Annotated in this window: 397 protein-coding genes, 4 tRNA genes and 2 pseudogenes (1 of these 403 cut by a window edge); 207 read left to right on the top strand and 196 right to left on the bottom strand. The window is 70.8% G+C overall.

The annotated features are described in order from the left end of the window. The 3 genes in view from ASE68_RS01995 to ASE68_RS01985 are tightly spaced (at most 55 nt apart) and all read left to right on the top strand, a layout consistent with a single transcriptional unit that may run on beyond the window. Positions 1 to 112 carry the final stretch of a TetR/AcrR family transcriptional regulator gene (locus ASE68_RS01995; protein ID WP_055854656.1) on the top strand. Its footprint begins 497 nt before the window's first position, so 112 of the gene's 609 nt are visible here — the last part of the coding sequence; its start codon lies beyond the left edge, outside the window; the stop codon is at positions 110 to 112. 55 nt (positions 113 to 167) lie between these two features. Beyond that, entirely contained in the window at positions 168 to 1,091 is a 924-nt protein-coding gene (locus ASE68_RS01990) for a 2-hydroxyacid dehydrogenase (protein ID WP_055854655.1), read from the top strand. 50 nt (positions 1,092 to 1,141) lie between these two features. Next, complete coding sequence (locus ASE68_RS01985) at positions 1,142 to 2,110, top strand: serine hydrolase (protein WP_055854652.1); 969 nt, start codon at positions 1,142 to 1,144, stop codon at positions 2,108 to 2,110. 80 nt (positions 2,111 to 2,190) lie between these two features. On the opposite strand, the gene ASE68_RS01980 is transcribed toward ASE68_RS01985, so the two are convergent. The 3 genes from ASE68_RS01980 to ASE68_RS01970 form a co-directional block, all read right to left on the bottom strand. Next, positions 2,191 to 3,678: a serine hydrolase gene (locus ASE68_RS01980; RefSeq protein WP_055854650.1), complete on the bottom strand. Its 1,488-nt coding sequence runs from the start codon at positions 3,676 to 3,678 to the stop codon at positions 2,191 to 2,193. A gap of 203 nt (positions 3,679 to 3,881) precedes the next feature. Further along, positions 3,882 to 5,519 carry an alpha/beta-hydrolase family protein gene (locus ASE68_RS01975; RefSeq protein WP_055854647.1) on the bottom strand — a complete coding sequence of 546 codons (1,638 nt, stop codon included), beginning with the start codon at positions 5,517 to 5,519 and terminating at the stop codon, positions 3,882 to 3,884. A 127-nt stretch (positions 5,520 to 5,646) separates the two neighbouring features. Continuing rightward, a complete protein-coding gene (locus ASE68_RS01970; protein ID WP_055854644.1) occupies positions 5,647 to 6,618 on the bottom strand; it encodes an aldo/keto reductase in 972 nt (323 codons plus the stop codon). A gap of 768 nt (positions 6,619 to 7,386) precedes the next feature. On the opposite strand from ASE68_RS01970, the gene ASE68_RS20400 reads away from it, so the two are divergent. Next, positions 7,387 to 7,821 carry an endonuclease domain-containing protein gene (locus tag ASE68_RS20400; RefSeq protein ID WP_055854635.1) on the top strand — a complete coding sequence of 145 codons (435 nt, stop codon included), beginning with the start codon at positions 7,387 to 7,389 and terminating at the stop codon, positions 7,819 to 7,821. Positions 7,822 to 7,986: 165 nt separating this feature from the next. On the opposite strand, the gene ASE68_RS01960 is transcribed toward ASE68_RS20400, so the two are convergent. Then, positions 7,987 to 8,763, bottom strand: a complete 777-nt coding sequence (locus ASE68_RS01960) for an IclR family transcriptional regulator (protein WP_055854632.1) — start codon at positions 8,761 to 8,763, stop codon at positions 7,987 to 7,989. 228 nt (positions 8,764 to 8,991) lie between these two features. Between ASE68_RS01960 and ASE68_RS01955 the strand changes: the two genes are divergently transcribed. Beyond that, positions 8,992 to 9,582 carry a DJ-1/PfpI family protein gene (locus ASE68_RS01955; RefSeq protein WP_055854629.1) on the top strand — a complete coding sequence of 197 codons (591 nt, stop codon included), beginning with the start codon at positions 8,992 to 8,994 and terminating at the stop codon, positions 9,580 to 9,582. A gap of 25 nt (positions 9,583 to 9,607) precedes the next feature. On the opposite strand, the gene ASE68_RS01950 is transcribed toward ASE68_RS01955, so the two are convergent. Further along, complete coding sequence (locus ASE68_RS01950; protein WP_055854627.1) at positions 9,608 to 10,141, bottom strand: DUF1707 domain-containing protein; 534 nt, start codon at positions 10,139 to 10,141, stop codon at positions 9,608 to 9,610. Between the two features lie 104 nt (positions 10,142 to 10,245). On the opposite strand from ASE68_RS01950, the gene ASE68_RS01945 reads away from it, so the two are divergent. From ASE68_RS01945 to ASE68_RS01930, 5 genes and pseudogenes are all read left to right on the top strand, one after another. After that, complete coding sequence (locus ASE68_RS01945) at positions 10,246 to 11,388, top strand: NYN domain-containing protein (protein ID WP_055854624.1); 1,143 nt, start codon at positions 10,246 to 10,248, stop codon at positions 11,386 to 11,388. Positions 11,389 to 11,692: 304 nt separating this feature from the next. Next, positions 11,693 to 14,089 (top strand): annotated as a pseudogene (locus ASE68_RS20480) (discoidin domain-containing protein); the annotation flags it as partial. Positions 14,090 to 14,324: 235 nt separating this feature from the next. Then, complete coding sequence (locus ASE68_RS20655) at positions 14,325 to 14,849, top strand: Ig-like domain-containing protein (protein WP_082462302.1); 525 nt, start codon at positions 14,325 to 14,327, stop codon at positions 14,847 to 14,849. A 140-nt stretch (positions 14,850 to 14,989) separates the two neighbouring features. Beyond that, positions 14,990 to 15,772 carry a FadR/GntR family transcriptional regulator gene (locus tag ASE68_RS01935; protein ID WP_055854620.1) on the top strand — a complete coding sequence of 261 codons (783 nt, stop codon included), beginning with the start codon at positions 14,990 to 14,992 and terminating at the stop codon, positions 15,770 to 15,772. A 32-nt stretch (positions 15,773 to 15,804) separates the two neighbouring features. Continuing rightward, positions 15,805 to 17,211 (top strand): alpha-hydroxy acid oxidase, encoded by a 1,407-nt coding sequence (locus ASE68_RS01930; protein WP_055854617.1) that lies wholly within the window; start codon positions 15,805 to 15,807, stop codon positions 17,209 to 17,211. Between the two features lie 75 nt (positions 17,212 to 17,286). Here ASE68_RS01930 and ASE68_RS01925 read toward each other — a convergent pair whose 3' ends face one another. The 5 genes from ASE68_RS01925 to ASE68_RS01905 form a co-directional block, all read right to left on the bottom strand. Next, the gene (locus tag ASE68_RS01925) at positions 17,287 to 17,634 is read right to left on the bottom strand and encodes a hypothetical protein (protein ID WP_055854614.1); all 348 of its coding nucleotides are present in this window, start codon (positions 17,632 to 17,634) and stop codon (positions 17,287 to 17,289) included. 22 nt (positions 17,635 to 17,656) lie between these two features. Then, complete coding sequence (locus tag ASE68_RS01920; protein ID WP_055854612.1) at positions 17,657 to 18,097, bottom strand: hypothetical protein; 441 nt, start codon at positions 18,095 to 18,097, stop codon at positions 17,657 to 17,659. Positions 18,098 to 18,229: 132 nt separating this feature from the next. Continuing rightward, the gene (locus ASE68_RS01915; protein WP_055854609.1) at positions 18,230 to 20,515 is read right to left on the bottom strand and encodes a glycoside hydrolase family 3 C-terminal domain-containing protein; all 2,286 of its coding nucleotides are present in this window, start codon (positions 20,513 to 20,515) and stop codon (positions 18,230 to 18,232) included. Between the two features lie 49 nt (positions 20,516 to 20,564). After that, positions 20,565 to 21,359 carry a phosphatase PAP2 family protein gene (locus ASE68_RS01910; RefSeq protein ID WP_055854605.1) on the bottom strand — a complete coding sequence of 265 codons (795 nt, stop codon included), beginning with the start codon at positions 21,357 to 21,359 and terminating at the stop codon, positions 20,565 to 20,567. Beyond that, positions 21,359 to 22,681: an MFS transporter gene (locus tag ASE68_RS01905; RefSeq protein WP_235480738.1), complete on the bottom strand. Its 1,323-nt coding sequence runs from the start codon at positions 22,679 to 22,681 to the stop codon at positions 21,359 to 21,361. The genes ASE68_RS01910 and ASE68_RS01905 overlap by 1 nt, the downstream gene beginning before the upstream one ends. Positions 22,682 to 22,780: 99 nt before the next feature. On the opposite strand from ASE68_RS01905, the gene ASE68_RS01900 reads away from it, so the two are divergent. The 6 genes from ASE68_RS01900 to ASE68_RS01875 all read left to right on the top strand — a co-directional run bounded on the left by ASE68_RS01900 (position 22,781) and on the right by ASE68_RS01875 (position 30,003). Next, positions 22,781 to 23,359 (top strand): TetR/AcrR family transcriptional regulator, encoded by a 579-nt coding sequence (locus ASE68_RS01900; protein ID WP_200921642.1) that lies wholly within the window; start codon positions 22,781 to 22,783, stop codon positions 23,357 to 23,359. Positions 23,360 to 23,363: 4 nt separating this feature from the next. Next, on the top strand, positions 23,364 to 24,578 hold the full coding sequence (locus ASE68_RS01895; RefSeq protein WP_055854603.1) for an ROK family transcriptional regulator: 1,215 nt from the start codon (positions 23,364 to 23,366) through the stop codon (positions 24,576 to 24,578). A gap of 242 nt (positions 24,579 to 24,820) precedes the next feature. Beyond that, positions 24,821 to 26,137 (top strand): MFS transporter, encoded by a 1,317-nt coding sequence (locus tag ASE68_RS01890; protein ID WP_055854601.1) that lies wholly within the window; start codon positions 24,821 to 24,823, stop codon positions 26,135 to 26,137. A gap of 11 nt (positions 26,138 to 26,148) precedes the next feature. Further along, a complete protein-coding gene (locus ASE68_RS01885) occupies positions 26,149 to 27,648 on the top strand; it encodes a carboxylesterase/lipase family protein (RefSeq protein WP_055854599.1) in 1,500 nt (499 codons plus the stop codon). Between the two features lie 82 nt (positions 27,649 to 27,730). Then, positions 27,731 to 28,966: an ROK family transcriptional regulator gene (locus tag ASE68_RS01880; protein WP_055854598.1), complete on the top strand. Its 1,236-nt coding sequence runs from the start codon at positions 27,731 to 27,733 to the stop codon at positions 28,964 to 28,966. 173 nt (positions 28,967 to 29,139) lie between these two features. Next, complete coding sequence (locus ASE68_RS01875; RefSeq protein ID WP_162238234.1) at positions 29,140 to 30,003, top strand: AraC family transcriptional regulator; 864 nt, start codon at positions 29,140 to 29,142, stop codon at positions 30,001 to 30,003. Positions 30,004 to 30,055: 52 nt separating this feature from the next. On the opposite strand, the gene ASE68_RS01870 is transcribed toward ASE68_RS01875, so the two are convergent. From ASE68_RS01870 to ASE68_RS01860, 3 genes are all read right to left on the bottom strand, one after another. Next, on the bottom strand, positions 30,056 to 31,291 hold the full coding sequence (locus ASE68_RS01870) for an MFS transporter (protein WP_055854595.1): 1,236 nt from the start codon (positions 31,289 to 31,291) through the stop codon (positions 30,056 to 30,058). A 64-nt stretch (positions 31,292 to 31,355) separates the two neighbouring features. Next, positions 31,356 to 32,123, bottom strand: coding sequence for a polyprenol monophosphomannose synthase (locus ASE68_RS01865; protein ID WP_055854593.1), 768 nt, complete (start codon positions 32,121 to 32,123; stop codon positions 31,356 to 31,358). Between the two features lie 61 nt (positions 32,124 to 32,184). Beyond that, positions 32,185 to 33,702 (bottom strand): peptide MFS transporter, encoded by a 1,518-nt coding sequence (locus ASE68_RS01860; RefSeq protein ID WP_055854590.1) that lies wholly within the window; start codon positions 33,700 to 33,702, stop codon positions 32,185 to 32,187. A 153-nt stretch (positions 33,703 to 33,855) separates the two neighbouring features. Here ASE68_RS01860 and ASE68_RS01855 point away from each other — a divergent pair, with 153 nt between their 5' ends. From ASE68_RS01855 to ASE68_RS01840, 4 genes are all read left to right on the top strand, one after another. Beyond that, positions 33,856 to 34,596 carry a DUF4097 family beta strand repeat-containing protein gene (locus ASE68_RS01855; RefSeq protein WP_082461840.1) on the top strand — a complete coding sequence of 247 codons (741 nt, stop codon included), beginning with the start codon at positions 33,856 to 33,858 and terminating at the stop codon, positions 34,594 to 34,596. 138 nt (positions 34,597 to 34,734) lie between these two features. After that, positions 34,735 to 35,505 carry a hypothetical protein gene (locus ASE68_RS01850; RefSeq protein ID WP_157421492.1) on the top strand — a complete coding sequence of 257 codons (771 nt, stop codon included), beginning with the start codon at positions 34,735 to 34,737 and terminating at the stop codon, positions 35,503 to 35,505. Positions 35,506 to 35,646: 141 nt separating this feature from the next. After that, complete coding sequence (locus tag ASE68_RS01845; protein WP_055854582.1) at positions 35,647 to 37,116, top strand: APC family permease; 1,470 nt, start codon at positions 35,647 to 35,649, stop codon at positions 37,114 to 37,116. Continuing rightward, entirely contained in the window at positions 37,113 to 37,874 is a 762-nt protein-coding gene (locus tag ASE68_RS01840; protein ID WP_055854579.1) for an IclR family transcriptional regulator, read from the top strand. Before ASE68_RS01845 ends, ASE68_RS01840 begins: the two co-directional genes overlap by 4 nt. A 46-nt stretch (positions 37,875 to 37,920) precedes the next feature. On the opposite strand, the gene lepB is transcribed toward ASE68_RS01840, so the two are convergent. From lepB to ASE68_RS20050, 4 genes are all read right to left on the bottom strand, one after another. Beyond that, complete coding sequence (gene lepB, locus ASE68_RS01835; protein ID WP_055854577.1) at positions 37,921 to 38,460, bottom strand: signal peptidase I; 540 nt, start codon at positions 38,458 to 38,460, stop codon at positions 37,921 to 37,923. Further along, a complete protein-coding gene (locus tag ASE68_RS01830; protein WP_055854574.1) occupies positions 38,457 to 39,137 on the bottom strand; it encodes a DUF305 domain-containing protein in 681 nt (226 codons plus the stop codon). The genes lepB and ASE68_RS01830 overlap by 4 nt, the downstream gene beginning before the upstream one ends. Positions 39,138 to 39,202: 65 nt before the next feature. After that, entirely contained in the window at positions 39,203 to 41,122 is a 1,920-nt protein-coding gene (locus ASE68_RS01825; RefSeq protein ID WP_055854571.1) for a hypothetical protein, read from the bottom strand. A 5-nt stretch (positions 41,123 to 41,127) separates the two neighbouring features. Further along, complete coding sequence (locus ASE68_RS20050; protein WP_055854569.1) at positions 41,128 to 41,877, bottom strand: hypothetical protein; 750 nt, start codon at positions 41,875 to 41,877, stop codon at positions 41,128 to 41,130. Between the two features lie 241 nt (positions 41,878 to 42,118). On the opposite strand from ASE68_RS20050, the gene ASE68_RS01815 reads away from it, so the two are divergent. Then, a complete protein-coding gene (locus tag ASE68_RS01815) occupies positions 42,119 to 42,865 on the top strand; it encodes a hypothetical protein (RefSeq protein ID WP_055854566.1) in 747 nt (248 codons plus the stop codon). 63 nt (positions 42,866 to 42,928) lie between these two features. Here the strand turns inward: ASE68_RS01815 and ASE68_RS01810 are convergent, their stop codons facing one another. Both ASE68_RS01810 and ggt read right to left on the bottom strand, forming a co-directional pair. Further along, entirely contained in the window at positions 42,929 to 43,744 is an 816-nt protein-coding gene (locus ASE68_RS01810; RefSeq protein ID WP_055854563.1) for an LLM class F420-dependent oxidoreductase, read from the bottom strand. An 82-nt stretch (positions 43,745 to 43,826) separates the two neighbouring features. Beyond that, positions 43,827 to 45,722: a gamma-glutamyltransferase gene (gene ggt, locus ASE68_RS01805; protein ID WP_055854562.1), complete on the bottom strand. Its 1,896-nt coding sequence runs from the start codon at positions 45,720 to 45,722 to the stop codon at positions 43,827 to 43,829. 205 nt (positions 45,723 to 45,927) lie between these two features. Here ggt and ASE68_RS01800 point away from each other — a divergent pair, with 205 nt between their 5' ends. Continuing rightward, entirely contained in the window at positions 45,928 to 46,365 is a 438-nt protein-coding gene (locus tag ASE68_RS01800) for an Lrp/AsnC family transcriptional regulator (protein ID WP_055854559.1), read from the top strand. A 2-nt stretch (positions 46,366 to 46,367) separates the two neighbouring features. Next, positions 46,368 to 46,754, top strand: a complete 387-nt coding sequence (locus ASE68_RS01795; protein ID WP_055854556.1) for a GntR family transcriptional regulator — start codon at positions 46,368 to 46,370, stop codon at positions 46,752 to 46,754. Between the two features lie 8 nt (positions 46,755 to 46,762). Here ASE68_RS01795 and ASE68_RS01790 read toward each other — a convergent pair whose 3' ends face one another. Both ASE68_RS01790 and ASE68_RS01785 read right to left on the bottom strand, forming a co-directional pair. After that, on the bottom strand, positions 46,763 to 47,914 hold the full coding sequence (locus tag ASE68_RS01790; RefSeq protein ID WP_055854553.1) for an SLC13 family permease: 1,152 nt from the start codon (positions 47,912 to 47,914) through the stop codon (positions 46,763 to 46,765). A gap of 61 nt (positions 47,915 to 47,975) precedes the next feature. After that, entirely contained in the window at positions 47,976 to 49,166 is a 1,191-nt protein-coding gene (locus ASE68_RS01785; RefSeq protein ID WP_055854549.1) for a RimK family alpha-L-glutamate ligase, read from the bottom strand. Between the two features lie 27 nt (positions 49,167 to 49,193). On the opposite strand from ASE68_RS01785, the gene ASE68_RS01780 reads away from it, so the two are divergent. After that, entirely contained in the window at positions 49,194 to 49,691 is a 498-nt protein-coding gene (locus ASE68_RS01780) for a RimK/LysX family protein (protein WP_055854545.1), read from the top strand. 63 nt (positions 49,692 to 49,754) lie between these two features. Here ASE68_RS01780 and ASE68_RS01775 read toward each other — a convergent pair whose 3' ends face one another. Further along, positions 49,755 to 53,399, bottom strand: coding sequence for a proline dehydrogenase family protein (locus tag ASE68_RS01775; RefSeq protein ID WP_055854541.1), 3,645 nt, complete (start codon positions 53,397 to 53,399; stop codon positions 49,755 to 49,757). 155 nt (positions 53,400 to 53,554) lie between these two features. Between ASE68_RS01775 and ASE68_RS01770 the strand changes: the two genes are divergently transcribed. Both ASE68_RS01770 and ASE68_RS19705 read left to right on the top strand, forming a co-directional pair. After that, positions 53,555 to 54,517 (top strand): LysR family transcriptional regulator, encoded by a 963-nt coding sequence (locus ASE68_RS01770; protein WP_055854537.1) that lies wholly within the window; start codon positions 53,555 to 53,557, stop codon positions 54,515 to 54,517. 52 nt (positions 54,518 to 54,569) lie between these two features. Further along, positions 54,570 to 54,962 carry an META domain-containing protein gene (locus tag ASE68_RS19705; protein ID WP_082461832.1) on the top strand — a complete coding sequence of 131 codons (393 nt, stop codon included), beginning with the start codon at positions 54,570 to 54,572 and terminating at the stop codon, positions 54,960 to 54,962. Positions 54,963 to 55,026: 64 nt separating this feature from the next. On the opposite strand, the gene ASE68_RS01760 is transcribed toward ASE68_RS19705, so the two are convergent. After that, positions 55,027 to 55,455, bottom strand: coding sequence for a VOC family protein (locus ASE68_RS01760; RefSeq protein ID WP_055854531.1), 429 nt, complete (start codon positions 55,453 to 55,455; stop codon positions 55,027 to 55,029). A 60-nt stretch (positions 55,456 to 55,515) separates the two neighbouring features. Next, entirely contained in the window at positions 55,516 to 56,538 is a 1,023-nt protein-coding gene (locus ASE68_RS01755) for a YafY family protein (RefSeq protein ID WP_055854527.1), read from the bottom strand. A gap of 60 nt (positions 56,539 to 56,598) precedes the next feature. Here ASE68_RS01755 and ASE68_RS01750 point away from each other — a divergent pair, with 60 nt between their 5' ends. Together ASE68_RS01750 and ASE68_RS01745 are read left to right on the top strand one after the other, a co-directional pair. Next, entirely contained in the window at positions 56,599 to 57,609 is a 1,011-nt protein-coding gene (locus ASE68_RS01750; protein ID WP_200921640.1) for an ABC transporter ATP-binding protein, read from the top strand. A 117-nt stretch (positions 57,610 to 57,726) separates the two neighbouring features. Beyond that, positions 57,727 to 58,509, top strand: coding sequence for an ABC transporter permease (locus ASE68_RS01745; protein ID WP_055854524.1), 783 nt, complete (start codon positions 57,727 to 57,729; stop codon positions 58,507 to 58,509). 78 nt (positions 58,510 to 58,587) lie between these two features. On the opposite strand, the gene ASE68_RS01740 is transcribed toward ASE68_RS01745, so the two are convergent. Both ASE68_RS01740 and ASE68_RS01735 read right to left on the bottom strand, forming a co-directional pair. Beyond that, positions 58,588 to 59,748, bottom strand: coding sequence for a WxL protein peptidoglycan domain-containing protein (locus ASE68_RS01740; protein WP_082461829.1), 1,161 nt, complete (start codon positions 59,746 to 59,748; stop codon positions 58,588 to 58,590). A gap of 110 nt (positions 59,749 to 59,858) precedes the next feature. Continuing rightward, positions 59,859 to 62,258, bottom strand: coding sequence for an adenylyl cyclase (locus tag ASE68_RS01735; RefSeq protein ID WP_200921639.1), 2,400 nt, complete (start codon positions 62,256 to 62,258; stop codon positions 59,859 to 59,861). Between the two features lie 215 nt (positions 62,259 to 62,473). Between ASE68_RS01735 and ASE68_RS01730 the strand changes: the two genes are divergently transcribed. After that, positions 62,474 to 64,243, top strand: a complete 1,770-nt coding sequence (locus ASE68_RS01730; RefSeq protein WP_055854520.1) for an NAD(P)/FAD-dependent oxidoreductase — start codon at positions 62,474 to 62,476, stop codon at positions 64,241 to 64,243. 20 nt (positions 64,244 to 64,263) lie between these two features. Here the strand turns inward: ASE68_RS01730 and ASE68_RS01725 are convergent, their stop codons facing one another. Beyond that, entirely contained in the window at positions 64,264 to 64,623 is a 360-nt protein-coding gene (locus tag ASE68_RS01725; RefSeq protein WP_055854517.1) for a DoxX family protein, read from the bottom strand. 151 nt (positions 64,624 to 64,774) lie between these two features. On the opposite strand from ASE68_RS01725, the gene ASE68_RS01720 reads away from it, so the two are divergent. Further along, positions 64,775 to 65,206, top strand: coding sequence for a helix-turn-helix domain-containing protein (locus ASE68_RS01720; RefSeq protein ID WP_082461824.1), 432 nt, complete (start codon positions 64,775 to 64,777; stop codon positions 65,204 to 65,206). 96 nt (positions 65,207 to 65,302) lie between these two features. Here the strand turns inward: ASE68_RS01720 and ASE68_RS01715 are convergent, their stop codons facing one another. Then, positions 65,303 to 65,668 (bottom strand): hypothetical protein, encoded by a 366-nt coding sequence (locus ASE68_RS01715; protein WP_055854513.1) that lies wholly within the window; start codon positions 65,666 to 65,668, stop codon positions 65,303 to 65,305. A gap of 72 nt (positions 65,669 to 65,740) precedes the next feature. Between ASE68_RS01715 and ASE68_RS01710 the strand changes: the two genes are divergently transcribed. Then, entirely contained in the window at positions 65,741 to 66,376 is a 636-nt protein-coding gene (locus ASE68_RS01710; RefSeq protein WP_162238233.1) for an SRPBCC domain-containing protein, read from the top strand. Between the two features lie 85 nt (positions 66,377 to 66,461). Beyond that, positions 66,462 to 67,556 carry an AI-2E family transporter gene (locus tag ASE68_RS01705; protein ID WP_157421491.1) on the top strand — a complete coding sequence of 365 codons (1,095 nt, stop codon included), beginning with the start codon at positions 66,462 to 66,464 and terminating at the stop codon, positions 67,554 to 67,556. A 19-nt stretch (positions 67,557 to 67,575) separates the two neighbouring features. On the opposite strand, the gene ASE68_RS01700 is transcribed toward ASE68_RS01705, so the two are convergent. Beyond that, positions 67,576 to 68,160: a thioesterase family protein gene (locus ASE68_RS01700; protein ID WP_055854503.1), complete on the bottom strand. Its 585-nt coding sequence runs from the start codon at positions 68,158 to 68,160 to the stop codon at positions 67,576 to 67,578. Positions 68,161 to 68,264: 104 nt separating this feature from the next. Further along, positions 68,265 to 69,410, bottom strand: coding sequence for a bifunctional 2-methylcitrate synthase/citrate synthase (locus ASE68_RS01695; RefSeq protein ID WP_055854500.1), 1,146 nt, complete (start codon positions 69,408 to 69,410; stop codon positions 68,265 to 68,267). A 300-nt stretch (positions 69,411 to 69,710) separates the two neighbouring features. Here ASE68_RS01695 and ASE68_RS01690 point away from each other — a divergent pair, with 300 nt between their 5' ends. Then, on the top strand, positions 69,711 to 70,679 hold the full coding sequence (locus ASE68_RS01690) for a hypothetical protein (protein WP_055854497.1): 969 nt from the start codon (positions 69,711 to 69,713) through the stop codon (positions 70,677 to 70,679). A gap of 50 nt (positions 70,680 to 70,729) precedes the next feature. On the opposite strand, the gene ASE68_RS01685 is transcribed toward ASE68_RS01690, so the two are convergent. Together ASE68_RS01685 and ASE68_RS01680 are read right to left on the bottom strand one after the other, a co-directional pair. Beyond that, entirely contained in the window at positions 70,730 to 72,265 is a 1,536-nt protein-coding gene (locus ASE68_RS01685; protein WP_055854494.1) for an MmgE/PrpD family protein, read from the bottom strand. 9 nt (positions 72,266 to 72,274) lie between these two features. After that, positions 72,275 to 73,324, bottom strand: coding sequence for an enoyl-CoA hydratase/isomerase family protein (locus ASE68_RS01680; protein WP_055854491.1), 1,050 nt, complete (start codon positions 73,322 to 73,324; stop codon positions 72,275 to 72,277). A gap of 64 nt (positions 73,325 to 73,388) precedes the next feature. On the opposite strand from ASE68_RS01680, the gene ASE68_RS01675 reads away from it, so the two are divergent. Together ASE68_RS01675 and ASE68_RS01670 are read left to right on the top strand one after the other, a co-directional pair. Continuing rightward, a complete protein-coding gene (locus tag ASE68_RS01675; RefSeq protein ID WP_055854487.1) occupies positions 73,389 to 74,027 on the top strand; it encodes a LysE family translocator in 639 nt (212 codons plus the stop codon). A 144-nt stretch (positions 74,028 to 74,171) separates the two neighbouring features. Then, positions 74,172 to 75,125: a rhodanese-related sulfurtransferase gene (locus tag ASE68_RS01670; RefSeq protein ID WP_082461821.1), complete on the top strand. Its 954-nt coding sequence runs from the start codon at positions 74,172 to 74,174 to the stop codon at positions 75,123 to 75,125. 77 nt (positions 75,126 to 75,202) lie between these two features. Here ASE68_RS01670 and ASE68_RS01665 read toward each other — a convergent pair whose 3' ends face one another. Further along, positions 75,203 to 75,793 (bottom strand): TetR family transcriptional regulator, encoded by a 591-nt coding sequence (locus ASE68_RS01665; protein ID WP_055854484.1) that lies wholly within the window; start codon positions 75,791 to 75,793, stop codon positions 75,203 to 75,205. 131 nt (positions 75,794 to 75,924) lie between these two features. Here ASE68_RS01665 and ASE68_RS01660 point away from each other — a divergent pair, with 131 nt between their 5' ends. After that, the gene (locus ASE68_RS01660) at positions 75,925 to 77,262 is read left to right on the top strand and encodes an FAD-dependent monooxygenase (RefSeq protein ID WP_055854480.1); all 1,338 of its coding nucleotides are present in this window, start codon (positions 75,925 to 75,927) and stop codon (positions 77,260 to 77,262) included. Between the two features lie 9 nt (positions 77,263 to 77,271). Here ASE68_RS01660 and ASE68_RS01655 read toward each other — a convergent pair whose 3' ends face one another. From ASE68_RS01655 to ASE68_RS01645, 3 genes are all read right to left on the bottom strand, one after another. Beyond that, positions 77,272 to 78,726 carry an aminobutyraldehyde dehydrogenase gene (locus tag ASE68_RS01655; protein WP_055854476.1) on the bottom strand — a complete coding sequence of 485 codons (1,455 nt, stop codon included), beginning with the start codon at positions 78,724 to 78,726 and terminating at the stop codon, positions 77,272 to 77,274. Positions 78,727 to 78,831: 105 nt separating this feature from the next. Then, positions 78,832 to 80,250: an FAD-binding oxidoreductase gene (locus ASE68_RS01650; protein WP_235480737.1), complete on the bottom strand. Its 1,419-nt coding sequence runs from the start codon at positions 80,248 to 80,250 to the stop codon at positions 78,832 to 78,834. Continuing rightward, entirely contained in the window at positions 80,247 to 81,569 is a 1,323-nt protein-coding gene (locus ASE68_RS01645) for a glycosyltransferase (protein ID WP_055854473.1), read from the bottom strand. Before ASE68_RS01645 ends, ASE68_RS01650 begins: the two co-directional genes overlap by 4 nt. A 133-nt stretch (positions 81,570 to 81,702) precedes the next feature. Here ASE68_RS01645 and ASE68_RS01640 point away from each other — a divergent pair, with 133 nt between their 5' ends. Further along, entirely contained in the window at positions 81,703 to 82,314 is a 612-nt protein-coding gene (locus ASE68_RS01640) for a TetR/AcrR family transcriptional regulator (protein ID WP_055854469.1), read from the top strand. Here the strand turns inward: ASE68_RS01640 and ASE68_RS01635 are convergent. The 4 genes from ASE68_RS01635 to ASE68_RS01620 are packed head-to-tail and all read right to left on the bottom strand — an operon-like array spanning position 82,293 to position 86,250. Next, positions 82,293 to 83,378, bottom strand: coding sequence for an ABC transporter ATP-binding protein (locus ASE68_RS01635; protein WP_082461818.1), 1,086 nt, complete (start codon positions 83,376 to 83,378; stop codon positions 82,293 to 82,295). The genes ASE68_RS01640 and ASE68_RS01635 overlap by 22 nt on opposite strands. Then, positions 83,375 to 84,244, bottom strand: a complete 870-nt coding sequence (locus tag ASE68_RS01630) for an ABC transporter permease (RefSeq protein ID WP_200921638.1) — start codon at positions 84,242 to 84,244, stop codon at positions 83,375 to 83,377. Before ASE68_RS01630 ends, ASE68_RS01635 begins: the two co-directional genes overlap by 4 nt. Then, positions 84,237 to 85,139 (bottom strand): ABC transporter permease, encoded by a 903-nt coding sequence (locus tag ASE68_RS01625; protein WP_200921637.1) that lies wholly within the window; start codon positions 85,137 to 85,139, stop codon positions 84,237 to 84,239. Before ASE68_RS01625 ends, ASE68_RS01630 begins: the two co-directional genes overlap by 8 nt. A gap of 19 nt (positions 85,140 to 85,158) precedes the next feature. Beyond that, complete coding sequence (locus tag ASE68_RS01620; protein ID WP_082461816.1) at positions 85,159 to 86,250, bottom strand: spermidine/putrescine ABC transporter substrate-binding protein; 1,092 nt, start codon at positions 86,248 to 86,250, stop codon at positions 85,159 to 85,161. Between the two features lie 116 nt (positions 86,251 to 86,366). Between ASE68_RS01620 and ASE68_RS01615 the strand changes: the two genes are divergently transcribed. Next, complete coding sequence (locus ASE68_RS01615) at positions 86,367 to 87,599, top strand: hypothetical protein (RefSeq protein WP_055854466.1); 1,233 nt, start codon at positions 86,367 to 86,369, stop codon at positions 87,597 to 87,599. Then, positions 87,563 to 88,546, top strand: coding sequence for an SIS domain-containing protein (locus ASE68_RS01610; protein ID WP_055854462.1), 984 nt, complete (start codon positions 87,563 to 87,565; stop codon positions 88,544 to 88,546). Before ASE68_RS01615 ends, ASE68_RS01610 begins: the two co-directional genes overlap by 37 nt. Positions 88,547 to 88,672: 126 nt before the next feature. On the opposite strand, the gene ASE68_RS01605 is transcribed toward ASE68_RS01610, so the two are convergent. The 3 genes from ASE68_RS01605 to ASE68_RS01595 form a co-directional block, all read right to left on the bottom strand. After that, positions 88,673 to 88,951 (bottom strand): GIY-YIG nuclease family protein, encoded by a 279-nt coding sequence (locus tag ASE68_RS01605; protein ID WP_055854458.1) that lies wholly within the window; start codon positions 88,949 to 88,951, stop codon positions 88,673 to 88,675. Between the two features lie 146 nt (positions 88,952 to 89,097). Further along, positions 89,098 to 89,655 carry a hypothetical protein gene (locus ASE68_RS01600; protein WP_055854454.1) on the bottom strand — a complete coding sequence of 186 codons (558 nt, stop codon included), beginning with the start codon at positions 89,653 to 89,655 and terminating at the stop codon, positions 89,098 to 89,100. Then, the gene (locus tag ASE68_RS01595) at positions 89,652 to 90,611 is read right to left on the bottom strand and encodes an LssY C-terminal domain-containing protein (protein ID WP_082461811.1); all 960 of its coding nucleotides are present in this window, start codon (positions 90,609 to 90,611) and stop codon (positions 89,652 to 89,654) included. Before ASE68_RS01595 ends, ASE68_RS01600 begins: the two co-directional genes overlap by 4 nt. A 41-nt stretch (positions 90,612 to 90,652) precedes the next feature. Between ASE68_RS01595 and ASE68_RS01590 the strand changes: the two genes are divergently transcribed. The 6 genes from ASE68_RS01590 (at position 90,653) to ASE68_RS01565 (ending at position 96,499) form a co-directional block, all read left to right on the top strand. After that, a complete protein-coding gene (locus tag ASE68_RS01590; RefSeq protein WP_055854451.1) occupies positions 90,653 to 91,900 on the top strand; it encodes a cysteine desulfurase-like protein in 1,248 nt (415 codons plus the stop codon). Between the two features lie 72 nt (positions 91,901 to 91,972). Next, positions 91,973 to 92,746, top strand: coding sequence for an isocitrate lyase/phosphoenolpyruvate mutase family protein (locus ASE68_RS01585; protein WP_055854450.1), 774 nt, complete (start codon positions 91,973 to 91,975; stop codon positions 92,744 to 92,746). A 248-nt stretch (positions 92,747 to 92,994) separates the two neighbouring features. After that, a complete protein-coding gene (locus ASE68_RS20475) occupies positions 92,995 to 94,086 on the top strand; it encodes an ABC transporter ATP-binding protein (RefSeq protein WP_082461809.1) in 1,092 nt (363 codons plus the stop codon). Between the two features lie 4 nt (positions 94,087 to 94,090). Continuing rightward, a complete protein-coding gene (locus ASE68_RS01575) occupies positions 94,091 to 94,909 on the top strand; it encodes an ABC transporter permease (RefSeq protein ID WP_055854447.1) in 819 nt (272 codons plus the stop codon). A gap of 2 nt (positions 94,910 to 94,911) precedes the next feature. Then, a complete protein-coding gene (locus ASE68_RS01570) occupies positions 94,912 to 96,051 on the top strand; it encodes a winged helix DNA-binding domain-containing protein (protein ID WP_055854444.1) in 1,140 nt (379 codons plus the stop codon). 67 nt (positions 96,052 to 96,118) lie between these two features. After that, on the top strand, positions 96,119 to 96,499 hold the full coding sequence (locus ASE68_RS01565; RefSeq protein WP_055854441.1) for a DUF1304 domain-containing protein: 381 nt from the start codon (positions 96,119 to 96,121) through the stop codon (positions 96,497 to 96,499). 50 nt (positions 96,500 to 96,549) lie between these two features. Here the strand turns inward: ASE68_RS01565 and ASE68_RS01560 are convergent, their stop codons facing one another. From ASE68_RS01560 to hemB, 12 genes are all read right to left on the bottom strand, one after another. Next, positions 96,550 to 97,287, bottom strand: a complete 738-nt coding sequence (locus ASE68_RS01560; protein WP_055854437.1) for a hypothetical protein — start codon at positions 97,285 to 97,287, stop codon at positions 96,550 to 96,552. Next, the gene (locus ASE68_RS01555; RefSeq protein WP_055854435.1) at positions 97,284 to 98,117 is read right to left on the bottom strand and encodes a PP2C family serine/threonine-protein phosphatase; all 834 of its coding nucleotides are present in this window, start codon (positions 98,115 to 98,117) and stop codon (positions 97,284 to 97,286) included. The genes ASE68_RS01560 and ASE68_RS01555 overlap by 4 nt, the downstream gene beginning before the upstream one ends. After that, positions 98,114 to 99,463 (bottom strand): DUF5684 domain-containing protein, encoded by a 1,350-nt coding sequence (locus tag ASE68_RS01550; RefSeq protein WP_055854432.1) that lies wholly within the window; start codon positions 99,461 to 99,463, stop codon positions 98,114 to 98,116. The genes ASE68_RS01555 and ASE68_RS01550 overlap by 4 nt, the downstream gene beginning before the upstream one ends. Next, a complete protein-coding gene (locus ASE68_RS01545) occupies positions 99,460 to 102,102 on the bottom strand; it encodes a transglutaminase domain-containing protein (protein ID WP_055854429.1) in 2,643 nt (880 codons plus the stop codon). Before ASE68_RS01545 ends, ASE68_RS01550 begins: the two co-directional genes overlap by 4 nt. Beyond that, entirely contained in the window at positions 102,099 to 103,487 is a 1,389-nt protein-coding gene (locus tag ASE68_RS01540) for a DUF58 domain-containing protein (protein ID WP_055854426.1), read from the bottom strand. Before ASE68_RS01540 ends, ASE68_RS01545 begins: the two co-directional genes overlap by 4 nt. Beyond that, complete coding sequence (locus tag ASE68_RS01535) at positions 103,484 to 104,449, bottom strand: MoxR family ATPase (RefSeq protein WP_055854423.1); 966 nt, start codon at positions 104,447 to 104,449, stop codon at positions 103,484 to 103,486. Before ASE68_RS01535 ends, ASE68_RS01540 begins: the two co-directional genes overlap by 4 nt. Before the next feature lie 121 nt (positions 104,450 to 104,570). Beyond that, positions 104,571 to 110,624 carry an Ig-like domain-containing protein gene (locus tag ASE68_RS01530; protein ID WP_055854421.1) on the bottom strand — a complete coding sequence of 2,018 codons (6,054 nt, stop codon included), beginning with the start codon at positions 110,622 to 110,624 and terminating at the stop codon, positions 104,571 to 104,573. Beyond that, positions 110,621 to 111,766, bottom strand: coding sequence for a serine/threonine-protein kinase (locus ASE68_RS01525; RefSeq protein ID WP_055854418.1), 1,146 nt, complete (start codon positions 111,764 to 111,766; stop codon positions 110,621 to 110,623). Before ASE68_RS01525 ends, ASE68_RS01530 begins: the two co-directional genes overlap by 4 nt. A gap of 162 nt (positions 111,767 to 111,928) precedes the next feature. Continuing rightward, positions 111,929 to 112,297 (bottom strand): hypothetical protein, encoded by a 369-nt coding sequence (locus ASE68_RS01520; RefSeq protein ID WP_055854416.1) that lies wholly within the window; start codon positions 112,295 to 112,297, stop codon positions 111,929 to 111,931. A 157-nt stretch (positions 112,298 to 112,454) separates the two neighbouring features. Further along, complete coding sequence (locus tag ASE68_RS01515; protein WP_055854413.1) at positions 112,455 to 114,128, bottom strand: sodium:proton antiporter; 1,674 nt, start codon at positions 114,126 to 114,128, stop codon at positions 112,455 to 112,457. 65 nt (positions 114,129 to 114,193) lie between these two features. After that, positions 114,194 to 115,534 carry a glutamate-1-semialdehyde 2,1-aminomutase gene (gene hemL, locus ASE68_RS01510; RefSeq protein WP_055854410.1) on the bottom strand — a complete coding sequence of 447 codons (1,341 nt, stop codon included), beginning with the start codon at positions 115,532 to 115,534 and terminating at the stop codon, positions 114,194 to 114,196. Continuing rightward, a complete protein-coding gene (gene hemB, locus ASE68_RS01505) occupies positions 115,531 to 116,529 on the bottom strand; it encodes a porphobilinogen synthase (protein ID WP_055854407.1) in 999 nt (332 codons plus the stop codon). The genes hemL and hemB overlap by 4 nt, the downstream gene beginning before the upstream one ends. Positions 116,530 to 116,631: 102 nt before the next feature. Between hemB and ASE68_RS01500 the strand changes: the two genes are divergently transcribed. Further along, positions 116,632 to 117,594: an SDR family oxidoreductase gene (locus ASE68_RS01500; protein WP_055854404.1), complete on the top strand. Its 963-nt coding sequence runs from the start codon at positions 116,632 to 116,634 to the stop codon at positions 117,592 to 117,594. Between the two features lie 4 nt (positions 117,595 to 117,598). On the opposite strand, the gene ASE68_RS01495 is transcribed toward ASE68_RS01500, so the two are convergent. Genes ASE68_RS01495 through ASE68_RS01475 form a run of 5 tightly spaced genes read right to left on the bottom strand, consistent with a single transcriptional unit; the run spans position 117,599 to position 123,677 of the window. After that, positions 117,599 to 118,582 (bottom strand): carbohydrate ABC transporter permease, encoded by a 984-nt coding sequence (locus ASE68_RS01495; RefSeq protein WP_082462298.1) that lies wholly within the window; start codon positions 118,580 to 118,582, stop codon positions 117,599 to 117,601. A 7-nt stretch (positions 118,583 to 118,589) separates the two neighbouring features. Beyond that, on the bottom strand, positions 118,590 to 119,618 hold the full coding sequence (locus tag ASE68_RS01490; RefSeq protein ID WP_082461802.1) for a carbohydrate ABC transporter permease: 1,029 nt from the start codon (positions 119,616 to 119,618) through the stop codon (positions 118,590 to 118,592). Positions 119,619 to 119,635: 17 nt separating this feature from the next. Continuing rightward, the gene (locus tag ASE68_RS01485) at positions 119,636 to 120,922 is read right to left on the bottom strand and encodes an ABC transporter substrate-binding protein (protein WP_055860470.1); all 1,287 of its coding nucleotides are present in this window, start codon (positions 120,920 to 120,922) and stop codon (positions 119,636 to 119,638) included. Positions 120,923 to 120,930: 8 nt separating this feature from the next. Continuing rightward, positions 120,931 to 122,571 (bottom strand): FAD-dependent oxidoreductase, encoded by a 1,641-nt coding sequence (locus ASE68_RS01480; RefSeq protein WP_200921636.1) that lies wholly within the window; start codon positions 122,569 to 122,571, stop codon positions 120,931 to 120,933. Continuing rightward, entirely contained in the window at positions 122,568 to 123,677 is a 1,110-nt protein-coding gene (locus tag ASE68_RS01475) for a LacI family DNA-binding transcriptional regulator (RefSeq protein ID WP_055854401.1), read from the bottom strand. The genes ASE68_RS01480 and ASE68_RS01475 overlap by 4 nt, the downstream gene beginning before the upstream one ends. Before the next feature lie 166 nt (positions 123,678 to 123,843). Between ASE68_RS01475 and ASE68_RS01470 the strand changes: the two genes are divergently transcribed. Next, positions 123,844 to 126,090, top strand: coding sequence for a DUF1349 domain-containing protein (locus ASE68_RS01470; RefSeq protein ID WP_055854399.1), 2,247 nt, complete (start codon positions 123,844 to 123,846; stop codon positions 126,088 to 126,090). 160 nt (positions 126,091 to 126,250) lie between these two features. Here ASE68_RS01470 and ASE68_RS01465 read toward each other — a convergent pair whose 3' ends face one another. The 10 genes from ASE68_RS01465 to hemE form a co-directional block, all read right to left on the bottom strand. After that, complete coding sequence (locus ASE68_RS01465) at positions 126,251 to 127,063, bottom strand: uroporphyrinogen-III synthase (RefSeq protein ID WP_235480736.1); 813 nt, start codon at positions 127,061 to 127,063, stop codon at positions 126,251 to 126,253. Beyond that, positions 127,060 to 128,052, bottom strand: a complete 993-nt coding sequence (gene hemC / locus ASE68_RS01460) for a hydroxymethylbilane synthase (protein WP_055854397.1) — start codon at positions 128,050 to 128,052, stop codon at positions 127,060 to 127,062. Before hemC ends, ASE68_RS01465 begins: the two co-directional genes overlap by 4 nt. Further along, complete coding sequence (locus ASE68_RS01455) at positions 128,049 to 129,311, bottom strand: ferrochelatase (RefSeq protein ID WP_055854396.1); 1,263 nt, start codon at positions 129,309 to 129,311, stop codon at positions 128,049 to 128,051. The genes hemC and ASE68_RS01455 overlap by 4 nt, the downstream gene beginning before the upstream one ends. After that, a complete protein-coding gene (gene hemQ / locus ASE68_RS01450; protein ID WP_055854393.1) occupies positions 129,311 to 130,048 on the bottom strand; it encodes a hydrogen peroxide-dependent heme synthase in 738 nt (245 codons plus the stop codon). Before hemQ ends, ASE68_RS01455 begins: the two co-directional genes overlap by 1 nt. A 53-nt stretch (positions 130,049 to 130,101) precedes the next feature. Further along, positions 130,102 to 130,767, bottom strand: a complete 666-nt coding sequence (locus ASE68_RS01445; protein ID WP_055854389.1) for a GntR family transcriptional regulator — start codon at positions 130,765 to 130,767, stop codon at positions 130,102 to 130,104. 16 nt (positions 130,768 to 130,783) lie between these two features. After that, complete coding sequence (locus tag ASE68_RS01440; RefSeq protein ID WP_055854387.1) at positions 130,784 to 131,092, bottom strand: hypothetical protein; 309 nt, start codon at positions 131,090 to 131,092, stop codon at positions 130,784 to 130,786. Continuing rightward, positions 131,079 to 131,483: a phage holin family protein gene (locus ASE68_RS01435; RefSeq protein WP_055854384.1), complete on the bottom strand. Its 405-nt coding sequence runs from the start codon at positions 131,481 to 131,483 to the stop codon at positions 131,079 to 131,081. Before ASE68_RS01435 ends, ASE68_RS01440 begins: the two co-directional genes overlap by 14 nt. Positions 131,484 to 131,496: 13 nt before the next feature. After that, the gene (locus ASE68_RS20470; RefSeq protein WP_200921635.1) at positions 131,497 to 131,946 is read right to left on the bottom strand and encodes a hypothetical protein; all 450 of its coding nucleotides are present in this window, start codon (positions 131,944 to 131,946) and stop codon (positions 131,497 to 131,499) included. Between the two features lie 100 nt (positions 131,947 to 132,046). Then, complete coding sequence (gene hemG, locus ASE68_RS01425; RefSeq protein WP_055854379.1) at positions 132,047 to 133,615, bottom strand: protoporphyrinogen oxidase; 1,569 nt, start codon at positions 133,613 to 133,615, stop codon at positions 132,047 to 132,049. Further along, on the bottom strand, positions 133,612 to 134,760 hold the full coding sequence (gene hemE, locus ASE68_RS01420; protein ID WP_055854376.1) for a uroporphyrinogen decarboxylase: 1,149 nt from the start codon (positions 134,758 to 134,760) through the stop codon (positions 133,612 to 133,614). Before hemE ends, hemG begins: the two co-directional genes overlap by 4 nt. A gap of 320 nt (positions 134,761 to 135,080) precedes the next feature. On the opposite strand from hemE, the gene ASE68_RS01415 reads away from it, so the two are divergent. The 4 genes from ASE68_RS01415 to ASE68_RS01400 all read left to right on the top strand — a co-directional run bounded on the left by ASE68_RS01415 (position 135,081) and on the right by ASE68_RS01400 (position 140,756). Further along, positions 135,081 to 137,447, top strand: a complete 2,367-nt coding sequence (locus tag ASE68_RS01415) for an Ig-like domain-containing protein (RefSeq protein WP_055854373.1) — start codon at positions 135,081 to 135,083, stop codon at positions 137,445 to 137,447. Between the two features lie 436 nt (positions 137,448 to 137,883). Continuing rightward, positions 137,884 to 138,612, top strand: a complete 729-nt coding sequence (locus tag ASE68_RS01410; protein ID WP_055854370.1) for a hypothetical protein — start codon at positions 137,884 to 137,886, stop codon at positions 138,610 to 138,612. Between the two features lie 66 nt (positions 138,613 to 138,678). Next, positions 138,679 to 140,061, top strand: coding sequence for a glutamyl-tRNA reductase (locus ASE68_RS01405; protein WP_082461794.1), 1,383 nt, complete (start codon positions 138,679 to 138,681; stop codon positions 140,059 to 140,061). Continuing rightward, positions 140,058 to 140,756, top strand: coding sequence for a GNAT family N-acetyltransferase (locus tag ASE68_RS01400; protein WP_055854368.1), 699 nt, complete (start codon positions 140,058 to 140,060; stop codon positions 140,754 to 140,756). Before ASE68_RS01405 ends, ASE68_RS01400 begins: the two co-directional genes overlap by 4 nt. Before the next feature lie 46 nt (positions 140,757 to 140,802). On the opposite strand, the gene ASE68_RS01395 is transcribed toward ASE68_RS01400, so the two are convergent. Continuing rightward, positions 140,803 to 142,188, bottom strand: a complete 1,386-nt coding sequence (locus ASE68_RS01395; RefSeq protein WP_055854365.1) for a glycine--tRNA ligase — start codon at positions 142,186 to 142,188, stop codon at positions 140,803 to 140,805. A 143-nt stretch (positions 142,189 to 142,331) separates the two neighbouring features. Between ASE68_RS01395 and ASE68_RS01390 the strand changes: the two genes are divergently transcribed. Then, positions 142,332 to 143,660, top strand: coding sequence for an alpha/beta hydrolase-fold protein (locus ASE68_RS01390; protein ID WP_055854361.1), 1,329 nt, complete (start codon positions 142,332 to 142,334; stop codon positions 143,658 to 143,660). Positions 143,661 to 143,682: 22 nt separating this feature from the next. Here the strand turns inward: ASE68_RS01390 and ASE68_RS01385 are convergent, their stop codons facing one another. Beyond that, positions 143,683 to 145,023 (bottom strand): alpha-hydroxy-acid oxidizing protein, encoded by a 1,341-nt coding sequence (locus ASE68_RS01385; protein ID WP_055854358.1) that lies wholly within the window; start codon positions 145,021 to 145,023, stop codon positions 143,683 to 143,685. A 75-nt stretch (positions 145,024 to 145,098) separates the two neighbouring features. Here ASE68_RS01385 and ASE68_RS01380 point away from each other — a divergent pair, with 75 nt between their 5' ends. Continuing rightward, positions 145,099 to 145,503: an NUDIX domain-containing protein gene (locus ASE68_RS01380; RefSeq protein WP_055854355.1), complete on the top strand. Its 405-nt coding sequence runs from the start codon at positions 145,099 to 145,101 to the stop codon at positions 145,501 to 145,503. After that, a complete protein-coding gene (locus ASE68_RS01375) occupies positions 145,503 to 146,354 on the top strand; it encodes a hypothetical protein (protein ID WP_055854353.1) in 852 nt (283 codons plus the stop codon). The genes ASE68_RS01380 and ASE68_RS01375 overlap by 1 nt, the downstream gene beginning before the upstream one ends. 43 nt (positions 146,355 to 146,397) lie before the next feature. Here ASE68_RS01375 and ASE68_RS01370 read toward each other — a convergent pair whose 3' ends face one another. Together ASE68_RS01370 and ASE68_RS01365 are read right to left on the bottom strand one after the other, a co-directional pair. Then, positions 146,398 to 147,306 carry a serine hydrolase gene (locus ASE68_RS01370; protein WP_157421490.1) on the bottom strand — a complete coding sequence of 303 codons (909 nt, stop codon included), beginning with the start codon at positions 147,304 to 147,306 and terminating at the stop codon, positions 146,398 to 146,400. Between the two features lie 104 nt (positions 147,307 to 147,410). Beyond that, positions 147,411 to 149,429: a M13 family metallopeptidase gene (locus ASE68_RS01365; RefSeq protein ID WP_055854350.1), complete on the bottom strand. Its 2,019-nt coding sequence runs from the start codon at positions 149,427 to 149,429 to the stop codon at positions 147,411 to 147,413. A 200-nt stretch (positions 149,430 to 149,629) separates the two neighbouring features. Here ASE68_RS01365 and ASE68_RS01360 point away from each other — a divergent pair, with 200 nt between their 5' ends. From ASE68_RS01360 to ASE68_RS01340, 5 genes are all read left to right on the top strand, one after another. Next, positions 149,630 to 152,716 carry a hypothetical protein gene (locus ASE68_RS01360; RefSeq protein ID WP_055854347.1) on the top strand — a complete coding sequence of 1,029 codons (3,087 nt, stop codon included), beginning with the start codon at positions 149,630 to 149,632 and terminating at the stop codon, positions 152,714 to 152,716. 170 nt (positions 152,717 to 152,886) lie between these two features. After that, entirely contained in the window at positions 152,887 to 155,709 is a 2,823-nt protein-coding gene (locus tag ASE68_RS01355) for a hypothetical protein (RefSeq protein WP_055854343.1), read from the top strand. Between the two features lie 267 nt (positions 155,710 to 155,976). Then, the gene (locus tag ASE68_RS01350) at positions 155,977 to 157,848 is read left to right on the top strand and encodes a substrate-binding and VWA domain-containing protein (RefSeq protein WP_082461792.1); all 1,872 of its coding nucleotides are present in this window, start codon (positions 155,977 to 155,979) and stop codon (positions 157,846 to 157,848) included. A 10-nt stretch (positions 157,849 to 157,858) separates the two neighbouring features. Further along, positions 157,859 to 158,914, top strand: a complete 1,056-nt coding sequence (locus tag ASE68_RS01345) for a hypothetical protein (protein WP_055854340.1) — start codon at positions 157,859 to 157,861, stop codon at positions 158,912 to 158,914. An 89-nt stretch (positions 158,915 to 159,003) separates the two neighbouring features. Continuing rightward, positions 159,004 to 160,371, top strand: a complete 1,368-nt coding sequence (locus ASE68_RS01340) for an MATE family efflux transporter (protein ID WP_055854337.1) — start codon at positions 159,004 to 159,006, stop codon at positions 160,369 to 160,371. Here ASE68_RS01340 and ASE68_RS01335 read toward each other — a convergent pair. Beyond that, on the bottom strand, positions 160,358 to 161,578 hold the full coding sequence (locus ASE68_RS01335) for an amidohydrolase (RefSeq protein ID WP_055854334.1): 1,221 nt from the start codon (positions 161,576 to 161,578) through the stop codon (positions 160,358 to 160,360). The genes ASE68_RS01340 and ASE68_RS01335 overlap by 14 nt on opposite strands. Positions 161,579 to 161,657: 79 nt before the next feature. Then, on the bottom strand, positions 161,658 to 162,758 hold the full coding sequence (locus ASE68_RS01330) for a LacI family DNA-binding transcriptional regulator (protein ID WP_055854331.1): 1,101 nt from the start codon (positions 162,756 to 162,758) through the stop codon (positions 161,658 to 161,660). 152 nt (positions 162,759 to 162,910) lie between these two features. Between ASE68_RS01330 and ASE68_RS01325 the strand changes: the two genes are divergently transcribed. Then, a complete protein-coding gene (locus tag ASE68_RS01325) occupies positions 162,911 to 163,675 on the top strand; it encodes an SDR family oxidoreductase (protein WP_055854328.1) in 765 nt (254 codons plus the stop codon). A 31-nt stretch (positions 163,676 to 163,706) separates the two neighbouring features. Here the strand turns inward: ASE68_RS01325 and ASE68_RS01320 are convergent, their stop codons facing one another. Together ASE68_RS01320 and tdh are read right to left on the bottom strand one after the other, a co-directional pair. Further along, positions 163,707 to 164,882: a glycine C-acetyltransferase gene (locus tag ASE68_RS01320; protein WP_055854324.1), complete on the bottom strand. Its 1,176-nt coding sequence runs from the start codon at positions 164,880 to 164,882 to the stop codon at positions 163,707 to 163,709. 2 nt (positions 164,883 to 164,884) lie between these two features. Beyond that, a complete protein-coding gene (tdh, locus tag ASE68_RS01315; RefSeq protein WP_055854322.1) occupies positions 164,885 to 165,928 on the bottom strand; it encodes an L-threonine 3-dehydrogenase in 1,044 nt (347 codons plus the stop codon). 298 nt (positions 165,929 to 166,226) lie between these two features. Between tdh and ASE68_RS01310 the strand changes: the two genes are divergently transcribed. The 4 genes from ASE68_RS01310 (at position 166,227) to ASE68_RS01295 (ending at position 169,475) form a co-directional block, all read left to right on the top strand. Then, on the top strand, positions 166,227 to 167,555 hold the full coding sequence (locus tag ASE68_RS01310; RefSeq protein WP_082462295.1) for an MFS transporter: 1,329 nt from the start codon (positions 166,227 to 166,229) through the stop codon (positions 167,553 to 167,555). A 9-nt stretch (positions 167,556 to 167,564) separates the two neighbouring features. Next, positions 167,565 to 168,260 (top strand): endonuclease NucS, encoded by a 696-nt coding sequence (gene nucS, locus ASE68_RS01305; protein ID WP_055854317.1) that lies wholly within the window; start codon positions 167,565 to 167,567, stop codon positions 168,258 to 168,260. A gap of 38 nt (positions 168,261 to 168,298) precedes the next feature. Beyond that, positions 168,299 to 168,703, top strand: a complete 405-nt coding sequence (locus tag ASE68_RS01300; RefSeq protein ID WP_055854313.1) for a VOC family protein — start codon at positions 168,299 to 168,301, stop codon at positions 168,701 to 168,703. A gap of 85 nt (positions 168,704 to 168,788) precedes the next feature. After that, the gene (locus ASE68_RS01295) at positions 168,789 to 169,475 is read left to right on the top strand and encodes an HAD hydrolase-like protein (RefSeq protein ID WP_055854311.1); all 687 of its coding nucleotides are present in this window, start codon (positions 168,789 to 168,791) and stop codon (positions 169,473 to 169,475) included. A 292-nt stretch (positions 169,476 to 169,767) separates the two neighbouring features. Here the strand turns inward: ASE68_RS01295 and ASE68_RS20650 are convergent, their stop codons facing one another. Then, on the bottom strand, positions 169,768 to 169,938 hold the full coding sequence (locus ASE68_RS20650; RefSeq protein WP_235480735.1) for a hypothetical protein: 171 nt from the start codon (positions 169,936 to 169,938) through the stop codon (positions 169,768 to 169,770). A 46-nt stretch (positions 169,939 to 169,984) separates the two neighbouring features. On the opposite strand from ASE68_RS20650, the gene ASE68_RS01290 reads away from it, so the two are divergent. Continuing rightward, positions 169,985 to 172,639 carry an immune inhibitor A domain-containing protein gene (locus ASE68_RS01290; protein ID WP_235480734.1) on the top strand — a complete coding sequence of 885 codons (2,655 nt, stop codon included), beginning with the start codon at positions 169,985 to 169,987 and terminating at the stop codon, positions 172,637 to 172,639. 159 nt (positions 172,640 to 172,798) lie between these two features. Here ASE68_RS01290 and ASE68_RS01285 read toward each other — a convergent pair whose 3' ends face one another. The 5 genes from ASE68_RS01285 to ASE68_RS01265 all read right to left on the bottom strand — a co-directional run bounded on the left by ASE68_RS01285 (position 172,799) and on the right by ASE68_RS01265 (position 177,081). Continuing rightward, positions 172,799 to 173,449 (bottom strand): TetR/AcrR family transcriptional regulator, encoded by a 651-nt coding sequence (locus ASE68_RS01285; RefSeq protein ID WP_055854304.1) that lies wholly within the window; start codon positions 173,447 to 173,449, stop codon positions 172,799 to 172,801. Positions 173,450 to 173,550: 101 nt separating this feature from the next. After that, entirely contained in the window at positions 173,551 to 173,913 is a 363-nt protein-coding gene (locus ASE68_RS01280) for a putative quinol monooxygenase (RefSeq protein WP_055854301.1), read from the bottom strand. Next, the gene (locus tag ASE68_RS01275; RefSeq protein ID WP_082461784.1) at positions 173,910 to 174,800 is read right to left on the bottom strand and encodes an ATP-binding cassette domain-containing protein; all 891 of its coding nucleotides are present in this window, start codon (positions 174,798 to 174,800) and stop codon (positions 173,910 to 173,912) included. The genes ASE68_RS01280 and ASE68_RS01275 overlap by 4 nt, the downstream gene beginning before the upstream one ends. Then, positions 174,797 to 175,795, bottom strand: coding sequence for an ABC transporter permease (locus tag ASE68_RS01270; protein WP_055860453.1), 999 nt, complete (start codon positions 175,793 to 175,795; stop codon positions 174,797 to 174,799). The genes ASE68_RS01275 and ASE68_RS01270 overlap by 4 nt, the downstream gene beginning before the upstream one ends. A gap of 185 nt (positions 175,796 to 175,980) precedes the next feature. Then, positions 175,981 to 177,081, bottom strand: coding sequence for a substrate-binding domain-containing protein (locus ASE68_RS01265; RefSeq protein WP_055854298.1), 1,101 nt, complete (start codon positions 177,079 to 177,081; stop codon positions 175,981 to 175,983). Between the two features lie 218 nt (positions 177,082 to 177,299). On the opposite strand from ASE68_RS01265, the gene ASE68_RS01260 reads away from it, so the two are divergent. The 4 genes from ASE68_RS01260 to pepT all read left to right on the top strand — a co-directional run bounded on the left by ASE68_RS01260 (position 177,300) and on the right by pepT (position 184,045). Continuing rightward, entirely contained in the window at positions 177,300 to 178,307 is a 1,008-nt protein-coding gene (locus ASE68_RS01260; protein ID WP_055860450.1) for a LacI family DNA-binding transcriptional regulator, read from the top strand. Beyond that, positions 178,304 to 179,251: a carbohydrate kinase family protein gene (locus ASE68_RS01255; RefSeq protein ID WP_055854296.1), complete on the top strand. Its 948-nt coding sequence runs from the start codon at positions 178,304 to 178,306 to the stop codon at positions 179,249 to 179,251. The genes ASE68_RS01260 and ASE68_RS01255 overlap by 4 nt, the downstream gene beginning before the upstream one ends. A 136-nt stretch (positions 179,252 to 179,387) precedes the next feature. After that, a complete protein-coding gene (locus ASE68_RS01250) occupies positions 179,388 to 182,609 on the top strand; it encodes a GH32 C-terminal domain-containing protein (protein WP_369800044.1) in 3,222 nt (1,073 codons plus the stop codon). Between the two features lie 128 nt (positions 182,610 to 182,737). Beyond that, on the top strand, positions 182,738 to 184,045 hold the full coding sequence (gene pepT / locus ASE68_RS01245; protein WP_055854293.1) for a peptidase T: 1,308 nt from the start codon (positions 182,738 to 182,740) through the stop codon (positions 184,043 to 184,045). Positions 184,046 to 184,197: 152 nt separating this feature from the next. Here the strand turns inward: pepT and ASE68_RS01240 are convergent, their stop codons facing one another. Beyond that, positions 184,198 to 184,734, bottom strand: a complete 537-nt coding sequence (locus ASE68_RS01240) for a glutathione peroxidase (protein ID WP_055854290.1) — start codon at positions 184,732 to 184,734, stop codon at positions 184,198 to 184,200. Positions 184,735 to 184,884: 150 nt separating this feature from the next. After that, positions 184,885 to 188,061, bottom strand: coding sequence for a helix-turn-helix transcriptional regulator (locus ASE68_RS01235; RefSeq protein WP_162238232.1), 3,177 nt, complete (start codon positions 188,059 to 188,061; stop codon positions 184,885 to 184,887). Between the two features lie 246 nt (positions 188,062 to 188,307). Here ASE68_RS01235 and ASE68_RS01230 point away from each other — a divergent pair, with 246 nt between their 5' ends. After that, positions 188,308 to 188,820 (top strand): LysM domain-containing protein, encoded by a 513-nt coding sequence (locus ASE68_RS01230; RefSeq protein WP_055854283.1) that lies wholly within the window; start codon positions 188,308 to 188,310, stop codon positions 188,818 to 188,820. Between the two features lie 146 nt (positions 188,821 to 188,966). Here the strand turns inward: ASE68_RS01230 and ASE68_RS01225 are convergent, their stop codons facing one another. Next, positions 188,967 to 189,710 (bottom strand): pyridoxamine 5'-phosphate oxidase family protein, encoded by a 744-nt coding sequence (locus tag ASE68_RS01225; protein WP_082461777.1) that lies wholly within the window; start codon positions 189,708 to 189,710, stop codon positions 188,967 to 188,969. 84 nt (positions 189,711 to 189,794) lie between these two features. Between ASE68_RS01225 and ASE68_RS01220 the strand changes: the two genes are divergently transcribed. Next, positions 189,795 to 191,459 carry a PLP-dependent aminotransferase family protein gene (locus ASE68_RS01220; RefSeq protein WP_055854280.1) on the top strand — a complete coding sequence of 555 codons (1,665 nt, stop codon included), beginning with the start codon at positions 189,795 to 189,797 and terminating at the stop codon, positions 191,457 to 191,459. An 18-nt stretch (positions 191,460 to 191,477) separates the two neighbouring features. Here ASE68_RS01220 and efeB read toward each other — a convergent pair whose 3' ends face one another. From efeB to efeU, 3 genes are all read right to left on the bottom strand, one after another. Continuing rightward, entirely contained in the window at positions 191,478 to 192,803 is a 1,326-nt protein-coding gene (gene efeB, locus ASE68_RS01215) for an iron uptake transporter deferrochelatase/peroxidase subunit (RefSeq protein ID WP_055854277.1), read from the bottom strand. After that, the gene (gene efeO, locus ASE68_RS01210) at positions 192,803 to 194,008 is read right to left on the bottom strand and encodes an iron uptake system protein EfeO (protein ID WP_055854274.1); all 1,206 of its coding nucleotides are present in this window, start codon (positions 194,006 to 194,008) and stop codon (positions 192,803 to 192,805) included. Before efeO ends, efeB begins: the two co-directional genes overlap by 1 nt. A 92-nt stretch (positions 194,009 to 194,100) precedes the next feature. Beyond that, positions 194,101 to 194,994 (bottom strand): iron uptake transporter permease EfeU, encoded by an 894-nt coding sequence (gene efeU, locus ASE68_RS01205; protein WP_055854271.1) that lies wholly within the window; start codon positions 194,992 to 194,994, stop codon positions 194,101 to 194,103. Positions 194,995 to 195,173: 179 nt separating this feature from the next. On the opposite strand from efeU, the gene ASE68_RS01200 reads away from it, so the two are divergent. Continuing rightward, a complete protein-coding gene (locus ASE68_RS01200) occupies positions 195,174 to 197,345 on the top strand; it encodes a S9 family peptidase (protein ID WP_055854268.1) in 2,172 nt (723 codons plus the stop codon). A gap of 178 nt (positions 197,346 to 197,523) precedes the next feature. Here the strand turns inward: ASE68_RS01200 and ASE68_RS01195 are convergent, their stop codons facing one another. Both ASE68_RS01195 and ASE68_RS01190 read right to left on the bottom strand, forming a co-directional pair. Next, a complete protein-coding gene (locus ASE68_RS01195; protein ID WP_055854265.1) occupies positions 197,524 to 198,150 on the bottom strand; it encodes a dihydrofolate reductase family protein in 627 nt (208 codons plus the stop codon). Positions 198,151 to 198,242: 92 nt separating this feature from the next. Continuing rightward, positions 198,243 to 198,893: a hypothetical protein gene (locus ASE68_RS01190; RefSeq protein ID WP_055854262.1), complete on the bottom strand. Its 651-nt coding sequence runs from the start codon at positions 198,891 to 198,893 to the stop codon at positions 198,243 to 198,245. A gap of 121 nt (positions 198,894 to 199,014) precedes the next feature. Here ASE68_RS01190 and ASE68_RS01185 point away from each other — a divergent pair, with 121 nt between their 5' ends. Then, positions 199,015 to 199,602 (top strand): GIY-YIG nuclease family protein, encoded by a 588-nt coding sequence (locus ASE68_RS01185; RefSeq protein WP_157421489.1) that lies wholly within the window; start codon positions 199,015 to 199,017, stop codon positions 199,600 to 199,602. Positions 199,603 to 199,629: 27 nt separating this feature from the next. Here ASE68_RS01185 and ASE68_RS01180 read toward each other — a convergent pair whose 3' ends face one another. From ASE68_RS01180 to ASE68_RS01170, 3 genes are all read right to left on the bottom strand, one after another. After that, positions 199,630 to 200,562, bottom strand: a complete 933-nt coding sequence (locus ASE68_RS01180; protein WP_235480733.1) for a DMT family transporter — start codon at positions 200,560 to 200,562, stop codon at positions 199,630 to 199,632. A gap of 76 nt (positions 200,563 to 200,638) precedes the next feature. After that, positions 200,639 to 201,505 (bottom strand): AraC family transcriptional regulator, encoded by an 867-nt coding sequence (locus ASE68_RS01175; protein ID WP_055854256.1) that lies wholly within the window; start codon positions 201,503 to 201,505, stop codon positions 200,639 to 200,641. A gap of 135 nt (positions 201,506 to 201,640) precedes the next feature. Then, positions 201,641 to 202,456, bottom strand: coding sequence for an MBL fold metallo-hydrolase (locus ASE68_RS01170; protein WP_055854253.1), 816 nt, complete (start codon positions 202,454 to 202,456; stop codon positions 201,641 to 201,643). Positions 202,457 to 202,550: 94 nt separating this feature from the next. Between ASE68_RS01170 and ASE68_RS20035 the strand changes: the two genes are divergently transcribed. Further along, positions 202,551 to 202,712 carry a hypothetical protein gene (locus ASE68_RS20035; RefSeq protein WP_157421488.1) on the top strand — a complete coding sequence of 54 codons (162 nt, stop codon included), beginning with the start codon at positions 202,551 to 202,553 and terminating at the stop codon, positions 202,710 to 202,712. Between the two features lie 193 nt (positions 202,713 to 202,905). On the opposite strand, the gene ASE68_RS01165 is transcribed toward ASE68_RS20035, so the two are convergent. Together ASE68_RS01165 and ASE68_RS01160 are read right to left on the bottom strand one after the other, a co-directional pair. Next, positions 202,906 to 204,516, bottom strand: coding sequence for an FAD-dependent monooxygenase (locus tag ASE68_RS01165; protein ID WP_055854251.1), 1,611 nt, complete (start codon positions 204,514 to 204,516; stop codon positions 202,906 to 202,908). Positions 204,517 to 204,589: 73 nt separating this feature from the next. After that, positions 204,590 to 205,342: a GAP family protein gene (locus ASE68_RS01160; protein ID WP_200921759.1), complete on the bottom strand. Its 753-nt coding sequence runs from the start codon at positions 205,340 to 205,342 to the stop codon at positions 204,590 to 204,592. 94 nt (positions 205,343 to 205,436) lie between these two features. On the opposite strand from ASE68_RS01160, the gene ASE68_RS01155 reads away from it, so the two are divergent. Further along, a complete protein-coding gene (locus tag ASE68_RS01155) occupies positions 205,437 to 206,402 on the top strand; it encodes a cation diffusion facilitator family transporter (protein ID WP_055854248.1) in 966 nt (321 codons plus the stop codon). 412 nt (positions 206,403 to 206,814) lie between these two features. Here ASE68_RS01155 and ASE68_RS01150 read toward each other — a convergent pair whose 3' ends face one another. The 3 genes from ASE68_RS01150 to ASE68_RS01140 all read right to left on the bottom strand — a co-directional run bounded on the left by ASE68_RS01150 (position 206,815) and on the right by ASE68_RS01140 (position 212,825). Further along, the gene (locus ASE68_RS01150) at positions 206,815 to 207,618 is read right to left on the bottom strand and encodes a DNA/RNA non-specific endonuclease (protein WP_055854244.1); all 804 of its coding nucleotides are present in this window, start codon (positions 207,616 to 207,618) and stop codon (positions 206,815 to 206,817) included. Between the two features lie 111 nt (positions 207,619 to 207,729). Further along, the gene (locus tag ASE68_RS01145) at positions 207,730 to 211,581 is read right to left on the bottom strand and encodes an SCO7613 C-terminal domain-containing membrane protein (protein WP_157421487.1); all 3,852 of its coding nucleotides are present in this window, start codon (positions 211,579 to 211,581) and stop codon (positions 207,730 to 207,732) included. A 137-nt stretch (positions 211,582 to 211,718) separates the two neighbouring features. Further along, positions 211,719 to 212,825, bottom strand: a complete 1,107-nt coding sequence (locus tag ASE68_RS01140; RefSeq protein WP_082461775.1) for a phosphatidylserine/phosphatidylglycerophosphate/cardiolipin synthase family protein — start codon at positions 212,823 to 212,825, stop codon at positions 211,719 to 211,721. Positions 212,826 to 213,101: 276 nt separating this feature from the next. Here ASE68_RS01140 and ASE68_RS01135 point away from each other — a divergent pair, with 276 nt between their 5' ends. Next, complete coding sequence (locus tag ASE68_RS01135) at positions 213,102 to 214,541, top strand: pyridoxal-dependent decarboxylase (protein ID WP_157421486.1); 1,440 nt, start codon at positions 213,102 to 213,104, stop codon at positions 214,539 to 214,541. Positions 214,542 to 214,669: 128 nt separating this feature from the next. After that, the gene (locus ASE68_RS01130) at positions 214,670 to 215,137 is read left to right on the top strand and encodes a DUF805 domain-containing protein (protein ID WP_055854233.1); all 468 of its coding nucleotides are present in this window, start codon (positions 214,670 to 214,672) and stop codon (positions 215,135 to 215,137) included. Positions 215,138 to 215,249: 112 nt separating this feature from the next. Here ASE68_RS01130 and ASE68_RS01125 read toward each other — a convergent pair whose 3' ends face one another. Together ASE68_RS01125 and ASE68_RS01120 are read right to left on the bottom strand one after the other, a co-directional pair. Continuing rightward, a complete protein-coding gene (locus ASE68_RS01125; protein ID WP_055854230.1) occupies positions 215,250 to 215,738 on the bottom strand; it encodes a hypothetical protein in 489 nt (162 codons plus the stop codon). A gap of 211 nt (positions 215,739 to 215,949) precedes the next feature. Continuing rightward, complete coding sequence (locus ASE68_RS01120) at positions 215,950 to 218,241, bottom strand: LLM class flavin-dependent oxidoreductase (RefSeq protein ID WP_055854228.1); 2,292 nt, start codon at positions 218,239 to 218,241, stop codon at positions 215,950 to 215,952. Positions 218,242 to 218,321: 80 nt separating this feature from the next. On the opposite strand from ASE68_RS01120, the gene ASE68_RS01115 reads away from it, so the two are divergent. Continuing rightward, positions 218,322 to 218,774: a helix-turn-helix domain-containing protein gene (locus ASE68_RS01115; protein WP_082461772.1), complete on the top strand. Its 453-nt coding sequence runs from the start codon at positions 218,322 to 218,324 to the stop codon at positions 218,772 to 218,774. Here the strand turns inward: ASE68_RS01115 and ASE68_RS01110 are convergent. Then, a complete protein-coding gene (locus tag ASE68_RS01110; protein WP_055860436.1) occupies positions 218,771 to 219,802 on the bottom strand; it encodes an acetylxylan esterase in 1,032 nt (343 codons plus the stop codon). The genes ASE68_RS01115 and ASE68_RS01110 overlap by 4 nt on opposite strands. Before the next feature lie 93 nt (positions 219,803 to 219,895). Then, positions 219,896 to 220,846: a DNA-3-methyladenine glycosylase gene (locus ASE68_RS01105; protein ID WP_235480732.1), complete on the bottom strand. Its 951-nt coding sequence runs from the start codon at positions 220,844 to 220,846 to the stop codon at positions 219,896 to 219,898. A gap of 86 nt (positions 220,847 to 220,932) precedes the next feature. Between ASE68_RS01105 and ASE68_RS01100 the strand changes: the two genes are divergently transcribed. Next, positions 220,933 to 221,649, top strand: a complete 717-nt coding sequence (locus ASE68_RS01100) for an SOS response-associated peptidase (protein ID WP_055854225.1) — start codon at positions 220,933 to 220,935, stop codon at positions 221,647 to 221,649. A gap of 73 nt (positions 221,650 to 221,722) precedes the next feature. On the opposite strand, the gene ASE68_RS01095 is transcribed toward ASE68_RS01100, so the two are convergent. Both ASE68_RS01095 and ASE68_RS01090 read right to left on the bottom strand, forming a co-directional pair. Next, on the bottom strand, positions 221,723 to 222,529 hold the full coding sequence (locus ASE68_RS01095) for a mechanosensitive ion channel family protein (RefSeq protein ID WP_055854222.1): 807 nt from the start codon (positions 222,527 to 222,529) through the stop codon (positions 221,723 to 221,725). Positions 222,530 to 222,647: 118 nt separating this feature from the next. Next, the gene (locus ASE68_RS01090) at positions 222,648 to 224,024 is read right to left on the bottom strand and encodes a choice-of-anchor A family protein (RefSeq protein ID WP_055854219.1); all 1,377 of its coding nucleotides are present in this window, start codon (positions 224,022 to 224,024) and stop codon (positions 222,648 to 222,650) included. Positions 224,025 to 224,143: 119 nt separating this feature from the next. Between ASE68_RS01090 and ASE68_RS20645 the strand changes: the two genes are divergently transcribed. Further along, positions 224,144 to 224,569, top strand: a complete 426-nt coding sequence (locus tag ASE68_RS20645) for a pyridoxamine 5'-phosphate oxidase family protein (protein ID WP_055854216.1) — start codon at positions 224,144 to 224,146, stop codon at positions 224,567 to 224,569. Further along, positions 224,566 to 225,858, top strand: coding sequence for an ion channel protein (locus tag ASE68_RS01080; protein ID WP_055854213.1), 1,293 nt, complete (start codon positions 224,566 to 224,568; stop codon positions 225,856 to 225,858). The genes ASE68_RS20645 and ASE68_RS01080 overlap by 4 nt, the downstream gene beginning before the upstream one ends. A gap of 85 nt (positions 225,859 to 225,943) precedes the next feature. Here the strand turns inward: ASE68_RS01080 and ASE68_RS01075 are convergent, their stop codons facing one another. From ASE68_RS01075 to ASE68_RS01065, 3 genes are all read right to left on the bottom strand, one after another. Beyond that, positions 225,944 to 228,274, bottom strand: a complete 2,331-nt coding sequence (locus ASE68_RS01075; RefSeq protein ID WP_055854209.1) for an arylsulfatase — start codon at positions 228,272 to 228,274, stop codon at positions 225,944 to 225,946. Between the two features lie 205 nt (positions 228,275 to 228,479). Then, positions 228,480 to 230,297: a glycoside hydrolase family 3 protein gene (locus ASE68_RS01070; RefSeq protein WP_055854205.1), complete on the bottom strand. Its 1,818-nt coding sequence runs from the start codon at positions 230,295 to 230,297 to the stop codon at positions 228,480 to 228,482. A gap of 4 nt (positions 230,298 to 230,301) precedes the next feature. Beyond that, complete coding sequence (locus tag ASE68_RS01065; RefSeq protein WP_055854202.1) at positions 230,302 to 231,612, bottom strand: MFS transporter; 1,311 nt, start codon at positions 231,610 to 231,612, stop codon at positions 230,302 to 230,304. A 138-nt stretch (positions 231,613 to 231,750) separates the two neighbouring features. Here ASE68_RS01065 and ASE68_RS01060 point away from each other — a divergent pair, with 138 nt between their 5' ends. Beyond that, on the top strand, positions 231,751 to 233,112 hold the full coding sequence (locus ASE68_RS01060; protein WP_055854199.1) for a TetR/AcrR family transcriptional regulator: 1,362 nt from the start codon (positions 231,751 to 231,753) through the stop codon (positions 233,110 to 233,112). Between the two features lie 56 nt (positions 233,113 to 233,168). Here ASE68_RS01060 and ASE68_RS01055 read toward each other — a convergent pair whose 3' ends face one another. Further along, positions 233,169 to 234,146 (bottom strand): alpha/beta hydrolase, encoded by a 978-nt coding sequence (locus ASE68_RS01055; RefSeq protein WP_235480731.1) that lies wholly within the window; start codon positions 234,144 to 234,146, stop codon positions 233,169 to 233,171. 137 nt (positions 234,147 to 234,283) lie between these two features. Beyond that, on the bottom strand, positions 234,284 to 235,786 hold the full coding sequence (locus ASE68_RS01050; protein WP_055860427.1) for an arylsulfatase: 1,503 nt from the start codon (positions 235,784 to 235,786) through the stop codon (positions 234,284 to 234,286). Positions 235,787 to 235,946: 160 nt separating this feature from the next. Between ASE68_RS01050 and ASE68_RS01045 the strand changes: the two genes are divergently transcribed. Beyond that, on the top strand, positions 235,947 to 236,840 hold the full coding sequence (locus tag ASE68_RS01045; RefSeq protein ID WP_055854196.1) for a formylglycine-generating enzyme family protein: 894 nt from the start codon (positions 235,947 to 235,949) through the stop codon (positions 236,838 to 236,840). A 95-nt stretch (positions 236,841 to 236,935) separates the two neighbouring features. Here the strand turns inward: ASE68_RS01045 and ASE68_RS01040 are convergent, their stop codons facing one another. Beyond that, on the bottom strand, positions 236,936 to 238,072 hold the full coding sequence (locus ASE68_RS01040; protein ID WP_055854192.1) for an epoxide hydrolase family protein: 1,137 nt from the start codon (positions 238,070 to 238,072) through the stop codon (positions 236,936 to 236,938). A gap of 62 nt (positions 238,073 to 238,134) precedes the next feature. On the opposite strand from ASE68_RS01040, the gene ASE68_RS01035 reads away from it, so the two are divergent. Beyond that, positions 238,135 to 239,088, top strand: a complete 954-nt coding sequence (locus ASE68_RS01035; protein ID WP_055860424.1) for a YafY family protein — start codon at positions 238,135 to 238,137, stop codon at positions 239,086 to 239,088. On the opposite strand, the gene ASE68_RS01030 is transcribed toward ASE68_RS01035, so the two are convergent. Beyond that, positions 239,085 to 240,221, bottom strand: a complete 1,137-nt coding sequence (locus ASE68_RS01030) for an LLM class flavin-dependent oxidoreductase (RefSeq protein WP_235480730.1) — start codon at positions 240,219 to 240,221, stop codon at positions 239,085 to 239,087. The two genes, ASE68_RS01035 and ASE68_RS01030, sit on opposite strands and share 4 nt — an antisense overlap. A gap of 324 nt (positions 240,222 to 240,545) precedes the next feature. Between ASE68_RS01030 and ASE68_RS01025 the strand changes: the two genes are divergently transcribed. The 6 genes from ASE68_RS01025 to ASE68_RS01000 all read left to right on the top strand — a co-directional run bounded on the left by ASE68_RS01025 (position 240,546) and on the right by ASE68_RS01000 (position 248,862). Beyond that, positions 240,546 to 241,994 (top strand): pyridoxal-dependent decarboxylase, encoded by a 1,449-nt coding sequence (locus ASE68_RS01025; RefSeq protein WP_055854187.1) that lies wholly within the window; start codon positions 240,546 to 240,548, stop codon positions 241,992 to 241,994. Continuing rightward, positions 241,991 to 243,424 (top strand): lysine N(6)-hydroxylase/L-ornithine N(5)-oxygenase family protein, encoded by a 1,434-nt coding sequence (locus ASE68_RS01020; protein WP_082461768.1) that lies wholly within the window; start codon positions 241,991 to 241,993, stop codon positions 243,422 to 243,424. Before ASE68_RS01025 ends, ASE68_RS01020 begins: the two co-directional genes overlap by 4 nt. Further along, positions 243,421 to 244,005 carry a GNAT family N-acetyltransferase gene (locus ASE68_RS01015; RefSeq protein ID WP_055854184.1) on the top strand — a complete coding sequence of 195 codons (585 nt, stop codon included), beginning with the start codon at positions 243,421 to 243,423 and terminating at the stop codon, positions 244,003 to 244,005. Before ASE68_RS01020 ends, ASE68_RS01015 begins: the two co-directional genes overlap by 4 nt. 5 nt (positions 244,006 to 244,010) lie before the next feature. Beyond that, a complete protein-coding gene (locus tag ASE68_RS01010) occupies positions 244,011 to 245,969 on the top strand; it encodes an IucA/IucC family siderophore biosynthesis protein (RefSeq protein WP_082462292.1) in 1,959 nt (652 codons plus the stop codon). A gap of 10 nt (positions 245,970 to 245,979) precedes the next feature. After that, positions 245,980 to 248,175 carry a penicillin acylase family protein gene (locus ASE68_RS01005; RefSeq protein ID WP_162238231.1) on the top strand — a complete coding sequence of 732 codons (2,196 nt, stop codon included), beginning with the start codon at positions 245,980 to 245,982 and terminating at the stop codon, positions 248,173 to 248,175. A gap of 75 nt (positions 248,176 to 248,250) precedes the next feature. Next, positions 248,251 to 248,862 carry a GNAT family N-acetyltransferase gene (locus ASE68_RS01000; protein ID WP_082461765.1) on the top strand — a complete coding sequence of 204 codons (612 nt, stop codon included), beginning with the start codon at positions 248,251 to 248,253 and terminating at the stop codon, positions 248,860 to 248,862. On the opposite strand, the gene ASE68_RS00995 is transcribed toward ASE68_RS01000, so the two are convergent. Beyond that, positions 248,859 to 249,356 carry a hypothetical protein gene (locus ASE68_RS00995; RefSeq protein ID WP_055854178.1) on the bottom strand — a complete coding sequence of 166 codons (498 nt, stop codon included), beginning with the start codon at positions 249,354 to 249,356 and terminating at the stop codon, positions 248,859 to 248,861. The two genes, ASE68_RS01000 and ASE68_RS00995, sit on opposite strands and share 4 nt — an antisense overlap. Before the next feature lie 176 nt (positions 249,357 to 249,532). On the opposite strand from ASE68_RS00995, the gene ASE68_RS00990 reads away from it, so the two are divergent. Further along, positions 249,533 to 250,579, top strand: coding sequence for an NAD(P)-dependent alcohol dehydrogenase (locus tag ASE68_RS00990; RefSeq protein WP_055854175.1), 1,047 nt, complete (start codon positions 249,533 to 249,535; stop codon positions 250,577 to 250,579). Between the two features lie 72 nt (positions 250,580 to 250,651). Here the strand turns inward: ASE68_RS00990 and ASE68_RS00985 are convergent, their stop codons facing one another. From ASE68_RS00985 to ASE68_RS00970, 4 genes are all read right to left on the bottom strand, one after another. Continuing rightward, positions 250,652 to 250,993, bottom strand: coding sequence for a hypothetical protein (locus ASE68_RS00985; protein ID WP_055854172.1), 342 nt, complete (start codon positions 250,991 to 250,993; stop codon positions 250,652 to 250,654). 49 nt (positions 250,994 to 251,042) lie between these two features. Further along, positions 251,043 to 251,627, bottom strand: a complete 585-nt coding sequence (locus tag ASE68_RS00980) for a GrpB family protein (RefSeq protein WP_055854169.1) — start codon at positions 251,625 to 251,627, stop codon at positions 251,043 to 251,045. 133 nt (positions 251,628 to 251,760) lie between these two features. Next, positions 251,761 to 253,116 (bottom strand): MFS transporter, encoded by a 1,356-nt coding sequence (locus ASE68_RS00975; protein WP_055854165.1) that lies wholly within the window; start codon positions 253,114 to 253,116, stop codon positions 251,761 to 251,763. After that, entirely contained in the window at positions 253,113 to 256,163 is a 3,051-nt protein-coding gene (locus ASE68_RS00970) for a glycoside hydrolase family 38 C-terminal domain-containing protein (protein WP_055854162.1), read from the bottom strand. Before ASE68_RS00970 ends, ASE68_RS00975 begins: the two co-directional genes overlap by 4 nt. Positions 256,164 to 256,341: 178 nt before the next feature. Here ASE68_RS00970 and ASE68_RS00965 point away from each other — a divergent pair, with 178 nt between their 5' ends. Both ASE68_RS00965 and ASE68_RS00960 read left to right on the top strand, forming a co-directional pair. After that, positions 256,342 to 256,608 (top strand): hypothetical protein, encoded by a 267-nt coding sequence (locus ASE68_RS00965; RefSeq protein ID WP_055854158.1) that lies wholly within the window; start codon positions 256,342 to 256,344, stop codon positions 256,606 to 256,608. A 105-nt stretch (positions 256,609 to 256,713) separates the two neighbouring features. Beyond that, positions 256,714 to 258,201 (top strand): NAD(P)/FAD-dependent oxidoreductase, encoded by a 1,488-nt coding sequence (locus tag ASE68_RS00960; protein WP_235480729.1) that lies wholly within the window; start codon positions 256,714 to 256,716, stop codon positions 258,199 to 258,201. Between the two features lie 95 nt (positions 258,202 to 258,296). Here ASE68_RS00960 and ASE68_RS00955 read toward each other — a convergent pair whose 3' ends face one another. The 4 genes from ASE68_RS00955 to ASE68_RS00940 all read right to left on the bottom strand — a co-directional run bounded on the left by ASE68_RS00955 (position 258,297) and on the right by ASE68_RS00940 (position 262,875). After that, complete coding sequence (locus ASE68_RS00955; protein ID WP_157421483.1) at positions 258,297 to 260,174, bottom strand: threonine/serine exporter ThrE family protein; 1,878 nt, start codon at positions 260,172 to 260,174, stop codon at positions 258,297 to 258,299. 142 nt (positions 260,175 to 260,316) lie between these two features. Next, positions 260,317 to 260,709: a PPOX class F420-dependent oxidoreductase gene (locus ASE68_RS00950; RefSeq protein WP_055854153.1), complete on the bottom strand. Its 393-nt coding sequence runs from the start codon at positions 260,707 to 260,709 to the stop codon at positions 260,317 to 260,319. A gap of 29 nt (positions 260,710 to 260,738) precedes the next feature. Next, positions 260,739 to 261,563 (bottom strand): inositol monophosphatase family protein, encoded by an 825-nt coding sequence (locus ASE68_RS00945; RefSeq protein WP_055854150.1) that lies wholly within the window; start codon positions 261,561 to 261,563, stop codon positions 260,739 to 260,741. A gap of 292 nt (positions 261,564 to 261,855) precedes the next feature. Next, on the bottom strand, positions 261,856 to 262,875 hold the full coding sequence (locus tag ASE68_RS00940) for a hypothetical protein (RefSeq protein WP_157421482.1): 1,020 nt from the start codon (positions 262,873 to 262,875) through the stop codon (positions 261,856 to 261,858). Positions 262,876 to 263,082: 207 nt separating this feature from the next. Here ASE68_RS00940 and ASE68_RS19700 point away from each other — a divergent pair, with 207 nt between their 5' ends. Together ASE68_RS19700 and ASE68_RS20030 are read left to right on the top strand one after the other, a co-directional pair. Then, positions 263,083 to 266,646: an SIR2 family protein gene (locus ASE68_RS19700; protein WP_162238230.1), complete on the top strand. Its 3,564-nt coding sequence runs from the start codon at positions 263,083 to 263,085 to the stop codon at positions 266,644 to 266,646. Positions 266,647 to 266,909: 263 nt separating this feature from the next. After that, positions 266,910 to 267,578, top strand: a complete 669-nt coding sequence (locus tag ASE68_RS20030) for a hypothetical protein (protein ID WP_157421481.1) — start codon at positions 266,910 to 266,912, stop codon at positions 267,576 to 267,578. Between the two features lie 482 nt (positions 267,579 to 268,060). Here ASE68_RS20030 and ASE68_RS20025 read toward each other — a convergent pair whose 3' ends face one another. Continuing rightward, positions 268,061 to 268,939 carry a hypothetical protein gene (locus ASE68_RS20025; RefSeq protein WP_157421480.1) on the bottom strand — a complete coding sequence of 293 codons (879 nt, stop codon included), beginning with the start codon at positions 268,937 to 268,939 and terminating at the stop codon, positions 268,061 to 268,063. Positions 268,940 to 269,298: 359 nt separating this feature from the next. On the opposite strand from ASE68_RS20025, the gene ASE68_RS20020 reads away from it, so the two are divergent. The 3 genes from ASE68_RS20020 to ASE68_RS00915 all read left to right on the top strand — a co-directional run bounded on the left by ASE68_RS20020 (position 269,299) and on the right by ASE68_RS00915 (position 270,869). Next, positions 269,299 to 269,622, top strand: coding sequence for a hypothetical protein (locus tag ASE68_RS20020; RefSeq protein WP_157421479.1), 324 nt, complete (start codon positions 269,299 to 269,301; stop codon positions 269,620 to 269,622). A 19-nt stretch (positions 269,623 to 269,641) separates the two neighbouring features. Further along, the gene (locus ASE68_RS20015) at positions 269,642 to 270,055 is read left to right on the top strand and encodes a hypothetical protein (RefSeq protein ID WP_157421478.1); all 414 of its coding nucleotides are present in this window, start codon (positions 269,642 to 269,644) and stop codon (positions 270,053 to 270,055) included. Positions 270,056 to 270,347: 292 nt separating this feature from the next. Beyond that, positions 270,348 to 270,869: a hypothetical protein gene (locus tag ASE68_RS00915; RefSeq protein ID WP_055854134.1), complete on the top strand. Its 522-nt coding sequence runs from the start codon at positions 270,348 to 270,350 to the stop codon at positions 270,867 to 270,869. A gap of 245 nt (positions 270,870 to 271,114) precedes the next feature. Here the strand turns inward: ASE68_RS00915 and ASE68_RS00910 are convergent. Beyond that, a tRNA-Leu gene (locus ASE68_RS00910) sits at positions 271,115 to 271,198 on the bottom strand. Between the two features lie 109 nt (positions 271,199 to 271,307). Between ASE68_RS00910 and ASE68_RS20640 the strand changes: the two genes are divergently transcribed. The 9 genes from ASE68_RS20640 to pknB all read left to right on the top strand — a co-directional run bounded on the left by ASE68_RS20640 (position 271,308) and on the right by pknB (position 283,800). Further along, positions 271,308 to 272,327 (top strand): HAD-IA family hydrolase, encoded by a 1,020-nt coding sequence (locus ASE68_RS20640; RefSeq protein ID WP_082461758.1) that lies wholly within the window; start codon positions 271,308 to 271,310, stop codon positions 272,325 to 272,327. Then, positions 272,324 to 274,840: a glycoside hydrolase family 65 protein gene (locus ASE68_RS00900; RefSeq protein ID WP_055854131.1), complete on the top strand. Its 2,517-nt coding sequence runs from the start codon at positions 272,324 to 272,326 to the stop codon at positions 274,838 to 274,840. Before ASE68_RS20640 ends, ASE68_RS00900 begins: the two co-directional genes overlap by 4 nt. A gap of 65 nt (positions 274,841 to 274,905) precedes the next feature. After that, entirely contained in the window at positions 274,906 to 275,643 is a 738-nt protein-coding gene (locus tag ASE68_RS00895) for a DUF3662 and FHA domain-containing protein (protein WP_055854129.1), read from the top strand. Continuing rightward, the gene (locus ASE68_RS00890; RefSeq protein WP_055854126.1) at positions 275,640 to 276,173 is read left to right on the top strand and encodes an FHA domain-containing protein; all 534 of its coding nucleotides are present in this window, start codon (positions 275,640 to 275,642) and stop codon (positions 276,171 to 276,173) included. The genes ASE68_RS00895 and ASE68_RS00890 overlap by 4 nt, the downstream gene beginning before the upstream one ends. 3 nt (positions 276,174 to 276,176) lie before the next feature. After that, entirely contained in the window at positions 276,177 to 277,409 is a 1,233-nt protein-coding gene (locus ASE68_RS00885; protein ID WP_055854116.1) for a PP2C family serine/threonine-protein phosphatase, read from the top strand. Between the two features lie 94 nt (positions 277,410 to 277,503). Beyond that, positions 277,504 to 278,838, top strand: a complete 1,335-nt coding sequence (locus ASE68_RS00880; protein WP_082462291.1) for an FtsW/RodA/SpoVE family cell cycle protein — start codon at positions 277,504 to 277,506, stop codon at positions 278,836 to 278,838. Continuing rightward, positions 278,835 to 280,292: a penicillin-binding protein 2 gene (locus ASE68_RS00875; RefSeq protein WP_055854115.1), complete on the top strand. Its 1,458-nt coding sequence runs from the start codon at positions 278,835 to 278,837 to the stop codon at positions 280,290 to 280,292. The genes ASE68_RS00880 and ASE68_RS00875 overlap by 4 nt, the downstream gene beginning before the upstream one ends. Next, complete coding sequence (locus ASE68_RS00870) at positions 280,289 to 282,022, top strand: protein kinase (RefSeq protein WP_055854112.1); 1,734 nt, start codon at positions 280,289 to 280,291, stop codon at positions 282,020 to 282,022. The genes ASE68_RS00875 and ASE68_RS00870 overlap by 4 nt, the downstream gene beginning before the upstream one ends. A gap of 83 nt (positions 282,023 to 282,105) precedes the next feature. Beyond that, on the top strand, positions 282,106 to 283,800 hold the full coding sequence (gene pknB, locus ASE68_RS00865) for a Stk1 family PASTA domain-containing Ser/Thr kinase (RefSeq protein WP_157421477.1): 1,695 nt from the start codon (positions 282,106 to 282,108) through the stop codon (positions 283,798 to 283,800). A 55-nt stretch (positions 283,801 to 283,855) separates the two neighbouring features. Here pknB and ASE68_RS00860 read toward each other — a convergent pair whose 3' ends face one another. Genes ASE68_RS00860 through ASE68_RS00855 form a run of 3 tightly spaced genes read right to left on the bottom strand, consistent with a single transcriptional unit; the run spans position 283,856 to position 285,479 of the window. Continuing rightward, positions 283,856 to 284,497, bottom strand: coding sequence for an aminodeoxychorismate/anthranilate synthase component II (locus ASE68_RS00860; protein ID WP_055854107.1), 642 nt, complete (start codon positions 284,495 to 284,497; stop codon positions 283,856 to 283,858). Continuing rightward, the gene (locus ASE68_RS20010; protein ID WP_157421476.1) at positions 284,494 to 284,658 is read right to left on the bottom strand and encodes a hypothetical protein; all 165 of its coding nucleotides are present in this window, start codon (positions 284,656 to 284,658) and stop codon (positions 284,494 to 284,496) included. Before ASE68_RS20010 ends, ASE68_RS00860 begins: the two co-directional genes overlap by 4 nt. Further along, positions 284,655 to 285,479, bottom strand: coding sequence for a class E sortase (locus ASE68_RS00855; RefSeq protein ID WP_055854104.1), 825 nt, complete (start codon positions 285,477 to 285,479; stop codon positions 284,655 to 284,657). Before ASE68_RS00855 ends, ASE68_RS20010 begins: the two co-directional genes overlap by 4 nt. 71 nt (positions 285,480 to 285,550) lie before the next feature. On the opposite strand from ASE68_RS00855, the gene ASE68_RS00850 reads away from it, so the two are divergent. Further along, positions 285,551 to 285,790 (top strand): cell division protein CrgA, encoded by a 240-nt coding sequence (locus ASE68_RS00850; protein WP_055854101.1) that lies wholly within the window; start codon positions 285,551 to 285,553, stop codon positions 285,788 to 285,790. Between the two features lie 140 nt (positions 285,791 to 285,930). On the opposite strand, the gene ASE68_RS00845 is transcribed toward ASE68_RS00850, so the two are convergent. Both ASE68_RS00845 and ASE68_RS00840 read right to left on the bottom strand, forming a co-directional pair. Next, positions 285,931 to 286,644 (bottom strand): rhomboid family intramembrane serine protease, encoded by a 714-nt coding sequence (locus ASE68_RS00845; RefSeq protein WP_235480728.1) that lies wholly within the window; start codon positions 286,642 to 286,644, stop codon positions 285,931 to 285,933. A 151-nt stretch (positions 286,645 to 286,795) separates the two neighbouring features. Next, positions 286,796 to 287,335, bottom strand: a complete 540-nt coding sequence (locus tag ASE68_RS00840) for a peptidylprolyl isomerase (RefSeq protein WP_055854096.1) — start codon at positions 287,333 to 287,335, stop codon at positions 286,796 to 286,798. A gap of 119 nt (positions 287,336 to 287,454) precedes the next feature. Between ASE68_RS00840 and ASE68_RS00835 the strand changes: the two genes are divergently transcribed. Both ASE68_RS00835 and ASE68_RS00830 read left to right on the top strand, forming a co-directional pair. Further along, entirely contained in the window at positions 287,455 to 287,979 is a 525-nt protein-coding gene (locus ASE68_RS00835) for a hypothetical protein (RefSeq protein ID WP_055854093.1), read from the top strand. Positions 287,980 to 288,585: 606 nt separating this feature from the next. Further along, positions 288,586 to 288,837, top strand: coding sequence for a hypothetical protein (locus ASE68_RS00830; protein ID WP_055854091.1), 252 nt, complete (start codon positions 288,586 to 288,588; stop codon positions 288,835 to 288,837). A gap of 209 nt (positions 288,838 to 289,046) precedes the next feature. Here the strand turns inward: ASE68_RS00830 and ASE68_RS00825 are convergent, their stop codons facing one another. The 10 genes from ASE68_RS00825 to dnaA all read right to left on the bottom strand — a co-directional run bounded on the left by ASE68_RS00825 (position 289,047) and on the right by dnaA (position 299,855). Continuing rightward, positions 289,047 to 289,490: an NUDIX hydrolase gene (locus ASE68_RS00825; protein WP_055854089.1), complete on the bottom strand. Its 444-nt coding sequence runs from the start codon at positions 289,488 to 289,490 to the stop codon at positions 289,047 to 289,049. A gap of 92 nt (positions 289,491 to 289,582) precedes the next feature. Further along, positions 289,583 to 289,655, bottom strand: a tRNA-Ala gene (locus ASE68_RS00820). A gap of 41 nt (positions 289,656 to 289,696) precedes the next feature. Continuing rightward, positions 289,697 to 289,770, bottom strand: a tRNA-Ile gene (locus tag ASE68_RS00815). Between the two features lie 65 nt (positions 289,771 to 289,835). After that, positions 289,836 to 290,240, bottom strand: coding sequence for a DUF3566 domain-containing protein (locus ASE68_RS00810; RefSeq protein ID WP_055854086.1), 405 nt, complete (start codon positions 290,238 to 290,240; stop codon positions 289,836 to 289,838). A 6-nt stretch (positions 290,241 to 290,246) separates the two neighbouring features. After that, positions 290,247 to 292,781, bottom strand: coding sequence for a DNA gyrase subunit A (gene gyrA, locus ASE68_RS00805; protein WP_369800082.1), 2,535 nt, complete (start codon positions 292,779 to 292,781; stop codon positions 290,247 to 290,249). 88 nt (positions 292,782 to 292,869) lie between these two features. Then, positions 292,870 to 294,882 carry a DNA topoisomerase (ATP-hydrolyzing) subunit B gene (gyrB, locus tag ASE68_RS00800; RefSeq protein ID WP_055854081.1) on the bottom strand — a complete coding sequence of 671 codons (2,013 nt, stop codon included), beginning with the start codon at positions 294,880 to 294,882 and terminating at the stop codon, positions 292,870 to 292,872. 123 nt (positions 294,883 to 295,005) lie between these two features. After that, a complete protein-coding gene (locus ASE68_RS00795) occupies positions 295,006 to 295,503 on the bottom strand; it encodes a DUF721 domain-containing protein (protein ID WP_055854078.1) in 498 nt (165 codons plus the stop codon). Further along, on the bottom strand, positions 295,496 to 296,719 hold the full coding sequence (gene recF, locus ASE68_RS00790) for a DNA replication/repair protein RecF (protein ID WP_055854075.1): 1,224 nt from the start codon (positions 296,717 to 296,719) through the stop codon (positions 295,496 to 295,498). The genes ASE68_RS00795 and recF overlap by 8 nt, the downstream gene beginning before the upstream one ends. Before the next feature lie 142 nt (positions 296,720 to 296,861). Further along, a complete protein-coding gene (gene dnaN / locus ASE68_RS00785) occupies positions 296,862 to 298,022 on the bottom strand; it encodes a DNA polymerase III subunit beta (protein WP_055860413.1) in 1,161 nt (386 codons plus the stop codon). 459 nt (positions 298,023 to 298,481) lie between these two features. Then, positions 298,482 to 299,855 (bottom strand): chromosomal replication initiator protein DnaA, encoded by a 1,374-nt coding sequence (gene dnaA / locus ASE68_RS00780; protein ID WP_369800081.1) that lies wholly within the window; start codon positions 299,853 to 299,855, stop codon positions 298,482 to 298,484. Positions 299,856 to 300,367: 512 nt separating this feature from the next. On the opposite strand from dnaA, the gene rpmH reads away from it, so the two are divergent. From rpmH to ASE68_RS00740, 8 genes and pseudogenes are all read left to right on the top strand, one after another. Beyond that, positions 300,368 to 300,505: a 50S ribosomal protein L34 gene (gene rpmH, locus ASE68_RS00775; protein ID WP_055854070.1), complete on the top strand. Its 138-nt coding sequence runs from the start codon at positions 300,368 to 300,370 to the stop codon at positions 300,503 to 300,505. Between the two features lie 7 nt (positions 300,506 to 300,512). Then, positions 300,513 to 300,926: a ribonuclease P protein component gene (gene rnpA / locus ASE68_RS00770; protein ID WP_082461750.1), complete on the top strand. Its 414-nt coding sequence runs from the start codon at positions 300,513 to 300,515 to the stop codon at positions 300,924 to 300,926. Beyond that, positions 300,919 to 301,209 (top strand): annotated as a pseudogene (yidD, locus tag ASE68_RS20635) (membrane protein insertion efficiency factor YidD); the annotation flags it as partial. The gene rnpA and the pseudogene yidD, both read left to right, overlap by 8 nt. A 180-nt stretch (positions 301,210 to 301,389) precedes the next feature. Then, positions 301,390 to 302,343 carry a membrane protein insertase YidC gene (gene yidC / locus ASE68_RS00760; protein WP_055854066.1) on the top strand — a complete coding sequence of 318 codons (954 nt, stop codon included), beginning with the start codon at positions 301,390 to 301,392 and terminating at the stop codon, positions 302,341 to 302,343. 2 nt (positions 302,344 to 302,345) lie between these two features. Continuing rightward, positions 302,346 to 302,843 carry a R3H domain-containing nucleic acid-binding protein gene (locus ASE68_RS00755; RefSeq protein WP_055854064.1) on the top strand — a complete coding sequence of 166 codons (498 nt, stop codon included), beginning with the start codon at positions 302,346 to 302,348 and terminating at the stop codon, positions 302,841 to 302,843. A 16-nt stretch (positions 302,844 to 302,859) separates the two neighbouring features. Beyond that, positions 302,860 to 303,525, top strand: a complete 666-nt coding sequence (gene rsmG / locus ASE68_RS00750; RefSeq protein WP_055854061.1) for a 16S rRNA (guanine(527)-N(7))-methyltransferase RsmG — start codon at positions 302,860 to 302,862, stop codon at positions 303,523 to 303,525. Between the two features lie 3,667 nt (positions 303,526 to 307,192). After that, positions 307,193 to 308,128 (top strand): ParA family protein, encoded by a 936-nt coding sequence (locus ASE68_RS20630; RefSeq protein ID WP_055860410.1) that lies wholly within the window; start codon positions 307,193 to 307,195, stop codon positions 308,126 to 308,128. Beyond that, complete coding sequence (locus ASE68_RS00740; RefSeq protein WP_055854058.1) at positions 308,128 to 309,123, top strand: ParB/RepB/Spo0J family partition protein; 996 nt, start codon at positions 308,128 to 308,130, stop codon at positions 309,121 to 309,123. The genes ASE68_RS20630 and ASE68_RS00740 overlap by 1 nt, the downstream gene beginning before the upstream one ends. Positions 309,124 to 309,239: 116 nt before the next feature. Here the strand turns inward: ASE68_RS00740 and ASE68_RS00735 are convergent, their stop codons facing one another. From ASE68_RS00735 to ASE68_RS00710, 6 genes are all read right to left on the bottom strand, one after another. Then, positions 309,240 to 310,214, bottom strand: a complete 975-nt coding sequence (locus ASE68_RS00735; RefSeq protein WP_055860407.1) for a D-alanine--D-alanine ligase — start codon at positions 310,212 to 310,214, stop codon at positions 309,240 to 309,242. A gap of 17 nt (positions 310,215 to 310,231) precedes the next feature. Further along, on the bottom strand, positions 310,232 to 311,554 hold the full coding sequence (locus ASE68_RS00730; protein ID WP_055854056.1) for a PLP-dependent aminotransferase family protein: 1,323 nt from the start codon (positions 311,552 to 311,554) through the stop codon (positions 310,232 to 310,234). A gap of 157 nt (positions 311,555 to 311,711) precedes the next feature. Further along, entirely contained in the window at positions 311,712 to 312,035 is a 324-nt protein-coding gene (gene trxA, locus ASE68_RS00725) for a thioredoxin (protein WP_055854054.1), read from the bottom strand. Between the two features lie 38 nt (positions 312,036 to 312,073). Next, complete coding sequence (gene trxB / locus ASE68_RS00720) at positions 312,074 to 313,048, bottom strand: thioredoxin-disulfide reductase (RefSeq protein WP_055854052.1); 975 nt, start codon at positions 313,046 to 313,048, stop codon at positions 312,074 to 312,076. Positions 313,049 to 313,240: 192 nt separating this feature from the next. Continuing rightward, positions 313,241 to 314,857 carry a murein biosynthesis integral membrane protein MurJ gene (gene murJ / locus ASE68_RS00715; RefSeq protein WP_055854050.1) on the bottom strand — a complete coding sequence of 539 codons (1,617 nt, stop codon included), beginning with the start codon at positions 314,855 to 314,857 and terminating at the stop codon, positions 313,241 to 313,243. After that, complete coding sequence (locus ASE68_RS00710) at positions 314,850 to 317,360, bottom strand: DUF6049 family protein (RefSeq protein WP_157421473.1); 2,511 nt, start codon at positions 317,358 to 317,360, stop codon at positions 314,850 to 314,852. Before ASE68_RS00710 ends, murJ begins: the two co-directional genes overlap by 8 nt. A gap of 149 nt (positions 317,361 to 317,509) precedes the next feature. Here ASE68_RS00710 and ASE68_RS00705 point away from each other — a divergent pair, with 149 nt between their 5' ends. From ASE68_RS00705 to ASE68_RS00675, 7 genes are all read left to right on the top strand, one after another. Next, entirely contained in the window at positions 317,510 to 318,940 is a 1,431-nt protein-coding gene (locus ASE68_RS00705; protein WP_055860404.1) for a CCA tRNA nucleotidyltransferase, read from the top strand. Positions 318,941 to 319,105: 165 nt separating this feature from the next. Beyond that, positions 319,106 to 319,477, top strand: coding sequence for a 30S ribosomal protein S6 (gene rpsF / locus ASE68_RS00700; RefSeq protein ID WP_055854044.1), 372 nt, complete (start codon positions 319,106 to 319,108; stop codon positions 319,475 to 319,477). Between the two features lie 5 nt (positions 319,478 to 319,482). Then, positions 319,483 to 320,013, top strand: coding sequence for a single-stranded DNA-binding protein (locus ASE68_RS00695; RefSeq protein WP_055854041.1), 531 nt, complete (start codon positions 319,483 to 319,485; stop codon positions 320,011 to 320,013). 77 nt (positions 320,014 to 320,090) lie between these two features. Then, positions 320,091 to 320,351: a 30S ribosomal protein S18 gene (gene rpsR / locus ASE68_RS00690; RefSeq protein WP_022889097.1), complete on the top strand. Its 261-nt coding sequence runs from the start codon at positions 320,091 to 320,093 to the stop codon at positions 320,349 to 320,351. 11 nt (positions 320,352 to 320,362) lie between these two features. Continuing rightward, positions 320,363 to 320,815: a 50S ribosomal protein L9 gene (gene rplI, locus ASE68_RS00685; RefSeq protein ID WP_055854038.1), complete on the top strand. Its 453-nt coding sequence runs from the start codon at positions 320,363 to 320,365 to the stop codon at positions 320,813 to 320,815. A gap of 546 nt (positions 320,816 to 321,361) precedes the next feature. Beyond that, positions 321,362 to 322,735 (top strand): replicative DNA helicase, encoded by a 1,374-nt coding sequence (dnaB, locus tag ASE68_RS00680; RefSeq protein WP_055860401.1) that lies wholly within the window; start codon positions 321,362 to 321,364, stop codon positions 322,733 to 322,735. Between the two features lie 187 nt (positions 322,736 to 322,922). After that, positions 322,923 to 324,413, top strand: a complete 1,491-nt coding sequence (locus ASE68_RS00675) for an MATE family efflux transporter (RefSeq protein WP_055854036.1) — start codon at positions 322,923 to 322,925, stop codon at positions 324,411 to 324,413. 20 nt (positions 324,414 to 324,433) lie between these two features. Here the strand turns inward: ASE68_RS00675 and ASE68_RS00670 are convergent, their stop codons facing one another. The 4 genes from ASE68_RS00670 to ASE68_RS00655 form a co-directional block, all read right to left on the bottom strand. Further along, positions 324,434 to 324,829 carry a tautomerase family protein gene (locus ASE68_RS00670; protein WP_055854033.1) on the bottom strand — a complete coding sequence of 132 codons (396 nt, stop codon included), beginning with the start codon at positions 324,827 to 324,829 and terminating at the stop codon, positions 324,434 to 324,436. Positions 324,830 to 324,900: 71 nt separating this feature from the next. After that, positions 324,901 to 325,722 (bottom strand): alpha/beta hydrolase, encoded by an 822-nt coding sequence (locus tag ASE68_RS00665; protein WP_055854031.1) that lies wholly within the window; start codon positions 325,720 to 325,722, stop codon positions 324,901 to 324,903. Between the two features lie 70 nt (positions 325,723 to 325,792). Beyond that, on the bottom strand, positions 325,793 to 326,587 hold the full coding sequence (locus ASE68_RS00660) for an oxidoreductase (protein ID WP_055854029.1): 795 nt from the start codon (positions 326,585 to 326,587) through the stop codon (positions 325,793 to 325,795). Between the two features lie 46 nt (positions 326,588 to 326,633). Continuing rightward, complete coding sequence (locus ASE68_RS00655) at positions 326,634 to 327,479, bottom strand: helix-turn-helix transcriptional regulator (protein ID WP_055854027.1); 846 nt, start codon at positions 327,477 to 327,479, stop codon at positions 326,634 to 326,636. A 139-nt stretch (positions 327,480 to 327,618) separates the two neighbouring features. Between ASE68_RS00655 and ASE68_RS00650 the strand changes: the two genes are divergently transcribed. Both ASE68_RS00650 and ASE68_RS00645 read left to right on the top strand, forming a co-directional pair. After that, entirely contained in the window at positions 327,619 to 328,503 is an 885-nt protein-coding gene (locus ASE68_RS00650; protein WP_055854025.1) for an aldo/keto reductase, read from the top strand. A 153-nt stretch (positions 328,504 to 328,656) separates the two neighbouring features. Then, a complete protein-coding gene (locus tag ASE68_RS00645; protein ID WP_055854024.1) occupies positions 328,657 to 330,612 on the top strand; it encodes an FAD-binding monooxygenase in 1,956 nt (651 codons plus the stop codon). 36 nt (positions 330,613 to 330,648) lie between these two features. On the opposite strand, the gene ASE68_RS00640 is transcribed toward ASE68_RS00645, so the two are convergent. Continuing rightward, positions 330,649 to 330,915, bottom strand: a complete 267-nt coding sequence (locus ASE68_RS00640) for a hypothetical protein (RefSeq protein ID WP_055854022.1) — start codon at positions 330,913 to 330,915, stop codon at positions 330,649 to 330,651. A gap of 45 nt (positions 330,916 to 330,960) precedes the next feature. Beyond that, on the bottom strand, positions 330,961 to 331,698 hold the full coding sequence (locus ASE68_RS00635; protein WP_055854020.1) for an IclR family transcriptional regulator: 738 nt from the start codon (positions 331,696 to 331,698) through the stop codon (positions 330,961 to 330,963). Positions 331,699 to 332,073: 375 nt separating this feature from the next. On the opposite strand from ASE68_RS00635, the gene ASE68_RS00630 reads away from it, so the two are divergent. The 4 genes from ASE68_RS00630 (at position 332,074) to ASE68_RS00615 (ending at position 336,151) form a co-directional block, all read left to right on the top strand. Continuing rightward, positions 332,074 to 333,699: a Re/Si-specific NAD(P)(+) transhydrogenase subunit alpha gene (locus ASE68_RS00630; RefSeq protein ID WP_082462290.1), complete on the top strand. Its 1,626-nt coding sequence runs from the start codon at positions 332,074 to 332,076 to the stop codon at positions 333,697 to 333,699. 32 nt (positions 333,700 to 333,731) lie between these two features. Further along, positions 333,732 to 335,156 (top strand): Re/Si-specific NAD(P)(+) transhydrogenase subunit beta, encoded by a 1,425-nt coding sequence (pntB, locus tag ASE68_RS00625; RefSeq protein ID WP_055854017.1) that lies wholly within the window; start codon positions 333,732 to 333,734, stop codon positions 335,154 to 335,156. A gap of 90 nt (positions 335,157 to 335,246) precedes the next feature. After that, entirely contained in the window at positions 335,247 to 335,831 is a 585-nt protein-coding gene (locus tag ASE68_RS00620) for an HdeD family acid-resistance protein (RefSeq protein WP_055854015.1), read from the top strand. After that, positions 335,828 to 336,151, top strand: a complete 324-nt coding sequence (locus ASE68_RS00615; protein WP_055854012.1) for a hypothetical protein — start codon at positions 335,828 to 335,830, stop codon at positions 336,149 to 336,151. Before ASE68_RS00620 ends, ASE68_RS00615 begins: the two co-directional genes overlap by 4 nt. A 74-nt stretch (positions 336,152 to 336,225) precedes the next feature. Here the strand turns inward: ASE68_RS00615 and purB are convergent, their stop codons facing one another. Together purB and ASE68_RS00605 are read right to left on the bottom strand one after the other, a co-directional pair. Further along, on the bottom strand, positions 336,226 to 337,605 hold the full coding sequence (gene purB, locus ASE68_RS00610; protein ID WP_055854009.1) for an adenylosuccinate lyase: 1,380 nt from the start codon (positions 337,603 to 337,605) through the stop codon (positions 336,226 to 336,228). Further along, positions 337,602 to 338,129, bottom strand: coding sequence for a low molecular weight protein-tyrosine-phosphatase (locus ASE68_RS00605; protein ID WP_055860398.1), 528 nt, complete (start codon positions 338,127 to 338,129; stop codon positions 337,602 to 337,604). The genes purB and ASE68_RS00605 overlap by 4 nt, the downstream gene beginning before the upstream one ends. A gap of 83 nt (positions 338,130 to 338,212) precedes the next feature. Between ASE68_RS00605 and ASE68_RS00600 the strand changes: the two genes are divergently transcribed. The 3 genes from ASE68_RS00600 to ASE68_RS00590 all read left to right on the top strand — a co-directional run bounded on the left by ASE68_RS00600 (position 338,213) and on the right by ASE68_RS00590 (position 341,130). Next, positions 338,213 to 339,154 (top strand): aminoglycoside phosphotransferase family protein, encoded by a 942-nt coding sequence (locus ASE68_RS00600; RefSeq protein WP_235480727.1) that lies wholly within the window; start codon positions 338,213 to 338,215, stop codon positions 339,152 to 339,154. Between the two features lie 126 nt (positions 339,155 to 339,280). Continuing rightward, complete coding sequence (locus ASE68_RS00595) at positions 339,281 to 339,625, top strand: hypothetical protein (protein WP_055854004.1); 345 nt, start codon at positions 339,281 to 339,283, stop codon at positions 339,623 to 339,625. Beyond that, positions 339,607 to 341,130, top strand: coding sequence for a hypothetical protein (locus ASE68_RS00590; protein WP_055854003.1), 1,524 nt, complete (start codon positions 339,607 to 339,609; stop codon positions 341,128 to 341,130). Before ASE68_RS00595 ends, ASE68_RS00590 begins: the two co-directional genes overlap by 19 nt. 29 nt (positions 341,131 to 341,159) lie before the next feature. On the opposite strand, the gene ASE68_RS00585 is transcribed toward ASE68_RS00590, so the two are convergent. Then, positions 341,160 to 341,543, bottom strand: coding sequence for a phage holin family protein (locus tag ASE68_RS00585; RefSeq protein ID WP_055854000.1), 384 nt, complete (start codon positions 341,541 to 341,543; stop codon positions 341,160 to 341,162). Positions 341,544 to 341,597: 54 nt separating this feature from the next. On the opposite strand from ASE68_RS00585, the gene ASE68_RS00580 reads away from it, so the two are divergent. The 4 genes from ASE68_RS00580 to ASE68_RS00565 all read left to right on the top strand — a co-directional run bounded on the left by ASE68_RS00580 (position 341,598) and on the right by ASE68_RS00565 (position 346,434). Next, positions 341,598 to 342,707, top strand: coding sequence for a histidinol-phosphate transaminase (locus ASE68_RS00580; RefSeq protein ID WP_055860395.1), 1,110 nt, complete (start codon positions 341,598 to 341,600; stop codon positions 342,705 to 342,707). 17 nt (positions 342,708 to 342,724) lie between these two features. Then, positions 342,725 to 343,858, top strand: coding sequence for a thiamine pyrophosphate-dependent dehydrogenase E1 component subunit alpha (locus tag ASE68_RS00575; protein WP_055853998.1), 1,134 nt, complete (start codon positions 342,725 to 342,727; stop codon positions 343,856 to 343,858). Positions 343,859 to 343,995: 137 nt separating this feature from the next. Continuing rightward, positions 343,996 to 344,955, top strand: a complete 960-nt coding sequence (locus ASE68_RS00570) for an alpha-ketoacid dehydrogenase subunit beta (protein WP_055860392.1) — start codon at positions 343,996 to 343,998, stop codon at positions 344,953 to 344,955. Positions 344,956 to 345,012: 57 nt separating this feature from the next. Next, positions 345,013 to 346,434, top strand: coding sequence for a dihydrolipoamide acetyltransferase family protein (locus ASE68_RS00565; protein WP_055853996.1), 1,422 nt, complete (start codon positions 345,013 to 345,015; stop codon positions 346,432 to 346,434). Between the two features lie 104 nt (positions 346,435 to 346,538). Here the strand turns inward: ASE68_RS00565 and ASE68_RS00560 are convergent, their stop codons facing one another. After that, on the bottom strand, positions 346,539 to 347,033 hold the full coding sequence (locus tag ASE68_RS00560; protein WP_162238229.1) for a GNAT family N-acetyltransferase: 495 nt from the start codon (positions 347,031 to 347,033) through the stop codon (positions 346,539 to 346,541). Positions 347,034 to 347,152: 119 nt separating this feature from the next. On the opposite strand from ASE68_RS00560, the gene ASE68_RS00555 reads away from it, so the two are divergent. From ASE68_RS00555 to ASE68_RS00535, 5 genes are read left to right on the top strand one after another with little or no spacing between them, the layout of a single operon-like run. Next, entirely contained in the window at positions 347,153 to 348,214 is a 1,062-nt protein-coding gene (locus ASE68_RS00555; RefSeq protein ID WP_082462286.1) for a metal ABC transporter substrate-binding protein, read from the top strand. Positions 348,215 to 348,218: 4 nt separating this feature from the next. Continuing rightward, positions 348,219 to 349,034 carry a metal ABC transporter ATP-binding protein gene (locus ASE68_RS00550; RefSeq protein WP_055853991.1) on the top strand — a complete coding sequence of 272 codons (816 nt, stop codon included), beginning with the start codon at positions 348,219 to 348,221 and terminating at the stop codon, positions 349,032 to 349,034. Positions 349,035 to 349,083: 49 nt separating this feature from the next. Further along, positions 349,084 to 350,010 (top strand): metal ABC transporter permease, encoded by a 927-nt coding sequence (locus tag ASE68_RS00545; RefSeq protein WP_055853988.1) that lies wholly within the window; start codon positions 349,084 to 349,086, stop codon positions 350,008 to 350,010. Beyond that, complete coding sequence (locus ASE68_RS00540) at positions 350,007 to 350,849, top strand: metal ABC transporter permease (RefSeq protein ID WP_082461743.1); 843 nt, start codon at positions 350,007 to 350,009, stop codon at positions 350,847 to 350,849. Before ASE68_RS00545 ends, ASE68_RS00540 begins: the two co-directional genes overlap by 4 nt. Continuing rightward, positions 350,846 to 351,250: a Fur family transcriptional regulator gene (locus tag ASE68_RS00535; RefSeq protein WP_055853985.1), complete on the top strand. Its 405-nt coding sequence runs from the start codon at positions 350,846 to 350,848 to the stop codon at positions 351,248 to 351,250. Before ASE68_RS00540 ends, ASE68_RS00535 begins: the two co-directional genes overlap by 4 nt. Before the next feature lie 15 nt (positions 351,251 to 351,265). Here the strand turns inward: ASE68_RS00535 and ASE68_RS00530 are convergent, their stop codons facing one another. Together ASE68_RS00530 and ASE68_RS00525 are read right to left on the bottom strand one after the other, a co-directional pair. Next, entirely contained in the window at positions 351,266 to 352,036 is a 771-nt protein-coding gene (locus tag ASE68_RS00530) for a phosphatase PAP2 family protein (protein ID WP_082461740.1), read from the bottom strand. 5 nt (positions 352,037 to 352,041) lie between these two features. Beyond that, positions 352,042 to 352,812 (bottom strand): phosphatase PAP2 family protein, encoded by a 771-nt coding sequence (locus tag ASE68_RS00525; RefSeq protein WP_055853982.1) that lies wholly within the window; start codon positions 352,810 to 352,812, stop codon positions 352,042 to 352,044. Positions 352,813 to 353,308: 496 nt separating this feature from the next. Between ASE68_RS00525 and ASE68_RS00520 the strand changes: the two genes are divergently transcribed. The 3 genes from ASE68_RS00520 (at position 353,309) to ASE68_RS00510 (ending at position 356,764) form a co-directional block, all read left to right on the top strand. Next, complete coding sequence (locus ASE68_RS00520; RefSeq protein WP_082461737.1) at positions 353,309 to 354,760, top strand: glycine betaine/L-proline ABC transporter ATP-binding protein; 1,452 nt, start codon at positions 353,309 to 353,311, stop codon at positions 354,758 to 354,760. Further along, on the top strand, positions 354,757 to 355,716 hold the full coding sequence (locus ASE68_RS00515; RefSeq protein WP_055853979.1) for a proline/glycine betaine ABC transporter permease: 960 nt from the start codon (positions 354,757 to 354,759) through the stop codon (positions 355,714 to 355,716). Before ASE68_RS00520 ends, ASE68_RS00515 begins: the two co-directional genes overlap by 4 nt. 151 nt (positions 355,717 to 355,867) lie before the next feature. Further along, positions 355,868 to 356,764, top strand: a complete 897-nt coding sequence (locus ASE68_RS00510) for a glycine betaine ABC transporter substrate-binding protein (RefSeq protein WP_055853977.1) — start codon at positions 355,868 to 355,870, stop codon at positions 356,762 to 356,764. Positions 356,765 to 356,870: 106 nt separating this feature from the next. Here ASE68_RS00510 and ASE68_RS00505 read toward each other — a convergent pair whose 3' ends face one another. Beyond that, positions 356,871 to 358,316, bottom strand: a complete 1,446-nt coding sequence (locus ASE68_RS00505) for a glutamate decarboxylase (RefSeq protein ID WP_055853975.1) — start codon at positions 358,314 to 358,316, stop codon at positions 356,871 to 356,873. A 248-nt stretch (positions 358,317 to 358,564) separates the two neighbouring features. Here ASE68_RS00505 and ASE68_RS00500 point away from each other — a divergent pair, with 248 nt between their 5' ends. The 6 genes from ASE68_RS00500 to ASE68_RS00475 all read left to right on the top strand — a co-directional run bounded on the left by ASE68_RS00500 (position 358,565) and on the right by ASE68_RS00475 (position 362,925). Continuing rightward, positions 358,565 to 359,281: a YrhK family protein gene (locus ASE68_RS00500; RefSeq protein ID WP_055853973.1), complete on the top strand. Its 717-nt coding sequence runs from the start codon at positions 358,565 to 358,567 to the stop codon at positions 359,279 to 359,281. A 196-nt stretch (positions 359,282 to 359,477) separates the two neighbouring features. Beyond that, entirely contained in the window at positions 359,478 to 359,714 is a 237-nt protein-coding gene (gene rpmB / locus ASE68_RS00495; RefSeq protein ID WP_055853970.1) for a 50S ribosomal protein L28, read from the top strand. Beyond that, positions 359,714 to 359,881 carry a 50S ribosomal protein L33 gene (gene rpmG, locus ASE68_RS00490; protein ID WP_055853968.1) on the top strand — a complete coding sequence of 56 codons (168 nt, stop codon included), beginning with the start codon at positions 359,714 to 359,716 and terminating at the stop codon, positions 359,879 to 359,881. Before rpmB ends, rpmG begins: the two co-directional genes overlap by 1 nt. Positions 359,882 to 359,883: 2 nt before the next feature. Further along, positions 359,884 to 360,189, top strand: coding sequence for a 30S ribosomal protein S14 (gene rpsN / locus ASE68_RS00485; RefSeq protein ID WP_055853966.1), 306 nt, complete (start codon positions 359,884 to 359,886; stop codon positions 360,187 to 360,189). Positions 360,190 to 360,516: 327 nt separating this feature from the next. After that, positions 360,517 to 360,804, top strand: a complete 288-nt coding sequence (locus tag ASE68_RS00480) for an HU family DNA-binding protein (protein ID WP_055853964.1) — start codon at positions 360,517 to 360,519, stop codon at positions 360,802 to 360,804. Positions 360,805 to 360,930: 126 nt separating this feature from the next. Beyond that, complete coding sequence (locus tag ASE68_RS00475) at positions 360,931 to 362,925, top strand: cytochrome c oxidase assembly protein (RefSeq protein ID WP_200921628.1); 1,995 nt, start codon at positions 360,931 to 360,933, stop codon at positions 362,923 to 362,925. Between the two features lie 82 nt (positions 362,926 to 363,007). Here the strand turns inward: ASE68_RS00475 and ASE68_RS00470 are convergent, their stop codons facing one another. Continuing rightward, positions 363,008 to 364,063, bottom strand: coding sequence for a hypothetical protein (locus ASE68_RS00470; protein ID WP_157421472.1), 1,056 nt, complete (start codon positions 364,061 to 364,063; stop codon positions 363,008 to 363,010). A gap of 235 nt (positions 364,064 to 364,298) precedes the next feature. On the opposite strand from ASE68_RS00470, the gene ASE68_RS00465 reads away from it, so the two are divergent. From ASE68_RS00465 to ASE68_RS00445, 5 genes are all read left to right on the top strand, one after another. Next, the gene (locus ASE68_RS00465; protein ID WP_055853959.1) at positions 364,299 to 365,600 is read left to right on the top strand and encodes an ATP-dependent RecD-like DNA helicase; all 1,302 of its coding nucleotides are present in this window, start codon (positions 364,299 to 364,301) and stop codon (positions 365,598 to 365,600) included. Positions 365,601 to 365,656: 56 nt separating this feature from the next. Next, the gene (locus ASE68_RS00460; protein ID WP_055853957.1) at positions 365,657 to 366,940 is read left to right on the top strand and encodes a serine hydrolase; all 1,284 of its coding nucleotides are present in this window, start codon (positions 365,657 to 365,659) and stop codon (positions 366,938 to 366,940) included. Positions 366,941 to 367,042: 102 nt separating this feature from the next. Continuing rightward, positions 367,043 to 367,282 carry a heavy-metal-associated domain-containing protein gene (locus ASE68_RS00455; RefSeq protein ID WP_055853955.1) on the top strand — a complete coding sequence of 80 codons (240 nt, stop codon included), beginning with the start codon at positions 367,043 to 367,045 and terminating at the stop codon, positions 367,280 to 367,282. Continuing rightward, complete coding sequence (locus tag ASE68_RS00450; protein ID WP_055853951.1) at positions 367,279 to 369,582, top strand: cation-translocating P-type ATPase; 2,304 nt, start codon at positions 367,279 to 367,281, stop codon at positions 369,580 to 369,582. Before ASE68_RS00455 ends, ASE68_RS00450 begins: the two co-directional genes overlap by 4 nt. 284 nt (positions 369,583 to 369,866) lie before the next feature. After that, a complete protein-coding gene (locus ASE68_RS00445; protein WP_055853949.1) occupies positions 369,867 to 370,769 on the top strand; it encodes an EamA family transporter in 903 nt (300 codons plus the stop codon). Positions 370,770 to 370,781: 12 nt separating this feature from the next. On the opposite strand, the gene ASE68_RS00440 is transcribed toward ASE68_RS00445, so the two are convergent. After that, entirely contained in the window at positions 370,782 to 371,531 is a 750-nt protein-coding gene (locus tag ASE68_RS00440; protein ID WP_082461732.1) for a GntR family transcriptional regulator, read from the bottom strand. Between the two features lie 172 nt (positions 371,532 to 371,703). Here ASE68_RS00440 and ASE68_RS00435 point away from each other — a divergent pair, with 172 nt between their 5' ends. The 7 genes from ASE68_RS00435 to ASE68_RS00405 all read left to right on the top strand — a co-directional run bounded on the left by ASE68_RS00435 (position 371,704) and on the right by ASE68_RS00405 (position 379,559). Continuing rightward, positions 371,704 to 372,630 (top strand): phosphate/phosphite/phosphonate ABC transporter substrate-binding protein, encoded by a 927-nt coding sequence (locus ASE68_RS00435; RefSeq protein ID WP_055853946.1) that lies wholly within the window; start codon positions 371,704 to 371,706, stop codon positions 372,628 to 372,630. A gap of 79 nt (positions 372,631 to 372,709) precedes the next feature. Further along, positions 372,710 to 373,540 (top strand): phosphonate ABC transporter ATP-binding protein, encoded by an 831-nt coding sequence (gene phnC, locus ASE68_RS00430; protein ID WP_055853943.1) that lies wholly within the window; start codon positions 372,710 to 372,712, stop codon positions 373,538 to 373,540. Beyond that, on the top strand, positions 373,537 to 375,345 hold the full coding sequence (locus tag ASE68_RS00425; protein WP_055853942.1) for an ABC transporter permease: 1,809 nt from the start codon (positions 373,537 to 373,539) through the stop codon (positions 375,343 to 375,345). Before phnC ends, ASE68_RS00425 begins: the two co-directional genes overlap by 4 nt. After that, positions 375,342 to 376,523, top strand: coding sequence for a TIGR03364 family FAD-dependent oxidoreductase (locus ASE68_RS00420; protein WP_055853939.1), 1,182 nt, complete (start codon positions 375,342 to 375,344; stop codon positions 376,521 to 376,523). Before ASE68_RS00425 ends, ASE68_RS00420 begins: the two co-directional genes overlap by 4 nt. Then, on the top strand, positions 376,520 to 377,275 hold the full coding sequence (locus ASE68_RS00415) for a phosphonatase-like hydrolase (RefSeq protein WP_082461729.1): 756 nt from the start codon (positions 376,520 to 376,522) through the stop codon (positions 377,273 to 377,275). The genes ASE68_RS00420 and ASE68_RS00415 overlap by 4 nt, the downstream gene beginning before the upstream one ends. Positions 377,276 to 377,280: 5 nt before the next feature. Next, the gene (locus tag ASE68_RS00410; protein WP_055860373.1) at positions 377,281 to 378,426 is read left to right on the top strand and encodes an alcohol dehydrogenase catalytic domain-containing protein; all 1,146 of its coding nucleotides are present in this window, start codon (positions 377,281 to 377,283) and stop codon (positions 378,424 to 378,426) included. A 173-nt stretch (positions 378,427 to 378,599) separates the two neighbouring features. Beyond that, a complete protein-coding gene (locus tag ASE68_RS00405) occupies positions 378,600 to 379,559 on the top strand; it encodes a hypothetical protein (RefSeq protein WP_055853936.1) in 960 nt (319 codons plus the stop codon). Positions 379,560 to 379,595: 36 nt separating this feature from the next. Here ASE68_RS00405 and ASE68_RS00400 read toward each other — a convergent pair whose 3' ends face one another. Then, positions 379,596 to 379,967: a DUF2200 domain-containing protein gene (locus tag ASE68_RS00400; RefSeq protein WP_055853934.1), complete on the bottom strand. Its 372-nt coding sequence runs from the start codon at positions 379,965 to 379,967 to the stop codon at positions 379,596 to 379,598. A gap of 77 nt (positions 379,968 to 380,044) precedes the next feature. Further along, positions 380,045 to 380,118: transfer RNA gene (locus ASE68_RS00395), tRNA-Gly, on the bottom strand. 78 nt (positions 380,119 to 380,196) lie between these two features. Between ASE68_RS00395 and dcd the strand changes: the two genes are divergently transcribed. The 8 genes from dcd to ASE68_RS00355 all read left to right on the top strand — a co-directional run bounded on the left by dcd (position 380,197) and on the right by ASE68_RS00355 (position 388,581). Continuing rightward, positions 380,197 to 380,802, top strand: coding sequence for a dCTP deaminase (gene dcd, locus ASE68_RS00390; protein WP_055853931.1), 606 nt, complete (start codon positions 380,197 to 380,199; stop codon positions 380,800 to 380,802). An 82-nt stretch (positions 380,803 to 380,884) separates the two neighbouring features. After that, positions 380,885 to 382,033, top strand: coding sequence for a YbdK family carboxylate-amine ligase (locus ASE68_RS00385; protein WP_082461726.1), 1,149 nt, complete (start codon positions 380,885 to 380,887; stop codon positions 382,031 to 382,033). 104 nt (positions 382,034 to 382,137) lie between these two features. Then, the gene (locus ASE68_RS00380) at positions 382,138 to 383,106 is read left to right on the top strand and encodes an alpha/beta hydrolase (RefSeq protein WP_055853927.1); all 969 of its coding nucleotides are present in this window, start codon (positions 382,138 to 382,140) and stop codon (positions 383,104 to 383,106) included. 150 nt (positions 383,107 to 383,256) lie between these two features. After that, a complete protein-coding gene (locus tag ASE68_RS00375; RefSeq protein ID WP_055853924.1) occupies positions 383,257 to 384,282 on the top strand; it encodes a helix-turn-helix domain-containing protein in 1,026 nt (341 codons plus the stop codon). A 103-nt stretch (positions 384,283 to 384,385) separates the two neighbouring features. Continuing rightward, entirely contained in the window at positions 384,386 to 385,342 is a 957-nt protein-coding gene (locus ASE68_RS00370) for a DUF389 domain-containing protein (RefSeq protein ID WP_055853920.1), read from the top strand. Positions 385,343 to 385,415: 73 nt separating this feature from the next. Further along, a complete protein-coding gene (locus ASE68_RS00365) occupies positions 385,416 to 387,008 on the top strand; it encodes an FAD-dependent oxidoreductase (RefSeq protein WP_055853919.1) in 1,593 nt (530 codons plus the stop codon). A gap of 47 nt (positions 387,009 to 387,055) precedes the next feature. Next, positions 387,056 to 387,880: a ribokinase gene (locus tag ASE68_RS00360; protein WP_055853916.1), complete on the top strand. Its 825-nt coding sequence runs from the start codon at positions 387,056 to 387,058 to the stop codon at positions 387,878 to 387,880. A gap of 140 nt (positions 387,881 to 388,020) precedes the next feature. Continuing rightward, on the top strand, positions 388,021 to 388,581 hold the full coding sequence (locus ASE68_RS00355; RefSeq protein WP_157421471.1) for a hypothetical protein: 561 nt from the start codon (positions 388,021 to 388,023) through the stop codon (positions 388,579 to 388,581). Here the strand turns inward: ASE68_RS00355 and ASE68_RS00350 are convergent. Beyond that, positions 388,574 to 389,548 (bottom strand): S9 family peptidase, encoded by a 975-nt coding sequence (locus ASE68_RS00350; RefSeq protein ID WP_055853908.1) that lies wholly within the window; start codon positions 389,546 to 389,548, stop codon positions 388,574 to 388,576. The two genes, ASE68_RS00355 and ASE68_RS00350, sit on opposite strands and share 8 nt — an antisense overlap. 71 nt (positions 389,549 to 389,619) lie before the next feature. Between ASE68_RS00350 and ASE68_RS00345 the strand changes: the two genes are divergently transcribed. Then, on the top strand, positions 389,620 to 390,294 hold the full coding sequence (locus ASE68_RS00345; RefSeq protein ID WP_055853905.1) for a TetR/AcrR family transcriptional regulator: 675 nt from the start codon (positions 389,620 to 389,622) through the stop codon (positions 390,292 to 390,294). Here the strand turns inward: ASE68_RS00345 and ASE68_RS00340 are convergent. Together ASE68_RS00340 and ASE68_RS00335 are read right to left on the bottom strand one after the other, a co-directional pair. Continuing rightward, positions 390,291 to 391,136, bottom strand: a complete 846-nt coding sequence (locus ASE68_RS00340; RefSeq protein WP_055853901.1) for a hypothetical protein — start codon at positions 391,134 to 391,136, stop codon at positions 390,291 to 390,293. The genes ASE68_RS00345 and ASE68_RS00340 overlap by 4 nt on opposite strands. Next, on the bottom strand, positions 391,133 to 391,972 hold the full coding sequence (locus ASE68_RS00335) for a FadR/GntR family transcriptional regulator (RefSeq protein ID WP_055853899.1): 840 nt from the start codon (positions 391,970 to 391,972) through the stop codon (positions 391,133 to 391,135). Before ASE68_RS00335 ends, ASE68_RS00340 begins: the two co-directional genes overlap by 4 nt. A gap of 111 nt (positions 391,973 to 392,083) precedes the next feature. On the opposite strand from ASE68_RS00335, the gene ASE68_RS00330 reads away from it, so the two are divergent. From ASE68_RS00330 to ASE68_RS00310, 5 genes are read left to right on the top strand one after another with little or no spacing between them, the layout of a single operon-like run. Next, positions 392,084 to 393,151, top strand: a complete 1,068-nt coding sequence (locus tag ASE68_RS00330; RefSeq protein WP_055853896.1) for an ABC transporter ATP-binding protein — start codon at positions 392,084 to 392,086, stop codon at positions 393,149 to 393,151. A 59-nt stretch (positions 393,152 to 393,210) separates the two neighbouring features. Further along, entirely contained in the window at positions 393,211 to 394,392 is a 1,182-nt protein-coding gene (locus ASE68_RS00325; protein ID WP_055853892.1) for an ABC transporter substrate-binding protein, read from the top strand. Continuing rightward, positions 394,392 to 395,294, top strand: coding sequence for an ABC transporter permease (locus ASE68_RS00320; RefSeq protein WP_055853888.1), 903 nt, complete (start codon positions 394,392 to 394,394; stop codon positions 395,292 to 395,294). The genes ASE68_RS00325 and ASE68_RS00320 overlap by 1 nt, the downstream gene beginning before the upstream one ends. Before the next feature lie 9 nt (positions 395,295 to 395,303). After that, positions 395,304 to 396,104 carry an ABC transporter permease gene (locus ASE68_RS00315; RefSeq protein ID WP_055853885.1) on the top strand — a complete coding sequence of 267 codons (801 nt, stop codon included), beginning with the start codon at positions 395,304 to 395,306 and terminating at the stop codon, positions 396,102 to 396,104. A gap of 56 nt (positions 396,105 to 396,160) precedes the next feature. Continuing rightward, the gene (locus tag ASE68_RS00310; RefSeq protein WP_235480726.1) at positions 396,161 to 396,985 is read left to right on the top strand and encodes an alpha/beta fold hydrolase; all 825 of its coding nucleotides are present in this window, start codon (positions 396,161 to 396,163) and stop codon (positions 396,983 to 396,985) included. A gap of 46 nt (positions 396,986 to 397,031) precedes the next feature. On the opposite strand, the gene ASE68_RS00305 is transcribed toward ASE68_RS00310, so the two are convergent. Then, positions 397,032 to 397,280 carry a hypothetical protein gene (locus ASE68_RS00305; protein WP_055853883.1) on the bottom strand — a complete coding sequence of 83 codons (249 nt, stop codon included), beginning with the start codon at positions 397,278 to 397,280 and terminating at the stop codon, positions 397,032 to 397,034. 37 nt (positions 397,281 to 397,317) lie between these two features. Further along, a complete protein-coding gene (locus tag ASE68_RS00300) occupies positions 397,318 to 397,971 on the bottom strand; it encodes a LysE family translocator (RefSeq protein ID WP_235480725.1) in 654 nt (217 codons plus the stop codon). Positions 397,972 to 398,098: 127 nt separating this feature from the next. On the opposite strand from ASE68_RS00300, the gene ASE68_RS00295 reads away from it, so the two are divergent. Beyond that, complete coding sequence (locus ASE68_RS00295) at positions 398,099 to 399,553, top strand: PLP-dependent aminotransferase family protein (protein ID WP_055853879.1); 1,455 nt, start codon at positions 398,099 to 398,101, stop codon at positions 399,551 to 399,553. 172 nt (positions 399,554 to 399,725) lie between these two features. Here ASE68_RS00295 and fdxA read toward each other — a convergent pair whose 3' ends face one another. The 14 genes from fdxA to ASE68_RS00220 all read right to left on the bottom strand — a co-directional run bounded on the left by fdxA (position 399,726) and on the right by ASE68_RS00220 (position 417,171). Further along, positions 399,726 to 400,046 (bottom strand): ferredoxin, encoded by a 321-nt coding sequence (gene fdxA, locus ASE68_RS00290; protein WP_055853876.1) that lies wholly within the window; start codon positions 400,044 to 400,046, stop codon positions 399,726 to 399,728. A 170-nt stretch (positions 400,047 to 400,216) separates the two neighbouring features. Further along, positions 400,217 to 401,644 (bottom strand): FAD-dependent oxidoreductase, encoded by a 1,428-nt coding sequence (locus tag ASE68_RS00280; RefSeq protein ID WP_055853872.1) that lies wholly within the window; start codon positions 401,642 to 401,644, stop codon positions 400,217 to 400,219. Further along, positions 401,641 to 402,519 carry a uroporphyrinogen-III C-methyltransferase gene (gene cobA, locus ASE68_RS00275; RefSeq protein WP_235480724.1) on the bottom strand — a complete coding sequence of 293 codons (879 nt, stop codon included), beginning with the start codon at positions 402,517 to 402,519 and terminating at the stop codon, positions 401,641 to 401,643. The genes ASE68_RS00280 and cobA overlap by 4 nt, the downstream gene beginning before the upstream one ends. 103 nt (positions 402,520 to 402,622) lie before the next feature. Further along, entirely contained in the window at positions 402,623 to 403,975 is a 1,353-nt protein-coding gene (locus ASE68_RS00270) for a sulfate adenylyltransferase subunit 1 (RefSeq protein WP_055853869.1), read from the bottom strand. Further along, positions 403,975 to 404,898, bottom strand: coding sequence for a sulfate adenylyltransferase subunit CysD (gene cysD / locus ASE68_RS00265; protein ID WP_235480723.1), 924 nt, complete (start codon positions 404,896 to 404,898; stop codon positions 403,975 to 403,977). The genes ASE68_RS00270 and cysD overlap by 1 nt, the downstream gene beginning before the upstream one ends. Continuing rightward, positions 404,895 to 405,638, bottom strand: a complete 744-nt coding sequence (locus ASE68_RS00260) for a phosphoadenylyl-sulfate reductase (protein ID WP_055853863.1) — start codon at positions 405,636 to 405,638, stop codon at positions 404,895 to 404,897. Before ASE68_RS00260 ends, cysD begins: the two co-directional genes overlap by 4 nt. Then, positions 405,635 to 407,425, bottom strand: a complete 1,791-nt coding sequence (locus ASE68_RS00255; protein WP_055853861.1) for a nitrite/sulfite reductase — start codon at positions 407,423 to 407,425, stop codon at positions 405,635 to 405,637. The genes ASE68_RS00260 and ASE68_RS00255 overlap by 4 nt, the downstream gene beginning before the upstream one ends. 230 nt (positions 407,426 to 407,655) lie before the next feature. Next, complete coding sequence (locus ASE68_RS00250; protein ID WP_055853857.1) at positions 407,656 to 408,498, bottom strand: sirohydrochlorin chelatase; 843 nt, start codon at positions 408,496 to 408,498, stop codon at positions 407,656 to 407,658. 78 nt (positions 408,499 to 408,576) lie between these two features. Next, entirely contained in the window at positions 408,577 to 409,677 is a 1,101-nt protein-coding gene (locus tag ASE68_RS00245) for an ABC transporter ATP-binding protein (protein WP_055853854.1), read from the bottom strand. Continuing rightward, positions 409,674 to 410,705 (bottom strand): ABC transporter permease, encoded by a 1,032-nt coding sequence (locus ASE68_RS00240; RefSeq protein ID WP_082461721.1) that lies wholly within the window; start codon positions 410,703 to 410,705, stop codon positions 409,674 to 409,676. The genes ASE68_RS00245 and ASE68_RS00240 overlap by 4 nt, the downstream gene beginning before the upstream one ends. A gap of 1 nt (position 410,706) precedes the next feature. Continuing rightward, positions 410,707 to 411,684 carry an ABC transporter permease gene (locus ASE68_RS00235; RefSeq protein WP_055853851.1) on the bottom strand — a complete coding sequence of 326 codons (978 nt, stop codon included), beginning with the start codon at positions 411,682 to 411,684 and terminating at the stop codon, positions 410,707 to 410,709. Next, a complete protein-coding gene (locus tag ASE68_RS00230; protein ID WP_055853849.1) occupies positions 411,681 to 412,742 on the bottom strand; it encodes an ABC transporter ATP-binding protein in 1,062 nt (353 codons plus the stop codon). The genes ASE68_RS00235 and ASE68_RS00230 overlap by 4 nt, the downstream gene beginning before the upstream one ends. Before the next feature lie 146 nt (positions 412,743 to 412,888). Continuing rightward, entirely contained in the window at positions 412,889 to 414,550 is a 1,662-nt protein-coding gene (locus ASE68_RS00225) for an ABC transporter substrate-binding protein (RefSeq protein WP_235480722.1), read from the bottom strand. 47 nt (positions 414,551 to 414,597) lie between these two features. Then, on the bottom strand, positions 414,598 to 417,171 hold the full coding sequence (locus ASE68_RS00220) for a beta-glucosidase (RefSeq protein WP_235480721.1): 2,574 nt from the start codon (positions 417,169 to 417,171) through the stop codon (positions 414,598 to 414,600). Positions 417,172 to 417,390: 219 nt separating this feature from the next. On the opposite strand from ASE68_RS00220, the gene ASE68_RS00215 reads away from it, so the two are divergent. Then, positions 417,391 to 418,029 carry a TetR/AcrR family transcriptional regulator gene (locus tag ASE68_RS00215; protein ID WP_162238228.1) on the top strand — a complete coding sequence of 213 codons (639 nt, stop codon included), beginning with the start codon at positions 417,391 to 417,393 and terminating at the stop codon, positions 418,027 to 418,029. Positions 418,030 to 418,033: 4 nt separating this feature from the next. Here the strand turns inward: ASE68_RS00215 and ASE68_RS00210 are convergent, their stop codons facing one another. Beyond that, positions 418,034 to 419,422: an MFS transporter gene (locus tag ASE68_RS00210; protein ID WP_082461713.1), complete on the bottom strand. Its 1,389-nt coding sequence runs from the start codon at positions 419,420 to 419,422 to the stop codon at positions 418,034 to 418,036. Positions 419,423 to 419,630: 208 nt separating this feature from the next. On the opposite strand from ASE68_RS00210, the gene ASE68_RS00205 reads away from it, so the two are divergent. Further along, positions 419,631 to 421,196, top strand: a complete 1,566-nt coding sequence (locus ASE68_RS00205; RefSeq protein WP_055853844.1) for a hypothetical protein — start codon at positions 419,631 to 419,633, stop codon at positions 421,194 to 421,196. A 5-nt stretch (positions 421,197 to 421,201) separates the two neighbouring features. Here ASE68_RS00205 and ASE68_RS00200 read toward each other — a convergent pair whose 3' ends face one another. After that, on the bottom strand, positions 421,202 to 421,756 hold the full coding sequence (locus ASE68_RS00200) for a hypothetical protein (protein WP_157421470.1): 555 nt from the start codon (positions 421,754 to 421,756) through the stop codon (positions 421,202 to 421,204). Positions 421,757 to 421,827: 71 nt separating this feature from the next. After that, positions 421,828 to 422,706, bottom strand: a complete 879-nt coding sequence (locus ASE68_RS00195) for a serine protein kinase RIO (RefSeq protein ID WP_082461710.1) — start codon at positions 422,704 to 422,706, stop codon at positions 421,828 to 421,830. A 297-nt stretch (positions 422,707 to 423,003) separates the two neighbouring features. On the opposite strand from ASE68_RS00195, the gene ASE68_RS00190 reads away from it, so the two are divergent. Continuing rightward, positions 423,004 to 424,587, top strand: coding sequence for an MFS transporter (locus ASE68_RS00190; RefSeq protein ID WP_055853837.1), 1,584 nt, complete (start codon positions 423,004 to 423,006; stop codon positions 424,585 to 424,587). A gap of 20 nt (positions 424,588 to 424,607) precedes the next feature. On the opposite strand, the gene ASE68_RS00185 is transcribed toward ASE68_RS00190, so the two are convergent. Continuing rightward, positions 424,608 to 425,414: a sulfite exporter TauE/SafE family protein gene (locus tag ASE68_RS00185; protein WP_235480720.1), complete on the bottom strand. Its 807-nt coding sequence runs from the start codon at positions 425,412 to 425,414 to the stop codon at positions 424,608 to 424,610. Between the two features lie 93 nt (positions 425,415 to 425,507). Beyond that, the gene (locus ASE68_RS00180; protein WP_055853833.1) at positions 425,508 to 426,698 is read right to left on the bottom strand and encodes a GTP pyrophosphokinase family protein; all 1,191 of its coding nucleotides are present in this window, start codon (positions 426,696 to 426,698) and stop codon (positions 425,508 to 425,510) included. 258 nt (positions 426,699 to 426,956) lie between these two features. Here ASE68_RS00180 and dnaK point away from each other — a divergent pair, with 258 nt between their 5' ends. From dnaK to ASE68_RS00160, 4 genes are all read left to right on the top strand, one after another. After that, positions 426,957 to 428,825 carry a molecular chaperone DnaK gene (gene dnaK / locus ASE68_RS00175; RefSeq protein WP_055853831.1) on the top strand — a complete coding sequence of 623 codons (1,869 nt, stop codon included), beginning with the start codon at positions 426,957 to 426,959 and terminating at the stop codon, positions 428,823 to 428,825. 8 nt (positions 428,826 to 428,833) lie between these two features. Continuing rightward, entirely contained in the window at positions 428,834 to 429,433 is a 600-nt protein-coding gene (locus ASE68_RS00170) for a nucleotide exchange factor GrpE (RefSeq protein WP_055853829.1), read from the top strand. Positions 429,434 to 429,511: 78 nt separating this feature from the next. Next, positions 429,512 to 430,513, top strand: coding sequence for a DnaJ C-terminal domain-containing protein (locus ASE68_RS00165; protein ID WP_055853826.1), 1,002 nt, complete (start codon positions 429,512 to 429,514; stop codon positions 430,511 to 430,513). Between the two features lie 13 nt (positions 430,514 to 430,526). Continuing rightward, complete coding sequence (locus ASE68_RS00160; protein WP_055853823.1) at positions 430,527 to 430,943, top strand: heat shock protein transcriptional repressor HspR; 417 nt, start codon at positions 430,527 to 430,529, stop codon at positions 430,941 to 430,943. A gap of 28 nt (positions 430,944 to 430,971) precedes the next feature. On the opposite strand, the gene ASE68_RS00155 is transcribed toward ASE68_RS00160, so the two are convergent. Further along, entirely contained in the window at positions 430,972 to 431,682 is a 711-nt protein-coding gene (locus ASE68_RS00155) for a hypothetical protein (RefSeq protein ID WP_055853821.1), read from the bottom strand. 80 nt (positions 431,683 to 431,762) lie between these two features. On the opposite strand from ASE68_RS00155, the gene ASE68_RS00150 reads away from it, so the two are divergent. From ASE68_RS00150 to ASE68_RS00130, 5 genes are all read left to right on the top strand, one after another. Continuing rightward, the gene (locus ASE68_RS00150; RefSeq protein ID WP_055853818.1) at positions 431,763 to 432,908 is read left to right on the top strand and encodes a class I SAM-dependent methyltransferase; all 1,146 of its coding nucleotides are present in this window, start codon (positions 431,763 to 431,765) and stop codon (positions 432,906 to 432,908) included. 56 nt (positions 432,909 to 432,964) lie between these two features. Further along, a complete protein-coding gene (locus ASE68_RS00145) occupies positions 432,965 to 433,351 on the top strand; it encodes a nuclear transport factor 2 family protein (protein ID WP_055853815.1) in 387 nt (128 codons plus the stop codon). A 49-nt stretch (positions 433,352 to 433,400) separates the two neighbouring features. Further along, entirely contained in the window at positions 433,401 to 433,691 is a 291-nt protein-coding gene (gene clpS / locus ASE68_RS00140) for an ATP-dependent Clp protease adapter ClpS (RefSeq protein ID WP_055853813.1), read from the top strand. Further along, complete coding sequence (locus ASE68_RS00135; protein ID WP_055853810.1) at positions 433,688 to 434,179, top strand: DUF2017 family protein; 492 nt, start codon at positions 433,688 to 433,690, stop codon at positions 434,177 to 434,179. Before clpS ends, ASE68_RS00135 begins: the two co-directional genes overlap by 4 nt. 123 nt (positions 434,180 to 434,302) lie before the next feature. Continuing rightward, positions 434,303 to 435,448: a DUF998 domain-containing protein gene (locus ASE68_RS00130; protein WP_235480719.1), complete on the top strand. Its 1,146-nt coding sequence runs from the start codon at positions 434,303 to 434,305 to the stop codon at positions 435,446 to 435,448. Between the two features lie 86 nt (positions 435,449 to 435,534). On the opposite strand, the gene ASE68_RS00125 is transcribed toward ASE68_RS00130, so the two are convergent. Beyond that, entirely contained in the window at positions 435,535 to 435,933 is a 399-nt protein-coding gene (locus ASE68_RS00125; protein WP_055853806.1) for an SHOCT domain-containing protein, read from the bottom strand. 153 nt (positions 435,934 to 436,086) lie between these two features. Here ASE68_RS00125 and ASE68_RS00120 point away from each other — a divergent pair, with 153 nt between their 5' ends. The 6 genes from ASE68_RS00120 to ASE68_RS00095 all read left to right on the top strand — a co-directional run bounded on the left by ASE68_RS00120 (position 436,087) and on the right by ASE68_RS00095 (position 441,289). Then, positions 436,087 to 437,187: an AI-2E family transporter gene (locus ASE68_RS00120; RefSeq protein ID WP_082461707.1), complete on the top strand. Its 1,101-nt coding sequence runs from the start codon at positions 436,087 to 436,089 to the stop codon at positions 437,185 to 437,187. A gap of 31 nt (positions 437,188 to 437,218) precedes the next feature. Continuing rightward, positions 437,219 to 437,647 (top strand): DUF6325 family protein, encoded by a 429-nt coding sequence (locus ASE68_RS00115; RefSeq protein WP_055853804.1) that lies wholly within the window; start codon positions 437,219 to 437,221, stop codon positions 437,645 to 437,647. Continuing rightward, complete coding sequence (locus ASE68_RS00110) at positions 437,644 to 438,021, top strand: SHOCT domain-containing protein (RefSeq protein ID WP_235480718.1); 378 nt, start codon at positions 437,644 to 437,646, stop codon at positions 438,019 to 438,021. The genes ASE68_RS00115 and ASE68_RS00110 overlap by 4 nt, the downstream gene beginning before the upstream one ends. A gap of 118 nt (positions 438,022 to 438,139) precedes the next feature. Further along, a complete protein-coding gene (locus tag ASE68_RS00105; protein WP_055853800.1) occupies positions 438,140 to 439,282 on the top strand; it encodes a type III polyketide synthase in 1,143 nt (380 codons plus the stop codon). Between the two features lie 32 nt (positions 439,283 to 439,314). Beyond that, positions 439,315 to 440,031 carry a methyltransferase domain-containing protein gene (locus ASE68_RS00100; RefSeq protein WP_157421469.1) on the top strand — a complete coding sequence of 239 codons (717 nt, stop codon included), beginning with the start codon at positions 439,315 to 439,317 and terminating at the stop codon, positions 440,029 to 440,031. After that, positions 440,024 to 441,289, top strand: a complete 1,266-nt coding sequence (locus ASE68_RS00095; protein WP_055853794.1) for an NAD(P)/FAD-dependent oxidoreductase — start codon at positions 440,024 to 440,026, stop codon at positions 441,287 to 441,289. The genes ASE68_RS00100 and ASE68_RS00095 overlap by 8 nt, the downstream gene beginning before the upstream one ends. 72 nt (positions 441,290 to 441,361) lie before the next feature. On the opposite strand, the gene ASE68_RS00090 is transcribed toward ASE68_RS00095, so the two are convergent. Both ASE68_RS00090 and ASE68_RS00085 read right to left on the bottom strand, forming a co-directional pair. Next, positions 441,362 to 441,802 carry a nitroreductase family deazaflavin-dependent oxidoreductase gene (locus tag ASE68_RS00090; protein ID WP_055853791.1) on the bottom strand — a complete coding sequence of 147 codons (441 nt, stop codon included), beginning with the start codon at positions 441,800 to 441,802 and terminating at the stop codon, positions 441,362 to 441,364. Between the two features lie 73 nt (positions 441,803 to 441,875). After that, a complete protein-coding gene (locus tag ASE68_RS00085; RefSeq protein WP_055853788.1) occupies positions 441,876 to 442,586 on the bottom strand; it encodes a YceI family protein in 711 nt (236 codons plus the stop codon). A 182-nt stretch (positions 442,587 to 442,768) separates the two neighbouring features. Between ASE68_RS00085 and ASE68_RS00080 the strand changes: the two genes are divergently transcribed. Beyond that, positions 442,769 to 443,284, top strand: a complete 516-nt coding sequence (locus tag ASE68_RS00080) for a hypothetical protein (protein ID WP_157421467.1) — start codon at positions 442,769 to 442,771, stop codon at positions 443,282 to 443,284. Positions 443,285 to 443,394: 110 nt separating this feature from the next. On the opposite strand, the gene ASE68_RS00075 is transcribed toward ASE68_RS00080, so the two are convergent. Both ASE68_RS00075 and ASE68_RS00070 read right to left on the bottom strand, forming a co-directional pair. Further along, entirely contained in the window at positions 443,395 to 443,814 is a 420-nt protein-coding gene (locus ASE68_RS00075) for a pyridoxamine 5'-phosphate oxidase family protein (protein WP_055853784.1), read from the bottom strand. Positions 443,815 to 443,920: 106 nt separating this feature from the next. Beyond that, positions 443,921 to 444,949 carry an LLM class flavin-dependent oxidoreductase gene (locus tag ASE68_RS00070; protein ID WP_055853782.1) on the bottom strand — a complete coding sequence of 343 codons (1,029 nt, stop codon included), beginning with the start codon at positions 444,947 to 444,949 and terminating at the stop codon, positions 443,921 to 443,923. Between the two features lie 166 nt (positions 444,950 to 445,115). Between ASE68_RS00070 and ASE68_RS00065 the strand changes: the two genes are divergently transcribed. The 5 genes from ASE68_RS00065 to ASE68_RS00045 all read left to right on the top strand — a co-directional run bounded on the left by ASE68_RS00065 (position 445,116) and on the right by ASE68_RS00045 (position 450,292). Beyond that, positions 445,116 to 445,607, top strand: a complete 492-nt coding sequence (locus ASE68_RS00065) for a nuclear transport factor 2 family protein (RefSeq protein WP_055853779.1) — start codon at positions 445,116 to 445,118, stop codon at positions 445,605 to 445,607. Next, positions 445,604 to 446,089: a MarR family winged helix-turn-helix transcriptional regulator gene (locus ASE68_RS00060; RefSeq protein ID WP_200921626.1), complete on the top strand. Its 486-nt coding sequence runs from the start codon at positions 445,604 to 445,606 to the stop codon at positions 446,087 to 446,089. Before ASE68_RS00065 ends, ASE68_RS00060 begins: the two co-directional genes overlap by 4 nt. 122 nt (positions 446,090 to 446,211) lie before the next feature. After that, entirely contained in the window at positions 446,212 to 448,374 is a 2,163-nt protein-coding gene (locus ASE68_RS00055; RefSeq protein WP_200921624.1) for an ATP-dependent Clp protease ATP-binding subunit, read from the top strand. 143 nt (positions 448,375 to 448,517) lie between these two features. Continuing rightward, positions 448,518 to 448,940, top strand: coding sequence for a YciI family protein (locus ASE68_RS00050; RefSeq protein WP_055853775.1), 423 nt, complete (start codon positions 448,518 to 448,520; stop codon positions 448,938 to 448,940). A 17-nt stretch (positions 448,941 to 448,957) separates the two neighbouring features. Further along, positions 448,958 to 450,292 carry an RNA polymerase sigma factor gene (locus ASE68_RS00045; RefSeq protein ID WP_082461699.1) on the top strand — a complete coding sequence of 445 codons (1,335 nt, stop codon included), beginning with the start codon at positions 448,958 to 448,960 and terminating at the stop codon, positions 450,290 to 450,292. Between the two features lie 79 nt (positions 450,293 to 450,371). On the opposite strand, the gene ASE68_RS00040 is transcribed toward ASE68_RS00045, so the two are convergent. Then, positions 450,372 to 451,634 carry an MFS transporter gene (locus ASE68_RS00040; protein ID WP_369800042.1) on the bottom strand — a complete coding sequence of 421 codons (1,263 nt, stop codon included), beginning with the start codon at positions 451,632 to 451,634 and terminating at the stop codon, positions 450,372 to 450,374. An 83-nt stretch (positions 451,635 to 451,717) separates the two neighbouring features. Between ASE68_RS00040 and ASE68_RS00035 the strand changes: the two genes are divergently transcribed. The 3 genes from ASE68_RS00035 to ASE68_RS00025 all read left to right on the top strand — a co-directional run bounded on the left by ASE68_RS00035 (position 451,718) and on the right by ASE68_RS00025 (position 454,969). Continuing rightward, a complete protein-coding gene (locus tag ASE68_RS00035) occupies positions 451,718 to 453,286 on the top strand; it encodes a carboxylesterase/lipase family protein (RefSeq protein ID WP_082461668.1) in 1,569 nt (522 codons plus the stop codon). A 90-nt stretch (positions 453,287 to 453,376) separates the two neighbouring features. Beyond that, entirely contained in the window at positions 453,377 to 453,862 is a 486-nt protein-coding gene (locus tag ASE68_RS00030; RefSeq protein WP_055853770.1) for a hypothetical protein, read from the top strand. Between the two features lie 57 nt (positions 453,863 to 453,919). Further along, positions 453,920 to 454,969 (top strand): zinc-dependent alcohol dehydrogenase family protein, encoded by a 1,050-nt coding sequence (locus ASE68_RS00025; RefSeq protein ID WP_055853768.1) that lies wholly within the window; start codon positions 453,920 to 453,922, stop codon positions 454,967 to 454,969. A gap of 16 nt (positions 454,970 to 454,985) precedes the next feature. On the opposite strand, the gene ASE68_RS00020 is transcribed toward ASE68_RS00025, so the two are convergent. Further along, entirely contained in the window at positions 454,986 to 455,600 is a 615-nt protein-coding gene (locus ASE68_RS00020; protein ID WP_055853766.1) for a DUF2510 domain-containing protein, read from the bottom strand. Between the two features lie 81 nt (positions 455,601 to 455,681). Then, positions 455,682 to 456,188 carry a MarR family winged helix-turn-helix transcriptional regulator gene (locus ASE68_RS00015; protein ID WP_055853763.1) on the bottom strand — a complete coding sequence of 169 codons (507 nt, stop codon included), beginning with the start codon at positions 456,186 to 456,188 and terminating at the stop codon, positions 455,682 to 455,684. 142 nt (positions 456,189 to 456,330) lie between these two features. Between ASE68_RS00015 and ASE68_RS00010 the strand changes: the two genes are divergently transcribed. Next, positions 456,331 to 457,731, top strand: a complete 1,401-nt coding sequence (locus tag ASE68_RS00010; RefSeq protein WP_055853762.1) for an MFS transporter — start codon at positions 456,331 to 456,333, stop codon at positions 457,729 to 457,731. A gap of 92 nt (positions 457,732 to 457,823) precedes the next feature. Here the strand turns inward: ASE68_RS00010 and ASE68_RS00005 are convergent, their stop codons facing one another. After that, on the bottom strand, positions 457,824 to 458,417 hold the full coding sequence (locus tag ASE68_RS00005) for a nitroreductase family protein (protein WP_055853758.1): 594 nt from the start codon (positions 458,415 to 458,417) through the stop codon (positions 457,824 to 457,826). Positions 458,418 to 459,358: the final 941 nt, after the last annotated feature.

Below are 459,358 nucleotides of genomic sequence, written 5' to 3'. Positions count from 1 at the left end.
CTCGCTCGCGGTCGACGGCGTGCTGCACGGCTTCGACGAGATCGCGCCCAGCGACGAGGCCATGGGCGTCGCCGAGCGCATCATCCGCGCGCAGGTCGAGCAGCTGCCGTGAGGCCCGGCCATCAGGTGGCGGATGCCGCGGCCCCGCGCCCTGAGAGGATCGAACCATGACCGACTCCCTGCTCGTGTCCCTGCCCGGCGCCACCCTGCGCGATGCGGTCGGCCCGCTGCCCGAGGGCGTCGACGTGGTGCTCTGGGATCTCACGGGCCCTGCTCCCGCCGACCGCATCGACCTCGTCGTGCCGCCGTACATGGGCGCCTCGGCGAAGCTCGGCGCGCTCTCGGGCGTCACCACGCGCCTCGTGCAGTCGCAGTCGATCGGCTACGACGACATCGCCGAGGCGCTGCCGCCGGGGCACGTCTACGCGAACGCGGCATCCGTGCACGAGACCTCGACCGCCGAGCTGACGCTCGCCCTCGTGCTCGCGGCCCAGCGCGGCATCCCCGACTTCGTGCGCGCCGCCGGCGAGGGCCGCTGGGCACCCGCCCGACACGCGAGCCTCGCCGACCGGCGCGTGCTGCTCGTCGGCTACGGCGGTGTCGGCAAGGCCATCGAGGAGCGGCTGCTGCCGTTCGAGGTCGAGGTCACCCGCGTCGCCAGCCGCGCCCGTGACGACGAGCGCGGCCGCATCCACGGCATCGACGAACTGCCGTCGTTGCTGCCCGACGCCGAGATCGTCATCGTGGGCGTGCCCCTCGCCGACGACACCACCGCGCTCGTCGACGACGCCTTCCTGTCAGCGCTGCCCGACGGCGCGCTCGTCGTGAACATCGCCCGCGGCCGCGTGGCCGACACCGACGCGATCCTCGACCATGCGAGCCGCGGCCGGCTGCGCTTCGCCCTCGACGTCACCGAGCCCGAGCCGCTGCCCGACGGGCACCCGCTCTTCGCCCTGCCGAACGTGCTCGTCTCACCGCACGTCGGCGGCGCCTCCACCGCGATGATGCCGCGCATGGCCCGCCTCGTGCGCGACCAGGTCGAGCGGATGCTCCGCGCCGACGAGCCGCGCAACGTCGTGCTGCGCAGCTGAGCCGCGGCACCCCGCACTCGCAACGCCACCCGAACACCCGGAAGGATCCCATGCCGATCTTCGACCACGCCTTCGACTGGACCCGCCGCAACGTCGACGACGGACCCCTGCCCTCGGCCGTGCTCGGCATCGCCACGCCCGACGGCATCGTCGCACTCGAGGCGTTCGGCGCGACATCCGTCGACGAGCACTACCCGCTGTTCTCGGTGACGAAGCCGATCGTCGGGCTCGCCGCGCTGCGCCTCGTCGAGCAGGGGCTCATCACGCCCGAGACCCCGCTCACCGACGCCCTGCCCGAGTTCGGCGCCGGGCGCGACGACGTCGTGCGCCTGCGACACCTGGCGAGCCACACCTCGGGCATCGCCGAACCGCCGATGGACGTGCCCGGCCTGCGTGCGCTGCTGCAGCGGCCCGGCCGGGACTTCGCGGCGGGCACCGCCAGCCGGTACTCGACCCTCGCCTACGAGGGCATCGCCGCGCTCATCGAGCACGCCTCCGGCGCGCCGTGGGAGCACGCGGTCGCCGCCGTCGGAGCGCGCGTCGGCGCCACGGGCTTCACGTTCGACGCGGCGGCGAGCCGGCACGCGCCCGTCGACGCCGCCGAGCAGGGACTCGACTATGCGGAGTTCGCCGCCCTGCGGCATCCGGGAGCCGGTCTCCTCGGGCGCGCCGAAGACCTGCTGGCCGTCGGCAGCGCACTGCTGCGCGACGACGGCTCGCTCGTGTCGCGCGTGACCAACGCCGCGATGCTGCGCCCGCTCACCGTCGGCGTGCCGAAGCTCGAGCCCTACATCGCGTCACGCGGGCAGGACTGGGGCTTCACGTGGAACCTGCGCCACTCGGCTCCCGGCCTGCTGGCGAGCGACACCTACGGCCACGGCGGATGGGCCGGCACCGAGTTCTGGATCACGCCGTCGCTCGGCATCTGCTTCGTGCTGCTCACGAACATCGGCGGCGGCTTCGGGCGTTTCGGCGTCGACGGCGACCGGCTGCACAACGCGGTGGCCGCCGGCGCCTGAGCGCGACGGGTCTGCCCTGCAGCTCGGCTCGGCTCGGCCCGGCTCAGCCCGGCCCGGCTCAGCCCGCCGTCAGTGCGCCGTCAGCGGGTCCAGGTGCCGAGGCCGTTCGTGTCGAAGAACTCCAGGTTCATCGTTTCAGCGCCGCCCCCGAGCGTGAACGTCGCGGACGACTTCGACCCCCACGGCGCATTCTCTCCTGACGGCACGAAGGCGAACTCGTCGCCGTCCCACGGTTCGAGCTCGAGCTCGTATCCACCGTCGGGGCCGAGCGCGGCCACGAGCGCGTCGCCCTGCACCTCGACGACCGCGTCGCCGTAGTACGGGTTCGTCCAGGTGCCGGCGTACTCCTCGAGCGGGCCGGGCGCCGCGGCATCCGTCGGCCGGTCCTCGCCGGCGAGGTCTCCCGCGGGCTCGTAGTAGTGCGCGAAGGCGCCCCCGTAGTCGCTCAGCCAGTCGCGATGCACCTCGCCGAACTGCACCCGGTCGAGGAACGTGCTGACGATCGCCTCGGGCACGCCGATCGGCCCGCCGTTCGTCAGGGCGACGACCCCGAGGCCGAGGCTCGGCACGATCTGGAAGTTCGTCGCGGCGCCGAGGCAGAACGCGCCCGAATGCGACGCCGTCGTGTGGCCCGTCGGATCGGTTCCGGTGTTGAACCCGTAGCCGTAGAAGCTCGCGCGCAGGTTCGAGGCGCCGGCTTGGCCCGAGACGATCTCTGGCGTGAGCGCTGGGACGAGCTGATCGGCGGAGACGAGCTCCTCGCCCGAGAAGGTGCCCTCGTCGAGCAGCAGGGACATCCACTTCGCGAGGTCGAGCACGTTCGAGCTGACGCCGCCCGCCGGGGTCTGGGCGTCGGCATCGCGCTCGTAGAGCGGCTGGAACTCGCCGTCCTCGAGCGCATGCAGTGTCGCGCGGTTGTCCTCGTCGAGGAACTCCTCGTAGCGCGAACTCGTGGAGTCCATGCCGAGCGGCTCGTACAGGGCCTGCTCCGACAGTTCCTCCCACTCGGTGCCGACGGCGTTCGCGACCGCTTCGGCTCCCGCGGTGAGCCCGAAGTTCGCGTACTTGTAGGTCGTGCGGAACGGTTCGAGCGAAAGCTGGTCGAGCCGCGTGAGGATGTCGTCGCGGTCGTAGCCGATGTCCTCGAGCGAGTCGCCCGCGGCCATCGGCAGTCCCGAGCGATGGGCGAAGAGGTCGCCGACGGTGACGTGGTCGGTGACCCACGGGTCGGCGAGCGCGAACCCGGGCAGGTACTGCGCTGCCGGCGTGTCCCAGGTGAGACCGTCGCCCAGCTGCGAGGCGACCACGGTCGCGGCGATCGGCTTGGACATCGAGGCGATCTGGAAGACGGTGGACTCGTCGACGGGTGCGTCCTCGCCGACCTCGCGCACGCCGTATCCCTTGGCGAACAGCAGTTCGTCTCCGTGCACGACCGCGACGGCCGCGCCGGGCACGCCCGACGCGTCGAGGATCTCCTGGATGTCGCCCTCCAGCGCATCGAGTGCGCTGTCGAGTCCGCCCTCCGCCACCTCGACCGCGTCGCCGGGCGGCGGGCCGTCGGCGGACACGCGTGGTGCGTAGGGTTCGGGATCCGGCGCACACCCGGCGAGCGCTACTGCCATGATCACCGCTGCCGAGACGGCAGCACCTCGGACAACGCGCATGGCGTTCCTCCCCCATCGGACCGGCTCCCCCGAGCCTCGGGTCCTCGACGGGACCCGACACCGCAGCCTAGCGGCCGGGCCGCATCCAGTGCACGACTCCCGCGCGGCTATTCGCTGACGCTGCCGACCGGCTGCACCTCCGCGTACCCTTCGAGCACCGACTGGATGCTCGCGAGCGCGGCCTCGTCGAGCCCGCCGTCGCCGGTGACCGCCTGCCAGCCGTCGAGCACGACATCGCCGTAGTTGTGGCCGTGACTGGCCGGCACGGACTCGCCCATGAACATGTCGATGACGAGCTGCAGCGCGGTCACCCCCGGGATCCAGCGCATCGAGTCGCTGACCTCGTCTGCGCGCTCCTCGGGCTTCAACCAGTCCGGCTCGGCCCAGAGGAGCTCGAGGCCGAGCCAGGTGACGGGGTCGTTGGCGTGCTGCAGGTACGCGACGCGGGGCGACTCCCAATCCGGGCCGAGTGCGTGGAAGTCGCCGGGCACCGACAGCCACCGCACCTCGCGACCGCCGTCGACGACGGGCTGCCACTGCGGACTGCCGGCATCGCGCTCCGCGGTGAGGGTGCGCCACATGGTCGAGCCGTTCGGGCTGCCGATGAGGAGCGCGCCCTCGGTGTTCGACCTCATGTCGTCGAGGCCGTCGAAGGCCTCCTGCGTGCCGTGCGCGCCGAGGCTCAGGCCGTAGACCACGAGCTGGGGGCGGGTCGCCTCCGGCAGGGTGTCCCACTTCGCCTTCACCGCGTCGAACAGGGCGACGGATGACGCGACCGGCGCGTCGGGGTCGAAGAGGAACGAGACCCAGCTCGGCGTGTACGCGTACTGCATCGACACGATCGCCGTGTCGCCGCCGTGCAGGTACTCGACCGCGTCGACGGCCTGCGGTTCGAGCCATCCCGACCCGGTGGTCGTGGCGACGACGAGCACGTCGCGCTCGAACGCTCCGGTGCGCTCGAGTTCGCGGACGGCGATGGCGGCGCGCTCCTCGACGGTCGGCGCGTTCGCCTGGCCGACGTAGACGCGCACGGGCTCGAGCGCCGGTCGGCCGGTGAGCTCCTCGATGTCCGCCGCCTTCGGGCCGCCGCCGAGGAATGCCGTGCCGTGCCGACCGACGAGGTCCCACTCGACCTCGGAACCCGGGCCCGCCGAACGGAAGGCGCTCATCGGCTCGGTGACCCACGGTGCCGCCGGGCCGTTGTTCGCGAGGTAGAGCCGGTCGATGCCGAACATCAGCACGGCCACGACCGCCACGGTCGAACCGACGACGATCGCGGTGGCGACCGTCACGCCCCAGCCCCGACCGAACCTCGCCGTCATGCGGATGCCGAGCCGCCGCTCGGCGCGGGCGAGGGCGAGGCCGATGAGCACGACGGGCACGAACCCCACGAAGAAGATCAGCGCGTCGAACCCGTCGATCTCGGGCAGCTCGACCGTTCGGCGAACCTCGTTCTGCCACCCGACCGAGGCGACCGCGAGCACGATCGCGAGCAGCACGGCGACGCCGAGGTACACCCACCACGCGAGACGACGGTGCTCGGGTGTCGGACGCCAGCGGACGAAGCGGCGCACCAGCCACCACGCGAAGACCCCGATGCCGTATCCGATGAGGAACGCGAATGCGGTGATGATGCCCTGGAACAGCGCAGGGCGCGGCAGCAGCGACGGCGTCATCGAGAGTGCGGCGAACAGCAGCCCAATGAGGGCGCCTCCGGGATCGAGTCTCCACCAGCGACCGCGCACGCGAACCCCCTTCGACGGCGCCTCAGGCGGCGGCGTCACCGCATCATGGCACGCTGCCCGCGCCAGACCGCGGCGACACGGGCATACGGCGCCCGTGCCGCCGCGGTCGCGTGCCGCCGCGTACCCGTCAGGCGGACGCGTCAGCGAGCGCGGCGAGCTCCTCGCCGGTCAGCTCCAGCCGGATCGACGCGAGCAGGTCGCCCAGCTGCTCGACGCTGCGCGCGCTGGCGATCGGGGCGACGACGGTCGGCTGCTGACGGAGCCACGCGAGCGACACCGAGGCGACGGATGCCGCGTGCGAGGCCGCGACCGCGTCGAGCGCCGCGAGCACCCGGGCACCGCGTTCGCCGACGTACGGCGCCGCACCCCCGGCGCGGACGCTCGCGCCCTCGGCGGTGACATCCGCCTCGGTGCGGTACTTGCCGGCGAGGAACCCCTTCGCGAGCGAGAAGTACGGGAACACCGCGAGCCCCTCGCGTTCGGCGCGCTCGCGCAGGCCGTTCGTCTCGAAGTCGCGCTCGACGAGGTTGTAGTGCGGCTGCAGGGCGACCGCACGGTGGAAGCCGTTCGCGGACGTCACGTCGAACCACTCGTCGATGCGCTCGGGCGTGTAGTTCGAGATGGCGATCGCACGCACCTTGCCGGCGTCGACGAGGCCGGAGAGGGCGCCGACCGTCTCCTCGAGCGGCACCGACGCGTCGTCGAAGTGGGCGTAGTAGAGGTCGATCACGTCGGTGCCGAGGCGCTGGAGCGAGGCATCCGCCGCCGCCCGGATGTTCGCGGCCGACAGGCCCGTGAAGTCGGGGTGCGTGCTGACCTTCGTGGCGATGACGACGTCGTCGCGCGAACCGCGCGACGCGATCCACTCGCCAATGAGGCGCTCGCTGTCGCCGCCCGTGTTGCCGGGCACCCAGGCGGAGTAGCCGTCGGCGGTGTCGACGAAGTTGCCGCCGCCCGCCGTGAAGGCATCGAGCACGGCGAAGGTCGCGTCGCGGTCGGCGGTCCAGCCGAACACGTTCGTGCCGAGCGAGAGCGGCGCGATCTCGAGGTCGGATGCGCCGATGCGCACGCGGTCGGCGGTCTGGGCGGATTCGGTCATGGTGACTCCTGACGGTTCGGGCTCTGGCACGGAGCACGGGCATGCGCCCGGCGGCGACAGTGAGTCCAACGACGACCGGATGCGGGTATTCCCCTGTTGCCCCGCGTGACGCGCGCGCTCGCGCAGGTCGCTCGCACTCGGACACAGAAATTCAGGAGATCCCGGCACGTGGGCCCCTGTAGGCGTCTACAGGTCAAGATCTCCTGAATTTCGGATGCCGCCCGCCCGGGTTTGTCCACAGTCCCCGCGTTCCCGGGCCGACCGCGCCGCCGGGCGGGCAGACTCGCCCCGTGACGGCGAGCGCGGGGGTGACGACGGTCCTGCGTCGTGCAGGCGGTGCGGCAGGATTCGCGGCGTTGGAGGCCGCGGGCGTGAGGCGCGAGGCTGCGGCGAGCGCGGTGCATGCCGGTACTGCGACTCGGATCCGGAACGGATGGTTCGCCGCGCCGGACGCCCCGGACGACGTCGTGCGCGCGATCAGGGTCGGCGGCATCGCCACCGCATCGACGGTCGCGAGGATCAGCGGCCTCTGGGTTCCCGAACACGACCGGCTGCACGTGCGCGTGGCCGCGAACGCCTCACGGCTGCGATCACCTCACGATCGCACGCGCCCCCTCGACGCCGCCGCGCACGGCGTCTGCCTGCACTACCGCGGGCGGATCCGCGGCACCATCGGCCGCGATCCGCTGTCGACCGCCCTCGGCGAGATTCGCGTGCACGCCGATCACCGATGCCCTCGCGGCAGTCGAGTCGGCGATCGAACGCCGCGTGCTCGATCCGGGACACCTCGACGCGGTGCGCGAGGCGATGCCGATCGGTCGCCGCGCCGTGCTCGATCGGCTCGACTTCGGCGGGCAGTCCGGCCTCGAGACGAAGGTCCGGCTGTTCCTGCGGAGCCGCCGGATTCGGTTCCGCACCCAGGCACCGATCGAGGGCGTCGGCCTCGTCGACTTCCTCGTCGGCGACCGCCTCGTGATCGAGGTCGACGGGTGGAGCTTCCACAGTTCTCAGTCGCAACTCGAGAACGATCGGCGGCGCGACTTCGAGCTCATGACGCGTGGGTACCTCGTGCTGAGGCTGAGCTACCGGCAGGTCACCCACGACTGGGAGCGCACGTCGGCGGGGATCCTCGCATTGCTCGCACGCCGGGAGCACCGGTGGCGCGTCGGGCCGATCGGTGCCGGGCCCTTCCCGTCGATCTGACGCGTCTCCCGCCGACCGGCCATCCGCGCCGCCCACGGGCGCAGAAATTCAGGAGATCCCGGCATTCACGCCCCTGTGGGCGTCCATAGGTCAAGATCTCCTGAATTTCGCGGCGGCCACGACGCAGGTCAGGATTCACCGGTCCGCTCGGCCCGCCCGGAGCGCTCAGCCCGCGAGCCGCGCCGAGACCTGCCAGGCGCCGCGGCGGACCGCCCGCTCGAGCTGCGTCGACCGAGCGGCGAAGTCCTTCGCCTGCACCGAGACCGAGACGGCGCCGACCGTGCGGCCGGCGGCCGACCGCACAGGCGCCGCGATGCAGGCGAGCTTCGGCAGGTACTCCTCGATCTCGACGGCGACCTGCTGCGCGCGGATCTCGTCGAGCTGGTCGTTCAGCGCCGCGGCATCCGTGATGCTCGAGGCCGTGAGTCGGGTCGGCGAGTGCCGCTCGAGGAAGCGGGCGACCGCCGCGTCGTCGCGCGAGGCGAGCATGAGCTTGCCGAACGCCGTGGTGTGCGAGGCCTCGGAGAACCCGACGTGCAGCTGGCCGATGCGCGGGTGCGCGACCGAGTCCTCGATGTGCGCGACCGCGATGTCGTCGCCGCGGAACACCGTGAGGTACGCCGGCGCGCCGACCGCGTCGTGCATGGCCCGCAGCACCTGGCGCACCGGATCGGTCGCGACGAGCTGGTACTGCAGCGCACGGCCGAGCTGGTCGACGGTTCGGCCCAGGATGTAGCGGTGCTCGCCCGACTGCCGCGCGAGGTAGTCCTGCTTCTGCAGCGTCGCGAGCAGGCGATACGTGGTCGATTGCCCGAGTCCGAGGCGCTGCGCGATCTCGGCTGCGGTGAGGCCGGTCGGCGCCGCCCCGACGAGCTCCAGGATGCGCAGCACGCGCTCGGCCGACTGGATGCCCGCGCCGCCGTGGCGCTCCTCTGCGCTCATGCCCACGATGCTACGCCGGGCACCCGGCCCGCGGAACGGGTGCCCGGCGGCGGGCGCGACGGATCCGAGGGCGTTTCGCACATAGTGCGAACGAGGTGTGACACGGATGCCGCGGCGGCGCAGAGTTGGGCCCGTCGCCGCCGACCGCGGCGGCCGCCCGAGTCGCCGACCCGCGGCATCCGACCAGCTGGCCCTGTACAGCGACGTGCAACCCCGGAGGTACCCCTCATGACCAAGATCCTCATCATCACCGGCGACGCCGCCGAGACGCTCGAGGTGCTCTACCCGTACGAGCGGCTGAAGGAGGAGGGCTTCGAGGTGCACATCGGCGCACCCGAGGTGCGCAAGCTGCAGTTCGTCGTGCACGACTTCGTCGACGGCTTCGACACGTACACCGAGAAGCTCGGTCACACCTGGCCCGCGGATGTCGCGCTCGCCGATGTCGACCCGGCCGACTACGCGGCGATCGTGATCCCGGGCGGACGCGCACCCGAGTACCTGCGCAACAACGAGGACGCGAAGCGCATCGTGCGCCACTTCTTCGAGTCGGATGCCCCGGTCGCGGCCACCTGCCACGGTCCGCTGCTGCTCGCGGCCGCCGGGGTGCTCGCCGGGCGCACCTCGTCGATCTACCCCGAGCTCGCGATCGACGTCGAGGTCGTGGGCGGCATCTTCGAGAACGGCGGCGGCGTGGTCGACGGCAACCTCGTCACCTCGCGCGCCTGGCCCGACAACGGCACGTGGATGAAGGCGTTCCTCGGCGTGCTCGCCGAGGCGGGTGTTCGCGCCGAGGGCGAGCTCGCCGCGGCATCCGCCTGACGCGCTCCGAGTGCCGCCGCCGGTGTCAGCGCCGGCGGCGCTCGTCGGCCCCCGGGCCGTAGATGATGATGCCCGCGATCGGCACGAGCAGCCACCACAGCCACGCCCACGCCCAGCCGCCGAGGAATCCGCTCACCAGGAACAGGATGAGCGCGATGAACGGCACGAGCGCCATGATCGTGGCCCCGACCCCGCCGCCGAGCGCCCGCGAGCCCGAGCGGCCCGAGGCCTGGCCCGCCGGCTCGAGGTCTGGATCCGTGAAGGTCGCCGGGCGACCGACGGGCTCCGTACCGCCGTATGGCGCACCCGCTGCACCCGCCGCACCCGCCGCACCCGGTGATCCGGGCGCCGGCGGCGTCTCGGCGGGCAGGTCGGCGAACAGGGGCACGAGGTCGCTGCGCGTCACGGCGGAGCGCGCGCTCGCCGCCCGCTCGCCGTACTCGACGGCCGACAGCCGCCCGGCCGCGTGCGCGTCGGCCAACCGCGCCACCGCCCGCTCGCGCTCGGCGTCGCTCAGACGCAGGTCTGGCTGCTCGGGGGTCGCGTACTGGTCGCTCATACGCCCAGTGTGGCCGACTGCGCACGACGGGCCAACCCCTGGCACCGGGGTCTGCACAGCTCGGCGGCGTAGCATCGGAGGCACACCCTCGATGGAAGGTCTCCATGCCCATCTCGGCAGAACCCCGTGTGGCCCTGTACTTCGACTTCGACAACATCGTCATCTCGCGCTACGACCAGCTGCACGGCGACAGCCAGTACCGACGCGACACCTCGCGCCGCAAGACCGTCACGCCCGGGTCCGAGACCGCTGAGCGCCTCACCCAGGCGACGGTCGACGTCGACGCCGTGCTCGACTTCGCGGCCACGTTCGGCACGATCGCGATCGCCCGCGCCTACGCCGACTGGTCGACGCCCGTCAATGCGAGCTACCGCGGCCAGCTCATCGACCGCGCAGTCGACCTGGTGCAGTTGTTCCCGCTCTCGGCGACGAAGAACGGCGCCGACATCCGGCTCGCCGTCGACGCGATCGAGGACATGTTCCGCATCGACGACCTCACGCACATCGTGATCGTCGCCGGCGACTCCGACTACGTCGCCCTCGCGCAGAAGGCCAAGCGCCTCGGCCGCTACGTCGTCGGCATCGGCGTCGCGGGCGGCACGAGCCGCGCCCTCACGGCGGCCTGCGACGAGTACGCCGACTACGACGCGCTGCTCTCGACCGACGAGACGGTCGATCAGGTGGCGGATGTCGCGGCACAGGCCCCTGCCGGCTCGAGCCGCCGCGGGTCCCGCAAGTCCTCGGCGCCGAAGGAGGCCGCCGCGCCGGATTCGGCCGACGCCTCCGACACGGCCGCAGACGCCGAGGCCGACGCGCCGGGCGGTGCGAAGGCGGATGCCACGGCCGCCCCCGCGAAGCGAACGAACCGCCGCGCGAAGTCGGGCGGAGCCGCAGCGCGCGCCGCGGCATCCGCCGTCGAGAACGACGACGACGACATCGTCGAGGCCGCACCATCGGGTCCCCGCGGAGTGCCGACCGTCGCGTTCATGCCGCCGGAGGCGTCGGCCCCGACGCGCAACCCCGGCCGCCTGCTCGTGAAGGCGCTCGAACTGCTGCGGGCGAAGAACGACGACGAGTGGCAGTCCTCGGGCGCCGTGAAGAACCAGATGCTGCGCATGGACCCGTCGTTCCAGGAGCGCCGGCTCGGGTTCGGCTCGTTCACCGACTTCCTCAAGTCGCGCGGCGGCGTCGTCGAGGTCGACGAGGCGGGTCGCGGGCGGGTGCGCATCCGCGCCGACAAGGACTAGCTCCCGGCGACGGCGCGGCCGCCCGCGCCCGCCGACGTGAGCCGCACGGTCTCGCGTTCGCGCCGCGGTGCGCGCTCGTGCGTCCGGCGCCATCGCATGCATCGTCGCGCCCGCCGCCGCATCACAGGATGCCGCTGACCACAAGACGTCGGTACAAGTTCGGCACATGAACTTCCCATCTCAGGACGTTCATGGGCTCTTCGATTCCGCGATGCGGTCCGTTCCTCTCAGTTGTATCTACTTGTCGTCCGGAGACCCCCTTGCCGGGGGTTTATGTCTATATACGTGACGAAAGTGAGATGAGATGAAGACGACGATCGCCGGCGCTTGCGCGCTGCTCGCGGTCATGGCCGGAGCGGCTTTGCCCGCGACGGCCGCATCTGCTGCCGAACCCCCGGAGGCGCCCAGCTTCAGCCAGCCCGGAGGGCGCTACACCGACGAGACCACCGTCGAACTCACGGCCGAGCCGGGAGCCGAGATCCGATACACGCTCGACGGGTCGATGCCGACCACGACGAGCCCGGTCTACGCCGAGCCCATCAGCATCGAGAAGACGACGAACCTCGCGGCGGTCGCGTTCCTCGACGGCGAGGCTTCACCCGCGGAGATCGAGGGATACCTCATCAAGACCGACGAGAAGCCGCTGCTGTCCTTCTTCATGATGAGCGACGTTCACACCTCGGTACTCGACGAGAAGAACCGCGGCATCTGGAAGAGCCACTTCGACACGATGGCCTCGATCAACCCGGCGCCCGACCTGATCATCTCCAACGGAGACCAGATCAACGACAACAACTGGAACACCGCGCCCGACCACCAGGTCGTCAAGACCCTCTTCGACGAGAACCTCAACCGCCTCGGCATCGAGGACACCCCGGTGCTGATGTCGCACGGCAACCACGACGTCGGCAACGCCGACATGGCGAAGTACTACGGCGACTGGTTCCCCAACGCGACCGGCGGCTACTACGAGAAGAAGTTCGGTGACAGCACGTTCCTCGTGATCGACACCGAGGCCTACTCGGGTGCGCAGCGCACATGGCTGCAGGGACGTCTTGCTGCGTTGTCGGCAGAGCCCGGCGCACTCAATCGGCCGATCTTCGTGGTCGGCCACCGCCCCGCGACGAGCACGGTGCACGACGGCGCCCAGGCCTCCAACGCGACGCTCACGACCGACCTCTCCGCGTACCCGCAGGCCGTGTACTTCTCGGGTCACTCGCACCTGAACCTGAACGACGAGCGGTCGATCTGGCAGGGCGGTTTCACCGCGGTCAACGACGGCTCCATGTCGTACACCGAGATCCCGCACGACGCGTACCAGGTCTTCGGCAACGCCCTGTGGGAGGAGGCCACGATCGCCACCGCGCAGTCGCTCTACGTCGAGGTCTACGCCGACCGCACCGAGATCGACCGCGTCAACTACGCCGCCGAGAACGAGCGCACTTACACCAACGCCCAGTGGGGCACGTACCAGTCCGGCTATCCGTTCGACAGCGCGGGCACGCTCGCCGGCCCGACGTGGACGGTCCGACTCGACGGCAGCACGCCTGCCGAGGTGCGCTCGAACTACGACTTCACCTCGGCAGCGCGCGACAACGTGGCGCCGACGTTCGAGGGGACGCCCGAGCACCTCGTGGTCGACGGTGAGGACATCCTCCGCGTTCCCGCCGCGAGCGACGACGAGTCGGTCTACGGCTACGACGTGCGGGTGAAGGATGCCGCGACCGGCGCGCTCGCGCTCCCCATCGCCGCCGGCAAGAAGGTGCTCTCCGACTTCCAGGTCGCGCCGCGCCCCAGCATCCTGGACATCCCGCTGGCGATCCGCAACGGCCGCCAGGCCGACGCACCGCAGATCACGCTGACGCAGGGCACGGAGTACATCGCAGACGTCACCGCCGTCGACATGTACGGCAACCGGTCGCAGACCAGGTCGGTGGAGTTCATCGGCGGTGAGGATGCCGCTGCTCAGCCGGGTCGCCTGAAGCTGTCAGCCAAGGCCTCCGAGGTGATTCCCGGCGAGGCGACCACGGTCACCACGGCCTTCACCAACCAGACGGACGCGCCGATGACCGGGGCATCCGTCTCGCTGAACGCCCCCGACGGCTGGCACGCGTTCGCCGCGACCGACTCGCAGTTCGCGGAGATCGCCGCCGGTGACGTGCGCACGACGGACTGGATCGTCGTGCCGCCGGCCGGCACCGAGGCCGGCGCTCACGCCGTGACCGCCGAGGCGACCTTCACCTCGGCTGACGGTCCGGGTTCGATCAGCCGCGGCACCACGCTGACGACGATCCTCGAGGGCACGATTCCGCGCTCGCGGCTCTCGATCGCCGGGTTCTCGAGCGAGGAGACGACGGGCGACCTCGCCGTGAACGCCATCGACGGCGACCCCGCGACCCTGTGGCACGGTGCGTGGACGGTCGCGCAACCGCCGACCTTCCCGCACTGGATCACGATCGACCTCGGATCCGAGCACGTGCTCGACGGGTACCGGTACCTGCCGCGTGCGCTGCCGGCCACCAACGGCAATCTCAAGGCCTACGAGATCCACGTGTCGAGCGACAACGCGACCTGGGGCGCCCCGGTGGCCGCGGGAGCGTTCGCCGGCGGCACCGGATGGAAGCAGGTCGACTTCGCCGAGACGACCGGCCGATACATCCGACTGACCGGGCTCAGCTCGCAGAACGGACTCCAGTGGGGTGGCGGCGCCGAGTTCCTGCCGATGGGGCACCTCGCCTCGCAGCAGCCCGACGTGGAGGTCACGGCCACCACGACCGCTTCGGCGGGCGAACTGACGCTGACGGTCGCCGCGACCAACCACGACACCGTTCCGGCCGACGTGAAGCTGCTCACCGCCTTCGGCGTGCAGGAGTTCGACGACGTGCAGCCCGGCACGACGGTCTCGCACCCGTTCGCGACGAAGTCGTCGACCGTCGATGCAGGTGTGGCCGTCGCCCGAGGTCGCCGTGCAGGTCGACGCAACCGACGAGGTCGGGCTCGCCCGCATCGTCGCGAACGTCTACCGCGACGGCAAGCTCGTCAAGAGCACGCAGTCGCCGGCCACGGGCAGGAGCGGATCGCACACGGCGACCCTCACGCTCCCCGACGGCGCGTACACGCTGCGCTACAACGCGCAGGATGCCGCCGGCAACATCTCGAAGACCTCGACGTTCGACTTCACGGTCGACGCCACCGCGCCGACGGTGACGGTCAAGGACGGCGCCTCGTTCACGAGCGGCGACGCGACGGCGGGCTACGAGAAGGTCAGCTTCAAGCTCGCCGACCCGGGCAAGGTCGACCGCGTCGAGCTCAACGGCGTCGTGAAGGACCTGACCGACAACCCGTGGTCGGACCTGAACTTCGTGAAGCCCGGCGTCTTCGGCGCGGTGGCCGGCGCCAACGTGCTCATCGTTCACGATGTCGCAGGCAACACGACCCGGGTCGAGTTCGTGCTGCGGTAGCTGTCTGCGTCTCGGCACATCATCGGGCCTCTGCGCGCGATCGGACGAGTGGTCCGATCGGGCGCGGAGGCCCTCTCCATGTGGTCTGACCACACGTGCTACTGTGGTCAGACCACACCGGCAGCGCAGAGGGAGGCGACGTGACGACCGACACCGAGAGCCCCCGCGCCTGGCGCGCGGTGCTCGAGCACGTCGAACGCCGACTGCTCGACGGAGACCTGCTCCCCGGCGAACGCCTGCCGGGCGAACGCGCCCTCGCAGCCGACCTCGGCGTCGGGCGTTCCAGCGTGCGCGAGGCGCTGCGCGTGCTCGAGGCCATGGGCCTCATCCGCACGGCATCGGGCTCCGGCCCGAACGCGGGCGCCATCATCGTGGCCACACCGGGCGGCGCCATGAGCGCGCTCATGCGCCTGCAGGTCGCCGCCCATGGGTTCCCCGTCGCCGACATCGTGCGCACCCGGCTCATCCTCGAATCCGCGGTCGCGGGCGAGCTCGCCGATGCGGTACCCGGCACCGGCGCCGACGCGGCATCAGGCGCCGTCAGCGCACCAGACCTCGACGCCGCCGAGCGCCTGCTCGACGCCATGGACTCCCCCGATCTCGAGCCCGCCGAGTTCCTCGCGCTCGACGCCGCGTTCCACCTGGCGCTGGCCGAGGCGTCCGGCAACCAGGTCGTGACCGCGACGATGGCCGGCCTCCGCAGTGGCATCGAGGGCTACGCGCTCGACGGCCTCGCACGCATCGACGACTGGCACGCGACATCCGCCCGCCTGCGCAGCGAGCACCGCGGCGTCGTCGAGGCGATCAGGGCAGCGGATGCCGCGGCGGCCCGCTCCCGCATCCACGACCACATCTCGGGGTACTACGCCGAGACCTTCCCCGAAGCCACTCCCGTCACCGAAGCCACCGCCGTCAACGCCTGACGGCCGCACCCACCAGAAAGCGAGAACCGAAGATGGTCCAGCGCCAGTTCCCGAATCCCAAGGAGCTCGCCCAGCTCATGCGGTTCAAGACGCCGACCCTCGACCCGACCGATCGTCGGCTCGAGAAGGCGCTCACGATCGCCGACCTGCGCACGATCGCGAAGCGGCGCACCCCGAAGGCGGCCTTCGACTACACCGAGGGTGCCGCCGAGGGCGAGCTGTCGCTGGCGCGTGCGCGCCAGGCATTCCAGGACGTCGAGTTCCACCCGTCGATCCTGCGCAGCGTGCCCGTGGTCGACACGACCCGCGAGGTGCTCGGCGGCACCAGCGCCCTGCCGTTCGGCATCGCCCCGACCGGCTTCACCAGGCTCATGCAGACCGAGGGCGAGATCGCCGGTGCGGGCGCGGCGGGCGCGGCCGGCATCCCCTTCACGCTCTCGACGCTCGGCACCACGTCGATCGAAGACGTGAAGGCCGCGAACCCGACCGGTCGCAACTGGTTCCAGCTCTACGTCATGCGCGAGCGCGAGATCTCCTACGAACTGACCCGCCGCGCGGCCACGGCCGGCTTCGACACGATCTTCTTCACGGTCGACACGCCCGTCGCCGGTGCGCGCCTGCGCGACAAGCGCAACGGCTTCTCGATTCCGCCGCAGCTGACCCCCGGCACGATCATCAACGCGATCCCGCGGCCCGCCTGGTGGATCAACTTCCTCACCACGCCGCCGCTCGAGTTCGCCTCGCTGTCGACGACCGGCGGCACCGTGGGCGAACTGCTGGACTCGGCCATGGACCCGACCATCTCGTTCGACGACCTCGACATCATCCGCTCGATGTGGCCGGGCAAGATCGTCGTCAAGGGCGTGCAGACCGTCGAGGACGCGCGCCTGCTCGCCGACCGCGGCGTCGACGGCGTCGTGCTCTCGAACCACGGCGGGCGCCAGCTCGACCGCGCCCCGATCCCGTTCCACCTGCTGCCGCACGTCGTGCGCGAGATCGGCTCCGACATGGAGGTGCACGTCGACACCGGCATCATGAACGGCGCCGACATCGTGGCATCCGTCGCGCTCGGTGCACGCTTCACGCTCATCGGCCGCGCCTACCTCTACGGCCTGATGGCCGGCGGTCGCCGCGGCGTCGACAAGACCATCTCGATCCTGAAGGGCGAGGTCGAGCGCACCATGAAGCTGCTCGAGGTCGCCACGCTCGACGAGCTCGGCCCCCAGCACGTCACGCAGCTCACGCGCATGGTGCCGATCGCCAAGCCGCTGGCGGATGCCGCTGCGCAGGCCGTCGCGACCGCCAAGCCGAAGACGACGCGCAGCCCGCGCACGCCTGCGGCGGCGAAGCCGTCGACGACCGCCGCGTCGTCGACGCCCTCGACCACGAAGGCCGCTCCCGCCAGGCCCGCCGCGAAGAAGCCGAGCGTCAAGAACTGATCGCCAGCACTTGAACGCACGCCGCCGCGTCACGACCGAGGCGGCGGCGTGCGACTCACCCGGTTCGGAGGCGCGTCAGTCCGCGTCGATCAGCTCGAGCAGCTTCTTCGACGCGTCGCGGATGTCGTCGTGGTCGTACTGGCCGGCGCGGCCCTCGAGCGAGATCACCGCGCACCGGTGCACCTTGCGGAAATCGCCGTAGGGGAACGAGTACGCCTCCTTGGTCTCGGGGTTCGCGTCGTCGTCGAAGCCGAGGTGCCAGTGGCGGTACTCCGTCCAGCCGTGCTCCTCGATGAAGGCGTTCTCCTCGTCGGCGCTCGGCGCGTGCTCGCTCCAGTCGTCGCGTTCGTCGCGCTTCACGGCGCCGTCGCGCACGAGCGAGCGGGCGTGCCGCAGGGCCGTCTCGTTGAGCCTGATCGCCATCGGTGTTCCTCCTGCGCCCGCGTCACTTGGCCGCCGTGGCGTGCTTCTCCCAAGCCTTCGTCGCCGCATCCGACCACTTGCCGATCTTCTTGGCCGCATCGCGGCGCTGCTTGGTCGCCAGCACGAGTGCGGCCTGGTTGCGCTTCGCGGCGGCATCCGCCCGCTTGCGCACGTCGGCATCGCCGGATGCCTCGGCTCGCGTCGAGGCCCCGACCAGGCGCCTGGTGGCACGATGCGCGAGCCGCACCGCTTCGTGGGGACGGCTCTTGCGCACCTCGCGTGCGAGCCGCACGTCGGCCTGCGCGTCGGCGGTGAGCGCCGCGAACCGTTCCGCGCCGGCCCTGGTGAGGCTCGCGCCGACCTTGCGCGCGTGCTTCGCCGCGCGGCGCGCTTCGCGCACCGCCCGCTTCGCCTCGTGTCGAGCTCGCGCACGGTTCTTCTCGGCCGTCGTCTTCCGCGACATCCGGTACCCCCTCCGTCTGCTCGGCCCAGTCTCGCACTCGACCGTCGCCTCGCAACAGGGGGTTGCACGACGGCGCCCCGCCTCCCGGGTGGGAGACGGGGCGCCGGTCGTGTGCGACGAGCGCGCTGAGCGCTATGCGCCCTGCGCGTTCGAGGCGGCGATGAGCTGCTCGACCTGGTCCATCGAGACCGGCATGCCCGGGAACGACGCGAGTCGCCCGATCGGGAACGACGCCATCATCTTGAACATCGACGGGTCGGCGAGCAGCGCGCCGCCGACATCCGGTCCGTCGCCCTCGTTGCCGGCGCTGAGCGCCTGGAGGATGATCGGGCCGGCGACGGGGTGCGCGATGAGTTCGCCGATCGACGAGTTCATCGAGAGCGGGGCGCTCACGGCGTCGCCTTCGACGGCGACCGTCGCGACCGAGCGGATGTCGCGGCTCGACGCGCCGACCTCGACGGTGTACTCGCCGCCCTCGACGACCCACTGGTCGACGCGGGTGTCCCAGTACGCGAGGTCCTCGCGGCGCACGGGCACCTCGACCTCGCGAGATTCACCGGCCGCGAGGGCGACCTTCGCGAAGCCCTTGAGCTCGCGCGGGGCGCGCACGATCGAGGAACCGGCGAGCGAGGTGTAGACCTGCACGACCTCGGCGCCGTCGCGGTCGCCCGTGTTCGTCACGGTGACGCGCACGGCGATACCCTCTGCCGACGCGGTCGCCGAGGCATCCGCGTACTCGAAGGTCGTGTACGAGAGGCCGTGGCCGAACGGGTAGGTGACCGCGAGGTCGCGTGCGTCGTACCAGCGGTATCCGACGAAGAGGCCCTCGCCGTAGCGCACGTGCGAGTGCTCGCCCGGGAAGTCGAGGTACGCGGGGCTGTCGGCCAGACGCACCGGGATCGTCTCGGCCAGGCGCCCGGAGGGGTTCACGACGCCGTAGAGCACGTCGGCGACCGCGCCGCCGCCGGCCTGGCCGAGCAGCCAGCCCTCGACGATCGCGGGCACGCGGTCGGCGAGGCCCGAGAGGCGCACGACGCCGCCGTTGGCGAGCACGATCACGACGTTCGCGTTGGCGGCGAGCACCGCGTCGAGCAGCTCGGTCTGCCCGGCGGGGAGCTCGAGGTCCTCGCGGTCGAAGCCCTCGGACTCCTGCTCGGCGGGCACGCCGAGGAAGAGCAGCACGGTCGAGGCGGCGGATGCCACGGCCACGGCCTCGGCGGTCAGCTCGTCGGACGTCGTGGCGTCGGCGGCGTAGCCCGCGGCGAACGGCACCTCGGCGCCGGCGCCCGCGAGCACGCGGATCTCGTCGAGCGCGTTGTCGAGCCTCGTCGGGTTGATCTGCGACGAGCCGGCGCCCTGGTAGCGCGGGGTGCGCGCGAGTTCGCCGATCACGGCGACCGAGGCGTCGGCGGCGAGCGGCAGGACGCCCTCGTTCTTCAGCAGCACGATCGAGGCGCCGGCGGCTTCGCGGGCGAGGGCGTGGTGGGTGTCGACGTCGTACGACGCGTCGGCCCTGGCGCCGCGCACCGCCTTCTGCACGAGCTCGACGTTGCGGAGCGCGGCGAGGTCGAGCACGGCCTCGTCGAGCGTGCCGGCCTGCACCGCGGCCACGAGCTGCGCGTCGGTGCGGCCCGCGCTCGACGGCATCTCGAGGTCGAGCCCCGCGACGAGCCCGGTGACCCGGTCGTTCACGGCGCCCCAGTCCGAGACGACGAGGCCCTCGAAGCCCCACTCGTCGCGCAGCACCTTCGTGAGCAGCCACGGGTCCTCCGACGTGTAGACGCCGTTGAGCCGGTTGTACGAGCACATGACGGTCCACGGCTGCTCGTCCTCGACGACGCGCTGGAAGCCGCGCAGGTAGATCTCGCGCAGCGGGCGCTCGTCGATGTCGGCCGAGACGCGCATGCGGTCGGCCTCCTGGTTGTTGGCCGCGAAGTGCTTGAGCGAGGCGCCGACGCCCTGCGACTGCAGGCCGCGCACGAGCGCCGAGCCGAGCACGCCGGAGGCGATCGGGTCCTCGGAGAGGTACTCGAAGTTGCGGCCGCAGAGCGGCGAGCGCTTGATGTTGATGCCAGGGCCGAGCAGCACGCCGACGCCCTCGGCACGCGCCTCCTCGCCGAGCGCCGTTCCGACGCGCTCGAGCAGGTCGACGTCGAACGACGATCCGAGCGCGACGGCCGGCGGGAAGCAGGTGGCCGGCACGCTGTCGCCGATGCCGAGGTGGTCGCTGTCCGCGCGCTGCAGGCGAACGCCGTGCGGGCCGTCGGTCAGCAGGATCGACGGCAGGCCGACGCGGTCGACCGACTTCGTGGTCCAGAAGTCGGCGCCGCTCGTGAGCGAGGCCTTCTCCTCGGTGGTCAGGTCGGCGACGACATCCGCGGCGGATGCCTCGACGGCGGTGTTGATCGTGTCGGTCATGGTGCTCCTTCACTGTGCCGGCGATGGCGCCGACGTCTTTGGTACGGGTCTAGATGGATGCCGGTGCGCCGGCCGGGCTCGGGGCTGCGGCGCGCACCGCACGACGGAACAGCGGCTTGCCGTAGTCCTTCGCGAGCAGGTTCGCGAACAGCCACCAGATGATCAGTGTCGCGCTGGCGCCGCCGATGATGCCGAAGACGGCGTCCGAGAACCAGTGGGCGTTGATGAGGGTGCGCTGCCAGACCATGCCGACGCCGATGAGGGCGCCGATGAACCACCACACGCGCCGCTTGGCGGCGGGCAGCACGGCGGCGACCGCGACGATCAGGATGCCGGCGCTCACCGAGTGGCCGGAGGGGAACGATCCGTGGTCGACCTGGAACAGCGGGCCGAACAGGTTGTTCGCGAGGTCGTCGGCGGGACGCGGGCGGTCGACGAGGTTCTTCGTGACCTGGGAGACGACCATGTTGCCGACGAGCTCGGCCGTGATCCAGAACAGGGCGGAGCGCCAGCGGCGGATCACGAAGAGCCAGATCGGGATGATCAGCATCGTCAGTGCGAAGCCGGGAAGCTCGCCGAGGTACTGGAAGAACATCGGGACGACCCAGCTGACGTTCTCGACCGCGCTCGCACCGACGAGGCGGCGCCAGGCGTCGTCGAGCGGCTGCGTCAACGGGGCGTCCACGTTCTGGAACACGGCCACGCCGAACAGGACGAAGAGCACGAGCCCGATGAGGCCGATGACGAGCAGCGCGCGAGGGCGCTTCGAGGTGGCACGGGGCGTCGACCCGGGCTGCGCCGACGTGGTGGTGAGGCCGGGAGCGCCGGCTGCGGCATCCGTCATCACTTCACCGCCTTGATCGGCCAGACGGCGAAGGCGCCGAGCACGGAGAGCACGATCGCGATGGGGAACAGCCCTGCGAACCCGAACGCGAGCACGATCGCGCCGGCGACGCCCGGTGCGAGGGTCTGCGGCAGCGTGGCGGCGATGTTGACGACGCCGAGGTCCTTCGCGAACGACTTCGCCGACGGCAGCACCTCGCTCATGAGCGCGGTGTCGACGGCCTGGAACATGCCGAAGCCGAGGCCGGCGATGAAGGTCATGATCATCCACGCGGTGAGGTCGGGCCAGACCCATGGCAGCAGCATCGCCAGGCCGGTCACGGCCGACGACGCGAAGACGAAGATCTTGCGGCGGCCGAGCTTGTCGGAGAGCGGGCCCGAGACGATGGTCGCGATCAGGATGCCGGCGAGGCTGATGAGCCCGAGCACCGGGATGACGTCCTGCGGTCGTTCGACCCCGAAGTAGTCGGTGAGCAGGTAGAGCTGGTAGCCGGTCACGGCGAAGTACCCCGTGTAGAGCAGCAGTCGGCCGGTGAACGCCCAGAAGAAGTCGGGGTGCTTGATCGGGCTGACCCAGAACGTGCGCAGGAAGTCGCCGAACTTGAACGGCTCGGGTTCGAGGTCCTTCGAGGAGTGGTCGGGATTGAAGACGATGAACAGCGTGAGCATGACGAGCGAGAACACCGCGAACGTCACGTAGCCCGCGGCGATGCTGCCGTAGAAGATCGACCCGATCACCTGGCCGCCGAGTGCGCCGACCATGAGGCCGATGCCCGAGAGCGTGGCGAACGTGCCCCGGCGCTTGACCGGCACGCGGTCGGGCATGACGGCGCTGAGCGGGCCCTGCGCGAAGTTGTACGTGATCTGCACGAGCGTCCAGGCGATGACGACGCCGACGAGGCTGTTCGCGAAGGCGAGGCCGACGAGGGCGAGGCCTCCCGCGAGCGAGCCCATGAAGATCCACGGTGCGCGGCGGCCGAATCGCGAGCGGGTGCGGTCGGAGATCTGGCCGGCGATCGGCTGGGCGATCATCGAGAAGAACGCGCCGATCGTCATGACGATCGCGAGGTTGCCGATCTTGTCGGCCTCGCCGAACTGCGCGGCGACCTGGGCGGGCAGGAGGATGCCGGGCACGGCACCCCAGATGAGGAAGATGCCGAGGTTGGCGGGGATGATCCAGCCGAGGAGGCGGCGCACGCCCTCGATGGGGGCGGGCGGGTCCTCGTTGCCTGCGGCCTCCTCGATGAAGGCGAGGGGCGCTTCGGGTTCGTCTGGGCGATGCTCTGGGCGATGCTCTGCTGCGGGGGTCGACGCCATCGTCATGTGCTGTGGGGTCCTTTCGAGGCCTCTCCGTCGAGGCTGATCGCAAAACCATACATCGCTCGGTTTTTGTTTGCAAGACCGAGTCCGTAGCATTCCCCTATGGCTCAACGAGGTTCGTACGCAAAGGGCATCGCCAAGCGCGAGGAGATCCTCACGACCGCGCTCGAGGTGATCGCCCGCAACGGGTACCGCCGAACGAGCGTCAAGGAGCTCGCAGACGCGGTCGGCCTCAGCCAGGCCGGCCTGCTGCACTACTTCTCCTCGAAGGAGGAGCTCTTCCAGGAGGTGCTGCGCAAGCGCGATGAGGTCGACACCGCGTCGTTCGGGCTCGACGCCCAGCGCTCGATCCAGGCGTTCTTCGAGGTGATCCGGCACAACAGCGAGGTGCCGGGCCTCGTGCAGCTCTACGCGCAGCTCTCGACCGAGGCCACCGACGCGGCCCACCCGGCCCACGACTACTTCGTCGCGCGGTACGAGCAGTTCCGGGCCATGTTCTGCGGCATGCTCCAAGAGGAGCAGGAGGCCGGCCGCCTCGACGCCGGGCTCGACGTCGAGCGCACCGCCAACCTCTTCCTCGCGGCGGCCGACGGCCTGCAGACGCAGTGGATGCTCGACCCCTCCATCGACATGGCCGAGCACATCGCGTACCTCTGGCAGCTCGTCGCACGCAAGGGCTGAGCGGATGCCGCGTGCCCCGCGTTCACTGGTCTCCGGCGACGTCCGGCGGCACAACCTGACGCTCGTGCTCGCCCACCTCGTGAGGTCGGGCCCCAGCGCGCGCAGCGAGATCGCGGCCGCGACCGGACTCACGCGCGGCGCGGTGACGGCGCTCGCTGCCGCCCTCTCGGAGGCGGGCGTGGTGCGTGAGGCGGACCCGACGCAGACCGGCCGGGGCCGACCGATCACCCGGCTCGAGCTGGCGGCCGACCGGGTCGCCGTGCTCGTCGCCCAGGTCGATGCGGATGCCGCGACCGCGCTGCTCACGAACCTCGCCGGCGAGGAGCTGCACCGGGTCGAACGACGGCACGGGCGCCCGATGGGTGACCCCGAATCCGTGCTCGACGTGCTCGCCGAGGTGACGCGCGACGCGCTCGAGACGGCCCATCGGCTCGGGCGGCGCGTGGTCGAACTCCCGGTGGTCGTCTTCGCACCGGTCGGGGGCGAGCCTCCGGTCGTGCTCGCCGACACGGACCTCGGGTGGGGCGTCGTGGACCTGTTGGGCGGGCTGCGCTCGCGCGTGCCCGGCCTGCCCGAGATCGCGACCCTCGCCTCCGACGGCTGGCTCGCCGCCCAGGCCGAGCGAGCGCTCCTCGACGGCATCGACGACCTCGTCTACCTCAAGTCCAACTCGGGCATCGGCGGCGCGATCATCTCCGGCGGTCGCACGATCGAGGGCGCGCACGGGGTGGGGGCGTCGCTCGGCCATCTCGCGCTCATCCCCGACGGCGCTCCCTGCGAGTGCGGGCAGAGCGGATGCCTCGTCACGATCGCCGGCCCCGACGCACTGCTCGAGCGGGCGGGCCTCACCGGGCTCGTCGGCGAGCGCGGCCTCGCCGGTGCGCTCGACGAGCTCTCGCGTCGCATCGGCGCGGGCGAGCCCGACGCGACGGCGGCCTGGGGCGACGCGCTGCCCTGGATCGCCCGAGCCCTCCAGGTCGTCTCGCTCGCCGCGGATCCGTCGGCGATCGTCATCGGCGGGTTCTGGGCCGCGCACACGGCGTCGATCGAACGGGCGTTCCGCGCGAACCGGCCCGCCGTCGCCGAGGCGTTCGGCCGGCCGGCATCCGAGGTGCCGACCGTGACCGCCGGTCGCCTCGGCGCCGACGCCGCGCTCCTCGGCGCGGCCTGGTCTGCCCGCGACCGCCTGCTGGCCGACCCGGCACGACTCGGGGTCTGACCCCGCCGCCTCCCCGGTCACCTTCGGTCGGTCCGAGAACAGGAAGCGCGTGACGACACGCCGCTCGCACGCCTGTTCCCGGCGCTGCCGCCAGCTCCCGTCCTGTTCTCGCGCCCAAGGCTTTAGTTCAACGGTTGAATTTCCTAGCGAAACAGCGCATACTCATCGCCGAGCGTTGTTCGGTTTTCACCGCGGACGCCACACCCCCGCCCCCAGGTCGTTCTCAACGAAGAGGAGCCCCAATGTCGATCCAGCCCGCCGCCTCCGGCGATCCCGCCGCCCTCGTCGCGCCCACCGGCGCCATCTCGGCGACCGCACCCGTCGCCGGCGAGCCGCCGCAGAGTCCCCCGCCCACCAGGGCGCTGCTGCCCGGCATCCTCGTCACCGCGCTCACGCTCTTCGCCACCTACGGCGGACTCATCGCGATCCTGCTGCCCACCCAGATCGCGCTCCTCGACGAGGAGAACAAGGTCGCGAACCTCGCGATCGTCACGACCGTCTCATTCGTCTTCACGCTCTTCGCGCAGCCCATCGTCGGCGCGTTCAGCGACCGCACCCGCTCGCGCTTCGGTCGCCGCGCCCCGTGGATGGTCGGCGGCGCCCTCATCGGCGGCATCTTCCTGCTCGGGCTCGGCTCGCTCACCTCGCTGCTCTGGATCACGGTGTTCTGGGTCATCATCCAGGTCGCCCTGAACGGCCTGCAGGGCCCGCTCACCGCGCTCACCCCCGACCGCTTCCCGCGCGAGAAGCGCGGCGTCGCGAGCGCGATGTTCGGCATCGGCACCCAGGTCGGCATGACCCTCGGCATCATGGTCGCGAGCATCTTCGCCGCGAACATCGGCATCGGCTACTCGGCGTTCGGCATCGCCGTGATCGTGGTCACCGTGCTCTTCGTGCTCGTCAACCGCGACTGGTCGTCGAAGGAGGCGGTCGTGCCCGCATGGAGCTGGCGGCAGTTCTTCGCCGGCTTCTGGATCGACCCCCGCAAGAACCCGGACTTCGCGTGGGCGTTCGCCGCCCGCTTCCTGCTCGTGCTCGGGTACTTCGTGGTCACGGCGTTCCAGCTGTACATCCTCACCGACTACATCCGCATCCCGGTCGCCGAGGCGCCCGGCGCCGTGCTCACGCTCACGCTCGCCGCGTTCGTGCCGACGCTCATCGCGATCGGGGTCTCGGGCTGGTGGAGCGACCGCATCGGCAAGCGCAAGGTCTTCATCTACGCGGCATCCGCCATCATGGTGCTCGGCCTCGCCGCCCCCGTGATCATGCCGAACATGACCGGCATGATCGTCATGAGCATCATCAACGGCGTCGGCTTCGGCGTGTACATGTCGGTCGACGCGGCGCTCATGACCGAGGTGCTGCCCGGCGGCGGTGCCGGCGCGGGCAAGGACCTCGGCATCCTGAACATCGCCACGAACATCCCGCAGGCGCTGAGCCCGGCGATCGCCGGCGTGATCATCGGCGTCTTCGGCGGATACCCCATGCTGTTCGTGTTCGGTATCGTCGCCGTGGTCGCCGCAGCGCTCGTCCTCATCCCCATCAAGAGCGTCCGATAGGAGCACCACCCATGACCCAGACCAGCACCGGCACCTTCGTCGAGGTCGACACCGTGGCGGGCCGCGTCCGCGGCGCCTGGCGCGGCGAGCCCGGCACGCCAGGCGCATCCGCCGCCTTCCTCGGCATTCCCTTCGCCGAGGCGCCCGTCGGCGAGCTCCGCTTCGCCGCACCCGTGCCGAAGGCCCCATGGGAGGGCGCGCGCGATGCCCTCGAGTTCGGCGCGACCGCGCAGCGCGGCGATCCCGGCGTCACGCTCATCCCCGAGCCGAGCGTGCCGGGCGAGTCGACGCTGAACGTGAACGTGTTCACGCCCCGGCCCTCCGCTGCGGATGCCGGAACGGATGCCGCCCTGCCGGTGCTGGTCTGGATCCACGGCGGCGGGTTCTTCGCCGGCTCGCCCGCGAGCCTCTGGTACGACGGCGGCCGGTTCAACCGCGACGGCGTCGTGACCGTGACGATCTCGTACCGGCTCGGCTTCGACGGCTTCGGGTGGATCGACGGCGCACCGAGCAACCGCGGCGTGCGCGACTGGCTGCTCGCCCTCGAGTGGGTGCAGCAGAACGTCGCCGCGTTCGGCGGCGACCCCTCGCGCGTGACCATCGCCGGCCAGTCGGCGGGCGGCGGCGCGGTGCTCACCCTGCTCGGCATGGAGCGCGCACAGCACCTCTTCCACGGCGTCTACGCGATCTCGGGCGCCCTGGCCGACGTCACGCCCGAGCGGAGCGAGGCCTTCGGGCGCGAGCTCGCGGCGGCGGCGGGCGTCGAGCCGACGGTCGCCGGCTTCTCGAGCCTCGACGAGGAGCGCATCCTCGAGCTGCAGAAGAAGGCGACCGAGCTCGGCCCCGACTCCCTCGAGAGCATGATCGACAACGGCCTGGCGCTGGGCCCGAGCATCGACGGCGAGCTGCTCGTGCGCTCGACGAAGGAGTCGCTGGCGGCCGGGGTCGGCGCCGGCAAGCCGCTCGTGATCGGCGCGACCGACGACGAGTTCACGATGGCGTTCGCCGAGGTCGAGAAGAAGCTCCGCTGGATCCCGAAGTCGCTGATGCTGAAGAAGCTCGGCATGCAGAAGCAGGCCATGAAGCCCTACCTCGCCGCGAACGCCGAGGTCGCCCGCAAGGGCACCGCGCGCATCGCGGGCCGGTTCCTCACCGACCGCATGTTCCGCACCGCGCTCGTGCGCCTCGTCGCCCTGCGCGGCGACGCGCCGACCTGGGTCTACCGGTTCTCGTGGCCGTCTGGCACGTTCGGCTTCGCCGAGCACTGCCTCGACGTGCCGTTCTTCTTCGACTGCCTCGACTCGATCGCGATCGAGCCGCTGGCCGGCCCGAACCCGCCGCAGGCCCTCGCCGACGAGGTGCACGGCGCAGCGGTCGCCTTCATCACGACCGGCGAACCGGGCTGGCCGCGGTACACGGATGCCGCGCGCGCGACGCGCGTGTACGACACGCCGTCGAGCGTGGTGGCCGACGGCTACGCCTCGGTGCGCTCGCTGCTGCCGGCCGCCTGAGCCGGAATCCGGGTGCCTCTCCCGGTCGCGGCCCCCGAATGGGGTACGTGACCGGGAGACCTCGCGGGTTCATGCTTGCGTCATGACACCCGGCGATACGACGATCCCGACCATCACCGGCCCCCTCGACCTGCACCGCGAACAATCCGCCCGCGTCGTCGAGCACCTCGTGATCCACGGATCGGCGACGCGGAGCGAACTCGTGAACGCGACCGGGCTCGGCCGCGGCACGATCGCTGGGCTCACGGCGCGCCTGCTCGACGCGGGCGTGATCCGCGAATCCGGCGACGCGCACGGCGACGGGCGATCCACGCCGCTCTCGCTGGCGGGCGGCGACCGGGTGATCGTGACCGCACGACTGACCCTCGACGACGCCCTCGCGACGATCGCGACCCTCGCCGGCGACGAGGACGCACGCTTCACCGAGCGTCTCGCGCCCGCCGACCCCGAGCGCCCCGAGAGCCCGGTCACCCCGCTCGCCGTGGTGCTGTCGCGTGCGATCGCACGCGCCCACCGCTCGGGCCACCGCATCGCGGACATCACCGTGCTCGTCGACGGCGCCGTCGTCGGCTCACCGGCCGTCGTGATCACCGATGCGCGATTCGGCGCCGAGCCGGTCGACGTGCTCGGCGAGCTGCGCGCAATGGTCCCGACACTCGCCGAGGTCGAACGGTCGCTGCCGCTGCCCATCCGCCTCACGCCCACCGCCACGGCGGCCGCGAGCGTCGAGCTCGAGGCGCTGCCCGGCATCGGCGACGTGCTCTTCCTCGACGGCGACACCGCGGTCTCGGCCGCAGCCGTCGCGGCCGGCCGGCCGCTCACCGGGGCGCACGGCCTCGGCGCGACCTTCGGCCACCTCCCGATCGTGCCCGGCGGGCTTCGCTGCCGTTGCGGCCAGCTCGGCTGCCTCGCGACGGTGGCGGCTCCCGAGGTCGTGCTCGAGCGCGCCGGCCTCGCCGGATACGCCGCCACCGACGGCCGTGCCGCCGCCCTCGAGGAGTTGGTGCTGCGCATCGGCGAGGCCGAGGACCGCGCCCGCTGGGCCTGGCTCGACGCCGCCCACTGGATCGGCCGCACGCTGCAGATCGTGGTGCCGACGATCGATCCGGCGGTCGTGGTGGTCGGCGGCTACTGGTCGGGCTTCATCAACGACATCCAGAGCGCACTGAAGGGCAACCGCCCCACGGTCGGCAACGGCGCGATCAGCGCGATCCCCGTCTTCTCCCACGCGGTCGGAGGGTCGGATGCCGCGCTCGTCGGCGCCCGCCGGCAGGCGCGCGAGCGGCTCATCGCCGATCCGCTGCTGCTGGTCGGCTGACGGTCGGGCGGTCGAGCGGTCGAGCGGCGCATCGGCGCATCGGCGCATCGGCGCATCGGCGCATCGGCGCATCGGCGGGAGCCGAACCCTCACGCGCATGACGGCCCCGGGCGACATCCGGGAATGATCGCGGTCCCGTCGCGATTGCACCTCATATGTGCAGGATCACGCCGTTGCCGCAGGCCCATGGCCTGGTCGACGACGCCGTCACGATCGGCCGGTTCCTCGAGCACCTGAGGTGGTCGGTGATCGAGACGTCCGGACGCGATCTCGCCCCCGGCGAGGTGCGTCGTGACACCCACGAGTCGACCCGGCTGCACGTGGTGCTCTCGGGAACCATCGAGCTCGTTCGGGGCGACGAGGCGGTCACCCTCGACCGGGGCGACGTCGCCCTCCTCGCGCAGGGCGGTCCGACCCGCTTGACGGCATCGGGCGATGCCCGCCTGCTCAGCGCGACCATCGCACTCGTCGTCCCCAGCCCGACGATGACGAAGGCGATGCCGCCGGTGCTCGCCGCCCGCGGGTTCGGCCGCAGCGAACCCGGCTTCTCCAGCCTGCTCGACACCATGCACCGCGAGGCCTCCGACGCTCGACCGGGCTCCGCCATCGTGCTCGCCGGGCTGACCGACGTGGTCATCTCTGCGGCGGTGCGGTTCTGGCTCGAACACGGCTGCGGCACGGCGCGAGCGTGGCTGGCCGCCGCGAGCGACCCGAACGTCGGAGACGCCCTCGCGGCGATCCACCAGAACCCCGGATCGCCGTGGACGGTCGCGTCGCTCGCCCGCATCGCGCGAGCGTCGCGCTCGCAGTTCGCCGAGCAGTTCCGCGCCGCGGTCGGCGACACCCCTGCGCGGTACGTCACCCGCATCCGAATGACGCAGGCCGAGCGGATGCTCCGCGACGGCGAGCCCGTGAGCGGGATCGCCTACCGCCTCGGCTACGACAGTGAAGACGGGTTCAGCCGCGCATTCCGCCGGCACAGCGGCGTCGCCCCGAGCCGCTGGCGACGGATCGCAGCGCTGCAGCCCGTCGCCTGACCGGTCTCCGGCGCGCGACGGGCATGCCGTCCGCGCGGCCGCCGGCCGATCCTCAGCGCCCCCGCGCCGAGACGAGCACCATGCCGCCGATGACTGCGGCGATGCCGCCGCCGAGGAACGCGACCTGCACGCCGACCGAGTCCACGAGCAGGCCGCCGACGGCCGCGCCGATGGTGATCGCCGTCTGGAATGCGGCCACGATGAGTCCGCCCGCGCTCTCGAGCCGGTCTGGCGCGACGCGCGCCATCCAGGTCTGGATCATCGTCGGCACGGCCCCGAACCCGGCGCCCCACACGGCGACCACGATCACCGCGACGACCGGGTTCGCGCCCAGCAGCGCGTAGGCGACCATCGACGCGCCGATGGCGGTCGGTGCCGCGACGAGCAGCACGCGCAACCGGCGGTCCGCCAACGGCCCGGCGATCAGGTTGCCGGCGAACGAGGCGATGCCGAAGGCGGCGAGCAGCAGCGCGAGCGTCGCGGGGGTGACCGCTCCGATCGTCTCGAAGGCGGGGCGGAGGTAGGTGAATCCGGCGAAGTGGCCGCCGGAGATGAGCACGACGGAGAGCACCCCGAGGGCGACCACCGGCCGAGCGGCGGTGCGAACGAGGGTGCCGAAGCCCGGCGAACCGGTCGGCGGCACCGACGGGAGCGTGACCATCTGCACGGTGAGGGCGATGACCCCGACCGCGGCGGCGCCGAGGAACACGGTGCGCCAGCCCACGAGCTCGCCCAGCACGGCGCCCGCGGGCACGGCGGCGATCGTCGCGAGCGAGAGGCCGGTGTTCACGATCGTCATCGCGCGGCCGAGTCGTTCGGCCGGAACGAGCTGCGAGGTCACGGCGAGGGACATGGCCCAGAATCCGGAGATCGCGAGGCCCAGCAGCAGTCGCGACGCCAGCATGAGCCCGAACACCGGCGCGATCGCGACGAGCACGTTCGAGACGATGGCGAGCGTCGTGAGCCCGACCATGACCGTGCGGCGGTCGACCCTCGGCAGCGCCGACACGACCAGCGGGCCGCCGATGATGCCGATGATGCTCGTGGCGGTCACGAGCTGCCCGGCGACGCCCTCGGTGATGCCGAGGTCGGCGGCGATCGGCGAGAGCAGGCTGGCCGGCAGGAACTCGCTCGCGACGAGCGTGAAGATGCCGAGGCCGAGCGAGACGACGCCGGCCCATGCAGCACGGCGAGGGGCGACCGGGCCGTGCGTGGCAGCCGGGCCGGTGCCGGCCGACCCGGCGGGCGATGGGGAGATGACGGTGGTGCTCGCGGTGTTCGTCGACATGGCGCTCCTTCAGGTGGAACTCCACCCTTCCGAAGGGAGCGATCGCCCGCCCGACCGTTCGTCGTCAGGAGCCGACGAATCGTCCGGATGCCGCGTCGGAACGCCGGAACAGCCCGGCGATGCCCCATCCGGTGACCTTCAGCATCGCCTCGGCGACGATCATGGTGCTCATCTTCGATCGGCCGCGCACGCGCTCGACGAAGGTGATCGGCACCTCGACCACCACGAGTCCGGCCTGGCGGGCATGCCAGAGCATGTCGACCTGGAATCCGTAGCCCCGGGTGTGCACGTCGTCGAGCCGGATCGCCCGCAGCGCCGATGCCCGGAACACCCGGTACCCGGCGGTCGCGTCACGCGTCGAGAGGCGCAGCATGGTTCGCGCGTAGGCGCTCCCCCATCGAGAGAGCAGTTCACGGCGCTTGGGCCAGTTCTCGATGGTGCCGCCGGGGATCCACCGGGAGCCGATCACGATGTCGACCGGCCGGCCCGCGGCATCCGGGGCCTCAAGCGCGGCGAGCAGCGAGGGCAGCTGCTCCGGCAGGTGCGAGCCGTCGGCGTCCATCTGCACGATCGGGTCGTGTCCGCGCTCGAGCGCCCAGCCGAACGCGTCGAGGTATGCGGCCCCGAGGCCGTCCTTCGTGGTGCGGTGCAGCACGTGCACGGCGCCGTCGTCGGCGGCGAGGCCCTCGGCGATGTATCCGGTGCCGTCGGGCGAGCTGTCGTCGACGACCACGACGAATGCCTCTGGCACGGCCGCCCGCACGCGGGCGACGGTCTCGGCGATGTTCTCCCGTTCGTTGTACGTCGGGATCACGACGAGGGCGCGCGACATCCGTACTCCCCTCGTGCGTGCCCGCCAATCGTATCCGGACGAGGAGAGTACGGTCGCCGCGTCAGCGGACGCCCGCCATGAGCCGCAGCACGGGCTTGCGGCCGAGCCACAACCCGGCGCCGAGCACGATCGCGATGGCACCGAGCACGCCGAAGTACGTCGCCTCGTTCACGACCGTGTAGAAGCCCGCCAGCAGCCCGGCGATCGACGAGCCGAGCGCGACCGAGAGGAAGAACAGCGCGACCATCTGGGTGTGGAACACCCCAGGCGCGAGCTTCGTGGCGACCGACAGGCCCACCGGCGACAGCAGCAGTTCGGCGACCGTGAAGACGAGCAGGATGAGCACCATCCAGAGCAGCGGCGTCGAGTTCTCGCCGCCGCCCGCGAACGGCAGGAACAGCAGGAACGCGACACCCATGAGCGCCGTACCGAGGGCGAACTTGATCGGCGTCGACGGCTGGCGGTCGCCGAGCTTCGTCCAGATCGCGGCGAATACCCCCGACAGCACGATGATGAAGACCGGGTTGATCGACTGCACCCACGGCACCGGCATCACCCAGCCGAAGATGTTCCGGTTCAGCTGCTCGTCGGCGTAGATCGTGAGCACCGTGAACTGCTGCTGGTACAGCGACCAGAACGCGACGCTCGCGATGAACAACGGGATGAACGCGTACACGCGGCTGCGCTCGGTCGACGTGATGCGGCTGCTGCGCAGGATCACGACGAAGTACGAGACGGCGGCGACCACGGTGGCCCCGATCACCCACGACACGAGGTTGCCGGCGTTCACCAGCCCGGTCAGCACGAGCACGGCGATGAGCAGCACCGCGGCGATCGCGATGCCGATCACGAGTCCCCGCCTCGACCTGGGCAGCGGGTTCGGGACGACGGATGCCACGGCCGGCAGCCCCTTGCGTCCGAAGGCGTACTGGATGAGGCCGAGCGCCATGCCGACCGCGGCGACGGCGAAGCCCCAGTGGAAGCCCCAGGTGTCCTGCACGAGGCCGGTGATGAGCGGGCCGAGGAACGCCCCGAGGTTGATGCCGAGGTAGAAGAGGGAGAAGCCGGCGTCGCGCCGCGGGTCGTGCTCGGAGTAGAGCGAGCCGACGACGCTCGTCGCGTTCGCCTTGAGGCCGCCGGAGCCGAACGCCACGAGCACGAGCCCGACGCCCACGCCGAGGAATCCCGGCAGCGCGGCGAGCGCGATGTGGCCGCCCATGATCACGATGGCGCTGTAGAACAGCACGCGCTCGGAGCCGAGCAACCGGTCGGCGACCCACGCGCCGAGGATCGTCGAGAGGTAGACGGCCCCGCCGTATGCGCCGACGATGCCCGCCGCGGCAGCCTGGTCCATGCCGAGGCCGCCGTCGGCGATCGAGTAGTACAGGTACAGCAGCAGGATGCCCTGCATGCCGTAGAAGCTGAACCGCTCCCACATCTCCACCCCGAAGATGTGCACCAGCGGTCGCGGCTGTCCGAAGAAGCCGTGGTCCCCCCGGGTGTCGTGCTCGCTCGAGCCCTCGCTCGCAGGCTCAGGCGGGCCGTACTCCCCCGGGGCAGGTTCGGTGACCTTGCCCATGCGGGTCAGCCTAGACCCGCGTGGTCGGATGCCGCGAGCAGCGCTCCGGCGGGTGCTCCCCCACTCCGGACTCCGGGGGCATGCCCCCGTGCGGCTGCGACGGCGGCCTCGTTATGGTCGGAGGCAGGGTGGAAGCCCGCGGGGGGAAGAACGATGATTCACACAGCACGCATGATCGCGGTCGGCGCCGTCGCCGCGGCAGCAGCCCTGGCGTTCAGCGGATGCGGGCTCCTGGCCCCGCCCGAGCGGTTCAGCGACGACGAGACCCTCGACGCCCGGGTGCAGACGATCGAGATCGACGAGCCTGCGGGCAGCGTCATCGTGAAGGGCGCCGGAGAGGGCACCGAGATCGAGGTCTCGCGCACGGTCTCGTACCGGGGCGAGCGAACCGTCGGGGTGACGTTCGAGGTCGACGACGGCGTGCTCGTGCTCAGCGGATGCGGGCGGAACTGCGTCGTCGACTACACGATCGAGCTGCCGGCCGGCGTCGACGTGCGCGGCGCGACCTCGAACGGCGCGATCGAGCTGAGCGGGGTGAACGAGGTCGACGTCGCGACGAGCAACGGACGCATCGAGCTCGACGACGTCACGGGCGCGATCGAGGTCGAGTCCAGCAACGGCCGCATCGAGGGCCGGGGTCTCGCCGGCACCGGCGTGCGGGCGTCGACCTCGAACGGAGCGATCGACCTGCGCCTCTCGGCCGCGCAGGACGTCGAGGCCCGCACCTCGAACGGGGCGATCGAACTCGAGGTGCCGACCGAGGGCGTCGGCTACCGGGTCGAGACCGACACGTCGAACGGGTCGGTCGAGGTCGACATCGACGAGGATTCCGACGGCGAGTTCACGCTCGACCTCGGCACGTCGAACGGGTCGATCTCGGTCACCGAACGCTGACGTCGGGTGGCGCCGCCGGCGTCGCGGCGAGCCATCCGCGCACGGAAGGTTGCCGCAGCCCGACCGGTGAGGGATCCTGAAGGGGACCTGACACCGCGGCGGTCGCCGCCCTCATGACGACCGCCGATGGAGGGCGTCATGACGGGCAACGACCAGCAGGACGACGCCGGTCCGATTCCGGATGCCGCGAGCGGGCGCGATGCCGACATCGCCCGCCTGCAGCGCATCGCCTTCGGCTCCGGGGCGACCGACGCGGAGCGTGAGGTGGCCGTCCGCGAGCTCGCCGAGGCCGGCTCCGCCGACGGTTCGCCGATGCTCACCGTGCCGCGGTCGGCGATGCCCCCAGCAGGCCGATCGGCGGGCGACGCCGCGCCGGACGGCCGCGCACCGGCATCCGTCGCCCCCGACCGACCGGAGTCGCGCATGCGGTGGGCTCTCGCGGCGGGTGCGCTCGCCCTCGCGTTCGGGGTGCTCATCGGCTGGGGACTCGGCTCGCGCGGCGCCGTCGACCCGACCACGCTCTCCGCGCCGTCGACGCCTCCGACCGCTCAGGCGTACGCGGAGTACCTCGAGTCGCTGCCGCTCGTCTCGGAGGCGGGGGCCGCTGCGGTCTTCACGCGCGAGTCGATCTCGGGCGACGCCCTGCCCCGCTCGTGGGTGCGCGACGGATTCCGCCAGCAACGACTGCTGCTCACCCTGCCCGACGGCTCGCGCGCCTTCGCGGCGCTCCGCGACGGCGAGGCCTGCCTGGTCGTCGCATTCCCGACGGAGGGCGGGCTCAGCCGCTGCACCGAGAGCGGTCGGTTCCCCGAGGGCGGCATCCACGTGGTCGCCGAGCGCGAGGCAGCCCGGTTCGAGGTCGTCTGGCTGTCCGACGGCACGGTCACCGTCACGGCCGTCGCGCGCTGACCCGGGCGCCGGCCCCGCGAGGGCGTGCCGGACCCGCATCGGCCCTGCCGCTGTCCCGCACGAGGTCACACCCGCGTAACACGACGCTGACGGCCGCGAAATCGGTGGAGCATACGGTGCAGGGACCACGAGGAGGCACCGGTGAGCGCACTCAGCGACGCGATCGCGCGACGGACACCAGACGCGAGCCTCGCATCCGTGTCACCGCTGCACGGCCTGCGACGCGGATCGGTGACGACGCTCGACCTCGTCGCGCAATCGGTGGCCGCGGTGGCGCCGGCGGGCGGCCTCCTCATCCTGACCGGCGGACTCGTCGACCGCACCGGCTCGTTCGCGTTCGTGACCCTGCTGCTGACCGCAGCGGCGGTGATCCTCGTCGCACTGTCGATGTCCGTCTTCGCCCGGCGGATCTCCGCCGCCGGCGGCATCTACACCTTCGTGACGCGGGGCCTCGGCCCGGCCGCCGGCATGGTCGCCGGCGTCGCCCTGCTGCTCGGCTACGCGGGCGTCTCGATCGACACCCTGCGCAGCGCCGTGCGCCGGCTCGACGCCGCATTCGGGGGCGCCGAGCGATGGGCCGCCGACGGCCCCGCCTCCGTGCTGCTCGTGATCGGCATCGGCGCGGCCGTCACCGTCGTCATCGCCCTCGGCGCGCGCACATCGACGCGGGTCATGCTCGTCGTCGAGGCCGTCGTGGTCGCGGCCCTCATCGCGGTCTCGTTCACCGTGTTCGCGGCGACCGGCTGGAACATCGAGGGCGTCGTGCCCGATCTCGGCGCAGCACCCTCGCTCTCCTCGTTCGCCGAGGGCATCGGGTTCGCGCTCATCTGCTTCGTCGGCTTCGAGAGCGGCACCGCGCTCGGGCCCGAGAGCCGACGCCCGCTCGCCGCCGTGCCCCGCGCGCTGGTGTGGACCGTCGGTTCCGTCGCCGCGGTGTACCTGTTCGGCATGCTCGCCCAGCTCTCCGCCGTCGCTGCCGGTCGAGACGCGTCGCTGCTGACCGAGGCCGACGTCGCCGCGAGCCCGTGGCTCGACCCCGTGATCCACGCCGTCGTCGCCGCATCGTGGATCGCGTGCACGCTCGCCTGCACGAACGCGCTCGTGCGCCTCGTGTTCACCATGGCCCGCGAGGGGGTCCTCCCGAAGGCACTCGGACGCACGTCGACCAGGTTCGCGACGCCCCACGTCGCGGCCGTCGCCGTGGGTGCGGTGCTCATCGCCGGAACGCTCCTGCTCGTCGGGGCGGGCCGAGAATCGCTCTACCGCGACGTCGTGCACCTGGCCGAGAGCATGGCGTTCATCATCGCCTACCTCGCGGTCTGCGCGGCGGCGATCCCCTACCTGGTGCGCATCCGCGAGTTCAGCCTGCGAGAGGCGTGGCCCGCGCTGCTCGGCACGATCGCGCTCACCGGGGTCGCAGCCACCGAGATGCTCGCCGAGGCCGCCGACGACGCGACGGCGCTGTGCATCCTGGTCGCCCTCATCGCGGCGGCGACGATCGCGCACCTGCTGCGCGTGCGCTCGGGCCCCGGGCTCGCCGACCGCGTCGGCGCCTACGACACGCCCGTGGCCGCCGACGCGATCTCCTCGGCTCCGGCTCGGCGGCCATGAGCGGCCCATCGGGCGTCAGCGGCGTCGCCCTCGCACTCGCGGTGCTCGAGGAGGTCGCCCGTGGCGGTCCGACGCTCTCGGCCAACCGCATCGCGCAGCTGCTCGGCATGCCGCGCGCGAGCGCGTACCGCCTCATCAACTCGCTCACGAGCGACGAGTACCTGCTGCGGCATCCGACGCTCGACGGCTTCGTGCTCGGCGTTCGCGTGGTCGAGCTCGCCCACCTCATCGCGCCGAGCCGGGCCGACCCGATCCCGGGCATCATCGCCGCGCTCCGGGAGCGCACCGGCGAAGCCGTGCACTTCGTGCGGTACCCGGGCGGTCGGGTCGTGGTCGTCGACGAGGATCCCGACCTGCCGCTGCTCTCGATCGACCGCACCCGCCGTCAACTCGGCGCGACGGCCATCGGCCGGCTCCTCATCGCCGCGTTCCCACCGCTGCAGGCAACCAGCGATCCTCGCGCGGCGAAGGTCGTCGCGGACTCGGCGCGTGCCTCGGGCATCTCGATCGAGGAGCGCCGGCGCATCGCATCGGAGGTCGCGCAGCTGGGCCATGCGCGGTGCACCGAGCGCGGTCCCGCCCCGCGTGCGTGCATCGCCGTTCCCGTTCGCTCCCCCGACGGGGAGCTGGTCGCGGCGGTCGTGCTCTCATCGGCCGGCGGCGACCTCGCGTCTGCCGAGCGGCACCTGGGCGTGCTGCTCGAAGCGTGCGACGAGTTGGCGCGTCTCGCCTATCCGGTGGGCTCGACGGCCGGCTGAAGGCGTTCGCCGGATGTCGCGGCGCGAGTCGGGCGACCGCTGCGGCTCATCCGCCGAGCGGCACCACGAACTGCACGACGCCGGTCACCGACTCGAGGGGCACGCTGCCGAGGTAGCGGGAGTCGATCGAGGCCGAGCGCGCGTCGCCGAGCACGAACACCTCGCCGTCGGGGACGATCTCGTCGAAGGCGAGCACGCTCGCGAGCCCGTCGTTCGGCACCCGGTATGGCTCCGGCAACGGCGCGCCGTCGACGGTGAGCGCGCCGGCGGCGGTGCAGCACGCGACGCGCTCCCCCGCGAGGCCGACCACGCGCTTCACGAACGTCTCCGACACCCGGTCCCGGCCGAGCAGCCGCGCGACGCGCGGCCCCCATCCGCCGGGATCGGAGAAGACCACCACGTCGCCCCGCTCCGGCACGCCGTTGAGTCCTGCGGAGACCACGACGTCGCCGACCTCGATCGCCGGCGCCATCGACGGGGAGTCGGCCCGGTGCACCGCCGCGCCGGTCACCGCGCCGAGACCGAGCGCGACGGCGAGCACGGCCCCGGCACCGACGACCGCGACGGCGACGCCGCGACGGTTCACAGCTCGCCCAGCCTGAGGGTCATCGCGGCGATCTCCCGCTCCTGCTCTGCGGCGATGTGCTTCGCGAGCGAGCGGATGTAGCTGTTGCGGCCGTCGGCGATCGCATCGTCGGCCATGGCGAGCGCACCACGATGGTGGGCGATCATCAACTCGAGGAACCTGGCCTCCGCGGCCGCACCCGACAGGGCGTCGAACTCGGCGATCTGCTCGGGCGTCGCCATGCCCGCCATCGCCCCGCCGCGGTCGTGGTTCATGATGCCGACCCCGTGCCAGGCGTCGAGCCACGCGTTCATGGCCACGATCTCCTTGGTCTGGTCCGCATCGATGAAGGCTGCGAGCGAGGTCGAAAAGCCGTCGATGCCCGGCGTCGCAGCGAGCATCCGCGAGAGCTCGACGGCCTGCTCGTGATGCGGCACCATCATCATCGCGAACAGCATGTCCGCGTCGTCGGGCACGTCGTCGACCGAGGCCGCTGTTCCGTCCGCGGCGCCCGACGGCACGAGGGCCTCGGATGTCTCGGCCCGGCCGGAGGCCGCCATGACGGTGCTGCCCGGGGCGCCGTCGATGCGCTCGGTCGCCTGTGCGGCGTCGGCCGCCGCGAGCCTCGGCCCGATCAGGGCCGCGCCGGCGACGAGGACGACCGCCAGGGCGACCGTCGTCGCGATGGGACGTCGCATCGGTGCTCCTTCCGTGGTGGTGCGAAGGTGGCGGCCGGGCACGCGCCCGGCCGCCACCGCATGGGTCAGATCGACGTGATCGCCGACCGGCGACGCCGGCGGAGCATGAGCGCCCCGCCCGCGACGAGGAGCGCGAGCGCCACCGACGCGGCCGCGATCGGCAGCGCCGTGCCCGTGGAGGCGAGCAGCGCGGCGACCGGTCCGGCGGCGCCTGCCGGTGCCGCCGCCGTGGCGATCGTGACGTCGACCTCCGCCGTCAGCCCGGACTCGGCGCCCGTCACGACGATCCTGTGCGAGCCGTCGGGCGCGTCCGAGGGCACCTTCAGGGTGCCCGCGATCTCACCCTCGTCGTTCGCGGTGAGGGTGCCCACCGTGATCGGGTCGGAGTGCAGCACGACCGCGACGGTCTCATCGGGCGCGAAGCCCGCGCCCTCGAGCGCGAAGCTCTCGCCCGGGGCGAGATCCTTCGCCGAGATCGAGAGGCTCGGGGCATCCTGGCCGTCGCCCTCGCCCGGCTCGGCCGGGTCGGTCGGCTCCGGGGAGTCGGTCGGCTCGGTCGTCGCGGGCGGGTCCGTCGGCTCGGTCGTCGCCGGCGGGTCGGTCGGCTCGGGGTCCGTCGGCACGACCGCCTCGCACGGCGTCTCGTCGCTGTGGATCTCGCCGCCGGTGTCGCCGTTGATGCAGGTCCTCGCATCGGGGGTGCTCATCGACTGCGCCGTCCAGTCGCGCGGCATGATCGAGAACGACTGCCAGTGCGTCTGCATCGGACTCTGGTCCTCGTCGCGCACGACGTGGTGGAACCCGCTGTTGACCCAGGCGACCGGGTCGGTCAGGGCGGCATCCGCACTGTTCGCGACGTAGTCGAGCACGCTCAGGTTGGGGCAGGCGGGGTTGAGGTTGTTGCTCGCGAACTGCTCGCAGTCGGCGTAGTTCGTGACGCTGATGAGCGGCTGCGTGATCGGGTTGCCCTGGTAGAGCTGCGAACCGGGGAACACGAACTCGTACGAACGCGCGTGGTTGTCGGTGTTGCGGCTCTCGGGCGCCACCACCCGCCACCACGTGGTGTCGGCGGCGGGCACGAGGTTCGCCGGGTGCTCGATCGTCGCGCCGGTGGTGTGCATCAGCGGTGCCATCTCGCCGGGCTCGCCCAGCGTCGAGTCGTACTGCTCGACCTGCTGCAGGCTCTGGCCGTCGAGACCGAAGTCGAGGCGCCAGAACGCGTTGTGCCAGTGCGAGGCCGCGTAGTTCGCCGCATCCGTTCCCACAGGCCAGCCGGTGGTCGCATCCGCGTCGAAGTCCTCGTAGGAGATGTCCCCGGTCGCACCGAGGTTGAACGAGATCGCCCCCTCGTCGGTGAACTCGACCTTGGTCGCGTACTCGTACCAGTCGACCTTCGAGACGATGGTGAGGTTGAACGCCTGCCCCGTCGCGGTGAAGAGCGGCTTGTCCTCGATCGACCCCCAGCTCTGCTCGTGCGAGCGGTACGACATGTCGCGCGTGGTGTCCGTGATGCAGAGCGACGGGATCGTGCGCAGGTAGTTCGTCGTCACGCCGCGGCGGGTGACGCTCCACGCCTGTCCGTAGTCGCGGAGCGTGCCGGTGCTGCACTCGGCCGCGCTGAGCTTCTGCAGGTACTGGTTGCCGAAGCCGTACGACGTGATGTCGTTCCAGACGTTCTTGCCGGTGTCGTAGGGCACGTTGAGCTGTCCGAGGCTCACCGAGTCGAGGACCCGGCGGAACGAGTCCTCCCCCGGGGCCTTGACGGCCACCTGTTCGAGCACGAGACCGTGCTTGCTGTCGATGCGCCAGCACATCTGCCAGTCGGTGCCGTTGTCGAACGACTTCTCGATGAGCGCGTCACCGGAGCAGTTCACGACCGGCGCCGCGGCCGTGGCCGAGGTCACCGGGATGACGGCGAGGCCGGCGGCGACGGCGACGGCGGCCGCCGCGACGGCGATCGCGCGGGAGATCCTCTTCATGGTCATGCCTCTCACTTGATGCCGATCACGGACTCGGTGGACAGGTCGACCACGAATGCGGTCGTGTCGAGGTATCCGCCGCCGGGCACGCGGAACTGCATCTCCACGCATCGGTCGATGCCGCAGGCCTCGGCGCCGAGGGTTCCTGCGTCCGGCACGAAGGCCCCGCCGGTGACCGCGAGCTGCTCGATCGACTCGAGCTCGCCGCCGGCGACCGACGTGTACTCGGCGCGCACGGCGGCGCTGGCCGCGGCGTCGCCGAGGAAGACGCCGAACGCGTAGTCGACCTCGTCGGGAGTGGGCGGCGGCTGGACGCCCGCCTTCGACGTGCTCTCGACGTCGCCCGCGGCGAGGTCGACCCGCTGCAGGAACGTCTGGTTCGACGTGTAGTCGAACAGGTACACGTCGACGAGGCGTCCGGTGGCGTCGACGTCTCCGTTCGCGATGTCGACGGAGAGCACCTGGGGCGCGTCCGATCCGTCGACGGACGTGACGTCCGCCGGCACGCTCTCATCGGTGCTCGCGAGGTGGATCGCGTAGCTCAGTTCGTCGGGGCTCAGCGGGTCGCGCGGCGCACCGAGCTCGGGCTTGGACGTGACCGCCTCGAGCTCCTCGGTCGCGGAGCTGTCGGCGCCGCTCGCACCGCTCACGGCCGGGATGGCCATGAAGCCGCCGACGATCGCGGCCGCGGCGATGACGCCGCCACCGAGGATCGCGTACGGCAGTCGTCTCGTTCGGGTGTTGCTCGGTGGTGATTGCATCGAACCTCCTGGACACGGGCATTCGCGGAATGCGAATGAGCCGAACTTAGGAAGCCGGTGTTTCGGCGCTGCCGAGCAGCGTGTTTCGTCGGCGTGAACCCGGTTGGGACACCGGCGGCACCGCAGGCGCCGCGATGCCGCACCGGTGGGCGCGGCGGGCACGGTTGCCCGTCCACGGGCGATGCGGCATCCTGAACCAGATCACGGCGTGCCCGAACCTCGCCGCCCGACGGAGGATGCCGTGCCCGAACCCGACGCCGACCTCGCCCGCCTGCAACGCCTCGCGTTCGGCTCCGGCGCCTCCGATGCGGAGCGAGCGGATGCCGCGCGCGAGCTGGATGCGCTGCGGGAGGCTCGCTCGGCGGCGGCCGTCGAGGCCGAGGTCGCGGCGGGCGAACCACCCGCCGAGCCCGAGGTTCAGCCGGCCGTCACCCCGGTGGCCGCCGACTCCGTTCCGAGCGGGCGGCTCCGCGGGACGATCATCGTGGGCCTCGCGGCGCTCGTCGTCGGCCTCCTCGCGGGCTGGCAGCTCGGCACGACTCTGCACGCGACCGCGGAGTCGGCGATGCCGACCCCGACGGCCACGCCGTTCACGGATCAGCCCTCCATGGCGGACTCCCTCGCCGAGCAACCCCTCGCCGGCGAGGCGTCGGCGGCCGACGTGTTCCTGCGACCCGCGACCGAGGCCGACGCCGCACCCCTGCCGCCGGAGTTCGGATTCGGGAACGGCTCGCTCGAATACCGCCTTCTCGCGACACGCCCCGACGGGACGCTCGTCTTCCTCGCCCGCGACGCGGCCGAACTCTGCGTCGTGGTCGCGTTCCCCGACCTCGGAGGCGCCGCATCGACCTGCACGGTCGATGGGAGGTTCCCAGAAAAGGGGCTCAACGTCGCCACGTCGGTCAGCGCAGATGACACGCCGACGAGCATCGACGTCACGCTCGCCGCCGACGGGCGGCTCACCTTCGGAACGGTGACCGGCCCCTGACGCCGCGCCGCGACATCCGCTCGATGGCAGCGACCGGGCGAGCCGAGCTCGGGCGACCCGAGCTCAGGCGACCCGAGCCAGGTCGTTCTTCGCGTCGCGCCAGGCGAGGTACTCGCGCACGGCCGAGAGGTCGTAGTCGGGGCCGCTGATGCCGAGCGTGAAGAGGCGCACCCCCGCGTCGTAGAGCGCATCGGCGTGCTCGAGATCGGCCGTGCCGCGCCCGAGCTCGTTCGACACGGTGATCTCGGAGACGTCGCGGCCGACCTCGTCGCCCCAGCGCTTCAGCACGTCGAGCTTGCGGCCGAGCTCGTCGGGCGCCACGAACGAGTGCCAGATGTCGGCGTGCTTCGCTACGATCTTCAGCGTCTTCTGCTCGCCCTTGCCGCCGATCATGACGGGGATCTTGCGGGTCGGCGCCGGGTTGAGCTTCGCCCAGCGCGCCTCGATGCGGGGCAGTGCGTCGGCGAGGGCGTTCAGCCGGCCGCCGACCGTGCCGAACTCGTAGCCGTACTCGTCGTAGTCGCGCTCGAACCATCCGGACCCGGTGCCGAAGATGAAGCGGCCCTCGCCGCCCTTCGAGCTGATGTGGTCGAGCGTGCGGGCCATGTCGGCCTGCAGGTCGGCGTTGCGATACGAGTTGCAGTTCACGAGCGTGCCGAACTCGATGCGCTCGGTCTGCTCGGCCCACGCGCCGAGCATGGTCCAGGCCTCGAAGTGCAGGCCGTCGCGGTCGCCGGAGAGCGGGAAGAAGTGATCCCAGTTGAAGACGACGTCGGCGCCGAGCTCTTCGAGGCGGAGCACCGTGTCGCGGATCGCGGTGTACTGGGCGTGCTGGGGCTGCACCTGGATGCCGAGGCGCACGGACGAGGTAGGGCTCATCCTCCAAGCCTAGATCCGGGTCGGGGCCCGCGGCCCGGTTCGGGCCGATCCGTGAGACGAGACGGATGCCGCGAGGGCCCGTTCAGCGGCGCGGCCTGACCACGAGCGCGGTGCCGCCGCCACGCCGCACCGGCTCGGCGGCCGCCGTCATCGTGCCGTCGGGTGCGGCCTCGATCGCCGCGGCGGCGCCGATCTGCGAGGCCGACGTGAACCGGTCGCCGGATGGCGTGAACGTCTGCCCGTACGCGCCGAGGGCCGCGCCGTACGCGTCGATGAACTCCGGCTCGGCCGGGGTCACGGCGGCGTTGCGCTGCGAGGCCCGCGGTGCGGCGACCGCTTCGGGAAGCGACATCCCGAGGTCGATGCGGTTCAGCAGGATCTGCGTGACCGTCGTGATGATCGTCGCGCCGCCGGGCGAACCGAGCACGTACCGCACGTCGCCGCCGTCGAGCACGATCGTCGGCGACATCGACGAGCGCGGCCGCTTGCCGGGCTCGATGCGATTCGGGTCGGCCTCGTTGTAGACGGTCGAGAAGTCGGTCAGCTCGTTGTTGAGCAGGAATCCCCGCCCGGGAACGGTCATCGCGGATCCCCCGGTCTGCTCGATCGTGAGCGTGTACGCGACCGCGTTGCCCCACCGGTCGACCACGGAGAGATGGGTGGTCGAGACGTTCTCGGTGTCGGTCGGCTCGGCGGCATCGACCGTCGCGCACCCGCTCGCGTCGAGCGCCCCGGGCGCGACCGGCCGGGCGGATGCCGCCGACGGGTCGATCGTGCAGTCGCGGGCGTCGGCGAAGCCCTGGCTCAGCAGGGTCTCGGTCGGCACGTCGACGAAGGCGGGGTCGCCGACGTAGGCGTTGCGATCGGCGAACGCGCGCGCGGTGGCCTCGAGGAACAGGTGCAGGCTCTGCGCCGTCGCCTCGGGGGTGTCGCCCGCGAGCTCGTGGTTCTCGAGGATGTTCAGCGACTCGCCGACGGTGGTGCCGCCCGACGAGCTCGGCGCCATGCCGTAGACGTCGAGCCCGCGGTACTCGACGTGGGTCGGCGCCTGCTCGACGACCTCGTAGGCGGCGAGGTCGTCGGCCGTGAGGGTGCCGGGCGGTGCCGGCAGCGGCGAGGCCGGATCCTTGCGCGGGTGCTGCACGACATCGGCGATCTCGCTGGCGAGGCGGCCCTCGTAGAAGGCGTCGGTGCCGCGCAGCGCGATGAGCCCGAGCGTCTTCGCGAGGTCGGGGTTGCGGAAGGTCGAGCCGACGACGGGCGCGTCGCCCTTCGGGAGGAACAGCTTCGCGGTGTCGGGGAAGGCCGCGAACCGCGCCTTGTTGTCGAGCGTCTGGCTGCGGAACGTCTCGTCGACCGTGAACCCGGTGGCTGCGACCGCGATCGCCGGGGCGAGCATCGTCGACAGCCGCTTCGTGCCGTACCGGTCGAGCGCCGCCTCCCAGGTCGCGAGCGTGCCCGGCACGCCCACCGAGACGCCCGACGAGACGAGCTCGGGCGTGAACCGGTAGGGCTGGCCGGTGGCCGGGTCGAGGAACGCATCGGTCGGCATCGCGGCCGGCGCGGTCTCGCGGCCGTCGATCGTGGTCACCTCGCCGGTCTTCGCGTCGAAGTGCACGAAGTACCCCCCGCCGCCGATGCCCGCGCTGTACGGCTCGGTGACGCCGAGCGCGGCCGCGGTCGCGACGGCGGCGTCGGCCGCGTTGCCGCCGAGGCGGAGGACCTCGACGCCGACGCGACTGGCCACGGCGTCGACGGATGACACGGCGCCACCGGATCCGACCGCGGTCGCCTGCGGTTGCGGCGACCAACGCGACGAGGCGGATGCCGACACCCCCGCCGCGAGGCCGCTCGCGGTTGCCTGGGCGAGCGCCGGCGGAGCGGCCGCGGTGGCCGACGCGCCGACGGCGAGCAGCCCGCCGACGGCGACCGCCGCGATCGAGAACGTGAGCGCACGACGCGCCGCAACCTGGTGCATGGGAGTCCCCCTCGAATCACACGACACGACAATCACACGACGCTGGCCGATGCGGTCACGCTACGACGCGTCGAGCGCGATCCGCGAGGGGTTGCGGCACGACGGTGCCCATGGAAGGCTTCGCACTCGGTCGATCCGACAGTCGCACGCAACATTCCCGCGTAGGCACCTGTGATCGCGCAACCGATCGTCGTACACTCCGAGGATGGACAACCTCGATCGCGCCATCCTCGACCTCCTCCGCCAGAATGCGCGAGCGGGGTACGGCGACATCGGATCGTCGGTCGGACTGTCCGCCTCCGCGGTGAAGCGACGCGTCGACCGCCTCGTCGCCGACGGCGTCATCCGCTCGTTCACGATCCAGGTCGACCCCGCCGTCGACGGCATGTCGACCGAGGCCTACGTCGAGCTCTTCTGCCGCGGAACGGTCGCGCCCGACGAACTGCAGCGCATCCTGCAGGGCGTGCCCGAGGTCGTCTACGCCGGCACCGTCACGGGCAGCGCCGACGCGATCGTGCACATGCGTGCCCGGGACATCGCCTCGCTCGAAGACGCGCTCGAACGCGTGCGCATCGCCCCCAACGTCGACCACACGCGCAGCGCGATCGTGCTCTCGCGCCTGGTCAACCGCAGCAGGGACTGAGCATGACGGATGCCGCGGCCGGCCCGCTCGCGCTCACGATCGACCACGCGGCATCCGCAGCGCCGTTCGAGCAGTTGCGGCGCCAGGTCGCCGACGGCGTGGCCGACGGATCGCTCGCGCCGGGCACCCGCCTGCCGACGGTGCGCGCCCTCGCCGCCGACCTCGAGCTCGCCGTGAACACCGTCGCGAAGGCCTATCGGGCGCTCGAGGCCGACCACGTCATCGAGACCCGCGGGCGGGCCGGCACCTTCGTGTCGGCGACCGGCGACCCGGCCTCGCAGCAGGCGCAGCTCGCCGCGATCGCCTTCGCCGACCGCGTGCACCACCTCGGCCTCGACGACGCCGCGGCGATCGCCCTCGTCGAGACGGCGCTTCGCGCGCGTCGCTGACCCGCCCGTCAGGCGGTGAACGCCAGCGCCAGCGTCGCCGACACCACGACGAGCGGCGCCGCGAGCAGGCCGAGCAGCATGAACCGCGGCCACGAGATCTCGACGCCCATCGACACCAGGCGCTGATGCCAGAGCAGGGTCGCCAGCGACCCCCACGGGGTGATGATCGCGCCGGCGTTCACGCCGATGAGCAGCGCCACCAGGCGAACGGGGTCGTCGGCGAACGGCTCGAGCGCGAGGTAGGCGGGCAGGTTGTTCACGAGGTTCGCCGAGGTCGCGCCCACGCCCGCGAGGCGCAGCAGCTCGAGCGGGCCGTCGCCGGTGCCCGCGACCAGGGCGAGCACGTCGGTCGCCCGTGCGGCGTGCAGCGCCTCGACCGCGAGGAACAGCCCCGACGCGAACACCACGAGCTGCCACGGCACGAGCGAGCCGGTGAGCACGGAGGGGCGGCGGATCGCGAAGGCCACGACGAGCACGGCGGCCGCGGCGCAGGCCGGGATCCACACCTCGATGCCCGACACGAGCAGCGGCACGAGCACCGCGAGCGTGATCGCGGCGATGCGGAAGAGCACGCGGTCGTCTGGCGGCGTCGCCGCCTCGGGCTCGAACCGCGCGAGCAGCTGCCGCGGCCGCGTCGCGAACAGCACGGCCGCCGTCACGACGACCGCGACGAGCGCCGGAGCGGCGGTGATCGCCGCGAACTGCAGCGGATGCAGCCCCAGGTGCTCGGCCGCGAGCAGGTTCGTGAGGTTCGACACGGGCAGCAGCAGCGAGCCGGTGTTCGCGATCCACACCGTCGTGAGTGCGAACGGGATCGGCGAGATGCGCGCGTGCGCGGCCAACGCGACGACCACCGGGGTCAGCAGCACCGCCGTGGTGTCGAGCGAGAGGAACACGGTCGACGCCGTGGCGAGCACCAGCACGAGGAGCCAGAGCACGATGGCCCGCCCACGCGCAAGCCCCGCGAGCCGCTCGGCGATGACCCGGAACAGCCCCGCCGCATCGGCGAGCTCGGCCACGACCGTGACCGCCACCACGAACACGAGGATCGGCACCACGCGCCCCGCGAGCTCGGCCACCGACGAGAGCGGAAGCACGCCGAACACCGTCGCCGCGGCCCCGACGAGCAGCAGCACTCCGCCGACGATCGCGATGCGCACCGGATGACGTTACCCCCTGCGGGCGCGCACCGACGACGCGGCGCCGGCCCGCGGCATCCGCTCAGCTCTCGGGGATGGGCTCCTTGGGCAGGCGGCGCACCTTCGCACGGCGCTTGCGGCGCTCGGGGATCATCGAGCGCATCTCCTCGAGGCGACCGAAGCACAGCAGCCGGTCGCCGGCCTCGAGCAGCACGCCCTTGCGGGGGTTCGGGATCACGTTCGTGCCGCGGTGCAGCGTGAGCACCGTGATGTCGCGCTCCCACAGTCCCGACTCGCCCAGGGTCTTGCCGATGAGGTCGGCGTTGCCGTGCACGAGCAGCTCGGCCACGCCGTAGCCGGTCGAGACCGTGAGGCGCTGGCGCACGTCGATCTCGGGGAAGGCGACCTGGTTGGCCATGTAGTCGATGATCGCGCCGGCGACGTCGAGGTTCGTCGCCGTCTCGATGCCCTGCAGGCCCGGCGAGGAGTTGACCTCCATGACGAGCGGCCCGTCGTTGCCCTCGAGCATGTCGACGCCCGCGACCTTCAGGCCCATGATCTGCGCCGACCGCACGGCGGCGAGCTCGTAGTCGGGCGTGAGCTCGACCGGTTCGACGCTGCCGCCGCGGTGCACGTTCGAGCGGAACTCGTCGCCGTTCGCGACCCGGCGCATGGCCGCGACCACGCGGTCGCCCACGACGAGGGCGCGGATGTCTCGGCCCCGGCTCTCGGCGATGAACTTCTGGATCAGCACGTTCTGCTTCGTCGAGTGCAGGGTCTCGATGATCGCCTCGGCGACCTTGACCTGTGGCGCGAGGATCACGCCGATGCCCTGCGTGCCCTCGAGCAGCTTGATGACGACCGGCGCACCGCCGACCAGCTCGATCGCCTGGCGCACGTCGGCGCGATTGCGCACGAACGACGTCGGGGGCAGCGCGATATTGTGCCGCGACAGGATCTGGTTCGCGCGGAGCTTGTCTCTCGCGTTCGTGATGCCGTTCGCGGTGTTCGGCGTGTAGACGTCCATCTGCTCGAACTGGCGCACCACGGCCGTGCCGAAGTACGTGATCGAGTTGCCGATGCGCGGCAGGATCGCGTCGTAGTCGCTCAGCGGACGACCGCGGTACTGCAGGTCGGGTTCGGCCCCGGCGAGGTCGATCGCGAACCGCAGGGTGTTCAGCACCTTCACCTGGTGACCGCGCTGCAGCGCCGCCGCCCGGAGTCGTTGCGTCGAGTACGCCTGCGGGGCACGCGAGAGAATCGCCAGTTTCAAAGTCAGCCCCTGCCATGATTGATCGAGATGAGAGAGCCAGACCATTCAAGCACCATCGCCGGATGGCGCGAGTGGGCGAGCCTTCCCGCGATCGACGTCGGGTGGATCAAGGTCAAGCTCGACACCGGTGCCCGGTCGTCGTCGCTGCACGCGTTCGACCTCGAGGAGTTCGAGCGCGACGGCGAACCGTGGGTGCGCTACGGCGTGAGGCCCTGGCAGAACTCCGACGAAGACGGAGTCGTCGTCGAGTCGCGCGTGCACGATCGACGCATCGTCCGCAGCTCGTCGGGCCACTCCGAGGAGCGCATCGTGGTGCTGCTCGACATCGTGCTGCTCGGCCGCGAGATGCAGGCCGAGGTCACGCTCAGCAACCGCGACGAGATGGGCTTCCGCATGCTCATCGGGCGCGAGGCGCTGCGCAACGGGTTCCTCGTCGCCGCCGGCGAGTCCTTCCTCGGCGGGCGGGCGCCCCGCGGCATCCGTCGCCAGAACCGCGGGCGCGACCCGCTGCCGCCGACCGAGTAGCGAAGCGCGCGACATCCGGAGATCGGATGCCGCGCGCCGGCGCCGTGCTCGGTTCGAATCCGCTCAGATCACGCCGTCGGTGATCGTCGTCGGGTTGCCGAAGCGGTGGTTGGTGATCGAGATCGCCTGCTCGTGCAGGAACGGCAGCAGCTCGACGCGGCCCGAGGGCGTGGCCGGGTGCGACCACACCGCGACATCCGGGGTGCCGTCGAGGGCGATCGCGAGGCCGGCGGGGTCGCCGCCGATCAGGCGAACGCGCGCGGCGCCGACGCCCTTCTTCGAGACCTTCGCGAGCCACGACGCGTCGCCCTCGCGGGTGACGTCGACGTTGCGCGACGAGAGCAGCTGCACGACGCCCTTCGGCAGCTCGTGCGCGGTCGAGACGCGGAGCCTCGAACCCGCGAGCACGCCGGCCGCGATCACGCGCAGGCCCTCGCCGAGCGTCGCCGCCTCGCCGATGCGGATCGCGACGGGCAGCGAGCGGTAGCGGAACAGGTTGCGCTCGACGCCGACGCCCGAGACGTCCTTGACGGTCGCGTACTCCTCGGTCCAGGCGATCTGGTCGGACAGCGCCGACCGGCGGAGCACCTCGAACGCGTCGAAGTCGAGCGAGGACTGCGACGCCTCGATGAGCTCCGACACGCGCTTCTCGAGTCCGCGCAGGTGCAGCGAGCCCGACGTGATGTCGTGCTGCGGAACCCAGTCGCCGAGCCCGAACAGGTAGTTCGGGCCGCCGGCCTTCGAGCCAGCGCCGACCGCCGAGCGCTTCCAGCCGCCGAACGGCTGGCGCTGCACGATCGCGCCGGTGATGCCGCGGTTGACGTAGAGGTTGCCGGCCTCGACGCGGTCGAGCCACGTCGCGACCTCGTCGGAGTCGAGCGAGTGCAGGCCGGCGGTCAGGCCGTAGTCGACCGCGTTCTGCATGCGGATCGCCTCGTCGAGGTTCTTCGCGTGCATGACGCCGAGCACCGGTCCGAAGAACTCGGTGAGGTGGAAGTAGGAGCCCGCGGCGACGCCGGTGCGCACGCCGGGCGACCAGAGGCGGCCGGTGTCGTCGAGGCGCTTCGGCTCGACGAGCCACTTCTCGCCGATGCCGAGCTGGGTGAGCGCGTGCTCGAGCTTGCCGTTCGCCGGCTCGACGAGCGGGCCCATCTGGCTGGTCGCGTGCTCGGGCCAGCCGACCTTGAGCGACATCGTCGCGTCGACGAGCTGGCGCATGAAGCGCTCGGACTTCGCGACCGAGCCCACGAGGATCACGAGCGAGGCGGCCGAGCACTTCTGGCCCGCGTGGCCGAACGCGCTCTTCACGACGTCGGATGCCGCGAGGTCGAGGTCCGCCGACGGCGTCACGATGATGGCGTTCTTGCCGCTCGTCTCGGCGAGCAGCGGCAGGTCGGGGCGGAACGAGCGGAACAGCTTCGCGGTCTCGTACGCACCCGTGAGGATCACGCGGTCGACGGCCTGGTGGCTGACGAGGCGGCTGCCGAGCTCGCGCTGGGCGAGGTCGACGAGCACGAGCAGGTCGCGCGGGATGCCCGCCTCCCAGAGCGCCTCGACCATGACGGCGCCCGAGCGCTGCGCGAGCTTCGCGGGCTTGATGACGACGGCGGAGCCCGCCGCGAGCGCGGCGAGCACGCCGCCCGCGGGGATCGCGACCGGGAAGTTCCACGGCGGGGTGACGACCGTGACCTTCGACGGCACGAACTCGGCGCCCTGCACGTGGTCGAGCTCGCGGGCGCGCTCGGCGTAGTAGTGGGCGAAGTCGATGGCCTCGCTGATCTCGGGGTCGGACTCGGCGATGGTCTTGCCGGTCTCGGCGGCCATGACCTCGATGAGGCGGTCGCGGTTCGCCGCGAGCGAGAGGCCGGCGCGGTGCAGCACGGCGGCGCGCTCGTCGCCGGAGAGCCGGCCCCAGTCGCGGCCGCGCTCGGCGGCGACCGCGATGACGTGGTCGAGCGTCGCGACGTCGTCGATGCGCGCGGCGGCGACGGTGTCGACGCCGAGGCGGGACTCGGGCACGCGCGCGAGGATGCGGCGGCCCCAGTCGCGGTTCGCGGCGAGCGCCGGGTCGGTGTCGGGCTCGTTCGCGAACCCGGGCGTCACGCCGGAGCCGTGCGGGGCGGGGGCGCCGGAGATCGGCGTCGCGCCGTCGATCGCATCGAGGTCGATGCCGTCGCCGAGGCTGCCGCGGCGGATGCCGAGCACGACGCTCGTGAGCGACTCGTCCTGCTCGTGCTCGGTGCCGGGCGCAGGGGCATCCTTCGGCGACATGGCCGCGGCGAACGACTCCTCGGTCCACTCGGTGCGGCGGTTCTGCACGCGGTTCGGGGAGGGCTCGGCCGGGTCGGCCTCGAGCGCGGCGAGCGAGGCGAGGTAGCGGGCCTCCTCGCGGTCGAAGAGCCTCCTGCTCGACGCGAGGTCGAACACGGCCGACATGAAGTTCTCCTGGCTCGCGTTCTCTTCGAGGCGGCGCACGAGGTACGCGATCGCGACGTCGAACTCGCTCGGGTTCACGACCGGCGTGTAGAGGAGCAGGTTGCCGACGTCGCCGCGAACGGCCTCGGCCTGTCCGGTCGCCATGCCGAGCAGCATCTCGAACTCGACGCGGTCGGTGACGCCACCGTCGACGGCCGTGATCCAGGCGTCGGCCACGTCGAACAGGTTGTGGCCGGCGATGCCGAGCTTCACGGCATCCGTTCGCTCGGGCGTCATCGACCAGCGCAGGACGCGCTTGTAGTTGGTGTCGGAGTCCTGCTTGGACGTGTAGGTCGCGACGGGCCAGCCGTGCACGGCGGCGTCGACGTGCTCCATGGCGAGGTTGGCGCCCTTGACGACGCGCACCTTGATGGGCGCACCCCCGTCGGCGCGGCGCCGCGTCGCCCACTCGTTCAGATGCTGCATGGCGCCGAGCGCGTCGGGCAGGTAGGTCTGCAGCACGATGCCGGCCTCGAGCTGCTTCAGCTGCGGCTGGTCGAGCAGGGTCGTGAAGACCGCGATCGTCAGGTCGAGGTCGCGGTACTCCTCCATGTCGAGGTTGATGAACTTCGCGTTGCCGGTGCCGCCGGTCGACGCCTTCGCGGCGAGCTCGTAGAGCGGCGTGAGCTTGGCGACGACCTTCGCGACGGCCTCGTCGAACGACCACATCGAGAGCTGGCTGACGACGCTCGACACCTTGATCGAGACGTAGTCGACGTCGTCGCGCGCGAGGAACTCGGTCGTGCCCTTGAGGCGACGGTCGGCCTCGTCCTCGCCGAGCACGGCCTCGCCGAGGAGGTTCAGGTTCAGGCGGTTGCCCGACTCGCGCAGGTGCGCGATCGCGGGGCCGAGCTTCGCGGGGGTCGCGTCGAGCACGAGGTGGCCGACCATGGCGCGCAGCACGCGGCGGGCGATCGGCACCACGATCCACGGCAGGACCGGCGCGAAGACGCCGCCGAGGCGGATCGCGGCACGGAGGTACCAGGGCAGGAAGCGGGGGGTGAGCTTCGCGACCTGGGCGAGGTTGCGACCGGCGACGCCGAGGTCTTCCGGCCGCATCACGCCGTCGACGAAGCCGACGGTGAACGCGAGCCCGTTCGGATCCTTCAGCACGCCGGCGAGGCGTTCGGCCGACACTTCGGCGGGATGCTCGGCGCTCTCGGCGAGCCATCGGCGTACAAGGGCGACGACGCGCTCGGTCCGGTGCGACTCGAGCGTGGCGGTGTCCGACATGGTCACGAGGGTAGTGTCCTTTGCTTCGGGCGCCGGGGGTTGGATGCGCCTGTCGGGTTAAGTGTGGGTCCCGACATCCGTTCGGTAAAGCAAATGAATCTGAAGGATACTGTTCAATAGAAGTGAATGATCCGACGGATGCGGGAGGCCATCCCATGCTCGACGTACGACGCCTGCGACTGCTCGTCGAATTGAGCCAGCGCGGCACGCTCTCCGCGGTCGCCGAGGCGCTCTCGTACAGCCCGTCATCGGTGTCGCAGCAGCTCAGCCAGCTCGAGCGAGAGGCCGGGGTCCCGCTGCTCGTGCAGGTCGGCCGGCGGGTGCAGCTCACCCCGCAGGCCGAGGTACTCGTCGGCCACGCGCGCGCCGTGCTCGACCGACTCGAAGAGGCCGAGGCGGATGTCGCGCGGTCGCTCACCGACGTCGGCGGAACGGTGCGCATCGCCGTGTTCCAGTCGGCGGCCCACGCCATCGTGCCGCAGGCGCTCACGCTGCTGCGCTCGGAGCACCCGAACCTGCGCGTCGAGGTCACCGAGCGCGAGCCCGACGCGGGGCTCTTCGAGGTCGCCGCCCGCGACTTCGACCTCGTGATCGCCGAGCAGTACCCCGGCCACACCCGCGTGCAACGCGAGGACCTCGACCGCGTGCGCCTCGCCGCCGACGCGATCCGCCTCGCGCTGCCGCCGCTCCCGACGCGCCAGACGCCGCGCGGCGACCCCGATCCGCAGGCCATCCTCGCCGCGGCGACCAGCATGCCGTGGGTGCTCGAGCCCAAAGGCACCGCGTCGCGCGAGTGGGCCGAGCAGCTCTGCCGCGAGGTCGGCTTCGAGCCCGACGTGCGGTTCGAGTCCGCCGACCTGATGGCGCACATCCGCCTCATCCGCACGGGCAACGCGGTGGGGCTGCTGCCCGACCTCGTGTGGGCCGGCGAGGTGCCGAGCGTCGCACTGCTCGACCTGCCCGGCTATCCGCATCGCGAGGTCTTCACCTCGACGCGCCTGGCCGCGGCCACCCGGCCCGCCGTCGTGGCCTGCCGTGACGCGCTCGCCCGAGCGGCTGCGGCCACCGCGACGCCGGCGGGCGACGGGCCGCCCGAGGGTTCCGCCGCTCACGGCTGATCCAGCGCGAATCCTCTGGCGCTCACGCGCGGAACGGGGATACCCTGCGACCATGAATCGACTTCGGGGAGTCACATTCGCTGCAGGTGCCGTCATGGGCCTGCTCCTCCTTTCGGGTTGCGCCGGCGACCAGGGAGATGATCGAGGTGGTTCGGTCGATCCCACCGGCACATGGGGCGACACCGCCGACACGACTGCGCCGTCTCTTGTGATCGAGGACGGCGGCGACCTCACCGGAACCGACGGCTGCAACCAGCTGACGGGCACGTGGACGGTCGATGAGTCCGACCACGTGCAGTTCCACAACGTCGCCTCGACGCGCATGGCGTGCGAGGGCGTCGACACCTGGCTCGAAGGCCTGAGCCAGGCGACCGTCGCCGACGACACGATGACGGTGCTCGATCAGGACGGGTCGGAGATCGGCACGCTCGAGCGCGAGGACTGACGCTCGGCCCGGCCGGGCTCAGCGAGAGCGCCCCGACGACGCCGTCGCCGGCGCCCGGCCGGGCTCAGCGCTCAGCGCTGCTCTCGTGCATCCAGGGGGTGTAGCTCACGCCGACGAGCAGCCCTTCAGGACTCATCAGGCGCGAGGTCGTCTGCCCCCACGGCTCGTCGTGCGCACCGACCAGGATCTGGTGGCCCGCGGCGCGCAGCTCGTCGACCGCCTCAGCGACCGCGGCGGGCGACGCGACGTCGAACTCGACCCAGGCCTGGGGCGTCGGCATGGAGTCCGGCCACTCGGTCGACCCGAACGTGGCCTCGGCCGCCTGGCTCAACGGCCAGATCGCGAACGCCTTGACCCCCCGCAGGTCTTCGGTGTGGAAGTACCCCGGCGCGTTCTCATGGAACGGGATGCCGAGCGCCCCGCGCCAGAAGTCGAGCGATGCCGAGTCGGCCGTGCCGATGGGGCCGAAGCCCGCCACGAAGGCGATGTCCATGCGCCCATGAAACGCCCGCCCACCGACATCCGCCACCCCGATGCCCGGATCGGCCCCCGCTCAGGCCCCAGCGGACGGCGCGGGGGCCGGCGCGGCGGCCGGCGCGGCGGCCGCGAACCGCGACGCCTGCTCGGCGAGGAACGCGAGCACCTCCGGCGACCCCTCGACGCGGTACTCGACGCCGCGCGGCATCCACATCAGCGCCATGACGAGGTTCTCGACGGCGTCGGCCTCGAGCGGCCAGGCGCAGTGGCCGGCGTCGATCTCCACGACGTCCCGCCCGTACCAGCCGAGGTGCGCGACGAGGTCCTCCCTCGGGATCGCGGCGACGACCCGCGCCGAGACGCCGCGCTCGCGCCAGCGCAGGGCGTGTTCGACGCGTTCGCGCGCCTCGTCGTCGGTCATGGGCCGTGGCGCGAAGTTCACGCGCGTCTGGAACGGCTCGCTCATGCGGTCGAGGCGGAACGTGCGCCAGTCGTCGCGGTCGCGGTCGAACGCGAGCAGGTACCAGCGGCGGGCGACGGGCACGAGCCGGTAGGGCTCGACCACGCGAGCGGATGCCTCGCCCGCGGCATCCGTGTACCGGAACCGCAGTCGCTCGGAATCGCGGCACGCCAGCGCGAGCAGGCCGAGCAGCTCGGAATCGATCTCGGGCGACGGGCGGGCGGAACGCGCCGACCCGACGCCGCCCGTGCCGACCGCCGCGTGCGACTGCAGCGCCTCGATGCGGCGACGGAGGGCGGCGGGCAGCACCTGCTCGATCTTCGCGAGCGCGCTGAGCGTGGTGTGCTCGGCACCGCGCAGTCCGGCGGTCGCCTGCGAGCGCAGGCCCACGGCGATCGCGACGCCCTCGTCGTCGGTGAGCAGCAGCGGCGGCAGCCCGGTTCCGGCTTCGAGGCGGTAGCCGCCTGCACTTCCCCGCAGCGACTCGATGCCGTAGCCGAGCTCGCGCAGCCGCTCGACGTCGCGCCGCAGGGTGCGGTCGCTGACGTCGAGGCGGTCGACGAGTTCGCGGGCGGTCCAGTGCCGGTGGCTCTGCAGCAGCGAGAGCAGTTCGAGGGTCCTCGAGGTGGTTGCGGCCATACCTGAATTCTCTCGCGAAACCGGACAGGAACTGTCCGCATGGCCGAGAAGACTGCAGGTATGACGAACCAGATGATCACCGCACGAGGCCTGACGAAGACATTCCGCTCCAAGGGGCAGACCGTCGAGGCCGTCCGCCCCCTCGACCTCGCCGTCGGCGAGGGAGAGCTCGTCGCGTTCCTCGGCCCGAACGGGGCCGGCAAGTCGACGACGCTCCGCATGCTCACGACCCTGCTGCCGCCGACCGCGGGCGAGGCGACCGTCGCCGGCTGCGACATCCGCTCGGATGCCGCTGGTGTGCGCCGTCGCATCGGCTACGTCGGCCAGGGCAACTCGGGCGGCCACACGCAGCGCGTGCGCGACGAGTTGCTCGCGCAGGGCGCGTTCTACGGCATGGGCCGCCGCGAGACCAGGGCGAGGGTGGCCGAGCTCATCGAGTCGCTCGAGCTCGAACAGGTCGCGACGCGAACCGTGCAGGCGCTCTCGGGCGGCCAGAAGCGCCGGCTCGACATCGCGCTGGGGCTCATCCACCGGCCGGAGCTGCTGTTCCTCGACGAGCCCTCGACCGGCCTCGACCCGCACAGCAGGGCCAACCTGTGGGAGCACATCGTCGACCTCCGCCGCGCGACCGGCACGACGATCTTCCTCACCACGCACTACCTCGACGAGGCCGACCAGCTCGCCGAGCGCGTCATGGTCATGGACCACGGCACGGTCATCGCCGACGACACGGCCGACGCGCTCAAGGCGTCGCTCGCGGGCGACCGGGTGACGCTGTCGTTCGATTCGACGACGGATGCCGCGGCCGCCGCCGCGCGCATCGGCGGCGCCGTCGAGGCGGGCGACCCCCGCGTGGTCGCCGTCACCGCGCAGGGCGGCGACCGCGCGCTGCCCACGTGGATCCGCGAGCTCGGCGACGCCGGCCTCGACGTCGTCGCGGCGACCCACCGGCAGCCGACGCTCGACGACGTGTTCCTCGCCCTCACCGGCCGGAGCCTCCGCGAGGAGGCCGCGCACGCCGCACCGGCCGACCCCGCCGCGGCCGAGGCCGTCGCGGCCGTCGCGGCCTGACCGCCACCGCCTGCACCACGAAGACAGGTGCCCACGCGGCATCCGGCACCGACTCACGAACCACACGCAACGCCCGCCCGAGAACGCCCTGTTCTCACGAAGCGAAGGACTTTCATCATGACCACGACATCCACCACCGCCCGCCCCACCGGCTTCGTGCGCGACACCGCCGCGGTGTACGTGCGCGAGACCCGCCCGCTCGTGCGCGACCCGTTCAGCGTCATCTTCTCGCTCGTGCAGCCGCTCGTGTTCCTCGGCCTGTTCGGTCCGCTGCTCGTCGGCGCGTCCGGCGGCGACGTCGCGAGCACGCTGCAGTGGTTCGTGCCCGGCATCCTCGTGATGGTCGCCCTCTTCGGCACCGCGAGCACCGGCGCGAACCTGCTGTTCGAGATGCAGACCGGATCGCACGAGCGCACGCTCGTCGCCCCGCTCTCGCGGAGCGCGCTGCTCGTCGGCCGAGCGCTGAAGGAGGTCGTGCCGCTCGTGATCCAGGGCACGATCGTGGTGCTCGTCGCCGTGCCGTTCGGCTTCAGCGTCGACGTGCCGGGGCTCATCGCCGGCCTTTCCATGCTCGCCGTGTTCGGCATCGGCTTCGGCGCCCTGAGCTACGCCCTCGCCCTCGCCTGCCGCAACCGCGACTGGATGTTCTGGATGGTGCACCAGACGGTGCTGTTCCCCCTGATGATCCTGTCGGGCATGCTGCTGCCGCTCGAGGACGGCCCGGGATGGATGCAGGTCGCGGCCGCCGTCAACCCGCTGAGCTACCTCGTCGATGCCGAGCGCGCCCTGCTCGCCGGCGACTTCGCGGACCCGAGCGTGCTCGGCGGCGTCATCGCGGCGATCGCCACCTGCGCCGTCGGCGTGTTCGTCGGGGTGCGGTCGATGCGCCGGGCCCGCTGAGCGGGGCTCCCCACTCCGAACCCGTGATGTCGCGCGGACTGCTCCCTCCCGATGCGGGTGGCGGCGGTTCGCGCGACATCACGTGACCGGCTCGGGCGCCCGCTCGGGCTCCGGCGCCGGCTCGACGGCGGGCGCCGGCTCGGGCTGCGGGGTCGTCGCGGCCTCGCGCTCGCGCAGCGCCCGGTCGACGGCCTCCTGCACGCGGGCGTCCTCGCGGACCTTGCGCTGGGCACGGCGTCGTCGTCCGAGTCGCACCCAGACGAAGATCGCCGCGGCGAGCAGCAGCACGAGCGCGAGCAGCGTCCACGGCACGGCCGCGGTCGAGGCGGCCTCCTCGACGGACTTCGGCACGGGCTTCGTCTCGGTCGGCGAGACGGGGTCGAGCGCCACGGCGGCCGTCAGCACGAACGCCGGCACGACGCCCTCGACCTCGACCTCGACCGGCCAGGTCTCGCCCGGCAGGAGTTCGGGAACGTCGGCGACGCCCGATGCGTTCACCGGGAGCATGCCGAACGGACCGGTCAGCGCGACGTCCTGCGCTGCAGCGAGCCGCGTGTTGCCCGCGTTGCGCACGGTGTACGACACGGTCGCGGCGCCCGTGCCGAACGGGTTCAGGGTTCCGGCGTAGTCGACGTGCAGGTCGTCGATCGCGAGCGCGGGCGCGAGTTCGCCGCCGACGCGCAGGTGGATGCGGATGCCGAGTCGGCGGTCGACGGACAGGCCGTTCTCGACCTCGGGGGTGGCCAGCGAGGTCAGGATGCCGCCGGCGTGGTCTCCGGGCGTCGCGTTGGCCGGCACGTCGATCGTGAAGGGCACCTCCACGGCCTCGCCGGGCTGCACGGTCACGCGGTCGGCCGCGGGCACCGCCCAGGCGCCGAGTTCGCGCGGGCGCACGTCGCGGGCCGCGACGTCGAGCTGGCCGTCGGCGGTGGTGAACGCGTCGGCGGCGTAGACGTCGAGCTCGATCGGCACCGCGTCGTGGTTCGCGATGATGAGGGCGTCCTCGAGGGTCTCGCCCGCGTCGACCTCGTAGGCGTAGTTCTCGCGCCCGTCGCCCCAGGCGCCGTCGGCCGTGCGCACGCCCCAGGTGACCTCCGGGCCGTCTTCTCCCTCCGCGAAGGCGGGGGCCGTGCCGCCCGCGAACGCGAGCGCCAGGGCGAGCCCGGCAGCGACACCCCCCGCGAGCACGGCGCGACGGCGGCGGAGATGGCGGATGTCGGTGGGGGGCGCGGTGCGCATGGGTGGTGCTCCTCGTCGTCGAGGGTGGTGGGAGGGGTGCCGGGCGGGCGCCGCACACGCGCCCGCCCGGCCAGGGTGATCCGGGCCGGCCGGAGCCGGCCCGAACCCGATCAGCCGAGGCCGGTGATCGTGAGGGTGGCGCGGTAGGTGCCGTCGGTGGCGCTGACCGGGATCCGCAGATCGAGGTCGGCTCCGAGCTTGGCAGATCCGCGCTCGTGGCCCGACGGCGCGTTGCCGAGCGTCGACGAGTCTGCCAGGCCGTTGCCGCCGATGAAGCCCGACTGCACGGCCCCGCCCGCGACGGCTCCGCCTCCGGCCTCGGTGACCTTCGGCGTCCAGCCGAGGTACTTGCCCGAGAACGAGGCCACCGGCGAGTCGAAGTCGCCGACCTGCGCCGAGACCGACCACGGTGCTGCGCTCCGGCGCGTGTCGGTGACGCGCACCGGGTTGATCGAGCCGCTGGCCGCGAAGTGGTCGCCGTTCTCGACGGCCGTGCCGAGGTCGACGATGTCGTTCGTGCCGTCGATGCTCCAGACGAACTCGCCGGGCGCGCCCTCGGGCACGGTCACCTGCAGGCTCTGCGCGTTCGGGTCGACCGCCGTCTCGTAGACCGCGAGGAACTTCGAGATGCCGCCGCCCGGCGCGTGCGCCGCATCGCCCTGGTCGTTGACGATGTGGTTGATGCCGCCCGTGCCGTTGAGCATGACCGAGACCGCGGACTCGATGCGCACACCCGGTCGCTGCGGCACCTGGACGCCGCTCTCGACGTAGATGTTCTGGCTCTGGTTGTACTGCGCGTCGAAGAACGAGTACACGCCGACGCCCTGCGCGAGGTGGTGCCGCACCTGGTCGCCGACGCGGTACGCCGCGTAGCCGAGACGGGTGCCGTCCATGTACGCGCCCTGGGTGGGCGGGTCGTACGGGATCTCGCTCTGGAAGAACACGGTGCGTCCGCGCTCGCCGTTCCAGATCACCTGGTTCTTCTGGTAGTGCTCGACGAAGAGGCCGAGCGCGGTGACGTCGTCGCCGTTCACGACGACGCCGTGGTCGCCCACGTTCGAGGTCCAGCCGACGCCATCGCCGTGGTCGGCGCGCCAGGCCCAGATGTGGTCGAGCAGCGTGTCGGGGCTGTTGACCTCGATGCTGGTCGTGGCCTTGCCGGCCCACGGGCCGCCGACGCGGATGAACACGTCGCTGAGCGTCGTCGGGTCGGCTGCGTCGGACGCGCTCGCGCCGTCGGGGCCGACCTTCAGCAGCACGTCGGAGAGCACCTCGCCGGCGTCGATCGTGAGTCCGGCGATCTTCACGCCGGCGACGTCGCCGACCTCGATCGCCGCGTTGCCCGCGGTGGGCACGAGCGAGGCGTAGCCGAGTCCGAGCACCACGGTGCCGGCATCGTCCACCTGGAGCGGTGCGTCGAGGGAGTAGACGCCGGGCGTGATCAGCAGGTGCTTGCCCGAGGCGAGCGCGGCGTTCAGCTGCGCAGCCGTGGCGCCCTCGTGCGCGATGAAGAAGTCGTCGATGGAGATCGACTCCCCGGCCGAGGCATCCGTCGACCAGTCGTGGCCGCTCGTGTCCTGCTTGGCCTTCGGCACGAACACCTTGTAGTCGTCGCCGTCGAGGTAGAGGAACGGCGTCTCGCGGTTGATCGGGGTGTCGCCGATGTTCGTCTTGTTGCCGTTGCCGCCGCCGGGCAGGGGCCCGAAGTCGGTCGCCGGAGCGCCGTCGACGCCCGAGAACACCATGTTCCAGACACCGCCGTTCCACGTGCCGACGGTCGAGTCGCGGGTGAACCACTGCTGCTGCGAGCCGCTGAGGATCTCACCGGAGACCTTCGAGTTCGCGAGGTAGCCGCCGGAGGCGTACTCGCCGACACGGCCCATCAGCGTGAGGTCGCCCTCGATGTTGATGCGGCGCAGCGGCGCGGCCTGCGACACGGCGAAGCGCATCTGGTGGGCGTTCGTGATGCCGCTCGGGAACGGGCGGTTCGCGTCGACCCCGACCGGGCGCTGGATGGGGTTGAACGTCAGGTTCGACATCGACCGCCAGAACCGCGTGAGCGAGCCGGGCTGCTGGCAGTCCCACGGGTTCGCCTCGCACTGGCGAACGGGCTCGACGTGGATCGCGCCGTTGATGCGCACGTCCTCAGGCGATGCTCCGAGTCCGGCGACCGCTTGGTAGTAGCCGAGCTCGGAGTTGACGATGCCGGTCGCCGTGGCGGGGTTGTCCTGGCCGGCCGCGGATCCGTAGGTGCCCGGCTTGAAGAAGAACTGGTGCCGGTTGAGGCTGAACTCCGCCTCGGTCGACGCGGCCATGAGGGCCGCGCTGATCTGGTCGGCGGTCCACGTCTCGTCGAAGATCGTGACGTTGGGCCCGAAGTCGGGCTCGGCGGCGTAGGCGGGGACCGCGCCGAGCGTGCTGCCGGCGATGGCCAGCGCGGCGATCGTCGCGCCGGCGCCGATCAGCCGCCCGTGGCGGGTGGGCGGATGGTCCGCCCGATTGCGATGCATCACAGAGTTCTCCTTTGAACGTCGGCCGGCGGCAGATCGCGCCGCCGTTGTACCGGGTCAGTGCGAGGTGGTGCACGGCCGACGCCATCCTCGGCGCGGTCGCGAGGTCAGCATATTGGAACACTTACTGACTTGTCAGTAATTTCTTTTGCCCCCATTTCGGGGTGCACGTACGGCGTTCGAGGCGCACGCGCCACGTCGCCTACGCTCGTGACATGTCCTTCCCCCAGCCAGGCAACGCCTCCGCAGACCACGACGTCGTGATCGTCGGCGGAGGGCACAACGGCCTCACCGCCGCCGCCTATCTCGCGAGAGCCGGCCGCCGCGTGCTGCTGCTCGAACGCGACGACCACCTCGGCGGCGCCGCCGTCTCGGCGCAGGCGTTCGACGGCGTCGACGCCCGCCTCTCGCGCTACTCCTACCTCGTCAGCCTGCTGCCGCAGCGCATCATCGACGACCTCTCGCTCGACATCCGGCTCGTGCGCCGACGCTTCTCGTCGTACACGCCCGACCCCCGCGACCCGTCGCGCGGCCTGCTCATCGACGCCGACGCCTCGCCCGAGGCATCCGTCGCCGCCTTCGCACGGGTCGATGCCGAAGCGGATGCCGCGGCCTGGGCCTCGTTCTACGCCGGCACCGCGCGGCTGGCCGAGCGCCTCTTCCCGACGCTCACCGAGCCACTGCCGACCCGTGACGAGGCTCGTGCACTCGTGGCCGACGAAGAGGCCTGGTCGGCGTTCGTCGAGCGGCCGCTGGGCGAGGTCGTCGACGCCCGCTTCACGAGCGACCTCGTGCGCGGCGTCGTCGCGACCGACAGCCTCATCGGCACGTTCACCGAGCTCGACGACCCGTCGCTCGACGCGAACCGGTGCTTCCTGTACCACGTGATCGGCGGCGGCACCGGCGACTGGGACGTGCCCGTCGGCGGCATGGGCGCCGTCACCGGCGAGCTCGCACGAGCGGCCCACGAGGCCGGTGCCGAGCTCGTGACGGGCGCCGAGGTGCTCTCCGTCGACGTCGAGGGGCGCGTGCGCTACCGGGCGACGGATGCCTCCGGCTCCGCCGTGGAGGTCGAGGCGACCGCGGGCACCGTGCTCGCGAACGTCGCCCCCGCGGTGCTCGACCGCCTGCTCGACGCGGGCGCCGACGAGGCCGCCCGCCGAGCGGCGGAGCCCGTCGCGACCGCGGCCCCCGCGACATCGGCCTCCGCGGCATCCGACCCCACCGCCGTCGCCCCGCGCAACCAGTCGCCGTTCTCGCGCGACGTGCCGATCGGCCTCCCGGCCGTGGTGCGCGAGCGCCTGCGTCAGCTCGACATGCCGGAGGGCGCGCAGGTGAAGGTCAACCTCCTGCTCACCCGCCTGCCGCGCCTGCGCGACACGTCGGTCGCGCCAGAGGCCGCGTTCGCGGGCACCTTCCACATCAACGAGCTCGAGTCGCAGCTCGCGCGCGCCTACCGCACGGCCGCGCGCGGCGAGGTGCCGTCACCGCTGCCCTGCGAGATCTACTGCCACACGCTGAGCGACCCGTCGATCCTCGCGCCCGAGCTCGTCGAGGCCGGATGGCAGACGCTCACCGTCTTCGGCCTGCACGCGCCGCACCGGCTCGTCGAGCGCCTCGGCAACGACGGCCTGCGCAAGCGCCTGCAGGCCGAGGTGCTCGCGTCGCTGAACTCCGTGCTCGCCGAGCCCATCGAAGACGTCATCGCGACGGATGCCGCCGGCAGGCCGTGCATCGAGGTGAAGACGACCCTCGATCTCGAGCACGCGCTCGCGATGCCGGGCGGCAACATCTTCCACGGACCGCTGTCGTGGCCGTGGGCGGAGCCCGGCGCGTCGCTCACGACGCCCGCCGAACGATGGGGCGTGGCGACGCGGCATCCGCGCGTCCTGCTCTGCGGATCGGGTGCGGTGCGCGGCGGCGCGGTGAGCGGCATCGGCGGACACAATGCGGCGATGGCCGTGCTCGAGGCATCCGCCGCCTGATCGCCCCCGAGCGCTTCGACTCAGCCGAGGAACACCCAGCCGAAGCCGACGAGGAGCGCGAAGACGCCCAGCACGATGCTCGGCACCGCGGTCTCGTGGCGCTTGACGTGCAGCGCGGTGCCCACGGCCATCGTGAGGGCGAGCGCGAACGCGGCGACCGGGGTCAGCCACGGCAGCACGCCGGTCGCGGCCGGAAGGATGAGGCCGAGCGCCCCGAGGAACTCGAGGATGCCGACGGCGCGGGCCTGGCCGTCGGAGAGGTCCTCCATGTAGCCCATCTTCTCGACGAGCTTCTCGCGCGGGGTCAGGCTCTTCACGGTGCCGGCGGCGAGGAAGACGAGCGCCAGCAGTACGGTGGCGATCCAGAGGGCGATGATCACGGGGTTCTCCAAAGAAGGTTCACATAGAAGTCGGTTACGATCAGTGCGTGACGCACGATCGGTGACTCTAGCCCAGCACCGCCCCGCACTTCACCGTGCGTCACGCACCTCGAGGTGCGTGACCCCGAGCCGCCACACCCGAAAGGCCCCCATGACGATCACGGATGCCGCAGCCCCGCGCCTCTCCCCCGACCTCGACGCCTGCTCCGGCGCGCCGGTCGACCCGTGCGGCGCCGAGAGCGGCGAGGCGCGCATCATCCGCGACGTGCTCTCGCGCGTCGGCGACAAGTGGAGCCTGCTCGTCATCCGGATGCTGCACAACGGGCCCCGACGGTTCACCGAACTGCACCGCAGCATCGACGGCATCTCGCACCGCATGCTCACCCAGACCCTGCGCAACCTCGAGCGCGACGGGCTCGTGTCGCGCCGCAGCTACCCCGAGATCCCGCCGCGCGTCGAGTACACGGCGACGGAGCTCGGCCGCTCCCTCGCGCTGCCGGTGCTCGGCCTCGTCGAGTGGGCGTCGACGCACCACGCGAGCATCACGGATTCACGCGACGCGTTCGACGCCGCGCGCGAGTGACGACGCCGCCACGCGACATCCGCTCGCGCACGACGCATGACGAAGGCCGACCCGCAGATGGCGGATCGGCCTTCGTCGAACGTGTCGGGTCGTCGATCAGACGATGAGGAAGAGCTGGCCGAAGACCAGCGCCGCGATGATGAAGATCACGATGATGGAGCCGACGATCGCGAGCGACTTGACCGAGAGGTTCGCCACGGCGTAGCCCACGAGGAACGGCAGCGCGAGCAGGAAGATCGTGACGATCCACCAGAACGCGGTGTAGCCGCCCTGGCTGGTCTCGTCGAGACGGCCCGAGAACAGCTGCTGCGTGTTGGGGTGGGTTGCGAACGCGAACGCTCCCGAGAGCGGGACGGCGATGAACGCCGCGACGATGAGGCCCGCGAGGAAGCCCCACAGCCCCGACTTGCCCTCGTCGACGTGCATCGCCTCTTCGTGCTGCTTCTGCGCCTTCGAACTCATGCGGCCAACTCTAGTAGTAGGAGGCTCGCGGGATTAGCCTGAAAACACCGACGATCGGGGACGATGATGACCGTGAAGCCCACAGGACATTACCTGACCAGGCCCGACGGCCTGCATCTGGCATTCGACCGACTGTTCCACGCGCCGATCGAAGACGTCTGGTACTCGCTCACGAACCCGTCGGCGATGAAGGCGTGGATCGGCACCTACACGGGCAGGCCGGCGACCGGTGCAGTGCGATTCCGCATGAACGCCGAGGAGGAGTACGCCGAAGACGAGGGCTGGATGAACGTCACCATCCTGCAGTGCGATCGGCCCCATCGTTTCGTCGCCGACAGCACCGCACCGCCGGCTCACATGCGGCTGTACTGCCACCTCACCGAGGGTGGCGGGATGACCACGCTCACGCTCGCGCAGTACGTCATGCCCGATACGGATGTCGCGAGCGTCGGGCCGGGCTGGGACTACTACCTCGATCGACTCATCGCCGCACGCAACGGCGCCGCGATGCCCGCCTGGGAGTCGTACTTCCCGGCGTTCACTCGCTACTACAGGGAACTGACGGTCCCCCCTCGCGCGTCGACACGGACGCCCGCCGAGGCCGTACTCGGCGCCGACGGTCGCGGCGAACCCGGACACGGCCCCGAGGCCGGGTACGACCCGGCCCACGACGCGGACCTCAACGCCCCGGCGAGACCTCCGCGGTAGGCGGCCGGCGATCTCGAATGACGCAGCCTCCCACTCCGGCGCGGCAGAGGGGACGGCGGGGCAGGCGCACCCCTAGACTGACGCCGTGAATCAGGCAGAGCGCATGCGGCGACGCGAGCCCGCACAGAGCAACGGAACCTTCTTCGCGAACCATCCGCTGCGATGGGGGTTCATCGTCACCCTCGGCGTGCTGCTCGCGATCCTGCTCGGCATCGTCGTGTCGAACCTGCAGAGCGTGCTGCTCTCGGTGTTCATCGCCGCGTTCGTCGCGCTCGGCCTCGACCCGCTCATCCGGTGGTTCCAGCGACGCGGGCTCAAGCGCGGCATGGCGATCGTGGTCGTGATCCTGCTGTTCGTGGGCGTCGTCGTCGCGGTCATCTGGGTCCTGGTGCCGCCCGTCGTCGAGCAGGCCGTCGCACTCGTGAAGAACATCCCGACGATGGTCAAGAACGCGCAGGACGCCGGCTGGTACGACCAGGCCAACGACGCGACGAACGGCGTGCTCGCGACCGTCGTCAAGTCCGTCCAGGATGCCCTGAGCGACCCCAACCTCTGGGCCACGGTCGGCGGCGGCGCGCTCGCGTTCGGCGCGTCGGTGATCGGCGCCGTCTCGACGGGGTTCTTCGTGTTCGTGCTGTCGATCTACTTCATCGCGACGCTCGACAGCACCAAGCAGGCCTGCTACACCCTGATCCGCAAGTCGAATCGGGCGCAGATCTCCGATCTGGCCGAACGCATCATGCTCTCGGTCGGCAAGTACCTCAGCGGCATGGTGATCCTGGCGTTCATGAACGCGACCTACTCCGTGATCCTGTTGGTGCTCGTGGGCGTTCCCTACGCCCTCATCATCGGCGTCGTCGCGTTCTTCGTCACGCTCATCCCGCTCATCGGTACCGTGCTCACCACGATCCTCATGACGATCATCTCGCTGTTCGTCTCGCCGACGGCCGGCCTCATCGTCCTGATCTTCATGCTCGTCTACATGCAGGTCGAGGCGTACATCCTCACCCCCAGGGTCATGGGCAAGGCCGTGCAGGTGCCGGGCACGATCGTGCTGATCTCGGCCCTGGCCGGTGGAACGCTGCTCGGCCTGCTCGGAGCCCTCGTCGCGATCCCGATCTCGGCGGGCATTCTGCTCATCATCCGCGAGATCGTGATCCCGAAGCAGGCCAGGCTCTAGGCCGCTCGAGTCGCCCGGATCAGGCGCGCTGCTCGACTTCGGTCGGCCAGACCGACGGCGCCTCGGCGCGCGTGGCCGGCAGCGCGACATCCGCGCCCCAGCGTTCGATCCATTCGGGCAGCCCGCCGGTCGCGGGGGCGCCGAACACCTCGATGAGCTCGGACACGGGCACGATGCCGCCCGCCTTGCGCAGGAACCGCGCGCGGATGAACCCCTGCGCGTAGATCTCGGGCGTGCCGTCGGCCGCCGGGCGCACGTAGCGCTGCTCGAGGTAGACCGCCTTGTCGTCGTAGCCCGTGATGCGCGACTCGATCGTGAACCGCTGCCAGAGCTGCAGCGACTTGCGGAACGTGATCGTCTCGCTCGCGACGACCGGGTACCACTCCTTCTCGCGCATCGTGCGCCAGACGCCGTTGCGCACGAGCATGTCGAAGCGCGCGACATCCATGATCGAGAAGTACACGCCGTTGTTCATGTGCCGGTTGATGTCGAGATCGGTCGGCAGCGTGATGAAGTTCGTGCGCGCCACATCGTCGTGCGCCAGGTCGGGCTTGCGGCGCGACAGGAACAACACGTGCAGCAGCGTGCGGAAGAACATGTGCATAGTCGACGACTGTACGACGGTTTCGTCGGAGATCGCCCATCATTGGCGGGTCGCCACAGCGGGCGAGCGGATGCCGCGGGCCCGCCTTGTGCGGATGCGAGAGGTCAGCGGCCCTCTGGCACGTGCCGCTCGTCGGGGCCGTTGTAGACCGACAGCGGGCGGATGAGCGCGTTCGACGCGAGTTGCTCCATGATGTGCGCGGTCCAGCCGGTGACCCGGCTCGCCACGAACAGCGGCGTGAACGTCTCGGTGTCGAAGCCCATGAGGTGGTAGGTCGGGCCCGCCGGGTAGTCGAGGTTCGGCTTGATGTTCTTGCGCTCGCCCATGCCGGTCTCGAGCGCCGTGTAGAGCTCGAGCAGGTCGGGGCGGTCGTAGTACTCGACCATGCGCTCGAGGGCGTCGCGCATGGTGGGCACGCGCGAGTCGCCGTTCTTGTAGACGCGATGCCCGAAGCCCATGATCTTGCGCTTCTCGGCGAGGGCCTCGTCGAGCCAGGCGGTGGCGCGCTCGGCAGCGCCCTCACCCGAGCCGATCTCGTCGAAGGCGTGCATGACGGCCTCGTTGGCGCCGCCGTGCAGCGGGCCCTTGAGGGCGCCGATCGCGCCGGTGACCGCGGAGTACAGGTCGGCGAGCGTCGACGCGATGACCCGCGCCGTGAACGTCGAGGCGTTGAACGAGTGCTCGGCGTAGAGGATCATCGACACGTCGAACGCGCTGACGACGGGCAGCTCCGGCAGCTCGCCGAACGTCTGCCACAGGAAGTTCGCCGAGTAGCCGAGGTCTTCGCGGGGCTCGACGAAGTCGAGGTCGTGCCGGCGCCGCTGGTCGTAGGAGACGATCGACGGGAGCTTCGCGAACAGGCGGATCGACTTCTCGAGGTTGGCCTCGCGGGAGTCGTCGGGCGTGAGCGGGTCGATCGCGCCGATGACGCTCACCGCCGTGCGCACGACGTCCATCGGGTGCGCGGTGAGCGGGAGCTCGTCGATGATGCGCTTGATCTCGTGGTCGAGTCCGCGCAGCGACCGCTCGAGCTGCTCGAACTCGGCCAGCTGGCGCTCATCGGGCAGTTCGCCGTGCCAGAGCAGGTAGGCGACCTCCTCGAAGGTCGCGGATGCCGCAAGCTCCTGCACGGGGTAGCCGCGGTACAGCAGCGAGTTCGTCTCGGGGTTCACCTTCGAGACGGCCGTGTAGTCGACGGGGACCCCCGCGAGTCCCTTGTAGATCTCGGGCGCCTGCTGCTGGTCGCTCATCGTGCTCCTCGTGAGTGCTGACGTGGCGGCGCCACGATGCGACCGCTCCCCCAGCCTACGATGCCCGGGCACGTCAGCCCCTCCCTTCCCGCATGCGCCTCTGGGTGGCGCGGCATCCTGCGCAGCCGATGAATGCGCCGAGAGGACGGGTTTCGGCCCTGATCGGGCCCCGCCGACCGCCGAAATCCGTCCTCTCGACCTGCTCCCGACTCGTCCTCCGCAGCGGGGCCGGGCGGCCGGGTGCATCCGGCGGCCGGTCCGCAGGGCCTCGGGCCGATGGGGCGGCGTGAGGCTGTCTGCATGACGGCGCGTCGAGACCTCCCCTCGGAGTTCGTCGACGCACCGTTCACCGTGGCCACGGCCGTGGCCGCAGGAGTCGGACGCGATCGCCTCGCCCGGCAGGACCTCGCACGACCGTTCTGGGGCATCCGGATGCCGGCTGCTCGGGCGTCCGGACCCATCGATCACTGCCGGGCGGCCCTGCTCGGGTGCCCGCCCGACGCGTATCTGCGAGGGGCGACGGCGGCCAGGGTGATCGGCATGCCAGTGCCGACGCGCTTCCTCGCGCGCACCCTCGTGGACGTCGGGCTGCCCGCCCCGGCGCGCGCCGTGCGCCGCGGCGGCATCGCGGGAGCCGTCTCGACCATTCGAGACGGTGAGCTCATCACGTGGTCGACGTTGCCGGTGACGACACCCGAGCGCACGGGGTGCGACCTCGGCACGCAGATCACCGTTCCCGAACTCGTCGCCGCCGGCGACTGGCTGCTCCGCAGCGGGCTGGCGACGGCGACATCACTCGCCGAGAGCATCGCCGCGCGCGTCGACCGGCGGGGCACTCGAGCACTCGTGGCGGCGCTCGAACTGCTCGACGCGGCATCCGAATCTCCGAAGGAATCGGAGCTTCGCGCACTCGTCGTGCTCGCCGGGCTCCCCCGACCGGTCGCGAACCCGACCATCCGTCACGATGACGGACGCTTCGTGGCGCGCGTGGATCTGCTGTTCGAGGGGTACCGCGAGATCCTCGAGTACCAGGGCGACCATCACCGCACGGATGTCGCGCAGTGGCGCCGCGACCGGTCGCGCGAAGCCGAGCTCGAGTCGCTCGGGTTCCACGTGATGGAGGTGACGGCCGCCGACCTCCACCGGCCGCGCGAGCTCGTCGAACGCATCACGCGCAACCTCGGCCGAGCGGGGTGGAGCGGCGCTCTCCGCGGCTCCCGCTGGTTCCCGGGCAGCCCGGTGCGCCGAGAGGACGGGTTTCGGCCGTGATCGGGCATCGCCGACCGCTGAAACCCGTCCTCTCGAACGAACGCGGTCGGCTAGAAGAGGCCGGTCGGGATCTCGACGCTGACGAGTGCGCCGGGCGCTGCCGTGAGCGTCAGCCCGCCGAGCTCGTCGGGGCCGAGCTCGGGCAGTCGCTGCGCGAGGTCGAGGAACCGCTCGATCTCGGCCTCCTCGAGCACCCATTCGGCCAGCGTGCGGAACTTCGCCACGTACTGCTCGCGAGCGAACGGACGTGCGCCGAGCGGATGCGCGTCGGCCACCGCGATCTCGTCGACGATCTCGCCGCCGTCGGCGAGCTTGATCACGACGCGACCGCCGAACGCCTTCTCGGCGATGTCGGTGGAGTGGTACCGGCGGGTCCACTCGGGGTCTTCGACCGTGGAGACCTTCTTCCAGAGGTCGACCGTGTCGGCGCGGTGCGCGCGCTCGGGGTCGTACGACGTCTCGTGGTTGAACGTGCCGTCTTGCAGGGCCACCGTGAAGATGTACGGGATCGAGTGGTCGAGCGTCTCGCGCGAGGCATCCGGGTCGTACTTCTGCGGGTCGTTCGCCCCCGAGCCGATGACGTAGTGCGTGTGGTGGGAGGTGTGCAGCGTGATCGACTCGACGCGGTCGGCGTCGAGGATCAGCGGGTACTCCTCGTGGAGCTTGCGGGCCAGGTCGATCCACGCCTGCGCCTGGTACTCGGCCGAGTGCTCCTTCGTGTACGAGTCGAGGATCGCGCGCTTCGCCTCGCCGATCTCGGGCAGCGGCACGTCGTAGCTGGCATCCGGCCCGCCGAGGAGCCAGGCGATGACGCCGTCTTCGCCCTCGTAGATCGGCACGGGGCTGGTCTCGCCGCGCATCGCGCGGTCGACCGACTCGACGGCCATCTTGCCCGCGAACGCGGGGGCGTGCGCCTTCCACGTCGAGATCTCGCCCTTGCGGGACTGTCGGGTGGCTGTGGTCGTGTGCAGGGCCTGTCCGATGGACTGGAAGATCGTCTCCTGATCGAGGCCAAGGAGGGTGCCGATGCCGGCGGCGGCCGACGGGCCGAGGTGGGCGACGTGGTCGATCTTGTGCTCGTGCAGCGAGATGGCCTTGGCGAGGTCGATCTGGATCTCGTAGCCGGTCGCGATGCCGCGCACGACGTCGCGCCCGGTGAGGCCCCGGCTCGCGGCGAGGTGCTGCGCGACGGCGACGATCGGGGGGATGTTGTCGCCGGGGTGCGAGTACTCCGCCGCGAGGAACGTGTCGTGGAAGTCGAGTTCGCGAACGGCGACCCCATTGGCCCACGCCGCCCATTCGGGGCTCGTGCGGCGTGCGGCATCCGCACCGAAGACGGTGGCGCCGTCGCCGCCGATCGAGACGGGATGCGCGAGCGCCTGGCTGCGGGCCGAGACGACCGGCCGGCGGGCGAGGGATGCCGCGGCGACCGCCGCATTGTCGATGACGCGGTTGACGACCATGTCGACGACGTCGTCGTCGAGTTCGACGGGATCGGTGGCGAGGCCGGCGAGCTGCCAAGCGAGCTGGCCCTCACGTGCGAGGTTCTCGTCACTCCGGTGTGTGCGCAGGTGGTGGGTCTTCACCCTGCAACGCTATCCCGGCCACACCCGCCCGTATACCTGTGCGGCGAGGACGCGGTCGAGGATTCCGGGTTCGACGTCGGCGAGCGCGGCCGGATTCCACGTCGGCGAGCGGTCCTTGTCGATGACCTGGGCGCGGATCCCCTCGTGCAGGTCGGGCTGCTCGATGAACCACGACACGAGCTGGAACTCCTGCTCGAGGGCGTCCTCGAGGCGCGGCAGCGTCCGGGCGCGGCGCACGGCGTCGTGGGTCACGGCGAGCGCGGTCGGCGAGAGGGTCTCGAGCTCGTCGGCGGCGGCCGCGGCATCCGGCTCGGTGCGCGCCCGGAGGCGCTCGACGACCTCGGCGACCGTGGGCGCCGAGTAGCACGCGTCGACCCAGGCGCGGCTCGCCGCGAGCGCCGACGGGCCCGGGGTCTCGTCGAAGAGCATGACGATCTCGGCCGGGCTGCCGGGATCGGCCCGCTCGGCGAGGGCCTGCAGCAAGTGCGGGAGGCTCTCGGAGGGCACGAGGGCATCGGCGAATCCGGCGTGGATCGCGTCGGCGGCATCCATGGTGCGGGAGTTGAGGGCGAGGTGCGAGCCGAGCTCGCCCGGGGCCTTGGCGAGCAGCCAGGTTCCGCCGACGTCGGGCGTGAAGCCGATGCGCGTCTCGGGCATCGCGACCCTCGAGCGCTCGGTCACCACGCGCACCGAGGCGTGACCCGCGAGGCCGACGCCGCCGCCCATGGTGATGCCGTCCATGATCGCGACGACGGGCTTGGGGTAGCGCGCGATCGCCGCGTTCAGGCGGTACTCGGTGCGGAAGAACGTGCGCGCCTCCTCGGTGTGGCCCGCCGTGGCGTAGCCGTGCAGTTCGCGGATGTCGCCGCCGGCGCAGAAGCCGCGGTCGCCCGCCCCGTCGAGCACGACGACGGCGACCTCGCTGTCGTCTCGCCAGGCGTCGAACACCTCGGTGAGCGCGACGACCATGTCGTAGCTGAGCGCGTTGAGCGCCTTCGGACGGTTCAGCGTGACGTGGCCGACACCGTCGGCGACGCTCGCGGAGATGTGCTCGCTCACGCCTGCCACCGTATCGCCCGCAGCAGGACGCTCGGTGATCCGGCGAGCGGAGTAGCATCGCCGGATGGTCCCCCTCGAGTCCCTTTGGGCGTTCGTCGTGGCATCCGTCGTGCTGATCGTGATCCCCGGCCCGAGCGTGCTGTTCGTCATCGGGCGCTCGCTCGCGCTCGGGCGTGTCGGCGGGCTGCTCAGCGTCATCGGCAACGCGCTCGGCATGCTGCCGCTCGTCGCCGCCGTGGCCCTCGGGGTCGGCGCGATCGTGGCGCAGTCGGTCGTGCTGTTCACGATCATCAAGTTCGCCGGCGCGGCCTACCTCGTCTACCTCGGCGTGCAGGCCATCAGGCACCGAGCGGATGCCGCGGCATCCGTCGATCGCAAGACCGCACCGCGCTCGCACTGGCGCCAGCTGGGCGAGGGCTTCGTGGTCGGCGTCACGAACCCGAAGACGATCGCGTTCTTCGTGGCGGTGCTGCCGCAGTTCGTGTCGTTCGGCACCGGATCGATCCCGCTGCAGCTGTTCGAGCTCGGCGTCGTGTTCATCGTGCTCGCACTGCTCTGCGACTCGGTGTGGGCGCTGGCGGCGAGCGCCGCCCGCGGGTGGTTCGCGCGGTCGCCGAAGCGCATCGAGCACCTCTCGGCGACCGGTGGCGTCATGATGATCGGTCTCGGCGGGGTGCTGGCCCTCAGCGGCACCAAGCACTGAGGCGAACGGGCGCGAGACCTTTTCAGGGCCACATCGGTCAGAGCCGCATATTGCACGTATCGCCGATGTGGTCCTGAAAAGGTGAGGAACCCGGGCAGGGAACGCACTCGGTCTGCTCCCGGCATCCGCTCGTAGAATCTCGGGGTGGCCCTCGCCAAGATCCTCCTCTACTACGCCTTCGCGCCCCTCGCCGACCCCGATGCCGTGCGCCTGTGGCAGCGCGACCTCGCCGAGTCGCTCGGGCTGCGCGGGCGCATCCTGCTCTCGAAGGACGGCATCAACGGCACGCTCGGCGGCGAGATGGGCGCGCTCAAGCGGTACGTGCGCAAGACCCGCGAGTACCCCGCGTTCAAGCACATCGACTTCAAGTGGAGCGAGGGCACCGGGCTCGACGAGCAGGGCACGACCCTCGACTTCCCCAAGCTCAGCGTGAAGGTGCGCGACGAGATCGTCTCGTTCGGCGCCCCGGGCGAACTGCAGGTCGACGACTCGGGCGTGGTCGGCGGGGGCACGCGACTCACGCCCGATGCGCTGCACGAACTCGTCGCCGAGCGCGGCGACGACGTCGTGTTCTTCGACGGCCGCAACGCGCTCGAAGCCGCCATCGGGCGGTTCGCCGGCGCGATCGTTCCCGACGTCGAGACGACGCGCGACTTCGTCGAGCTGCTCGACTCGGGCGAGTACGACGAGCTCAAGGGGCGACCCGTCGTCACCTACTGCACGGGCGGCATCCGCTGCGAGGTGCTGTCGAGCCTCATGACGAGTCGCGGATTCGGCGAGGTCTACCAGCTCGAGGGCGGCATCGTGCGCTACGGCGAGCGCTTCGGCGACGACGGACTCTGGAACGGCTCGCTCTACGTCTTCGACGGGCGCGGCTCGATCGACTTCAGCGAGCACACGGCCGTCATCGGCGCCTGCGCGGTGTGCGGCACGGCGACGAAGCGCACCGTGAACTGCACGGATGCCTCGTGCCGCACGCAGCTCGTGGTGTGCGAGTCGTGCGACACGGCCGAGTGCGCCGAGCACGCGGGTGCGGGCGTCCGGGCCGCGCCGGTCGCGCCGGTCTCGCCGGTCTCGCCGGTCTCGCCGGTCGAGTAGCGAAGCGTATCGAGCCCCGGCGCTGACGGGTCTCGAACCGGCGCCGGGGCGCTCACTCGACCGACGGTCAGAGGCGCCTACTCGACCGACGTCGCCGACGTGCCCGCCGGCACCAGCGCCCTGACCGCCGATGCGAGTCGGTCGCCTGACGGGGTGCCCTCGGGGTTCAGGAGCCAGAGGATCGCGAGGCCCTGCACGAGCGCGAAGCTGAACTCCGAGAGTGCGCGCGCCCGGTCGGCGTCGAGGTCGGGGTGCGCCTGCTCGAACTCCTCGGCGATGCCCTCGTAGGCCCCCTCGACCGCAGCCTGCATCTGCCCGCGCCCCACGGGATCGCGCACGATGCGCAGCGTGTTCTCGAGGCTGGCGAGCAGGGCCTCGCGGTTCTCGGCGAAGACGGCGGGCATGCCGTTCCAGAGGCGGGCGAAGCCGTCGAGCGGCGCGTCGTCGGCACCGGCGCGGATGAGCTCGCCCATGCCGTCGCCGATGGCCGTGCCGAGCGCGTCGAGCAGCGCCTCGGTGATGAGCTGCTCCTTCGAGCCGAAGTGGTAGCCGATCGCGGCGAGGCTCACGCCCGCGGCCGCGGCGATGTCGCGCGCGGTGGCCTTGGCCACGCCCTGCTCCACGATCACCTTGCGAGCGCCGGCCAGGAGGTCTTCACGATTGCCCATGCCGACAGGTTAGCCGGATGTCTGAGACATATGTCCTAGACATTCGCGGCGAGCGGTGTTAGACATTCGTGTAAGACATATGTGCAATTCTCTCCGGCAACGGAACCGCGAATCGATCGAAAGGCCGCACCATGAGCACCGCACCGCGCATCCTGATCTCCGGCGGCGGCATCGCCGGCAACGCCCTCGCCCTGCAACTCGTGCGGGCCGGCATTCCGACCACGATCGTCGAGCGCGCTCGAGCCCCGCGCCCCGGCGGCCAGGCCGTCGACCTGCGCGGTGCCAGCCGCGAGGCCGCCGAACGCCTGGGCCTCATGCCGGGCATCCGACGCCACCAGCTCGACGAGCGCGGCATGAGCTACGTCGACGGGCACGGCCGGGTCTACGGCCGCATGTCGATGGAGGACTTCGACGGCAAGGGCGCGATCGCCGAGATCGAGATCACGCGCGGCGACCTGAACGACGTGCTGCTCGACGCGCTGCGCGAGGCCGCGGCATCCGGAGGCCCTTCGAACCCGGTCGGCGCCGACGAGAGCCTGCTCGACCAGCGCTACGGCGAGCACCTCGTCGCCCTCGATCAGCAGACCGATGGGGTCGACGCGACGTTCGCCTCGGGCCGACGCGAACGCTACGACCTCGTCGTCGGCGCCGACGGCGTGCACTCGGCGACCCGGCGCCTCGCGTTCGGCCCGGAGGACCGATACGTCACGAACCTCGGCGGGTATGCCGCGTTCTTCACCATGCCGACCCCCGCCGACCTCGAGCCGGGCTGGTTCGCGATGCGCCTCGTGCCCGGCGCGATGTTCGGCATCCGGCCCGACGGCGATCCGGCGACCTCGAAGGCGATCATCAACGTGCGCACCGACCGCGACCCGGCACTCAGGGGCGATCCGGCGGCGCAGCGGGCGCTCATCCGCAGCGCGATCGCGGACGGCGGATGGCACGCCACGCGCATCCTCGAGGCGATGGAACGCGCAGACGACTTCTACTTCGACGAGCTTGCACGGGTCGACATGCCGAGCCTGTCGAGCGGCCGCGTCGTGCTCATCGGCGACGCCGCGACCTGCGGTTCCCCGCTCACGGGCATGGGCACGGCGATGGCGATCCTCGGCGCGTACCTGCTCGGCCTCGAGGTCATCGGGCTCGCGGATGCCGCGGCCACCGCGGCCGGGTCGGGCGACGGTGGCGGTGGGGTCGGCGGCCTCGGCGACCCCGTGGCGCTGGCCGCCGCCCTCGCCCGGTTCGAGGAGCAGCTCGCACCGCACGCCGAGCGGTCGCGGCAGATCCCCGGAGGCAGCCTCGCCGTCATGCTGCCCCGCACCAGGATCATGTCGGCGCTCGCACGCGTGAACGTGAAGCTCATGCTCTCGCGTCCGATGCGCCCGCTCGCGAAGAAGCTCTTCGCCGGCGACGCCGAGGACCTGCCGCTGCCCGCCGAGCAGACCGCGGCACCTCAGCCGGTCGAGTAGGCGCGATACTCAGGCCGGCCGGAAGCCCGTCGTCTCGGGCGGCGCCGCGTGCCGGATCATGAGGTGCCGGGTAACGGAGTAGTCGAGCAGCGGCTCCATCGACATGTCCTTGCCGAAGCCGGATCCCTTGACTCCGCCGTGCGGCGCCTCCGACGCGATCGGCAGGTGGTCGTTGACCCAGGTGACCCCGACGTCGAGCGACTGGCTGACGCGCAGGGCGCGCGAGACATCCGAGGTCCAGACCGACGACGCGAGCCCGTAGGCGTTGTCGTTCGCGAGCGCGACGCCCTCGGCCTCGCCGTCGAAGGGCAGCACGACGAGCACGGGCCCGAAGACCTCGCCCTGCACGATCTCCGACGACTGCGCGGCGCCGACGAGCAGGGTCGGCGCGAAGTACGAGCCGACGCGGTCGATGGCGTGGCCGCCGACGAGCGCCTCGGCGCCCTCGGCGACGGCGCGCGAGACGAAGCCCTCGACGCGCGTGCGGTGCGCGGGCGAGATGAGCGGGCCGATGTGCGTCTCGGCGTCCATCGGGTCGCCGGCCTTGATCTGCGAGATCGCGTGACGAAGGGCCGCGACGCCGTCGTCGTACACCGAGCGCTCGAGGTAGACGCGCGTCGCCGCGGTGCAGTCCTGGCCCGTGTTGTAGGTCGCGCCGAGGGCGACCGCATGGGCCATGGCACCCAGATCGGCGTCCTTGAAGACGATCACGGGTGCCTTGCCGCCGAGCTCGAGGTGCACGCGCTTCACGCCCTCGACGGCGCCGCGCATGACGGCCTTGCCGGTCTGCGTCGACCCGGTCACGCTCACCATGTCGACCTCCTTGTGGGTCACGAGCGCCTGACCCACCTCGGCGTCGCCCGTCACCACGTTGAAGAGGCCGGCGGGCAGTCCGGCTTCGAGTGCGAGCTCGGCGAACCGCAGCGTGGTGCGCGGCGTCGCTGGCGCGGGCTTGACGATGACGGCGTTGCCGGCGGCGAGCGCGGGTCCGGCCTTCCAGATCGCCATGATGAGCGGGAAGTTCCACGGCGTGATGCCGGCGACGACGCCGACCGGGCGGCGCGTGAGGATCGACGTGTACCCGTTCGAGAACGACCCGGCGCCCGTGCCGTCGAGCGAGCGGGCGGCGCCGGCGAAGAAGCGCAGGTTGTCGACGCCGAACGGCAGTTCGCCGTCGAAGGCGGTGGTCCACGGCTTTCCGGAGTCCTCGACCTCGAGGCGCGCGAGGTTCTCGCCATCCGCCTCGAGCGCGTCGGCGAGCTTCAGCAGCGCGAGCGAGCGCTCCCCCGGCGTCTTCGCGGCCCACTCGGGCTGCGCTGCCCGCGCGGCCGCGGCGGCCTCGTCGACATCCGCGACCCCCGAGGTCGTGAAGGCCGCGACCTCCTGCTCGGTCGCCGGGTTCGTGATGACGGTGTCGCCGCCCGTGCCGGCGCGGTACTCGCCGATGAAGGTGCCGGTGGTCATGTGGTGCTTCCTTTCAGGTGACGGATGCCGCGTCACGGTCGTGCTGGGTCGAGGGGCGTTCGCCGGGTCGGTGGGGTCGGGGTGCGGGCGGGTCGGTGCTGCCCGTTACGAGTTGAAGCCGAGTCCGAAGTGGTCGAGGGTGCGCAGCCACAGGTTGCGTCGGCCCTCGTGCGCGTCGGCGCTGAGGATCGAATGGCGCGTGAACTGGATGATGGGATTGCGGAATGGCTCGGGCGGCACGGGGAAGGGCCGCTTGCGCACGATGTCGTACCGCAGCCGCGACGTGGGTTCGCCGGCCAGCAGGTCGAGTGCGACATCCGCCGAGAACCTCGACGCGCCGACCCCGAGGCCGGTGTGCCCGACCGCGTAGGCGACGCGCCCGCCGAGCGCGGTGCCGTAGGCGGCCGTGAAGCGGGTGGTGGAGTCGATCGGCCCGGCCCAGCGGTTCGTGAAGCGGAGCCCCGCCAGCTGCGGGAACGTCTCGAAGAAGTGCCGGGCGAGCAGCTCGTGCGAGCTGTCGCGCTGCTCGAGGCTCGCGTCGACCTTGCCGCCGAAGTAGTAGACGGCGTCCCACCCGCCGAAGAGGATGCGGCCGTCGGCAGTGGGCCGGTAGTAGTGGAACTGGTTGCCCGCGTCGGTGAGCCCCTGGCCCTCGCCCCAGCCGATCGAGGCGCGCTGCGCGTCGGTGAGCGGCTCGGTCATGAGCACGTGGTCGTAGAGCGGCATGATGTAGTTCCCGAGCCGCTTGAGGGGGCCCGGGTAGGCGGCGGTCGCGATCACGACGTCGCGCGTGTCGACGTGTCCGTGCCTGGTCGAGACCCGCACGCCCTCGCCGCGACGGGCGAGCCCGGAGACGGCGGATGCCTCGAACACGCGCACTCCGCGACGCTCGAGCTCGGCGGCCATGCCCCATGCGAGCTTCGCGGGGTCGACGAGCACGGTGCCGGTGCGGTCGCGGAGGCCGCCCAGATAGGTCGGCGAGTGCACGTCGGCCTGCACCTCGTCGCGCGTGAGCAGTTCGAGCTCGACGCCGTACTTCTCGCCGAGCGCCTGCGCCTCGCGGAGTCCGCCGACCTGCCACGGCTCGATGGCGAGCGTGGTCTTGCCCGCACGCCGCAGGTCGCAGTCGATGCCGGCGCCCTCGATGGCGGCGATGAGCCCGGTGAGGTTGCGGTCGCCCTCCTCGTGCATCGCGGCGACCTGCTTCGGCCAGATCGCCTCGCCGTGCGTGAGGCCGTGCGTGAGCGAGGCCGCGACGAAGCCGCCGTTGCGACCCGTCGCACCGTGCGCGATGCGCTCGGCCTCGAGGATCACGACCGATCGGCCCGGGTCGCGCTCGGTCGCCTGCCACGCGGTCCAGAGTCCGGTGAATCCGCCGCCGACGATGACGAGATCCGCCTCGAGGGTGCCCTCGACGCGCGGGCGCCCGGCCGGGGCCGCTGCGCGGTCGAGCCAGTAGGCCGTGGGCGATGCGTCGCGCAGTGCCTCGGCCGCGGCATCCGTCGCCATCTGCGCCTGGCTCACACGCGCACCCTGGCGCCCACGCGCTCGATGACGTCGGCTGCAGCCGAGACGCCGTCCTTCGAGCGGATGTCGGCGCCGACGGCGGCAATGCGCTCGCGCAGGGCGGCGTCGGCGAGCAGCCCGGTCACGGCCCCCTGCAGCTGCTGCGTGGTGAACCCGTAGGTGTCGAGGCGGATGCCGTAGCCCTGCTCGTGCACGCGCTGCGCGTTGTCGTACTGGTCCCAGAACAGCGGCAGGAGGATCATCGGCTTGCCGAAGTGCAGGGCCTCGGTCGTCGTGTTGTTGCCGCCGTGCGTGATGACGAGGTCGACGAGCGGCAGGATCTTCGTCTGCGGCAGGAACTCGGCGCCCCACATGTTCTCGGCGAGCTCGAACTCGTCGTGCAGCGGTCCCTTCGAGACGATGACGTTCACGGGCAGCTCGGCGAGCACCGAGATGACGCGCTGCATGAGGCCGACGTCGGCCGAGCCGAGCGAGCCGAGGCTGAAGTAGACGAGCGGGCGAGTGCCGTCGGTGAACGAGGCGGGCAGGTCGGCCGGCGCCTGCTCGGTCTCGCGCACCGAGGAGTCGAGGCGGGTCCAGCTCTCGTCGAGCGGGCGCTCTGCGGTGTAGTCGAGCACCTCGGGGTAGACGTAGAGGTTCGCGTCACCCGCGTGGATGAACTCGAGGTCGGGCAGCGCGGGCGCACCCTGCTCCTGCACCCAGGCGTTGTACGACTCCCAGAGGGGGCGGTGGGTGCGCTCGTACTCGGTGCGGAAGGCGGCCCAGCCCTCGCGGTCGTCCTTGCCGAGGCCCGAGAAGACGGGGGCGATGGCGTCGCCCGGCACCTCGAGCGGGTTGCAGCTCGTGATGCGCACGAACGGCACGCCGGCCGTGACGAGGGCGGGGAACGCGATGACGTTGTCCTCGATGACGACGTCGGGCTGCACGCGCTCGATGATCGCCTTCAGCTGCGGCTCGCAGTACTTCGCGCCGTTCGCGAGCTCCTCCCAGATGGGCAGGGTCACGGTCTCGAGCTGCTCGGCGGTGGTCTTGCGGAACTCGGGCGAGACGGCCTTGATGTAGTCCTTCCAGAACGCGCCGGCGTCCTGCTCGGCGACCTCGCCCTCGACCGCGTCGGCCGGCTCGGCCGCCGGCGCGAGGTCGACGAGGTCCTCCTCGAAGCCCAGTGCGACGAGCTTGCCCTGCCACGAGCGCTCGGCGGCGAAGACCACTCGGTGACCGCGCTTCAGCAGTTCGTTGCCGATGCCGATGCAGTTGTTCGTCGGGCCGTACGCGCTCTCGGGCATGAAGAGGTAGGTGCGACGTTCCTCGGTCATCGGGTCTCCGTTCGTGAATTTCTTGAATGTTGCTATAGAGAATCTGGTCGGTCAAGACCTATACGGAAAGTGGGCGATACGGCCTAAGATTCAGTGACAATGCAGACAATCTGTCTGCCACGAGAGGAGCCAGATGGCCAGGCCCAAGCGGCAGGAGGAACGTCGCAGCCAGCTGGTCGCGGCGGCGCAGCGGGCGATCGCGGCGCACGGTCCCGACGGTGCGCGACTGAACCGCGTGGCCGAAGAGGCCGGTCTCACCTCCGGCGCGGTGCTCTACTACTACCCCGACATCGACGAGCTGATGTTCGAGGCGAACCGCGCCGGCATGGAGCGGTTCTACGAGGGGCGCGTGCGCATGCTCGAGGGGCTGCCCGACGACCCGGTGGTGCGGCTGCTCGCCCTCGCGAAGTCCGGCCTGCCGAGCGGCTCCGGCGACACCGAGGTGCGCCTGCTCTGCGAACTGGGCGGCTCGGCCGGCCGCAACCCGCTCATGGCGTCGCTGCTCACGACCCTCTACGACCGCCAGGTCGGCATGTACCAGGTCGTGCTCGAGCAGGGCGCCGCGCGCGGCATCTTCACGCTCGCGCAGCCCTCGCTGGTGATCGCCCGCAACCTCGTCGCACTCGAAGACGCCTACGGCTACCGCATCATCGCCGAGCACCCCACGATCGACCACGCCGCAGCCCTCGAGCTCATCGTGGCCAACGCGAGGCTCGCGACGGGTCATGCGCTGACCGCCTCCTGAACGGATGCCGCGGCGCCGGCGTCGTCGCGCACGACCACCGACGTGCGCCCGAAGCGCACCCCGACCGAGTCGCCGCGTGCGAGGCGACTCGCCCCGTGCACGGTCGCGAGCAGCGGCGCCGCGAGGCCGGGCACCTCGACCGAGATGGTGGAGGCCCCGCCGAGGAAGTACGTGTCGATGACCGTTCCGCGCATGCCGGCCGTCGCGGCATCCGTCAGCTCGAGGTCCTCCGGCCGCACGACCGCCGTCACGGGCGCGCCGACGGGCTTGGCGTGCGTCGCCTCGACGACGCCGACGCCGGGCACGTCGACGCCGGTCGCCGTGGCCGTGCCGTCGAGCAGGTTCGCCGTGCCGATGAACGAGGCGACGAAGCGCGAGGCCGGGTTCGCGTAGAGCTCCTGCGGCGTGGCGAGCTGCTCGAGCCGCCCGTCGCGCAGCACCGCGATGCGGTCGGCCATCGACATGGCCTCCTCCTGGTCGTGCGTGACGACCACGAACGTCAGGCCGACCTCGTGCTGCAGGCGCTTCAGCTCGAGCTGCATCGAGGCCCGAACCTGGCGATCGAGCGCCGAGAGCGGCTCGTCGAGCAGCAGCAGGCGCGGCCGCTTGACGATCGCCCTGGCGAGCGCGACGCGCTGGCGCTGGCCGCCCGACAGCTGCGCAGGGCGGCGCTTGGCGAGATCACCGAGCCCGACCACCTCGACCACCTCGGCGACGCGACGGGCGATCTCGGCGCGGCCGAGCCCCTCGGACTCGAGTCCGTAGGCGATGTTCTTCTCGACGCTCATGTGCGGGAACAGCGCGTAGCTCTGGAACATCATGTTGACGGGCCGCTTGTGCGCCGGCATCCGGAGCAGGTCCTGGCCGTCGACCTCGATGCGACCCTCTGCCGGCGTCTCGAAGCCCGCGATCGAGCGCAGCAGCGTGGTCTTGCCGCATCCCGACGGGCCGAGCAGTGCGAAGAACTCGTTGTCGCCGATGTCGAGCGAGACGTCGTGCAGCGCGACCGTGTCGCCGTAGACGGCGCGCACGCCGTCGACCCTGAGCAGAGGGGCAGAGGTCATTTCGAGGGTCCAGTCAGTCGGGTCAGGCGCTGCGCCGCGATGACGGTCACGACGCTCACGAACAGGAGGAGGGTGGCGAGGGCGTTGACCTCGGGGGTCACCCCGAAGCGCACCATCGAGTAGATGACGATCGGCAGGGTCGGCTGGGTGGGCGCGGTCGTGAAGAACGCGATCACGAACTCGTCGAGCGAGAGCGTGAACGCGAGCAGGGCGCCCGCCACGATGCCGGGTGCGAGCTGCGGCAGCGTGACCCGCACGAACGTGCGCACCGGCCCGGCGCCGAGGTCGCGCGAGGCCTCCTCGAGGCTCGGGTCGAGGCTCGCCATGCGCGCGAGCACGATCGCCGTGACGAATGCCGTCGCGAACACCGCGTGCGCGAGGATCACCGAGTGCAGCCCGAGCGTGATGCCGAGCAGCGAGAACAGCGTGAGCAGGCCGATGCCGAGCAGCAGGTCGGGCAGGATCGCCGGGGCGATCGCGAACGCCCGCACGAACCCGCCGCGCGTGTAGTGCTGGATGCCGTAGGCGAGCAGCGTGCCGAGCACGGTGGCGATCGTGGTCGCCCCCGTCGCGACGATGAGCGTGTTGCCGAGCCCCTGCATGAGCGCCCCGTCGGCGAACACCTCCGGATACCAGCGCAGCGAGAAGCCCCGCCAGACGAAGAGGTTCTCGGAGTCGTTGAAGCTCATGATGACGACGATGAGGATCGGCAGGTAGAGGAACACGTAGCCGAGCCAGAGCGGAATCAGGATGCCGCGGGGCATGCGCACCGCGCGCGGCTTCGCCGACGGCTCGAGCTCGCGCATCGCGGTGGTGTCGGGATTCACGGATGCCGCGACATCCGGTCTGGTGATCGGCTCAGCCACGGCGCGGCCCTTCGGTGACGCGGCGCGAGACCGCGGACTGCAGCACGATGACGAGCACGAGGATGATGGTCAGCAGCAGCGCGAGCGTCGCCCCGAAGGGCCAGTCGCGGGCCTCGAAGAACTGGTCGCGCACGAGGTTGCCGACCATGATCGTCTTGCCGCCGCCGATGAGCTCCGGGATGACGAAGTTCGACATCGCCGGCACGAAGACGAACACGCAGCCGGTCAGCGCCCCCGGCAGCGAGAGCGGCAGCGTGACCGTGCGGAACGCGCGCCACGGGTTCGCACCGAGGTTCGTCGCCGCCTCGCGGAGCGACGGATCGAGCTGCTGCAGCGAGGCGTAGAGCGGCAGCACCATGAGCGGCAGGTACATGTAGAGCAGGCCGACGACGATGGCCTGCGGGGTGTAGAGCATGCTGATCGGCTCGTCGGTGAGGCCGAGTCCCTGCAGGGCCTGGTTCACCCATCCGGCGTTGTTCAGCAGCAGGATCCACGCGTAGGTGCGCACGAGGAAGTTCGTCCAGAACGGCAGTACCACGGCGATGAGGGCGATCGTGCGCCACTTCGGCGAGAGCCCGGCGATCGCATAGGCCATCGGGTAGCCGATCGCGAGGGCGAGCAGCGTGACGACGAGGGCCATGCCGATCGACTGCACGATGACGCCGAGGTAGAGCGGCTCGAGCAGCTTGATCCAGTTGTCGAACGTGAACTCGAACACGAGGCCGCCGAAGCGACCGCGCTTGAAGAACGTGTAGAAGGCGAGCAGCCCCACCGGGATCGCCATGAAGACGATGAGGAAGAGCATCCCCGGTGCGAGGAACGGAACGGGGGCGAGCCCCCGGCGAGCGCGGGTCGCGCGCACGCCGGGGGTCGTCTGGTGGGGCGTCGAGGTCACGGTCTCAGGGTCGCTCGCGTCAGTTCGTCGCCAGGACTTCGGAGTTGAGGTCGACGTACTTCAGCGAGTCCTCGCCGAGGTCGACGATGACCTCCTGCTCGAAGAGCTCGTCGACGGTGATGCCGAGCGTCGGGTACGACTCGATGAGCGCCGGGTCGAGCGCCTCCATGGCGGCCTGGTTCGGCACCTTGTAGAGGATGTTCTCGGCCACCCAGCTCTGCACCTCGGGGTCGAGGATGTAGTCGATGAAGGCCATGGCGGCCTCCTTGTTCTTCGACGACTCGAGCACGGTCATGGTGTCGACCCAGAGGTCGGCGCCCTCGTCGGGCACGACGAACTCGATCGTGGGGTCTTCGGCGATGCCGTAGTTGCACCAGCCGTCCCACGCCTCGACCATGGCGGCCTCGCCCGAGACGAGCTTGGAGTAGAACGTGGTGTCGTCGTAGGCGAGCAGCGTCGGCTTGGTCTCGATGAGCTGCGCCTTCGCCTCGGCGAGCTCGTCGTCGTCGGTCGTGTTCAGCGAGTGGCCCGCGGCCTTCAGCGCCGGCATCGCGAGCCAGCGGTCGGTCGAGAGCATCGTCGTCTTGCCCTCGAGTTCGGGCTTGGGGTTCAGCAGGTCGTTCCACGAGGTCGGGGCGAACCCGGTGAGGTCGGGGCGGTAGCAGAGGCCCGTCGTGCCCCACGCGTACGGCTCCGAGTAGACGTTGCCCTTGTCGTAGTCGAGCTCGAGCGCCTCGGGGTAGAGGTTCGCCTCGTTCGGGATGAGCGACTTGTCGAGCTTCGCGAGCAGGCCCTGCTCGCCGAGCGCCTGGGCGTACTGGCCCGAGACGAAGGCCACGTCGATGCCCGAGTCGGCGCTCGCGGTGAGCTTCGCGACGATGTCCTCGTTCGTGGTGTGGTTCACGATCGTCGTCTTGACGCCGGTCGCCTCCTCGAACTGCTCGGCCAGGTCCTCGGGGTAGTAGTCCGCCCAGATCGAGACCGTGAGGGTCTGCTCGGAGATGTCGGCGGACGGATCGACCTCGCCGCCACCGGTGGAGCACGAGGTTGCGGCGAGCGCGACGGCGATGGTGCCGGCCGCGACGGCGACGATGCGTCGTGTGGTGGGCATGAGTCCTCCTTGGGGGCTGAAAGGTTGAGCGATTGTTGCACCGGCACTGAAGAAACCGCAATGGATGTGCGGACATACTGGCGAGGAGTTTGCACAATAGTTACAATCCCAATTCAATGAACTCGTTCGAAGGCCAGCATCCGGTCATCGATGGACACGTGCTGTCCGTCGATGGCGACGGCCGCGTGCTCGTCGACGGGCGGCGGCCCGAGGCCGGCGACGGCGTGGCCCGCGCGATCTCCGCACTCGTCGCCGACGGGCTCGCCGCCGACGCCCCCGAGCGCGGCATCGCCGTCGACCAGACGAACACCTCGGTCATCGTCGACGACCGCTTCGTCGTGAAGGTCGTCGGGCGCTGGGCGGCGGCCGACCGCGCCGGCCACCTGCTCGAACGGCTCGCGGCCGCCGGCTCCGACGATGTGGCCCGCCTGCACGGGCGCGTCGGCTGGCGGCATCCCGAGCTCGGCGAGTCGACGCTCGCGATCGTGACCGAGTACCTCCCCGGTGCTGAAGACGGCTGGACCTGGGCCGTCGACGACGTCGTGGCGACGGTCGAGGGTGCGGGTGCCGGTGCGGGTGCCGGTGCGGGTGCGGGTGCGGATGCGGGTGCGGGTGCCGCCCCCGACCCGACGTGGCCCGCGGCGCTCGGCGCCCAGGTCGCGCGCATCCACGACGTGCTCGGCGCCGCCGCGGTGCCCAGCGGGGCGGATGCCGCATCCGCACGCCGCGACCGCGCCGCCGACGCGCTGGCCAGGGCCGTGGCCGCGGGCGACGGGCCGACCGGGAGCCGCCTGGCCAACCGCCGCGAGGCGCTCGCGCGCGACATCCGCTCGCTCGAAGGCACCTCGCCCGGCCTCGAGTTCCCCATCCACGGCGACCTGCACCTCGGGCAGGTGCTCGCCTCGCCCGACGCCGGCGCAGCGGACGGCCGGCGCTACACGGTCATCGACTTCGACGGCGATCCGCAGCTCGACGCCGCCGACCGCGAGCGAGCGGATGCCGCGGCTCGCGACGTCGCCCACCTGCTCGTCTCGCTCGACCTCGTCGCCGCCGTCGCGCAGAAGCGCCTGCGCCGGTCAGACGACCGCGCGTGGAGCTGGGCCGACCGAGCCCGCGCCGACCTGCTCGCGGCCTATCGCGCCGAGCTCGCGCGCACCGAGCTCTTCGACCCGGCACTGCTGCCCGGCTTCGAGGCCGAGCAGCTCGCCGCCGAGCTGCACTATGCCGACCGCTTCCTGCCGCCATGGCGCTACGCGCCCGACGCCGCGATCACGCACCGCTACGCTTCGACGAACGAGACCCCGGAGGACCCGTGGACACCGCCGCCTTTCGAGCCGACCTCGACCTGATCCCCTCGACGCTCGAACGGCTCGCCGACGCCCTCGACGCCGGACTGCCCGGACTCGAACGACTGCCGATGCTCGGTGCGTCTCGCGTGCTCGTGCTCGGCATGGGGTCGAGCCGATACGCGGCCGACGTCGTCGCCCGCCGCTACCGCAGCGTCGGCGCGACCGTCGTCGTCGAGCTCGCGAGCGCAGAGCTGCTGCCGCCCGCGGCGCCCGACCTCGCGGTGGTCGCGGTCTCGGCGACCGGAGGCAGCGTCGAGGTGCTCCGCGCCGTCGAACGCTACCGCGGCACCGGGCGGCTCGTCGCCGTCACGAATCGTCCCGACTCCGAGCTCGGGCGCCTCGCCGACGTCGTCGTGCCGCTGCTCGCCGGGGTCGAGGCATCCGGGGTGGCGTGCCGCACGTTCCGCGCGACGTTCGCCGTGCTCGACGCGGTGCTCGAGGAGCTGCTCGGCACGGCGCCCGACGAACGCTTCGATGGCGCAGCCGTGCGCGCCGCGGCATCCGCCAACGCGACCTTGCTCGGCACGGTCGACGAATGGATGCCGCAGCTCGCCGACCTGCTCGCGGGGCCCATGGGCACGTGGGCGCTGGCGCCGGCCGAGCGGGCGTCGAGCGCGCAGCAGTCGGCGCTCATGCTGCGCGAGGTGCCGCGCCGCAGCGCCTTCGCGTCGGAGACCGGCGACTGGTCGCACGTCGACGTGTACCTCACGAAGACGCAGGACTACCGCGCCCTCGTGTTCGCCGGGTCGGCGTGGGACGCGCAGGCGCTCGACTGGATGGCGCAGCGCGGCTCGCGGTTCGCATCGGTCGGACGCGAGTTGCCGGGCGCCGAGCAGGTGATCCGGTTCGCGGGCGACACCGACGACTCGGTCGCCGTGCTCACCGAGCTGCTCGTCGCCGAGCTCGTCGCCGACCACTGGCTGCGCGCCGCCTCGCCGGTCGAGTAGCGAAGCGTATCGAGACCAGCACGGTTCACGCCGGTCGAGTAGCGAAACGTATCGAGACCAGCACGGTTCACGCCGGTCGAGTAGCGAAGCGTATCGAGACCAGCGCCGCCGAGCGCCGATTCTCTCTCAGACCCGCTTCCTCGCCAGTTCTGGAAGCAGATCGAAGCGCCCGGCGATCAACGCCATGCGCTTGCCGCGACTCCACCCTTGCACCTGCTTCTCCACGACGTACGCGTCGTCGATTCGATCGAACTGCTGTCGATACACCAGCTCGACCGGAAGCCGTCGGCGGGTGTAGGCAGCGCCATTCCCGCTTGCATGCTCGGCGAGTCGACGGTCGAGGTCTCGGGTGCTGCCGACGTAGAACGAACCGTCACCGCATCGGAGGATGTACATATGGGCCATCCCGACATTCTCGGAAGCTGGTCCCATTCGTGACGGTCATGTCCGGCGCCTACCGAACGTCGGGCGGCTCATGCTGCTGTCGAGGACGGGTCTCGATACGCTTCGCTACTCGACCGGCGAACGCAGGCGGGTCTCGATGCGCTTCGCTACTCGACCGGTGGCCGGCCCGTGCGACGCTGCCGGGGCGGGCGAGGCCGCCGGGCGTAGGCGCGCGCGACGCGGCTCGAGAGCGCGAGCATCACGAGGATGTCGAGCGAGAGCGTCAGCAGCGTCGTGCGGATCGTGATGTCCTCGCCGCCGGCGAAGTAGTCGATCGCGGCGGCCGTGATGCTGAGCGAGGTGAACGTCATCACGAGCAGTCGCGCCACGTTGCTGCCGCGGTACACGGCGAGGCCGAAGCCGGCCACGACGAGCAGGCCGAGCCCGCCGACCACGAGGATCGCGATGAGCACGCCGTTGAGGGCGTGGTCCTCCTCGCTGCCCGGCACGACCGCGAGCCCCGCCTCGTCGTAGACCACCTGCCGCCAGGTGATCGCGAGCGCCGCGAGCCAGATCACGCCGGCGAGCACGCGCAGCATCACGAGGATCGCGCCGAGGGTCGTCGCCGCCGGCCGCGGCATGCTCGGCGGCGGCTGCACCGGCTGGGCGAGCAGCACCGGCGGCTCGTACGCCGCGCGCTTGCGGGGGTCGGCCCCGGGGCTCACGGGGCCTCCGCCGAGGTCGAGGTCGAGATCGACGTCGAGGTCGACGTCGGCGAGGCGGATGCCGCGGCATCCGGAACCGCATCGAGCTCGAGCACGGGCAGGTCGCCGTCGGTCGTGATCGTGTCGCCGCCGCCGTTGCGCGAGTGGTAGCCGGTGGAGAAGTCGCGGAGCACCTCGACGCGCGCGCCGACACCCGCCGCCAGCACGCTCGCGACGATGTGGTCGCGCTCGACGTCGGTGTCGGCGTCGATCTTGTGCGTGACCTGCAGCGTGAACAGCGAGAAGCCCACCGACCGGTCGAAGGTGCCGGCCGCGAGCCAGTCGACGCGTCGTCCGCCGGGAAGCAGCCACCCGTCGGGCGTGCGCCAGAACCGCACGTGGTGGCGCCTGGCGGGGTTGCCCTCGACCTCCTGCTGGTAGGCGAAGTCCTGCTGCCTGCCGAAGAGGAAGAGCGGGCTGACCGGGGCTTCGTCGTAGCTTCGGCGGGTGATGGTCGAGGTGATGATGCGCCGGCTCGACGCGAGCGTGACGTCGTCGGCCCTGGTCCATCCCGCGGCGGCCATGACGGCGTGCAGCGAATCCTCGGTGCCGTCGAGGGCGAGGTTGACCGGGTCGCCGAGCAGGCCGTCGCTCGTGCGCGTGCGCCCCATGAAGTAGTCGGGCACGTAGATCGTCGTGAGGATCCGGTGCAGGCGCGGCAGCACGAGGTACGCGAGCACGAGCCAGAAGAGCACGAAGAACGCGATGCCCCACCATCCGAGCGAGAACGACTCGGTGAGCACGAGCCAGGCGAGCCAGACTGCGGCGACGCCCGCGTAGACGAAGAAGAACCCGTCGAGCAGGGCGTTGATCGAGTACCGACGGGTGCGCACGGGCTCGGGCGCCGGCGTGGGCGCGGCCTTCGACGCCGTCGCCGGTTCGACCGGCGCGGATGCCTCGGAGCCCTCCCCGCTCATGACTGCATGCTATCCGGGTGGCATCGGCCTAGGCTCGCCGCATGGCCTACGACGTCGCGCACATCCGATCCGGCTTCCCGTCGCTCGAGAGCGGGTGGGCGCAGTTCGACGGCCCAGGCGGAACGCAGACGCCGCGGGTCGTCGGCGAGGCAGTGGCATCCGTGCTCACCGGGCCGCTGTCGAACCGCGGAACGATCGGCGTCTCCGAGGAGCGCGCCGAGGCGGCGGTGCACGGGTTCCGGCTCGCGATGGCCGACTTCGCGAATGCGCACCCGCGCGGCATCGTGCACGGGCGCAGCGCCACGCAGCTCACGTACGACTTCGCCCGTCACCTGTCGAAGGGCTGGGGCGAGGGCGACGAGGTGATCGTGACGAGCCTCGACCACGACTCGAACATCCGCCCGTGGGTGCAGGCCGCCGAGCGCGTCGGGGCGACCGTGCGCTGGGCCGAGTTCGATCCCTCGACGGGCGAGCTCCCGGTCGAGGCCGTCACCTCGCTCATCGGCGAGCGCACACGACTCGTCGCGGTCACGGCCGCGTCGAACCTCATCGGCACGATGCCGGATGTCGCGGCCATCGCCTCGGCCGCGCACGCCGTGGGTGCGCTCGTCTGGGTCGACGGCGTGCACTTCAGCGCCCACGAGCTGCCCGACCTCGATGCCCTCGGGGCGGACTTCCTCACGTGCTCGCCGTACAAGTTCCTCGGCCCGCACTGCGGCGTGCTCGTGTCCCGGCCCGAGCTGCTCGAGACGATCGCGCCCGACAAGCTGCTGCCGGCGACGGATGTCGTGCCCGAGCGCTTCGAGTTCGGCACGCTGCCCTACGAGCTGCTCGCCGGGGTCACGGCCGCGGTCGACGTGCTCGCGGGGCTCGCCGCCTCGGGGCCCGACGCCGCAGGGTCGGAGGCGACGGATGCCGCGCACTCGCGCCGCGAGCGGCTGCAGGCGTCGTACGCGGCCCTGCACGAGCACGAGGAGCGGTTGTGGCTGCGACTCGAGGCCGCCCTCGCCGAGCTGCCCGGCGTGACGCTGCACTCCCGGGCGGACCGCCGCACCCCGACGCTGCTGCTGAGCTTCGCCGGCCACGAGGCATCCGTCGTCACGGAGCGGCTCGCCGCAGGGCGGGTGCTCGCGCCGAGCAGCAACTTCTACGCGCTCGAGGCGTCGCGGCGGCTCGGACTCGGCGATGCGGGCGGCCTGCGCGTCGGACTCGCGCCCTACACCGACGACGACGACATCGACCGGCTGGTCGCCGGCCTCGCCGCCGCGCTCGGCACGCCGGTCGAGTAGCGCAGCACGCCGTTCCGCACCTGATCCGGCCCGGGCGGCCACCGGCACGCGCGGCGAACATACGCTGGAGGCATGACGATCGCCGAACGCGCAACCGAACTCCGCCGCCTGCACACCGACCCCGAACTCCTCCAGGTGGTGAACGTCTGGGATGTGGTCTCGGCGCGCGCCATCGCCGCACTGCCCGGCACGAAGGCCCTCGCGACCGCGGGCCACTCGATCGCCGCGACCTTCGGGTACCCCGACGGCGAGCAGATCCCCCTCGACCTCATGCTCGACATGGTCGGCCGCATCGCCCGTGCCGTCGACGTGCCCGTGAGCGCCGACCTCGACGCCGGCTTCGGCGATGCGGGCGAGACCGTGCGGCGCGCGATCGGCGAGGGCGTCGTCGGGGCGAACCTCGAAGACCAGCTGAAGCCGCTCGACGAGTCGGTCGCGGCCGTGAGCGCCGCCGTCGCCGCCGCAGAGGCCGAGGGCGTGCCGTTCGCGCTGAACGCGCGCACCGACGCCTTCGTCCGCGGGCGCGAGCGCTCGCTCGAGGCCAACGTGGCCGACGCCATCGAACGCGGTCGCGCGTTCCTCGACGCCGGCGCGACGAGCGTGTTCGTGCCCGGCATCTTCGGCGAAGACGTCGTGCGCCAGCTGGTCGCCGGCATCGGCGAGCTGAAGGTCGCGCTCATCGGCCTGCCCGGCGTTCCCGCTCCCGAACGGCTGCAGGAGCTCGGCGTCGCACGCCTCTCGTACGGCCCGACGACGCAACGTGTCGCACTCGGCGCGCTGCAGGACCTCGCGACCGACCTCTACCTCGGGGGCGTGCTGCCCGACGGAATCCGTCCGCTGAACTGAGCCGCGCCGGTCGGAACGCCGGTCGAGTAGCGAAGCGTATCGAGACCAGCGGCGGTTCGCGTGAGGGTCTCGATACGGCGCTGCGCGCCTACTCGACCGGCGGAAAGCTCGTCATCTGGCGAATCCCCCGCGTGACGGATGCCGCGCGCGGCCCTCGCTCGCTAGGGTGAGCGGGAGGCGACTCGTCGCCGGGCCGTGCGGGGGTGCGGCCTGCGCGGCCCGTACGCCCCCGGCCACGAGGAGAACGCATGAACAGCGGCATCCCCATCGAGATCACGGGGCTCAGCAAGCACTTCGGCAGCGTGACCGCGGTCGACGACCTCAGCTTCACGGTGCAACCCGGCAGGGTCACCGGGTTCCTCGGCCCGAACGGCGCCGGCAAGACGACGACGTTGCGCGTGCTGCTCGGGCTCGTGAAGGCCTCCAGCGGCACCGCCACGTTCGGCGGAACCCCGTACCACGCGCTCGAACGCCCGCTCGAGATGGTCGGCGCCGCGCTCGACGCGAGCTTCCACCCCGGCCGAACGGCGCGCAACCACCTCAAGGTCACGGCGACGGCCGCCGGCATCCCGTCGACGCGGGTTCCGATCGTGCTCGAGCAGGTCGGGCTCGCCGAGTTCGCCGATCGTCGCGTCGGCGGCTACTCGCTCGGCATGCGCCAGCGCCTGGCGCTCGCGTTCACGCTGCTCGGCGACCCGTCGGTGTTCGTGCTCGACGAGCCGATCAACGGCCTCGACCCCGAGGGCATCAAGTGGATCCGCCTGTTCCTGCAGCGGCTCGCGCAAGACGGTCGCACGGTGCTCGTGAGCTCGCACCTGCTGAGCGAGGTGCAGCAGAGCGTCGACGACGTCGTGATCATCTCGCGCGGGCGGCTCGCCAAGACCGGCACGCTCTCGAGCCTCGAGCTCGAGTCGGCGCCGCGCACGATCGCCGACTCCCCCGACCGGCCCAGGCTCTCGGCGGCGCTCGCGCAGGCGGGCCTCGAGTTCACCGAGGGGCGCAACGGCTTCATCGTCGCCGAGCCCGACCCCGGACTCGTCGGGCACGCGGCCTACGTCGGCGGCGTCGAGCTCAAGTCGCTGTACCGCCTGAAGTCCGGTCTCGAGGAGTCGTTCCTCGCGCTCGTGAGCGGCGAGGTCGATCACGTCGACCTCGATCTCGAGACGCCGGATGTCGCGGGCACCCACGCCGAAGACCCGACCCCAGCGCCCGATGCGACTCCAGCGCCCGATGCGACTCCAGCGCCCGATGCATCCGCCGCCTCCGCCGAGCCGGGCCCACCCGACCCTCCGGTCGCGCCGGACGCACCAGACGCGCCCGCCGACGGAGCGAAGGGGTGATGGCATGATCCGCGCACTCGGCTCCGAGTTCCAGAAGGTCTTCACCACCCGCATGTGGTGGCTGCTCACGCTCCTGCTCGTCGGCTACGTGGCCCTCTCGGCGGGCGGCTTCGGCGCGTTCCTCGGCTGGGCGACCGACAACCCCACGGCTGCTGCGGGAGCGAGTTCGACGCCGCTGCCGACCGACGGGTTGGCGCCGCTGGTCTACAGCTTCGCGTCGTCGATCGGCTACGTGTTCCCGGTGCTCTTCGGCGCGCTCGCGGTGACGACCGAGTTCCGGCACAAGACGTTGACGCCGACCTTCCTCGTGCAGCCGCACCGTGCCACGGTGCTGTGGGCGAAGTACGTGTCGCAGCTGATCGTCGGGGCGGGGCTCGGCGTGCTCGCGTTCGCGGCCACGGTCGGCGCGGGCGCGGGTGCGCTGGCGGCGTTCGGCATCGACACCGCGCTCGACTCGCCCGACACGTGGGCCCTGATCGGTCGTGGCGTGCTCGCGATGGCGTTGTGGGGCACGATCGGCGTGGGCCTCGGCTCGCTCGTGACCAATCAGGTCGCCGCGATCGTCATCGTGATCGCGTTCACGCAGTTCGTCGAGCCGATCGTGCGGCTCGCCGCCTCGCTCAACGACGTGACCGCGGGCATCGGCAAGTTCCTCCCGGGTGCGGCGAGCGATGCGCTCGTCGGCGCCTCGTTCTACACGGTGGCGGCGATCGGCTCCGCCGAGACCCTCGAGTGGTGGCAGGGCGGCCTGGTGCTGTTCGGCATCGGCCTCGTGACCACGCTCATCGGCGGCCTCACGACCTGGCGGAGGGACGTGTCGTAGGCGTGGACCTCGCCGCGCTCCGCGACCTGCGGCTCCGCGTACAGGGACTGCGGCATCCGTTCGACGCGTCCGCGGCCGAGTCGGTGGGACGGTTCGGGGCGGTGCAGGCGCAGGAGTTCGTGCCCGCGCAGTGGGGGCTCGCGCAACGGGTGCCTCCCGAGTCGAGGCCGGATGCCGCGGCGACCCTCGCCGACCTCGATGCGGGTCGCATCCTCCGCACGCACGTGCTGCGGCCGACCTGGCACTTCCTGCATCCCGACGACGCGCGGTGGGTGCTCGAACTCTCGGCCGAGCGCGTGCACCGCGCGAATGGGTCGATGTACCGGACGACCGGTGTCGAGGGCGAGGTCGCCGCGCGCGCCGTCGACGTCGTGGCGACGGCGGTCGCCGACGGCCATCGCACGCGGGCCGAGCTCACCGCCGCGCTCGCGAGCGCCGGCCTGCCGTCCACCGGGGTGCCGATGGTCTACGTGCTCATGCGCGCCGAACTGGAGCGCGTCGTCATCAGCGGCGCGAACGCGGGAAAGCAGCGCACGTACGCCGCGTTCGACGAGCGGGTGCCGCCCTCGTCGCCGCGCGATCGCGACGATGCGCTCGTCGAACTGGCGACGAGGTTCATCGCCTCGCGCGGCCCCGTGACCGACCGCGACTTCGCGACCTGGTCGGGGTTCACGCTCGCCGACACGCGACGCGCCTTCGTCGAGGCGATCGAGCGAGCGGATGCCGGTGGCCGGCCGATCGCGACGGTCGACGTCGAGGGGGTCGCCCACCTCGTCGAGGCGGCCGCGCTCGACGGCCCGGCGTCAGGCACGAGCCACCCGGAACCCTCACCACGCGTCGACCTGCTGCAGGCGTACGACGAGTACATCATGGGCTACGCGCCGCCGCGGGCCTACCTGCACCGCCCAGGCGACCACGGCCTGCATGCGGAGTTCCCGCTGCATGCGCTCATGCTCGACGGCGTCATGGTCGGCCGGTGGGCACCGCCGCAGGCGTCGGGCACGCCGACCGTGCGCATCGTTCCGTGGATGGCGTTCACGCCCGACCGGGAACGCGCGCTCGCGGCATCCGTCGTCGAACTCGAACGGTTCCTCGGCAGGGAGGTCGCCGTCGCCGTCGAACCCGAGACGTCGCCGCGCTGACCACACCTGCCGGCGGTCGCCCGCGCGCCCGGCCCGGTGCGCGGCATCGGCTCGGTACGATCGCGACATGCTCGTCATCGCCAGCGTCTTCGTCGCCCTCGCCGCACTGCTGCACGGCTACATCTTCCTGCTGGAGAGCGTGCTGTGGACCCGGCCCAAGACGTGGAAGACGTTCGGCGTCGCCGACCAGGCCGCCGCCGACATCACGAAGCCCATGGCCTACAACCAGGGGTTCTACAACCTGTTCCTCGGCATCGGCGCCGCGCTCGGACTGATCCTCGTGTGGTCGGGCGTCGACGAGGCCGGGCGCGCGCTCGTGCTGTTCTCGACGGCGTGCATGGCCCTCGCGGCGGCCGTGCTCACGACCACCGGCCGCGGGTACCTGCGGCCCGCCCTGGTCCAGGGCACGCTGCCGCTCATCGGCTTCGTGCTCTTCCTCTTCGCCTGACGCGCTCCGCGCCGGGTCCTCTCTCGCGTCGCCGACGTTCCCCGTCGGGCTCAGCCCGCGAAGGCGAGCACCACGACGACCGCGAGGCCGATCACGGCGAGCACGCACGACGACCCGAAGGCGGCCAGCACGACGAGCGCGGACCGACGCGAACGACGGGCGACCGACGGCAGCGCCTGCGCGGGGTCACGGGTGGGGTCGGCGCCGCCCGCGAACGTGCGAAGCGGGGGCGCCGCGACCTCGATCGGCCGTGCGGCGTAATGCTCGAGCAGCCCGGGTCCGCGCCCGACCTCCGCCGTGCTCAGCACGTCTTCGGATACGGGCGCGGGCGCCACGCGCCGCCCTCGCCGGGTCGGCGCGTTCATGACCCCGTCGGGGGCATCGGTCGGCAGCGGCGTCGCACGCACGACGGTGCGCTCGACGACGACCGTCTGGTCGGCGGCATCCGGGGCCGCTGGAGCCGGGCCCGTGCGCTGGACGACGATCGTCTCGTCGGCGTCGGCCGCGGCGGCGGCCGCGGGTGCTGGTCCCGTGCGCTGGACGACGATCGTCTCGTCGGCATCGAGGTGCGGATCCGCCGGTGCCGCACCGGACGGGACGCGGCTCACCACGATCGTCTCGTCGAACTCGTCGCCCTCGGACACTGCGGCAGGCTCGACTGCAGGCTCGACTTCGGCCCCTGGCCCGGGCGGCGGCGCACCGATGGTGAACGGGCGGCGGGCGACCACGATCGTCTCGTCGGCCTCGAGGTCCGCGGCGAGCAGTTCGCGCGGATTCACGGCACTCATGCACGCCCCCGCACGGGGATCGTCGTGTGGTCGTCATCGGATGCCGCGGCGCCCGCTCCTCGAACGACCCCCGTCGTGGCATCCGTCGGCTCATCGACGCCGCCCGCGATCACGTCGACGACGACGACCGTGATGTTGTCGCGGCCGCCGGCCTGGCGTGCACGCTGCACGAGCGCTGAGGCGACCGACTCGGCACGTCCGCCCATGGTGAGGGTCGCGCGGATGGCCTCGTCGCTGACCTCGCCGGTGAGCCCATCGCTGCAGATCAGCAGCCGCTCGCCGTTCACGACGGGAAGCAGCCAGCTGTCGGCCGTGCTGTCCGGCCCGCCGATCGCACGCGTGATGACGTTGCGCTGGGCGAACCCGTCGCGATCCTCGGGGCGGAGCTCGCCGGCGTCCACGAGCTCCTGCGCGAGCGAGTGGTCGACCGTGACCTGCTCGAGCTCGGTGCCGTGGTGGCGGTACACGCGCGAGTCGCCGACGTTGAAGACCAGCCAAGCCGGCTCGCCCTCGTCGTCGACGAGGGCGACGCCCGCGATCGTGCTGCCGGCGCCCCGCTCGGTGGTCTCGGCGACCGCCGCGACCGAGGAGGTCGCCTCGGCGAGTGCCGCCCGCACCTGCTCGATACTGCCGATCGGGCTGCCGACCACATGCGCTCGGAACGCGGCGATGACGGCGGCGCTCGCGCGATCGCCGGCCTCGTAGCCCCCCATGCCGTCGGCGACGGCGAACACGGGCCATTCCGCGAGCGCCGAGTCTTCGTTGGCGCGGCGGACGAGCCCCACGTCGGTCGCGGACGCGAAGGCGAGCTGCACCTCGTGCGGGCTCATCGACTGGGGATGCCGGTGGCCGGCGGGTCGCGTTCGATGCGGACGCTCAGCGTTCCGAGCACGAACCGGTCGGGAACCGGGGTCGGCACGCCCGGATCGAGCAGCCGGTCGATGCCCTCCCAGTCGGGCACGAGCACGCCGTTGGTCGAGTCGAGGTCGGTGATGCTCCACTGCTCGCCGTGGAGGCTCAGCACGGCGTGCGTCTTCGACAGCGTGCGGCTCGGGTCGGGCACGACGAGGCGCTGCTCCCCCGCCTCGGCGTTCGCGGCGCGGGGGTTGCGGCCGAGCAGCACGACGGATCCGGCCAGGCGCAGCGGTTCGCCTCCCTCGGCCACGAGGCGCCAGGTCACGATCGGCTTGCGCGCGACCACGATCGTGCGGTCGAGCAGGTCGTCCTCGAGGTCGTCTTCGCCCGAGACGACGGTTCCGGCGGTGTGCGGCTCGGCGAAGGCCTGCGGTTCGGCAGGGGTCTTCGGCGCCGCGAGGGCGGTCTCCTCCGCCACGGCGAACGGGTCCGTCGGGACCGGCTGCGCGAAGGGCGGCAGGGTGGGCAGGCCCGGCCCTGCAGCCGGTGCCGCCCAGGCGGGCAGCCCCGACGTGGCGGCCGGCGCGACGGCCGGCGCGACGCGTTCGGCGTTCAGCTGACTCGCGGATGTCGCGGGCATGACCGGGAGCGGCTCGATCCGACCCGGGATGCGCGGCACCCGTTCGATCGCCGGCGCGACGGGCGGAACGGAGGGCGCTGCGGCCGCCGTTGGGGCGGGCGCCGCATGCGAGACCGGCGAGACCGGCGTGGCCGGCTGGATCCGCGGGGCGGGCACGATCGCGGGCGCGGCATGCGCGCCGGGAGCGGCCGGAGCGGGCCAACCCGCGGCGACCGCCGCGACGGAGGCCGCGAGCGGACCGCCGGGCGCCACGGGCGGGATCGCTCCGGTCGAGGCACCGCGCACCGGCATCCGCCCGCGCTCTGGATCCGGCGACGGCCCGGTCGCGAGCACCGTCGCCCAGACCGGAGGCAGCAGCACGCCGAGCACGGTCGTGCCGACGCCCCGCCAGTACTGCCCGCTGATGCGGTGGAGGGCCATGACCTGGAACACGAGTCCGGCGACCTGCACGATCGGCACGTACAGGAGCAGCGCGAGCCACGGGTTCTGCCCGCCGAGGCGGAACACCTGCATCTGGCTGTACACCGGCACCCAGGCCGACCACGGGGTCAGGCCGGCCTGCGAGAACACCTTCGCGAGCATGACCGAGTACCAGACGTAGAAGCCGATGCCGAGGATGAACGAGACGGCGACCATGGTCATGGTGACGGCGGCGAGCTGCTGGGCGTCTGCGGGGGTCATCGGGCTGGCTCCTCGAGTGCGGCGCGGTCGGGGGTGACGGTTCTGACGAGCGAGGCGAACGAGAGCCGGGCCGCCACCCGGCGTCGTGCCCGCGCGCGAGCCGTGAGCTCGGCCCGCTCGGCATCGACGATCGCCCAGGCTGCGGCCGCGTCGTCGACATCGGGCGGGTCTCCGGCGAACACGGCTCGTTCGACGATACCGGCGAGCGCGGTCGCGCCGGCGCGACCGGCCGCGCGTGCCGTGCCACCGCGGCTGCCGAGCTCGGCCTCGAGCACCCCATGGTCGACGTAGAGGTCGATCAGCTCGTCCCAGGCGCCCAGGATGCGCACCTCGGGGAGCGGCTCACGGCGGCGGCGGCGCGAACGCGAACCCTTCGCGACGAGGAGCACGAGCAGCGGCAGCAGCAGGAGCGCCAGCGCGGCGACGCCGAGGGCGGTCCACCGCACCCAGGCGGCGATGGCCACCAGTCCGGCCGCATCGTCGCCGGCGGGCGCGGCGTCGGCGTCGCTCGACTCGCTCTGCGCCGACGGCGGATCGATGGTCGCCGTCTCGGGCCGGTCGGGCGTGGTCGGGTGCTCTGGCAGCTGCTCGCCCTCGCGGATCAGGCTCGGCGCGACCTCGTACTGGGGCGTGGCGTCGATCGGCGTCCAGGCGGCGGACACCGCTGAGCCCTCGGCCCCGGCGGCCGCGCCCGACACCTCGGCCCACACCGCGAGGGCGCCGCCGGCGCAGACCTCGGTGCAGGTCGCGACGCCCGGGACCTCGTCGGACCCGGCGAGCCGGAAGCCGAGCACCACGCGCGAGTCGTAGCCGAGAGCGCGGGCCAGCAGCGCGACCGCGACGGCGAACTGCTCGTCGTCGCCGATGCCCGCGACGAGTGCGGCGTCGGATGCCTCGGGGCCGGCCAGTCGCTGCTGATCGACGAGCTGCGTGAACAGCGCCTCGATGCGCGCCTTCGAGTGGCCCGAGTAGCTCGGGATGAACGTGTAGCCGCCCCCGAGCCCGGCGATCCAGCCCGCGGCGTCGGGGCCGTCTGCGGCGGCGTGGCTGAGGTAGCCACGGTCGCGCAGGCGCCGCACGAGCTCGAGGAATCCCTCGGAGGTGTCGGGCTGCTCCTGCAGCTCGATCCACGCGGCGAGCGCCGGATACGCCTCGGCGTCGAGCAGCGGCGTCGCGCCGGGCTCGTCGAGCTCGGCCGAGGGGTCGGGCGACGCGACGAGCCGGTACTCGTCGCCGGCCACGAGGCCGCGGGTGCCCGAGACGGCCTGCGCGGCGGCATCCGGAGCCTGCGCGGCAGAGCCCGAAGTCGATGCACCGGCCGGCGCCGCAGCAGACCCGGCGCTGCCCGGCACCTTCGCGATGTCGATGGAGGTCGCGCCGTCGCCGGAGCGGTGGAAGCCGTCGTCGAGCGTCGCGGCGCGCGCACCCGTGAAATCCGGTGCGGCCCGGAGGCCCTGCGGCGCCGGCACCCAGATGCCCGAGTACCCGGACTCGACCGCGACGGAGAACTCGACATCGCCGCGTGCCTTGACCGCAGCGCGGGGCAGCCGGCTGAAATGCGACGCGGCGGTGTCGTCGCCCAGGTCGTCGTCGCCGGATGCCACGTGGAACGTCTCGCCGTCGTACGCGTCGAGCGTCGCCAGGCGCAGTCGCCCGACCCCGCTGGTGTCGCCCTCGAGCGCGAGCCACGGCTCGTCGACGCGAGCGCCGGTGAACGCCGAGCGGTAGGCGGCGAGCGGGGTCGCGGTCTGACGCAGCACGACCTCTGGGTCGACGCGGTCGCGCAACGCCTCGCGCTGCGCGAATCCCGCGGCGGCCGGCGTGACCACGGCCCCCGCCACGAGTGCGACGAGCACGAGCGCCGTCGCGAGCGAACGCCGCCTGAACGCCGACCACCCCGTGAGGCTCGAGCGCTGCACCGTGTCGGCGGAAGCGCGGCGCAGCGCGACCGCACGCATCGAACGCGAGCGCAGCAGCAACCACGCCAGTGCCGCGACGACCCCGCCGACGGCGACGACGAGCTCCCGCGGCGCGGGCACCGCCACCGGACCGATCAGGACCGCGTCGCTCAGCGCGCTCGACCCGAACGCGAGCCCGAAGCCCGACATGCCGAGACCGACGACGACCGCGAACGGCGACGCCCGACGGTCGGGCGCGACGAGCAGTGCGGCCACCAGCGTGCCGACGAGCATCACGAGCAGGAACGGCACGAGCACCGCCTGGTACTCGCCGAGCGGCAGCGAAAGGGTGAGCAGCTGCTTCCAGCCGACGACGACGCCCACGAACCCGTCGACGATGCCGCGCAGCCACACCGTCGGTGCTCCCACGGCGCTCGGAATCGCGACCGGCACGACGATGAGCGCGAAGACCACGGCCGTCATGGGCGCGAGCAGCAGTGCGCGCGCGGTGCCGCCGACCGGCAGGCGGCGGGCGGCCCACGCCAGCCCGATCCCGGCGAGCATGCCGGCCGTGGCCGCCACCGGCATCCGCACCGATTCGTAGATCGGCCAGGCCGCGAGGGTCGCGAGCGCGCCGGCGACGACCACGTAGGCGATGCCGAGCGCGTCACGGCGACCCGAACCACCCGACGCACCGCGCGTCGAGCCCGACGCGTTCGAGACGTTCGTCGCGCCGCTCATCGCACGGCTCCGCGGGCGAGCAGCTGGGGCAGGTCGTCGAGGCGCCCGATCGTCAGCACGGTCAGCTCGCGCGAGTGCCGCGCGGTGGGCTCGGCCTCGGGCTCGCAGCGCACCGCGACCACCGTGATGCCCGGCGGCAGCGTGATGGCCGCACGGCGCAGGCGCGGCAGCTCCACGAGCGAGCCCGTCACGAGGAACGCGATCGAGAGGTCGCCGAAGGACTGGGCCACGAGGGTCGCCACCGATTCGAGACGGATGACGCGCGCCCCGGTGCCCGCAGCCGAACCGCCCTGCAGTGCCGAGACGCCGTCGAGGAGCGAGCGGGGGGTGACCGTCGGCAGCGAGCGCATCGCCTGCACGGCGCCGCGGTCGGCGGTGTCGAGCTCGGAGCTGACGCCGACGAGCACGTCGCGTCCCTCGCGCACGCCCTGCACGCCGAGCGAGGCGGCCGCGCTCACGGCGGTTTCGAACTCGTCGTCGTCGGAGTAGCCGTCGAGGTCGAGGTCGAGCAGCACGGCGATGCGCGCGTGCCTGGACTCCTCGTACTGGCGCACCATGAGCCGGCCGGTGCGTGCCGTGGACTTCCAGTGCACGTGGCGCTGCGAATCGCCGGGGACGTACTCGCGCACGGCGTGGAACGACAGGTCGGCGTCGACGAGCGCCGCCGACGGCGCCCCCTCGAGGTCGCGGATCAGGCCCGCACTCGACGGCGGCAGCGCGACGGTCACGGGGTGCACGTGCACGCGCTGCACCTCGGGCCAGCGCATCTCCCGGCGGAGCAGCCGCAGGGGGTCGCCGCGCGAGACGGTCATCGGGCCGACGTCGATCACTCCTCGGCGCTGCGCGGCGATCACGAGCCGCTCCTCGTGATGCGCACCGCCCCGCAGCAGCGGGATGTGCGCCTCGACGAGCCCCCGGCCGACGGGGATGTCGACCACGCTCGGCATCGACGGGCGCGAGCCGCGGTTCACGAGGTCGAGCGTGCCGACGATCTCGGAGCCCGCGACGACGCGGTCGCGATCGAGGTCGAGCCGCACGCGATAGTCGTGCGCACCCAGCAGGAACGGCACGCAGACGAGCAGCAGGCTCGCCGACATCGCCGCGATGACCCACGCCTCGAACCAGCCGAACGCGGCCCCCGCCGCCGCACCGCCGAGCACGGTCGCGACGAGCAGCAGCCCGGCGGGCGACACCGTCTCGCGCACCCAGTCGCGGGCGCGCACGAGCGCGCCGACCACCGAGCGCACCCCACGGCGCGCTCGAGCGGCGCCCGAGGCCACACGGCCACGGCGCGTCTGCGCGAACCTCGTGACCGTGACGCCACGGGTCGAGGTGACCGTGTCGGTGATCGCGGGTTCGCGGAGGAGCGGGCTGGGCTCGGTCACGCCACCCCGTTCTCCCGGGGAGCGAGCACGTCGAGCAGGATCTGGTTGATCACGGCGACCGAGGTGACGCCGTCGAACTCGGCCTCGGGCTCGAGCACGAGGCGGTGCGCGAGCGCCGCGACGGCGAGGCTGCGCACGTCGTCGGGGGTGGCGTACGTGCGCCCCGCGGCGGCGGCCCATGCCATGGCGAGCTTCGAGAGCGCGATCGCCCCGCGCACGCTCACGCCGAGTCGCACCTCGCTCGCGCGACGGGTCGCGTCGACGATGCGCATGATGTAGTCCGACACGATCGGGTTGACGTAGACCCCGCGCGAGAGCTCGGTCATCGCGACGATCGTGTCGGTGCCGACGATCGCCTCGAGCTTCGGCTTCGGTGCGCCGACGGCCTGCAGGATCCGCATGGTCGAGGCCTCGTCGGGGTAGCCGATCGACGTCTTGATCGAGAACCGGTCGAGCTGCGCCTCGGGCAGGCGGTAGGTGCCGCCCTGCTCGATCGGGTTCTGCGTCGCGATGACGAGGAACGGGTTGCCGACCGGGCGGGTGACGCCGTCGATCGTGACGTTGCCCTCCTCCATGACCTCGAGCAGCGCCGACTGCGTCTTCGGGCTCGCGCGGTTGATCTCGTCGGCGAGCACGACGTTCGCGAACACGGGCCCGGCATGGAACTCGAACCTGCCGGCCTTCTGGTCGTAGACGGTGATGCCGGTGATGTCGCCGGGCAGCAGGTCGGGCGTGAACTGCACGCGCGACGAGGTGCCGTGGACCGTCTCGGCGATCGCGCGCGCGAGCGCCGTCTTGCCGGTGCCCGGGGCGTCCTCGAGCAGCACGTGCCCGCCGCTCACGGCCGTCGCGAGCACGAGCTCGACGACGTGCCGCTTGCCGAGCACGGCCTGCTCGACGTTGTCGGCGATGAGCGAGAACGTCTCGGCGAACCAGGCGGCTTGCTCGGGTGCGATCGTCACGGTCGGTGATCCTCTCGGGTGGTCTTCAACGTCGTGGGGTCTTCAACGTTCTTGTGGGTCTTCAGGGCTTTGGGGCTTCGGCGAGCGGATACCGCGTGGCGGCCGGCGTCGATGGCGCGGGTCATTGCGCGGCCGGCGGTGCGGCCGGCGGTGCGGCCGGCGTCGTCGTGGGAGGGTCGGTCGGCTCGGGGTCCGGCGGCGGGCAGAGCGTGCCCGTGCGTGCGATCGAGGTCAGGTCGGCGAACGCCCCGGTGAACACCAGGTCGTACGTGACCGCGAGCGGGGCCGCCGGGTCGGGCACCGTCCAGTTGCGGATCACGGCCGAGCCGGACGCAGCGGCGGAGACGTTCGCGCCGACCTCGAACAGCGTGACGGCCGCAGTGTCTGCGGGGGCCGCGAGGCATCCGCCGTTGAACGTGACCGAGACCGGCGACGGGGCCGTGTTCGCGGTGACGGGGAGCTCGTTCGAGCAGTATGACCGACCGCGCTCGTGGCACTGCCTGACGTAGACCTGGCCGGGGTTCGCCCACTCGCCGACGGCGGAGGCGAAGTCGGTGGTCCAGCCCGTGAGGTCGGAGCGGTACTCGAGGCGGAAGTTCGACAGCGCCGTGAGGTTCGGACCGGTCAGGCCGTAGCCGTAGGCGTCGCCGCCGCCCGAGGGCGTGGTCGCGACGGTGTAGCTCGCGTCGCCGGTGGGCGCCTCGACCATCGTGTAGAGGAAGACGTCGGCGGTGCCCGACGACGCGACGCCGTAGCCGTTCGAGCCGCACGCCTTGACCCGGTACTGCTGGTACTCCGAGAGGCCGCCGATGGCCGGCGCCGATGACACGACCGCCGATCTCGCGTCGTAGGCGAGGTCGCCGCCGTCGTCGGCCCAGCACTGAGGTTCGCCGCCGTCGCGCCACGCGAAGTACACGAGTTCGCTCGACCTCGAGCTCTGGTTGCTCGAGAGGCCGACGCCGGAGATCGCGAGCGACGAGTTCGTCGTCGCGGTGGCCTCGATGCGGTTCGGGTCGAGGAACGGCGCGCCCGCGACGGTCACGGGGGTCGCGACGACGCCGCCCTCGTTGCCGCCTCGACCGGTCGGCGGCTCGAAGATGCTCGCCGGCACGAGGGTGATCATGTGCGGCCCCGGCGCGAGCACGAGGTCGGCGACGGTCGTCGAGCCCCGACGCTCGATGACCTGGCCGGTCTCCTGCACCCGGAACGACCGGGCGTCGCGATCGGCGGAGATGCGCACCTCGGCCACGCCCGTCGAGGTCGAGGTCGTTCCCGCGCGGTAGACGGGGTCGATCGAGACGGCGGTGATGGCGGGGGCGCGATAGCTCCACGTCGTGACCGCGTTCGTGCTCGACGAGGTTCCGACGCTGTTGACGGCGCGGGCGGCGAAATCGTGCCGCTCACCCGGCGTGAGGCCCGCGATGCGGCACCACCACGTGCCGGGGGCGCTCGGACCGCAGTCGGCCGCGACCGTGCGGCCGCCCTCGAGGATCTCGACGCCGGTCACCGCGGGGTGCGCGCGCATCGCCTCGCCGAGCGAGACCTCGAGCGTCACGCTCGACTCGGAGTAGTCGGCGGTCGAGATCGAGGCCGGCGGCTGCGGCAGGCCGAGCAGGTCGACGGTCACCCGCCCGGTGCCGGGGCGGCCCTGGGCATCGGCGACCGCGAACGGCACGACGCACTCTCCGCCGAACGCGTTCTGCCCGGTCGGCCAGGTGACCGTGATCGAGCGGTCGTCGCTCGCACGCACGGTCGCCACCTGGCAGTTCGCGGCGCCGGAGCCGAGGCCGGTGAGCTTCAGGCCGGCACCGGTCTTGCCCGCGAAGGGGTCGTACTCGCCCGAGAGCCCGACGACCTGCACGGTGCACGACGCCCCCTGGTTCACCGAGCACTGCGTGCTGAACACGGCGCCGCGCGGCGCATCGGCCGGCGCCTGCCCGACGACGAGCGTGATCGCCGAGGTGAGGCCGCCGAACGCGCCGACGCTCACGGTGACCGTCTCACGGGTGCCGGGTCGGGCGTCGGCCCTGGCCTCGAAGGTCACCGTGTCGCCCGCCTGCGTCACGAGGAACGCGCCGCCCGAGCCGGAGACGGCGTAGTCGAGCTTGGAGCGGTCGCCTTCGCGGCCGCCCTCCCACGTGGTCATCTCCTCGTAGAGCTTCACGCTCTCGGTCGCGCCGGGAGCGACCGTGCGGCTGACCGCCGAGAGGATCGCCTGCGGGTCCTTCGGCACGATCGCGATCGGCACGCCGACCCACGACCACGCGGACTGCCCGTCGAGTCGCACCGGCACGAGGCAGACGTCGCTCCACGGGGCGTCCAACCCGGCCGCGTACTCGGCGCCGCCGCCCGCGACCGACGCGCACGAGGCGGTCGCGCGCTGCACCAGGTAGCTGCCGGCGTCGACCTCGACGGGGTCGCCGGCGGGGAGGTCGAGGAGGTCGCGCACGTCGAACGCGACCTTCTGCTCCTCCTTCACCTCGAGCGGCTCGAGGTCGGCGCGAACCTGCACGCGCAGGTCGTCGCTCGCGGGCACCACGAGGAACCCGAATGCCTCGGCCTCGCGGCCGGCGCGGTCGGGGCCGTGCACGCGGAACGGCACGAGCCCTCCGTCGGCCGTGAGCGGCCCGATGATGCGGTGGCCCTCGACGCGGTACCCGTCGCCCGCGACACCCGCTCCGCCCGCGCCTTCGGCACCGCCGGAGCCGTTCCAGATCTCGACCTCGAGCGCGTCGAGGTCGCCGGAGGCCCACACGACGTGCCCGGCGACGACGTCGAGGCCGGCATCGGGCAGGTCGGCGCGCGAGCGTGCGGTGACGACCGTGTCGGACACGAGCGGCGCGTCGGGCGACTCCGCCTCGGTCACGCTGACCACGATGAGCCCCTCGGCCGTGCTCGACGAGCGCTCGGAGCGCACGGTGTACCGGTACGAGTTGGTGCCGGCCACGTCGCCCGGACGCAGCACGATGCGGTCGTCGGCGAGCGAGGTCGAGCCGTCGACGAGCCCCGCGAGCCGCTCGTGCTCGGTGCTGCCCTCGGGCGCGTTCGGCACCAGGCTCACGAGCTCCAGCTCGCCCTGCGCCGGGTCGAGGTCGTTGCCGGTGGGCTGCACCGTCACGGGAGAGGCAGCACCCTGCTGCACGCGCACGTAGTCGCTGAACGTGACCGGCGCGGCATCCGTCACCGCGGCCGTCAGCACGCCGACGCGCACCGTGCCCGTGCCGACCGCGTCGGAGGCGTCGCGCACCGTGTACTCGAACGCGGGCTGGGAGGACCCGGTGCCGGCCGCCGGAGCGGTGTAGACGATCGCGTCGCCCTCGGCCGAGATGGTCGCGATGCCGAGGCCCGCCTCGGGCTGCGTCACCGAGGTGAGCACGGTGCGGTCGCCGTCGGGGTCCATGCCGGTCGACGGCACGGGGATCCGCACGCTCTGGCCGCTCAGCACGCGTGCGACGAGCGGATGCGGCTGGGGGTCGCGGTTCGCGCCGTCGGGCAGCACCGTGACGGTGACCGTCGAGTGGTCGAGCCGGTCGGGCGCCTGCTCGAGGCCGACCGCGTAGCCGAGCTCGTACGTTCCGGGCTTCGAGGGCGCGAGGTAGCGCACCTGGTCATCGGCCGCGAAGGCGAGTTCGCCGTCGGTGCCGGAGGAGGTGACGTCGGCGTGCACGACGAGCCGCTCGGCGCGCGGGCTCACGTCGTTCGCCGTGACGGGGATCGAGATGAGCTCGCCGACCCGCATGGTGACCGTGTCGGGCATCGCGATCGGGCTGAGTCCGACCGAGGGCGCCACGAGGAACACGCTGAGGTCGCCGACCGCGGTCGCGCCCGCGCCGTCGGCGACGCTCACGCGGGCACGGCCGACGAGCCCGGGCCGTCCGTCGCGGGTCGTGCCGGTCGCGCGCACCTGCGACTGGGCGACGACGCCGACGTCGAGCTCCGGCGTCGTCGAGACGGCCCCGGTGACGACGAGCACGCGTCCGCTCGTGTTCTGCACGGCGCCGAGCACGTCGATCATGGCGTCTTCGCCGACGCGCACGAACGCGGTCATCGGCGCGAGCGCGAGCGGGGCGCCGGCCGCGGCGACGGTCACGCGGATCGTCGCGGTCTGCTCGGCGCGGGTCACGACATCCTGCACCGTGAAGGTCGCGAGGTAGGCGCCGGGTTCGGCGGCGCTCAGCTCGACCTCGCCGCCCGCGGTGTTCGGCACGACGGTGAGGCCCCCGCTGGCCGCCGTCGCGGTGGGCACGGCGTCGAGGAGCCGCATCGACCCCGACCCGCCGCTGACGTGGTCGGCGATGCGCACGATCGCGGTCTCGCCTGCGCCGGCGGTGACCGCGACGGGGGCGACCTCGAGCGCGGCCGTCGACGTCACGCGGAGGTCGAGCGTCGCCTCGGCCTCGGCGCCGAACGCGTCGACGACGGTGATGCGCACCTGCACCTTGTCGGTCGCGGCGTTGGGGTCGGTGTGCCGGATCGCCACACGGCCGTCGGACATCGGCACGACCGAGACGGGTGCCGAGGGGTCGACGGGCTGCGCGTCGGCGAGCACGAACGGGTCGCCCTCGGGGTCGACCCAGCCCGACAGCACCGAGACGAGCGCCGTGCCGCCCGGCATGAGCTGGGGGGTCGGCCACTTCTGGGTGCACGCGTCGACGCCGCACCAGACGGGCGCAGAGTTCACGTCGTCGGGGATGACGGTCAGGGTGACGCCCGTGGGCGCCGAGCTCGCCGACCCGTCGGTCGCGGCATAACCGAAGGTCGTCGATCCGGATGTCGCTCGCACCCGCACGGCGGGGGTCTGGTCGTTCGCGGTGAGCACGAGGTCTCCGAACGCGGGGTCGGCGAGGCCGCCCGAGATCGAGGCCGGGTCGACCGTCAGCACGTCCTTCGAGTTCGGATCGTGGTCGTTCAGGAGCACGGGGAGCTCGACCTGCGCGCCCGCTCGCACGCCGAAGCGGTCGGCGACGGCGACGGGGGGTTCCTGTCTGGCGAGGTCCTCGACGTCCTCGGTGCCGACGCGGTCCTCGATCTCGTCGTCGAGCGACCACTGCTCGAGCGGCACGAGTCGCCCGTCCGGCACGGTCCACACGAGTCCCGACGTGGTCTCGTTGAGCACCGCGCGGTCGCCGTTGCCGCGCAGCACCGGCGTGACGGCCTGCGGCCCATCGCCGCCGAGCTCGCCCTCGGGCAGGTCGAGCGGCACGAGTTCGCGCGCGGTGCTCGTCCAGATGCCGCCGCCGTCGAGCGAGAGCCACGCGGCCACGATCGAGCCGTCGACGACGATGGGCTGCGCGGGGGTTCCGGCCGCGTCGACGATGCGCTCCGACCCTCCCCCGTCGAGCGGCAGCTCGACGAGTCCGGCCGAGTCGGCGATGACGACGGATGCCGCGGCCCCGGCACCCTGCTGCACCTCGGCGTCGGCCTCGACGTCGAGGTCGACGGGCTCCGGCAGGCCCGAGATCCACGCGCGGCCCTCGGCGGCGTCGACCATGACCCAGCGGTCGCCGGCGAAGGTGAGCTGCAGGCGCGCGTCGGCGACGGGCGGGTCGGCAACCGCGACCTCGTCGCCCACGAAGCGTCCGGTGGCGGCGTCGTGCACGCGCACGGCGGCTTCACGTGCGGAGTACAGGGCGACGAGTCCCGTCGGCGAGAGGCCGATCGCGGCGGCCGAGTAGGTCTCGTCGTCGTCGCCCTCTGCGCGACGTTCGGCGTAGGGGTCGACGGGCACCGTGTCGTCGTCGACGCGACCGACCTGGACCGCGCCGGTGTCGGTGCGGTAGGCGACCCAGTCGCCGGCCGAACGCACCTCGCGCGTTCCGGTGGGCGTCGGCACCGAGCCGCCGCCGTCCTCGGCGACGAGGTCGACGGGGTCGGCCTCGTCGATGGACCAGCGCTGCCGCAGCCCCTGGTTGTAGACGGATGCCTCGGCCCCGACCTGCACGATCGTGCTCGGGTCCTCGACGTCGCGCACGAGGTCGATCTCGGCGAGGTCGGTGTTGACGCGCGCGTACTGGCCGGCGTCGCGGGTGACCCAGACCGAGGTCTCGAGTCGCGGCACCTCCTGGGCCTCGTAGCCGTTCGCGGTGACGGCGAGCGTGACGACGGTGGCGAGCGCGGCGACGCCCGCCACGGAGGCGATGACCGCCCCGCGACGCGCGGGGCGACGAGCGCTCACACGACCCCCGACGAGAGGAGCACGGCTGCGGCGGCCACGAGCACGACGAGCGCGGATCCGACGCCGATCGCGGCGGGCTTCAGCCATGCGCCGCGGGTTCGGACCGGCGCTGGGGCGAGCCCGCCGGCGTCGACCACTCGCCCCGACGGGCGCGCCGTCGCGACGGCGGCCGCGCGGCCGGCCCGACGCGAGTCGGGGTCGACGGTCGTGACGACGGGGCCCCGCCGCGAGGCATCCGAGAAGTCGATGGGGGCGGCAGCCGCCCACTCGGGCGACGCGACCTCGAGGCTCGTCGGCGAGACGCCGAGTTCGTACTGGGCCCAGCGGAGCTGTTCGCCGAACTCGGCCATCGAGCTGTACCGGCGGGCCGGGTCGCGCTGCATCGCGGCGGACAGCACGGTGTCGATGCGCGACGGCACCCCGCGGGGCGCGAGCGGCGTGTACTTCGCCCCGAGCACCCGGCGCGAGAGCTGGTCGACGGAGTTGCGGCTGCGGTCGGCGAGCTCGAACGGGCTGTGCCCGGCGAGCAGCGTGTAGAGGGTCGCGCCGAGGCTCCAGACCTCGGTCGCGACCGTGCCGTTCGTGCGTTCGCCGAGCACCTCTGGCGCGCTCCACGGCACCGACATGGCGAGCGTGTCACTCGTGCCGTCGTCGCTGATCGAGCCGGCGATGCCGAAGTCGGCGAGCACGGGCGCGCCGAGGGAGTTCACGAGCAGGTTCGACGGCTTGATGTCGCGATGCAGCAGTCCGGACCGGTGGGCGGTCTCGAGGGCGCCGGCCATGCGCACGCCGATGTCGAGCACCTCGCCGGCCGCCATCGGGCCGCGCTTGACGCGTGCGCCGAGCGACTCGGGGCAGTACTCCATGACCAGGTACGGGCGCCCGTCGGACGCGATGGAGGCCTGGTGGATCGTGACGATCGACGGGTGCGCGCTGAGCCTGGCCATGGCGTCGGCCTCGAGCGTGAACGTGCGACGCGCCTCGGGGTCGATGACGTCGGCGAGCAGCACCTTGACGGCGGTCACGCGTCGCGGGAGGTCCTGCTCGTAGAGGAAGACGTCGGCGAATCCGCCGGTGCCGAGCGGGCGCACGTAGTTGTACCCCGCCAGGATGGGCGGTGCGGACGGCAAGCGCTTCGGCACGACCTGTTCCCCTTCTGCCGGCGTACGTGGACGCACCGGCAGACCGGTCGTTCGTCTCGGGTTGGGATGCGTCGGCGACGGGCCCGGCCGCGGCATCCGCCGATCATCATAAGCGACGACGCGAGGCAGCCCGAATCGCGCGGGCAGCGCGACCGCTGAGGGCTATTCGGCGTCGCTCGGGGTCTCGCCGAGCTTCAGCCGGTCGATGAGCGTGGCGGCGTGGTTGGTGCTCAGGATGATGCGGGCGAACTCCCCGGCCGCGAGCTCGAGCACGACCGCCTGGCGCTTGCCCTTGACGATCACGAAGTCGAGCCCGCCGTGGTACTTCCAGGCGCCGACGGCCACGACGAGCGGCACGACGCTGCCGCGCGTGCGGATGCCGCGGATCCACACCCAGGGGTCGTCGGTGATGGTCGCGGAGCGGATGTCGTCGCGCTGCACCACGATGTCGGCCGACCGAAGCGAGAGCGACTTCTCGGCCGGCGTGAGGAGGACCTCGATGCGGTCGGAGTGCACTCGGAGTTGGGCCATGCTTCCATCCTGCCCGAGTCGGCACGGAGCATGGCGGCCGACGCTCCACAAGGCGGTAACGGTTTCGTGCCGGTTTCCTCCAGTAACCGTTGATCTCGGTTACTGCCTTACAGAGCTGCTGGGGAGGAGAGCGGATGCCGCGGCATCCGTCGCCGGCTCAGTCGACGGTCTTGGCGCGCATCTCGAGCGCGATCTGCGACGCGTCGAGGTTCGCCAACTCGTCGGCGAGCACGTCGGCGTCGAACGTGCCGTTGTCGCGCGCGTCGAGCAGGGCCGCCCGTTGCGCGGCGATGACGTCGAGCCGGTAGCGCCGCTCGGCACGAAACGCCTCCATGCGCGGTTCGCCCTCGGTGCGAACCGGTTCCGCGACACCCTCGGCGCTCTCGCGCAGGCTCATCATGAGGCGCGTGCGCTCCTCGAGCGCCTGCGCGTCGAGCTCGGCCTGGTCGACCTTCGGCGCGATGCGGCGCACCAGGGGGCCGATCGTTCCGCCCTGCAGGAGCAGCGACAGCACCGCGACGGCGAACGCGATGAACACCAGCACCGGGCGCTGGGGCGTGTCCTCCGGCAGCGTCTGCGCCGCAGCGACGGTCACGGCGCCGCGCATGCCGGCCCACACGACGACGACGCCCTCGCGCCATCCGAGGGGCTGCCGCCGGAAGTACTCGATGTCGCCGAGGGCGTGCGTGACCCGCCGTGCGAAACGGTCGAGATCCCGACTCGTCACCCGCCGGCCGCGGCCGGTGTTCGCCTGCTCGAGGAACTCCTGCACGCCTTCGGGCGTGGTCATCTTCTCCTGCATGCCCTCGAGCCGCTCCTGCATCTGCTCCTGGCGGCGCGCACGCCGGCCGAGCACGCCGAGCAGTGGGGCGACATACGCCGCCCGCACCAGGATCGTCAGCACCAGGGCGCCGATCGCGACGAGCACGGCCGCGCCGACGCCGGCGTGCTCACGCTGCACATCCGCGACGATCGCCTGGATCTGCAGGCCCATCGTGAGGAACACCGCGCCCTCGAGCACGAGTTCGACCGTGCGCCAGTTCTGCGAGTCCGAGAGTCGGTTCTGCGGCGAGAGGTCGCGCGGCGCGAGGATGCCCGTGACCAGGCCCGCAACCACGGCCGCGACGAGGCCCGAGGCGCCGAGCAGCTCGGCGGGCACCGAGGCGAGGAACGGCACCGTGAACGAGAGCACGGTGTTCACGGCCGGGTTCGTGACGCGCTTGCGCACGACGAGGTTGAGCCAGCCGACGAGCCAGCCGATCACGACCGCGACGACGACCGAGTAGGCGAAGGTTCCCACCGCGCCCCAGAACGAGAACGCGGCCGCCGCCCCGACGATCGCGGTGCGCAGCAGCACGAGCGCGGTCGCGTCGTTCAACAGGCTCTCGCCGTCGAGCATGGCGACGACCCGCTTGGAGACGGGGGTCTGCTTGATGATCGAGGTCGCCACCGCGTCGGTCGGGCTCACGATCGCGCCGAGGGCGACGCCCCACGCGAACCCGAGGTCGGGGATGACGAGCATGAAGAAGACGCCGAGCACGAGCGAACTCGCGATGACGAGGATCACCGAGAGCCCGCTGATCGCACCGAACTCACGCCGGAAGTTCATCGTCGGCATCGACACCGCCGACGAGTAGAGCAGCAGCGGCAGCACGCCCGAGAGGATCAGCTCGGGATTGATCTCGATCGAGTCGAACATCGGCAGGAAGCTCGCGACGATGCCGACCGCGACGAGCACGAGCGGCGACGCGATGCCGAGGCGCGGGCCGAGCACGGTCGCGGCGGCGATCACCACGAACGCGATCACGCCCAGGATGATCAGTTCGTCCACGCGTCAAGACTGGCAGGAACCGGGCGCCGAACGCGAGTGCCCCGGCGAGCCGGCGCCCGCTCGGGTCAGGCGGGGCGAGCGGATGCCGCGGCGCGCGCCGCTGCCGGGAGCGCGGCGACGATGCGGTCGATCGCCGCGTCGTCGTGGGCCGCCGTGACGAACCAGGCCTCGAACACGCTCGGCGGGAGCGAGACGCCTGCGTCGAGCATCGCGTGGAAGAACGGGGCGTAGCGGTAGGCCTCCTGGCGCTGCACGGTCGCGTAGTCGCGAACGGGCACCTCCTCGCCGAACACGAAGCTGAAGAGGTTTCCGGCGCGCTGCACACCGTGCGCGACGCCCTCGGCGGCGAGCGCCTCGGAGACCGCGACGCTGATCGTCGCGGCGGCGCCGTCGAGGTGGGCGTAGACCGCGGCATCCGCTGCCCGAAGCGTGGCGACGCCCGCGGCGACCGCGACCGGATTGCCCGAGAGCGTGCCGGCCTGGTAGACGGGGCCGAGCGGGGCGAGCTGCTCCATGATCTCGGCGCGGCCGCCGAGCGCGGCAACGGGCATGCCGCCGCCGATGACCTTGCCGAACGTGAGGAGGTCGGGCGTGTAGGCGTGCTCGGTGCCCTTCTCGAGGCCCCACCAGCCGGCCTCGGAGACGCGGAAGCCCGTGAGCACCTCGTCGCTGATGACGAGCGAGCCGTTCGCGTGCGCGAGCTCGACGAGCGCGGCGTTGAAGCCGGGGAGCGGCGGCACGACGCCCATGTTGGCGGCGGCGGCCTCGACGATGACGGCCGCGATGCGGTCGCCGTGCTCGGCGAAGGCCACGCGCACGGCGTCGAGGTCGTTGTAGGGCAGCACGAGCGTGAGTGCGGCGATGTCGGCGGGCACGCCCGCGGACCCGGGCAGCGCGAACGTCGCGAGGCCGGAGCCGGCCTCGGCGAGCAGGCCGTCGGAGTGCCCGTGGTAGTGGCCGGCGAACTTCACGAGCACGTCTCGGCCCGTGAATCCGCGGGCGAGGCGGATGGCGCTCATGGTCGCCTCGGTGCCGGTACTCACGAGTCGGAGCTTCTCGACCGGGGCGACGCGCGCCTCGACGAGCTCGGCGAGCTCGGTCTCGGCAGGCGTGGACGAGCCGAACGAGAGACCGCGAGCCGCGGCATCCGTCACCGCCTCGATCACGCGGGGGTCGGCGTGCCCGAGGATCGCCGGGCCCCAGCCGGCGACGAGGTCGACGTACTCGCGCCCCTCGACGTCGGTGACGTACGCGCCGCGGGCGCTCACGAGGAACCGGGGGGTGCCGCCCACCGAGCGGAACGCGCGCACCGGCGAGTTCACCCCGCCGGGGATGGCGACCTGGGCGCGGGCGAAGAGCTCGGCATTGGTGCGAGCGGCGTCGGCTCCGGAATGACGGGCGTTCATGCCAGGTCTCCCTTGCGGATCCACTCGGCCAGTTCGACGGCCCAGTAGGTGAGCACGACGTCGGCGCCCGCGCGACGGATGCCGCGCACCGATTCGATGACCGCGCGCTTGCGGTCGATCCAGCCGTGGGCGGCGGCGGCCTCGATCATCGAGTACTCCCCCGAGACCTGGTAGGCCCAGACCGGCACCTCGGATGCCGCGGCCACGTCGGCCAGCACGTCGAGGTAGCTGCCGGCGGGCTTGACCATGACGACGTCGGCGCCCTCCTCGATGTCGAGCAGCGCCTCGCGCAACCCCTCGCGCCGGTTGCCCGGGTCGAGCTGGTACGAACGGCGGTCGCCCTCGAGCGTGGACTCGACCGCGTCGCGGAACGGCCCGTAGTACGCCGACGCGTACTTCGCCGAGTAGGCGAGGATCGCGGTGTGCGTGTGGCCGCCCTCGTCGAGCGCCTCGCGCACCGCCGCGACCTGGCCGTCCATCATGCCGCTGAGGCCGAGCAGCTCAGACCCCGCCCGAGCCTGCTCGAGCGCCATCGCGATGTAGCGCTCGAGCGTCGCGTCGTTGTCGACGCGGCCGTGGTCGTCGAGCACGCCGCAGTGGCCGTGATCGGTGAACTCGTCGAGGCAGAGGTCGGTCTGCACCACGAGCGAGCCCGCGGCGGCCTCGACGGCGACGCGCGTCGCCACGTTCAGGATGCCGTCGGGGTCGGTCGCGCCGGATCCGCGGGCATCGCGCACCTCGGGCACGCCGAACAGCATCACGCCGCCGATGCCCGCGGCCGCGGCATCCGCCACCGCCTGCGGGAGGCTCTCGAGCGAGTGCTGCACGACGCCGGGCATCGAGGCGATCGGCACGGGCGAGCTCGCGCCCTCGCGTACGAACATCGGCAGCACGAGCTCGGCCGGGTCGAGGCGGGTCTCTGACACGAGGCGGCGCAGGGCCGGCGTCTCGCGGAGGCGCCGCGGGCGGATGCGGGGGGCAGGCGTGGAAGTCACCGCACAAGCCTACGTCGCCCTGATTGCGAGGGTTCCGAGAGCGCGTGATATGTTCCCCGCGCGAGTCGGGCGACGGATGCCGCGGCCGCAGGAGGACCCGACATGCACCGCTCCCCCACGGCCGCCCGACGCGCCCGCCGCCCACGCCTCGACCTGCGCGGCGCCGTCGCCGTCGTCACCGGCGCGGCGAGCGGCATGGGACTCGAGTCCGCCCGCCTCCTCGCCGCGCGCGGCGCCGCACTCGCGCTCGTCGACCGCAACGCCGAGGCGCTCGAGGCCCTCGCCGGCGAGCTGCGGGCGCAGGCGGGCGCAGGCGCAGGCGCGACCTCGGTCAGCACCCACGTGCTCGACCTCGCCGACCTCGACGCGATCGCCGCACTGCCCGCCGACGTGCTCGCCGTGCACGGCCACGTCGACGTGCTGCTGAACTGCGCGGGCGTCTCGATGCTCGGCCGCTTCGAGCAGCTGACGCTCGAGGAGTTCCGCTGGGTTCTCGACATCAACCTCTGGGGCACGGTCGCGATGGTGCAGGCGTTCCTGCCCGCGCTGCGCGAACGGCCAGCGGCGCACATCGCGAACGTCGCGAGCCTCTACGCGCTCGGCGCGCCCGCCGGCCGCGTTCCCTACGTGACCTCGAAGTTCGCGGTGCGCGGGTTCACCGACGCCCTGCGGCACGAGCTCGAGGCGACGGATGTCTCGGTGTCGGCCGTGTACCCCGGCGGCGTGCGCACCGGCATCATCCACCACGCCCGCGTCGCGGCATCCGTGCCGCCCGAGGTCGCCGCGCGGGCCGCGAGCGCCCAGTCGGCGCTGTACCGCACGACGCCCGAGCAGGCCGCGGAGCGCATCGTCGACGGCATCGAGCGCCGACGCCCGCGCGTGTTCATCGGCCGCGACGCCAGGCTGACCGACCTCGTCACGCGCCTCGCGCCCGTCGGCTACTGGTCGGTCATGCGCGGCATCGTCGCGAAGGCCGGCGACACGGCCGTCGCCGACACAACGGTCGCCGACACCGCCATCGGCACGGCGGCCGCGGCGCCGCGAACGGGCGCCGCGGCATCCTGAGCCGTCAGCCCTTGAGCCCGGTCTGGGCGAGGCCCTCGACGAACTGCTTCTGCGCGAAGACGAACACGATGAGCACGGGCAGGGCCGTGAGGGTCGCCGCCGCGAGCTGCGTGTTCCACATCTCCCCGCCGTAGGCGTCGGTGTAGCGGGTCAGCGCCTGCGGCAGCGTGAACAGCTCGGGCGTCTGCAGGTAGACGGTCGGCTCGAGGTACAGGTTCCAGACGTGCAGGAACGTGAAGATCGCGACCGCGGCGAGCGCGGAGCGGCTGAGCGGCAGCGCGATCGACCAGTAGATGCGCCAGCGCCCGAGGCCGTCGATGCGCGCCGCCTCCTCGAGCTCGACGGGCAGCGTGATGAAGTACTGCCGCATGATGAACGTCGCGAGCACGCTCGGTGCACCGAAGGTGGTCACGAGGATCAGCGGCCAGTGCGTGTCGATCAGGCCCCAGGCGTTGAACATCTGGAACAGCGGCACGATCGTCACCTCGGCCGGGATCAGCAGGCCCGTCAGCACGACGACGAACAGCAGGCCCTGCCCGCGGAACCGGATGCGCGCGAACGCGTACCCCGCCATCGACGAGAACAGCATCGTGCCCGCCGTCACGAGCACGGCGATGTACATCGAGTTGAAGTACTGCAGCGCGAACGGCTGCACGGTGAACGCGCCGATGTACCCGTCGAGCGTCGGGTTCGACGGCCAGAGCTCGGGCGGGAACGCGAAGATCCGGTTGATCGGCTTGAACGATGAGGTGATCATCCACCAGGTCGGGAACACGAACGGCACGGCCATCAGGCTGAGCACGCCGTAGAACACGACCTTGCGCCACGGGCTCCGGCGTTGGGGCGAGCGACCCGCCGTGCCGGTGCTCGGGCGGGCCGGCGCACGCCCGACCAGCGGCCTGCCGATGCCGGGGCCCCGGCCCGCGACATCCGCACCATCGCGAACGGGCGGCACCGCGGCATCCGATGCCATGGGTTCTGACTGCATCACGGCCTCAGTTCTCATAGAAGACCCATCTCTTGCGGAGCTGCCACTGCAGCACGGTGAGCACGAGCACGATGGCGAACAGGACGATCGAGAGCGTCGAGCCGTAGCCGAAGTGGTGGAAGTCGAACGCCTGCTGGAACAGGTAGTAGACGAGCACGGTCGTCGAGATGCCGGGGCCGCCCTGGGTGAGCACGGCGATCTGCGCGAACACCTGCAGCGACCCGACGATCGTGATGATCGAGGTGAGCAGGATCGTGGGCGAGATGAGCGGCACGGTGATGCGCCAGAAGAGCTGGCGATCGGATGCCCCGTCCATGCGCGCGGCCTCCTGCACCTCCTGCGGCACGCCCTGCAGGGCGGCGAGGAAGAGCACCATGTTGAGGCCGACGTTCTTGAACACCTGCACGACGATGACCGAGGCCATCGCGGTCGGGCCCTCGCGGAGCCAGTTCGGGCCGTCGACGCCGACGAGCTGCAGCAGGCCGTTGATGCCGCCGTTGTCCTGCATCAGGAAGCCCCAGACGATCGTCCAGGCGACGAGCGAGACGACGACGGGCGAGAAGAAGATCGTGCGGAACACCGTCATGCCGGCGACCTTGCGGTTCAGCAGCACGGCGAGGAGCAGCGCGAGCCCGAGGTTCAGCACCACGAGCCCGATCGAGAACACGGCCGTCGCCTGCAGCACCGGGGCGATCTTCGGGTCGGCGAACAGCTTCTCGAAGTTCTCGGTGCCGACGAACCGGAACGTGCCGGCGAGCACGTTCCACTCGTTGAGCGAGTACCAGAAGATGAGCCCCAGGGGCACGAGCACGAAGAACACGATGCCGAGGAACTGCGGCGCGATGAACAGGTAGCCCGTGAGCTGGTCGCGGGTCGCGTAGCTCGGGGTGAACCGACGGCGTGCGCGGGCACCCTTCGAGGTGCCGTTCGAGGTGCCGTTCGAGGTGCCGTTCGAGCGGGAGGGCGGGGCGGTGGTCGGGGCGCCCCCCGGCCGGGCGGGTGCCCGGCCGGGGGTCGTCACGGTGGCGTCGGCCATCTGCGGTCGTGCCTTCCTCAGCCCGCCAGCAGCGGGTCGATGCTCGTGCAGACGTCCGCGAGCGTGCCCGGGATGTCGGCGTCGGGAACCCAGAGGGCGTCGAGCGCGCTGCGCACCTCCTGGCCGATCTCGGCCGAGTCGGTGTGGCTGGGCCGGGTGACGCCCGTGTCGATACCCGGGATCACGACGTCCTCGATCTGCTCGGGGGTGAGCGTCGGGTTCGTCGCGGCGAGCGTCTCGACGTTCAGCTGCGAGACGCGGGGCGGCGGGAAGTACTGCGCGAGCTGCTTCGAGTTCTCGGGGTTCGTGAAGAACGCGAGGAAGTCGGCCGCGACCTGCGCGTTCGGTCCGTCGGCCAGCACGCCGATGCCGGCCTGGCCGACCATCGAGTACTCGCCTGCGGGGCCCTCGGGCAGCGGCAGCAGGTTCCACGCGAAGTCGCCCGTGAGCAGCGAGGCGCGCGAGATCTGCGTCACCGTGAACGCCGACTCGCCCGCGAAGAAGTCCGCGGTGGTGCCGGGGCCGGGCATCGACTGCTTCGTGAACGCCGCGTCGTGCAGGAACTCGAAGGCCTCCGTCATCTCGGGCGAGTCGAACGTGCACTGGGTGCCGTCCTCGCTCCAGGGCGCTGCGCCCCAGCCCATCCACACCGAGGCGAGGTTGTCCCACGTCGTGTAGTCGAAGTCGCGGATCACGAAGCCGGCCTTGCCGGTCGCCGTGTGCACCGCGGCGCCGGCCTCCGAGACGCCGTCCCAGTTCCAGTCGCCGTTCGCCTGCATCTCCGCGGCGGTCGGCAGTCCGGCCGCCTTCAGCAGGTCGTCATTCGCGAACATCACGAACGGCGACGTCGAGAACGGGTACGCGACGAGCGCGTCGGAGTCGTCATGCCAGAGCGCGGTCGCACTCTCGGAGAGGTCGTCGAACTCGTAGCCCTCGGTTCCCTCGAGCGTCTCGTCGAGCGGCAGGAGCGCCCCCGAGTCGACGAAGTCGGGCGCGGCGTTCTCGAGGATCCACGCGAGGTCGGGCGCGCTGCCGCCCGCGATCTGCGTGGTGACCGTGGTCGTGTAGTCCTCGAACGGCAGCGGATCGAACGTGACGCTCGCGACCTCGGGGTGGTCGGCCATGTACGCGTCGGCGATCGAGTCGAAGAGCGCCAGGTGGTCCTCGTTCGAGGTCCACACCGTCATGCGCAGGTCGACGTTCTCGGGGGTCGCCTCGGGTGATGCGCCGCCCGAACACGCCGCGAGTGCGAGCGTGGCCGCCGCGGCCAGGCCGACCCCGGTCAGCACCTTTGCTGATCTCATCATTTCTCCTAGTATCCGGAGACGCCGGCTGGCCAATGCAGCTCGGCGCCCCTCTTCGTGAGCAGGGCTTGGAACTCCGCGAGGAGTTCCGGACTGGTGCGGATCGCTCGCGGGCGGGACGCGCGATCGAGGCAGAAGGCCGCGAGGCGGCCCGCTGCTTCGCCGATGTTCCACTCCACCGGGTGCAGCCGGAAGGCGCCGTTGGTGATGTGGGTGGTACCGACGTTCTTGCCCGCGGGCAGGAGGTTCTCCAGCCTGCGGGGGATCAGGGCTCCGAGGGGGATCTCGAAGGGGCGGGAGGGCAGGTCGAGGTAGTTGTCGCCGCCGGTGCTGGGGTGCAGGTCGATGCGGTACATGCCGACGCCGACGCTGTCGTCGAAGGTCGCGGGGCCGGCGTCGCCGCTCACCGCGATCGAGAGGTCGAGCTCGGTGACCGTGGTCTCGGCGAGGATGCGCCGCGACTCGCGGATGTAGGGCGCCATCGCGAGCCCGTCGGGCCCCTGCGTGAGGTCCGAGCGCAGGCGGAGGCCCGCGAACCCCGTGCCGCCGTCGGGCCTCGGCGCCTCGGTCTGCAGCCAGTAGAGCATCGAGAGCGACTGCTGGCGCGCGGATGCCTCGCGCTGCGCGCGCACGGCCCCGGGCACGTCGACGATCGGACCGCCGATGTGGTCGATCATGGGCCAGTTCACGAGCACGACGTCGCTCGGGTACGCGCCGGGCTCGAAGTTGTGGCGGGCGATGATGCGCCGGAACGTCCAGAGCTCGCGGTCGCCCGCGTCTTCGCGCTGGTCGGCGACGCGTTCGCCGGCGGCCTCGGCGTCGAGGCCGGCGTTCGGCGTGAACGTGCGGGTCGTGATCTCGAGGCTGCGGGGGTCGGGGCCGGTGAGCGAGATCATCGGCGCGCCCCAGTAGGCGGGCTGCGCGGTGCGCCAGGCGTCGTACTCGACCGGGCGGTCGATCGTGTGGTCGCCGTCGACGTGGTCGACGACGAAGCACCAGCTGAACGCCTGCTGGTTGTCGGGCTGCGCCTCGTCGGGCGCGCTCGGCTCCCCCGTGTCGTGCCGCGACTCGAATCCCGTGACGTACTCGGCGCCCGTGAGCGGCAGCAGGTCGCCGAGCTCGGTGGCGTCGATGACGTACTCCGCGACGACGGTCGTCTCGCGTCCGTCGTCGAGGCTGCGGAAGGTCACGGACTCGACGCGATCGCGATCGACGGATGCCACGACGGGCACCGCGGGCTGCAGGATCGTGAGTCGGCCCGTCGCCCGATATGGGGCGAGCATCTCCTCGATGGCGGCGACGCCCACGAGCGGCTCGGCGCAGACGCGGCCGACCAGCCCGGCGCCGGGATTGAGGTGCGGGTCGTTCCGCGCGGCATCCGTCAGCGGGTAGTTGCGGCGGTAGTAGTCGCGGATGCGGTCGCGCAGTTCGCGGTACCTGGCGGTCACGCCGAAGGTCTCGACCCAGGTGTGCTCGTCCATCGGCACGGCCTGGCTCGTGAGCTGGCCGCCGAGCCAGCGGTACTCCTCGGTGAGCACGACCGACCGGCCGGCCTCGAGCACCCCGAGCGCGGCGGCGACCCCGCCCAGGCCGCCGCCGGCGATGAGGACCTCGGCGCGCAGTTCGGCCGAGGTGGTTCTGGTGGTCATGCGGATGCCTCCGGTGCCGCGGGCGCGACGGATGCCGCGGGGGTTCCGGATGCCGCGGGCGCGACGAGCGTCGTCCCCTCGAGCGTCGGGCAGGGCAGCGTCTGGCGGAGTTCGGCCTCGCCGACCTCGTCGTCGGGATCGAGCATGCGGGCGAGCAGGCTCGTCGCGGCGGCCGCGAGCTCGGTGCGCGGCGGGCTGAGACGGGTGAACTCGACGCGGCCGCCGGCCCGGCCGGGCTCGGAGAGCACGATCATGCCGAGGTCGCGGGGCACGTCGACGCCGTCGCGCTCGGCGAACCCGTGCAGGCGCTCGGCCCACTCGGCGGTCTCGACCACGACGACCGTGGCTCCCGATGAACGGATCGCCGCCCAGTCGCGCTCGAGGTCGTCGCCGAGCGACGGGATCGCGACGAGGTCGGCGACCGCGGCGTCGCCGCCCCGTCGGGCGAGCTCGTCGAGCACTCCGGCGCGGCGGTCGAGCACCGATTCGCCGCGGCTGTCGACGTGCAGGAAGGCGAAGCGCCGGTGCCCGAGCTCCCAGGCTTCCCCGACGAGGCGGGCCGTGCCGCTCGTGTAGTCGATGGCGACGTAGGGAACGCCCTCGACGTCGCGGCGACCGACGGCGACGAACGGGAAGCCGTCGGCGACGAGCCGCTCGAGCTCGGCGTGGTCCATCTCGACGCCGAGCAGGAGACATCCGTCGGCGAGGCGCAGCCGGTTGTGCTCGTGCAGGAGGCGACGCGTGCCGTTCACGACGGGTGCGCTGGTGAAGAGCAGGAGGTCGCAGCCGAGGTTCTCGGCGGCCTGCTCGATGCCGCTGAGCAGCGGCGCGTAGAAGTCCTGGCTCTCGGTCGGGAACGCCGGCTCGTACGTGAAGACCCCGAGGATCTTGTTGCCCACGCCGGCGAGGCGACGGGCTGCGGGGTCGGCCACGTAGCCGGTCTCGCGCAGCACCTTGAGCACCCGCTCGCGGGTCTCCTCGGGGATGCGCGCGTCGCCGTCGGCCTTGTCGTTGAGCACGAGCGAGACGGTGGCCTGGCTCACGCCGGCGAGCTCGGCGATGCGGCGCTGCGTGATGCGTCGCGGCGGTGTCTGGGAAGTCGTCATCGAGATCCTTCGGGTCTTGTCCTGCGGTGCTAATCCGCATTAGCGTGGACACTACCCGATGCTAATGCGCATTAGCAAGTCGGTTTGCAGATTCATCGCGGTGGACGCCCACACCGCGGTCGAGGTCTCGGCCGGGCTCGGGTTCCGCGTATCGAAGGAGCTATGCATGTCATCCCGTCGGCGCCTCCGCGCCTCGCTCGCCACCGTCGCCCTCGCGGCGCTGGCCATCACCCTGACGCCGTTCACCGCGGCGCCCGCCGCGACCGCGGCCGAGCCGTTCCCGCAGTTCGTGTACGAGGGGGTGATCACCGACAAGGAGCAGATGATCTACAACCCCACCGACGAGTTCATCTTCCCGAGCATCTTCCATGCCGGGGCGTACCTCGACGACCCGCTCGGCGAGTGGTACCTCTACCTGGCCCCGCACGATGCCCCCGCCGGCATCATGCTGATGTACGCCGACTCCCTCGACGGCCCGTGGACCGAGTACGAGGCGAACCCGATCATCGCGAGCGACTGGGCGCCGTACTACGACGTCTCCCACGTCTCCTCGCCCGACGCCATCTGGAACGACGAGGCCGGCGAGCTTTTCCTGTACTTCCACGGCGAGAACTCTGTCTCGCGGTACGCGACCTCGAGCGACGGGATCCACTTCGACTACGGCGACGTCGTCGTGTCGAACGCGATGGGCGGGGCGGGGGTCACCGAGACGAGCTACGCCCGTGTCTTCGAGCACCCCGACCCCGGTTCGGGCTACCGGTACGGCATGTTCTACATGGCGAACTTCACCGACAACCACCGGCGTATCAAGCTCGCCGAGTCGGTCGACGGCATCACCTGGGTCGTGCGCCCCGGCACCGTCGTCGAGCCAGGCACCGGCGACGGCGGCAACGTGTCGGGCGGCAACCTCTGGGAGTGGGGCGGGCAGCTGTACGTGATCTACCACAACTCCACGGGCAACACGATGGCCCGCACGATCGACCCGACGCTCACGCAGGTCGGCCCGGCGCAGATCCTGCACCGATCGAGCGGCGTCGGCAACGACGTCGGACGCGTCGCAGCGCCCGAGATCGTCACCGAGGGCGATGACACCTACCTGTTCTACGAGTCCGGCGACCGGCTCGGTGCGACGATCGCGTACGCGAAGGCCGACCCCGACGCGGAGCCTCCCGTGCAGCCCGAGCCCGTCTCGTGGCCGAGCGATCCCGCCGACCCGGTGTTCGAACACTGCGCGGCCGAGGGCTCCGACGAGTTCGACGGCACGGCGCTGTCCGATAACTGGGATCGCGTCGTGCGCGAGGGTTCCGCGCGCCACGCGGTCGCCGACGGCGCACTGACGATCCCGGCGTACAGCGGCGGCGTCGCCGCGGCATCCCTCGCCCAGCAGGAGATCCCCGCCGGCCCGTGGCAGCTCACCACGAAGGTGCATATCGACGTCTCGCAGCGCTTCCAGCAGGCGGGCCTGCTGCTCTACGCGTCGGACACCGTGTACGGCAAGTTCGACCTCGGCCAGGCCACGACCGGCAAGACGCTCGAGGTGGTGCGCTACCTCAACGGCAACAACCGGCAGGACAGTGCCGCACCGGCGGTCCGCGAGGCGGACACCGTGTGGCTGCGGCTCACGAGCGACGGGCTCTCGATCCAGCCGAGCGTGTCGTACGACGGCGCCGCGTTCAGCGACTACGGTCGCTCGTTCTCGATGACCGAGACGGCGTTCACGCACGTCGGGCCGTACGCCTTCCGCGGCACGTCGGGCGCCGAGGAGATCGATGCGACGTTCGAGTGGTTCCGCTGGTCGCCGCGGCCGGAGGCCTACGCGGCGTGCGTGGCCGCCGGGGCCCCCGCGCCGGGCGTGCTCAGCTCGACGAGCGGGTGGGCGACCGGCCTGCGCAACGGCGACTTCGAGGTGCGCCTGAACCTCTGGTGGGGCACGAACGCCGACATCCTGCGCCTCTACGAGGACGACGCGCTCATCGCCACCGTGCCCCTCGAGTCGGCGAGTCCCTCCGCGCAGTCGGCGGCGGTGCCCGTCACGGGTCGCGTCGACGGCACGTACTCGTATCGCGCCGAGCTCGAGAACGCCTACGGCGTGACCGAGGTCGCGCCGATCACGATCGAGGTGACGGATGCCGCGCCCGCGCGTCCGGTGCTGCGCAACGTGGATTGGGACGCCGACGGCGACCTGACCCTCGAGGCGAACCTCTGGTGGGGCACGAACGCGTCGTCGTGGGAGCTCCTGCAGGACGGGACCTCCGTCGCCATCGGGACCCTCACCCCCTCGACGCCGGCAGCCCAGCGTGTCGAGATCCCGATCGAGGGCCTCGAGCCCGGCACGCACACGTTCGAGATCGTGTTCTCGAACCCAGGCGGATCGACGACGTCGAAGCCGGTGACGGTGACCGTGAAGGGCTGACGCTGCTGGAACCGGCCCGGGAGGCGTGCCGCCGCGTGGCGCTCGCCTTCCGGCCCACCACACTTGACGCTCGTGCAGGAAATTCGGCCCCATCCCCCGCTGTCAGCGGGGATGGGGCCTGATTTCCTGCGCCAGAAGGAACCGCGTCAGACCTGACGGGTCAGGCGTGCGCCGTCGCGGCGTCGACGACCGCCTCGATGAGCGACTCGGCGCTGCGCTCATGGGCGACGACGTCGACGCGGAGTCCGAGCTCGGCCGCGTCGCGCCGGGTCTGCGGGCCGATGGCCGCGACGAGGATCGACTCGGGGATCGGGCCCAGCTGCTGCTGCACCTGCTCGGCCACACTTCCGGAGGTCACGAGCACCGCGTTGACCCGACCGTTGCGAACGTCGTCGATGACCTTCTGCGCGACCGGCACGCCGATGGTGCGGTAGGCGACGACCGCCTCGACGCTGTGGCCGGCCTCGGCGAGGCCGATCGAGAGCACCTGCTTGGCGATCGCGGAGCGCAGCGCGAGCACCCGGAGGCCCTGGGCGCCCTCGGTCGCGGCCTCCCACTCCTCGAGCAGGCCCTTGGCCGAGTTGTCTTCGGACGGGACGATGTCGGCGTGGTATCCGGCGGCCACGAGAGCGGCCGCGGTCGTCTCACCGACGGCGGCGACCCTCGTGGTCTCCGGGATGACGGCGTGGTACGACGAGAGCACGTCGACCGTGGTGGCGCTCGTGATGGTGAGCCAGTCGAAGCCGCCGGCGGCGAGCTTCGCGAGCGCCGCCTCGAGTGCGGGCTGGTCGTCGGTCGGCGCGAAGTTGATGAGCGGGGCGATGATCGGCGCGGCTCCGCGGGCGCGGAGGGCGCCGGCGACGCCGTCGCCCCACGGCCCGCCGCGCGGCACGAGCACGCGCCAGCCGGCGAGCGGCTTGCCGGAGCGGGAGGGCAGCCCGATGACCCCGGTGACGGGTTCGAATTCGGTCACGATTCCTCCGGAGCAGCAGCAGCCAATTCAGCGGCACCGTTGCCGAGGAGTTCTGCGACGGCGCGATCGGCGACATCGCGAGCCGCCTCCGCCAGATCGGCAGCCGAGCGGCTCTCAGGGGTCGCGGCATGCGAACTGGTGATGCGCCGGGCCCCGTCGGCACTGTACACGCTCGCGCTGAGGAACAGAAGTTCGTCCTCGAGGAACGCGGTGACGCCGACCGGGGCCGCGCATCCGGCCTCGAGTCCGGCCAGCACGAGGCGTTCGGCGAGCGCCATGGCGCGGGTGGATCGGTGGTCGACGGCCTCGAGCGCCTGCTCGAGGGCACGGTCGCCGCGTTCGCGACGCACCTCGATCGCGAGGGCTCCCTGCGCGGCGGCGGTGGGCCACGAATCGAGCGAGAGCAGCTCGGTCGCGGCATCCGATCGCCCGAGGCGGGCGAGTCCGGCGGCGGCGAGCAGCACGGCGTCGAGTTCGCCGGACTCGACCTTGCCGAGGCGCGTGTCGACGTTGCCGCGGATGTCGAGCACCTCGAGGTCGGGGCGCACGGCGAGCAGCTGGGCGATGCGGCGCGGCGAACCAGTGCCGACGCGGGCGCCTTGGGGCAGCTCCTCGAGCGAGAGGCCGTCGCGGGCGCAGAGCGCGTCGCGGGCATCCGCGCGCTTCGGCACCGCGCCGAGGCGGAGACCCTCGTGGTCGGCCGTCGGGAGGTCCTTCATGGAGTGCACCACGACGTCGCAGCGGCCGGCGAGCAGCGCGTCGCGGAGTGCAGTGACGAAGACGCCGGTGCCGCCGAGCGAGGCGAGCGAGGCGCGGGAGACGTCGCCCTCGGTCGTGACGGGCACGAGCTCGATCTCGGCCTTGGCCGCAGCGCCGAGTCGCTCGGCGATCTGCTGCGTCTGCGCCATCGCGAGCGCGCTCGCCCTCGTGCCGACGCGGATCACGCCGCCGGACCCGGCGCGACCGCTGCCGCCCGCACCGCCGCTCACGGCGCGATCCCTGCAAGCGCCGGGCGGAACCCGAGGCGCACGTTCTCGCAGCAACCGGGGCGGCACACGTCGTACCAGGGGCCGAGCTCGGTGACGGCGGGGCGCTCGGCGACCGGGGTGCCGTTGACGCGCTCGAGCACGAGGTCGACCAGGCCGGCGACGTACGCGGGGTGCGTGCCGGGCGTCGGCACGCGAACGGCCTCGAGCCCGTGCTCGCCGGCGGTCTCGAGCGCCTCGTTGTCGAGGTCCCAGAGCACCTCCATGTGGTCGCTGACGAAGCCGAGCGGCACGATCACGATCGCCTTGCGGCCGGCGGCCGGCAGTTCGGCGATCGCATCGTTGATGTCGGGCTCGAGCCACGGCATCGAGGGCGGGCCAGAACGGGACTGGTAGACGAGCTGCCACGGCACGTCGCCCGCGCCGGCGTCGCGCATGACGACCTCGGCCACGGCGCGGTGCTGTGCGGCGTACGCGCCGCCCTCGCCGAACCCTCGCTCGGCGGGGCCGGACTTCGCGGCATCCGTCGACGGGATGGAGTGCGTCGCGAAGAGCACCTCGATGTCGGTGACCGGGTTCAGGCCCGGGTTCGCCGCCACGAGCCCCGCGATGCCATCGCGCACGCCGTCGATGAACGGCGTCACGAAGCCGGGGTGGTCGAAGAACTGGCGCACCTTGTCGATCTGGATCACGTCGCCGAGGTCCGTGTCGTCGAGCGCGTCGGCGAAGTCCTCGCGGTACTGCCGGCAGCTCGAGTACGAGCTGTACGCGCTCGTCGCGATCGCGATGAGCTTCGTGTGGCCTGCGGCCTTCGCCTCGTCGAGCGCGTCGTTGAGGTACGGGTCCCAGTTGCGGTTGCCCCACAGCACGGGCAGGTCGATGCCGCGGCTCGCGAGCTCGACCTCGAGCGCGGCCTTCAGCACGCGGTTCTGCTCGTTGATGGGGCTGATGCCGTCGAAGTGGCGGTAGTGGTGCGCCACCTCCTCGAGTCGTTCGTCGGGGATGCCGCGCCCGCTCGTGACGTTGCGGAGGAACGGGATCACGTCGTCCTGGCCCTCTGGCCCGCCGAAGCCGGCGAGCAGGATCGCGTCGTACGCGACCGGCTCGGTCACGTGCTCGGCGCCGCCCTGGGCGGCGGGGGTCGCGCCGGGCACGATCGCGCCGGCAGCGCACGGAGCGGATGCCGCGGGGGCCGGCTTGCGGCCACGAGGCGTCGTGCCCGCGGCATCCGCACCGGTCGAACCGAGGTTGACGGCCGCCATTACTGCAGCACCTCCACGAGCTCGGCGGTCGAGATGCGACGGCCCGTGTAGAAGGGCAGCTCGTCGCGCACATGGCGGCGGGCGTCGGTCGCGCGCAGGTCGCGCATCATGTCGACGAGGTCGGTGAGCTCGTCGGCCTCCATGGGCAGCAGCCACTCGTAGTCGCCGAGGGCGAACGCCGAGACGGTGTTCGCCACCACGCCGCGGAACGAGGCGCCCTTGCGCCCGTGCTCGGCGAGCATGCGCCCGCGCTCGGCCGGGTCGAGCAGGTACCACTCGTAGCTGCGCACGAACGGGTAGATCGTGAGCCAGTCCTTCGGCTCGATGCCGCGGAGGAACCCGGGCACGTGCGCCTTGTTGAACTCGGCGTCGCGGTGCACGCCCATGGCGTTCCACGTCGGCAGCAGCGCACGGAGCAGGCGGGAGCGGCGCAGCTCGCGCAGCGCCCACTGCAGGCCCTCGGCGGTGTCGCCGTGCAGCCACAGCATCACGTCGGCGTCGGCGCGGAGTCCGGAGACGTCGTAGATGCCGCGAACGGTCACGCCCTCCTCCTCGACGACGGCGATCATGCCGTCGAGTTCCGTGACGAAACGTGGAACATCGTGGCCGTCGAGGTCGTCTGGGCGTGCGGGATCGCGGCGGAGCACTGCGAACACCGTGTAACCCACAGGAGACTGCTCGGCGTCGGATTCGGTCTGGAGCGCGTCGGCTGCCGCTTCGGCAGCGGGGGATGACATGTTCCTAGTCTCCCCCTTTCGACGTCATCGGCCAAAAAATGCCGAGGATCCGCCTACGGGTTGACCGGCTGCGGGCCCACCAGTAGCGCGGTCGAGTGCTCGAGGTGCTCGCGGATCGCGTCGGGCCCCCGCGCCTGCACCTCGTCGACGAGTGCCCGGTGCTCGGCCACCAGCGACTCGAGCGTGTAGTGCGGGCGCACGTGCAGCAGTAAGAGCAGCATCTCGCTGCCGAGCGCGGCGTGCGCCTCGATGATGCGAGGGCTTTCGGATGCCGCGACGAGCGCCGTGTGCAGCTCGAGGTGCACGCGCTCGGCGTCGAGCCAGTCGGCGGATGCCGCGAGCCGCCCGAGCGCGTCGAGCGCGGGTCGCAGCACCTCGTCGGGCCAGGCCGTGCCGTATCGCTCGCGCGCGATGCGGATGGCCTCGGCCTCGAGCGCCGAACGCAACTGCTGCAGGGCGAGGATCTCGTCACGGCCGAACGCCGCGACCCGCACCCCGCGATACGGCAGCGCGACGGCGAGGCGCTCGCTCGCAAGCCGCTGGAACGCCGCGCGCACGGTGTGCCGCGAGACGGCGTGGCGGGCCGCGGCCGCCTCCTCGCGGAGCGGTTCGCCCGCCGCGAGACGGCCGCTCAGGATCTCGTCGCGCACCGCGTCGGCCACGCGGTCGACGGCGGTCGCGTTGCGCGCGGCTTCGGCCGCGGCATCCGCTCGGCTCATGGGCCGCTCAGTCGTTTCAGTCGTCGGAGATCGACGCGCGCACGATGAGCCAGACGCCCACGCCGATCACCGTGATCGCACCGGCGGCGACCGCGACGAGCGTGCCCGGCGCCTCGTCGGCCATGCGGTCGATCTTCGCCCTGAGCGCTCGACCCTTGCGCTTGGCCTGCTTCGGCAGGTTGAGCTTGTCTTCGAGCGCGTTCAGCGTCTGGGCGAAGTCGGCGCGCGCCCGCTCGGACGCGACGCGCGCCTGCACGCGGGTGAGGTTGCGCTCGCGCTCCTTCTCGGTGCGCTTCGAGGGCGTGGGTACGTCAACGGCGGTCATAGTCACCCGTTCCCTTCAGCGCGTCGAGATCGGCCTTGAGGCTCTCGACGGACTCGAGCGGTGCGCTGCCGCGCTTGAAGTTGACATACGCGATCCAGAGGAGCACCGCGATGATGAGCAGCAGGATGCCGCCGACGGTGAGCGCGGCCGCCCACGGGGGCATCACCAGGGCGAACGCGAAGATCGCGGCCGTGATGAGGGTGAACAGCAGGAAGATGCCGACCACGCCGGCCCCGGCGACGAGCCCGGCGCCGATGCCGAAGTGCTTGAGCTTGTAGGAGATCTCGGCCTTGACCTGGTCGATCTCGGCGCGGATCAGCGTGGAGACCGTGTCTGGCAGCTCGCCGATCAGTTGGAACAGCGACCGATCGTCGTTCGTGGGTACGGGCATGATCGATCCCGCCTCAGGACTTCGTCGTGCGCGGCTTCGCGGCGGGCTTGCGCGCCGGCTTCGCGGCGGGCGTCGCCGAGGCCTCGGCCGCATCGGCCGCCTCGTCGATGACGTCGTCGATCTTGGACGCCGCCTCGTCGACCGCGTCGCGCGCGGCCGAGGCCGCCTTCGAGACGCCGTCCTTCGCCGAGCGGGCGGTCGAGCGCACGTCTTGCTTGGAGGCGCCGGAGGCCTTGGTCGCGTTGCCGACGAACGACTTGACGTTGTCGAGCACGGCATCGCTCACGCTGCCGACGCGGGCCATGGCGAACTCCTTCGCGGAGTCGACGCCCTTCTGCACGGTCGGCGTGTTCCACACGCTCTCGGCGGCGCTCTTGATCTGCTCGTAGCGCTCGCGGCCGGCGCGCGTGCCGAGCACGTACCCGACACCGACCCCGACGACGAAGAGGATCTTGCCCTTCATGTGCACCCCATTCCCCACAGCGCGTTGTGCGACGTCATTCCAGCGTAGACCCCGCGACGTCTCGCGCAAGGGGGTTGCGGCTGAAAGTATGCCGCCTCGGCTATGCGTTCGCGGCGGTGCCCGTCGACGGTCCGACGGCGAGGTGGCGGATGCGCGCGGCGGCCGCGATCGCATGCGGAACGACCGAGGCGAGTCCGGTGCCGGCGACCCACGAGCCGGTCACCTCGATGCCGGGCTCGGCGGCGAGCGCCTCCTCGAGGGCGCGCACCCGGTCGCGCTGTCCGATGGTCGCCTGCGACAGGGCGTCGCGCCAGGCGGCACGCCCGAGGGCGCGGATCGCCGCGTCGTCGAGGGCGACCCCGAGCAGCGCCGATGCGTCGGCGAGCACGAGCGCGCGCAGGTCGGCGTCGGAGAGCCCGTCGAGCGGGTTCGGCTCGCCCGCACGCCCGTACGAGAGCCGCACGACGTGACGGCCTTCGGCGCGGGCCGCCAGCCACGACCACTTCGCCGTCGAGTGCGTCAGCGCCTTCGCGGTGACCCCCGTGGCGTCGGCGGCGACCAGCACGCCGGTGCCCCGCGGCGCATCGTCGAGGGCGGGCGCGTCGAGCACGAGCGTCACGATCTCGACGGATGCCGCTGCCCTCCACTCGGAGACCTCCGACCAGCCCTCGAGCGCCTCGACGAGCAGGTGGCGCGAAGCCGCCGCGGGCGAGGCGAGCAGTGCGAACCGCGCGTCGACGACGAACGTCGACCCGCCCGACGCCGTCGCGGCGTCGTGGGTCGGCTCGGCGGCGAGCTCGGTCTCCGGCTCGGTCTCGCGGGCCGCGGCCGCGACCGTCGCGCTCACGCGCCAACCGTCGTCGGTGCGCGCGAGGTCGGTGACGTCGGCACCCGTGACGAGGTCGACGTCGAAGCGCGCGAGTTGCGCGAGCAGCGCGTCGACGAGCGTGTGCATGCCGCCGGCGAGGCCCTGCACGGCGGTGCCGGCCTTGCGCTCCTCGAGCAGCTGGCCGACCCCGCCCGAGAGCGAACCCGTGCGGGTCATCGCCTCGTTCAGGCCCGGCGCGACGACGTCGAGGTCGAGGTCGTCGGGGTTCGTGGAGTACACGCCGGCCGAGATCGGCGTCACGAGTCGGTTCAGCACCGCCTCGCCCATGCGGTCGCGCACGAGCTCGCCGAGGCTGTGCGCGCGGCCGATGCGGAGGATCGGCTTGAGCCGATCGAGGTAGGCACGGCTCGAGCCGTTCCAGCCGATGATGCGGCGCACGTCGTCGCCGAGCGGGTTCGCGGGGATGCCCAGCATGCCCGTCTTCGGCAGCGGCGCCGCGTCGAGCTTCGCGCCGACGCCGCGCTGGCCGCCGGCCGGCCACACGAGCCACGCCCCTGCGGGGTTCGGCGATTCGACGGCGTCGGCGAGCCCGAGCTCGGCGATGAGCTCGGCGACCGCTCCCCCGCGCGTCGCGAACGACTCGGCGCCCGAGTCGAGCACGAGGCCGTCGAGCTCGATGCGACCGACGCATCCGCCGAGCACGTCCCGGCGCTCGAGGAGCGTGACCTTCAGGCCGATCTTGGCGCACTCGAGGGCCGAGACGAGCCCGGCGACGCCGCCGCCCACCACGACGACGTCGGTGGTGCGGCGCTCCTCGGCCGCTCGGGGCCCGTCGGTCATGCGCCGGCCTCGTGCACGAGCTCGACGACGCGCGTGAGCACCGTCGGGTCGGTCTCGGGCGGCACGCCGTGGCCGAGGTTGAAGACGTGGGCCGGAGCCGCGGTGCCGCGCCGCAGCACGTCGCGCACCGCGGCCTCGAGCACGGGCCACGGGGCGGCGAGCAGGGCGGGATCGAGGTTGCCCTGCAGGGGCACGCCTTCGCCGATGCGGGCGACCGCGACATCCAGCGGCACCCGGTAGTCGACGCCCACGGTGTCGACGCCGATGCCGTGCATCGCGCCGAGCAGTTCGCCGGTGCCGACGCCGAAGTGCACGACGGGCACGTCGCGGGTCGAGCGCCCACCCGTGGCATCCGTCACCTCGTACGAGAGGTCGTGCACGTGGGCGAGCGCCTTCGCCGAGGCGGGCGCCACGTGGGTCTCGTAGTCGGCGAGCGAGAGCGCGCCGGCCCACGAGTCGAAGAGCTGGGCGGCGGATGCCCCGGCGAGCACCTGGGTGCGCAGGAACCGCCCGGTGAGCTCGGCGGTCCACTCCATGAGCGCACGCCACGCGCCGGGGTCCGCATGCATGAGCGTGCGGGCGGCGAGGTGGTCCTTCGACGGACCGCCCTCGGCGAGGTAGGCGGCGAGCGTGAACGGCGCGCCCGCGAAGCCGATGAGCGGGGTGGCCGTGCCCGACCCGTTGTCGGTCGTGTTCAGTTCGGCGATCGTGCGCTGCACGGCCTCGGTGATGGGGGCGGATGCCGCGTCGAGCCCTGCAGGGTCGATCGCCGTCAGCTCGGCGACGCCCGCGGCATCCGCGTAGCCCCTGCCGAAGACCGGGCCGCGACCGGGCTGGATCTCGACGTCGACGCCGACGAGCTTCAGCGGCACGACGATGTCGCTGAAGAAGATGCCGGCGTCGACCTTGTGGCGGCGCACGGGCTGCAGGGTGATCTCGCTCGCCATGGCCGGGTCGAGGCAGGCGTCGAGCATGCGGGTGCCGACGCGGAGGTCGCGGTACTCGGGCAGCGACCGTCCGGCCTGGCGCATGAACCACACGGGCGTCGTGTCGGCCCGCTCTCCTCTATAGGCGCGCACGAGACGCGAGTCGCCCGTGAGGCCGGCGGAGAGGGGATGCTGCGCGGAGAGGATCACGCGTGACATTGTCGCGTATCGGGCTGGGAGCACCCGCCCGGCCCCCGTTCTGGGGGGCGGAAAGCGCAATCTGCCTGGCCTCGCGATTGTTAGCTTTGCATGGACCTGTCTCGATCGAACCCGCACCCCGATTCACCGACGAGGCAGGACGCCCCCGAAGTCCGGCGTTCCGACGCCACCCGAACACCTCCGACGTGCCCGCCCGGCCGACGGGATCGCGACCGTCGACGCCGTCGGCCGCACCCCGACGCCGCGCCGTGCGTCGACGCGCGCCGGCACGACGGCGTGCGCAGCAGCATCCCGAGCACGGCACCACCCGAAGGAGAACGATGTTCCGCACCAAGATGATCGCGACGGGCGGTGTCGCGAGCCTCGCGCTCGCCCTCGTCGCCGTCGCCCCCGCCGCCCAGGCCGCGCCGATCGGCGACTGGGACTTCAGCGAGACCCGCGCGACCGGCCACTACGAGCGCACGGCCGACGGCCTGCACATCTGGACCGAGGGCGCGACCTCGACCGACAAGGTCGCCGGCTACCTGAACGTCGACCTGCCGCTGGCGAGCACGCTCTCGGGCGGCATCGACTACGCGGCGACCAGCGGCATCACGCCTGGCGCGCAGTTCGCGGTCGACATCGACGGCAACGGCAGCCCCGACGGCATCCTCGTCGGCGAGTCCGTCTACGGCGAGAACTGGTGGCTGACGAACGGCTCGAGCGCGGCCTTCAAGGCCCTCGACCCGTCCGGCGCGGAAGACGGCGGCAACGGCTCGGCGCACTTCGGCACCCTCGCCCAGTGGTCCGCCGCCGCCCCCGCCGCACGCATCGTGAAGGTGGGCTTCAGCCTCGGCTCCGGCGTCAAGGGCGACGGCGTCGTGCGCGCCGTCGTCGCGGGCGGCACCCGCTTCACGTTCGACGCGAACCCGCCCGTCGGCGTCGCGCCGGTCATCACGAAGGTCATCGCCGACGGCACGATCGTCGGCGGCCCAACGACCTTCACCGTCGACCTCCAGGACGACGACATCAGTTACACCTACATCGAGCTGAACCGCAAGGGCACCTGGCTGACCGACAACACCAAGGCTGCGGGCTCGCAGAACCACGGCCTGCACCCGAAGCTCGTCGTCGACCTCGGCGCCTACCCCGACGGGGCCTACCAGCTGAAGATCAACGCGGTCGACGCGACCGGCCTCTCGGCCAATCGCGTCGTGCCGATCACGATCGACAACACCAAGCCGGTCGTCTCGCTCGTCTCGCCGGCATCCGGCGCGATCGTCGGCGGCACCGTGGCCGTGAAGGTGACGCTCGACGACGCCAACCTGAAGGCCTACAACCTTCGGGTCGACTCCGCCGGCCTCGCCTACTCGGCCCAGGCCGCCAACGGCGCCCAGCCCGACTTCGCGTGGGACACCACGACCGTCGCCGACGGCGAGCACACGCTGCTCGCGACCGCGACCGACGCCGCGGGCAACAAGACGACGACCACGATCAAGGTCACGGTCGACAACTCGAAGCCGGTCGTCACGATCGACGCTCCGGCAGCCGACTCCTTCGTGCGCGGCACGGTCCCCGTCAAGGTGACCCTCGACGACCCCAACCTGAAGAGCTACAACCTCCGGGTCGACTCTGCCGGACTCAGCTACGCCTACCAGGCGACCAACGGCGCCCAGCCCGACTTCGCGTGGGACACCACCACGCTCGCGGACGGCGTGCACACGCTCCTCGCGACGGCCACCGACACCGTCGGCAACAAGGCGACCACGACGATCAAGGTCACGGTCGACAACACCCGCCCGGTGCTCGCGATCACCAGCCCCGCAGACGGCGCCGCCTTCGCGGCCAGCGCCGGCGTGCAGGTCGACGCCGAGGCGTCCGACGCGGGCAAGCTCGGCGACGTCGTCGTCAACCTCTACAAGGACGGCGTGCTGCTGAAGTCGCTCGGCAAGCAGGCGCCGGCGGGCGCGGCCGCCTGGGCCGGCTCGTGGATCCTGCCGTCCGGCCTCGCCGACAGCACCTACACGCTGAAGGCCGGCATCACCGACCTCGCCGGGAACAACCGCACGATCACCCACTCGATCGTGATCGACTCCACGATCGGCGCTGAGGAGGAGACCGAGGAGCCCACCGGGGAGCCCACCGAGCCCGGGGACACGACGGACCCCGAGGAGCCCACCGAGCCCGAGGTCCCGGCGACCCCCGAGGAGCCCACCGACACGGGTGACACCGACGAGCCGACCGACGGCGGCGAACCGGCAGCGGCGCTCCCGACGCTCTCGGCGGACGCCAGCGAGGTCGCACCCGGCGGCACGGTGAACGTCACGGGCGCGAACTTCGAGGCCGCAGCCGACGTCGAGATCGAACTGCACTCGACTCCCGTCGAGCTCGGATCGGCTCGGGCCGACGAGAGCGGCGCGATCGCCTTCACGGCGACCGTGCCCACGTCGACGCCCGCCGGTGCGCACCACATCGTCGCGATCCTGCCCGACGGCAGCACGGTCGAGGTGCCGATCACGGTGACCGCCGCGGCCACGACGACGGATGCGGCCGGCACGGCCTCGACCGCCGCGACCACGACCGCCGGCCTCGCCGACACCGGCTTCGACGGCGCGGGCCTCGGACTCGCCGCGCTCGCAACGCTGCTCCTCGGCGCGGGCGCGATGACGGTCACGTCGCTCCGCCGCCGCGCAGCCGCGCGCGGATAGCCCTCGCACGCAGCACGCCGATCCGGGCCCGTCACCTCGCGGTGGCGGGCCCGTTCGCGCGTCCGGTGTCGAGCGTTCGCGGCTGGGCGTTCGTCGTGGATCCACTTCTCGTTGGAGGAGTTCTCCACAGTTTGTTGACGCCCCTTACATTCGACCCGCCATCGGGCTACAGTCGGACTCGTTGTGCGCCCCCTCGCACGGCGACGCGCCCTAGGTGGCGTGCCTCCGCCCCCCACGGAGTACTCGACGACGTGTCCCTGCTCGTGTTCCCCCCTTTGTCCCCCGCGCCGACGTTCGGTCGTGAGGTCCGCCGCTGCGATGCGTCGTGCCCACGCTCGGGCGGTGTCGCATCAGCCGAGCAGGGCACGTCGCCCACCCCGCTGCATCGAGCCGTGCGGCGTCGAACCCCGCGGCTCCGAGCCGCCGGGCCCCGTCGATGAACGCCGACGCTCGCCTCCGCACGGGCCTCACGGTGCTCGTGGCCGCCGCCGCGGCCCTGGTCGTCGCCGCGCTCATCGCTGCAGCGCCGGTCGTCGACGGCCTCGTGAGCCGACTCCCGGTCGTGTCGGCGCCGAGCCTGCTCCCGCTCGCCGTCGCCGTGGCCGTCGCCGCAGCCGCCGTCGTCGCCGCCTTCGCGACCCTCGTGCGCGCGGCACGCAGCACCGCGCGCAGCAGCGTCATCGCGGGTTCGTTCAACACGGCGCCCGCTTGCGGCATCCGCACCGCCGAACTCGTGCCTCGCATGAACGAGCTCCGACTCGACGGTGCACGGCCCGTTCGACTCGGGCGCCGCTACACCGTGGCCGTCGACGACGTCGGCGTCACGTTCTGGGACGGCGGCCGTCGGCGCCCGCGCCGCGCCGACGCCTACCCGTGGCGCGAGGTGCGCAACATCCGCGCCGACTCGGTCGTCGCAGGCACCACCGTCGTGTCCGTGCTCGTGCTGCGCGTGCGCCGCCACAAGAACAGCGTCGAGCTGCCGATCGTGTTCGCCGCGCACGGCGTCGGGCGGTACGCCCTCTCGGATGCCGCGTTCTTCGCGATCGTGCGCGACTGGAAGGCGCGGCACCGCGTCGCCCTCGCCGCCGAAGGCCTCGAGGTGCCCCCGCTGACCGCGCCGATCCCCGTGATCTCGGCCGAGATGCTGGCCGCGCACCGCGGCTGAGGCGGTCGCCGCCGTTCAGTGGCTGCACTGGGCAGACCACCATCCGACGGCGAGTAGAATCTCCGCGTGCTCATCTGTCTTACTGCGAGCCATAAGAACGCCGGGTTCGACATGCTCGAGCGTCTTTCGGCAAGCTCCAACCAGGCGGCACCGCGCATCCTCGACGGCCACGACGCCTTGCAGGGCGCGGTCGTCATCTCCACCTGCAACCGCTTCGAGGCCTACCTCGACCTGGCGGCCCCTGAGGGGTCTTCGCCGGTCGAGGTCGTGCACGAGGCGGTGCGAGCGGTCGGCGCGGTCGCCGGCCTAGATGCCGCGGAACTCCGCACCACCTTCGGCTTCGTGCACGGCAACGCCGTGGCGGGCCACCTGTTCTCGGTCGCGTCGGGCCTCGAATCGGTCGTCGTCGGCGAGGGCGAGATCGCCGGTCAGGTCCGACGCTCGCTCGAGCAGGCGCGCACCGACGGCACCACGACCCCCGAGCTCGAACGCCTCTTCCAGCGGGCGTCGCAGACCTCGCGGCGCGTCAAGAACGAGACCGAGCTCGGCGGCGAGGGCCGCTCGCTCGTGCGCCTCGCCCTCGACCTCGGCGAGAGCCGCATCACCGACTGGGCCCAGACCCGCGTGCTGCTCGTCGGCACCGGCCGATTCGCCGGCGCCTCGCTCGCCGCACTCCGCGACCGCGGCGCCACCGACGTTCGCGTGTACTCGCCGTCCGGCCGCGCCGAGAAGTTCGCGATCGGCCACGGCATCGACGCGGTCGCCCATGACGAGTTCGCCCTCACCGCGGCCACCGTCGACGTGATCGTCACCTGCACCACCGTCGAGCACCACGTCGTCGACCGCGAACTGCTCGCCTCCGGTCGCGCCGAGCACGAGCGCATCGGCGCGGTGCCGCGCATCGGCCTCGACGCCACCGCGCCGGCCACCGGCATCCGTCAGCTCGTGATCGACCTCGGCCTGCCGCGCAACGTCGCACCCGACGTCGTCGAACTTCCGGGCGTCGAACTGCTCGACCTCGAGACCATCAAGATCCACGCGCCGCTCGAAGAGCTCGGGGCGACCGATGCCGCACGGGCGATCGTCATGCGCGACGCGCGCGCCTTCGGCGAGAGCGGCGAAGAGCAGCGGCTCGCGCCGGCCGTCGTGGCGCTGCGCCAGCACGTGTTCGACATCCTCGACGCCGAGATCGAGCGCGCCGCTTCCCGCGGCGACGACGACGGACGCACCGAGGCGGCACTGCGCCACATGGCCGGAGTGCTGCTGCACACGCCCATGGTGCGATCGCGCGAGCTCGCCCGGTCGGGCGACCAGCAGGCCTGGATCGACGGACTCGAGGCGATCTTCGGCGTCACGGCGACCGTGGAGTCGGCCGGCGCCGCTGGTTCCGGCAGAGCCGACGAACGCGGCGACCAGCACGGCGACGGTCTCCAGGCCGACGCGTCGTGACCCGATTCGACGGGCCGCCGCACCTCGCGCTGCCGTTCGACCTCGACGACCCGCCGTTCGCGGCCATCACGACCGAACGTCTGGTGCTGCGTCCGCTCGAGGTCTCCGACGCCGACGACGTGTGGGAGTACCAGCGGCTGCCCGAGGTGCTGCGCTACATCCCGTGGCCCGAACGCGATCGTGGCGAGGCCGGCGAGCACACCGCGAAACGCGCCGGCCTGCGCCGCCTCGAGAACGACGAGGACGCGATCATCTTCGCGATGGAGCTCGTGGGCGAACCGCGCATGTCTCGAACGGATGCCGCGGGCGGGCCGACCGACGACCAGCCCGCCGAGCGGGCGGATGCCGCGGGCGGGCGGGTGATCGGCGACATCATGCTGCGCGCCGACCGGGTCGAGCACGGGCAGCTCGAGATCGGGTGGGTCGTGCATCCCGACTTCCAGGGCCGCGGTCTCGCGCGCGAGGCGGCAGCCGCCGTCATGGGCGTCGCCTTCGACTCGCTGCGCGCGCACCGCGTGCACGCACTGCTCGACGCCCGCAACGCGGCATCCGCTGCCCTGTGCGAACGGCTCGGCATGCGGCTCGAGGCGACGATCCTCGAGGAGGAGTACCACGACGGCGAATGGCAGGACACCGCGATGTACGGCATCCTGCGCCGCGAGTGGGCGGAACGCGACGGCCCCGCCGCGGGCTGAGCCTGCGACGGGGCCGTCGTGAACCGGCAACGGGGCCGGCCGTCCGTCAGGCGCCGATGAGGCGCGCGGCGAGGTAGCCCTGCAGCTCGTCGAGCGGTACGCGCTCCTGCGCCATGGTGTCGCGCTCGCGCACGGTCACCGCGTTGTCGTCGAGCGAGTCGAAGTCGACCGTGATCGCGAACGGGGTGCCGATCTCGTCTTGACGGCGGTAGCGGCGGCCGATGGCGCCGGCGTCGTCGAAGTCGACGTTCCAGTTCTTGCGCAGGTTCGCGGCGAGCTCGCGGGCCAGCGGCGAGAGCTTCTCGTTGCGCGAGAGCGGCAGCACGGCGACCTTGACGGGCGCGAGGCGCGGGTCGAGGCGAAGCACGGTGCGGCTGTCGACGCCGCCCTTCGCGTTGGGCACCTCTTCGACGTGGTATGCGTCGACGAGGAACGCCATGAGCGAGCGGGTCAGACCCGCCGCGGGCTCGATGACGTAGGGGGTCCAGCGCTCGTTCTTGGACTGGTCGAAGAACGACAGGTCCTTTCCGGAGTGCTTCGTGTGCGTCGACAGGTCGAAGTCCGTGCGGTTCGCGACGCCCTCGAGCTCGCCCCACTCGCTGCCCGTGAAGCCGAACTTGTACTCGATGTCGACGGTGCGCTTGGAGTAGTGCGAGAGCTTCTCCTGCGCGTGCTCGTAGCGGCGGATGTTCTCGGGGTCGATGCCGAGGTCGACGTACCAGTTCCAGCGCTGGTCGAGCCAGTACTCGAACCACTCGTCATCGGTGCCGGGCTCGACGAAGAACTCCATCTCCATCTGCTCGAACTCGCGCGTGCGGAAGATGAAGTTGCCCGGCGTGATCTCGTTGCGGAAGCTCTTGCCGATCTGGCCGATGCCGAACGGGGGCTTCATGCGGGCCGACTGCAGCACGTTCGCGAAGTTCACGAAGATGCCCTGGGCGGTCTCGGGGCGCAGGTACTGCAGGCCCGACTCGTCGTCGAGCACGCCGAGGTAGGTCTTCAGCAGGCCGGAGAAGGCGCGCGGCTCGGTCCACTGGCCGCGGGTGCCGCAGTTGGTGCAGACGATGTCGGCGAGGCCGTTCTCGGGGGCGCGGCCCTTCTTCTCTTCGTAGGCCTCGATGAGGTGGTCTTCGCGGTAGCGCTTGTGGCAGTGCAGGCATTCGATGAGCGGGTCGGTGAAGACGTCGACGTGGCCGGATGCCTCCCACACCGCCTTGGGCAGGATCACGCTCGAGTCGAGGCCGACGACGTCGTCGCGGCTCTGCACCATGTAGCGCCACCACTGGCGCTTGATGTTCTCTTTCAGCTCGACGCCGAGGGGGCCGTAGTCCCACGCGGAGCGGGATCCGCCGTAGATCTCGCCCGCCTGGAAGACGAAGCCCCGGTGCTGAGCGAGGGCGATGACGGATTCGAGACGGCTGGCAGCGGCCACGGTGGCTCCAATGGTCGAGAGTTCGGGCCGATCGGCCCGGAAGAAACGGTCTCACCATCCTACGTTGACCGCTCGGGTGCGCCATCCGCGGAACTCGGGGCGCGACCGCTACGCTGTGGCCAACGTCGGGGGCGGGAGGCGGCATGCCCGAGGCAGTGCTCGATCTGGTGATCGTCGAAGGCCCCGTGCTGATCACCGTCTACGTCGTCGCCGCGGTGCTGTTCGTCTATCTGCTCGGCCGCGAGGCGTCCGTCGGCTGGGCGATGACCGCGATCGTCGTGCTGGTCGTCGGCGCCATGATCGGCGGCGCCCTGCTCTGGGCCGCGGTGAACGTGCTCGACCTGTTCGGCGGTCCGGTGGCGGATGCCGCGTGGCTGTGGGTTCCGGCGGCCTCGGGCGCGTGCCTGCTCGCCGTGTGGAACCTCTGGCGATCCAGGTGGTGGCGAAAGCTCATCGCGCTGATCGCGATCCCGGTGTTCGCGGCCACCGCGGTGCTCGGCATCAACGCGTCGTACGGCATCGACCGCACGCTGGGCGACCTGCTCGACATCTCGACGGCGAAGCCCCTCGACATCCGCGACCCAGGGGTCGACCCGGCGCCGGCCGACCCGGCCGAGCCGCTGTACGCCACGTGGACCGCGCCTGCGGGCATGCCGACGAAGGGCGAGGTCGGCCACCCCGTTCCGCCCGTGCCGAACGCCGCGTCGGGCTTCGCCGCGCGACCGGCCGAGCTCTACCTGCCACCCGCGGCGCTCGTCGAGGATGCGCCGCGGTTGCCGCTCGTGATCATGATGATGGGCCAGCCGGGCTCGCCCGACGCGACGTTCATCGCCGAGGTGCTCGACGGGTTCGCGGCCGAGCACGACGGCCTCGCCCCCATCGCGCTCGTGATCGACCAACTGGGCGATCCGACGCAGGACCCGCTCTGCCTCGACACCGACCGCGGCAAGGTCGAGACCTACGTCATGCAGGACGTGCTGCCGTGGGCGAGGCTGCACCTGAACGTGCTGCAGGGGGCGGCCTACACGACCGTGGCCGGCTACTCGAACGGCGGCGGATGCGCGGCCTACTTCGGTTCGAAGTACCCGGAGTCGTTCGGCAACCTCATCGCGATCTCGCCGACCGAGTACGCGGGCGTCGAGAACCGCAGCGAGACCCTGCGCGAGGTGTTCCGCGGCGACCAGGCGGCGTACGACGCCGTGAAGCCCGCGAACATCATGGACGCGAAGGCACCGTACCCCGATTCGACCGCGATCTTCGCCGTCGGCGAGCTCGATCGCACCTTCATCGCCGGCACGAGGCGACTCGCGGATGCCGCGACCGCCGCCGGCATGAGCACGACGTTCTTCGAGGTGCCGGGCGGCGACCACGGCGCGACGACCCTGACCGGCGGGCTCGAGAAGGGCTTCGAGGTGCTCTACCCGAGGCTCGGGCTCGAGGCGCCGCCGGAGGCCGAGGAGCCGGTCGAATAGGCGGGCGAGCGCGCGCCGACCTCTACGGCGCGGGCGCGAGCGCGTCGCGGCCGATCGCGTCGATCGTGGTGCGCCCCGCGAGACCCATCGTGAGGTCGAGCTCGGCGATGTGGTTGCGCGCGACCTCGCGCACCCCTTCGGCGCCCGCGACGGCGAGCCCGTATGCGTAGGGGCGGCCGATGCCGACGGCCGTGGCGCCGAGCGCGAGCGCCTTGAACGCATCCGCGCCGCCTCGCACGCCGCTGTCGAGGATCACGGGGATCCGCCCGCCGACCCGTTCGAGCACGCCGGGGAGCGCGTCGAGGGTGGCGACGGCCCCGTCGACCTGCCGCCCGCCGTGGTTCGAGACGATGAGGCCGTCGACGCCGAGATCGAGCGCCCTCGCCGCGTCCGCCGGGTGCATGACGCCCTTCAGCAGGATCGGCAGCGTCGTCCACTCGCGCAGGTCGGCGAGGTCGTCCCACGAGAGCGACGGATCCGAGAACACGTCGAGGAAGGTCTCGACCGCCGCGCGCGGCAGCGGCGAGCGCAGCGCATCGGCGACCCCGCCGTCGACCAGCCTGGTGCGCGAGCCCGAGCGCGCGATCGAGAGCGCCGAGGCGAGCAGGGTCGGCGTGACCCGAGGCCGTGCGCTCGCCCCGCCGGCCGCGCCGCCCGCCGCACCGCCGGCCGCGCCGCTCGCCGCGACGCGGTCGCGCACGAGGTCGGCGAACACGGGGTCGCTCGTGTACTGCGCGATGCCGAGGCCGCGCGTGAACGGCAGGTAGGCGACATCGAGGTCGCGTGTTCGCCAGCCGAGCAGCGACGTGTCGAGTGTCACGACGATGGCCTCGGCGCCGGCCGCCTCGGCGCGGCGCACGAACGACGCGTTCAACTCGTCGGACCTGCTCCAGTACAGCTGGAACCAGAACGACGCGTCGCCCATCTGCTCGGCGACCTCCTCCATCGGCCGGGAGGCCTGGTTCGAGAGCACGTACGGCACGCCCAGGGTTGCCGCAGCGCGGCCGACCGCGACATCCGCCTCGGGGTGCGCCATCTCGGCGACGCCGATCGGCGACAGCACGAACGGGGTCGGACGACGACGCCCGAAGAGCTCGATCGAGAGGTCTCGCCTCGACACGTCGCGGAGCACCCTCGGCCAGATGCGCCACCGATCGAACGCGGCGCGATTGGCGGCCATCGTCGACTCGGCTCCTGCGCCGCCGGCGAGGTAGGCGAACGCCTCCTTCGACAGGGTGCGCTGCGCCGCACGCTCGAGCGCGACCACGTCGACCGGCACCTTCGGATGCGTCCCCGACAGGCCCGCGCGATACACCTCGGACTGCGTCGCCCGCCCGAATCCCCGGTCGTCGATCTCGCTCATCGATTCGCTCCCTCGCGTCGGCGGTTCCGTCAGCGTAACGGCCGGCGGCGGCCGACGAGACCTAGGCTGGAGCGGATGACGCTGCCAGACCTCCTCGTCGCCGCGATCGCGCTCGTGCGCGACCGCCGGGTGCTCATGGTCACCGCCCGCGACCGAGACGTGTTCTACATGCCCGGCGGCAAGATCGATCCAGGCGAGACGCCGGCGCAGGCCGCCGCCCGCGAGGCCTTCGAGGAGGTCGCGCTCGTGCTCGACCCCGACGGCCTCCACGAGCTCTTCGAGGTCGTGACCCAGGCGCACGGCGAACCCGACGGCCGCCTCGTGCGCATGCGCGTGTTCCACGCCGAGACGGATGCCGCGCCCGCCGCATCCGCAGAGGTCGGCGCCCTGCACTGGGTGACGACCGCCGATCTCGACCACTGTCCGCCGGCCGGAGCCGACGTGCTGCGGCGACTCGCGGCATCCGGGGTCATCGACTGATGTCGACGACGAGCAGGCGTCACTCGCTCCTCACCATGGTGAAGTGGACCCTGCTCGACGAGATGTACGCCGGCTGGCGGCAGCTCGCCCTGCTCGGCGGCAACCGCCGCTCGCGAAAGTGGCGCAGCGGCGACGAGGCGCTGCCCGAGGTCGTGCTGCTGCCCGGCGTCTACGAGCACTGGACCTTCCTGCGCCCACTCGGCAACGCGCTCAACGCCGCCGGGCACCGCGTGCGCGTCGTGCGCGGGCTCAGCATGAACCGCCTGCCGATCGCCGCGACCGCCGCGCGCGCGGTCGCGGCCCTCGCGGCCGAGCCGACGCCGCGCGCCGGGCGCGTCCTCGTGGCGCACAGCAAGGGCGGGCTCGTCGGCAAGCACGTGCTCATGGACCAGGCGGCCGGCGCAGCGTCGTCCGCGTCTCCAGGGCGAACGGATGCCGCGGCCGGCACCCTCGACCCGGGTGCGCCGCCTGCACGGGTGCCCGATGTCGGCGTGCTCGGCGTCGTCGCGATCTGCACGCCGTTCGCCGGCTCCCGCTACGCCCGGATGTTCGTGAACCGCACGATGCGGGCGCTCCGCCCCGACGACGAGACGATCGTGCTGCTGGGCGGCGCGGCATCCGTCAACGCGCGCATCGTGTCGGTCTTCGGCGTCTTCGACCCGCACGTGCCCGAGGGCAGCGTGCTCGCCGGCGCCACGAACGTGCAGGTCGACACCGCCGGGCACTTCATGATCCTGCGCACGCCGGAGGCGGCGGCCGCCGTGCTCGACGGCATCAGGTCCTTGGCCGCGCCCGCCTCGCCCCCGCCGCCGGTCGAGCCCCCGCCGGCCTCGCCCCAGCCGGTCGAGTAGCGAAGCGTATCGAGACCAGCCGACCGGTCCCGCCGGTCGAGCGTCAGTGCACGTACTCGAGCAGGTCCATTCCGACTGCGCGCATGCCGTCGAGCACCGCGAGGCGCGACGAGAGCCCGGTGTCGGCGAAGTACGTGGAGACCGCGTACGAGACGCTCGCACGCGGCCCGCGCAATACGCCCACCTCGCTGCGCACCCCGCCGTCGGTGCCGGTCTTGTTGACGAGCAGCACCCCGTGATCGGGCGTGCGGTGGGCGAGCGGATCGAGGCCGAACGCGCTCGCGACCATCGACAGGTCGGAGTTGAGCGACAGCCATCCGATGACGCGTTGCGAGACCTCTGGGCTCACGATCTCGCCGCGGGCGAGCGACGCGAAGAGCCAGGTGAGCTCTTTCGCGGAACCGATCGAGAGCTGCGGAGCGTCGTCGGGGCCGCGGTGGTCTCGCACGAGGTCGAGCAGGGCGGTGCGGGTCAGGCCGAGCGCCTCGGTGCGTGCGCGCACGGCCTCGAGGCCGACGTGGCGCAGCAGCACGTTGGTGGCGAGGTTGTCGCTCGTCGCGCCGATCATCGCCGCGAGGTCGGCGAGCGGCAGCGACGGCGACTGCAGGTGCTGCCAGATGCCGGAGTCGCCGACCGCATCGCGGGGCGCCCGGTCGAGCACCGTGAACGACTCGGCGCTCGTGCCCGTGAGGCGGGTCGCGACCTCGACGAGCAGCAGCACCTTGCCGATGGAGGCCGTCGGCATGACGACGTGGTCGTCGACCGAGAAGAGCTCCTTGCCGGTCGCGAGATCGGTGGCGCGGGCCGTCACCTGCACCCCGGCGAGCGCGAGGTCGCTGAGCGCCTGGAAGCCGCGCGCGAAGGTCTCGGACGGCTCGACGCCCCGGTGCTTTCCCCGGTGCACGTTCGAATGGCGCGCTCTTCGCTCGGATCCCTGCGACGGCGTCACCACGGCACTTGCACGGTCTCTCTGGGGTTGGTCGGCGTGCATGGCCACGGCGGGCTGCACGCGCGGGGGCGTCGGACGGGGGTCGATGTAGGGGTTCGGCGGGCCGACTACCAGATGGTCACGCGGTCGGCCGGGTCGAGCCAGAGCGTGTCATCGGGGGTCACTCCGAACCCAGTGTAGAACTCGTCGATGTTGCGCACGATCTGGTTGCAGCGGAACTCGTTCGGCGAGTGCGGATCGATCGCGAGCAGGCGGATCACCTCGGCGTCGCGGCCCTTCTGCTGCCAGGCCTGCGCCCACGACAGGAAGAAGCGCTGCACGCCGGTGAGCCCGTCGATGACGGGCGGCTCGGCGCCGTCGAGCGAGATGACGTAGGCCCTCCAGGCGATTGCGAGGCCACCGAGGTCGCCGATGTTCTCGCCGATCGTGAGGGCGCCGTTCACATGCTGCTCGGACACCTCGGCCTCGCCGGAGCCATCGGACGCGCCGTCGCCGACGAGCTGCGCCGGCACGAGCGCGTCGTACTGCGCGATGAGGGCCTTCGTGCGCTCCTCGAACGCATCGCGGTCGGCCTCGGTCCACCAGTCGGTGAGGCGGCCGTCGCCGTCGTACTTCGAACCCTGGTCGTCGAAGCCGTGCCCGATCTCGTGGCCGATGACGGCGCCGATCGCACCGTAGTTCGCCGCGGCATCCCGACCCTCGTCGAAGAAGGGGAACTGCAGGATCGCTGCGGGGAACACGATTTCGTTGAACCCGGGGTTGTAGTAGGCGTTGATGGTCTGCGGGGTCATGAACCACTCGTCGCGGTCGATCGGCTTGCCGAGCTTGCCGATCTCGCGCAGGAACGTGTACTCGGCCGTGGCGCGCACGTTGGCGACGAGGTCGTCGCCGACGATCTCGAGCGAGGAGTAGTCGCGCCACTTCACCGGGAAGCCGATCTTCGGCGTGAACTTCTCGAGCTTGTCGAGCGCCTTGGCGCGGGTCTGCTCGCCCATCCACTCGAGCGCGTCGATGGACTGGCGATAGGCCTCGATGAGATTGGCGACGAGCTCGTCCATGGCGGCCTTCGCCGTGGACGGGAAGTGCCGCTCGACGTAGATGCGGCCGACGGCCTCGCCCATGGCGCCCTCGACGAGCGAGACGCCGCGCTTCCACCGCTCGCGGATCTGCGGGGTGCCGCTCAGCGTGCGGCCGTAGAAGTCGAAGTTCGCCTCGACGAAGTCGTCGGAGAGGTAGGCGGCGTTCGCGCGGATGACCTGCCACGCCAGCCAGTCCTTCAGCGCCGGCAGGCGGTCTTCGGTGACGATCGTTCCGAGCGCCTCGACGAACGACGGCTCGCGCAGCACGATCTCGTCGAACGCGCCCTCTGGCACGCCCATGGCGTCGCGCCACACGGCGAGGTCGAACACCGTGGAGGTGCCGGCCGCGGCATCCGCGGCATCCGCCCAGGTGACGAGGTTGTACGTCTTGTGGCTGTCGCGGGTCTCGACGTTGTTCCAGTGCGCGGCCGCGATCTCGGTCTCGAGGTCGAACACGCGCTGGGCGCGGACCGCCGGGTCGTCGAGCCGCGCGAGCGCGAACATGCGCTCGAGCAGGGCGCGGTAGGCCTCGCGGATCGGTGCGAAGCGCTCTTCGCGGAAGTAGCTCTCGTCTGGCAGGCCGATGCCACCCTGCTCGACGAACGCGAGGTAGCGCTCGGGATCGCCGGGGTCGTTGTCGACGAACAGCTGCACGAGGCCGGAGACGCCCTGGCGCTCGAGGCGGCCGAGCGTCTCGAGGAAGCTCGGCACCGAGCTCACGAGCGACACCTCGCCGAGCTGGCCCGCGATGGGCGTCGCGCCCAGCAGGTTCGCGCGCTCCTCGTTGACGAAGCTCGAGAACAGGTCGCCGACCTTGCGCGCCTCGGTGCCGGCATCGGCCTGCTTCGACTCGAGGATGATCTCGCGAACCGCCTGTTCGGCCTCTTCGTGCAGCACGATGAACGAGCCGTACCGCGCCTTGTCGGCGGGGATCTCGGTGCGCGAGATCCACTTGCCGTTGACATGGCGGAACAGGTCGTCTTGCGGTCGCACCGCATCGTCGAGTTCGTCGTGCACGATGCCGGATGTGAGCGAGACGTCGGTCATGCGTTCCACCCTATGCGTGCCCGCCGACCGAGCGGATGCCGCGGGGCCGGTCTCATGGCGCACTCGCAGCGTCAACGCGTGGCGGGCGGGATGCAAGGGCGCCGCTCCCCCAATACGAGGGGGATTGTGGAATCCGCGGATCGCCATTCCCCACCGGGCAAATATGCTCTACCGACCCTCACTCCCCCGAACGGAGCTTCTTGTCCGCTTTCACCCGCGCTCGGGGGCGATCGCTCGTCGCGACCGCCACCACCGCACTCGTCATCGCGACGCTCGTGCCGAGCATGCCCGCCTTCGCCGATGAAGGCGAGACCACCACCTCCGTCACCTCGATCGCGGGCGTCGTCACCGATCCCTCCGGTGCCCCTGCGACCGGCATGTGCCTCAATGCCGAGGTCCTCGAGGGCGGCGCCTGGAGCCCGGTCGCCATCGACGGCGAGGTGCGCACCGATACCGCCGGCGCGTACGCGATCCTCGACCTCGCCGACGGCACCTACGCGATCAGCGCCGAAGCCTGCGAGGCGCCGTTCGACACGCTGCGTACGTGGGCGCCCTCGCTCGCCGCCCAGCCCGAGGTCGTCGACGGCAGCGCCGCTAACGGCATCGTCGTGACCGGTGGCGCCACGGCATCCGCCGTCGACCTCGCGTTGCTGCCCGCAGCCGTCACCTCCCTGAGCACGCCCTCCGTGTCGGGCGACGCCCTCGTCGGCTCGCTGCTCACGGCAGACCCCGGCACCTGGAGCGTCTCCGAGCTCTCGTTCACGCACCAGTGGCTGCGCGACGGCACTCCGATCACGGATGCCACGGGCGAGACCTACACGGCGACGCTCGAGGACGCGAACGCGACCCTCTCGGTCGAGGTGCTCGCCACCCGCGATGGCTGGGCCGACGCGAGCGCGACGTCGGAGGCGGTCGGCCCCGTGCTGCAGGCATTCGCACCCGGCGCGAACCCCGCGATCGCCGGCGAGGCACGGTTCGGCTCGACGCTGACCGCGACGGTCGGCGGATGGCCCGAAGACGCGACCATCTCCTGGCAGTGGTCGCGCAACGGCGAAGCCCTCGTCGGCGCCGTCGGTGACAGCCACGTCATCGCCGTCGACGACGTCGACGCGACCTTCACGGTGTCCGCGACGATCACCAAGGCGGGCTTCGCCCCGGTCACCGTGGTCTCGGCTGCCACCGGTGCGATCGGCTCGGCGACGCTCACCGCGGCGACCCCCACGATCGGCGGCACGGCGAAGGTCGGACAGACGCTGACCGCCGCTGCCGGCGCCTGGTCGCCGGCCATCGTTCCGAGCTTCGCGTGGCTGCGCGACGGTATCGAGATCCCGGGCGCGACCGGTACCTCCTACACGCTGGCCGCCGCCGATCTCGGCAAGAAGCTCTCGGTGCGCGCCACGGGTTCGCTCGCGGGCTACACGACCGAGTCGTGCACCTCGGCAGCGACCGCAGCGGTCATCGCCGGCACGCTCGTCACCTCGACGCCGGTCATCGCCGGCGCCGTCAAGGTCGGCTCGCCGCTGACCGTGACTCCGGGATGGACGCCCGGCGCCGCCTACTCGTACGTGTGGAAGCGCGGCACGACCGTCATCGCCGGCGCGACGAAGTCGAGCTACACGCCGACCTCCACCGACCTCGGCGCGAAGCTCACCGTCACGGTCACCGGGACCCTCGCCGGCTACACCGGCGTCACGCGGTCATCGGCCGCCACCGTCGCGGTCGCCGTCGGCACCTTCACGGCCCCCGTCCCGACGATCTCGGGCACGATCGCCGTCGGCCGCACGGTCACCGCCGTGCCCGGCGTATGGAAGCCCGCCGCAGCCTTCACCTACCAGTGGAAGCGCAACGGCGCAGCGATCACCGGGGCGACGAAGTCGACCTACGCGATCACCGCGACCGACCTGAAGACCGCGCTGAGCGTGACCGTCACCGGCAAGGCTTCGGCGGTCACGACCAGGTCGCTCACCTCGAAGGCGATCGCCGTCGCGTACGGAACGCTCGCGGCACCAGCCCCCACCATGTCGGGCACCCGTGCGGTCGGCAAGACGCTCACCGCCGTTCCCGGCGCATGGAGCCCCTCCGGCGTGACGCTCTCGTACCAGTGGAAGCGCGCCGGCGTCGTCGTCACCGGCGCGACGAAGTCGACGTACGTGCTGACCGCTTCCGACCTCGGCAAGTCGATCAGCGTGACCGTGACCGGCAAGAAGGCCGGCTTCGCGAGCGCTGCGAAGACCTCTGCGGGAACGGCATTGGTCGCCGCCGGAACCCTGAGCGGCCCGACCCCGACGATCAGCGGAACCCGCACCGTCGGAAAGACCCTCACCGCGGTTCCCGGAACCTGGGCACCCTCCGGCGTCGCACTCACGTACCAGTGGAAGCGCGCCGGCGTCGCGATCACCGGCGCGACGAAATCGACCTACGTGCTGACCGCCTCGGATCTCGGCAACTCGATGACCGTCACCGTGACCGGCAAGAAGAGCGGGTACACGACCCTCGCGAAGAACGCCGGCGGCACCGCCAGGATCGCTGCCGGCACGATCTCGTTCTCGCCGAAGCTCTCCGGCACGCAGCGTGCGGGCTCGAAGCTCACCGTCACCGTCGGCACCGTCTCGCCCGGCGGCACCACCGTGAAGTACCAGTGGTACCGCAACGGCACCGCGATCAGCGGCAAGACGGCATCGACCTACACGCTCGGCAACGTCGACGCCGGCAAGGTCGTCTCGGTGACGATCACCGCCACCAAGGCCGGCCACACCACCAAGACGGCCACCCTGAAGACCGCAACGGTCGCGTACCGACCGGCAAGCTTCAGCGGCGATTACTGGTTCCGCGTCGGCATCGATGTGAAGCCCGGCACCTACTACACGTCGTCGACCAGCACGACGAACTGCCGCTGGTGGCGCACCACGTCGATGGATGGAGCCGCCTCGTCAACACTCGGCTACGACCCCGGCGGAAGCGGGCGACGGATGATCACCATCCTCGCCACCGACCGCTATGTCGCGGCCATCGGCTGCGGCTCGTGGATCCTGTACGACGGCACCGGCAACCCGAGCTCGACGATGGCCGGAAACGGAATCGCGGCGGTCGGTACGATGCTGAAGCCGGGGCGGTACGTGTCGTACGGCAACTCCGAATGCTGGGCAGCCGACTGGTCCGCTCCGGCCGGTGATGAGGGGCACTACATCGGTGGCGGTACCTACGATGGCGACCTCTACTGGATCGTCGAACCGGGCACCTTCTTCGAGACGTACAACTGCAACACGTTCACGCGCTACGCGGACTGAGCTCGTCGTCGTGAAGGCCGGTCCCCTCGATCCGAGGGGCCGGCCTTCGCCGTTCTCTGATCCGCATCGCGAGTTCCCCCTCGCTCACCCCCGTTCTGGGGCGGCCCGTTTTCGGCACTTCATCAGGAGTTCCCCCTAGGCTCGGTCGGTCTGCCGGAAATTGGAGAACGTTGAACTCGCTGCTCAGCCCCCGGAGGCGCTCGCTCATCGCGACCGCCGCCACCGCCCTCGTCATCGCCGCGCTCATTCCGGCATCCCCCGCGTTCGCAGATGACGAGGAGCCGGTGACCTCCGACGCCTCGATCACGGGCGTCGTCGTCGACCCCGCAGGCGTGCCCGCTGCCGAGACGTGCATTGCCGCCGACATCCTCGACGGCGGCACCTGGACGCCGGTTCAGCTCGATGCGGAAGTCCGAACGGATGCCGCGGGCGCGTTCGCGCTGCTCGACCTGGCCGACGGCGTCTACGCCGTCAGTGCCGATTCGTGCGCAGCTCCGTCCGACACCGTCCACACGTGGGCGCCGTCCCTTTCTGTCCAGCCCGCGATCATCGACGGCGCCGTCGTCGACGGCATCGTCGTGACCGACGGTGTCGCGGCATCCACCGCGGACATCCAGCTGCTTCCCGCACTCGTGACCTCGACGGGTGCGCCCACCATCACGGGTGCGCCCCTCGTCGGTTCGGATCTGGTCGCCGACCCCGGCACCTGGAGCGTTTCCGGGCTCCACTTCGCCTACCAGTGGCTCCGCGACTCGACCCCGATCGGCGGGGCCACCAGCACCACGTACGCCCCGACCATCGACGACGTCGACGCGGCACTCGCCGTCCAGGTCACCGCCTCTCGCGACGGCTGGGGCGAGGCGGCCGCAACGTCGGCGCCGACCGCGGTCGTTCCCCACCTGACGATCACGGCAGGATCGCCGTCGATCACCGGCGCGGCGAAGGTCGGCACGACGCTGACGGCTTCCGCCGGTGCGTGGTCGCCGGCGACGATCGTTCCGACCTTCGCGTGGCTGCGCAACGGCGACCCGATCCCGGGCGCGACCGGTACCTCCTACACGCTCACGGCGGCAGACCTCGGCACGAAGATCTCGGTTCGCGCCACCGGATCGCTCGCGGGCTACGCCGCCGAGACCCGCACCTCGGTCGTGACCGCCGCGGTCGTCGCCGGCACGCTCGCCACGACGACCCCGGTCATCACGGGCGCCGTCAAGGTCGGCTCGCCGCTGACCGTGACTCCGGGATGGACGCCCGGCGCCGCCTACTCGTACGTGTGGAAGCGCGGTACCACCGTGATCGCCGGCGCGACGAAGTCGAGCTACACGCCGACCGCGACCGACTTGGGCGCGAAGCTGAGCGTCACGGTCACCGGGACCCTCGCCGGCTACACCGGCGTCACGCGGTCGTCGGCCGCCACCGTCGCGGTCGCCGTCGGCTCCTTCACGGCCCCCGTCCCGACGATCTCGGGCACGATCGCCGTCGGCCGTACGGTCACCGCCGTGCCCGGCACCTGGAAGCCGAGCGCCGCCTTCACCTATCAGTGGAAGCGCGGCGGCGTCGCGATCGCCGGGGCGACGAGGTCGACCTACGCGATCACCGCGACCGACCTCGGAACGAAGCTCACGGTCACGGTCACCGGAAAGGCCACCGCGGTCACCACCAAGTCGGTCACCTCGGCATCGACCACGGTCGCCTACGGAGCCCTGACGGCACCCACCCCGACGATCTCGGGCACCCGTGCCGTCGGCAAGAGCCTCACCACGGTCCCGGGGACCTGGAGCCCGTCCGGTGTGACGTACACCTACGCGTGGAAGCGCGCCGGCGTCGCGATCACCGGCGCGACCAAGTCGACGTACGTGCTCACCGCCTCGGACCTCGGCAAGTCGATCACGGTGACGGTCACGGGCAGGAAGGCCGGGTACGCGAACACCGCGAAGACCTCCGCCGGCACCGCACTGGTCACCGCCGGAACCCTGAGCGGCCCGACCCCGACGATCAGCGGAACCCGCACGGTCGGCAAGACCCTCACCGCGGCGCCCGGAACCTGGGCCCCATCCGGCGTCGCACTCACCTACCAGTGGAAGCGGGCCGGCGTCGCGATCAGCGGAGCCACGAAGTCGACCTACGTGCTCAGCGCAGCAGACCTCGGCAACTCGATCTCCGTCACCGTGACCGGTAAGAAGACCGCCTACACCACCCTCGCGAAGAACGCCGGCGGCACCGCCAAGATCGCGGCGGGAACAATCTCGTTCGCCGCGAACCTGTCGGGCACGCAGCGAGCGGGTTCGAAGCTCATTGCCTCCGCTACCAGCATCGCGCCCGGTGGCACGATGGTGAATTACCAGTGGTACCGCAACGGCACCGCGATCAGCGGCAAGACGGCATCGACCTACACGCTCGGCAACGTCGACGCCGGCAAGGTCGTCTCGGTCAAGATCACCGCCACGAAGGCCGGCTACACCGCAAAGTCCGGGACGCTGAAGACGGGAACGATCGCAAATCGAGCAGCAAGCTTCGGTGGTGACGGAATGTTCCGCGTCGGCATCGACGTGCAGCCCGGGACGTACTACACGTCGGGGACATCGACGGACTACTGCTACTGGGAACGTCTCTCGTCAGGCGATGGTTCCTTCGATTCGATCATCGCCAACGATATCGGCGCGGGCCGGCGAATGATCACGATCGCCTCGAGCGATCGGTTCGTGAACTTCAGTCGTTGCGGATCGTGGATCCGCTACGACGGGACCGGAAACCCGAGCTCAACCATGGCCGGCGACGGGATCGCGGCCGTCGGCACGCAGGTCAGAGCCGGAACCTACGTTTCTCGTGGCAACGACTACTGCTATGTGGCGTCGTTGACCTCGGCGAGCGGCGAGTTCGAGGACCTTTCGGCAAACGATTACATCAATAGCGGCACCATCTACTGGACTGTTTCCGCGGGCGAGTTCTTTCAGGCTTCCAGCTGCAATACGTTCACCTGGTACTCATACTGAGCACCAGCACTGAAGGCCGGTCCTCCATTGGCCGGCCTTCGCCCTATAGCGACCCGGACCCATCCGCAAACGGTTTGTGTCGGCCGCAAAAGTGCACCTGAGCGCTGTCGATCGCCGCCAGGCGACGTCGTGTGGAAAGTGGTTCGCCCGGGCTCACTCGCCCGCCCGCTCGAAGCGGCATGGATGCTCCCGCCCCGAACGGAGCTGACGGACGTCCGATGACGGATGCCGCGTGAAGCCGGGGCGCGGGAGCCGTACGCTGTTCCCATGGCACCCGTTCCGCGGCGCACGGCCGCCCGCCCCCTGTTCCCGACGAGCTCGCGGCGGGGTGCGCGCGCGGGGATCCTGATCTCGATCGCGACCGTGGCGATGCTGGCCCTGAGCGCGTGCACGTTCGGTGGCGACACCACCGATGGCGGCACCGTCGAGGGCGGCGACTTCGTCGACGACGGCTGCACCAGCGTCGTCGTCGCGACCTCGTCTGAGAAGGTCAACATGCTCGATGCGCTGGCCGCGGCGTTCAAGGAGTCGCCCGAGCACGACGCGCTCGACGAGTGCGCGACCGTGCGGCCCGTGAACGTGTCCTCCGGCGATGCGACCCGGTTCCTCACGTCGGGCGAGGACTGGCCCGACGAAGACACGCGGCGCTGGCCGACCCTGTGGTCGCCGGCATCCACGGTGTGGACCGAGCGCGTCGCGGCCGCGGCATCCGCTTCACTCGTGGGTGAGCCGGTGTCGTTCACGCACACGCCCGTCGTGTTCGGCGTGCCCGAGACGATGGCGAAGGCGCTGGGCTGGCCCGACTCCGAGATCGGCATCGCCGACTTCGAGAAGCTGTGCGCCGATCCCGACGGGTGGGGCAGTGTGGGCAAGCCGATCTGGGGCTCGTTCAAGATCTCGAAGACGAACCCGAACACGTCGACCACCGGGCTCTCGGCGATCCTGATGCAGTCGTACGAGGCATCCGGCAAGACGACCGACCTCACGACCGACGACGTCGCGGCGGCCGAGGAGTTCTCGCGCGTGTTCGAGGAGTGCGTGATCCACTACGGCGACACGACCGGCAAGGTGCTCAGCACGCTCTACGACGAGACCCAGAACGGCTCGGGCGGCTCGGGCTACGTCTCGGCGGTCGCGCTCGAGGAGACCTCGCTGCTCAACTACAACCAGGGCAACCCCGACTCGCACACCGTGCAGCCCGGCGAGACGCTGACCCCGCCGAAGGAGAAGCTCGTCGCGGTCTACCCCTCCGGCGGCTCGATCTGGTCTGACAACCCGGTGACGGTGCTCGGCGCCGACTGGGTGACCGAGGCGCAGGCGACGGCGGGCGAGGCGTTCATCGAATTCCTCGCGACCGAGCCGGCGCAGCAGATCCTGCCCCAGTACGGCTTCCGCCCGCTCGACGATTCGGTGCCGCTCGGCAACCTGTTCACCGATCGGTTCGGCGTCGATCCGGCCGGCCCCGCGGTCACGCTGCCGCGCCCCGGCGTCGACGTCGTCTCGGCCGCGCTCGACCAGTGGGCGCAGATCCGCAAGCCGTCGTCGGTGCTCGAGGTCATCGACGTCTCGGGATCGATGGACGACCCGATCGGCGACGGCCGCTCGAAGCTCGACGGCGCGATCGAGGGCGCACAGGCGACGCTCGGGCACTTCCGCTCGACCGACGAGGTGGGCGTGTGGGCCTTCACGACCGACGTCGAGTCCGCGGCGGGCAAGAACCTGATCGAGCTCCGGGGCGTCTCGCCGCTCGGCTCCGACGGCGAGACGCTGCGTTCCTCGATCGCCGATCTCCGCTACGCGAACCGGCAGGGCACGCCCCTCTACGACGCCGTCGCCGCCGCGTACGACGAGATGATCGCCCGCGCCGAGCCTGGCCGCATCAACGCGATCGTCGTGCTCTCCGACGGGCAGGACACCGACTCGTCGATCTCGATCGACTCGCTCATCACGAAGATCGGCAAGTCGACGGGCGAGGGCGGCGGCGACGCCCCGGTGCGCATCTTCCCGATCGCCTATGGCGAGGGCGCCGACACCGGCGCGCTGCAGCGCATCGCCGAGGCGACGGGCGGGCAGTGGTTCGACGCCTCCGACCCCGCCAAGATCGACCTCGTGTTCGCGTCGGTCATCAACAACTTCTAGAGGTCGACGGATGCCGCACCCGATGCTCGTCGTCACGACCCCGTTCCCCGTCACCGTCGTCTTCGCCGACGGGTACATCGACGACGCCGCCGACGCGCTGCAGGGCGGACCGGTCTACGTCTCGCCCGAAGTCGCCGACGCGTCGGCGCTCCAGAGTCAGCTGGTGACTCAGGTGGGCGACTCGTCGATCGGCGTCGCGGTGTTCTCGGACAACGCGCAGCTGGAGGCATCCGGACCCGAGATCGTCAGCCAGCTCGCCGAGACGACGGGCTACGACACCATCATCGTGGCGGTCGGCGACGACCTGTCGGCCGGGTCGCGGGTGCTCGAGGCGGGCGAGGCGATGCAGATCGCGAACGAGGCGGAGTCGAGCGCGGGCGACCTCGGGCCGGCACTGACCGAGACGGTGCAGGCGGTGCAGCAGGCCCAGGCGCCGGTGCCCGTGATCGGCGGCGCCGACGGCGGCGGCTCGCTCGTGCTCGGGCTCGCCATCGGGGCGGCGGTGATCGTCGCGGGCGCCGCCACTGCGTTCGGGGTGATCCGCGCACGACGCCGTCGCGGGGCGCTCGACGGCCGGCTGCCCGATCCGATCCGGCGCCACGTGGCGACCCTGCGGTCGCTGAGCACGGCCTACGCGCAGGTCGGCGCGGCCGGCAACGCGGTGGCCGCGCAGACGGCGACGGAGGTCGCGGGCATCGCCGTGAACGTCGAGGAGCTGTTCGCCCGGCTCGACCAGCGCAGCGGGGCCGACCAGCGCGGGCTCGCTGCCATCGAGCTCGATGCCACGCTGCGCAAGCTCACCGCCGCGCTCGACCGCGACTACCTGCTCGACATCCTCACGCACCCGCAGCTCTGGGACGACCCCGACGATCGCGTGCGCGAGGTGCGCACCGCCGTCACGGCGGTGTCCGAGGAGCTCGTGCAGAACATCAAGCAGGTCAACGCCCGTCGCGGGCTGCACTTCCAGGTCTCGCTCGACGGCCTCATCGGCAAGCGCGCCGAGCTGCAGGAGTGGGAGCGCGCGTTCGAGCAGGCGGCTGACGAGGGCCACCCACCGCCCGCCTGAGTCGTTCCGCATCGCCGCCGGCAAGAAGACCGCCGGCCTCCGATGAGCGGATGCCGCGTCGGCCGTCAGGCATAGGCTCGAGTCCGCACATGGACGCCGAAACCCCGCCCCCAGCTCCCCCGACGCGCACGGTCGACCGCGACATCCTGCGGCTCGCCGTGCCCGCGCTCGGCGCGCTGATCGCCGAACCGCTCTTCCTGCTCGCCGACACGGCGATGGTCGGGCATCTGGGCGCCACGCCGCTCGCCGGCCTCGGCATCGCGAGCGCGGTGCTGCAGACGATCATCGGGCTCATGGTGTTCCTCGCGTACGCGACGACGCCGATGGTGGCCCGCCGGCTCGGGGCCGGCGACGAGCGGGCGGCGGTCTCCGCGGGGGTCGACGGTCTGTGGCTGGCGGCCGGGCTCGGCGCGGTGCTCGCCGTGCTCGGGTGGTTCGCGACCCCGTGGCTCGTCGGCGTGTTCGGCGCTTCGCCCGAGGTGTCGGCCGCGGCATCCGCCTACCTGTCGATCTCGATGCTCGGCCTTCCGGCGATGCTGCTCGTCTTCGCGGCGACGGGCCTGCTGCGCGGCCTGCAGGACACGACCACGCCGCTCTGGGTGGCCGGCGTCGGGTTCGCGGCGAACATCGGCCTGAACTTCGTGTTCATCTACGGTCTCGGCTGGGGCATCGCCGGGTCGGCGGTCGGCACGGTCATCGCGCAGTGGGGCATGGTGCTCGTCTACGTCGTGGTCATCGCGCGGCACACGGCGCGCGTGGGAGCCAGCCCGTGGCCGCATCATGCCGGGGTGCTGCGCGGCGCGGCTTCCGGTGGCTGGCTGTTCCTGCGCACGCTGAGCCTGCGCGCCGCCCTGCTGCTCGCGACCTGGGCCGCGACCTCGCTCGGGCCAGACGAGCTCGCCGCCTACCAGGTGGCCATCACGATCTACTTCACCCTCGGGTTCGCGCTCGACGCGCTCGCGATCGCGGCGCAGGCGCTCATCGGCAAGGGCCTCGGCGAGGGCGACGTCGAGCAGGTGCGGGCCGTGCTGCGCCGGTGCGTGCAGTGGGGGGTCATCTCGGGCGTCGTGCTCGGCGCCCTCGTCATCTCGACCGCGTGGGTGCTGCCGGCGCTCTTCACGTCATCGGCCGAGGTCGCGGCGCTGCTGCCGCCCTCGCTCGTGGTGCTCGGCCTCTCGGCGCCGCTCGGCGGACTCGTGTTCGTGCTCGACGGGGTGCTCATCGGCGCCGGCGACGCCCGCTACCTCGCCTGGACCGGCCTCGTGAACCTCGCGGCGTTCGTACCGCTCGCGCTCGGCACGACCTGGTGGGCCGAGTCCGCGGGCCTGCCGAGTGCGACGGCGCTCGCGCTGCTCACGGCGGCGTTCGCCATCGGCTACCTCGCCGCTCGTGCGGTGACGCTGTCGCTGCGGGCGCGCGGCGCCGCATGGATGGTCACGGGCGTCACCGCACGCTGAGCCATTCGCGGGCTGCGGTAACGAGCGCCGCGACCCCGACCTCCAACGTGGGTTCGATGAGCGGCGCGAAATGCGGTGAGTGGTTCGACGGGATGTCCTCGGGCATGCGCCCGGTCTTCAGCGCGTCGCCGAACAAGGAAGGGTCCGAGCCGCCCAGGAACCAGTAGACGAGCGGAACCCCGGCCGCCGTCGCGAGCACGCCGACGTCCTCGCTGCCCGAGACGATGCCGGGGTCGATGACGCGCTGGGCCCCGAACGCGGTGCGCAGCGCCGCCGCGGTGCGCGCCGTCGCCTCCGGGTCGTTCACGGTCACCGGGAACCGCTCGTCGTACGACAGCTCCGGCGGCATCGGGGCGCCGGCGGCCACGGCCTCGGCCTGCACGATCCGCTCGATGGCGCCGAGCACCTTGGTGCGCACGGACTCGTCGAAGGTGCGCACGCTCAGCCCGAGCGTCGCCTCGGCGGGGATGATGTTGTTCTTGCTGCCACCGTGCAGCTGCCCGACCGTGACGACCGCGGCATCCGTCGGCGCGACCTCCCTGGCGACGATGCCCTGCAGGCGAACCGTCGTCGAGGCCGCGAGGTACACGGGGTCGACCGTCGTCTCGGGGCGCGACCCGTGCCCGCCCGTGCCGTGGATGCGGATGTTGATGGAGTCCGCACCGGCCATCGCCGGGCCGGCGTGCAGGCCGATGAATCCCGCAGGGAACGGCGCCACATGCTGGCCGAGCACCACGTCGGGCCTCGGCACGCGCTGGTAGAGGCCGTCGGCGACCATCTCCTCGGCGCCGCCGCCCCACTCCTCGGCCGGCTGGAAGAGCGCGACGAGCGTGCCCGACCACGAGTCCCGCTCGGTCACGAGCCGCTCGGCCGCGCCGAGCAGGCAGGTCACGTGCACGTCGTGGCCGCAGGCGTGCATCACCGGCACCTGGTGGCCCTCGTGGTCGATGCCGGTGGCCTCGCTGGCGTACGGCAGGCCGGTCGCCTCGAGCACGGGCAGCCCGTCCATGTCGGCGCGGAGCAGCACCGTCGGGCCGTCGCCGTTGGCGAGCACGCCCACGACCCCGGTGCGCCCGATGCCGGTGGTCACCTCGAGGCCGAGCCCCATGAGCGTTTCGGAGACGATGGCGGCGGTGCGCTGCTCCTGGAACGAGAGCTCGGGGTGCCGGTGGAGGTCGCGGTAGACGGAAGCGAGGTCGATGGCCATGCCGCCAGCCTAGGCAGCCGCGATCCGCTCGTGGGGTCGGATTGCGCGCGGCCTGCGGATCAGCGCGGGCGGGCGGGGATCACCGCGCGCGCGGCGGGGCCGTGGTGTCGCCGACGTGCAGCACGCTCGTGAAGCAGCGCGAGGCTGGCGCGTCGCCGTCGTCATCGGCGAGCATGCGCACGACCGCCTCGCCGGCGGCACGGCCCTTGGCCACCGACGGCTGCACGAGCGTCGTCAGGTCGTGCTGCAGGCCGTCGACACGGATGCCGTCGAAGCCGACCACGCTCACCTCGCCGGGCACGGCGACGCCGAGCTCCTCGGCCGCCTGCAGTACCCCGGCGGCGAGCAGGTCGCTCTGCGCGATGATCGCGGTCGGCCGTGTCTCGGGGTCGGCGAGCAGGATGCGACCGGCCTCGAGGCCCTCCTCGATCGAGCTCGCGGCGGCGGATCGTCCGGTCGCGTGCGGGAACACCTCTCTGGCCCCGCGCAGGCGCTCGCTCGCGGTGTCCGACGTGCTGCCCGCCTCGAGCGCCGCGGTGAGCGGGCCGCGCGTACGGGCGGGGTCGAGCGGGAGCGTCACGATCACGGCATCCGCGTGCCCGAGGTCGCGCAGGTGCTGGGCACCGCGGCGGGTGGCGTCGCGGTTGTCGATCGAGATCTCGGGGATGTCGGAGCCGGCCGCGCCCTCGATGGCGACGGTCGGGATGCCGCGGCGGCGCAGGGCGGCGACGGTCTGCCCGAGCCGGGGGCTGCAGCCGATGAGCACGACCGCGTCGACCGGGGCGTTCTCGACGCTGAGCGCCGGCGTGGCGACGGGGCCACCGGCCTCGACGACCGGCAGGTCGACGGCGCCCACGTCGGTGAGCAGCAGCAGGCCGGCGCCGAGCGGCGCGATGCCCTCGGTGATGCCGTCGAGCATCTGGATCTTCACCGGGTCGAGGAACGCCGTGCGCACGCGCTGCTCGAGCACCACGCCGACGATGCCGGAACGCCCGCGACGGAGCGACCGGGCACGAGGGTCGGGGCCTGCGTAGCCGAGTTCAGCGGCGGCGGCGAGCACGCGCTGCTTCGTGGAATCCGATACCGGGCCGGACCCGCTGAACGCGAGCGAGGCCGTCGAGGCCGAGACGCCGGCGCGCGCGGCGACGTCGGACAGGGTCGGTCGGGCGGACTCGGACATGCTCGGGCATCCTCTGGCAGCGGGTCGGCGGGGGTCGCCGGTACGCCCGATCATAGGTCATCGACCTCGAATCGATTCGAGAAGCGGATGTCACGTGCACGCGAGAACCTCCCGTTCACGCCCGAATCCCACCGCCGCCTAGGCTGGGCCGCATGCCGAAGACCGCACTCATCACCGGCGCGAGCTCGGGCCTCGGAGCCGAGTTCGCGCGCCAGATCGCCATGACGGGGGCCGACCTCGTGCTCGTGGCCCGCGACCGCGACGCGCTCGACCGGGTGGCCGAGCGCATCCGCGCCAAGTACGGCGTCGGCGTCGAGGTGCTGCCCGCCGACCTGCTCAAGCGCCGTCACCTCGCGAAGGTCGTCGCGCGCGTGGCCGACCCCGAGCGGCCCATCGAACTGCTCGTGAACAACGCCGGCTTCGGGCTGCCGCTCGACTTCGCCGCGAACGACATCGACGACGAGGTGAAGCACCTCTCGCTGCACGTCGAGGTGGCCATGCGGTTGAGCCATGCGGCACTCGGCCAGATGCTGCCGCGCGGCCGGGGTCGCATCGTGAACGTCGCCTCCGTCGCGGGCTTCATCCCCCGCGGCACGTACGGCGCATGCAAGGGCTGGCTCATCAGCTTCAGCCGCTGGGCGAACGACCAGTACGGGCCGAAGGGCGTGACCACGACCGCCGTATGCCCCGGCTTCACGCACACGAACTTCCACGAGCGCATGGGACTGGCCCCCGGCAAGGAGGGCGTGCCCGCCTGGATGTGGCTCGACGCCCGCACCGTCGTCGCCGAGGGCCTGCGCGACGCCGCGCGCGGCAAGGGCGTGTCGATCCCGTCGCTGCGCTACCGCGCGCTCGTCGGCCTCACGCGGCTGCTGCCGGCCTCGCTCGCGATGCGGGTCGGCGAGCGCGGGCGCTGACGCACCGGCGCCCGCCCGCGGCATCCGCCCCTCAGACCGCGGCGCGCGCCTCGACGAACGCGGCGACGCACCGGCGGATCTCGTCTTCGGAATGCGCGGCCGAGAGCTGCACGCGGATGCGCGCCGCCCCGCGCGGCACCACCGGGAACGAGAACGCCGTCACGTAGACCCCTCGCTCCTGCAGGAGCTCGGCCATGCGCCCCGTCACGACGGCGTCGCCGAACATGACGGGCACGATGGCGTGCTCGCCGGGCAGCAGGTCGAACGCGGCATCCGTCATCAGCTCGCGGAACAGGGCGGCGTTCGCATTCAGGCGCTCGCGCAGGTCGCCCGACGATTCGAGCAGCGACAGCGCCTCGAGCGTTCCGGCGACGATCGCGGGTGCGAGCGTGTTCGAGAACAGGTAGGGGCGGGCGCGCTGGCGCAGCAGGTCGACGATCTCCTGCCTGGCCGCGACGTAGCCGCCGGATGCCCCGCCCAGCGCCTTGCCGAAGGTGCCGGTCGTGATGTCGACCCGCCCCTCGACGCCGCAGAGCTCCGGCGTTCCCCTGCCGTGCTCGCCGACGAACCCGACCGCGTGCGAGTCGTCGACGAAGACGAGGGCGCCGTAGCGGTCGGCGAGGTCGCAGATCTCGGCGAGGGGTGCGATGTAGCCGTCCATCGAGAACACCCCATCGGTCACGATCACACGGCGACGGGCATCGGATGCCGCGGCGAGCTGCACCTCGAGGTCGGCCAGGTCGCGGTTCTTGTAGCGGTACCGGCGCGCCTTCGAGAGCCGGATGCCGTCGATGATCGACGCGTGGTTGAGCTCGTCGGAGATGATCGCGTCGTCTGGACCGAAGAGGGTCTCGAAGACGCCGCCGTTCGCGTCGAAGCACGACGAGAAGAGGATCGTGTCGTCGTAGCCGAGGAACTCGGAGACGCGCCGTTCGAGCTCGAGGTGCTGCTCCTGCGTGCCGCAGATGAAGCGCACGCTGGCCAGGCCGTAGCCCCACTCGTCGAGACCACGGTGGGCGGCCGCGACGATGCGCGGTTCGTTCGCGAGCCCGAGGTAGTTGTTCGCGCAGAAGTTCAGCACCTCGTGCCCCGCGACCGACACCTCCGACGACTGCGGCCCGAGGATGCCCCGTTCGCGCTTCGTGAGCCCCGCCGAGTCGATCTCGTCGAGCTCGGCCCGCAACTGCTCCTTCACCGATCCGTACATGTTCAGACCTCCGTCCAGTCGAGGATGACCTTGCCGACGCCCGCCGCCCTCGCGGAGTCGAACGCCGCGCGCCACTCGCGCGCCGGGTGGCGCTCCGAGATGATCGAGGCGACGCGTTCGCCCAGCAACGGGCTCGTCTGCAGCATCGCACTCATCGAGTTCCAGGTCTCGAACATCTCGCGGCCGTAGATGCCCTTTACCGTGAGCATGTGGGTGACGACCTTGCCCCAGTCGATCGCGTACGGCTCGCTCGGCAGGCCGAGCATCGCGATGCGCCCGCCGTGGTTCATGTTCTCGATCATCTCGGGCAGCGCGCGAGGCGAACCCGACATCTCGAATCCGACGTCGAAGCCCTCGCGCATGCCGAGCCGGCCCTGCACCTCGGCGACGCGTTCGCCCGACACGTCGACGACGGCGTCGGCGCCCATCGACCTGGCGAGCTCGAGACGCGCGGGCGAGACATCCGTCGCCACGATGAAGCGGGCGCCGACATGGCGCGCGACCGCGATCGACATGAGGCCGATCGGGCCGCAGCCCGTGACGAGCACGTCTTCGCCGATCACCGAGAAGGCGAGCGCGGTGTGCACCGCGTTGCCGAAGGGGTCGAAGATCGCGCCGACGTCGGGCTCGACGGGCGAGTGGTGCACCCACACGTTCTCGCCCGGGATCACGATGTACTCGGCGAACGCGCCGTCGCGGTGCAGCCCGACGCCGAGGGTGCGGATGCACATCTGCCGGCGGCCGGCGCGGCAGTTGCGGCACATGCCGCAGACGACGTGGCCCTCGCCCGACACCCGGTCGCCGACGGCGACGTCGTGCACGAGCTCGCCGACCTCGACGACCTCGCCGTAGAACTCGTGCCCCGGCACGAGCGGCGTCGCGATGTTCGAGGCGGCCCAGTCGTCCCATGCCTCGATGTGCAGGTCGGTGCCGCAGATGCCGGTGCGCAGCACCCGGATCTTCACGTCGGCGGGGCCCGGCTCGGGCTCAGGTCGGTCGGTGTACTCGAAACCTGCGCCTGGGGCGCGCTTGAAGAGGGCCTTCATCGATACCTCGTTGTTCGGTGCAGGGGCCGCTGGATGCGGCGGCCGCTGCGAAGTGGTCCGGTGGATGCGCCGGATGGCACGGCCATCGTATCGGGCGGGGTCGAACTGTGACGCGGGTCGGTGAGCGTCACGACCGGCCCGTGTTGCGGCGGCCCGACCCGGTCGATAGGGTTTCAGAGGTCCGATCGAATCGATTCGATTCCGCACCGGCCACGATTCCCACCGGCATCCGTTCCGACGACGCCGCCCCGCGGCATCCGCCCCGCGGCATCCGCCCCCGACAATGAAGCCGAGCAACATGAGCGCACCAACCACGACCCGCCGCGGACTCACCGCCTGGCGCAACGCCGTCTTCGCGATCTTCTTCCTCTCGGGGCTGAGCCTCGCGAGCTGGGTCGCCCGACTGCCAGAGGTGCGCGACGAGACCGGGCTCAGCACCCAGGGCGTCGGCCTCGTGATCCTCTCGGGCTCGATCGCCTCGGTACTCGGCCTCATCGCCGCGCCGCCCCTCATGGCGCGCTTCGGCGCACGCATCGGCATGGCCGGCACCCTCATCTCGGTCTCGACCGGCCTCGTGCTCATCGGCATCGGCGGATCGCTCGCCCCCTCCGTGCCGATGATCGCGATCGGCCTCGCCTTCGCCGGGTTCGGCAACGGTGCGGTCGACGTCATGATGAACGTCGAGGGCGCAGAGGCCGAGCGTGAGATCGGCCGCACGGTCATGCCGCTCATGCACGCGTTCTTCTCGTTCGGCACGGTCGCCGGCGCCGGCATCGCGGCCGCAGCGGCCGCCCTCGACATCGCCGTCTTCGCGCACCTCGGCGTCATCGCCGCCCTCATCGCGGTCGGCGCGGTGATCTCGGTGCGGTTCGTGCCCCACCGCACCGAGCTCGGCGACCCGGCCGACGTCGCCGCAGCCGGCACCGACGGGCGAGCGGATGCCGCGCCCGCCCGCCCGTGGACCGAGCGCCTCCGCGACAGCCTCAGGGTCTGGGGCGACGTGCAGCTGCTGCTCATCGGCGTCATCATGCTCGGCATGTCGTTCGCCGAGGGATCGGCGAACGACTGGCTCACCCTCGCCGCCGTCGACGGCCACGGCCTCGAGCCCGCCGCCGGCGCCGCCGTCTTCACCGTCTTCGCCGTGTCGATGACCACCGCGCGCGTGCTCGGTGGGCCGCTCATCGACCGCTTCGGCCGCGTGCTCACGCTGCGCGTGCTCGCCGCGACGGGCGTGATCGGCCTCAGCATGTTCATCTTCGGCAGCGAGCTCTGGGTGATCATCCTCGGCACCGTGTTCTGGGGCGTCGGCGCGTCGATGGGCTTCCCGGTCGGCATGTCGGCCGCGGCCGACGTCCCCGACCGCGCCAAGGCGGCCGCCCGCGTGAGCGCCGTCGCGATCATCGGCTATTGCGCGTTCCTCGTCGGCCCGCCGTTCATCGGGTTCCTCGGCGAGCAGTTCGGGCTGCTGAACGCGCTGCTCGTGGTCCTCGTGCTCATGATCATCGCCGGACTCGCGGCCCCCGCGGCGCGCGAGCGGTCGAACAAGCCCGGTGCGACGGGCGTCGAGGAGCACCCCGACGCGACGGGCACCTCCGGTGGGGCCTCCGCCGCGGCATCCGACGCCTAAACTCGACGGGTGCGTCTCGTCATCGCCCGCTGCTCCGTCGACTACGCGGGGCGGCTCTCGGCCCACCTCCCACTCGCCCAGCGCCTGCTCATGGTCAAGGGCGACGGCTCGCTGCTCGTGCACTCCGACGGCGGCAGCTACAAGCCGCTCAACTGGATGAGCCCGCCGTGCACGCTCGAGACGACCCTGCCCGATGAGGCGCAGGCCGCCGCCGGCGTCGTCGAGGTCTGGAAGGTCACGCACAAGAAGACGGCCGACCAGCTCATCGTCTCGATCCACGAGGTGCTGCACGACTCGTCGCACGAGCTCGGCATCGACCCCGGCCTGCAGAAGGACGGCGTCGAGGCGCACCTGCAGAAGCTCCTCGCCGAGCAGATCGAGATCCTCGGCGACGGCCACCGGCTCGTGCGCCGCGAGTACATGACGGCCATCGGCCCGGTCGACATCCTAGCGACGGATGCCTCGGGCGGCTCGGTCGCGGTCGAGCTCAAGCGCCGCGGCGACATCGACGGCGTCGAGCAGCTCACGCGCTACCTCGAGCTCATGAACCGCGACCCCCTGCTCGCGCCGGTCACCGGTGTCTTCGCCGCGCAGGAGATCAAGCCGCAGGCCCGCACGCTCGCCGAAGACCGCGGCATCCGGTGCGTCGTGCTCGACTACGACGCGATGCGCGGGCTCGACGACAGCGACTCCCGGCTGTTCTGACAACCCGTTCCGACCGCCTCGACCCCTCGGGAGAGAATATGCGCCTCCATCACGTCCAGGTCTCCATGCCGCGCGGCCAGGAGGAGGAGGCCCGGCGCTTCTACCGCGACGCCCTCGGCATGACCGAGGTTCCGAAGGCACCCTCACTGGCCGGGCGCGGGGGCTGCTGGTTCCGCGCCTTCGAGGGCGACGTCGTCGTCGCCGAGATCCACGTCGGTGTCGATGATCCGTTCGTCCCGGCGAACAAGGCGCACCCGGCCCTGCTCCTCGGCTCGGTGCGCGAGCTGGAGGAGACCGGGCAGCGCGTGGCCGATGCGGGATTCGACGTGTCATGGGCCGACCGCGACACCTTCGAGGGCTACGCCCGCTTCCATGCACGCGATGGCTTCGGCAACCGCGTCGAGGTGCTGGCAGTCGCCGAAGGCGACACGTCGCAGCGCTGACGGAGGCGGCCGGGTGAGCGCTGCGTGAAGTGCCGCTGATCGAAACCTGAGTGGCACTCGGATTATCGGGCCTTAGGATGACACGGTGATCTCCCCCAGCCACACCAACGCCTTGGCGCCCACCCGAACCTGGGCCGCCGTCCTGTTCGACCTCGACGGCACCATCGTCGACTCCGCGGCCGACATCACGGCCTCGCTCGCGCACATGTTCGCCGAGCTCGGACTCGAGGTGCCGAACGCCGAGCAGCTCCTCGCCTACGTCGGCCCGCCGCTGCTCGACAGCCTGCGCCTCATGGGCGGCTTCGACGACGCCGGCGCAGAGCGCGCCCTCGAGACCTACCGTGCCGACTACGCGAACCGCCTGCTGCACTCCCCCGTCTTCCCGGGCGTCGCCGGCGTGCTCGAACGCCTGCACGCCGCCGGTGTTCCGATCGCCCTCGCGACCTCGAAGCCCGAGAGCATGGCCAACGCCGTACTCGAGAACGCCGACCTCAGCCGCTACTTCACGGTCATCGCCGGCGCCAGCGACGACGAGGCCCGCAGCACGAAGGCGGATGTCGTGGCCGAGGCGCTGCGGCGCCTGCAGGCGCTCGGCATCGACACCGAGCACTCCGTGATGGTCGGCGACCGCGGCTACGACACCCTCGGCGCCCAGGCGAACGGCGTGCCGACGATCCTCGTGGAGTGGGGCTACGGCTCTCCCGCCGAGGCCGACGGCGCCATGGCCGTCGTGCACTCCGCCGACCAGCTGCGCGGGCTGCTCCTCGGCTGAGCCGGGCCCTCTGCTCGACGCCGGCTCGCGGCATCCGTCGCCATTCGGCGACCCCGGTCCGCGAGACCCGTCGCCATTCGGCGACCCTGGTTCGCGAGACCCTTCGCCATTCGGCGACCCCTCTTCGCGACATCCGCAACCCCTCCGCCCTGAGCGCCACGGATGTGCGCGTACCCCGCGTTCGGCGCGCACGATCGACATCACAGCCTCTTCGACGCAAATATTCTGCGAATCCATAGGGACAGGGTTTACCCCCCGAACGGGCCACAGCTAGATTCCCCAGTACGTCCGCCTACCGACGGACGACGTCGCGGTCGGCGGAATCCTTCGTCGGCCGCATCGAGGGGAGAAGAATGTCTGGAATCTCCACGCGCGCGAAAAAGCGCGCGGTGGCGATCGTTCCGGTCATCGCTCTCGCGGCCGCCACATTGGCGGCAACGGGAGTGGTCGGTTCGTCCGCCACAGCAGCACCATACGAGGCACCGATCATCGGTGATTCGGAGTACTACATGAACTACGTCGAGCCGCGCGCCGAGGACGCATTCGGCGTGGATCAGAAGGTCGACGCGGGGGTGACCGCGCAGCAGCAGCAGGCCGCACTCGTGAAGGCCGACGCGCTCGAGCGCAAGTTCACGTCAGGCAACCCGATCGCGGCGGCAGGGCTCGCCAAGCTCGAATCGAAGTCGATCAAGAGCGGCAAGAGCCCGAAGTGGCTGAAGAGCCTCTACAAGTCGGCCAAGGAGACACAGACGGCGAAGCTGCTGACGATCCTGGTCGAGTTCGACGAGACCGCGGCCGACGACTTCACGAACGTGCAGGTTCCGACGGCGTTCGGCGCGACCGACTGCAAGCCGGGCGACGTGCAGAGCGGACCGCTGCACAACAACCTCCCCAACCCGGCGAACCTCGCGAACCTCGACAACAACTCGATGTGGGTGCCCGACTTCTCGCCGAAGCACTACAACGACATGCTCTTCTCGAAGAAGGGCATCACCGAGCGCGTGCGCAAGGACCTCAAGGGCCCCGATGGCAAGAAGGGCATCGACATCTCGGGCTACACCATGAAGGCCATGTACGAGGAGATGTCGCAGGGCGCCTACACCGTGACCGGCACGGCGACCCCGTGGGTCAAGGTGCCGCACTCCGAGGCCTACTACGGTGCCAGTGTCTGCCACCTCAACGCCGCGGGCGTCTACGAGGCCGGCGCGATCCAGGACATGCAGGGCCACCCCGACAACCCGCTCGGCGCAGGCCAGCTTCCCGTCGACGCCGTGGCGGCACTCGCCGCCGCGCAGCCCGACTTCCCCTGGGCCGACTACGACATCGAAGACCAGGGCGACCGTGACGGCGACGGCAACTACAACGAGCCCGACGGCGTGATCGACCACGTCGTGCTCGTGCACGCCGGTGCCGACAAGTCCGGCGGCGGCGGCGATGAGGGCACGTACGCCATCTGGGCGCACTCCTCCGCCGTCGCAGGCGGCGCGGACATCCCGGGCACGAACCTCAAGCTGTCGAACTACATCGTTCAGCCCGAGGACTCGGGCGTCGGCGTGTTCGCCCACGAGTACGGCCACGACCTCGGCCTGCCCGACCTCTACGACACCTCCGGTGTCGGCGACTCCGACATCGACTTCTGGGACCTCATGTCCTCGGGCTCGCACTCCGGCCCGATCTTCCAGTCGATGCCGACCCACATGGGCCTCTGGGACAAGTGGGTGCTCGGCTGGGCCGACCCGAAGATCGTGAACCCCGGTGACAAGACGCAGTCGGTGCTGGTCGGACAGAACTCGCGTCCGCTCAAGGGCACGCAGGACGGCATCAAGATCAACCTGCCCGACAAGACCACCGTGCTGACGACGCCTCACAGCGGCGCCAACGCCTGGTACACCGGCGCGGACCAGGACTGGGCCGACGTCCAGCTGTCCCGCACCGTCGACGTGCCTGCCGGCGCGACCGACGCGAAGTTCTGGATGTGGAACGACTACGTCATCGAGCAGGACTGGGACTTCGGCTTCGTCGAGGTCTCGACCGACGGCGGAACGACGTGGACCGACCAGAAGGTGCTGACCGAGGCCGGCGGCGAGGTCACCACGCCTGACGGCTACCCCGACCCCAACGGCAACCTCGCGACCTTCGGCGGCAAGAAGTACGGCCTCACCGGCACGTCGGGCGGCTGGCGCCACGACTACATCGACGTGTCGGCCTACGCCGGCAAGACGATCGGCGTGCGTCTTCGTCTCGCGACGGATGCGGCCTACCAGGACCGCGGATGGTTCGCCGACGACTTCTCGCTGGTCGCCGACGGCACCACCACTTGGAGCGACGACGTCGAATCCGGCGAGAACGGCTGGACGAAGACGGTCGCCTCGTGGGCGAGCACCACGGGCCCGGGTTGGCGCATCGACAGCGGCACCTCGACCCAGGCGCAGTACTACATGGTCGAGTGGCGCAACTTCGACGGGTTCGACGAGGGCCTGAAGTACGCCTACGACACGGTCTACCAGACCGACGAGGGCGCCTGGAAGGTCGACAAGATCAAGTACAACGCGCCCGGCGCGCTGGTCTGGTACCGCGACACCACCTACGGTGACGCGAACCAGGTGCAGTCGAACCTCACGGCACTGCCGAGCGGTGGAGCGAAGGGCGGCCTGTTGATCGTCGACAGCCACTTCGACCCGCTGCGACGCACGGGTGCCGCGGCCACGGTCGACCCGACGACGCTGAAGAACATGCCGTCGAGGGCGCAGTCCTCGAACGCGGCCTTCGGCGTGCAGAAGACGTACCCGTTCAAGGAGTGCATCACGGATGCCGCCCTGACCGAGTACTGCACCGACGTGCCCGCCCTGCCCGCGGTGAAGTCCTTCACCGACAACAAGGGCTGGGTGCCGGGACTCGAGTTCCGCAACGGATCGCTGTTCTGGAAGTACGCGAACGGCTCGGTCGTCGTCCCGTCGGTCGGGGGTGCGCCGTACACGACGCGCGTCACGAACCCCGATGGAACCCCCGCCACCGATCTGTACGGCGAGGACATGGGCTTCTCCGTGCTCGGCACGGGCAACCCGTCCGACTCGGGTGTCGCCTACGGCACGGGCGTCGACGTGCAGCTCCCGCTGCTCGGCAACCGCGCCGCCCTCCTGAAGATCACGTCGCCCAAGGGCTGATCCGAACGGAGCCATGACGAGGCGTCGGCCCTTCCGGGTCGGCGCCTCGTCGCGTGTCAGGCCGGTGCCGGTCGCCGGTCGAGTAGCGAAGCGTATCGAGACCAGCGAAGACGGCGCTGGCCTCGATACGGCGCTGGCCTCGATACGGCGCTGGCGCGCCTACTCGACCGGCGGGAGCGTCGCCGCGGGCGCGAGGCCGAGGCCGTCGAGCAGGCGATCCAGGTTCGCGGCGAACGGGTCGGGCTCGCCGAGCAGTGCGGCCGCCTCGGTGAGCGGATGCTGGGTGGCCTCGATCCAGAGTGCCGCGGGCGCATCCGCGGCGTCGGCGTCGGCGCCCGCCGCAGCGGCATCCAGCGTGATCGCGCCGAGCACGGCGGCCCGTACGGCGGCCGTCGCACGCGCGGCGTCGGCCAGCGGCATCCCCTCGCCCGTGAACCCCTCGAGCAGGGTCTCGCCGAAGGTCAGCGCCTGGCGGCCGTCGAGCGGACCACTGGCCACGAGCACGATCGCGCCGGGGTGCTCGGCGAACCGGGCCCGCAGGTCTGCGGCGAGGCGCTGCACGCGCGTGCGCCACGGCACGGACGGGTCGGATGCCGCGGCGAGGTCGAGCCCCGAGAACACCTGCTCGACCATGGCCCGCTGCAGCGCGTTCTTCGACGTGAAGTACGTGTACATCGCCGTGGGCGTCAGGCCAAGGCGCGCGGCGACCCCGCGGATCGAGACGGCGTCGCCGCCCTTCTCCTCGAAGATCTCGAATGCGGCGTCGACGATGTCGGCCTGGCTGATGCTGCGCCTGGGTCCGGGCTTCATGCGGTGGTGCTCCTCGGGGTCGCGACAACGCTACCCGCCCGGTGGCTCGGAGGCGGCGCGCGGCCGACGCGCCCCTCCGAGACGGCGGGCCTGCGAAGCGATCAGTCCCGCGCGAGGAACGTGAGCACGGAGCCGTCCTCGACGATGAGCGGGGCGAGCGCCGCGTTGAAGACCGAGCCGTACGGCGCCGCGAGGTGCGCCGCGAACGCCGCCGCGTCGCGGTAGGCCTCGGTCACGACGAAGCGCGTGCCGATCGGCGCCGGCCCGTGGGCGACGTCGACTCCAGCAGGCGGGCCGACGACGCGGTGCGTGGCGAACTCGAGGCATCCCGGTTCGCGCCGCACGTCGTCGGCGAGCGCGAGGAGGAGGCGCGCGACCTCCTCCTCGCGACCCGATCGAGCCGTGAACTCGGCGATGAGCCGCACGACGTGCTGCGGGTCATCCGCTCGCTCGCCCTCGCTCATTCGGTCGCCGCACCCGTCATGATGGCCACGGCATCGGTCATCGAGTGGGACTGCGGGGTGATCGTCGCCGCGCGCTTGCCGAGCCGCTGGATGTGGATGCGGTCGGCGACGTCGAAGACGTGCGGCATGTTGTGCGAGATGAGGATGACCGGGATCCCGCGATCCCGGAGCTGGCGGATCAACTCGAGCACCTGGTTCGACTCGCGAACACCGAGCGCGGCGGTCGGCTCGTCGAGCACGACGACCCGCGATCCGAAGGCCGCGGCACGCGCGACCGCGACCGCCTGGCGCTGACCGCCCGAGAGGTTCTCGACGGGCACGGTGACGTCCTGCAGGGTCGAGATGCCGAGGGCGCGCAGCTCATCGCGGGCACGCTGTCGCATGCCCTTCTGGTCGACGACCCGGAACACCGAGCCGAGGATGCCCTTCTTGCGCAGCTCGCGCCCGAGGAACAGGTTCGAGGCCACGTCGAGGGCCGGCGAGACGGCGAGGTTCTGGTAAACCGTCTCGATGCCGGCATCCCGCGCGTCCTGCGGACGCTTGAAGCTCACCGGCTTCCCCTCGAGCCACATCTCGCCCTCATCGGGGATCTCGGCGCCGGTGAGGCACTTGATGAGCGTCGACTTGCCGGCGCCGTTGTCGCCGATGATCGCGAGCACCTCGCCCGGGTACAGCTCGAGGCTCACGCCGTCGAGTCCGACGACCCGGCCGAAGGTCTTCACGAGTCGTCGGGCCCGGAGGATCGGTTCGCGCTCCGCGACGGCGGAGCGAGCGGATGTCGCGTCGGACCCTGGTGCCGCGCCGTCGGCAAGTGCGCCGATGCCCGACGGGCTGCCTGCGGGCGAGGACGGTTCGGGGCGCACCGCGCCCTGGTCTTCGGTGGTCATTTCCGCACCTTCCTGATCCACTGGTCGACGGAGACGGCGACGATGATGAGCACGCCCACGGCGAAGGTCTGCCACAGGACGTCCAGCCCGGCGAGCGAGAGCCCGTTGCGGAAGACCCCGACGATGAGCGCGCCGAGCAGGGTGCCCCAGACGGTGCCGCGACCGCCGAAGAGGCTCGTGCCGCCGATGACGACGGCCGTGATCGAGTCGAGGTTGAGGTCGGCGCCCGCGTTCGGCGAGGCCGCGTTCGTGCGCCCGATCTGGATCCAGGCGCCGAGCGCGAGGATCGCGCCGGCGGCGAGGTAGACGCTCATGAGCACGCGGTTCACGCTGATGCCGGCGAGGCGCGCCGCCTCGGGGTCGTCGCCGACCGCGTACACGTGACGACCCCAGGCCGTCTTCTGCAGGATGAACGCGATCACGACGTAGAGCAGCAGCATCATGAGCACGCCGACCGTGATGTTGACGCCGCCGAGGGCGATCACCGAGCCCGTCCACGTGAGCAGCGGCGGCATCTCGCCGCCGCGCACCGTTGCGCCGCTCGAGTAGAGCAGGGTGAGCGCGATGAAGATGTTGAGCGTGCCGAGCGTCACGATGAAGGGCGGCAGCTTCAGCCTGGTGACGAGCAGGCCGTTGAGGGCTCCCGCGCCGAGGCCGACGATCAGGCCGAGCAGCAGCCCGATCACGGCCGGCACGCCGAGGTGCACGGTCGTCTGCGCCGTGACCATCGAGCTCAGCACCATGACGGCGCCGACCGACAGGTCGATGCCGGCCGTGAGGATGATGAGCGTCTGCGCGACGGCGAGGGTGCCGACCACGGCGACCTGCTGCGTGATGAGCGAGAGGTTCGCCGGGTTCAGGAACCGGTCGTTGAGCAGGCCGAAGACGATGATCGACAGGGCGAGCACGATGGCCGGGCTGACGGCCGGGTAGCGATGCAGGGTGTTCCGGATGCGGCTGAGCGGGGTCGTGCGGTCGAGGAACTCCTCGGCCAGGTCGAGCGCCGACGTCGGCGGCTCGCCCTCTGGGGTGCGGTTCGCCGGCGCTGCCGGCGAGGGTGTCGTGTGCTGACTCACGTTGTGCTCCGATTTCGTGGGGCGGGATTGAGGTTCAGGAGAGCGGATGCCCCGATCGAGGCATCCGCCCTCCCGGAATCACCGTGCGATGCGGCCTGCGGCGATCAGCCCCAGCAGATGTCTCCACCCTCGGCCGTGTCGATCGACTCGACGCCGTCCTGGGGGTCGTCGGTGACGAGGGCGACTCCGGTGTTGAAGAAGTCCAGCCCCTCGGAGACCTCCGGCGTGGTGCCGGTGTCGACGAGGTCGAAGATCGCCTGCACGCCGAGTTCGGCCATCTTGACCGGGTACTGCTGACTCGTGGCGCCGATCATGCCCTGCTCGACGGCGTCGATGCCCGCGCAGCCGCCGTCGACCGAGACCACGATGAGTCCGTCGGTCTTGCCGGCTGCCTTGAACGCCTCGTATGCGCCGTACGCGGCGGGCTCGTTGATCGTGTAGACGACGTTGATGTCGGGGTTCTTCGAGAGCAGCGTCTCGGCCGCGGTGCGGCCGCCGTCCTCAGCACCCTGGGATGCCTCGTTGCCGACGATCTCGTAGTCGCCGCCGCTGTAGCTGCCGCTCGGGTCCTCGTCGCCGTTGGCGGCGTCGTCGCCGAGGTCGATGCCCATGCCGTCGAGGAAGCCCTGGTCGCGCTGCACGTCGACCGAGACGATCTTGTCGTCGAAGAGGTCGATCATCGCGATGGTGGCCTTCTCGCCGCCGAGCTTGGCGGCCGTCCACGCGCCGATCTCCTGACCGGCCTCGAAGTTGTCGGTCGCGAACGTGATGTCGACGGCCTCGGGATCGGCCGGCGGCGTGTCGAGCGCGATGACGTAGAGGCCGGCATCGCGGGCCTTGACGAGCGCGTCCTCGACGCCTGGGCCGTTCGGGGTGATGAGGATGCCCGCATCGCCCTTCGAGATCGCGTTCTCGACGGCCTGGATCTGCGTGTCCTCGTCGCCGTCCTCCTTGCCTGCGGCGAGCGTCAGCTCGACGCCGAGCTTCTCGGCGGCGGTCTGCGCGCCCTCCTGCATGGCGACGAAGAAGGGATTGGTGGTCGTCTTGACGATGAGCGAGACGCCGATCGTGTCGTCGCCGCCCGAGCCGCCGTCGGCGCTGTCGCCCGACGAGGCGCATCCGGTGAACGCGAGTGCCGCGACCGCCGTGAGCGAGCCGGCTGCGATGAGGCGGCGTCGGACTGCGCCGGGAGCTGCGTGATTCATCGGTGAATCTCCTCTGGTGTGTGGAACCGTTGCCCCATTGACAACGATGTCAGCGTTAGGTCTAGCCCATGTGCCTGTGTATAGTCAAGCCGACACCGCACATTGGAGATCAAATCGTGACACCGTTGTCAGACGCGGACCCGACGGCAGCCGAGCGCAACGCCGGGCGCCCGGACGAGTCCCTCCCGGCCGACGCCCGTTCCCGGGCCCGGCCGACGATGCGCCACGTCGCCACGCTGGCGGGCGTCGGGGTGAAGACCGTCTCGCGGGTCATCAACGGCGAACCCAACGTCTCGGCGGCGACCATCGAGCGGGTGCTGAAGGCCGCCCGGTCGCTCGACTACGAACCCGACCTGCACGCCGGCAACCTGCGACGAGCCGACGGTCGCACGCGCACGCTCGGGCTGCTCGTCGGCAGCGTCGACAACCCGTTCGCGGGCGCCGTGCACCGGGCGGTCGAAGATGCCGCACTGGCCCGCGGCGTCGCGGTCTTCGCCTCGAGCCTCGACGACGACCCCGAACGCGAGCAGGCCGCCGTCTCGGCCTTCCTCCGCCGCAGGGTCGACGGCCTCATCCTCACGACCGTGTCCGAGAACCAGGGCTACCTCGCCCCCGAACTGCGGCGCGGCACACCGGTGGTCTTCGTCGACCGCCAGCCCGCCGGCGTCGCCTCCGATTCCGTGGTCAGCGACAACACGGCCGGAGCCGCGCTGGCGACCCGCCATCTCATCGCGCACGGTCACCGACGACTCGCCTACCTCGGTGACCGGCACGACATCCGCACCGCGCAGGAGCGCCGGCGCGGATTCCTCGACGAACTCGGCCGCGCCGGCATCGCGACCGGCGATGCCCCGGTCATCGAAGGGCTCCACGACGAGGAGACGGCCAGACGGGCGACGCTCGCGTTGTTCGACGCCGACGAACCGCCCACCGCCATCTTCAGCGCGCAGAACCTCGTGACGATCGGCGTGATTCGCGCACTGCGCGAACTCGATCGGCATTTCGACACCGCGCTGGTCGGCTTCGACGACGTGCCGCTCGGCGATCTCCTCGAGCCGGGCGTGACGGTCGTCGCCCAGGATCCGCACGCGATCGGCCGCATCGCCGCGGAGCGGGTCTTCGCCCGTCTCGACGGCGACGAGTCACCGGCCGCACGCACCATCGTGCCAACACGCCTCATCGAGCGAGGCAGCGGAGAACTGCCGCCGCGGGCGAGCGCACGATGACGCTCGACACCTCGGTCGAGGCACGCCCGCATCGCATCGTCGTCATCGGCGACGCCCTCATCGACGAACTGCGCGGCCCGTCGGGCACCCGCGAGTTCGTCGGCGGTGCCGCACTGAACGTCGCCGTCGGGCTCGCGCTCCTCGGTGAGGACGTGACCCTGCTCGCGATGCTCGGCGACGACGAGGCCGGTGGTCGCATCCGTCAGTACCTCGCCGACCATCGGGTGCGACTCGTCGCGAGCCCGTCGGAGCTCGGCACGTCCCGGGCGGTGTCCGACCGCTCCGATGGCGGCGAGCCCAGGTACGAGTTCAACGACGCGGCCAGGGCGAGGCGCATCCGGTTCGACGGGGAGGCCCGCACGGCGCTCGACGCGGCCGACCTGGTCGTCGTGAGCTGCTTCCCGTTCGACGACGTCGCCCAGTCGGCCGAGCTCCGTGCAGCCGTCGACCGCCCGCACGAGCGGCTCGTCATCGACGCGAACCCGCGCTCGGGCATGCTGCACGATCGGGGCGAGTTCCTCCGAGGCTTCGAGCGACTCGCGAGCGAGGCGCTGCTCGTCAAGGTCGGCGACGAGGACGCAGAACTCCTGCTCGAGGCTACGCTCGACGAGTTCGTCGCTCGACTTCGTTCGGGTGCGCAGGTCGATGAGCCCGGTCCGGCCGTCCTGGCCACCGAGGGTCGGGATGGCGCTCGCGTGCACGATGGTCCGATCGCGGTCCGAGCCGGCATCGTCGACCTGCCCGGACGGGTGATCGACACGATGGGTGCCGGCGACGCGACGCTCTCGGCCGTCGTGCACCGCATCGCCGTCGACGGCATGCCCCGCTCGGATGCCGCGTGGTCGGCCGCCCTCGGTGAGGCCATGGCGATCGCCGCGGCGACGGTTCGCCACGAGGGCGCCCTGCTGCGCCGACCGCCGGAGGGGCCGGCCTTCACCAGCTGACCGGGGCTTGCAATGTCCGCCGGACACTGCGTAGTGTCGCGCTCGTATACCTGACAACGATGTCATGGCTCCCTCGAGAGCCACGCGATGAAAGGCGAATCGATCGATGACGACGATATCAACGCGTGGGATGGCGGTGGCGTTCGCAGCCGTCGCCGCCCTCACCGTCTCCCTCCTCGGAAGCCCGGCGACGGCGGCATCCGCCGATGACCTTGCACCCGACCCCGCCACCGAGCAGTACCGGCCGGCGGTGCATTTCTCACCAGAGCGCAACTGGATGAACGACCCGAACGGACTCGTGTACGAGGACGGCACCTGGCACCTGTTCTTCCAGCACAACCCCTCCGGCACGCGCTGGGGCAATATGAGCTGGGGCCACGCCACGAGTGCCGACCTCACGCACTGGGAGGAGCAGCCGCTCGCGATCCCACAGACCTTCGACGCCGACGGCGTCGCCATCGAGGACATCTTCTCGGGCTCGATCGTGGTCGACGAGCAGAACACGAGCGGCTTCGGCACCGCCGAGAATCCGCCGATGGTCGCGATCTACACGAGTGCCTACACGGCGGCGCATCCGACGCTCGCGGGCCGGCAGGCGCAATCGCTCGCGTACAGCACCGACCACGGGCAGACCTGGACGAAGTACGACGGCAACCCGGTGTACGACCGCGCATCGGCGAACTTCCGCGACCCGAAGGTGTTCCGCTACACGAACCCCGAGACGGGTGAGTCCTACTGGGTCATGGCGGCCGTCGAGGCGCTGCAGTACCAGGTGGTGATCTCCCGGAGCGACGACCTGAAGACCTGGACGCACCTCAGCGACTTCGGACCGGCGAACGCGACCGGCGGCATCTGGGAGTGCCCGGACCTCTTCCCGCTCGCGGTCGACGGCGACCCGGCGAACACCAGGTGGGTGCTCGTCGTGAACCTCAACCCGGGCAGCGTCGCCGGGGGCTCCGGCGGCCAGTACTTCGTGGGCGACTTCGACGGCACCGCCTTCACGTCCGAGAGCACCGTCACCGATGACACGCTGCCCGCCGGCGAGGTCTTCGCCGGGTTCGACGACGGCACCTACGACGGCTGGACCGTCGCCAACGAGCCGGGCAACTGGAAGAACGGCCCGTTCGCGGATGCCCCGGCCGCCGGAACCCTGGCCGGCCAGAACGCGGTGACCGGCTACGTCGGCGCCGGGCTGGTCAACGGGTTCAACGACTTCGACTGGCCCGTCGGCACCGTGGAGTCCCCGACCTTCACCATCGAGGACCCGTTCGTGAACCTGCTCGTGGGCGGCGGAAACCACCCGCACGTCGACGGCACCCGACTGGACAACGAGGCGCCCGCCGGACGCCTGCTCTTCGACGGCTTCGAATTCCCCGACGGCACGACGCTCGCAGACACCGGGTGGGAGGCCACCGGCGACTTCGCGACCGACCCCAGCCGCAGCCCCTCCACGCAGGGCGGCGACTACTACCTCGGACAGAAGCGGATCAACACCTTCGAGTCCGGGCCGAAGGGCGACGACAACCTCGGCGACCTCACCTCGCCGTCGTTCACGATCCAGCCCGGTGAGGACCACCTCTCGTTCCTCCTCGGCGGCGGCAAGCGACTCGACGGCACGCTCGAGGCTCGACTCGTCGTCGATGGCGAGATCGTGCGCACGGCCACCGGCGCCGATGGCGGTGCGCTCAACTGGAAGGCGTGGGACGTCACCGAATTCACCGGCCGCGACGCGCAGTTCCAGGTGCACGATGGCACGAACGGCGGCTGGGGCCACCTCACCGTCGACCAGCTCGTGCTCGGCGCCGAGGCGGCGCTGCCGCGATCCGAGGAGACCTCCGTCAACCTCGTCGTCGATGGCGAGGTCGTGCGCACGGCGACCGGGCGTAACAGCGAGAGCCTCGACTGGGTGAGCTGGGACGTCGCGGAGTACGCCGGCCGCGAGGCATCCGTTCGCATCGTCGACAACAACCGGTTCGGGTGGGGGCACGTACTCGTCGACCAGGTGATGTTCGCGGATGCCGCGGCCGCGCCGCGCATCGAGGGCTACGACTGGCTCGACTGGGGCAAGGATTACTACGCGACCGTCTCGTTCTCGAACGCCCCCGACGACCGGCGGGTGATGCTCGGCTGGATGAACAACTGGGACGACGCGAACGACATCCCGACGGGATCGTGGCGCAGCGCCATGGCGCTGCCGCGCGAGGTCGCCCTCACGTCGACCGAGCGCGGGCCGCGTCTCGTGCAGCGGGTCGTGCCCGAGTTCGAGGGCCTCGAGCAGTCGGATGACGCGGTGACCGTTGGCCCGCGAGCGATCGAGGCGGGCACCGTGACGCTCGACGAGGTCGCGGGCGACGTGCTGAAGGTCGATGCCGTGTTCGAGCCGGGCGACGCCGAGGCGTTCGGACTCAGCGTGCTGGGCGACGGCGAGGCGTCGACGCGCATCGGCTACGACGCCGACGGCGGCCGGCTCTTCGTCGACCGCCGGGAGTCGGGGAACACCGACTTCCATCCCGCGTTCGCGTCGCTCGACGACGCACCGGTCGCGCTGGACGACGGCCGCCTGGCCGTCACGGTCTACGTGGATCGATCATCGGTCGAGGTCTTCTCGGCCGACGGCCGCACGACGATCACCGACCAGGTGTTCCCGAACGCGGGCGCCGATGAGCTCGGCCTCTGGGCGGAGGGCGGCACCGCCGAACTCGTCTCCCTCACGGTGACACCGCTCGCCACCGCCATGTTCCCGGAGGAGCCCGAGGTGCCGACCGACGACGGCGCCACCGCCGCACCGGCCGCCGGCGTGCTCTCCTCGAACAACGGCTGGGACACCGGGCTGCAGGACGGCGACTTCGACGTCACCATGAACCTGTGGTGGGGTGAGAACGCGAGCCTGTTCAAGCTGTACCGGGACGGTGAGCTCGTGCACACCACGCGGCTCGAGCCGCACACGCCGCAGGCCCAGCGCGTGGTCGTGCCGGTGCAGGGGCTCGGCAACGGCGAGTACACGTTCGTCGGCGAGCTCCTGAACTCGAAGGGTTCGACCTCGACGAAGGCACTCACCGTCAAGGTGCGCGACGCGAATCCGTCGAAGCCGGTGCTGAGCCACGACAACCGGGACGGCGACGGACGTTTCCGGCTCACCGCCAACCTGTGGTGGGGCCAGAACGCGACGTCGTACCGATTCCTCGAGAACGGCACGGTCGTCGGCGAGGGCACGCTCCCGGCCGCGACGCCGGCAGCGCAGCGCGCGACACTCGAGCTGAGCGGCAAGCCGAAGGGCACGTACGTCTACACGGTCGAGTTCCGGAATGCCGCGGGCACGACCACGAGCGAGCCGATCACGGTGAAGGTCAGCAAGTGACCGTCGGCTGAGACCGGGTCGCGGCGCTGCTGACCGCCGCGACCACGGGGAACCGGATGCCTCGGGGTGCTCATGCCCCCGAGGCATCCGCCGTTCGTGCTCACCGTGCGCTGTGGCACGCTGGACTGATGGCCGCTGCATCCCCCGCCCCGTTCACCTCTCCCCTCGCCGAGTCGCTCGCACCCGCGCTGCTCGAACGCTTCGGCCGCTACGTGCGCGTCGGCACGCAGTCCGATCGCGACGGCGAGGGCAGCCCGAGCTCCGCCCGCCAGCTCGACCTCGGTCGCGTGCTCGTCGACGACCTGCTCGCGCTCGGACTCGACGACGCAGTGCTCGACGGCGACGGGTACGTCTACGCCACGCTGCCCGCGACGATCGACGAGGCATCCGGCCCCGTGCCCGTCATCGGCCTCATCGCGCACATGGACACGAGCCCCGACGCACCCGGCGACGGCGTCGAGCCGATCGTGCACCGCGAATACGACGGCGGCGTCATCGCGCTGCCCCGCGGCGGCACGACCCTCGACCCCGAGCACATGCCCGACCTGCTCGACCACCTCGGCCACGACCTCGTCACGAGCTCGGGCGACACGCTGCTGGGCGCCGACGACAAGGCGGGCGTCGCCGCGATCCTGACGGCGGTCGCGCACCTGCTCGCCCACCCCGAGCTGCCCCGCCCGACCCTGCGCCTCGCGTTCACGCCCGACGAGGAGATCGGACGCGGCGCGCACCGCTTCGACGTCGAGGGCTTCGGCGCGCTCTGCGCCTACACGGTCGACGGGTCGGAGATCGGCGAGCTGCAGGATGAGACCTTCTCGGCCACCGAGGGCATCGTCACGATCGAGGGCCACGAGGTGCACCCCGGCTTCGCGACCGGCAAGCTCGTGAACGCCGCCAGGCTCGCCGCCGAGATCGTCGCCGCACTGCCCGCCGAGCTCACGCCCGAGCGCACGTCTGGCCGCGACGGGTTCATCCACGTCTACGAGGTGCAGGGGTCCGCATCGCATGCGGTGATCCGCACGATTCTGCGCGACTTCGACGACGAGCTGCTCGCCGCGCACGGCGAGGTGCTGCGGCGCACCGTCGACGAGGTCGTCGCCCGCGAACCCCGCGCCCGCGCCACCGTCGAGATCACCCCGCAGTACCCGAACATGCGCCGGTACGTCGACCTGTTCCCGCAGGTGACGGATGCCGCTGAGCAGGCGATCCGCGCCGAGGGGCTCTCTCCCCTCCGCACGTCGATCCGCGGCGGCACCGACGGCTCGCAGCTGAGCGCCATGGGGCTTCCGACGCCGAACCTCTTCACGGGCGGACACGAGTTCCACTCGGTGCGCGAGTGGGCGTCGGTGCAGGAGATGGCCGCGGCCGCCGCGACCGTCGTGCGGCTCGCCGAGGTCTGGACCACGCCGGAGTTCCGCGGCGCGACGCGCGCCTGACGTTCGCTCACTGATGCAGAGTGCGGCGAGTGCGGCGAGTACGCGCGTTCGCTGAATTGCAGGAGATCAGGCGCCATCCCCTCCGGTGAGAGGGCATGGCGCCTGATCTCCTGCAGCTCGAGCCGGTCTCCGCGACCGGTGCCGAGTGCCTGCTACTCGGCGGGCTCGTGCTCGGATACGACGGCGGACTCGCTCGCCGACTCCGCGGCCGGCAGCGAGGCCTCGATGGCCTCGATGACCTCGGGCGCGTCGGGCTCGGTGCGTGGGCGGAACCGCTGCACACTGCGGTCGGCGCCCACGAGGAACTTCTCGAAGTTCCAACTGACCTTGCCGGCCTTGCCGTCGGCATCCGGGGTCTGCTTCAGCTCGGTGTAGAGCGGGTGCTCCTTCTTGCCGTTGACGCGCACCCGGTCGACGATCGGGAACGTGACGCCCCATGTGGTGGAGCAGTACTCCGAGATGGCCTCATTGGTCGAGAGCTCCTGGAGGAACTGGTTGCTCGGGAACCCGATGACCGTGAACCCACGGTCGCCGTACTGCTTCTGCAGGGCCTCGAGCTTCTCGTACTGGGGCGCGAGGCCGCATCGCGAGGCGACGTTCACGATCATGACGGCCTTGCCCTCGTAGTCGGCGAGCGATGCGGTGCCGCCGTCCATCGTGGTGAAGGGGATCTCGTCGAGCCGGCTCATCGTGCCTCCGATGCATAGGGACTGGGGTAGATCTCACGCTACGCCTGTTGACTCAGGTCAACGACCCATGTGCAGCGAGTTCACAGCGCGTCAAGGCTCTGCGGATGTCGCGCGGCGGCGGCGCGCGCGCACCGCGAGCGACCCGACGCCTCAGCGCAGCGCGCCCGCGCGGTATGCCGCCTCGGTGCGCGTGGCGGCGCCGAGCTTGCGGAGGATCGCGGAGACGTGCACGCTCGCGGTCTTGCCGCTGATGTAGAGCCGCTCGCCGATCTGGCGGTTGCTGAGGCCCTCGGCGATGAGCTCGAGCACCTGGCGTTCGCGAGCCGTCAGCTCTTCGACCCCGGCGGCCGCCTCGGCGGCGCCGGCGGTGGGCGACTCGGCGATGCTCGATGCGGAGTCGCCCGACGCGGTCGCGGCACGGCCAGACACAACGGCCTTGACGGCAGCTCCCCCGCCGACCCCGTCGAGCGCGAGGCCCGCTGCGGAGGCGACGCGCACGACCTGCAGCGTCACCGCGGTCACTCCGCCCGCGAGCGCCTGCGCGTGCGCGGCCTGCAGCGCTGCACGCGCGGCGACGCGGTCGCCGGTCGCGAGCTCGGCCTCGCCGAGGCGCAGCCCCGCGTACGGGGAGAGGAAATGCTGGGCCTCGGGGTCGGCGGCACGCTCGACCGCGGCCCGCCACGCCGTGGTGTCGGTGCCCGGAACACCCGCCGCGGCGGGTGGCGCGTCGGTCGCGACCGCCAGCTCGGCGTCGAAGAACGCCCGCCAGATCGGTGCGGTCGGCCAGAACGACATGCGTTCGAGCAGCCCGGTGAGCGCCGGCAGGCCCGCCTCGACCTCGCGGGCCAGGTCGTCGGCCTCTGCATGCCGGCTACGCAGGGCCGCGACCGTGCGCGCAGCCACCCAGAGGAAGGGCAGCACGTACCCGGGCGGGAGGGAGTACTCCTCGTCGAGGAGCACTCGCACCTCGCGCCAGGCACGAGCCGGGTCGCCCTGTGCGAGGGCGATCTCGGCGGCGACCCGCCCGACGCCGAGGCGGGTCTGCATCTCGGAGGCCATGACCCTCGACATCGATGGGCGCAGGGCCCGGTGCATCTCGGCGGCGCGATCGACCTCGCCGCGCCAGAGGGCGGTCCACATGCGGGCACGGTTCAGGTAGACGGTGAACGGCAGCGGAGGATCGAGCGCGAGGGCCCGTTCGGTGAGCAGCTCGGCGCGCTCCCACTCGCCGATGGCCAGCAGCGGGTCGACGGCGTTCGACGCGAGGATCACACCGGAGCTGCGTTCGACGCCCTGCTCGCGCGCCCGTTCGAGGCCCTCTTCGGCGAGGCGGATCGCCGCGTCGAAGTCGCCGATGAGGTAGAAGAGGTCGGAGGCGTTCACCCAGTAGCGCAGCAGCGCGGGGCCGTCGTCTCCGGCGAGTTCGCGGGCGCGCTCGAGCAGGTCGAGCCCGGCCTGCACGTCGCCGGCGGCCGCGCGGCTGATGCCCGCGATGTTCGTGGCGGTGGAGGCGAACCGGGGGTTGCCGAGCCGCATGGCCGCGGTGAGGGCGCGTTCGGACATCTCGATCGCCTCGTCGAGGCGGGATTCGATCATGAAGCGGCCGGAGAGCGCGATGAGCACCGTCGTTCGGAGCTCGTCCGGGCCGTCGTCGCCGAGCGCCTCGAGCGCCTGCTCGAGCATCGGGATCGAACCCAGCCGGCCGACGTTGGCCAGGTAGAGCCCGACGTCGCGCAGCAGTCGCGGGTACTGGGGGTCGTCGTGCGGGCACTCTTCGAGCGCCGCCCTCACGAGGGCCAGGCCCCGCTCGCCCTCGCCCGCATTGCGCAGGTGCGACGCGGTGCGGCCCATGAGCTCGAGCTTGCTCATCTTCGCCGTGGTCGCGGGATCGGGCACCACATCCCAGAGGCCGATGGCCCGCTCGCCGAGTTGGGCGGCGGAGCCGTAGGCCGCCGCGGCCCTGGCCTCGGCCATCGCCCTGAGCGTCGCGGGGAACGCGCGCGCGGCGTCGTTCGCGCCGAGCCAGTGGAACGAGATCTCGGCGGCCACGCGCCGCGTGCCCTGCGCCGCGTTCTCGTAGGCGAGCGCGTAGCGACCGTGGAAGCGCGCCCGCTCGCCCGGCAGCAGGTCGGCGAGGATCGCCTCGCGCACGAGGGCGTGCCGGAACGCGTACTCGTCGCCCTCGATGGTGAGCACTCCGCCGAGCACTGCCTCGCGCGCGGCGACGTCGATGCCCTCGTCGTCGCCGTCATGCACGGCCTCGAGCAACGCGTGCGGAACCCGCACGCCGCCGATGGAGATGAGCCGGAGCAGCTGCTGGGCCGGCTCGGACAACGCCTCGTAGCGGGCGAGGAGCAGGTCGCGGAGGGTCTCGGGCACCTCGCTGTCGTCGCGGCAGCCGTCGAGTCCGATGAGCTCCTCGATGAGGAAGGGCACGCCGTCGCTGCGTCGCACGATGGTCTGGACCGACTTCGCGTTCGGGGCGGAGTCGGCCGGCACGAGCGAGGCGACGAGCGCCTCGGCGTCGTCGGGGCCGAGCCTGGCGAGCTCCCGGCGGTCGACCCAGCGGTCTCGGTCGGCCTCGGCGAGGAACGCGCGAACCGGATGACCCCTGGTCACGTCTTCGCTGCGGTACGTGAGCACCGTGAGCACGCGGCTCGACCCGAGGGCGCGCATGAGGAAGCGCAGCAGCGCGAGGCTCGCCGCGTCGATCCAGTGGAGGTCTTCGAGCACGAACACGATGGGCTGGTCGCGCGAGAGGGTCTCGAGCAGCACGGCGATCGCCTCGTGCAGCTGACTGGTCGCGGTGTCGCCGCGGATGACGCCGGCTGAACCGGCACGGGCCGCGTCGAGGTCGGCGCCCTCGAGACCGGCGGATGCCGCGAGCTCGGGCAGCAGCGCGATGAGGGCCGCCCGACCGGGGCCGACGGCCTCGAGCACGCGTTCGACGCCCTCATCGGCGACGAGCGATCGGAGCGCGGACTTGACGGGCGCGTACGGCGAGGCGACGGTGCCGAGGTCGACGCACTGGCCGAGCACGAATCGGGCGCCGCCGTCGACCCGCTGCGCGAATTCGCGTACGAGCCTGGTCTTGCCGATGCCCGCCTCGCCGCCGATGATGACGGTGAACGGCGCACCGGTGCGCACCTCGTCGAGGGCGGTGAGGAGCCTCGAGAGATCGGCGTCCCGGCCGATCATGGCCGGCGCAGACGTGGTCACCAGTTCATGCTGCCACGACCCGGCGACATCCGCCTCGGGCGCGACATCCGCCTCCACCGGCCCCGGTCTGGGGATGAGCGCGGGCTCGACGCCGCCTGCCGCCGTCACCGGGAGACCGTGATGTGCTGCATGATGCCTCCGAGATCGAGGTGGAGCTGATCGCCGGTTCGACGGTCGCGTCGAGCGGATGCCTCGAGCCTCCGCCCTGAGGTGGGTGCGCCCCATCGGACGATCGCCCTATTCATCACGGGCGACGCCTGAAGGCCTTGCGTAGGAGAGGGGTTTCCGTGAGGCTGAGTGCGACGGCGCGCCCGACGACGGGGCGCCGTTCGGCACGTCGACGAGGAGGCACGGGTGGGTTCAGGCACGACGAGCAGGCGACGGCATCCGGCGATCACGGCGGCAACCGCCGTCGTCGCAGGCGGCATCCTCGTCGTCGGCACCGGACTCGCGCTGAGCGGCTGCGTGCCGCAGCCCGCGCCCGCCCCGGCGACGGTGACCGTGGCGGTCACCGAGACCGTCACCCCGACCCCCACCCCGACCCCGACGCCGACCCCGCCTCCGGTTGCCGAGGCGCCGGAGCCCGAGGCCCCCGAGCCGGTGCCGAACGCACCGGCACCGGTCGTCGAGCCCGGGCCGGCCAGCGACCTCGGGTCGCGCGACGGAGCCACGGGCACCCCGGCGGTCGACGCGAACGGCATGCCCATCAGCTACGTGGTCGTCGCCGGCGACAGCTTCTTCGACATCGCCCAGCGATTCGACCTGCCGCAGCAGCAACTGCTGCGCATGAACCCGCAGATCCACGACTTCGGCGAGTCCGTCTACATCGGCGACGTGATCAACCTGGACTGGACGATCACCGGCTGAGGGTCGGGACACGGCGGTAGCCGTCACGGGCGACATCGACGATGCTCGACGCGATCGCTGCGAGCGCGAGAACCGCGAGCGTGATCATGAACATGAACATGGCGCACCTCCTTCCGAATCTCGGCCCGCGAAGATCTCGCCGAGCCTCATGGCAGTCTGCGGTCCGGGGCGGATCGCGTCGTCAGAGCGACCACCGACTCCGGGGTCGGGGCCTGCACCGGGGTCAGCGCCGATCGCTCCGGCGTTCCCCACGTGCGGGTGATCGGCACGACGCCGGCCCAGACCGAGTGGTCCTCGCCGTCGTCGACCGATTCGGAGACGCCCGCAGCGCGGGCCTTCATGACCACATCGTCGAGCCGCAGGCGCAGCACGCGCGTGGCCGCGACCTCCTTGCGGATCGTCGGGCGCACCTCGGCGGGCCGCCCCGGCATGAGCCGTTCGGAGAGCGCGAGGAGCGCGGCATCCGTCTCGTCGTCGGCGACGGGCTCGAGCACGCCGTAGACGACCGCGCTCCGGTAGTTCATCGAGCTGTCGAAGAGCGACCGGGCGTAGACCAGCCCGTCGAGCGAGGTGACGGCGAACGCGACCGTCGACTTCTCGGCCGCGGCGCGAAGCGCGAAGCCTCCTCCGGTCGAGCCGTGCACGAGCACGTCGTCGCCGACGCGCGCGTACCCCATCGGCACGACGATCGGCATGCCGTCGACGACCGCGGCGAGGTGCCCGACGAGCTCCTCGTCGAGCAGCGCGTGCACGGCGTCCCGGTCGACGACCTGTCGTTCCGAGAGCCGGCGGATGCGGCGCGCGGGTGCCGGGTCGGCCGATGCCCGGGTCGGAGCGGCTGATGCCGGAGCGGCTGGGGTCGGAACGGCGGATGCCTCGGAGATCGTCATGGCGTCGAGTCTCGACGAAAACTGGACTTGCGTGCAGTCCAGTTCGTGCAACACTTGGCAGACCAGTTGTCGAACGGAGCACCCATGGACGGCCCGCTGCTCGTCATCGACCGCCTCGACGAGCGACCCGTCGTCGAGCAGATCGTCGACGCCATGCGCGACGCGATCCTCACCGGCACGCTGCAGCCCGGCGACCGGGTGGCGTCGACGCGGGTGCTCGCCGCCGAACTCGGCACGGCACGCAGCTCGGTCGTGAGCGCTTACGAGCAGCTCGCCGGCGAGGGCTACGTCGAGCTGCGCCAGGGCGCTCCGACGCTCGTCGCGCAACTCGGCGGCAGCGCCACGGCGAGCGGCGGTGACGGCGAGTACGACGGCAACCGCGGCGAATCGGATGCCGGCGGCGGGCGCCCGACCGCGGCATCCGCTCTGCGCGTCGCGCCGCCCGACGCGAGTGCCGCGCGCGCGAACCTCACGGCCGCACCCGCGCCGAGCACCACGGGCACCGCGGCCACCACTGCCACGATGGCCAACCCCTCGAGCCCGCGCATCGACCTGCTGCCCGGCCGGCCGTCGACCGTGCGCATCGACGAACGGGCCTGGCGCGCGGCCTGGCGCCATGCGGCGGCGGCCGAGATCCCGAGCGACGACCCGCCGCGCTTCGGGGAGCCCGTGCTGCGCGCCGCCATCGCCGCCCACGTGCGGCACGCGCGGGGGTTCGCCTGCGAGCCCGACGACGTCATCGTCACGGCGGGCACGAGCGAGGCGACCGCGCTCATCGGCACCGCGCTCGGCGACCGCCTCGGCGCCCGGCCGCTCATCGCCGTCGAGGATCCGGGCTACCCCAACGCCCGCCGCATGCTCGCTCGCGCCGGCGCCGACCTCGTGCCCGTCGAGGTCGGTGAAGACGGCCTGCGCATCGACCTGCTGCGACGCATGCCGCGGCCCGCCGACGCGATCCTCGTGACGCCGAGCCATCAGTACCCGCTCGGCGGGCGGCTGCCGGTCGCGGCCAGGCTCGAGCTGCTCGAGCACGCGCGGCGAACGGGCGCGCTCGTCATCGAGGACGACTACGACAGCGAGTTCCGCCATGTCGGGCCGCCGATGCCCACGCTCGCCTCGCTCGACAGCACGGCGGCGACGGACGACCCGGCTGCGACGGCGGCGACGGATGCCGGTGGCGGGCGCTCCGAAGGCGACGCCGACGGCCGGCGCGAGAACCGCCGGGTCGTGCTCGTCGGCAGCTTCTCGAAGATCCTCACGCCGTGGCTGCGCCTCGGCTACGCGGTGCTCCCCCGCGACGAGGCGCTCCGGGCCGCCGTCGCGAGCGTGCGCCTCGAGAGCCCGTCACCCGTGCCGGGCATCGTGCAGCTCGCCGTCGCGCACCTGCTCACCACGGGCGCGCTGCGCCGGCACATCGCGGCAACCAGGCGGGACTACGCACACCGGCGTCTGCTCGTGCTCGCGGCACTCGACGGCCTGCCGGGCGCGCACCTCGTGGGCCTCGACGGCGGGCTGCACGCCGTGCTGCGGCTGCCGAGCCATGAGGCGGTCGATGCCGTGATCGGGCGGCTGGATGCCGAGGGCATCGCGGTCGCGCGGCTCGCCGAGTACTCGGCGGTCGTGGGCGACGGGAGTCCGGGCATCGTGCTCGGCTACGCGGGCGTGGGCGACCGGCACCTCGCCGACGCGCTCGAGCGGATCAGGTCCGCGGTGCTCAGCGCGCCGACGCCAGTCGCCGCCGTGCGATGACGCCTCCGAGCCGGCGGCTCAGGCGAAGAGCGCCCGACCCACGTACTCCCCCGAGCGGATGCCGCCCGGGACCGCGAAGATCGCCGACCCGACGTGCTTGAGGTACTCGTTGAGCCCGTCGGCCGCGAGGCTGCGCTGCACGGTGATGAACTGCTCGGGCGAACGCTGGAACGAGAGGAAGAACAGCCCGGCGTCGAGGCGCCCGAGCTCGTCGTTGCCGTCGACGAAGTTGTAGCCGCGGCGCAGCATGCGCACGCCCCCGTTGACCGTGGGGTGCGCGAGCCGCACGTGCGAGGCGGTGGCGATGAGCGGGGCACCGGTCGGCCCCTCGACCTCGAAGTCGGGCTCGGTGAACTCGGTGCCGCCCGACAGCGGAGCGCCGGACCCCTTCGAACGGCCGACGAGCGTCTCCTGCTCGCCGAGCTGCACGCGATCCCAGTTCTCGATGATCATGCGGATGCGGCGGGCCACGAGGTACGAGCCGCCGGCGAGCCACGCGGGTTCGTCGGCTGACGCGACCCACACCTGCTCCGAGACATCCGCCGTCTCCTCGGCCTTGATGTTCGCCGTGCCGTCCTTGAAGCCGAAGAGATTGCGCGGCGTCTCCTGGGTCGTGGAGGTCGACGAGGTGCGGCCGAAGCCGAGCTGCGACCAGCGCAGGCTCGCACGGCCGAACGCGATGCGGCTGAGGTTGCGGATCGCGTGCACCGCGACCTGCGGGTCGTCGGCGCAGGCCTGGATGCAGAGGTCGCCGCCGCCGCGCTCGGGCTGCAGCGCGTCGCCCTGGAATCGGGGCAGCACCGCGAGCTCGGCCGGGCGTCGGGCGGCGATGCCGAACCGGTCGACGCCGTCGGCATCGGTGAAGAGCGTCGGACCGAAGCCGAACGTGATCGTGAGTCCGCTCGCCGGCAGGCCGAGGGCCTCGCCCGTGTCAGCCGGCGGGGCGTAGTCCGAGCCGCCGACGGCGCCGCCCTCGGCGACCTCGAGCCCTTGCGTGAGGCGCGCCGCGGCATCCGTCCAGTCCTGCAGCAGGCCGATGAGGCCGTCGCGATCGAGCGTCGTCGACACGTCGAACGCGGCGAAGTGCAGGCGGTCCTGCGCGGGCGTCACGATGCCCGCCTGGTGCTCGCCGTAGAAGGGGTAGGCGGATGCCGCGGCCGCGCCCCCGGCGTTCGCCACGCCGGTCGACACAGCCACGCCGACGCCCGCCGCACCCGCAGCCACGCCGACCGCCGCACCCGCGGCACCCGCGCCGAACAGCCCGAGCAGGTGGCGGCGGCTGACCCCGGATTCGGGTTCGGCGGCGTGCTGCTCGGGCTGTCCGGGTGCTGCGGGTCGGGTCATCAGACTCCGAGGATAGTGCTCGTCAACTGCGAGAGCGGCTCGGCGAGGGCGTTGACCTGGTCGCTCAGCGCCTTCTTGTCGGCGTCGGTCAGCTCGGCGTAGTCGACGAAGCCCTCGTCGAGCGAACCGTAGGCGGCGAGCGCCTCGTTCAGCGACGTGAACTGCGCGTCGATCTCGGCCGCGAGCTCGCTGCCGTCGTCGCCCTTCGACTCGGCGAGCGCGCGCACCGCGCCGAAGGCGACGTAGGCGCCCTGCACGTTGGCCTGGAAGTCGTAGAGGTCCGTGCCCGACCACCAGTCCTCTTCACCGGTGATCTTGCCGGCGGCGACCTCGTCGAGCAGGGCGATGGCACCGTTCGAGATGTCGGCGAGGCTGACCGTGAAGTCGTCGGCCGTCACGAGCTCGTGCAGCTGGGTGACGTTCTCGACGAGGCCGTCGGCGTAGGCCTGGCGCTCTTCGGGGGTCGACGGCGCCCAGTCGAGGAACGCGTCCTGTCCGTCGGAGTTCAGGTCGCCCTCCGCCGGCGGCCAGAGGTCCTTCTCGATGCGGTGGAAGCCGGTCCAGTCGATGCCGTCGGCGACGGCGTCGACCTCGCGGAAGTCGATCTTCGGGTCGAGGTCGCCGAACGCCTCGGCCGTGGGCTCGATGCGCTCGTAGGGCACGCGGGCCGGCGCGAAGAGGGCGCGGGCTGCCTCATCGTCGCCCGCCGCGTAGGCGCTGGCGAGCTGCTCGACGAGCGGCAGCAGTTCGGACGATTGCGAGCGCACGTAGGCGAGGTACTCGGTCACGGCCTGGTCGCTGAGCTCCTGCTCGCCGGCCGAGACCTCCGAGGTCTCGCCGGTGACGGTGAACGCGGCGAGGCCGACGGGCGCGCCCACCTGCTGGAACTTGCATGCCGTGTAGTAGTCGCCGGGCTCGAGCTGCGCGACGAAGTCGACCTTCTGCCCCGGCGTGACGTTCTCCTTCTCGCCCACGATGCGCAGCTGGTCGTCGGCGAGGATCTCGAACTCGTTGACGTCGGTGCCGGTGTTCTCGAGGTTGAACGTCACGGCGCCCGCGTTCGCGGTGTCGACCGTCACGGCGCATCCGTCATCGGTGATGGCGACCGAGATCGCATCGGCCAGGTCGGCCTTCGCGACGCAGCCCGAGAGGGCGAGCGCGAAGACGGTCGCGGTGGCGGATGCCGCGAGGACACGTCGGTTCATGGGTGCTCCTGGTGTGGGGTGGGGTTGTTTCGTCGGTCGAGTAGGCGCGCCAGCGCCGTATCGAGACCCTGCTCGGGGAAATCGGGTGCCCGTCATGGGGTCTCGATACGCTCCTGCGTCGCTACTCGACCGGCTGGAGCCGCAGACGGCACGATCGCGGCGGCAGCGGCGGCGCGCGCCCGGCTGCGACGGCGCAGCATCAGGAGGTACAGCGGCACGGTGATCGCGACGTAGGCGACCCAGGCGAAGACCTGCGCCCACGTGGGCTCGGGCGAGAAGTTGAAGATGCCGGCGAGCACGGTGCCGTACCAGCTGCCGGGCGGCACGATGGCGACGAGGCTGTAGGCGGAGGTGCCCCAGCCGGGGATCACCGACGCCTCCTGCAGGTCGCCGACGCCGTAGGCGAGCACGCCGGCCGCGACGAAGATCAGGAACAGGCCGGTCCAGGTGAAGAACCGGCCGAGGTTGAAGCGCACGAGCCCGCGCGAGATGCCCCACGAGATGACGACGGCGGTGAGGATGCCGAGCACGGCGCCGAACGTCGCGAGCATCGGGTCGCTGCCGCCGGCCGCGTTGGCCCAGACGAAGAGCGCGGTCTCGATGCCCTCGCGCCCGACCGAGACGGCCCCGAGCACGACGAGGGCGAACCACGAGCGGTCGATCGCGGCATCCACGCTGCTGCGGAGCTCCTTCGACAGGCTCGCGCCGTGCGACCCCATCCAGAACGTCATCCAGGTGACCATCGCGACGGCGACGATCGAGAGCACGCCGCCGAGGATCTCCTGCGCCTGGAACGTCAGCGCGTACGGGCCCCACGTGAGCACGGCGCCGATGCCGAGCGCCACCGCGATCGCAAGGCCGATGCCGATCCACAGCCGGCCGAGCAGGTCGCGGCGACCGAGCTTCGCGAGGTATGCCACCAGGATGCCGACGACGAGGCCCGCCTCGAGGCCTTCGCGAAGGCCGATCAGGTACGTGGCGAGCACGGATGTCTCCAATGAAGCAGGGGTGGGATGAGCTAAGGCTAGCCTTACTCCGCGCGAACGCAAGTTGGGATTCCTGCCCCTCGTCGAGGTGCGGGTCGCGCGCAGCCGGTGCGGTCGGGCCTGCGCCCGCCACCGGCATCGGCTGGGCACGCCGAAGGGATGCGCGTAGCGTTGAGCCCGTGCTGACTCCGCCGAAGACTCCGAAGCGCCCCATCGAACGCACGCACCACGGCGACACCGTGGTCGACGACTACGAATGGCTCCGAGCCAAGGAGGACCCCGAGGTCCTCGCCCACCTGCACGAGGAGAACGCGTACACCAACGCGCGCACCGAGCACCTCTCGCTGTTGCAGGAGCAGCTCTTCGAGGAGATCCGCGCCCGCACGAAGGAGACCGACCTCTCGGTGCCGACCCGCGAGGGCGACTGGTGGTACTACACGCGCACCGTCGAGGGCCAGCAGTACGGCATCCACTGCCGGGCGCCGATCGCCGGGCCCGACGACTGGGAGCCTCCCCTGCTCGGCAACGACGGCGGTGCGGATGCCGCGGGCGGGCCTTCGACCGCCACGGCGGGCCTGCCCGGCGAGCAGGTGCTCCTCGACGACAACGTCGAGGCCGAGGGCCACGAGTTCTACTCGCTCGGCAGCTTCGACATCACCGCCGACGGCGCGACGCTGCTCTACGGCACCGACCTCGAGGGCGACGAGCGCTACACGCTGCGCCTGCGTGCGCTCGACGACCCCGCGCGCACCATCGACGACGTCATCGAGGGCACGGCGGGCGGAGCGGTCTTCGATCCCTCGGGCAGGTACGTCTTCTACGCGACCGTCGACGAGTCGTGGCGACCGGACACGATCTGGCGCCACGAGGTCGGCACCGCGACATCCGACGACGTGAAGGTGTTCCACGAGCCCGACGAGCGCTACTGGCTCGGCGTCGGCCTCACGCGCAGCCGCCGCTACCTCGTGGTCGAGGCCGGCTCGAACATCACGAGCGAGACGCGCCTGCTCGACGCCGACGACCCCACCGGCGAGTTCCGCGTGGTCTGGCCGCGCAAGGAGGGCGTCGAGTACGACGTCGAGCACGTGGTCGCCGGCGGCAAGGACCGACTGCTCATCGTGCACAACGACGGCGCCGTGAACTTCGAGCTCGTGAGCGTCGCCGCAGCCGACCCCGAGGGCCCGCGCCGCATGCTGTTGCCGCACAGCGAGGCCGTTCGGCTCGAGGGCGTCGACGCGTTCCGCGACTTCGTGGCGCTCGAGTACCGCCGCGAGGGGCTGACGCGGGTGGCCATCGCGAAGCTGCCGCCCGCCGGCCTGCCCGCCGACGCGACACCGGACGACACGCTGCACGAACTCGCGTTCGACGAGGCGCTCTTCGCTGTCGGGGTGCGCGGCAACCCGTCGTGGGAGCAGCCGATGCTTCGCCTCGGGTACACGAGCTTCGTGACGCCGTCGACCGTGCTCGACCTCGTCGTCGCCACGGGCGAGCGCCGCCTGCGCAAGCGCCAGCCGGTGCTCGGCGACTACGACGCGACCCGCTACGCGCAGCGCCGCGAGTGGGCCACGGCCAAGGACGGCACCAAGATCCCGATCTCGCTCGTCTACCGGCACGACCTCGTGAACCTCGGCGATCCCGCGCCCACGCTGCTCTACGGGTACGGATCGTACGAGGCATCCATGGACCCCGGCTTCGGCATCCCCCGCCTCTCGCTGCTCGACCGCGGCATGGTCTTCGCGATCGCCCACGTGCGCGGCGGCGGCGAGATGGGCCGGCTCTGGTACGAGCACGGCAAGAAGCTCGAGAAGCGCAACACCTTCACCGACTTCGTGGCCGCCGCCCGGCACCTCATCGACCAGGAGATCACCGCGCCCGACCGGCTCGTCGCCCAGGGCGGCAGCGCAGGAGGCCTGCTCATGGGCGCCGTGGCGAACCTCGCGCCCAAGTACTTCTCCGGCATCCTCGCCGAGGTGCCGTTCGTCGACCCGCTGACCTCGATCCTCGACCCCTCGCTGCCCCTCACGGTCATCGAGTGGGACGAGTGGGGCAACCCGCTCGACGATGAGGAGGTGTACCACTACATGAAGTCGTACTCCCCCCTCGAGAACGTGCACGAGACGCACTACCCGCCGATCCTCGCGGTCACCTCGCTCAACGACACGCGGGTGCTCTACGTCGAACCCGCCAAGTGGGTCGCTCGCCTTCGAGAAGTGGGCGCCGACCCGCTGCTGAAGATCGAGATGGCGGCAGGCCACGGCGGCGTCTCCGGGCGGTACTCGGCCTGGCGCGAGCGTGCCTTCGCCTACGCGTGGGTCATCGACCGGGCCGGGGCGCACCCGAGCGGGGAGTAGCCGGCCTCGGCGTTGCGGGCCGGCGGGTTCGCCGACGCCGCGTCAGGCGCTCGGGCGCTGCTCAGGCCGATCCTGCGGCATTCGTCCTGAGCAGCGTGCGATCTCCTGAAGCGGATGCCTCGGCGGGCCGTTCGGCCGACGGATGCCGCGGCATCCGCTCGACGTCGACTGCGGCGACTCAGCGCGCGGCGTCGTAGACGATGTGCGTGGCGGCCGCGTTCTCGAACACCTGCACGGGCACCAGGCGGATGCCGGACTCCCCGCCGAGCTCGACGCCGTCGAACAGGCGCTCGCCCGCGCCGAGCGTGATCGGCGCGATGCTGAGGATGAGCCGGTCGAGCAGCCCGGCCGTGAGGAACTGGCGCACGGTGCTCGCGCCGCCGGCGACCGAGATCCGGCCGCCGCCCGCCGCGGCACGTGCCCGTTCGAGCGCCTCCTCGATGCCACCCGTGACGAAGTGGAACGTGGTGCCGCCGAGCATCTCCACCGGCTCGCGCTCGTGATGCGTGAGCACGAACACGGGTGCGTGGTACGGCGGATCGTCGCCCCACCAGCCCTTCCACGCGTCATCCGGCCACTCGCCGCGGATCGGGCCGAACATGTTGCGCCCCTGGATCACGGCCGCGCCGCCGAGGATCTCGCCGGTGACATCGGCGCTCGCGGCTTCGGCCTCGCTGAACAGCCACTCGTGCAGCTCCTCGCCGCGTTCGCCGAGCGGATCGTCGAGCGACTGGTTCGGGCCCGCCACGAACCCGTCGAGCGAGATGGTGATGGTCGCGACCACGAGGCCGTCGTCGATGCTCATGCGCGCGAGGCTACTCCGGGCCCGCCGGGCGGTGAAGACCAGTCCTCGCCGAGACCGGGTGACCAGTCAGGTGCGCCAGGCGATCGCGACCGCTACCAGCCGCCGAACGCGTCGTCGAGCGCGTCGCGTTCCTCGCGCCGCTGCCGCACCTCGTCGAGGTCCTTCAGCAGGTCGAAGGCGACGCCCGCCATGCGGTTCTCGCGCTCGGCGATGTAGGCCTCGTCGATCTCGATGTCGGGCCAGTCGCGTGCGAGGCGCTGCTCGATCGCCTCGGAGAGTTCGCCCCAGGCCTCTTGGCGCGCGCGCTCGGCGAACGCCGCCAGGTACTCGCTGTCGTTGCGCAGCTCGCCGAGCCGTTGCGCGACGGCCTCGTTCACGCGTTCGCGCAGGCGCAGGTTCCACGAGTCGGCGCGATGGTAGTCGTGCTGGTGGGCCGATCGACCCTCTCGCCTGGCCGCCGACTCGCGTTCGGTCTCGGCCCATTCGGCGACCTGGTCGAACTCCTGGATGAGCTCGCGCAGCACCTCGCGCGCCTCGGCCGACGCACGATCGGCGTCGAACGGCTCGTCGCCGCGCAGGGCGCGCACGATGATGCGGTTCTTCAGGGCCATGCGCCCGGCCGCCTCGGCGACGAGCAGGCCTTCGTTGTAGGTCTCTTCGAAGGTGAGCGGTTCGGCCTCGGGCAGGGCGCTGCGGTCGAACGGCTTGAACCGTCGACGCTTGCGCTTTCCCCACCACGCCATGCCGCTCGCCTCGCTTTCGAACGTCGCATCGACCGCCCGTTCGGTCGAAGATCGAGCCTACCGTGGGCCGGTGACGCGCCGGGTGGACAGCGCTGTGGGTGGTGCGACGTAGCCTGCTGACATGGATCGAGCGGATGCCGCGGGCGCGACGTGCGGGCTCCTCGACCCGTCGGGCGTGGCCTGCGGGGCGCCGACCTCCGCCTCCGGCGCCCCCGCCATGCGCCTCTGCCTGCGGCACCTGCTCGAGGCCCACGATCTCGTCGCCGCCGAGGCCGGCGTCACCGATCTCGCGCCGCAGCCGTGCCCGGCGTGCGGATGCCGTGTGGGCGTGCGCTACCCGGCCGGGTGGCTCTGCGCCGACTGCGAGTGGCGGCTGGGCGACGCGCCCGACGGTGAGCTGCTGCCCGTGCGCGTCGAGGTCGTCTACTACGTGCGCTACCGCGACCAGGTCAAGATCGGCACGTCGGCGAATCCACGGCAGCGGCTCTCGGTGATCCCCCACGAGGAGGTGCTCGCCTTCGAGCCCGGCGGGCGCCGAGTCGAGCAGCGTCGGCACGAGCAGTTCGCCGCGCACCGGTTCGCGGGCACGGAGTGGTTCGCGCGGCATCCGGCCCTCGTCGAACACATCGAGGCCCTCGCGATCGGCGTCGACGACCCGTGGGCCGAGTACGACCGGTGGGTCAGCCGGCGCAACGCGGCTCGCGGCTGATGAGCCGGCCCGGCATCGCGACCCGGGTCAGGCCATGCCCTCGGCGGTCTGCTCGAGGTCGGACTTCGGGCGGTCGCGCTGCGTCGCGACGGCCGTGCCGGCGGCCCCGCAGACGATCGCGATGGCGAGCACCTCGACGAGCGTGAACGTCTCGGCGAGCACGAGCCATCCGAAGATCGCCGCGATCACCGGGCCGAAGCTCGTGATGATCGAGTAGAGGCGCGGGGGGATGCGCCGCAGGATGAACGTGTCGAGGCTGTACGGCAGCGCCGACGAGAGCACGCCGACCCCGAGCAGCAGGAGCACCACGGTCCAGTCGAGCGCGCTCGCGTCGAAGGTCGCGATCGCGAAGGGCACGAGCAGCACCAGGCTCACGATGCTCGCGACGGTGACGCCCTCGAGCCCGGGCAGTCCGACCGCGACGCGGCGCGTGAGCAGGATGTACATGGCCCACGTCGCGGCGGAGGTCAGCGCGAGCGCGACGCCCCACGGGTCGATGGCCGCGGCATCCGAAGTACCGGGAGCGATGAGCAGCACGACGCCGAGACCGCCCGCGACCGCGCAGACCGCGTCGAGCCACCGGCGCGAGGTCGCGAGTGCGATGGCCAGCGGCCCGAGGAACTCGATCGTCGCCGCGGTGCCGAGGCCGATCAGGTGCACCGCTTCGTAGAACGAGACGTTCATGACGGCGAGCACGACGCCGAGCGCGAGTGCCGGCCAGAGCCGCGCCCAGGTGAGCTCCGCGCGCTTCGGGCGGTAGATCGGCAGCACCACCACGAGCATCACGAGCTGCCGCACCGCGACCACGACGAACGAGCCGACGACCGGGATCACGAGGCCCGCGAGCGACGACCCGAAGTTGATCGACACCTCGGTGCCGACCTGCGTCGCGGCGCCGGTGAAGCGGCGACGGCTGAGCGCGGCATCCGTCATCGCGGTGGAGTCGTTCTCGTGAGGCACCGTACGAAGATACGTGCAATTCCGAGCGACGGATGACGGATGCCGCGGGCGGGCCGGGCGGGCGGGCCGAGGCGGTCTAGGCGCGTTCCACCGGCAGCCACAACTCGCACGTCGCCGTGCTGAAGTCGGCCGCGCGGTCGAGCACCGCCACGATCGAGGGGCCGGGTCGCAACTGCCACGGGTTGGAGGGGAACCAGTCGGTGGCGGTCGCGGCCCACGTCGACTGCAGTGCCGCCGGGTACGGCCCCTCGGTGCGGAAGACCGCCCAGGTGCCGGCCGGCACCTCGATCACGTCGAGGTCTTCCGGCGCCGTCGTTGCCTCGGTGACCGCGACGCCGTGGAGGTAGGTGAGCTCGCTGCCCTCCTCGTAGTCGGGGTCGACGTCGGCGCTGACCTGCAGGAGTCCGGCCGGCTCGGTGTCGCCGAGCTCCTTCAGGCGGGCGTGCTCGGTCACGGGCAGCGAGGCGATGTACGCCTGGATGTGCGGATTGGCGCCCTCGTGGATGAGCGGCACTCGGGTCGAGTGGCCGATGAGCCGGAAGGCCGGGCGGTCTGCGATGCGGGTGTCCATTGGGGTGTTCCCTTCGACGGTCAGGCGGAACCTGAGCTGCGGTTGCGTGCGAAGGGGGCCGCCGTCACGGCGTACGTCGGCCGGACCCACGCCATGCACCGAGCGGAATGCACGGTTGAACGCCTCGGTGGATCCGTAGCCGAACCGCACCGCGATGCCCAGCAGGTCGCCGTCGCCGAGCACCTCGGCTGCGGCGACCGACATGCGCCGGCGTCGAACGTATTCGGACAACGGCATGCCCGCCAGCGACGAGAACATGCGCCGCAGGTGGTACTCCGTCGTGCCGAGACTGCTCGCCAGATCCGGCACGTCGAGTTCCTCGGCGAGGTGCTGCTCGACGTACTCGACCAGCCGATTGAGCTCCGCGATCACCGCAGCCCCCTTCTTGTCGCCTCAAGCCTGCTCGCCGCGATCGACCCCCACCCGACTATCGCGGTCCGATCCGGTCGGGTCGGCTCGCTCACCACCGCGCCCGTGGCCGCACTGCGGATCGGATCACGCGGGTCGTCAGCCGGTGGGGTCGTTCTTCTGCCCGAGCCGCTCGAGCTGCCATTTGTGCACGTCGACCAGCCAGTACAGCGGGCCGGACGGGTCGAGGCGCGGGTCATCGGGCGCGCGGCCGTCTCGCAGCGCCTCCGCGTACGCGCGATCCAGCGCGAGTCGTGCCCGCAACTGCTCGCCGTCGCCGACGCCGCCGTGGCCCGGGATAACGACGGCGACATCATCGGCCACGCCCTCGAACAGCCCCAGGGCGGTGAGGTAGTCGTCGACCGGATCCGCGGCATCGAGGTCGAGGAACGGCATCAGGATGTCGGAGAGCATGTCGCCGGCGACGAGCACGCCCTGGTCCTCGATCAGCAGCGCCGCGTGTCCTGCGGCATGGGCCCGATGCTCGAGGATCCGGATGTCGGGGCCGTCCCACGGAATCCGCTCGGCGTCGGCGGGCAGGCCCGTGACGAGGCCGAGCAGGTCCATCGGGATGTCGTCGGCGTACTCGGGCGGCAGGGCCGGGGCGAGGAGCTCCTTCCAGTCCGGGTTCGACAGGAAATCCCGGATGGATGCCGCACCGCGGGCCGTTCCATACCGCGGAACGTCGCCGAAGTCGGGGTGCCAGAGCACGTGGTCCCAGTCGGGATGCGTCGAGAAGCCCGCCACCACGGGCTGCCCCAGCTCGCGGAGGTCGCTCGCGACATCCGCCAGCTCGTCGATCGTGATGCCGGGGTCGATGAGCAGCACGCCCGCCCGCCCCTGCACGACCACCGTGTTGCTCTGGAGGAACTCACTCTCGTGAACCCACACGCCCTCTGCGACCTGCCTCAGCACGGGGCAAGGCTACGCCGCCGCGTTCGGGCCGACAACGATCACGCGTTCGGGAACCCATTGATCCATCGCCCGTGCCTCCCCTAGCGTTCGGTGCATGGGAACGACACGACGCGATTCGCGATCGACGACGGTCGCAGCCGGCGTGGCGCTCGCGCTGGCCGGGCTCGCTGGGATGTCGCTCGCCGCGAGCGCCACGATCGGCTTCACCGCTCCGAGCGCCGAGACCTGGTTCACGTTCTCGTGGATCGCCGGATAGACGCTCCTGATCTGGGCGACGATCATCGGCGGTGCGGTCCTGGTCGAGCTCATCCGCACGATCGCATCCCGTCGCCCTCCGGCGCCAGCCGGCGCCCTGCTCGTCATCGCGACCGCGGCCGTCATCGTCGGGGTCGTCTGCACCTATCCGTTCGCCGGCAGTGGAGCCGGTCTGGCGTAGTTCACTCCCCTCGTCAGCCGCCGGCCACCCGAGTCCGCGCCGCGGCGAGCGCGGCGCCCGTTCCGGGCGAGGGCACCTCGGCCACGATGAAGCCGTCGCGGCGCACGAGGTAGACGCGGTCACGGCGCAACCGGCCGTGCGGGTCGGCGCCGAACACGTGGCCCTCGACGCCGAGCTCCCTAGCGATGCGGTGCACCGAGCGCTCGGGCACGCCGTATCCGTGCACCTGCCAGCGCATAGCGCGCAGCACGTCGAAGTTGTCGCCCGTCCAGGGCAGGCGGAGGCCGAGCAGGCCGTCGTCGCGGGCCGGGGACGTCGCGCCCGCGGCATCCGGCATCCGATAGCGGATGCGCGTCTGCGAGACGAACCCGAAGGCGCGCGGCAGCCCGACGAGGCGCGGGATCAGCCGCACCGCGGCCGGGCCGATCGCCGGAATCACCCGCGACCGCACGAATCGCGCCCTACTCGAGTCGCTCGTCACGAGCCCGAAGAGGCGATCGGTCGTCTCGACGAGGGTCTTGCCGACCGGCCGGCGTTCGGCCTCGTAGCGCTCGAGGCGCGACTCGGACATGCCGTCGACGAGCACGTCGGCGAACGCGCAGGCGAGGTTGTGCGCGTCCTGCAGGCCGGTGTTCATGCCCTGCCCGCCGACCGGCGAGTGGATGTGCGCCGCATCACCGACGAGGAAGCACGGCCCCTCGCGGAACCGCGCGGCGAGCCGGTGGTGCAGCCGATAGGTCGTGAACCAGGCGGACTCGTCGTACTCGACGCCGAACTCGCGACGGAACACCGCGCGCGACTCGTCTTCGGATGCCTCGCCGTCGGCGCCGAGGTCGTCGTCGCGCACCACGCCGATGAGGCGCGCCCGATCGCCGCCCATGCCGAACCCGAGCATGAGGTGCCGCTCGCTCACGCGCACGTTGATGGCCTGCGCCTCGAGCCCGCGCATGCCGATCGCGTCGGCGAGCGTGAACGTGAAGGCGTTGGTCGCCCCGTCGAACGGGATCTCGAGCTCGCGCCGCACGGTCGAACGCGAGCCGTCGGCGCCGACGCAGTAGCGGGCCCGCACGGTGACGGCGCCCTCGCGAACGCCCTCGCCCTCGCCCTCGCCCTCGCCCGTCGACAGGTTCGCCAGGGTCGCCAGAACGGATGCCGCGGGCCGGCCGTGCTGCGGCGCGGGCGGCTCGATGAGCAGCCGTTCGAGGCGGTGCCCCCAGCGCACCTCGCGCCCGAGCTGGCCGAGCGCGTCGATGAGCAGCCGTTCGTTGGCGGACTGCTCGAACACCGTGATCTCGGAGTACGGCGTGACGTCGCTGCCGGCGAGCGCGAGGTCGATGCGTCCGAGCTCGTTCCGCCCGGCGCCGGGAATGAGCCTCGTCGCAGGCGAGCGGTTCGCGAGCACGCGATCGACGAGGCCGAGTTGGTCGTAGAGCTCCATCGACCTGGCCTGCACGACGAGCGCGCGCGACTCCCGCGTCGGGCCGGCCTTGCCGTCGACCACGATCGCGTCGACCCCGAGGCGGGCCAAGCAGACGGCGAGCATGAGTCCGCTCGGACCGGCGCCGACGATGAGCACGTCGGTGCTCAGGTCGGCGGATGCATCGGCAGGAGCAGACGGCGCCATGCCTCCACCTTCGCACTGCGCCCTGCCGTGCGCCAGAGCCCGGGCGCTCATCCTCCGCCTCCGGCGCGCGGCCTCAGCCCAACGCGTCGAACAGGCCGAGCTCGACCGCGGCGGCCCGCGCGAGCAGGAACCCGAGGATGCCGACGATCCAGCCGGTCGTCTCGGCAGCGTTGCGCTCCATCCAGCCGCTGATGCGGGCGAGTCCGGCCTCGATCGCGCGACTCGCGACCGATCGGATGGCGAGCAGCACGAGGGCGGGCAGCACCATCACGACGCAGTAGCCGACGAGCACGAGCACCCGGGCCGATGAATCGAGGTCGGATGTCGAGAGCAGGCCGATGCCGATGAGATACGGCAGCATCGACGCGACCTCGACGCCGGCCGCCGCGACGGCCAGCCCCATGAGCGGCAGCACGCTCGAGCGCTCCTCCGAGGCATCCGTCACCGCCCGCTCACGCCACCTGGCGAAACGACCCGGGCCCTCGCGCTTGCGCTTGCCGCCCACGAAGAACGAGCCGACGAGCAGCGCGGCACCGACCACGAGCTGCGCCCAGAGGAACGGTGTCGTCGAGGCGAGCTCCATGAGCTGGGGCAGGGCGACGGCCGCGACGGTCAGCAGCACGAGCCCGACGACGAGGTAGAAGCCGGCGACCGTGGCGAGGTAGAGCACGATGCGACTGCGCCGCAACCGGCCGGGCACCAGCATGAGCCAGATCGGGATGAGCAGCGTTCCGAAGCTCGTCGAGTCCACGAGCGCGAGCACGGCGAGCGAGCCGAGCAGCGCGGGTCCGGTGAGGGCGGCACCGCTGAGCAGGTCGAGGTCCACGGTTCGAGCCTGCCCCAGGAGCGACGCCGACGGATCCGCCGCGCGACGGAGGTTCCAGACCCGCGGGCGGAGCCCCGGTGCCAGACTCGGACTCGTGGCAGACACCGAATCGGGCAAGGCGGCACCCGGCGACTCGCTCGTCACGGTCATCGTCGCGCTCGTGGTGAACGCGCTCATCGCGCTGGCCAAGTCGGTCGCCGCGGCGCTCACGGGCTCGGCATCGATGGTCGCCGAGGCGGCGCACTCGTGGGCCGACACCGGCAACGAGGTGCTGCTCGTGATCGCCGAGCGGCGATCGAGGAGGCCGTCGGATGCGCGGCATCCGCTCGGCTACGGCAAGGACGCCTACATCTGGTCGATGTTCGCCGCGTTCGGCCTGTTCACGGTCGGCGCCGCGGTGTCGATCCAGCACGGCATCTCGGAGCTCATCGATCCGGAGCCCGCGAGCGATTACGGCATCGCGTACGCGGTGCTCGGCCTCGCGTTCGTGCTCGAGGGCATCTCGTTCATCCGCGCCTACCGCCAGGCCCGCTCCGATGCGCAGCGGCGACGCGTCGGCACGCTGCACCACGTGTCGCAGAGCTCGGACCCGACCCTGCGCGCGGTGTTCGCCGAGGACGCCGCCGCGCTCATCGGCCTCTTGATCGCGTTCGTCGGCATCCTGCTGCACCAGGTCACGGGCTCGCCGGTCTTCGACGCGATCGGGTCGATCGCCGTCGGCGTGCTGCTCGGTGTCGTCGCGGTGCTGCTCATCGGCCGCAACCGCGCGTTCCTCATCGGCGAGGCGGTGCCGTCGAACGTGCGCTCCGACATGATCGGCGAGCTGCTCGCCCTGCCGTCGGTCGACCGCGTGTCGTTCCTGCACATGGAGTTCATCGGCCCCGGTCGCGTGCTGCTCATCGCGGCCGTCGACCTCGTCGGTGATCGCAGCGAAGCGGATGCCGCGCGCGAGCTCCGGGCCCTCGAAGCCGTGCTCGAGGGCGACGCCATGGTCGAGCTCGCGTCGCTCACCCTCGCCGCGCCGGGCGGACCGGCGCTGCAGCCGCACGGACCCGGCTGATCCGCCGCCTCGCGGTCGTCGCGGTCGCGCGCGCTCGACCGCCCCCGGACTGGCGCCGCTCCTCGTCCGCGGCACGCGTTCGCGCGGTTCCGCGGGCAGTTCCCGGCCGTCATGATGAGCGGCTCACGACCGTCGTTCGCGACCTGCGCTCGCGCGGGTTCCGAAGAACGTTCCCAGATTCCGAGATGCCAGTTCCGCCTCATCGATGAGGCGGAACTGGCATATCGGAATCGCGACGCATCCGCGCGCCGGACGACGCAAGCGCTCACGGGCCCAGCCGCGGCGCGACGTGGGCATGGGCCTGCACATGCAAGGTGGGCGGGCGAGGGCGCGGTGCGCGGGCGTCGTGCGGGTGCTTCATGCGGATGCGGATGGAAACACGCATGCAGGCGCCAACGCTCAGACGCGCTCGTCAGAGCAGGATGTCGGATGCCGCGTCGAGCCGTCGCCACCCGGCGGCCGCGACGGTCTGCGGCAGCACGTCGGCCGCGACGAGATCGGGCATCGACAGGCCCGTGATCGCGGCGATGTCGGCGATCGGCACCTGGAAGGTGCGGAACGGCCCGAGCGGCGGCACCTCGCCGGGCGCCGGGGCGACGACCTCGCTCGTCTCGACGAGCGGTGACTGGTCGAGCACGAAGCCCGCGGCGGCGAGCTGGTCGGCGCCGGTGTTCCACGCGGCGATCTTCCAGAAGCGCAGCGGCACGCGGATGCCGCGGTACGGCGGATCGTCGACACCGAGCACCGGCGCGGTGAAGACGCTGAGCCGCAGCCGGTTGGCCTCGGCGTGTTCGAGCACGTGGTCTTCGAGGCCGAGCCACAGCTCCTCGGACTGGTTGAAGCCGCCCGCCTGCGGGGCCGCGTTCGTGAAGTGGAAGGTGTCGCTGTTGGCGCGCGCCGCGACCTCGGGCGTGCCCCACACCGGATCGCGCCGCCGTACGAGGTGGCCGCGATCGAGGTCGTTGGCGGCGTAGACGGCGGGCCCGGTCTGCCAATCCTCGGGCACCCGCTCGTCGAACCGCCAGTCGTCGCCGCGCGGGATGTCGAGCAGCGACGCGCCGTCGATGTTCACGCCCGTGACGCGAGCAAGGCGTCGCACCGAGTCGAGCACCACGGTGAAGTGCACGTAGTCGAGGCTGACGGATGCCGCGGCCTCCGCCCCGCTCACGCGCGGAAGCGCTGCGCCGACACCGAGGAAGCGTTCATCGAAGCCCATGCGCCAACCAGATCACACGCCGCCGACATGCGCAGGCCGCCACGCTCGGCGGCGAGACGAGCGGCAGGGGCCGACGCTCACTGGCCAACGCGCACGGGCCGACACGCAGGCTCACTCGAGCTCGCGCAGGCGTGCGGCGACACCGCGACCCTGCGTGGTCTTGCGCTCGGCGCCGACGGCGATCGCGAGGAGCACGGCGCCGGCGGTGGCGAGGGTGATCCACCAGGGCATCGCACCGACCGTGCGGTCGATCTGGGCGACGAATACGACGATGTTCTCGATCGGGAGCACGAGCAGCCCGAGCAGGAACGGCGCAGCGAGCTTGCGCGCAGAGCCCACGAGGATCAGCACGAGCGCGAAGGCGATCACCATGATCGGGCGGTAGAGCTGCGGGTCGGTGGCCGTGGCGAGCACCGAGGGCAGCAGCGTCAGGATGATGCCGGGCGCGAGCAGCCGCCACGATCCGCGAAAGCCGACCGGCCACGAGTCGAGCGTCGGCTTCGGGGTGCGCTCCGTCGGGCGCAGGCACAGGATGCCGGCGACGAGCACGGCGACGCCGAGGGGCAGCGAGAACACCTCGACGCGCAGGTCGCGCTGGCTCCACCCCGAGACGCCTGCCGCCCACGCCAGGGCGTAGACGAACCAGAACGGCGGCAGCACCGGCTCCTGCCTGCGGTCACGGGCGACGGCGACCACCGCGGTGACCAGCAGCACGGCCATCAGGGCCCACAGGGTCCAGATCGTGTACCAGTCGCGCTGGGTCGCGAAGATCGGGCCGATCGCGAGGTAGACGAACGCCGGAGCGCCGAACCATCGGCTCGCCGCGAGCACGGGCACCGCGGCCTGGGCGGCGTCGCGGCTCGCGCCGTCGACCCCGCCGGACCCAACGGGCCCGAGCGACGCCTTCAGGCCGAGGGCACCGAGGCCCGCGAGCACCGCGGCGAGCACGGCGACGGCCAGCACCTGCCCCATGACGGGAACGGTCCACGCGGCGGTGTCGGCGCCGAGCGCCCACCGCACCCCCTGGATCGCGCCGGCCGAGGCGGCCACGATCGCCGTCGTGAACACGAGCGGACGCGCCGTGCGCAGTCGCCGCCGACGTTCGCCGGTGCCGACGCCGAGGACAGCGCCGCCCCCGAGCAGGAGCGCGGCCCCTGCCAGCAGGCCGAGCGTGCGCCACGGCGCCACGGCGGACTCCGAGCCGAGGGCGGCGAGCGCGATGATCGAGGGCAGCACCGCGACGGCGAGTCCGCTGGCGAGCAGTTCCATGCCGCGCCCACGTCGCGCGAGCAGCACGCTCGCCACGGTGACGGTCGCGAGCGCGGGCGGCAGCGTGTACGGCTCGATGATCGCGACGCCCTGGATCGCCCAGACGCACCAGAGCGCGCCGGTCCAGCTCGCCGCGGCGAGCCACCAGCCGTAGCGACGACCGGCGACCACGCGCGCGGCCGCGGCGCCGAGTCCGAGCACGACGAGCACGACGGCCGCGGTGCCGAGGCCGGCCGCATCGCGCACGAGGGCGAGCAGCACCGTGACGGCCGCGGACACGAGCGCGCCGACCTCGAACCAGAGACGTGCGGATGCGGCATCCGCGGCCGGGATCTCGCTGCGCAGCATGGTTCGTTCGAGCAGCACCGTGACGGGCAGGGCGACGGCGACGAGTGCCGCGATGATCGGCAGGGTCACGGGCGAGCCGCTCGAGTCGATGGTCGCCGCGCCGAGGCAGATGACGACGACCGAGAGGGCCGGCACGATCATCGCCGCGGCGGCCGAGCGCACGAACCGGTTCAGTCCGGGGCGGCGCGTGAAGACGAGCGCCACGGCGAGCGCGGCGATCACGGCCGTCGAGAGCGCCGTCCAGATGCTGCGTTCGACGAGCACCGTGGCGATGCCGACGAGGAACGGCACGAGCGTGACGACGAGGATCGCGTACCAGGAGCGCGCGTCGATGCGCCGCACGAGCGTCGCGGCGAGCGCGACGAGCGCGGCGGTCGTCGTGGTCAGGCAGAGCACCGCGACGGTCTCGACGCCGGCCCGCCCGAGGGCGGTGGCCAGCAGCACGAGCGCGTAGGCGTAGGCGATCGCGAGGTGCACGGCCCGGAACGGCACCGGCACGGTGCGCGCCACGAGCAGCAGGGCGACGACGATGACGGCGCCGAGCGGAACGGTGATCGCCGCATCGGCCCAGCTGAGCAGAGCAGCCTCGAGCAGGGCAGCGTGGGCGGCCACGATGAAGGGCGCGCGCACCGCGAGCGCCGCGCGCGCGAACGGCGAGGCGGGAACGACGAGCACGAGTGCCGCGAGCACGGAGACCCCGATGCCGATCGCGACCTGGGTCACGGTCAGCAGCGAGGGCCAGGCGATGAACTGCAGCACGGCGACACCGGCGACCCACAGGGCGACGGCTGCGAGCCCGGTGCCGGTCCAGGTGCCGGCCCCGCGTCGGTGGTCGACGCGCGCGCGCCACGCCAGCACGCCGATGCCGATCGCGGCGGCGACGAGCCCGAGGAGCGCCGCGAGCGCGAAGGTCGACGCGGTCGCGGTGAACATCTCGTCGAACGCGTACGAGGCCGAGGCCCGGCCCGGTTCGGGCAGCGAGGTCATGAACCGCACCGCAACACGCAGGAGCGCCACGAACATCATCGTGAAGCCGGCGCTCGCGCTCAGGAGCAGCACGCCCAGCGCACCCGCCCGAAGCGATTGGGCCTGCAGGCCGCCGATGCTCGGCACGAACGAGGCGATGACGACGGCGACCGCTGCGGCGAGCGGGATCAGCGTGAGCTGCCACACCGTGTCGGCGGCGGAGAGCGTGAGCATGAGCGGCGTGATGGCGACGGCGCTCGCGCAGAGCACGCCGCCGGCCGCGCTCCAGAACCGCTTGGCGCCGGTGCCGACCGCCACGATCGCGCAGGCCCCGAGGGCGAGGAGCAGGAGCACTCGACCGAGCTCGCGTTCGGGGGTGTTGCCGAGGAACGGCACCTGCACGAGCACGAGGAACGTGGCGAGCAGCTGCAGCACGGTGAGGGTGACCCGCTCGGCGCGGATGCTGCCCCCGAACCGGGCGGCAGCACGCGGCGCGAGCAGGTTGGCCGCGAGCGCGACGGCGGCCGCCGCGACGTACCCCCACGCGACCGCGAACTCGGCCCCGGCGTAGCCGAGGAACGCGGGCGTCAGCACGAGCCCGACGAGCGCCGACCAGAACCAGGTGCGCATGCGCGTCAGCAGGCTCACCACGAGCATGAGCGCGGATGCCACGAAGGTGCCGAGTGCGGCGAAGACCCACCCGCTCACGCCCTCGGGCGCGACCTGCACGAGGGTCTGCACGTCGAGCGCGAGGAACACCATGCCGAGCGCGCCGATGGCCTCGGCCGAGAACAGCACGCCGCGGGTGCGCAGCAGCCATGCTCCGACGAGGAAGACGATCGTGACGCCGACCAGCACGAGCGTGCGCACGAGCAGCGTGATCTCGGGGTTGAGGAACGAGAACACGATCGCGGCCACGGCGAAGAGCGCGGCACCGGCGACCGCCAGCACCGACTGCACGCTCGCCTGGCTCGAAGCACGGGGGGCGGATGCCGCGGGCGGGCCGACCGGCACCCCCGACTGCGGTGCCGCGACCGGGGCGGCCGTCGCCGCGGCTGCCCCTGCGGGTGCGACGACGGCGGTCGGGGCGACCCACTGTGCGCCGGCCGCGGATGCCGCGAGCGCGGGCGCCGCGACGGAAGCGGCGGGCGCGGCTGGCGCCACCGCGGGCGCCGTCGGCAGCGCCTGCACCAGCCGTTCGCGGTCGAGCAGTGCCGATGCTGCGCGCTGCGACGCCTCGAACACGGCGACCGCCTCTGGCCCGCGCAGGTCGGCGCGGCAGTTCGGGCACACGGTTGCCGTGAGCGCGGCGCGACACCTCGGACACTCGGTGGTGGCGGTGAGGTATGCCGCCGACTGTTCACTCCACGAGGACGCCATCCGCGCAGTCTATTGAGGCGCGACCCCGTCGTACGCGAGGCGCCCACAGGGCCGCGGCGGGTCGCGCGGCACGCCGGGTGTGGAGGGCGAGTCGCGGCATCCGCCCTCGAGGACCGACGCGCGCATCCTGAGCCTGCTCACGCCGTGATCGGCTCCGACAACTCGTCGATGATGCGGTCGATCTCGGTGAGCGCGTAGGCCGCGAGCGTTCGCTGCGCGACATCCGTCGGCGTGCCCTCTGGCTCCTCGAGGTCTCCGATGACGACGATGTTCTCGTCGTTCAGGGTGTTGGCTGGCGCCGTGTAGTTGAAGCTGCCGACGATGAGCACGCGCTCGTCGAGCACCATGAGCTTGTGGTGCAGCTTGCGCACGCCGGTGCCGAGCTTGGTCGTGTAGAGCTCGACCGCCCCGCCCGCGAGGCCCTTCGTCGCCGCCCACTTGGCCGCGCCCTGGCCGCGGTCGAGCACGCCGCGCAGGCGAGGCACGAGCGGCCGCAGGCGGATCATCGTGTCGTCGATGCCCGACGACTGCGCGAAGGTGAACATCGCGAAGTCGATCGACTTCGTCGCCTTCAGCATCTGCTTCATGATCTCCATCTCGGGGCCGTGCCTCGGCGCGAAGAGCGGCTTCACCCGCACCTCCGGCAGCCCGAACTCCCTCGGCTTGGACTCGACGCGCTCATGCTGGTCGCCGAAGGTGCCCGACCGCATGCGCTCGAACTCGGCGAGGTACTCGGTCGCCGCCCGCTGCCCGCGCAGCACGACGACGTGGTTGAGGTTCTGCCCCTTGCCGGTTCCGGATGTCGCGTTGGTGCCCGTGTCGGTGCGCGTGAAGTTCGTCGATCCCGTGAGCACCGCCGCACTCGGCTTGCCCGCATCGCGCACGATGAACTTCTGGTGGAAGATCTTCGGGTTCAGGTCGCTGACGACGTCGACGCGGGACTTCAGCAGCGCGGCGAGCAGGAACCGGTTCTCGTCGTGCGCGCCGGGGGTCGTCCACGGGTCGAGGATCGCCTTGTCTTCAGTGAGGTAGTCGCCCTCGAGGATCAGGCGCACCTTCACGCCGCGCTTCGTGGCCGCGACGATCGCCTCGGCGATCGGGCGCGAGTCGATCTCTTGCACGGCGATGGCGAGCGTGTGCCCGGCGCCGTCGATGAACTGCCGGATCGCGAGGTCGAGATCGTCGGGCCCGCCGACCGAGGTCGGACCGACGTACAGCTCCACTCCGCCGACTGTGACCGACATGGCGCACGTCCTCTCCTTGAGGTTCTCTCATGTCGAGTTCTACGCTCATCATGCACCCTCCGGATCAGGGATGCCACGGATGCCGTCGCGGGCACCGCGGGCCGAGAAGGCGTGCGCAAGACTGCACCGCGACGCGCACTATCGTTCGATCGATCGACCTGCAACACATGAATAGTGCGCCTGATTCCGTTCTCGCGCGCGTTTTTGCACCAGGGCATGCTCGTGTGCGACGCTGCTCCTAGCTCGCCGAACCCGCGCGACTCGAAGGGACGCTCCATGAACACCGACCACCGCATCGCCCCCGGTTCGGCACCGGCCGACCCCACCCGCATGCACGCCAACACCGCCGAGGCCGAGGCCATCGTCGACCTCGTGCTCGACTACTCGCGCCGCCGCATGCTCTCCGAGGACACCCCGCTCGACAAGCCCTTCTCCCCCGCCGAGCTCAACCGCCTCGCCGGGCGCACGATCGACGAGCAGGGCATCGGCGCCCGCCGTGCCCTCGCGATCTTCGAGCACGTGCTCGCGCCCGCCTGCATCACGACCGACCACCCGCAGTACCTCTCGTTCATCCCGATCGCCCCGACGAACGCGGCGTCGGCCTTCGACCTCGTCGTCTCGGCGTCCGCGATCTACGGTGGCTCCTGGCTCGAGGGCTCCGGCGCCGTGCACGCCGAGAACGAGGTGCTGCGCTGGCTCTCGAACGAGTTCGGGCTTCCGGCCGGTGCGGGCGGCGTGTTCGTGCAGGGCGGCACGCTCGGCAACCTGTCGGCGCTCGTCGCCGCGCGAGAGGCCGCCCGTGCTCGGCTCGCCGAGGCGTCGGTCGCGTCGGTCGAAGGCGGCGAGCCCGCGGCATCCGCCCCCCGCTGGAAGGTCGTCTGCAGCGCCGAGGCGCACTCCTCGATCGCGTCGGCCGCTCGCGTCATGGACGTCGACATCGTGAAGGTCTCCCCCGGGCCCGACGGGCAGCTGCGCGGCGACGCGGTGCGCGAGGCGCTCGAGGAGCACGGGGCATCCGTCTTCGCCGTGGTCGCCACCGGCGGATCGACGAACTTCGGCATCGTCGACGACGTCGCCTCCATCGCGGCCCTCAAGGACGAGTACGACTTCTGGCTGCACATCGACGGCGCCTACGGGCTCGCGGCCATGCTCTCGCCGCTCGCGCGCCCGCGGTTCGCCGGCGTCGAGCGGGCCGACTCGGTCATCGTCGACCCGCACAAGTGGCTGTTCGCGCCGTTCGACGCCTGCGCGCTCATCTACCGCGACCCGAACCGCGGCCGCGCGGCGCACACGCAGCACGCCGAGTACCTCGACACCCTCACCGAGACGACCGAGTGGAGCCCGTCGGACTACGCGATCCACCTCACCCGGCGCCCGCGTGGCCTGCCGATGTGGTTCTCGCTCGCGACGTACGGAGGGGCGGCCTACCGCGAGGCCATCGGCTCGTCGCTGCAACTGGCGCAGGACATCGCCGATGAGATCCGGCGTCGCGACGGATTCACGCTCGTGCGCGACCCGCAGCTCTCGGTCGTGGTCTTCGAGCGTGACGGCTGGACCCGCGAGCAGTACGCCGCCTGGTCGACGAAGCTCCTCGACGACCAGCTCGCCTTCGTCACCCCGAGCTCGCACCTCGGCCGCCCGAACACCCGCTTCGCGATCGTGAACCCGCTGACCACCTTCGAGCAGCTCACGGCGATCCTCGACACCATGGAGTGAGCCGGGCGGACACGGTACGCCGGCCGAGGGCGGGCAGAACTCCCCCTTCCCGTGCTGGCGCCGGTACGCCATGATGATCCGGCGACCGGCGCTCCTGCCAGCGTCGTGCCAACCACCCCGGAGGACCCATGACGTACGCCCCTGCCCAGCAGCCCGCCTCAGCCGAACCGCCCCTGTCGCAGCCCCTCTACGGCGCGTCCCTCGGCCAGGCGATCAAGCGATTCTTCACGAAGTACGCGACCTTCTCGGGCCGGGCGAGCCGCAGCGAGTACTGGTGGTGGACCCTCGCGAACGTCATCGTCACGTCGGTGCTCTCCGGCCTGCTCATGGTGCTCGCATTCTCGGGCGCGACGATCGACGCGACGACCGGCACCTCGCAGCCCGGGCCGCTCTTCGGCCTCGGCATCGCGATCTACGCCCTCTGGTACCTCGCCGTGCTCATCCCCAGCCTCGCGCTCATCTGGCGCCGGCTCCACGACACGAGCCGCTCGGGCGGCTTCTTCTTCCTGTCGTTCATCCCGCTCGTGGGCAGCATCATCGTGCTGATCTTCATGCTGCTCGACTCCGACCCGGCCGGCGCGCGCTTCGACGACTGACCCGCGACTGCGGCCGCGGCATCCGGAACCGATCGGATGCCGCGCCGCGGCGCCGAGGCGATGTCGCCGCCGATGCGGGCGGGCGATGTCCCGACGTCGCAGGTCAGGGTGGTCAGGCTGCGTCGGGCTTGCGGAACACCGTGCGCATGTGGTCGCTGTCGAGGAAGTCGGCGATGCCGATGAGGATCAGGCTGAACACGATCTGCTCGGTGACCATCCAGAACGGGAACAGCCCCGGGATCGCCGCCATCACGAGCGTGACCACCGGGAAGATCTTGCTGAACAGCCGCAGCCGCGAGTACGCCCAGCGGTAGCCGCGCTGCGCACGCCAGGCGAAGTAGAACAGCGTGACGGTCATGGCGAGCACGATGAAGATGCGCATCCACACCGGGAACGCGAACGTGACCCCTCGCGTGAACAGCACCACGGCGACGACGAGCGCGGCCAGCCCGATGAGGACCTCCACGGCGAGCAGCCAGGTGATCCAGGTGAACGCCCGCCGGGTGCGCGGGTGCGCGACGAGTTCGGGGTCGGCCTTCACGCCCGCGTCGCGCCCGCCGGCGATGCGGTCGACCTTCAGCAGCAACGGCTCGAGATCCATCGGTCCCCCTTCGACTCGAGCCTATGCCGAGGCCCCCGCGCGCGGCGTCGATCGGAAGTTCGATCCCACGGGCATCCGCGCCCGCCTCCCGCCTTTCATCTCCCACCTCCCACGTTTTCAGGACCACAGCGGTCATGGCTGCAATATGCGTCCATGACCGCTGTGGTCCTGAAAAGGTCGAGTACGCCGAGCGGATGCCGCGGCGCGGCGCCTACGCGATGTTGGCGTTGTCGCGGAAGAGGTTGTCGGGGTCGACCCGCCGCTTGATCTCGCGCAGGCGCTCGAGCGTGGCGGGCGGGTAGGCCGCCGCGACGTGCTCCGGACCGACCTCGGTCTCGAAGCTCAGGTAGGCGCCCGACATGTGCGGGGCCATGAGCTCGTTCCAGCGCTCGTTCGTATGGTGGCGCGACGAGCCGATGGCCGAGACCGAGAACTCCGCCGCGCGGTGGCCGTAGGCCGTGGCATCCGCCGGCACGTCGTGCACGGCACCGCCGGCCGCGCGGATCTGGAAGAACGGCGTGGCGCCGCTCTCGAGGAACCGAGCGGCGTCGCGCGCGAACTCCGGCGTGATGCGCCCGACGAGCCCCGACCTGGCCATGGGTTCGCCCTGGCCGGCGTGAGCCGTGTCGGCCGCGTTCGAGATGACGGCCTCGTAGGTCGTGAGGCGGACCTCCTGGCCGACGAGTGGGGCGACCTCGGCGAGCGGCTGCAGGCGGGCGAGGATCGTGTCGGGGTCGCTCGAGTCGATCACCGCCATCACCTGCGCCACCGGCGGCTGGCCTGGCCTGGCCCCGCCCATGAGCAGGAAGCTCGTGAGGTCGCGCGGCGAATCGACCACCCAGTCGCCCCACGCCTGCAGGAACCCGGCCGTGTCGCTCGCGTCGAACGCGAGCTGCGCGAACCCGACCTCGCCGACCTCGTCGACCTCGAACTCGAAGGCGGTCGCGACGCCGATGTTGGCGCCGGCGCCGCGAGCGGCCCAGAAGAGATCCGGATGCTCCGCGGCATCCGCCCGAACGATGCTGCCGTCGGCGAGCACCAGCTCGACGGCCCGCACGTGGTCGATCGTCAGGCCGTGCTCGCGCACGAGCCAGCCGATGCCACCGGCGGTCGCGAGGCCGCCGACGCCCACTCCCCCGTAGTCACCCGAGCTCAGCGCCCAGCCGTGCGGGGCGAGGAACGCGGCGACGTCCATCCAGCGGGCACCCGCCTCGACGCGCACGAGCCGGCGCTCGGCGTCGAGCACGCGCATCGAGTTCAGGCGCGAGAGGTCGAGCACGATGCCGCCGTCGTTCGTCGAGCGACCGCTGATGCCGTGGCCGCCGCTGCGCACGCCGAACGGCACGCCGGGGTGACGGCGCGCGAACGCGAGCGCGTCGGCGACCTCGGCGGGGTCGCCCGCCTGCAGCACGATGCCCGGCGAACCGCCGCGCATGTACGTCGACTTCACGCGCGAGTAGCCCGCGTCTCCCGGCTCGATGGCGTGCGCCGCGAGCGACGCGGGCACGGCCTCGTAGTCGATGCCGTCGCGGCGCTTGGCGCGCACGGTCGAGCTGCGCACCGGCGCGCCGGCCGCGACATCCGCCCCTGAAACGACGCCGCTCGCGAGCTCGGCCGCGACCGCCGCGCGCAGGGCCGGCGCGACCTCCTCTGCGAAGTGCACGATCGTGCCGGGGTCGTCGCTCGCGAGGATGAACGTGCCGATGCCGTCCTCGAGCACGAGGGGCAGCATCTGCTCGACCCACTGCTCGGCGGGCCCGTCGAAGCCCCCGCCGCGCCCGCCGCCGGTGCGCCCGGTCGTGAACCGGCCGCCGATGTTCACGAGCCGTCGGATCTCGCGCGGGTCGCGGCCCGCGGCGATCGCGGCGTCGTCGATCGTCTGGTTGCCCCTGGCGAGGTCGCCGGGCTGCAGGTAGCCGAGCGAGGGCAGCCAGCCGTCGCCCTTTCGGCCGATGAGGCGCAGCATGCGCGGCTTGAGGGCGCCGATCCAGATCGGGATGTTGTGCGCCGGCGCCGGGCCGCGCTTCGCGCCGTTCACGTGGTGGTACGTGCCGTCGACGACGAAGCGCGCGTGCTCGTCGACGTCCCACGTGCCGCGGATCACGTCGATCGCCTCCGAGAGGGCGTCCACGGCCTGGCCCGCCGTGAGATGCGGGCCGCCCATGGCCGCGATCGGATCCCAGAATCCACCCGCGCCGAGCGCGAGGTCGAAACGCCCGCCCGAGAGCAGGTCGAGACTCGCGGCGGCGCGGGCGAGCACGGCCGGCGGGCGCAGCGGCACGTTCGCGACGTTCGCCGCGACGTGGATGCGCTCGGTGCGCGCCGCGACCCAGGTCAGCAGCGTCTGCGTGTCGTGGAACGCCGGCTGGTACGGGTGATCCTGGAAGGTCACGAGGTCGTAGCCCGACGCCTCGCTGAGTTCGGCGAGGCGCACGGCGGCCTGCGGCGGGTCGTTCCTCGGGGTGATGAAGGTTCCGAACTGCAGGTCGTGTCCGTAGTGCATGCTGCTCCCGTCGTGTCGCGCTGCACCGACTCTTCCGCATTCGGCCGGCACATGCCGAACCGCTGGTAAGCTGCTTACTTATGGTTAGTGAATCGGATGCCTCGGCGAACGCTGCCGGCGTCGAGCCTGCCGCCGATCTCGTCGCCGACCTCGCGGCCCACCGCGCCCGGCTCGAGCAGTTCGGGCACATCGACGAGGCGGCCTGCCGCCGGTTCCAGCGCTCGGTCGAGTTCGCCGGCCGCAAGTGGAACGGGGCGATCCTGCTCGCCGGGGTGCGAGGCGCCCGCCGGTTCAGCGAGTACCGCGCCACCGTCGACGGCATCTCCGACCGGCTGCTCGCGGCCAGGCTGAAGGAGCTCGAGGCCGAGGGCGTGATCGAACGCCACGTGAAGGCGACGACGCCCGTGACGATCCTGTACACGCCGAGCGCCTCGGGGTTGCAGCTGATCGAGCTGCTTCAGCCCCTCGTCGAGTGGGATGCCGTGCACTCGGCCGCGAGGTCAGCGGGCGACGCGGCTCGCGAGGCGGGCTAGCCTCCGAGCCGCTCGGCGAGCCAGGCCGCCTGCCGCGGCCAGTGCGCGCCCGCCCCGCCCTCGTGCTCGTTGAACGCGTACTCGACGATGTCGGCGACCGGCGCCGCGACGGCGCCCGCGGCATCCGTCGCCCCCGCACCCCCGACGGCCCCCGCGCCCCACCGGTTGCGGGCGGCGAACACCGTCGACGGCGGGCACACCGGGTCCATCATGGCCACCGAGAACAGCGCCGGCGCGGTCGCCCGGGCGGCGAGGTTCACGCCGTCGAAGTACGAGAGGGTCTCGAAGACGGTCGCCGCGGCATCCCGATGCACCGCGAGGTAGCGCACGATCTCCTGGTACGGATCACGTTCGGTGAGGCCGACCGCCCGCTCGAAGTGGCAGAGGAACGGCACGTCGGGCATCGCACCCACGAGCCCGTCGGCGAGGCCGGCAGCCGCGATCGCGATGCCGCCGCCCTGGCTGCCGCCGCACACGCTCACCCGGTCGGCGTCGACCTGCGCGAACGAGCGCACGGCGTCGATCGCGAGCACCGCATCGGTGAAGACGCGCCGGTAGTAGTAGGTCGCCGGGTCGAGGATGCCGCGGGTCATGAACCCCGGCGCCGACGGACCCGTGCCGTGCGGATCGGGCGTCGTGCCGCCCGTGCCCCACGCGCTGCCCTGGCCCCGGGTGTCCATGAAGAAGTGGGCGTACCCGGCGCTCGCCCACGCGAGGCGCTCGTGCGGCAGGCCGCGGCCGCCGCCGTATCCGTTGAACTCGACGACCGTCGGCAGAGGGGCGGATGCCGCGGCCCCCGCCGGCACGATGAACCAGCCGCCGACCGGGTCGCCGCCGAACCCGCTGAACTCGACGTCGTACACCTCGACCGTGGCCAGCCCGGCGTCGACGCGGGTCAGCCTCGGGGCCTCGGCGAGCGCCCGGGACTCGGCGAGCGTCGCGCGCCAGAACTCGTCGAAGTCGAGCGGCTCGGCGACCTCGGGGCGGTAGGCGCGCAGGTCGGCGGGCGACAGGTCGAACCGGGGCATCGGCATCCTTTCGGACGGGCTTCGGGCGGATGCCGCGGCGCACCGCCGCGGCGACGCCCAGCGTATCCCGGGCCGCCCACCCGTCGCCCGCCGTCAGATCGCGCGGTGATCGACGAAGGGCATGCGCGGACCGCGGCGCGGGCGCCCGCGCACCCCGGAGGCGCCGAGCAGTCGCACCACGCGCTGGCGGTGCCCGGCCCACGGAGCCATCGCCTCGACCATCTCGTCGTCGGTCATGTCGCGGCCCCAGAGCGCGTGGCCGAGGTAGTTCGAGAGGTGGTAGTCGCCAACGGCGAGGGCGTCGGGGTCGCCGAACGCCCGCTGCGCGACCTCGGCGGCGGTCCACACGCCGACGCCGGGCATGAGCATGAGGCGGGCCGCGGCATCCGTCGGGCTCATTCCGCTCGCCTCCTCGAGACGCGAGGCGTACCGCGCGGCGTTCACGATCGTGCGCGAGCGCTGCGGGTCGACGCCGGCGCGATGCCACTCCCACGAGGGCACCCGTGCCCACTGCTCCGCCGTCGGGGCGACCTTCAGGCGGCGGCCGGTGCCCCCGCCGGCCGAACCGGCCGCGCCCGGCGGCGGCACCGGCGCGTCTTCGCCGAACCGGTGCACGAGGAACCGCCACGAATCATGCGCCTGCAGCGTGATGACCTTCTGCTCGAGGATCGCGGGCACGAGGGCCTCGAAGACGCGGCCCGTGCGCACCATGCGCAGCCCCGGATTGCGACGGTGCGCCTCGTCGATGAGCGCGATGCGGGGATCGAACCCGCTCGGGTCGTCGCCCTCGCCGAGCACGACCGCCGCCTCGGCGACCGCCTCGGCCGCACCCGGACCCCATGCGTCGACGCGGAGCACGTCGGCGGCGGGCTGCGCGTAGCGCACCGTGGCCGGGCCCGAGGCGGAGCGCGTGGTGCGCCAGAACGACCCGTCGACCGCGCGCAGGAACGTGGGGTCGCCCGGCCCGCGCCGCACCGGACCGATGGTCTGCGAGAGGTCGGTCGGATGCCGCGGGGTCCACGTGCGGGAGTGCTCGGCGATCACGGCTCCAGTGTGGCCCCGCCCCCTGACAGCCGCCACGGAGGCCCAGGGTCGGGCGCCATGTCGGCGGCCGGGTGCAGACTGGTTTCATGTGCGGGCGCTTCGCGAATGACGCAAAGGTCGACGAACTGATCCAGGAGTTCGTGGCGGCCGGTGGTGACTACCGCGACTGGCGCCCGCAGTACTCGATCGCCCCCACCGAGGTGATCCCGATCGTGCGCGAGCGCGCCGACCGCGACACCGGCGAGATCACGCGCATGCTCGATGCCGCCGCATGGAACTTCCACCCGCCGTTCCTGAAAGACGCGAAGCGGCCGCAGTTCAACACGCGCATCGAGACCGTCGCCACGAACGGCCTCTGGAAGGGCGCGTTCGCGTCGTCGCGATGCCTCGTGCCGATGCGCGGCTACTACGAGTGGACCGGCGAGCCCGGCAAGAAGCGCGCCTGGTTCCTGCACGGCGACCGGCCGTTGCTCGCCGCGGCGGGCATCTACACCGTGCGCAAGGTCGACGACGAGTGGCACCTGTCGACGTCGATCATCACCCGCGAGGCGAGGGATGCCTCGGGCGAGGTGCACGACCGCATGCCCGTGTTCCTCGAGGCCGACTTCTGGGGCGAGTACCTCGACCCCGCCAAGCTCGACGAGGGCGGCAAGGAACGCCTGGTCGAGCAGCTCGGGCGGGAGTCCGACAAGGTCGCCTCGACGATCTCGGTCTACGAGGTCGACCGTCGGGTCAACAACTCCCGAGCCGTCGATCCGGCCGATGCGTCGCTCATCGATCCGCTCGATCCCGCGCAAGCTTGACGCGCGGGTCTGACGCGCGGATCTGACACGCGGGTCTGACACGCGGGCCCGCGCGAGGGCCTGAGGCGCCGACTCAGACCTCGGTGGGCGGTGCCAGCGGCGGCGACGGCGGCACGCTCGTCACGACGGACTCGACGCCCGCACCCACGAGCGCGGATGCGACCGCGTCGACGACGGCGGCCGTGACGGCGACGCCGTGCACGGGATGGTGCCAGAACTGCACCCGGTACACGGCCCGGTCGCCGGCGAGCGTGATCGGGAGCAGGTGCACGCCCTCCTTGCCGTGGACGCCGTGCGCCTGCGCCGCGGCATCCGAGATGCGCTGACGCAACGCCTGATCGCCCGACGCGACGCGAACCTCGACCTCGCTGCGCCGCGCGCCGTGCGCCGACGCGTTGACGAGCGGATCCTGCAGCAGCCCAGAGTTCGGCAGGTGCACCGTGCGCCCGTCGGGCGTGCGGATGACGACCGATCTCCCGTTGAGCTCGAGCACCCTGCCCGTGAAGTCGCCACTGGTGATCTCGTCGCCGAGGGCGATCGGATGCCGCGCCTGCAGCACGACGCTCGCCGCGAAGTTGTCGGCGACGCCCCGCAGCACGAGCACGAGCACCACGCTGACGATGAGCGCGATCGCGAGCAGCGGCTGCACCGAGGCGCCGAGGAAGCTGAGGGCCACGCCGATGCCGATGAGCCAGATCGAGTAGACGACGATGCGCTCCGCGAGCACGCGCACGCCGTCGCTGAGGCTCGGGACGCGCAGCATCGCCGCGCGCACGCCCTTGCGCGCCAGGAACGCGAGCAGCCAGCTCGCGAGCAGCGTGAGCACGATCGCCGCGATGCTCCAGCCGTTGATCACGAGCGTCGACCACCAGTCAGCCATGCTCACCTCCGCATGACGAAACTATCGCCTCGCGCGCAGCACGCCCGGAGGCGGCAGCAGGGTCGTCGACTTCGTCACGCGCGTCGCGTCGAGCACTCGGCCGTCAGGCTCTCGGGCGTCAGGCGCGACGTCGACGCGCCGTGAGCACCGTCACCAGGCCGGAGCCGAGGAGCACCGCGCCGATCGCCATCATCGCCCCGGCGGGCGAACCCGACTCCGCGAGCCCAGCGGGGCCCGGCGCGGGAGTGGTCGTCGGCGAGGCCGTCGGCGCGGACGTCGGGGTCGCCGGCGCCGTGGTCGGGGCATCCGTCGTGGGCGGCGGCGTCGTGGGCGGCGTGGTCGTCGGCGGCGCCGTGGTGGTCGGCGGTGCCGTGGTGGTCGGCGGTGCCGTGGTCGTCGTCGGCGGGATGATCTCGCACTCGCCGGTGAACGGGTAGGCGTGCATCTCGACGCCGGTCTGGGTGCCCACGGGCGAGCGGTGCACGAGGTCACCGGCGACCTCGACGCGGCCGTTGGTGCCCGCGACGGAGATCGTGGTCGTGCTCGCGGGGTTGCCCACGAGGATCGACCCGGGCAGTTGGGCGCCGCCCGTGATCTCGACCGTCGTCGCATCGGGGAAGTTCGTGACGATGCGCTGCGTGATGTCGGGGTCGAACGTGTTCGCGCCGTCGATGAACCAGCTGTTCACGTTCGCGAAGGCGACGTCGCCCGTGACGTTGATGACGACGTGTGCGCCGGCCTGCACGTCGACCCCGGTGATCGCGACCTGGGTGTTGCCGAGGGTGCCCTCGATCGTGAACACCTGCGGGTCGCTCACGCCGTCGCCCGTGAACGAGGTCAGGCCATCGGCGGTCGTCACGGTGCCGGTGTCTGGGAGGTCGGCGAAGCACTGCGAGAGCGCCGTCACGTTCGCCACGCGTTCGGCGAAGGCCGAGGCTCCGTCGCCCTGCGCGACCGTCGCCCCTGCGACGACCGACGGGGTGCCGGTGAGGGTTCCGCCGTACTCGACGTCGCCGATGATGGGGGCGAAGTCGGGGAACCCGGTGTCGCCGCCGACGAGGAGGTTCGTGCCGTCGGCGATGGTCAGGTCGCCGCCGACGGTGAGCATCGTCGAGCCGCTGGGCGGCGGCACGCGCGAGCCGACGCCCGCGACGCCCACATTGTAGGAGCCCCCGCCCCGATCGAACGAGGCGTCGCCGAGCACCACGAGGTTGCCCTCGGTCTCGGCGGCACTCGGGCCGGTGGTGAGGTCGCCGCCGACGAAGACGCTCACGCCGTCGTCGAAGCCGACGACGCCCCCGTTGTTCGGCTCGGGCCAGGATGCGGGGCACGCGTCGCCGAGGCACGGGTCGAGCGGCGTGTTGCCGTCGACCTGCACGGCGAACGCGGAGGGGATCGATGCGACGACGAGCGCGATGCCCGCGAGGGCCATCATGCCGCCGGTCACGCGCTTGACGACACGGCTTCGCCTGGTCGCATTGCGCACCTGCACCATCACGATCGGGTTCCTCCCCCTGGAGCGGCTCGATTCGGCCCAGCGTACTCTGCGCCCGGTTCGGCCGATATGCCGGAGACATCCGCGACGAGAACCGCACCACGTGCCACCATGACCGTATGGACCGTTCAGCACTGATCGAGTACGTCCGCGAGCACGGCGATGCCGTCGTCAGCACGATCGGGCCCGACGGCGCGCCGCAGTCGGCCTACCTCAGCATCACGGCCACCGACCTGGGCGAGTTCGTCTTCAACGCCCGCGGCGGTTCGCGCAAGATCGCGAACCTGCGCCGTGACCCGCGCATCGCCGTCGTGGTCGGCGGCCACGACAAGACGACCTTGCAGGCGCAGGGCGAAGCCGAGGTGCTCGCACCCGGCAGTGCCGAGTCCGCGAGGTGCGCGGACGCCTACGCGGCCGCCTTCCCATGGTTCGGCGAGTCGTTGACGAAGACCGAGTTCGAGCTGGTGCGCGTGAGCCTCCAGTGGGCCCGGTACGGCGACTACCGCGAGGGCCCGCCGGTGTCGGTCGAGGTCGAGCTCTCGTGACCGACGCCGCCGCGAGCGGGCCCGGCGCCCGGCGACTCGCCCTCCTCGCCATCCCGGCGATCGCCATCGGCATCGGGTCGGCGCTGAGCCTGCACCTACTGAACGGCCTCGCCGAGGTGCTCGAGGGGTTCCTCTGGACGACTCTGCCCGGGGCATTCGGTGCCGACGAGGCGACGCCGTGGTGGATCTTCACGGTGCTGACCGTCACGGGCATCGCCGTCGGATTGATCGTGTGGCTCGTGCCCGGCCATGGTGGCCCCGACTCCGCGACGACCGAGCTCTCCGGGCCGTTCCCCGGGCTCAAGGCCCTGCCGTCGATCGCCGTCGTGGTCGTGCTCGGGCTCGCGGGCGGCGTCAGCCTCGGACCCGAGAACCCGATCATCGCGATCAACGCGACACTCGCGATCGCCCTGCTCGCGCGCTTCGCCAAGGTGCCGCCGCAGCAGATCGCCGCGCTCGCGATCGCCGGAACGATCGGGGCGCTCTTCGGAACCCCGGTGGCCGCAGCGCTCGTCTTCACCGGCATGGTCGGCGCGATGAAGTCCGGCGGCTCGCTCTGGGATCGCCTGTTCCTCCCGCTGGCCGCGGCCGGCGCGGGTGCGGCGACCATGGACCTCCTCGGCGGCCAGAAGATCGCCTTCACGCTCGAGCCGATGGGCGCCCTCGAGCCGATCTTCCTGCTCACGGGCTTCGTCGTCGCCGCGGTGTCCGCGCTGCTCGGCATCGTGGCGGCGTGGGCCTTCCCGTACGTGCACCGCCTGTTCCACGCCCTCCCGAATCCGTTCATCGCCATCGCGCTCGGCGGCGTGGTGCTCGGACTGCTCGGCGTACTGGGCGGCCCGATCACCCTCTTCAAGGGGCTCGACCAGGCCGGCCAGCTGCTCTCGGACCCCGATGCCTACTCGCCCGGCCAGCTCGCGGCGTTCGCGGGCATCAAGCTCGTCGCCCTCGTGGTCGCGGCGAGCGCCGGTTTCCGCGGCGGCCGCATCTTCCCGGTGGTCTTCATCGGCACGGCGCTCGGCTTGCTCGGGTACGCCCTGCTCCCCGACCTGCCGATCTCCCTCGCGGTGGCGTGCGGAGCGATGGGCATCACCCTGGTGGCCACCCGCGACGGCTGGATCTCGATCTTCATCGGCGTCGCCCTCTGCGGCGACATGGCGGTGCTCGCACCGCTCTGCATCATCATCCTGCCGATCTGGCTCATGGTCACCAGGGCGCCCGAGCTCGTCATCAAGGTTCAGGCAGCGGATGCCGCGCCGACCCCGGATGCGGCGCCTCAGCGCCCCTGACCGCTGGGCGTGCGCTCGACTCGATCGCGCGAACGTCGAACGGGCCCGACCGCGAGACGCGAGCGGGCCCGTTCGAGGTTGAGGACTACTCGCGCGAGAGCATGGCCGCGGCCTCGAGCTCGAGGTCGCGGTACTGCTCGCCGCTCACGTCGACGGTGACGCCCAGCAGCTTGCCCCCCGTGAACGGGAACGGCCGGCCGTACTGGCTGCTCACGGGGTCGGCGCTGTCGAAGCCGACGCAGAGGCCGTCGCCGCAGAGCGTGAACTTGCCGATCTGCGCGCGCATCGGGCCCTCGGCGACGACCTTGTCGTCGACGTAGAGCTTGGCCGTGCCGATCGACTCGCCGTGCTCGCCGGCCGACTCGCGCACGAACTCGACGCCGAGCGTGTGCGGTCCGGGCGTGAGCTCCTCTGACGTGAACGTCTGCTCGGGCGGGATGCCGAGGAAGTTGTACACGTAGGTGAGCTTGCGGTCCTTCAGGAAGAGGGAGTGGCCGCCGAAGCGCGAGCCGTGGGCGAAGATCACGCCCTGCGCGTCGGCGTCGAGCACCACGTCGGCGATGATCTTGTACGACCTGCCGCGCACGTTGACCGCGACGCTCTCGGGAACGGCGGCGGCACCCGGGTAGTACACGTACCGGTCGCGAACCGGCTCGGACTGCGGGCGCTGGATCGACGTGAGCGCGATCGGCCCGCGGTCGTCGAGCGGCAGCACGTCGTTCGCCTCCGCCTCCTCGAACCAGAGGTCGATGAGCTCCTTGAGCTTCTCGGGCTGCTCGGCCGCGAGGTCCTTGGACTCAGACCGGTCTTCAGCCACGTGGTAGAGCTCCCAGACGTCCTCGTCGAAGTGGCCCCGGTCGCTGATCGGCGCGTGGATGGCCGCCGCCTTCCACCCGTCCTTCCAGATGCCGCGGGTGCCGAGCATCTCGTAGTACTGCTGTGTCTTCGTGGTCGGGGCGTCGGCGGACTCGAAGGTGTAGCGCATCGAGACGCCGTTGAGCGGATGCTGCTTCACGCCTCGGTAGACCTCGGGCATCTCCAGCCCCACGACGTCGAGGATCGTCGCGACGATGTCGGTCGAGTGGTGGTACTGGTGCCGGATCTCGCCCTTCGCGTCGAAGCCCTTCGGCCAGTGGATGACCATCGGGTCGCAGGTGCCGCCCGAAAACTGGGCGTAGCGCTTGAACATCTGGAACGGCGTCGAGAACGCCGCGGCCCATCCGGTCGGGTAGTGGTTGTACGTGTCGGGCGAGCCGAGCTTGTCGAGCATCGCGAGGTTCTCGGCGAGGTCGTCGGGGTAGCCGTTGAAGAACTTGTTCTCGTTGACCGACCCGTTGGGCGAACCCTCACCCGAGGCGCCGTTGTCGGCGCAGTAGAAGATGAGCGTGTTGTCGAGCTGCCCCGTCTCCTCGAGGTAGTCGATGATGCGTCCGACCTGCGCGTCGGTGTACTCGCTGAATCCGGCGTAGACCTCGGCGAAGCGGGCGAACAGGCGCTTCTCGTCATCGTTCAGCTCGTCCCACGGGCGCACGAAGTCGGCCGGGCTCGCGGCATCCTCCGGCATGGGGTTGAGCGGGGTGAGCGCCGTGCCCTCGGGCATGATGCCCTTCTCGATCATGCGGCCGAGCACCCACTCGCGGTAGGCCTCGTAGCCGTCGTCGAAGGCGCCCTTGTACTTGGCGATGTACTCCTCGGGCGCGTGGTGAGGCGCGTGGTTGGCGCCGGGGCAGAACCACAGGTACCAGGGCTTCGACGGGTTCGACGCCTGCTGGTTGTGCAGCATGTGCAGCGCCTGGTCGGCGAGGTCCTTCGAGAGGTGGTAGCCCTCTTCGGGCGAGTACGGCTGGTCGATGAAGTGGTTGTCCTCGACGAGGTCGGGGTACCAGTTGTTCGTCTCGCCGCCGAGGAACCCGTAGAAGCGGTCGAAGCCGAGTTGCACGGGCCACATCGAGCGGCTGCCGCCGGGGGCGTTGTCCTCCTCGGGCACGTTGTGGTCCTTGCCGACCCAGAAGGTCGAGAACCCGTTGTCCTGAAGCACGTGGCTGATCGTCGCGCACTCCTCGGGAAGGCGGCCCGCGGCACCCGGGAACCCGTCGGTGGCCTCCATGATCGTCGCCGCTCGGTTCAGGTGGTGGTTGCGACCTGTGAGGAACGTCGACCGCGTCGGCGAGCAGAGCGCGGTCGTGTGCCACTGCGTGTAGGTCAGGCCGCCCTTGGCGAGGCGATCCATGGTGGGCATGTTGATGCGACCGCCGTAGGGCGACCAGGCGGCGAGGCCGGTGTCGTCGTAGAGCACGACCAGCACGTTCGGCGCGCCCTCGGGCGCTCGTTTCAACTCGTAGGGCTTCCAGTCGGGAACCGAGTCCCGAACGTCCAACTTGATCGTGCCCGCGAACTTCGCGCGTTCCTCCGACATCAGCCAACCCCTCTGTTCTCGTCAGGGGCGTGTTTCCCTCCCGCGCCCCGACATCCAACGTATCCCCGTCGCCTCCCGCGCGGGAAGGATTCTCATGGGCCGCTCGGTGAACGTCGGGGCGTGCGCACCGCGCTCACGGCGGAGACGACGACGGCCCCGCGGCATCCGATCGGATGCCGCGGGGCCGGTGTCTCGTGAGGTGCGACTACAGGCTGAGCCCGTGCCCGAACCGGAACAGCGGGTCCTTCGTGTCGAACGGCACGTCTTCGCGGCTCGCCTCGACGGCGGCCATGCTGGACGGCAGGTCGAAGGGCAGCTTGCCGAGCGGTGATGCGGTACCCGTCAACACGTCGAGCACGGCGTTCGAGCTGGCGCCGTAGTTGCCCACGATCGCCGCGACGTCGCCGACGAACGGCGTGAGGATCGCGGGGCGGTCGAGGTGCACGTCGACCACGGTCGGAACCGCCGCGGCGATCTCGCGAATGTGTGCGACGGCCTCGTCGGTGAAGGCGAGCGAACCCTGGTGGAAGAAGTTCTCGAACGTCGACGAGCGCTCCTCGAACGGCGCGTGCGTGCGGATCACCGCGACATCCGCCTCGGCCGCCGTCTCGACGACCGTGCCGTACTCGGCCGCGACCTCGGGGGCGATGCCCTCGACGTACAGCTTGAGCCCGCGCGCGAGGGGAAGCGTCGGCGCGCCGGCATCCGTCACCGTGTTCGTGAGCACCGTGATGGAGGCGCGCTGGGCGGCCTCGCCCGCGGCGACGAACTCCTCGGAGCCGACGACGACGCCGGCTCGCTCGACGTCGACGTAGGGCTGGTCGAACAGGCCGAGCACGAACTTCTCGCGCAGCAGGCGTCGGGCCGACTCGTCCAGGCGGGCCTCGCTGACGTCGCCGGCCTCGACGAGCTCGACGAGGAGCTCGGGGATCGCCTCGCCGCCGAACTGGTCGACGCCCGCCTCGAGCACCTTGATCACGCGCTCGCGCGGCGTGAGGTGCTCGACGCCCCAGGCGCGCGCCGGGAACGGCTCGCCGAAGATCTCGGCGTCGGAGATGAGCCCCCAGTCGGTGCAGACGATGCCGTCGAACGCGTAGCGCTCGCGCAGCAGGCCCGTGATGACCGACTTGTTGAAGCCGAAGCCGACCTCCTCGTACTCGGTGCCGACCGGCATGCCGTAGTAGGGCATGATCTGGCGGGTGCCCGCGGCGAAGGCGTCCTCGAAGGGCTTGAGGTGCAGCTCGAACTCGCCGCCGGGGTAGACCTGCTCGCGGCCGTGCGGGAAGTGCGCGTCTTCGCCGTCCATCTGGGGGCCGCCGCCCGGGAAGTGCTTCGTCATCGTCGAGACCGAGCCCGGTCCGAACGACTCGCCCTGGAACCCGCGGATGTAGGCGGCACCCAGCTTGCCCGTGAGCTCGGCGTCCTCGCCGAACGTGGCGACCTGACGGCCCCAGCGCGGCTCGGTGGCGAGGTCGATCTGCGGGTGCAGGGCCACGCGGATGCCGACGGCCGTGTACTCCTGGCGGGCGATGTCGCCGAAGCGCTCGACGAGCGCCTCGTCGCGGATCGCGGCGAGGCCGATGGTCTCGGGCCAGCTCGAGAACGGGCCCGAGAGCATGCCCGCGAGCGGGTTGTCGCTGAACGAGTGGCGCGGGTCGGTCGAGATCGTCACGGGGATGCCGAGGCGCGTCGACGCGGCGAGCTCCTGCAGCTTGTTGTGCCAGCGCGCCATGAGCTCGCCCGACGGGGCGGAGCCGAGCACGTTGAAGTGCGTCATGCCCTTGCCGACGACCTGGTCTTCATTCGACGGCAGCCCGAACATCGGGTTCGCCTCGGCGAGCTCGCCGTCCTGGCTCATCGCGATCATGGTCTGGAAGAACAGGCCGGCCTTCTCCTGCAGGGTCATCTGGCCGAGCAGGTTCTCGACGCGCTCGTCGACGGGCAGGCTCGCGTCGCGGTAGGTCGGGTCGACGGGCAGGTCGGCGGATGCCGCGGCATCCGTGCTGTTGATGGTGTCGGTCATGGTGTTACTTCACTCCCTTGATTCGGTAGACGAGCACGGCGCCGGCGAGGGCCACGAGGGCGCCGAAGAGGTAGAAGGTGCTGTAACCGCCCAAGGAGGTCGTGGCACCGAAGGCGATGATGGACGGGGCGATCACGGGCGCGAGCGACTGCGGCAGCGCATTCGCCATGTTGAGCACGCCGAGGTCCTTGGCGGTGTCCTTCGGGTTGGGCAGCACCTGGGTCGCGAGGGCGGTGTCGACCGACATGAACGAGCCGGCGCCGAAGCCGATGACGGCCTGGGCGACGAGCACCATCGGGATGCTCGGGGCGAACGCGAGGATCACGAGGCCGAGCACCATGACGCCGCCGGCGACGGCGACGAACGGGCGGCGCTTGCCGATCTTGTCGGAGAGGATGCCGCCGATGGGGCCCGAGAGCGCCATGGCGACCATCGAGGCGAGGTTCGCCATGAGGATCGTGGTGATCGCGTCCTGCTCGCTGAGGCCGAACTGCTCGGTCAGGTAGAAGGGCAGGAAGGTCGCGATGCCCGCGTAGCCGAACATGATGAGGAACTTCGTCAGCCAGGTCCAGCCGAAGTCGGGGTGCTTGCGCGGGTTGAAGACGAACGAGCCGAAGAACTCCTTGACGCCGTAACGCTCGGCGGGCTTCTCGGTGAGTACGCGGTCCTTGAGGGTGAACACGAACACCCCGACGAAGACGACGGCGATGAGGGCCGGCACGACGAAGCGGCTGAGGTCGTCGGAGAGGAAGTTCACGAGGAAGCTGCCACCGAGGATGCCGAGCGGGGTGGTCAGGCCGATGATGCCCGAGACCTTGCCGCGCGAGTCGACCGGCACCTGGTCGGGCACGGTCGCGGTCGAGGCGGCCATGACGCCGTTCAGCGAGGCCTGCACGACGCACCAGCCGATGAGCACGATCCAGACGTCGGTCGCGACGCCGATGAGCGCGAAGGCGGCGAGGCCGACGAGCACGCCGCCGAGCATCCACGGGCGACGCATGCCGAAGCGCGAGACGGTGCGGTCGGAGAGGCGGCCGACGAGCGGGTTGCAGATGATCGCGAAGAGCGCGCCGACGCCCATGATCATGCCGAGCGCGTTCGTGGCCTCCTCGGCGGAGCCGGTGATGTGCTGCACCTTGAAGGCGAGTGAGACGAGCACCGGCGTGAGGAGCGCGAGGTAGAGGCCGAAGTTCGAGAGCGCCAGCGTGGGGATGTACCCCCTCGGCGCCCTGCCGGTCGGGCCGGCGGCGCCCGTGCCGTCGCCGGGCAGGCTGCTGCCGGGGGCGACCGTGTCGGTGAGTGACGACTCTGTCATGAGTTTCCTTCCACGAAAACCGAACCGTCTTCGGCTCTGGCACGAGGATACATGAATCTAGACCAAGTGGTAACTGAAATTCGAACGGGTGGTAACCCGGCTGTGGAAGGATGGGCCGAAGGCGAACCAGGGGGCGGCATGCGACAGGCGATGACGACGGATGCCGCGGCGCCCGCCCCGGCCCCGGCCCCGGCCCGGGTCGCGGTCCCGGCGAACCGGGCCGCCGCCACCGCCCGCACCCGCGCGAACATCCTGGCCGCGGCATCCCGGCTCTTCGTCGAACGCGGCTTCGGCGCGGTCTCGATGCGCGACATCGCGACCGAGGCCGGGCTGTCGCATCCGGGGGTGATCCGGCATTTCGCGACGAAGGACGAGCTCCTCGAGGCGATCGTGGCCGACTTCACCGCCATCACCGAGGGCGAGCTCGACTCGATGTTCGGGCCGGAGGGCGACGGCCTGCGCACCTTCGGCGAGGTCGCCAGGCGCAACGCCGCGATCGACGGCTACCTCCCGCTCTTCACCACGCTCGCGGGCGAGGCGACGAGCACCGAGCACCCCGCGCACACGCATTTCCGCGAGCGCCACGCCGAGCTGCGAACCCGGTCATCCGCGCTGTTCCGGGCCGCGATCGACGACGGCGAGCTGCCGATCGACACCGACGTCGTCGGCGAGCCGATCCGGCTCGCGGCGGCGTGGGACGGCCTGCAGCTCATCTCGCTCTACCTGCCGGACCTCGTCGACATCCCCGCGATGCTCGACCGCCACCTCGACCGGCTTCGCGGGGCGGATGCCGCGGGCGGCCCGGGCGACGCGACCGGTGCCGACTCGACGGGCGTTGCCGCGGCATCCGTCGACGCACCCCACGCACCCGCCATCGGCGCGTTCGGCCTCGCCCCCGAACCGGAACCCGACTCGGGATACGCCCCCGGACGCGCGCGGCGCGCACAGATCGTGGCCGACGCATCGGCGCTGTTCGCGCGCCGCGGGTTCCACGCGACGAGCCTCCGCGAGATCGCCGAGCAGGCGGGCATCGGCAAGTCCACGCTGCTGCACCACTTCTCGAGCAAGGACGATCTGCTCGGCGCCGTCGTCGCGCATCGCGACAGCACCATCGACGAGCGCGTCACCCTCGACGGCGATGCCTCGCCGGACGCGTTCCTGCGCGACATCCCCCGGCATGCCCGCTTCAATGCCGAGCACGAGCCGGGCCTGATCGAGGTCTACGCCGTGCTCTCGGCCGAGGCGGCTGCGGTATCGCACCCGGCGCACGCGTACTTCCGCCGGCGCTTCGAGTCGGCGATCGCGCAGTTCGGCGACCTGTTCGCCAGGGCGGCCCAAGCTGAAGGGCGGCGCATCGATGCCGCCTTCGAAGCCGTCTGGTTCGTCGCCCTCTGGGACGGCCTGCAGTTGCAGTGGCTCTACGACCCCGCCACCATCGACGTCGGCGACCACCTCGAGGCCCACCTCGCGCGCTTCACCCGCTTCTCGCCGGTCGAGTAGCGAAGCGTATCGAGACCACGTTCACGACCGATGGTCTCGATACGGCCCTGGCGGGCCTACTCGACCGGCGCGGCGGGCTCGACCGGCGCGACAGGCTCGGGCGTCGCGAGCTGCCGTGCGAGCCACGCGCGGGCACGACCGAACAACGCCTGCGCGAGCTCGGACTCCCCGGCCCAGACCTCGAACCCGTGCGCCGCCGCCGGCACCACCTCGCTCGTCACGTCGACGCCCGCCGTCGAGAGCGCCTGCGCGTACGCGGCATCCTCATCGCCGAAGAGCTCGAGGTCGGTCCAGTACGTCCACGTCGGCGGCAGGCCGGTGAGGTCGTCGCGCCGGGCCGGAACGGCGTATGCGGGCACCTCGGCCGAGCCCGGCTCGGCGCCCAGGTACGACCGCCACCCCACGAGGTTCGAGCGGTTGTTCCAGACGAGGTGCCTGCGCGCGTCGAGGTCGCGGTTCGCGGCGGTGCGGTCGTCGAGCATCGGGCAGAAGAGCACCTGCGCCGCCGGCCGCTCGCCCTCGTCGTGCAGCCGCTGCACGAGGGCCGCTGCCAGCCCGCCGCCCGCGCTCGCGCCGCCGATCGCGATGCGCCCGACGTCGATGCCGAGCTCGATCGCCGACGCATTCACCCACGCCCACGCGGCCCGCACGTCGTCGATCGCCGCGGGGAACGGATGCCGCGGGGCGAGCCGGTAGTCGACCGAGATCACCACCGCCCCGGTCTCGCGCGCCGTCTCACCGCAGAACCGGTCGTCGCCGGCCGCCGAACCCATGACGAGTCCCCCGCCGTGGATCCAGAGGAGTGCCGAGCCGTTCGGAGCGGCGGGCGTGAACACGCGCACCTTGGCCGATCCGTCCCACACGATCCGACGATCGACGCCCTCGACCTTCGTGCCGGGCTGGAGTCCCGATGCCCGGCCGATGAGGCCGAGCGTGAACGCGTTCTCGAGGTTGAGGGCCGGCACCTTCTTCAACGCCGGGAGCAGCGTCGGGTCGATCTCGTCGGTGGTCATCTGGGCGGTCTGGTCGAGCACGGGCGTCTCCCTCGGGTTCGTGCCCGAAACTCTACGGCCTGGCCGGAGCCGTTCAGAACGGCGGATTCATGGACTGCAGCGAACGCCGGACGGGTCGCGCGAGGCATCCGTCTCACGCGACCCGCACTCCCCGTCGGTCAGGACGCCCCGGCAGTCGCATTCTCCAGGCGCTCCAGCACTTGGTCGATCGTGAACGACGCAGGCTTCTGACGTGGCGGGAACTCGACGAGCGAGCCCAGCATCCTCGTCACGTAGGCCTGGGCGGGGATGAACAGGAAGATGTGCTCGAGCACCCAATCCCAGTACGTGTTCGACGTGATGTCGGCGCGCTCGTAGGGGTCGGTGCGCAGGTTGAACAGCTTCGGAAAGCGCAGGTGCACGTATGGCTCCTGCCAGACGGCGAGCGTTCCGACGGCGCGCTGCTCGAGGAACACGACCTTCCAATTGTCGAACCGCATCGCGGTCAGGTCGCCGTCGTCGGAGCTGTAGAAGAAGTGGCGGCGCGGGCTCTCGTCTGCTGCGCCGGTGATGTAGTCCAGTTGGTTGTTGCCGTCGAGGTGCACCTTGTAGGCGGTGCCGTGCAACTCTGTCCCCTGCTTCAGTCGCTCGGCGATGTCCGTGTCGCCGACCGCCGCGAGGAGGGTCACGAACCAGTCGTTGTGACTCACGATTCCGTTCAGCACCGTACCCGAGGGGATGTGCCCGGGCCAGCGCACCATCGCCGGCACGCGGTACGCGCCCTCCCAGTTCGAGTTCTTCTCGTTGCGGAACGGGGTCATGCCGGCGTCGGGCCAGCTGTTCATGTGCGGTCCGTTGTCGGTGGAGTACATGACGATCGTGTTCTCGGCGAGGCCGAGTTCGTCGAGCAGGTCGAGCAACGACCCCACGACGTCGTCGTGGTCGAGCATCGTGTCGTGGTACTCCGACTGCCAGCGCCCCGCGCGCCCCTTGCTCTCGGGCTTCGTGTGCGTGCGGAAGTGCATGTGGGTGGAGTTGAACCACACGAAGAAGGGCTGGTCGTCGTCGGCCTTCGCACGGATGAAGTCGGCAGCGGCGTCGCGGAACTCCTCGTCGACCGTCTCCATGCGCTTCTTGGTGAGCGGCCCGGTGTCTTCGATGCGCTGGGTGCCGTCGTCGTTCGCCCAGGCGTGGATCACGCCGCGCGGACGGAATTTCTCGCTGAAGCCCGGGAACTCCTCGTCGGTCGGGTAGTCGGGGTGCTCGGGCTCCTCCTCGGCGTTGAGGTGGTAGAGGTTGCCGAAGAACTCGTCGAATCCGTGCGCCGTCGGCAGGAACTCGTCGCGATCACCGAGGTGGTTCTTGCCGAACTGACCGGTCGCATAGCCATGGTGCTTGAGGGCATCGGCGATCGTCGGGTCCTCAGCACGAAGGCCGAGGTCCGCCCCGGGCATGCCGACCTTCGTGAGACCGGTGCGGTACGGGTTCTGGCCGGTGATGAACGCGGCGCGACCGGCCGTGCAGCTCTGCTCGCCGTAGTAGTCGGTGAACCGCACGCCCTCGTCGGCGACGCGGTCGATGTTCGGGGTGCGATACCCCATGAGGCCGTCCGAGTAGGCGCTCAGGTTCGTGATCCCGATGTCATCTCCCCAGATGATCAGGATGTTCGGCTTGTCGGCCATGGATTCCCCTCCGTCGATGTCGGGGTACGCCATCGACCCCCACGCATCCGATCCAAGCACTCGCCCCCATCCTGCAGCCATGTCTGCACCGGGGATCCTCGGTGAACGCACAGGCCGCGTGGGCGAAGCCCGGCACTACGGTGGAACGGTGGCAGACGACATGGTGCGCATCGCCGGGGGAACGTTCCGCATGGGCAGCGACGAGTTCTATCCCGACGAGCGCCCCGTGCACGAGCGGGTCGTCGCCGACTTCCTCATCGACCGCTCCCAGGTGACGAACGAGGAGTACGCGCGCTTCGTCGACGACACCGGGTACGTCACGGTCGCCGAGCGGCCGATGGACCCGAAGGACTTCCCGGGCGCCGACCCCGCCGATCTCGTGCCGGGCGCCATGGTATTCACGCCGACCGCGGGCCCCGTCGACCTGCGCAACTGGCGCAACTGGTGGCGCTGGCAGCCGGGCGCGTACTGGCGGCAGCCGTTCGGCCCCGGGTCGGGCATCGACGACCGGCTGCGGCATCCGGTCGTGCACATCGCGTTCGAGGATGCCACGGCCTACGCGACGTGGGCCGGCAAACGTCTGCCCACCGAGGCCGAGCACGAGTACGCGGCGCGCGGCGGTCTCGACGGCGCGCGGTTCGCGTGGGGCGAGGAGCCGTACCCCGGCGGGGTCGCGCAGGCGAACTCGTGGCTCGGGCGGTTTCCGTACGACAACCAGGGCGTCGGCGGCACGGCCGAGGTCGGCTCGTATCCGGCGAACGGCTACGGCCTCTTCGACATGATCGGCAACACGTGGGAGTGGACGAGCGACTACTACACGCCGCGGCACCTGCAGCTCTCCGACTCCCCCGTCGACGCCGGCAAGCGCGAGAACCTGCTCGCCGCCGCGAGTGCGCAAGAGGGCTTCGCCGAGATCCCCCGCCGCGTGCTCAAGGGCGGCTCGCACCTCTGCTCGCCCGACTACTGCCTGCGCTTCCGCCCCGCGGCGCGCTCACCGCAGGCCGAAGACACGGGCATGTCGCACATCGGGTTCCGCTGCGTCCGCGACGCCTGAGCCCCGCCACGAGCACACGATGAGCGGATGCCGCGGGCGGCCGCCCGCGGCATCCGTCGCCCTGTGGTCGGGCCGGCGTCAGGCCCGGCGCGCGGTCAGGAGACGCTGCGGAAGAACGCGCGGAGGTCGCCCGCGAGCAGCTCCGGCTCCTCCATCGCCGGAAAATGGCCGCCCTCGGCGAACTCGCTCCAGTGGCCGATCGCCCTCCACGGGTCCATCGTGCGGCGGATCAGCGGATGGGCGTCGAACACCGCCCATCCCGACGGCACGCCCGAGGCCATGGCGAAGTCGAGTTCGGAGTGCTCCGACTCGTAATAGAACTGCGCGACCGATGCGCCGCTGCGCGTGAACCAGGAGACGCTGACGTTCGTGAGGAGCTGATCGCGGTCGACCTCGGGCATGCGGTATCCGCCGTCGGTCCGGCGCTTGAACTTCTCGACGATCCACGCGAGCTGCCCGACCGGTGAATCGGTGAGCGCCGGACCGATCGTGTCGGGTCGGTGGTTGTGCATGCCGAGGTACCCGCGCTCCGCCGCACTCGCGGCATGCGCGGCCGCGAGTTGGGCGAGCTCCTCGTCGGACAGGTCGCCGGGCGCAGGGAACTTGTCGCCCACCAGCCCGAGCCACACCCGGTCGGCACCGAGATGCGTGCCGATGACACGTTCGGGGTGCGTCGCCGCGAGGCGGCCGGTGATGCCCGAACCGACGTCGGTGCCGTGTGCGGCGAACCGCTCGTAGCCGAGACGGGTCATGATCTCGGCATACGCCTCCGTGGTTCGCGCCAGATCCCAGCCGGTCGCCGACAGCGGAGTGGAGAAGCCGAGTCCGGGCAGCGACGGGATCACCACGTGGAACTCCTCGGTCAGCAGCGGGATGAGTCGCTCGTACTCGACGAACGACGCCGGCCAGCCGTTGCTGAGGAGCAGCGGCGTGGCGTCGGGGTCGGCCGACCGTGCGTGCACGACGTGGAAGGTCTGGCCGTCGACGACGGTCGTGAACTGCTCGTGCTCGTTGAGCTTCGCCTCCTGCGCGCGCCAGTCGAAGCCGTCGCGCCAGTACTCGGCGAGGTCCCGCAGGTACGGCAGCGGGATGCCGCGGCTGAAGTCGGTGCGATCGTCTCGGCCCGGCACGGGCAGCGGCCAGCGCGTCTGCGCGAGGCGGTGTCGCAGCTCGTCGAGGTCGGCCTGCGGGATGTCGATGCGGAAGGGGGTGAGTGCGGTGTCGGCGTTCATAGGTCGACGTTCTCAGGGAATGCGGAAGATCAGCTTCCGCGATTGCTGGAATGATCGAGACCATGTTGGAGACCTCGGCCCGCCTGCTCGAGCTGCTGTCGTTGCTCCAGCTCAAGCGCGACTGGACGAGCGCCGAGCTCGCCGGCCGCCTCGAGGTGAGCACGAGGACCGTGCGCGCCGACATCGGCAAGCTGCGGTCGCTCGGGTATCCGGTGGTCGCGCGGCCCGGGGTGGCGGGCGGGTACCGGCTGGCCGCCGGCACGGCGATGCCGCCGCTGCTGCTCGACGACGACGAGGCCGTCGCCGTCGCGGTCGGGCTGGGTGCGGTCGCGACCTGGAAGCTCGGCGTCGAGGAGACCTCGCTCACCGCGCTCGCGAAGCTCGAGCAGGTGCTGCCATCGCACCTGCGGCAGCGCGTCGACGCGGTGCGCGAGGCGATGAGCGTGGTTCCGGGCGCCGAACCGCAGCTCGACCTCTCGGCGCTCAGCGCGATCGCCACCGCGATCCGCGGCCACGAACGGCTCAGGTTCGCGTACACGAAGCCCGGCGGCAGCGAGTCGGCGCGCCACACCGAGCCCCAACGGCTGGTGAGCTGGGGTCCGCTCTGGTACCTGCTCGCGTGGGACCTCGACCGCGACGACTGGCGGGTCTTCCGTGTCGATCGCATGGTTCCGAACGCACCGACGGGTGCGCGGTTCCGCCCGCGTGCGATCCCCGAGGACGACGTCGTCGAGTACGTCGTCCGCCGCGTCATCAGGGCGTCCTGGCGGTACCGCGCCCGGGTGCTCGTGCACGCACCCGCCGCCGAGGTCGCCGCGAAGATCCTCATCCCGGTCGACATCGAGCCGGTCGACGACTCCACCTGCCGCGTCGAACTGGGCTCCGAAGACCCCGATCGGCTCGCGCTGTGGATGGCGCAGCTCGACGTCGACCTCGAGGTGATCGAGGGCGACGAGCTCGCGGCGGCGTTCGGCCGCCTGGCGACGAGGTTCGGCCGCGCGTCGGACGTGCGCTAGGCCCGGCGCGGGGCGAGGTCGAGCAGCGGGGCCACGCCCTCGGCGAACCAGTACGCCTCTTCGAGGTGCGGGTAGCCCGAGAGCACGAACTCGGTGAAGCCGACCGCGCGGTACTCGCGGATGAGCGCGGCGACTTCGGCGTAGCTGCCGACGAGGGCCGTGCCGGCGCCGCCGCGCACCAGGCCGACGCCCGCCCAGAGCCCGGGGTACACCTCGAGGTCCTCGCGGCGAAGGCCGCCGTCGACGAGTTCGGCCTGACGGCGCTGGCCGACCGATCCGGACGAGAGGAACGACTCGCGGGCCTTCGCGACGACCTCGGGGTCGAGCCCGGCGACGAGCTCGTCGGCCACGCGCCACGCCTCCTCGCTCGTGGGCCGGGCGATCACGTGCAGGCGGATGCCGTAGCGCAGGGTGCGTCCACGGGCGGCGGCCGCCTCGCGCACGCGGGCGATCTTCTCGCCGGCCTGCACCGGCGGCTCGCCCCAGGTCAGGTAGACGTCGCAGTGCTCGGCCGCGACGTCGATCGCGGCATCCGACGACCCACCGAGGTAGATCTCGGGCTGCACGCCGAGCTCCGGGATCTGCGCGCCCTCGATCGTGTGGAACTCGCTGTCGACGTCGACCCGCTCGCCGTTCCAGAGCCGACGGACGATGTCGAGGTACTCGGCGGCGCGCGCGTAGCGGCCGTCCTTGCCGATGCGGTCGCCGTACTTGCGCTGCTCGGCGTCGTCGCCGCCGACCACGACGTTCACGCGCAGGCGGTCGCCGCTGTAGCGCTGGAACGTGGCCGCGACCTGCGCCTGCAGCGTCGGCGACATGAGACCGGGGCGGAACGCCACGAGGTAGTCGAGGTCGCGCGTGTGCTGCGCGAGCGAGCTCGCCGCGACCCAGCTCTCCTCGCTGCGGCCGCCGGTCGGGATGAGCACGGCGTGGTAGCCGAGCTGCTCGACCGAGCGGGCGATCTGCGACAGGTACCGGATGTCGGGTTCGCGCCGTGCGGGCGCGGCCGACTGCCCTGCGTAGGTCATCGCCGAGCCCTGGCTGAGGTCGGTGCGCGAGTCGCCCGTGAGCGGGATGAACCAGTCGAGGATGATGCCGCCGTCGGCCGGTTCTGCGGTGGGGGTCTCGGTCACGTCGGGAGCCTAGTCAACGCCCGCGCGACGGGCTCCGGATGTTGCCGCGCATGACGCGCGCGCGAACACCGCCGGTCGAGTAGCGCGAAGCGCGTATCGAGACCAGCCGTCGCTATTCAAGGTCTCGATACGGCGCTGACGCGCCTACTCGACCAACTCGGCGTGGCGCGCCGCAGCATCCGATCTGATCAGGGGTTTCACGACGAGATCACCCGCAAACGGGGGACGGAACACTTCGTCATGTTGCACGGCCTGACTTAGGTAAGGCTATGCTAACCCCCGGCCAACCGGCCCGACCGCGACCGACAGGGGGAGCCGACGCGCATGCGTGATCTGCTGATGAGTTCGACCGTTCCCGAGTACACCGACCTTCTGGGGCGCGCGACGGGGCTCGTGGCCTCTCGCGTGGCCTCGACGATCCAGCCGTTCTCGGGTGCCGGCCGCGCCGAACTGCAACGCCTCGTCGACGACGTCGACCTCGAATCCGCGGGCGTCGGCACGGCCGAGGCGCTGCGCGAGGTCGACGGGCTCTTCCTCGAGCACGCGATCTGGTTCCACGACCCGGCGTACGCGGCGCACCTGAACTGCCCGGTCGCGCTGCCCGCGGTCGCCGCCGAGGCGATCCTCGCCGCGGTGAACCCCTCGGTCGACACCTACGACCAGTCGGCGGTCGGCACGCTCATGGAGCGCCGACTCGTCGAGTGGACCGCGCGGCGCATCGGCTTCGAGCACGGCGACGGCGTCTTCACCTCGGGCGGCACGCAGTCGAACCTGCACGCACTGCTGCTCGCCCGCGAATGGGCGCTCGCCCGGCACGGCGGCTCGCGTGCCGAGGTGCTCCCCCGCTTCAATATCCTCGCCACCGCGTCGAGCCACTTCAGCGTCGAGAAGTCGGCCCTCATCCTCGGCCTCGGCGACGACGCCGTCGTGAGCGTTCCCGACGACGGCGAGGGACGAATGGATGCCGCGGCCCTCGCCGCATCGCTCGCGGCGATCCGTGCCGCGGGCCGCATCCCGATGGCCGTCGTGGCGACCGCCGGCACGACCGACCGCGGCGTCATCGATCCCGTCGCCGCGATCGCCGAGCACTGCGACGCCCACGACGTGTGGCTGCACGTCGACGCGGCCTACGGATGCGGACTGCTCGTGTCGCGCCGACACCGCGAGCTCATCGCGGGCATCGAGCGCGCGCGCTCGGTGACCGTCGACTTCCACAAGAGCTTCTTCCAGCCGGTCTCCTCGAGTGCGATCGTCGTGCGCGAACCGGCCGACCTGCGGGCCGCCGCCTGGCACGCCGACTACCTGAACCCGCTCGAGAACGAGGAGCCGAACCAGGTCGACAAGTCGCTGCAGACGACCAGGCGCTTCGACGCGCTGAAGCTCTGGACGACGCTGCGCGCGATCGGCGCCGACGGCCTCGGCGACCTCTTCGACGAGGTGATCGAACTGGCGCGCGTCGTCGGCGACGGGGTGGCCGCCGACCCCGAGCTCGAGCTCGTCGGTCGCACGCAGCTCAGCACCGTGCTGTTCCGCGTTCGCCCCGAGGGTGCCGACGAGCAGGCGCAGGACGCCCTCGTCGCCCAGGTGCGGCGCGTGCTCTTCGAGTCGGGCCGGGCGCTCGTCGCCAAGACCGTCATCGACGGGCGGCCCTGCCTCAAGCTCACCCTGCTGAACCCCGAGACGTCGGCGGCCGACATCCGTCGCGTGCTCGATCTCGTGAAGGATGCCGCGGCGGCCCTCGTCGACCTGCGCGACGTGGAGGTCGTGGCATGAGCCCGACGCAGCCCGGCGCGCCCGGCGCACCCGGCGCGCAGCCCGGCGCACCCGCCCGCGTGCACGACGTCGTCGGCATCGGCATCGGCCCGTTCAACCTCGGACTCGCCTGCCTGCTCGAGCCGCTCGCGCTCGACGCCGTGTTCCTCGACCGCGCCGACGGGTTCGCGTGGCATCACGGCATGATGCTCGACGGCGCGACGATCCAGGTGCCGTTCATGGCCGACCTCGTGACCATGGCCGACCCGACCTCGCCGTTCTCGTTCCTCAACTGGCTGAAGCAGAGCGGACGGCTCTACCCCTTCTACATCCGCGAGAGCTTCTACCCGCTGCGCGCCGAGTACGACGCGTACTGCAGGTGGGCGAGCGAGCAGCTGCCGTCGCTGCGGTGGGGGCGCGACGTCGTCTCGGTCGACCACGACGAGGCGAACGACGTCTACACGGTCCGTGCGCTCGACCTCGCGACGGGCGACGTCGAGACGTACTCGGCCAGGCACCTCGTGCTCGGCGTCGGCACCGCGCCGACCGTGCCGGCGGCCCTGCGCGACCTCCCCGGTCTCGTGGTGCACAGCTCGGAGTACCTGCCGAACCGCGAACGCCTGCAGGGCGCCGGATCGATCACCGTCGTCGGCAGCGGGCAGTCCGCGGCCGAGATCTACCGCGACCTGCTCGGCGACGCCACGGCAGCCGACGGCTACCGCCTCGACTGGATCACCCGGTCGCCGCGGTTCTTCCCCATGGAGTACACGAAGCTCACGCTCGAGATGACGAGTCCCGAGTACACCGACCACTTCCACGGGCTGCCGCTCGCCCTGCGCCAGCAGCTCGGGCGCGAGCAGCGCGGCCTCTACAAGGGCATCTCGGGCGAGCTCATCGACGAGATCTACGACACGCTCTACGAACTCAGCGCATCGGGCCCGGTGCCGACGACGCTGCTCACCGACACCGAGCTGCTCGAGGCGTCGTGGGACGGCACGCGGTTCCGCCTGCGGCTTCGGCACGCCCAGCTCGAGCAGGAGTACGAGCGCGAGACCGACGCGCTCGTGCTCGCGACCGGCTATTCGGCGCGCGTGCCCGCGTTCCTCGACCCGGTGCGCGACCGCTTCGAGTGGGACGCGCTCGGCCGGCTCGACGTCTCCCGCGACTACAGCATCGACGGCGGCCGTGGTCGCGTCTTCGTGCAGAACGGCGAGGAGCACACCCACGGCCTGACCGCACCCGACCTCGGTTTCGGCGCGTGGCGCAACGCGCAGATCATCGCGAAGATCTGCGGACATGAGATCTACCCGCTCGAGCGCAGCATCGCGTTCCAGCAGTTCGGGGTGCCGGCGGATGTCGCGGCTGGGTCTCGATACGGCGCCGGCGCGCCTCCTCGATCGGCGGAGGTCGGCGCTGGCGCGCCCACTCGACCGGCGGAGGTGCTGCGATGACCGTCGTGACCGACTACGAGATCGACATCCGACCCGTGGATGCCCGGCTCGACGCACCCGTCGTGCAGCAGTGGCTGGCGGCTCCGAAGTCCGCGTTCTGGGGCATGCAGGAGCTCGGCGTCTCCGAGGTCGCCGACTACCTCGCGGAGGTCTCGACGCATCCGCGCCAGGACTCCTGGCTCGGCGCGGTCGACGGCGCCCCGGCGTTCCTCGCCGAGACGTACGACCCCGCGAGCGTGCTGCTCGTCGGCATCCACGACGCACTGCCGGGCGACCTGGGCATGCACGTGCTCGTCGCCCCGGCCGACGGCCACGGCCGCCACGGACTCACGGATGCCGTCTTCGCCGCCGTCATGCGCTGGTGCTTCGACGAGCTCGGCGCCGAGCGCGTGGTCGTCGAGCCCGACGTGCGCAACGAGCGCATCGCGGCCAAGAACGCGCGGGCCGGATTCCGCGTGCTCGGCGAGGTCGAGGTGCCCGAGGGCGAGCACGTGAAGCGGGCGAACCTCTCGGTGTGCACGCGCGCCGACTTCGCGGCATCCGCCCTCGGCTCCCTTCCCGACCACGAACGACTCGGATGACGCACATGAACGATCAGACCCACGCCGCCCACCAGCCGATCACCCGCCCGGCGAACCCCGCCGCGCACCTCACCCCGGCCGCGATGGCGGCCGCGCAGCGGCACCTCGTGGCGAAGGCGATCGCGGAGTTCACGCACGAGCGGCTGCTCGCGCCCGTGCCGGCCGCCCCCGACGCCGGCCCCGAGGCATCCGCCCGCTCCTACCGCCTCGCCCTCGACGGCGGCCGCGTCGAGTACCGCTTCGAGGCCGACCGGTTCGCCCTCGAGCACTGGGTGCTCGACGAGCCGACGCTCGAGCGGTTCGTCGACGGCACGCCGACGCCGCTCGACGCGCAGGCGTTCATCATCGAGCTGCAGCCCCTGCTCGGCATCCCCGATGCGCTGCTCGCGACCTACCTCGAGGAGATCGCGTCGACCCTGGCGAGCAGCGCGTTCAAGCTGACGCAGGGCGGCCCGACGGCGGCCGAGCTGGCCCGCGCCGACTTCCAGACGATCGAGTCGGCGATGACCGAGGGCCACCCGGGCTTCGTGGCGAACAACGGCCGCATCGGCTTCGGCGTCTCGGAGTACTCGGCGTACGCGCCCGAGGCGGCCGAGCCGTTCACGCTCGTCTGGCTGGCCGCCCGGCGCGAGTTCACGCACTTCGCGCTCGGCGAGGGGCTCGACCGGCAGTCGTTCCTGCGCGAGCAGCTCGGGCAGGCCCAGCACGACGCGTTCGAGGCGCGCCTCGTCGAGGCCGGACTCGACCCCGCCGACTACCTGCTGCTGCCCGTGCACCCGTGGCAGTGGGAGCACCGCATCGCGATCACGTTCGCGCCCGACCTCGCGAAGGGCAACCTCGTGTTCCTCGGCGAGGGGTTCGACCGGTACCTCGCCCAGCAGTCGCTGCGCACGATGTTCAACGCCGACGACTGGGGCCGCGACTACGTCAAGACCGCCCTGTCGATCCAGAACATGGGGTTCCTGCGCGGCCTCTCCCCCGCGTACATGCGGGTCACGCCGGCGATCAACGACTGGGTCGGCGAGCTCGTCGAGGCCGACGAGGCCCTCGGCGAGGCCGGGTTCCGCGTGCTGCGCGAGCACGCGTCGATCGGCTACACCGGCGACGCCTACCACCGCACGCGCACGGTGTCGCCGCATCGCAAGATGCTCGCCGCACTCTGGCGCGAGAGCCCGGTGCCGCTGCTGGCCCCGAACCAGCGGCTCAGCACGATGGCCGCGCTGCTGCATCGGGATGCCGCGGGCGGCTCGGTCGCCAGTGCGCTCGTCGCGGCATCCGCCCTGCCCGCCGTCGACTGGGTGCGGGCGTACCTGCGCGCCTACCTGCGGCCGCTCGTGCACTGCCTTCGCGCGTACGACCTGGCGTTCATGCCGCACGGCGAGAACCTGATCCTCGTGCTCGAGGACGCGGTGCCCGTCGGGGTCTTCATGAAGGACATCGGCGAGGAGGTCGCGCTGCTCTCGGCTCCGCGGCCCGGTGCCGCCAACCGCACGCCCCCCGTGCCAGAGGATGTGCAGCGCATCATCACCGAGGTCGACGACCGCGAGAAGGCGCTGGCCGTCTTCACCGACGTGTTCGACGGCGTGCTGCGTCACCTCGCCGGAATCCTGCACGTCGACGGCACGCTCGACGAGCACGCGTTCTGGGCACTCGTGGCCGAGTGCGTCGACGAGCACGAGGTCGCGCACCCGCACCTCGAGTCGGGCATCGACCTGCGCGCCGAGACCTTCGCGCACTCGTGCCTGAACCGCCTGCAACTGCGCAACACGCTGCAGATGGTCGATATCGCGAACCAGTCCGAGTCGCTCATCTACGCGGGCGAGATGGCCAACCCGATCGCCAGGTCGCGCCGGTTCGGGACCGCGGGCGCGGGTGTTCGGGGTGGCGCGGGCGTTCGGGGTGGCGCCGGTGCCGATCATGGGGCGGATGCCGCGGCCGCCGCCATCTCGCCCGCCTCGGCCTGAGCGTGCGACCGTGATCACCCGCGACGAGCACGGCATCCCGTACCTGCGCGGCAGAGACGTCCTCGAGCTCGCCGCCGTGCAGGGCGAGGCGACGGCGCACGACCGCGGATGGCAGATCGAGGTCGACCGGCGCCGCGCCGAGGGCACGCTCTCGGCGCTCATCGGCCCGGCCGGGCTCGACTGGGACGTGTTCGCCCGACGCGCCCGGCTCGACGACACGGCTCGTCGCGCGTTCGCGGCCCTCGGCGACGAGGACCGCGCGTTCGTGCGGGCCTACGTCGACGGCGTGCGTCGGGGCATGCGCGAGGGTGGCACCGGCGCCGGTGCCCGCTCCGGCGGGGCGGCGGTCGAGTTCGGCGAGCTCGACGCCCGCTTCGGCGAGCGCGCACCCCTCGACGACTGGCCCGAGCACGCGCCGCTCGGCATCCTGCACGTGGCGCACGCGCTGTTCTCGTCGTTCCCGAGCCTGCTCTTCGGCGAGCACGTCGCGCGGACCCTCGGCGACGACTGGGTCGACCTGCTGACGGGCGCGGACGCCGCCGAGCCCTCGTCGGGCAGCAACGGGTGGGCGGTGCACGGCTCGCTGACCGAGTCGGGGTTCCCGATGCTCGCGGGCGACCCGCATCGGCTGTTCGAGCTGCCGGGGGTCTACCAGCAGGTCGGCCTCGCCTGCGACGAGTTCGACGTCATCGGCCTCGCGTTCCCGGGCGTGCCCGGGGTCGCGCACTTCGGGCACACCGGGCACGCGGCGTGGGGCGTCACGAACGCGCTGGCGCACAGCGTCGACGTGTTCCGAGAGCGGCTGCGCCGCGTCCCCGACTCCCCCGCCGCCCCCGACGCCGGTCGAGTAGGCGCGCCAGCGCCGTATCGAGACCCCGCCGACGCTGCCGCCTCGGGCACGCCGCACTACGAGGCCCTCGGCCCTGACGGCTGGCGCGCGGCATCCGTCGAGCACTCGACCATCCACGTGCGCGGCGCCGCCCCGGTCGAGGTCGAGGCGATCGAGACCGAGCGCGGCACCGTCGTCACCGACCTGTCGCCCCTGGCCGACGGCGAGTTCGAGGCCTGGAGCGTGCGGATGCCGGCGCGCGCCGACCGCGACCTCGGATTCGCCGCGCTGCTGCCGTTGCTGCGCGCCCGCTCGGCGGCCGACGTCGTCACGGCGTTCGACCGCTGGGTCGACCCGGTGAACCGCGTGCTCGCCGCGGACCGGCAGGGCACCGTGCTCTCGGCGACCGTCGGCCGCGCGCCCGATCGCACGCGCGCCGAGCGTCGCCTGCCCCTCGATGGCCGGCTCACCCGTGCGGTCGGGGATCGACGGATGCCGCCGGCCACGCCCGTCGACACGATCGCCGTGGATGCGAACGAGCGCCCGACACGCTCCGACGCGGATCTCGGGCGCGCGTACGCCCCGCCGCACCGCGCCCGCCGCATTCGCGAGCTGCTCGACGAAGGCCGACCCGGATCGGTCGACGACCTCACGCGGATCTGGGGCGATGCACTCCTCGGCGGACTCGACGACTGGTTCGCGCTCCTGCAGGCGGCGGATGGCGCGGCCGCGACGCCCGATGCAGGCGCCGCGCTCGACGAACTCCGCGCGTGGGACGGCGTCATGCACGCCGACTCCGCGGGGGCCGCGCGCTTCGCCGCCTTCCGCGAGGAGCTCGTGGCCCGCGTCGCCGCCCTGCCCGAGCTCGCACGCCTGCACGACCCGCATCCGTTCGGCGCGATCTACGACCCGTGGATGGGCGCCCGTGGCCGTATCGCCGCCGCCCTGCCCGGGCTCCTGCACGCTCCCGTCCTTGCCGCCCACCGTGACGCGCTCGTGCGCGACGCCCTGAGCGGGGCCGCCGCACGCCCGGCCGAGACCTGGGGCGACGAACATCGACTGCTCCCCCTGCACGTTTTCGCGGACATCGACGGCGTCGCGGACCCGGGCCGCGACCTCGACGCCCCGCTCGGCGGCGAAGGCGAGTCCGTGCGCTGCACCGGATCCACGCCCGGCGTCACCCGCCGCAGCTGGCGCGGCTCGGTCGCGCGCTGGGCGTGGGATCTCGGGGATCGCGACCGCAGCCGCTGGAGCGTGCCCTTCGGCGCCTCCGGCGACCCCGCCTCGCCGCACTTCGCCGACCAGCTCGCCGACTGGGTCGCCGCCGATCCCCCGCCGGTCGGCCCGCCGCCGGTCGGCCCGCCGCCGGTCGAGTAGCGCGAATCGCGTATCGAGACCAGCACCCACCAGCGCCCGCCACCGACATCCGCTCACCACCGAATCGAGCCGAGCATGACCGAGACCACCAGCACGACGACCGCCACCACCGATCGCCTCGCGACCGGCCGGCCCGGCGACCTCGTGCACACCGCCCACGACCCCGCCCTCGGCACGATCGAGGTCTTCGTGCTCGACCCCGACGCGCACCTCGACGTGATCCATGCGTGGGTAACGCAGCCGCGGGCGAGGTTCTGGGGGCTCGGCGAGCTCTCTCGGCAGGAGCTGCGCGACCTCTACGCCTACGTCGACGGGCTCGAGACCCACCACGCGTTCCTGGTCTTCCGCGACGGCACGCCCGTCGTGCTGCTGCAGACCTACGAGCCCGAGCACGACCCGATCGGCGAGTGCTACATCGTCGAGCCGGGCGACGTCGGGCTGCACGTCTTCATCGGCGACCGTGGCGCACCGATCGACGCCTTCACGACCCGCATCTCACGCGTGCTCGGCGACTTCCTCTTCGCCTCACCCGGCGCGCAGCGAATCGTCATCGAACCCGACGTCGACAACGAGGCCGCCGTGCAGCGCATGGTGCGCACCGGGTTCGAGCCGGGCCCGATCATCGACCTGCCGACCAAGCGCGGACAGCTCGCGTTCCTCTCCCGCGAGCGCTGGAGCCCCAGCTAACCGGCGAACGACGACCAGGTCGACAGCACGAGGATGACCACGTAGACCTGCGCGACCACGCCGGCGATCGCGAGGAAGGCGATGAACAGCACCGAGATCGTCAGCACGGTGATGCGCTCGAGCCAGTCGAACGCGCCGACCCGGCCCTCGTGCGTCGGCAGGAGGCCGGCGGAGCCGCGAAGCATTCGCCCCGAGTACCAGAACGGCACGACCATCGCCAGGGCGAGCGTGCCGAACATCGGCAGCGACGAATCCACGAAGGTCAGGCAGAAGAGGATCAGGGCGACGATGGGCAGCCCGACGGCGATGAACAGTTGACCGTGCCCGGCCCACCAGACCCCGCGTTGGAACCGGTCGAGGTCCCCCGGCGGGCGGCGGCGGTACCACCGGGGTTTCAGGGCCTGCTCGTCCGAGTCGACCGCGGGGGCGTCGGCGTCGAGGGCGTCGATTCCGTCTTCGGCCGCGGCATCCGCGGCAGCGCCGGCATTGACCATGGGTCGACCTCCTCGGCATCGAGCATGGCATGCTCGCGACCGACGGCCCGGCGCGGCATCCGCATGTTCCACACCGACCGCACCGTGACCGCCCTTCGCGCCGCGAGCGCGACATAGGCTGGACACTCAGCTTCACTCTGCTCTCCCCTCCCCGCTCGACCCCGAAGGAGTCCGCCGTGCGCACCGTCCACGCCTACGCCGCCCCGTCCGCCACCGAGCCGCTCGTCGCCACGACGATCGAACGACGCGATGTGGGCCCGAGCGACGTGCTCATCGCGATCCGCTACGCCGGCGTCTGCCACTCCGACATCCACACCGTGCGCGGCGACTGGGGACGGATCGCCTACCCGCAGGTCGTCGGTCACGAGATCGTCGGCGAGGTCGTCGAGGTCGGGGCGGATGTCTCGAAGCACGCCGTCGGCGACCGGGTCGGCGTCGGCTGCATGGTGAACTCGTGCCGCGAGTGCGAGAACTGCAAGGCCGGCATGGAGAACTACTGCCTGAAGGGCAACACCCAGACCTACGCCGCCCGCGACCGCGACGGCTCGATCACGCAGGGCGGCTACTCGACCCACATCGTGGTCGACGAGGACTTCGTGCTGAAGGTGCCCGCCGCGATCCCCTACGAGGCCGCGGCTCCACTGCTCTGCGCCGGCATCACGACCTACTCGCCGCTCGCACACTGGAATGCGGGCCCCGGCAAGCGCGTCGCCGTCGTCGGCCTCGGCGGACTCGGCCACATGGCCGTCAAGATCGCCGCCGCCATGGGCGCCGAGGTGACGGTGCTGTCGCAGACGCTCTCCAAGCGTGAGGACGGCCTGCGATTCGGCGCGACCGACTACTTGGCCACGAGCGACGACGCGACGTGGACCGAACTCGCAAACCGCTTCGACCTCGTCATCAACACGGTCAGCGCACCGATCGACCTGCGCAAGTACCTCTCGCTACTCGCGCTCGACGGCACGTTCGTGAGCGTCGGCGCCCCGGCCGAGCCGCTGCCCGTGCACGTGTTCACGCTCTTCGGCAACCGCCGCTCCTTCGCGGGCTCGAGCATCGGCAGCATCGGCGAGACCCAGGAGATGCTCGACTTCTGCGCCGAGCACGGCATCGCCCCCGAGATCGAGCTCATCTCGGCCGACCAGATCAACGACGCCTACGAGCGCGTGCTCTCGAGCGACGTGCGCTACCGCTTCGTGATCGACGCCGAGACCCTCGCCGGCTAGCTCCGAGCGGCGGCGGATGCCGCGGCGCGCGCCTCCGCGGAAGCGGCCGCCCGCGGTATCCGCGACGTCGAGCTAGGCCCAGAGCGGCCGAGAAGGCACCGTTTCCCAGGGCCAGTTCGATGGAGCATCCGCGTCGACGACCTTGTACGCCGGTGCGCCGCGAATGGAGAGCCCCCAGAACCTGGTCCTCCCGCATGCTTCGCACAGGAGGAAGCTCACGATCGTGTAGGTCAGGTCGGACACGGCCAGTGCGAGCATGTCCTCGAGCGGGACATCGCCCCGCAAGTACCGCATACGCCCGCTCTCGACGCGTCCTTGAAGCGCCTCGGACGTCTTCGCGATGTCGACATCGTGGGGCGGCGTGCCCCCGTTGCGCACCAAGGCCGTATCGCATGTTGCGCAGACCGTCTCCATGCCACCACCGTAGGCGAAACGCCCGACCTCGAGCGCGAGCGCTGCGGTCTCAGCGCTCCGACTGCCCGAGAGATTCGCGTGCGGCCCTCGCGCGCGCCTTGATCGCCAGGATGACGTCGGTCTTGGCGTCGGCGTAGTCGTTCATGTCGTCCCATCGCCTGCTCAGTAGCATCCGCTTGGTGCGTTCGTAGAGGGCTCGGTCGTCCGCATCGGAGCGCAGGTGGTCGCGGAGCAGGAGGTATTCGGCCACCGCAGGATCGTGGCGTTCGAAGAGGTGCACGTGCACGTCCCGCTCCGGCGTGCGCACGAGGCGATGTCCGGGCTCGCGAACCCGCAGCTCGTATCCCGCCGCCAGCAGTGCGTCGAGGTAGTCCTCCTCGGCGGTGATGTCGTCGACCGTGACCACGATGTCGATGATCGGCTTCGCCGCCAGTCCGGGAACCGAGGTGGAGCCGATGTGCTCGATCTCGACGTCCGTGGCGGCAAGCGCGTCGAGGATCCGCCGCCGGTGGTCGAGGTACATGCCAGGCCAGCGCTCGTCGTACTCGTGGAGTTCGACCACGAGTCGCTCGGGACCCCCGACGAGGTCGAGCGTCGAGACATCCGGTCGGCGCGGTTTTCGGCTCTGAGTCACCCCACCATCGTCCCAGCGCCACGCCGACCGCGCTCCTCGAGGGGTCACGATCAGTCGCCATCGCGCGGCCGGATGCAGCACAAGACGACCACTCGCGAACCCACGGCGGCGCGTCCGGGCATCCGTCGCGCGCTCAGGCGGTCGCAGCCGGCGCGCCCGCCGCAGGATCTGCACCAGCCCGCCGCCACCGGATGAACGGCAGCGCCGAGAGCACGCAGCTGACGGCCGGCACGATCGTGAGCGCGATGAACACGGTCTGCTGCATGTCGGGCGTCACGGTCACCCCGCGCTCGTAACCGGCGATCACCACGAACACGCCGAAGACGAGCACGGCGAGCGCGTTCATGATCTTCGACACGAACGTGAGCGACGCGAACGAGATGCCGTCGTTCCGCACGCCGAGTCGCCGCTCGGCGTCGTCGACCGAGTCGGCGATCATCGTCGCCTGGGTCACGAGGAACACCCCGAGCATGAGCCCGGTGAGGAAGATGAACACGAGCAGCACGGCGAGGTTCGCGAATCCGACGACGAACATCAGCAGGTAGAGGGCGGCCGCGACGAGCGAGCTCCACACCATCACGCGTCGCGCCGACATCCGGCGCAGCAGCAGCGGGCTCGTGAACGACGAGATCACCATGCCCAGGATGATCGCGGCGCCGACGAGCGTGAACGCGCCCTCGTCGCCGTAGGCGATCACGACGAAGAGGGCGCCTCCCGCCTGCACGATGAACCGTCCGAAGCCGAGCACCGAGGCGAGCAGCACGGTGAGCAGGGCCTTGTTCTTGAAGAGCGTCGTGACGAGCTGGCGAACGCTGAGGCCGTCGGATGCCGCAGCGGTCTCGCGCTCGCGCCCGAAGAAGAACGCGAGCAGGAACACCCCCATGCCGAGGAACGACGTGAGGAACACGGCGAGCGTCCACCCGCTGCCCGTGGTCTCGGGACCGAAGCTGAGGAGCTTCGCGAGCCAGGGCATGCCGAGCGTCGAGAGGCCGAGGGCGATCGACCCGAACGCGCGCACGCTGCCGATGACCCGCGTGCGCCGGTCGGGTTCGACGAAGGCCGATCCGATGAGCCCCCAGAACGGCACGTCGCACACGGTGTACGCGAGGCTCCAGAGGATGTACGTCACGCCGAAGAACGCGATCTTCGCGGGTTCGTCGACGTCGGGCACCGCGAACAGCAGCCCCGAGAGCACCGCGACCGGCGCCGCCGAGAACAGGATGTACGGCCGCAGCTTGCCCCACCGCGACCGGGTCATGTCGACGATGCTGCCCATCACGGGGTCGAGCACGGCGTCGATGAACTTCGACACGGTGATGATCACGGTCACGGCCGCGAGCCCGCCGGTGCTGATGCCGGCGTACTGCAGCAGGTACACGAGGATGAACGTCGACACCGTCGTGAGCACGAAGTTCTGCCCGAACCCCGCGGTGACGATGGCCCTCGCCTGCGTCTTCGGGGCGATCGTCGTCGCGGTGGCCTCGCTCATGCGCGTGCGTCCAATCGGATGGTCTTGATCTCGAAGGGCCCGAACTCGAGCTGGGCGAGGTCCACTCGATCGCCGAGTCCGGCCGGTCGTTCGAGCAGGTCGGTCTCGACGGCGGCGAACGCCGGTCGAGTAGCGGAGCGTATCGAGACCCCCGGAAGCGCCACCCGCAGCGCCGTGGTCGTCGCCCGCCCGAGGCTCTCGTAGAGCCGCAGCACGACTCCGTCGCCGTGCTCGGCTCGCTTCACGGTCTCGATGATCACGCCGGGGTCGTCGACGGATGCCGCGGACTCGAAGGGCGCGACATCCGTCACCTGCAGCGGGTTGTTCAGCCGGTACGCCTCGCGCACGACCTTCGCCAAGTCGCCGGAGGCGAACGGCGTGAACGCGTACGTGAAGCGATGGAGGCCGCGGTCGGCCGTCTTGTCGGGAAAGGTCGGCGCGCGCAGCAGGTTGAGGCTCAGCAGGCCGTTCTTGGCGCGGTGGCCGTACTTCGCATCGTTGAGCAGCGCGAACCCGCCGTCGGTGTCTTCGGTGGCGACCCACTTGTGCGCGCAGACCTCGAACTGGGCCTGCTCGACCGAGTCGCGTTCGGTCGTGACGCGCTCGAGGTGCCCGAACTGGATCTCGCAGCGCACGGTGTCGCCGTAGTGCGTCGGCCGGAACTCGGCGCGAAGCATGCGGTGCTTCTCGTGCCAGTCGACCTCGGTCTCGAAGCGCACCACGTCGCTGCCGGCCTCGAGCACGATCCGCTGGCGAACGGTCACCGCGCGCGAGCGGTACTCCTGCGTGCGCCACACGGTGGGGCCGTCCATGCCGGATTCCACATGCGACATACGCAGCACCCGCGTCGGCCGCTTCACGTAGTCGGGGTTGATGTCCCAGGCGTTGAAGGGCCAGACGTAGGGGTCGCGATGCACGACCAGGCGGTTGAGCCCGGCGCCCGCGTGCTCGGCGCCCTCGCCATCGCCGGCAGCGGCGCGGCACGACACGATCACGCCGTCGGCGTCGAAGCGCAGGGCGAGCACGCCGTTGCCCAGGCTCTCGTCGGTGAAGGCGAGGTCGGATGCCGCGTCGGCCGCCCGCAACTCGGCCGCGGCGTACGGCCCGACCTCCGCCCGAAACCAGCCGTCGCGCACCTTCACGACCTCGTCGCGCGGGTGGCTCGTGAGGTTGAGGGCCGTGCGCGGCGACCTGGTGGATGCACCCGGGGCCTCGCCCGCGGCATCCGCTCGCCCGTAACCATCTGAGCCGGAATCACCCTCGGCCCGCTGCGGCAACCGCCCGAGGAGCTCGGCCGCATACGCGTCGAGCTCGCCCTCGATGCGCTCGTAGGTCGCGATCGCCTCACGGTTCACGCGCGCGATCGACGACCCGGGGATGATGTCGTGGAACTGGTTCAGCAGCACCTCGCGCCAGTGGCCGGCGAGCACGGGCCGGTGGTCGTCGCCCGCGAGCACCGCGAGCGCCTCGACCTCGTGCAGCTTGCGCTCGACGAGCCGGTTGTGCCGCTTGATCTGCGCCTGCGTCGTGTAGGTGCCCTGGTGGGTCTCGAGGTAGAGCTCGCCGACGTGGGTGTGCGCGATGTCGCGCTGCTCGAGCCGGCGGAAGAAGTCGCCCGCCGTCGACATCCGCACCTTCGGCAGTCCGCGCAGGTCGCGCTCGCGATCGGTGAGCTCGTGGTGGATCTCGTTGGGGCCGCCGCCGCCGTCGCCGGAGCCGTACACGAGCAGGGCGGTCTCGAGCGCCTTCTCCGGATACCTCGCGAGGCCGGTCAGCAGGTTGTCGGCGCCCGCACGACTGTTGTAGTCGCCCTCGGGCGGCATGTGCACGAGCACGCTCGACCCGTCGATGCCCTGCCACGTGAACGTGCGGTGCGGGAAGTCGTTCGTCTTGTTCCACGCGAGCTTGATGGTCTGGAACCAGTCCATGCCGCTCTTCTTGAGGATCTGGGGCAGGTTGCCGTTGTAGCCGAAGGTGTCGGGCAGCCAGCACAGCCGCAGTTGCTCGTCGGTGAGCCCGAACTGCTCCTGCAGGTAGGCGCGGCCGACGAGCGCCTGGCGCACGAGCGACTCCCCCGACGGCAGGTTGGTGTCGGGCTCGACCCAGAACGACCCCTGCAGTTCCATGCGGCCGTCGGCGACGGCGGCCTTCATGCGGTCGAAGAGGGCCGGATGCTCCTGCTGCATCCAGTGCATCTGCTGCGGCTGGCTCGTGCCGTACACGTAGTCGGGCCGGCGTTCGAGGGCGTTCATCGCGCGCACGTACGTGCGCGCCGACTTGCGGTGCGTCTCGCGGAGCGGCCAGAGCCACGCCATGTCGAGGTGGCCGTGGCCGACGGCGTCGTACGTGAACTGGCTCGTCGAGGGCGCGGCGAGCGCCGGGGCGAGCGCCGCCCGCGCCGCGGTGACATCGCCGGAACGGAACGCGGCCCACGCCGCGGAGAGGGCGCGCCGCAGCTCGGCGGCCAGCACCGCGTCATCCGTCGCGTCCGCCAGCACGACGAGCGTCAAGTAGTCGTAATAGAGGGAGTACGCCTCGTCGTCGCGGGTCGCCAGGTGGGCCCCGTGATACCGACCGCGGCCGACCTCGTAGAGGATGAACCCGTTGTAGGCGACGTCGGCGTAGAACTCGACGGCTCCGTTCGCGAGGTCGACGCCCTGGATCGGGCGGAACCGACCGCCGCTGTGCGGGTGGTCGCCCTGCTGGAAGACCGTGCTCACCGAGTCGAGCAGCTCGCCCCCTGGCGAGTACACCGCACCCTCGCCGCGGATGCCGAGCAGCACCACCGGGCGCTCGACCCCGGCGGGCACCTCGCCCGTGATCCGCAGCCAGGCGCAGTCGAACACGCCGCCCCACGCCGAACCGGGCCGGATCGCTTCGAACCGCGATCGGTCGAGGTCGCCGAACGCGATCGGCTCGGGTGAGCGCACGATCTCGGCCTGCAGCGGTGCGACCCGGGTGTAGATGCGCTGACGGATGCCGCGGAGTCGCCGGTACTCGGCCGGCTGGCGCGCCGCGAGCCCGAACAGGAAATCGCCGAACCCCATGTGCCGCCTCCGATCGGGGCGATCACCTCGTGACCCGGCCGCGTCGGTGCGGCGCGATGGGGGTGTCGCCGCAGCAGTCTAGGTCACGCGGTCACGACGCTGAGCCTGGGTCGCGAACGGATGCCCGGGCGGGCGTCGCCTCCGAGCGCTCACGGACGCAGAGGCGTACGTTGGTTCCATGACCGATGACACGAGCACCGCAGTCGAATACATCGTCGAGCACGTCGACGGACCCCTGGCCGGAACGACCGACCGCCGCGTGCTCATCGACGGCGAGATCGATCAGCGCATCTCCACGGTCGCCGCCGTCCGCGGCGTCGAGTCGATCTTCTGGTACGTCGCGGGCGACGAGCGCACGGTCGGCGACGAGCGGTACGTGAAGTACCACTTCGACCCCTCCGAGAGCGACCCGGTGCAGTCCGATCCCGACGAGGAATCGCTCTGAGCGAGCCGCACTCCTAGCTCGACGTAATCCCTTCCGGTCCGGTGCCGGATGCCGCGACCGACCCCGGGTGCTCGTGACGAGCCCCGGGGTGGGTACCGTTGTCATGTGACACCTTCAGCTGCGGCATCCGATGCCTCCCTTCCCCACGTCGTGATCGTCGGCGGCGGATTCGCCGGGGTGAACGCGGCGAAGGCCCTCGCGAAGGCGCCCGTGCGCGTGACGCTCATCGACCGCCGGGTGTACAACACGTTCCAGCCGCTGCTCTACCAGGTCGCGACCGGGGGCCTGAACCCGGGCGATGTCACGCACTTCCTGCGGAGCCTCCGCATGCACCAGCCGAACCTCGACATCGTGCACGAGCACCTCATGGAGATCGACCCCGACGCCAGGTCGGTGCGCCTGCTCGACGGCAAGACGATCGACTACGACTACCTCGTGCTCGCGAACGGCGTGACCACGGCCTACTTCGGCACGCCGGGCGCCAAGGAGCATGCGTTCGCGGTGTACTCGCGTTCGCAGGCGATCCGCATCCGCGACACCCTGTTCACCCGGCTCGAGCTGGCCACCCAACAGGAGGGCCGCACCGACGGCCTGCATGTGGTCGTCGTCGGCGGCGGCGCGACCGGCGTCGAGATGGCCGGAGCCCTCGCGGAGCTCCGCGACCAGGGCCTGCGGCCCGCCTACCCCGAGCTCGACGGCGAGGCGTTCCGCATCACGATCGTGCAGCGCGGCGAGGAGCTGCTGAAGCCCTTCATCCCGAAGCTCCGCAGCTACGCGGCGAAGCAGCTCGTGCATCGCGACGTCGAGCTCTGCCTCGGCACGGGCGTCGCCGAGGTGCAGGAGCGGGCCGTGGTGCTCACCGATGGCCGGTCGATCCCCTCGGACATGACCATCTGGGCCACGGGCGTCGCCCCGCACGAAGAGGTGCAGTACTGGAGCCTCCCGCTCGACAAGCACGGCCGCATCCGGGTCGGCGAAGACCTGCAGGTCGTCGGCCTGCCGGGGGTCTTCGCGGCCGGTGACATCGCGATCGCCCCGCAGGACTTCCCGCAGCTCGCGCAGCCGGCCATCCAGGGCGGCCATCACATCGGCAAGCAGATCATCCGCATCCTCGCGGGCCGGCCCACCGAGCGCTTCGAGTACTACGACAAGGGCCAGCTCGCGATCATCGGGCGCCGTTCGGCGGTCGGCGAGATCCCCGGCATCGCGAACCTGCCGGTGCTGCACTCGATGAGCCTCCTCGGCCGCATGCCCGGATTCCGGCGCCTCATCGGGCTCACCGGCTACACCGCCTGGGCCGCCTGGCTGTTCGTGCACATCAACAGCCTGCTCGGATCGCGCAACCGGCTCAGCACGATGATCGGGCTCTGGGCCCGCTACGGATTCCGGCGCTGGCGCACGCCCGTTCCCATCGTCGGCGACGTGCCCGCCATCCGCCCCTCGAAGGCCGAGCGCCTGCGGCTCACGCCCGAGCAGCTGAAGGCGACCGAAGCGGCGCTCGAGTCGGATCGCGCCGACGAGGTCGTCAAGATCGAATCGCCCGCCGAGTCGAACGCCCCCGAGCCGGAGCCCGCCGCCGAGCCGGTCGAGTAGCGAAGCGTATCGAGACCAGCGCCGCCGAGCCGGTCGAGTAGCGAAGCGTATCGAGACCAGCGCCGCCGCGCATCCCGCCGAGCCCGCCCGCCCGCTCAGAGCACCGGCCGCCCGATGCGGCTCGACAGCGCGGTGCCCGCGAGCACACCGAGCGAGATCGAGACCATCGTCGCGAGCGTCGTGATGAGCGAGCTCGATCCGGTGGCCTCGCCCCCGAGCACCGTTGCGACGCCCACGAGCCCGAGCGCGCCGGGAACGAGCAGCCAGAACGCCGGCAGGAAGCTGACGAGCGCCGCCGGCCCTGACCGCTGCCTGGCGACGATCGCCGTCACGGGCGTGACCACGAGCGCGCCGATGAGCGCCGAGAGCACGCCGCCGAAGAACACCGCCCCGAGCACCTGGGCGCCGTAGGCGACGTAGAGCACCACGAGGATCCAGCCGAGCGAGCGCCTCGGCCCGCACTGGTACACGACGATGCCCACGCCGAACAGGGCGACGGCGATCCACGGCGCGATGACGCCGAGCGTCGATGCCGAACCCGTCGCCGCGAGCGCCGGGATGCCGATCAGGGCGCCCGCCGCGACGATGCCGACGCCGAGCAGCACGAGCTGCATCGCGCCCGCGGCGAGGCGTCCGGCGCCCGAGAGCATCTGGCCGGTCGCGAGCTCGATCGAGCCGACCGTGAGCAGGGCGCCGGGCAGCAGCACCACGAGGGGGGCGATGAGGGCGGGCAGCACGCCGGAGTCGAGCCCGAGGCGCAGGCCGAGCAGCACGATGATCGCCACCGAGAACGCGATGGCGACGGTGAGCAGCGCCCGGTACCGGCCAGAGAGCCGCTCGCCGACGAGCAGCACGGTGCCGACGCCCGCTCCGAGCACGCCCGCGAACACCACACCGGTCCATGAGGCGCCGAGCAGCACGGCGAGTCCGGCGCTCAGCAGCACGTATGCCGCACCGCGCTGCACCGGCGAGTACGGCCGCGGCAGCTCGCGCATGCGGCGGACGCGCTCCCGTGTCTCTTCGGGCGCGACCGACCCCGATCGCGCGTCGTCGACGATGTGCTGCAGGTCATCGACCTGGTGCAGCAGCAGCGACCGCTCGCCGCTGGCGACCGCCCCGGTGCTCATCGCTCCGACGCCCCGCGCCGACACCAGCAGGGCGGTCGGGAACACCACGATCTCGGTTTCGGCGAGGCCGTTCACCTCGGCGACCTCGATCAACGTCTGCCGAACCGTCGTGACCGAGTAGCCGGCATCCGTCATCGCCGCGCCGATGTCCTCCATGGCCGCCAGGGTCGCCGGCGCGTCGACGTCATGCTCGGCACCGGCCGACGAGCTCGGCACGACGGATGCCGCGACGCCCGCCCCGATCACGTCGCCGCCATCCGGGCCACCGGCCGTCTCGGCATCCGCTCCCCTGCGCCGGACCAACAGCAGGATGCCCGCCGCGACGACGAGCACGAATGCCGCGATCACCCACGACACCACCGACGTCGTCGGGTCGGCGGCGGCGGGCGGAACGGCGGGCACCACCGTCGGCACCGGGGTCTCGGTGGGCGCCTCGGTCGGCTCGGGAGTCTCGACCGGCTCCACCGTCTCAGGTGGCACGGTGGGCGCCTCGGTCGGCTCGCCGGTCGGCTCCTCGGTCGGATCGGGCTCGGGGGTCGGCGGCGGCCCGGCGGTCTCGGTCGGCTCGGGGGTGGGCGTCGGCGTGGGCGTCTCGCTCTCGTCCGACTCCGGGACGACCGGCAGCGGCTCGCCCCACACCCGCAACGGTGCGGTCGCGACTCGTGCCGTCGTGACATCCGCAGCACTGGGAACGGATGCCGCGGCTACCGTGGGCGTCGCGAGCAGGGCGGATGCCGCGCCCCCGCCGAGCGCGAACGCGAGCACCGCGACCGTGGCCGCGCCCGTCACCCCGCGAGCGGATGCCGCGCGCCACGCACGCTCCGCGCTGCCCGAGCGGACCCCCACGCTGCCCCCGATCCGCCGCGCCCCCGCACGCCTCGCCCCCAGCGTAGGACCGGCGCCCGCCGCACGCACGCGTCTGCGCCTGCTTCGCGAGCGCAGAAGAGGGCGCTACCGGGTTTCGCCGACGGCTGCGTGGAAAGGTGCGTCAGCCGACCAGGCCTGCGGAACCCATCACGCGATCCGGTGCGATCCGGATGACCACCCGCTTCGGATTCACGCGGGGCTGCCGGTAGCGCTGCGCATACAGCTCGACCGCGTGCGCCACCGCGGCGGGGTCGCGTTCGATGACCGCCTCACCGGCGATGCTCAGCCACTGCGGCCCGGAGACCTGCCCCACGGTGGCGCGCCCATCGCGCTCGACGTTGCGCACCTTCTGGCTGCCGTCGCTCGTGATGATGCGCACGACGCCCGCATCGACCGTGTAGCCGACCGCAACGACGTGGATGCCACCGTCGCGACCGATCGTCGAGAGCGTCGCGAGGTGGGAATCCGAGACGAAGCGGCGCCCGTCATCGGTGAGTGAGTCGATCGATGCCATGGGTCAATCCTGCCCGCCTCGCCGTCGGGTCAGCGCATCGTGTCCAGTGTCGCCAGCAACTGCGTGTGAGTGTCCGCATCCGCGGCCGCGATCATGCCGTGCTCCCCCGTGTGCAGGTCACCGCCGGCCAGGTTGGTGACGACCGCGCCGGCCGCACGGCACAACGCGATCCCGGCGGCCCAGTGCACGCTGTCTCGAAGGTCTCCGCCGGTGATGTAGCCGGCGTGCTGCCCGGCGGCGACCCATGCGAGCGCCAGCGTCGTCGAGAGGCACCGCGGACTGAACCGTGCGCGGAACGTCTCGTCGAACAGCAGCCGGCTGCCGATCGGACCCGGGTCGGGACCCTCGAGGTTGACCGTGACCAGGCGCGACGACGAGGACGGTGCGATGCGATGCCCAGGCTCGGCGCCCTGATCTTCGGCCCGCTCGGCCCGCTCGGCCCGCTCGGCCTGCCAGGCGTGGACGCCGTCGGTCCAGAGCACCCGCCCAGCAGGGGGGTCTGCGACCGCTGCAGCCGCGGTGACGCCGTCGACGTCCAGAGCCACATTGACGGCGAACAGCGGCACGCCCGCTGAGTAGTTGAGGGTGCCGCAGATGGGGTCCACGAGCCAGCGACGGGACGAATCGCCGCTCGCCCCGAGCTCCTCGCCGAGGATGCCGTCGTCTGGTCGATACCTCGTGAGCACCGCGCGGATCGCCCGCTCCGCCTCGATGTCGGCCTCCGTCGTGAAGTCGGGGCCCGCATGTTCGATGCGGCGATGCTCGGAGCCGAACCTGGCGCGCGCGATCGCCGCCCCCGCTCGGGCCGCGCGCACCGCGACATCCGCGTCGGAGAGAACCGGCTCGACCAGCATCACCCAAGTCAACCAGTACGGGACCGCGTCATGCCGGGCAAGAGAAAACGGCCCGGATCTCATCGAGATCCGGGCCGTTCATCTTCTTGTGGGGAGTTAGCGATATCGGCCATGCCCAGCATGTAGGCGGCAGAGCGGGTGCCCGGTTTGTTAACATTCCATAACGGTCCATGGATTCTTCCGCCTCCCAAAGAAGTGCAGGCCCGGGGGCAGAACGCCCCACCTTGCTCGCTTCGCGAGTTAGCGCTGCCCGGTCGGGTAGGCTCCGGTACGCGCCGACAACGGCGCACGCCTAGAGTGACCGACCATGCGCACCCCCGGAGCGCTCTTCCCAGACCTCGTCGAGTGCTCGACTCAGCTGCTTCGCGTCAAAGTCTGCATCGGCATAGGGCGGCTCAAAGCGAACGTGTGTAAGCATCTTCTCCGCGACCGTCCAGCTGTTCAGGTGCCCGGGAAGATCCAGAAGTGTCTTCCTCATCATCGAGGTGTACCGATCTAGGGCAGTGTGGACGGCGCTCATCGCCAACTGGTCGGGGAAGTGCTGGGCTGCGATCGAGCGTCCTTGCTGGACCATGCTCTGCAAGAGCGAGAGAATCTGTAGGACAGGGTCCTCACCCACGGTCGGCAGCAGCGGTTTTCTGATTTCTCGATAGTCGCTGACGGCGCGCCACGTCTTCTCAAGGGTGTGCATGATCAACTGTGCCCCGAGTGCCATGCCCCCGCTAACGATGGACTCCGCACCTACCGCGGGGAGCGCCAGGATTTGAGGCACTGCGACTGCGGCCGCGCTATCGATAGCGACGTCGACCCCGATCTTCGCCAAGAATGGCAGTCCGTGCAGGGTCGGAGAAGACGCCCCACTTAGATCAAGCCGCTCATCGAGCCGCTCAATGAGACGTAGAAGTCGCTTCCGGGCGAACAGCGCAGCCTCACGGAACTCTCGCTGTGACTGAAACTCTTGGCGCTCGAGCGCATGCCGCACGTTGGAGGAGAGGCTCGCGGCCATTTGAGCTGGGTCGGGCGGCGGTGGGTACGAATATCCGCCGGCCGCTAGAAGCTCGAACCATGGTTGATCGCCGAGTGCACTCAACCGCGCGCGATCTTGGGCGGCACGAGTGTAGTCGGCTTGCGAGAGAGCCCGCCACAACTCGACATCATTGGCAAGCGCACTCAAGCAACTGATGAGACCGGAGAGATGCCCGTGAAGCTCGTCGGATACGACCGCGTGCGCGGTCGCCACTCGAATTGGATCAGCCTGTCGAATTAGACGTTCGCTGAGGTTCCTTAGCCGGTCGGTCTCAAATTGGTCCATTTCGCTTCCTCCCCGCCGGCACGGTACAAAGAGCTTGAGGCCGTCGTCGCCTGCAACGGCTGCCTGCTAGGGGGCCTGAGAATATCAGCCGCCCAGCTCCTTCCGAAGAGCTATCAGAAACGTCGCGACATGCCCTGCAACGCGCGAGGCAACCGGGACGAGCGCAGATGCCGCCGTACTCATCACCTCACGTGGTTTACTTTGACCGTGTTGGACGGAATGTGGGTCACTGGCGACGTTCGCATTCCTGAGGCGATTCTGACTGCTCACTCCGAAGGTCGCCTCGTTTTCTTTGTTGGCGCTGGGGCCTCAATCGACTCGCCCTCCGACCTCCCACTTTTCGACAAACTGGCGGAGCACCTCGCCGGTGTGGCCCGCGTGACCTACGACAGCGAGGCGCCGATTGATCTCTTTCTTGGCTCCATGCCCGACAACTTCGATACCCACGAACACGCACGCAGGCGGATCAGCCAAAAAAGTTCGGCACCAAACTCCACCCATGTGGCCCTTGTTCAGGTGGCCGCAGCAGGCGGACCGCTGAGAGTTGTGACCACGAACTTCGACAACCACCTTTCCACGGCCGCCGCTGAGGAAGGCGTTCTGGTCCCGGACCAGTGGACGGCACCCGCACTCCCACTGGGGGATGACTTCGCGGGCATTGTCCATCTGCACGGCTCGGTGCTACGGGACGCCCAAGAACTCGTCCTTACAGATGTCGATTTCGGACGTGCCTACCTCACCCAAGCTTGGGCGACACGTTTCCTACTCCCCATGTTCCAGAAGTTCACGGTCCTGTTTGTCGGCTACAGCCATGACGACCCGATCATGCGGTACCTCGGCCTCGGCTTGCCCCCCGGAACTCCCCGATTCGTCCTAACGAGCCAGACGGGCGCGGGCGACCCGAAATGGGCCAGGCTCGGTGTGAAAACGATCGAATATCCGGTTCACGGCAATGACCATAGCGCGCTGTTGGCCGCTCTGCAGGCGTGGAACAATCGCGCTCGCATGGGAAAGCTCGACCATCAGGCGCGAATGAAGACGATCGTCGAAGGCAGCACAACTCTCAGTCCCGTTGAACATGATTACCTTGCGGACAGGTTGACGACGCTTGACGGTGCCCATCAGTTTGCCCAAGCAGTCGATGACCTCGATACGCATGGGCAATTGGCGTGGCTGCTTTGGATTGAGGACCTCCCTGAGTTCAGAACCCTGTTTGCAGGGTCGGGCACAATTCCAGCGGCATCGATTCTGAGCACCTGGTTTTGCAAGACCTTCATCGCCTCCCCGGAACTCCATTCAGCAGCGCTTCAGACTGTGCAACGCTTGGGCCAGGCATTCTCGAGCGAGCTCTTCCAAGCCGCAGGCTGGGCCGCGGGAACGCTGGTCGAGAGGGATCCGGGCGCAGGCCGACGCTGGAAAGCCATGCTTGCAACTTCTATCGAAGGCCACTCGACACCCGCTAATAGTGGGCGGCTCATGCCGTATAGAGTTGGCGAAGCGCCCGAAGACATGTCGGTTCTGCGAGCTGCACTACGCCCATCGTTGTCACTAACGAGGCGCCTGAGTTTCAACGAAACGGCAGATCACACCGCGTTACCTGATGCCGAGGTTCGATGGAGTGGCGGCTCGAAGAGTCTCTCCGCTCACATCCAGAAGGCCGTTGATGCCTCCACCGCCGGCGATGCGAAACTCGCTGCAGTTCTCGAAGACTCGCTCAACGCGGCATACGACCTTTCCGCCGCATACTTTGGCGGCCGGAAATGGGATCCGATGAGCTTCGGACGTTCGGCGATTGAGCCTCACCCGCAGGACGCACATCACGAGCACGTCGACGCAGTTATCGATGGGCTCCGAGCGTTCGGTGAGAAGGCAATCGTCGCCCACCCACAGCTACCCGAGCGATGGTGGTCGATTGGCACCGCTCTCTTCCGGCGTCTGGCGATACACCTCGTCACGGAAGATGCATCACGGGATGCCGGCGAGAAACTCGCCTGGCTCCTCGACCGTTCACTCCTCTACGCAACCGAGCCGAAGCACGAGACCTACCGCCTCCTACAATCGGCTGTCGGACTCGCGTCAGCCGAGCAACGTGAGCGACTCTTGGCGGCGGTCGCAGAGGGCCCCGCTGTCTCGTTCGACGCGCCCGACTCAGATCGATACATCGCCTATGCGAAGTACAACTTGTTGGTTTGGCTGACGGGATCCGCGCCCGAGTGGTCCATGGCAGGCGACGCCCTCAAAGCTGCTCAAGCAGCGAACCCTGACTTCGCGCCGCGCGAGCATCCGGATCTCGACCACTGGATGACGAGCGGAACATGGGGCGGAAGCCTGCCGATGGAACCGGCTGCGTTCGCAGAGGCGGTGGATCATGATGCAAGCGCTGCAATGGATGACCTCATCGACCGTGACTATTCGGCACAAGACTTCGGCCAGCCTGAATGGCGCGATGCGCTCGCTTTGGTGAGCGAGGTCGTTCAGGCTCGACCGGCACTCGGCGAGTTGATTTGGATGCACGTCGCTGAGCGGACGGATATCGAGAGCAAGGCAGGCGACCTGCGCCGGGCGATCATCGAAGGGTGGGGTAAGACAGAACTTGGTCTCGCCGCTGACACCGTGGTTGGCCTCGTGCGTACCGAACTCTTCGCCGCGGAATCGGCGCGCACGATCAGCAGGTTCCTGTTAGACCAAATCCGGCGACAAATCGAGAGTCACGAGACGCTGGCGTCAGCCACGATGCGCTCGATCGCGGCCTCGCTTTGGCACGAACATGGCGACGGATTCACTCACACGGTGGAGGATCCAGTATCGAGCCTTCCGCTCTACCTGAACTCCTGGCCCGGCGAACTGGCCCAGTACTGGATGACGGAAATCGATCGCCGGTGGCGCGGCAGTCGAGACGATTGGTCCGGCCTCAGCGAAGAGGAACGAGAGGCGCTTAATTCTCTCCTAGCCGGGCCAACCCCTTCACTCGATGCCACGGTCCCGGCAATCACGACCGAGTTGTTCTTTCTCTTCGCTGCCGATGCAGAGTACGTCACCGAGAGAGTCCTGTCACTCTTTGAGACTTCGAGTACGAGACGGCTCGCCTGGACGGCCTACCTGCATCGCCCGCGATACAACGACAAGCTGCTCGCCGCGGGGTTCCTCGACCACGTCATCGCCGAGTGGGATCGCCTCGACGAACTCAGCCAGCCTGCATTGCGTACCAACTTCTACGGTTTGGTTGCCTCAATAGTCTCTTTCGCAGGCATCGCTCCTGAAGACCGTCAGCGCCTTCTCGATCAGAGCGCGCTCGCTAGCAATGGTGAACGCGCCGCCTCTTTCGCAGAATCGGTTGTCTACATGCTGCGAAGCGACGGGATCGCCGGGGCAGAACTGTGGAAGCTTTGGCTACACCAACACCTCGATGCGAGGCTGAACGGAATACCGAGAACCGCCGGGGCAGAGGAGCTCGCCCGTTGGGCGGATGCCGTCCCACACCTGGGTGAGGCAATCCCCGAAGCGGTTGCCGCATTGGAGGGCCGAGGTGTGGGACTCGGTGAACGATTCCACTTTGAGGGGACCCCTCACGCTGCGCTGGAAATGCATGGAGACGCAATCATCGCGCATCTCTCCGACCGGATCCGCTTTTCGTCTCCCGCGGGTTTCGGAGTGGCCCACGCTGTCAGTGAAATGATCGCCGAGTTCAGAACCGCTCTTGGCGATGCTGCCATCAAGCCACTTGAGATCGCGGCGGCGGAGAGCGGAATTTTCCAGGATGAGACGGACTAGGGGCGCACCGGTAGACGGTCCGCTCTAATGGTCCGGAGTCTCATCGTCGCCGAGCCGTCTAACACCTTGTTGCCTGTCGGCTCAATGCGCCAATACTGAAGCAGGTCGGTGATTCTGTCCGAACTCGCCGCCGCGCGGCCCGCAAACAATCCCGCTCCGCATCCCAGCGCAATGTTCGCCTCGATCTGGTTTGGCCGCAAGAGGAATCGGCGCCGCTCGTGGACGCCCGGCAAACGAATGCAAAGGCCCGTTATCGTGAACCTGTGACTCTCCAGCAATACCTCCAGGAGGACGGAACCGGAACGTTCCGGAACTTCCGCGTCCCCGATCTAGTCCCCGGGAGCGGCGATGACATCGAATTGCTGTTGGTGCTGGAGTCACCGCACGTAGATGAACTGCGCACAGGACGACCGCTCGCAGGGGACGCAGGGCAGAGAGCGCTCGCGTTCCTATCGCCAACAGGGAAGCCCCAGGCGGCGCTCGGGCCTTACCTGGCCCTCCTGCACGCCAACAGTGACTTCCGGATCGGCATCATTAACGTGAGCCCGGTACCGCTCCAGTCGGCCGCGTTCGCGAGGCATCGCTTGCCACCGGTCCTGGTTCAGTCCGACTGGGAACTGCTGGAGATGGTGCGCTCTCACAGGGCCTCGACAATAGCTAATCTGCCAACGCGGACGGCGAGGAATGCCAACACCATCCTCTTGCCGGGCCTCCAGGCTCGCCTCGACGGAGTGAATCTCTCATCAAACGCGACAGTCTTTATCGCGGGAAACTTCGTTCACCGGACTTGGGAGTCACTCGCTTCTCCACCCAAGCGCGTCATGCTGCCGATTCCGCACCCGTCGAATGGTTGGTGGACCAGAACCAAGGTACAAAAGAACCTCGACCACCTGGCCGAGCTAAAGTCACAATTCGCGCGCCTGACGTCCTGAGTAATCCGGGAGCCAGCGACGACCGGACTCGAGTTCAGCCGGCCTGTATCAAGAACAGGGTCGCGATCAGGATGTCGAGAAGGTCCTCACCCGACGCCATCGGCTCACGGGCCGAAGCCCCCGAATGTACTGTGCTCCATGAGCTGAAGCTGGGCCTTCCGACGGACCTGGCTCGGCGAGTCGCGCCAGCCGGCCGAAAACAGGTGCTCATGTCGCCCATCTCGCCGCTCCGACGGGTCGTCTGAACCTCGGGCGCGTTGGCGATCCGCGACGCCGCCGAGCTGGTCAGCGTTCTCCTCGGCGACGGCGCCACGCTGCGGAGCTCGTTTGAGCGCGTCCACGGAGATTTCGTCCGTTCGCACGGACCCGGTGGGAGGCAGGACGATGCCCGGACTTTCCAGCGCAATCGACGGTCACCAATCGGGTGTACGGCGCATCAAGATAGTTGGTCGACGGATCGCACGTCGAATAGATGGCGCTCCTCAGTGAGGAATCGGCGGTGTGGGTGCTTCCCGGCCCCTGCGAATCGAACCACTCAGCGCAAGCGGCGGACTTGGATAGCGAAGCAAGCCAGTGGCCTCTTGAGCGAACTCAGTTACTGAATCGAATTCCTTGACGAGCGCTGTCCACCGCAGGTACGCGATGTCGTCAATTCGTCGCAGGCAATCGAGAACGCCCGCAGCGAGTTGACTGCTCAACACAACTTCCTGACCCGCCAACCCCCACATAACCCACTCGGCGATTAGATCCACTTGGCCGTCGCGTGTTTTCTCGTCGAAGCGACCGACGACCGCGAGGCGAATGCTGCGTTTGAACTGTTGATAGTCAAACGAACGTTGCCTGTCGCGTGCGTGCTCGCCGCGGCTCCGCTTGACGATCTTCGACGGGAGCGGCGCGGGGGCACCGGGATGAACCCAGGTTTGAGACGCCTGTTCCGGAGCCTCAGGAAGCACAACCTCGGGAAGTGTCGGGTAGCGGTCCGCCAACCACACCAACACCTGCCGCGCGTCGGCCCAGCCTTCACGACCTGTCCGATCGCGCCTTCCCCTCGTTGACAGCGCGTACAGAACCACGGCCATCCGGTCTCGACGCTGAAGCTGGCGCTCTACCTCGTCCGCAATCCGGTGGTCCCACATCCAACCTGAGGCCATCGGGATGGAGGCGCGCTCGCTCTCGCTCAGCTCGGAAAAGTCACCTTCCCGCTCAAGCGCTGCCACAGTGTCTTCAACAACGTCGTTTACGCCCGCTGCAGAGAGTCGCGACAGAACCCCATTCGCTATGTCGCGATACAGGCGCGCAGGGTCGAAGAGTGCGGCGCCAAGGTCGCCACTGCCCGATCTTCGGACAACGATCTGACGCATGTCGTGACTGGGGGGTGCGCTCTCGCGAGTGTTGAAACGATGCGGTTTCGATCCCTCGCACACGCGAGTCCTTGTAATGCCGTATCCGTTCAGGATTTCTCGCGTTCGGACCACTCGGGTATCAGCATCGCAGTAATAGCACTTCATTGGGCCTCCCTGCACATCGTGTTTGTCGTCTCCGAAGAACTCTAGTACCGCCGCGGTCATGAATGTGTCAATTGACCTCCGTCAATGAGAACTAATGATCGGGAGGAGAATAGATATCCAACGAAGTGCGGTTATTTGCGATTGAACCAAAGCGAAAATAGCCGTATACATTCTGTATAGACACTCCCAGTCGTCTGAAGGGTGGCCCGCAAATGAGCAACGAAGTAGTTCTCTCAAGCACCATCAATGCAGTCGGTTTGACGATCGCGGCGCTGATCAAGAGTTTCCGTGCGTCAAACCTCGTTCAGAAATCCGACCTCGAGACCCTGCGTGAACGACTCGCTGAAGCCAAGGCGCTCGCCAGACTCCAGGCCAATGGCTCTTTGATCCGAGCCAATGTCGATGAACTCATCAACACCCAGCGCAAGATCGACAACGGCGGGCTGCATGGCAAGGCGCTCGAGTTGGCGCTGGAGCAGATGTATCTGCTGGCTCAACTGAATACGCGAGCGATTGAGGGGTTCGGACGTGGCTAGGTGGCCGAGGGTGGTGCGCGTGCGTAGCCAGCCGCCGGTCACCGCGTCGGAGCGGGCGGACGCACCGCCAGTGCCGGCTGGATATCACCGTGACGTACCGGATCCAGAGATTACGACGCGGCCTCCACAAGTCCATGTCGTCGACGGAGCTTCCGAGTGGGACAAGAAGCAAGCCGACGAGGTTTCGACGCAAAACCCGGATGCTTCATCCACCAGCTCAACGCAGGCTCTAGGCGGCGAGCCGATCAGCCCTGTTGACTGCATCGATCCGACACAGGATTTGATGACGTTGATCGGCCAGGCACTGGACACCTGGGCACTCAGGCACGGGATGGAAAACCTCCCCCGCGACATCGTTATGGAACAGGCAATGCCAGTGATGACTCAGATGCTCCCGTTTCTACGCGCGCAGACTGGCCGAGCGCGTGACTAGTGTCCAGTTGCGTGTCTTGGAGCAGAACGGTGCGGAGACACGCCTCGTGACGAGAATTGTTGTCCGTGGTGCGGAGTTGCCGACACACATACGGCGGACCTTCTATCTCGCCGTCATCCGCGCGAACGGGATTGTGATTCGCGCGCGGATCCAAGGCTTGGTGCTTTGGTCCCAGGTGGTGGATTGGTGAATCACACATTCCATCAAAGAAGGAGAGCCGAGACCGACTCATACCACGCCTGTCGCGAGTCAGAGCCGGCGCCCAATCACGCCGGGCCTGCTCTGAACCGATATGGTGCTCGCCGACGTTCTTCGTCGCCGCCCGAACGGCAGCCAGCAGTACTCCTACCCCGACCCTGACGCCTACGGAATCGCATACGACCCGAAGACCGGCGAGGTCCTCGACCTCCCACAGCAGAAGACGATTGTGATCCCCCGCGAGATCGAGTGCCGGCTACAGCTTCACCCGTACGACTCGCCCGAGTGGAAAGCCCAGTACGGCCTGAGGAACACCGTCGAGGGCGTGAACAACATGCTCAAGGGCGAGAAGTCCGAAGACATCGGCAACGCACGCAAGCGTGCGCCACGAGGAAACACGTTCTCCGCGTTGGCGGTCGGGATGGCGATCGTGTCCCTCAACCTTCGAAAGCTCCTCGCGTTCTACCGGGAGCGCCTGGCGAAGAAGCCGCTCGGCACGGCGAACGCCATGGTCATGGACACGTACTACTCAGAACAGGAACTCCGAGACATGCGCGCGCGAGTCCCGAACCGGCGACCAGTTGACGAGGACGATTCACCGCCACAACGTCTGTAACGGCGCGCCCGCCATCTGACTCCTGCACCACCACGCGTACCGACAGCTTCGCCCTGCCCGAAAGCAGGGCAATTCGTCGTTTAAGCACTTCACGCAGCGCCACCGAGCCCACCTGACCGCATCGAACGTCACAAACCGGCTTTGCGACCCCGTTCCAGGCACAAAAAACGGCCCGGAACCTCATCGAGGTCCGGACCGTTTCTATATCGCTAACAGGTCTCAGCTATTTCGCTAAGACCCCCTTGTGCGCGAGGGGGGACTTGAACCCCCACACCCTTGCGAGTACTGGCACCTGAAGCCAGCGCGTCTGCCAATTCCGCCACTCGCGCAAATGTGGTCGCACCGTAATGCGTCCAGCCACGAGAGCCTAACATCTTGCGTGGCCAAAGGCCATTCGAGCCGGGAGTGCCCTGAGAGGGGCGGGAACACCCTCCGTGAATGCTCCGAACCCCGGCATCCGCCCTCGCGCTGGCGCACCCCGGCGCAATAGCATCGAACGGCTGGCCCCAGAGCCGCGACCGGCACGACGAAAGGACGGCCGTGACCTCGCCAGACACCCCCGAAACCCGACCGAACGCACCGGGCGCCACCGCTCCGGCATCCCCCCGAGACGCATCCCCCCGAGACCTCTCCCCCGCCGACCTCGACCTCACGGGCGTCCGCGGCTGGCTCTTCGACCTCGACGGGGTGCTCACGCCCACGGCGGTCGTGCACATGCACGCCTGGTCCCGCCTGTTCACCCCGTACCTCGAGTCGCACGGCGCGGCGCCCTACGTCGAGGGCGACTACTTCGCGTACATCGACGGCAAGCCCCGCTACGACGGCGTGCGCAGCCTGCTCGAGAGCCGCGGCATCCGCATTCCCGAGGGCGAGGTGAGCGACGGGCCCGACGTCGACACCGTGCACGGACTCGGCAACCGCAAGAACGACGCCTTCAACGCCACGCTCGCCGACGAGGGCGTCGCGCCCTACCCTGCGAGCGTCGCGTTCCTCGACGCGGTCATCGATGCCGGATGCCGCGTGGCCGTCGTCTCGAGCTCGAAGAACGCCCCGTCGGTGCTGGCCGCCGCTGGCATCGACGACCGGTTCACCGTCGTGGTCGACGGTCTCGTGGCGGCCCGCGAGGGAATCCGCGGAAAGCCGGCGCCCGACATGTTCGACCGGGCGGCCGAGCTGCTCGGCCTGCCGACGACGGCGTGCGCGGTCGTCGAAGACGCCGAGTCCGGCGTCAAGGCCGGCGCCGACGGCGACTTCGCGCTCGTGGTCGGAGTCGACCGGGGCGTCGGGCGCGACACCCTTCGCGAGCTCGGCGCCGACGTCATCGTCGACGAGCTCGACGAGCTCCTGCCCGCCGTCGAGCGAGCGGCAGCGACCGCCGTCGATGCCACGCAGAAACGCACTGCCGAACCCGCCGCGCGCACGAATCCCGAGAACCCAGATGAAAGGGACGCCGAATGAGGTTCGCCGACACCGATCCCCTCGACCGCAACCGGTTCTCGATCGACGAGTGGGCCCTCGTCGAGAACGAGTTCGGCCTCGACGACATGGGTCGCACCGAGACCCTGTTCGCCGTCGGAAACGGCTACCTCGGCTTGCGCGGCAACATCGAGGAGGGGCGCGACGGGCACCTGCACGGCACGTTCGTGAACGGGTTCCACGAGACCTGGCCGATCCGCCACGCCGAGGAGGCGTTCGGGTTCGCCCGCGTCGGGCAGACGATCGTGAACGCGCCCGACGCGAAGGTGATCCGCCTGTACGTCGACGACGAGCCGCTGGTGATCACGATCGCCGAGCTGATCGACTACGAGCGTCGGCTCGACTTCCGGCAGGGCGCCCTGTCGCGCGCCATCGTGTGGCGCACCCCGTCCGGCAAGCACGTGCGCATCACGAGCCGCCGCATGGTCACGTTCACCGACCGGCACCTCGCGGTGCTCGACTACGAGGTCGAGATGCTCGACGCCGACGCCGCGGTCACGATCTCGAGCCAGATCCTCAACCGCCAGGACGGGCGCGACGAGTACCGCTCCGGCGTGCAGGAGGTGCCGAGCGCCTTCGATCCTCGCAAGGCCGAGACGTTCGCCGACCGCGTGCTGCAGCCGCGCGTGCAGCGTCACGAGGGCGGCCGGTACATGCTCGGCTACCAGTGCACGAACTCGGGCATGACCATCGCGGTCGGCGTCGAGCACGCGATCGCCACCGAGAACGCCTTCACCGAGTCGGGCTCGATCGGCGACGACCTCGCGAAGCACATCTACCGGGTGCGCGCCGAGCAGGGCAAGCCGATCCGCATCACGAAGTTCATCAGTTATCACACCGCCCGCAAGGTGCCGGCGCGCGAGCTCGTCGACCGCTGCGACCGCACGCTCGACCGGGGCGCCGAGCAGGGCGTCGCCGAGCTGTTCGAGCACCAGCGCGCGTGGCTCGACGACTTCTGGGAGCGGTCGGATGTCGCGATCGACGGTGAGCCCGAACTCCAGCAGGCCGTGCGGTGGAACCTCTTCCAACTCGCCCAGGCCACCGCCCGCACCGACGGCGACGGCGTCGCCGCGAAGGGCGTCAGCGGATCGGGCTACGGCGGTCACTACTTCTGGGACACCGAGATCTACGTGATGCCGTTCCTCAGCTTCACGGCCCCGATCGTGGCGCGCAACGTGCTGCGGTTCCGCCAGCGCATGCTCGACAACGCGCGTGCCCGCGCCCTCGAGCTGAACCAGCGCGGCGCCCTGTTCCCGTGGCGCACGATCAATGGGCTCGAGTCCTCCGCCTATTACGCAGCCGGCACCGCGCAATACCACATCGATGCCGACATCGCCTTCGCGCTGTGCCAGTACGTGGCGGCCACGGGCGACACGGACTTCCTCGGGCGCGGCGCGATCGACGTGCTCGTCGAGACGGCGCGCATGTGGGAGGACCTGGGGTTCTGGCGCTCCGGCGGCACGGTCGACGACGTCTTCCACATCCACGGCGTCACGGGGCCCGACGAGTACACGACGGTCGTGAACGACAACCTCTACACGAACGTGATGGCGAGGGCGAACCTCGCGTCCGCGGCATCCGCCGTCGACAGCCTGCAGATGCGCGACCCGGTCGCGTACGCCAAGCTCGTCGCCCGCCTCGGCGTGACCCCCGGCGAGGTCGCCGAGTGGCGTCGGGCCGCCGCGCACATGCACATCCCGTTCGACGAGCAGCTCGGCGTGCACCCGCAGGACTCGGCGTTCCTCGAGAAGGAGCTGTGGGACCTCGAGAACACGCCCGAGAGCAGCCGCCCGCTCCTGCTGCACTACCACCCGCTCGTGATCTACCGCTTCCAGGTGCTGAAGCAGGCCGACGTCGTGCTCGCCCTCTACCTGCAGGGCGACCGGTTCTCGGCCGAGCAGAAGCTCGCCGACTTCGAGTACTACGACCCGCTGACCACGGGCGACTCGACGCTCTCGGCGGTCGTGCAGTCGATCATCGCGGCCGAGGTCGGCTACCACGACCTCGCGCTGCGCTACTTCCGCTCCGCCCTCTACGTCGACCTCGCCGACCTGCACCACAACGCGGCCGACGGCGTGCACGTCGCGTCGACCGGCGGCGTGTGGGGCGCGCTCGTCATGGGCTTCGGCGGGTTCCGCGACCACGGGGGCCGGTTCACGTTCGATCCGCGCCTGCCCGACGGGTGGGAGCGGCTGACCTTCCGCATCGCCCTGCGGGGCACGCGACTGCGTGTCGCGCTCGAAGCCGACTCGATCTCGTTCCACGTCGAGGAGGGCGACTTCGCCGAGGTGTCGGTGCGGGGCGAGAGGGTGCTCGTCACATCCGGTGCGGATGTCTCGGTGCCGCTCGACGGCCACGGCCCACGCCTCACGGGCGCACCGCGCATGAAGGACGTCGCGGGTTCGCGGCGCTCCGACGGCACGCTGCTGACCGCATCGATCCCGACGCTCTCGCTCGACCTCGACGCGGACGAAACGGCGATTCCGGTGGATTGAGGAATCCCGTTCCCAGTGGAGCGGGCTAGCATGTCACACAATCACGGAACCGGATCGGGAGACCTGTGGGCCTACTGGACAACTTCGAGAAAGGTCTCGAACGCGCCGTCAACGGCGCCTTCGCGAAGACCTTTCGCTCGGGGCTGCAGCCCGTCGAGATCACCGCTGCCCTGAAGCGCGAGCTCGACACGAAGGCGGCGGTCGTCTCGCGCGATCGCGTGCTCGTGCCGAACCAGTTCGTCGTGCGCATGTCGCCGGCCGATCACGAGCGCATGTCCGCGCTCGGCCCGGCCCTCACCGACGAGCTCGTCGACCTCGTCCAGAAGCACGCCGCGAGCCAGCACTTCCAGTTCGCCGGCGCCATCACGATCTCGCTCCGATCCGACGAGGGCCTCGCCGAGGGCATGGTGCAGGTCGACTCGCGCAACGTGAAGGGCCAGGTCGCCTGGACCCCCGTGCTCGACATCGGCGGCACGCGGCATCCGATCATCAAGGGCCGCACCGTCATCGGCCGTGGCAGCGAGGCCGACGTCACGATCGACGACTCGGGCGCCTCGCGGCGTCATGCCGAGGTGCAATGGGACGGCTCGCGCGCCCGCGTTCGCGACCTCGGCTCGACGAACGGCACCCAGCTGAACGGCGCCCGTGTCACCGAGGCGATCCTCGAACCCGACTCCGTGATCACCATCGGCCGCTCGCGTATCGTGTTCCGAGTGCTCGCCCAAGCCGCAACCCCCGCGCCCCACGCCGACCCGGCGACCGAACGTCACGATGTCGGCGGGTTCTGGGGGCCGGCCGAATGAGCGAACTGACCCTGCTCGTTCTGCAGCTCGGGTTCCTACTGCTGCTGTGGGCGTTCATCTTCGCGATCGTCTACGCGCTGCGCAGCGACCTGTTCGGGCAGCGGGTGCGCAAGCTCCAGCCCGAGGGCGGTGCAGCCGCCGCGGCATCCCCCGCAGCCGCCTTCCCCGCAGCCGCCGGTGCTGCTCAGGCCGCCCCGACCTCACCCGTCTCCCGACAGCCGGCACCGGCAGCCGGCGACGGCGCCCTCAAGCTCGTGATCACGAGCGGCCAGAAGGCCGGCACCGAGTTCCCCCTCGGGCGCGACGAGATCACCATCGGCCGGTCGAGCGACTCGGCGATCATCATCCGCGACGACTACACGTCCACCCACCACGCGCGCATGATGCTCTGGAACGGCAAGTGGATGCTCCAAGACCTCGACTCCACCAACGGCACGTTCCTCGACGGCGCCCGCGTGACCGTGCCCGTGCAGATCCCCCTCGGAGCGACCATCAAGGTCGGAGCGACGACGTTCGAGCTGCGGCGGTAGCCCATGGTCTCGATCAAGGCGAGCGCCGCGGTCTCGCATGTCGGACGCATCCGTGCGAACAACCAGGACTCCGGCTATGCGGGCCGACGGCTGTTCCTCGTGGCCGACGGCATGGGCGGCCACGCCGGAGGTGACGTCGCGAGCGCGATCGTCACGCAGCGCGTCGCCGACGCCGACGCCGACTACCACTCCGCACCAGAGGCGGCGGCCGCCCTCGAGGGCGCCCTGATCTCGGCCAACCGGCGCCTCGCCGAGACCGTGGCCGAGCACTCCGAGCTCACCGGCATGGGCACGACCGCGAGTGCGATGCTGCTGCACGAAGACCGCGTGGTCATCGCGCACATCGGCGACTCGCGCATCTACCTCCTGCGCTCCGGCGAGCTCAGCCAGATCTCGATCGACCACACGTTCGTGCAGCGCCTCGTCGACGCCGGCCGCATCACCGCCGAGGAGGCCATGGTGCACCCGCGGCGCTCGGTGCTCATGCGGGTGCTCGGCGACGTCGAGGCGTCCCCCGAGATCGACTCGATGGTGCTCGACACGAGGCCGGGCGATCGCTGGCTGATCTGCTCCGACGGCCTCTCGGGCGTCGTGTCGTTCGACGAGCTGCACGAGCAACTCTCGGCCGATGCGGGCGCCAAGCAGGTGGCCGACCGCCTGGTCAAGGCCTCGCTCGACGGCGGGGCTCCAGACAACGTCACCGTCGTGATCGTCGACATCGGCGACCCGCCGGCGCCCGCGACTCCTCCGCTCGTCGTCGGATCGGCCGCGGCGCCGCTGGCGTTCGGCGCGGCCTCCGAGCCGGCACGCCCTCGTGCCATCCGCCTCACGCCGTTCCGTCCGCACCCGGTGCAGGAGACGCACTTCGAGCCCGACTCCGAGGACTTCTTCGACGAGATCCTCGAAGAGGACGCCCGTCGCAGGCGCCGACGCCGATGGGTGTGGGGGTTCTGGATCTTCACGCTCATCGCGGCCATCGTGGCCGTCGTGATCCTCGGCTACCAGTGGACCCAGACCCGGTACTACGTGGGCGAGTCCAACGGCCGGGTCGCCATCTTCCAGGGCATCCAGCAGGACATCGGCCCGATCTCGATGAACGAGCTCTACCGCGAGACCACCATCGACGTCTCCGAACTCCGCCCCTACGACCAGCAGCGCGTCGAGAAGACCATCAACGCGGGCTCGCTCACCGACGCGACGAAGATCGTGTCGCGATTGGAGGAGTCCCTTGAGTGACGCCGACGCCTTCGGCGGCCAGGTCTCCGGCGGGCAGGTCTCCTCGGCCCAGCCACCTGCAGCGACGCCGCCCGCCGGCATCCGACGCATCCGGATGCCGCAGCGACTGCGCAACCTCGAACTGTGGCTGCTCCTCGTGGCCTGCCTCATCAACGCGGGCTCGATCGTGCTGGTGCAGCTCGGCGCCCTCGGCCGCATCGACACGCAGCTCGTGCTGCTCGGTGCCGGACTCTCGGTGCTCGTCTTCGGACTGCACATCGCCATGCGCTTCGTCGCGCGCGACGCCGACCCGTTCCTGCTGCCCATCGCGACGGTGCTGAACGGCCTCGGCATCGCGATGATCTACCGCATCGACATCGCCTACGGCGACAGCGGATGGCAGAGCGCGGCCGTGCGCCAGATCGTGTGGAGCGCGATCGCGATCATCTGCGGCATCGCGACGATCCTCATCATCCGCAACCACCGGGTGCTCTTCCGCTACACCTACGTCGCCGGGTTCGTGGCGATCATCCTGCTCATGCTGCCGCTCGTGCCCGGTCTCGGCCAGGCCCGCGGCGGCGCGCGGGTCTGGATCGGCATCGGCGACATCGCCACCTTCCAGCCGGGCGAGATCGCGAAGATCGCCCTGGCCGTCTTCTTCGCCGGCTACCTCGTGCGCAACCGCGACTCGCTCTCGATGGTCGGCAAGAAGTTCCTCGGCATGCGGTTCCCGCGCGCCCGCGACCTCGGCCCGCTGCTCATCGTGTGGGCGCTCTCGATGAGCGTCATCGTGTTCCAGCGCGACCTCGGTACCGCACTGCTGTACTTCGGCCTGTTCCTCGTGATGCTCTACGTCGCGACCAGCCGCCTCTCGTGGGTCGTGCTCGGACTCTCGCTGTTCCTCGCGGGCGCCCTCATCGCGAGCCAGACGCTCGACTACGTCAACAACCGCTTCCAGAACTGGCTCGACCCATTCAGCGAGGCGAGGTACGACGCCGACCTCGGTGGCAGCTACCAGCTCGTTCAGGGCCTGTTCGGCCTGGCCAACGGCGGCCTCATCGGCACGGGTTGGGGGCGAGGCAGCCCCGAGCTCACCCCGGTGCCCCAGAGCGACTACATCATCGCCAGCCTCGGAGAGGAGCTCGGCCTCGCCGGCATCTTCGCGATTCTCGCGCTCTACGTGCTGCTCGTCGCCCGCGGGTTCCGCATCGGCTTCGCCGGTCAAGACGACTTCGGCAAGCTGCTCGGCGTCGGACTCGCGTTCGTCATCGCCCTGCAGGTGTTCATCGTCGTCGGCGGCGTGACCCGCGTCATCCCGCTGACCGGCCTGACGACGCCGTTCCTCGCCGCGGGCGGATCCTCGCTCGTGGCCAACTGGATCATCATCGCGCTGCTGTTGCGGCTCTCCGACACGGTCCGCAACCATCCGAGGCTGGTGATCGACGGATGAACCGCGAACTCAAGCGCGTCAGCATCTTCGCCCTGCTGATGTTCGTGGCCCTGTTCGTCTCGACCACGGTCATCCAGTACTTCACGGCCAGCGACCTCGCCGCCGACCCGCGCAACGCGCGCACCCTGTACGCGAGCTTCTCGGTCGAGCGCGGGCCGATCCTCGTCGACGGAACGCCCGTCGCCTTCTCGCAGCCCTCCGACGACGACTACAAGTTCCTGCGCGTGTACCCGAACGGCCCGCTCTACGCCGGCGTCACCGGGTACATCCCGGTGAACGGCGAGGCGACCGGGCTCGAGAGCTCGGTCAACGAGTACCTCAGCGGGCAGGACTCGAGCCAGTTCTTCGACAAGATCAACCGGCTGATCTCCGGTCAGGATCCGATGGGCGCATCGGTGGATGTCTCGATCGACCCGGTCGCCCAGCAGGCCGCCTGGGACGCCCTCGGCGACTACCAGGGCGCGGTCGTCGTCACCGAACCCGCCACCGGACGCATCCTCGCCATGGTCACCAAGCCGACTTTCGACCCGAACACCCTGGTGTCGCACGACACCGATGTCGTCGAGGAGACCTACCAGGGGCTGCTCGCCGACCCGAGCGATCCCCTCATCAACCGTGCGACCGGCGGCGACATGAACCCTCCCGGATCGGTGTTCAAGCTCGTCGTCACCGCGGCCGCACTCGAGTCCGGCCGGTACACGCCCGAGAGCACGTTCCCGAACCCCGGCGAGCTCACCCTGCCCGGCACCGACTCCGTCGTGATCAACTCCGGCGGCGGCACCTGCGGAAGCGGCGGAAGCACCGTCACCCTCGCCGACGCACTGCGTTTCTCGTGCAACATCCCGTTCGCCGAGTTGGGCATGGAACTCGGCGACGACGCGATCCGCGAGCAGGCCGAGAAGTTCGGCTTCAACCACGAGTTCGAGATCCCCACCGCGACCGAGCCGAGCGTGTACCCCCGCGGACTCGACGAGCCGCAGACCGCGCTCAGCGCGTTCGGTCAGTACACGGTGCGAGCAACGCCGCTGCAGATGGCCGTCGTCTCGGCCGCGATCGCCAACGGCGGCATCGTCATGAACCCGAACCTGGTCGACCAGATCACCGCGCCCGACTTCACGCCGCTGCAGGAGTTCGAGGGCTCGGAATTCGGTCGCGCGATCAGCGAGGACACGGCCAGGACGATGACCGAGATGATGACCAACGGCGTCGAATCCGGTGCCGCGAGTAATGCAAGAATAGACGGCGTCAGCGTGGCCGGTAAGACGGGTACAGCGGAGAACGGCGAGGATGACCCTTACACCTTGTGGTTCACCGGTTTTGCCCCCGCAGACAACCCTCAGTATGCGATCACGGTACTCGTGGAGGATGGCGGGGGTCTTGGTCAGGAGGGGTACGGCAATCTCATCGCCGCACCCATCGCAAAGCAGGTACTAGAGGCGGTGCTGAACAAATGAGACCGAGCGCAGGGCTCACCTTCGGGGGGCGCTACGAACTGCAATCCCGCATCGCGATCGGCGGGATGGGCGAGGTGTGGCAGGCCACCGACCTCGTCATCGGCCGACAGGTCGCGATCAAGATCCTGAAAGACGAGTACCTCGGCGACCCGGGCTTCCTCGAGCGCTTCCGCGCCGAGGCACGTCACGCCGCGCTCGTGAACCACGAGGGCATCGCCAACGTCTTCGACTACGGCGAAGAAGAGGGCAGCGCCTACCTCGTCATGGAGCTCGTGCCCGGCGAGGCGCTCTCGACGATCCTCGAGCGGGAGCACGTGCTCTCGACCGACAAGGTGCTCGACATCGTCGCGCAGACGGCCAACGCGCTCCAGGCCGCCCACGCGGCCGGCCTCGTGCACCGCGACATCAAGCCCGGCAACCTGCTCATCACGCCCGACGGCCGTGTCAAGATCACCGACTTCGGCATCGCGCGCATCGCCGACCAGGTGCCGCTCACGGCGACCGGCCAGGTCATGGGCACGGTGCAGTACCTCTCGCCCGAGCAGGCCTCCGGGCACCCGGCCTCGCCGACGACCGACATCTACTCGCTCGGCATCGTCGCCTACGAGGCGCTCGCCGGCCGTCGCCCGTTCACGGGCGAGTCGCAGGTCGCGATCGCCATGGCGCAGATCAACGAGACGCCGCCCGACCTCCCGGTCACCGTCTCCGAGCCCGTGCGCAACCTCGTCTACACGTGCATCGCGAAGAACCCGGCCGAGCGCCCCCAGACGGCTGCCCACCTGGCACGCGCGGCATCCGCGCTGCGACGTGGCGACGTGCAGGGCGCCGCCGTGGCGGTTCCCGCGGTGCTCGGTCTCGCAGGCGGCGCGACCGCGGCGACGATGCTCATGCCCCAGCAGGGCGCGACCGCGGCGACGACCGTGCTCCCCACCGGCGCCCCCGGTGAAGAGTCGGCCGAAGAAGAGGTCGAAGAGAAGAAGCGCAGCCCCTGGACCTGGCCACTCATCGTGCTCATCGCGGTGCTCGCGATCGTGCTGATCGGCACGATCATCGCCCTCGCGGTCAACGGCGGCGGCAGCAACGCACCCGCCACGGAGTCGAGCAAGCCTCCGACGCGGAGCGCGCCTGCGTCGTCGGCGCCGCCGCCCACGTCCGAGGCACCCACCACTGCGCAGATCAACGCAGACGACTTCGTCGGCCTCTCGATCGACGACGCACGCGCCAAGCTGCAGGAGCTCGGCATGTCCGCGAACGGCGTCGAGGGCAACCCCGCCGCCGACCCGTCTGGCACCGGCATCGTCTACGAGGTCAACCCGACCGGGCCTGTTCCGATCGGTTCCGAGGTGACGGTCACGTACTACGCGGCTCCCGAGACGCCCGCGGCGCCTGGAGCAGCCCCTTCAGTGTCGCCCTCGACCGCCACGCCCGGCGGATCCATCCAGGTCTCCTGGCCCGCCGCGCAGTGCCCTGCCGGCCAGACCCGGTCGGGTTACCAGGTCAACGTCGACGGCCCCGCGGCGGCCGCGCCCCCGCTCGGCGCCGACGCCACGAACGTCACGATCACCGTGAACGCCGACGCCGCCGACGGTGCGACCATCAACATCAGCTACCTGTACTTCTGCGGTGCGCTGAGCTCGGCCGCTTCACCGTCGGCGCCCGTCACCGTGACCGCGAGCCCTGCTCCGACTCCCGATGCCGGAGCCGGCGGCGACGACGAGACCGACAACTGATGCCCGTCCTGCCGTGCTCGATTCGAGCGCGGCAGGCATCGGCACACCGAACGCGACGCGAATGAGAGAGGAACCGGGCGCACGTGACTGACGAAGGACAGGTACTCGCCGGGCGCTACCGGGTGGGTCAGCTCATCGGTCGCGGCGGCATGTCCGACGTCCACGTCGGCCAGGACACCCGGCTCGGCCGCCAGGTCGCGATCAAGCTGCTGAAGCCGCAGCTCGCGACCGACCCCGCGTTCCGCATGCGGTTCCGCCAAGAGGCGCAGTCCGCCGCGCGCATGGCGCATCCGACGATCGTGCGCGTCTTCGACGCCGGCGAGGAGACCGTCGCCGACGCCTCCGGCCACGAGGTGCAGCTGCCGTTCATCGTCATGGAGTTCGTCGAGGGCCGGCTGCTCAAGGACATCATCCACGACGGTCCTCTCGAGCCGGCGGCGGCCGTGCGCGTCATCGACGGCGTGCTCACCGCACTGGAGTACTCCCACCGCGCCGGCGTCGTGCACCGCGACATAAAGCCCGGCAACATCATGATCACGACCACCGGCCAGGTGAAGGTCATGGACTTCGGCATCGCCCGAGCCGTGTCCGACTCCTCGACCACGGTGGCGCAGACCACCGCGATCCTCGGCACGGCCTCGTACTTCTCGCCCGAGCAGGCCAAGGGCGAGACCGTCGACGCGCGCACCGACCTCTACTCGACGGGCGTCGTGCTCTTCGAGATGCTCACCGGTCGGCCTCCCTTCCGTGGTGACACCCCGGTCGCCGTCGCCTACCAGCACGTGAGCGAACGCCCGGTGAAGCCGAGCGTCATCAACCCCAAGGTCTCTCCGGCGCTCGACGCGGTCGTCATGCACGCGCTCGTGAAGACGCGAGACGGCCGCTATCAGACGGCCGCCGAGTTCCGCGCCGACATCGACACCGCGGCATCCGGGCGTGTGCCGGTGCACCAGCGTCCCGACGAGTCGAACATGCTCTTCGGAGCCCCAACGGGCTCGCTCTCGACGTCCGAGCTGGCGCTGCGACAGCTCACCGAAGACGAGACGATGACGCGCACCCAGCGGCGCCCACCGGCGATCTGGATCTGGTCGGGCATCATCGGGGTCATCGTCATCGTGATCGCCGTCATGTACTGGGCCTTCAACCTGCAGCCGACCGTCGAGGTTCCGTCGAACGCGCGCGAGGTGCCCGCATTCGTGGACACGACCTACGAAGACGCCGTCGACCAACTCCAGGAGCTGGGCCTGCCCGCCTCGCGCATCGACGAGAACAATGCCGAGATCACGGCCGGCAACGTGATCCGCACCGATCCGCCGGCCGGCGAGATCGTCGATGCGAGCACGCCGATCACCATCTACGTGTCAGCGGGTCGCGAGTCGGTGAAGGTTCCCGACGTGAAGAACTCCGCGCTCGAGCAGGCGAAGAAGAGCGTGACCGACGCAGGACTCGTGGCCGGCACCGAGACACGCCAGACCTCTCCGACCGTGGCCGCTGACGTCGTGCTCGGCAGCGACCCCGAGGCCGGCACCGCGGTCGAGGTCGGGTCCACCGTCAACTTCCTCATCTCGAACGGCATGGTCACGCTTCCCGACCTCACCGAGCAGACGCTCGACGCGGCTTCCTCGCTGCTCTCCGCCGAGAACCTCCAGCTGACACCGGTGCCCAAGCCCGACCCCGGGTGCGCGTCGCAGCCCGGGTCGCCGGTGACCCAGCAGTCGCTCTCGCCCGGAGATGTGCCGCAGCACTCCTCGGTCGAGCTCACCTACTGCGCCGGGTAGCGACTGGCCAGGGTCAGTCGGCGACTGGCCAGGGTCAGTCAGCGACCGGCCAGAGTCAGTCCGCGGCGCGCAGCAGCGGATTGAGGCCGGCGGCCCGCTCTGGTGCCTCGGCGAGGCCGGCGACGGCGAGCCAGTTGCCCAGCATGAGGTACCCGCCCTCGGTGAGCACCGACTCGGGGTGGAACTGCACGCCGTAGATCGGTGCGTCGACATGGCGCAGGCCCATGATCACGCCGCCCTGGGTGCGACTCGTCACCTCGAGCTCGGGCGGCATCGTGCCGTCGACCACGGCGAGCGAGTGGTATCTCGTCGCCGTGAACGGCTGCGGAACGCCGTCGTAGAAGTCGCTCTCGTCGTGCGAGATGCTCGACGTCTTGCCGTGCATGAGCTCCTCGGCATTCGTCACGACCCCGCCGAAGGCCTCGGCGATCGCCTGGTGGCCGAGGCACACGCCGAGCAGCGGCGTGTTCGACGCCAGTGCGGCGCGCACCACCGGGATCGAGACGCCGGCGTCGGAGGGCTTGCCCGGGCCGGGCGACAGGAGCACCGCGTCGTACTCGGCGATGCGTTCGGCGACCTCCGACTCGGGGAAGGCGTCGTTGCGGAACACCTCCGTCTCGGCCCCGAGCTCCTGCAGGTAGCCGTTCAGGGTGTAGACGAAGCTGTCGTAGTTGTCGATGACGAGGATTCGGGTCATTGGTCCACCGTGACGTCGATCGGGTTGACGATGCCGTCGACCCAGGGGAACACCCACGTGAAGAGGGCGTAGACCGCCGCCGCGATGAGCAGCAGCAGCAGGATGATGCGCAGCCAGATCGGACCGGGAAGAACCCGCCACAACGCTCCGTACAAGCTCACGACCCCCAGGTTGCGACGATGTCGGCGATCTCCGCCGGTGGTCCGGCGGAGGCGGGCTGCCACGAGTCGAGCACGCCGTAGGCCACGAGGCGCTCGGCCGTCGAGTACAGCGGGTTGCACGTGGTCAGCGTGATGATGCGGTCGGTCGGCTGCACCGTCGGCTGGTGCGGCACTGCGGCGAGCACATCGACCGTGTCGGGTGTCACGTACTCGAAGTCGCGGAAGCGGTAGGTGTACCAGCCGTCTTTCGTCTGGATGTAGATGGGGTCGCCGAGCTGGAACTGCTCGATCTCGTGCATGCCGCCGCCGTAGGCGCTGCGGTGCGACGCGATCGCGAAGTTGCCGACCTGGCCGGGCATCTGCGTGCCCGGGTAGTGCCCGACGCCCGTCTCGAAGCTGTTCAGCACGTCGGTGCTGTAGCCCTCGGCGATCTGGCGCACCGAGTCGTGGGTGCCCGGCGCATCGAAGCGGGGCACGTACATGACCGCGAAGGCCTCGCCGTGCGGATACTCGGCCGGTCCGACGACGGGATCGCCGTAGTCCTCTGGCGTCGGCACCGGCTCGTCACCGCGCTCGGCGCGCGCCTGCTCGTTCCAGTCTGCGCTCTGCGCGGATGCCGCAGCCGACTGCTGACCCGCCATGATCGCGTCGTTCCACCAGAGTTGCCATCCGAGGAACAGCAGGATGAGCACACCGGCCGTGAGCAGCAGCTCACCGAAGACGCCGACGACGCTGACCCGGTGACGCGGCTTGGCCGCGCCTGCTTCCGCGCCGCGTCGCTCGCGGTCGCGACGGCGACCCTCGGGCAGCGACTCGGACATGAGGACGATTCTATTCGGCCTCGAGGACCCCCGGCTGTGAGTCGTGCCCGCTCTCGGATAGAATCGCCCGCATGGCACGTACGAAATCCTCCAAGCCCGCACGCGCGGAGCAGACGAGCGGCGAAGAAGCCCCGAACCCGGTCTGGTTCAAGCCCGTCATGTTCGGCTTCATGCTGCTCGGGCTCGCGTGGATCATCGTCTTCTATGTGAGTCAGGGCAAGCTGCCCATCGCCGACCTCGGCTCGTGGAACATCCTCATCGGGTTCGGCATCGCGTTCGTCGGCTTCCTCATGACGACGCGCTGGCGCTGAACCTGCTCCTCTGAACCACTGAAACGGGCGGATGCGACATCCGCCCGTTTTGTGCACCCTGAACCCGTCTCAGCTCCTCGAACGCGCGACAATTACACGCGTGTAACTCTCTCCCCAGTTGTGGATGGAGCTGTGGATAATCAGAGCGAGGCGAGCTTCGCCTCGGCGACGACCGTGCCGACGACGAGGAGTACGACGGTGAACGCGATGAGGAGTGCGATCTGCATTCCGCGGCGTGCACGGTTTCTCGTCTCGAGGTAGATCAGCCCCACCAGCGCGCCGCCGACGAGCCCGCCGAGGTGCGCCTGCCATGAGATGTTCGCGCCCGGGAGGAACCCGATGCCGAGGTTGATCGCCAGCAGGATGTAGAGCTGGGTCATGTTGCCGCCGAGGCGTCGCTGGATCACGACGAACGCACCCATCAGGCCGAAGATCGCGCCGGAGGCGCCCAGCACCCAACCGAGCGGCGCCGCGAGCAGCACGACACCGACGGAGCCTGCGAGGCCGCTGATCAGGTACAGCGCGAGGAACCGTACGCGACCGAGCATGGGCTCGAGCAGTTGTCCGAACAGCCACAGCGTGTACATGTTCAACAGCAGGTGCAGGATCGAGGCGTGCAGGAACACGCTGGTCAGCGCGCGCCATGGCTCGTAGGTCTCGAGCGACATCGCCTGCGGCGTGAAGGCGAAGTAGTTGGCCATGAACGATCCGGTCAACCACTGCAACACGTACACCACCACCGAGATGCCGATGAGGGAATACGTGACGACGGGGGCACCGCGTTCTGCGGCAGCCCGGAACCGCGTGACGACCGCCGGCTTCGTGCGCGGGGCCGAGGCGCGCTGTTCGCGCATGCACTCGGGGCAGATCACGCCGACGGGCGCAGGTGTCTGGCATTCACCGCACACCGTGCGCCCGCAGCGCTGGCAGAGTACGAAACTCTGACGGTCGGGATGCCGGTAGCAGAAGTTCGCGCGATCAGCGCCGGCATCCGTCACCTGATCGTCAGACCTGCTCGACGGTGACGCTCTCGATGACGACGTCGTCGAGCGGGCGGTCACGGCCGTCGGTCGGCACGGAGGCGAGCTTGTCGACGATCGCCTGGCTCGCGGCATCCGTCACCTTGCCGAAGATGCTGTGCTTGCCCTGCAGCCACGTGGTCGGGCCGACGGTGATGAAGAACTGCGAACCGTTGGTGCCGCGGCCGCCCTGGATGCCGGCATTGGCCATGGCGAGCACGTAGGGCTCGGTGAAGTCCAGCTCGGGGTTGATCTCGTCGTCGAACTGGTAGCCCGGTCCGCCGATGCCCTGGCCGAGCGGGTCGCCGCCCTGGATCATGAAGCCGGGGATGATGCGGTGGAAGACGACGCCGTCGTAGAGCGGGTCGTTGGACTTCTGGCCGGTGGAGGGGTGGGTCCACTCGATCTCGCCGGTCGCGAGGCCGACGAAGTTCTTCACCGTCTTCGGTGCGTGGTGTCCGTAGAGGTCGACCTTGATCGGTCCGAGGCTGGTGTTGAGCGTCGCGACTGCAGTGTGAATCGGCATTCCCATATTCTGTCACGCACTGATTCGTCAAGGGGAACGGGCGTTTGCGACTCCCACCTCGCTTCCAGCCGTTTCGGTGGCAAGATGGAGTGATTCGCTGCACATCGATGGAGGGTCAGATGAGCCTGTCACGCAAGCGCCAGAAGGAACTCAAGCGGCTGCGCAGTAGTGCCGAAGATCTGTGGGGAGACCAGCAGCAGGTACTGGATCGCGCAAACGCCGTTGCACGTGAGGTGAGCCGCCAGTTGAGCGCGCTCACGCATGAGGAGGTCGTTCCGCGCGTACGCACCGGCTACGAGAGCTACGTCCGGCCCCGCATCGGCCAGGCGCGCGATCTCGCCGCAACTGCCGGCGATGGCGTGGAGCGCACCCTCGGCTCCGCGCTCGGTTCGGTGCTGTCGATCGGCGACATCGCCAACGACGCCCGCGTGCGCCGTGCGGTCAAGCGCGTCTCGCCGACGGCTGCAACCGTCGTGTCCAAGAATCGCGGCCCCGGCTTCGGCTCCTACCTCGCCATCGGCGCGGGCATCGCCGTCGCGGCGGGCATCGCCTACGCCGTCTGGCAGACGTTCCGTGCCGACGACGAGCTCTGGGTCGCCGACGACGAGCCGGCGACCGCCAGCCCGTCTTCGCCGGCTCTCTAGCCGCACCCTGCGTCGTTGAAAGGTCCCGCCAGACGGCGGGACCTTTCGCGCGCCTACTGGCGATCGCGACGAGTGATCGGCCGCCTCCTCGCCACGTCGCGACGCGCTGCTGCGCTGCTGCGCCGGCCCTGAACGGTCAGGGCCAGCACTGAAGTTCGATCGAATTCGCGATTCGCGCTTGCGCTCCCTGTGAATATGCCGGTATGTTCGTGAACCGGCGAACGCGCCCCGAACCAAGAGAGGAGTTGAGTCCCATGAACAAGCACATCATCACTGATCGGCACATCGGATTCCTCCTCGTTTCCGCGGCCGGCTGAATCGTCCTCGGCATCGCGCACCAGTGTGCGTGATCGTCGCTCCGCCCGATCGGGCGTGAGGCTCGTCTCCACCCGCGACCACGTCGCATCCGGAGCCTCGATCCCTCTCGACTGATCTCGCACGATCCGCGCCATCGCGCCGGATCGCCTCGCTGCCTTCAGCTGCGCCTCGCACGTGCGACGAGCGCCGCTGCCGTGCCGCCGTCCCTCGCGCCTCAGGCGCGACAGTGAACCTCTCCCCCCGCCGGCGTCCGTCGCGCGGATCTTCACCTCCAACGAAGGAATCATCGTGAACACCACCTCACTCACGGCCACCCGCCCCGTTCCGGGACGAGCGACCATGTACCAACCGCGGGCCCTCGGCCTGCAGGAACGAGCGGCGCGGCGACTCGGCCTGGCGCTCCTCCGATGGAGTCGACGTCGCGAGGCGCTCAACTCCCCCGAGACCGTGCTGCTCCGCCGACACACCGAACTCGAGATGCAGAACGCCACGGCCGAGCTGCAGCGCAAGCTCGCCACGCTCGGAAACCCGGTCGTCTGATGAGCTCGGCAGGCGGCGGCAAGCCCCGTCACGGATCGGATCCGGGTCACCGCGACTCGATCCGGTCCGTGCACGGCCGCGTACACATCCGCCCTGAGGCCGCGCACGGTCCGTCGGCACCTCGCCGAGAGCGGAGCGTCGTGCGACGCTCGGCTGTCGGCGTCGTGCCGACGGCGTCCGTGAAGGCGCCGCTCGGAGGCCGATCGGAGTCAGGCCGGCGAGGGCACCCCGTCGGCCGGCTCCTCGGCGTTCAACCGCAGTGCGACGTCGACGAGACCGACCTTCTTCAACGACGACAGCGAGTCGAGTGGGAACCACCTCGCCTCATCGCTCGACCCGCCCACCTCGTTGCGCAACGTGCCACCCGTGACGTGGGCGCGATAGACGACGCGCATGGCGTACAGGGGCGCCGAACCGCTGATGCGCTTGGCGGCCGGCACGATCATCGTGTCGATGCCGAGCAGTCGCTCGACGGCCGCATCGTGACCGGTCTCCTCACGGACCTCGCGCACTACGGCCACGGCGGGGTGCTCCTCGCCCTCGATGCCTCCACCGGGCAGGGTCCAGCCGGATCGACCATGCTCGTTCCAGTGGGCGAGCAGGATCTCGTCGTCGCGGATGATGACGGCGTACGCGGCGATGCGAATGTCCATCCGCATACTGTAACCGTTGCGCGCGGAGCACAGCCGATGCGGCATAACGACGAGGTGCCGGCGAGAAGAGATCGTCGCGCGGCGAGAAACTGTGGAGCCTAGGAGATTCGAACTCCTGACATCCTGCTTGCAAAGCAGGCGCTCTACCAACTGAGCTAAGGCCCCGATTCGGATGCCAGTGGCATCCGATGTATGGAGTTATGGAGTGGGGATACGAGGACTTGAACCTCGGACCTCTTCGTTATCAGCGAAGCGCTCTAACCGCCTGAGCTATATCCCCGAATTTCGGCCGTGGAAAAGACTACCTGAAGGTCGCCGAGAATCCGAATCGAGCCGAAAAGGCCATCAGTTGTTGGTGAATCCGACGAGGATGCCGCCCGTGATCTTGACGCTCAGGTTGTACAGAACGGCCAGGATCGCACCGAGTGCGGTGGTCACGACCAGGTTCAGCAGCGCCGCGACGATGGCGAATCCCATCACGTTTCCGAGCGAGAGCACGGCCGTGAGGTCGGTGCCGGCACCCGCGACATCCTGCACGAGGGAGTTCAGGTTCTCGAAGATGCCCGTCGAGCTGAGCACGGTGTGCACGAGGAACGTGACCACGATGCTCACGACCGCGAGCGCGACCGCGATCAGGAACGACAGCTTCACGGCCGACCAGAAGTCGATGTAGACCAGACGCAGGCGAACCTGCTTGGCCGCCGGTCGGCGGTTCGATTTGCGTGCGAGCTTCTCGGCAACGCTACTCATAGACGGTTACTCCTCTCCCGTGGTCTCGTCCGCTTCAGGTTCTGCGGCTTCCTCCACGAGATTCCGTTCGGAATTCTTCGCGATCGCGATGATCCGGTCGGCTTCGGCGAACTTCGCGAAGACGACGCCCATCGTGTCCCTGCCCTTGGCGGGAACCTCGGCGACGTCAGAGCGTACCACCTTGCCACTGGCAAGAACCACAAGCACCTCGTCGGTGCGCGAGACGATCAACGCACCCGCCAGGTCGCCACGATCGTCGTTCAACTTGGCCACCTTGATGCCCAGTCCGCTGCGCTGCTGCTTGCGGTACTCCTCGATGCGGGTGCTCTTGGCGTACCCGCCCTCGGTGACGACGAACACGTACGTATCGGTCGGACTGAGCTTCTGGCCGGCCACCTCGCCCGCGGCATCCGGAGCGGAATCGATCGCCTCGGGCACTGCATCGGGGTCGGAATGGGCGACGACGGATGCCTCGAGCAGGCTGTCTCCGTCGCGGAAGCTCATGCCCTTGACGCCGGAGGTCGAGCGGCCCATCGGCCGCAGCGCCTCATCGGTCGCCTCGAAGCGGAGCGACATGCCCTTGCGCGACACGAGCAGGATCTCGTCGTGCTCGTCGGCGAGCATGGCCGAGACGAGCTCGTCGCCTTCGCGGAGGTTGATCGCGATGACACCGCGCGCGCGGTTCGTGTCGTAGGCGGTGAGTTCCGTCTTCTTCACGAGGCCGTCGCGTGTGGCGAGCACCAGGTACTGCGCCACGGCGTAGTCGCGGATGTCGAGGATCTCGGCGACCTGCTCGTCGGGCTGGAGCTCGAGGAGGTTCGCGAGGTGCTGGCCCTTCGCGTCGCGGCCACCCTCCTGCAGCTCGTACGTCTTCGCACGGTACACACGGCCCATGTTCGTGAAGAACAGCAGCCAGTGGTGCGTGGTCGTGACGAAGAAGTGCTCGACCACGTCGTCGGCGCGAAGCTGCGCGCCCTTGACGCCCTTGCCACCCCGGTGCTGCGAACGGTAGTTGTCGCTGCGCGTGCGCTTGACGTAGCCGCCGCGCGTGACGGTGACGACCATCTCCTCTTCGGGGATGAGGTCTTCGACCGACATGTCGCCGTCGAAGCCGGGCATGATCTGCGTGCGGCGGTCGTCGCCGTACTTGTCGACGATCTCGGCGAGCTCTTCGGAGACGATCGTGCGCTGACGCTCGGGCGACGCGATGATCGCGCGGAAGTCGGCGATCTCGATCTCGAGCTGAGTCGCCTCGTCGATGATCTTCTGGCGCTCGAGCGCGGCCAGGCGACGCAGCTGCATCTCGAGGATCGCACGCGCCTGCAACTCGTCGATGTCGAGCAGCCCCATCAGGCCGTCACGCGCCTCTTCAACAGTGGGCGAACGACGGATGAGGGCGATGACCTCGTCGAGCGCGTCGAGCGCCTTGAGGTAACCGCGTAGGATGTGCATGCGCTCTTCGGCCTTGCGCAGGCGGAACTGGGTGCGGCGCACGATGACGTCGATCTGGTGGTCGACCCAGTGCGCGATGAAGCCGTCGATCGAGAGGGTGCGGGGCACTCCGTCGACGATCGCGAGCATGTTGGCGCCGAAGTTCTCCTGCAGCGGGGTGTGCTTGTACAGGTTGTTCAGCACGACCTTGGCGACGGCGTCGCGCTTGAGCACGAGCACGAGGCGCTGGCCGGTGCGGCCCGAGGTCTCGTCGCGGATGTCGGCGATGCCGCCGAGCTTGCCGTCCTTCACCATGTCGGCGATCTTGATCGCCAGGTTGTCGGGGTTCACCTGGTAGGGCAGTTCGGTGACGACGAGGCAGGTACGGCCCTGGAGCTCTTCGACCGAGACGACCGCGCGCATGGTGATCGAGCCGCGGCCCGTGCGGTAGGCGTCGTTGATGCCCTTGACGCCGAGGATCTGCGCCCCGGTCGGGAAGTCGGGACCCTTGATGCGCTGGATCAGCGCCTCTTGCAGCTCTTCGCGGGATGCCTCGGGGTGCTCGAGGTACCACTGGGCGCCGGATGCCACCTCACGCAGGTTGTGCGGGGGGATGTTCGTGGCCATGCCGACGGCGATGCCGACCGAGCCGTTGACGAGCAGGTTCGGGAACCTCGCGGGCAGGATCGACGGCTCCTGCGTGCGGCCGTCGTAGTTGTCCTGGAAGTCGACGGTGTCTTCGTCGATGTCGCGCACCATCTCGAGCGCGAGCGGAGCCATCTTCGTCTCGGTGTATCGAGGGGCTGCTGCGCCGTCGTTGCCGGGCGAGCCGAAGTTGCCCTGCCCGAGGGCGAGGGGGTAGCGAAGGCTCCACGGCTGCACGAGTCGCACGAGCGCGTCGTAGATGGCCGTGTCACCGTGCGGGTGGAACTGGCCCATGACGTCGCCGACCACGCGGGCGCACTTCGAGAACGCCTTGTCGGGGCGGTAGCCGCCGTCGTACATCGCGTAGATCACGCGGCGGTGCACCGGCTTGAGGCCGTCGCGCACGTCGGGCAGCGCACGTCCGACGATGACGCTCATCGCGTAGTCGAGGTACGAGCGCTGCATCTCGAGCTGCAGGTCGACCTGGTCGATGCGGCCGTGGATGCCGTGGCCGCCGGTGGTCTCTTCGCCGCCCGCGCCGGGCTCGATCACGTCAGATGTCAAGGAAACGCACGTCCTTCGCGTTCTTCTGGATGAAGTTGCGGCGGCTCTCGACGTCTTCGCCCATCAGGGTCGAGAAGATCTCGTCGGCGGCGGCCGCGTCGTCCATGGTGACCTGCAGCAGCGTGCGGGTCTCGGGGTTCATCGTGGTCTCCCACAACTCTTGGTGGTTCATCTCGCCGAGACCCTTGTAGCGCTGCACGCCGTTGTCCTTCGGGATGCGCCATCCCTTCGCCTGGCCCTCGACGAGCAGCGCGTCGCGCTCCCGGTCGGAGTAGACGTACTCGTGCTCGGCGTTCGTCCACTTGAGGCGGTACAACGGCGGCTGCGCGAGGTACACGTAGCCGAACTCGATGAGCGGGCGCATGTAGCGGAAGAGCAGGGTGAGGAGCAGCGTCGTGATGTGCTGGCCGTCGACGTCGGCGTCGGCCATGAGCACGATCTTGTGGTACCTGGCCTTGTCGGTGTTGAAGTCCTCACCGATGCCGGCGCCGAACGCCGTGATCATGGCCTGGACCTCGGCGTTCGCGAGGGCGCGATCGAGCCTGGCCTTCTCGACGTTCAGGATCTTGCCGCGGAGCGGGAGGATCGCCTGCGTCTCGGGGTTGCGGCCCTGCACGGCGGAACCGCCGGCCGAGTCGCCCTCGACGATGAAGATCTCGGAGATCGACGGGTCCTTCGAGGAGCAGTCCTTGAGCTTGCCCGGCATGCCGCCGGACTCGAGCAGGCCCTTGCGCCGCGTCGCCTCGCGCGCCTTGCGCGCCGCGAGGCGAGCGGTCGCAGCCTGGATCGCCTTGCGGATGATCTCGCGTGCCTGGGTCGGGTTGCGCTCGAACCAGTCGCCGAGCTGGTCGGCCGTGACCTTCTGCACAAACGACTTCGCCTCGGTGTTGCCGAGCTTGGTCTTCGTCTGGCCCTCGAACTGCGGTTCGCCGAGCTTGACGGAGATGACCGCGGTCAGGCCTTCGCGGACGTCGTCGCCGGAGAGGTTCTCGTCCTTCTCCTTGATGATGTTCTTCTCGCGCGCGTAGCGGTTGACGAGCGTGGTGAGCGCGGCGCGGAAGCCCTCTTCGTGGGTGCCGCCCTCGTGGGTGTTGATGGTGTTCGCGTACGTGTGCACCGACTCGGAGTACGAGGTGGTCCACTGCATGGCGACCTCGAGTGCGATCTTGCGATCGGGATCCTCGGACTCGAACGAGATGATCTCGTCGTTCACGACGTCGTTCTTCTTCGAACGGTTGAGGTACTCGACGTAGTCGACCAGGCCGCGCTCGTAGAGGAAGGTGTCGGTGCGCGGCGCGGCGGGATCCGCCTCGTGCTCCGCGGTGTCTTCGTGGGAGACCTCATCGTGCCCGGCCCGGAGGTCGGTGAGCGTGATGCGCAGGCCCTTGTTGAGGAACGCGTACTGCTGGAATCGCGTTCGGAGCGTCTCGTAGTCGAACTCGACGGTCTCGAAGATGTCGGTGCTCGGCCAGAACGTGATGGTCGTACCGGTCTCGTCGCTCGCCTCGTCTTGCGAGAGCGGAGCGTCGGGGACGCCGACGGAGTACGACTGACGCCACGCGTGTCCTTCGCGCTTGACCTCGACGTCGAGGCGGGTCGAGAGGGCGTTCACGACTGATGAGCCGACACCGTGCAGGCCGCCCGAGACGGCGTAGCCGCCGCCGCCGAACTTGCCGCCGGCGTGCAGCACCGTGAGCACGACCTCGACGGTCGACTTGCCCTCGGACTTGTGGATGCCCACGGGGATGCCGCGACCGTTGTCGATGACACGCACCCCGCCGTCAGGCAGGATCGTGACGTCGATGGTGTCGGCATAGCCTGCAAGCGCCTCGTCGACGGAGTTGTCGACGATCTCGTAGACGAGATGGTGGAGGCCTCTCGGCCCGGTCGAGCCGATGTACATTCCCGGCCGCTTGCGGACCGCTTCGAGGCCCTCGAGAACCTGGATCTCGTCCGCGCCGTATTCAGGCGCGCGCTCGGCCTTCGTGGGTTCCGCTGTCATGGGTGAATCGGGCTCCAAACCGTCGTACAAGCGACTCTCGATCCTATCAAACAGACCTGCGCGAGCAGCCCGGAATTGCCGTTCTCAGACGATCTCGCACCTCCGTCGACCGAATTTGCCGTCTCAGCCGTAGGTATCGCGTGGACCACGCCCTGGAATCGATCTGGGGCCCCTTTTCCAGGTGGGGGCGTCCGGCCCTTGAAAGCGGATGCTCTCGACTCCGGCCTCCGGGTAGCGGTCGAGGATGCGCGTGACGAGATCGGCTCGGAGCAGTCTGAGCTGGGTCGCCCACGCCGTCGACTCGCACCGCACCTGCAGCACGCCGTGCTCGATGCCGATCGCATCGGAGTGCGCCGCGATCTCCTCACCGACCAGGGACGACCACGATGCGAGCAGTTCATGCTGCGACAGCGGCGCGCTCCAGCCGAGTTGCGACGTCAGCCCGTCGATCGCATCACCGAGCGGCCGCGGGTCGCGGCCGGGCGTGAAGGGTTCGCTGCCTGAGCGTTCGCGCACCTTGCGGCGGGCACGCGAGGAACCGGAGCGCGGCTGCCCTCCGAACACCTCGCGGAAGTGTTGGTAGACGCGCAGCGACTCGGACTCGGCGGGCTGCTCAGCCATCGGCCGCTCCCCCGGAATCGGCCTGCGCGTCGTCGACCACGGTGCCCCGGTCGATGCGGATCACGCGCGCCACCAGGTGTTCGGGCACGTCTTCGAGCACGGCCGCCGTGACGAGCACCTGCTCGTAGTCGCCGATCGCCGCGGCCAGGCGCTCTCGGCGTGTGCGATCGAGCTCGGCGAAGACGTCGTCGAGCACGAGCACCGGGTCGCCGGTCGCGGAATCACGGCGAAGCAGGCGAGCGGATGCCAGTCGCAACGCGAGTGCGAACGACCACGACTCGCCGTGGCTGGCGTAGCCCTTGGCCGGCAGCCCGTTGAGCATGAGCAGCACGTCGTCTCGGTGCGGCCCGACGAGCGTGACCCCGCGCTCGAGCTCTTTCGAACGGAGCACGCGGAGCGCTTCGGCGAATCGCAGCGCGGTCGTGGAGGTCGGCGAGCCCGAGGCATCCGGAACCGACGACTCGGCGGGGTCGGGCTCGGGGGTGCCGGAATCCGAGCCGTCGGCATCGGGATCTGCGCCGTCGATCGAGAGCATCGACCGCAGCTCGGGCCGGTGATCGTCGTCGACGATCGAGGCGTACGCCTCGGCGAGCGGAGCGGCGAGCTCGTCGACGAGCGCCGAACGACGGTCGATGAGCTCGGAGCCGAAGTGCACGAGACGTTCGTCCCAGATGTCGAGGGTCGTGAGCTTGTCGGCCGCGAGCCCGCGAGCCCTGGCACTCTTCAGCAGCGTGTTGCGCTGGCGGAGCACGCGGTCGTAGTCGGCCATGACGCCCGCGAGCCGTGGGGTGCGCTGCACGAGCAGTTCGTCGAGCAGCCGGCGACGCACCGAGGGCTCGCCTCGCACGATCGCCAGGTCTTCGGGTGCGAACAGCACACTGTGCGCGTATCGCGGCAGCTCGCGGGTCTTCACCGGCGAGCGGTTCAGCTGCGCCCGGTTCGCGCCCTTGCGGTTCAACTGGAGTTCGAGCAGCAGTTCGCGTTCGGCATGCGCGAGCAGTGCTCGCACGATCGCGGCATCGGCGCCGGCCCTGATGAGCGCCTGGTCGTTCGAGACGCGGTGCGATCCGAGCGTCGCGAGGTAGCCGATCGCCTCGACGAGGTTCGTCTTGCCCTGGCCGTTGCGGCCCACGAAGACCGTGGTGCCGGGGCCCAGCTCGAGTTCGGCGCGCGCGTAGTTGCGGTAGTCGGTCAATGAGAGCCGGACGACGTGCACGTCAGCTCCCTTCGATTCGAACCCGGTCCACGCTACTCGCGCCCGCCGACACGATTCGATGCGCGAGCGACGACCGGCGGTGCAGCGAAGCCGGAGCCGGCCCTCGAACCCCGCCGTCGAACGGATGCCGCGTCTCGCGACCTCAGCGCAGCAGCAGGTTCGGCTGCAGCAGGTAGCGGTACGTGTCGGCGCCGGCCTGTTCGCGCGAGGTCTGGCTCGTGATCAGCACCGGGCCCGGCTTGTTCGGGTTCTCGGTCTTCGTGAACGAGATGCGCACGAACTCGGAGTTCACGGCGCCCAGGCCGTCGAGCAGGAACTGCGGCTTCAGCGAGACGATCGTGTCGGCGCCGGTCACGATCGCGTCGATGCTCTCTTGGGCCTGGGCCTGCTCGCTGCCGATCGCCTCGAGCGTGAGGCCGTCGGAGGTGAACGTGAAGCGGAGCGCGGCCTCGCGCTCGAGCACGAGTGCGACTCGGCGCGTGGCCTCGATGAGGTCTGCCGTGTTCATCACCGCGTAGTTGTCGACCGTCTCGGGGAACAGTCGGCGAACCGGCGGGAAGTTGCCCTTGATCAGCAGGCTCGTGACGGTCTTCTTGTCGGCGCTGAACGCGATGAGCTCGCGGTCGTCGCGGCTCGTGATCGAGACCGAGATCGTGCCCGAGTGGCCGAAGGTCTTGCCGACCTCCTGCAGGGTGCGGGCGGGCACGAGCGCGGTGACGGTCTCGTCGGCAGCCGCGGTTCCGCCGACGGCGCCGCCGTCCCAGTTGATCTCGCGCACGGCGACTCGGTAGCGATCGGTCGCGACCAGGCCCAGGCTGTTCTCGCGCACCTCGAGCTGCACGCCGGTGATGACGGGGGTCACGTCGTCGCGCGACGCGGCGACGGCGACCTGCGCGACAGCGGCCGCGAACTCCTCAGCCGGCACGACACCCGACTGTTCGCCGATCTCGGGGATCGACGGGTACTCCTCGACCGGCATCGACAACAGGGTGAAGCTCGCGGAACCGCAGCTCACCGAGATGCGCGACTCCTCGGTCGCGATGCGGACGGGCGCGTTCGGAAGACGGCCGGCGATCTCGGCGAGCAGTCGGCCGGAGACGAGCACCGTGCCGGTCTCCTCGACGTCGGCCTGGATCTCGGTCTGCGACGAGACCTCGTAGTCGAACGAGGAGAGCACGAGACCGTCTTCGTTCGCATGGATGAGCACGCCGGACAGGATCGGAAGCGTGGTGCGCTGCGGCAGCAGTTTGACGGCGAACGACACGGCTTCGCTGAAGACGTCGCGATTGACCTGGAACTTCACGGTTCTCCTGTCGTGGAGGTGCTTGGTGGCTCCCATGCTATCCGCAGGGTGCTCGCCGTCGCCGAGGGAATCGATCGGGGCGAGCGAGAACCGACGGCCGACCGCACATGTTGTGGAGCCCTCTGGGATTAACCAGTTCTCTTAACGGTGTTAACCGTTGTGGAAACTGTGGATGGTGTTCGGAGATGCCCGGAACCGTGCCGATCGGAGGCCATCGCATCTGTGCACGGTGTGTGGATTCGTCGCGATCCGGGACCGGTCATATCTGCACGCCGTCTGCAGTTCTCCACAGGCCTGTGCGAAAGGTGCACAGTGTTCAGGCGGTTGCTCGTTAACAATCCACAAGCTGTCCACAGGTGTGGGATTCGGTTGCGGATGTCGCGTCCGCACGCATTTCGGGCGTGTCCGGCGTCGCCGAGCACCGCCGGCGTGGTCGAGGCGCCGTGATGCGACATCCGATCAGCGGTAGCGGCTGACCTGCTTGATGCGCGCGGTCAGCTCGGTCACCTGGTTGTAGATCGACCGGCGCTCCTTCATGAGCTCGGAGATCTTCTTGTTCGCGTACATGACCGTGGTGTGGTCGCGGTTGCCGAAGAGCTGCCCGATCTTCGGCAACGACAGGCTCGTGAGCTCGCGACACAGGTACATCGCGATCTGGCGTGCCGTCGCGACGGCCTGCGAGCGGCTCGACCCGTAGAGGTCGTCGACGGTGAGCTTGAAGTAGTCGGCGGTGGCCGTGATGATGTCGACCGGAGCCACGACGTTGTCGGCGTCATCCGTGATCAGGTCCTTCAGCACCGTCTGCACCAGGGGCATGTCGACCGGCGTGCGGTTGAGGCTCGCGAACGCGGTCACGCGAATCAGGGTGCCCTCGAGCTCGCGGATGTTGCTCGACACCTTCGACGCCATGTACTCGAGGATCTCGTCGGGAACCTGCAGCCGCTCGGACTGCGCCTTCTTGCGGAGGATCGCGATGCGGGTCTCGAGGTCGGGCGCCTGCACGTCGGTGATGAGGCCCCACTCGAAGCGGCTGCGCATGCGGTCCTCGAAGCCGGTGAGGTGCTTCGGCGGCACATCGCTCGTGATCACGACCTGCTTGTTGTGATCGTGCAGGGTGTTGAAGGTGTGGAAGAACGCCTCCTGCGTCTCCGCCTTGCCCTGCAAGAACTGGATGTCGTCGATGAGCAGGATGTCGATGTTGCGATACCGCTGCTGGAACAGCGACCCGCGGTTGTTGGCGATCGAGTTGATGAAGTCGTTCGTGAACTCCTCGGAACTCACGTATCGAACGCGGATGCCGGGATACAGGCTCATCGCGTAGTGGCCGATGGCGTGCAGGAGGTGGGTCTTGCCGAGACCGGAGTCGCCGTAGATGAACAGCGGGTTGTAGGCCTTCGCCGGCGCCTCGGCCACCGCGACCGCGGCCGCATGCGCGAACCGGTTGGACTGGCCGATGACGAAGCTCTCGAACGCGTACTTCGGGTTCAGCCTCGTGTCGCCAGGGCGATCGGGACTCGTGTTCTCGAACACCGACTGCGGCGAGGCCGGCAGGTCGACCCGATCCTCCATCGCGGAGAGCCCCATCGGGGATCCCTGCCCCATCGGGGACATCGGCTCGGGCTCGGGCGAGCGGGCCTCCTCGAGCTCGGGGTTGACGACCACGTAGAACGACGTGACCGGAGTCGGCGCCTCGATCACGCTCATCGCCGAGAGCAGCGAGACTCGCATGCGCTGGTTCAGCATCGTGGCCGTGAAGTCGTTCGGCACCTCGAGGTAGAAGGTGCCCGCCGCGATGCCCTTCGGCTCGACCAGGCTGAGGAATCCCTGGAGCATCGGCGTGATCGCCACGTCTTCGGAGAGTCGATCGAGGACCGACGCCCATGTATCGGTGATGGGCTGTTCGGTCATCTTTCCCCGCATTCTCGGTGCACTCGACATCCGCTCGTCGTCCCCCCGAACGACGGAGTGAGCGGCGCGAGGCGAAGTATTCACAGTGTTATCCACTGGCTGTGGGGAGATTCTGGGCGAAGCCCGTGATTCCGCGCCATAGGCTGGGGATAACTGGTCTCAAACGGTAGCGAAAGTCAGGCCTGTGGACAAATGCCGATCGAGGGATTCATGATTCTCGGCGTGTCTTTCCACAGGGATTCCGAAGGAACGAGAGATACTCTTTCGTTTGCACTACGCCGACTCGAACTGCGCCTGGTTTGACCCCGGGACCTCGAGGCCGTAGTTTTAATCAGTTGACCCCAGCCCATTGGGCACCCAGTTTTCCCGTCACCTCCTGGATCGGCACCGCCGAACCGTCTTGTGAGACGCGGAGATCCGAAAGTCGGAGAAGAAGAATGAGCAAGCGTACGTTCCAGCCGAACAACCGTCGTCGCGCCAAGAAGCACGGCTTCCGCCTTCGCATGCGCACCCGCGCGGGCCGTGCCATCCTGTCGGCACGACGCTCCAAGGGTCGCACCGAACTCTCCGCGTAGTCGTTCGGTGCTCGCCAAGGCCAATCGCATCACGAGCGCCGACGACTATCGAGTCGTCGTGCGCCGTGGTGCGAAGGTGGCGACACCGCACACGGTGAGCTACGTTCGCCCGCGCGACGCCGTCAGCGACGCGCGATTCGGCTTCATCGTCTCGAAGAAGGTCGGCTCTGCAGTGCGACGCAATCGCATCCGCCGTCGACTGAAGGCGGTGAGTCGCGAGGCGCTGCTCGCCGGCGCGCGCGACGTCGACGTGGTCGTTCGAGCCCTTCCCGGTGCAGCGGATGCCTCGTGGCCCGAGCTTCGTTCCGAAGTGATCCAGGCACTCGTGCGGCGACACGTCATCTCCGGTCTCGAACCCGACGCCCATGCGGCGCCGGGTTCTTCGAGCACCCCATCGTCGAAGACGGTGCATGATGCGTGATCTCGCGCTCTTCGTGGGACTCGTTCCACGCAACCTCGGAGTCCTCCTCCTTCGCGGGTATCGCGCCGCCATCTCTCCGCTCTACGGAGACGTGTGCCGCTACTACCCGTCGTGCTCGGCATACGGCCTCGGCTCCGTGCAGCAGCGCGGTCTCCTGATCGGCAGCGCCCTGACGGCGTGGCGCATCCTCCGATGCAACCCCTGGACCGCGGGTGGCATCGACGACGTGCGACCGCCGCGTCACGATCGCTACCGCACGACGACCTTCGGTTGGGTCGTGCCGGCGGGCATGTTCCCCAAGGCCGAAGCGGTTGCCGCGGCCTCACGCCTCGCCCACGAGCAGGCTCACCTGCAGGCCGACCACGCTTCCGGCGTCGCGGCCTCCCCCATGCTTCGCCCGCTCGATGCCGAGCCGGTGCTCACGAACTCCCCCGCACTGTCCCGAAAGGACTGACCCGCCGCAATGGATATCATCAGCCTGGTTCTCTGGCCCATCAAATGGGTCATCGAGCTGATTCTCGTCGCGTTCCACTCGCTGTGGACGTTCGTGGGCCTCAACCCCGATGCGGGTCTCACCTGGATCCTCTCGATCGTCGGACTCGTCATCGTGGTCCGCGCCGCACTCATCCCGATCTTCGTCCGCCAGATCAAGAGCCAGCGCCGCATGCTCGAGGTCGCGCCGCAGCTGAAGAAGATCCAGGAGAAGTACAAGGGCAAGAAGGACCAGTTCTCGCGCGAGGCGATGTCGCGCGAGACCATGGAGCTCTACAAGAAGACGGGCACCAACCCGCTCTCGTCGTGCCTCCCCCTGCTGCTGCAGATGCCGATCTTCTTCGGCCTGTTCTCAGTGCTCAACGACGCTCAGCATGACAAGGCCGGTGTCGGTGTCTTCACGCAGGAGCTCGCGAACTCGTTCGCCAACTCCGAGTTCCTCGGCGCACCCCTCAAGGGCACGTTCATCGGTGCGATGAACGGCGAGTACCCCTGGCAGGTCATGGTCATCGCGGCCACGATGATCGTGCTCATGACCGCGTCGCAGTTCATCACGCAGCTGCAGATCGTCTCGAAGAACATGTCGCCCGAGACCAAGGCGAGCCCGATGTTCCGCCAGCAGCGCATCATGCTCTACCTGCTCCCCCTCGTCTTCGCCTTCTCTGGTGTCGCCTTCCCCATCGGCGTCATGTTCTACTGGCTCGTGTCGAACTTCTGGACCATGGGCCAGCAGTTCCTCGTGATCCGCAACATGCCGACCCCGGGCAGCGAAGCTGCCAAGGCTCGCGAAGCTCGCCTCGCCAAGAAGGGCAAGCTCGTGATCGAGGAGCAGGACGCCACGACGATCGTCGTGGAAGAGAAGAAGACGACGCAGCGCCAGCAGCCGGTGGGCAAGAACCGCTCGAAGAAGCAGGGTGGAAAGTAACCATGACCGACGTTCAGAACCTGAATGACGAGCGCACCGTGTCGCAGCTCGAAGAAGAGGGCGACATCGCCGCCGACTACATCGAGGAACTGCTCGACATCTGCGACCTCGACGGCGACATCGACATCGATGCCCGCAACGGCCGCGCCTACATCTCGGTGAACGCCGGCGACGGTGCGAACCTCAACCTGCTCTCGAAGCCCGAGACGGTCACCGCCCTGCAGGAGCTCACGCGCCTCGCGGTGCAGACGAAGACCGGCGTGTTCTCGCGGCTCATTCTCGACATCGGCGGTTCGCGCGATGCACGCCGCGACGAGCTCGCTCGCCTGGTGGAGCGCGCCGCCGAGCGCATCGAGGCCGGTTCGGCCGAGGCAGCACTCCCCCCGATGTCGTCCTACGAGCGCAAGCTCGTGCACGACCTCGTGAGTGAGCGCGGACTTCACTCCGCGTCGCGTGGCGAGGGTGCCGACCGTCACACCGTCATCACCCGCTCCGCCTGACGTTTCACGTGAAACGATGAGCGCAGAGCACTCGAGTCCTGATGCGGTGAGCCCCGAGCTCGAATCCGAGCCGGCCGCTGCGGCAGCCGTCTTCGGCGAGCACCTCGAGCTCGGTCGACGCTTCACAAACTCCCTCGCCGAGCACGGTGAGGAGTTGGGGCTCATCGGCCCCCTCGAACTCCCCCGGCTCTGGACGCGACACATCGTGAACTCAGCCCTCATTGCGCCACTGCTGCGCCCGGGCCGTGTTGCCGATGTCGGGTCTGGCGCCGGCCTGCCCGGTCTGGTGCTCGCGATCATTCGACCGGATGTCTCGTTCACCCTGATCGAGCCCATGGAGCGCCGTGTCGACTGGCTCTCGCGTCAGGTCGACGAACTGGAACTCTCGAACGTCGTGGTCGAACGCGCTCGCGCCGAGGACTCCGGTTTCAAACGGCAGTTCGACCAGGTGACCGCTCGTGCCGTGAGCGCCCTGCGCACGTTGATCCCCGTGACCGCTCCCCTCCTCAAGCCCGGCGGCGAGTTCGTCCTGCTGAAGGGCGCGGGGGTCGACGGCGAGGTCGGTGCCGCCGACAAGGTGTTCCGCAAGTACCGGGTGGTGGACCCCGAGGTCGTGGTGCTCGGCGAGGAACTCGGCACCGAGCTCACCCGGGTGTTCCGCGCGAAGATCGCCGGGGTCTGACTCGCGGACGGCCGGGTCTCCCCCGGCCGCGCGCTCTTGCACGGGTGCGCTGCGGTCTTGCTCGACTCTCTGTGCGGTTCGTCGATCCGGATCTGCTGGATCTCGTGGCACCCGTCTGTTCACGTTGGTGCTGGGTGGTCAACTTCGCCTGTGAGCCTGTGAGCCTGTGAGCCTGTGAGCCTGTGAGACCCGCTCGGTGCGCGCAAACCACCCCGCGCTCCGGTCGTCAGTTCCACTCATCCCCGTTCCACCGAAGATGCTTTTCCTCAGCGTTCCTCAGCGTTCCTCAGCGTTCCTCGGCGTTCCTCGGCTTTCATCGGAGTCCTCCCGAGCGAATGGCATGCAAGTCAGCACCCCTCCACCCGTCGGTCATGGCGGCTGGAGCCCCGAGTGGTCGAGCCGCTGAAAGAATCTGATCGCGGCTCGATCTCGGCGGGCCGGCAGTAGTGCGGTGCTCCCTCCGAGCTGCACAAGGCGCTCCTCGTCGTGCCGATGGAGTCCGCACTCTGGTTCCTCACCGCTCGAGTATCGGTCCGCGGGGTGCCACCCACCGTCGGTCACAGGCACCCTCGGCTCGCGGCGCATCACCAGGTGCGGATGCTCAGCTCACGATTGCGTCTGCGCCGTCTGCGCCGTCCGCGCTACCGCGACAGGGATGCAACCGACACGTCTTCTTCTCAATGTGTGGCCCGTGCCGCAGGCGTGCATGGAGCGCGTCCATCAACCAACGGCATGGGCAATGCGCATCGACTGATGTTTCACGTGGAACGGTCAGTGACCGCCGACGCAGAGACTGCCATCCTGCCCAACGAGCACTCGGCAGCCTCCGCGGGGTCGCGAGGCGCCGTGAGGCTCTCCTCGAGGTCGCGAGCTATACACGGCGTGCCCGCTGCGCCCGCAGCGTTGCTCGGGCGATCTTCACCGAGCGCGGTTGCTTTCGCCTTGGCACCCGCTCGCGACCGCAATCTCCGCCGGATGCGTTGCGGCCCTTGTCCTTTCCTGAACCCCCTCCCCAGCCCGATATAAAGATGGGCAAAGGTCGCAGGCACATCGACACCCGAATCATCTCTGCGCCTTTGAAGGGCCCACGGCTGTTCTCCTTCGAGCGCTCTGCGGACCTCTTTTCTCGATGGCGTGGCTTTCGAGGCCTCTTTCACGACGCAGGGAGCCCTGTCACCGTGGTTCAGGGCGTGTAATAAGAGATGTATCTCTACGACCCGACGCCGCCGCGTGGTGTCACGCAGATCCTGGAGGCGGCTCTCTGGGAGCCCGTTGGAGCACAACCCCACGAGTCTTCGCGCGTGGCGCACGGGACCTGTCGTCAATGCAATGTTTCACGTGAAACGGGTGAGCTATCCCGCGCGTTGGCGAGATCAGCCAGATCAGTCGTCCTCCAGGCCGCATCAATTTGGGCAGTCTCGGTGGGCCAGCGAGTGGTGGGTTGGCCACACGTACTCGCAGTCCATGCGTTCCACCCGTCTTGCCTCAAAGCTGGGGACTTGAGTGGTGGCCCCTGCTGGTGGGCGTACGCCCAGACGGACCTGCCTGTCAGTTGTTGTTCTGGCCAGGCAGCGGCGCGCCTCGATGGTCGACTTCAGGCTGCTCGGATCTGTCGGGCTAATGCTGAACTCGTACGTGCAGATCATCGGGACTGTGCGCGTCGGATGATGCTTGGCCACTTGCACGTCGGGCGGACGCTTGGGTGCGCGTGGTGTGTGCGCAGGCCGGCGCGATGCACGCCAAGGGCCAGGCGCGTGATTCAGGTGCCAGGATCAGGCGCGCCCTCATGACTGAAACGGGGCGTCGACCCGTGGTTGGGGAGGCGGTCGGAATGACCAAATGAATGGGCCGGCAATTCACCGGTTGGATCGGCTGGGGATCGTCTCGCGGCGAGCAAGGGTGTCTGGTCGAACCTCGAGCGCGGCGGGCTGCCGGATGAACGTGGGCATCGAGTCCTCGGCACCTGGGGTTCGATACGTGAGGGTACTGGCAGCGAATGGGTTGGAACGCGAGGGCGCGAAGCGCCAGGCGTGGGGCTCGCCGTGGCGGGGTTTCGCCCCGGATAGGCATGATTCTTCTTCGGCGTGACGGACTTCGGGCGATGACGCCGGGCTGTCGTCATGGTGGCGGGTGGTCCCACCCACCCTGGTCCCCTGCGGGCAACACGCGCAACGGTCGGAGACCATCTCTCGCCATGGACGGTTCGGGTCAGTACATCGGCGAGATTTTAGGTCGAATAGCACGCCCGCGGCCGGTCGATGTCATGAGGCGGGCAGATTCCATGAGGCGGGCAGATTCCATGAGGTGGGAACACTACTTCCAGCGAGAGGTGAGCGTCGGTGCGGGCGGTCTGGGAAATGTCGCCAAGCCTCGCCTGCATCGGGCACGTCGTCCAGTCCTGTGGTGGGGCATCCGCGTCGACTCGTTCAACTCCAGGCTGGCCCAGCGGGTGCCGATAGGTCAGCAGGCGCACCACGCATTCCGTCGAAGAGTTTCACGTGAAACATCCGCTCGGCCGGCGATATGTCCTTCCTGCACGAACATGAAGTGGAGTTCACATGGCAATACCGTGTGATCCGTCGGTCTACGTCAGTGCCGCCAGTAAGCTTGACTGTCTGGCGCGGCGGCGACGTCGCACCGCACATGGTGGGCACCCGATCGTGGGGAATGACGGATCAGGTTTGGAGAATTCGGCATGGCGCAGGGCGGAGGACGCGGATGGTTTCATCGGCGTCGGCCTCAGCCCGAACCAATCCCCGAAATCGACCCGTCCGCGATCCGAGCGAAGACCGATCCCCCAGTGCAGCACCCATCTGATTCGCCGCCACAGCCTGTGGGCTTGCGGCCGGCGGTTCCCGAGCCGCCAACTCCGACTGCCCCCCCGGCGCCCGTCGAATCGACAGCTCCTGTCGCGTACGCCTCACCAGAACGTGGTGGACAAGAGCTGTTCCAGCGCGCGCCGTTGTCGGCCCCCGCTGTCGGTGCGGGCGAAGCGACCACGTCGTCGCCCTCGCTCACGGCTTCATCCACTCCCCCAGTACCTCCAGCTGTTGCATCCCGAGGTGCATCGTACGACTGGGACGCTGCGACGGCGGCAGCTTTTGCGGACACCGACGTGCCCGCGGATGCCACCCCCCACGTCCATACGCAGAGTGAACCCGATCGCCTGCTCGAGGACGTCATCCGCGAGATCGTCGGTGATGCGGCCGCTGATACGGTCAGCTCGCTGCACTCGGCACGCGCGGCGGCCATCGCGGCACCCGACGCACCCGACGCTAAGGATCAGCGCGCGGACGTCGACGACACCAGCCAGCCGATCCCCCACCTCGACACAGCAGAGGCCAGCGCTGTGGAGAACGATCAGGCGCTGAGCATTTCTGGCCGCGACATCGAGTCGAGTGGCCCAGATGCACTGCCACAGCCGGATGAAGACACGAAGAGCGTGGCTGAAGCGTCCGAGACCCCAACGGAATCACCTAGCCGCGACGCTTCCACGGATCTGGTCGTGCCGGTCGATCGAGACGTTTCACGTGAAACGAACGCCTTCCCGTCGCCACCCTCGCTCGAAGTCGATCGCGACCCGAGCGACCACGCCGACTCGACCGACGCGCAGCCGACCGCGGCCACGCCCCCGGTCGCTGCTCCCGCTCAGGTGCTGCCTGAGAAGATGATTGCTCCGGATGTTTCACGTGAAACGTCCGCTGAATACGGAGGAACCCCCCTGGCTGACCAGATTGCCGACGAGACTCGTCGACGCATCGCACTCGAGACCGCGGTGCTTCCGCTTCCGGCAACCACGCGCGTCTTCACTATCTCGAACCAGAAGGGCGGAGTCGGGAAGACGACATCGGCCGTGAACCTGGCCGCCGCGCTCGCTCGATCCGGCGCGCAAGTGCTCGTGGTCGACCTCGACCCGCAGGGGAACGCCTCGACCGCGCTCGGCGTCGACCACCGTTCCGATCAGCAAAGTGTCTATGAAGTGCTCGTCGCCGACCTCGAGTTGGCGCAGGTCGTGCGCCCTTCGACGGAGCACGAACGGCTCGACTGCGTGCCTGCCACCATCCACCTCGCGGGCGCGGAGATCGAGCTCGTCTCGCTGGTCGCTCGTGAGCAGCGACTTCGCCGGGCGATCGACAAGCACCTGGCTTCGATGGAGCGCCCGTACGACTACGTGTTCATCGACTGCCCGCCGTCGCTCGGCCTGTTGACGATCAATGCCTTCGTCGCCGCGCGCGAAGTGCTGATTCCGATCCAGTGCGAGTACTACGCGCTCGAGGGTCTCTCTCAGCTGCTCAGCAACATCGAACTCATCGAGAAGCACCTCAACCCCGAGCTGCGTCTCTCGACGATCCTGCTTACGATGTACGACTCGCGCACCAACCTCGCACAGCAGGTGGCTCAAGAGGTGCGCGACCACTTCCCTGCGGAGACCCTCGAGACGATCATCCCCCGCTCGGTCCGCGTGTCTGAGGCACCGAGTTACGGCCAGAGCGTGATCAGCTACGACTACTCCTCCTCTGGCTCGCTCTCGTATCGTGAGGCTGCGGCGGAGATCGCGCAGCGCGCTGCGATTGCGGCGGCGGCACAGAAGGAAGGAATCTGATGGCCACCAAGCGCACCGGCCTCGGGCGAGGCATCGGCGCCCTCATCCCGTCGAGCGATTCCACCGACGGCGCGGTTCGCCCGGTGGATGTCTTCTTCCCGGGCGTCGAGGCGACACCGGCGACAACGGCCACCACGGTCGCAGTCGTCGAGCAGGCGGCCGACGATGCAGGGCTCCTGAACGTTCCGGGCGCGCGCCTCGCGCGGTTGAATCCTGAAGACATCGTGCCCAACGCCGCGCAGCCACGAAGCGTCTTCGACCCCGACGACCTCGCTGAGCTCGTGCACTCGGTCCGTGAGTTCGGAGTGCTCCAGCCCATCGTCGTGCGACCGCACCCCGATCAGCCCGGCAAGTACGAGCTCGTCATGGGTGAGCGTCGTCTTCGTGCGACGAAGGCCGCCGGCCTGGACTCGATCCCCGCGGTCGTGAAGGACACCGCGAACGAGGACATGCTCCGGGACGCGCTGCTCGAGAACCTCCACCGCTCGCAGCTCAATCCACTCGAAGAGGCCTCGGCGTACCAGCAGCTGCTCGCCGACTTCGGAATCACGCAGGAGGAACTTGCGAACCGCATCGGTCGTTCGCGCCCGCAGATCTCGAACACGCTCCGACTCCTGAAGCTGCCGGAGCCGGTACAGCTTCGGGTGGCTGCCGGCGTGCTGAGCGCCGGCCATGCGCGGGCGATCCTCGCGACCGCCGGCGACGCCGCATCCATGCAGCGATTCGCGGACAAGATCGTCAACGAGGAACTCTCGGTCCGAGCCGCCGAGGCCGCAGCGACCTCCACGGCGCCCGCGCCCTCGCGCGCGAAGCCCGCGGCCGGGAAGCGACAGGATTTCCTGGACGATCTCGCGACCCGACTGGGTGATCGATTGAACACCCGCGTGAAGATCGCTTTGGGTGCACGAAAAGGCCAGATCAGCATAGATTTCGCGACGGTTCAAGACCTTCGCCGCATCCTGACGGACTTGGGCGAGGATCTCGATGGAGTGTGATTCGGGTTCGCGCTCAGAATCGTTCCTGACGAACTGAAATCGACGAGAAATGGCCCTCGATCCACGCGGATCGAGGGCCATTCGTCATCGCCGGGTGCGGCGGACCGATTGGACGGTCAGCTGCGGGCGGTACGTTCCGCCCGCGCGACGGCGGCGTGCACGAGTCCGGAGTACACCGTCGAGGCATCCGTTCCGAACGCCTCGATCGCGAGGGGAACCAAAGAGGTCTCGGTCAGACCGGGCAGCACGTTCGCCTCGAGGAACCACGGCACGCCGGCGGCATCCACGATGAAGTCGATCCGCGAGAGATCACGAAGGCCGAGCGTCAGGTGCGCATGGATCGCGGCCGCGGCGACCGTCTCGATCGCGGACGAGTCGAGACGCGAGGGGGCGTAGAACGTCGTCTCCCCGGCGTTGTAGCGAGCCTGGAAGCTGTAGATGCCGGCCGTCGGGTCGATCTCGACGGGAGTCAGCGCGACAGGGCCGTCGCCGGTGTCGACGATGCCGACCGCGATCTCGGTGCCGATGACGCGGCGCTCGACCACGACGATGTCGGCGTACGTGAAGGCATCGACCATGGCGCGCGGCAGATCGTTCGGGTCGGTGACGATGCTGACGCCCTGCGCGGATCCGCCCATGGCGGGCTTCACGACGAGTTCACCCGCGAGCGCCTCACGCACGACCCGCAGCACGCCCGAAGCGCCGAGTTCGCGGAACGACTCGTGCGAGAGCACGATCGATCCGGGCACGGCGGCACCTGATGCGGCGATGAGTGAACTCGCGACGGGCTTCGACCACGCGCGGCGCGCCGCTGCGGCGCTGGAGCCGACCGTCGGAATTCCGATGGCGTCGAGAAGGCCGAGCAGTGAACCGTCTTCACCGCTCGAGCCGTGCAATGCGGGGAACACGACGTCGGGACGCTCGTTCGACAGGAATGGCAGGAGTCCGGCATCGGGATCGCGGAGCACCACTCGATGGCCGGCTGCCGCGAGGGCGTCGGCGACGCGGCGTCCGGAACGAAGCGAGACGTCACGCTCGTGGGAGATGCCACCCGCGAGAACGACGACGTGCAGACCGCTGGAATCGCTCATGATCTGGGGTTTCTCCACTACTTGAGGTCGGACGGGGGTGCGAGCTCGATGCCGGCCTTCGCCGGGAGCTGAAGCGTGCCGGTGCCGGCGAACGTGTCGAGCAGGTCGAGTTCGCCATTGACGACGGTCGCGAGTCGGCGGATGCCGACCCGGATCGCCTCGGGCGTCGGATAGCAGAACGACAGACGCATCGCGTGCCGGCCGCGACCGTCTGCGAAGAACGCCGTGCCGGGCGTGTAGGCAACGAGCTCTTTCACTGCACGCGGCAGCATCTGCTTCGAATCCAGTACATCGGGCATGGTGACCCAGACGTAGAAGCCACCATTGGGGTTGGTCCAGCTGAGCTGCGGGAGGTACTCCCCCAGCGCTTCGATCATGGCGTCCTTCCGTTCACGATAGACGCCGCGGAAGGTGTCGATCTGCGCACGCCAGTCGGTCGACGACAGGTACTCGGAGACGACGAGCTGGCTGAACGAGCTGGGTGAGAGAATTGCCGACTCGGCCGCCAGGATGAGCTTCTCGCGGATGGCGTGGGGCGCGAGCGCCCAGCCGACGCGGAATCCGGGCGCGAGCGTCTTCGAGAACGAGCCGAGGTAGATGACGCCTTCGGGGTCGAGCGAGCGGAGTGCGTTCGGCGCGGGCTCATCGAAATGCAGGAGACCGTAGGGGTTGTCCTCGAGCACGAGGATCTCGTTCGAACGGCAGATCTCGAGGATCTCGGGGCGCCGCTCTGCCGAGAGCGTGACGCCCGCCGGGTTGTGGAAGTTCGGGATCGTGTAGAGGAATTTGATGCGACGGCCCTGGCCTCGCAAGTGCGCGATGGTCTGACGGAGCGCCTCGGGGATCAGGCCGTTCTCGTCCATCGCGACGTGCACGACGTTCGCCTGGTATGAACGGAAGACGCCGAGCGCGCCGACGTAGCTGGGCGATTCGGCGAGGATCACGTCGCCCGGATCGATGAACAGCTTCGCCACGAGGTCGAGGGCCTGCTGCGACCCGGTCGAGGTCACCACGTTGTCGACCGAACCCTTGATGCCCTCGAGTGCCATGACGTCGAGAATGTGCTCACGCAGTGCCGGAATTCCCTGACCAGAGCCGTATTGCAACGCAGTCGGTCCGTCAGTGCGCATGACCCGATCCATCGACGAGATGATCAGGTCCTGCGGCAGCGCAGACACGTACGGCATGCCACCGGCCAGCGAGACGACCTCGGGGCGCGAGGCGACGGCGAACAGTGCTCGGACCTCGGAGGCGGCCAGGCCGGCGGCTCGCTCGGCGTAGTTCGCGTACCACGGGTCGAGGTTGTTGCCGGTCCGCTGGGGGACGCCGTCAGAGGTCACGAGGGATGCTTCCGTTCTGTTCGAGGTTGTTCCATGCTAATTGCCGCATGGTGGGGTGATTCGCACCGGGTCGCCCGGTGAAGGCGGGCGGCCCGGAGATGCAGAAGACCCGCCCGGCGTGTGCCGGGCGGGTCTCGAGGCGTTACGAGGCGGCCGGCTACGCGATGTAGGCGGCGAGGTCGGCCTCGAGGGCGGGCTTCGGCTTCGCGCCGATGACGGTCTTGACGACCTCGCCCTTCTGGAAGACCTTGAATGCGGGGATCGCGGTGATCTGGTACTTCATCGCGAGCTGCGGGTTCTCGTCGACGTTGAGCTTGACGATGTCGAGCTTGTCGGCGTGCTCGGTCGCGATCTGGTCGAGGATCGGGCTGACCGCGCGACACGGGCCGCACCACTCGGCCCAGAAGTCGACCAGGACGGCCTTCTCGTTGTTCAGGACCTCCTGCTCGAAGGTGGCCTCGGTCACGGCACGTGCGGTCATGGGTTTCTCCTCAGGTTGAAGCGGGTGGGCGTCGTCGGTCAGTCGACCGAGACGAATTCGTTCTCGAGCAGCGCCTCGGCGGCGCGCTCGTTGCCGAGTGCCGCCAGGAAGTGCTCGGCGTCGAGTGCGGCGACCGTGCCCGAACCGGCAGCCGTGACGGCCTGGCGGTAGTGGGGGTCGATGACGTCGCCGGCCGCGAAGACGCCGGGCAGCGAGGTCTTCGACGTGCGGCCGTCGACCCAGATGGTGCCCTCTGCGGTCAGGTCGAGCTTGCCGTGCACGAGGTGGGTGCGGGGGTCGTTGCCGATCGCGACGAACAGGCCGTCGAGCTCGAGCAGGCGCTCCTCGCCCGTGACCGTGTCGCGCAGGGTGACGCCGGTCACCGCAGTCGTGCCCTGGATGGCGGCGACCTCGGAGTTCCACACGAACTCGATCTTCTCGTTGTCGACGGCGCGCTGCTGCATGATCTTCGACGCCTTGAGGCTGTCGCGGCGGTGGATCACGTAGACCTTGTCGGCGAAGCGCGTGAGGAAGGTGGCCTCCTCCATGGCGGAATCGCCACCGCCGACGACCGCGATGGTCTTCTGGCGGAAGAAGAAGCCGTCGCAGGTGGCGCACCACGAGAGGCCGTGGCCCGACAGGACCTCTTCTTCGGGCAGGCCGAGCTTGCGATAGGCGGAGCCGGTCGCGTAGATGAGCGCAGCAGCCTCGTGGGTCTCGCCGTTGCCCAGCGTGACGCGCTTGACGGGGCCGTCGATGTCGAGCGAGACGACGTCGTCGTAGACGACCTCGGTGCCGAATCGCTCGGCCTGCGCCTGCAGCTTGCCCATGAGATCGGGGCCCATGATGCCCTCGGGGAAGCCCGGGAAGTTCTCGACCTCGGTCGTGTTCATCAGCTCGCCGCCGATCTCGACGGAGCTGGCGATGAGCAGCGGCTTCAGCTCTGCGCGGGCGGCATAGATCGCCGCGGTGAAGCCCGCGGGACCCGAGCCGATGATGATGATGTCGCGCAAGGCGGCTCCTGTCGTCTGTCGATGGTTCGTGGCATCCGAATCGTTGGACCGATCGGAGGCAACGACATGATCAACACAGTCTAGGCGTCGCGTATTCCGCAGCCCTCGGCGCTTCCCGGTATGTGACGGATGCCGCGGGCGACCCGAGTTCGAGCGCCGCGCCTCTGCCCTGCGCGCGCGGCCTGCGGCGGCTCAGCGCCGGCGCAGGCGCGCGAGGACCGGCTCGGCGAACCCTCGGAACTCGGGCGAACGCAGCAGCCAGAGGCCGCCGAAGTAGAGGCCCGACATGACGACGCCGATGATGATCATGGAGACGATGGCACCGACCCTGCTGGAGACCGCGTAACCGCCATCGGTGGTTCCACCGAGGGCGACGAGCAGCGCGAGTCCGGCGACGACCGGAACCACGAGGGCAAGCAGCGATCGGCCGACCGCGACGCCGATGCGACGACCGTCGAGCGTCGAGAGGCGGCGGCGGAGGAGCAGCGTGGCGAGCACGAACTGCGCGAGAACGGCGAGGGTGGTCGCGAGGGCGACGCCGACGCCGATCCATTCCTCGGGCAGCAGCAGGCAGGCGAAGGCCGCGATCGAGAAGACGACCACCTGGAAGAGCGTGAAGAAGAACGGCGTGCGCGTGTCGTTCAGCGCGTAGAACGTGCGTTGCACGACGAACAGCAGGCTGAAGGCCAGGAGGCCGATCGTCAGGGCGATGAGGATGTTTCCGATGGCGGATGCCGCGACGAACCCGGTCTGGAACACGGCGCCGAACGGGTACGCGACGACCATCAGCCCGGCCGACGCGAGTACGAGGATCACGAGCACGCCGCGCACGGCGCTCGAGAAGTCGTTGCGCACCTCGTCGAGGTCTTCGAGGTGGGCGTGCTCGCTCATGCGCGTGAAGTACGCCGTCGCGATCGAGACCGTGATGACGGAGTGCGGCAGCATGAACACGAGCCAGGCGGTGTCGAACGCCGCGACCGAGGCGCCTTGGCCGGTTGCGACGATGAGCACGCGGGTCTGCACGATGCCGGCGAGCGTCGTGAGGAGCAGCATGCCGAAGGTCCATCCGGCGAGTCGGCCTGCGGTTCGAAGGCCCACGCCGCGCCACGCGAAGTCGGGCTTGAAGCGCAGCCCGACCCGACGCCAGAACCAGAAGAGGATGAGCGCCTGCGCGGCGATGCCGAGCGTCGCAGATCCTGCGAGCAGGGCGACCATTCCGCCGGTCCAGTCGCCGACGTCTCGGAGTCCGTCGGGGTCGAAGCCGAACACGAAGCCGAACACCACGAGGCCGACGATCGCGACGATGTTGTTCAGCACCGGAACCCAGGTGAAGGGGCCGAAGCTCCTGCGCGCGTTCAGCACCTCGCCGAGCAGCGTGTACATGCCGTAGAAGAAGATCTGGGGCATGCACCACCAGGCGAACGCGATGGCCAGCGGCAGGATCTCCTCGTTCGATCCGGCGTAGAGCGCCGTGAGCAGGGGTGCGGCCGCCGTGGCGACGACCGTCGCGCCGAGCAGGATCACCATCGCGAGCGTGAGGAGTTTGTTGATGTAGCCGCTGCCACCATCGGCATGGGCCGAGGAGCGGACGATCTGCGGCACGAGCACCGCGCTGAGCACGCCGCCGGCGACGATCACGTAGACCGTGTTCGGCAGGCCGTTCGCGACCGCGAACGCGTCGGCGCTGATCGATCCGACGACACCGATCGTGCCCGCGAGCACGATGGCCTTCACGAAGCCGAGCACGCGCGAGACGAGCGTTCCTGAAGCGAGGAACAGGCTCGCACGCCCGATGCGATCGTCAGTCATCGTGTCGTTCGCTCGTCTCACTCGTGGAATCGTTCGGCTCGGCAGGCTCGGCAGGCTCGGCGGGCTCGGCAGGCACTGGTGGGGTGGACTCCGCGGAATCCGTCTGCCCTTCGACGGCAACGTCGCCGCCGCCGACCGGGTCGTCGACCACGCCGGCGCCGGCCTCGCCGCCGCCGCTCGCCGCCGCGGCATCCGCTGCTCGTGCCCTGCGCCGGCGGCGGATGTTGCGCCAGATGCCGATGCCGAACACGATGATGACGATGCCGCCGAGGATCGCGGCGCCGAGGCCCTCCCAGTCGGCGCGCACGTCGGCCGTGATCATGACCGTCGAGCCGACGGAGACGCCCGTGAGCGACCGGAGCGAGACGGCCAGCTGGACCTCGCCGTTGCCGAGGCCGGCGGCCACGGGCACGCTGACGGTGCTGCGGGACTCGGGCTCGACGGTGACCTGCACGGGCTCGTCGACGACGAGGCGGCCGTTGGACGGGGCGACGTCGACCTCGACGGTGACCGTGTACGGCAGGCCGTTCTGCACCGTGACGGGGATGCCGGTCTCGCTCGCGACGATCAGCACCGTGCTGCTGGGAACGACGGAGATCGCGTCGACCCGCTCGCGCTGCACGGTGAGCCAGTCATTCGCTGAGCTGCTCCACTCGGCGGGGGTGGCCAGCCAGCCGACGTCGAAGAGCGCGAGCAGCTCGCGGCGCACCGGGCCGGTGAGGTCGGTCGGCTCGTCGAGCACCGAGGCGAACGCGTCGACGTCGGCCTCGGCGGTGATCATGCTCTCGGCGAGCGTGCGGCGGGCCTCGTCTTCGGTCGAATCGACGAGGGCTCGGGCGACGGGCGGCGAGCCGATCGTCTGGGCGAGGCCGGTGAGTGAGACGAAGGACGAGTTCGCGAGCTCGTCGAGGAGGTCGCTCACCCGGTCGGAGATCATGCCGTAGTCGCGTCCGAAGGTCGCGAGCAGGGGTGCACTCGAGCCGCTCGTCGACGCGTCGAGTGCGGCACGCGCGAGCACCTCACCGGTGGCGTCGCGCCACTCGAGGTCGGTCGAGGCCACGCCGGCGGTGCGGACCGCCTCGGTGAGGTCTTCGTCGGAGACGATCGCCGTGCCGCCGTCGACGAGTGCCGAGGCGCGCGAGCCGTCGAGCGGGCTGACATTGGCCGCGTCGAGCACGGTCGTCGTGAGTCCGGCAGAGCTGAAGAAGGCGAGGTTGCCGGGGCCGACGGTCGTGTCGCCGGGCCAGGCGATGTCGGTGCGCGTGTACGGCCAGTCGAGCAGCTCTTCGAGGCTCGGCACGGGCGACGGCGGCTCGGTGGGCGTCGGCGTCGGCGTGGGCGTGGCCTCGGCGTCACCTGCGTCGGGGCCGTCGGTCGCTTCTGGCGAGGGGTCGACCTCGCTCTCGCCCTGCTCGTCTGCGGGGTCGGCGACGAAGTCGTCGGGATCGAGTGCGTCGGCGAACGAGATCGGCTGCAGCGGTGCCGCGAGGCCGACCTGCGCCTGAAGTGCGAGATCGGCGTCGGCGTAGCCGAGCGGGAAGGTCTCGTTCGGCATCGCCGCGAGCCGATCGAGCCAGTCGATCGCCGTCTGCGGCGCCGAGGTGCCGAGCACGCGGATGGACGCGATGACGCGCGGGTCGATGCCGATCGCGACCTGCCGGCCGTCGAGTGCATCGAGCTGCCGGGTCAGCAGGCCGGATTCGGAGGTCCAGTTCTCGAGGTCTTCGCTGCCGATCAGGCCGGACGACGACGCGGGCACCGTGATCGGCGCGAGCAGCGCGAGGGGTGCCCCCGTCGACGCGACCGCGGAGTTCGCGAACGCCGACGTGCCGGTGGACGTGACGGTGTCGCCGATCTGCAGCTCTGCGCCGAGCCCGATGACGGGCGAGGCGGCGAGGTCGGCGAAGGCCGCGGCGGGAACCGTGAACGCGACCTGGGTCACGCCGCCGGCCGCGAGCGTGCGGGAGCCCTCTTCGCCGATGACCACGCTGCTCGTGCCGAAGGCTGCTCCGGCGTCGAGCTCGGCGAGCCATGCATCGAGCTCCGCATCGTCGTCGATCGTGCCGGCGGAGCGCACGAGGCGCACCGAGCCGGCTTCGACGAACGAGCCGCTGCGGTTGACGAGCTCGACCGTGATGGTGACGGGGCTGTTCGCGGCGCCGGGCGTGAAGGTCGGCGCGAGCGTCGGCGCGATGCTCAGCAGCACGCCCTCGGCGCCGCCCTCTGGCGTTGCGCCATTGAGCATCGCCGTGCTGCTCGAGCCCGGGTCGTCGCCGTCGACGTCGCCCGCGGTCGGGTCGGTCGCATTCTCGGTGCCGAACAGCACGTCTTGGATGTCGCCGACGGTGTCGGACCCGCCGGTGGCCGCCGACAGCGGAACGAGCGCGAGCGCCGCCACCGCGAGGGCGGCGCCGGTGAAGACGAGGGTGCGGCGCACACCCGTGGCGCCGGTGGATCCGACTCGCCTGCGGGCGCGACGACGCGCAGCATTCGAGTCGGCCATGGTGGCGATTCTACGACCTGCATTCGGCGCGCCTGTGCGTGTTTGCACAGCTTCGCGATGACCGGCGGATGCCGCGGGCGACGCGGTTCGGGCGTGCGGCCGTCGGCGGGCGACGGCCGGCGACATCCGCCCCGCTTAACATGGGAGGCATGCAGAGTGTCGCGGCGGCCCTCGACCGGCTGGGCGAGCTGGCGGCTTCGCCGACGGTTTCGAAGCTCGCCACGGCGTTCGAGCGAGCGGGGCACGAGCTCGCCCTCGTCGGCGGTCCGGTCCGCGACGCGTTCCTCGGCCGGTCCGTGAACGACCTCGACTTCACGACGGATGCCACGCCAGACGAGATCCTCGCGATCGTGAAGCCCATCGCCGAGGCGCACTGGGACATCGGCCGGGCGTTCGGCACCATCGGTGCCAAGGTCGCGGGCGAGACGGTCGAGATCACGACCTACCGCGCCGATTCGTACGACGGCGACTCGCGCAAGCCCGAGGTGGTCTTCGGCTCGAGCCTCGACGGCGACCTCGGCCGGCGCGACTTCACGGTCAATGCGCTGGCGCTGCGCCTGCCGAAGCTCGAGCTCGTCGATCCGACCGGCGGCGTCGAGGACCTGCTCGCGAAGACGCTCCGCACGCCGGCGGCCCCCGAGCGCTCGTTCGGCGACGACCCCCTGCGCATGCTGCGGGCCGCCCGCTTCTCGGCCCAGCTCGGCTTCGAGGTCGAAGCGGGAACGCTCGCGGCGATGTCGGCGCTCGCCCCCGAGATCGACCGCATCTCGGCCGAACGCGTGCGCGACGAGCTCTCGAAGCTGCTGCTGACCTCGTCGCCCCGCGGCGGCATCCGTCTGCTGGTCGAGTCGGGCCTCGCCGAGCGGGTGCTGCCCGAGGTGCCGGCCCTGCGGCTCGAGGTCGACGAGCACCATCACCACAAGGACGTCTACGAGCACTCGCTCACCGTGCTCGACCAGGCCATCGACTACGAGCTCTCGCGCGGCAACCTCGACTCCCCCGACCTCGTGGTGCGCCTCACGGCGCTGCTGCACGACATCGGCAAGCCCGGCACGCGCCGCCTCGAGTCGGGCGGGGTGGTGTCGTTCCACCACCACGACGTCGTCGGCGCGAAGCTCGCGCGCAAGCGCCTGCGCGCCCTGCGCTTCGACAACGACACGATCGCGGCGGTCTCGCGCCTCATCGAGCTGCACCTGCGCTTCTTCGGCTACGCGGATGCCGCGTGGACCGACTCCGCGGTTCGACGCTACGTGCGCGACGCCGGCGACCAGCTCGAGCGACTGCACATCCTGACCAGGGCCGACGTGACGACCCGCAATCGGCGCAAGGCCGATCGCCTCGGATTCGCGTACGACGACCTCGAGGAGCGCATCGCCGTGCTCGCCGAAGAAGAGGAGCTGGCGGCCGTGCGCCCCGAGCTCGACGGCGCCGACATCATGCGCCTCCTCTCCATTCCGCCGGGGCCGATCGTGGGCGAGGCCTACCGCCACCTGCTCGAGGTGCGCCTCGACGAGGGCCCCATCGGTGCGGATGCCGCGGAGCAGCGCCTGCGCGCCTGGTGGGCCGCCCGCGAGGCCTGAGCCCGCTGAGCGGTTCCGCGCGGAATGGCGCCGGAACGCGGCATCCGCTATGCTGTCAAGGTTGCCCGTGCGCCTCGAATGTGAGGCCTCCTCGGGTGGCGTATGCACAACCCTCCTGCTGCAGAGATCCTGTAGCCGTTTGAGTCCGAAGGAGGTGGGTTAGTCATGCACCAGTACGAGCTGATGGTTATCCTCGATCCCGAGATCGATGAGCGCACCGTTGCTCCCAGCCTTGACAAGTTCCTCAACGTCATCCGAAACGATGGCGGCAGTGTCGACAAGGTCGACATCTGGGGACGTCGTCGCCTGGCCTACGAGATCAACAAGAAGAACGAGGGCATCTACGCCGTCGTCGACTTCACCGCCGAGTCCAAGACCACCGACGAGCTCGACCGCCAGCTGAACCTCAGCGAGGCCGTCATGCGCACGAAGGTGCTCCGCGCCGAAGAGGCGATCGCACAGGTCGCCGCTCACGCGAAGGCTCAGGAAGAGAAGGCCGCCAAGAAGGCTGCCGCTTCGGCCAAGAAGGACGCCTAGTCCCCATGGCAGGCGAGACCATCATCACTGTGGTGGGCAACCTCACGGCAGATCCCGAACTGCGTTACACGCAGGGCGGACTGGCGGTTGCCAACTTCACCATCGCTTCCACTCCCCGGACGTTCGATCGTCAGGCCAACGAGTGGAAGGACGGCGAAGCGCTGTTCCTGCGTGCGAGCTGCTGGCGTGAATTCGCCGAGCACGTCGCGGGATCGCTCACCAAGGGTTCCCGGGTCATCGCTACCGGACGTCTCAAGCAGCGTTCCTACGAGACGAAGGAAGGCGAGAAGCGCACCTCCATCGAGCTGGAGATCGACGAGATCGGTCCCTCGCTCCGGTACGCGACGGCTTCCATCACGCGTGCACCCTCCAACCGCGGTGCGGTCGGCGGCGGTGGCGGCGGCTCCTACGGGGGCGGCGGCAACCAGTCCGACGACGCATGGGCACCCAGTGCCCCCGCAGCCCAGTCGGGCGGCGGCGGCGGCGACGTGTGGAACACGCCCGGAACGAACTACGGCGACGAGACGCCCTTCTAGGCCTCACGGCCGGTGAATCAGATGCGGCCCGCCGCTGCATCCGATTCGCACACCATCTTCAATAGACAGGAAATCCAATGGCTGGAAAGAGCAGCGGCGATCGCCGCAAGCCGAGCCGCGGGAAGGGCGCGAAGAACGCCGCCCCGGCGAAGTCGATCAAGGTCGGCATCATCGATTACAAGGACGTTGCGACCCTTCGCAAGTTCATCTCCGAGCGTGGAAAGATCCGCGCCCGCCGCATCACCGGTGTCTCCGTGCAGGAGCAGCGCCTCATCGCCCGTGCCGTGAAGAACGCACGTGAGATGGCGCTTCTGCCCTACTCGGGCTCGGGCCGCTAAGGAGCACGACAATGGCAAAGGTTATTCTCACGCACGAGGTCACCGGCCTCGGTGCCGCCGGCGACGTGGTCGAGGTCAAGAACGGCTACGCACGTAACTACCTCGTCCCCCAGGGCTTCGCGACTCCGTGGACCCGCGGTGGCGAGAAGCAGGTCGACCAGATCAAGGCCGCTCGCGCGGCTCGCGCCCTGCACTCGCTCGAAGACGCGCAGGCCCTCAAGGCCTCGCTCGAGTCGGGCAAGGTCAAGCTGGCCGTCAAGGCCGGCGTCGGCGGACGCCTCTTCGGCTCCGTCAAGACCTCCGACGTCGCGGCTGCGGTCGAGGCCGCCGGTCTCGGCTCGGTCGACAAGCGCAAGGTCACGATCCCCTCGCCGATCAAGTCGGTCGGCGACCACGAGGCCATCGTGCGTCTGCACGACGAGCTCTCGGCCACGATCACCCTCCAGGTGGTTGCCGCGAAGTAATTCGCGCAGGCATGACGAACGGCGGTTCGGGCTTCGGCCCGGGCCGCCGTTTAGCATGTCGCAGTGGGTCACCGCCCAAGCGCATCCGAGGTCGCTGACGGGGCCGTGGAGGGCTGTAGAAGGGCATGCCCTGCGCGTCGCCCGCTAGCATCGAAACGGGCGCGAAAGCAAGGATTCATCAGTGTTGGCTGAGACTGTTGTACACAGGTGGGGTATCGCACACCGTGGAGTTCTCAAGAACTTTTTCCACACAGGTGTGGAAACTGCAAAAGCCTGATCAGATCAGAATTCAACCCATGTAATTCACGGGATTTCCACAGATATCCACAGGCTGATTGCACATGTTCCACGGCGTTTCGCCCAGATTCTCCCCAGAGTTATCCACAGGCTGGGTTGTGCTGTGGAGATCGCTTCCATATCGTGAAGCAGCGCCCATCGATCAACCCGTTCTCAGCGTGCCGAAGCCCCCATGTCAGTGGTTCGGCCGAGACTCGGTCATGGGCGCACACGCACGCGGCCCGAGGGCTGGAACCGGAGGTCATGGAGTTGTCGATCGCGCACATCGGGCTCGCCGAACCGGCCGACGACGGTGGCGCCCGCCGCGGCGAACGCGTGCCGCCGCACGACCTCCTCGCAGAGCAGAGCGCCCTCGGCGGCATGATGCTCTCGAAGGACGCCGTCGCCGACGTCATCGAGACCGTGCGAGGCGTCGACTTCTACGTGCCGAAGCACGAGGTCGTCTTCAACGCGATCCTCACCCTCTACTCGCACGGCGAGCCGACCGACGTCATCGCCGTCACCGACGAACTCACGAAGACCGGCGACCTCCAGCGCGCCGGCGGCATCGAGTACCTGCACACGCTCACGAGCATCGTGCCGACGGCCGCGAACGCCGGCTTCTACTCGTCGATCGTCGCCGAGCGCGCGCTGCTCCGCCGCCTCGTCGAGGCCGGCACCCGCATCGTGCAGATGGGCTACGCCGGAGAGGGCGAGGTCGTCGACCTCGTCAACAACGCCCAGGCCGAGATCTACTCCGTCACCGGCTCGGTCGAGACCGAAGACTACGTGCCGCTCTCCGAGGCCGTCACGGTGGCCATCGACGAGATCGAGGCGGCCAAGCACACCGACGGCAAGTTCACGGGCGTGCCCACCGGGTTCGCCGACCTCGACGACCTCACCAACGGGTTCCACCCCGGCCAGATGATCATCGTCGCCGCCCGTCCCGCCATGGGAAAGTCGACCCTCGCGCTCGACTTCGCCCGCTCCGCGGCCATCACCAACGGTCTGCCCGCCGTGTTCTTCAGCCTCGAGATGGGCAAGAGCGAGATCGCGATGCGCCTGCTCTCGGCCGAGGCATCCGTTCCCCTCCAGAACATGCGAAAGGGCACCGTCGACACGCGCGACTGGACCACCATCGCGTCGACCCGCGGCCGCATCAACGACTCGCCGCTCTACATCGACGACTCCCCGAACATGACGCTGGTCGAGATCCGCGCCAAGTGCCGACGCCTCAAGCAGCGCGTCGGACTCAAGATGGTGGTCATCGACTACCTGCAGCTCATGACGAGCGGCAAGCGCGTCGAGAGCCGCCAGCAGGAGGTCTCGGAGTTCTCGCGTGCGTTGAAGCTGCTCGCGAAGGAGCTCCAGGTGCCGGTCATCGCCCTCTCGCAGCTGAACCGTGGCCCCGAGCAGCGCGCCGACAAGATGCCCGCCCTCAGCGACCTGCGCGAGTCGGGCTCGATCGAGCAGGACGCCGACATGGTGATCCTGCTGCACCGCGAGTCCGCATACGAGCGCGACAGCCCCCGCGCCGGCGAGGCCGACCTGATCGTCGCCAAGCACCGTAACGGTCCCACCCGCACCATCACGGTCGCGTTCCACGGCCACTTCTCGCGCTTCGCCGACATGGTGCAGGGCTAGCGGCCCTCGGAGGGAGCGCCCGCGCGGCCGCCGCAGGGGGGTGTGTCACGGCGCGCGTGTGCAACGCCGGGCGCAGCATCGGGTGCGGCACCCGGTGCGCGTATCGAATCGATTCGATACACTGGTCGCCGCGGTGCCCGAGCGGACCGCCGAATCCTGACCGCACACGTCCGCGAAAGCCTCACCGATGTCCACCGCCCTGACCACCGGACGCCCCTGGCGCGTCATCCTGCTCTTCTCGATCCCGTTGCTCATCGGCAACGTGGTGCAGCAGCTCTACCAGTTCGCCGACGCGATCGTGGTCGGCCGTCACCTCGGGGTCGACTCACTCGCCGCGGTCGGCGCGACGGGCAGCCTGCTGTTCCTGCTGCTCGGGTTCGCGTGGGGTGTCACGAGCGGGTTCGCGATCCCGACCGCGCAGGCGTTCGGGGCGACCGACCATGCAGCCGTTCGGCGCTCGGTGGCGACGGGAACGCTGCTCACCGGCATCCTGAGCCTGGTGCTCACCGTCGTCGCCCCGCTCATCGCCGAGCCGGCACTCGTGCTCATGCAGACCCCGCCCGAGCTGCTCGCCGAGGCGACCGTCTACACCCAGGTCAGCTTCCTCGGGGCCTCGACGATGATGGCCTTCAACTACCTCTCGGCGATCATCCGCTCGATCGGCGACTCGCGCACGCCGCTCGTCTTCCTGAGCATCGCGTGCGCGCTGAACGTCGGGCTCGTGGTGCTCATGGTCGGTCCGCTCGACTGGGGGGTCGGCGGCGCGGCGCTCGCGACGGTCGTCGCGCAGGCGGTCTCGGTGCTGATGTGTCTCGAGTACGTGCGTCGACGGGTGCCGGTGCTGCACCTGCGCCGCGACGACTGGCGCATCTCATGGGCGGATGTCGCGGCCCACCTTCGACTCGGCCTGCCGATGGGCTTCCAGGCGTCGATCATCGCGATCGGCACGCTCGCGGTGCAGGTCGCACTCAACGCCCTCGGTGCGAACGCCGTCGCCGCGTACACGACCGCCTCCCGCGTCGACGGGCTCGCGGTCGCGCTGCTGCAGTCGCTGGGCCTCGCGGTGTCGATGTACGCCGCGCAGAACTCAGGCGGCGGCCGCCCCGACCGCATCAGGCGCGGCGTCGTCGAGGCGACGTGGATGTCGGTGATCCTCGCGGTGGTGCTCGGCGTGACCCTCGTGGTCTTCGGCACGGCGCTCGTGCGCCTCTTCGTCGGCGACGGGTCGGACGACGTCGTCGAGCTGGCGACGCTCATGCTCGTCATCAACGGCCTGAGCTACACGCTGCTCGGTGTGCTGTTCGTGCTGCGCGGCGCCCTGCAGGGGCTCGGCCACACGCTGATCCCGACGGTGACCGGCGTCGTCGAGCTCGTGATGCGCGTCGCGGCCGCGGTCGTGCTGGCGGGCGTCGTCGGGTTCGTCGGCGTCGTCTGGAGCAACCCGCTCGCCTGGCTCGGTGCGGTCGTGCTGCTCGTTCCCGCCTATGTGCGCGAGCACCGGCGCCTCGGGCGCATGCCCGTGCAGCCCGCCGTGCCGACCGAGACGACGGCGATCGCGATCATCGGGCCGACCGACGGGTCGATGGTCGTCGACGCGGTCGTCACCCAGTGGGTGCCGGTCATCACGGTTCCGGATGCCGCGGCGCGGCCGAATCGCGCACGCTCGCGCACTCGCTGAGGGCGCCCCGCGGCATCCGCTCAGACCTCGACCTCGAACCCCAGGTCGACGTCGCCGGCGGCCTCTCCGCTCGAGAGCCCCCAGCTCTGTCGCGGGATGTCGTGGATGATCGTCGAGACATGGCCCCGCGGGATGCCGACGTGCTCGAGCCGCTCGACGATCTCGGCGTACAGGGCTCGCTTGGCCGCGTCGGACCGGCCGGCGAAGCAGTCGATCGTGACGATGGTGCGGAACTCGGGCTGCGGCGTCTCGGGCGAGATCGCGAACCGATGCGGCTCGTGCACGACGAGCCGAATGTTCCGGTCTTCGGGCGGAACGCGGAACGCCGCGACGAGGGCGCCGTGCACCGCGTCGATGATCGCGACCTCTTCGGCCTCGGAGTACGGTCGGCGCACCTCGATGAGCGCAGCGGGCATGTCGGCGTCTCCCTCTTCTGACGAACAACCTCGCGCGCCAGACTAGGACACCGCCGACATGCCCGCGGAGCCTATGCGGTGCTCGGCTGCTCGGCGTCGAGCCGCTGGGTGGCGAGCCACTCGAGTGTCGCGTCGGCGACATCCCGCCATCCGCTGTCGATCGTCAGGGAGTGACCGCGCCCCTCGAACTCGCGGTACTCGGTGAGCGACGAGGGGTTGTCGGCGTAGAGGCCGAGCACCTCCTTCGTCACGGCCTTCGGCACGGTGTGGTCCTCGGTGCCCGACACGAGCAGCAACGGTCCGCGAACCGCGGTGTGGGTGTCGACGGTCGCCGGCGAGTTGCGCGTGAAGTTCGCCGTGGCGTCCTCGAAGAGCGGGCGGCCCGGGCCGGGAATGGTCCACGCGGCGTGGAGCGCGTCGGACTCCTCCTCGGAGATCGCGTTGCCGAAGCTGTAGCGGAACTGCTTCGCGCTCAACGAGACCGTCCGCTTCTTGTTGGCGGGATTGCCCAGCACGGGGAAGCCCGAGCGCAGCTGGGAGAACGGCAGGGTCTTCACGCCCTTGATGGGCGCCGGGTCGATCGCGACGCCGGCGATGGCGAGGTCGTTCGCGAGCAGCTCCTGCGCGATGAGCCCGCCGAACGAGTGGCCGATGACGATCGGCTTGGCGCCCAGCGTGTCGATGAAGTCGGCGTAGTGGTGGCAGATCTGCTCGATGCCGACGTCGTCGAGGTGCTCCGCGTTCGCACGCGTCGCCTCGACCGTGTCGGCGTCTCCGGGCCAGCCTGGGGCACTGGGCTCGTAGCCGTTGGCGGCGAACAGCTCCTGCCAGGGCGCCCACGCCGAGGCGTGGATCCAGAGGCCGTGGATGAAGACCACCGGGGTCTTGGACATGGTGAAACTCCTTCGTGTTCGGTGAGGCGTTGGTGGTTCGGTGGTGGCGGGTGGTGGATGGGAGCGGCGGCTAGAGCTCCTTCGTGAGCCCGCCGTCGATGAGGAAGTCGGCACCGGTGACATTGCCCGCGCGCCGGCTGGCGAGGAGCAGCACGAGGTCGGCGACCTCCTCGGGTTCGGTGAAGCGCCCGGTCGAGAACCCGCCGCCCGCTTCGATGATGCGTTCGCGGGCCTCGTCGAACGACACGCCCATGCTTGCGGCGATCGTCGCCGCGACGCCGGTCTCGCCGAGCCAGAGCGGAGTCGACACCGGTCCTGGGCTGATCGTGTTGAAGCGCAGCCCGCGCGGGCCGTACTCCTTCGACAGCGACTTCGACAGGTTCCAGACCGCGGCCTTCACCGCCGCGTAGTCGATGACGCCCGGGTCGGGAAGGTAGGCGTTGACCGACGCGATCGTGACGACGTTGCCGGCGCCCCGTTCGAGGAGCAGCGGGATGGCCGCGCGCGTCGTGCGCACGCCGGCCATGAGCGTGAGGTTGAACGTGGCGAGCCAGTCCTCGTCGGTCACGGCGAGGAATCCCTCGGTGCGCGGCGTCACGGCTCCGACGTTGTTGACGAGGATGTCGAGGCCGCCGAAGTGCGATGCGCGCGACACGAGTTCGGCAGGCCCGCTCGTCGTCGAGAGATCGACGGACACGGCCATGACGTGCCCGGTGTCGGAGAGGGCCACGAGTTCGTCGGTGATGGTTCGGGCGCCGGCGATCACGCGCGCTCCCTCGGCGACGAGCGCCCGCGTGACCGCGAGGCCGATGCCCTTGCTCGCGCCGGTGACCACGGCGACCTTGTCGACCAGATCCAGATCCATGGGCGCGACGCTAGTCCTGCCGGTGCTGCCCCGCCTGTCCCTGCGACTACCCCCGAGCGGCCTGCGGCTGCACACCTTGGGCGGCCAGTGCCGCTAGTGCCGCCAGCGCCTCGGCCGACGGTGAGCCCGGCTCGGCTTGGTACAGGTAGACGGTGTGCCCGTCGGTGCCGGCCAGGGGCAGGCGCATGAAGTGCAGGGTCAGCGCACCGACATCCGGATGCTGCAGCGAATGCACGCCGTCGGTGACCTGCACGACGTCGTTGCGCGCCCACAGCTCGCGGAAGCGGGCGCTGCTCGACGTGAGCTCGTCGACGAGGGAGCCGAGCCGGGCGTCGCCGGGACGCACGCCGAACATCGACCGGAAGAGCGCGACCGATCTGGCGGTCAGCCCGTCCCATCCCTCGTGCAGCGCCCGATCGGCGGGATCGGTCAGCAGCGACCTGAGGTTGTTGACGCCGACCCGGTAGTTCGGGCTCAGTGCCCGAGCCAGCGCATTGCTCGCGAGCACGTCGATGTAGCGGTTGTGAATGACCGCCGCGGTGCACGGCCACGAGTCGATGAGCCACTGCACGTGCGGTTGCACCAGGTCGCCGCCATGCACCGGCACCGCGGAAGGTCGCTGTGCGAGTTCGTGCAGGTAGGCGCGCGCGGCCGCGTCGAGGCGCAGCGCGCGGGCCAGCGCGTCGAGCACCTGCGCCGACGGGTTCGATTCGCGCCCCTGCTCGAGCCGCAGGTAGTACTCGGTGCTGATGCCGGCGAGCACGGCCACCTCTTCACGGCGCAGGCCGTCGACGCGTCGCTGCTCCGCGCCGACCGGGATGCCGACGTCCTCCGGTCGCACCCGCACCCGTCGCGCCCGCAGGTAACCTCCGAGCGGGGTGTCACTGCTCATGCGGGCGCCCCGCTTCCGGCTCGTCGATCGGCATGCGGACAGTATCGTCCTGTGCGGCGGGGCTGTGGGCGTTGCGGCGCAACATGACGGGTACCCGCAGTGCCTCCCGGTCGTGGGTGGCCGGGCGTAGCGTCGAAGCATGACGATTCCCACGCTCACGCTGAACAACGGCGTCGAACTGCCCACCCTCGGCTTCGGCGTGTACCAGGCCGCACCCGACCAGACCGCCGCGGCCGTTCGCGAAGCGCTGCGCGTCGGGTACCGGCACATCGACACGGCGGCGGCGTACCTGAACGAGCGCGAGGTCGGGCAGGCGATCGCCGAAGCCGCCGTGCCGCGCGACGAGCTGTTCCTCGAGACCAAGGTGTGGATCAGCGACTACGGCTACGACGAGACCCTGCACGCGTTCGACAAGTCGGCCGCGAAGCTCGGCGTCGACCAGCTCGACCTGCTGATCCTGCACCAGCCGTTGCCGACCGCGTTCGAGCGCACCCTCGAGGCCTACCGGGGGCTCGAGGCGCTCTACGCCGATGGGCGGGTGCGCGCGATCGGCGTCAGCAACTTCATGCCCGAGCACCTGCGCCGGTTGCTCGACGTCGCCGGCGTGGTGCCGACGGTGAACCAGCTCGAGATCCACCCGTTCTTCCAGCAGCGCGAGGTGCTCGCGCTCGACGACGAGCACGGCATCGTGAATCAGGCGTGGTCGCCCATCGGCGGCATCACCTTCTACCGCGAGGGGCAGGGCGGCAGCACGCTCGACGACCCGACGATCGCCCAGATCGCGGCGGCGCACGGCAAGTCGTCTGCGCAGGTGATGCTGCGCTGGCACGTGCAGCACGGGCGCTCGGCGATCCCGAAGTCGGTCACGCCGCACCGCATCGCCGAGAACTTCGACGTGTTCGACTTCGAGCTCGGTGCCGATGAGGTGGCACGCATCGACGCGCTCGACGCCGGCGTGCGCCGGGGCCCCGAGCCGGTGGCCATCACGCTCGAGCGGTTCGGCATGCCGATCCCCGAGGCCTGAGTCCTCGAGCTGATCGAGACGAGCGGATGCCGCGGCATCCGCTTGTCGTCGTGGCGCGCGCGACCTACACTGACTGAGCGATATCGGAATAGCGTGTTCGTTTATAGAACGAAGCATTGCGACAGCCGACCCACGACGAAGTGAGGAAGATCCGTGCAGTTCCACCACTACGGCTATGTCTCGGGTGACCCGAGGGTCGAGCCCGCGGCCGGTGTCGGCCTCGACCGCCCCGGGGAGCTGCCCGACGAGGTCGACGTGCTCATCGTGGGGTCCGGCCCGGCCGGCATGGTCGCGGCGGCGCAACTCGCGCAGTTCCCGGGCGTCACGACCCGCCTCGTGGAGCGGCGCGGCGGAAGGCTCGAGATCGGGCAGGCCGACGGCATCCAGGCGCGCAGCGTCGAGACGTTCCAGGCGTTCGGCTTCGCGGAGCGCATCATCGCCGAGGCGTACCGCATCACCGAGATGGCGTTCTGGAAGCCCGATCCCGAGAACCACGCGAACATCCACCGCGCGGCCGTCACGCCCGACGACCCCACCGGCATCAGCGAGTTCCCGCACCTGATCGTGAACCAGGCCCGCGTGCTCGACTACTTCGCCGAGTACGCCCGCAACTCCCCCGGTCGCATCGTGCCCGACTACGGGTGGGAGTTCGTCGGACTCGCGGTCGCGCAGCCCGGCGCCGGTGGCGATTTGCCCGAGTATCCGGTGACCGTGACGCTCGAGCGGGCCACCGGCGTCGGCCTCGGCGCGGGCGACGCCTCGCACGCCGCAGCACTCGACGGCGAGCACACGGGCGAGCGACGCACCGTGCGCGCCAAGTACGTCGTCGGCGCCGACGGTGCACGCAGCAAGGTGCGCGAGTCGATCGGGGCGCAGCACGTCGGCGCGCAGTCGTTCCATGCCTGGGGCGTCATGGACACGCTCGCCGTCACCGACTTCCCCGACATCCGCACGAAGTGCTCGATCCAGTCGGAGGCGGGCAACATCCTGCTCATCCCGCGCGAGGGCGGGCAGCTGTTCCGCATGTACGTCGACCTCGGCGAGGTCGCCGAAGACGACCACGGAGCGGTGCGCCGCACGACCCTCGACCAGGTCATCGCGAAGGCGAACGACATCCTGCACCCCTACACGCTCGACGTGCGCAACGTGCCGTGGCACTCGGTGTACGAGGTCGGCCACCGCGTCACCGACCGCTTCGACGACGTGCCGCTCCACGAGCAGGGCAGCCGCACGCCACGCGTGTTCATCACGGGAGACGCCTGCCACACGCACAGCGCCAAGGCCGGCCAGGGCATGAACGTCTCGATGCAGGACGGCTGGAACATCGGCTGGAAGCTCGGCCACGTGCTCGATGGGCGGGCCGATGCGAAGCTGCTCGAGACCTACCACGCCGAGCGGCACGTCGTCGCGGCGGAGCTCATCGCCTTCGACCGGGAGTGGTCCAAGCTGATGGCGACGAAGCCCGAGGACCTCGGCGACCCCGCCGAACTCGAGGACTTCTACGTGCGCACGTTCGAGTTCCCGGCCGGGTTCATGACGCAGTACGAGCCCTCGATGATCGTCGGCTCGCAGCAGCACCAGTCGCTCGCGACGGGCTTCCCGGTCGGCAAGCGCTTCAAGTCGGCCCCCGTCGAGCGCGTCTGCGACGGCAATCCCGTGCACCTCGGCCACCACCACCGCGCCGACGGCCGGTGGCGCATCTACGCGTTCGCCGATGCGGCCCCTTCACGAGCGGATGCCTCGGCGCTCGCCTCGTGGGCGCGATGGCTCGCCGAGGCATCCGATTCACCCCTCGCTGCGCACGTGCCGGCCGGCGGGGCCTTCGACGACGTGTTCGACGTGAAGGTCGTCTACCAGCAGCCGCACCTCGAGGTCGAGCTCGGACATGTGCCCCGCGTGTTCCTGCCGGCGACCGGGCCGTTCGGGCTCACCGACTACGAGAAGGTCTACGCCGCAGACCCGGCGCACGACATCTTCGAGGAGCGCGGGCTCTCGAGGGACGGCGTCGTCGTGGTCGTGCGACCCGACCACTACGTCGCGCAGGTGCTGCCCCTGTCGGCCATGGTCGAACTCGCCGACTTCTTCCGTGGAGCGCTGCTGGCCCGCTGAGCGAGGTGGCGAAGGCGCCTCCTCGTCGGAGCGATGCTACTCGGGGTGGGTGTCCCGTTCCGCCTGCTTGCGCGCCCGCTGCCTGAGGGCGGAGCCGACGACGATCGTGCACCCGCCGAACAGGATCCAGATCAGCGCCACGGTCACCGGAAGGGCCGCCTCCGAAGCGGTCAGCCCGCCCGGCAGCGCACCGATGAACATGACCGCCGCGATGACGATCCCCACTGCCGTCAGCGTCAGCCCGATCACGGTGAGGTAGGTCGGCGCCTTCGACGGACGGGCGAGGTCACTCGGCTTCGACATGCTTGAAACAGTAGTCGGCTCGCCTCGGGAGCCGGCCAGCTGCGGTCAGGCGCCGTACGCGCGCCTCACGCTCGCGGCCGCCGCCATGAGCCGTTCGGCGATCTCGGCCTCGGTGCGCGAGAACGACACGTGGATCACGGCGATCGACGCGGCCGGCTGCCCGGGAAGGGCGAGCGGAACGGCGACCGACCGCAACGAGGGCACGACCTCGTCGTGGCTGACGGCGTAACCCCTTCGTCTGGTTACAGCGATCTCGTCGCGCAGGGCGTCGGTCGCGGCATCCGGCCACGCGTGCTCGGGCAGGCTCGAGAGGATCGCCTTGCCCGGCCCGCCGCGGGTGATCGGATGCCGGTGGCCCGGGCGGTACGAGACGACGGCCATGCTCTGCCGCGGGGCCGCGCTCACGAGGGTCGCCGCCTCGTCGGCGTCGACCTGCACGGCGAGCAGGCAGGTCATGCCGAGCTCGTTCGCGACATCGGTCAGCTCGGGCAGGGCGACCTGCTGCAGATCGCGTGCCACACCCGAGGCGAGCGCCGCGAGTCCGGTGCCGAGCGTGACGCGGCCGGCCGAGTCACGCGCGACGAGCCCATGGTCCTCGAGGGTGCGCAGCAGCCGGTAGGCGACCGAGCGGTGCACCCCGAGTTCGGCGGCGAGCTCGTCGATCGTCAGGTTGCGCTCGGCGGCGGCGAGGATCTCGAGCAGGCGGATGCCGCGGCTCAGGGTCTGCGAGCCGGTCTGCGTCGCCGGGGCGCCCGCCGGTGTGCGCGCCGGAGTGTCTGCCATGCGTCCGATACTAGAACGCGGTGCTCGATCATCGGACGCAGGCTCGATCATGGCCCAACGCAACGGGCTCACGCCGCCCCGTAGCACCCGGCATTTCTGCAGGGCGAAAGAATCGTGAATCCTTCATGTTCGTCGTGACGAAACATCGCCACGACGGCCATCGACGGCCCCTACGCTGAACCCCGAGCACGACCACCCGAACGGCCGTCACCGGCATCCGCGGAACGCATCTGAAGGTGCTGCCTGCGGGGCCGGTCTGCGCCTATGGTGGTGCTCGCAGCACCGTCGCCGCACCGCACGTTCGTGCACCCGAGGCGACGGCCGTCCAAGCCGCAGCGCCGCAGGATCGGGCGCGTCGACGTGAAGGAGCACCGCATGTCCCGCATCGGGATCGTGACCGAGCACAGCCCAGAGACGCGTGTCGCGGCGACGCCCGCCACGGTGAAGCAGCTCGTCGCCCTCGGGTACGTGGTGTCCGTCGAGGCGGGGGCGGGAGCGCGGTCGTCGTTCCCCGACGAGGCCTACCTCGAGGCGGGCGCGGAGATCTCGACGCGGGCCGCGTCGCTCGGCGCCGAGGTCGTGCTCATGGTGAACGCGCCGACGGAGGCCGACATCGCCGCCCTCTCCCCCGGCTCCATCGTCATCGGCCTGCTGGCGCCGGCCTTCAGGCCCGAGTTGTTGCAGGCGCTCGCCGATCGCGGCGTCACCGCACTCGCGATGGACGCCGTGCCGCGCATCTCGCGCGCCCAGTCGATGGACGTGCTGAGCTCCATGGCGAACATCGCCGGATACCGGGCCGTCGTCGAGGCGGCGCACGAGTTCGGCCGCTTCTTCACCGGCCAGGTCACGGCCGCCGGCAAGGTGCCCCCGGCCAAGGTGCTCGTCGCCGGCGCGGGCGTCGCCGGACTCGCGGCGATCGGTGCGGCATCCAGCCTCGGAGCCATCGTGCGCGCGACCGACCCGCGGCCCGAGGTCGCCGACCAGGTGAAGTCCATCGGCGGCGAGTACCTGAAGGTCGAGGTCGCCGAGCAGATGCAGTCGACCGACGGCTACGCGAAGGCCACGAGCGAGGACTACGACCGCCGCGCGGCCGAGATCTACTCCGAGCAGGCGGCCGACGTCGACATCATCATCACGACCGCGCTGATCCCGGGTCGCCCGGCCCCCAAGCTCATCACGGCAGCGGATGTCGCGAGCATGCGTTCCGGCAGCGTGATCGTCGACATGGCGGCGGGCCAGGGCGGCAACGTCGCGGGCTCCGTCGCGGGCGAGCGCGTCGTCACGCCGAACGGGGTCGTGATCCTCGGCTACACGGATCTCGCCTCGCGCCTGCCGACGCAGGCGTCGCAGCTCTACGGCACCAACGTCGTCAACCTGCTGAAGCTGCTGACGCCCGGCAAGGACGGCGAGCTCGTGCTCGACCTCGACGACGTCGTGCAGCGCTCGGTGACCGTCGCGCAGCCCGGTGCGGTGACCTGGCCGCCGCCGCCCGTGCAGGTGTCGGCGGCGCCGGCGACATCCGCTGCTCCCGGGTCGGCGGCCGTATCGCCCGCGCAGCCGAAGCCCGCCAAGGCGCCGATGACACCGGTCAAGAAGGTGTTGCTCGTCGCGGTCGGCATCGCCGCGCTCTTCGCGGTCAACGCGATCGCCCCGGCCCCACTCCCCCAGCACTTCACGGTGCTCGTCCTCTCGGTCGTCGTCGGCTTCTACGTGATCGGCAAGGTCGCGCATGCGCTGCACACGCCGCTCATGAGCGTCACGAACGCCATCTCGGGCATCATCGTCGTCGGCGCGATGCTCCAGATCACGAGCGACGTGCCCGTCGTGCAGGTGCTCGCGGCAGTGGCCGTGCTGCTGGCCAGCATCAACATCTTCGGTGGATTCGCCGTGACCCGACGCATGCTCGCGATGTTCTCGCGAGGCCCGGCCGCCGCCGGTCCGGCCGCATCCCGAGCGGATGCATCCCGACCGGGCGGCTCGTCCGCCCGGCCCGGCAACTGACCGCGACGCGCTGAACCCGAGGAGCCCCCAACGTGCCAGAGACCACCGCCCTGCTGACTCCCGCGTCGATCGCCGGAGCCGCCTACATCGTCGCCGCGCTGCTGTTCATCATGAGCCTCGCCGGCCTCAGCAAGCATGAAACCGCCAAGTCCGGTGTCGGCTACGGCATCGCCGGCATGACCATCGCGCTCGTCGCCACCGTCGGCGTCGTCGTCTCCGACGCCTGGGGCGACCCCCAGGCGATGGTCGGCCTCGGTCTGCTCGTCGCGGCGGTCGTCGTCGGCGGGGCGATCGGGCTCTGGCGGGCCCGCGTCGTCGAGATGACCGGCATGCCGGAGCTCATCGCGCTGCTGCACAGCTTCGTCGGCCTCGCGGCCGTGCTCGTCGGCTGGAACGGCGCGCTCGAGGAGACCGGCATGAGCGGGGCGCTGCTCGACATCCACCACGCCGAGGTCTTCATCGGCGTCTTCATCGGCGCCGTCACGTTCACCGGATCCATCGTCGCGTTCCTCAAGCTCTCGGCTCGCATGAAGTCCGCTCCGCTCATGCTGCCGGGCAAGAACGCGCTCAACCTCGGCGCGCTCGTCGCGTTCGTCGCGCTCACCGTCTGGTACGTGGTCACCCCCGAGCTCTGGCTGCTCGTCGTCGTCACCGCCCTCGCGCTGGCGCTCGGCTGGCACCTCGTCGCGTCGATCGGCGGCGGAGACATGCCCGTCGTCATCTCGATGCTGAACAGCTACTCGGGCTGGGCGGCCGCCGCGGCCGGCTTCCTGCTGAACAACGACCTGCTCATCGTGACCGGCGCGCTCGTCGGCTCCTCCGGTGCGTATCTCTCCTACATCATGTGCAAGGCCATGAACCGGTCGTTCATCTCGGTGATCGCCGGCGGGTTCGGCATCGCCGCGCCGACCGCCTCATCGACCGAGGAGCAGGGCGAGATCCACGAGATCACGGCGACGGATGCCGCGGCGCTGCTGCGCGACGCCACCAGCGTGATCATCACCCCCGGCTACGGCATGGCGGTCGCGCAGGCGCAGCACCCCGTCGCCGACCTCACCGCGAAGCTCCGCGAACGCGGCGTCGACGTGCGCTTCGGCATCCACCCGGTCGCCGGCCGACTTCCCGGGCACATGAACGTGCTCCTCGCCGAGGCGAAGGTGCCCTACGACATCGTCGAGGAGATGGACGAGATCAACGACGACTTCGCCGGCACCTCGGTCGTGCTCGTCATCGGCGCGAACGACACGGTGAACCCGGCCGCGGCGGAGGACCCCAGCAGCCCGATCGCCGGCATGCCGGTGCTCCGCGTCTGGGAGGCCTCCGACGTCATCGTGTTCAAGCGGTCGATGGCGGCAGGGTACGCCGGCGTCGCGAACCCGCTCTTCACGCGGGACAACGCCCAGATGCTCTTCGGCGACGCGAAGGACCGCGTGGAGGACATCCTGCGGGCGCTCTGACGGCGGCCCGGCGCCTGCGGGCTCTCAGGTTCGCGCGGCCACGGCACGTAGGATGGATCGGTACTCCCCTCCGAAGCGAAAGAGGTCGCCGTGGCCACCGCCCGCGATGCTGCCCCGGAGCGCGCCCGCTACTGGGTCGCCCCGGTCGTCCGCGGACTCCTGGCCCTCGTGCCGGCCGCCGTCATCACGTTCTCCCCGAACCATTCGGCCGGGTTCGGCCTGGTGACGTTCGGCGCCTGGGCCGTCGTGTCCGGCCTCGTCGTCGGGGCGCTGTCGCTGCGGCTCATCGAGGATCGCGGCATCCGCTCGCTCTTCGCGATCAACGCGGTCGTCACCGTGGTCGCCGGCCTGCTCGCCCTCACCGTGCCGGGCGGCCTGCCGTTCCTGCTCTTCCTCGTGAGCGCCTGGGCGGCTGTCACCGGATTCGTCGAGCTCTACGCCGGTCTCCGCGGTCGCGGACGCACCGCCGCCGCGCGCGACTGGATCGTCTCGGGTGCCTTCACCGCGATCCTCGCGATCGTGTTCCTGCTGCTGCCGCCCGACACGGTCACCGCCGTCGGCCTCATCGGCGCCTACCTCGTGATCCTCGGCGTCTACCTGCTCATCGGCGGATTCTCGTTGAAGTGGGCCGTATCGGCCGACGCCCAGGCATCCGGATCGGAGCAACTCCCGTGAGCAAGCCTTCTGGCGACTACCAGCCGAGCCGTCGCGAGGTGCTCCGCCCGGCCGAGTACGTCGGCGGCGCAGCCATCGCCGCGGTCTTCGTCGGCGTCATCGCGCTCGTCGCCACGCGCGACATCGTGCTCGCGGCCATCGGCACGGGCGGCGTCTTCATCATCGTGCTCGTGGTGCTCGCGCTGCTCGCGATGACCATCAAGCCGGATGCCGCCGAGTCGGCCGAGCTCGACGACGACGCAGCAGAGCGGGCCCGCCGTGAGGGCGACCGTCCTGCGGGCGATGCGCCCGGCGCCCCCGAGGGCCCGAAGGGCCACTGACCGCCGTCCTCGCGGTGGCCTCGCCGGTCGCGCGACGGGCGTGCGCCGGACGTCCGGTCGCACGCCCCGCGGCGTCAGAGCCGGTCGACGAGGTCCGACGCGATGCCCGTGTACGTGCCGGGCGTGAGCGCGAGCAGGCGCTGCTTCGCGTCGTCGCCGATCTCGAGGCCGTCGACGAACTCGACGAGGTCGGCCTGGCCGATGCGCTTGCCGCGCGTGAGCTCCTTGAGGAGCGCGTAGGGGTCGGCGATGTTCGAACGGCCGGCGGCGACCTCGGCGCGGATCACCGTCTGGATCGCCTCGCCGAGCACCTCCCAGTTGCCGTCGAGGTCGGCGGCGAGCACCGCGAGGTCGAGGTCGATCTCGCCGAGGCCGCGCTGGATGTTGTCGAGCGCGAGCATCGAGTGCCCGAAGCCGACGCCGATGTTGCGCTGCGCCGACGAGTCGGTGAGGTCGCGCTGGAGACGCGAGGTCACGAGCGTCGCGGCGAGCGAGTCGAGCACGGCGCTCGAGAGCTCCAGGTTCGCCTCGGCGTTCTCGAAGCGGATCGGGTTGACCTTGTGCGGCATGGTCGACGAGCCCGTCGCGCCGGCGACCGGCGTCTGGCGGAAGATGCCGAGCGAGATGTAGGTCCAGATGTCGGTCGCGAGGTTGTGCAGCACCCGGTTCGCGTGCGAGATGCGGCCGTAGAGCTCGGCCTGCCAGTCGTGCGACTCGATCTGGGTGGTGAGCGGGTTCCAGCCGAGCCCGAGCGACTCGACGAACTCGCGCGACACGTCGGGCCACGAGACATCCGGAGCCGCGACGACATGCGCCGAGAAGGTGCCGGTCGCGCCCGAGAACTTGCCGAGGTACTCGCTCGCCTCGATCTGCTTCGCGATGCGCTCGAGCCGGTAGACGAAGACCGCGAGCTCCTTGCCCATGGTCGACGGGGTCGCGGGCTGGCCGTGCGTGCGCGAGAGCATCGCGTCGTCGCGGTGGGCGCGTGCGAGCTCGGCGATCGTGTCGATGACGGCGCGGTACTTCGGCAGCCAGACCTGCTGCACGGCGTCGCGCACGGTGACCGCGTACGAGAGGTTGTTGATGTCTTCACTGGTGCAGGCGAAGTGCGTGAGCTCGGCGAGGTGATCGAGGCCGAGATCGCTGAGGCGGCGGCGCACGTAGTACTCGACGGCCTTCACGTCGTGACGGGTGGTCGCCTCGAGCGAGGCGAGCTCGTCGATGTCGGGCTGGCCGAAGTCGGTGACGACGCGTCGGAGGGCCGCCTTCTGGTCGGCGGAGAGCGGCGAGGTGCCGAAGAATCCGCGGTCGGTCTGCGCGATGAGCCATTCGACCTCGACGTGCACCCGGGCGCGGTTGAGGCCGGCTTCGGAGAGGTGTTCGCCGAGGGTGCCGACGGCCGAGCGGTACCGTCCGTCGAGCGGGCTGAGCGGCTGGGGAGGCAGCGTGGTCATCGTGTTCCTTGTCTGAGAGCGGGAGCGAGTTGGCGGAAGAGCGCCTTGGTCGCCTGCTCTATCATCCCAAGAACTCGATCGAAGGCCGCCCCGTCGGAGTAGTAGGGGTCGGGCACGTCCTGCAGCGCGGCGAGTTCGGCGTCGAATTCGAGTAGCAGCCGAACCTTCTGCTGGTCGGCCGAGTCGTGCGCCCAGTTGCGCAGGATCCGCGCCTGACCGCGGTCGAACGCGACCACGAGGTCGAGGTTCGGGTAATCGGTCGCGTCGAACTGGCGTGCGCGGTGCTTCGAGCCGTCGTAGCCCGCGCGCTCGAGGGCGGCGACGGTGCGGCGGTCGGCCTGCTCGCCGACGTGCCAGTCGCCGGTCGCCGCGGACTCGATCTGGATGCGCGAGGAGAGCCCTTCGCGTTCGGCGAGCGAGCGCAGCACGGCCTCGGCCATCGGCGACCGGCAGATGTTGCCCGTGCAGACGAATGACACTCGGAACGGCTGCGCGATACCCCCTGCGGCGTCCGCACGCGTCATGCCCTCCATTGTGGCCGCGATGCGCGCCCCGCGCAGCAGAATGTTCGCGCGTACGCTGGCGGAGGTCGAGAGGAGCGATGCCCGTGCCCGATGCGCCCGAACCCGACCTGCACGTCGACGAGGAGCTGGCGCGGCGACTCGTCGCGGCGCAGCATCCCGACCTCGTGGCTCCCGTGCGCCGGGTCGCGAACGGCTGGGACAACGTGATGTTCCGCCTCGGCGACGAACTGGCGGTGCGGATGCCGCGGCGCGAGCTCGCGGTCCAGCTCATGCTGCACGAGCAGCGGTGGCTGCCCGAGCTCGCGGCGGGCCTGCCGGTGCCGCTGCCCGCGCCCGTGCGGGTCGGCCGCCCAGCGCCGGAACTCGGCTACGACGTGCCGTGGAGCATCGTTCCGTGGTTGCCCGGCTCGGCAGCGCTCGCGTTCGACGCCGCGGATCGAGATGCCGCGGCTCCCGAGCTCGCGGAATTCGTCGTCGCCTTCGGGAGGGCCGCGCCCGGCGACGCGCCGGTCAATCCGTTCCGCGGCGTACCGCTCGCCGCGCGCGACGCCTCGGTGCGTACGAGGCTCGCCACCGGGCGCGTCGCCGAGCCCGACGCCGTCTCACTGGTGTGGGAACGTTCGCTCGCGGCATCCGTCTGGGCTCAGCCCCCGGTCTGGCTGCACGGCGACCTGCACCCGGGCAACCTGCTCCTGCACGCCCACGGCGGGCTCGCCGCGGTCGTGGACTTCGGCGACCTCACGTCGGGCGACCCGGCGACCGACCTGGCGACGGCCTGGCTGACGTTCGGGCCGAGCGGGCGCGAGGCGTTCCGCCGTCGGATCGACGAGCTGGTCGGTGCGGCCGCCAGTGCGGCCGACCTCGCCGTCGGTGGTGCGGCCGGCCTCGACGACGCGACGTGGGAGCGCGCCCGCGGGTGGGCGCTCGTGATGGCGACGGCGATGGTCGACGCGACCGATGCGCACAGCCCCCTCGGCCGGCTGGGCGCGCGGGTGATCGAGGAGATCGTCGCCGACGCCGGGTGACGGAGGTCGCCGCGGAGGGCTGACCGGCCGGTCGCCCGTCCTCCACAGGCACAGCTCCGGCCGAGGGTTTCGACCGACGGATGCCGCGGGCAACCGCCATCCGTTCGGCCCCGCCAGGCTGGCGCGATGACCACGTACGACGACCATCTCGCCGCACTGAGCGCCTTGCGCAACGGCACCGCCGTGACGCCGGAGTGCGTCGACGACGTGTCGAGCGCCCAGCAGACGCTGCGCGAGATCGCCGAGGAGCTTTCCGGGCCGATCGCCGCGGCCATGCCCGAGCCGCCGACGCGCTGGAGGTCCGACGCCGCCACCGCCTACGCCGAGGCGCTCGAGGAGGCACGGGGATCCCTGGTCGTGGTCGCGAGGGTCATGACGCAGGCAGAAGGCGCACTCGGGTCGTGCGCGGTGATGCTCCGTGCGCGGCTCGACGACCTCGAGGCAGCGCTCGCGTGGCGGCCGTCATCGTGAGCGACGATCTCGTCATCTCGGGCGGCGGATCGACCCGCGTCGCCGTCGACGAGCTCTTCGCCGACGTCGGTCGACTCGACACGACCGAGGGGCTCGCGCGATACGCGTCCGAGCGGTTCGGCGTGGCGCGGTCGAAGCTCGACGCCGTCGAGCATCAGGCGACGGCGAGCGGGCCGCTCCCCTGGCCCGCCGACGACCTGCGCTTCGGGTGGTTCGCCTTCGAGGTCGCCCTCGCTCGCATCCGCGTGCTGCGATTCCGGCTCGTCATGGCGGCGGAGCTCTACGGCGCGACCGAGCGCACCGTCGCCGCCCTGTGGGATCTCGGGGGTGCCGTCGGCGCCTCGGTGCTCGGATTCCTCGCGCCACGGGCGATGGCGGGTGCGGCCGTCGCGATGCTGCCGGTCGCGCTCCCGGCCGCAGCGGCCCTCGCGCTGGCACGCATGGCCGGCTCGGATCCGGCTCCGGCCGTCGAGGCGGCGGTGCGGCAGTGGCTCGTCGAGCACCGCGGCGTGCTGAACGATCCGGTCTTCGTGCGGTTCGTGCGCACGTTCGCAGACCACGCAGACGACTTCGTGCTCGGCGCGCTCAACGTGCCGGCGGCGCCACTGGTCGGCTCGGCGACCGATGCACCTGAGTCCGCGTCGCTGATCCTCGGCGTGACGGGTCTCCTGTCCGCCATCGGCATCTCGACTGGACGCACCCTCGTCGACGGCCCCGTTCGGGTCGAGCGCGTCACGAGCGGGACCGCCCGCGACCCCGCCGTGGCGCCGCCGCCGTCGAACGCCGCCGTTCCGCCGCCCAGCGGCTTCGAGGACCTGGCCGACCGCATTCCGCGCGGCGATGCGCAGATCACCGTCGAACGCCACAGCGTCGACGGAGAGAACCGCTGGCTCGTGTACATCGCCGGCACTGCCGACTTCGGGCTCGCCGCCGGTGCGGAGACGAACGACATGACCTCGAACGTGCACGGCATCGCCGACGACTCGCCGCTCGACGCCCTGCGCCTCGCCGGGGCGAGTACGGCGGGCGCCGAGCGCGGCGTGCGCCTGGCGCTCGCCGAGGCCGGTGCCCTTCCTGGCGACCCGATCATGGCCGTCGGCCACTCCGGCGGCGGGGTGATCGCCGCGGGCCTCGCCGCCGATCCCGCGCTGAACGTCGTCGGCGGGCTCAACCTGGGCGGCCCGGTCGCCTCGGCGCCGATCCCCGAGACGTGCTCGTTCATCTCGGTCGAGCACGACGACGACCTCGTGCCCGCGACGGGCGGGTCGGGGCATCCGTCGTGCGTGGTCGTGGTGGCGCGCCGGGTGAACGAGCACGGCTACGACGGCGATGCCGTGCTGCCCGCCCACCAGCTCGTGGAGTATGGGCAGACCACTGCGCTGCTCGACGCATCCGATGCGCCGCAGGCGGTCGCCTTCCGCGAGCAGCTGCGGGAGTTCACGGCAGGCACGGTCGGCGGGCAGACCAGATGGCGCGCAGAGCGCGTTCCCGGCGAGGAGCGGTGATCGCTCCCTCGGGTTGCCGGAACGCCGCGTCAGTCCCGGCTGGGCCGAACCACGAGGCCGATGAGCCAGCTGAACAGGCCGAGCACCAGCGCACCGAGCACGCCCCACCAGAACGACTCGACCACGAGACCGAAGCCCATGAGGTCGCTGAGCCAATCGACGATGAGGAGCAGCAGGCCGTTGACGATGAACGAGATCAGCCCGAGGGTGAGCAGGTACAACGGGAAGGCCACGATGCGGATGAACGTGCCGATGATGGCGTTCACGAGGCCGAAGATCAGCGCGACGAGCAGGTAGGTCAGCACGGTGCCGATCGGCGTGTCGTCGTAGGGAACGACGTTGACGCCGCCGACGAGCAGCGTCGTGAGCCAGAGGGCGAACGCGACGACCAGGACCTTGATGATGAACCGCATGGGCCAACTCTTCCAGACGCGACCGACGAAGTGCGAGAAGGTACCGTGGAATCCGTGACCAATCCCGAGTCGACGGCGCCGGGCATCCGCCTCCGCCCAGAGATCGCCGCGCTTCCCCCGTACCGTCAGGGGCGCCCCGCGCCCGCCGAGGGCTACAAGCTCTCGAGCAACGAGAACCCGTTCGACCCGCTCCCCGGCGTGGCCGAGGCGGTCGCGGCGACGGCCGCGCAAATCAACCGGTATCCCGACGCGACCGCGCTGGCGCTCCGCGAGAAGCTCGCCGGGCGATTCGGCGTCACCTCAGACGAGGTGCTCATCGGCGACGGTTCCGTCGCGCTGCTGGCCCAGTTCATCCTCGCCGCGGCCGCCGCGGGCGACGAGGTGCTCTACTCCTGGCGCTCGTTCGAGGCCTACCCCGGACTCGTGACCGTCTCGGGAGCCACGAGCGTGCAGATCCCGAACCGGCCGGACCACGGGCACGACCTCGACGCCATGGCCGACGCGATCACCGACCGCACGCGCGTCGTCATCGTCTGCTCTCCCAACAACCCGACGGGCGTGACGGTCACCGCCGCCGAGTTCGAGGCGTTCATGGCCCGCGTGCCCGGCGACCTGCTCGTGCTGCTCGACGAGGCATACATCGAGTTCGTCCGCGACGCGGCATCCGTCGACGGGCGAACGCTCATCGGCCGCTACCCGAACCTCGTGGTGCTGCGCACCTTCTCGAAGGCCTACGGGCTCGCGGGGCTGCGCGTCGGCTACGCCGTCGGGCCGGTCGCGATCCTCGATGCGGCGCGCGCGACCGCGATCCCCCTGGGTGTCACGGCCGGCGGCAGCGCAGCGGGCATCGCGTCGCTCGAACCCGCCGCCGAGCGTGAACTGCTCGCCAGGGTCGACGTGATCGTCGAGCGCCGAACGCGCCTCCGCGACGGCCTCATCGCGCTCGGCTGGCCGATCCCCGAGGCGCTGGGCAACTTCGTCTGGCTGCCCACCGGCGCCGAGACGGTCGCGGTCGCCGAGCGCCTGTTCGACGCCGGTGTCGTGGTGCGCGCCTTCCCGCCCGAGGGCATCCGAGTGTCGATCGGCGAGGAGGCCTCTATCGAAATCCTCCTTGAGATTCTGCGAGAGCTTGTACCAGGTTCACAAGAAGGGCACCCGAAGTAGCGGGTAGCGTGAAACCCGTGGTCGCCCAGGAACGAGAATTCACCGCGCCGACGGTGCAACTGCTGACCCCCGAGGGAGCGCTCAGGCCCTCCCCCGAGGCCGAGGCCTACCTCCCGCTGATCGAGGCGCTCGACGACGCGACGCTCGAGCAGTTCCACCGCGACATGGTCGTGTCGCGCCGCCTCGACATCACCGGCGCGAACCTGCAGCGGCAGGGCCAGCTCGCGCTCTGGGTGCCGAGCCACGGCCAGGAGGCCGCGCAGGTCGGCTCCGCCAGGGCAGCTCGCCCGCAGGACCACATCTTCCCGTCGTACCGCGAGCACATCGTCGGCATGATCCGCGGGCTCGACCCGGTGCGCATCTTCGGACTGCTCCGCGGCGTGACGCTCGGCGGGTGGAACCCCGCCGAGAACGGCAACTTCCACCTCTACACGCTCGTGCTCGCGTCGCAGACGCTGCACGCCACGGGCTACGCCATGGGCATCAAGTTCGACGGGGCGTCCGGAACCGGCGACCCCGAGACGGATGCCGCGGTGCTGGTGTACTACGGCGACGGCGCGACCTCGCAGGGCGACGCGAGCGAGGCGCTCGTGTTCGCCTCGAGCTACCAGTCGCCCCAGGTCTTCTTCGTGCAGAACAACCAGTGGGCGATCTCGGTGCCGGTCTCGCGGCAGTCGCGCAGCCCGCTGGGCCTCCGCGGCGGCGGGTTCGGCATGCCGAGCCTGCGCATCGACGGCAACGACGTGCTCGTCAGCTACGCGGCCACTCGCGTCGCGCTCGAAGAGGCGCGCGCCGGCGACGGCCCGAGCTTCATCGAGGCGCTGACCTACCGCATGGGCGCGCACACCACGGCCGACGACCCCACGAAGTACCGCACCGACGACGAGGTCGCCTACTGGGCGCAGCGCGACCCGATCATCCGCTACCGCGCGTGGCTCGAGTCCCGCGGCGCCTCGGCTGCGTTCTTCGACTCGGTCGACGAAGAGGCGGCGGATGTCGCGAGCGACGTCCGCAAGCGGGCCCTCGAGGTCGTCGCTCCGACACGGGAGAAGATCTTCGAGCACGTCTACAGCGAGGCGCATCCGGCGCTGGCCGAGCAGTCGGCGTGGCTCCAGGCGTACGAGACCGGATTCGAAGGGGGCGCGGCGTGAGCACCGACATCGAGGAGCAGCTGCAGGCCGGCGCGGTCGAGCCCGCCACGGCGACCGAGTCCAACGTGCCCGGCCCGTCGAGCGGCGAGCCCGCGGCATCCGCGGAGCCCGCCGTGAAGGGCGTGCAGACGCTCTCGATGGCCAAGGCGATCACCGCCGGACTCCGCGAGGCGCTGCGAGCCGACGACAAGGTGCTCCTCATGGGCGAGGACATCGGGCCGCTCGGCGGCGTGTTCCGCGTCACCGAGGGCCTCCAGGCCGAGTTCGGCGACCACCGCGTGCTCGACACGCCGCTCGCCGAGTCCGGCATCGTCGGCACGGCCATCGGGCTCGCGATGCGCGGCTACCGGCCGGTCATCGAGATCCAGTTCGACGGCTTCATCTTCCCGGCGTTCGACCAGATCACGACGCAGCTGTCGCGCATGACGCTCCGCCACGACGGGTCGCTGTCGATGCCCGTCGTGATCCGCGTGCCCTATGGCGGGCACATCGGCTCGATCGAGCACCACCAGGAGAGCCCGGAGGCCTACTTCGCGCACACGCCCGGCCTGCGCGTGGTCAGCCCCTCGAGCCCGCACGACGCGTACTGGATGATCCAGGAGGCGATCGCCTCGAACGACCCCGTGTTGTTCTTCGAGCCCAAGAGCCGGTACTGGCCGAAGGGCCCGGTCAACCTCGACCACTCGGGGGTGCCGCTGCACTCGAGCCGCGTCATCCGCTCGGGAAGCGACGTCACCGTCGTGGGGCACGGCGCGATGATCTCGACCCTGCTGCAGGCCGCCGACATCGCCGCGGGCGAGGGCACGAGCCTCGAGGTCGTCGACCTTCGCTCGCTCTCCCCCATCGACTACGGGCCCCTGCTCGAATCGGTCGGCCGCACGGGCCGGCTCGTCGTCGCGCAGGAGGCCTACGGCTCGGTCAGCGTCGGTTCGGAGATCGCCGCGACCGTCGCCGAGCGCGCCTTCTACTCGCTCGAGGCGCCCGTGCTGCGGGTCTCGAGCTTCGACACGCCGTTCCCGCCGGCCGCGCTCGAGACCGAGTACCTGCCGAGCCCCGACCGGGTGCTCGAAGCCGTCGACCGTGCGCTCGCGTACTGACGACGACACGATCTCGATATGACGATGACGGCATAGACCGACTGCGAGGGTGGACACATGACTGAGATCCGGTTCCCGTTGCCAGACGTCGGTGAAGGACTCACCGAGGCCGAGATCGTGCAGTGGCGAGTCGCGCCCGGCGACTCGATCGCGCTCGACCAGGTGTTCGTCGAGATCGAGACGGCCAAGTCGCTGGTCGAGCTGCCGAGCGCCTTCGAGGGCGTCGTGACCGAGCTGCTGGTCGCCGAGGGCGCCACGGTCGACGTCGGCACCCCCATCCTCGTGGTGCAGACGGCGGATGCCGCGGGCGCGCCGTCCGCGCCGGCACCGGGGTCCGCCGGGGCCGCTAGTGCTCCCGCCGCCGCGACCGCTGCCTCCCCTGCTCCAGCAACCCCTGCGGCGCCGGCCACGGTCGCGTCCCACGCGCCCGCGCCCTCCGAGGGCGGCGGCGCGGTGCTCGTCGGCCACGGCACGTCGGGGCCGTCCGCGACCAGACGTCAGCGGCATCCGTCTCCCGGGGGCGCTCACGAGCACCTCGCACCGACGCCGCCCGCCCCGCCGGTCACCACCCCGGCCCCCGACGCCTCGGCGCCCGCGCCGACGCGCCCCGACTCCGGCGTTCCGGTCATCGCGAAGCCGCCGATCCGCAAGCTCGCGAAGGACCTCGGCGTCGACCTCTCGCGGGTCGCGCCCACGGGGCCGATCGGCGACATCACGCGCGACGACGTGATCCGCGAGGCGAGCCAGGCGAGCGTGTTCCGCAACATCCAGACGCCCGAGGCGCCCACCGATCGCGAGGAGCGCATCCCCGTGAAGGGCGTGCGCAAGGCCATCGCGGCGGCGATGGTGCAGAGTGCATACTCCGCGCCGCATGTGAGCGTGTTCGTCGACGTCGACGCCACCCGCACGATGGAGTACGTCAAGCGGCTCAAGGCCTCGACCGACTTCGCGGGCGTGCGCGTCTCGCCGCTGCTGATCATGGCGAAGGCCATGATCTGGGCCGTTCGCCGCAACCCGTCGGTGAACGCGCAGTGGACCGACTCCGAGATCATCGTGAAGCACTACGTGAACCTCGGCGTCGCCGCGGCGACGCCCCGCGGGCTCATCGTGCCGAACGTCAAGGAGGCGCAGTCGATGACCATGGTCGAGCTCGCCACCGCGCTCGAGCAGCTGACGCTCGTCGCCCGTGAGGGGCGCACGCAGCCGGCCGAGATGGCGAACGGCACGATCACGGTGACGAACATCGGCGTCTTCGGCATGGACACCGGCACGCCGATCCTGAACCCCGGCGAGGTCGCCATCGTGGCCCTCGGCACGATCAAGCAGAAGCCGTGGGTGGTCGACGGCGAGGTGCGCCCGCGCTTCGTCACGACGATCGGTGCATCGTTCGATCACCGTGTGGTCGACGGCGACGTCGCGAGCCGGTTCCTGGCCGATGTCGCGTCGATCATCGAAGAACCCGCGTTGATGCTGGAGTAGCCGGCTGGTCGCCGGTCTCGATCCGGCGCCGGGGCGCCTTCTCGACCGGCGGTGCGGGTGCCGTGCTTACTCGACCGGGCTGTTGCGTGCCGGTCGGAGAAGCCTCAGAACCGGATCTCGTAGGTGATCGACCCGTCGGCGCGAGCGCTCTCGCCCATGCCCGAGCGCTCGAGCACGCGGCGGGCCGGCAGGTTCGCGATCTCGGCCTCGGCGCGCACGATGCGGGCGCCGTTCGCGCGGGCGAGCGCGAGCGCCTCGCTCACGACCTGGTCGGCGAGCCCGCGACCGCGAGCGGCCGGGACGAGCGCGAAGGCGAACTCGATCGCACCCTCATCGGAGAGCGGGCCGAACAGGTTGACGCCGCCCACCGCGGCGCCCGTGACCTCACCGTCGACGAGGTGCACGAGATATGGCCCGAAGGGCTTCGGATCACCCGAGGCGCGCACCGCGGCGACGTACTCGAGCAGCAGTTCGGGCTCTTCGGTGAACGAGTAGCCGCCCTCCCAGCCGTCACGCGGATCGACCTCGCCGGAGAGCAGCCGCTCGGCGTCTTCGACGGTGAACGGACGCAACGTGAGTGAAGGGGTCGCTGTATCCACGTGCCTCATGTTCGCATGGGCGACCGACATGCGCGAGCGGTTGTGACGGAGATTTCACGTACGCGCAACCTGCGCACATGGTTTTGACAATCATTATCAATAAGCGTAGGTTCGTGGTCATGAGGCACTCCCCCACCCGCTCCCCGCGCACACTCCCGATCCTCGCCGCGATCGCGACGATCGGCACGGGAACGCTGCTGCTGAGCGGGTGCGCCTCCCCCGCGGCATCCGGTGACACGACCGGCCTGCAGATCGTCGCGACCACGACCCAGGTCGGCGACTTCGTGCACGAGCTCGTGGGCGACGACGCCGAGATCACCCAGCTGCTCTCCCCGGGGCAGAGCGCCCACAGCTTCGACCCGTCGGCGGCCCAGCTGCTGGCCCTCGCCGACGCCGACGCGGTCGTGATGAACGGCGCGGGGCTCGAGTCCTGGCTCGACGACGCGCTGCAGGCGTCGGGCTTCGACGGCGTGCTCATCGACTCCAGCACGGGCATCGAGCTCTTCGCGACCGATGACCACGACCATGAGCACGACGATCACGCCGCCGACGATCACGCCGCCGACGAGCATGCGGATGACGAGCACGACGAGCACGATCACGGCGCGGGCAACCCCCACATCTGGACCGACCCCGAACTGGCCGAGCGCATGGTCGAGAACATCTCCGAGGGTCTGGCCGGCCTCGACGGCGTCGACGCCGCCGGACTGGAGACTGCGACCTCCGCCTACGTGGCGAAGCTCGTCGCCCTCGACGAGTGGATCGAGCAGAGCGTCGGCCAGGTTCCCGAGGGCCAGCGCCTGTTGGTCACCAACCACGACGCCTTCACGTACTACGTCGACGCATACGACCTCGACTTCGTGGGCAGCGTGATCCCGAGCTTCGACGACAACGCCGAACCGAGCGCCGCCGAGATCGACGAACTCGTCGCGGCCATCGAGGCGACCGGCACGAAGGCCGTGTTCTCCGAGGCCTCGCTCTCGCCGAAGGCCGCAGAGGCGATCGCCCGCGAGGCGGGGGTCACCGTCTACTCGGGTCCCGATGCGCTCTACGGCGACTCGCTCGGCGAAGCCGGCACCGAAGGTGAGACCTACGTCGGCTCGCAGGTGCACAACACCCGCCTGATCGTCGAGTCGTGGGGCGTGGAGCCTTCCGCGCTTCCGGCGTCGCTGCAAGGATGACCCCATGAGTGCCATCGCGGTTCTGAGCTTCGAGGGCGCCGCGTTCACGTATCCCGGGGGCGACGGCGTGAGCGACCTCGACTTCGCGATCGCGCCCGGCGAGGCCGTGGCGCTCATCGGTCCGAACGGCGCCGGCAAGTCGACGCTGCTCCGCGGCGTGCTCGGCCTCGTGCCGCTCACGCGCGGGCGCATGTTCCTCGGGCGTCCGGCAGCCCCGGCGGCAGCGAGCATCGAGGCCCGTGGCGTCGTCGGCGACGAAGCACATGCCGATCGAGGCATGGTCGGGTTCCTGCCGCAGACCATGGAGTTCGACGTCGACTTCCCGATCAGCCTCGAGCAGGTCGTGATGCAGGGCCGCTACCGCCGGCTCGGCCTGCTGCGCTGGCCGGGGCGGGCCGATCGCGCGGCGGTGCGACACGCGCTCGAGACCGTCGGCCTGACCGAGTTCGCGACGAAGCGCTTCGGGTCGCTCTCGGGCGGTCAGCGGCAACGAGGGCTCCTCGCACGCGCGCTCGCCGCCGATCCGAGCCTGCTGCTGCTCGACGAGCCCTTCAACGGGCTCGACCAGCCGAACCGCGACGCACTCGTCGCGACGCTGCGTCGTCTGAAGGGCGAAGGCGTCGCCGTGCTCGTCTCGACGCACGACCTCGAGCTCGCCCGTCAGGTCTGCGATCTCGTGCTGCTCGTGAACGGGCGCCAGACGGCCTTCGGCCCGGTCGACGACGCCCTCACCCTGGCGAACGTGCAGCGCTGCTTCGCGGGCGTCGAGGTGGAGATCGATGAGCACACCCTCGTCGTTCCCGGCCACGAGGGCCATTGATGCCGAAAACGGAATACACCCGGCATCCGGTGCGGGGGAGTGGCGGCGCATGAGCCTCACCGACGCCCTGTTCGGCGCGTTCGCGCTGCCCTTCATGTGGCGCGCCCTCGTCGTGATGCTCGTGCTCTCGGTGATCGCGGGTGTCGTCGGCGTGCTCGTCAACCTGCGGAGCCTCGAGTTCATCACCGACGGGCTCACGCATGCCGTGTTCCCCGGTCTCGCGGTCGGCCTCGCGGTCGGCGGCGCGTCGGGCGTGCTTCCCGGGGCCGCCGTCGCGGCGCTCATCGGCGCCGTGCTGCTGACCTGGCTCATGCGATCGAACGTCGCCTCCGATGCGGGCATCGCCGTCGTGCTCACGGCCGCGTTCAGCGTCGGCGTGATCGTCGTGTCGAAGAGCGACGACTACGCCGGCGCGCTCGAGGAGCTGCTCTTCGGTCGCGTGCTCACGATTCCGCCGTCCGACGTCGTGCCGCTCGTCGTGGTCTCGTCGATCGCACTGGTGCTCGTCGCGCTGACCGCGAAGCAGCAGGTCTTCCGGGCGTTCGACGCGGCCGGCAGTCGCGCAGCGGGCAATTCGGGGTTCGCGCTGGACCTCACGCTGAACGTGGCCGTCGCGCTCGTCGTGGTGGCCGGGGCGAGCACCGTCGGATCGCTGCTCGTGCTGGCCCTGCTCGTCGTGCCCGGAGCCGTCGCGCGCCTGCTGACCGGGCGCCTCTGGCTGCTCTTCCCGGTCGCCGGGGTGTTCGCCGCGCTCGCATCGTGGCTCGGCCTCGCCACGGGGTTCGCGGCGAGCGTCGGAGCCGGTGTCGACCTCCCCGCCGGCAGCACGATCGTCGCCGTCTTCGTGCTCGCCTACGCCGTGGTGCTGCTCGGCCGTCTCGTTCGCGACGCCGTCGGACGGCGCGCCGCGGCACCGCCGTCGGCAGCCGCCGGGTCGCGCGCAACCGCCGCGTCGACGGGGGAGGGGGCCGCATGAGCTACTTCGAGCGGGCCATGCTCGCGGCCATCGTGATCGGCGCCGTCGGCGGATTCGTCGGATGCCTCGTGGTGCTGCGCAAGCGCACGTTCTTCGCCCAGGCGCTCACCCACGGCACCTACCCGGGCGCCGTCGCGGCGGCCGCGCTCGGCGTGAGCGTTCCACTCGGGGCCGCCGCGGCATCCGTCGTGCTCGTGCTCGTGATGACGGGCATCGCGCGCGTGCGCAACCAGGGTGCGCAGGTCGCGGCCGGCATCGTGCTCACCGGCGGATTCGCGGCTGGAGCCATCCTCGCGGCCGTCGTGCCGAGCCTGCCCGTGCAGCCCGAGTCGCTGCTCGTCGGCTCGATCCTCACCGTGACCGACGGCGACATCCTGCTCGCCGCCCTGGTGGGGGTCGCCGCGCTCGTGCTCGTCGTGCTGTTCGGGCGCAGCATCGTGTTCTCGACGTTCGACCAGGCCGGATTCCGAGCGACCGGACGGCGCGAGTGGCCGATCGAGCTGCTCGCGCTCGGGCTCACGGCCGCGACCGTGGTGAGCGCGCTGCCCGCCGTCGGGGCGATCCTCGCGATCGCGCTCATCGCCGCACCGGCGGCGGCGGCGCGCGTCGTGACCTCGACCTACCGCGGCATGCTCGTGGTCGCACCCGTGATCGGCGCGGCATCCGGGGTGCTCGGGGTGCTCGCCTCACGCGCATTCGCGATCGCCGCGGGCCCCGCGATCGTGCTCACGGCGACCGCGTTCCTCGTCATCGCCCTCGTCGGCTCCAAGCTGCGCGCGCTACCGTGGAGGGCATCCGCGATTCCCGTGGAGACCGCAGAGGACGCACGCACCGCATGAAGCGCAACACCTGGCAACGCGAAGCCGTTCGAGAGGCACTCGACGGCACCGAGGGCTTCATCAGCGCCCAGGCGCTGCACTCGTCGCTGCACGCCAGCGGCTCGCCGATCGGCCTCGCGACGGTCTACCGCGCGCTCGGCGACCTGGCGACCTCCGGCGAGGCCGACTCGCTGCAGTCGCCGGACGGCGAGGCGCTCTACCGGGCCTGCAGCACGACCGGCCACCACCACCACCTGATCTGCCGCAACTGCGGACTCACGGTCGAGATCGCCGCCGACGAGGTCGAGGCGTGGGCCAAGGTGGTCGCGGCCGAGCACGGGTTCACCCAGGCCGCGCATGTCGTCGACGTGTTCGGGCTCTGCGCCGACTGCACGGTGCTGCTCGCCGCCGATCAGGCCTGAGGGGTCGACGGCGCCCTAGGCATGATGCCGCAGGTGCACCCAGACGGGTGGATGCGGCATCCGATGCTCTCGATACAGCCGGTTCGCGAACGGCGCCCAGATGATCACGGCGATGCCGGCACCGACGAGCAGGCCGCCGACCGTGTCGGAGATCCAGTGCGCGCCGAGGTAGGTGCGGCTGAACATCATGAGCAGCGTGTACACGGCACCCGTCACCCAGACCCAGGTGCGCAGGAAGATGAGGCCGAGGGCGACCGCGGTCACCGCCGCGTTGGCGCTGTGTCCGGACGGGAACGACCCGAAATCAGGCTGCACCAGGATCTCCTCGGGTCGCGGACGCGCCACGACGACCTTGATGACGCGCGTGAGGGTCGCGCTCGCGACGGTCGCCAGGAGGTAGTAGCCGGCGGCCCACGGCCGTCGGAAGAGCAGCAGGCCGCCGACGATCACCGCCGGCACGGCGAAGGTCGACAGGAGGCCGCCGCCCACGGCGTTGAACACGAGCGCGGGCGTCGTCAGCCAGTCGGCCCGGTTCGCGGCCAGCCCGGCCATGTACTCGACCTCGAACCCGAACGGCTTGTCCTGCCCGCGATAGACGAGCACGAGGGCGAGCACCGTCACCAGCGCGAGCGCGGCTCCGCCCGACACGACCGGCCAGAACCGGGCCACGCGCACGGCAGCAGGCGCAGTGGAGGCCGTCACGGCCGGGTGGGCCCCGTGACCGTCGACCTCGCCCGGCCGGTCGGCATGCGGGCGCCGGTCGTCGCCGGGCTGCTGCTCCTCCATGCGGCTCATTCGTCCCGATCGGCCTCCGACGCGTCCACTTCGGCGGGCGTGCCCACGCGCACCGTGCGCCAGGTGTCGACGGCGATCACGATGCCGAGCACGACGAGCGACAGGGCGATCGACGCGAGCGCGTCGGTGGCCCAGTGATAGCCGAGGTAGATGCGGCAGGCGGCGGTGAGCAGCACGATGACGGATGCCGCGACGAACGCGAGCACCGTGATCACCGGCCTGCGGTGGCGGGAGAACACGAGGTACGTCGTGATGAAGAGGAAGTCGGCCACGCCCATGACGTGCCCCGATGGGAACGACGACGTGTGGTCGATCTCGAGCATCATGTCGCCGACGGGCGGTCGCTCGCGCGAGATGACGGGGGCGAGCACCTGCACGATGATCACGCCGAGCAACATGCCGCCGGCGAGCAGCAACGGACGCCAGGCGTGCTTGGCCGCGATGCCCCACGTGACCGTCGTGACGAGGATGATGATGGGCATCGCGATCGGTCCGAAGACGGTCGCGAGCACGATCATGACGATCGTGACCCACTCGGCATGGTTGCCGTCGAGCCAGTGCTCGACCGGCGCGTCCACCGATGAGATGTCGTCGGCTTCGAGCACCGAGTCGAAGATGAAGAGGAACGCGGCGAGGCCGGCGACGACGAGGATGAGCGCGACGATGAAGAGGTTGCGTCTCGCGGATGCCGGGACGACCCGCTCCTCCACGATGAACCGCTCGTGGAAGCGGCGCAACCGGCCGGGCCGCTCGGTCGTCTCCGTCATGATGTTGCCTTTCAGCCGGGTTCCCGCGGGAGGCGGGTTCGGGTTCCTTCACCGTAGGGCCGGTCGGTGCGTGCAGCGAAGCCCAGGTCGAGGCGTTGCGCCACCGGGCGCGAGATGCTAGCCGGCACCCCCATCACCGTTCCATCCGAACTCAGGTCATCGGAAACCCCAGATCAAGTGATAATTCTTCAGATTCGATTTGGCGGCCTCCGTCGCACGGCCATACGGTGGTCTACGGCCCTCACGGGTCGACCCACCCAGTCCGCGCCCCTCGGCGAGACCCGCTTCGGCGGTTCCCGCGACGGGGGTCGTACGGTTCCGCGCGTGGTGCACCGCCCCGATGGCGGTGCGCGCTGGAGCCGGGATTCGCCCGACCTGCGTCGGCGCTTGAGTCCCGGATCCCGGATCGCCAGAACCCGGCCGTGACGCGTGCGCATCCGCCTGCCCACCCTGCACCGGGCGGCGGAATCCGCACGTGCCATTGGAGCACCTTTCGATGCCCGAACATCACAGCACGATCGATTCACGCAACACGAACAGCACCAGCACGAGCACCAGCAGCACCACCGCCCAGGCAGCCGGCACCGCCAAGGCCCCCAGCCCCACCACCTTCGCTGCGGTTCCGAACGCCCTCGAGGTGCGAGGCCTCACGAAGTTCTACGGTCGCCGCCCCGCCGAGGCCCTCGAGCGGCTCCGCGGCGGCGCGACGCGGTCCGAGCTCGCCGAGCTCGGCACGGCCGCGGCCATCGACGTCGACTTCGACGTGCGGCAGGGCGAGATCTTCGTCGTCATGGGACTCTCGGGCTCCGGCAAGTCGACGCTCATCCGCATGCTCAACGGCCTCGTCGAGCCGACCGCCGGCACGGTCACGGTGATGGGGGAGACGCTCACCGGTGTCGCGCCACGCCGGCTCCGCGGCATCCGTCGCAAGCACGTCGCCATGGTGTTCCAGCATTTCGCCCTGCTGCCGCACCTCACGGTGCTCGACAACACCGCGTACGGCCTTGAGATCCAGGGCGTGCCGGCCGCCGAGCGGCGCGAGCGCGCCGAGCGCGTGCTCGAGCGCGTCGGCCTCGGCGAGTGGGGCCACAAGTTCCCGTCGGAGCTCTCGGGCGGCATGCAGCAGCGCGTCGGCCTCGCCCGCGCCCTCGCGGCAGACGCCGACATCCTGCTCATGGACGAGGCGTTCAGCGCGCTCGACCCGCTCATCCGCCGCGAGATGCAGGAGCAGCTCATCGAGCTGCAGCAGGAACTCGGCAAGACCATCGTCTTCATCACCCACGACCTCAACGAGGCGATGTTCCTCGGCGACCGCATCGCCGTCATGCGCGACGGCCGCGTCGTGCAGATCGGCACCGCCGAGGAGATCCTCACCGACCCGGCCGACGACTACGTCGCCCAGTTCGTGCAGGACGTCGACCGTGCGCGCGTGCTCACGGCAGGCAACGTCATGGAGGCTCCGCGAGCCCTGGCCTCGGCAGCGGCCGGTCCGCGCGCCGCACTGCGGGCGATGCGCGACCTGCAGACCTCGATGGTCTTCGTCGTGGCATCCGGTCGCAAGCTGCTCGGCGTCGCCCACGATCGCGACGTGCTGCGGCTCGTGCGCCGCGGGGAGCGCTCGCTCGAGGGGGCGATCTCCGGCGACTACGCTGCCGTCGGCCCCGACGTGCACCTCTCCGAGCTCTTCGAGAGCTCGGTCGAGCAGGACCTCCCGCTCGCCGTCGTCGACGACGAGGGTCGCCTGCTCGGCGCGGTTCCGCGGGTCACCCTGCTCGCCGCCCTCGGCAACGTGACGACCGACACGGCCGAGCTGCAGGTGCTCCAGACGCCGGCGACCGTCTCGGCCGAGGTCATGACCGCGACGCTGCGCGAGACGGCGGCATCGGCTCCGCCGGACACCCCGCAACCGATCGATGAACTCGCCCTCGTCGAGGGGAGCGCGTCGTGAACGACTTCCGCCTGCCGCTCGGCGACCTCGCCGAAGGCTTCATCGACGTGCTCACCGACACGCTCGGCTGGTTCTTCTCGATCGTGCGCACCGTGTTCCTCGCGTTCTACGACGCCGTCGAGTTCGTGCTCGTCACCCCGCCGTTCTGGGTCGTCATCGCCGCGATCGCCGCACTCGCCTGGGTGCTGAAGGGCTGGAAGCTCTCGCTCGGCACCGTCGTCGGCCTGCTCGTGATCGTCGGCGTCGACCAGTGGGAGCACGCGATGGAGTCGCTCGCCCTCGTGCTCGTCGCGAGCGCGATCGCGATCGCGCTCGCCGTGCCCGTCGGCATCTGGACCGCCAGGTCGGACCTCGCCTCGAGGATCGTGCGCCCGGTGCTCGACTTCATGCAGACGATGCCGGCGTTCGTCTACCTCATCCCGGCGCTCATCCTCTTCCGCGTCGGCGTCGTTCCCGGCATCGTCGCGACGATCGTGTTCGCGATGGCCCCCGGCGTGCGCCTGACCGAGCTCGGCATCCGCGGGGTCGACAAGGAGGTCGTCGAGGCTGGCCACGCGTTCGGCGCCTCGCGCGGCCGCATCCTGCGCCAGATCCAGCTGCCCCTCGCGATGCCGAGCATCATGGCCGGCGTCAACCAGGTCATCATGCTCTCGCTCTCGATGGTCGTCATCGCGGGCATGGTCGGCGCCGGCGGGCTCGGCGGCGACGTGGTCGCCTCGCTGAACCGCATCGACGTGGCCCTCGGCTTCGAGGCGGGCCTGTCGGTCGTGATCCTCGCGATCATCCTCGACCGCATCACGGGCGCCCTCGGCGCGGGCCGCGGCCGTCGCACCCGGGCGAAGACGGGGGCGGATGCCTCGGGCGCCACGCCGGACGACGACCGAGCGGATGCCGAGGCCGAGGCCGAGCGCGAGATCGCGTCGCCCCGTCGTGCCCCCATGCCCACCGGCGTCTGACGTCGACCGGGAGCGCCGCGCCACCGTCGGGCCCCGCACGCACCTCCGGACGCGGCATCCGTGGATCGCCGTGCCCGCCGACCCGTCGCGCACGCCGCGCGACGCTCCCCAACACCCGCGACCCACAGCTCGCGGGAGGAAAGGAAACACCATGAAGAAGTCCATGCTCACCGGAGCGCTCGCGCTCACCGCGGCATCCGCCCTCGCGCTCACCGGCTGCTCGGCCGACGGCGGCAGCGCCGAGGCGCTCGAGAACGGCGACCAGAAGGACGTCACGATCGCCGTGTTCAACGGCTGGGACGAGGGCGTCGCCGCGAGCGAGCTCTGGAAGGCGATCCTCACCGAGCAGGGCTACGACGTGACGCTCGAATACGCCGACCCGGCTCCCGTCTACAGCGGCCTCGCGAGCGACGACTACGACGTCACCCTCGACACCTGGCTGCCGACCACGCACGCCGACTACGTCGAGGAGTACGGCGACGACATCGTCGACCTCGGTGCCTGGAACCGCGACGCGAAGCTCACCATCGCCGTGAACGCCGACGCGCCGATCGACTCGCTCGACGAGCTCGCGGCGAACGCCGACCTCTTCGACGGCCGCCTCGTGGGCATCGAGCCGGGCTCCGGCCTGAACCGCGTCACGAGCGAGGACGTGATCCCGACGTACGGCCTCGAGAAGATGGAGTACCTCACCAGCTCGACGCCCGCGATGCTCTCGGAGCTGACCGCGGCGGCCGACGCCGGCGAGAACATCGCCGTCACGCTGTGGAGCCCGCACTGGGCGTACGACGCGTTCCCCATCAAGGACCTCGAGGACCCGGAGGGCGCGCTCGGCGGGGCCGAGGGCATCCACTCGTTCGGCGCCGCCTCGTTCGAGGAGACGCACCCGACCCTCGCCGGCTGGCTGCAGGGCTTCACGATGGACTCGAAGCTGCTCTACTCGCTCGAGAACGCCATGTTCAACGAGAACGACTCCGACGACTACGCCCCCGTCGTCGAGCAGTGGATCTCCGAGAACCAGGAGTACGTCGACTCGCTCACGTCCTGATCGGCGAGCAGGCGAACGGATGCCGCGGGCAGCAGGTGCTGCCCGCGGCATCCGCGTCTCCGGGGTCGCCGACGACCTTGCCGACGGCCGGCCGCCCTGCCGCCGCTCAGTGCGTGAACGTGGAGATCAGGCCCTCGACCGGCATCGGCGCCTCGAGCGCGTCGAGGTAGGCCACGGAATCCTGGATGTCGAGCACGAGCGACTCGGCGAGGTTGCGACTCAGCCCGTTGCGCACGACGATGCGCTGCACGACGAGGTCGGAGATGTCGTCGGGCATCGGATAGGCGGGGATCAGCCAGCCCTTGAGCCGCAGTCGCTCTGACAGGTGGTAGAGGTTCCACTTGTCGGTATGGCCGGGCTTCAGCTGCCACGCGAACACCGGGATGTCGGTGCCGTCGTTCCAGAGCTCGAACGCCTCCATCTTGCCGATCTCGCCCGAGAGGTACACGGCGACGTCTTGGGAGGCCTGCTGCACCTTGCGGAATCCGTCCCATCCGAGGCGGAGGAACAGGTAGTACTGCAGCAGCACCTGCGCGCCGGGCCGCGAGAAGTTCAGGGCGAAGCTCGGCATGTGCCCGCCGAGGTAGGTGACGTCGAAGACGAGCTCCTTCGGCAGGTCGTCGATCGTGCGCCAGACCACCCAGCCGAGCCCCGGGTAGACCAGCCCGTACTTGTGGGCGGAGGTGCTGATGGAGACCACGCGCTCGACGCGGAAGTCCCACAGGAGATCGGGCTGCAGGAACGGCGCGATCATGCCGCCCGATGCCCCGTCGACGTGGATCTTCACGTCGAGGCCGGTCTCGGCCTGGATCGCGTCGAGGGCCGCGGCGATCTGCGCGACCGGCTCGTACATGCCCGTGTAGGTCACGCCCATGATGGCGACGACGCCGATCGTGTTCTCGTCGACGTACTGCTCGAGGTCGTGTCCGTCGAGCACCTTGTGCTCGTCGCTGATCGGCACGTACCTGGCTTCGACGTCGAAGTAGTTGCAGAACTTCTCCCAGCACACCTGCACCGCGCTCGAGAGGATGAGGTTCGGCTTCTCGGTCGACTTGCCCTCGGCGCGGCGTGCGAGCTGCCAGCGCCGCTTGAGTGCGAGCCCGCCGAGCATGCACGCCTCCGACGAGCCGATCGTGGAGGTGCCGATGGCGCCCTCGGCGCTCGGGGCGTTCCAGAGGCTCGCGATCATCTTCCAGCAGCGCGTCTCGATCGCCGCGGTCTGCGGGTACTCGTCCTTGTCGACCATGTTCTTGTCGGCGGACTCGGCGTACAGCTTCGTCGCGAACGGGTCCATCCAGGTGCCGACGAACGTCGCGAGGTTCAGCCGTGCGTTGCCGTCGAGCATGGACTCGTCGTGCACGACCTGGTACGCGGTCTCGGGCAGTGATTCGCTCTCGGGCAGCCGATTGAGCGGGAAGTCGGTGGCTTCGCCCTCCCTCGCGAAGATCGGATTCAGTTGGTTGCTGTCGCCGATGCCCGAGAATCCGCGGGTCGTGCGATCCGGTTCGGCGTCGCCCCGACCGGGACGCGGGCGTGGCTTGCGATCGGTCATGAGTGTTCCCCCGTGCTTCTGGCTGCGTCGTGCATGAATGAGAGCGCGCCGGGAAGTGGCAGAGGCAGGGTGTCGTTCCCCCGAAGACGGCCCAATCCCCGAGTGTGGCCCTGCGGAGGGAGGGGCGTCAAGACATCCGGTCCGCGCGGCGACGGCATGGCTAGGGTTGGAGCCAGCGGGGCCCATCGGATTCCTGCTCCCGTGCCGGGTGGGCGGTGCGGCTGTCGCGGCGGCGAAGGGCTGGGTGCATGCGAGCGGATGTCCCGAGCGGCCCTCCTGCGGTCGCCGACCCGGGTCGGCGGCAGCTCAGGCTGCGCCGCGAGGCCTGGGGCTTCGCGATCGGCTCGCTGTGCTTCCTCGTGGGCGCGATCCCGTTCTACGCGGAATGGGCCGGGCCCGTCGGCACCGGCGTCACGTTCGTCGTCGGGTCGGTCTTCTTCACGCTCGCGGCGTTCGTGCAGCTGAGCCTCAGCGGCCGCCACGTGCCGCGCCGCGGAACCAACCGCGCCGACCGGTGGGACTGGTGGGCCGCGGCCGTGCAGTTCGCTGGCACGCTGCTCTTCAACCTGAGCACGGTCGCCGCGCTCGCCGCGGCGGTGGCCGACCCCACCCGGCTCGGCGCGGGCTGGCGGCCCGACGCCTGGGGCTCGGCGGCGTTCCTCGTCTCGAGCACCTTCGCCATCGTCGCGACGCGGGACCGTGGAGACCTCTGGGATCGGCACGCCCGCTCGTGGCACGGCACCTGGCTGAACATGATCGGCTCGATTGCGTTCGCCGTCTCGGCGATCGGCGCGTACGTCGTGCCCGTGACGGACTCGCTGGTGAGCGCCTTCTGGGCCAACCTCGGCACCCTCATCGGGGCGCTCTGCTTCCTCGTCGCGGCCCTGCTCTCGCGGCGTGCGGTCGGCGAGGCGGTCGGCGAGGCGGCCGACGCCGCACCTGACGGCGCGGCCGCCTCGGCGTGACGCCCGCCCGCGGCCGCTCGATTCGGCCGTGATCAGCCTCTCTGGTAGGCTGTTCCTTTGGCTGGGTACATCCACTACCCAGACCGCGACCATCCCCCTTCGAACTGCGCGAGAAATCGCGGGTTTCGGCGTGGGAAGTCAGCAGACAAGAGACCTTGGGAGGGGCGTCCGCCCCTCGGTATTGGAGGAAAGACCAATGGCAGCAGTGTGCCAGGTGACTGGAGCCGTTCCCGGCTTCGGCCACAACATCTCGCACTCGCACCGCCGGACGAAGCGCCGCTTCGACCCGAACGTGCAGAGGAAGACCTATTACGTGCCGTCGCTCCGTCGTAGCGTCACCTTGAACGTGTCCGCCAAGGGCATCAAGGTGATCGACGCCCGCGGCATCGAGTCGGTCGTCAAGGACATCCAGGCTCGTGGGGTGAAGATCTAATGGCGAAGCAGCAGGACATCCGTCCCATCATCAAGCTCCGTTCGACGGCCGGCACCGGGTTCACGTACGTGACCCGCAAGAACCGTCGCAACAACCCGGACCGTCTCGTGCTCAAGAAGTACGACCCGGTGGTCCGCAAGCACGTCGATTTCCGAGAGGAGCGCTAAACATGGCGAAGAAGAGCAAGATCGCGCGCAACGAGCAGCGCAAGGTGATCGTCGACCGCTACGCGGCCAAGCGCCTCGAGCTGAAGAAGGCCCTCGTCGACCCGAACGGCACCGACGAGTCCCGCGAGGCCGCTCGCGTCGGCCTGCAGAAGCTGCCCCGCAACGCATCGCCGATCCGCGTGCGTTCGCGTGACGCCATCGACGGCCGCCCCCGCGGTGTCCTCACGAAGTTCGGCGTCTCGCGCGTCCGCTTCCGTGACATGGCGCACCGTGGCGAGCTGCCCGGCATCACCAAGTCGAGCTGGTAACACACAGCTCCAGGCTTCATCGAGAGGGGCGTCCCGGGTTTCCGGGGCGCCCCTCTCGGCGTACCCGGGTGAGGGCGACGGATGCCGCGGGCGGGCGCAGTGCGCGTCCCGCGCGGGTGCCGAAATGACATGATCGGTTCGCCGCGGGCGTCGTCACGGAGCGACACGCCGGGACATCCGTGCCCGAAAAGGCTGGAAATCCGCGAGTTTCCGGGCTTCTCTGCTACATTCGAGGCGGCCCGATCGGCCACGGGGGCGGTTGAACGATCGTTCCCGAGAACTCACAAGATGCTGTACAGAACAGCGAACGTCCGAGGAGGACATTCAATGGCTGACAAGTCGCTCAACAAGACCGAGCTCGTCGCGAAGGTCGCAGCGTCGACCGGACAGAGCCAGGCCACCGTCGACGCCGTTCTCGGCGGTCTCTTCGAGGCTCTCGCCGAGTCCGTCGGCGCCGGCACCAAGGTCTCCATCCCGGGCTGGCTCGCCGTCGAGCGCACGCACCGTGCAGCCCGTACCGGCCGCAACCCGCAGACCGGCGCCGAGATCCAGATCCCGGCCGGCTACTCGGTGAAGGTCTCGGCCGGCTCCAAGCTCAAGGCCGCCGCGAAGTAGTCTTTCGCGACCCCGAGGGGCGTCCGGCTTCGGCCGGGCGCCCTTCGTCGTTCCGCGACGCGGCGCCCGGCGGGCGGGTAACCACCTGTGGCCGGGCAGGGGCCCCGCGCCGCGTAGGCTTGTGCGGTGCCCCGCTCCGTCCGCGTGTTCGGCCCCGCCGTCCTCATCCTCGTCGCCGTCGCGGCGACGATCGCGGCGCTCGCGTACGGCGGGGGAGCCGCTCCGCAGCTGATCCAGGATCCAGGGCCCATGGCCCGGTGGGGCCTGCCGATCTCGAAGCTGTTCGTGAACCTCGGCGCCGCCGGCATGATCGGCGCGCTCGTGCTCGCGGTGTGGGCGCTGACCCCGAAGCAGCGCGAGTTCGATGTCGCACTCGACGCGGCCGCGGCATCCGCTGCGGTGTTCACCGTGGCCAGCGCCGTCACGGGCCTGCTCACCTTCCTCGTGGTCACGGGCGTGCCGCTGAGCTTCGGCGACACGTTCGGCGCGCAGATCGGGCAGTTCCTCACGACGATCCCGCTCGGCCAGTCGTGGCTCACGACGACGCTCGTCGGCGCCGCGGTGACCGTGCTCTGCTTCGCCGTGCGCAACCACACCGCGCTCGTCTTCGTGACCGTGCTCTCGGTCGTCGCCCTCGTGCCGATGGCGCAGCAGGGCCACTCGGCGGGCACCGCGGGCCACAGCGCGGCGATCACGTCGCTCGGCCTGCACCTGATCTTCGCGGCCGTCTGGCTCGGCGGCCTGCTCACGATCGTGCTGCTGCGCCGCGAGCTCGACGGCGCGCGCCTTCCGATCGTGCTGGCGCGGTACTCGACCGTCGCCCTCATCTGCTTCATCGTCGTCGCGGTGTCGGGGTACGCGAACGCCGCGCTCCGCATCGGCACGTGGGACCAGCTGACCACCCCCTACGGCGTGCTCGTGATCGTGAAGCTGCTGGCCCTGCTCGCGCTGGGCGGGTTCGGGGCGATCCAGCGCCGTTACCTCATCGGGCGGATGTCGCGCGCGACCGAGGCGGGCAAGGCCGGGCGTCCGGCATCCCGCATCGCCGAGTTCTGGGTGCTCGTGGTCGCCGAGCTCGCGTTCATGGGCATCGCCTCCGGCGTGGCCGCCGCGCTCGCGCGCACCGCGACCCCGGTCGCCGAGCAGCCGGGCACCATCGCGCAGACGCCCGCCGAGATCCTCACGGGCGAGCCCCTGCCGCCGTGGCCCGAGATGTGGCGCTACTTCACCGAGTGGAACCTCGACCTGCTGTGGATCCTGGTCTGCGGCTTCGGCATCTTCTTCTACCTGGCGGGCGTGTGGCGGCTGCACCGTCGCGGCGACAAGTGGCCCGTGTACCGGTCGGTGCTCTGGGTGGCGGGCATGCTGATGCTGGCCTACATCACCAACGGCGGCGTGAACGCCTACGAGCAGTACCTGTTCTCGGCGCACATGGCCGCGCACATGGTGCTGACGATGGCCGTGCCGGTGCTGCTCGTGCCCGGCGCGCCGGTGACGCTCGCGGCGCGCGCGATCCGGGTCAGGAAAGACGGCTCGCGCGGAGGCCGCGAGTGGATCCTGCTCGCCGTGCACTCGAGGTTCGCGGGCTTCATCGCCAACCCGATCGTCGCGGCGCTGCTGTTCGCCGGCTCGCTCTGGGTGTTCTACTACTCGCCGCTCTTCCGGTGGACGATGGTCGACCACCTCGGGCACGAGTGGATGATCGTGCACTTCCTCATCACGGGGTACCTCTTCGTGCAGTCGCTCATCGGCATCGACCCGGTGCCGTACCGCCTGCCCTACGCGTTCCGGCTCGTGCTGCTGCTCGGCACGATGGCGCTGCACGCCTTCTTCGGCCTGGCGATCATGTCGAGCGCCGGCCTGCTGCTCGCCGACTGGTACGGCGCCATGGGCTGGGGCACCGACGCGCTCGTCGACCAGCAGATGGGCGGCGGCCTCGCCTGGTCGATCGGCGAGATCCCGACGGTGGCGCTCGCGATCACGGTCGCGGTGCAGTGGTCGCGCAGCGACCAGAAGGAGTCGAAGCGGCGCGATCGCCATGCCGACCGCACGGGCGACGCCGAGCTCGAGGCCTACAACGCACGCCTCGCGTCGATGGCCGAGCACGACCGACAGGGCTGAGCGCCCCCTGCAGGGCTGAGCGCCGCCTGCAGGGCTGAGCGCCCCTGGCCGGCCCCGCGCTCGATGCGGCGGGAGAGCCGACCTAGTCGGTCTGCTTCAGCTGGATCGCGATGCTGTCGTCGGGGCGGATCGTCGCGCTGAGGGCGAGCTTGAACGGCCGGTCCTCCTCGAGCTGCGAGATCTCGCCGTCGAAGAGCGACTGCACCTCGACGGAGATGTGCGCCATGCCGTCGGTCGGGGGCATGTCGAACGCGGTGTCGCCCGCCGTGAGCGTCACGTCGGGGTAGTCGACGATCGACCAGGCGGGCACGCCGAGCACGCGGTCGTCGATCTCGATGCCGAACGGGCAGTCGGACGGCTGCAGCACGGGCTGCGTCGCGCAGCCGTCGAGGTAGGCGTCGACCTGCGTCTGCACGCGCTTGACGAAGTCGGCGGTGGGCTGCGCGTCGACGGTCACCGCGACCCGCGACCCGAGCTCGGCGGTGACCGGCACCGGCACCGCGGAGACGAGCGTGTCGGAGTACCCGAACTCGTAGGCCGCCGGCGCGATCGCGAGGTACGGCGCGGTCTGCGTGAACGCGGTGAGCTCGTCGCCCGACTTCAGGGCGCGCGTGTCGAGCGTGAGGTCGCCCACCGTGAACAGCGGGTTGTGCGCGGCGGTGACGTCGATCACGGCGATGGGGCTCTCGACGAACTCCCAGCGGTTCAGGAGCCCGTAGAGCGGGTCGATGGCGCGCACCGCGAAGTCCGTCTGCAGGATCGCCGTGTCGAGCCGGTAGCTGGCCGTGACGGTGTGGGTGCCGTCGTCGTTCACGACGTCGTCGACGATGCGGACGTCTTCTGGGCCGGCTTCGATGACGCCCGATCTCAGCATCGCCGTCGAGACGTCGGCCGGCAGCGACCTGGCGGTCAGCTCCTCGTCGTCGAGGGCGACGCCCGGCGTCGTGATGGCCGTGGCGAGGTCGTCGTCGGCGACCGCATCGAGGTAGCGCTCGACGAAGTTCGCGGCGCCGTACGTGGTCTGGTTGAGGCCGCCGAGCGCGGCGAGGAACGCGCCTCCGAGCAGCACGGCGAGCCCGGCCCACCCGGCGATCGACAGCGGTGAGAGCCGGCCTCTTCGAACCCCCGAGCCAGTCACCCCGTCATTCTAAGCGGCGACGGATGCCACGGGCCGAAGGCGTGCGCCCGAGCGGGCCCGAGCCGGCGCACGCGGCTGCGCCGCGGCATCCGCTCGTCCACAGGATGCGCCGATGTGCACGGGCCGTGCACATCGCGACGAGGGGTCGGCGCCGAACCTGCGTCGCCCGGTTACAGTGGGATCGCGTCGGCCGCCGCCAGCCGACGACCCCGATCCGACGAGCCGGAGATCCCCTGTGCCCCCCTCTCTCACGCGCGAGCAGACCGCGGTCTTCGAGGCGATCGAGGGCACGCGCGACCACGTCTTCGTCACGGGTCGTGCCGGCACCGGCAAGTCGACGCTGCTCAACCACCTGAACTTCAACACGCAGAAGCAGATCGTGATCTGCGCCCCCACCGGCGTCGCGGCGCTGAACGTCGGCGGGCAGACGATCCACTCGCTGTTCCGCCTGCCGATCGGGGTCATCGCCGACCAGCAGATCGACCAGAACGACGCCGTGCGCAAGATCCTCAACGCGATGGACACCCTCGTGATCGACGAGATCTCGATGGTCAACGCCGACCTGATGGACGCCATGGACCGCGCGCTGCGGCAGGCGAGGCAGCGCAGGCACGAGCCGTTCGGCGGGGTGCAGGTCGTGCTGTTCGGCGACCCCTACCAGCTCGCCCCCGTGCCGGGCGACGGCGACGAACGGGCCTACTTCGCCGACACCTACGACTCGATGTGGTTCTTCGACGCGAAGGTGTGGCACGAGACCGACCTGCGCATCTTCGAGCTCGGCGAGGTGCACCGCCAGCACGACGCCGAGTTCAAGCACATGCTGAACGCGGTGCGCCACGGCATGGTCACGGCCGAGATCGCCGGGGTGCTGAACGGCATCGGCGCCCGCCGCCCGCTGCCCGAGCACGGCGCGATCACGCTCGCGACGACGAACGGCACGGTCAACCGCATCAACGCGAGCCAGCTGCACCGGCTGCCGGGGCACTCCAAGGCGAACGCCGCCGAGGTCACCGGCGACTTCGGCGGCCGGGCGTACCCGGCCGACGAACGTCTGGAGCTCAAGGTGGGCGCCCAGGTCATGTTCCTGCGCAACGACACCGCCATCGGCCCAGACGGCCAGCGGTGGGTGAACGGCACCATCGGCACCGTCACCCGGCTCGATCGCGAGCTGCGCGTCGAGGTCGACGGCGACGAGCACGAGGTCGAGCCCGCCACCTGGGAGAAGTACAAGTACACCTGGGATCCGGCGCGTAAGAAGCTCGAGCGGCAGATCGTGGCGGAGTTCACGCAGTTCCCGCTGCGGCTCGCGTGGGCGGTCACGATCCACAAGTCGCAGGGCGCCAGCTACGACACCGCGATCGTCGACCTGGGGCCGCGGGTCTTCAGCCCGGGCCAGACGTACGTCGCGCTCAGCCGCCTCACCACGCTCGACGGGCTCTACCTCAGCCGGCCGCTGCGGCCGAGCGACATCATCGTCGATCCGGCGGTCGAACGCTTCATGTCGGGGGCCCACCGGGAGATCGGCTCGGCTTCCTGATCGTTTGCCCGGCCGCGTCGGGTTAGAATCTCGACGAGACACAGCTAGGGGGGCATGTGGCTGCTCGCCGGGGGAATCGGCGACGGCGATGGGGTATCGCCGCCGCAAGCCTCGTCGCGCTCTCGATCGGCCTGCAGGGGTGCTCATTCGGCCCCGCCGATCCGGCAGCGCAGTTCGATCCAGTCGACGCCGCGCTCAGCACCGAGACGGGCGACGCGCTCCAGGGCGTGCTCGAGCAGGCGATCGCGCTGAGCGGTTCGAGCGGCGGCATCGCCGGCGTGTGGGCGCCGTGGGCGGGGGAGTGGACCGCGGCATCCGGAACCGTCTCGTTCGACGAGGGCGCCGCGCCGGTGACCACCGACACCCCGTTCCGCATGGGCACGCTCACGTCCGAGGTGACCTGCGCGATCATGCTGAAGCTCGTCGACGAGGGCCAGCTCGAGTTGAGCGACGAGATCGGCGAGGACGTCGACTGGATCCCCTCGCTCGGCGACATCACCTACGAGCAGCTGTGTCGCCACACCTCGGGCATCGCGGACTACTACCGCGACCTCGAGCGCATCTTCGTGGCGAACCCCCAGCGCACCTGGTCCGACAACGAGCTCGTCGCTGCGGGCATGGGCCTCGACCGAACGGACGCCCCCGGCACCGCCGTGCGGGAGTCCCGCACGGGCGTGCTGCTGGCCGCGATGGGCCTCCAGCGCCACACCGGCAGGTCATGGGCCGACCTCGCGGAGCAGTACGTGTTCGAGCCGCTCGGCATCGAGGACACGTCGATCCCCCCGCCCGACGCCACCGGCAGCGGACTGCTCGGCGCCTATGCCGCGGCGATCGGTGAGGACGGCAAGCCCGACTGCGCGGCGAGGCTCGACCAGTCCGACCAGTCGAGCACGATGGGGGCCGAGGCCGCCGGCGCGACGACCACGCTCGACGACCTGCAGGTGTTCAGCGAGGCGTTCGCCACCGGTGCGCTGCTGTCGAAGAGCACGAAGGCCGACCAGTGGAAGCTGCAGCCGCTCGCCGGCTCGGCGCCCTCCTGGTACGGCGCCGGCATCGGCGGCGCTTCGTACGGCCCGATGCGCGGCGACGTGAGCGAGACCGCCGGCATGCTGACGGCGGCGCTCACCGACCCGAAGTCGGGGTTGACCGTCGTGCTCGTGCTGAACAACTCGACCTCGTCGGATGCGTTCGCGCGCGAGGCGGCGTTCGCGCTGGCCTCCATCGGGTCGAAGGCGGATGCCGCGGCCGGCGCCGAGGCCCCGCTCGTCGAGCTCCCGTGGTCGCTCGAGCAGGCGACGACGAGGATGAACGAGCAGGCGGCCTGCCCGCCGACCGCCTGACCCGGGGATTCCCGCACCGATGCGGAATACCTCCGGGTGAGGTACCGTTGTGTTCAAGCGAATACCCCATGGGGGTACCCGTTCGAACTTCAGGAGGATCACATGAGCACGCACGACGACGCCACCACGACCTACGGCGTGGCCGGCATGACCTGCTCGCACTGCGTCGCGTCCGTGACCGGCGAGCTCGGCCGGCTCGACGGCGTCGCCTCGGTCGACGTCGACCTCGTGGCCGGCGGCGTGTCCCGGGTGACCGTGCGGAGCGCGGGCGCCCTCGACGCCGACCAGGTCGCATCCGCCATCGACGAGGCCGGCTACGAACTGGCCGACCTGGCATCATGACCGCCCAGCAGGTCGACCTCCTCGTCGGCGGCATGACGTGCGCCTCGTGCGCCGCGCGGGTCGAGAAGAAGCTCAACCGCATGCCCGGCGTCGAGGCGACGGTCAATTACGCGACCGAGAAGGCGAGCGTGCGGCTGCCGGACGGCGTCACGGTCGACGACGCGATCGCCACCGTCGAGGCCACCGGGTACACCGCCGCGCTTCCGGCGGCGAAGGTCGCGCCGGTTCCGGCCGCGCACGCACACGGCACGTCGGTCGCGCACGGCGGAACCGACGGCGGGGCCCACGGCGAGTCGCACGGCGGCGGCGGGGAGCACGACCACGGCGACGTGGCATCCCTCCGCCAGCGGTTGATCGTGTCGACCGTGCTCGCGGTGCCCGTCGTGGCGCTCTCGATGATCCCGGCGCTGCAGTTCACGAACTGGCAGTGGCTGGCGTTCGCGCTCGCCGCGCCCGTCGCGCTCTGGGGTGCGTGGCCGTTCCACCGCGCCGCGTGGATCAACCTGCGCCACGGCGCCGCGACCATGGACACGCTCATCAGCGTCGGCGTGCTCGCGGCCCTCGCCTGGTCGGCGTACGCGCTGTTCTTCGGCGAGGCCGGCATGCCCGGCATGACCATGACGTTCCAGTTGTTCACGACGCCCGGCGGAGGCGCCGACGAGATCTACCTCGAGGTCGCGGCCGCCGTGACGGTGTTCGTGCTCGCGGGCCGCTACGCCGAGGCGCGCGCCAAGCGCAGCTCGACCGCGGCGATCTCGGCCCTGCTCGAGATGGGCGCCAGCGAGGCATCCGTGCTGCGCGACGGCGTCGAGGTGCGGATGCCGGTGGCGGACCTCGCGGTCGACGACCGGTTCGTGGTGCGCCCCGGCGAGAAGATCGCCACCGACGGCATCGTGGTCGACGGCTCCTCTGCGGTCGACGCGAGCATGCTCACGGGCGAGTCGGTGCCGGTCGAGGTCGCGCCGGGCGACGGCGTGGTCGGCGCGACGATCAACGTCGGCGGCCGTCTCGTCGTGCGTGCGACGCGCGTGGGCGCCGACACCGAGCTGGCCGCCATGGCGAGGCTCGTCGAGCAGGCGCAGACCGGCAAGGCCGACGTGCAACGCCTGGCCGACCGCGTCTCGGCGGTGTTCGTGCCGATCGTCATCGGGCTCTCGCTCGCCGCGCTCGCCGGTTGGCTGTTCGCGGGCTACGGCCCCGAGGTCGCGTTCACGGCCGCCGTCGCGACGCTCATCGTCGCCTGCCCCTGCGCGCTCGGCCTCGCGACGCCGATGGCCCTGCTCGTCGGCACCGCGCGCGGCGCGCAGCTCGGCATCCTGATCAAGGGCCCGCAGATCCTCGAGTCGACCCGTCGCGTCGACACCATCCTGCTCGACAAGACCGGCACGGTCACGAGCGGGCGGATGTCGCTCGCCGAGGTCGTGCCTGCGTCCGGCGAGAGCGAGGCCGAGGTGCTGCGCTTCGCCGGCGCCGCCGAGTCGGGCTCCGAGCACCCGATCGCCCGTGCGGTCGCGGCGGCGGCCGCCGCATCGAGGGCGCTGCCGCCGGTCGAGTCGTTCGCCTCGACGCAGGGCCTCGGCGTGCAGGCCGTCGTCGACGGTCGCCTCGTGCTCGTCGGCCGCCCGGGGTGGCTGGCCGAGCAGTGGGCGGTCGACCTGCCCGATGCCCTCGGACGGCGACAGGCCGAGCTCGAGGCGGCCGGCGGCACGGTCGTCGCGGTCGCGTGGAACGGCCTGGCCCGCGGCATCCTGAGCGTGACCGACACGGTGAAGCCGAACAGTGCCGCCGCGGTCGCGCAGCTGAAGGCGCTCGGGCTGCGCCCCATGCTGCTCACGGGCGACAACGAGCGCGTGGCCCGCGCCGTGGCCGCCGAGGTCGGCATCGACGAGGTGCGCGCCGAGGTGCTGCCCGCCGAGAAGGCCGAGGTCGTGCGTGCCCTGCAGGCCGAGGGCCGCGTGGTCGCCATGGTCGGCGACGGCGTGAACGATGCCGTCGCGCTCGCGACATCCGACCTCGGCATCGCGATGGGCTCCGGCACCGACGTCGCGATCGAGGCGAGCGACCTCACGCTCGTGCGCAGCGACCTCGTGGCCGTGGTCGACGCGATCCGCCTCTCGCGGCGCACGCTCGGCACGATCAAAGGCAACCTGTTCTGGGCGTTCGCCTACAACGTCGCCGCGATCCCGGTGGCGATGCTCGGCATGCTGAACCCGCTCGTCGCGGGTGCGGCCATGGCGTTCTCGTCGGTGTTCGTCGTGGGCAACAGCCTGCGGCTGCGGCGGTTCCGCGGAGTGCGCTGAGACGCGGAGCCTCGCGAACGGGCGCCCCGGTCGAGTCGGACTCGGCCGGGGCGCCGTGCGTCTCGGGGCGGTCACCCGGAGTTCATCCGGACGTCACCGGCCAGGGGCGGGCTCGGCGTCGCGCCGGGTGCTAGCGTGATCGGCGATAGCGCCTAGGGTTCCGGGATCGAGAGGTCCGACTGGTCCGAGCGGCGCCACGGCCGCCGCCAGTGGGGGCCGTCATCTGACAGGACAAAAGCCCGGAGGACCCCGTTCGTCGCGCCCGCGACGCACCGAAGGGTCCCGTGTCCGTTCCTGCGCTCGTCCTCGTCCTCGCCGCGGCGGTCTGCCACTCGGCGTGGAACATCCTCGCCCACGGCGTCAGCCGCATCGGCATGCCGTTCCTCTGGTGGGGCGCCCTCGTGAGCTCGCTCGTCTGGCTCCCGGTGGTGCCGATGACGGGCGGCCTCGGCGAGGCCGACGTCGGTGGCCTCGTGCTCGGCGCCGGCGTCTCCGCCGTGCTGCACTGCGCGTACATGCTCGTGCTGCAGCGCGGATACGCCACCGGCATGCTCTCGACGGTCTACGCGACCGCCAGGGGAACGGGCCCGCTCATCACCGTGGTGGTCGCGGTGCTCGTGCTCGGCGAGCGGCCGTCGGGCTGGGCGCTCGTCGGCATCGCCGCGATCCTCGCCGGGGTGGTCGGCATCGGGCTGCTCGACCGCGGGGCGTCGGCCGGGCCGACGCCGGCATCCGGGCCGGTGCCGAACCAGCGGCGCCGGCGGGGCCCGGACCCCGCGATCCTCTGGGGCGTCGTGACCGGCGTCGCGATCGCCGCCTACACGCTGTGGGACGCGAACGTCGTGCGCACGTGGGACGTGCCCCCCGTGGCCTTCATGGTCGGCTGCACCGTCGGCGAGTTCCTGCTGTTCACCGCGCTGCTGGGTCGCCGTCGACACGAGCTCCGTGCGGTGGGGCGCGCGCACTGGGTGCGCATCCTGACCTTCGGCGTGCTCTCGCCGCTGTCGTACATCCTCGTGCTCGTCGCGGTGACGCTCGCGCCCGTGGCGCTGGTCGCGCCGATCCGCGAGGTGAGCGTGGTGCTCGTCAGCGCCTTCGGTGCGCTCGTGCTGCGCGAGGGCCGCGGATGGGCGCGGATCGGGGCATCCGTCGTCGTTGTGGCAGGGGTGCTGCTGATCGCGGCGTGAGCGCCGCCGCGGTCACTCGCCGACCGGGCGGATGAAGTGCTCGCCCGAGATGCCCCGGCCCGATGCCGACACGGTGAAGCGCACGATGTCGCTGCGGTAGCGATCGTCGGATGCCTCGAACACGCGCCCGTCCTTGCCTCGCGTCACGCGGCGCAGGCGCAGGATGGGCGATCCGACCTCGACCTCGAGCAGGCGCGCGTCGAGCTCGTCGGCGGCGACGGCGTCGATCTCGTGGTCGACCCCGTCGTACGGGTGCCCGCGCTCGCCGAGGTAGTCGGTGATCGACACGGTGTCGAGGTCGACGTCGAAGAGCACGCGCCCGACCTCCTCGATGAACGCGAGGCGCTCGAGCATGGTCGGCCGGCCGTCGAGGGTGCGGAGGCGGGTCACCTCGACGATCAGGTCGCCGGGCTCGATGCGGAGCAGCTCGACGTGGTCGTCGTCGGCCCGACGGAGCGAGACCTCCTGCGTGTGCGCCCCCGGCTCGGCGCCCATCTCGCGCGCCCACTTCGTGAACGGGATCGACACGTCGACGGCCTGGTGCGCCTTGCGCCGCACGACCCGGCTGGGGCGGCCGCGGGTCGTCTCGATCAGCCCCTCGGCGCGGAGCTCGGCGAGGGCGTTGCGGATCGGCCCGCGCGAGGTGTTCCACTGCTGGGCGAGCTCGCCCTCGGTGGGGACATCGTCGCCGGGCGCGAGCTGCCCGTTGGCGATGCGCTGTCGGAGGTCGTCGGCGATGGACTTGTAGACACTGATGGGCACATAGGCACACTACTTGTGTATATGGGTCCGCGTCACGCGGTCTCGAAGTGTTCACCTCCCGACCTCCGCGGTGAACACCGCGTGAATAGGACCTCAGTTAGGTATATAAGCCGGTTTCGGGATGGCAGCATTGCCGACGTCCCCAACCGGAACCACTGCCTGAAAGGCCATCATGTCCACGCGCTTCACCCGCTCCCTCCTCGCCCTCGTCGGCGTGGGAGCGCTCGCCGTCACCCTCGCCGCGTGCTCCAGCACCGCTGAAGCCGGCACCAGCACGTCCGGAGACACCGCTTCGTTCGCCGTCGACGAGAACACCCTCGTGTTCGGCGTCGTTCCCGACTCGGTCGACACCGAGACCAACTACCAGCCGCTCATGGACTACATCGCCCAGGAGACCGGCAAGACCGTCGAGTACCACGAGTCGACCGACTACGCCGCCCTCATCGAGGCCGCGGTCGCCGGCAAGATCGACGTCGCATCGTTCTCGGGCTTCACCTACGTCACCGCCAAGAACAACGGCGCCGAGATCACGCCGGTCTCATCGATCATCACCGCTGAGGGCCAGGAGCCCGGGTACTACTCGCAGGCGATCGTGCCCAAGGGCAGCGACATCACCGACCTCGCCGGCTTCGAGGGCAAGAAGGTCTGCTTCGTCGACCCGTCGTCGACCTCGGGCTACCTGTTCCCGTCGTACAACCTGCTCGAAGAGGGCATCGACCCCGAGACCGACGTCACGCCGGTCTTCGCGGGCAAGCACGACGTCTCGGTGACCAAGGTCGGCGAGGGCGTCGAGTGCGACGCCGGCTTCGCCGAGGACAGCGAGGTCGCCAAGAGCGACAAGGTCGAGATCGTCGCCGAGACCATGGTTCCCGGCGCGCCGATCGTCGTGTCCGACACGCTCCCCGAGGAGCTGAAGACGCAGCTCGCGGGCATCCTCGCCGAGGTCAGCATCGACGACATCATCGCGTCGGGCATCGACTCGGCGGACTCCGACGGCTTCCGCAGCGTGTTCTACGCGACCTCGCCGGTGGATGACGCGTACTACGACACCATCCGCGACATCTGCGAGAAGACGAACGCGGAGCAGTGCCAGGGCTGACGCCCTGCCGCTGAACGACCGACCGCCGAACGACGACCGCTGACCGATCCACCCGGCAACGACCGAACCGGAGCATGACATGAGCCAGACATCCGTCATCGACATCGAGGGCCTCACCAAGGAGTACGGACGCACCGTCGCGCTGCGCGACGTCGCACTCCGAGTGGAGCCCGGCGAGATCGTGGTGCTGCTCGGCCTCTCGGGCTCGGGCAAGTCGACCCTGCTGCGGCAGGTCGTCGGGCTCGAGGGCCCGACCTCCGGGGGCGTTCGCGTGCTCGGCGAGGAGGTGCCGTCCCTCACCGGACGGCGCCTCCGCGCCCTGCGCAGCCGCGTCGGCTTCGTCTTCCAGCAGTTCGAACTGGTGCCCTCGCTCACGGTGCTCGAGAACGTCCTGACGGGCGCGCTCGCCGAGCTCCGCGGGCCGCGGCTCGGGCTCTGGGCCTACCCGCGCCGGCTCAAGCTCACGGCGCTCGGCCACCTCGACCGCGTCGGCCTGCTCGATCGCGCCTACCAGCGTGCCGACACCCTCTCGGGCGGCCAGCAGCAGCGCGTCGCGATCGCCCGGGCGCTCATGCAGGACCCCGAGATCCTGCTGGCCGACGAGCCGGTCGCCTCGCTCGACCCCGAGTCCAGCGACCAGGTCATGGCCCTCATCCGCGAGATCGCGATGGACGCGGGCCTCACCGTCGTCTGCAGCCTCCACCAGGTCGACCTCGCGCTCTCGTGGGGCGACCGCATCGTCGGACTCCGACATGGCGAGGTCGTGCTCGACACGCCCGCGGCCGGCCTCTCGAAGGCCGAGGTCATGGAGGTCTACGGCCGCGTCGCGACCTCGACGGCCGAGCTGAAGGCGATCGAGACCGAACTCGCCGTCCCCGCCGTGCAGACGGGATCGGCGACGCACTCATGACCACCCTGACCACCCCGGTGCGGCCCGCGGCCGATCCGGATCCCCGCGCCTCGGTCGCCGAGCGCGCGCCGAAGCGCCCCATCTCCGCCGAGCGCATCGCCGCAGGCACCACGCTCCTCGCGATCGTCGCCGTTGCCGCCTACGCCGTGATGGAGTCCGGCATCTCGATCTCGGGCATGGTCGAGAGCTGGGGTCACGCCGAGCGCTTCTTCGAGCGTGTCGGCACGATCGAGTTCCCCGAGGCCGGCGAGCTCCTCTACCTCACGGCGCTCACCGTCGGACTCGTGCTCTGCGGCACGCTCTTCGCCGCCGTCGTCTCGGTGCCGGTCGCCTACCTCGCCGCGTCGAACACGACGCCGGGTGCGGGTTGGCAGGCGTTCGGCCGCTTCATCACGGTGCTCACCAGGGCGATCCCCGACGTCGTGCTCGCCATGGTGTTCGTGCTCATGTTCTCGATCGGCACGCTGCCGGGCATCCTCGCGATCGGCATCCACTCCATCGGCATGATCTCCAAGCTCTTCGCCGACGCGATCGAGCAGATCGACGAGGGCCCGCGCCGCGCCATCCGTGCCGCCGGCGGTTCGAAGCTGCAGGAGTTCACGAGCGGCATCCTGCCCCAGGTGCTGCCCTCGTGGGTCGCGACCGTGCTGCACCGCAATGACATCAACCTGCGCGGCTCGGTCGTGCTCGGCTACGTCGGCGTCGCCGGCCTCGGCCTCGAGATGAGCTACGCCTTCAAGTCGCTGAACTACTCGCTCGGCCTCGGCATCGCGCTCGTGATGTTCGCGCTCTGCGTGGTCATGGAGATCGTCTCGAGCATCGTGCGCAAGGCCATGCTCGGCGTCGCCCCCACCGGTCGTGGCCTCGGCGACCGCGTCGTGCGCATCGCCGGTCGAGTAGGCGCGCAGCGCCGTATCGAGACCCGAGACGGGACGGGCCTCGATACGCCTCCTTCGTCGGCTACTCGACCGGCGGGGGCGGCCTCCGGTTCCGGCCGTGCCGCGGCATCCGACCTCGAAGCGGCCCTGCACCGCCCATGGACGGGGGCGCGCGTGCGCAACACCGCATGGGCGTGGATCGCGGTGCTCGTCGTCGTCGGCAGCGTGCTCATCTGCGACATCCGCTGGGCCGACCTCGTCACGTTCTGGGCGAAGGTGCCCGCGATCGCCGTGCAGTTCTGGCCGCCGAGCTTCGGCAACTACGACGCCGAGACGATGTTCGGGGCCATGGGCACCACGATCGGCATCGCGCTCGCCGCCACGCTGCTCTCCTTCGTCTTCTCGGTGGCCATCGGCTCGCTGGCCGCCCGCAACGTCGCGCCGAACGGCACCGTTCGCGGGTCGATGCGACTGCTGCTCGTCATCATCCGCGGGGTGCCGGAGGTGATCCTGGCCATCGTGCTCATCGTCATCACCGGGCTCGGCAGCCAGGCGGGCACGATCGCGCTCGCCTTCGGCGGCATCGGCCTGCTCGGCAAGCTCATCGGCGACTCGTTCGAGGAGGTCAAGTCCGGCCCCGAGCGAGCGCTGAAGGCGACCGGGGCGTCGCGCGGGCAGGTCTACGCCTCCGCGACGCTGCCGCAGGGCAAGCGCGCGCTGATCGGGCACAGCTTCTACCTGCTCGACACGAACATCCGCGCGGCGACGATCCTCGGCATCGTGGGCGGCGGCGGCGTCGGCTACTACCTGCTGAACGCCGGGCAGGGCTCGAACTACGCCGTCGTCACGGCGATCGTGCTCATGATCCTCGCCACCGTGCTCGTCGTGGAGGGCCTGGCCGTGTGGATGCGGCGGGTATTCCGTTGAGCGCGGCAGCCACCACCGGCGCGTCGGCCGCGTCGGGCGAGCGCTTCGACGTCGCCGTCGTCGGCTCCGGCATCATCGGCCTCGGCGCCGCGCTCGCCGCGAACGCACGCGGGTTGCGCGTCGTCGTCATCGAGCGCGGCAGCGAACCGACCGGAGCCTCGATCCGCAACTTCGGACACCTGTGCATCACGCCCCAGCACGGCTTGGCGCGCGAGTTCGCGCTCGCCTCGCGCGAGATCTGGTTGAAGCTCGCGGCCGAGGCCGGGGTCTGGGTGCGCGAGTCCGGCACGCTCGTCGCGGCCCGCCACGCCGATGAGCTCGCCGTGCTCGAGGAGTTCGCGGGCATGCGCGGCGACGAGGTCGCACTGCTCACGGCGGAGCAGGTCGACGAAGCGCTGCCGATCGCGCCCGGCGCGGCGGTCGGCGGCGCGTTCCTGCCGATGGACCTGCAGGCGAACCCTCGCCAGGCGGTCACCGCGGTCGCCGCGTACCTCGCCCGCAACGGGGTCGAGTTCCGCTGGCGCACCGCGGTGGGTGCGGTGCACCCCGGCCGCGTCGAGACGAGTCGTGGGCCGGTGCACGCCGACGAGATCGTCGTGGCGACCAACCACGACCTCGACCTGCTCTACCCCGAGCTCGCCGAACGGCACGGCATCGAGCGCTGCGGGCTCGACATGCTGCGCGTCTCGGCACGGCTGTCGCGCCCGTTGGTGGCGCCGCTGCTGACCGGCTGGTCGCTCGTGCGGTACGGCGCCTTCTCGGCGACGGATGCCGCGGCCGCCCTGAAGCGGCGCCTGCAGGCCGAGGACCCGGTGCTCGCCGCGCTCGACCTCAATCAGATGTACACACAACTGCCCGACGGCTCCCTCATCGTCGGCGACACGCACTACCGCGGAACGTCGATCGCGCCCTTCCAGGACGAGACGGCGTTCGAGTCGCTGCTCGCCGTCACGCGCGAGCTCTTCGGCCTCGCCGAGCTGCGCGTGATCGAACGCTGGCAGGGCGTCTACGCGAGCGGACCAGAGGACTTCCTCATCGAACGACCCGAGCCGGGTGTCAGCGTCATCGCCGCGACCACCGGCATCGGCATGACCACCGGGCTCGGGCTCGCCGAGCACGTCGTGGCCGGACTCACCGGCGAACGCGCCACCACCACCGCTCTGAAAGGCATCGCATGACCACCGCATCCACGCTCGCAACCGCCCCCGGAACCGAGGCAGCTCCTGCCGCCGCGCTCGCACCTCGCGCACTGGGCGACGTCGAGCTCATCGTGCTCGACATGGCCGGAACGACCGTTACCGACGACGGCGCCGTCGAGCAGGCGTTCACCCTCGCTGCGGAGCGCAGCGGCATCGCGCTCGATGACTTCGAGGGTTCGCTGCAGTACGTGCGAGACACCATGGGCCAGTCGAAGATCGAGGTCTTCCGCGTGCTCGCCGACGGCGACGAGCAGGCCGCCCAGCGTGCCAACGCCGCCTTCGAGGGCGCCTACGCCGAGATCGTCGAGCGCGACGGCGCCACCGAGGTCGAGGGTGCGGCCGACGTGATCCGCGAACTGCGTGAGGCCGGGGCATCCGTCGTCTTCACGACCGGGTTCGCGCCGACCACGCGCGACGCCGTGCTCGACGCGCTCGGCTGGCACGGCCTCGCCGACCTGGCCCTGTCGCCGGTCGACGCGGGTCGCGGTCGCCCGTTCCCCGACCTGCCGCTCACGGCGCTCCTGCGCTCGGGCGCGACGAGCGTCTCGTCGATGGTCGTCGTCGGCGACACGAGCAGCGACGTCGAGGCCGGCACCCGGGCCGGCGCCGGCCTCGTCGTCGGCGTGCTCACGGGCGCGCACGACCGGGCCGCGCTCGAGGGCGCCGGCGCCCACGCCGTGATCGAGAGCATCCGCGACCTCCCCGCCCTGCTCGGCCTCCGCGGCGAGTGACCGGCATGACGCTCACGCTCCCCACCGGCGTCGACGTGAACGTCGCGCCTGCCCCCGTCGCGATGGTGTGGAACGAACCCGGCGCCCCGCACCAGTCGGTGGCGACGCCCGGCGTGCGGCTGGCGCCTGGGGACGCGCTCGTGCAGGTCGAGTACGCGACCGTCTGCGGCTCCGACGTGCACACCGTGCGCGGCGACCGCTCGGCGCCCACGCCGCTCGTGCTCGGCCACGAGCAGGTGGGTCGCGTCGTGGCGATGGGCGACGGTGCCGTCCGCGCCGACGGCACCCCGCTCGAGCTCGGCGACCGGGTCGTCTGGTCGGTTGCCGTCAGCTGCGGCACCTGCGACCGGTGCGCCCGCGGCATCCCGCAGAAGTGCCGAACGCTCGCCAAGTACGGCCACGAGCGCATCTCGCGCGGCTGGGAACTCACCGGCGGGTTCGCCACCCACGTGCACGTGCGCGCGGGGTCGTCGATCGTGGTGGTCGGCGAGGAGCTGCCCGCCGAGGTCGCCGCCGCGGCCTCCTGCGCCACGGCCACCGCCGTCGCCGCCGTCGACGCGGCATCGGCGACGGTCGACCTCGACGGGTCGCTCGTGCTCATCACCGGCGGCGGCATGGTCGGGCTCACGGCGGCGGCGATCGCGGTCGAGGCCGGCGCCGAGGTGATCGTCTCCGATCCGGATGCCTCGCGCCGGGCGTTCGCGCGGCGGCTCGGGGCCATCGCGGCCGACCCGAAGGCGAAGAAGGGCACGCCGGAGCACCTCGACCAGGTGCTCGCGGTTCGCGCGCAGCGCGGCCTGAACGAGATCCTCGTCGCGATCGAGGCATCCGGAGCCGCAGCCGCGGTCGAGACCGCGATCAAGCGGGTCGGCGTAGGGGGAGCGGTCGTGCTCGTCGGCAGCGTGTCGCCCGGACCCGCGATCTCGGTCGACGCCGAGTCGATCGTGCGCCGGCTCGTGAGAGTGAGCGGGGTGCACAACTACACGCCGTCGCAGCTGGTTCGCGCCGTGGCGTTCCTGGAGCGCTCGCACCGCACCGTGCCGCTCGCGCGACTCGTCGGCACCGCCTACCCGCTGCACGAACTGGATCGGGCGCTCGAAGACGCGGCGACCGGACGGCATGTGCGCGTCGGCGTGATGACGGGGGTGTGAGCGGGTCGGCCTGACTCGGTCGGGCGAGGCGGGGATGGCGGGCGGATGCCGCGATTCCGCGCCGCGCGCGACGCCCCCGCCCAGTAGGGTGGTCGAGGCGTGCCGACCGACGGCCGCCATCGACGCTGGAGTGCACGCATGTCGACCGGCGAGGGCACTTCCGAGGAGACCCGGTGACGAGACCGAACGCACGCACCCTCGCCCTCCGCATCGCGGGAGAGCTGCGCGAGCGCACGACCGAGATGCCGCGCACCTACGCGTTCGCCCTGCGCGACGACAAGCAGCTGCGCGTGATCGACCAGACCACGGCGGCGGGTGCGCGGGTGCTCATCTTCGAGGCGTATCGCGGCAGCGTCGGCGTCTACGGTCAGTACCCGACGGTCCGGCTCGACGGCTCGGCAGACGACGTCTGGTTCGGCGAGCGGATGTCGGCGCGAGACGAGGGCAACGCCCTCACCGTGCTCGAGAACGCGCTCGTCACCCAGCTCGAGGGCGGCGACTTCGAGCGACGCGATGCCGACATGCGCATCGACGTGCGCGAGGGCGCATCCGGCGCCTCGCCGTACCTGCCGCGGTTCGCGCCCGCCGACTACGCCCGGGTGCTCGCGCGCGGGTCGCTGATCACGGCGTTCTGGGCGTTCGTCGTCGCGTGGGTCGTTTTCATCGCCGGGGCCGTGCTCGCGGCATCCGTCGGCCTGGTGGGCTCGGCCCTCACGATCGTCGGCATGGTGCTCGCGCAGCTGCTCGCCGTGGTCGCCGTCGCCGTCGCCGGCTCCGCGGGCCGAAGCGGCAACGGCACGCGCACGCTCGTGCTCGCGATCCTCGCGTTCATCTGGGTGCCGCTCGCGTCGGCGATGCCGGTCGGGGCGTTCCTCGCGCTCGTCGGCGGCGCGCTCCTGGTCGCGGCGGCGGCCTCCGCGGCGGCGGTGCGCGTGTGGGTTCCGCTCGCGGGGTTCAGCGCGGTGGGCCTGGTCGCGTCGATCGTCGGCGCGATGCTCTGGGCATCGGCGCCGGTCGCGGCGAGCGTCGTGGTCGGACTCGGCATGATCGCCGCGGCCGTCGTCGCTGCGGCGATGATCCGTCGAGCGTGGGCCGCGGCATCCGCCCGCTCGGCACTCGCGACGCAGCGCTGACGCGACCCGAGCGGTCGAGTCGGACGTGCGGGAGCACTAGGCCGATCGCAGGATCGACGTCATCTTCTTGCCGCGTGCGACCTCGTCGACCAGCTTGTCCATGTAGCGGATCTGCTGCATCAACGGATCTTCGATCTCCTCGACCCGCATGCCGCAGATGACGCCCGTGATCAGCGACGCGTTCGGGTTCATGGCCGGCGCCTCGGCGAAGAAGGCGCGCAGGTCGGTGCCGTCGGCGATGACGCGCTCGAGGCCCGCCTCGTCGTATCCGGTCAGCCAGGAGAGCACCTCGTCGACCTCGCCGCGGTGGTGGCCCTTGCGTTCGACCTTCTGCACGTAGAGCGGGTAGAGGCTCGCGAAGCTCATGCCGAAAAGGCGCTGCTCTCGGTGCTCGGCGCTCTCGACCATGGGTGCAGGTTAGCCCACGCGTCCCCGTAAACGGCGAACGACCGATTGCACCAAGAGGTGTACGTGCCAGAACGATATGGAGCCGATGACGGGAATCGAACCCGCGCTATCTGCTTGGGAAGCAGAAGTTCTGCCATTGAACTACATCGGCGTGCGGCATCCGTCTGCCGTGTGACGGCCTTCGGAGCAACGAGAGTCATCCTAGCAAGCGCGTTGCTACGCTGGCACCGTGCTTCTCTCGGATCGTGACATCAAGGCCGAACTCGAGCTGGGGCGCGTGCGTCTCGAACCGTCAGACCCCGCCATGCTGCAGCCGAGCAGCGTCGATGTGCGGCTCGACCGATACTTCAGGTTGTTCGACAACCACAAGTACCCGTTCATCGATCCGGCCGAAGACCAGCCCGAGCTGACGCATCTCATCGAGGTGCGGCCCGACGAGGCCTTCATCCTGCACCCGGGCGAGTTCGTGCTCGCGTCGACCTACGAAGCGGTGACCCTGCCCGACGACGTGGCCGCGCGGCTCGAGGGCAAGAGCTCGCTCGGGCGCCTCGGCCTGCTGACGCATTCGACGGCCGGCTTCATCGATCCCGGCTTCACGGGGCATGTCACGCTCGAGCTCAGCAACGTCGCGACGCTGCCGATCAAGCTCTGGCCGGGCATGAAGATCGGCCAGATGTGCTTCTTCCGCCTGTCGTCGCCGAGCGAGCGGCCCTACGGCTCGGCCGAGTACAGCTCCCGCTACCAGGGCCAGCGCGGCCCGACCGCGTCGCGTTCGTTCCACAACTTCCACCGAACGGATGTCGGCGCGACCGACGCGGGGTCGCTCGGCCGCTGAGCTCACGTCTTCCGGCGTCATACCGCAGGACACTCGGCGTCAAGCCCTCGTTTCCGGACGGCCGAGCGGGTAGGCATAGGTCATGCCGACACCGGAGTCCAGCGCTGAGCGCGCGCCGAGCACGAACCGTCCGACCGTGCCCGGCGGCGCGACGTTCGGCATCGAGGAGGAGTTCGTGCTCCTCGAGCCCGAGAGCCTGCGGCCGGTCGCCCTCAGCACCGAGGCCCTCGCGGTGCTGAAGCCCGAGTTCGACGAGGCGACGACCGAGTTCCTCGCCTCGCAGGTCGAGATCGCGACCGGCGTGTGCCGCACGGCCGATGAGGCGCTCGAGGAGCTCGAGGCGTTCCGCGCGGCGCTCGCCGAGGTGGCCGGCGATCTCGGCGTGGTGGCCGCGGCGACCGGCACGCCCTACGAGGTCGAACGCGCTCCCGAGGTGACGCGGGCGCTGCGGTACGAGCACATCCGCGACGACATCGGCGCCATGGTCGACGACCACCAGGTCTGCGGCATGCACGTGCACATCGGGGTCCCGGATGCCGCGGAGCGCGTGCGCGTGCTCAACGGCCTTCGTGCGTGGATGCCGGTGCTCACCGCCGTGGCCGCGAACTCCCCGTTCTGGCACGGCGAGGACACCGGGTTCGCGAGCTGGCGCACGGTCGTGATGCGGCGCTGGACCACCGCGGGAATCCCGTCGCGGTTCGTCGACGTCGACGACTACGACCGTCGCATCAGCGATCTCGTCGGCATCGGCGCGACGCGCGACAAGCCCCTCGTCGCGTGGACGCTGCGACTCTCGCATCACCTGCCGACGATCGAGCTGCGCTTCGCCGACGCGCAGCTGCTCGCGGAGGACTCGGTGGCGATCGCCCTGCTCTGCCGCAGGATCGTGCGCGGCATCCTGCAGGGTGGCGGCCGTCACGACGACGCGGAGGGCAGGTTCGCCCCGGAGGTCCTCGATGCCGCCGTCTGGGAGGCGGCGCGGCACGGCATGGCGTCCGCGGTGCCAGACCCGGTGCGCGGCATCATGGCCCCGGCCGCCGAGGTCATCGCGTCCGCCCTCGCGATGCACGGCGACGACGACGGTTGCCCGGCGGCCGTCGCCGCCCTGCTCGAACGCGGCACGGGCGCGGATCGACAGCGCGCCGCATTCGCCGAGCACGGGGTGGCCGGCGTTCGGGCGTGCGTCGCCGTGTCCGAACCGGCGGGCGGCGGCCGCCGACTGGCGGGTTGACGGCGTGAATCCGGCTACGATCGTCGGTTCCGGATGCCGCGTGCCCGCGCGGATCATCGGAGCAGACGTCACGACGAGGTGACGCACGATCGAGGAGTTCACCGATGACGACCGCGACGAGGACCCGACCGCCGTTCGACCCCGAGCTGGAGGCGGTGCTCGGCATCTTGGCCGAGAGCATGCCGACCACCATCACCCCCGAGCTGATCCCCCTGATGCGCCAGGCGCCCGTGGTGGCGACGACCGATGAGCTGTTCGCCGAGGCCGGCGTCACCCGTCGCGACGTGACGATCCCCGGCCACGGCGGCGACGAGATCGTCGTCACCGTGCTCGAACGCGAGGGCCGCACGGGCACCGGTCCGGGCATCTTCCACACGCACGGCGGCGGCATGATCATCGGCGACCGGTTCGTCGGCATCGCCGGCGTCCTCGACTGGATCGTGCGCTTCGACGCCGTGTGCGTGACGGTCGAGTACCGGCTGGCGCCCGAGTTCCCCGACCCATACCCGGTGGAGGACTGCTACGCCGGCCTCCTCTGGACGGCCGAGCACGCCGACGACCTCGGCATCGACCTCGGCCGGCTCCTCATCGCCGGAGCCAGCGCCGGCGGCGGACTCGCGGCCGGCGTCTCCCTGCTCGCCCGCGACCGCGGCGGCCCCGCGCTCGCCGGCCAGGTGCTCATCTACCCGATGCTCGACGATCGCGACGCCACTGTCTCGACGCAGCAGATCGACGGCGTCGGCGTGTGGGACCGCACGAGCAACGTCACCGGCTGGAGCGCGCTCCTCGGCGACCGGCGGGCCACCGAGGACGTCTCGATCTACGCGGCGCCATCACGGGCGACCGACCTCTCGAACCTCCCGCCGGCGTTCATCGACTGCGGCAGTGCCGAGGTGTTCCGCGACGAGGACGTCGCGTACGCGTTGCAGATCTGGGCCGACGGCGGCCAGGCCGAGCTGCACGTGTGGCCGGGCGGATTCCACGGCTTCGACATGATGGCCCCGCACGCCGCGCTGTCGAAGTCGATGGTCGAGGCGCGCACGAACTGGGTCGCCCGCATCCTCGGCGCCTGAGCTTCCGCGGCCGCGGGCGGGCCAGCACGCCTGCCCGCCCGTTCGCGGCCGCGGAGAACCTCCGCTCGCTCCCGGCGCCTCGTCGTCGCGCTGGGGATTCGCAGCCGCCCGAACTAGGGTGGGCGCACCACGCGCGATGGAGCCCGGAACATGCAGGAACTCGTCGGTCGGCTGACCGCACTCGACCCACAGGCGAGCGACACGTTGAAGGTCGTCTCGTACTTCGACACGCTCGTCACCGGCGGCGTCGGCCTCGACTCGCTGCTCCGCGGAGCTGCCGTGCTCTCGGGGGCGGTCGCCGGGTACGCGGCCGCGAACGGCGGGCGATCGCTCCGGCTCACGCCAGACGGCGACCACCTGCCGACGACGGATGCCGCGGCATCCGCCTGGCCCGAACGTCGCACCAGCGACGGGTCACGGGTCTGGCTCGAGCGCGACGACGTCGCGCACGCCAACGATGCGATGGTGCTCGAACGGCTCGCACTCGCCGTCGCCATCACCACGGCCAGGCGCTCCGGCACGGCGGATGCCGCGGTCGAGGTCGTCGTCAGCGCCGGAGCCTCCCCGGCCGAGCGCGCCGTCGCCGCCGCCAAGCTTCGACTCGACGCGGCTTCGGGGATCCGCGTCGTCGTCGTGGGCGCCGACGGCCCGTCGCCGCTCGATGGCCCCACCTCGGTCGTCGCCACCCCGCGTGGGCTGGTCCGGGTCGTCCTCGTCACCGCCGCGGTCCGCGTGCCGGCCGGTGTGCGGGCCGGCATCGGCGTCGCCGGCCAGGCCGATCGCCTGCCGTCCTCGTTCGCGTCAGCCCTCATCGCGTTGCGGCTCGGCACGGCCGGCGAGCCCGTCGTCGACGCGGCCGAGCTGGGGGCGCTGCTCCTCGTGGCGGAGGCGGCGGATCGCCATGACGAGCCGCATCCCGATGTCGCCGTCCTCACCGCGCTCGATGCCCGAGCCCGTTCGGTGCTCGATGCGGTCGCGGATGCCGGCAGCGTGCGCGCCGCGGCATCCGACCTCGGAATGCACCACTCGAGCGTGCAGGCGCGACTCGATGCGCTCGCCGAGACGCTGGGGTACGACCTGCGCACGCCCGCGGGCCGCACCCGCTACGCGCTGGCGCGAGCGCTCGCCGCCCTGCAGCGCCCGGGCCTCGGGCTCCCGCCGTCGCCGCTCGCGTAGCGAACCGTCTCGAGGCCGCCGACGGTCGAGGAGCGAGGCGTCTGGAGGCCGACGCGCCCTATCGTGGACTTCGCGCGGAGACCCGCGCGAGGAGGGGACAGCCATGCTCACCGTCCGTGTCACCGCGCCGCACCCGCTGGCCGAGACCATCCGCGAGCAGCTCGCCGCGGAGCCGACCGTCAGCAACGTCGCGCTCGTGCCGAGTGCCGCGCTCGACGGCGAGGGCGACCTCGTCTTCTTCGAACTCGCGCGCGAGAACGCGAACAACATCATGCGGATGCTGCGGCACGCCGGGGTGCCGGCGGTCGGCTCGATCGTCGTCAGCGACCCGCTCGCGGTGGTGTCGGATGCCGCGGCCGCGGCCGAGCGGGCGGCCCCGGGGCATCCTGCCGACGGGGTGCTCTGGGCCCAGCTCGCCGACAGCTCCCGCGAGGACTCGCGCCCGTCGTGGAGCTTCTTCGCGTTCCTGCTGCTCGCAACGCTCATCGCCGGCATCGGCCGGTTGCTCGACCAGCCGATCCTCATCATCGGGGCGATGGTCGTCGGGCCGGAGTTCGCGCCCATCGCGGCCATCTGCTACGCGATCGTGCGCCGCAAGCGAGGCATCGCCGGCATGGCCTCGCTCACCCTGTTCGGCGGCTTCGCGCTGTGCGCGCTCATCGCCTGGGCGATCTGGGCGGTCGTGTACGCGCTCGGCTTCATCACGTTCGAGGAGGCCACGACCGGGCCGCTGACCGACTTCATCATCTCGCCCGACGGCTGGTCGTTCGTCATCGCCCTGCTCGCGGGCATCGCGGGCGTGCTCTCGCTCACGACGTCGAAGTCGTCGGCGCTCGTGGGCGTGTTCATCTCCATCACGACGGTGCCGGCGGTCGGCACGATCGGCTTGACGCTCGCCGTCGGCGCGTGGGACGAGGCGTGGTCCGCGTTCCTGCAGCTGCTCGTCAACGTCGCCGGGCTCATGGTGGCGGGCGTCGCGACGCTGTGGGTGCAGCTGCACGTCGGCCGCCGCATCGGGCGACGGCTCGCAGCGCGCCGCGCCGCGGCATCCGCTCGCTAGGCCCCGTATACGCGAGCCGCGGCGTCGGCGCCACCCCGTTGTCGGCCCCGAGCAGCCGACGTAGGTTGCCGACATGACCTCGCTCTGGCTCGCGCGCCCGCTTCCGATCGAGACCGACGACCCGACCGCCGACGGGCCGGGCTCGTCGCCTCGCGTCTTCGACGAGATCGTCGTGGGGGCCGGGCTCACGGGCCTCGTCACGGCGGTGCTGCTCGCGCGCGCCGGCCGACGTGTTGGGGTGCTCGAGGCGCGCGAGGTGGGTGCCGTGGCGACGGGCAACACGACCGCGAAGCTCAGCGTGCTGCAGGGCGCGCACCTGCAACGGGTTCGCCGGCGCACCTCGGCCGACGTGCTGCGGGCGTACGTCGATGCGAACCTCGCCGGGCAGACCTGGCTGCTCGACTACCTCGCCGAGCGCGGCGTGCCCGTGCAGCGACGCGACGCGGTGAGCTTCGCCGCAACACCGTCGGGCCGCGAGGTCGTCGAACGCGAGGCCGAGGTCGCGCGCGATGCCGGACTGCGCGTCATGACCGACGTCGCCGACGACGTGCCGTTCCGCACCTACGCGCCCGTCAGGCTGGCCGGCCAGGCCCAGTTCGACCCGATGGAGGTGCTCGCCGCGCTCGCCGCCGAGCTCCGCGCCCTCGGCGGGGTCATCCGCACCGGGGTGCGTATGACGGGTGCGCGGGTCGGGTCGCCGGTGCGCGTGCGCACGACCGGCGGCGAGTTCACGTGCGAGCGGCTCGTCATCGCGACGGGCACGCCGATCCTCGACCGCGGCCCCTCCTTCGCGAAGCTGCGCGCGAACCGCTCCTACGCGGCCGCCTATCGAACGGATGCCGCACTGCCGCAGGCCATGTACCTCAGCGTCGACGAGCCCGCCCGATCGATCCGCACAGCACCCGATCCCGATCTCGATGCCGGTGCGGCGGAGCTGCTGCTCGTCGGCGGCTACGGGCACGAGGTGGGCCGGCATCCGTCGCCGCAGTCGCGGGTGGATGCGCTCGACGACTGGGCGCGCACCACCTGGCCGGATGCCTCGTTGACGCACCGCTGGAGCGCGCAGGACTACGAGACCCCGCACGGCGTGCCGTTCGTGGGGTGGCTGCCGCGCGGCGGCGGCCGGGTCTTCCTCGCCACCGGATACGACAAGTGGGGCATGACGAACGCGGTGCAATGCGGGCTCACCCTCGCCGCGGACCTGCTCGGCGACCTGCCCGACTGGGCGCGGACGCTGCGGCATCGCTTCACGACCCCGGTCGCGCTCGGCGTCGGCATCGGCATGAACGCGGCGGTCGCCAAGCACTACGCCGTCGGCTGGGGGCGAGCGCTCGTGCACCGGCTGCCCGCGCAGGCGCCGGTCGAGGGTGCCGGCGTCATCGGCCGCGCAGGCCGGGCTCCCGTGCCGACGGCCGTCTCGACCGTCGACGGGGTCACCTGCGAGGTCTCGGGAATCTGCCCGCACCTCGGCGCCGTGCTCGCGTGGAACGACGCCGAGCGCACCTGGGACTGCCCGGCTCACGCCTCGCGCTTCAGCTCCGGCGGGGCGCTGCTCGAGGGGCCGGCGAAGCGCGACCTCCGCGTGCGCGGCGTGCAGGTCGTGACGCCGGTCGAGCCGCGGGAGGGTTCCGCGGTCGAGGAGAAGGCTGTTCCGGCGGTCGGGTAGCGCAGCGTATCGAGACCCGCGAACCGCGCCCGGCTAGGCTCGCGGGCATGGGTGCGCGCGTCGTGGTGGTCGGGTCGATCAACGTCGATTCGGTGGTGCGGGTCGAGCGGCATCCGGCGCCGGGCGAGACCCTGCTCGGCGTCGGCGTCGAGCTGCTGCCGGGCGGCAAGGGCGCGAACCTCGCGGCCGGGGCCGCGGCTGCCGGCGCCGACGTGCTGCTGATCGGCCGGGTCGGCGACGACGACCTCGGGCGCCGCTACGTCGAACGCCTCGCCGAGCACGGCGTCGACGTCTCCGGCGTCTCGGTCGACGGCGACCGGCCGACCGGCCAGGCGTTCATCACGGTCGCCGCGTCGGGCGAGAACAGCATCGTCGTCATCGCCGGGGCGAACGGCGGTGTCGATGCGGATGCCGCGGCCCGCGCGATCCCCGATGACGCGGCCGTCGTGGTCACCCAGCTCGAACTCGCGCCCGAGGTCGCCGAGGCGGTGCTGCGCCGTGCTCGGGCGCTCGGCGCGATCACGGTGCTGAATCCGTCGCCCGTCTCGCCCGCGGCATCCGCCCTGCTCGAACTGGCCGATGTCGTCATCGTGAACGAACACGAGTGGGCCGCCCTCGGCGAGCCCGCCGATGCCTGCGTGACCCTCGGTGCGGCCGGCGCCCGATGGGGAGATGCGGATGCCGCGCCGGGCCCGGTCGACGTCGTCGACACCACCGGCGCGGGCGACGCCTTCGCCGGGGCGCTCGTCGCCGGGCTCGCCGCCGGTGCCGATCGGGTGGATGCGCTGCGCGATGCCGTCGCCGCCGGCGCCCGCGCGACGACGTACCCCGGCGCGCAGCCGTGGGGCTTCAGCGCGTCGTCGGCCTCGTAGCGGATCGGTGCGGACCGGACCGGACCGCACCGGATCGAGCGCTCGCTTCAGTGGCGGCACGGATGCCGCCGATCGGGCAGGTGCCTACGCTCGCAAGCGGCCCGACCGAGTGGGCTCGGGTCGCCGAGAACGGAGTCATCATGAGCGAGCATGCGAACCGGGCCGAGATCGAACCCCTGGTCGAGAAATGGACCCTCGAAGCGCTGCAGGAGGCGAAGATCGGCCGCGCGAGCCGCGTCGGCAGGATCTCGGCCACGCGACTGCGCGAGGTGCTGCGCGAGCGGCACGATCAGGTCATCGAAGGATTGGACGCGCCCGTGATCTCGCTGTCGGCGAGGCACCCGTGGGTCGACGGCGGCCGCATCGACATGTTCCAGCCGGGCCGTTGGGACACGGAGTACGACCTAGTCTTCATGTCGTCGGACTTCGCGCCGAACTCCGCGTCGATCGGGTACGGCGCCGTCGTCGTCCCCTCCGACGGCACCTATCTCGTGGCCGTGCGGTTCAGCGGCCACGAGACGACGCTCCGCCTGCACGGCCCATGGGGCATCCAGACCGGGTTCTCGGCGACGACCTCAGACCACCCGACCCTGACGGCGATCTGGAGCGGCACCGCCGGGGAGCACCTGAACTTCTCGTTCCTGTTCTCGGGCGGCATCATCGGCTACCTGGAGGCGATCGACATCCACCTGCTCAGTTGAGCCGGGGAACCTGCACGAGCGCGGCATCCGAAGCCGTGACGAAGTCGAGCACCGCGTCGAGGGTGGCATCGGCCCGCAGGATGCGGTTGTGCCCGAGCCCGTCGGTGGGCACGAGTCGAGTGCGGCCGGGGTTCGCGGCCGCGATCCCCGGCGCCTCGGTGAAGGGCACGCGGCGGTCGCCGCGGTCGTGCACGAGCAGCAGGGGCGTACCGTCGGGCAGCGGGTGCGAGAGCGCCGAGTACCGGTCGAACGGGTCCTCGAGGTCGGCGAACACCCTTCGGGCGTACCCACGGGCGAGCGCCTCGCGCGTCGGTCCGTCGAGGCCGACCAGCTCGCCGAAGCCGTCGACGAACACGTTCGGCGTGCCTGCACCGGCGATCGCCGCGATGCGCCGCACGTCGAGGCCCTCGCCCGGTGCGAGGAGTGCGGCGAGCCCGCCGAACGAGTGGCCGATGACGGCGTGGAATCGGCCCAACCGCTGCTGCAGCTCGGCCAGCACGTCGAGGTGGTCGACGAGGTAGGTGCCGCGACCGGCCGATTCGCCGTTCGCGGGCGCATCGAACGCGACGACGCGGAAGCCCTCGCTCCGCAGTTCCCGCACGAGCGCCGCGAACACGCTCGCGCGCGACTGCCAGCCGTGCGCGAGCACGATCGTGTCCGGCCCGCCGCCCCACTCGTAGGTGACGACGTCGACGCCCGAGCGGCGGATGCCCGGGATGCGCACGCTGCCGCGCCTGGCCTCGAGGTGCGTCGCGGCGTCCGCGGGTGAGACGGGCACTCGGCGCCCGACCCGCATGAACAGGGGGAGGGCGAGTCGTGCACCGAGCTCGGGCGAGAGCGAGGAGGCGATGCGGATGCCGCCGGCCACCGCCCGCATGGCGAGCCGCGCCGAGGGCGGGGCGCTCGCCGGGGCGACGGGTGCCCTGACGGCGGGTGTCGACGCGGTGTCGGATGCCGGTGCGGTCACGGGTGCCTCCAAGAAACTCTACGAACGTTCGTACGTAGAGTGTACGAACGTTCGTGCGTAAACTGCAAGACATGACGATGATCGACGGCAGACGGGCTCGCGGGGACGCCTCGCGACGGATCGTGCTCGCGCACGCCGCCGACCTCGCCTCGATGGAGGGCCTCGACGGCCTCTCGATCGGGCGCCTCGCCGCCGAGGCGGAGGTGAGCAAGAGCGGCATCGCGACGCTGTTCGGCTCGAAGGAGCAGCTGCAGCTCGCGACAGTGGCCGCGGCGGCCGAGCGGTTCACCGCGACCGTGATCGTGCCCGCGCGCGTGCAGCCGCGCGGCATCCGTCGCCTGACCGCCCTGCTCGACCGGGTCGTCGCGTACTCCGAGGATCGTGTCTTCCCGGGCGGCTGCTTCTTCTCCGCCAGCGCGGCCGACTTCCACTCCAAGCCGGGCCCGGTGCGCGACGCCTTGGCCGACCAGCTCGAGAGCTGGCTCGGCTACCTCGCGGCATCCGCCCGCTTCGCGGTCGAACAGGGCGAGCTGCCTGGCCTCGACGACCCCGACCAGCTCGCGTTCGAACTGCAGGGCACGTTCGAGTGGATGAACCTGATGGCCGTCATCCGCGAGGCCGACAGCGCCGTGCACTACGGGCGCGCGCGCACGGCGTACCGCGGGCGCCTCATCGCCTACGGCGGCGACCCGGCGATCGCCGAGCTCGTGCTCGTGCCGGGCGCGGCGCTGGGGTCGGACAGCTAGTTCGGCGGAGCCTCTGCCACGAGCGCGAGCGTGGTGTCGCCGCACGGCAGCACGAACTCGCCGCCGCCGAGCACGGCCGCGTGCCCCGGATGCTCCTCGTGCAGCGGTGCGAGCGCCTCAGACAGGCCATCGAGCCGTAGCAGCGCACCGGTCGCCCGGCGAGAATCCGTCGAGGCGAGGATCCGGCCGGAGGCGTTCACGAGCGTGCAGGCGCCGCCCCACTCGCGCAGCACCGGCAGTAGCTCGCGCTCGAGGCGCGCGACGTAGGCGTCGGTGCCGACCACGCCGACCATCTCGCCGTCGGCCATGACGGGCGTCGTGATCGTGACCGTGTAGTCGTCGGTGCAGAGGTAGTCGACGTAGGGGCCGGTGAGGTGGCGGCGGCCCGTGCGCTGCGGAACCCGCCACCACTCGAGCGTCGTGTAGTCGCGGAACTGCTCGGAATCGGGGTCGCTGACGGCCTCGAGCCGGCGGAGCGTCGCCGTGCCGCTGCCGCTGCCCGTGCCGCCCGTGCCCGTGCCCGTGCCGAACGAGTTCGCGCTGCTCAGCCACCAGGCGAGATGCCACTGCGCGTCGGCGAGGAACCCGGGCGCGGCCACGAAGCCCGCACCCGTGATGAGGGCCCCGTCGCGTTCGAGCTCGGCGCCGACGAGGGCCTCGATGACCGCGTCGAGCGTGGCCGCCTCAGCCGTCGGCGAGCCGGTGAGCGCGCCGGCGTACGGGCCGGAGAGCTCGGCCTCGAGCACCCCGCGCCATCCGTCGACCATGGCGAGAACGGGTTCGATCGTCGATGCCACGCGCCAGGCGATGTGCTCTGCCGCGAGATCGAGAGTGGTGCTCACGCGCGGGTTCCTTCCGCTGGTTCCGCTGGGGCCGCTTCGGTGACGAATGCCGCGTCGAGGGCGGATGTCGCACCGCCGGCGGGGTGCGCGGCCTGGTCGATGCGGGACTTCTCGTCGATCAGCCACTGCACCGCCGAGGCGATGTGCTCCGTCGTGACGCGACGTGCACGTTCGGGTTGCACGTCGCGGATGGCCTGGATCACGTCGAGCCGCACGATGCGGCTGCGGTCACGAGCATCTTCCTCCCGCAGGTGCATCCAGAGCAAGGGCCCGGCCTCGGCCTGCAGCCGCAACTCCTCCTGCACGAGGCGCGGCGACTGGCTCACGGCGGCGACCTCGAGCTGGAATCGGCCGACCGCCCGTCGGGCTCCGCCGGCCGTCGTCAGGTCTGCGCGGGCGTCGATGTCGGCGAGGCTCGCCAGGTCGTCGTCGCTCGCGCGATCCGCGGCGACTTCGGCCGCCATGCCCGCGATCGCGGAGTAGTGCAGCGACAGGTCGCGGATCTCGACGCGGCTCAGCGAGCGGAGCCGCCGCTCGACGAGGCGGTTCGAGGCATCCGGGTCGAAGGTGACGAAGCTGCCGCCGTCGCGCCCGCGTCGCGTGTGCACCAGGCCGTTGTCGCGCAGCGCGACGAGCGCCTCGCGTGCGGTGACGACGGCGACGCCGAGGCGGCCGGCGAGGTCCGACTCGCTCGGCAGGCGCTCGCCGTCGCGAAGCACGCCGGCGACGATCGCGTCGGTGATGCGCTGTTCGACGAGGGCGGCGCGACCGGCTCCCTCGAGCGGGGCGAAGACCACGGCTCGGGTCGCATCGGTGCGGCCGGCTGCGTGCGGCATCCGCCCTCCCGGGATCCGATTCGGAAACTGTGACACGACCGTAACACGGAGGTCTGGACGCAGACATCTGGATCCATATGATTTTGAACACGCCTCGCGAAGGAGCACTGCATGACCGACAGCCAGCCGGCGATCAGGCTGACCGGACTCACCAAGGAGTTCGGCGCCGTGACCGCCGTCGACCACGTCGACCTCGAGATCGCGGCCGGGGAGTTCTTCTCGATGCTCGGCCCATCGGGCTCGGGCAAGACCACCGTGCTGCGCCTCATCGCCGGATTCGAGCAGCCCACCGGCGGCAGCATCGAGCTCTTCGGCGAAGACGTCACCAAGCGGGCGCCGTTCGACCGCGACGTCAACACCGTGTTCCAGGACTACGCGCTGTTCCCGCACATGAGCGTGCTCGAGAACGTCGCCTACGGGCTGCGCGTTCGCGGCATCGGCCGGAAGGAGCGCGCCGAACGCGCCCGCCGCGCCCTCGCGTCGGTGCGGCTCGAGCAGATGGGCGACCGCAAGCCCTCGCAGCTCTCCGGCGGCCAGCGCCAGCGCGTCGCCCTCGCCCGCGCCACCGTCGTCGAGCCCAAGGTGCTGCTGCTCGACGAGCCGCTCGGCGCCCTCGACCTCAAGCTCCGCGAGCAGATGCAGGTCGAGCTCAAGCAGATCCAGCGCGACCTCGGCATCACCTTCATCTTCGTCACCCACGACCAAGAAGAGGCGCTCACGCTCTCCGACCGCGTCGCCGTGTTCAACGACGGCCGCATCGAGCAGCTCGGCACGCCCGCCGAGCTCTACGAACGGCCGGGCTCCCGCTTCGTCGCCGGCTTCGTCGGCACCTCGAACCTGTTCGACGACGCTCGCTCGCGCGCCCTCCTCGGCCGCGGGGGCGAGCACTCCGTGCGCCCCGAGAAGCTCGTCGTGGCCGCCGACGCCGAGTCGGGCGACGGCGTGCGCAGCGCCCCCGGCACCGTGGTCGAGGTCATCTACCTCGGCAGCGGCATCCGCACCGTCGTCGACCTCGACGCCGGCCTCCGCCTCACCGTGCTCGCGCAGAACGACCGCCGGGCGCTCGCCGCCGGCGACCGCGGCGACCGCGTGCACGTGAGCTGGCACGACGCCGACGTCGTCGCGCTGGCATCGACGGCTCCATCGGGCGAAGCGGATGCCGCGGCATCCGTCGCTTGAACCGCACCGCAGCTCAGCACCACTCGCACCCCTGCAGTCCCACACAGAAGGAGAGAACCATGAAGCGCATTCCGCACACGGCCCGCCGTGGCGCGGTCGTCGGCCTCGCGATCGCCTCGGTCGCGTTGCTCACGGCCTGCGGCACCTCGAGCGGTTCCGGCGACTCGGGCGGCGAGGCCGCGACCGAGCTCGGCGACTACGAGGGCCAGGTCTCGATCCTCGCGTGGCCGGGCTACGTCGAGGACGGCTCGAACGACCCCGCCGTCGACTGGGTCACCCCGTTCGTCGACGAGACCGGCTGCAAGGTCACCACGAAGACGTTCGGCACGTCGGATGAGGCGCTGAACCTCATGAAGACGGGCGACTACGACGTGGTCTCCGCCTCGGGCGACGCCTCCCTGCGCCTCGTCGCCGCCGGCGACGTCGCCCCCGTGAACACCGACCTGATCCCGAACTACGAGGGCATCTACCCCTTCCTGAAGGACCAGGCCTGGAACTCGGTCGACGGCGTCTCGTACGGCGTGCCGCACGGCTACGGCGCCAACCTGCTCATGTACAACACGGAGGAGTTCTCGACGGCGCCCACCTCGTGGGACGTCGTGTTCGACAAGGCCTCCGAGAACGCGGGCAAGGTCACGGCCTACGACTCCCCGATCTACATCGCGGATGCCGCGGTCTACCTCATGGCGCACGAGCCCGACCTCGGCATCGAGAACCCCTACGCGCTCGACGAGGAGCAGCTCGCTGCGGCCGTCGACCTGCTGAAGGTGCAGCGCGAGAGCATCGGCGAGTACTGGTCCGACTACCTCAAGGAGATCCAGGCCTTCACGACCGGCGACTCCGTCGTCGGCACGAGCTGGCAGGTCATCGAGAACGTGCTCGAGGGCGAAGGCGCGGCGACCGACGTCGTGCTGCCCGAGGAGGGCGCGACCGGATGGTCCGACACCTGGATGATCGCGTCCGAGGCGAAGAACCCGAACTGCGCCTACGCGTGGCTCGACTACATCGCCAGCCCCGAGGCCAACGCCGCCGCGACCTCGTACTTCGGCGAGGCCCCCTCGTCGGATGCCGCGTGCGACTACCGCGAGGACTGCGAGGCCTATCACGCCGGTGACGCCGACTACGCGTCGCAGATCTGGTACTGGTCGACCCCGATCGAGGAGTGCCTCGACGGGCGCACGGATGTCACGTGCACCGACTACGCCGCCTGGACCGCCGCGTGGCAGGAGATCAAGGGCTGATGACCTCGGCCTCAGTGGAGTCCCGTCCACGCCGCTCTGCGGCGCGGGCGGGCTCCGCCTTCCTCACGACCCACCCGCGCACGCGGTTGGCGCTGCTGCTGGCGGCGCCCCTGTTCTGGCTCGTCGTGGTCTACATCGTCGCGCTCGCCCTGCTGCTCGTCACGGCGTTCTGGTCGGTCGACAGCTTCACGGGCGAGATCACGACCGAGTTCACCCTCGACAACATCATCGAGGTCGTCACCGGATCGCTCTACCAGACGGTGACCCTGCGCACGGTCGGCGTCGCGCTCGCCGTGACGCTCATCGACGTGGTGCTGGCGCTGCCCATCGCGTTCTTCATGGCGAAGGTCGCCTCGCCGCGCATGCAGCGCGTGCTCGTGATCCTCGTGCTCACGCCGCTCTGGGCGTCGTACCTCGTGAAGGCGTACGCCTGGCGCTCGGTGCTCTCGCAGGACGGCATCCTCGAGTGGCTGCTCGCCCCGTTCGGCGGGCACACGCCCGGGTACGGGCTCCCGGCGACGATCATCACGCTGTCGTACCTGTGGCTGCCGTACGTGATCCTGCCCATCTACGCCGGGCTCGAGCGCGTGCCGGACTCGCTGCTCGAGGCGTCCGGCGACCTCGGCGGCAAGTCGTGGTCGACCCTGCGCCTCGTGGTCTTCCCGCTCATCCTGCCCGCGATCATCGCCGGCACGATCTTCAGCTTCTCGCTCTCGCTCGGCGACTACATCACGGTGAACATCGTGGGCGGCGCGAACCAGATGCTCGGCAACCTCGTGTACACGAACGTGGGCGCCGCGAACAACCTCCCGCTGGCGTCCGCGATCGCGCTCATCCCGATCGTGATCATCTTCGGCTACCTGTTCCTCGTGCGCCGCACCGGCGCGCTCGACAACCTCTAAGGCAGACGGATGCGCCTCTCCCGCCCCGCTCGCGTCACGCTCGGCGTCATCACCGCGATCATCCTCGTGGTGGTCTACGTGCCGCTGTTCGTCGTGCTCGTGAACTCGTTCTCGACGTCGACCTCGTTGACATGGCCGCCGCCCGGATTCACGTTCGAGTGGTGGGTGAAGGCGTTCCAGAGCGCCGGCGCACTCGAGGCGGTGCTGACGAGCGTGCAGGTCGCGATCGTCGCGACGATCATCGCGCTCGTGCTCGGCACGCTCATCTCGTTCGCGCTGCAGCGCTTCGAGTTCTTCGGCCGCGAGGCGATCAGCCTGCTCGTGATCCTGCCGATCGCCCTGCCCGGCATCATCACCGGCATCGCGCTGAACAACTTCTTCCGCACGATCATGGGCGTGCCGCTCTCGATCTGGACCGTCGTCATCGCGCACGCCACGTTCTGCATCGTGACGGTGTTCAACAACGTGATCGCGCGCCTGCGCCGGCAGGGCACGAACCTCGAGGAGGCCTCGGCCGACCTCGGTGCGGGCGTGTGGACGACGTTCCGGCTCGTGACGTTCCCGCAGCTGCGGTCGGCGCTCCTCGCCGGAGGCCTGCTCGCGTTCGCGCTCTCGTTCGACGAGATCATCGTGACGACGTTCACCGCGGGCTCCGGGGTGACGACGCTGCCCATCTTCATCCTGAACAACATGTTCCGGCCGAACCAGGCGCCCATCGTCTCGGTCATCGCCGTGGTGCTGGTGCTCGTGTCGATCATCCCGATCTACATCGCGCAGAAGCTCTCGGGGCCGGCCGAACAGAAGCGGTAGTCCTCGCCGATCGGATGCCGCGGGCGGGCGTCGGGCGCGCCGGGTAGGGTCGGCGGGTGCAGACCTTCCGAACCGCAGACGGCACCGAACTCGCGTACAGCACCATCGGCACCGCCTCGTCCGAGCGGCCTCCCGCGCTCGTCGTGCCGGGCGGCCCGTGCCGCGGCGTCGACTACCTCGAGGACCTCGCGGGCGTCGGCGCCGAACGGCAGCTCGTCGTGCTGCATCCGCGTGGCACGCCCACGTCCGGTGGTCGATCGAACGGCTGGTGGGCCGACGCCGACGACCTGATCGCGCTCGCCGACCACCTCGGGCTCGACCGGTTCGACGTGATCGGGCACTCCGCCGGCTCGCGGCTCGTGCTCGCGGCATCCGCACGCTTCCCCGATCGGCTGCGCCGCCTCGCGCTCATCACCCCTGCGGCGGCGTGGCTCACGGATGCCGCGTGGGACGGCGACGCGATCGGCGGGCGCCGCGGCGACCCGGCGGTGATCGCGGCGCTCGAGTCGCTCACCGGGGCCCAGCCCGTCGATCAACGGCAGTGGGATGCCGCCCGTGCCGTCGAGGCACCCGCCGGATACGCGCACTGGACCGCCCGCGAACGCACCCACAGCACCGTCGGCGGCCGGGAGCTCGCCGCGGTCGAGGCGTGGTTCACGGGGATTCCGGATGACGCGGTGACCCGCATCCTCGCGTCGCCCCGCATCCCGACCCTCGTGATCGCCGGCGACGCCGACATCCTCTCGGGGGTCGCGCCGGTGGCGGCGTACGCCGAGGCGCTCGGCGCGGAGCTGCGCATGATCCCCGACTGCGGTCATTACCCCTGGGTGGAGCAGCCCGAGGCGTTCCGGGCGGCGCTCGGCGGGTGGCTCGCGGCCTGAACCGGGCGAACCGGGCGCCTGACACCGGCCCGCGGCATCCGTGCGCTCAGCGGTTGACCCAGTGCGTCGAGAGGTAGTACTCCGCAGCCGCTCGGGCGTCGGCCGGATCGGGGCGCGCGTCGCGCCGGGCGTCGGCCCGCGACATCCGGAATCGGCGAATGCCCGCGATGGTCCTCGCCCAGGCGCGGGCGAGGAGGTCGCGTGCCCGGGCCCGATGCTGCGGCAGGCGTGCGGCGAGGTCGGCGCACATCTGCGCGCCGGGCATCGGTTCGGTCGTCGCGGCGGTGCAGGTCATGTCGGCGGTCCCTTCGTCGAACGCGGTCGGTGGTCGGTCAGTGGGCGGATGCCGCGGGCGCGGGCGCCTCGATGAGGAGGCCGATGCCGACGCAGGCGAGCAGCACGGCGGTGGCCCGTCGCTGCCAGGTGAGCCATGCGGGGCGCCGGCGCAGGAGGGCGGCGATCGCGCCGGCGCCGACGATGATGAGCGCGTTCACGACGAGGCTGACCGCGATCTGCACGCCGCCGAGCACGAACCCCTGGGCGACGACGGCGCCATGGGTGGGATCGATGAACTGCGGGATGAGCGCGACGTACATGATCGCCGCCTTCGGGTTCAGCAGGTTCGTGACGAGGCCCATCGAGAACAGGCGGGCCTTGGAGTCGCGGGCGAGGTCGCGCACCTCGAAGAGACCGACGCCGCCGCCGGCGACGGCCCGGTACGCGAGGAAGAGCAGGTAGAGCGCGCCGGCGACCTTGAGGCCCGTGTACAGCCACGGCACGACGACGAACACCGCCGCGAGCCCGAGGTTGGCCATCGTCATGTAGACCATGAAGCCGACGGCCGTTCCGCCGAGCGAGACGAGCCCGGCCACCGAGCCCTGCGAGAGGCTCCGCGAGACGAGGTAGATCATGTTCGGCCCGGGCGTGAGCACCATCGCGAGCGCCACGAGGGCGATGCCCAGCAGTGCGCCTGGTTCGACGAGCACGGCGGCCTCCGTTCGATCGCGCCTGCTGCGGGGTGCGGATGCCTCCTGCCGCGCGTTCGACCACCTTGGTACACTCACGAGAAATCATCCAAAGTGTCACACGACACTTCTCACGAGAGGGAGCGGCATGCGCGTCTCGTCGGGCTGGACCCCGCGGCTGGCGGATGCCGCTGCGCCCACGTCCGAGCGGCTCGTCTCCGCGCTCGCCGAGGACATCCTCGACGGCGTCGTCGCCGAGGGCGAGCGCCTGCCCGCCCATCGCGCACTGGCCGATCAGCTCGGGGTCGCGCTCGGAACCGTGTCGAAGGCCTACGCCGAACTCGGCCTGCGCGGGCTCGTGCGCGGCACGCACGGGCGGGGCATGTTCGTCAGCTACCGGGCGTCGCCGACGTCAGGCAGCATCGACCTCGCGATGAACATGCCGCCGCGCCTGCTCTCAGACCGGGTCATCGCCGATGCGCTCGCGGCCAGCGCCGGCCGCGTCGACGCCGAGGTGCTCTCGGCCTGCGGGCCGCCGGGCGGTCGCCTCGAGTACCGGCGCACCGCGGCGGCCTGGCTGGCCTCGACCGGACTCGAGATCCCCGCCGAGGAGCTCGTGCTCGCCCACGGCGCCCAGCAGGGCATCGCCGCGGTGCTCATGGCGGTCTCGCCGCCCGGCCGACCGGTGCCGGTCTACACCGAGGAGGTCACGTTCCACGGCGCCCTGAGCTACGCCCGGCTTGCCGGGCATCCGGTGCACGGCGTGCCCATCGACCGGCAGGGCCTGCGCCCCGACCTGCTCGATCGCATGCTCGCCCACGACGCCCGCTCCGCCGCGCACCCGGGTGCCCGACCGGTCGTCTACGTCACGCCGACGCTGCACAACCCGACCGGCGCGACGATGTGCGCCTCACGTCGACGCGAGCTCGTGCGGGTCGCCCGCGCGCATGACACGCTGATCATCGAGGACGACGTCTACGCCGTCTCCGAGGAGCGGCTCATGCCGGCGCTCGTCTCGCTTGCACCCGAGCGCACGTTCTACGTCAGCAGCGCGTCGAAGGCGCTGAGCCCTGCGATCCGCTTGGGCATGGTCAAGCCGCCCTGCGCGTTCCGCCCGCGGTTGGCCGACACGGTGCGCGCGCTCGGCCTGCCCGTCTCGCCGCTCATCTGCGTGCTGCTCGACGAGCTCGTCAGCGCGGGCATCGCCTCGACCGTGCGCGCCTCGATCCGCGATGAGGGCGCCCGCCGCACCGCCTTGGCGCACGAGCAGTTCGGATCCGCCCTGTTCGTGACGCCGAAGACGGGGTACCACGTGTTCGTGCCGATGCCGCCCGAGCAGGCGCGACGCCTCGCGGCCGCGGCGCAGGACGAAGGCGTGCTGCTCACCGACCCCGACACGATGATGGCCGACCCCGGGCAGCGGGCCGGCGGGGTGCGGCTCAGCCTCGGCGCGCCGACGATGCCCGAGCTCGCGCGCGGCCTGTCGATCGTGCGCGGCCTGCTCGCGGCATCCGCATCGCCGGGCTCGCCGGGCTCGCCGGTCTCGCCGGGCTCGCGGGTCTCGCCGGGCTCGCGGGTCTCGCCGGTCTCGCCGGTCGAGTAGGCGCCCCAGCGCCGTATCGAAACCCTCACCCGCGACGGCGACGTGCGCACCCGTGATCGACGGGAGGACATGAGCCGGAGGGGAGGACGGTTTCACCGAACCGGTCCTCACGCGCGCGCGGGAGCCTCCCGCCGGTCCGAGCGAGCGGATGCCGCGGTTCGGCGTCAGCCCGTCAGTGCGCCTGCGGGGGCAGCACGCTGATGACGGGGTGGTCCTTGGCGATGACGCCGACCTTGGCGGCGCCGCCGGGCGAGCCGAGGTCGTCGAAGAATTCGACGTTGGCCTTGTAGTAGTCGGCCCACTCGTCGGGGAGGTCGTCTTCGTAGTAGATGGCCTCGACGGGGCAGACCGGCTCGCAGGCACCGCAGTCGACGCATTCGTCGGGGTGGATGTAGAGCGAGCGCTCACCCTCGTAGATGCAGTCGACCGGGCACTCGTCGATGCAGGCGCGGTCCTTGACATCGACGCACGGGAGAGCGATCACATACGTCACTCCCCCAGTCTACGACTCGCTGCCCGTCCGATCGCCNCAGGCACCGCAGTCGACGCATTCGTCGGGGTGGATGTAGAGCGAGCGCTCACCCTCGTAGATGCAGTCGACCGGGCACTCGTCGATGCAGGCGCGGTCCTTGACGTCGACGCACGGCAGCGCGATGACGTACGTCACGAGACGACCAGCGACCCGTCGCGCGAGATCTCGACCTGCTCGTCGCGGGGCACGACCTTGACGCGCTCGCGGACGACCTCGCCGTAGTGCTCGGGCGCCTCGAACGCCTCGCCGAGCGAGCGCTCGTGCGCGTCGAGCGTGAGCCAGCCGTTCCACGTCGTGTAGGCCACCTCGCGCGAGTCGAGCAGCGCGAAGATCTCCTCGCCGTCGGCCGCGTCGACGAGGGCCGCCGGGAGCGAGCCCGCCGTGGCATCCGCGACCAGGTTCGTGATGGTCTCGAGCGCGTCGCCCTTGGTGTGGCCGATGAGGCCCACCGGGCCGCGCTTGATCCAGCCGGTCGCGTACACGCCGGGCAGGTGGGCGCCAGAGGCGTCCGTCACGCGGCCGCCCTCGTTGGGGATGACCGCCTTGCGCTCGTCGAACGGCACGCCGTCGATCGGGCTGCTCGCGTAGCCGACGGCGCGGTAGATCGCCTGCACGGGGATGTCGGTGAACTCGCCGATGCCCTCGACCGAGCCGTCGCCGACGGGGCGGGTGAGCTCGAAGCGCACGGCCTCGACGGCGTCGGTGCCGAGCACCTCGACGGGCGCGTGCAGGAAGTGCAGGTGCAGGCGCCGCGACGCCGTGTACTCGTGGCCGGCGGGCTTGCGCCAGCCGTTGAGCGTGCGGGTCATGACCTTGACCTGGTTGTTCGAGGCGAACAGCGCCTCGGCGTGCGGGTCGTTCGCGGCGCGCTCGAAGTCGTCGTCGTAGACGATCACGTCGACGTCGGGCACCTCGCCGAGCTCGCGCAGCTCGATGGGCGTGAACTTCACGTGGCCGGGGCCGCGGCGGCCGAAGACGTGCACGTCGGTGACGGGCGAGGCCTCGAGGCCCTCGACGACGTTCGCCGGGACATCCGTCGTCAGCAGGTCCTTCGGGTGCTTCGCGAGCACGCGGGCGACGTCGAGCGCGACGTTGCCGTTGCCGATGACGGCGATCGACTGCGCCTCGAGCGGCCAGGTGCGGGGCACGTCGGGGTGGCCGTCGTACCAGGCGACGAAGTCGGCCGCGCCGTACGAGCCGGGCAGGTCGATGCCGGGGATGTCCAGCGGGGCGTCGCGCAGCGCGCCGGTGGCGAAGATGACGGCGTCGTAGCGCTCCTGCAGCTCGTCGACCGTGATGTCGCGGCCGACCTCGACGTTGCCGATGAGGCGGATCGTGCCCGCGTCGAGCATCTCGTGCAGCGAGTTGACGATGCCCTTGATGCGGGGGTGGTCGGGGGCCACGCCGTAGCGGATCAGGCCGTAGGGCGCGGGCAGCGACTCGTAGAGGTCGATCGCGACCTCGCCGCCGGCCTCGGTGACCTGGCGGTTCAGGATGTTGCCGGCGTAGATGCCCGCGGGGCCGGCGCCGATGATCGCGACGCGGAGGGAGAGAGTCATGGCTGCGTGGTCTTTCGGTCTGCTGAGGCGGGGGCCTCGGGGGCTGTGGTCGCGATCGGCGTGCCGGCCGCAGACGTGATGGCTTCTGGTGCGTAGGGGCTCAGGGTCACCACGTCGCCGACGACGACGACTGCGGGCGAGCGGATGCCGCGGCGGGCCGCCTGCAATGCGATCGTGTCGAGCGTACCCACTGTGACACGCTGACCTGAGCCGTAGCCGTCTTCGATGATCGCGACCGGGCATTCGCCGCCGCGCTCGCCGCGCGAGAGGGTGATCGCGGAGTTCGCGAGCGTGCCGACGCCCATGAGCAGCACGACCGTGTGGTCGCGGCCGCCGCCGAGCGACTGGATCTGGTCGTGCCCGGTGACGACGGTGAACGTGGTGGCGAGGCCGCGGTGCGTGAGCGGGATGCCGGCGATCGCCGGAACCGAGATCGCGCTCGTGATGCCGGGCACCACTTCGACGGCGATGCCGGCCGCCTGGCAGAAGGCGAGCTCCTCGCCGCCGCGACCGAAGATGAACGGGTCGCCGCCCTTGAGGCGCACGACGTTCCTGCCGTCGCGGGCGAGCGAGACGAGCAGGGCGTTGATCGCGTCCTGCGGCACCGCGTGGTGGCCGGGGAGCTTGCCCACGTCGACGACCTCCGGCGTGAGGAGCACGCCCTCGGCGGCGAGCCCGTCGAGCACCGAGCGTGCGCCGAGGCGGTCGGCGACGATGACGTCGGCGGCCTCGAGCGCCCGCAGGCCGCGGATGGTGAGCAGTCCGGCATCGCCGGGGCCGGCGCCGACGAGGGTGACCAGGCCGCTCTCGACGCGCGGCCGCGCAGCGGCGACGTGGGCCGTCAGGGATCCGTCGGCGTTCGAGGGCACGTTCACGCGAGCCCTCCGGCGATCACCGCGGTGGCCACGATCGCGGCCGCGAGCACGAGTCCGCCCACGAGCGCCGCGATCGTGCGGGTGCGGGTGCGGGTCGTGACGCTCATACGGCGACCCAGGCCGCGGCGGCCTCGGCCTCGGCCAGGTCTTCGGGCGATGCAGGAGGCGCGTCGGTCACGATGCCGGCGGCGAGCGTGTAACCCGACTGCGGGTCGATCACGAGGAACGCCCCCGCCCGCCGGTGCGTCGAGTACTCCTCGACGGGCAGTTCGGAGGCGAGGCGCACGCGCACCTGGCCGATGTCGTTGATCTCGAGCGCTGCGGCCGGCTCGAGCGCGAGGGTGTCGAGGTCGCGGCGCCCCACGATGTCGGTCACGAGCGCCTGCACCGTGCTGGTGCCCGACTTCACGAGCACGCGGGCTCCGGGGCGGAGCGGCGTCGCGCCGAGCCAGAACACCGAGGCGTCGAGCTCGCGGCGCGGGGTGGGCAGTGCGCCCTCGGCGACGATGACGGCACCGCGCGCGGCGTCGAGCTGGTCGGCCAGGCGCAGCGAGACCGAACGAGGGGCGGATGCCGCGTCGACCGTCGTCGACCCCGCGTCGATGCCCGTGACGGTCGTCGTCGCGCCGCCCGGGAACACCTGCACCCGGTCTCCGACGCGCACCGTTCCGGAGGCGATGCGCCCGGCGAACGCCCGGTAGTCGCGGAACGCCTCGGCGTCGGCGACGTCGTGCGCCAGCGCGCCCTGCGGACGGATCACGAGCTGCACCGGCATGCGCAGCGCCTCGAACTCGGTCTCGAGCTCGTCGAGCGACGGCAGGGTCTCGAGCAGCTCGAGCAGGCTCGGGCCGTCGTACCAGGGCGTGTTCGCCGACCGGTCGACGATGTTGTCGCCCGCGAGGGCCGAGACCGGGATCACGTGCGTGTCCGCGAGGCCGAGTTCGCGCGCGAGCGCGGCGACATCCGAGGCCACCGTGTCGTAGGCCTGCTGCGAGTAGTCGAGCAGGTCGATCTTGTTGACCGCGATGATCACGTGCGGCACGCGCAGCAGCGCGACGACCGCGAGATGCCGGCGGGTCTGCTCGAGCACGCCGTTGCGCGCGTCGACGAGCACGACGACCGCGTCGGCCGTGGTCGCGCCGGTGACCATGTTGCGCGTGTACTGCACGTGGCCGGGGCAGTCGGCGAGGATGAACGACCGGCGACCCGTCGAGAAGTAGCGGTAGGCGACGTCGATCGTGATGCCCTGCTCGCGCTCGGCGCGCAGGCCGTCGGTGAGCAGCGCGAAGTCGATCGCGCCCGGCTCGCCGCCGAAGCCGCGCTCGGCGCTCGTGCGCGCGACCGACTCGAGCTGGTCGGCGAGGATCGCCTTGGAGTCGTGCAGCAGGCGGCCCACGAGCGTGGACTTGCCGTCGTCGACCGAGCCGGCGGTGGCGAAGCGGAGCAGTGCGCCCATCAGAAGTACCCGTCCTTCTTGCGGTCTTCCATCGCCGCCTCCGAGATGCGGTCGTCGGCGCGCGTGGCCCCGCGTTCGGTGAGCGTCGAGAGGGCGATCTCGCGCACCACGTCGGCGACGGATGCCGCGTCGGACTCGACCGCGCCGGTACAGCTCATGTCGCCCACCGTCCGGTAGCGCACGATGCGGCGTTCGACCGTCTCGTCGGCCCGCGCGGGCGAGACGTCGGAGATCGCGCGCCACATGCCGTCGCGGAGGTACACCTCGCGCTCGTGCGCGTAGTAGAGCGGCGGCAGCTCGATGCCCTCGCGCTCGATGTAGCGCCAGACGTCGAGCTCGGTCCAGTTCGAGATGGGGAACGCGCGCACGTGCTGGCCGACCGTGTGCCGGCCGTTGTAGAGGTCCCAGAGCTCGGGGCGCTGGTTGCGCGGATCCCACTGGCCGAACTCGTCGCGGAGGCTCAGGATGCGCTCCTTGGCGCGTGCCTTGTCTTCGTCGCGACGGGCGCCGCCGAAGACCGCGTCGTGCCGGCCCGCCGCGATGCCGTCGAGCAGCGGCTGCGTCTGCAGCGGGTTGCGCGTGCCGTCGGCGCGCTCGGCGAGGCGGCCGTCGTCGAGGTAGTCCTGCACGGATGCCACCTCGAGGCGCAGCCCGAGCCGCTCGACCGTGCGGTCGCGGAACTCGATGACCTCGGGGAAGTTGTGGCCCGTGTCGACGTGCAGCACCGGGAACGGCACCTTGGCCGGCCAGAACGCCTTGGCGGCGAGGTGCAGCACGAGCACCGAGTCCTTGCCGCCGGAGAAGAGCAGCACGGGGCGCTCGAACTCGGCGACGACCTCGCGGATGATGTGGATCGCTTCGGCCTCGAGGGCGTCGAGCGTGTCGATGCCGGTCTCGACCGGGATGGTGTCGATGGCGCTCATACGTGCAGCCCGCATTCCGTCTTGTCGAGGCCCGCCCAGCGACCGGCCCTCGGGTCCTCGCCCTCGGCCACCTGCCGCGTGCAGGGCTCGCAGCCGATCGACGGGTAGCCCTGGGTCAGCAGCTCGTTCACGGGCACGCCGAAGGCGCTCGAGTAGTCGATCAGGTCGTCGAAGCTCCACGCCGCGACCGGGTTGACCTTGACCAGCCCGTTGCGTTCGTCGAACGTGACGAGCGGGGTGTTCGTACGGGTGGGGGCCTCGTCGCGTCGCACGCCCGTGAACCACAGCTCGTACCCCGTGAGAGCGTCGTGCAGCGGGGCGACCTTGCGCATGGCGCAGCACTCGGCGGCGTCGCGGGCGAACAGGTCGAGTCCGTACTTCGCGTTCTGCTCGGGCACCGTGAGCTCGGGGAGCACGTCGACCACCCGCACGTCGAGTGCCGAGGCGACGCGGTCGCGCGTCTCGTAGGTCTTCGCGAAGTGGTATCCGGTGTCGAGGAAGAGCACGTCGACGCCGGGCAGCGACTGGGCCACGACGTGCGGGAGCACGGCGTCGGCCATCGAGCAGGCGACCGCCGCGGCATCCGTGTCGAAGTTGCGCGCGACCCAGGCGACGACCTCGTAGGCGGATGCCTCGTCGTCGGCCAGGCTGCGGAGTTCGACGTTGCCCGCCTCGGCCAGTGCCCGCAGCTCGTCGTGGGTGCGCAGCGCCGTGGCGCGGGGGGCGAGGGAGACGCTCACCGGAGCACCTCCTCGTCGGCGCGGTGAGCCCACTCGGCGAACGTCTCGTCGCCAACGGCGTCGCGGTCGTCGAGGAAGCGCTTGACCACCCGCTCGACGTACTCGGCGATGCCGTCGGCCTCGACCTTGAGCCCGCGCACGGTGCGGCCGAGGCCCGCCTCTTCACGGTCGGCCGTCGCGAGGCCGCCGCCGAGGTGCACCTGGTAGCCGGGCACTTGCTCGCCGGAGTCGTTCATGACGAGCTGGCCCTTGAGGCCGATGTCGGCGGTCTGGATGCGCGCGCACGAGTTCGGGCAGCCGTTGACGTGCAGGCTGATCGGGTGCGGCAGGTCGAAGCCGTCGAGCGTGCGCTCGAGGTCGAGCACGGCCGCCGTGGCGAACGCCTTCGTCTCGACGATCGCGAGCTTGCAGAACTCGATGCCCGTGCAGGCGATGGTGCCGCGGCGGATGAGGCTGGGGCGGGCCGAGAGGCCGAGCTCGTCGAGGCCGGTGATCAGCGACTCGACGCGATCTTCGGGGATGTCGAGGATGACGAGCTTCTGGTGCGGCGTCGTGCGCAGTCGCGCCGAGCCGTGCGCCTCGATGAGTTCGGCGAGCTTCACGAGCGTGGGGCCCGAGACGCGGCCGACGATCGGCGTGACGCCGACGTAGGAGCGGCCGTCCTTCTGGCGGTGCACGCCCACGTGGTCGCCGTGCGCGAGCGGCTTCGGTGCGGCGGGGCCGTCGGGCAGCGGGGCGTCGAGGTACTCGGTCTCGAGCACCTCGCGGAACTTCACGGTGCCCCAGTCGGCGAGCAGGAACTTCAGGCGCGCCTTGTTGCGCAGCCGTCGGTAGCCGTAGTCGCGGAAGATCTGGGCGACGCCGTGCCAGGCCTCGGCGACCCGCTCGGGGGCGACGAAGACGCCGAGGCGTTCGGCGAGCCGCGGTGCGGTCGAGAGGCCGCCGCCGACCCAGAGGTCGTAGCCGATGCCGAGCTCGGGGTGCTGCACGGCGACGAACGCGACGTCGTTGATCTCGTGCACCACGTCTTGGCTGGGGTGGCCGGTGATCGCGGTCTTGAACTTGCGGGGCAGGTTGGCGAGGGTCGCGTCGCCGATGAACCGGCTCGTGATCTCGTCGATCTGCGCGGTCGGGTCGATGAGCTCGTCGGAGGCGATGCCCGCGACCGGGGATCCGAGCACGACGCGCGGCACGTCGCCGCACGCCTCGGTCGTGCCGAGCCCGACGGCCTCGAGGCGGCGCCAGATCTCGGGCACGTCCTCGACGCGGATCCAGTGCAGCTGCACGTTCTGGCGGTCGGTGAGGTCGGCGGTGTCGCGGCCGAAGTCGATCGAGATCTGCCCGATCACGCGCAGCTGCTCGGTCGTGAGCTGGCCGCCGTCGATGCGCACGCGCAGCATGAAGTACTCGTCTTCGAGCTCGTGCGGCTCGAGGGTCGCGGTGCGCCCGCCGTCGATGCCCGGCTTGCGCTGCGTGTACAGGCCCCACACGCGGAACCGCCCGTGCAGGTCGGTCGGGTCGATCGAGGCGAACCCGCCCTTGGAGTACACGTTCTCGATGCGGCCGCGAACGCTCAGGCCGTCGTCGACCTGCTTCCACTCCTCGTTGCCGTTGAGCGGTGCGGTGCCGTCGACCTTCCACTGTCCGTTCGGGCGATTGGCGCCGGGGCGCGCGGGGCGCTCGGCGCGGGCAGGGCGCTCAGGGCGAACGGCGGCCGCGGCGGTCTCGGTCGCAGCCGCGTCGAGCGCACTCGCGTCGGTCGCGACATCCGTTGGCGGGGTCGTCACAGGCTGCTCCTTCCGTCGGCGGCGCACGGTGCGCTCTTGGCCTTCCGCTCGAAGCTAGGCGAGGCCGCCGGATGCCGTCAGGCGAGGGCGTCACGTCCGGTCACGTCGTGACGTATTGCGTCACAGTGGGCGAGAACCCTTGCGCTCGCGTCGCCCGCCGGTCGAGTAGCGAAGCGTATCGAGACCCCGGGTCCGGACGTGAAGGTGGTCTCGATACGGCGCCGGCGCGCCTACTCGACCGTCGGCAGGGCCGCGTCGTAACGGTCGAGCACGATCTCGACGAGCTCGGCAGGGGCCGGGGCATCGGGCAGCAGCAGCGGATCGGCGACGACATCGGCGCCGGCCGAGCGGGCGAGGTCGTCGAAGTAGCCCGGAGCGAGCAGGTAGTTCGCGATGATCACGCGGGGCGCCGCGGCATCCGTCACCCGATTCGTGCCGGGCACGCCGGGGAAGCCGGGGATGTCGGAGACCCCCGGGATGGCGAACGGGCCGCCCGGGGCGTCGAGCGCGCGGGCGATCGCCGCATCGGCGCGGGCCGCGGCGACGGCGTCGGGCAGCGCGGGCTCGGCGGCGGACAGGAACCCGACCGAGACGCGACGACCGGATGCCGCGGCGAGCCGTGCCGTCATGTCGAGGCAGTCGTCGACGGCGCGCCGATCGCTCGAGCCGGCGACCGCGAGCACGACGGCGTCGTCGTCGCGGATGCCGGCCTCGGCGAGGCGGCGGATCAGCACGGTCACGAGCCGGTCGTCGGGCCCGAGGGCGCCGCCGAGCGCCACGGGCCGGCCGGCCTCGGCCTCGACGGCCTCGGTCAGGTCGACGTGCACGTGGTACCCGGCCGAGAGCAGCAGCGGCACGACGACGGCCGGCTCGCCGTCGGCGAGCGACGCGAGCGTCGCGGGCACGTCGGGCTGCTCGACGTCGACGTGTCCGAGGCGCAGCGACGGCACCGTGGACGCCCGGCGCGCGAGCGCAGCACCGACGGCGTCGCGGAGTCCGCGGACCGCGGCCCGACCCTCTGGCGAGCTCGTTCCGTGCGAGATGGCGACGAGGGCGGGCGTTCGTGCTGGCATGCGCCCATGCTCGCACAACGGAGGTTTCGACGAGGAGACGGCGGCCCGCGGCATCCGCTCGCCCGCCGACGGCACCGGTCAGGTCAGCGACAGCTCCGCGGGCACGGGCGGCGGCTCCTCGCCGACGGCGCGCACGGCCGCCGGGTCGTGGCGAAGGCAGGCGACCGAGCGGCGCGGGTCGTCGCCCGGCACGTTCGGGAACACGAGCTCGGGGTTCACCTTCGAGCAGGCGTCGAACGCGAACGCGCAGCGATCGGCGAACGGGCATCCGGCGCCGAGGCGCGAGAGGTCGGGCGGGGACCCGGGGATGCCGATGAGCTCGCGCCGCGGCCCGCGCAATGGCGGGAACGAGTGCAGCAGCGCCGACGAGTACGGGTGACGTGGCTTGTTGTACACGTCGAGCGCCGCGGCATCCTCGACGATCTCGCCCGCGTACATGATCGCGATGCGGTCGGCGATCTCGATGAGCAGCGACACGTCGTGCGTGATGAAGATGACCGAGAAGCCGAGCCGATCGCGGAGCTCGGCGATCTGCTCGACGATCTGGCGCTGCATCACGACGTCGAGCGCCGTCGTGGGCTCGTCCATGATCAGCACCTGCGGGTCGAGTGCGAGGGCCATCGCGATCATGACGCGCTGACGCATGCCGCCCGAGAGTTCGTGCGGATACGAGCGCAGGCGGTCGGGTGCGATGCCAACGAGGTCGAGCAGTTCGGCGGCGCGCTCGAGCGCCTCCTTCTGGCTGGTCTTCGGCTCGTGCGCGCGGATGCCGTCGGCGATCTGCCGGCCGATGCGGTACACCGGGTTCAGCGAGTTCATCGCGCCCTGGAACACGATCGCCATGTCCTGCCAGCGCGAAGCACGCAGTTGCGTGTCGTTCAGGCGCAGCAGGTCGGTCTTCACGCCGGAGCGGTCGGTGAAGAGCACCTCGCCGCCCGTGATGAGGCCGGGAGGCGGCAAGAGGCGGGTCGCCGCGTACGCGAGCGTCGACTTGCCGCAGCCCGACTCGCCGGCGAGGCCGAGCACCTCGCCGCGGCCGAGCGTGAGCGAGACCTGGCGCAGCACGTGCACCGGGTCGTCGTCGTAGCCGTAGTCGACCGAGAGGTTCTTGATCTCGAGCACGGGATCGGCCGACGGGGTGAGGCGCTGCTGGTCGCCGATCGGGGTGGCGATGGTCATGCTCGGTCCTCCTTGGCCTCGCGCACCACGGGGGTGAAGCCGATACGGGGGCGGATGCCGCGCTTGCGCAGCGACTTGGCGTTCAGGCCCGTCGATCGCAGGCGCGGGTTGACGAACTCGTCGATGCCGAAGTTGATGAGGGTCAGCGACATGCCGAGCAGGGCGATGCAGAGGCCCGCGGGAACGAACCACCACCACGCGCCGCGCTGCAGCGCGAGCTGCGACTGCGCCTGGTAGAGCACCGTGCCCCAGTTCCATTCGCCCGTGTTGCCGATGCCGATGAACGAGAGGGTGATGAGCGAGAGCACGGCGAACGCGACGGTGCCGACGAAGCCCGACGCGATGATCGCCGTGAGGTTCGGCAGGATCTCGGCCGTGATGATGCGCCACGTGCGTTCGCCGTTCGCCCTGGCGGCCTCGACGAAGTCGCGGCGTCGCAACGAGAGCGTCTGGGCTCGAAGCACGCGCGCACCCCATGCCCAGCCCGTGATCGCGATGACCACGGCCACCGTCACGCCGCCGACCGTCGGCAGCTGGCCCGCGATGATGATGATGAGCGGCAACTGCGGGATCACGAGGAACACGTTCGCGAGCACCGAAAGGGTCTCGTCTCCGAGGCCGCCGACGTACCCGGCCGTGACGCCGACGATGACGCCGATCGCCGTCGCGAGGATGCCGGCGACGAAGCCCACGACGATCACGCCGCGAGTGCCGACCAGGATCTGCGAGAACACGTCCTGACCGAGGTGGGTCGTGCCGAACCAGTGCTCCCATGACGGCGGCTGCAGGATGTCCTCGCTGCGGGCGCTCGGATCGTACGGGGCGATCCACGGCCCGATGATCGCGATGAGGAGGAAGAACCCGAGGATCACCATGCCGGCGACGGCCTTCGAGTTGCGCAGGAAGAGGAACTTGCGCGGCTTGCCGCGTCGGCGCACCTCGTTCGCCGCGACCACGCCCGTCATGGGCGCCTGCGACGGCTTGTCGAGCTCCTGGCCCTCTTCGACGATGCTGGTGTCGATCGTCATGTCAGCCCTCCTGTCGGGTGCGCGGGTCGAGCACCCCGTAGATGAAGTCGGCCACGATGTTCGCGAACAGCACCGCGACCGTGATCACGAGGAAGATGCCCTGCATGAGCGGGTAGTCCTTCGCGGCGACCGCCGTGAAGAGGTAGTAGCCGATGCCCTGGTAGGAGAAGACGATCTCCATGACGAGCGTGCCGCCGACGATGAAGCCGAGCGAGAGCGCGAAGCTCGACACCTGCGGCAGGATCGCGTTGCGCGCCGAGTAGCCGAACAGGGCGGTGCGCTCCGAGACGCCCTTCGCCTGCGCGACCGTCACGTAGTCCTCGGACGAGACGGTGACCATCATGTTGCGCATGCCGAGGATCCAGCCCGAGATCGACGAGATCACGATCGTCAGCGCGGGCAGGGTGCCGTAGTAGATGACGGAGGAGATGAACTCCCACGAGAACGACGGAACCAGCGAGCGGTCGTAGCTGCCGCTCGCGGGGAACCAGCCGAGCGTGACCGAGAAGACCGAGATCGCGATCAGCGCGAGCCAGAAGTACGGCACGGCCGAGAAGAACGTCGAGATCGGCAGGAGCGAGTCGGCCCACGTGCCGCGACGCCAGCCGATGCCGGAGCCGATGAGCGTGCCGAGCGTGAAGCTGATGATCGTCGCGATGCCGACGAGGCCGATGGTCCAGGGGATGGCTCCGGCGATGACGTCGGCGACCGGGGCGGAGTAGGCGAACGAGGTGCCGAGCTGGCCGTGCAGCAGCAGGTTCCAGTACTGCACGTACTGGTCCCAGAGCGACATGTTCTCGTCGAGGCCGAACAGCGTGCGCAGCGCATCGGCCGCGTCGGGGCTGATGCGGCCCTGGTTCTTCGCGATGAGCGCGCTCACCGGGTCGCCCGGCATGATGCGCGGGATGAAGAAGTTGATCGTGACCGCGGCCCAGAAGGTGATCAGGTAGAAGCCGAGTCGGCGGAGGAAGAACCTCATGCGAGCGCCTCCGTGATGTCGCTGAGCGTCGGGCGGTCCGGCCGTTCGGAGTAGCCCCAGCATGCGGCCTCGCGGCCGTCGCCGACGGGGAGCAGCGGCGGCGCCTCGGTGCGGCACAGCTCGGTCGCGAACGGGCAGCGGGGGTTGAAGCGGCATCCGCTCGGGGGCTTCACGAGGCTGGGGGCCTCACCACGCGCACCGTGCGCACGCGCCTCGAGGTCGTCGGGGTCGGGCGCCGAGCGCACGAGCAGCTGGGTGTACGGGTGCTTCGGGTCCTGCGTGACCGACTCGGAGTCGCCGGACTCGACGATGCGGCCCGCGTACATGACCATCGTGCGGTCGGCGAAGTAGCGGGCCGAGGCGATGTCGTGCGTGATGTAGAGGATCGCGATGTGCAGGCGGTCACGGAGGTCTTGGAGCAGGTTCAGGATGCCGAGTCGGATCGACACGTCGAGCATCGAGATCGGCTCGTCGGCGAGCAGCACCTCGGGGTCTGCTGCGAGGGCGCGGGCGATCGCGACGCGCTGGCGCTGGCCGCCCGAGAGCTCGTGCGGGAACTTGTCGATGTAGCGCTCGGCCGGCTTCAGCTGCACGCGCTCGAGCAGTTCGACGAGCGCGTCCTCGAGGTCGGTGCCACGCCGGCGGCCGCGGTGGATCCGGATGCTGCGGGTGAGCATGTAGCGCACGGTGTGCACGGGGTTCAGTGACCCGAACGGGTCCTGGAAGATCATCTGCACCCGGCCGACGTACCGACGGAAGGCGCGGCGGCCCTTGGCGGCGGCATCCGACCCGTGCAGGAGGATGCGCCCACCAGTTGCGGGCATGAGCTGGGCGAGCAGTCGGGCGATGGTCGACTTGCCCGAGCCCGATTCGCCGACGAGGGCGAGCACGCGGCCGCGCCGCAGTTCGAAGTTCACGCCGTCGACCGCGTGCACGACGTCGCGCGAGTTGAGCCCGCGGAGCTTGAAGTGCTTCTGCAGGTCGACGGCCTGCAGGACGACGTCGCCGTCGGATGCCGCGGCCTGGGCCTGCGACGCCTCTGAGGAGGAGGGGGACATTCGGGTCACCTCTTGGTCGGAGCTCAACGTTGAGTGGGTGGTGCGGCGGATGCGCGTGGCACCCGCCGCACCTCATCGTCACATCCTGCGGGAAGTGGGGGGCTTCCGGGATGATTCCGATGTTCCGGGCTCTCGCCCGGGGAGGGTCACTCGCTCGGGGTGAGCTTGGACAGGATGAGTGCCGCCTGCGGGCCCGTCGGCTGCGGGTTCGCGTACGGGTCCTCTGCGGTGGGGAATCCGGTGTAGTTCTGCGTGGAGTACTGCGCCACGGCAGGACGCGACCAGATCACGATGCCCGGGACATCCTCGACGTAGTGCTGCTGCACCACGTCGAGCGAGGCCTGGCGGTCGCCCTCGTCGGTCGTCGACTTGAAGGTCGACAGCGCCTCGGTGACGTCGTCGTTGTTGTAGCGACCGAAGTTCCAGTTGGCGGTCTCACCGAGCGGCACGTACGAGGCGCCGTCCATGATGTTCGAGTACAGGTTCCACGGCGTCGAGCCGCCGTCGGTCCAGTGCAGCGAAGCCTGGAAGTTGCCGAACGGGATGGTGTCGTTGAACCAGGTGTCCTGCACGATCGCGTCGACCGTGGCCTCGGCGCCGAGCGATGCGGCACCCTCGGCGATGATTCCGAGCGCGTCGAGGTAGTCGGTCCAGCCGCTCGGGTTCGTGAGCTTGAACGAGACCGCCTCGCCATCGGGGTCGATGAGCTTGTCGCCGTCGTAGGTGTAGCCGGCATCCGTCAGCACTTTCTTGGCGCCGTCGACGTCGACCGTGAGCTCCTGGCCCTGGTACTCGTCCGAGATGAACGCGTCGCCCGACGGCTGCGGCAGACCGGTGACGCTCGTGATCTCGGGCCAGACGCCGTAGCCCGCGGTGGCGGTGATGTCGGCGTGGTCGATGACCATGTTGAGCGCCTGGCGGAAGGCCAGGTTGTCGAACGGCTTCGTCTCGTTGTTCAGGTAGAGCACGTCGACGCCGAAGCCGCCGCCGGCGACCTGGTTGAAGTGGTCGGGGTCCTTGGCGATGTAGGTCGACTCGTAGTCGGGGATGAAGGTCCAGCCCCACTGCGCCTCACCGGTGGTGAGGGCGGTCGTCAGGCCCGCGTTGTCGTTGTAGGCGTCGTAGCGGAGCTCGCCGACCTTCGACTTGCCGCCCCAGTACGTCTCGTTCGGGGTGAGGGTGACGGCCTGCGGGCTGAACGACTTGAGCGTGAACGGACCGGTGCCGATCATGTCGTCGTCGCTGAACGTGACGGCGTCCTCGCCCTCCCAGATGTGCTTGGGCACGATGAGGAGACGGTACAGCTTGACCTCGTTGACGTACTGGCCGGTCGTGAAGTTCACGACGACCTTGCCGTCTTCGACGGTGATGTCGCCGTACTGGTCGGGGAAGTCGATGTTCAGCTCGGGGTTGTCCTTGCGGAGCTGGATCGAGAAGGCGATGTCGTCGGCGGTGAAGTCCTCACCGTCCGACCACTTCACGCCCTCGCGGGGCGTGATGGTCGCCTGCGTGTACTCGGGGTTCCACTCGATCGACTCGGCCAGCCACGGCGTGGGCGCCTCGGTCGGGTCGATCTCGTTGTTCTGCATCAGTGACTCGTAGACCACGTACGCGTAGCCGAGCGACAGCGATGCCGATCCGGTGGCGAGCGGGTTCTGATTCGGCTGCTGCGGACCGTTCGGCATGCCGACGGTGAGCACCTTCGTGCTCGTTCCACCGCCTCCGCCGCTCGTGTCCGCGCTGCACCCCGTGAAAGCCAGGCCGGCGGCGACCAGTACGGCGCCTGCGGCGAGGATGCTCTTTCGCATTTCCATGCCTCCTTGCATTGTGTGTGGGTTGGTGCGTTGGGTGGTGCTCAGCCCGCGACCGTGTGAACGGAATCCAGGCGGAGATCTCGGGAGGACCGGCCCGCGTGCACGCGGTACGTGCATTCGGGAAGGCTCCAGGTGGCGGCATCCGTCGACCAGGTCTCGAACGACCGGCGGGCGAGGGGGATGTCGACGGTCGCGGTGCCGCCGGCGGCGACCTCGGCCACGGCGAAGCCGGCGAGCCAGCGCACCGGGCGGGTGGCTCGGGCGGCGTCATCGGCGGTGGCGTCGGCCGACAGGTAGACCTGCACGACCTCCCTGCCGTCGCGGCTGCTCGTGTTCTCGACGGTCACGCGGGCGGTGACGAGGGCATCGCCGGCGGTTCCGGATGTCGCGTCGACGAGTTCGAGCCCGCGGTACTCCCATGCGGCGTACCCGAGTCCGTAGCCGAACTCGCGGGCCGGCGTGCGGCCGAGGCGGTCCCAGCCGCGGTGCCCGACGTCGACGCCCTCGGTGTAGTCGATGACGCCGTCGACGGGGATGCCGTGGGGCACGGGCACGTCGGCCTCGGAGGCGGGAAGGGTCCACGGCAGGCGGCCGCTCGGCTCGATCGCGCCGGTGAGCACGGCCGCGAGCGACTGCCCGGCCTCCTGGCCCGGAAGCCACCACCAGAGCACGGCGGCGACCTCGTCGAGCCACGGCAGGAGCACGGGGGCCCCGGCGTTCACGACGACGACGGTCGCGGGGTTCGCGGCGGCGACGCGGCGGACGAGCTCGTTCTGACGGCCGGGCAGCTGCAGGTCGGGGCGGTCCCAGCCCTCGGACTCGGTCTCGGAGTTCGTGCCGACGACGACCACGGCGAGGTCGGCGCGCTCGGCTGCGGAGACGGCCTGTGCGATCTCCTCCTCGGTGCCGGGGCTCGGCTCGAGGTGCCGGAAGTGCAGTCGCACGAAGCGGCCGTACGACTCGCCGTCGATGATCTGGGCGTCGCCCTCGATGCGCACGAGGCGGGCCTCGTCGGCCTCGATCACGGTCTCGACGTGCTCGGGGTTGGCGTAGCTGGAGTCGAGGATGACCTCGGCACCGACGACCCGCGTCGAGACGCTGCGCTCGACGCCGTCGACCACGATGCGGTGCGCGCCGACCGGTCCGAGGTCGATGAGGTGGCGGCCGGGACGCGTGAGGTGCAGGTCGGTCGCGATGCGGACGGATGCCACGGCGTCGTCGTCGATCGGGAACCAGAGCCCCTCGGCATCGGGAACCAACTGCGACCCGATCTGCTCGCCGTTCGCGTCGAGGTGCTCGACGAGGATGCCGGGCTCGCCGGTGGGCGTCGTGAGCAGCTCGGCGGGCACGAGCGGCGCGCGCAGGGTGGTCGCCCCACCGCGGAGCAGGTCGACCGCCGCATCGGGGAACGCGGCGCGGAGCGCGTCGATCGGCTGGCTCACGTGCGGCGGGGTGACGAACGCGCTGCCGCCGCCCTGCGTGAAGGGCTGCACGGCGTTGTGGCCGATGAGCGCGATGCGGCCGCGCAGTGCGGGGTCGACGGGCAGGAGTCCGCCGTCGTTGCGCAGCACGACGGTCGAGCGTGCCGCCGCCTCGGTCAGCAGGGCCACGACGTCTTCGCCCGCCGGGTCGTCGGTCGCGCCGGTGGCGTCGAACGGCAGGGTCTCGCCGGCGATGCCGCTGAGGGCGCCGACGCGCTCGGCGAGGCGGATGATGCGCGCGACCTTGTCGTCGATCACGGACTCGGGCACGAGCCCGGACTCGACGGCGGCGAGCAGGCCGTCGGCCCACGGGCCGCCGGGGCCGGGCATCACGAGGTCGAGGCCGGCGATGGCGGGTTCGACGGCCGTCTTCGTGGCGAGCCAGTCGCTGATCACGACGCCGTCGAACTGCCATTCGCCCTTGAGGATGCCGCTGAGCAGGGGCTCGTGCGCGGTCGAGGTGGCGTCGACGCCATCGCGGGTGAGGCCGTTGTAGGCGGCCATGATGGTCCAGACTCCGGCGTCGACGACGGCCTCGAACGGGGCGAGGTAGACCTCGCGGAGCGTCTGCTCGTCGATGCGCGAGAGGTAGGAGGTGCGGTCGGTCTCGGTCTCGTTGCCGATGAAGTGCTTGACGCAGGCCGCGATGCCGCCGGCCTGGATCGCGCCGATGAACGCGACGGCGAGGCGTGCGGTGAGCAGCGGGTCCTCGGAGAGGCACTCGAAGTGGCGGCCGCCGACGGGGCTGCGCTGGAGGTTCACGACGGGTGCGAGGATCACGTCGACGCCCTTGCGGCGGGCTTCGCCGGCCATGAGGGTGCCGAGCCTGGCCTGCAGGTCGACGTCCCACGTCGCGGCGGTGGCCGAGGGGGCGGGCAGCTGAGCGGAGGGGAGTCCGTCTTCGCCGGTGCCGCGCACGCCGATGGGCCCGTCGGAGACGGTCATGGTGCGCATGCCGATCTCGGGAATGGCCCGGAGCGTCCAGGTCGCGGCGCCGGTGAGCAGCGCGACCTTCTCGGCGATGGGGAGCGAGGCGGCGATGTTCGCCGAGTCGATCGCCGATTCGCCGACCGTGTCGGCTGCGGGTGCCCTGTTCGGGTCGAGGGCCCCGGGGGCGGTCGTCGTTGCGGTCACGCCTGAACTCCATCCATGCTCGTCGTTGAGTGACGTTGGACATCGTGACACACTTACTGACATGTAAGTAAGTGAGTGATGTCACGGTTCGGTAACGTCGGACGGTGGCACTCAACAGACCCGAACATCGAGTGCTGCACTCGACATGCGGCGCCTCAGGCGGCATCCTGCACAGGAGCGGATGCCGCGAGTCGGCGCTGCACGAGGAAGGAAACATCCGTGGTGGACACAACGCGAGCCGGGGCCTCCAAGCCCGCGGCCGAGCGCGTGCAGCGACCCCAGGCGCGCACGACCGAACGCCGCGAGGCGGTGCTGAAGGCCGCCCTGAACGTCTTCGGCGCCCGCGGCTACAACAAGGGCGCCCTCGTCGAGGTCGCTGAGCAGGCCGGCATGACCCACGCGGGCGTGCTGCATCACTTCGGCTCCAAAGAGGGGCTGCTCGTCGCGATGCTGAAGTACCGCGACGGCGAGGAGGTCGCCGGCATCCCCGAGCAGGCGCAGGTCGAGGGGCCGGCGTTCCTGCAGCACCTCGTCGACACCGTCGAGGAGAACACGCACCGCCGAGGCGTCGTGCAGGCGTACTCGGTGCTCTCCGGCGAATCGGTGACCGACGGGCATCCGGCCCACGACTACTTCCAGAGCCGAACCGAGGGGCTGAGGTCGAAGATCGCCGGCGTGCTCGGCGAGGTCTCCGGCAACACCGACGAGCGGGAGCTGCGAGACTCCGCCTCAGGACTCATCGCGGTCATGGACGGCCTGCAGGTGCAGTGGCTGCTCGACCCCGACGCCATCGACATGCCGCGCCTGGTCGGGCGCGCCATGGACGAGGTCGTCGAGCGCCTGCGCGCGGCGGCCTGAGCGCCTAGCTTCGCGGCGCCTTCACGAACAGCATCAGCACGAAGCCGACGGCGAGCACGAGCACGATGCCGAGGATGCCGAAGTAGGGCGCCCCGCCGACCGTCACGAACAGGGCGAACGCGGTCGGCGCGAGGAAGCTCACCGCGCGTCCGGTCGTCGCGTAGAGCCCGAACACCTCGCCCTCGCGTCCCGCGGGGATGAGGCGCGCCAGGAACGTGCGGCTCGCCGACTGCGCCGGTCCGACGAAGAGGCAGAGCGCGAGCCCGGCCGTCCAGAACACGATCTGCCCGCCGTCGTGCAGCAGGAAGACCAGCAGGCCGCTCACGATGAGGCCGATGAGGGCGGTCATGATCACGGGCTTCGCGCCGAGCCGGTCGTCGAGCGTTCCGACCGCGATGGTCGAGATGCCGGCGACGACGTTCGCGGCGATCGCGAAGATGATGACCTCGCCCGGCGAGAATCCGAAGACGGATGCCGCGAGCACGCCGCCGAACGTGAACACGCCGGCCAGGCCGTCGCGGAACACGGCGCTCGAGAGCAGGAACCAGACGGTGTTGCGCTGCTCCTTCCAGAGGCGCTTGATGTCGCGCCCGAGCCGGGCGTAGGAGGCGAAGAACCCGACCTTGCCGCGATCGACCGCGGCGGGGTTGCGGTACTCGGGCACCGCGAACAGCACGGGGAGTGCGAACAGCCCGAACCAGAGTGCCGAGACGAGCACGGTCACGCGAATGTCGAGCCCATTCTCGGATGTGACTCCGAACAGGCCGACTTCGGGACTGATGAAGCCGAAGTACACGACGAGCAGCAGCACGATGCCGCCGATGTAGCCCATGCCCCAGCCGAAGCCCGAGACCTTGCCGATCGAGCGCGGCGTCGACACCTGCACGAGCATGGCGTTGTAGTTCACCCCGGCGAACTCGAAGAACACGTTGCCCGCCGCGACGAGGAAGAGCCCGAGCAGCAGGTACTCGGGAGCCGGCTGCACGAAGAACATCGCGAGGGTGATCGCGACGACGATGTAGGTGTTCACGGCGAGCCAGAACTTGCGTCGGCCGCTCGTGTCGGAGCGCTGCCCGGTGATGGGCGCGAGCACCGCGATGAGCAGGCCGGCGATCGCGAGCGCCCACCCGAGCTGCGCCTCGACCGTGCCGCTCGGGCCGAACGACTCGCTCGTCAGGTAGACCGTGAAGACGAAGGTGGTGACGACCGCGTTGAAGGCGGCAGAGCCCCAGTCCCAGAGGCCCCAGGCGAGGATCCGCCCCTTGCGCGCGCCGGCGGCGGAGACGGCCTCGACCTGTTCGGTCGGCACGCCGATCGTCGCTGCGGCGCCGTCGGGAGGCGTGAGGTGCGACGGCGGGAAGTTGCGGGGCGCGTCGTCGGTCGGGTCGGTCATGCCTGCAGTCTCATTCGGTCGGGTGAACGGCCGGTGACGGATGCCGCGGCCCGGCGCCCATCGACCGGTGCCGCACGCTGGGCGGGCGTTCGATCGTCGGTGATCTGCAGGAACACTACTCCGCGGGGCGACCCGCATCTCGTTGCGATGCGAACGGGTCGCCGCCGGAGGTCTGGTGCCGGTGCGCACCAGATGCAAGACTCGACGAATGCTCGATACCGCCCGTCACCAGCCCGCACCGAGGGCGCGTCGTCGTCGTGGCGGAATCGCGATCGCCACGGCGGTCCTGGCGCTGCTCGCCGCGTCGGCGGTCGGGTTCGGCTCCGTCGCGCCGGCGGCGGCCGACCCCGAGATGACCTACTTGGCCGTCCCGTCCGGGCGGTATCCGATCGACGTCGACGCCACGCCCGACGGTGCACACGTCTTCGTCATCTCACGAGGAGACGGCGGCGCGGCCGACCTGCGGGTCTACGACACGACGGACTTCGCCCAACTCGGCGTGGTGACGTTCGGGCCGGGCACCGACTTCAACCCCACCTCGGTGCAGGTCTCGCCCGACGGCTCGCAGGTGTGGGTCGCGTTCTACAACCCGGGCCAGATCCTCGTCTACCCGACCGCCGACCTCGTGGCGGGAGGAACGCCGGCCCCGATCGTGATCACCGCCGGGGGCGGCTTCGTCGACCTCGAGGCCGACACCGCGGGCACCTACGTCTACGCGGCCACGCTCTTCAATCCGCAGTACCAGTTCTCCACGGCCGACCCGACGGCGCCGCCTCGCACTGTCGCCGTGCCCAACGGGTCCCGGGGCGTCTCGGTGCGCACCGACGACACGCAGGCGTACTTCACCTCGTTCGCGCCGGCGCCGACCGGCGGCGTGCAGGCGGTCGACGTGGCCGGCGACGGCTCGCTCACGCTCGGCACGCTCACCCCCACGGGCGACCTGCCATGGGATTCCGCGTACGTCGAGAACGTCGACCGGGTCCTGAGCTCGAACTCCGGCACGCCCACGTCGATCTCCGCCTTCACGCCCGGGTCCGCCGATCCGGTCTCGACGGTTCCCGTCGACTGCGGTCCGCGCCTGCTCGATTCGACCCCGAACGGCGACCGGGTCTACGTCGCCTGCCTCACCGGCGGCATCGTCGCGATCGACTACGAGACCGGCACGCCGGTCGGGGCGCGGGTGGACATCGGTGCGAACGTCGAGTCCGTCGACGCCTACAGCGCGACCGGTGCCGACGCCGACCGCGTGTACGCGACCAGCGGCGGCACCGATGAGCTGCTCGTCTTCACGAAGCCGACGATCACGGGCGGGGGCGACCTGACCGTCGACGAGGGCGCCACCGCGACCTTCACGGCGACCGCCGACGACTTCTGGCAGCAGATCCGATGGCAGTCGAGCACCGACGGCGGCACCACCTGGACCGACGTCGCCGGTGCGACCGGCGAATCGCTCGCGGTCGACGGAACGCTCGAGAACTCGGGCCTGCGCGTGCGCCTGGTCGCCACGAGCGCGCTCTTCGACGCGGTGATCGGCGACCCGATGCTCCTCACGGTCACGCCCGCTCCCACGCCGACCCCGACGCCGACGGCCGGGCCGACCCCGGCGCCGAGCCCGACCGGCGCACCCGAGCCGTGCACCGCCGGTGCGCCGTGCCTGCCCGCGACCGGTGTCGATGCGGCATCCGGCGTGACGCTCGCCGTCGGCGCGCTCGCCGCGTCCGGATTGCTGCTCGCGTTCGCGCGCACGGCTCGGCGCCGCGCCGGGCGGTCCTGACCGGGTCAGTCCACGGCGACGTCGATCGCGTGCAGCGGCGTGCTCACGAACGTGAGTCGATCGGTCTCGACCACGACCACCGAGGGCACGCCGGTGCCGGGATCCGTCGGCCCGCTGTGGGCGCCGGGCACCGGATCACCGGTCTCCGCATAGCCCGCGGCCGCGAGCGCAGCGGGCCACTCCGAGGAGGCGACGTCGATGCCCGAGAGCTGCACCACGGTCAGCGTGGCGTCGGACGACGGCCGGCCCCACTTGCAGGCCAGGCCGCCCGCCTCGATCAGGTCGTCGGCGATCGGGTAGAAGGTCGAGGCGCCCACGTCGATCTGCTCGAGGCCGTCGGCCTCCAGACGGGCGATCGCCTCCTCGGTCAGCACGGTGTCGCAGGTCGGGTCGCTCGTCGCCGGGGCCGGCTCGGCGGCCGGTTCGGGCGACGCCGATGCGGACGCCTCCACGGGAGCGCTCGTCGCGTCGACCGGCGGGGTCGCGCTGCATCCGGCCAGCGCGGCACCCGCCAGGACGACCGCGACGGCGAACATCGAACGGCTGGTGGCAGGAGTCATGGGCGCGATCCTAGAGAACCGGGCGACCCGGCCGCTTCCGGGCACGCCCTGATGCGCCCGCCCGCCGTGCGTCACCAGATCACGGCCACGAGCTCGCCGAACAACGCCTCGGCGTCGCATTCGAGCCGCTGCCTCGTGAACCAGTCGCAGACGTTCACGCAGTCGCGGTGCAGCAGGTCGAGGCCCTGCGGGTTCGAGACGAGGTCGACGACCTGCGGCAGGTCGATCGCCACGACGCGCCCGCGGTGCACGAGCAGGTTGTAGGGCGAGAGGTCGCCGTGCGCGAGGCCGTTTGCCGCGAGCACGTGCATGAACTCGACGACCTGGTGGAACAGGTCCCGGAGCTCCTCCGGCGTCGCGCGCACCTGCGCGAGGCGCGGCGCCGCCACTCGTCCGTCGCCGATGAACTCCATGAGCACCTCGGTTCCAGCGACCTGCACCGGGTACGGCACCGCGGCGCCGAGCTCGGTGAGGCGGCACAGTGCCTCGAACTCGGCGCTGGCCCACTGCACGCGGGCGACCGAGCGTCCGAACGAGGTGCCCTTCGCGACCGCGCGCACGTCGCGCGTGCGACGCAGCCCACGCCCCTCGGTGTAGATCGTGGAGCGGTGGAAGTCGGAGTGCTCGCTCGAGCGGTAGCGCTTGGCCGCGAGCACGACGAGGTTGCCCGCGACCTCCGCCGCGGCATCCGGGATCGCGCGCTCGATGAGGAACACGTCGCCCTCCTTGCCGGTCTTCACGACGCCGAGTTCGGTGTCGATCGCCGCGGCCGAGGTGACGAGCCAGTCGGGGCGGGGCGCGGGGCCGCGCTCGCTCGGGGTGGTCGCCGGCCAGGTCGACCAGCGTTGGCCCTCGCCCGGTTCCGTGGTCTGGAACGCGAGGGAGGACAGGTCGGATGCCGCGGTCGAACGCGCGGCGGAGGTGTCGTCGAGAGACGAGAGGAAGGTCACGATGGTTCTCCGAGTGAGATGGAGGCCACCGGGCTGCCCGGCCGAACGGCTGGTTCGACTACAGGCGGGGGGCCTCACAGGAAAGGGGGTCTGCGAAACGCGCGACGAAGGCGTCGGTCATGACTCGCTCCTTCCACTCGGTGAGTCGGATGCCGCGTGGTGCGGCTTGCGACACCATACGCGCCCTCGCGGGCGGCTGTCCACCACGACGTTCGCCGCGACGGTCCCGCGGCCCGACTCGGAGAAACGCGAGGATCCCTCTATCGCAAGCGGCGCGCGGTGTGGTTGAGTGCGGCTATGACTGGGGGCGCAGGCGCGCAGGCGCCGTTCAACTTCCGTCTCGCGATCCTCCTCGCGATGGCGATGTTCGTGCTGGTGGTCGACACGTCGCTCATGAACGTGTCGATCTCGGCGGTCGTGCGCGACCTCGACACCACGGTGAGCGGCGTGCAGGGCGCGATCGCGCTCGAGGCGCTCGTGTCGGCCGCGTTCATCCTCATCGGCGGCAAGACGGGCGACCTCATCGGCCGCAAGCTCGCCTACGTGCTCGGGCTGCTCGGCTACGCCGTGGGTGCGATCGCGATGGTCTTCGCGCAAGACCTCACGGCGATCATCATCTTCTGGGCGATCATCGGCGGCATCGGCGCCTCGCTGCTCCTGCCGGCGATGCAGTCGCTCATCCACGGCAACTTCGAGGGCGCGCAGCAGAAGCGGGTCTACGCGCTGGTCGGGGCGTCCGCGGCGATCGCCGCCGCGGTGGGTCCGCTGCTCGGCGGCTTCATCACGACGTTCCTCTCGTGGCGGGTCGGCTTCGCGCTGGAGGCCGCGATCATCGCCGTGGTGCTCATCGGCATCGGCCTCGTCAAGGACGTGCCGTACCACGGCGACCGCTCGATCGACCTCGTGGGTGCGCTGCTGTCGATCGTCGGCATGGGCGGTGTCGTGACCGGCATCCTCGTGTGGCAGGAGGGCGGCGGCTACGTCGGTCTGATCATCGGCATCGGCGTGCTCGGCCTCGGCCTCCTCGTGTTCTGGTTGCGCAGCCGCAAGCGGCGCGGCAAGCCGACGCTGCTCGACCCCGCGCTCTTCGAGTCGAAGATGTTCCGCGCAGGTGCGAGCGGGCAGCTGCTGCAGCAGATCGCCCTCGGCGGCACGATGATCGTGCTGCCCATCTACCTGCAGATGGTGTTCGAGTACAACGCGCTGCAGGCGGGGCTCTCGATCGCGCCGCTCTCGCTCAGCATGTTCGTCGTCGCGCTGCTCGCGGGGCGCGGGCTCAAACGCCGACCGGCGAACATCATCCTCGGGGGGTTCGCGCTCGTCGTGATCGGCGTCGCCGCCATCGTGCCGATCGTGCCGATCGCCGACTCCGGGTGGTTCCTCGTGGTGCCGCTCATCATCGCGGGCTGCGGCCTCGGGCTGCTCGTCTCGCAACTGAACAACTACACGCTCTCGCCGATCTCCGACGAGCGGGTCAGCGAGGCCGCGGGCGTGAACTCCGCCGCCGGGTCGTTCGGCCTCTCGTTCGGCCTCGCGTTCGCGGGCGCGATCATGCTCGCGACGCTGGCCTTCACGTTCACAGCGAGCGCCGACGCGAGCACCGTCCTCGACGACGCGCAGCAGGAGCAGGTCTCGACCGTGCTCGAGGAGGACGCCGAGATCATGACGAACACCGGGCTCGAGGCGCTCCTCGCCGACGAGACGCCGGAGGTGCAGGAGGAGGTGCTGCGCATCAACACCGATTCCCGCTTCATCGCGCTCCAGATCGCACTGCTCGTGCCGATCCTCGCTGGGCTCCTCGGCGTGCTCAACGGCTTCCGGATGCGGCGGCTGCCCGATCCGGCGCCGAACGCGTCGGCCGAGGGGTCGATGCTCGGCTGACGGCCACGCGGGAGCCCCTCCTACGTGAGCACGAAGTACGCGAGCGCGGCGAGCCCGATCACGACGATGACCACGCGGTACGCCGTCTGCGGAATGCGGCGTCCGTAGCGACCGCCGAGCGATCCGCCGATGAACGAGCCGATCGCGATCGCCGCGGCCGCGGGCCACGCCACCTCGGTCGCCACGACGAAGACGACGGCCGCGGCGAGGTTCGCAACCGCGGCCATCGCGTTCTTGTAGGCGTTCGCCCGCGAGAGGGCGCCGGTCATCGTGATCGAGAGCAGTGCGAGCAGCAGCACGCCCTGGGCTGCGCCGAAGTACCCGCCGTAGACCGCCGTGAGTCCGGCGACCGCGGCCGTCGCGGCCGGGTGGTCGCGGTGACCGGCCTCGCCGTGCAGCCGGGTGGTCCACCGCTTGATCCACGGACCGAAGATCACGAGCAGGAGCGCGAGCAGGATGAGCGCGGGCACGATCGCGTCGAACGCCTCGCTCGGCAGCTGCAGCAGCAGGAGCGCGCCCGCGACGCCGCCCGCTGCCGAGAAGCAGAGGAAGAACGCCAGCCGCCGCCACTCGCCCCGGAACTCCGCGCGATTCGCGTACGTCGCGGCGAGCGAGGCCGGCAGCACGCCGACGTTGTTCGTCACGTTCGCGAGCACCGGCGAATAGCCGAACGCGAGCAGCAGCGGGAACGTCACGAGCGAGCCCGATCCGACGACGGCGTTGATCGACCCGGCCACCACGCCGCCGGCCATGAGCGCGACGAACTCGAGCGGGTTCAACGCGGGCTCGACGTCACGTGGGGCATCCCTCGATTCAAGCAGTCGCATGGCGCGACGGATGCCACGGGCGACCCGCGATGACATGCGACCCCGGGGTGCGCCTCCGCCGTTCCGCCCGGCGTCGGGGCGAGCGCGGGGGGTTCAGTCGAGGCTGATCGGCGAGAACTGCTCGTCGGCCGACGAGCCGACCGGGGCGGCGATCGCACCGTAGCGGCTGCGCACCTCGAGCGCCGAGACATCCGGATGCGCGTACAGGTACGCCGCGACCGCCCGGTACTCGGCGAGCCGGCCGTCGGGCACGCGCGATTCGCGGATCGGCTCCCCGCCCAGCAGGGCCGCACCGAGGGCCGTCCAGTACGTGCCGATGCCGCGGAACGCCCGCGCCGGGCGCTGGGGCTCCGCGTCGGCCAGCACGAGGTCGTTGGCCGTGCGCGCGCAGGCGATCGCGAGGCGACGTCCGAGCTCCGAGAACTCGGCGAAGCCGTCGGAGAGCGCCTCGTAGCGGTGCCAGCCCGCGGCACGCACGACGCTGCGCAGCTCGCGGCCGGAGCCGGTCACGATGCCGAACGGCACGTCGAGCGCGGCGGTCACGACCTGGTCGAGGGCACGGGAGTCGCCGTCGTACTGGATGAAGCGGCCGATGTAGCTGCGCTCGCCTCCGCCGTCGCCGCGAGGTGCGGTGCCGATCGGCCGTGCCTCGTCGACATGGCGTCGGATGCGGTCGAGGTTCTCGTCGGCCTGTTCGAGGAGCGCCGCCGAGAGCGCGAAGAGCCGGTCGACGTCGCGGGGCAGCTGGCGCGCGGACTTGTAGCGGAAGTCGTGCTCGAGCTCCGACCAGGTGTCGGACAGCGCGGTTCGCAGCTGCACCTCGACCTGCGGGGCATCGGCGTCGTCGACCCCGCCGGGAGGCTCGATTCCGGCGCCGCCGGCCGTGACGGCCTCGGGGATGTGGCCCACGAACTGCACCGACCGGTAGCCGAAGGCGTCGATCGGCAGGAGTTCGGACTTGTCGACCCAGGAGTCGTCATCGACGATCAGCGCCTCGCGCACGACCTGCTCCATGGCCGGCAGGTCGCCCTCGAAGTGCGCGATGACGCGCACGCCGAGGATGTCGCGGACCTCGCGGTCGGGCGCCCGGCGCACCTTGCGCTCGAACGACTCGCGGGACTTCACCCTGGCCGAGACGTGGAAGTACCGGAAGCCGGCGGCTTCGAGCCGGCGTGCGAAGTCCGCCTCGATGCGGCTGCGCAGCCGCCGGTACCGCCGGAGCTCGCCGTCGTATCGGGCGAGCTCGGCGGCGACGATCTGCTCGTCCTGGTCGCGTGCGTCCACACCGGCAGGCTATTGCGTCGCCGCGGGTGCGGGCGGGCGCACGCGCCCGGAATACTGAACGCCGGCTGTGAGTTGAGTCAAGTGCACTCAAGTTCGGGTGCACCAACTTGACACGATCCGAAGCCGCTGGGAGGCTTGAGTCATCGGGACTCAAGTTCCGAAGCAGGACTTCGGTTACGGGCCGCTCAGGCCGAATCGACAGCCGAACGGGTGCTCGCGGCATCCGCCAGCGAAACCCAGGCAGAAGGAGAGACACACATGTCACGTGCAGTAGGAATCGACCTCGGAACCACCAACTCGGTCGTCGCCGTGCTCGAGGGCGGCGAGCCCACCGTCATCGCGAACGCCGAGGGCTTCCGCACGACCCCTTCGGTCGTCGCCTTCACGAAGGACGGCGAGGTGCTGGTCGGCGAGACCGCCAAGCGCCAGGCCGTCACCAACGTCGACCGCACCATCGCGTCGGTCAAGCGCCACGTCGGCACCGACTGGAAGACCGACGAGATCGACGGCAAGAAGTACACGCCGCAGGAGATCTCGGCGCGCATCCTGCAGAAGCTGAAGCGCGACGCCGAGCAGTACCTCGGCGACACCGTCACCGACGCCGTCATCACCGTTCCGGCGTACTTCAACGACGCCGAGCGCCAGGCGACGAAGGAGGCCGGCGAGATCGCGGGCCTCAACGTGCTCCGCATCATCAACGAGCCCACCGCCGCGGCCCTCGCGTACGGCCTCGACAAGGGCAAGGAAGACGAGCTCATCCTCGTCTTCGACCTCGGTGGCGGCACGTTCGACGTCTCGCTGCTCGAAGTGGGCAAGGACGACGACTTCTCCACCATCCAGGTGCGTTCGACCGCCGGTGACAACCGCCTCGGCGGCGACGACTGGGACCAGCGCATCGTCGAGTGGCTCATCAAGCGCTTCAAGGAGTCGACCGGCGTCGACGTCTCGAACGACAAGATCGCCAAGCAGCGCCTCAAGGAGGCCGCGGAGCAGGCCAAGAAGGAGCTCTCGTCGAGCATGTCGACGAGCATCCAGCTGCCCTACCTCTCGCTCACCGAGAACGGCCCCGCCAACCTCGACGAGACCCTCACGCGCGCGCAGTTCGAGAACATGACCTCCGACCTGCTCGACCGCACGAAGAAGCCGTTCGAAGACGTCATCCGCGAGGCCGGCATCAAGCTCGCCGACATCGCGCACGTCGTGCTCGTCGGCGGCTCGACCCGCATGCCCGCGGTCGCCGAGCTCGTCAAGAAGGAGACCGGAAAGGACGCGAACAAGGGCGTCAACCCCGATGAGGTCGTCGCCGTCGGCGCCGCGCTGCAGGCCGGCGTGCTGAAGGGCGAGCGCAAGGACGTGCTGCTCATCGACGTCACCCCCCTGAGCCTCGGCATCGAGACCAAGGGCGGCATCATGACCAAGCTCATCGAGCGCAACACGGCCATCCCCACCAAGCGCAGCGAGACCTTCACGACCGCAGACGACAACCAGCCGTCGGTCGCCATCCAGGTCTTCCAGGGCGAGCGCGAGTTCACCCGCGACAACAAGCCGCTCGGCACCTTCGAGCTGACCGGCATCGCTCCGGCCCCGCGCGGCGTGCCGCAGGTCGAGGTCACCTTCGACATCGACGCCAACGGCATCGTGCACGTGTCCGCGAAGGACAAGGGCACCGGCAAGGAGCAGTCGATGACGATCTCGGGCGGCTCGAGCCTCCCGAAGGACGACATCGAGCGCATGGTGCGCGAGGCCGAGGAGCACGCCGCCGAAGACAAGAAGCGCCGCGAGTTCGCCGAGACCCGCAACTCCGCCGAGCAGCTCGCCTACTCGACCGAGAAGCTCATCAAGGACAACGACGACAAGCTCCCCGCCGACGTCAAGTCCGAGGTGCAGGGCGACGTCGACGCGCTGAAGTCGGCCCTCGCGGGCGACGACGACGAGGCCGTGAAGTCGGCCTTCGACAAGCTGTCGCAGTCGCAGGGCAAGCTCGGCGAGGCGATCTACGCGCAGTCGCAGGCAGCGGATGCCGCGTCCGCCGATGAGGCGCAGGCCGGCGCCGAGCCGCAGGCCGAGTCCTCCGACGAAGACGTGGTCGACGCCGAGGTCATCGACGACGAAGACGACAAGAAGTAGGCCCGAGCATGGCTGAAGCGAACGAGAACCCAGAGGTTCCCGAGCCCGACGCCGCCGACGAGGTGACGGATGCCGCGGCATCCGTCACCCCCGAGGAGCTCATCGACGGGGTCGAGGCCGACGAGGCCGAGACCGATGAACGAGTGCTCACGGTCGAGGACATCCTGAACGCGGCGAACGCCGAGGTCGAGGATCCGACCGACGAGCACCTCGCCGACCTCAAGCGGATCACGGCCGAGTACGCCAACTACCGTCGGCGCACCGAGGCCAACCGCGAGCTCGAGAAGGAGCGCGCCATCGGCGCGACCGTCTCGGTGCTGCTGCCCGTGCTCGACGACCTCGACCGTGCCGAGAAGCACGGAGACCTCGAGGGAGAATCGGCGTTCGCGACGATCGCGGCGAAGCTCCGTGCGTCGGTCGAGCGTCTCGGGCTCGCCAAGTTCGGCGAGCCGGGCGACGTCTTCGACCCGCAGAAGCACGAGGCGATCTTCCAGCAGCCCTCGCCCGACGTCGAGGTCGACACGGTCGCCGACGTCGTCGAGACCGGCTACACCCTGGGCGGCACGCAGCTCCGCGCTGCGAAGGTCGTCGTCAAGACGCCCGCGTAACCCCGTTCGCCGGTCGAGGAGCGATCAGCTCCTCGACCGGCGTACCCTTTCCACCAGACTTCGAGAGACGAGGTGTCGATGGCCAGCCAGGACTGGTTCGACAAGGACTTCTACAAGGTGCTCGGCGTCTCGAAAGACGTGAGCGAAGCCGAGCTCAAGAAGACCTATCGCAAGCTCGCGCGCAAGTACCACCCCGATTCGAACGCGGGTGACGCGACGGCCGAGGCGAAATTCAAGGAGATCAGCGAGGCGCACTCGGTGCTCTCCGACCCCGAGCAGCGCAAGGAGTACGACGCCGTACGGGCCATGGGCTCCGGCGCGCGCTTCACCGCGCCCGGTGCCGGCGGCGGCAACGGCGGCTTCGACGACGTCTTCGGCGGCATGTTCGGCGGCGGCGCAGGTGCCGGCCGCGGCGGTCGCCAGCAGTACTCCCAGCAGGGCGGCGACTACGACGACCTGCTCAGCGGCCTCTTCGGCAACGGCCGATTCGGCCAGTCGACCGGCGGATTCCGCGGTGCGGGAGGCCCCACCAAGGGTCGCGACGTCACCGCGACGACCACGCTCGACTTCATCACCGCCACCAAGGGCGACCAGCTCACGCTGCAGACCGGTGAGGGCCGCAGCATCACCGTGCGCATCCCCGCGGGCGTGGCCGACGGCCAGAAGATCCGCCTCGCGGGCAAGGGCCAGCCATCGCCGGATGGAGGCGCTCCCGGCGACCTCGTGCTCACCGTCACCGTGCGCAAGCACCCGGTGTTCGAGCGCGACGGCCTCAACCTGCGCGTGACCGTGCCGGTCACGTTCGCCGAGGCCGCGCTCGGCGCGACGATCCAGGTGCCGACGCTCGGCGGCGATCCGGTCAAGCTGCGGGTCGCACCCGGCACCCCGAGCGGCCGCGTGCTGCGCGTCAAGGGCCGCGGCGTCGAGACGAAGAAGGCCACGGGCGACCTGCTCGCCGTCGTGCAGGTGGTCGTGCCGTCGCATCTGTCGAAGGACGCCCAGCAGAAGCTCGAGGAGTTCGCCGCCGAGCTGCCCGACGAGAACCCCCGCGACGACCTCATCGCGCGCGCCCGAGGCTGAGCCGACCATGAGCATGGACGAGTCCAGCCCGATCTTCGTCATCTCGGTGGCGGCGGAGCTGGCCGGCATGCACCCGCAGACCCTGCGGCAGTACGACCGCATGGGCCTCGTCTCGCCGACCCGCACGGCCGGGCGCTCGCGCCGCTACTCGATGCGCAACGTCGTGCAGCTGCGCGAGATCGCGCAGCTCTCGAGCGAGGGCGTGAGCCTCGAGGGCATCCGTCGCGTGCTCGGCCTCGAAGACGAGGTCACCACGCTGCGCGCCAGGGTGCGCGAGCTCGAGGCGATGCTCGCCGACGAGATGCTGAACCGCCCGGGTCGCCGCGTCTTCGCGGCCGGCACGCAGGGCGACGTCGTCTCCCTGCGTTCGGGCACGCGGGTGCGGCGCGAGACCGCGATGGTCGTCTGGCGACCGCTCGACCGCGGCTGACCGGCGCTCTGCCGAACGGCAGGCCGCGTCAGCGCCCCCAGGCCTCCGCGGGCGCCTCGATGACCTCGTAGGGTCGCGAGCTCCAGTGCGTGCCGTACCCGTAGTGGCTCGACGCCCACGGGGAGGCCCAGATGGCCTGCGCCGTGGCATCCGCCGAATCTCCGCGCTGCAGCGCCGCGTCGACGGCAGGGTACCGACCGGACTTGATGTTCTGCGCAGCGTAGAACGCCGCCTCGACGAGGTCGACGTAGCTGCCGAGACCCGAGCCGCCGCCGGATCCCTGCCCGTTGTTCAGCGGGTTGTTGCGGTTCCACCAATTGTCGGCGCCGTTCTCCTGCCGGGTCCAGCGCATCATGAACGTGATGTTCTCTTCGGTGACGGGCCAGTCGCCGTCGATGAGCACGAGCTTGGCCCAGTCGACGTTGGTGCCGCCGGCGACGAGCGTCTGCGCGCCGGTCGCCGCCGCGTACGACTCCTGCGAGACCTTCTGCGCCTGCACGCCCCCGGCGACTTCGACGGTCTGCGCGGGTTCGACGCTGTCGGTTCCCGCGGCCATCACGGGTGAGAGCGGCGTCGCGGGAACGAGCGAGAGCGTCGCGACGATGCCCATGACGATGAGGGTCGAGAAGGCGGCGAGCGGGCGGATGCCTCGACTGCGCCGAGTGGCGGTTCGCCTGACGCGCAGCCCGGCATTCTGCCGTGCCGCGGTGCGCTCCCCGATCGACTGTGCGTTCCCCATGCGGGCCCGAGAGTAGCAAACGAGTCTGCGATCCGCACTCAGGAAGCCTCCGGCAGGGTCGCTCCGCGTAGCCTTGGCGGGTGAGCCTGCCCTTCGAACTGCTGCGCCGCGAGCCCGACGTCGAGGGCCGGGGGCTCGAGGCGTCCGACGCCGCCGACCGGCTCATCCTCGACGAGGCGGCCGAGGCGATCGCCGCGGCGGGGCCCGGCGAGGTGGTCGTGCTCGACGACGCCTACGGCGCGCTGGCGCTGGGCGCGGTGGCGCTCGGCGCGACGGGTGTCCGCGTGCATCAGGACCTGGTCACGGGCGAACGCGCGCTCGCCCGCAACGCCGCCCGTCTCGGCTTCGACGGCGAGCGGATGCCGCGGTCCCTCCCGCTCTCGTCCGACCTTGCCGCGGGCGCGCGGGTCGTGCTCATGCGGCTGCCGCGCTCGCTCGATCGGCTCGACGAGCTCGCGGGCATCGTGGCCGGGCACGCGGCATCCGAGGTTCGGATCTTCGCCGGAGGGCGCCTGAAGCACATGGCCCTCGCGATGAACGAGGTGCTCGCCGCCTGGTTCGACCGGGTCGACGTGTCGCATGCGCGCCAGAAGTCCCGCGTGCTGCTCGCGAGCGGGCCGCGCGAACCGCGCGGACTGCGGCAGCCGCCCGCGCCGGCCTGGCCTCGCGTGCAGCACGACCCGGCGCTCGACCTCGACGTCGCGGCGCACGGCGGCGTGTTCGCGGGCAGCTCGGTCGACATCGGCACGCGCCTGCTGCTCGCCTCCCTCGACCACGCGGTTCCGGATGCCGCGTCCGCCGTCGACCTCGCGTGCGGCACCGGCGTGGTCGCCGCCTGGCTCGCGCGCGCCAGGCCGGGGCTCGCGGTGACGGCGACCGATCGCTCGGCGTCGGCCGCGGCATCCGCTCGCGCGACCGCCGAGGCGAACGGCGTGGCCGACCGCGTGACCGTGGCGCAGGCCGACGGGCTCGAGCTGCTGCCCGAGGCGAGCGAACGGCTCGTGGTGCTGAACCCGCCGTTCCACTCGGATGCCGCACTGCACACCGGCATCGCCGAGCACCTGTTCGCCGACGCCGCCCGCGTGCTCGCGCCGGGCGGCGAACTCTGGTGCGTGTGGAACTCGCACCTGCGCTACCGCCCCGCCCTCGAACGCCTCGTCGGACCGACGCGGCAGATCGCCCGCGACCCGAAGTTCACCGTTACGGCGTCGCGCCGCTCCGGGTGACCGCCGCGTCCGATGGCGGACTGGCGGGCGTGGAGCCCGTGGGGTAGACACGACCCATGTCGCGGACGAGTGATTGGCTGGACGGATACCTGCACGCGTGGCGCACGAAGGCGCCCGACGACGTTCGGGCGATCTTCACCGACGACGCCGAGTACTGGTTCCGCCCCGACGACCCCGATCCGGTGGGCGGCATCGACGCGATCGTCGAGATGTGGGGCGAGGACGAAGCGGCCGGACCCGTGGCGGACCTCGAGGTCCTGATCGAGAACGAGCGGCTCGGAATCATCAAGGGGCACGTCGACTACCCGGGTCACGCGTTCTACTGGAACCTGTGGGAGGTGCATCTCGCACCCGACGGGCGTGCCGAGCGTTTCGTGGAGTGGTTCATGACGCCACGCGCGACGCCCGAGCCAGATGGCGGGGGCGTGGGCGCGGGCGACTGAGGTCGTCATCCGGGTTTCGGCGAAGGCGCGCTCGTGTCAGTCTTGACGGGTGACCTCCACGCTCGAAGAACTCGACCTCGACACCATCACGCGTGTCGCGGCCGACGTGCCGTGGCAGACCGTCGTGTGGGACGATCCGGTCAACCTCATGACCTACGTGAGCTTCGTGTTCCGCACCTACTTCGGGTTCCCGCGCGCCGAGGCCGAGCGCCTCATGCTGTGCGTGCACACCGAGGGGCGGGCGATCGTTGCGACCGGCAACCGGGAGGCGATGGAGCGCCACGTCGAGGCGATGCACGGATACGGCCTGCAGGCCACCGTGTCGAGGGCCGAGTCGTGATCGTCGCGGGCCGCAGCGACGGCGAGGGCGTCCGTCTCGTGCTCGAGACCGAAGAGGCGATGCTGCTGTCCGAGCTCGCCGACCAGGTCGACTCGGTGCTGCTGCTCGGCGAGGTCGACGATCCGGCGCTCGGTCGCCTGCTGCCGAGCGCCTACCCCGAAGACCACGCCGCCTCGCAGGAGTTCGAGCGGTACACGCGCGACAGCCTCGTCGACGGCAAGCGCCAGGCCGCGCAGCGCGTGCGCGACGCGACGGCGTCCCACGAGGGCGAGCGCGTCGTGCAGATCGAGCTCGACGAGTCCGAGGCGTGGGGGTGGCTCACGTTCCTCACCGACCTGCGGCTGATCCTCGCCGAGCGGGTCGGCGTCATCGAAGAGGGCGACACCGAGTCCGACGAGACGCGCGACGACTACCTGCGCGCCGCCTACGAGTGGGCGGGCTTCGTGCAGGGGTCCATGCTCGAGGTGCTCGACCCGATCTCGTCCTGACCGACGATCGGATGCCGCATCCGATCGCCGAGCCTGTGGACTGCGTGCGCTCGGCGGTGCCATGCTGATCCCGAATCGCCGCGTCGCCCGTTGGAGCGCGTGGCCCGAGGGGTGGGAGCAGACGTGACGCGAACCGTGGCGGTAGAGGATTCGGCATCGATCAGACGGGTCGTGCGCAACCCGTCGGCCAACGTCTCCTCGCTCGAGTCCGCGGCGCTCATCATCGGGGCCGCCTTCTTCGTGGTCGGCGGGCTCGTCGGACTCTTCGCGTTCTGGGGCGAGGCGCTCCCGATCGCGGGTCGTGGCTCGCTGGGCGCGTTCGCGGGCGTCGGCGGCGCGATCGCCGCGTTCCTCGCGTTCGTGCTCGGGCGCTACCTGGCCGATCGCACGCCCAACCCGGCGCTTCGCCGCGAGATCGGCCAGGGGCTGTCGGTGCCGGGGGCGCGGCTGCACTGGTTCGACATCGCCGCCCTCGCGATCGCGCACGCGGTCATCGCGCTGCTCGGCTGGCTCGCGATCTCGACCGTGCTCGAGCTGAGCTTCCGCGATGCCGTGGTCTTCCCGCTGCCGGCCGCCGCGCTCGGGGGCGTGGCGCTCGCGCTCACGGCGTACGTCAGCTTCCTCTCGGCCGCGCGGATGACGCCGATGCTGCTGTCGCTCGTGCTCGCGGTGTTCCTCGTGGTCGGCGCGTTCGCGAGCATGCTCTCGGCGAGCGACCCGCACTGGTGGGAGGAGAACCTCTCCGCGCTCGGCATGACCGACGACGTGTCGGCGAAGGCCTTCAACCTCACGCTCATCATCGCGGGGGCGATCGTCACGATCGTCGCCAGGTACGCGACGGCGACGCTCCCCACGTCGACCCCGCCCGATCGGCGCGGCCGGGACCTCGTGCGCCTCGGGCTGATCCTGATCGGCATCTTCCTGGCCTGTGTCGGCATCTTCCCGGTCGACGAGTTCTTCGCGATCCACAACACGGTGGCGACGGGCATGGCGGTCTGCTTCGCGGTGATCGTGATCGGGCTGCCGAAGTTCATCCGCACGGTGCCCAAGGTGTTCGTCGTGCTCGGCTACGTGTACGTCGCCGTCATCGTCGTGGTCGCCGTGTTCTTCGCGACCGGGTACTACAACCTCACCGCGGTCGAGCTCGTCGCGGGATGCCTGATCTTCAGCTGGATCATCGTGTTCCTTCGCACGGCGGGCGCCTCCGGCGATCCCGAGGCGGGTGCCGGACTGCAGGCGCAGCCGGCGGTCGTGACGCCGGGCGAGTAGCCCAGCGTCTCGAGACCCGGGGGCACGACGAGAGGGCCGGATGCGATGCATCCGGCCCTCTCGGTTCGTGCGGTTCGACGCGCAGGTCAGCTCTTGGCGAGCGCCTTCGTCTTCAGGTGCGCGAACTCCTCGGCGGTGATGGCGCCCGAGTCGAGCAGCCCCTTCGCCTTGGCGATCTCGTCTGCCGCGCTCGGCGCGGAGCCGGCCGTCTGACGGATGTAGTCGTCGGTCGCCGCCTGCACCTGGCGCGCCTCACGCTGCGAGCGCTCGGCCATGCCGCGACCGCGGGCGATCAGGTAGACCAGTGCCGTCAGGAACGGCACGAAGATGAGGAAGATGATCCAGACGGCCTTCCACCACCCGCTCAGCTTCTGGTCGCGGAAGAGGTCCCCGATGATCGAGAAGAGGATCATCAGGTAGGCGACGAAGACGAAGATCCACAGGAACCACCAGATGATGTCCCAGAAGTTTGACCAGAAATCCATGTACTTTGTTCCGTTCTCGAGTTTTCTGCGCCCCCCAGGGATCGAGCGCCTGAGCCGAATGTAGCGTCGTTCCGACGACGTCGTCCAGAGAACGCGCTGGAGTGCGACGGTTCCGTTCGGGGCGATCGGTAGGGTGACCTCTGGGAGGCCCCTATGGCGGATGCCGCAGCAGACCACGTGCCCGACGAGCGCCCGAACGGCTCGCCGGCGTTCACGCTCGGCCACCGGAGGGTGATCGCGCTCGCCGCAGCGGTCATCGTCCTCGGAGGTGTCTGGCTCGCCCGCGACGTGCTCGGCCCCATCGCGGTCGCGGCCGTCGTCGTCACGATCGCGCATCCGATCCGGTTCCCGCTCGAGCGCCGTGGATGGTCGAAATGGCTCGCCACGAGTGCGGTCGTGGCGCTGGCCTGGGCGATCCTGGTCGCCCTCGCCGTGCTGCTCGTCGTCGCGTCAGCCCAGTTCGTGTCGATCCTCCCCGACTACCTCGATGAACTCGAGCAGACGGCGGCGTCGTTGATCGCGTGGGTCGAGTCGACCGGGGTGACCACGGATGCCACGGCGAGCCTCGGGTCGGTGCTCGACCCCGCCCAGCTCGTCGGGTTCGCCGGCGACCTCGCGGGCGCGCTGCTCGGGCTCGCGACCGCGTTCTTCTTCGTGCTCGCCTACGTGATCTTCATGTCGGCGGATGCGGCGCGCTTCGCGAGGGCCCGACCCGTGTTCGGCACCACCGCCGGCGACGTGATCGGCGGCCGCTACTTCTCGGGAGTCCGCCGCTACTACGTGGTCAACGCGTCGTTCGGCCTCATCGTCGCGGTGATCGACGGCCTCGTGCTGTGGGGGCTCGGCATCCCGATCCCGCTCGTGTGGGCGATCCTCGCGTTCGTGACGAACTTCATCCCGAACATCGGCTTCGTGATCGGGCTGATCCCGCCCGCGGTGCTCGCGCTCGTGATCGGCGGATGGCCGCTCGCCCTCGTCGTGGTGCTCGTGTACTGCGTCGTGAACGTGACGCTGCAGGTGCTGATCCAACCGAAGTTCGTGAGCGATGCGGTGTCGCTGAGCCTCACGCTCTCGTTCGTCTCGGTCGTCTTCTGGACCCTCGTGATCGGGCCGATCGGGGCGATCCTCTCGATTCCGCTGACGCTGCTCGTTCGCGCGCTCTTCCTCGAGCCCGATGAACGCACGGCGACGCTCAGGAGGCTCTCAGGCGATTTGCCGCCCGCACCCGTAGCGCCGCCCGCCGGGCAGGGATAGTCTGCAGAAACACTGACTGAGGGGGGAACCGATGGCGGATTTCGAGTACGGGCCGGTCGATCTGTACCTGATCGGATTCGAAGGTGATCGGCCCGACGGCCGGACGCTCGAGGCGATCGCGGATCTCGTGGACAGCGGGGAGATCCGGCTCCTGGACTTCCTGCTCGTCTCACGCGGCGAAGACGAGGTGACCATCGTCGAGTTCGAGGACTTCGGGGACCAGATCGAGTTCGATGTCGAGGTTCTCGAGGCCGGTCTGGTCGGCGACGAGGACGTCGACGACCTCGCCGAGCGCATCCCGGTCGGCAGCTCTGCGGCGCTCATCGCCATCGAGCTGGTGTGGGCGAAGAAGCTCGCGTCGCGCTTCGCGGAATCGGGCGCAGAGCTGCTGCAGGTCGAGCGGATCCCCGCGCCGATCGTGAACGAGATCCTCGCCGAGGTCGAAGGAGCGGAATCATGATGGGACGACGGATGGGCCGCCCGGGCCTCATCGGAATGGCGGCGCGCACGGCCGTCGTCGCGGGCACCGCGACGGCGGTGAGCGGCAGCGTCCAGCGCCACCAGCAGGACAAGTACAACCAGCAGCAGCAGGCCGACGCCTACCAGCAGCAACAGCAGCAGGCCCAGATCGACGCCTCGGCGCAGCAGGCGGCGCAGCAGGCCTACCAGCAGCAGCAGTGGGCCGCGCAGCAGCAGGCGGCCGCAGCGCCGCCCGCACCCGCGGCCCCAGCGGTCGACATCGTCGCCGAGCTGCAGAAGCTCGCCGCGCTCAAGGAGCAGGGCATCCTCGACGACGCGGAGTTCGCGGCCGCGAAGGCCAGGCTGCTCAGCTGAACGGCACACCACGAACGCGCCGGCGACCCTCTGGGCGCCGGCGCGTTCGTCGTGCGAACCCGCTGAGCGTCTGCCGCAACCCCTGTCGCAGCATCCGCTCACGTGCCTAGGGTGGGGCATGGCCATCACGCTCAGGGGGATCTCGACGGTGGTTCCGGCCACCGTGCTCGTGCAAAACGCGGTGCGAGACGTGTTCGCCGCGCAACCAGGCCTCAACCGGCTCGCGCAACGCATCGTCACGACGTCGTTCAACGTGTCGGGCATCGAACGCCGGCACTCGGTGCTCGAGGAGTTGACGCTCGAGCCTCGAGAGGAGACGCCGGTCTTCTTCGACCAGGCGAGCGGCGAGCTGCTGATGCCGGGCACGAAGGCGCGCAACGCGATCTACGCGCGGGAGGCCACCGGCCTCTACGTCGAGGCGGGCCGGGCGGCGATCGACGCGACACCGGGCGTCGCGGCATCCGATGTCACGCATGTCATCACGGTCTCGTGCACGGGGTTCTACGCGCCCGGTCCCGACTTCATGGTCGCCCGAGAGCTCGGGCTCGACCCCGGCGTCGAGCGCTATCACCTGGGGTTCATGGGCTGCTACGCGTCGATCCCCGCGCTGCGACTCGCCCGTCAGCTGTGCCAGGCCGATGCCGCGGCCGTCGTGCTCGTCGTCAGCGTCGAGCTCTGCACCCTGCACCTGCGCTCCTCGAACGACCCCGACACGATCGTCGCGTCGTCGCTGTTCTCCGACGGGGCCGGGGCGGGCATCGTGAGCACGCGGGCGCCGGAGCCCGGCGAGCGGGCGTTCGAGCTCGACCGGTTCGCGACCCGCATCACGCCGGTCGGCGAAGACGACATGGCCTGGAGCATCGGCGACCACGGGTTCGAGATGGTGCTCTCCAACGCCGTGCCTGCGATCATCGACGCGCACATCACCGGAGCGCTCGAGCCGCTCTTCGCACACGATGCCGCGCTCGCCGAGGCGCTCGCGACGGATGCCTCGAGCGCGGCGATCGAGCACTGGGCGATCCACCCGGGCGGGCGCAGCATCCTCGACAAGGTGGAGTCGCGGCTGGCCCTCTCCGAGGCGCAGCTCGTGCCGGCCCGCGAGACGCTTCGCGACTTCGGCAACATGTCGAGCGCGACCGTGCTGTTCGTGCTGGCGAACATTCTCGAGTCGGATGCCGCCGCCGACGGCGATCGGGTCGCGGCGGTGGCCTTCGGCCCGGGGCTCACCGTCGAGTCGGCCCTCATGACGGTTCGCGCCTGAGCCATGGCGCCGGTGCGTGCGGGGCGGAGACCGTGGTGAGGTCCTTGCGCACGCGAGACGACGAGGCCCGAGAGCTGATGGACGCGCCCGACTGCGATCCCGTCATGCTGGCCCGAACCTACGAGCAGTTCGGCCGCATCAACGCGGTGGTCTCGAACCAGCGGGCGATCTACCGCCGGTGGATCCGGCCGCGCCTGTCGCACGGTACGACGCATCGCGTGCTCGACATCGGCGCGGGCGGCGCGGACGTGCCGCGAGCCCTCCTGAGATGGGCGCGCGCCGATGGGCTGCGGCTCGAGGTCACGGCGATCGACCCAGACGAGCGGGCGTTCGCGTGGGCGTCGCGGCAGCCGCGAACGCCGGGGCTCGTGCTGCGCCGCACGACGAGCGCTGAGCTCGCCGCCGCCGACGAGCAGTTCGACGTCGTCACCTCCAACCACGTGCTGCACCACCTCGACGGACGGGAGTTCGGCGCACTGCTCGCCGACTCCGAACGGCTCGCGAGCGGCGGCGGCGTCGTCGTGCACGGCGACATCGAACGCAGCCGCTGGGGGTACGTCGGGTTCGCGGCCGGCACCCTGCCGTTCTCGTCCACCCTGCTCGCCGGGTCGTACATCCGCGCCGATGGGCTCACGTCGATCCGCCGAAGCCACACGGCGGTCGAACTCGCGTCGATGCTTCCGCACGGGTGGCGGGTGCGCCGCGGCGTCCCGTCGCGACTTGAGGTGCTCTGGGGTGCGGATGTCTGAGCGAGCCGCCGAGCGGCCGGCCACCGACGCACGGGCCGACGAGGCCAGACACGACGTCGTGGTCGTCGGCGCCGGCGCGGTCGGCCTGCTGCTCGGCTGCCTGCTCGCGCAGCGCGGCATCGACGTGGTGGTGCTCGAGCGGCGGATGTCGCGGGGCTCGGGTCGTTCGCGCGCGATCGGCATCCACCCGCCGGGGCTCCGGGCGCTCGCCCGGGCCGGGGTCGAGGCCGAGGTGGTCGCGTCCGCGGTGCCGATCCGCGGCGGACGGGCGACGTGCGAGGGACGCACGCTCGGCACGATGAGGTTCGGCGGCGGCAGCGGTGGTGGCCGTGGCGGCGGCGTCGGCGGCGGCAGCGCCGATGCTGGCGACGGTCGCAGTGCCCGGCGAGGCGCGCACGGCGCGGCCGTGCTCTCGCTGCCGCAGCTCGAGACCGAGGCGATCCTCGAGGCTCGGCTCGCCGGCATGCGGCCCGACGGCATCCGACGGGGGGTCGAGGTGCGGGCCGTACACGACCGCGGGGCTGACGTGCAGGTCGACGCGTTCGCCGACGGCGCGTCGCTCATGCTGACCGCCCGGTACGTGATCGGAGCCGACGGCGTGCGCAGCGGCATCCGTACCGCGCTCGAACTGGGATGGCGAGCCCGGCGCGGCCGGGCGCAGTACGTGATGTGCGACACGCGCGACGACACGGGCGAGCCCGAGACGGCACTTCTGCACTTCGAGCCGGCTGGGGTCGTCGAGTCGTTCCCGATGCCCGGCGGACGCCGGCGCTGGGTGGCGTGGGTTCGGCGCGCGCCCGCTCGGCTCACCGCGGACACGATCGCCGCGATCGTCGGCTCACGGACGGGCGGGGCGTTCGACGTCGAGGCGGCGAGCGAGCCGAGCGCGTTCGAGGCGCGGCAGCACCTCGCCGACCGCATGGCCGTCGGCCGCATCGCGCTCGCCGGCGACGCGGCGCACGAGATCAGCCCCATCGGCGGGCAGGGCATGAACCTCGGCTGGCTCGACGCGCTCCGGCTCGATCGCGACCTGGCGGCGGCGCTCGCGGTGGGCGCCCCGTTCGAGGCGTTCGAGGTCTACGACCGCGTTCGACGAGCGGCCGCGCGGCGAGCCGTGCGTCGGGCCGCATTCAACATGTCGGTCGGCGCGCCTTCCTCGGGGCTGCGCCTGCGCGTGCGCAACGCGTCGGTGCGCACGCTCGACCTGCCGCCGCTGCGCGCCCTGCTCGCGAGGGCCTTCACGATGCGCGGCCTCTGACGGGCGCCAGGCCGGAGCGGCTCAGCGGAGGCCGGCGCAGGCCAGAGCGAGCCGGAGCGGGTCAGCGCGAGGTCAGAGCACGACGCGCTGGAGCAGGAACACCGGGATCACCCGGTCGGTCTTGGTCTGGTAGTTCGCGTAGTCGGGCCAGGCCTCGACGGCGCGCGCCCACCACTCGTCGCGCTCGGCGCCTTCGAGCTCGCGCGCGGTGTAGTCGTGCTTCTCGCCGCCGTCCTGCAGCTCGACGTGCGGGTGCTTCAACAGGTTCCAGTACCAGACCGGATGCTTCGGGGCGCCGCCCAGCGAGGCGACCACGGCGTACTCACCGTCGTGCTCGACGCGCATGAGCGCCGTCTTGCGGAGCTTGCCGCTCTTCGCCCCGACGCTCGTGAGCACAATGACGGGGCGCCCGCGCAGGAGGTTGGCCTCCGCGCCGCCGCTGGCCTCGAAGGCCTCGGCCTGCTTGCGGGCCCAGCCCGACGTGCTCGGTTCGTATTCGCCTTGCAGCGGCATCCGTTCTCCTTCGTCTCTCGTTCGAGGCTACGCCCCGGGCTGCCGGCGGGCTGCCTGCAGTATGCGGCCGGGCTCACGCCCGCGCGACCTCGAGCGAGAACTCGACGTAGCCGTCGGGCTCGACCGAGACGAAGCCGAGGTTCGGCGCCTCGACGCCGAAGTCGGCGAAGGTGATCGGGATGCTGCCGGCGACCTGCCCGGTCTCGCCGTTCAGCACGGCCTCGAGGTCGACCGTGACCGTGCGGGTGACGCCCGCGAGCGTGAGGTCGCCCGTCGCCTGGATCGTCTGCACCTCGCCGACGGCCGGCGTCTCGCCGCTCACGACGGCGTCGGTGAGCACGAACGTGGCGGTCGGGTTCTCGTCGACGCGCATCGCGCTCTGGCGGAAGTAGTCGTCGCGGTTCGAGCTGTCGGTCGCGATCGAGGCGACGTCGACGGTGATCTCGGCCGAGTCGAGGGTCGTGCCGTCGACGGCGAGTGTGCCGGTGACCTGCTCGGTACGGCCGACGACCGTGACATCCGTGCCGTTCAGCACCTCGTCGACGCGGTAGCCCGCGAACGAGCCGTCGGCGACGGCCCACGCGCCGGTGAGGTCGGATGCCGCGGCGTCGCCCTCACCGGCATCCGCACCGGGGTTCGGGGTCACCGTGACCGTCGGGGCCGCGGCCTGCTCGCCCACGATGAGGTCGCGGTAGATGATCGGGCCGGCGATCGCGGCCGTCGCGCCGAGCACGAGTACTCCGGCGACGATCGAGGCGGTGATGATCTTCGTGCGCTTCTGCATGGCGGGCCCCCGGGGGTTCGTCGTGGTTCGTCGGTCGGAGTTCGAGCATGGCGCATGTTCGTATGAGAACGCATTGAATCCACCATGAGGTGCCGGCGGCTGTTCCGCTGCGCGACCGCATGCGGTAGTGGCGGCGTGGTCGAAGGGTTCCAGGACGACGACGGATGCCGCAGACTGGCGCTATGAGCGATGAAGCCGTCGAGCCGGGCGTCGCTGCCGACGCCGGCGGGGTCCCCGACCCGCACCTGCTCGGACCGGGGCTCCTCCCCACGCCGTTCACGGCCGAGGAGATCCGCGTGGCGAGCGGAACGGGCAAGACGATCCGGCTGCTCGTCGAGCTGCCCGACGGCCAGCGCTTCGAACGCGTCAACCGCTTCGTCGACGTCGACGCCGAAGGGGCCACGCTCGAGCAGTGGCGGCTCGACGCGGCCGGCGGCGTCGGCGAGGTGTCGAGCGAGCGCGTGACCTGGAGGGAGTTGCAGGAGCACGCGGCGTTCCCCGCCGAGAACGCGGCGACGTCTCGCGGGCCGCTCGACCTGGTGCTCAGCGGGGAACGGCGCGTTCTCGATTGCCTGCTTTACGAGGTGCGGCACAGCGACGGCTTGCAGGTCACCGGTTCTGGTTCGCGCTCGCCTACCCGGGCATGCCGGTCCGCTACGAGATCCCGGCGGCTGCCGGTGTGGCGCGCACGACCGTGACCTCGATCGAGCACGCGGCCGCCTGATCGGGCGACGCGCGGCAGCCTCGGGGACATCCTCGCAGCCTTCGCCCTCCCCGTGCCGCCTCGATGCGCGCGGAACGGCCCGCTCTAGCGGCGGCGCTCGAACTGCCGGCCGTGCACCTCGGTGGGCGTGATGCGTACCCACCGGTCCTTCGTCTCGGGAGCCCAGGGCTCGACGCCGAGCCGCTCGGCCTCGGCGATCTCGGACTGGCGATCGAACTCGACGGCGTCGCCCTTCACGACGACGCTGAACGCCTCATGGTCGTCGGCGCCGTCGACCTCGAAGGCGACGCGATGGTGGATCGTGAGCTCGAGCAGCTTCGTGCCGGGAGAGGTGCGGAAGACGATCGTGCGATCGTCTGTGACGACGTGGTTCACCGGGAACACGTCGACATCGCCGCCGGCAGCTGCGGCGATGCGGCCGTACGGGGCGTCGGTGATGCGCCGCCAGCATTCTGCGTCCGTCAGGTGACGGGTGGGAGGGCGTTCGTCGAGTTCGTCAGCCATGCTTCGAGTCTGCTCCTGTCGCGGGAGGATCGCGAGAGGGGTATGCAGAATTCCGGCGTCGCGGCCCGCGGCCCGAGCTCGCATCGGGCGCTCCGGCCCGTGGCCGTCAGCCGCGCGTCGGCGCCCATCCGAGGCTGGGCGCGACGTGGTCGGCGAACGCCGCGATGAGTCGCAGGTTGAACTCGACTCCGAGCTGGCTCGGGATCGTGAGCATGAGCGTGTCGGCCTCGCGGATCGCGGCGTCGCGCTGCAGCTGCTCCACGAGCTTGTCGGGCGTGCCGGCGTAGGTCTTGCCGAAGGTCGAGCGGATGCCGTCGATCATGCCGACCCCGTCGCCGTCCTGCCGGCCGCCGAAGTACAGCTCGTCTTCCGCCGTCGTGATCGGGAAGATCGAGCGGCTCACCGAGGTGCGCGGTTCGCCGGGGTGCCCGGCCTCGCGCCAGGCCTCGCGGAAGGCCCTGACCTGTTGCGCCTGCAACTCGTCGAACGGGATGCCGCGATCCTCGGTCAGCAGGGTCGACGACATGAGGTTCACGCCGGCGCGGCCGGCCCATTCGGCCGAGTCGCGATTGCCGGCACCCCACCAGATGCGCGAGCGCAGGCCGGGCGAGTACGGCTCGATGCGCTGCATGCCGTGGCCGCCGCCGAACGGTGATGCCGCGTCGCGCTCAGCCAGGCCCTCGCCCTCGATCGCGCGAAGGAAGCGGGCGAAGTGCTCGCGCGCGAGGTCGGCGCCGCGGGGATCCTCGGAGCCGGTGTAGCCGAAGGCCTCGTAGCCGCGCACGACCGACTCGGGTGATCCGCGGCTCACGCCGAGCGCGAGTCGGCCGCCCGAGATGAGGTCGACCGCGGCCGCCTCCTCGGCGAGGTGCAGCGGGTTCTCGTAGCGCATGTCGATGACGCCGGTGCCGACCTCGATGTGCCGGGTGCGGGCCGCGATCGCGGCGAGCAGCGGCATCGGCGAGGCCTGCTGGCGGGCGAAGTGGTGAACGCGGAAGTAGGCGCCGTTGACGCCGAGCTCGTCCATGCCCTGCGCGAGGTCGATGGCCTGCAGCATCGAGTCGGCGGCCGAGAGCTCGCGCCCGCGGCCGAGGGGTCCGTAGTGACCGAAGGAGAGGGTTCCGAAGCGTTCCACGTGAACCGGCAACCGCGCGGCTCCCGTGCCTATTCCGCCGCCTTCCTCCGCCTTCTTCCTTCTTCACATGGATGTCTCGGGTGGGTCTTGTGCGCTTCGACACGACGATGTACGTTGGCAACACCAACGTTGGTATCACCAACGAATGAGCCTGAGGAGCGAGATCATGAGCACCGCAACTGCAGGGGCCGCAGCCCCGATCACCCTCGATGACCGGGTGCACCTGACTGAACTGGTCTCGCGCCTCGGTGCGGCCCTCGACGAGCACCGCTTCGACGTGCTGCGCGAGCTCCTCACCGAAGACGTCACCGCGACGACGCCCGGCGGCACCGCCTCGGGCCGCGATGCCGTCGTCGCCCAGGCCACGCGCAACCACGTCGGCTTCGAACGCCTGCATCACGTCATGTCGAACGTGCTCGTCGACCAGGGCGAACCCGATCAGGGTGCACGCACCGCCGAGGTCCGGGCGAACCTCACCGCCCACTTCGCCCACGCCGACGGCGTGCCCGTGCAGGCGATCGGCGCGGTCTACCGCTTCGGCGTGCGCGAGACGCCTTCGGGCTGGCGCATCGCCGAGCTGCGGGTCGCGCCGACCTGGCGCACGGGAGCCGCCACCGTCCCAGCCGCCGCCCCGGCCGCAGCACCATCCGCCGCATGACCCCGGCGGTCCCTTCCGACGGAATGGGCGTGCAGCCGATGCCGCCCCGCCGGCTCGTCGAGCTGTCGAGCTGGCTGCTCAGCCGCGCGGCCGGCCTCGGCGCCGGCATCGTGGGCGAGGCGCTCGCGGCGCACGGCCTGCGCAGGCACCACTTCTCGGTGCTGCACGCCCTGGCCGAGGGCGGTTCCGTGAGCCAGGCCGAGCTGGGTCGCCGGCTCGGCCTCGATCGCAGCGACCTGCACGCCGTGCTCGGCGAGCTCGAGGCATCCGCCCTCATCGCCCGCTCCCCCGACGCCCGCGACCGGCGTCGCAACAGCGTCGCGATCACGACGCTCGGCCGGGCGCGTCTCGTCGAGCTCGACGGCGCGGTCGACGAGGCGCAGCGGGCGTTGCTCTCGCGGCTCGACGACGGCGAGCAGGCCGAGCTCCGACGGCTGCTGCTCGCGCTGCTCGGCGACTCGATCCCCGCGCCCGCGAAGTGATGGCGGTCGCCGCGGCATCCGTCTACCTTGAACAAGGGGGATCTCAGGCACGAGTCGGAATATCACCCCACTTCGCAAAGTTGAGTTAAGTACACTCAAGTTTGGAACGAAGGGAGTCCTGAGTGGCGAACATGCAAGGCGCACCGAACTCGCAAGAGGAGCAGAAGTCCGCACTCGAGCAGTACGGCGTCAACCTCACCGAGATCGCGAAGGCCGGCAAGCTCGACCCCGTCATCGGGCGTGACGCCGAGATCCGGCGCGTCAGCCAGGTGCTCACGCGCCGCACCAAGAACAACCCGGTGCTCATCGGCGAGCCCGGCGTCGGCAAGACGGCCGTGGTCGAGGGCCTCGCCCAGCGCATCGTCGCGGGCGACGTCGCCGAATCGCTCAAGGGCAAGCAGCTCATCTCGCTCGACATCTCCGCGCTCGTCGCCGGCGCCATGTACCGCGGCCAGTTCGAGGAGCGGCTGAAGGCCGTGCTGAAGGAGATCGACGATGCCGACGGCGAGGTCATCACCTTCGTCGACGAGCTGCACCTGCTCATGGGCGCCGGCGGCGGCGAGGGCTCCGTCGCAGCGTCGAACATGCTGAAGCCGATGCTCGCGCGCGGTGAGCTGCGCCTCATCGGCGCCACCACGCTCGACGAGTACCGCGAGTACATCGAGAAGGATGCCGCGCTCGAGCGCCGCTTCCAGCAGGTGTACGTCGGCGAGCCGTCCGTCGAAGACACGGTCGCGATCCTCCGCGGACTCAAGGGCCGCTACGAGGCCCACCACGGCGTGACGATCACGGATGCCGCACTCGTCGCCGCGGCATCCCTCAGCAATCGCTACATCACGTCGCGCCAGTTGCCCGACAAGGCGATCGACCTCATCGACGAGGCCATGTCGCGCCTCAAGATGGAGATCGATTCGAGCCCGATCGAGATCGACCAGCTCAAGCGCGAGGTCGACCGCATGAAGATCGAGGAGCTCGCCCTCAAGAAGGAGAAGGACGACGCGTCGAAGGAGCGCCTCGCGAAGCTGCGCGAGTCGCTCGTCGGCAAGGAGCGCGAGCTCGCCGCCCTCGAAGAGCGCTGGTCGCGGGAGCGGATGTCGCTGAACCGCGTCGGCGACCTGAAGAAGCAGCTCGACGAGGCGGTGACCGCCCGCGATCGTGCGATGCGCGAGGCCGACTACGCCACGGCGTCGCGGCTCGAGTACGAGACGATCGCACGCCTGCAGCGCGACCTCGTCGAGGCCGAGCGGGCCGAGTCGGTCGCGACCGACGAGCCGCGCATGGTCAACGAGCAGGTCACCGACGAGGACATCGCCGCCGTGATCGCCGCGTGGACCGGCATCCCGGTCGGCCGGCTGCTGCAGGGCGAGACCGAGAAGCTGCTGCACCTCGAGCGCGAGCTCGGCAAGCGGCTCATCGGCCAGAAGCGCGCCGTCGCGGCCGTCGCCGACGCCGTGCGCCGCACGCGTGCGGGCATCAGCGACCCGAACCGCCCGACCGGTTCGTTCCTCTTCCTCGGCCCGACCGGCGTCGGCAAGACCGAGCTCGCCAGGGCGCTCGCCGAGTTCCTCTTCGACGACGAGCGCGCCATGGTGCGCATCGACATGTCGGAGTACGGCGAGAAGTTCTCGGTCTCTCGGCTCGTCGGCGCCCCTCCGGGCTACGTCGGCTATGACCAGGGCGGCCAGCTCACCGAGGCGGTGCGTCGTCGGCCGTACTCCGTGGTGCTCTTCGACGAGGTCGAGAAGGCGCACCCCGAGGTCTTCGACGTGCTGCTGCAGGTGCTCGACGACGGTCGCCTGACCGACGGCCAGGGCCGAACGGTCGACTTCCGCAACGTCATCATGATCCTCACGTCGAACCTCGGCTCGCAGTACCTCGTCGATCCGACCCTCTCGTGGGAGCAGAAGGAGGACGCGGTGATGCAGGCCGTGCGGCAGTCCTTCAAGCCCGAGTTCGTCAACCGGCTCGACGACCTCGTCGTGTTCTCCGCGCTCACGCGGGAGGAGCTCGCCGAGATCGTGAACCTCTACGTCGACCGCCTGTCGGCGAGACTGCACGAGCGGCGACTCGAGCTCGCCGTGACGCCCGATGCCAGGGCCTGGCTCGCCGAGCGCGGCTACGACCCGCTCTACGGCGCGCGCCCGCTGCGCCGCCTCATGCAGCGCGAGATCGACGATCGGCTCGCGCGGGCGCTGCTCGCCGGCGACATCCGCGACGGCGACGCGGTCGTCGTCGCGCTCGACGCCTCGGGCGAGGCGCTCAGCGTGCAGCGGGCCGAGCGGTAGGGCTGAACGCACGGCCTGAGCGAGCGGATGTCGGATTTCCCAACCTTTTTCGGCAGGTTGTCGATCCGGCATCCGCTCGTTCGACGCATGAGTGAGGCGGGCGATCCGGCCCACCCGAGATCCACCACACCGAGGAGAACACCGTGAAGTACATGCTGATCATGCGCTCGAACGATGCGGCCGTCGAGGCCTACGAAGAGCTCGATTTCACCGAGGTCATCGCCGCGATGGGCGCCTACAACGAGTCGCTCATCAAGGCCGGCGTACTGCTCGCGGGCGAGGGCCTCGCCGACGCGAAGGAGGGGTTCGTCGTCGACTTCGACTCGACGCCCCCGGTCGTCACCGACGGCCCCTACGGCGAGACCAAGGAGCTCTTCAACGGCTTCTGGATCATCCAGGCCTCGAGCCCCGAAGAGGCTGCCGAGTGGGCGAAGCGCTGCCCGCTGGGCCCGGGCTCGAAGCTCGAGGTGCGTCGCGTCAACGAGCTCGAGGACTTCCCCCAAGACGACGAGTGGATCCAGAAGGAGGCCGGCTGGCGCGAGGAAGCCGAGAACCGGGCTCGCTGAGCCGGGTTCGCTGAACCATGGGCGAGACGGATGCCGCGGGTGCGGCCGGGTCGGCGGGTGACGCCGGCCCGACGTCCGCCGACGTGGCGACCGCCGACGTGGCTGACGCCGACCGCGCCCGTCGCGCCCTCGCGGCCGTCTGGCGCATCGAGTCCGCCCGCATCGTCGCGACCCTGACCCGGTTCGTCGGCGATGTCGGCCAGGCTGAAGACCTGGCGCAGGAGGCCATCGTCGAGGCCCTGCGACAGTGGGCGGTCGACGGGGTGCCGAGCAATCCAGGGGCGTGGCTGACCACGGTCGCCAAGCGTCGGGCGATCGACGGATGGCGGCGGCGCGAGCGGCTCGACGAGCGCTACGCGGCCATGGCGCGCGACCTCGACGAGCGGGGCGGCGCGGCATCCGACGTGTTCTGGGACCCCGACACCATCGACGACGACGTGCTGCGCCTGATCTTCGTGTCGTGCCACCCGGTGCTCTCGCGGGAGGCGCAGATCGCCCTCACGTTGCGCATCGTCGGCGGCCTGTCGAGCGACGAGATCGCGCGCGCGTTCCTCGTGCCGACCGCGACCATCCAGCAGCGCATCGTGCGCGCGAAGAAGACCCTCGCGGCCGCGAACGTGCCGTTCGAGGTGCCGGAGCCCAACGAGTACCCGGCCCGGCTCGCGTCGGTGCTGCACGTGCTCTACCTCGTGTTCAACGAGGGGTACCTGCCCGCGTCGGGCACCGAGTGGGTGCGAGCGGATGTCTCGAACGAGGCCCTGCGCATGGCGAGGGTCGTCGCGGGCCTGATGCCGCGCGAGCCCGAGGCGTCGTCGCTCGTGGCCCTCATGGAGTTCACGGCGGCGCGATTCCCGGCGCGCACGGCGCCCGACGGATCGGCGATCCCCCTCGACGAGCAGGACCGCACGCGCTGGGATCGCGCGCAGCTCGGTCGCGGGCGCGACGCGCTGGCCAAGGCGGATCGCCTCGGCCGGGGTCGCGGCCCCTACGGGCTGCAGGCCGCCATCGCCGAGCAGCACGCGATCGCGCCGTCGGTCGACGAGACCGACTGGGCGCAGATCGTGGTGCTCTACGAGGCGCTCGGACGCATCGCCCCGTCGCCCGTGGTCGACCTCAATCGCGCCGTGGCGATCGCGATGTCGACGGGGCCGGTGTCGGCCTTGCAGGTCGTCGACGAGCTCGCTGCCGCGGGGCGGCTCGCCGGCTATCCCGGACTGCCCGCCGTGCGCGGCGAGTTGCTCGCCAGAATCGGCCGCATCGACGAGGCGCGGTCCGAGCTCGAGCGGGCCGCCCGCATGACGGGAAACGACCGCGAGCGCGACAGCCTGCTCGCCAAGGCCGCGAAGCTCTGAGTTCTGGCGCCGAACTGCGAGCGCGCCGGTCCATCTGCGCGGCCCGCGCGCCTGAGCGCCCGATGGGCAGGGCAGGCCGTCAGTCGACCACGGGCTGCGGCTTGACGACGCCGTTGACCTCGGCGGAGATGCGGCGCTCGAGTGCGAGCGCCATGACCCCGATGCCGAGGCAGCAGACCACCATGAGCCCGATGAACACGGCGTCGAGCCCGTGGTCGAGCAGGATGCCGGCCGCGATGGGCCCGACGATCGCCCCGCCCTGGAACGCAGCGGAGTTGATGGCGTTGTAGCGGCCGCGGTTGTGGTCGGAGGCGAGGTCGTTGTAGACCGCGGGCACCGTCGGCTGCAGCAGCGTCTCGCCGAACGCGAAGACGCCCATGAATGCGATGACGCCGATCGCGGCGGCGACGGTGTCGGGCACGAGCCCGGTGGCACCGAGCACCAGCCAAGCGGCGGCCCACACGAGCGCCATGATCCACATGACGCGGGTGCGCCGCCGTCCCGAGATCCAGCGCAGCACGGCGAACTGGAACACCACGATCACGAGGGTGTTGATGGCGAACGCGAACCCGACCGTGCGCGTCGAGACCTCGGCGACCTGCCGGGCGAATGCGGGGAACCCGGCCTCCATCTGCCCGTACCCGACGAACATCGCGACGAAGGTCAGCAGGCTCACCCAGATCACGGCGGGCCGCCGGAGGATCTGCCGGTAGCCGCCGCTCGTCGGCTCGTCTGCTGAGGGCTCGGACTGCGTGCGCACGTGGCGCAGCGGCCCGAGCAGCAGCGCCACGGGAATGAGGCAGCTCGCGGCGTCGATCAGGAAGATCACGGTGAAGGTCTCCGGTGCCTCGACGTTCACGTAGAAGCCGCCGATGACCCCGCCGATGCCGATGCCGAGGTTCACGAGCGCGAAGTTGATGCCGAAGTACTGCTGCCGCAGGTCGCCGGTGACCACGCTCGCGATGAGCGCGTTGAACCCGGGCCACGAGACGCCGAAGTTCACGCCGATGAGCACGAGGCCGACGGCGGCCAGCCCGGGATTCGTCGCGAACGCGAGCAGCGTGCAGCCGATGATCATCGCGCCGAGCCCGATGATGAGGATCGTGCGGGCGCCGTAGCGGTCGATCAGGCTGCCGCCCGGCCCGGTGACGATGAGCCCGACGACCGCGATGAGCCCCATGAGCGCACCCGCGAGCCCGAGGTCGAACCCGCGCACCTCGTGCAGGTAGATGATCGTGAACGGCAGGGTCAGGCCGCGCCCGAGCGTCTGGATCGCGACCGTCGAGAGCAGCCACCGGCCCTCGGTCGGCAGGGCGCGCCAGAAGCCGCGGATTCCGTTCACCAGTGCATCCTGTCGCATCCCACCGACATCCGTGTTCGTGCTCCAGAGGCGCAGCGTTCACTGTCGGCGGGTAGGCTCCCCGCATGCTCGTGGGGGGTGGCGTCCGTGCCGACGGCCTGGTCGTCGAGACCGATCTCGGCGCCGCGCGCGGGGTGCGCGAGCGCGGCATCCTGGCCTGGCGCGGCATCCCGTATGCGGCGCCGCCGGTCGGCCCGCGACGGTTCCTCGCGCCGATGCCCGCCGAAGGGTGGGGCGACGTTCGCGACGCGTCCGCCTTCGGTCCCGTCGCGCCGCAGAACCGCCACGGCCAGTTCATCGGCGCCGCCTCGCACCTCCCCCGCAGCGAGGACTGCCTGAGCCTCAACGTCATCACCCCCGATGGGGCAGCCGGTCGGCCGTCCGGCGGCGGCCTCCCCGTGATGGTCTTCGTGCACGGCGGCGCCTACAGCGTCGGCTCCTCGCGGGAGTATCCGCGTCAGGGCGAGCGGCTCGTGCGCAGGCACGGCGTGATCTACGTGAGCCTGAACTATCGGCTCGGGGCGCTCGGCTGGCTGGACTTCCGCGCCTACGCCGGCCCGCGGCATCCGTTCGACGTGAACCTGGGGCTGCGCGACCAGGTCGCCGCGCTCGAGTGGGTGCGGCGCAACATCGCGGCGTTCGGCGGCGACCCCGACCGGGTCACGCTCTTCGGGGAGTCGGCGGGCGCCAACTCGGTGACGACGCTGATGGCGGTGCCGAGCACCGAGGGCCTCTTCGCCCGGGCGATCGCCCAGAGTTCTCCGGCGAACGCCGTGTACCTGCCCGAGATGGCGGCGAAGTGGGCCGGCGAGTACGTGGCGATCCTCAGCCGGCTCGTCGACGACGACGACCTCGAGAGCGAGGGCGCCGAGGATGCCGCGGCGATGCTCCGTGCCGCGGATCCGTCGGTGCTGGCCAGGGCGACGACCGAGCTGACCGTGCGCACGCCCGACGAGAACCCGGGCACGATCAGCCTCGCGCCCGTGATCGACGGGGACTTCCTGCCCGTGCGTCCGCTCGACGCGTTCCGCGACGGCACCGCGCACCGGATACCGCTCGTCATCGGCACGAACGACCGCGAGGGGTCGCTCTTCGAGGGTCGCATCGACATCCTGCCGACCACGAAGCCGCGTATCCGGGCGATCTTCGCGAACACGCGCAAGAAGTCGCGCAAGGCGATCAAGCGGCAGTACCCCGACCTCCCCGAGCGGCGCCCCGCCGCCGACTTCGGCGGCGACTTCACGTTCTGGTTCCCGAGCATCAAGGCCGGCGAGCGGCACTCCCGGTACGCGCCCACGTGGTTCTATCGGTTCGACGCGGCGCCGCGCACCGCCCGGCTACTCGGCCTCGACGCGACCCACGGGCTCGAGCTGTTCGCGCTCTTCGAGAAGTTCGACACCCCCGTCGGCACCGCCCTCACGCTGCTCGGCGGGCGGCGCATGTTCCGCTCGGCCGGACGGCGCATGCAGGCGCACTGGGCGGCGTTCGCGGCATCCGGCGCACCGCTCGAGAGCTGGCCCCGATACGACGAGCGGATGCGGCGCACCCTCGTCTTCGACGCCGCCGACCGGGTCGAGGCCGACCCGCGCCGCGAGAAGCGACTCGCGTGGCAGGAGTTCGTGCCGCACGTGTGAGCCCGGCCGTTCCGCGGGCGCACCGGGATTGCGTCTGTCGCCCGCTCTCGCCGATCACTACGCTGGTGGCAACGAGGCGAGGGGGACGTCATGTCGGATCCGGTGGTCGAAGCTGGGGCGGTCGTACTGACGAGGGGCCAGGACCGCGGATTGCGGTTGATCGGCCTCGCGGGAATCATCGGCGGTGCGCTGCTGATCGTCGTCGCGGTGATCGCGTGGATGGCGGTCTCGGCGCAACTGCGGGCCGAGAACATCACCATCTCCGACGATGCGCCCATCCTCGCCGGTCAGCAGGTCGACGGCCCGATCGACGCGTACGTGCAGGCGAGCGTCATCAACACGCACGCCCTCGAGATGGCCGACGGCAAGACCTATGCCGAGCTCGACATGGACGACCCGGTGCGCGCGACCGTCATGGACGCGTCGTTCCTGCGGGCGTCGCTGTTCACCTCGGTGGTCTCGTTCGGCGTCGCGTTGTTCGCCGGGGGCGTCGGCGTGATCTTCATCCTGTTCGGGTGGGCGATCCGCATCCTCGTGCCGGCACTCGGGAAGGCGCAGCCGGTCCTTCGACGCTGAGTCGCCTGACACGCAGATCCTGCACGTGCGCGGAGGGGCGGGCGTAGGCTCGAACGCATGCTCGCCACCGTGATCCACGCCGCCCGCGACATCCGCGTCGAGACCGTGCCAGACCCCGTGCTCTCCACCGGAGGTGACGCGATCGTGCGCGTCGTGGCCGCGTGCGTCTGCGGGTCCGACCTCTGGCCGTACCGTGGGGTCACCCCCACCGATCAGCCGCACCGCATCGGCCACGAGTTCGTGGGCGTCGTCGAGGCCGTCGGCGACGACGTGACGCTCGTCGACGTCGGCGACTTCGTGATCGCGCCGTTCTACGTGTGCGACAACACGTGCGTCAACTGCCGCAACGGCGTCAGCACCTCGTGCCTGAACGGCGGCTGGTGGGGCAGCGACGACCGCCTCGGCGGATTCGCGGATGCCGGCCAGGGCGAACGCGTGCGCGTGCCGCTCGCCGACGGCACGCTGGTTCCGGTCCGCGAAGAGGTCACCGCCGACATGGTGCCCGGACTCCTCACCCTCAGCGATGTGATGGGCACAGGGCACCACGCGGCCGTCTCGGCCGGGGTGCAGCCGGGCGACTCCGTGGTCGTCGTCGGCGACGGCGCGGTCGGGCTCTGCGCGGTCATCGCCGCGAAGCGCCTCGGGGCCACGACGATCATCGCGATGTCGCGTCACGCCGATCGGCAGGCGCTCGCGACGGCCTTCGGCGCCACCCACATCGTCGCCGAGCGCGGCGACGACGGCGTCGCGGCGGTCAAGGAGCTCACCGGCGGCATCGGCGCCGACCGCGTGCTCGAGTGCGTGGGTACCAAGGAGTCGATGGACCAGGCGATCCGCTCGGCCCGCCCCGGCGGCATGGTCGGCTACGTCGGTGTGCCGAACGGCGGCCCCGAGCTGCCCGTGCGGCCGCTCTTCAACCGCAACGTCGGCGTCAACGGCGGCGTCGCCCCCGTGCGCGGCTACATCGAGGAGCTCCTGCCCGACGTGCTCTCGGGCGCGATCGAGCCCGGACGGGTCTTCGACCTGAAGCTCCCGCTCGCCGAGGCGGCCGAAGCCTACGCCGCCATGGACGAGCGCCGCGCGATCAAGGTCATGCTGCAGCCGTAGCGAGCGGCTCCCGTTCTCAGAATTGTCCGACGGCGGTCATCGTGGCACTGAACATCGCCTCGACGAGGCGGACGAAGAGCCAGCTGGATACAGCTGTCGAGCAGACCACGACGGCGATCGCCGCCCAGAGTGAGGCCGGGCCCCGACCAGACTGGCGCCGGACGACGACGAAGCGCCCGATGACGTAGACGAGAGACCCGATGAACGACCACGCCCAGTGGAAGCGCCGGCCGTAGGCGAGACGGCCGAGGGCAGCGAAGTCGAGGTAGGCGAACCAGACGGTCAGGCCGTAGAGCGGCCATCCGAGGAGCGCGGCGATGTTGTACCAGAGGTCGCCGAACGGGGAGCCGGTCTGAATGTTCGTCGCAGCGAGCTGATCGACATCGACGAGCAGGATCGGCGCCAAGCTGACCAGGGGCAGAAGGACGGCGAGCCAGATCCAGAGGGTGTCCACGGGCGTGCCGTCGGGCACGTGCGCAGCCGGGAGGTGCTCGCCGTAGGGCCGCTCGGTCGGTGCGACGTGATCGGTCCAGGTGTAGCCGTCCCACCAGCGGCGCATCGGCGCACCATGCGGGTCGGGGTACCAGCCTGCAGGTGCGGCGGATGCGGGCTGGGCGAGTTCGTTCGTCATCGGGCTCCTCGTCGGGTCGGCCCATGCTAGCCGCCGACGGGCCGGCGAAGGCTGGTCGCCGAGGACGCCGTCTCTCGGCCCCTACGCGTCCACGTCGTCGAGCCGGGCGATGACGACCTCGAGCAGCCGGGCGAGCTCGCCGCGCTCATCGTCGCTGAGGTCCTGCAGCACGTCGGACTCGACGACGTCGGAACCCCGGATGGCGACGCTGAACAGCTGCCAACCGGCATCCGTCAGGCTCACGAAGATGCGAGTGCGGTTCTCGGAGTCGGGCGTGCGCTCGACGAGCCCGCGTTCGACGAGCTTGTCGATGCGGTGCGTCATCGACGAGGGTGCGACGTTCGTCAGCTCGGCGAGCTGACTGGGGGTGAGTGACTCGCCAGCCTTCGCGAGCGAGGTGACCACGGCCCACTCGCCCGCGGTGACATCGAGGTCGACGAGCTGCCTGACGTACCACTGGTCGAGCTTCTTGGTGAGGCTCTGCACGGCCGTGATCACGCGCTGCACCGACTCCTCGCCGCCCGCCTTGACATAGGTCGCGACGGCGCGTCGGTGGAGCTCCTGCGCGCTCGGGGTGCGTTTCGCCATACGGGAATTCTCGCACGCATCTTTCGGTTGCTAATATTTCGATATCGAATACTTCATGATCGAAGCACTCGGATGCCTCGCGGCCGACGTCGACCCGCGGCATCCGTCGCTCCGACGACGACCCTGAGAGGAGGGCGCCTCGATGCGCGCGAAACTGCTCGTGCTCGCCAGCGCCATCGGCTCGCTCGGCTGGGGCGCCGTGCTGCCGTACCAGTACGCCTACGCAGCCGACACTCGGGACTGGGGGGCGCTCATCGCCGCCGGCGCCTCGTCGCTCTTCTCGATCGGCGCGCTCGTGGCGGCGCCGCTCGCGGGCCGGCTCGCCGACCGCTTCGACCCCGTGCGCGTCGCGGTGCTCGCCCAGCTGCTGGGCGCCGCCGGTGTCGCCTCCCTCGTGCTCGCGGACGCGCCGGCGCCCTTCCTGGCCGGCATGCTCGTCTTCGGTCTCGGCCTCTCGGCGGCGGTACCCGCCAAGCAGGTGCTCGCGCTGAACTGGTCGACATCCGATGATCGCCGAAAGATCTTCGCCTACAAGTTCACGGCGGAGTCGCTGGGCATGGCGGCGGGCGCCTTCCTCGCGGGGCTCGTGGTCGACCTCGACCGGCCGGACGGCCTCGACATCGGGTTCCTCATGGCCGCCGGCGGGTTCGTCCTGTCGTCGGCGATCATCGCGCTCGCAGGGCGGATGCCGCTGGCGCGCGCCGCGGCGACGCCCGCCGGACGTGGCGCGGGCGCCGAGGGCCGCGGCGTTCCGGCCGACACGGGCGCGTTCGGCGCCGTCGACGCCGCGACCGGGGCGATCGCCGTGGTCGACGTGGACGGCGACGGGCGCCCCGATGCCGCGGCGCGCTCGCGCGGCGCCCTGCGCGTCATCTTCGCGCAGCCCGCGATGCGCTGGACGGCCGTCGTCACCATCGCACTGGCCCTCGGCTTCTACGCCCAGTTCGAGTCCGGCCTACCCGCCTACGGCCTGACCGTGCTCGACGTCGACCCGTCGGCGATCGGACTCGCGGCCGCGATCAACTGCATCGTGATCGTGGCGCTGCAGGTGATCGTCGTGAAGCTCACGGCCAAGCGCAGTGCGCCGGTGCTGCTCATGGGCGTCGGCGGCATCTGGGTGGTGTCCTGGCTCATCCTGTCGGCGTCGCAGTTCTCGCCGGCGATCGCCACGGCGCTGTTCGTCACGACCTACGGCATCTTCGCCGTCGGCGAGACGATCTACAGCCCGGTGCTCAACCCGCTGACGGCGCAGCTCGCGCCGAAGGGCATGGTCGGCCAGACGCTCGGCACCGTGGCCGCGCTGCAGACCGCATTCTCGGCGGCCGGCCCGATGGTGGCCGGAGTGCTGCTCGGCGCCGGCCTGACCGACGTGTTCCTCGGCATGCACCTCGCCGTGAGCGTGCTGGCGGTGTTCGCCGCATGGCGCGTCAAGCGCGCGCTCGCCGTCGCTCCGGCGAGCATCGAGTTCCCGGATGCCGCGACGAGCGTCGCGCGCCCCCGCGAGGAGCCGCCGACGACGCCCGTCGACCTCGTCCGCACGTAGGCCGAGGCAGGCGAGGCAGGCGACCGCTCCGGCCGGAGACGCAGGATGCCCCGGGGTTCGACCCCGGGGCATCCGTCGTTCTGCGTCGTGGACTACGCGCCGGCGAGCACCAGCTCGTCGAGCGTCTTGCGCTGACGGGGCGCGACCTCGCGCTCGCGCAGCACGTCGGGCAGCGAGTCGACGTCGCCGAGCACGCCGATCGCGGTGACCGAGACGACCTCGAGGTTGTCGGCGAGGCCGAACGCGTCATGGAGCTTCGCGGCATCGAAGCCACCCATCTGGTGGGTGTGCAGGCCCTCGTGCTGCGCCTGCACCGTGAGGTGGGCGACGGCCTGGCCGAGGTCGTAGCGCGCCCACGGGCGGGCCTTGCCCTCGGCGTCGGCGGTCTCGGCGATGTTCACGATGAGCACGGCGGCCGAGTCGGCCCAGGCCTGGTTGAAGCCCATCATCGCGTCGTGCGTGGTCGTGAACTCGGGGGTTCCGCGGTGCGCGACGATGAAGCGCCACGGCTGGGAGTTGTTGGCCGACGGCGCCCAGCGCGCGGCCTCGAGGATCGTGCGCAGCGCCTCGGGCTCGACGATCGCGGCTGGATCGAACGCGCGGGGGCTCCAACGGTCGACCAGGGGGTCGATGAGGGCGGCCGAGGTGTCGGCCTTGCGGGACGTGAGGTCGGTGACGAGCGTCATGGCGAACCAGCTTTCAAGTGGGGGAACACATGCCGGGGCGCCTTCGTCCCAGTGCATTCAAACGCATGGAGGCTGTGCGTATTCCGCGCACTCGGCGAACCCGCAGCACGGCGACGCATTCGACGCATTTCGCCATGTCGTCATGTCGCGCGATGCCGATAGCGCCTCCGGAGCTGACGGATGCCGGTGCCGGCCGTGAGCCAGGGGAAACCCGAGGTCGCTCGCCGCCCTTGCCCTGCCGCGACTCGGCCACCATCCGGGGAGATCGCACCCGTGACGCGGAAGCCCGCGGTCACCCGCACCCTCGCTGGCTCGAGCGGCTCGGTCACCGCTCGACGGCCGGCCACCGGCCCGGATCCCGCATGAATGCTGGTGTTGCGGGTGTTTGCGGGTGGTGCGACACGCCCGGGGTGTGGGTTGGATTTGTGTGTGTGGGGTGGGGGATTGTAGGTTTTCATATGTCGCCGCGGCGGTGTGCGGGTGTTTGCGGGTGGTGCGACACGCCCGGGGTGTGGGTTGGATTTGTGTGTGTGGGGTGGGGGATTGTAGGTTTTCATATGTCGCCGCGGCGGTCAGGCAGGACTTGAGGTTCTGGTTGATGGTCRGGTGGAGTTCTAGCCAAATAACCTCGTAGGCGCGTTTGCGACTCGGTGATTTCAAGTCTAGGATTTGATCCTTTCCTCCTGTGTTTCCTGGTGTTCGGGCCKTTSKGGTTCGGGTTGCTGGGTGGCTGCTGGGACTGGCCCTGTTGGGTTTGGTTGTGGTGGTTCGGGTGGTATGGTTGACAGGTTGCCCTGATTGCGGGTCCACAGGTTTGTGGGTGTCTGGTTCGGGTGCGTCCGTTTCTTGAGAACTCAACAGCGTGCACTATGTTCAATGCCAATTTTTTGAACCCCAACCGGTTTTCGGATCGGTGGGATTCCTTTGATTGATGGACAATT

This window comes from Agromyces sp. Leaf222, from assembly GCF_001421565.1.
GTDB lineage: Bacteria > Actinomycetota > Actinomycetes > Actinomycetales > Microbacteriaceae > Agromyces.
The sequence above is the reverse complement of the archived record's forward strand: the minus strand, read 5'-3'. Positions and strand labels throughout refer to the sequence as shown.

Coding starts and splice junctions, on each gene's coding strand:
- ASE68_RS01455 (WP_055854396.1), bottom strand. CDS start 129,311: ATGGCGGCCGTCAACCTCGGTTCGACCGGTGCGGATGCCGCGGGCACG.
- ASE68_RS01480 (WP_200921636.1), bottom strand. CDS start 122,571: ATGACCACCAGAACCACCTCGGCCGAACTGCGCGCCGAGGTCCTCATC.
- trxA (WP_055854054.1), bottom strand. CDS start 312,035: ATGACCGCACGTGCCGTGACCGAGGCCACCTTCGAGCAGGAGGTCCTG.
- dnaK (WP_055853831.1), top strand. CDS start 426,957: ATGTCACGTGCAGTAGGAATCGACCTCGGAACCACCAACTCGGTCGTC.
- phnC (WP_055853943.1), top strand. CDS start 372,710: ATGAGCCAGACATCCGTCATCGACATCGAGGGCCTCACCAAGGAGTAC.
- ASE68_RS01390 (WP_055854361.1), top strand. CDS start 142,332: ATGCCCGAGGCAGTGCTCGATCTGGTGATCGTCGAAGGCCCCGTGCTG.
- ASE68_RS00950 (WP_055854153.1), bottom strand. CDS start 260,709: ATGGCATCGATCGACTCACTCACCGATGACGGGCGCCGCTTCGTCTCG.
- ASE68_RS00335 (WP_055853899.1), bottom strand. CDS start 391,972: ATGCCGCACGCAGCCGGCCGCACCGATGCGACCCGAGCCGTGGTCTTC.
- gyrB (WP_055854081.1), bottom strand. CDS start 294,882: ATGACAGCGGAACCCACGAAGGCCGAGCGCGCGCCTGAATACGGCGCG.
- ASE68_RS01565 (WP_055854441.1), top strand. CDS start 96,119: ATGCTCGTCATCGCCAGCGTCTTCGTCGCCCTCGCCGCACTGCTGCAC.
- ASE68_RS01140 (WP_082461775.1), bottom strand. CDS start 212,825: ATGTCGGTCACAGTCGGCGGAGTGGAGCTGTACGTCGGTCCGACCTCG.
- ASE68_RS00595 (WP_055854004.1), top strand. CDS start 339,281: ATGACCACGTACGACGACCATCTCGCCGCACTGAGCGCCTTGCGCAAC.
- gyrA (WP_369800082.1), bottom strand. CDS start 292,781: ATGCAGCGCTCGTACCTCGACTACGCGATGAGCGTCATCGTCGGACGT.
- ASE68_RS01970 (WP_055854644.1), bottom strand. CDS start 6,618: ATGACCGAATCCGCCCAGACCGCCGACCGCGTGCGCATCGGCGCATCC.
- ASE68_RS00415 (WP_082461729.1), top strand. CDS start 376,520: ATGACCACCGCATCCACGCTCGCAACCGCCCCCGGAACCGAGGCAGCT.
- ASE68_RS01330 (WP_055854331.1), bottom strand. CDS start 162,758: ATGTCCGAGTCCGCCCGACCGACCCTGTCCGACGTCGCCGCGCGCGCC.
- ASE68_RS01605 (WP_055854458.1), bottom strand. CDS start 88,951: ATGGCCCATATGTACATCCTCCGATGCGGTGACGGTTCGTTCTACGTC.
- ASE68_RS01555 (WP_055854435.1), bottom strand. CDS start 98,117: ATGAGCCCGCACGAGGTGCAGCTCGCCTTCGCGTCCGCGACCGACGTG.
- ASE68_RS00365 (WP_055853919.1), top strand. CDS start 385,416: ATGACCTCGCTCTGGCTCGCGCGCCCGCTTCCGATCGAGACCGACGAC.
- ASE68_RS00125 (WP_055853806.1), bottom strand. CDS start 435,933: ATGGATTTCTGGTCAAACTTCTGGGACATCATCTGGTGGTTCCTGTGG.
- ASE68_RS01310 (WP_082462295.1), top strand. CDS start 166,227: ATGAGCGCACCAACCACGACCCGCCGCGGACTCACCGCCTGGCGCAAC.
- ASE68_RS00355 (WP_157421471.1), top strand. CDS start 388,021: ATGAGCGAGCATGCGAACCGGGCCGAGATCGAACCCCTGGTCGAGAAA.
- ASE68_RS01795 (WP_055854556.1), top strand. CDS start 46,368: ATGACGGATGCCGCGGCCGGCCCGCTCGCGCTCACGATCGACCACGCG.
- ASE68_RS01500 (WP_055854404.1), top strand. CDS start 116,632: ATGCACCGCTCCCCCACGGCCGCCCGACGCGCCCGCCGCCCACGCCTC.
- ASE68_RS00875 (WP_055854115.1), top strand. CDS start 278,835: ATGAACCGCGAACTCAAGCGCGTCAGCATCTTCGCCCTGCTGATGTTC.
- ASE68_RS01020 (WP_082461768.1), top strand. CDS start 241,991: ATGAGCCCGACGCAGCCCGGCGCGCCCGGCGCACCCGGCGCGCAGCCC.
- ASE68_RS00330 (WP_055853896.1), top strand. CDS start 392,084: ATGACCGACAGCCAGCCGGCGATCAGGCTGACCGGACTCACCAAGGAG.
- ASE68_RS01900 (WP_200921642.1), top strand. CDS start 22,781: ATGGCTCAACGAGGTTCGTACGCAAAGGGCATCGCCAAGCGCGAGGAG.
- ASE68_RS00915 (WP_055854134.1), top strand. CDS start 270,348: ATGGTGCTCGCCGACGTTCTTCGTCGCCGCCCGAACGGCAGCCAGCAG.
- ASE68_RS00705 (WP_055860404.1), top strand. CDS start 317,510: ATGCAGAGTGTCGCGGCGGCCCTCGACCGGCTGGGCGAGCTGGCGGCT.
- ASE68_RS00525 (WP_055853982.1), bottom strand. CDS start 352,812: ATGACGGAGACGACCGAGCGGCCCGGCCGGTTGCGCCGCTTCCACGAG.
- ASE68_RS01240 (WP_055854290.1), bottom strand. CDS start 184,734: ATGAGCCGGCTCGACGAGATCCCCTTCACCACGATGGACGGCGGCACC.
- ASE68_RS00835 (WP_055854093.1), top strand. CDS start 287,455: ATGAGCCTGTCACGCAAGCGCCAGAAGGAACTCAAGCGGCTGCGCAGT.
- ASE68_RS00045 (WP_082461699.1), top strand. CDS start 448,958: ATGGGCGAGACGGATGCCGCGGGTGCGGCCGGGTCGGCGGGTGACGCC.
- ASE68_RS00855 (WP_055854104.1), bottom strand. CDS start 285,479: ATGTCCGAGTCGCTGCCCGAGGGTCGCCGTCGCGACCGCGAGCGACGC.
- ASE68_RS01010 (WP_082462292.1), top strand. CDS start 244,011: ATGAACGATCAGACCCACGCCGCCCACCAGCCGATCACCCGCCCGGCG.
- ASE68_RS01190 (WP_055854262.1), bottom strand. CDS start 198,893: ATGGCGTGGTGGGGAAAGCGCAAGCGTCGACGGTTCAAGCCGTTCGAC.
- ASE68_RS01895 (WP_055854603.1), top strand. CDS start 23,364: ATGCCGCGTGCCCCGCGTTCACTGGTCTCCGGCGACGTCCGGCGGCAC.
- ASE68_RS00640 (WP_055854022.1), bottom strand. CDS start 330,915: ATGTCGAAGCCGAGTGACCTCGCCCGTCCGTCGAAGGCGCCGACCTAC.
- ASE68_RS00145 (WP_055853815.1), top strand. CDS start 432,965: ATGTCGCGGACGAGTGATTGGCTGGACGGATACCTGCACGCGTGGCGC.
- ASE68_RS20470 (WP_200921635.1), bottom strand. CDS start 131,946: ATGAAGGGCAAGATCCTCTTCGTCGTCGGGGTCGGTGTCGGGTACGTG.
- ASE68_RS01285 (WP_055854304.1), bottom strand. CDS start 173,449: ATGAAGCCCGGACCCAGGCGCAGCATCAGCCAGGCCGACATCGTCGAC.
- ASE68_RS00170 (WP_055853829.1), top strand. CDS start 428,834: ATGGCTGAAGCGAACGAGAACCCAGAGGTTCCCGAGCCCGACGCCGCC.
- ggt (WP_055854562.1), bottom strand. CDS start 45,722: ATGCACCAGGTTGCGGCGCGTCGTGCGCTCACGTTCTCGATCGCGGCG.
- ASE68_RS01955 (WP_055854629.1), top strand. CDS start 8,992: ATGACCAAGATCCTCATCATCACCGGCGACGCCGCCGAGACGCTCGAG.
- ASE68_RS01990 (WP_055854655.1), top strand. CDS start 168: ATGACCGACTCCCTGCTCGTGTCCCTGCCCGGCGCCACCCTGCGCGAT.
- ASE68_RS01720 (WP_082461824.1), top strand. CDS start 64,775: ATGACGATCACGGATGCCGCAGCCCCGCGCCTCTCCCCCGACCTCGAC.
- ASE68_RS00665 (WP_055854031.1), bottom strand. CDS start 325,722: ATGTCCAAGACCCCGGTGGTCTTCATCCACGGCCTCTGGATCCACGCC.
- ASE68_RS01280 (WP_055854301.1), bottom strand. CDS start 173,913: ATGAGCGAGGGCGAGCGAGCGGATGACCCGCAGCACGTCGTGCGGCTC.
- ASE68_RS00065 (WP_055853779.1), top strand. CDS start 445,116: ATGAGCACCGCAACTGCAGGGGCCGCAGCCCCGATCACCCTCGATGAC.
- ASE68_RS01750 (WP_200921640.1), top strand. CDS start 56,599: ATGACGAACCAGATGATCACCGCACGAGGCCTGACGAAGACATTCCGC.
- ASE68_RS01225 (WP_082461777.1), bottom strand. CDS start 189,710: ATGACGATCTCCGAGGCATCCGCCGTTCCGACCCCAGCCGCTCCGGCA.
- ASE68_RS00975 (WP_055854165.1), bottom strand. CDS start 253,116: ATGAGCGAGGCCACCGCGACGACGATCGCCCCGAAGACGCAGGCGAGG.
- ASE68_RS20645 (WP_055854216.1), top strand. CDS start 224,144: ATGGACCGTTCAGCACTGATCGAGTACGTCCGCGAGCACGGCGATGCC.
- ASE68_RS00985 (WP_055854172.1), bottom strand. CDS start 250,993: ATGGAGACGGTCTGCGCAACATGCGATACGGCCTTGGTGCGCAACGGG.
- ASE68_RS20035 (WP_157421488.1), top strand. CDS start 202,551: ATGGGAACGACACGACGCGATTCGCGATCGACGACGGTCGCAGCCGGC.
- ASE68_RS00105 (WP_055853800.1), top strand. CDS start 438,140: ATGGCCATCACGCTCAGGGGGATCTCGACGGTGGTTCCGGCCACCGTG.
- ASE68_RS01255 (WP_055854296.1), top strand. CDS start 178,304: ATGACGCTCGACACCTCGGTCGAGGCACGCCCGCATCGCATCGTCGTC.
- ASE68_RS00735 (WP_055860407.1), bottom strand. CDS start 310,214: ATGAGCGATTCCAGCGGTCTGCACGTCGTCGTTCTCGCGGGTGGCATC.
- ASE68_RS01265 (WP_055854298.1), bottom strand. CDS start 177,081: ATGAATCACGCAGCTCCCGGCGCAGTCCGACGCCGCCTCATCGCAGCC.
- ASE68_RS00190 (WP_055853837.1), top strand. CDS start 423,004: ATGACTGGGGGCGCAGGCGCGCAGGCGCCGTTCAACTTCCGTCTCGCG.
- ASE68_RS01040 (WP_055854192.1), bottom strand. CDS start 238,072: ATGAACGCCGACACCGCACTCACCCCCTTCCGCATCGACATCCCGCAG.
- rpmG (WP_055853968.1), top strand. CDS start 359,714: ATGGCGAAGCAGCAGGACATCCGTCCCATCATCAAGCTCCGTTCGACG.
- ASE68_RS01760 (WP_055854531.1), bottom strand. CDS start 55,455: ATGGACATCGCCTTCGTGGCGGGCTTCGGCCCCATCGGCACGGCCGAC.
- ASE68_RS00250 (WP_055853857.1), bottom strand. CDS start 408,498: ATGCCAGCACGAACGCCCGCCCTCGTCGCCATCTCGCACGGAACGAGC.
- ASE68_RS00850 (WP_055854101.1), top strand. CDS start 285,551: ATGGCACGTACGAAATCCTCCAAGCCCGCACGCGCGGAGCAGACGAGC.
- ASE68_RS00970 (WP_055854162.1), bottom strand. CDS start 256,163: ATGGGGTTCGGCGATTTCCTGTTCGGGCTCGCGGCGCGCCAGCCGGCC.
- ASE68_RS01110 (WP_055860436.1), bottom strand. CDS start 219,802: ATGCCCCGGTTCGACCTGTCGCCCGCCGACCTGCGCGCCTACCGCCCC.
- dnaA (WP_369800081.1), bottom strand. CDS start 299,855: ATGCTCCAGGGATTCCTCAGCCTGGTCGAGCCGAAGGGCATCGCGGCG.
- ASE68_RS00635 (WP_055854020.1), bottom strand. CDS start 331,698: ATGGCAGACACTCCGGCGCGCACACCGGCGGGCGCCCCGGCGACGCAG.
- ASE68_RS00385 (WP_082461726.1), top strand. CDS start 380,885: ATGCCGACACCGGAGTCCAGCGCTGAGCGCGCGCCGAGCACGAACCGT.
- ASE68_RS00410 (WP_055860373.1), top strand. CDS start 377,281: ATGACGCTCACGCTCCCCACCGGCGTCGACGTGAACGTCGCGCCTGCC.
- ASE68_RS01590 (WP_055854451.1), top strand. CDS start 90,653: ATGGCCTACGACGTCGCGCACATCCGATCCGGCTTCCCGTCGCTCGAG.
- ASE68_RS00010 (WP_055853762.1), top strand. CDS start 456,331: ATGCGCGCGAAACTGCTCGTGCTCGCCAGCGCCATCGGCTCGCTCGGC.
- ASE68_RS01745 (WP_055854524.1), top strand. CDS start 57,727: ATGACCACGACATCCACCACCGCCCGCCCCACCGGCTTCGTGCGCGAC.
- ASE68_RS01100 (WP_055854225.1), top strand. CDS start 220,933: ATGTGCGGGCGCTTCGCGAATGACGCAAAGGTCGACGAACTGATCCAG.
- ASE68_RS01165 (WP_055854251.1), bottom strand. CDS start 204,516: ATGGCGCCGTCTGCTCCTGCCGATGCATCCGCCGACCTGAGCACCGAC.
- murJ (WP_055854050.1), bottom strand. CDS start 314,857: ATGACTGACGATCGCATCGGGCGTGCGAGCCTGTTCCTCGCTTCAGGA.
- ASE68_RS01830 (WP_055854574.1), bottom strand. CDS start 39,137: ATGCGACGTCCCATCGCGACGACGGTCGCCCTGGCGGTCGTCCTCGTC.
- ASE68_RS01810 (WP_055854563.1), bottom strand. CDS start 43,744: ATGAGCCCTACCTCGTCCGTGCGCCTCGGCATCCAGGTGCAGCCCCAG.
- ASE68_RS01000 (WP_082461765.1), top strand. CDS start 248,251: ATGACCGAGACCACCAGCACGACGACCGCCACCACCGATCGCCTCGCG.
- ASE68_RS20630 (WP_055860410.1), top strand. CDS start 307,193: ATGATTGCTCCGGATGTTTCACGTGAAACGTCCGCTGAATACGGAGGA.
- ASE68_RS00675 (WP_055854036.1), top strand. CDS start 322,923: ATGTCCACCGCCCTGACCACCGGACGCCCCTGGCGCGTCATCCTGCTC.
- ASE68_RS19705 (WP_082461832.1), top strand. CDS start 54,570: ATGAATCGACTTCGGGGAGTCACATTCGCTGCAGGTGCCGTCATGGGC.
- ASE68_RS00450 (WP_055853951.1), top strand. CDS start 367,279: ATGACCGCCCAGCAGGTCGACCTCCTCGTCGGCGGCATGACGTGCGCC.
- ASE68_RS01635 (WP_082461818.1), bottom strand. CDS start 83,378: ATGACCTCTGCCCCTCTGCTCAGGGTCGACGGCGTGCGCGCCGTCTAC.
- ASE68_RS00015 (WP_055853763.1), bottom strand. CDS start 456,188: ATGGCGAAACGCACCCCGAGCGCGCAGGAGCTCCACCGACGCGCCGTC.
- ASE68_RS01375 (WP_055854353.1), top strand. CDS start 145,503: ATGTCGACGACGAGCAGGCGTCACTCGCTCCTCACCATGGTGAAGTGG.
- ASE68_RS01655 (WP_055854476.1), bottom strand. CDS start 78,726: ATGACCACCGGCACCTTCATCGGCGAGTACCGCGCCGGCACGGGCGGC.
- ASE68_RS01440 (WP_055854387.1), bottom strand. CDS start 131,092: ATGACCGCCGTTGACGTACCCACGCCCTCGAAGCGCACCGAGAAGGAG.
- ASE68_RS01665 (WP_055854484.1), bottom strand. CDS start 75,793: ATGGGCAATCGTGAAGACCTCCTGGCCGGCGCTCGCAAGGTGATCGTG.
- ASE68_RS00155 (WP_055853821.1), bottom strand. CDS start 431,682: ATGGGGAACGCACAGTCGATCGGGGAGCGCACCGCGGCACGGCAGAAT.
- ASE68_RS01145 (WP_157421487.1), bottom strand. CDS start 211,581: ATGGCGTCCTCGTGGAGTGAACAGTCGGCGGCATACCTCACCGCCACC.
- ASE68_RS00810 (WP_055854086.1), bottom strand. CDS start 290,240: ATGAGTAGCGTTGCCGAGAAGCTCGCACGCAAATCGAACCGCCGACCG.
- ASE68_RS00535 (WP_055853985.1), top strand. CDS start 350,846: ATGAAGCGCAACACCTGGCAACGCGAAGCCGTTCGAGAGGCACTCGAC.
- ASE68_RS01560 (WP_055854437.1), bottom strand. CDS start 97,287: ATGAGTGCCGTGAATCCGCGCGAACTGCTCGCCGCGGACCTCGAGGCC.
- ASE68_RS00005 (WP_055853758.1), bottom strand. CDS start 458,417: ATGACGCTCGTCACCGACCTCACGTCCCGCAAGGCCGACACCTCGGCC.
- ASE68_RS01060 (WP_055854199.1), top strand. CDS start 231,751: ATGCGACAGGCGATGACGACGGATGCCGCGGCGCCCGCCCCGGCCCCG.
- rpmB (WP_055853970.1), top strand. CDS start 359,478: ATGGCAGCAGTGTGCCAGGTGACTGGAGCCGTTCCCGGCTTCGGCCAC.
- ASE68_RS01340 (WP_055854337.1), top strand. CDS start 159,004: ATGGACGCCGAAACCCCGCCCCCAGCTCCCCCGACGCGCACGGTCGAC.
- ASE68_RS00530 (WP_082461740.1), bottom strand. CDS start 352,036: ATGGAGGAGCAGCAGCCCGGCGACGACCGGCGCCCGCATGCCGACCGG.
- ASE68_RS01585 (WP_055854450.1), top strand. CDS start 91,973: ATGACGATCGCCGAACGCGCAACCGAACTCCGCCGCCTGCACACCGAC.
- ASE68_RS01300 (WP_055854313.1), top strand. CDS start 168,299: ATGCGCCTCCATCACGTCCAGGTCTCCATGCCGCGCGGCCAGGAGGAG.
- ASE68_RS01070 (WP_055854205.1), bottom strand. CDS start 230,297: ATGACCGACACCATCAACAGCACGGATGCCGCGGCATCCGCCGACCTG.
- ASE68_RS01800 (WP_055854559.1), top strand. CDS start 45,928: ATGGACAACCTCGATCGCGCCATCCTCGACCTCCTCCGCCAGAATGCG.
- ASE68_RS01615 (WP_055854466.1), top strand. CDS start 86,367: ATGAACTCGTTCGAAGGCCAGCATCCGGTCATCGATGGACACGTGCTG.
- ASE68_RS00650 (WP_055854025.1), top strand. CDS start 327,619: ATGACGATTCCCACGCTCACGCTGAACAACGGCGTCGAACTGCCCACC.
- ASE68_RS00945 (WP_055854150.1), bottom strand. CDS start 261,563: ATGCTGGTCGAGCCGGTTCTCTCCGACGCGGATGTCGCGGTGCGCGCG.
- ASE68_RS01065 (WP_055854202.1), bottom strand. CDS start 231,612: ATGACAGAGTCGTCACTCACCGACACGGTCGCCCCCGGCAGCAGCCTG.
- ASE68_RS00965 (WP_055854158.1), top strand. CDS start 256,342: ATGACCGATGACACGAGCACCGCAGTCGAATACATCGTCGAGCACGTC.
- ASE68_RS00550 (WP_055853991.1), top strand. CDS start 348,219: ATGAGTGCCATCGCGGTTCTGAGCTTCGAGGGCGCCGCGTTCACGTAT.
- ASE68_RS00020 (WP_055853766.1), bottom strand. CDS start 455,600: ATGACGAACGAACTCGCCCAGCCCGCATCCGCCGCACCTGCAGGCTGG.
- ASE68_RS00670 (WP_055854033.1), bottom strand. CDS start 324,829: ATGCCCGCTGCGCTCATCGAGGTGCGCCGACCGTACTCCGAGGCCGAA.
- ASE68_RS01985 (WP_055854652.1), top strand. CDS start 1,142: ATGCCGATCTTCGACCACGCCTTCGACTGGACCCGCCGCAACGTCGAC.
- ASE68_RS00555 (WP_082462286.1), top strand. CDS start 347,153: ATGAGGCACTCCCCCACCCGCTCCCCGCGCACACTCCCGATCCTCGCC.
- ASE68_RS00030 (WP_055853770.1), top strand. CDS start 453,377: ATGTCGGATCCGGTGGTCGAAGCTGGGGCGGTCGTACTGACGAGGGGC.
- rpsF (WP_055854044.1), top strand. CDS start 319,106: ATGCACCAGTACGAGCTGATGGTTATCCTCGATCCCGAGATCGATGAG.
- ASE68_RS00025 (WP_055853768.1), top strand. CDS start 453,920: ATGCTCGCCACCGTGATCCACGCCGCCCGCGACATCCGCGTCGAGACC.
- hemQ (WP_055854393.1), bottom strand. CDS start 130,048: ATGTCATCCCCCGCTGCCGAAGCGGCAGCCGACGCGCTCCAGACCGAA.
- ASE68_RS01120 (WP_055854228.1), bottom strand. CDS start 218,241: ATGCACTACGGACACGACCTGCAGTTCGGAACCTTCATCACCCCGAGG.
- ASE68_RS01740 (WP_082461829.1), bottom strand. CDS start 59,748: ATGCGCACCGCGCCCCCCACCGACATCCGCCATCTCCGCCGCCGTCGC.
- ASE68_RS00840 (WP_055854096.1), bottom strand. CDS start 287,335: ATGCCGATTCACACTGCAGTCGCGACGCTCAACACCAGCCTCGGACCG.
- ASE68_RS00090 (WP_055853791.1), bottom strand. CDS start 441,802: ATGCCGCTGCAAGGCGAATACGAACCGAGCACGTCGGGCTGGGCCCGC.
- ASE68_RS00845 (WP_235480728.1), bottom strand. CDS start 286,644: ATGCGCGAACAGCGCGCCTCGGCCCCGCGCACGAAGCCGGCGGTCGTC.
- ASE68_RS01325 (WP_055854328.1), top strand. CDS start 162,911: ATGCCGAAGACCGCACTCATCACCGGCGCGAGCTCGGGCCTCGGAGCC.
- ASE68_RS00435 (WP_055853946.1), top strand. CDS start 371,704: ATGTCCACGCGCTTCACCCGCTCCCTCCTCGCCCTCGTCGGCGTGGGA.
- ASE68_RS01095 (WP_055854222.1), bottom strand. CDS start 222,529: ATGGCTGACTGGTGGTCGACGCTCGTGATCAACGGCTGGAGCATCGCG.
- ASE68_RS01130 (WP_055854233.1), top strand. CDS start 214,670: ATGACGTACGCCCCTGCCCAGCAGCCCGCCTCAGCCGAACCGCCCCTG.
- ASE68_RS00185 (WP_235480720.1), bottom strand. CDS start 425,414: ATGCGACTGCTTGAATCGAGGGATGCCCCACGTGACGTCGAGCCCGCG.
- ASE68_RS00565 (WP_055853996.1), top strand. CDS start 345,013: ATGACTGAGATCCGGTTCCCGTTGCCAGACGTCGGTGAAGGACTCACC.
- ASE68_RS01855 (WP_082461840.1), top strand. CDS start 33,856: ATGATTCACACAGCACGCATGATCGCGGTCGGCGCCGTCGCCGCGGCA.
- ASE68_RS00755 (WP_055854064.1), top strand. CDS start 302,346: ATGACCGACGTTCAGAACCTGAATGACGAGCGCACCGTGTCGCAGCTC.
- ASE68_RS00245 (WP_055853854.1), bottom strand. CDS start 409,677: ATGACCATCGCCACCCCGATCGGCGACCAGCAGCGCCTCACCCCGTCG.
- ASE68_RS01695 (WP_055854500.1), bottom strand. CDS start 69,410: ATGAGCGACCAGCAGCAGGCGCCCGAGATCTACAAGGGACTCGCGGGG.
- ASE68_RS01755 (WP_055854527.1), bottom strand. CDS start 56,538: ATGGCCGCAACCACCTCGAGGACCCTCGAACTGCTCTCGCTGCTGCAG.
- ASE68_RS00500 (WP_055853973.1), top strand. CDS start 358,565: ATGCGAGCGGATGTCCCGAGCGGCCCTCCTGCGGTCGCCGACCCGGGT.
- ASE68_RS01385 (WP_055854358.1), bottom strand. CDS start 145,023: ATGAGCGAGATCGACGACCGGGGATTCGGGCGGGCGACGCAGTCCGAG.
- ASE68_RS01865 (WP_055854593.1), bottom strand. CDS start 32,123: ATGTCGCGCGCCCTCGTCGTGATCCCGACGTACAACGAACGGGAGAAC.
- ASE68_RS01860 (WP_055854590.1), bottom strand. CDS start 33,702: ATGGGCAAGGTCACCGAACCTGCCCCGGGGGAGTACGGCCCGCCTGAG.
- rsmG (WP_055854061.1), top strand. CDS start 302,860: ATGAGCGCAGAGCACTCGAGTCCTGATGCGGTGAGCCCCGAGCTCGAA.
- ASE68_RS00270 (WP_055853869.1), bottom strand. CDS start 403,975: ATGGGCGCACTGCTCCGCTTCGCCACCGCCGGCTCGGTCGACGACGGC.
- ASE68_RS01850 (WP_157421492.1), top strand. CDS start 34,735: ATGACGGGCAACGACCAGCAGGACGACGCCGGTCCGATTCCGGATGCC.
- ASE68_RS01125 (WP_055854230.1), bottom strand. CDS start 215,738: ATGGATCTCGAGCCGTTGCTGCTGAAGGTCGACCGCATCGCCGGCGGG.
- ASE68_RS00240 (WP_082461721.1), bottom strand. CDS start 410,705: ATGACGATCGACACCAGCATCGTCGAAGAGGGCCAGGAGCTCGACAAG.
- ASE68_RS01825 (WP_055854571.1), bottom strand. CDS start 41,122: ATGACCATGAAGAGGATCTCCCGCGCGATCGCCGTCGCGGCGGCCGCC.
- ASE68_RS00480 (WP_055853964.1), top strand. CDS start 360,517: ATGGCTGACAAGTCGCTCAACAAGACCGAGCTCGTCGCGAAGGTCGCA.
- ASE68_RS01890 (WP_055854601.1), top strand. CDS start 24,821: ATGTCGATCCAGCCCGCCGCCTCCGGCGATCCCGCCGCCCTCGTCGCG.
- ASE68_RS00380 (WP_055853927.1), top strand. CDS start 382,138: ATGACGACCGCGACGAGGACCCGACCGCCGTTCGACCCCGAGCTGGAG.
- rplI (WP_055854038.1), top strand. CDS start 320,363: ATGGCAAAGGTTATTCTCACGCACGAGGTCACCGGCCTCGGTGCCGCC.
- ASE68_RS01840 (WP_055854579.1), top strand. CDS start 37,113: ATGAGCGGCCCATCGGGCGTCAGCGGCGTCGCCCTCGCACTCGCGGTG.
- ASE68_RS01320 (WP_055854324.1), bottom strand. CDS start 164,882: ATGTACGGATCGGTGAAGGAGCAGTTGCGGGCCGAGCTCGACGAGATC.
- ASE68_RS00085 (WP_055853788.1), bottom strand. CDS start 442,586: ATGCAGAAGCGCACGAAGATCATCACCGCCTCGATCGTCGCCGGAGTA.
- ASE68_RS01645 (WP_055854473.1), bottom strand. CDS start 81,569: ATGACCGAGGAACGTCGCACCTACCTCTTCATGCCCGAGAGCGCGTAC.
- ASE68_RS01260 (WP_055860450.1), top strand. CDS start 177,300: ATGCGCCACGTCGCCACGCTGGCGGGCGTCGGGGTGAAGACCGTCTCG.
- ASE68_RS01115 (WP_082461772.1), top strand. CDS start 218,322: ATGGTTAGTGAATCGGATGCCTCGGCGAACGCTGCCGGCGTCGAGCCT.
- ASE68_RS00095 (WP_055853794.1), top strand. CDS start 440,024: ATGTCTGAGCGAGCCGCCGAGCGGCCGGCCACCGACGCACGGGCCGAC.
- yidC (WP_055854066.1), top strand. CDS start 301,390: ATGGATATCATCAGCCTGGTTCTCTGGCCCATCAAATGGGTCATCGAG.
- ASE68_RS01905 (WP_235480738.1), bottom strand. CDS start 22,681: ATGACGATGGCGTCGACCCCCGCAGCAGAGCATCGCCCAGAGCATCGC.
- rpsN (WP_055853966.1), top strand. CDS start 359,884: ATGGCGAAGAAGAGCAAGATCGCGCGCAACGAGCAGCGCAAGGTGATC.
- ASE68_RS01735 (WP_200921639.1), bottom strand. CDS start 62,258: ATGCATCGCAATCGGGCGGACCATCCGCCCACCCGCCACGGGCGGCTG.
- ASE68_RS00630 (WP_082462290.1), top strand. CDS start 332,074: ATGTCCCGCATCGGGATCGTGACCGAGCACAGCCCAGAGACGCGTGTC.
- ASE68_RS01290 (WP_235480734.1), top strand. CDS start 169,985: ATGAACTACGTCGAGCCGCGCGCCGAGGACGCATTCGGCGTGGATCAG.
- ASE68_RS01885 (WP_055854599.1), top strand. CDS start 26,149: ATGACCCAGACCAGCACCGGCACCTTCGTCGAGGTCGACACCGTGGCG.
- ASE68_RS01470 (WP_055854399.1), top strand. CDS start 123,844: ATGTCATCCCGTCGGCGCCTCCGCGCCTCGCTCGCCACCGTCGCCCTC.
- ASE68_RS01660 (WP_055854480.1), top strand. CDS start 75,925: ATGAGCACCGCACCGCGCATCCTGATCTCCGGCGGCGGCATCGCCGGC.
- efeO (WP_055854274.1), bottom strand. CDS start 194,008: ATGAACCGACGTGTCCTCGCGGCATCCGCCACCGCGACCGTCTTCGCG.
- ASE68_RS00940 (WP_157421482.1), bottom strand. CDS start 262,875: ATGGACCAATTTGAGACCGACCGGCTAAGGAACCTCAGCGAACGTCTA.
- ASE68_RS00120 (WP_082461707.1), top strand. CDS start 436,087: ATGGCGGATGCCGCAGCAGACCACGTGCCCGACGAGCGCCCGAACGGC.
- hemG (WP_055854379.1), bottom strand. CDS start 133,615: ATGACCGACGGGCCCCGAGCGGCCGAGGAGCGCCGCACCACCGACGTC.
- hemL (WP_055854410.1), bottom strand. CDS start 115,534: ATGAACGCCCGTCATTCCGGAGCCGACGCCGCTCGCACCAATGCCGAG.
- ASE68_RS00235 (WP_055853851.1), bottom strand. CDS start 411,684: ATGAGGTTCTTCCTCCGCCGACTCGGCTTCTACCTGATCACCTTCTGG.
- ASE68_RS01090 (WP_055854219.1), bottom strand. CDS start 224,024: ATGGTGCAGGTGCGCAATGCGACCAGGCGAAGCCGTGTCGTCAAGCGC.
- ASE68_RS01690 (WP_055854497.1), top strand. CDS start 69,711: ATGACGGCGCGTCGAGACCTCCCCTCGGAGTTCGTCGACGCACCGTTC.
- ASE68_RS00205 (WP_055853844.1), top strand. CDS start 419,631: ATGCTCGATACCGCCCGTCACCAGCCCGCACCGAGGGCGCGTCGTCGT.
- ASE68_RS01475 (WP_055854401.1), bottom strand. CDS start 123,677: ATGACGACTTCCCAGACACCGCCGCGACGCATCACGCAGCGCCGCATC.
- ASE68_RS01770 (WP_055854537.1), top strand. CDS start 53,555: ATGCTCGACGTACGACGCCTGCGACTGCTCGTCGAATTGAGCCAGCGC.
- ASE68_RS00370 (WP_055853920.1), top strand. CDS start 384,386: ATGCTCACCGTCCGTGTCACCGCGCCGCACCCGCTGGCCGAGACCATC.
- cysD (WP_235480723.1), bottom strand. CDS start 404,898: ATGAGCGCCATCGACACCATCCCGGTCGAGACCGGCATCGACACGCTC.
- rpmH (WP_055854070.1), top strand. CDS start 300,368: ATGAGCAAGCGTACGTTCCAGCCGAACAACCGTCGTCGCGCCAAGAAG.
- ASE68_RS01595 (WP_082461811.1), bottom strand. CDS start 90,611: ATGAGCGGGGAGGGCTCCGAGGCATCCGCGCCGGTCGAACCGGCGACG.
- ASE68_RS00890 (WP_055854126.1), top strand. CDS start 275,640: ATGAGCGAACTGACCCTGCTCGTTCTGCAGCTCGGGTTCCTACTGCTG.
- hemE (WP_055854376.1), bottom strand. CDS start 134,760: ATGTCACGCGTGATCCTCTCCGCGCAGCATCCCCTCTCCGCCGGCCTC.
- ASE68_RS00200 (WP_157421470.1), bottom strand. CDS start 421,756: ATGACTCCTGCCACCAGCCGTTCGATGTTCGCCGTCGCGGTCGTCCTG.
- ASE68_RS00225 (WP_235480722.1), bottom strand. CDS start 414,550: ATGCGAAAGAGCATCCTCGCCGCAGGCGCCGTACTGGTCGCCGCCGGC.
- ASE68_RS01410 (WP_055854370.1), top strand. CDS start 137,884: ATGAACGCCGACGCTCGCCTCCGCACGGGCCTCACGGTGCTCGTGGCC.
- ASE68_RS00035 (WP_082461668.1), top strand. CDS start 451,718: ATGCTCGTGGGGGGTGGCGTCCGTGCCGACGGCCTGGTCGTCGAGACC.
- ASE68_RS00455 (WP_055853955.1), top strand. CDS start 367,043: ATGAGCACGCACGACGACGCCACCACGACCTACGGCGTGGCCGGCATG.
- ASE68_RS01775 (WP_055854541.1), bottom strand. CDS start 53,399: ATGTCGGACACCGCCACGCTCGAGTCGCACCGGACCGAGCGCGTCGTC.
- ASE68_RS00160 (WP_055853823.1), top strand. CDS start 430,527: ATGGACGAGTCCAGCCCGATCTTCGTCATCTCGGTGGCGGCGGAGCTG.
- ASE68_RS01925 (WP_055854614.1), bottom strand. CDS start 17,634: ATGGCGATCAGGCTCAACGAGACGGCCCTGCGGCACGCCCGCTCGCTC.
- ASE68_RS01915 (WP_055854609.1), bottom strand. CDS start 20,515: ATGACCGACACGATCAACACCGCCGTCGAGGCATCCGCCGCGGATGTC.
- ASE68_RS00210 (WP_082461713.1), bottom strand. CDS start 419,422: ATGACCGACCCGACCGACGACGCGCCCCGCAACTTCCCGCCGTCGCAC.
- ASE68_RS01620 (WP_082461816.1), bottom strand. CDS start 86,250: ATGCCCACCACACGACGCATCGTCGCCGTCGCGGCCGGCACCATCGCC.
- ASE68_RS01050 (WP_055860427.1), bottom strand. CDS start 235,786: ATGGCCGACAAGCCGAACATCCTGATCATCTGGGGAGATGACATCGGG.
- ASE68_RS00280 (WP_055853872.1), bottom strand. CDS start 401,644: ATGACTCTCTCCCTCCGCGTCGCGATCATCGGCGCCGGCCCCGCGGGC.
- ASE68_RS00505 (WP_055853975.1), bottom strand. CDS start 358,316: ATGACCGATCGCAAGCCACGCCCGCGTCCCGGTCGGGGCGACGCCGAA.
- efeB (WP_055854277.1), bottom strand. CDS start 192,803: ATGACCCGACCCGCAGCACCCGGACAGCCCGAGCAGCACGCCGCCGAA.
- ASE68_RS01275 (WP_082461784.1), bottom strand. CDS start 174,800: ATGACCACCGAAGACCAGGGCGCGGTGCGCCCCGAACCGTCCTCGCCC.
- ASE68_RS01730 (WP_055854520.1), top strand. CDS start 62,474: ATGTCCTTCCCCCAGCCAGGCAACGCCTCCGCAGACCACGACGTCGTG.
- ASE68_RS00425 (WP_055853942.1), top strand. CDS start 373,537: ATGACCACCCTGACCACCCCGGTGCGGCCCGCGGCCGATCCGGATCCC.
- ASE68_RS00325 (WP_055853892.1), top strand. CDS start 393,211: ATGAAGCGCATTCCGCACACGGCCCGCCGTGGCGCGGTCGTCGGCCTC.
- ASE68_RS00315 (WP_055853885.1), top strand. CDS start 395,304: ATGCGCCTCTCCCGCCCCGCTCGCGTCACGCTCGGCGTCATCACCGCG.
- ASE68_RS00110 (WP_235480718.1), top strand. CDS start 437,644: ATGATGGGACGACGGATGGGCCGCCCGGGCCTCATCGGAATGGCGGCG.
- ASE68_RS01195 (WP_055854265.1), bottom strand. CDS start 198,150: ATGAGCATCGACGACGGCCTCGTGGTCGCGACCATCACCATCTCGCTC.
- ASE68_RS01675 (WP_055854487.1), top strand. CDS start 73,389: ATGGTCCCCCTCGAGTCCCTTTGGGCGTTCGTCGTGGCATCCGTCGTG.
- ASE68_RS00870 (WP_055854112.1), top strand. CDS start 280,289: ATGAGACCGAGCGCAGGGCTCACCTTCGGGGGGCGCTACGAACTGCAA.
- ASE68_RS01350 (WP_082461792.1), top strand. CDS start 155,977: ATGGCACCCGTTCCGCGGCGCACGGCCGCCCGCCCCCTGTTCCCGACG.
- ASE68_RS01945 (WP_055854624.1), top strand. CDS start 10,246: ATGCCCATCTCGGCAGAACCCCGTGTGGCCCTGTACTTCGACTTCGAC.
- ASE68_RS01520 (WP_055854416.1), bottom strand. CDS start 112,297: ATGGCCCAACTCCGAGTGCACTCCGACCGCATCGAGGTCCTCCTCACG.
- ASE68_RS20050 (WP_055854569.1), bottom strand. CDS start 41,877: ATGCAATCACCACCGAGCAACACCCGAACGAGACGACTGCCGTACGCG.
- ASE68_RS01870 (WP_055854595.1), bottom strand. CDS start 31,291: ATGTCGACGAACACCGCGAGCACCACCGTCATCTCCCCATCGCCCGCC.
- ASE68_RS01930 (WP_055854617.1), top strand. CDS start 15,805: ATGGTCCAGCGCCAGTTCCCGAATCCCAAGGAGCTCGCCCAGCTCATG.
- ASE68_RS01545 (WP_055854429.1), bottom strand. CDS start 102,102: ATGAGCGGCGCGACGAACGTCTCGAACGCGTCGGGCTCGACGCGCGGT.
- ASE68_RS00655 (WP_055854027.1), bottom strand. CDS start 327,479: ATGAGCAGTGACACCCCGCTCGGAGGTTACCTGCGGGCGCGACGGGTG.
- ASE68_RS00740 (WP_055854058.1), top strand. CDS start 308,128: ATGGCCACCAAGCGCACCGGCCTCGGGCGAGGCATCGGCGCCCTCATC.
- ASE68_RS00825 (WP_055854089.1), bottom strand. CDS start 289,490: ATGGACATTCGCATCGCCGCGTACGCCGTCATCATCCGCGACGACGAG.
- ASE68_RS01920 (WP_055854612.1), bottom strand. CDS start 18,097: ATGTCGCGGAAGACGACGGCCGAGAAGAACCGTGCGCGAGCTCGACAC.
- ASE68_RS01700 (WP_055854503.1), bottom strand. CDS start 68,160: ATGCACATGTTCTTCCGCACGCTGCTGCACGTGTTGTTCCTGTCGCGC.
- ASE68_RS01485 (WP_055860470.1), bottom strand. CDS start 120,922: ATGAGATCAGCAAAGGTGCTGACCGGGGTCGGCCTGGCCGCGGCGGCC.
- ASE68_RS00360 (WP_055853916.1), top strand. CDS start 387,056: ATGGGTGCGCGCGTCGTGGTGGTCGGGTCGATCAACGTCGATTCGGTG.
- ASE68_RS00510 (WP_055853977.1), top strand. CDS start 355,868: ATGAAGAAGTCCATGCTCACCGGAGCGCTCGCGCTCACCGCGGCATCC.
- ASE68_RS01910 (WP_055854605.1), bottom strand. CDS start 21,359: ATGACGGATGCCGCAGCCGGCGCTCCCGGCCTCACCACCACGTCGGCG.
- ASE68_RS00540 (WP_082461743.1), top strand. CDS start 350,007: ATGAGCTACTTCGAGCGGGCCATGCTCGCGGCCATCGTGATCGGCGCC.
- ASE68_RS01640 (WP_055854469.1), top strand. CDS start 81,703: ATGGCCAGGCCCAAGCGGCAGGAGGAACGTCGCAGCCAGCTGGTCGCG.
- ASE68_RS00115 (WP_055853804.1), top strand. CDS start 437,219: ATGGCGGATTTCGAGTACGGGCCGGTCGATCTGTACCTGATCGGATTC.
- ASE68_RS00880 (WP_082462291.1), top strand. CDS start 277,504: ATGCCGCAGCGACTGCGCAACCTCGAACTGTGGCTGCTCCTCGTGGCC.
- ASE68_RS01575 (WP_055854447.1), top strand. CDS start 94,091: ATGATCCGCGCACTCGGCTCCGAGTTCCAGAAGGTCTTCACCACCCGC.
- ASE68_RS01045 (WP_055854196.1), top strand. CDS start 235,947: ATGGTGCGCATCGCCGGGGGAACGTTCCGCATGGGCAGCGACGAGTTC.
- ASE68_RS01345 (WP_055854340.1), top strand. CDS start 157,859: ATGCCGCACCCGATGCTCGTCGTCACGACCCCGTTCCCCGTCACCGTC.
- ASE68_RS00710 (WP_157421473.1), bottom strand. CDS start 317,360: ATGGCCGACTCGAATGCTGCGCGTCGTCGCGCCCGCAGGCGAGTCGGA.
- ASE68_RS20640 (WP_082461758.1), top strand. CDS start 271,308: ATGCTCCGAACCCCGGCATCCGCCCTCGCGCTGGCGCACCCCGGCGCA.
- ASE68_RS20475 (WP_082461809.1), top strand. CDS start 92,995: ATGAACAGCGGCATCCCCATCGAGATCACGGGGCTCAGCAAGCACTTC.
- ASE68_RS00080 (WP_157421467.1), top strand. CDS start 442,769: ATGAGCGATGAAGCCGTCGAGCCGGGCGTCGCTGCCGACGCCGGCGGG.
- ASE68_RS01035 (WP_055860424.1), top strand. CDS start 238,135: ATGTTGGAGACCTCGGCCCGCCTGCTCGAGCTGCTGTCGTTGCTCCAG.
- ASE68_RS00320 (WP_055853888.1), top strand. CDS start 394,392: ATGACCTCGGCCTCAGTGGAGTCCCGTCCACGCCGCTCTGCGGCGCGG.
- ASE68_RS20655 (WP_082462302.1), top strand. CDS start 14,325: ATGCAGGTGTGGCCGTCGCCCGAGGTCGCCGTGCAGGTCGACGCAACC.
- ASE68_RS00165 (WP_055853826.1), top strand. CDS start 429,512: ATGGCCAGCCAGGACTGGTTCGACAAGGACTTCTACAAGGTGCTCGGC.
- ASE68_RS01220 (WP_055854280.1), top strand. CDS start 189,795: ATGGACGGCCCGCTGCTCGTCATCGACCGCCTCGACGAGCGACCCGTC.
- ASE68_RS00660 (WP_055854029.1), bottom strand. CDS start 326,587: ATGGATCTGGATCTGGTCGACAAGGTCGCCGTGGTCACCGGCGCGAGC.
- ASE68_RS00795 (WP_055854078.1), bottom strand. CDS start 295,503: ATGGCTGAGCAGCCCGCCGAGTCCGAGTCGCTGCGCGTCTACCAACAC.
- ASE68_RS00375 (WP_055853924.1), top strand. CDS start 383,257: ATGCAGGAACTCGTCGGTCGGCTGACCGCACTCGACCCACAGGCGAGC.
- ASE68_RS00585 (WP_055854000.1), bottom strand. CDS start 341,543: ATGCGGTTCATCATCAAGGTCCTGGTCGTCGCGTTCGCCCTCTGGCTC.
- ASE68_RS20025 (WP_157421480.1), bottom strand. CDS start 268,939: ATGCGTCAGATCGTTGTCCGAAGATCGGGCAGTGGCGACCTTGGCGCC.
- ASE68_RS01075 (WP_055854209.1), bottom strand. CDS start 228,274: ATGTCGGAGGAACGCGCGAAGTTCGCGGGCACGATCAAGTTGGACGTT.
- ASE68_RS01135 (WP_157421486.1), top strand. CDS start 213,102: ATGAACACCGACCACCGCATCGCCCCCGGTTCGGCACCGGCCGACCCC.
- ASE68_RS01950 (WP_055854627.1), bottom strand. CDS start 10,141: ATGAGCGACCAGTACGCGACCCCCGAGCAGCCAGACCTGCGTCTGAGC.
- ASE68_RS01150 (WP_055854244.1), bottom strand. CDS start 207,618: ATGGGCTTCGATGAACGCTTCCTCGGTGTCGGCGCAGCGCTTCCGCGC.
- purB (WP_055854009.1), bottom strand. CDS start 337,605: ATGACCACGCTGCCTCCCCAGCCGCTCAGCCCGCTCGACGGACGGTAC.
- ASE68_RS00545 (WP_055853988.1), top strand. CDS start 349,084: ATGAGCCTCACCGACGCCCTGTTCGGCGCGTTCGCGCTGCCCTTCATG.
- rpsR (WP_022889097.1), top strand. CDS start 320,091: ATGGCTGGAAAGAGCAGCGGCGATCGCCGCAAGCCGAGCCGCGGGAAG.
- ASE68_RS01495 (WP_082462298.1), bottom strand. CDS start 118,582: ATGCAGTCAGAACCCATGGCATCGGATGCCGCGGTGCCGCCCGTTCGC.
- ASE68_RS00520 (WP_082461737.1), top strand. CDS start 353,309: ATGCCCGAACATCACAGCACGATCGATTCACGCAACACGAACAGCACC.
- ASE68_RS01960 (WP_055854632.1), bottom strand. CDS start 8,763: ATGAGCGCAGAGGAGCGCCACGGCGGCGCGGGCATCCAGTCGGCCGAG.
- ASE68_RS20020 (WP_157421479.1), top strand. CDS start 269,299: ATGAGCAACGAAGTAGTTCTCTCAAGCACCATCAATGCAGTCGGTTTG.
- ASE68_RS00400 (WP_055853934.1), bottom strand. CDS start 379,967: ATGGTCGAGAGCGCCGAGCACCGAGAGCAGCGCCTTTTCGGCATGAGC.
- ASE68_RS00860 (WP_055854107.1), bottom strand. CDS start 284,497: ATGACCCGAATCCTCGTCATCGACAACTACGACAGCTTCGTCTACACC.
- ASE68_RS00995 (WP_055854178.1), bottom strand. CDS start 249,356: ATGGTCAATGCCGGCGCTGCCGCGGATGCCGCGGCCGAAGACGGAATC.
- ASE68_RS00345 (WP_055853905.1), top strand. CDS start 389,620: ATGACGATGATCGACGGCAGACGGGCTCGCGGGGACGCCTCGCGACGG.
- ASE68_RS01550 (WP_055854432.1), bottom strand. CDS start 99,463: ATGACCCCCGCAGACGCCCAGCAGCTCGCCGCCGTCACCATGACCATG.
- ASE68_RS00695 (WP_055854041.1), top strand. CDS start 319,483: ATGGCAGGCGAGACCATCATCACTGTGGTGGGCAACCTCACGGCAGAT.
- ASE68_RS01185 (WP_157421489.1), top strand. CDS start 199,015: ATGGATCGAGCGGATGCCGCGGGCGCGACGTGCGGGCTCCTCGACCCG.
- ASE68_RS01025 (WP_055854187.1), top strand. CDS start 240,546: ATGCGTGATCTGCTGATGAGTTCGACCGTTCCCGAGTACACCGACCTT.
- ASE68_RS01445 (WP_055854389.1), bottom strand. CDS start 130,767: ATGAGCCGAGCGGATGCCGCGGCCGAAGCCGCGCGCAACGCGACCGCC.
- tdh (WP_055854322.1), bottom strand. CDS start 165,928: ATGAAGGCCCTCTTCAAGCGCGCCCCAGGCGCAGGTTTCGAGTACACC.
- ASE68_RS00060 (WP_200921626.1), top strand. CDS start 445,604: ATGACCCCGGCGGTCCCTTCCGACGGAATGGGCGTGCAGCCGATGCCG.
- ASE68_RS01490 (WP_082461802.1), bottom strand. CDS start 119,618: ATGGCCGACGCCACCGTGACGACCCCCGGCCGGGCACCCGCCCGGCCG.
- ASE68_RS00900 (WP_055854131.1), top strand. CDS start 272,324: ATGAGGTTCGCCGACACCGATCCCCTCGACCGCAACCGGTTCTCGATC.
- pepT (WP_055854293.1), top strand. CDS start 182,738: ATGGCCGCTGCATCCCCCGCCCCGTTCACCTCTCCCCTCGCCGAGTCG.
- ASE68_RS01365 (WP_055854350.1), bottom strand. CDS start 149,429: ATGACCGACGTCTCGCTCACATCCGGCATCGTGCACGACGAACTCGAC.
- ASE68_RS01435 (WP_055854384.1), bottom strand. CDS start 131,483: ATGCCCGTACCCACGAACGACGATCGGTCGCTGTTCCAACTGATCGGC.
- ASE68_RS01780 (WP_055854545.1), top strand. CDS start 49,194: ATGAGAGAGCCAGACCATTCAAGCACCATCGCCGGATGGCGCGAGTGG.
- ASE68_RS01015 (WP_055854184.1), top strand. CDS start 243,421: ATGACCGTCGTGACCGACTACGAGATCGACATCCGACCCGTGGATGCC.
- ASE68_RS01415 (WP_055854373.1), top strand. CDS start 135,081: ATGTTCCGCACCAAGATGATCGCGACGGGCGGTGTCGCGAGCCTCGCG.
- ASE68_RS00075 (WP_055853784.1), bottom strand. CDS start 443,814: ATGGCTGACGAACTCGACGAACGCCCTCCCACCCGTCACCTGACGGAC.
- ASE68_RS01880 (WP_055854598.1), top strand. CDS start 27,731: ATGACACCCGGCGATACGACGATCCCGACCATCACCGGCCCCCTCGAC.
- ASE68_RS00230 (WP_055853849.1), bottom strand. CDS start 412,742: ATGTCCCCCTCCTCCTCAGAGGCGTCGCAGGCCCAGGCCGCGGCATCC.
- ASE68_RS00885 (WP_055854116.1), top strand. CDS start 276,177: ATGGTCTCGATCAAGGCGAGCGCCGCGGTCTCGCATGTCGGACGCATC.
- ASE68_RS00295 (WP_055853879.1), top strand. CDS start 398,099: ATGCGCGTCTCGTCGGGCTGGACCCCGCGGCTGGCGGATGCCGCTGCG.
- ASE68_RS01335 (WP_055854334.1), bottom strand. CDS start 161,578: ATGGCCATCGACCTCGCTTCCGTCTACCGCGACCTCCACCGGCACCCC.
- ASE68_RS01715 (WP_055854513.1), bottom strand. CDS start 65,668: ATGAGTTCGAAGGCGCAGAAGCAGCACGAAGAGGCGATGCACGTCGAC.
- ASE68_RS01380 (WP_055854355.1), top strand. CDS start 145,099: ATGACGCTGCCAGACCTCCTCGTCGCCGCGATCGCGCTCGTGCGCGAC.
- ASE68_RS00305 (WP_055853883.1), bottom strand. CDS start 397,280: ATGACCTGCACCGCCGCGACGACCGAACCGATGCCCGGCGCGCAGATG.
- ASE68_RS00570 (WP_055860392.1), top strand. CDS start 343,996: ATGGCCAAGGCGATCACCGCCGGACTCCGCGAGGCGCTGCGAGCCGAC.
- ASE68_RS00605 (WP_055860398.1), bottom strand. CDS start 338,129: ATGACGCGTGCGGACGCCGCAGGGGGTATCGCGCAGCCGTTCCGAGTG.